At 52.1% G+C, this 345,465-nt stretch carries 295 protein-coding genes, 3 tRNA genes, 1 other RNA gene, 4 pseudogenes and 2 riboswitches (1 of these 305 only partly in view); of the genes and pseudogenes, 200 read left to right on the forward strand and 103 right to left on the reverse strand.

Features of this window, described 5'->3' with window-relative positions; genetic code table 11:
- The 4 genes from IAE55_RS09910 to IAE55_RS09925 all read right to left on the reverse strand — a co-directional run.
- A protein-coding gene (locus IAE55_RS09910) for a spore germination protein (RefSeq protein ID WP_145025039.1) crosses the window boundary here: on the reverse strand, nt 1-567 show its 5' end (the start). 882 nt of this gene lie to the left of the window's left edge; only the first 567 of its 1,449 coding nucleotides appear in the window; the start codon lies at nt 565-567; its stop codon lies off the left edge, out of view.
- Nucleotides 568-654: 87 nt separating this feature from the next.
- Complete coding sequence (locus IAE55_RS09915; RefSeq protein ID WP_200631932.1) at nt 655-1,647, reverse strand: helix-turn-helix transcriptional regulator; 993 nt, start codon at nt 1,645-1,647, stop codon at nt 655-657.
- A 70-nt stretch (nt 1,648-1,717) separates the two neighbouring features.
- Entirely contained in the window at nt 1,718-2,218 is a 501-nt protein-coding gene (locus IAE55_RS09920; protein WP_309545764.1) for a DinB family protein, read from the reverse strand.
- A 124-nt stretch (nt 2,219-2,342) separates the two neighbouring features.
- Nucleotides 2,343-2,915 carry a TetR/AcrR family transcriptional regulator gene (locus IAE55_RS09925; protein ID WP_200631933.1) on the reverse strand — a complete coding sequence of 191 codons (573 nt, stop codon included), beginning with the start codon at nt 2,913-2,915 and terminating at the stop codon, nt 2,343-2,345.
- Nucleotides 2,916-3,073: 158 nt separating this feature from the next.
- On the opposite strand from IAE55_RS09925, the gene IAE55_RS09930 reads away from it, so the two are divergent.
- Nucleotides 3,074-4,039 (forward strand): NADP-dependent oxidoreductase, encoded by a 966-nt coding sequence (locus tag IAE55_RS09930; RefSeq protein WP_200631934.1) that lies wholly within the window; start codon nt 3,074-3,076, stop codon nt 4,037-4,039.
- 8 nt (nt 4,040-4,047) lie between these two features.
- On the opposite strand, the gene IAE55_RS09935 is transcribed toward IAE55_RS09930, so the two are convergent.
- Nucleotides 4,048-5,508 (reverse strand): MFS transporter, encoded by a 1,461-nt coding sequence (locus IAE55_RS09935; protein WP_200631935.1) that lies wholly within the window; start codon nt 5,506-5,508, stop codon nt 4,048-4,050.
- Nucleotides 5,509-5,597: 89 nt separating this feature from the next.
- Here IAE55_RS09935 and IAE55_RS09940 point away from each other — a divergent pair, with 89 nt between their 5' ends.
- Nucleotides 5,598-5,924, forward strand: a complete 327-nt coding sequence (locus IAE55_RS09940) for an ArsR/SmtB family transcription factor (protein WP_186381958.1) — start codon at nt 5,598-5,600, stop codon at nt 5,922-5,924.
- A 124-nt stretch (nt 5,925-6,048) separates the two neighbouring features.
- On the opposite strand, the gene IAE55_RS09945 is transcribed toward IAE55_RS09940, so the two are convergent.
- Nucleotides 6,049-7,410, reverse strand: coding sequence for a sensor histidine kinase (locus IAE55_RS09945; protein WP_200631936.1), 1,362 nt, complete (start codon nt 7,408-7,410; stop codon nt 6,049-6,051).
- Nucleotides 7,400-8,089, reverse strand: a complete 690-nt coding sequence (locus tag IAE55_RS09950; RefSeq protein WP_076170323.1) for a response regulator — start codon at nt 8,087-8,089, stop codon at nt 7,400-7,402. The genes IAE55_RS09945 and IAE55_RS09950 overlap by 11 nt, the downstream gene beginning before the upstream one ends.
- A gap of 361 nt (nt 8,090-8,450) precedes the next feature.
- Here IAE55_RS09950 and IAE55_RS09955 point away from each other — a divergent pair, with 361 nt between their 5' ends.
- The 10 genes from IAE55_RS09955 (at nt 8,451) to IAE55_RS10000 (ending at nt 17,530) form a co-directional block, all read left to right on the forward strand.
- Nucleotides 8,451-8,675 carry a DUF5957 family protein gene (locus IAE55_RS09955; protein ID WP_089545962.1) on the forward strand — a complete coding sequence of 75 codons (225 nt, stop codon included), beginning with the start codon at nt 8,451-8,453 and terminating at the stop codon, nt 8,673-8,675.
- On the forward strand, nt 8,656-9,054 hold the full coding sequence (locus IAE55_RS09960; protein ID WP_200631938.1) for a DUF6220 domain-containing protein: 399 nt from the start codon (nt 8,656-8,658) through the stop codon (nt 9,052-9,054). Before IAE55_RS09955 ends, IAE55_RS09960 begins: the two co-directional genes overlap by 20 nt.
- A 102-nt stretch (nt 9,055-9,156) precedes the next feature.
- On the forward strand, nt 9,157-10,059 hold the full coding sequence (locus tag IAE55_RS09965; RefSeq protein WP_145159909.1) for a LysR family transcriptional regulator: 903 nt from the start codon (nt 9,157-9,159) through the stop codon (nt 10,057-10,059).
- Between the two features lie 176 nt (nt 10,060-10,235).
- Nucleotides 10,236-11,030 (forward strand): DUF2935 domain-containing protein, encoded by a 795-nt coding sequence (locus IAE55_RS09970; protein ID WP_145025023.1) that lies wholly within the window; start codon nt 10,236-10,238, stop codon nt 11,028-11,030.
- Between the two features lie 233 nt (nt 11,031-11,263).
- Complete coding sequence (locus IAE55_RS09975; RefSeq protein WP_200631940.1) at nt 11,264-12,376, forward strand: Gfo/Idh/MocA family protein; 1,113 nt, start codon at nt 11,264-11,266, stop codon at nt 12,374-12,376.
- A gap of 55 nt (nt 12,377-12,431) precedes the next feature.
- Nucleotides 12,432-13,184, forward strand: coding sequence for a sugar phosphate isomerase/epimerase family protein (locus IAE55_RS09980; protein ID WP_200631942.1), 753 nt, complete (start codon nt 12,432-12,434; stop codon nt 13,182-13,184).
- A gap of 91 nt (nt 13,185-13,275) precedes the next feature.
- Entirely contained in the window at nt 13,276-14,211 is a 936-nt protein-coding gene (locus IAE55_RS09985) for an AraC family transcriptional regulator (protein ID WP_105441633.1), read from the forward strand.
- Between the two features lie 32 nt (nt 14,212-14,243).
- The gene (locus IAE55_RS09990) at nt 14,244-15,299 is read left to right on the forward strand and encodes an oxidoreductase (RefSeq protein ID WP_200631943.1); all 1,056 of its coding nucleotides are present in this window, start codon (nt 14,244-14,246) and stop codon (nt 15,297-15,299) included.
- 27 nt (nt 15,300-15,326) lie between these two features.
- On the forward strand, nt 15,327-16,151 hold the full coding sequence (locus IAE55_RS09995; RefSeq protein ID WP_200631944.1) for a sugar phosphate isomerase/epimerase family protein: 825 nt from the start codon (nt 15,327-15,329) through the stop codon (nt 16,149-16,151).
- On the forward strand, nt 16,151-17,530 hold the full coding sequence (locus IAE55_RS10000) for an MATE family efflux transporter (protein WP_200631945.1): 1,380 nt from the start codon (nt 16,151-16,153) through the stop codon (nt 17,528-17,530). Before IAE55_RS09995 ends, IAE55_RS10000 begins: the two co-directional genes overlap by 1 nt.
- Nucleotides 17,531-17,570: 40 nt before the next feature.
- Here the strand turns inward: IAE55_RS10000 and IAE55_RS10005 are convergent, their stop codons facing one another.
- A complete protein-coding gene (locus IAE55_RS10005) occupies nt 17,571-18,200 on the reverse strand; it encodes a hypothetical protein (protein ID WP_200631946.1) in 630 nt (209 codons plus the stop codon).
- Nucleotides 18,201-18,684: 484 nt separating this feature from the next.
- Nucleotides 18,685-18,872, forward strand: a riboswitch (cyclic di-AMP (ydaO/yuaA leader).
- Nucleotides 18,873-18,959: 87 nt separating this feature from the next.
- A riboswitch (cyclic di-AMP (ydaO/yuaA leader) is annotated at nt 18,960-19,124 on the forward strand.
- Nucleotides 19,125-19,307: 183 nt separating this feature from the next.
- Between IAE55_RS10005 and IAE55_RS10010 the strand changes: the two genes are divergently transcribed.
- Nucleotides 19,308-20,123 (forward strand): alpha/beta fold hydrolase, encoded by an 816-nt coding sequence (locus IAE55_RS10010; RefSeq protein WP_200631947.1) that lies wholly within the window; start codon nt 19,308-19,310, stop codon nt 20,121-20,123.
- A 162-nt stretch (nt 20,124-20,285) separates the two neighbouring features.
- Here IAE55_RS10010 and IAE55_RS10015 read toward each other — a convergent pair whose 3' ends face one another.
- A complete protein-coding gene (locus IAE55_RS10015; RefSeq protein WP_234489422.1) occupies nt 20,286-21,131 on the reverse strand; it encodes an SDR family NAD(P)-dependent oxidoreductase in 846 nt (281 codons plus the stop codon).
- Between the two features lie 278 nt (nt 21,132-21,409).
- Between IAE55_RS10015 and csaA the strand changes: the two genes are divergently transcribed.
- Entirely contained in the window at nt 21,410-21,739 is a 330-nt protein-coding gene (gene csaA, locus IAE55_RS10020) for a chaperone CsaA (RefSeq protein ID WP_200631948.1), read from the forward strand.
- Between the two features lie 30 nt (nt 21,740-21,769).
- Nucleotides 21,770-22,282: a DinB family protein gene (locus tag IAE55_RS10025; protein ID WP_145159888.1), complete on the forward strand. Its 513-nt coding sequence runs from the start codon at nt 21,770-21,772 to the stop codon at nt 22,280-22,282.
- 58 nt (nt 22,283-22,340) lie between these two features.
- Here IAE55_RS10025 and IAE55_RS10030 read toward each other — a convergent pair whose 3' ends face one another.
- Entirely contained in the window at nt 22,341-23,219 is an 879-nt protein-coding gene (locus IAE55_RS10030; RefSeq protein WP_105441625.1) for a LysR family transcriptional regulator, read from the reverse strand.
- Between the two features lie 183 nt (nt 23,220-23,402).
- Between IAE55_RS10030 and IAE55_RS10035 the strand changes: the two genes are divergently transcribed.
- Entirely contained in the window at nt 23,403-24,623 is a 1,221-nt protein-coding gene (locus tag IAE55_RS10035) for an MFS transporter (protein WP_200631949.1), read from the forward strand.
- 68 nt (nt 24,624-24,691) lie between these two features.
- Here IAE55_RS10035 and IAE55_RS10040 read toward each other — a convergent pair whose 3' ends face one another.
- Complete coding sequence (locus IAE55_RS10040) at nt 24,692-25,030, reverse strand: VOC family protein (RefSeq protein ID WP_089550074.1); 339 nt, start codon at nt 25,028-25,030, stop codon at nt 24,692-24,694.
- A 150-nt stretch (nt 25,031-25,180) separates the two neighbouring features.
- On the opposite strand from IAE55_RS10040, the gene IAE55_RS10045 reads away from it, so the two are divergent.
- Complete coding sequence (locus IAE55_RS10045) at nt 25,181-25,648, forward strand: GNAT family N-acetyltransferase (RefSeq protein WP_200631950.1); 468 nt, start codon at nt 25,181-25,183, stop codon at nt 25,646-25,648.
- Nucleotides 25,649-26,118: 470 nt separating this feature from the next.
- A complete protein-coding gene (locus IAE55_RS10050; protein ID WP_200631951.1) occupies nt 26,119-27,141 on the forward strand; it encodes a methyltransferase domain-containing protein in 1,023 nt (340 codons plus the stop codon).
- A 75-nt stretch (nt 27,142-27,216) separates the two neighbouring features.
- Here IAE55_RS10050 and IAE55_RS10055 read toward each other — a convergent pair whose 3' ends face one another.
- Nucleotides 27,217-28,107: a LysR family transcriptional regulator gene (locus IAE55_RS10055; protein ID WP_145159879.1), complete on the reverse strand. Its 891-nt coding sequence runs from the start codon at nt 28,105-28,107 to the stop codon at nt 27,217-27,219.
- A gap of 146 nt (nt 28,108-28,253) precedes the next feature.
- On the opposite strand from IAE55_RS10055, the gene IAE55_RS10060 reads away from it, so the two are divergent.
- Nucleotides 28,254-28,916, forward strand: a complete 663-nt coding sequence (locus IAE55_RS10060) for an O-methyltransferase (RefSeq protein WP_145159877.1) — start codon at nt 28,254-28,256, stop codon at nt 28,914-28,916.
- 3 nt (nt 28,917-28,919) lie between these two features.
- Here the strand turns inward: IAE55_RS10060 and IAE55_RS10065 are convergent, their stop codons facing one another.
- Together IAE55_RS10065 and IAE55_RS10070 are read right to left on the reverse strand one after the other, a co-directional pair.
- On the reverse strand, nt 28,920-29,489 hold the full coding sequence (locus tag IAE55_RS10065) for a TetR/AcrR family transcriptional regulator (RefSeq protein WP_145024998.1): 570 nt from the start codon (nt 29,487-29,489) through the stop codon (nt 28,920-28,922).
- 242 nt (nt 29,490-29,731) lie between these two features.
- Complete coding sequence (locus tag IAE55_RS10070; RefSeq protein ID WP_145159875.1) at nt 29,732-30,475, reverse strand: SDR family NAD(P)-dependent oxidoreductase; 744 nt, start codon at nt 30,473-30,475, stop codon at nt 29,732-29,734.
- Between the two features lie 385 nt (nt 30,476-30,860).
- Here IAE55_RS10070 and IAE55_RS10075 point away from each other — a divergent pair, with 385 nt between their 5' ends.
- Nucleotides 30,861-32,594, forward strand: coding sequence for a hypothetical protein (locus IAE55_RS10075; protein ID WP_200631953.1), 1,734 nt, complete (start codon nt 30,861-30,863; stop codon nt 32,592-32,594).
- Between the two features lie 178 nt (nt 32,595-32,772).
- On the opposite strand, the gene IAE55_RS10080 is transcribed toward IAE55_RS10075, so the two are convergent.
- Nucleotides 32,773-33,519 (reverse strand): MerR family transcriptional regulator, encoded by a 747-nt coding sequence (locus tag IAE55_RS10080; protein ID WP_145159871.1) that lies wholly within the window; start codon nt 33,517-33,519, stop codon nt 32,773-32,775.
- Nucleotides 33,520-33,682: 163 nt separating this feature from the next.
- On the opposite strand from IAE55_RS10080, the gene IAE55_RS10085 reads away from it, so the two are divergent.
- Entirely contained in the window at nt 33,683-34,912 is a 1,230-nt protein-coding gene (locus IAE55_RS10085; protein ID WP_145159869.1) for an MFS transporter, read from the forward strand.
- 28 nt (nt 34,913-34,940) lie between these two features.
- Here the strand turns inward: IAE55_RS10085 and IAE55_RS10090 are convergent, their stop codons facing one another.
- Nucleotides 34,941-35,405 carry a MarR family winged helix-turn-helix transcriptional regulator gene (locus IAE55_RS10090; protein WP_186327384.1) on the reverse strand — a complete coding sequence of 155 codons (465 nt, stop codon included), beginning with the start codon at nt 35,403-35,405 and terminating at the stop codon, nt 34,941-34,943.
- Nucleotides 35,406-35,547: 142 nt separating this feature from the next.
- Between IAE55_RS10090 and IAE55_RS10095 the strand changes: the two genes are divergently transcribed.
- From IAE55_RS10095 to IAE55_RS10140, 10 genes are all read left to right on the forward strand, one after another.
- On the forward strand, nt 35,548-36,627 hold the full coding sequence (locus tag IAE55_RS10095; RefSeq protein ID WP_200631958.1) for a hypothetical protein: 1,080 nt from the start codon (nt 35,548-35,550) through the stop codon (nt 36,625-36,627).
- Nucleotides 36,628-36,757: 130 nt separating this feature from the next.
- Nucleotides 36,758-37,111 (forward strand): winged helix-turn-helix transcriptional regulator, encoded by a 354-nt coding sequence (locus tag IAE55_RS10100; RefSeq protein WP_234489423.1) that lies wholly within the window; start codon nt 36,758-36,760, stop codon nt 37,109-37,111.
- A 156-nt stretch (nt 37,112-37,267) separates the two neighbouring features.
- Nucleotides 37,268-38,035 carry a MerR family transcriptional regulator gene (locus IAE55_RS10105; protein ID WP_145159865.1) on the forward strand — a complete coding sequence of 256 codons (768 nt, stop codon included), beginning with the start codon at nt 37,268-37,270 and terminating at the stop codon, nt 38,033-38,035.
- A gap of 130 nt (nt 38,036-38,165) precedes the next feature.
- Nucleotides 38,166-38,312 carry a hypothetical protein gene (locus IAE55_RS10110; protein ID WP_200631959.1) on the forward strand — a complete coding sequence of 49 codons (147 nt, stop codon included), beginning with the start codon at nt 38,166-38,168 and terminating at the stop codon, nt 38,310-38,312.
- 113 nt (nt 38,313-38,425) lie between these two features.
- On the forward strand, nt 38,426-39,430 hold the full coding sequence (locus IAE55_RS10115; RefSeq protein ID WP_145159863.1) for a LacI family DNA-binding transcriptional regulator: 1,005 nt from the start codon (nt 38,426-38,428) through the stop codon (nt 39,428-39,430).
- 352 nt (nt 39,431-39,782) lie between these two features.
- A complete protein-coding gene (locus IAE55_RS10120) occupies nt 39,783-41,195 on the forward strand; it encodes an ABC transporter substrate-binding protein (RefSeq protein ID WP_105441613.1) in 1,413 nt (470 codons plus the stop codon).
- Between the two features lie 141 nt (nt 41,196-41,336).
- Nucleotides 41,337-42,419 (forward strand): carbohydrate ABC transporter permease, encoded by a 1,083-nt coding sequence (locus IAE55_RS10125; protein WP_200631960.1) that lies wholly within the window; start codon nt 41,337-41,339, stop codon nt 42,417-42,419.
- Between the two features lies 1 nt (nt 42,420).
- Nucleotides 42,421-43,512 carry a carbohydrate ABC transporter permease gene (locus tag IAE55_RS10130; protein ID WP_089546004.1) on the forward strand — a complete coding sequence of 364 codons (1,092 nt, stop codon included), beginning with the start codon at nt 42,421-42,423 and terminating at the stop codon, nt 43,510-43,512.
- 64 nt (nt 43,513-43,576) lie between these two features.
- The gene (locus IAE55_RS10135; RefSeq protein WP_234489424.1) at nt 43,577-45,916 is read left to right on the forward strand and encodes a glycoside hydrolase family 65 protein; all 2,340 of its coding nucleotides are present in this window, start codon (nt 43,577-43,579) and stop codon (nt 45,914-45,916) included.
- Between the two features lie 182 nt (nt 45,917-46,098).
- Nucleotides 46,099-46,183, forward strand: a tRNA-Leu gene (locus IAE55_RS10140).
- Nucleotides 46,184-46,311: 128 nt separating this feature from the next.
- On the opposite strand, the gene IAE55_RS10145 is transcribed toward IAE55_RS10140, so the two are convergent.
- Nucleotides 46,312-47,241, reverse strand: a complete 930-nt coding sequence (locus IAE55_RS10145) for an AraC family transcriptional regulator (protein ID WP_200631964.1) — start codon at nt 47,239-47,241, stop codon at nt 46,312-46,314.
- 158 nt (nt 47,242-47,399) lie between these two features.
- On the opposite strand from IAE55_RS10145, the gene IAE55_RS10150 reads away from it, so the two are divergent.
- Entirely contained in the window at nt 47,400-48,584 is a 1,185-nt protein-coding gene (locus IAE55_RS10150) for an MFS transporter (protein ID WP_200631966.1), read from the forward strand.
- 80 nt (nt 48,585-48,664) lie between these two features.
- On the opposite strand, the gene IAE55_RS10155 is transcribed toward IAE55_RS10150, so the two are convergent.
- Nucleotides 48,665-49,351, reverse strand: coding sequence for a TetR/AcrR family transcriptional regulator (locus IAE55_RS10155; RefSeq protein ID WP_145159856.1), 687 nt, complete (start codon nt 49,349-49,351; stop codon nt 48,665-48,667).
- Nucleotides 49,352-49,509: 158 nt separating this feature from the next.
- Between IAE55_RS10155 and IAE55_RS10160 the strand changes: the two genes are divergently transcribed.
- The gene (locus IAE55_RS10160) at nt 49,510-50,862 is read left to right on the forward strand and encodes an MATE family efflux transporter (protein ID WP_145159854.1); all 1,353 of its coding nucleotides are present in this window, start codon (nt 49,510-49,512) and stop codon (nt 50,860-50,862) included.
- Nucleotides 50,863-51,046: 184 nt separating this feature from the next.
- On the opposite strand, the gene IAE55_RS10165 is transcribed toward IAE55_RS10160, so the two are convergent.
- The 6 genes from IAE55_RS10165 to IAE55_RS10190 all read right to left on the reverse strand — a co-directional run bounded on the left by IAE55_RS10165 (nt 51,047) and on the right by IAE55_RS10190 (nt 57,699).
- Nucleotides 51,047-51,120, reverse strand: a tRNA-Pro gene (locus IAE55_RS10165).
- 181 nt (nt 51,121-51,301) lie between these two features.
- Nucleotides 51,302-53,329 (reverse strand): LTA synthase family protein, encoded by a 2,028-nt coding sequence (locus tag IAE55_RS10170; protein WP_325168622.1) that lies wholly within the window; start codon nt 53,327-53,329, stop codon nt 51,302-51,304.
- A 580-nt stretch (nt 53,330-53,909) separates the two neighbouring features.
- Nucleotides 53,910-54,854: a metal ABC transporter substrate-binding protein gene (locus tag IAE55_RS10175; RefSeq protein ID WP_145159850.1), complete on the reverse strand. Its 945-nt coding sequence runs from the start codon at nt 54,852-54,854 to the stop codon at nt 53,910-53,912.
- 66 nt (nt 54,855-54,920) lie between these two features.
- Entirely contained in the window at nt 54,921-55,784 is an 864-nt protein-coding gene (locus tag IAE55_RS10180; protein WP_145159848.1) for a metal ABC transporter permease, read from the reverse strand.
- Nucleotides 55,784-56,542 (reverse strand): metal ABC transporter ATP-binding protein, encoded by a 759-nt coding sequence (locus IAE55_RS10185; RefSeq protein ID WP_200631968.1) that lies wholly within the window; start codon nt 56,540-56,542, stop codon nt 55,784-55,786. Before IAE55_RS10185 ends, IAE55_RS10180 begins: the two co-directional genes overlap by 1 nt.
- Nucleotides 56,543-56,790: 248 nt before the next feature.
- A complete protein-coding gene (locus IAE55_RS10190; RefSeq protein ID WP_181152639.1) occupies nt 56,791-57,699 on the reverse strand; it encodes a LysR family transcriptional regulator in 909 nt (302 codons plus the stop codon).
- A gap of 197 nt (nt 57,700-57,896) precedes the next feature.
- Between IAE55_RS10190 and IAE55_RS10195 the strand changes: the two genes are divergently transcribed.
- The 4 genes from IAE55_RS10195 to pstB all read left to right on the forward strand — a co-directional run bounded on the left by IAE55_RS10195 (nt 57,897) and on the right by pstB (nt 61,546).
- On the forward strand, nt 57,897-58,838 hold the full coding sequence (locus IAE55_RS10195; protein ID WP_089546018.1) for a phosphate ABC transporter substrate-binding protein PstS family protein: 942 nt from the start codon (nt 57,897-57,899) through the stop codon (nt 58,836-58,838).
- A 172-nt stretch (nt 58,839-59,010) separates the two neighbouring features.
- Nucleotides 59,011-59,877, forward strand: coding sequence for a phosphate ABC transporter permease subunit PstC (pstC, locus tag IAE55_RS10200; RefSeq protein ID WP_260869391.1), 867 nt, complete (start codon nt 59,011-59,013; stop codon nt 59,875-59,877).
- Complete coding sequence (pstA, locus tag IAE55_RS10205; RefSeq protein WP_200631972.1) at nt 59,874-60,770, forward strand: phosphate ABC transporter permease PstA; 897 nt, start codon at nt 59,874-59,876, stop codon at nt 60,768-60,770. The genes pstC and pstA overlap by 4 nt, the downstream gene beginning before the upstream one ends.
- Before the next feature lie 5 nt (nt 60,771-60,775).
- Entirely contained in the window at nt 60,776-61,546 is a 771-nt protein-coding gene (gene pstB, locus IAE55_RS10210) for a phosphate ABC transporter ATP-binding protein PstB (protein WP_084203887.1), read from the forward strand.
- Nucleotides 61,547-61,690: 144 nt separating this feature from the next.
- Here pstB and IAE55_RS10215 read toward each other — a convergent pair whose 3' ends face one another.
- The 5 genes from IAE55_RS10215 to IAE55_RS10235 form a co-directional block, all read right to left on the reverse strand.
- Complete coding sequence (locus IAE55_RS10215; RefSeq protein WP_200631974.1) at nt 61,691-62,113, reverse strand: universal stress protein; 423 nt, start codon at nt 62,111-62,113, stop codon at nt 61,691-61,693.
- A 12-nt stretch (nt 62,114-62,125) separates the two neighbouring features.
- On the reverse strand, nt 62,126-63,343 hold the full coding sequence (locus IAE55_RS10220; RefSeq protein WP_089546024.1) for an MFS transporter: 1,218 nt from the start codon (nt 63,341-63,343) through the stop codon (nt 62,126-62,128).
- 107 nt (nt 63,344-63,450) lie between these two features.
- On the reverse strand, nt 63,451-63,897 hold the full coding sequence (locus tag IAE55_RS10225; protein WP_145947134.1) for a MerR family transcriptional regulator: 447 nt from the start codon (nt 63,895-63,897) through the stop codon (nt 63,451-63,453).
- Between the two features lie 442 nt (nt 63,898-64,339).
- Entirely contained in the window at nt 64,340-66,496 is a 2,157-nt protein-coding gene (locus IAE55_RS10230) for an ATP-dependent Clp protease ATP-binding subunit (RefSeq protein WP_200631976.1), read from the reverse strand.
- A 545-nt stretch (nt 66,497-67,041) separates the two neighbouring features.
- Complete coding sequence (locus tag IAE55_RS10235) at nt 67,042-67,635, reverse strand: helix-turn-helix domain-containing protein (RefSeq protein WP_076170275.1); 594 nt, start codon at nt 67,633-67,635, stop codon at nt 67,042-67,044.
- 313 nt (nt 67,636-67,948) lie between these two features.
- Between IAE55_RS10235 and IAE55_RS10240 the strand changes: the two genes are divergently transcribed.
- The 12 genes from IAE55_RS10240 to IAE55_RS10295 all read left to right on the forward strand — a co-directional run bounded on the left by IAE55_RS10240 (nt 67,949) and on the right by IAE55_RS10295 (nt 76,473).
- Nucleotides 67,949-69,109 (forward strand): polysaccharide deacetylase, encoded by a 1,161-nt coding sequence (locus IAE55_RS10240; protein ID WP_200631978.1) that lies wholly within the window; start codon nt 67,949-67,951, stop codon nt 69,107-69,109.
- Nucleotides 69,110-69,225: 116 nt separating this feature from the next.
- A complete protein-coding gene (locus IAE55_RS10245) occupies nt 69,226-69,642 on the forward strand; it encodes a phage holin family protein (RefSeq protein ID WP_200631979.1) in 417 nt (138 codons plus the stop codon).
- 88 nt (nt 69,643-69,730) lie between these two features.
- A complete protein-coding gene (locus tag IAE55_RS10250; RefSeq protein ID WP_145947138.1) occupies nt 69,731-70,018 on the forward strand; it encodes a Dabb family protein in 288 nt (95 codons plus the stop codon).
- A 155-nt stretch (nt 70,019-70,173) separates the two neighbouring features.
- Nucleotides 70,174-70,599: a DUF86 domain-containing protein gene (locus IAE55_RS10255; RefSeq protein WP_076170271.1), complete on the forward strand. Its 426-nt coding sequence runs from the start codon at nt 70,174-70,176 to the stop codon at nt 70,597-70,599.
- Between the two features lie 184 nt (nt 70,600-70,783).
- A complete protein-coding gene (locus tag IAE55_RS10260) occupies nt 70,784-71,248 on the forward strand; it encodes a hypothetical protein (RefSeq protein ID WP_200631980.1) in 465 nt (154 codons plus the stop codon).
- 3 nt (nt 71,249-71,251) lie between these two features.
- Complete coding sequence (locus IAE55_RS10265; RefSeq protein WP_200631982.1) at nt 71,252-71,593, forward strand: YtxH domain-containing protein; 342 nt, start codon at nt 71,252-71,254, stop codon at nt 71,591-71,593.
- Between the two features lie 206 nt (nt 71,594-71,799).
- Complete coding sequence (gene racE, locus IAE55_RS10270) at nt 71,800-72,612, forward strand: glutamate racemase (RefSeq protein WP_076170743.1); 813 nt, start codon at nt 71,800-71,802, stop codon at nt 72,610-72,612.
- Between the two features lie 293 nt (nt 72,613-72,905).
- Nucleotides 72,906-74,105, forward strand: coding sequence for a M14 family metallopeptidase (locus tag IAE55_RS10275; protein WP_145947141.1), 1,200 nt, complete (start codon nt 72,906-72,908; stop codon nt 74,103-74,105).
- Nucleotides 74,106-74,273: 168 nt separating this feature from the next.
- On the forward strand, nt 74,274-74,555 hold the full coding sequence (locus tag IAE55_RS10280; protein WP_105441595.1) for a hypothetical protein: 282 nt from the start codon (nt 74,274-74,276) through the stop codon (nt 74,553-74,555).
- Between the two features lie 174 nt (nt 74,556-74,729).
- Entirely contained in the window at nt 74,730-75,032 is a 303-nt protein-coding gene (locus tag IAE55_RS10285) for a heme biosynthesis protein HemY (RefSeq protein ID WP_076170266.1), read from the forward strand.
- A gap of 137 nt (nt 75,033-75,169) precedes the next feature.
- A complete protein-coding gene (locus IAE55_RS10290) occupies nt 75,170-75,451 on the forward strand; it encodes a hypothetical protein (RefSeq protein ID WP_076170265.1) in 282 nt (93 codons plus the stop codon).
- A 197-nt stretch (nt 75,452-75,648) separates the two neighbouring features.
- Nucleotides 75,649-76,473, forward strand: a complete 825-nt coding sequence (locus IAE55_RS10295) for an aldo/keto reductase (protein WP_105441592.1) — start codon at nt 75,649-75,651, stop codon at nt 76,471-76,473.
- A 37-nt stretch (nt 76,474-76,510) separates the two neighbouring features.
- On the opposite strand, the gene IAE55_RS10300 is transcribed toward IAE55_RS10295, so the two are convergent.
- Both IAE55_RS10300 and IAE55_RS10305 read right to left on the reverse strand, forming a co-directional pair.
- The gene (locus tag IAE55_RS10300) at nt 76,511-78,484 is read right to left on the reverse strand and encodes an LTA synthase family protein (protein ID WP_200632176.1); all 1,974 of its coding nucleotides are present in this window, start codon (nt 78,482-78,484) and stop codon (nt 76,511-76,513) included.
- 127 nt (nt 78,485-78,611) lie between these two features.
- A complete protein-coding gene (locus IAE55_RS10305) occupies nt 78,612-79,751 on the reverse strand; it encodes a THUMP domain-containing class I SAM-dependent RNA methyltransferase (RefSeq protein WP_105441591.1) in 1,140 nt (379 codons plus the stop codon).
- A gap of 193 nt (nt 79,752-79,944) precedes the next feature.
- Here IAE55_RS10305 and IAE55_RS10310 point away from each other — a divergent pair, with 193 nt between their 5' ends.
- Nucleotides 79,945-80,571 carry an O-methyltransferase gene (locus tag IAE55_RS10310; RefSeq protein ID WP_076170262.1) on the forward strand — a complete coding sequence of 209 codons (627 nt, stop codon included), beginning with the start codon at nt 79,945-79,947 and terminating at the stop codon, nt 80,569-80,571.
- A gap of 96 nt (nt 80,572-80,667) precedes the next feature.
- On the opposite strand, the gene IAE55_RS10315 is transcribed toward IAE55_RS10310, so the two are convergent.
- A complete protein-coding gene (locus tag IAE55_RS10315; RefSeq protein ID WP_145947143.1) occupies nt 80,668-81,912 on the reverse strand; it encodes an asparaginase in 1,245 nt (414 codons plus the stop codon).
- Nucleotides 81,913-82,371: 459 nt separating this feature from the next.
- Entirely contained in the window at nt 82,372-83,583 is a 1,212-nt protein-coding gene (locus tag IAE55_RS10320) for an MFS transporter (RefSeq protein WP_105441588.1), read from the reverse strand.
- A 200-nt stretch (nt 83,584-83,783) separates the two neighbouring features.
- On the opposite strand from IAE55_RS10320, the gene hemE reads away from it, so the two are divergent.
- From hemE to IAE55_RS10365, 9 genes are all read left to right on the forward strand, one after another.
- Nucleotides 83,784-84,824, forward strand: coding sequence for a uroporphyrinogen decarboxylase (gene hemE / locus IAE55_RS10325; RefSeq protein WP_145947144.1), 1,041 nt, complete (start codon nt 83,784-83,786; stop codon nt 84,822-84,824).
- 52 nt (nt 84,825-84,876) lie between these two features.
- Nucleotides 84,877-85,827, forward strand: a complete 951-nt coding sequence (hemH, locus tag IAE55_RS10330) for a ferrochelatase (RefSeq protein ID WP_200631983.1) — start codon at nt 84,877-84,879, stop codon at nt 85,825-85,827.
- Between the two features lie 153 nt (nt 85,828-85,980).
- The gene (locus IAE55_RS10335; RefSeq protein WP_186327387.1) at nt 85,981-87,471 is read left to right on the forward strand and encodes a CapA family protein; all 1,491 of its coding nucleotides are present in this window, start codon (nt 85,981-85,983) and stop codon (nt 87,469-87,471) included.
- A 29-nt stretch (nt 87,472-87,500) separates the two neighbouring features.
- Entirely contained in the window at nt 87,501-88,229 is a 729-nt protein-coding gene (locus IAE55_RS10340; protein WP_145159819.1) for a glycerophosphodiester phosphodiesterase, read from the forward strand.
- Nucleotides 88,230-88,311: 82 nt separating this feature from the next.
- On the forward strand, nt 88,312-88,935 hold the full coding sequence (locus tag IAE55_RS10345; RefSeq protein WP_105441584.1) for a fumarylacetoacetate hydrolase family protein: 624 nt from the start codon (nt 88,312-88,314) through the stop codon (nt 88,933-88,935).
- 6 nt (nt 88,936-88,941) lie between these two features.
- Nucleotides 88,942-89,751, forward strand: a complete 810-nt coding sequence (locus IAE55_RS10350; RefSeq protein ID WP_145159817.1) for a DUF92 domain-containing protein — start codon at nt 88,942-88,944, stop codon at nt 89,749-89,751.
- 203 nt (nt 89,752-89,954) lie between these two features.
- Nucleotides 89,955-91,898, forward strand: a complete 1,944-nt coding sequence (locus IAE55_RS10355) for an ABC-F family ATP-binding cassette domain-containing protein (protein WP_145159815.1) — start codon at nt 89,955-89,957, stop codon at nt 91,896-91,898.
- Between the two features lie 158 nt (nt 91,899-92,056).
- Nucleotides 92,057-92,485 carry a BlaI/MecI/CopY family transcriptional regulator gene (locus IAE55_RS10360; RefSeq protein ID WP_438822522.1) on the forward strand — a complete coding sequence of 143 codons (429 nt, stop codon included), beginning with the start codon at nt 92,057-92,059 and terminating at the stop codon, nt 92,483-92,485.
- A 2-nt stretch (nt 92,486-92,487) separates the two neighbouring features.
- Complete coding sequence (locus IAE55_RS10365; protein WP_145159811.1) at nt 92,488-94,515, forward strand: M56 family metallopeptidase; 2,028 nt, start codon at nt 92,488-92,490, stop codon at nt 94,513-94,515.
- A 180-nt stretch (nt 94,516-94,695) separates the two neighbouring features.
- Here the strand turns inward: IAE55_RS10365 and IAE55_RS10370 are convergent, their stop codons facing one another.
- The 4 genes from IAE55_RS10370 to IAE55_RS10385 all read right to left on the reverse strand — a co-directional run bounded on the left by IAE55_RS10370 (nt 94,696) and on the right by IAE55_RS10385 (nt 98,611).
- On the reverse strand, nt 94,696-95,733 hold the full coding sequence (locus tag IAE55_RS10370) for a M42 family metallopeptidase (RefSeq protein WP_076170250.1): 1,038 nt from the start codon (nt 95,731-95,733) through the stop codon (nt 94,696-94,698).
- 37 nt (nt 95,734-95,770) lie between these two features.
- Nucleotides 95,771-96,100: a LapA family protein gene (locus IAE55_RS10375; RefSeq protein ID WP_105441579.1), complete on the reverse strand. Its 330-nt coding sequence runs from the start codon at nt 96,098-96,100 to the stop codon at nt 95,771-95,773.
- An 85-nt stretch (nt 96,101-96,185) separates the two neighbouring features.
- Nucleotides 96,186-97,976 (reverse strand): oligoendopeptidase F, encoded by a 1,791-nt coding sequence (gene pepF, locus IAE55_RS10380; protein WP_145159807.1) that lies wholly within the window; start codon nt 97,974-97,976, stop codon nt 96,186-96,188.
- A 401-nt stretch (nt 97,977-98,377) separates the two neighbouring features.
- Nucleotides 98,378-98,611 carry a hypothetical protein gene (locus IAE55_RS10385; RefSeq protein ID WP_076170246.1) on the reverse strand — a complete coding sequence of 78 codons (234 nt, stop codon included), beginning with the start codon at nt 98,609-98,611 and terminating at the stop codon, nt 98,378-98,380.
- A gap of 278 nt (nt 98,612-98,889) precedes the next feature.
- Here IAE55_RS10385 and IAE55_RS10390 point away from each other — a divergent pair, with 278 nt between their 5' ends.
- Nucleotides 98,890-99,087 carry a cold shock domain-containing protein gene (locus IAE55_RS10390; RefSeq protein ID WP_068694440.1) on the forward strand — a complete coding sequence of 66 codons (198 nt, stop codon included), beginning with the start codon at nt 98,890-98,892 and terminating at the stop codon, nt 99,085-99,087.
- A 168-nt stretch (nt 99,088-99,255) separates the two neighbouring features.
- Here IAE55_RS10390 and IAE55_RS10395 read toward each other — a convergent pair whose 3' ends face one another.
- Nucleotides 99,256-100,449, reverse strand: a complete 1,194-nt coding sequence (locus tag IAE55_RS10395) for an MFS transporter (protein ID WP_200631985.1) — start codon at nt 100,447-100,449, stop codon at nt 99,256-99,258.
- A gap of 326 nt (nt 100,450-100,775) precedes the next feature.
- Between IAE55_RS10395 and IAE55_RS10400 the strand changes: the two genes are divergently transcribed.
- Both IAE55_RS10400 and pfkA read left to right on the forward strand, forming a co-directional pair.
- Nucleotides 100,776-101,807 (forward strand): tetraprenyl-beta-curcumene synthase family protein, encoded by a 1,032-nt coding sequence (locus IAE55_RS10400; protein ID WP_442793328.1) that lies wholly within the window; start codon nt 100,776-100,778, stop codon nt 101,805-101,807.
- 17 nt (nt 101,808-101,824) lie between these two features.
- Nucleotides 101,825-102,793 carry a 6-phosphofructokinase gene (pfkA, locus tag IAE55_RS10405; RefSeq protein WP_076170243.1) on the forward strand — a complete coding sequence of 323 codons (969 nt, stop codon included), beginning with the start codon at nt 101,825-101,827 and terminating at the stop codon, nt 102,791-102,793.
- Between the two features lie 139 nt (nt 102,794-102,932).
- Here the strand turns inward: pfkA and IAE55_RS10410 are convergent, their stop codons facing one another.
- From IAE55_RS10410 to IAE55_RS10425, 4 genes are all read right to left on the reverse strand, one after another.
- The gene (locus IAE55_RS10410; protein WP_200631987.1) at nt 102,933-104,291 is read right to left on the reverse strand and encodes an MATE family efflux transporter; all 1,359 of its coding nucleotides are present in this window, start codon (nt 104,289-104,291) and stop codon (nt 102,933-102,935) included.
- Between the two features lie 176 nt (nt 104,292-104,467).
- Entirely contained in the window at nt 104,468-105,640 is a 1,173-nt protein-coding gene (locus IAE55_RS10415; RefSeq protein ID WP_200631988.1) for a putative glycoside hydrolase, read from the reverse strand.
- 344 nt (nt 105,641-105,984) lie between these two features.
- Entirely contained in the window at nt 105,985-106,179 is a 195-nt protein-coding gene (locus tag IAE55_RS10420; protein WP_076170738.1) for a hypothetical protein, read from the reverse strand.
- 187 nt (nt 106,180-106,366) lie between these two features.
- Entirely contained in the window at nt 106,367-107,191 is an 825-nt protein-coding gene (locus tag IAE55_RS10425) for a YitT family protein (RefSeq protein WP_442793326.1), read from the reverse strand.
- Between the two features lie 323 nt (nt 107,192-107,514).
- Here IAE55_RS10425 and IAE55_RS10430 point away from each other — a divergent pair, with 323 nt between their 5' ends.
- A complete protein-coding gene (locus IAE55_RS10430; protein ID WP_145159799.1) occupies nt 107,515-109,080 on the forward strand; it encodes a DEAD/DEAH box helicase in 1,566 nt (521 codons plus the stop codon).
- Between the two features lie 58 nt (nt 109,081-109,138).
- Here the strand turns inward: IAE55_RS10430 and IAE55_RS33760 are convergent, their stop codons facing one another.
- The gene (locus tag IAE55_RS33760; protein WP_208629305.1) at nt 109,139-109,258 is read right to left on the reverse strand and encodes a YjcZ family sporulation protein; all 120 of its coding nucleotides are present in this window, start codon (nt 109,256-109,258) and stop codon (nt 109,139-109,141) included.
- A 176-nt stretch (nt 109,259-109,434) separates the two neighbouring features.
- Between IAE55_RS33760 and IAE55_RS10435 the strand changes: the two genes are divergently transcribed.
- The 3 genes from IAE55_RS10435 (at nt 109,435) to IAE55_RS10445 (ending at nt 111,114) form a co-directional block, all read left to right on the forward strand.
- A complete protein-coding gene (locus IAE55_RS10435) occupies nt 109,435-110,268 on the forward strand; it encodes a YesL family protein (RefSeq protein WP_105441574.1) in 834 nt (277 codons plus the stop codon).
- Nucleotides 110,269-110,342: 74 nt separating this feature from the next.
- Nucleotides 110,343-110,534: non-coding RNA, 6S RNA (gene ssrS / locus IAE55_RS10440), on the forward strand.
- Between the two features lie 187 nt (nt 110,535-110,721).
- Nucleotides 110,722-111,114: a DUF1499 domain-containing protein gene (locus IAE55_RS10445; protein WP_076170237.1), complete on the forward strand. Its 393-nt coding sequence runs from the start codon at nt 110,722-110,724 to the stop codon at nt 111,112-111,114.
- A gap of 71 nt (nt 111,115-111,185) precedes the next feature.
- Here IAE55_RS10445 and tpx read toward each other — a convergent pair whose 3' ends face one another.
- The gene (gene tpx / locus IAE55_RS10450) at nt 111,186-111,704 is read right to left on the reverse strand and encodes a thiol peroxidase (protein WP_076170236.1); all 519 of its coding nucleotides are present in this window, start codon (nt 111,702-111,704) and stop codon (nt 111,186-111,188) included.
- 121 nt (nt 111,705-111,825) lie between these two features.
- Between tpx and IAE55_RS10455 the strand changes: the two genes are divergently transcribed.
- Nucleotides 111,826-112,443 (forward strand): rhomboid family intramembrane serine protease, encoded by a 618-nt coding sequence (locus tag IAE55_RS10455; RefSeq protein WP_200631989.1) that lies wholly within the window; start codon nt 111,826-111,828, stop codon nt 112,441-112,443.
- A gap of 48 nt (nt 112,444-112,491) precedes the next feature.
- Entirely contained in the window at nt 112,492-113,409 is a 918-nt protein-coding gene (locus IAE55_RS10460; protein ID WP_076170234.1) for a LysR family transcriptional regulator, read from the forward strand.
- A gap of 52 nt (nt 113,410-113,461) precedes the next feature.
- Here IAE55_RS10460 and IAE55_RS10465 read toward each other — a convergent pair whose 3' ends face one another.
- A complete protein-coding gene (locus IAE55_RS10465) occupies nt 113,462-114,148 on the reverse strand; it encodes a zinc metallopeptidase (protein WP_200631991.1) in 687 nt (228 codons plus the stop codon).
- Between the two features lie 31 nt (nt 114,149-114,179).
- Nucleotides 114,180-114,614 (reverse strand): MerR family transcriptional regulator, encoded by a 435-nt coding sequence (locus IAE55_RS10470; RefSeq protein ID WP_076170232.1) that lies wholly within the window; start codon nt 114,612-114,614, stop codon nt 114,180-114,182.
- 264 nt (nt 114,615-114,878) lie between these two features.
- Between IAE55_RS10470 and IAE55_RS10475 the strand changes: the two genes are divergently transcribed.
- Genes IAE55_RS10475 through IAE55_RS10485 form a run of 3 tightly spaced genes read left to right on the forward strand, consistent with a single transcriptional unit; the run spans nt 114,879 to nt 118,191 of the window.
- On the forward strand, nt 114,879-116,324 hold the full coding sequence (locus IAE55_RS10475; RefSeq protein ID WP_076170231.1) for an ammonium transporter: 1,446 nt from the start codon (nt 114,879-114,881) through the stop codon (nt 116,322-116,324).
- Between the two features lie 50 nt (nt 116,325-116,374).
- Nucleotides 116,375-117,454 carry a DUF294 nucleotidyltransferase-like domain-containing protein gene (locus tag IAE55_RS10480; RefSeq protein ID WP_105441570.1) on the forward strand — a complete coding sequence of 360 codons (1,080 nt, stop codon included), beginning with the start codon at nt 116,375-116,377 and terminating at the stop codon, nt 117,452-117,454.
- Complete coding sequence (locus IAE55_RS10485) at nt 117,451-118,191, forward strand: exonuclease domain-containing protein (protein WP_105441569.1); 741 nt, start codon at nt 117,451-117,453, stop codon at nt 118,189-118,191. The genes IAE55_RS10480 and IAE55_RS10485 overlap by 4 nt, the downstream gene beginning before the upstream one ends.
- On the opposite strand, the gene IAE55_RS10490 is transcribed toward IAE55_RS10485, so the two are convergent.
- Nucleotides 118,177-118,632, reverse strand: a complete 456-nt coding sequence (locus tag IAE55_RS10490) for a Mov34/MPN/PAD-1 family protein (RefSeq protein ID WP_200631993.1) — start codon at nt 118,630-118,632, stop codon at nt 118,177-118,179. The two genes, IAE55_RS10485 and IAE55_RS10490, sit on opposite strands and share 15 nt — an antisense overlap.
- A gap of 536 nt (nt 118,633-119,168) precedes the next feature.
- Between IAE55_RS10490 and IAE55_RS10495 the strand changes: the two genes are divergently transcribed.
- Nucleotides 119,169-119,720 (forward strand): TlpA family protein disulfide reductase, encoded by a 552-nt coding sequence (locus IAE55_RS10495; protein WP_105441567.1) that lies wholly within the window; start codon nt 119,169-119,171, stop codon nt 119,718-119,720.
- A 129-nt stretch (nt 119,721-119,849) separates the two neighbouring features.
- Here the strand turns inward: IAE55_RS10495 and cimA are convergent, their stop codons facing one another.
- Nucleotides 119,850-121,469 (reverse strand): citramalate synthase, encoded by a 1,620-nt coding sequence (cimA, locus tag IAE55_RS10500; RefSeq protein ID WP_200631994.1) that lies wholly within the window; start codon nt 121,467-121,469, stop codon nt 119,850-119,852.
- Nucleotides 121,470-121,624: 155 nt separating this feature from the next.
- Here cimA and IAE55_RS10505 point away from each other — a divergent pair, with 155 nt between their 5' ends.
- The 3 genes from IAE55_RS10505 to IAE55_RS10515 all read left to right on the forward strand — a co-directional run bounded on the left by IAE55_RS10505 (nt 121,625) and on the right by IAE55_RS10515 (nt 124,935).
- The gene (locus IAE55_RS10505; protein WP_234489426.1) at nt 121,625-122,947 is read left to right on the forward strand and encodes a DNA polymerase IV; all 1,323 of its coding nucleotides are present in this window, start codon (nt 121,625-121,627) and stop codon (nt 122,945-122,947) included.
- A gap of 166 nt (nt 122,948-123,113) precedes the next feature.
- Nucleotides 123,114-123,356: a ferredoxin gene (locus IAE55_RS10510; protein ID WP_105441564.1), complete on the forward strand. Its 243-nt coding sequence runs from the start codon at nt 123,114-123,116 to the stop codon at nt 123,354-123,356.
- Between the two features lie 127 nt (nt 123,357-123,483).
- Complete coding sequence (locus tag IAE55_RS10515; RefSeq protein ID WP_145159791.1) at nt 123,484-124,935, forward strand: L,D-transpeptidase; 1,452 nt, start codon at nt 123,484-123,486, stop codon at nt 124,933-124,935.
- A gap of 62 nt (nt 124,936-124,997) precedes the next feature.
- Here IAE55_RS10515 and IAE55_RS34110 read toward each other — a convergent pair whose 3' ends face one another.
- Nucleotides 124,998-125,132 carry a hypothetical protein gene (locus IAE55_RS34110; RefSeq protein ID WP_258167940.1) on the reverse strand — a complete coding sequence of 45 codons (135 nt, stop codon included), beginning with the start codon at nt 125,130-125,132 and terminating at the stop codon, nt 124,998-125,000.
- A 188-nt stretch (nt 125,133-125,320) separates the two neighbouring features.
- Between IAE55_RS34110 and IAE55_RS10520 the strand changes: the two genes are divergently transcribed.
- The 5 genes from IAE55_RS10520 to IAE55_RS10540 all read left to right on the forward strand — a co-directional run bounded on the left by IAE55_RS10520 (nt 125,321) and on the right by IAE55_RS10540 (nt 130,700).
- Nucleotides 125,321-126,415 carry a quinone-dependent dihydroorotate dehydrogenase gene (locus IAE55_RS10520; protein WP_105441866.1) on the forward strand — a complete coding sequence of 365 codons (1,095 nt, stop codon included), beginning with the start codon at nt 125,321-125,323 and terminating at the stop codon, nt 126,413-126,415.
- Nucleotides 126,416-126,439: 24 nt separating this feature from the next.
- Entirely contained in the window at nt 126,440-127,288 is an 849-nt protein-coding gene (locus IAE55_RS10525) for a GTP pyrophosphokinase (protein ID WP_105441562.1), read from the forward strand.
- Between the two features lie 206 nt (nt 127,289-127,494).
- On the forward strand, nt 127,495-129,057 hold the full coding sequence (locus tag IAE55_RS10530; protein ID WP_200631995.1) for an RsmB/NOP family class I SAM-dependent RNA methyltransferase: 1,563 nt from the start codon (nt 127,495-127,497) through the stop codon (nt 129,055-129,057).
- Complete coding sequence (locus IAE55_RS10535; RefSeq protein WP_200631996.1) at nt 129,054-129,815, forward strand: pseudouridine synthase; 762 nt, start codon at nt 129,054-129,056, stop codon at nt 129,813-129,815. Before IAE55_RS10530 ends, IAE55_RS10535 begins: the two co-directional genes overlap by 4 nt.
- Nucleotides 129,816-129,899: 84 nt before the next feature.
- Complete coding sequence (locus IAE55_RS10540) at nt 129,900-130,700, forward strand: Cof-type HAD-IIB family hydrolase (protein WP_105441560.1); 801 nt, start codon at nt 129,900-129,902, stop codon at nt 130,698-130,700.
- 78 nt (nt 130,701-130,778) lie between these two features.
- Here the strand turns inward: IAE55_RS10540 and IAE55_RS10545 are convergent, their stop codons facing one another.
- A complete protein-coding gene (locus IAE55_RS10545; protein WP_200631997.1) occupies nt 130,779-132,176 on the reverse strand; it encodes an RsmB/NOP family class I SAM-dependent RNA methyltransferase in 1,398 nt (465 codons plus the stop codon).
- A gap of 43 nt (nt 132,177-132,219) precedes the next feature.
- Nucleotides 132,220-133,386, reverse strand: coding sequence for a GGDEF domain-containing protein (locus IAE55_RS10550; RefSeq protein WP_200631998.1), 1,167 nt, complete (start codon nt 133,384-133,386; stop codon nt 132,220-132,222).
- A 134-nt stretch (nt 133,387-133,520) separates the two neighbouring features.
- Between IAE55_RS10550 and IAE55_RS10555 the strand changes: the two genes are divergently transcribed.
- Nucleotides 133,521-134,648, forward strand: coding sequence for a glycosyltransferase family 4 protein (locus tag IAE55_RS10555; RefSeq protein ID WP_145159781.1), 1,128 nt, complete (start codon nt 133,521-133,523; stop codon nt 134,646-134,648).
- A 75-nt stretch (nt 134,649-134,723) separates the two neighbouring features.
- Here the strand turns inward: IAE55_RS10555 and IAE55_RS10560 are convergent, their stop codons facing one another.
- Nucleotides 134,724-135,752 (reverse strand): YkvI family membrane protein, encoded by a 1,029-nt coding sequence (locus IAE55_RS10560; RefSeq protein ID WP_200631999.1) that lies wholly within the window; start codon nt 135,750-135,752, stop codon nt 134,724-134,726.
- Between the two features lie 185 nt (nt 135,753-135,937).
- Here IAE55_RS10560 and IAE55_RS10565 point away from each other — a divergent pair, with 185 nt between their 5' ends.
- The 4 genes from IAE55_RS10565 (at nt 135,938) to IAE55_RS10580 (ending at nt 138,228) form a co-directional block, all read left to right on the forward strand.
- Nucleotides 135,938-136,528 (forward strand): DedA family protein, encoded by a 591-nt coding sequence (locus IAE55_RS10565; RefSeq protein ID WP_200632001.1) that lies wholly within the window; start codon nt 135,938-135,940, stop codon nt 136,526-136,528.
- A gap of 91 nt (nt 136,529-136,619) precedes the next feature.
- Nucleotides 136,620-137,192, forward strand: a complete 573-nt coding sequence (locus tag IAE55_RS10570) for a xanthine phosphoribosyltransferase (RefSeq protein ID WP_076170214.1) — start codon at nt 136,620-136,622, stop codon at nt 137,190-137,192.
- Nucleotides 137,193-137,310: 118 nt separating this feature from the next.
- Nucleotides 137,311-137,640: a hypothetical protein gene (locus IAE55_RS10575; protein WP_076170213.1), complete on the forward strand. Its 330-nt coding sequence runs from the start codon at nt 137,311-137,313 to the stop codon at nt 137,638-137,640.
- A 372-nt stretch (nt 137,641-138,012) separates the two neighbouring features.
- Entirely contained in the window at nt 138,013-138,228 is a 216-nt protein-coding gene (locus IAE55_RS10580; protein WP_076170212.1) for a hypothetical protein, read from the forward strand.
- A gap of 58 nt (nt 138,229-138,286) precedes the next feature.
- Here IAE55_RS10580 and IAE55_RS10585 read toward each other — a convergent pair whose 3' ends face one another.
- Nucleotides 138,287-138,748: a hypothetical protein gene (locus IAE55_RS10585; protein ID WP_234489427.1), complete on the reverse strand. Its 462-nt coding sequence runs from the start codon at nt 138,746-138,748 to the stop codon at nt 138,287-138,289.
- 203 nt (nt 138,749-138,951) lie between these two features.
- Here IAE55_RS10585 and IAE55_RS10590 point away from each other — a divergent pair.
- Nucleotides 138,952-139,035 (forward strand) — tRNA-Leu (locus tag IAE55_RS10590).
- A gap of 174 nt (nt 139,036-139,209) precedes the next feature.
- A complete protein-coding gene (locus IAE55_RS10595) occupies nt 139,210-140,118 on the forward strand; it encodes a divergent polysaccharide deacetylase family protein (protein WP_234489428.1) in 909 nt (302 codons plus the stop codon).
- Here IAE55_RS10595 and IAE55_RS10600 read toward each other — a convergent pair.
- A complete protein-coding gene (locus IAE55_RS10600; RefSeq protein WP_374954585.1) occupies nt 140,093-140,758 on the reverse strand; it encodes an N-acetylmuramoyl-L-alanine amidase in 666 nt (221 codons plus the stop codon). The genes IAE55_RS10595 and IAE55_RS10600 overlap by 26 nt on opposite strands.
- 221 nt (nt 140,759-140,979) lie before the next feature.
- Here IAE55_RS10600 and IAE55_RS10605 point away from each other — a divergent pair, with 221 nt between their 5' ends.
- The gene (locus IAE55_RS10605) at nt 140,980-141,198 is read left to right on the forward strand and encodes a YqzE family protein (protein ID WP_105441555.1); all 219 of its coding nucleotides are present in this window, start codon (nt 140,980-140,982) and stop codon (nt 141,196-141,198) included.
- 98 nt (nt 141,199-141,296) lie between these two features.
- Here the strand turns inward: IAE55_RS10605 and IAE55_RS10610 are convergent, their stop codons facing one another.
- From IAE55_RS10610 to IAE55_RS10620, 3 genes are all read right to left on the reverse strand, one after another.
- Complete coding sequence (locus IAE55_RS10610; protein ID WP_200632002.1) at nt 141,297-142,283, reverse strand: hypothetical protein; 987 nt, start codon at nt 142,281-142,283, stop codon at nt 141,297-141,299.
- A gap of 141 nt (nt 142,284-142,424) precedes the next feature.
- Nucleotides 142,425-143,366, reverse strand: a complete 942-nt coding sequence (locus IAE55_RS10615) for a YqhG family protein (RefSeq protein WP_105441553.1) — start codon at nt 143,364-143,366, stop codon at nt 142,425-142,427.
- Nucleotides 143,366-145,111, reverse strand: a complete 1,746-nt coding sequence (locus IAE55_RS10620; RefSeq protein WP_442793327.1) for a DEAD/DEAH box helicase — start codon at nt 145,109-145,111, stop codon at nt 143,366-143,368. Before IAE55_RS10620 ends, IAE55_RS10615 begins: the two co-directional genes overlap by 1 nt.
- Before the next feature lie 454 nt (nt 145,112-145,565).
- Here IAE55_RS10620 and IAE55_RS10625 point away from each other — a divergent pair, with 454 nt between their 5' ends.
- Nucleotides 145,566-148,166, forward strand: coding sequence for an adenosylcobalamin-dependent ribonucleoside-diphosphate reductase (locus tag IAE55_RS10625; RefSeq protein ID WP_200632020.1), 2,601 nt, complete (start codon nt 145,566-145,568; stop codon nt 148,164-148,166).
- 179 nt (nt 148,167-148,345) lie between these two features.
- Here the strand turns inward: IAE55_RS10625 and IAE55_RS10630 are convergent, their stop codons facing one another.
- Together IAE55_RS10630 and IAE55_RS10635 are read right to left on the reverse strand one after the other, a co-directional pair.
- A complete protein-coding gene (locus tag IAE55_RS10630; protein WP_200632022.1) occupies nt 148,346-148,858 on the reverse strand; it encodes a hypothetical protein in 513 nt (170 codons plus the stop codon).
- A 28-nt stretch (nt 148,859-148,886) separates the two neighbouring features.
- Nucleotides 148,887-149,663: a hypothetical protein gene (locus IAE55_RS10635; protein ID WP_200632024.1), complete on the reverse strand. Its 777-nt coding sequence runs from the start codon at nt 149,661-149,663 to the stop codon at nt 148,887-148,889.
- Between the two features lie 839 nt (nt 149,664-150,502).
- Between IAE55_RS10635 and IAE55_RS10640 the strand changes: the two genes are divergently transcribed.
- The 16 genes from IAE55_RS10640 (at nt 150,503) to IAE55_RS10715 (ending at nt 176,532) form a co-directional block, all read left to right on the forward strand.
- Nucleotides 150,503-151,282, forward strand: a complete 780-nt coding sequence (locus IAE55_RS10640; protein WP_145947173.1) for a DeoR/GlpR family DNA-binding transcription regulator — start codon at nt 150,503-150,505, stop codon at nt 151,280-151,282.
- Nucleotides 151,283-151,299: 17 nt separating this feature from the next.
- On the forward strand, nt 151,300-153,594 hold the full coding sequence (locus tag IAE55_RS10645; RefSeq protein ID WP_200632026.1) for an AraC family transcriptional regulator: 2,295 nt from the start codon (nt 151,300-151,302) through the stop codon (nt 153,592-153,594).
- 342 nt (nt 153,595-153,936) lie between these two features.
- Entirely contained in the window at nt 153,937-154,848 is a 912-nt protein-coding gene (locus IAE55_RS10650; protein WP_200632028.1) for an ABC transporter permease, read from the forward strand.
- Nucleotides 154,849-154,918: 70 nt separating this feature from the next.
- Nucleotides 154,919-155,803: a carbohydrate ABC transporter permease gene (locus IAE55_RS10655; RefSeq protein WP_442793329.1), complete on the forward strand. Its 885-nt coding sequence runs from the start codon at nt 154,919-154,921 to the stop codon at nt 155,801-155,803.
- A 64-nt stretch (nt 155,804-155,867) separates the two neighbouring features.
- Entirely contained in the window at nt 155,868-157,436 is a 1,569-nt protein-coding gene (locus tag IAE55_RS10660; protein WP_200632032.1) for an extracellular solute-binding protein, read from the forward strand.
- Between the two features lie 81 nt (nt 157,437-157,517).
- Nucleotides 157,518-159,623, forward strand: a complete 2,106-nt coding sequence (locus IAE55_RS10665; RefSeq protein ID WP_200632034.1) for a beta-galactosidase — start codon at nt 157,518-157,520, stop codon at nt 159,621-159,623.
- Nucleotides 159,620-160,609 carry a DUF4432 family protein gene (locus tag IAE55_RS10670; RefSeq protein WP_200632039.1) on the forward strand — a complete coding sequence of 330 codons (990 nt, stop codon included), beginning with the start codon at nt 159,620-159,622 and terminating at the stop codon, nt 160,607-160,609. Before IAE55_RS10665 ends, IAE55_RS10670 begins: the two co-directional genes overlap by 4 nt.
- Nucleotides 160,610-160,979: 370 nt before the next feature.
- The gene (locus IAE55_RS10675; RefSeq protein WP_234489430.1) at nt 160,980-164,339 is read left to right on the forward strand and encodes a fibronectin type III domain-containing protein; all 3,360 of its coding nucleotides are present in this window, start codon (nt 160,980-160,982) and stop codon (nt 164,337-164,339) included.
- 342 nt (nt 164,340-164,681) lie between these two features.
- Nucleotides 164,682-164,900: a hypothetical protein gene (locus IAE55_RS10680; protein WP_200632043.1), complete on the forward strand. Its 219-nt coding sequence runs from the start codon at nt 164,682-164,684 to the stop codon at nt 164,898-164,900.
- Between the two features lie 89 nt (nt 164,901-164,989).
- Nucleotides 164,990-170,422, forward strand: a complete 5,433-nt coding sequence (locus tag IAE55_RS10685; RefSeq protein ID WP_200632044.1) for a sugar-binding protein — start codon at nt 164,990-164,992, stop codon at nt 170,420-170,422.
- 375 nt (nt 170,423-170,797) lie between these two features.
- Nucleotides 170,798-171,640, forward strand: coding sequence for a class I fructose-bisphosphate aldolase (locus tag IAE55_RS10690; protein WP_325168625.1), 843 nt, complete (start codon nt 170,798-170,800; stop codon nt 171,638-171,640).
- Nucleotides 171,640-172,797, forward strand: coding sequence for a Gfo/Idh/MocA family protein (locus IAE55_RS10695; protein ID WP_200632046.1), 1,158 nt, complete (start codon nt 171,640-171,642; stop codon nt 172,795-172,797). The genes IAE55_RS10690 and IAE55_RS10695 overlap by 1 nt, the downstream gene beginning before the upstream one ends.
- Before the next feature lies 1 nt (nt 172,798).
- On the forward strand, nt 172,799-174,001 hold the full coding sequence (locus IAE55_RS10700; RefSeq protein ID WP_200632048.1) for a carbohydrate kinase family protein: 1,203 nt from the start codon (nt 172,799-172,801) through the stop codon (nt 173,999-174,001).
- A gap of 13 nt (nt 174,002-174,014) precedes the next feature.
- The gene (locus tag IAE55_RS10705; protein WP_200632051.1) at nt 174,015-174,611 is read left to right on the forward strand and encodes a D-lyxose/D-mannose family sugar isomerase; all 597 of its coding nucleotides are present in this window, start codon (nt 174,015-174,017) and stop codon (nt 174,609-174,611) included.
- A gap of 16 nt (nt 174,612-174,627) precedes the next feature.
- Nucleotides 174,628-174,918, forward strand: a complete 291-nt coding sequence (locus tag IAE55_RS10710; protein ID WP_200632178.1) for a DeoR family transcriptional regulator — start codon at nt 174,628-174,630, stop codon at nt 174,916-174,918.
- Nucleotides 174,919-176,532, forward strand: a complete 1,614-nt coding sequence (locus tag IAE55_RS10715) for a GMC family oxidoreductase (protein ID WP_200632052.1) — start codon at nt 174,919-174,921, stop codon at nt 176,530-176,532. It begins immediately after the preceding gene.
- 107 nt (nt 176,533-176,639) lie between these two features.
- Here IAE55_RS10715 and IAE55_RS10720 read toward each other — a convergent pair whose 3' ends face one another.
- Both IAE55_RS10720 and IAE55_RS10725 read right to left on the reverse strand, forming a co-directional pair.
- Nucleotides 176,640-177,059: a DUF1259 domain-containing protein gene (locus IAE55_RS10720; RefSeq protein ID WP_105444004.1), complete on the reverse strand. Its 420-nt coding sequence runs from the start codon at nt 177,057-177,059 to the stop codon at nt 176,640-176,642.
- Nucleotides 177,060-177,111: 52 nt separating this feature from the next.
- A complete protein-coding gene (locus tag IAE55_RS10725) occupies nt 177,112-177,531 on the reverse strand; it encodes a DUF1259 domain-containing protein (RefSeq protein WP_105444003.1) in 420 nt (139 codons plus the stop codon).
- Between the two features lie 479 nt (nt 177,532-178,010).
- Between IAE55_RS10725 and IAE55_RS10730 the strand changes: the two genes are divergently transcribed.
- The 3 genes from IAE55_RS10730 to IAE55_RS10740 all read left to right on the forward strand — a co-directional run bounded on the left by IAE55_RS10730 (nt 178,011) and on the right by IAE55_RS10740 (nt 180,592).
- Nucleotides 178,011-179,042, forward strand: a complete 1,032-nt coding sequence (locus IAE55_RS10730) for a Cfr family 23S rRNA (adenine(2503)-C(8))-methyltransferase (RefSeq protein WP_200632054.1) — start codon at nt 178,011-178,013, stop codon at nt 179,040-179,042.
- Between the two features lie 113 nt (nt 179,043-179,155).
- Entirely contained in the window at nt 179,156-180,016 is an 861-nt protein-coding gene (locus IAE55_RS10735) for a hypothetical protein (RefSeq protein ID WP_200632055.1), read from the forward strand.
- A 210-nt stretch (nt 180,017-180,226) separates the two neighbouring features.
- On the forward strand, nt 180,227-180,592 hold the full coding sequence (locus tag IAE55_RS10740; RefSeq protein WP_105444000.1) for a YmaF family protein: 366 nt from the start codon (nt 180,227-180,229) through the stop codon (nt 180,590-180,592).
- 75 nt (nt 180,593-180,667) lie between these two features.
- Here the strand turns inward: IAE55_RS10740 and IAE55_RS10745 are convergent, their stop codons facing one another.
- The 5 genes and pseudogenes from IAE55_RS10745 to IAE55_RS10765 form a co-directional block, all read right to left on the reverse strand.
- On the reverse strand, nt 180,668-181,594 hold the full coding sequence (locus IAE55_RS10745) for an AraC family transcriptional regulator (protein WP_163877909.1): 927 nt from the start codon (nt 181,592-181,594) through the stop codon (nt 180,668-180,670).
- Between the two features lie 380 nt (nt 181,595-181,974).
- Nucleotides 181,975-182,310, reverse strand: a pseudogene (locus IAE55_RS34345) (PIG-L deacetylase family protein); the annotation flags it as partial.
- Between the two features lie 34 nt (nt 182,311-182,344).
- Nucleotides 182,345-183,190 carry a carbohydrate ABC transporter permease gene (locus IAE55_RS10755; RefSeq protein WP_105443997.1) on the reverse strand — a complete coding sequence of 282 codons (846 nt, stop codon included), beginning with the start codon at nt 183,188-183,190 and terminating at the stop codon, nt 182,345-182,347.
- 15 nt (nt 183,191-183,205) lie between these two features.
- On the reverse strand, nt 183,206-184,120 hold the full coding sequence (locus tag IAE55_RS10760; protein WP_200632056.1) for a carbohydrate ABC transporter permease: 915 nt from the start codon (nt 184,118-184,120) through the stop codon (nt 183,206-183,208).
- A gap of 30 nt (nt 184,121-184,150) precedes the next feature.
- On the reverse strand, nt 184,151-185,440 hold the full coding sequence (locus IAE55_RS10765; RefSeq protein ID WP_234489431.1) for an ABC transporter substrate-binding protein: 1,290 nt from the start codon (nt 185,438-185,440) through the stop codon (nt 184,151-184,153).
- A 294-nt stretch (nt 185,441-185,734) separates the two neighbouring features.
- On the opposite strand from IAE55_RS10765, the gene IAE55_RS10770 reads away from it, so the two are divergent.
- From IAE55_RS10770 to IAE55_RS10795, 6 genes are all read left to right on the forward strand, one after another.
- A complete protein-coding gene (locus IAE55_RS10770) occupies nt 185,735-186,649 on the forward strand; it encodes an AraC family transcriptional regulator (protein WP_200632057.1) in 915 nt (304 codons plus the stop codon).
- Between the two features lie 129 nt (nt 186,650-186,778).
- Nucleotides 186,779-188,059, forward strand: coding sequence for a glycoside hydrolase family 27 protein (locus IAE55_RS10775; protein WP_200632058.1), 1,281 nt, complete (start codon nt 186,779-186,781; stop codon nt 188,057-188,059).
- Nucleotides 188,060-188,452: 393 nt separating this feature from the next.
- A complete protein-coding gene (locus IAE55_RS10780) occupies nt 188,453-189,373 on the forward strand; it encodes an ABC transporter permease subunit (protein ID WP_105443992.1) in 921 nt (306 codons plus the stop codon).
- Complete coding sequence (locus IAE55_RS10785) at nt 189,370-190,278, forward strand: carbohydrate ABC transporter permease (protein ID WP_105443991.1); 909 nt, start codon at nt 189,370-189,372, stop codon at nt 190,276-190,278. Before IAE55_RS10780 ends, IAE55_RS10785 begins: the two co-directional genes overlap by 4 nt.
- A gap of 39 nt (nt 190,279-190,317) precedes the next feature.
- Nucleotides 190,318-192,084 (forward strand): hypothetical protein, encoded by a 1,767-nt coding sequence (locus tag IAE55_RS10790; RefSeq protein ID WP_200632059.1) that lies wholly within the window; start codon nt 190,318-190,320, stop codon nt 192,082-192,084.
- A gap of 53 nt (nt 192,085-192,137) precedes the next feature.
- Nucleotides 192,138-193,682: a carboxylesterase/lipase family protein gene (locus IAE55_RS10795; RefSeq protein ID WP_200632060.1), complete on the forward strand. Its 1,545-nt coding sequence runs from the start codon at nt 192,138-192,140 to the stop codon at nt 193,680-193,682.
- Nucleotides 193,683-193,700: 18 nt separating this feature from the next.
- Here IAE55_RS10795 and IAE55_RS10800 read toward each other — a convergent pair whose 3' ends face one another.
- On the reverse strand, nt 193,701-194,465 hold the full coding sequence (locus tag IAE55_RS10800; RefSeq protein ID WP_200632061.1) for a helix-turn-helix transcriptional regulator: 765 nt from the start codon (nt 194,463-194,465) through the stop codon (nt 193,701-193,703).
- 313 nt (nt 194,466-194,778) lie between these two features.
- Between IAE55_RS10800 and IAE55_RS10805 the strand changes: the two genes are divergently transcribed.
- The 9 genes from IAE55_RS10805 (at nt 194,779) to IAE55_RS10845 (ending at nt 207,497) form a co-directional block, all read left to right on the forward strand.
- On the forward strand, nt 194,779-196,437 hold the full coding sequence (locus IAE55_RS10805) for an ABC transporter substrate-binding protein (protein WP_145024832.1): 1,659 nt from the start codon (nt 194,779-194,781) through the stop codon (nt 196,435-196,437).
- Between the two features lie 80 nt (nt 196,438-196,517).
- Nucleotides 196,518-197,498 carry an ABC transporter permease gene (locus IAE55_RS10810; protein WP_145024830.1) on the forward strand — a complete coding sequence of 327 codons (981 nt, stop codon included), beginning with the start codon at nt 196,518-196,520 and terminating at the stop codon, nt 197,496-197,498.
- A gap of 14 nt (nt 197,499-197,512) precedes the next feature.
- Nucleotides 197,513-198,424 (forward strand): carbohydrate ABC transporter permease, encoded by a 912-nt coding sequence (locus IAE55_RS10815; RefSeq protein ID WP_076169204.1) that lies wholly within the window; start codon nt 197,513-197,515, stop codon nt 198,422-198,424.
- Between the two features lie 120 nt (nt 198,425-198,544).
- A complete protein-coding gene (locus IAE55_RS10820) occupies nt 198,545-200,083 on the forward strand; it encodes a response regulator transcription factor (protein ID WP_200632062.1) in 1,539 nt (512 codons plus the stop codon).
- A 24-nt stretch (nt 200,084-200,107) separates the two neighbouring features.
- Nucleotides 200,108-201,928: a sensor histidine kinase gene (locus tag IAE55_RS10825; RefSeq protein ID WP_200632064.1), complete on the forward strand. Its 1,821-nt coding sequence runs from the start codon at nt 200,108-200,110 to the stop codon at nt 201,926-201,928.
- Nucleotides 201,921-203,459 carry a response regulator gene (locus IAE55_RS10830; protein ID WP_200632066.1) on the forward strand — a complete coding sequence of 513 codons (1,539 nt, stop codon included), beginning with the start codon at nt 201,921-201,923 and terminating at the stop codon, nt 203,457-203,459. Before IAE55_RS10825 ends, IAE55_RS10830 begins: the two co-directional genes overlap by 8 nt.
- 122 nt (nt 203,460-203,581) lie before the next feature.
- Nucleotides 203,582-204,880: an SGNH/GDSL hydrolase family protein gene (locus IAE55_RS10835; RefSeq protein ID WP_325168626.1), complete on the forward strand. Its 1,299-nt coding sequence runs from the start codon at nt 203,582-203,584 to the stop codon at nt 204,878-204,880.
- Nucleotides 204,881-204,945: 65 nt separating this feature from the next.
- A complete protein-coding gene (locus IAE55_RS10840) occupies nt 204,946-205,716 on the forward strand; it encodes an alpha/beta hydrolase (protein ID WP_200632070.1) in 771 nt (256 codons plus the stop codon).
- A gap of 407 nt (nt 205,717-206,123) precedes the next feature.
- Nucleotides 206,124-207,497, forward strand: a complete 1,374-nt coding sequence (locus IAE55_RS10845; RefSeq protein WP_200632072.1) for an ABC transporter substrate-binding protein — start codon at nt 206,124-206,126, stop codon at nt 207,495-207,497.
- Between the two features lie 49 nt (nt 207,498-207,546).
- Here IAE55_RS10845 and IAE55_RS10850 read toward each other — a convergent pair whose 3' ends face one another.
- Nucleotides 207,547-208,380: an AraC family transcriptional regulator gene (locus IAE55_RS10850; protein ID WP_234489432.1), complete on the reverse strand. Its 834-nt coding sequence runs from the start codon at nt 208,378-208,380 to the stop codon at nt 207,547-207,549.
- A 99-nt stretch (nt 208,381-208,479) separates the two neighbouring features.
- Between IAE55_RS10850 and IAE55_RS10855 the strand changes: the two genes are divergently transcribed.
- From IAE55_RS10855 to IAE55_RS10900, 10 genes are all read left to right on the forward strand, one after another.
- On the forward strand, nt 208,480-209,304 hold the full coding sequence (locus IAE55_RS10855) for a sugar phosphate isomerase/epimerase family protein (RefSeq protein WP_145159702.1): 825 nt from the start codon (nt 208,480-208,482) through the stop codon (nt 209,302-209,304).
- A gap of 269 nt (nt 209,305-209,573) precedes the next feature.
- Entirely contained in the window at nt 209,574-211,205 is a 1,632-nt protein-coding gene (locus tag IAE55_RS10860; protein WP_200632181.1) for an extracellular solute-binding protein, read from the forward strand.
- An 18-nt stretch (nt 211,206-211,223) separates the two neighbouring features.
- On the forward strand, nt 211,224-212,987 hold the full coding sequence (locus IAE55_RS10865; protein WP_234489433.1) for a sensor histidine kinase: 1,764 nt from the start codon (nt 211,224-211,226) through the stop codon (nt 212,985-212,987).
- Nucleotides 212,965-214,596 carry a response regulator transcription factor gene (locus IAE55_RS10870; protein WP_200632073.1) on the forward strand — a complete coding sequence of 544 codons (1,632 nt, stop codon included), beginning with the start codon at nt 212,965-212,967 and terminating at the stop codon, nt 214,594-214,596. The genes IAE55_RS10865 and IAE55_RS10870 overlap by 23 nt, the downstream gene beginning before the upstream one ends.
- Nucleotides 214,597-214,707: 111 nt before the next feature.
- Nucleotides 214,708-216,168: a glycoside hydrolase family 43 protein gene (locus tag IAE55_RS10875; RefSeq protein WP_200632194.1), complete on the forward strand. Its 1,461-nt coding sequence runs from the start codon at nt 214,708-214,710 to the stop codon at nt 216,166-216,168.
- 337 nt (nt 216,169-216,505) lie between these two features.
- The gene (locus IAE55_RS10880; RefSeq protein WP_076169195.1) at nt 216,506-217,237 is read left to right on the forward strand and encodes an ABC transporter ATP-binding protein; all 732 of its coding nucleotides are present in this window, start codon (nt 216,506-216,508) and stop codon (nt 217,235-217,237) included.
- On the forward strand, nt 217,191-218,258 hold the full coding sequence (locus tag IAE55_RS10885) for an efflux RND transporter periplasmic adaptor subunit (RefSeq protein WP_200632075.1): 1,068 nt from the start codon (nt 217,191-217,193) through the stop codon (nt 218,256-218,258). Before IAE55_RS10880 ends, IAE55_RS10885 begins: the two co-directional genes overlap by 47 nt.
- Before the next feature lie 43 nt (nt 218,259-218,301).
- Nucleotides 218,302-221,184, forward strand: a complete 2,883-nt coding sequence (locus IAE55_RS10890; RefSeq protein ID WP_325168627.1) for an ABC transporter permease — start codon at nt 218,302-218,304, stop codon at nt 221,182-221,184.
- Nucleotides 221,185-221,187: 3 nt separating this feature from the next.
- Nucleotides 221,188-222,081, forward strand: a complete 894-nt coding sequence (locus IAE55_RS10895) for an ABC transporter ATP-binding protein (RefSeq protein ID WP_105443974.1) — start codon at nt 221,188-221,190, stop codon at nt 222,079-222,081.
- A gap of 105 nt (nt 222,082-222,186) precedes the next feature.
- A complete protein-coding gene (locus IAE55_RS10900) occupies nt 222,187-224,922 on the forward strand; it encodes an endo-1,4-beta-xylanase (RefSeq protein WP_200632079.1) in 2,736 nt (911 codons plus the stop codon).
- A 127-nt stretch (nt 224,923-225,049) separates the two neighbouring features.
- On the opposite strand, the gene IAE55_RS10905 is transcribed toward IAE55_RS10900, so the two are convergent.
- Nucleotides 225,050-225,820: a helix-turn-helix domain-containing protein gene (locus tag IAE55_RS10905; protein ID WP_181152929.1), complete on the reverse strand. Its 771-nt coding sequence runs from the start codon at nt 225,818-225,820 to the stop codon at nt 225,050-225,052.
- Nucleotides 225,821-226,096: 276 nt separating this feature from the next.
- On the opposite strand from IAE55_RS10905, the gene IAE55_RS10910 reads away from it, so the two are divergent.
- The 9 genes from IAE55_RS10910 to IAE55_RS10950 all read left to right on the forward strand — a co-directional run bounded on the left by IAE55_RS10910 (nt 226,097) and on the right by IAE55_RS10950 (nt 238,856).
- Nucleotides 226,097-227,491: an ABC transporter substrate-binding protein gene (locus IAE55_RS10910; RefSeq protein WP_105443972.1), complete on the forward strand. Its 1,395-nt coding sequence runs from the start codon at nt 226,097-226,099 to the stop codon at nt 227,489-227,491.
- A 94-nt stretch (nt 227,492-227,585) separates the two neighbouring features.
- Entirely contained in the window at nt 227,586-230,468 is a 2,883-nt protein-coding gene (locus tag IAE55_RS10915) for an extracellular solute-binding protein (protein WP_200632080.1), read from the forward strand.
- Between the two features lie 12 nt (nt 230,469-230,480).
- Nucleotides 230,481-231,440 (forward strand): carbohydrate ABC transporter permease, encoded by a 960-nt coding sequence (locus IAE55_RS10920; protein WP_145159692.1) that lies wholly within the window; start codon nt 230,481-230,483, stop codon nt 231,438-231,440.
- A gap of 13 nt (nt 231,441-231,453) precedes the next feature.
- Nucleotides 231,454-232,317, forward strand: coding sequence for a carbohydrate ABC transporter permease (locus IAE55_RS10925; RefSeq protein WP_192715363.1), 864 nt, complete (start codon nt 231,454-231,456; stop codon nt 232,315-232,317).
- 16 nt (nt 232,318-232,333) lie between these two features.
- Nucleotides 232,334-233,800, forward strand: coding sequence for a hypothetical protein (locus IAE55_RS10930; RefSeq protein ID WP_145159690.1), 1,467 nt, complete (start codon nt 232,334-232,336; stop codon nt 233,798-233,800).
- Nucleotides 233,790-234,416, forward strand: coding sequence for a Yip1 family protein (locus tag IAE55_RS10935; protein WP_200632082.1), 627 nt, complete (start codon nt 233,790-233,792; stop codon nt 234,414-234,416). The genes IAE55_RS10930 and IAE55_RS10935 overlap by 11 nt, the downstream gene beginning before the upstream one ends.
- A gap of 17 nt (nt 234,417-234,433) precedes the next feature.
- A complete protein-coding gene (locus IAE55_RS10940; protein WP_200632084.1) occupies nt 234,434-236,986 on the forward strand; it encodes a DUF5696 domain-containing protein in 2,553 nt (850 codons plus the stop codon).
- Nucleotides 236,983-237,891 (forward strand): carbohydrate ABC transporter permease, encoded by a 909-nt coding sequence (locus tag IAE55_RS10945; RefSeq protein ID WP_116232513.1) that lies wholly within the window; start codon nt 236,983-236,985, stop codon nt 237,889-237,891. The genes IAE55_RS10940 and IAE55_RS10945 overlap by 4 nt, the downstream gene beginning before the upstream one ends.
- Nucleotides 237,892-237,908: 17 nt before the next feature.
- Nucleotides 237,909-238,856 (forward strand): carbohydrate ABC transporter permease, encoded by a 948-nt coding sequence (locus tag IAE55_RS10950; RefSeq protein ID WP_076169184.1) that lies wholly within the window; start codon nt 237,909-237,911, stop codon nt 238,854-238,856.
- Between the two features lie 120 nt (nt 238,857-238,976).
- Here IAE55_RS10950 and IAE55_RS10955 read toward each other — a convergent pair whose 3' ends face one another.
- The gene (locus tag IAE55_RS10955) at nt 238,977-239,753 is read right to left on the reverse strand and encodes a helix-turn-helix transcriptional regulator (RefSeq protein WP_200632087.1); all 777 of its coding nucleotides are present in this window, start codon (nt 239,751-239,753) and stop codon (nt 238,977-238,979) included.
- A gap of 179 nt (nt 239,754-239,932) precedes the next feature.
- On the opposite strand from IAE55_RS10955, the gene IAE55_RS10960 reads away from it, so the two are divergent.
- The 3 genes from IAE55_RS10960 (at nt 239,933) to IAE55_RS10970 (ending at nt 244,531) form a co-directional block, all read left to right on the forward strand.
- Nucleotides 239,933-241,747: a family 43 glycosylhydrolase gene (locus tag IAE55_RS10960; RefSeq protein WP_200632089.1), complete on the forward strand. Its 1,815-nt coding sequence runs from the start codon at nt 239,933-239,935 to the stop codon at nt 241,745-241,747.
- A gap of 17 nt (nt 241,748-241,764) precedes the next feature.
- Nucleotides 241,765-243,300 carry a glycoside hydrolase family 43 protein gene (locus IAE55_RS10965; protein ID WP_200632091.1) on the forward strand — a complete coding sequence of 512 codons (1,536 nt, stop codon included), beginning with the start codon at nt 241,765-241,767 and terminating at the stop codon, nt 243,298-243,300.
- Nucleotides 243,301-243,532: 232 nt separating this feature from the next.
- Nucleotides 243,533-244,531 (forward strand): endo-1,4-beta-xylanase, encoded by a 999-nt coding sequence (locus IAE55_RS10970; protein ID WP_145159683.1) that lies wholly within the window; start codon nt 243,533-243,535, stop codon nt 244,529-244,531.
- Nucleotides 244,532-244,613: 82 nt separating this feature from the next.
- Here IAE55_RS10970 and IAE55_RS10975 read toward each other — a convergent pair whose 3' ends face one another.
- Nucleotides 244,614-245,456, reverse strand: coding sequence for an AraC family transcriptional regulator (locus tag IAE55_RS10975; RefSeq protein WP_186381948.1), 843 nt, complete (start codon nt 245,454-245,456; stop codon nt 244,614-244,616).
- A 130-nt stretch (nt 245,457-245,586) separates the two neighbouring features.
- Here IAE55_RS10975 and IAE55_RS10980 point away from each other — a divergent pair, with 130 nt between their 5' ends.
- The 5 genes from IAE55_RS10980 to IAE55_RS11000 all read left to right on the forward strand — a co-directional run bounded on the left by IAE55_RS10980 (nt 245,587) and on the right by IAE55_RS11000 (nt 250,573).
- Nucleotides 245,587-247,083, forward strand: coding sequence for an alpha-L-fucosidase (locus tag IAE55_RS10980; RefSeq protein WP_200632093.1), 1,497 nt, complete (start codon nt 245,587-245,589; stop codon nt 247,081-247,083).
- 150 nt (nt 247,084-247,233) lie between these two features.
- Nucleotides 247,234-247,590, forward strand: a complete 357-nt coding sequence (locus IAE55_RS10985) for a VOC family protein (protein ID WP_105443965.1) — start codon at nt 247,234-247,236, stop codon at nt 247,588-247,590.
- Nucleotides 247,591-247,654: 64 nt separating this feature from the next.
- Nucleotides 247,655-248,179: an AAA family ATPase gene (locus IAE55_RS10990; protein ID WP_200632095.1), complete on the forward strand. Its 525-nt coding sequence runs from the start codon at nt 247,655-247,657 to the stop codon at nt 248,177-248,179.
- Nucleotides 248,180-248,432: 253 nt separating this feature from the next.
- A complete protein-coding gene (locus IAE55_RS10995) occupies nt 248,433-249,908 on the forward strand; it encodes an NAD(P)/FAD-dependent oxidoreductase (protein ID WP_200632096.1) in 1,476 nt (491 codons plus the stop codon).
- A gap of 68 nt (nt 249,909-249,976) precedes the next feature.
- Entirely contained in the window at nt 249,977-250,573 is a 597-nt protein-coding gene (locus IAE55_RS11000) for a TetR/AcrR family transcriptional regulator (RefSeq protein WP_200632097.1), read from the forward strand.
- 125 nt (nt 250,574-250,698) lie between these two features.
- Here IAE55_RS11000 and IAE55_RS11005 read toward each other — a convergent pair whose 3' ends face one another.
- A complete protein-coding gene (locus IAE55_RS11005) occupies nt 250,699-251,703 on the reverse strand; it encodes an aminoglycoside phosphotransferase family protein (protein WP_200632098.1) in 1,005 nt (334 codons plus the stop codon).
- Nucleotides 251,704-251,888: 185 nt separating this feature from the next.
- On the opposite strand from IAE55_RS11005, the gene IAE55_RS11010 reads away from it, so the two are divergent.
- The 6 genes from IAE55_RS11010 (at nt 251,889) to IAE55_RS11035 (ending at nt 258,992) form a co-directional block, all read left to right on the forward strand.
- On the forward strand, nt 251,889-252,905 hold the full coding sequence (locus IAE55_RS11010) for a response regulator transcription factor (RefSeq protein ID WP_200632099.1): 1,017 nt from the start codon (nt 251,889-251,891) through the stop codon (nt 252,903-252,905).
- Nucleotides 252,902-254,740, forward strand: coding sequence for a cache domain-containing sensor histidine kinase (locus IAE55_RS11015; protein WP_200632101.1), 1,839 nt, complete (start codon nt 252,902-252,904; stop codon nt 254,738-254,740). The genes IAE55_RS11010 and IAE55_RS11015 overlap by 4 nt, the downstream gene beginning before the upstream one ends.
- Before the next feature lie 119 nt (nt 254,741-254,859).
- On the forward strand, nt 254,860-256,389 hold the full coding sequence (locus IAE55_RS11020) for an extracellular solute-binding protein (RefSeq protein ID WP_234489481.1): 1,530 nt from the start codon (nt 254,860-254,862) through the stop codon (nt 256,387-256,389).
- An 87-nt stretch (nt 256,390-256,476) separates the two neighbouring features.
- The gene (locus IAE55_RS11025) at nt 256,477-257,373 is read left to right on the forward strand and encodes an ABC transporter permease (RefSeq protein ID WP_200632105.1); all 897 of its coding nucleotides are present in this window, start codon (nt 256,477-256,479) and stop codon (nt 257,371-257,373) included.
- A complete protein-coding gene (locus tag IAE55_RS11030) occupies nt 257,374-258,240 on the forward strand; it encodes a carbohydrate ABC transporter permease (RefSeq protein ID WP_145159660.1) in 867 nt (288 codons plus the stop codon).
- 38 nt (nt 258,241-258,278) lie between these two features.
- Nucleotides 258,279-258,992 (forward strand): glycerophosphodiester phosphodiesterase family protein, encoded by a 714-nt coding sequence (locus IAE55_RS11035; protein ID WP_200632106.1) that lies wholly within the window; start codon nt 258,279-258,281, stop codon nt 258,990-258,992.
- A gap of 184 nt (nt 258,993-259,176) precedes the next feature.
- Here IAE55_RS11035 and IAE55_RS11040 read toward each other — a convergent pair whose 3' ends face one another.
- A complete protein-coding gene (locus IAE55_RS11040; protein ID WP_200632108.1) occupies nt 259,177-260,145 on the reverse strand; it encodes a copper amine oxidase N-terminal domain-containing protein in 969 nt (322 codons plus the stop codon).
- 360 nt (nt 260,146-260,505) lie between these two features.
- On the opposite strand from IAE55_RS11040, the gene IAE55_RS11045 reads away from it, so the two are divergent.
- Both IAE55_RS11045 and IAE55_RS11050 read left to right on the forward strand, forming a co-directional pair.
- On the forward strand, nt 260,506-260,772 hold the full coding sequence (locus tag IAE55_RS11045) for a CD3324 family protein (RefSeq protein ID WP_200632110.1): 267 nt from the start codon (nt 260,506-260,508) through the stop codon (nt 260,770-260,772).
- Nucleotides 260,773-260,916: 144 nt separating this feature from the next.
- Entirely contained in the window at nt 260,917-261,459 is a 543-nt protein-coding gene (locus IAE55_RS11050) for a GNAT family N-acetyltransferase (protein WP_200632111.1), read from the forward strand.
- 234 nt (nt 261,460-261,693) lie between these two features.
- On the opposite strand, the gene IAE55_RS11055 is transcribed toward IAE55_RS11050, so the two are convergent.
- A complete protein-coding gene (locus tag IAE55_RS11055; RefSeq protein ID WP_200632112.1) occupies nt 261,694-262,644 on the reverse strand; it encodes a helix-turn-helix transcriptional regulator in 951 nt (316 codons plus the stop codon).
- Nucleotides 262,645-262,771: 127 nt separating this feature from the next.
- On the opposite strand from IAE55_RS11055, the gene IAE55_RS11060 reads away from it, so the two are divergent.
- The 6 genes from IAE55_RS11060 (at nt 262,772) to IAE55_RS11085 (ending at nt 268,228) form a co-directional block, all read left to right on the forward strand.
- Nucleotides 262,772-263,290, forward strand: coding sequence for a DinB family protein (locus tag IAE55_RS11060; RefSeq protein ID WP_200632114.1), 519 nt, complete (start codon nt 262,772-262,774; stop codon nt 263,288-263,290).
- A 160-nt stretch (nt 263,291-263,450) separates the two neighbouring features.
- Entirely contained in the window at nt 263,451-264,077 is a 627-nt protein-coding gene (locus tag IAE55_RS11065; protein ID WP_200632116.1) for a hypothetical protein, read from the forward strand.
- A 70-nt stretch (nt 264,078-264,147) separates the two neighbouring features.
- Nucleotides 264,148-265,155, forward strand: a complete 1,008-nt coding sequence (locus tag IAE55_RS11070; protein WP_200632127.1) for a phosphotransferase enzyme family protein — start codon at nt 264,148-264,150, stop codon at nt 265,153-265,155.
- A 235-nt stretch (nt 265,156-265,390) separates the two neighbouring features.
- Nucleotides 265,391-266,422 (forward strand): ROK family protein, encoded by a 1,032-nt coding sequence (locus tag IAE55_RS11075; protein ID WP_234489437.1) that lies wholly within the window; start codon nt 265,391-265,393, stop codon nt 266,420-266,422.
- A gap of 11 nt (nt 266,423-266,433) precedes the next feature.
- The gene (locus tag IAE55_RS11080) at nt 266,434-267,666 is read left to right on the forward strand and encodes an MFS transporter (RefSeq protein ID WP_200632129.1); all 1,233 of its coding nucleotides are present in this window, start codon (nt 266,434-266,436) and stop codon (nt 267,664-267,666) included.
- Between the two features lies 1 nt (nt 267,667).
- Nucleotides 267,668-268,228 carry a sugar O-acetyltransferase gene (locus IAE55_RS11085; RefSeq protein WP_145947239.1) on the forward strand — a complete coding sequence of 187 codons (561 nt, stop codon included), beginning with the start codon at nt 267,668-267,670 and terminating at the stop codon, nt 268,226-268,228.
- 113 nt (nt 268,229-268,341) lie between these two features.
- On the opposite strand, the gene IAE55_RS11090 is transcribed toward IAE55_RS11085, so the two are convergent.
- Complete coding sequence (locus IAE55_RS11090) at nt 268,342-270,840, reverse strand: Ig-like domain-containing protein (protein WP_200632131.1); 2,499 nt, start codon at nt 270,838-270,840, stop codon at nt 268,342-268,344.
- 330 nt (nt 270,841-271,170) lie between these two features.
- On the opposite strand from IAE55_RS11090, the gene IAE55_RS11095 reads away from it, so the two are divergent.
- Together IAE55_RS11095 and IAE55_RS11100 are read left to right on the forward strand one after the other, a co-directional pair.
- Complete coding sequence (locus tag IAE55_RS11095; protein ID WP_200632132.1) at nt 271,171-271,977, forward strand: AraC family transcriptional regulator; 807 nt, start codon at nt 271,171-271,173, stop codon at nt 271,975-271,977.
- A gap of 137 nt (nt 271,978-272,114) precedes the next feature.
- Entirely contained in the window at nt 272,115-272,906 is a 792-nt protein-coding gene (locus IAE55_RS11100; protein WP_200632133.1) for a TetR/AcrR family transcriptional regulator, read from the forward strand.
- A 79-nt stretch (nt 272,907-272,985) separates the two neighbouring features.
- On the opposite strand, the gene IAE55_RS11105 is transcribed toward IAE55_RS11100, so the two are convergent.
- Nucleotides 272,986-274,533, reverse strand: coding sequence for an MFS transporter (locus IAE55_RS11105; protein WP_200632134.1), 1,548 nt, complete (start codon nt 274,531-274,533; stop codon nt 272,986-272,988).
- A gap of 267 nt (nt 274,534-274,800) precedes the next feature.
- Between IAE55_RS11105 and IAE55_RS11110 the strand changes: the two genes are divergently transcribed.
- Nucleotides 274,801-275,730 (forward strand): phosphotransferase family protein, encoded by a 930-nt coding sequence (locus IAE55_RS11110; protein ID WP_200632135.1) that lies wholly within the window; start codon nt 274,801-274,803, stop codon nt 275,728-275,730.
- Here IAE55_RS11110 and IAE55_RS11115 read toward each other — a convergent pair.
- Nucleotides 275,725-276,222, reverse strand: a complete 498-nt coding sequence (locus IAE55_RS11115) for a hypothetical protein (protein WP_234489438.1) — start codon at nt 276,220-276,222, stop codon at nt 275,725-275,727. The two genes, IAE55_RS11110 and IAE55_RS11115, sit on opposite strands and share 6 nt — an antisense overlap.
- Nucleotides 276,222-277,007, reverse strand: a complete 786-nt coding sequence (locus IAE55_RS11120) for a hypothetical protein (RefSeq protein WP_200632136.1) — start codon at nt 277,005-277,007, stop codon at nt 276,222-276,224. Before IAE55_RS11120 ends, IAE55_RS11115 begins: the two co-directional genes overlap by 1 nt.
- A gap of 187 nt (nt 277,008-277,194) precedes the next feature.
- On the opposite strand from IAE55_RS11120, the gene IAE55_RS11125 reads away from it, so the two are divergent.
- Nucleotides 277,195-277,767, forward strand: coding sequence for a CBO0543 family protein (locus IAE55_RS11125; protein ID WP_200632137.1), 573 nt, complete (start codon nt 277,195-277,197; stop codon nt 277,765-277,767).
- 163 nt (nt 277,768-277,930) lie between these two features.
- Here the strand turns inward: IAE55_RS11125 and IAE55_RS11130 are convergent, their stop codons facing one another.
- A complete protein-coding gene (locus tag IAE55_RS11130; protein ID WP_200632138.1) occupies nt 277,931-278,356 on the reverse strand; it encodes a VOC family protein in 426 nt (141 codons plus the stop codon).
- Between the two features lie 200 nt (nt 278,357-278,556).
- On the opposite strand from IAE55_RS11130, the gene IAE55_RS11135 reads away from it, so the two are divergent.
- Nucleotides 278,557-279,438 carry a sigma-70 family RNA polymerase sigma factor gene (locus tag IAE55_RS11135; protein ID WP_200632139.1) on the forward strand — a complete coding sequence of 294 codons (882 nt, stop codon included), beginning with the start codon at nt 278,557-278,559 and terminating at the stop codon, nt 279,436-279,438.
- Between the two features lie 102 nt (nt 279,439-279,540).
- On the opposite strand, the gene IAE55_RS11140 is transcribed toward IAE55_RS11135, so the two are convergent.
- Together IAE55_RS11140 and IAE55_RS11145 are read right to left on the reverse strand one after the other, a co-directional pair.
- The gene (locus IAE55_RS11140; RefSeq protein ID WP_200632141.1) at nt 279,541-281,226 is read right to left on the reverse strand and encodes a glycoside hydrolase family 13 protein; all 1,686 of its coding nucleotides are present in this window, start codon (nt 281,224-281,226) and stop codon (nt 279,541-279,543) included.
- Nucleotides 281,227-281,271: 45 nt separating this feature from the next.
- Nucleotides 281,272-282,057, reverse strand: coding sequence for a glucose-1-dehydrogenase (locus IAE55_RS11145; RefSeq protein ID WP_145024710.1), 786 nt, complete (start codon nt 282,055-282,057; stop codon nt 281,272-281,274).
- A gap of 233 nt (nt 282,058-282,290) precedes the next feature.
- Here IAE55_RS11145 and IAE55_RS11150 point away from each other — a divergent pair, with 233 nt between their 5' ends.
- Nucleotides 282,291-283,124, forward strand: coding sequence for an SDR family oxidoreductase (locus IAE55_RS11150; RefSeq protein WP_200632143.1), 834 nt, complete (start codon nt 282,291-282,293; stop codon nt 283,122-283,124).
- Nucleotides 283,125-283,189: 65 nt separating this feature from the next.
- On the opposite strand, the gene IAE55_RS11155 is transcribed toward IAE55_RS11150, so the two are convergent.
- The 10 genes from IAE55_RS11155 to IAE55_RS11200 form a co-directional block, all read right to left on the reverse strand.
- Nucleotides 283,190-284,683: a response regulator transcription factor gene (locus IAE55_RS11155; RefSeq protein ID WP_200632144.1), complete on the reverse strand. Its 1,494-nt coding sequence runs from the start codon at nt 284,681-284,683 to the stop codon at nt 283,190-283,192.
- A gap of 30 nt (nt 284,684-284,713) precedes the next feature.
- Nucleotides 284,714-286,522: a cache domain-containing sensor histidine kinase gene (locus IAE55_RS11160; RefSeq protein WP_200632145.1), complete on the reverse strand. Its 1,809-nt coding sequence runs from the start codon at nt 286,520-286,522 to the stop codon at nt 284,714-284,716.
- 29 nt (nt 286,523-286,551) lie between these two features.
- Nucleotides 286,552-287,385, reverse strand: coding sequence for a carbohydrate ABC transporter permease (locus IAE55_RS11165; RefSeq protein WP_076169145.1), 834 nt, complete (start codon nt 287,383-287,385; stop codon nt 286,552-286,554).
- Complete coding sequence (locus IAE55_RS11170) at nt 287,385-288,278, reverse strand: carbohydrate ABC transporter permease (protein ID WP_145159611.1); 894 nt, start codon at nt 288,276-288,278, stop codon at nt 287,385-287,387. Before IAE55_RS11170 ends, IAE55_RS11165 begins: the two co-directional genes overlap by 1 nt.
- Nucleotides 288,279-288,393: 115 nt before the next feature.
- On the reverse strand, nt 288,394-289,716 hold the full coding sequence (locus tag IAE55_RS11175; protein WP_076169141.1) for an ABC transporter substrate-binding protein: 1,323 nt from the start codon (nt 289,714-289,716) through the stop codon (nt 288,394-288,396).
- 577 nt (nt 289,717-290,293) lie between these two features.
- A complete protein-coding gene (locus IAE55_RS11180; RefSeq protein ID WP_200632146.1) occupies nt 290,294-292,807 on the reverse strand; it encodes a glycoside hydrolase family 38 C-terminal domain-containing protein in 2,514 nt (837 codons plus the stop codon).
- A gap of 72 nt (nt 292,808-292,879) precedes the next feature.
- The gene (locus tag IAE55_RS11185) at nt 292,880-293,800 is read right to left on the reverse strand and encodes an ROK family protein (protein WP_200632147.1); all 921 of its coding nucleotides are present in this window, start codon (nt 293,798-293,800) and stop codon (nt 292,880-292,882) included.
- Nucleotides 293,801-293,841: 41 nt separating this feature from the next.
- Nucleotides 293,842-295,728: a class I mannose-6-phosphate isomerase gene (locus IAE55_RS11190; protein WP_200632148.1), complete on the reverse strand. Its 1,887-nt coding sequence runs from the start codon at nt 295,726-295,728 to the stop codon at nt 293,842-293,844.
- A gap of 92 nt (nt 295,729-295,820) precedes the next feature.
- Nucleotides 295,821-296,753, reverse strand: coding sequence for an AraC family transcriptional regulator (locus IAE55_RS11195; protein WP_145159601.1), 933 nt, complete (start codon nt 296,751-296,753; stop codon nt 295,821-295,823).
- An 85-nt stretch (nt 296,754-296,838) separates the two neighbouring features.
- Complete coding sequence (locus IAE55_RS11200; protein ID WP_200632149.1) at nt 296,839-297,702, reverse strand: helix-turn-helix domain-containing protein; 864 nt, start codon at nt 297,700-297,702, stop codon at nt 296,839-296,841.
- Between the two features lie 293 nt (nt 297,703-297,995).
- Between IAE55_RS11200 and IAE55_RS11205 the strand changes: the two genes are divergently transcribed.
- A complete protein-coding gene (locus IAE55_RS11205; RefSeq protein ID WP_200632151.1) occupies nt 297,996-300,725 on the forward strand; it encodes an alpha-L-rhamnosidase in 2,730 nt (909 codons plus the stop codon).
- Nucleotides 300,726-300,983: 258 nt separating this feature from the next.
- Here IAE55_RS11205 and IAE55_RS11210 read toward each other — a convergent pair whose 3' ends face one another.
- The 6 genes from IAE55_RS11210 to IAE55_RS11235 all read right to left on the reverse strand — a co-directional run bounded on the left by IAE55_RS11210 (nt 300,984) and on the right by IAE55_RS11235 (nt 306,321).
- The gene (locus tag IAE55_RS11210) at nt 300,984-302,153 is read right to left on the reverse strand and encodes an MFS transporter (RefSeq protein WP_200632152.1); all 1,170 of its coding nucleotides are present in this window, start codon (nt 302,151-302,153) and stop codon (nt 300,984-300,986) included.
- Nucleotides 302,154-302,405: 252 nt separating this feature from the next.
- A complete protein-coding gene (locus IAE55_RS11215; protein WP_105443923.1) occupies nt 302,406-302,891 on the reverse strand; it encodes a DUF1572 family protein in 486 nt (161 codons plus the stop codon).
- Between the two features lie 158 nt (nt 302,892-303,049).
- On the reverse strand, nt 303,050-303,949 hold the full coding sequence (locus IAE55_RS11220) for a LysR family transcriptional regulator (RefSeq protein ID WP_200632153.1): 900 nt from the start codon (nt 303,947-303,949) through the stop codon (nt 303,050-303,052).
- Between the two features lie 270 nt (nt 303,950-304,219).
- On the reverse strand, nt 304,220-305,221 hold the full coding sequence (locus tag IAE55_RS11225) for a ketoacyl-ACP synthase III (RefSeq protein WP_200632154.1): 1,002 nt from the start codon (nt 305,219-305,221) through the stop codon (nt 304,220-304,222).
- Nucleotides 305,222-305,514: 293 nt separating this feature from the next.
- The gene (locus IAE55_RS11230) at nt 305,515-305,709 is read right to left on the reverse strand and encodes a hypothetical protein (protein ID WP_145159593.1); all 195 of its coding nucleotides are present in this window, start codon (nt 305,707-305,709) and stop codon (nt 305,515-305,517) included.
- A 138-nt stretch (nt 305,710-305,847) separates the two neighbouring features.
- Complete coding sequence (locus IAE55_RS11235) at nt 305,848-306,321, reverse strand: hypothetical protein (protein WP_145159592.1); 474 nt, start codon at nt 306,319-306,321, stop codon at nt 305,848-305,850.
- A gap of 399 nt (nt 306,322-306,720) precedes the next feature.
- Here IAE55_RS11235 and IAE55_RS11240 point away from each other — a divergent pair, with 399 nt between their 5' ends.
- The 3 genes from IAE55_RS11240 (at nt 306,721) to IAE55_RS11250 (ending at nt 314,587) form a co-directional block, all read left to right on the forward strand.
- Nucleotides 306,721-308,067 (forward strand): deoxyguanosinetriphosphate triphosphohydrolase family protein, encoded by a 1,347-nt coding sequence (locus IAE55_RS11240; protein ID WP_200632156.1) that lies wholly within the window; start codon nt 306,721-306,723, stop codon nt 308,065-308,067.
- A gap of 250 nt (nt 308,068-308,317) precedes the next feature.
- The gene (locus tag IAE55_RS11245) at nt 308,318-312,136 is read left to right on the forward strand and encodes a hypothetical protein (RefSeq protein ID WP_145159588.1); all 3,819 of its coding nucleotides are present in this window, start codon (nt 308,318-308,320) and stop codon (nt 312,134-312,136) included.
- 897 nt (nt 312,137-313,033) lie between these two features.
- Nucleotides 313,034-314,587 carry a TniQ family protein gene (locus IAE55_RS11250; protein WP_145159586.1) on the forward strand — a complete coding sequence of 518 codons (1,554 nt, stop codon included), beginning with the start codon at nt 313,034-313,036 and terminating at the stop codon, nt 314,585-314,587.
- A 32-nt stretch (nt 314,588-314,619) separates the two neighbouring features.
- Here IAE55_RS11250 and IAE55_RS11255 read toward each other — a convergent pair whose 3' ends face one another.
- Entirely contained in the window at nt 314,620-314,955 is a 336-nt protein-coding gene (locus IAE55_RS11255; RefSeq protein ID WP_094595766.1) for a helix-turn-helix domain-containing protein, read from the reverse strand.
- Nucleotides 314,956-315,090: 135 nt separating this feature from the next.
- Here IAE55_RS11255 and IAE55_RS11260 point away from each other — a divergent pair, with 135 nt between their 5' ends.
- From IAE55_RS11260 to IAE55_RS11280, 5 genes are all read left to right on the forward strand, one after another.
- The gene (locus tag IAE55_RS11260) at nt 315,091-315,423 is read left to right on the forward strand and encodes a hypothetical protein (RefSeq protein ID WP_116232565.1); all 333 of its coding nucleotides are present in this window, start codon (nt 315,091-315,093) and stop codon (nt 315,421-315,423) included.
- 43 nt (nt 315,424-315,466) lie between these two features.
- Nucleotides 315,467-315,661 carry a hypothetical protein gene (locus IAE55_RS11265; protein ID WP_186381942.1) on the forward strand — a complete coding sequence of 65 codons (195 nt, stop codon included), beginning with the start codon at nt 315,467-315,469 and terminating at the stop codon, nt 315,659-315,661.
- A gap of 802 nt (nt 315,662-316,463) precedes the next feature.
- A complete protein-coding gene (locus IAE55_RS11270; RefSeq protein ID WP_145159580.1) occupies nt 316,464-317,102 on the forward strand; it encodes a TnsA endonuclease N-terminal domain-containing protein in 639 nt (212 codons plus the stop codon).
- A 7-nt stretch (nt 317,103-317,109) separates the two neighbouring features.
- The gene (locus tag IAE55_RS11275; protein WP_145159578.1) at nt 317,110-319,194 is read left to right on the forward strand and encodes a hypothetical protein; all 2,085 of its coding nucleotides are present in this window, start codon (nt 317,110-317,112) and stop codon (nt 319,192-319,194) included.
- Entirely contained in the window at nt 319,194-320,240 is a 1,047-nt protein-coding gene (locus IAE55_RS11280; protein ID WP_145159576.1) for a TniB family NTP-binding protein, read from the forward strand. The genes IAE55_RS11275 and IAE55_RS11280 overlap by 1 nt, the downstream gene beginning before the upstream one ends.
- A 192-nt stretch (nt 320,241-320,432) precedes the next feature.
- On the opposite strand, the gene IAE55_RS11285 is transcribed toward IAE55_RS11280, so the two are convergent.
- Nucleotides 320,433-322,109: a TniQ family protein gene (locus IAE55_RS11285; protein ID WP_145159574.1), complete on the reverse strand. Its 1,677-nt coding sequence runs from the start codon at nt 322,107-322,109 to the stop codon at nt 320,433-320,435.
- A 615-nt stretch (nt 322,110-322,724) separates the two neighbouring features.
- On the opposite strand from IAE55_RS11285, the gene IAE55_RS11290 reads away from it, so the two are divergent.
- Both IAE55_RS11290 and IAE55_RS33765 read left to right on the forward strand, forming a co-directional pair.
- The gene (locus IAE55_RS11290) at nt 322,725-323,006 is read left to right on the forward strand and encodes a hypothetical protein (protein ID WP_186381941.1); all 282 of its coding nucleotides are present in this window, start codon (nt 322,725-322,727) and stop codon (nt 323,004-323,006) included.
- A 197-nt stretch (nt 323,007-323,203) separates the two neighbouring features.
- Nucleotides 323,204-323,527: pseudogene (locus tag IAE55_RS33765) on the forward strand (ABC transporter permease subunit); the annotation flags it as partial.
- A gap of 361 nt (nt 323,528-323,888) precedes the next feature.
- Here the strand turns inward: IAE55_RS33765 and IAE55_RS11295 are convergent.
- A complete protein-coding gene (locus IAE55_RS11295) occupies nt 323,889-324,299 on the reverse strand; it encodes a hypothetical protein (protein ID WP_234489441.1) in 411 nt (136 codons plus the stop codon).
- Between the two features lie 202 nt (nt 324,300-324,501).
- Between IAE55_RS11295 and IAE55_RS11300 the strand changes: the two genes are divergently transcribed.
- The 16 genes from IAE55_RS11300 (at nt 324,502) to IAE55_RS11375 (ending at nt 340,957) form a co-directional block, all read left to right on the forward strand.
- Nucleotides 324,502-325,257 (forward strand): hypothetical protein, encoded by a 756-nt coding sequence (locus IAE55_RS11300; RefSeq protein ID WP_145159570.1) that lies wholly within the window; start codon nt 324,502-324,504, stop codon nt 325,255-325,257.
- 223 nt (nt 325,258-325,480) lie between these two features.
- Nucleotides 325,481-326,098, forward strand: a complete 618-nt coding sequence (locus IAE55_RS11305) for a copper amine oxidase N-terminal domain-containing protein (protein ID WP_145159568.1) — start codon at nt 325,481-325,483, stop codon at nt 326,096-326,098.
- A 28-nt stretch (nt 326,099-326,126) separates the two neighbouring features.
- Nucleotides 326,127-326,408, forward strand: a complete 282-nt coding sequence (locus IAE55_RS11310; RefSeq protein ID WP_186381940.1) for a hypothetical protein — start codon at nt 326,127-326,129, stop codon at nt 326,406-326,408.
- Between the two features lie 121 nt (nt 326,409-326,529).
- Entirely contained in the window at nt 326,530-327,243 is a 714-nt protein-coding gene (locus tag IAE55_RS11315) for a hypothetical protein (RefSeq protein WP_145159564.1), read from the forward strand.
- A gap of 315 nt (nt 327,244-327,558) precedes the next feature.
- Nucleotides 327,559-328,611 carry a restriction endonuclease gene (locus tag IAE55_RS11320; protein ID WP_145159563.1) on the forward strand — a complete coding sequence of 351 codons (1,053 nt, stop codon included), beginning with the start codon at nt 327,559-327,561 and terminating at the stop codon, nt 328,609-328,611.
- Nucleotides 328,612-328,893: 282 nt separating this feature from the next.
- On the forward strand, nt 328,894-329,694 hold the full coding sequence (locus tag IAE55_RS11325) for a DUF427 domain-containing protein (RefSeq protein ID WP_145159561.1): 801 nt from the start codon (nt 328,894-328,896) through the stop codon (nt 329,692-329,694).
- A 242-nt stretch (nt 329,695-329,936) separates the two neighbouring features.
- Nucleotides 329,937-330,692, forward strand: coding sequence for an IclR family transcriptional regulator (locus IAE55_RS11330; protein ID WP_145159559.1), 756 nt, complete (start codon nt 329,937-329,939; stop codon nt 330,690-330,692).
- A gap of 301 nt (nt 330,693-330,993) precedes the next feature.
- Complete coding sequence (locus IAE55_RS11335; RefSeq protein WP_145159558.1) at nt 330,994-331,749, forward strand: ABC transporter ATP-binding protein; 756 nt, start codon at nt 330,994-330,996, stop codon at nt 331,747-331,749.
- Nucleotides 331,750-331,783: 34 nt separating this feature from the next.
- Complete coding sequence (locus IAE55_RS11340) at nt 331,784-332,434, forward strand: ABC transporter permease (RefSeq protein ID WP_145159556.1); 651 nt, start codon at nt 331,784-331,786, stop codon at nt 332,432-332,434.
- Between the two features lie 24 nt (nt 332,435-332,458).
- Nucleotides 332,459-333,406 carry an ABC transporter substrate-binding protein gene (locus IAE55_RS11345; RefSeq protein WP_145159554.1) on the forward strand — a complete coding sequence of 316 codons (948 nt, stop codon included), beginning with the start codon at nt 332,459-332,461 and terminating at the stop codon, nt 333,404-333,406.
- A gap of 26 nt (nt 333,407-333,432) precedes the next feature.
- Nucleotides 333,433-334,800, forward strand: coding sequence for an LLM class flavin-dependent oxidoreductase (locus tag IAE55_RS11350; protein ID WP_234489442.1), 1,368 nt, complete (start codon nt 333,433-333,435; stop codon nt 334,798-334,800).
- Nucleotides 334,801-334,834: 34 nt separating this feature from the next.
- On the forward strand, nt 334,835-336,517 hold the full coding sequence (locus IAE55_RS11355; RefSeq protein ID WP_200632158.1) for a urocanate hydratase: 1,683 nt from the start codon (nt 334,835-334,837) through the stop codon (nt 336,515-336,517).
- Nucleotides 336,510-337,625 carry a DUF917 domain-containing protein gene (locus tag IAE55_RS11360; RefSeq protein ID WP_145159552.1) on the forward strand — a complete coding sequence of 372 codons (1,116 nt, stop codon included), beginning with the start codon at nt 336,510-336,512 and terminating at the stop codon, nt 337,623-337,625. Before IAE55_RS11355 ends, IAE55_RS11360 begins: the two co-directional genes overlap by 8 nt.
- Nucleotides 337,618-339,174: an HAL/PAL/TAL family ammonia-lyase gene (locus IAE55_RS11365; RefSeq protein WP_145159551.1), complete on the forward strand. Its 1,557-nt coding sequence runs from the start codon at nt 337,618-337,620 to the stop codon at nt 339,172-339,174. Before IAE55_RS11360 ends, IAE55_RS11365 begins: the two co-directional genes overlap by 8 nt.
- A gap of 13 nt (nt 339,175-339,187) precedes the next feature.
- A complete protein-coding gene (locus IAE55_RS11370; RefSeq protein WP_186381939.1) occupies nt 339,188-340,006 on the forward strand; it encodes a DUF427 domain-containing protein in 819 nt (272 codons plus the stop codon).
- A gap of 39 nt (nt 340,007-340,045) precedes the next feature.
- A complete protein-coding gene (locus tag IAE55_RS11375) occupies nt 340,046-340,957 on the forward strand; it encodes a DMT family transporter (RefSeq protein WP_145159547.1) in 912 nt (303 codons plus the stop codon).
- 150 nt (nt 340,958-341,107) lie between these two features.
- Here the strand turns inward: IAE55_RS11375 and IAE55_RS34350 are convergent, their stop codons facing one another.
- Nucleotides 341,108-341,242: a putative holin-like toxin gene (locus IAE55_RS34350; protein ID WP_442793330.1), complete on the reverse strand. Its 135-nt coding sequence runs from the start codon at nt 341,240-341,242 to the stop codon at nt 341,108-341,110.
- On the opposite strand from IAE55_RS34350, the pseudogene IAE55_RS33770 reads away from it, so the two are divergent.
- A pseudogene (locus tag IAE55_RS33770) lies at nt 341,180-341,332 on the forward strand (SAF domain-containing protein); the annotation flags it as partial. The gene IAE55_RS34350 and the pseudogene IAE55_RS33770 sit on opposite strands and share 63 nt — an antisense overlap.
- Nucleotides 341,333-342,463: 1,131 nt before the next feature.
- Nucleotides 342,464-342,634, forward strand: coding sequence for a hypothetical protein (locus IAE55_RS11380; RefSeq protein ID WP_186381938.1), 171 nt, complete (start codon nt 342,464-342,466; stop codon nt 342,632-342,634).
- 86 nt (nt 342,635-342,720) lie between these two features.
- Here the strand turns inward: IAE55_RS11380 and IAE55_RS11385 are convergent, their stop codons facing one another.
- Both IAE55_RS11385 and IAE55_RS11390 read right to left on the reverse strand, forming a co-directional pair.
- Nucleotides 342,721-343,167, reverse strand: a complete 447-nt coding sequence (locus tag IAE55_RS11385; RefSeq protein ID WP_145159544.1) for a hypothetical protein — start codon at nt 343,165-343,167, stop codon at nt 342,721-342,723.
- A 996-nt stretch (nt 343,168-344,163) separates the two neighbouring features.
- Nucleotides 344,164-344,802, reverse strand: a complete 639-nt coding sequence (locus IAE55_RS11390) for a hypothetical protein (protein ID WP_145159542.1) — start codon at nt 344,800-344,802, stop codon at nt 344,164-344,166.
- Nucleotides 344,803-345,084: 282 nt separating this feature from the next.
- Here IAE55_RS11390 and IAE55_RS11395 point away from each other — a divergent pair.
- Nucleotides 345,085-345,240, forward strand: a pseudogene (locus IAE55_RS11395) (IS110 family transposase); the annotation flags it as partial.
- Between the last annotated feature and the right edge of the window lie 225 nt (nt 345,241-345,465).

The following is a 345,465-nucleotide window of genomic DNA, read 5'->3' on the forward strand; positions in this document are numbered from 1 at the left end:
ACCCGGATCGGTCACCCCGTCCAGGTAAACCACGCCCACCTTCGTATTGGTCAGATCTCCGACGCTGGTCTCCCAAATTTTCAAACGGGAGGTTTGCATCCGCTGGCGTATGAGGGCGATATTGGTTTGATAGTTCTCGATAAAACCGTACATCGGGCCCTGAATCACGTTCTCCGTCTGCGGCTGTTGCAGTCCCCGCTGCTGCGGATTCTCCGTTGCCAGAATCAGGCCGTTGGCGGACTCCGCAGTGCACAGCACGGTTTTGCCGGCGCATACCGCTTTTTCGCAAGCGGAAAAATCACCAGCCGAATAGCTGGTGCCGTAATAACTGTGCAGTGTGGTCAGGACACCATCCTGCGGCTGCCGGTTCATATTGAATATGAAATGATCGGAGCCGACAAGCGTCGTAAGGTACAGCAAATACAGCTTGCCGGCGTCCGATTCACCGATGCAGACGGCCTGGAAGTCGGCCGCGTGCTGAAAAGCCTCCTGGAGCCGGGAAAGAAGAAATTCAGAGGACGTATGCTGGAGATGCTGAAGCATCGTTGCACCTTTGCTGGGTTCCACGGTCGATCATCCTTTGCATGACACTTTGCCTTTGATCCCCCTAATTATTCCAATTACTGCATCAAATTATGCAGGAGGATGGTGAGGTTACTCTGAAGGCAATCCTGACAGCATCGATCCGTAGTGTTCCGCGATTCCCCGGCTGACTTCGGCCATGCGCAGCACCAGGGACTCCGGCTCGGCGATGGTCAGCGCTTTTCCGTAGGGAAGAAGAAAGTAGGGGACGTATGAATGCAGGGAGGAGGAATCAAGCCGGTATACCGCCTCCCCGGGGCTTCGCTCAATCAGTGCATGACCGAGCAGCCAGTGCTGCTTCAGTTCATTCAGGACGTGATCGTGAGCCTGAATCCGGACCGTAACCAGGGAAGGATCGCCAGCCGGGTCCGGCAGCAGCTGTTCCAGCAGAACGTCCTTGGCCGAAAAGTTTTCGGGGCGCTCAAAGCGCCGATCCGTCACGTCCAGGCTCACAATCCGGTCAACCCGGAAGTTCCGCAGTTCCTTGCGGAGATGGCAGTATCCGGTGGTGTACCATTGCCCTTTCCAATGGATGATGCTGTAAGGATCGAACTCCCGTACCGACCCGGTTCCGGGATCTCCATTGGAGCCGCCGTACACCATCCGGAGGGTCTGCCTTTGTCCAGCGGCTTCCTCAAGGCATTGCAGCCGCCCTTTTTGCTCCGAATCGATGGGCGGTTGAAGGACGGACAGCCCGCTGCTGTGGCGTTCAATTTGCGTGAGCTGCTTCTCGTTCGTATACCGTTTCAGTTTGTCCACGGCCCTGCCCAAGGCATCGGTGTGAGGATACCCAGCCTCCTGGGCAAACACCGAAGCATGGACGAGGGCTTTCTGCTCTTCCGCATCGAACATGAGCGGCGAGTCGGCAAAGGTCCCAAGGATTTGGAATCCCCCGTTTGGGCCGGAATCGGCAATGACCGGGACGCCGCTTGCGCAGAGCGAATCAATGCACCGGTACACTGTGCGGACATGGATCTCCAGCTCGTCGGCAAGCTGCTGTGCCGTCATTTTTTTGCCGGACCGGAGCATCCAGAGGATCGAGAGCATGTTATCAGCTTTGGACATCGGAGAAATCCTTTCGTAAAAGAGAATTACCCGGGATACGATCCCGGGTATCAGCTCCATTGTAACGCGTCTAGGCGAGCGGTTCCATTCCTTGTTCCACCCATGAATCGTAAGTCGGACCGTACAAATCCGGCAGCTTCAATCCGGCCTGCCGCATCAGGACGGTCATCTGTCCGCGGTGGTGGGCTTGGTGCATGAGGGTAAAGCGCAGTGAACCTCCGTTGTTCCACTCCTGGCCGGCGATGGTTTGCGTCTCCAGAAGCTTGGCGTCCGTCCACTGCGTCTCGACCGCTTGGAGAATGGCCCGGCTGACCCGCTCGTACTGGCCGGCAAGCGCAGCGGCTGACTTTTTTACTGCGTCACTATTATCGGGTGCATCAAACGCCAGCCCGAGCGATGTCATATAATGAACGGATTCCACGAGATGCCATGCCAGCCCGCCCAGGGTCCGGTGCTTGTCCGTTATGGCCTGCCCGAGCGATTCATCGGTCAGCGCGTTCATGATCTTCTGGGTCATTTCCGCTTCGTTGGTCCATTCCGCTGCAAAATCTTTAATGCTTGTAAACATCATGTATTCCTCCATTTTTTTGAAGTTTTGTTCGGTTTAATAGCAGTATACACAAAAATCACTGACAGTCTCGGTCAGTGATTTTTGGAATGCTGCTGTATTTATTTATTTTTAATGTGGGCAACCGCTAAGCGGTTCCTCGAAGGATCAACTGGACAATATATCTGGCTGTTTCTTCTGCGGGGCACGCAGCTGTTCCCCGGCTCCATTCAAGGGCAGCGCCGTAAAGGGTCCAGCTGGCCGCAAGGGCTACGGTATCCAATGGAACGTTCCAGCCGAAATCCTCCGGTTCAAGCCGCTGCAGCCAGGCCGTGAGCAGCGATTTGATTTCCTGCTGCATCGTTCGTTCAAAGACAGGATTGATCGTTTCCACCGGACTGCAGCGACCGTGAAGGGACCGGAAATGCTCAAGGAGGTTCACGGCCAGCATCTGAAGATGATCGCTGTTCCATCCGGCATCCGGGGGCAGATGCTGCTGCAGGCGGGTATGGAGCTTATCACGGATCGATTGTTCCAGCAGGGCGTATTTGTCCGGATAATGTGAATAAAAGGTGCCCCTGTTGACATCCGCACGTTCGGCAATGTTCTGAACCGTCATGGCGGTAAAGCCTTTTTCTTTCATCAGCTCTGCGAACGACTGCTTCAACAGACTCTCCGAGCGCCTGCTTCGCCGGTCCTGCGGAACGCCTCTGTTTTCCATGCATGTGCCGCCTCCTTTATACCTATGTAATATTCAACAATGAGGCTCAGATGTCGGATAACGGTCAAACGCGGATGATTGACGATTTTCTCCGGCCCGTGTTTTCCCTATTGTAGGGGGTGGCAGGAAAAGAATCAATCCATGGAGGTAAGATGAACATGCCTGGTTATCAGCGAAAAGAAACCATGAAAGCGATCCGGTATCACCGGCACGGAGGACCGGAAGTGCTGCAGTATGAAGATGTTCCGGTTCCGTTTGTCAACGAGCGCGAAGTGTTGGTCCGCGTGCATGCGGCATCGATCAATCCGGGAGATTGGCAGATCCGATCGGGGATGGCGGGAGACCGTTTTCCGCTGCCGTATATTCCCGGGTGGGATATTTCCGGCACCGTCGAAGAGGTCGGAGCGGGCGTCACGTCTCTGCGGGTCGGTGACGAAGTATTTGGCATGACGGCGAACAGCGGCGCGTGTGCGGAATATGCGGCTCTGCCTGCAGCGCAGCTTGCACGAAAGCCCCGCAGCATCAGCCATGAAGCGGCTGCCGCCCTTCCGCAGTCGGCCTGTGCGGCCTGGAACGCGCTGTTCGTTCAAGGAGGCCTGAAGGCCGGCCAAAGGGTGCTGATCAACGGTGCATCCGGCGGCGTCGGCCACTTCGCCGTGCAGCTTGCCAAATGGAAGGGAGCCGAGGTGATCGGCGTAGCTTCCGGGAGAAATGAGACTTTTTTGCGTAAACTTGGAGTCGATCAATTTGCGGATTATTCGTTTGACTCATGGACTCGGGCTGTTGATCCGGTCCAGCTTGCGGTCGATACGGTCGGTGGGACCGAAGGAAACCGGCTCTTGGAGGTGATCACGCCTGGAGGATCGCTGGTTCCGGTCACGTGGGGGGATTATGACACCGATCAGGCGGCCGCCGGGCAGATTGACGTTCACGATGTTGCGATGCTGCCGGTCACGACAGCGGATTTGGACCGGATATCCCGTTTAGTGGAGGAAGGGCAGCTTCGAGCGGTCATCGACCGGATGTTTCCTTTAAAAGAGACCGCCCTGGCTCATGAGCTCAGCGAAAGCCGGCGAGCCAGGGGGAAGATCATTATTCGTGTAAGCAGCACGGCGGATCGATAACAACATCATTATTTTTTTCGCGGAAGGAACAAGGCAGCGACTCCCCCGATGATCATCCCGGCGGCAGCCAGATACATGGCGGTGCGGACGCCTGCTGCCTGCGCGACCAGAAGCGAGCCGCCGCTTTGACCGGCGATACCGGAATTGGCGATGAAGATCAGGAAGGCCATGCCGATGGCGTTGCCGATATTCAGCGTCGTCGAGGCCATACCCGAGGCCACGCCCTGCTCCGATGGAGCCACGCCCGCGGAAGCGGCGATCCACATGCCGGTCCACACCACGCCCTGGCCAAGGCCGGAAATGATCAATCCGGGCACGATAAGCAGATAGCCGGAGTCGGCATACGCCCCCAGAGGGATGAGGGCGGTGCCCGCGATGCCGATCATGATGCCGGTCAGAATCGTGCTGCGCATGCCGTAGCGCGTGGCAAGCCTTTCGCCCCATTGGGTTCCAAGGGCAATAGAAAGCGATGGCACGATAAAGGCAAGACCGGTTTGCAAGGCATTGAATTGATGCACATTCTGGAACAGTACCGTCAGGAAGTAGGGGATGGCTCCAAAGGTACCCATGTAAAGAAAGGTTATGATCATGCCCGTGACCAGGCTCCGTCTCCGGAGAAGACGCGGCGGCATCAGCGGATTGGAGGTGCGGTTTTCGATCCAGGCAAAAGTGAGAAATAACACCAGGGACAGAAGGGCGCATATCAGGATGCCGACGGAGCCCCACCCAGCCTCAGGTCCCTGAACGAGGCAATACACGAGTAAAGTCGCAGCGCCGGTAAAGCTCAGCGCACCGGGCAGATCGAAGCTGCCTTTTCCGGATCGTACAGGGTCCCGCGGAATGGCAGCGAGTGCCGCCAGGGCCGCACCGCCGGCAAACAATACGTTGACGAAGAAGACGGCTTCCCACCCTATGGCGTTCGTCAGAATGCCGCCGAGGAGAGAGCCCAAGGTCAACCCGCTGGCGCCCGCTCCGCCCCAGACTGCGAGGGCCCGGTTGCGCTTAGGTCCTTCTTCATACAGCCGGTTGATAAGGGATAGGGTCGCCGGAAAAAGAAAAGCGGCTCCGATACCTTGCAGCGCTCGGGCCAGGATAATGACCAGAGGACTCCATGCCAGCCCTCCAAGCAAGGAGGCTAGCGCGAACAGGAGCAGTGCTGATATGAACATCCTTTTTTGCCCGAGCTGGTCTGCGGCACGTCCGCCAAGAAGGAGGAAGCCGCCGCAGAAAATCGTATAGGCGCTGACGACCCACTGAAGGGATTGTTCCGAAAAGCCCAGTGCACGGCCCACTTCGGGGAGCGCAACAAAGACGATATTAATGTCAAGGGAGTAGATCAGCTGGGCGAAAGCGAGGATGGCGAGGCTCCAGCCCAAGGCTTTCTTTGACATCGCCGGAGTGGCGGCAGAATGGGCAGCGGTAATGACCTCGCCCCTTGGACTTGCTGACAACGGGTCTCGTGATGACACGCGAAAAGCACCTCATTTCAAAATGTTTTGAAATGATTATATTTCAACAAAAATTGAAATGTCAATACAGAGCGTGTATAATATTTTCTATGAGATCCCATTACGAAACCGAGATGGCCAAAGCGGCCAAAGCACTCAGCGACCCGATCCGGATGAAAATTTTGGTGATGATTAAAATGGGCAGGCAGTCGGATTTCCAGTCTCCTGTCTGTACGTTCGAGCCTGCGGCCGTATGCCCCGCGGACCTGCAGCTTAAGCTGGGAGACGTATCGCCGTCTAAGCTGTCCTACCACTTGAAGGAGCTTAAGGATGAGGGGTATATCAAGGAATGCAGGGAGGGAAAACGGCATTATTATTCGCTGCAGCCGGAACGGCTGAAGCAGTTCACGAAAGATTTAAGCTGGCTGTATGAATAGGAAAGCGGGGCGGGGGTTTGGAGACAGATCAGCTGATGCCTGCCCCTTATCCGTAAGCACAAACAACCTCCGACAACGTCGGGGGGTGTTTCAATTTGAGGCCAGACAGGGCAGTCACCCGCGTTCAGGCGTGCTCCTCCCGCCTGTATGGCAGCCGGACCCGGAACGTGGTCCCCTCGCCTGGTGAGCTCTCGGCATCGATGGTGCCTTGATGCGCCGCGACGAATTCCTTGGCGATGGCGAGCCCAAGCCCCATTCCGCCGCTGTGCCGCGAGCGGGAAGCATCGGCTCGGTAGAAGCGGTCGAAGAGGTTCGGGAGATGCTCGGGGGCGATGCCGGTGCCGGTGTCCTTCACCGCGATCTCCAGCCATGGCCGTCCGTTTGCATCCTGTGCCTCCGACAGGATCGCTTGGATCGAACCGCCATGCGGCGTATGCCGGACGGCATTGGTCAGCAGGTTGAGAAAGACCTGGGTTATCCGGCCGGAGTCTACCGGGATTTCCGTGGAGCCGGCTTGGCTCACCAGCGTCATGGCAATGCCGGCATCCTGTGCGCGGGGCAGAAGCCGCTCGAGCGTCTGCTCCAGCAGGGCACGGACGTCCGTCCGGCTGAACTCAAACGACAGCTTGCCTGCCTCGGCCAGGGAGAGCTGATGCAGGTCGTCCACGAGCCGGGTGAGCCGGATCAGTTCATCCTGCAGCGGAAGCAGCTGCTCGGGTTCGATCGCTTCGCCTTGCTGCTGCAGCATATCCATCTTTCCCCTCATGATGGAGAGGGGAGTTCGCAGCTCATGCGCGACGTCGGCGACGAGATTGCGCCTCGCATCCTCGGCCCGGCCCAGCTGCAGGGACATCCGGTTAAAGGCGGATGCGACCTCGCCGTACTCATCTTTGGTCGTGACCGGAACTTGCACCCCGGCGCGACCCCGCTGTACCTGATCGATTGCCGGGATAAGCTGCCGAAGCGGGGAGGTGAGCCGCTTGGCTATCCAGTAAGCGGCCAGCAGGGCGACACCGATAAACACGACAGCGCAGACGATCAGCAGAAAGCCGACGCCATGTGAAATGCCCAGCTTCACCTTGGAGATCACGCTGATTTCCGGGTCGTAGTATCGGAAAGACCCGACGTCCCGTCCATTCGTCTCGATGCGGTATTCTACCCCGAGCCCCCTGATCATGGGCTCGGCCACGCTGCCGAAGATGGCCAGCTTCCTGTCGTGGACGTCGTACAAGATCAGGCCGCTGTCCTGAGCTTCTTCCAGTAAGTCGCCGGGGGCCAGCTTCTCGACGCCGCTCCAGGAACCGCCGTGCCGATCATAATATTCGGCGAGCGTATGCGACAGGCGGCTGATTTGCTCTTGGTCGGAGGACGGTGTCAGCTCGCCCAGCAGCCCGCGCACGACCGCATTTGTGATCAGCATAAACGTCAGGCTCATGACCACGATAAAGGCGGCCATGGCCCAAAACAGTTTCCGGCTAACGTTCACGGCGGTCACCGAACCGGTATCCGAATCCGTACACGGTGTTAATAAACACCGGGTTGGACGGGTCGTCCTCGATCTTTTTGCGGATCCGGCTGATGTGGGCGTCCGCGGTCCGCTCGTCGTTCAGCAGGTCGTCATCGACCGCAGCCAGCAGCTGCAGGCGGCTGTATACGATGCCCGGCCGCGAAGCCAGGGTGGCGAGCATTTTGAATTCGGTCGGGGTCAGCAGAACTTCCTCCCCGCGTTTCCACACCCGGCACTGCGCCTCGGATATCGTTAAATCTCCCCGCACGATCCGGTCATCCGGAGTCTCGTCCCCATGGATTCTCCGGAGGACCGAGCGTATTCGTGCGACCAGCTCCCGGAGGGAGAAGGGCTTCGTCAAATAATCGTCGGCGCCGACCTCCAGCCCGATGATTTTATCCGTTTCTTCCACTCTGGCGGTCAGCATGATGATTCCCAGCTTCGGCAGCTTCCGCAGCTCCCGGCACACGTCAATGCCGCTCATTCCCGGCATCATCCAGTCGAGGACGACCAGGGACGGCTTCCGTTCGCCAGCGATCCGGAGCGCTTCCCGGCCGGATAAAGCCGTGATCGTCTCGTATCCCTCCTGCTGGAGAAACGGCTCCATAAAGGCCAGCACTTCCTTTTCATCATCGACAAGCAGCAGAGTATGCGTCATGTGTTCATTCTCCTTTATCTCGAGAGCCTCGGGCCGTTGCAGCCTTTCCGGCTTTTATCCCCCTCATTATATACCGGTTCCCGCGAATGCGGGGACAATTCACCAAAGCCGTAAGGAACCGCAACAAGTTCGCAACATTCCTGAAGGAAAACCCCCGACAACCCCGGCATAGATCCGGGAAAAAGCCGCAATATCCGGATGCATTTTCATCGCAACAGCAAGAGAACTTCACAGGTTCACAACAAGTCGCTGCTACAATAAACTCCAGGCGGCAAAACACGGGTGCGCCGCAGACCATCGCAATTCATTGCCTTCATTGCGGTCAATGCAATGGAAGCAATTCAACGGGGGAGGGGTGATTATGCTGAAGCAGCACCATGTGATCAAAGTACTGCTGGCTGCCGTCGGCGGAGCTGCCTGCGGCATCTTTCTGTCAACCATTATTGCCGCTCTCGGTTATCTGATCCATGACCGGCCGGCCGGGACACCTTATCTTCCGCTGATCATGGCTGCGTTGTTTGCGGGGATCGCCGCGTTAACGTCCGATTATAAGGGAGGGAAACCACATGACAAGCATCGATCTTAATCCATCTAAAGATAAAATTTCAGGGGGCAGACGGATTTCCCGGGGCATCTTTACGGGGCTGTCCTGGATATTGGTCGCATGTATCACGATTCAGGTGTACGTCGCAGGGTCGGCTGTGTTCCAAAATCCGGTGAACTGGCGGCTCCACGAAAACTTTGTTCATTTCTTTGGGTTTGCCCCGCTTCTGATGATCATTTTTGCCATTACGGGAAAATGCTTTAAAGGCAGCGCTTGGCTCAGTTTGGCCATGTTTGTTCTGATCGACATGCAGTACATGACGGCGCATGTGCCTGCGCTGGGTGCCATACATCCGGTAATGGCCCTCGTGCTAATCCTGCTGTCGTTGTACACCGCACTGCGAAGCACACGGCGGCAGTAATGGGGAATTTATGCCCGAACAGTTGTGGAGGGGACCGGTGCCCGGGTATACTTTGAAATAAATGAAGATCATATCGTTGTTTTCAAAGAGAGGGCTGTAGCATTGACCTTACAACAGTTAAAATACGTCATCGAAGTCGCCAACCGCGGGTCCATGAATGAAGCGGCCAAACGGCTGTTTATTTCGCAGCCAAGTCTGTCGAATGCGATCAAGGATCTCGAGGAAGAGCTGAACATCACGATTTTTGAACGGACGAACAAAGGGATTACCCTGTCCAAGGAAGGCGCCGAATTTCTCGGCTATGCCCGCCAGGTGACCGAGCAGGCGGAGCTGCTGGAGAGCCGATATTTGAACGCCAAGCCGTCGCCGCAGCATTTTTCCGTATCGACCCAGCACTATGCGTTTGCCGTCAATGCGTTCGTGCATTTGGTCAACGAGTATGGGCAGGACGAATACGAGCTGGCGCTGAGGGAAACGAAGACCCATGAAATCATCCAGGATGTCAAAAGCCAGCGGAGCGAAATCGGCATTCTGTACCTCAATGAATTCAACAGCAAGGTCATCAACCGGCTGCTGAAGGACGCCAATTTGAAATTCACGAGCCTGTTTACGGCCCAGCCTCATATTTTTATCAGCGTCCATAACCCGCTCGCCAAGCAGTCCATCGTGACGATCGACCAGCTGCAGGATTATCCCTACCTGTCGTTTGAGCAGGGGGAGTACAACTCCTTCCACTTCTCCGAGGAAATTCTGAGCACACTGACGCATCCGAAAAGCATCCGGGTCAACGACCGCGCCACGCTGTTCAACCTGCTGATCGGACTGAACGGTTATACGATCTCAACCGGTGTTCTCAGCGCCGACCTGAACGGGAACGAGATTATTCCTGTGCCGCTCGACTGCGACGAGACGATCAATGTCGGCTGGATCTGCCATCAGAATGCGGCGCTGTCCAAACTGGCGCTGGAGTATATCGAAGCGCTGCACCAGGCGATTTCCGATTGATCCCTAATTTTGAAAATATGGATGAAGCGCCGGGACGTAGTCTCAAGGTATGACTTTTGCAGCCACGCTTGCCGCTGTATGCGGCGGGGGTGGTTTTTTGTAACGCATAAGTTGGGTGCTCCATCTCATATATTGTCCAGTGACGGATCGTTATCGATGGGAGGGATACGCCTGCAATGAATGAAGAGGCGCTCTTTGAGCACAGGTTTTGGCTGCAGATTTTGGGGGATCATGCCCGTTTTATCTACAACGCGCTGGCTTCGAAGGAAGTCAAGGACGTGCAGACGGCGGCTTCGTTCGTCCAATGGTTTGACCGGCTGCTGGGACAGGCGCGCTCGTTCCCTGAGGGACAGCCGCTGACGGAGCTGAACGAACAGGCGAATCAGGCGGTACTTGAACTGCGGGCGTTTAAGCTGGATCTTCTCGACCGGGTGCTGCAGCGCAAAGTGGTCATCGGGTTGTCGCCAACGTTTATCAATCATATGGTGAACGAGCTGGAGGAATATGAGCGCATTCTCGCTGAGCTGTTAAAGGGAAATCCGGTTCCCCGTTATCACCCGCTGCATCACGATCTGCTGTGGCTGCCTGACGCGGCTTTTCACTCGGCATCGATCGCTTCGGATCTCGACGGGGTGGAGCGGAGGCTGATCCAGAGGAGCAAGGAATTTGAGCGGCATTTCAACGAATTTTATTTGAAGGCGCTTGAGCTTGTCGGATACTTGCGTACGCTTCGGACGACCTATCCGGCGGTGAAAAAGTTTCACAGCGACGTGGACCTGGAAATGTCGGCGTTTATGAACTTTCTGCTGGAGGTCGAGGAGCTGGACATCAGCGCTGAGCTGCTGAGCAGGCTGAACAGGCTGGTGCCGGACCATATGTTCCGGGAAGAATGCTATTATTTGCAGAAGCTGTCCCAATTCGGTGAGGTGCCGCGTCCTGATTGCGACCCGGCAAAGCCGAGGGTGGAGTAACGCCCCAAGGGATTGATCATAAAACCGCTTTAGAATGCCTCTTTGCTCTTCGGGTATGTCCCTGGTGCCGGGAGGTTTTTTACTCCTGAACACAAACCGGCTTGCTGCGGACAGGGATGGATAATATCAAATAAATCCAGTTTATTTGCGCTGCAGTCCATTGAGTTCGACCGGGCGATGCGTGATAATGAGGGCACAAGATCACTACCAAACGAAGAGAGGTTGATGTATTCGTGCGTAAAGTCAAGGTTGGCGTCATCGGTACCGGCATGATCAGCACCGTATATCTGAAAAATTTGACCGGCATGCTCGACCATATCGTCGAGGTCAAAGCCGTAGCGGATATGGTTCCGGAGCTCGCGCAGAAAAAAGCGGAAGAGTTCGGCGTTCCGAACGTGTATACTGTGGAGGAGCTGCTGGCCGATCCGGAAATTGAAATCGTTCTCAATTTGACGGCCCCCGCCGCGCACGCCCCGCTGAACCTTCGGGCGCTTCAGGCCGGGAAGCATGTGTACACGGAAAAGCCGTTTGCCCTCAACCGCGAGGATGCCGATGAGGTTCTGGCTCTGGCCGAGTCCAAAAACCTGCTTGTCGGCTGCGCGCCGGACACCTTTCTCGGCGCCGGCATCCAGACCTGTGTCAAGCTGATCAATGACGGATGGATCGGCACGCCTTACGGTGCAAGCGCTACGATTATCATGGGGAACGCCGCGGGCGGCATGCATCCGAACTTCCGCAACTTCCTGAAGCTGGGCGGCGATCCGATCATGGATATGGGGCCTTACTATTTGACGGCGCTGATCGCGCTGCTCGGACCCGTACAGAGGGTAACGGGATCCGCCCGCCAGCTGCATCAGGAGGTCGCGGTGGACAATCCGAAATCGCCGGCATTCGGCCAGACGGTGCCGGTGGAAGCGCCGACGAACGTATCGGCGGTGCTGGACTTCCACAGCGGCGCGGTGGCTACCCTTCAGGCGGCCAAAGAGGCGTTCGGCTATTCGCCGCGGCTGGAAGTGTACGGCACGGAAGGCATTCTGTACGTTCCGGATCCGAACTTCTTCGGAGGCGCCGTATCCATCCAGTTCCCGAATGGGCAGACGAAAGAGATACCGCATTCCCATCCGTATGCCGAGGAAGGACGCGGCATGGGCGTAGCCGACATGGCTTATGCGATCCAGTCGGGACGGCCGAACCGGGCAAGCGGCAAGCTGGCGCGCCATGTGCTGGACATCTCGCTCGGCATCTTCGAAGCGTCTCAGCAGGAGCGCCACATTCATCTGGAATCCACGGTGGAACGTCCGGCTCCGCTGCCGCTCGGCCTGAAATACAACATGCTGGATCTGTAATAATCACCGCACGGAATATCTATCTCATTTCAAAACAAGAGAGGATGCATAGATCATGACCCAATTTCCCGTTGCCGTACAGCCATATACGGTTCGTGAACAATTAAGCAAGGATTACATAGGCACGCTGGAGAAAATCGCCGCCATCGGCTATCAGGGCATTGAGCTCGGACGCCCACCGGAAGGCATCACCGTGGCGGAGCAGAAGGCGCTGCTGGACCGGATCGGCCTCAAGGTCATCGGAACCCACGCCGGATTCGATACGTTTGATTTCAACCCGGACGACATCGCGGATTATCTTGAGGAGGTGGACGGCGGTAAATTCGTGGCGCTGTCCCTGCGTTTTGCGTCCCGGGACGAGGTGCTGGCCAAGGCCGCCAAGCTGAACGAAGCGGGCGAGAAGTTCCGCCAGCGCGGGGTTCAGCTACTGTACCATAACCACGACTGGGAGTTCGCCCAATTCGACGGCGAATACGCGCTCGATATTTTGCTCCGCGAAACCGATCCTTCCTTGGTTCAGATGGAGCTGGATACGTATTGGGTCAAGCGGGGCGGTGAAGATCCGGTGTCGTACCTCGCCAAGCTTCAGAACCGGTGCCCGCTGCTCCATATCAAAGACGTGGAAGCCGGCGAGGAGCAGTTTTTCGCCGAAATCGGGGAGGGGATTCTCGATTTCAAGGCTATCGCCCAAACGGCGCGGGAGGTAGGAACCGGCTGGCTCGTCGTCGAACAGGATCAGAGCCGGCGCGATCCGCTGGAGAGCCTGGCGATCAGCTACCGCAATTTGCAGGGACTGGGACTGATTTAATCATTTATTTTCTTAGAACGAACATCGAATGGGCCTGAAAAGGAACCGAAGCTAAGACTCCACTTCGTGGGGGATGAGGAAGGGAACTGCCATGAATATAACGGAAAGCCAATCCAGCCGGGCGGCCTCGCATCTTGTGCACCTCCCGAGGATCCATATCGTCGGGGACATCGTCAAGAAGCCCGGCACCTCCCTCGGCCCGCGGCGGATTCACGATTACGAGCTGCTGTATTTTCCGGATGGGACGCGCAGCGTCTACAGGGTGGAGGGGGAAGCATACGTCCTGCAGGAACCGAGCTTTATCGTGACCAGGCCGGGCGAATACCACGCCTATGAATACGACCCGCAGCAGCCAGCGCGCCATCTGTTCATTCATTTCGGATTTCCGGAAGATGCCGGGACGGAGACGGCGCTTCCGCTCCTTGCGCCCGGCGGCCCGAGCGTTATTCCGCTGGACGAGGAGCTTCCGGTCGGCATGATGAAGCAAATCATGCATATCGCCCATGCCCATACGGACCGGATGCAGAGCCGCGGGAGCTCGCTTCTATGGTCGCTGCTGACGGAAATCAGCGGCCATCTCTTCGACGAGCCGCTGACGACGCCGGCCAACCGGATTCCTCCCCAAATCGTCAAGGCGCTCGATTATATCGACAAGCATTTGGGGGAGGCCATTTCGGTGGAAATGCTGGCGAGACGGATCGGCTGGTCGCATGAGCATTTCTCCAGGTCTTTTGTGCAGTATATGGGCCGCACGCCGCGCGACGCGATTATTCAACGGCGGATCGAGCGCGCCTGCCAGCTCCTGCTGTACGAGGAGCACAGCATCAAGGAGGTCGCCTTTGCGGTCGGATTCTCGGACGAAAATTACTTCAGCAGGGTGTTCAAAGCCGTGAAGGGACTCACTGCCAGCCAGTACCGCAAAAAGTATTACAATCCGATGTACCGGGATTTGGTTCCGGTCAAGGAGTCGGAATCGCTGTATCCGGTCAACCGGATTCTGTATAACATCGGGGCCGGCGAAGGTTAACATTCGCCTGGCTGTATAGGAGAGTGATGCGAATGAAGGAGAAGGTGAGGACAGCGGTGGTCGGTTACGGATTCGCCGCCAGGACGTTTCACTGCCCGGTCATCACGGCCGTACCGGAGCTGGAGCTGGCGATGATCGTCCAGCGGAGCGGCCATTCGTGCCTGCAGGCCTACCCGTCCGTCCGGGCTGTACAGGACGTCCGGGAAGCCTATGAGGATCCGGACATCGACTTGATCGTCATTACGACGCCGAGTACGGCGCACTATTCGTTTGTCAAGGACGCCCTGCTGGCCGGCAAGCATGTCGTCGTAGAGAAGCCGTTCACGCCGACGACGGAGGAAGCGGACGAACTGATCGCGCTGGCCCAAGACAAGGGGCTGGTGCTCAGCGTGTTCCATAACCGCCGGTGGGACGGCGATTACCTGACGCTGCAGGAGGTTGTCCGCCGCGGTCTGGTCGGCCGGATCACCGAAGCGGAATTTCGCTGGGACCGGTTCAGCCCGAATGCCGATCCCAGCCGCTGGCGGGATGCGGGGGCCGAAGGGTCCGGGACGTTCTATGACCTGGGCGTCCACCTGATCGACCAGGCGCTGACGCTGTTCGGGCTTCCGGACAGCGTGCAGGCGGAGGTGCGGACGCAGCGGGAGCGGACGCTGGCCCCGGACTATTTTGACGTATCGCTGGGGTATCCGGATGGGCTGAAGGTGTCGGTGAAATCGACCCTGCTGGCCCGGGATCCGGCTCCGAGATACCGGTTGTACGGGACGGAGGGTTCGTTTGTCAAGTATGGAGAAGATCCTCAGGAAAATCTGCTGAAGGCCGGCAGGCTGCCGGGATCGCCCGGATGGGGCGAAGAGCCGCAGGAGATGTGGGGAAGCCTCGTGGCCAGCCGGGACGGCCTGCAGTTTACGGGGCGTCTGAAGACGATTCCGGGATGCTATGACGCCTATTACCGCAACGTGGCGGAGGCTATCCATGGTGTGTCGGAGCTTGGCGTAAAGCCCGAGCAGGCCCGGATGGCGATCCGTGTCATCGAGCTGGGCATGCAGAGCCATGCCGAGCAGAGAAGGGTGCCATTTACCCCTTAACTACTTACGGAAAGAAGGAGATCAAGCTTGTTTCCTTTCAAATTGTCATTGAATACATCTACACTCCTGCCTTACGGACTCGGCGTCAAAGAGCAGGTCCGCGTGGCGGCGGAAGCAGGCTATGAGGGCATCGAGCTGTGGGTACGGGACATTGAAGCTTACCTTGCAGAGGGTGGCGAGCTGCAGGAGCTTAGACGGTATATCGAAGATCATGGACTGAAGGTGGCGAACGCCATCGCCTTCTGGGCTTGGGCCGACCGTGACCCTGAAGCGAGACAGCGCGGCTTCGATCAAGCGGAGAAGGAAATGGAAATGCTGGCGGAGCTGGGCTGTCTCGCGGCTGCGGCGCCCCCCTTCGGACAGGTTGCCCACGTCACGCTGGACGAATTTGCCGCTTCCTTTGCCAAGCTGGCCGAGTTGGCCCGCCGGATCGGCATAGAGCCCTATCTTGAATTCTGGGGAAAAGCTGCCCGGCTGAACAGCCTGAAGGATGCGATTTACGTATCTCAAGCCAGCGGGGTGGCGGACGCCAAAATTCTTATCGATCCGTTCCACATGTATACCGGCGGCAGCGAGCTTCGGGACCTTGAAGGCTTGCCTGGGAACCGGATCGGCATCGTCCATGTGAACGATTATCCGGCGGCTCCGTCCCGCTCCGAGATCCAGGACGCCCACCGGGTATTTCCGGGAGACGGCATCGCTCCGTCCGGAGCGCTCGCCAGAACGCTGGCGGATGCGGGATATGAGGGCTACCTGTCGCTGGAGCTGTTTATGGACAGCTACGGCGGGTTGACTGCGCTGGAGACCGCGAAGCTTGGCATCGCCAAGATCCGGGAGGCTTACGGCCTGTAATGTCCAGATCCATCGCGGGAGACAACCCCGTTAGCAAGCTGTCGCTGCTTGCGATTACGTGGCCGATTTTTGTGGAATCGGCCCTTCAAATGTTTCTCAGGACATCGGACACGTTCATGCTGAGCAAGGTGTCCGACGGCGCGGTTGCTGCAGTCGGCGTCGCGAACCAGATCATCATGTTTGCGGTGCTGATGTTCAATTTCGTGGCGCTCGGCTCCGCGGTGGTTATCTCGCAGTATTTGGGTGCCCGCAGACAGCATGAGATCGGCCGGCTGGCCGGGTCCTCGCTGGCGCTGAACTTCCTGTTCGGCCTGGTCGTGAGCGTCATCGTCATGATGCTCAGCGGGCCGCTGCTGCGGATATTCGACCTCGATCCTTCCCTGTTCGGACAGGCGGAGAAGTATTTGCTCATCGCCGGGGGCGCCCTGGTCATTCAGGCGCTGCTGACCGCCGTCACGGCCATGATTCAGTCTCATGGATTAACCCGGCAGACGATGGTTGTCACGATCGGCATGAACGTGCTGAATATTTTCGGCAATTACCTGTTTATTTACGGTCCCGGAGGCTTTCCGAAGCTGGGCGTCGTCGGGGTGGCGATATCCACCGCCTTTGCCCAGTGCGTCGGGCTGGCCGTCAATCTGGTGCTGCTCCGCAAGGCGGCGGGCGTCTACATCCGCTGGAACGACCTGTTCGTGTGGAGCCGTGAGCATATCGGGAAGGTGCTACGCGTCGGCGTGCCGTCCTCGGCCGTGTCCTTGTCGTACTCCGCCAACCAGTTTGTGACCACGGCCTTTATTTCGTCGCTTGGGGCCAGCGTGCTGGCAACGAAAATTTACACGCAGAACATCATGTTCTTCGTCATGATTCTGGCCGTCTCGCTGGGCCGGGGCGGGCAGATCATCGTCGGGCAGCTGGTCGGCGCAGGCCAGAGGGAAGAGGCCTACAAGCAGGTGATCCGGAATTTGATCCGGAGCGAGCTGATCACGCTGGCGGCCGTCGCCGTGCTGACGCTGTTCCGGCAGCCGCTGATGAAGCTGTTCACGACCGACCCGGACATTATCGCGATGGGAGCGGCCCTGCTGCTGCTGAGCTTTCTGCTGGAGCCGGGGCGCAACTTCAACGTCATCCTGGAACGGTCGCTGCAGGCCGCCGGCGACGCCCGGTCCGCCATGATCGTGTCCATCACGGTGACCTGGCTCTTCAGCGTGCCGCTGACGTACCTGCTCGGCATCCATTGGGGATACGGCCTGTACGGTATCTGGGCAGCGTTTATCGCCGACGAATGGCTGCGGGGCATCCTGCTCTGGGTCCGCTGGAGGAGCAAGGCCTGGCAGCGAAAAGCGCTGGTGCAGCTTCGCAGCGAGGAGCAGGCGCTGTAGCCGCCCGCGCAGGCAGCACAAAAAAACCGCCACTCGGGGATTATCCGGGGTGGCGGTTCTTTGTGCTGGCGCCGAACAGGGACAGATATGCCGAGGAGCGGCGGATCAAGGCGCGGGTATCCGTCGGGAACTCCGGGCCGAGCAGCGGGAGGCGGTTGACGGGAGCGTTCGCCTGGACTTCCGTATCAAGGTCAGCCGTCAGGCCGGAGATCGCAAGCGACGTTCCTCCCCCGATCCGCAACGATGCTGCGGCTCCTTTGGCGTAAGCCGTACGATTCAGCTCGAGAAGGCCGGCATCAAGGGATCTTCCCATGTGTTCGGCTGTTGTGCGCGCGGTATGCTGCTCCAGGCGTGATCTGACATCAAGCAGCGCCATCAGCGCGAGCGGGTATTGATTGTGGTCCGGCTGCTTCAGAATGTGCATGGCCGTCGCGGTGATGGCCTCTTCCAGCGTCAGGCCGCAAATATAACGCAGGCAGCAGCCCCACCGTACCAGGTCGAAGGCTTGCTTGCCTGAGCACAGCAGGCCCTCGGCAAGCCCTTCCTCTCCCGAGTAAGGCAGCTTTACAATGCCGATCCGGCAGTTTTCCAGCCAGCCCAGGCTGTGGTGCTGGTACCTTGGAAGATCGATTTCAAACAGTTCGATGGTGGAGATCAAAGCCCGGTTCATCGTGACATCCTCCTTGACCGTGATTTCATGGATACTCCCTGCCGTCTTGTTCCGGATCGTCACGGCCAGTAGGGTTCCATACATGTGTCCGATTGGTAAACTATCCGAATCATACGTCCAAGGGATATCTTTGGCAAGAAGACGAGGCGGATTTTTTTAGATCAAAACCAGCATCTTTCCAGTGCAAAGTCCAAAATTCCGGTAAAAAGCCGCTTTTTTTCAGCCTAGCGGCTTCAGCCCTACTCCGGCATTATTTTCCGATCCAATGGGCGGGTTCAGCCATTTGAATGGCTTCCCGCCTTCAGTTATCCAGCAAAGCTAAGGAAAGCGGTAGGAAAGGCCGTAAAACAATGATTCCTACGGATTAGGACCCGTTTTCCCATCAGATCCCCAAATAAAGCAGGGAATCGTATCGTTTCCCTGCTTTACAGTTCGCCGTCCCAGGCGTATATTCATTTCATCATCCAATAGAGTAAGATTTGCGACTTGATGAACGCTGAATTTTCCGATGAAAAGCGGGGGAACCAATCGCAGTCCTCGTCCCACGGAGCTTTATGCTGGGGCTTGCGGCTTGCAGGGGTGAATCGGAGGCAGGATAACGCCTGTTTCCGTAGGGCTACTCTCACGGCCCGAATCCGTCAGCTAACCTCGTAAGCGTAGTTGAGAGCGGAGGAAACTGTGATTTGACGAATCAACACAGGGTATCTGCTCTGTGTTTTTCTGTGCGCTCATTTTGAAGGATGAAGCGTGTACATGGAATATGTCTATTCGCTGAATTTCCGCCGGAGGGCGGAAAGCGGGGGAACCGGTCGTGTCTGCAGCATCCGCTGCGGCCATATGGGGTGAATCTCGAAAGTGATGAGTAGGGCTACTCTTGGGCCCGAATCCGTCAGCTAACCACGCAAGCGTGTTAAGAGAGGCAGCTGTTATTCATGCAGATGGCAAGGCTTATTCGGCCTTGGAGTTGGAAGCATGGAAGAGTGTCCTCTTTCCGGTGCTTCTTTTTTGTTGTTTAAACAAGGAGAAGCATCGATTCCCAAGCGGGCGGCGCCCGCGATTTTGCACAAACAGAGAAAACAGGTTATTTGGGAGAGAGGAGAACATGAAGTGCCTCAGATACAAGTAAACGGAACCACGTTATATTACGAAATTCACGGCAGCGGCACGCCCATTGTGTTCATTCACGGGCATTTGTCGTCCCATCATATGTTTGAGCCCCAGGTCGAATATTTCAGCAAGCGGGCAAAGGTGATTGTGCTGGATCTCCGGGGTTACGGCAATTCGGGGAAGCTTGACGTGGAGGTCGGGCACATTATGGAAACCCAATGCAGCGATCTGTGCGAGCTGCTCAATAAGCTGCATATTACGCAGGCGACGCTTGTCGGCTGTTCCAGCGGAAGCGTGCTCGCCCAGACGTTTGCCGCCCTTCATCCGGACCGTATCAGCGCCCTGGTACTCGTAGACAGCTACTTCGCGGGATGCTTCGGGAAAAAGAACCATTTGCTGAATATTTGCGAGGCGTGCAGCTGGCTTTCTTATTATTTGCCTGCAGAGTTTTTCCTCCGGTCGCTGCGGGTGACGTATAACCGGTGGAGACCGGTCTACAGCATCCTCCGCAAGGAGCTGTACCACAAGCGGCCGACAGAGTCGATCAAGCAGCGCATGGAGCTGCTGCGTATGGAGATGCCCGCCAATTTGGCGCGGCTGCCGATGCCTGTACTGTGCGTCGCAGGCAGCCAAAGCGAGTGGTTCGTCAAGCAAATGCAGCGGGCGGCCACCCTTTTCCGGCATGTGCAGCTGGCGACGATCGAGGATGCGATGTATCCGACCCATTTGTGCCAGCCCCATGCATTCAACCGCATGCTGCTGAACTTTTTGATGGACCAGCATATTTACCGGACTCGGGAAGCCTATGGAGGATAGCCCGCGGTCATGGGATTTGCCTCCTGGAAAGAAAACCGCATCTTGAATCGCACTGGCCTTCACTCAAACGATCTACTCGCTGTATTAGGCAGCAAGTTAACCGCCCGATAAGAAGGCGGTTAACTGAGCTCTAGCGAGTATTCGTTTTTTCAATGAGACTGATTATATTAAAAAGGGAGGGATGAACCGTCCATCAATATCGGTGAACCCGTATTCCTGGGCAAGATCACCAGCCTGTAGTACCAGTCCGTTTTTCAGTTTCACTTCATCATCCCCAGCTAGGGCTGACACCGCTCGCCCTACGTAATACGGCGACTCCGTGTGTTTCAGAGCATCAACCTCCTTCCAATGAGCTTCATCTGTACCGAAGTTCCTTAATACCAGTTCTGTTCTCATCCAGCCAGGGGAGACCGCTACCACGGTTATTTCAGTGCTTTTGAGATCATGAGCTAATCCGAGCACTGAGCGGTTAATGGTATTCTTGGCGAGGTCGTAATAGAAAGTTCCTAAATACTTATCCTGATCCTGAAATGTGGTATGTACGATCAATCCAGAATCAGCTTCCAGCATAAGCGGAATCGCATAATGGTTTGTCGCTATTTGTGGGCGTACTCCATTCTGAAACATCGCATCCCACATGTTCAGCGGATATTCCCAGAATGGTTTGGATTGTAAATTCACTTCCAAGTCATGCAGTCCCCAGACGTTATTCACTAGGATATGGAGCCGTCCTTGTTCCTGTCGGATTCTCTCGATCAAAGCTTGTGTATCCTCATCACGGGTATGATCGCAACGACATGCGTACGCCTCTCCTCCATGACTTCGAATCTCCTCCACAGTTTCATCGATACTGCCTGGAAAACCGTGTGTAGTCGTGCCTCGTAAACTTCTTCCGGACACATAAACTACTGCTCCGGCTTTCCCAAGTTCAACGGCAATCCCTCGTCCTGCTCCCCGGCTTCCTCCGGTTACAAGAGCGATTTTCCCAGCGAGTCTCTTCAAGTTCATCTACTCCTTCGCAGTTATTTATTTCACCATACTAAAGTAATGCGTCATTAACTGTCGTATTTGAGGATGAACGATTGATTTTTAGAATAAATGAAAAGGCAAGCTTGAAAGTTAGGCATATTGCTAATTTGTTATTTGCGGCTATATCGATAAAATACGTTATGGGAATCTGGGCTGCGGTGTGCAGCCTTTTTTTAGGTTGGTGAAAGTGCTTTTGCCATTGACAGGCAGGGATATAATGGAGAGATATAATCATGGCATAAGAAGGAGGAAAAGTTGTGGCAACCATCGAAGATTTGATGAAGCTGGACATTCGCATCGGAACGGTGGTCAAGGCGGAGCCTTTTCCGGAGGCGCGCAAGCCGGCGCTCAAGCTGAGCATTGATTTCGGGGAGCTTGGAGTCAAGCGTTCCTCGGCCCAGATTACGAGAAGGTATACCCCGGAGCAGCTGGTCGGCCGCCAGGTGGCCGCCGTCGTTAATTTTCCCGTACGGCGGATTGCCGGATATGAATCGGAAGTGCTCGTTCTAGGCGGAGTTCCGGAAGAGGGCGATGTGGTGCTGCTGGCCCCTGATGTGCCTGTCGGCAACGGCACGCCCATTGCTTGAACATTTTACAAAACGAAAGGATGGATACCGATGATTCTACGCCCAACGAAGGATGACTACAACGAAGGTTTCGCCAAGTATGTCTCTCTCGTACCTGAGGGGAACCTCGAGGAGATTCTGAACGGGTCTTTGAACCGGACGACCGCGTTTTATTCTGCACTGACGGAAGAAAAGGGGAACTACCGCTATGCGCCAGGCAAATGGAGCTTGAAAGAGGTGCTCGGCCATATTACGGATAATGAGCGCATCATGTGCTACAGGCTGCTCCGTATCGCCAGGGGGGACACCACGCCTTTGACCGGCTATGACGAGGAAGTGCTGATGGAAGGCGCAGCCTTTGACCGTTTCTCCATCGCCGAGCTTCTCGAGGATTTTGCCGCCGTTCGCCGCTCCACGCTGACGCTGCTGCGGAGCATTCCGGACGAGGCCTGGACCCGCAGAGGTATCGTGAACGGTTATGAATCCACCGCCGCCGCTTGGGCGTATATTCTGACCGGACATGAAATCCACCATTATAACGTGATCCAGGAAAGATACATATAACTTCCCAAGGGTCAAAATTGGGCCGATTGCCGGCCATGCTGCGCGCCTCGAGCTCGCACTATGATTTGAGGCGCTCCTCGGCAAGATGAATAAAAGCCTGCGCAGCATGGCCCAAATATTTATCCGCCCGGTAAATGATGCTCATTTCCCTGTAGGGCGGATCATCATGGATGGGGAGGAACCGCAGCTTTGGATCGCCGATGGCTTCGACGAGCGTAGGCGTCTGAACGGTAACCCCCATGTTTTCCCGGACAAAGCGGAAGAGCGAAGGATTAGACGTCGTTTCCACGACGATGTCCAGGTTAAACCCGTTCTTCCGGCAGTATTGCTCGACGAGCTCCCTTCCCCAGAACCCCTTGGGATACATAATGATCGGCAGGCCGTTCAGTTCAGTCAGGGAGACCGACTCCCTGCCGGCCAGCTCGTGTTCGGCAGATACCACCACGCCATACTCCTCCCGGGGCAGGGACCTGACCACCAGCCGGTTGTCGTAAAGCGGCTTGAGCGAGATGCCGATATCGATTTCCGTACTAAGGACGAGGTCCGCTACATCGACGGCCGAGACGATCTTGAGCCGGACGTTCGGATACCGGTTGCGGAAATCGATGAACATCGGGGTCAGGCGGAAATCGAGCTCGGAAGGCAGCACGCCGACGCCGAGCGTACCGCCCTGGTGATGGCGAAGTTCGCCGATCTCCAGCTTGGCGTTCTGCAAATTTTGAAAAATTCCCCTTGCCTGCTTAAGCAGGACCGAGCCTGCATCGGTCACCGCAATCCGTTTGCCGATCCGGTCAAACAAGGGCATGCCGACCTCCTCCTCCAAGGCCTTAATCTGCAGGCTTAAATTCGGCTGGGAGATGCCGAGCTTATCTGCGGCTCTCGTAAAATGCAGCTCCTCGCATACGGCCACGAAATACTCCAGTTGCCTCAGTTCCATGTTATTTCCTCCTGTTCATGAACGATAGATCGCGGCGTACCGAAGTGGAAGTAAACCCTAGAATGTGTGAAAACACGGTATTATCATTTGTATAACAAATTATTATTATAATTTCAATATAATTGATAAATGATCCCTCTCCCATTAAGATGTGATCAAATCGATCTGAGGGAGAGAGAAATAATGAGAAAACCTTCACTGTTCATGATGGCTGTCGCCTTCATTTTGGCCTCTTTAAATTTGCGGCCCGCAATGAATTCCATCTCGCCCATGCTGCAAGCCATCCAGCGGGATTTGGGCATGAGCGCGTTGTCGGCAAGTCTGCTTACGTCCATTCCGGTGCTGTGCATGGGGATATTTCCGTCTTTTGCGGTCAAACTGGGCCAGCGTGCCGGGCTGGAGCGCGTCATCGGCTGGTCGATTGCGGTCATCGGCGCCGGTACGGTGCTGAGATGGTTCACCGGGTCGTCAGCATACCTGCTGCTGACCACCATCCTGGCCGGGCTCGGGATTGCTGCGGCAGGACCGCTGCTGTCCGGGTTCATTAAGCAGCATTTTCCCGCCAAGGTGCCCGTTATGATTTCGCTCTATACCGTCTCCATGGCGGTCGGAGCCGCGCTCGCATCGGGATTGTCCCTGCCTTTATCGGTCCGGGCCCATTCGTGGCAGGAATCGCTGGCGGTTTGGGCTATCCTGGCTGCCGTCGCCCTGCCGGTATGGTGGTGGTCGGTTCTCCGTCATACCCGTCGGCCTGCCCGTGCGGAGCGCTCGGCAAGGGCGACCGGACTTCCCTGGAACAGCGCCAAAGCATGGGCTCTCACGTTGTCCTTTGGCCTGCTGGCTGTTCTGTTCTTTTCGGTCACGGCTTGGATGCCTCCGGTTGTGGAACATATGGGATACGGCAGAGCCTATGCGGCGAACATGCTTGTCTTGTTCTCCCTGACGCAGATTCCCGTCGGCCTCCTGTTTCCGCACTTGCTCCGGCGTCTGCCTTCCCGACGCTTCTGGCTGGCGCTGGGCGCACTGTCGATGGCCGCCGGCTTCCTGATGCTCTGGATATCCGTGACGCCGTGGCTGGCGGCGATTCTGATCGGCATCGGTCCCGGCGTGCTGTTCCCGGTCAATCTGATGATGCCGATCGAAGCGGTAAGCGATGCTCAGCAGGCGACAGCCTGGTCGGCCATGAGCCAATCGGTGGGATACGTGATTGGCGCGATGGGACCGATGCTGCTTGGCGTGATCCACGACGCTGCCGGCAGCTATACGCTGCTCATCCCGGTGCTGCTTGCCGTCACGCTGGCCATGGCGGGGGTTCAGCAGCTGGCCGCGAAGCCTAAAGCGGCGAAGGCGCTAAACAAGCAGCGGGCGAAGGAAAAGGAAACAGCCCTTCCCTTGGCAGAGTAAGGAAAGGGCCGACGATGACGGAGCATCAGCCTGCCGGCTGGCAGTATAGATCGGGACGGGGGCAGGCTTTAGCAGAGGACCTCGACCGTAAACCCGCCCGGTGCCTCGACGTAGAATGTATACCCGTGCGCATGCTGCGGAGGCTTGACATCGTATCCGTCCTCCAGCAGCTTTTGGTTGATGCGGTCGACCTGCTCCTCGGTCTGCTGGGGAAAGCCGACGTGGAACGTTTTGGGGTACTGCACCTCACGGCCCTTCATCAGTGTCAGCACAAACCCGTCATCATCGAAGAGCACCGCGAAGTTGTCGCCGCGGGCCGCCCGGCACTCCAGTCCGAAATAAGTTTCCAGAAAGGCCCGTGACGCCGCCACATCGGTCACCGTTAAATTCAAATGGTTGATTTTCATCATTACCGCCGTCCTTTCAAAATGGGATGACTTTCTTTGCTTACCCCCTTATTATATGACCTTTATGCAAGTGATAAGGTTTCGGTATAATGGGGGTTAAAAAGGGTGGGGTTAACGATAAAAACCCGTCACCTGGCAGGAGGCATCGGTATGGATATTCAGCTTCAAAAGGTGACAAGGGAAAATTGGGAGGAAGCCATTTCCCTCCGGGTTGCGGAGGAACAGGCCGGCTTCACCCCGCCGGTTGCAGTTTCGCTGGCCAAAGTCTACGTTAAACCCGATGGGGACAACGTCGACTATATCCCTTTCGCCATATACGATGGGCCGCGAATGGTCGGCTTTATAATGCACGCATGTGAAGAGAACACGGCGGATATGTACTGGATTAACGGCTTTTTGATTGATGAGCGCTACCAGGGCCAAGGGTACGGCCGGGCCGCCTTGACGGAGATCGTCCGTTGGATCGTAAATCGGTGGGACCGCTGCCGGGAAATCCGCCTGACCGTCCATGGGGACAACAGAGTCGCCAAGCGACTGTACGAGTCGGCAGGCTTTGCGCCAACCGGGGCGGTATACGGGGGAGAAGAGGTATGGAGCCTGCCGGTCGCAAAAGGCTGATTCATCAGCCTGAATTTCTTGCGGGCCGCAAGGGGGATAGGCTTGTTGGCGCAGATCTCTTGCCCCAGCCGGCGGTCTGTAATATAATGGGGAAAATTTCGTAATTGATGGAGGTTGGAACGATGATGATGATGACCGTTTTCTTGACCATTCTTTCAGTGAACTAAACTGAATAGCATGCCGGAGGCATGAGGTATCCGAGCCCGATAGGGCTGGGTATATTTGATATGCAGCTTCCGGGGATGCAGTGAATGGTCATGAAACGGAATTCCTTAATCACGTTCTTATGCAGGCAGCCTTAGGGGCAGCCTGTGCCTTTTTGCATAGAAGACGCGAATGGACTTTGGTTCATTCGTGTTTTTTTGTTTCCGGGGCAAATGTTCGAAACACATTTAACCGGCCGCCGGGGCAAAAACCGCGCTCTGCGGGCTTCATTCTATGCTTACCATCAATGACGAGGTGATCGATGTATGCCACGCTACTTTTTTACTGTACTGCCTGGGCTGGAAGAAATTCTCGCCGATGAAATGCAGGCTAAAATTTCCGGGGTACGTATTGGGGACAAGGTCAGGGGAAAGGTTTATTTTGACTCTGACTTGCCAGTAGAGTATTTTCTGACGCTGCGGACTGCCGACAATCTGTATCGTTTCATCCACCGGTTCCCGGTGGGTCCTCATAAATTGCATTTACACCATATCGAACAAGAAATCTTCCGTTTGGATTTATCCATGATCCGCCCGGATTCTTCCGGAATGATCAGCTTTAAGGTCAATGCCAGCCGAGCGGGAAACCATACCTACAGCAGGTTTGATGCGGCAGAGGCTGCGGAATTGGGAATCATGCGGCGCTATCGGCATTTTAGACAAGATCACAGCGGCGGTCATCAGCTCGAGTTTCGGCTCGATCTGGTTCAGGAAGAGGCTGTCTTTGCCATCAGGATAACGGATGCGGCGTTCAGGTATAGGGGAAAGACGCGGGAATTTGCGCCGGCTGCCCTGCGGCCGACCGTTGCGCACGCGCTCGTGTGGGTGTCCCGTCCGGAGAAGGACGACATCTTCGTTGACCCCTGCTGCGGATCAGGAACCGTGCTGTCCGAGCGCTGTGCGTATCCTCACGCCGGCATTCATGGCGGAGACCTTTCTGAGGAAGCCGTCTCAGCTTCCCGTGCCAACGTGGGACACACTTCCGGTGTACATCTTAAGGAATGGGATGCGCAGCGCCTGCCGCTGGATTCGGGATATGCAGGCAAAGTGGTGACCAATCTTCCTTTTGGAAGACAAATTTCGTCCATAGCATGCATTCCCGTTTTGTATGAAGGAGTGCTTAGAGAAATGAAGCGGGTGCTGAAACCAGGAGGTCAGATCGTCTGTTTAACCGATGCGGGGGGTCCTCTGCTGGCGGCTGCCGAGAAAGCGGATCTCCGTTTGGCCACGGTAGCCGACCTCCGGTTGAAGGGACTGCATCCGTCCATTTATTTGCTGCAAAAAGATTAGTCCGGCCCTGTCTCACGGCTAAAACGGACTTCGGGCAATATGGCGGAATGCAGTGTGCCGACTGTGCTTGCCGCATTACACCGGGCGGCTGCGGATCAGCTCGACCAGGTTTGCGGCCGCCGGAGACAGCGGCTCATCCTTGCGGGTGCAGATGGCGATGACGTTCGTCAAACTGACGTCGTCTACATAGACCCGGCACAGCTCTCCCCGCGCCACATATTCGCGTACGACCAGCGAGGAGACAAAGTTCGCGCCGTATCCGGCAATGACGGCGGTGATCGCCTCGTGCAGACCGTTAAACTGCAGAGCTACCTTGGGGGCTGGGGCGTTGTAGGTGCGGCATAGCGCGAACAGCCGCTCCCGCGTGGAGCTGCCTTCCTCGCGCATGACAAACGGCTCGCTCATCATTTCGGCAAGCGACAGGTGGTGGTTCGCAAACTTATGATTCGGCGCGACGACGAACCACAGCTCGTCCTGGAACAGCTCCTCGGTCTGAATCGTGTCCGGATATTCTTCCGGCAGCCCGCCATAGATAGCCAGGTCGGCTTCGACGCTCAGCAGCTGCCGGAGCGCCCCGCTGGAGTTGGTCGTGGTGATGCTCATCTCGACCTGCTCATACTGCTGCTTGAATCTTGCCAGCCAGGTCGGGAGGAGAAAGTGCGCAGGTAGGTAGGTCGCCGCCAGGCGGATATGGCCGGCCGTACCCTGCCCATAATCCCGCGCCAGCTGCTCGATTTGCTGCTCGACGGCGAACAGCCTCTTGGCGAGCGCAGCTATTTTGTCCCCCGCATCGGTCAGCCGGATGCCCCTTCCTTGCGGTTCAAGCAGGATCAGGGACAGCTCCTTCTCGAATTTCTTGATCTGGGCGGTAATCGCAGGCTGGCTGATCTTCAGCAGTTCGGATGCCCGGGTCACGCTCCCGGTGGAAGCAATCACATGAAATAAGCGCAGGGCGTGCAGGTTCAAGGTATTTCAACTCCTCATCCACTCATATCTTTAATGTATGAAAATCGGCGAAAGATATATTATTCATATCATTATAGACGATCTACAATAGAACCAGAAGCGCTTCTATCCTAAAGATGAAATCAATTGATGAGGAGTGACGGGGAATGAATCCTGTATGGGAACAAGTAGATGAGTATATTGTCGACCGGCTTTGCCCGAATGACCGGGTGTTGGACGAAGTAATCGTGGCGAACCGGAAGGCGGACCTCCCGGAAATCGATGTAACGGCGAATCAGGGGAAGTTTTTGCAGCTGCTCGTACAGATCAAAGGGGCGAAACGGATCCTGGAAATCGGGACGCTGGGGGCCTACAGCACGATATGGATGGCTAGAGGCTTAAGTGAAGGCGGGCGGATCATCACACTGGAGCTGAGTCCGCATCATGCCGAAGTCGCCATGAAGAACATCGCCCGGGCGGGGCTGGAACAGACGATCGAAGTACGCACCGGGGACGCGCTTGAACAGCTGGCCCAAATGGAGAAAGAGGGGGTGGAGCCGTTTGACCTCATTTTTATCGATGCGGATAAGCCGAACAATCCGAACTATCTCCGCTGGGCGCTGCATTTTTCCCGGCCGGGAACGGTCATTGTCGGGGACAACGTTATCCGCAACGGGGAAATTGCCGATCGGCACAGCACTGACCCGCGGGTGCAGGGTGTCCGAACGTTCTACGATATGCTCAGCGGGCATCCGAATATTTCGGCCACGGCGCTGCAGACGGTAGGGAGCAAGGGGTACGACGGGTTTATGATTGGCATCGTGAAATAAGTGTTACTTATTCCATAAAATCGGGTTTTTATATGGCCCGTGGAAGGAGATTTCGAGCAGCTTGGACGCCATGGTGACGGCGGAATATTTATAGTTGCTGCGAACCCACCAGACGATGCTTTCCAAATAAGCGCCCGTTGTGTAGGCAATGACGAAGGACATCTCCATGCGGAGCCCTTCTTCGGACGTTTGGGATACGCGAATGCCGTCTTCTACGTAATGCCTGATGATGTTTTTAACTTCCTGAATAAATAAGTCGTCCGGTTTATACACGAGCATGACTTCATAGGCAAGCTGGTTCTGTATGATATGCTCAAACAGGGCGACCATGTTTTCCGGAAGGTCTTCGGAACGCAGCTCGTCAATCCTTTTGGGATGGGTAATGGTCAAGGACTGCCTTAAATCGTTTAAAATCGCATTATGCAGGTCGACGCGCAATTCCAGGATATCTTTATACAATTTATAAAACGTAGGCCTCGTTACATGAGCTTCCTGACAGATGCGCTGAATGGTGATGCTCTTTTCGTTTTCCTTCAGCATCAGCGACAAATAAGCCCGTTGTATTTTTTTCATCGAATGCACTTGCCTTGGATCTTTTCTTTCCACCCACATCACACCTATCTTTTGGTAACTCTATACTAGCATAAAAAACGTCATCCGACGTATATTCAAGGCAGCCGGACGTCATCTGCCGATGATCTATCTTGCAATAAAAGGATGCCGAATAGCCGAGAAAAAAAGGGACTGCCTCAAAGGTTCGAACCATTTGAGAAGCAGCCCCTGTTTTTTTTTGGATAGATAAAAATGCTCTCGGATTACAGCGCTGTCCAGCCGCCATCAATGACGAGTTCCGCACCCGTCATAAATCTGGACTCGTCACTGGCCAGGAATACGACGCCATAAGCAACGTCTTCCGGCTCGCCCATGTAAGGAAGCTGGGTGTGCGCCTCATAATAAGGCATAGCGGATGCCATTGAAGGAGCGGTCATCGGCGTGACGATGATGCCGGGATGGACGGAGTTGACGCGGATCCGATCCTTGCCGTACTCGACGGCAGCGGATTTGGACAACGCGCGCAGCGCTCCTTTGGCAGCCGTATAAGGGCTAGAGCCTGCCATGCCCACAATGCCGCCGATGGATGAAATATTAATAACCGATCCGCCGCCGGCCTTTTTCATTTCAGGGATGCAGTATTTCATGCCAAGCACGCAGCCGTTCAGATTGATGTCCATGACTCTGTTCCACTCGTCCATCTCCATATCGGCCATCGTTTTGGGACTTGCGACGCCCGCATTATTCACCAATACATCTACTTTGCCGTAGAGCTCAACCGTTCTTGCAACGATCGCCTTCCATTCCTCTTCCGAGGTGACGTTCTGCTTCAGCGCCACTGCTTCGCCGCCGTTTGCGGTAATTTCGGCAACGATTTCATTGAGCTTCGCCTCGTTTAAGTCGGTTGCGACGACCTTTGCGCCTTCTTTGGCAAACAATTTCGCTTCCGCCGCACCCATTCCGTTTGCTGCCCCGGTGATGATCGCCACTTTGCCTTGTAATCTCATGCCAGATTGCCTCCCCAATATAAAGTGTAAACGAATCCTGCTTTAGTGAATTTTGTTTACATCGTGTAAAATAGTTCATATAATTATTAGCACACTTTCATGACGAATGCAATGGCGCTATATGCGGGCTCATTCCATCGAACTAGGTCCAGAGGGTTGCAGATAGCCTTGATCGGTGAACGGAAAACCGTTCATACGACACAGGGATTTAAGAGATTAGGGGGATACCCACTTGAATGATTTGCACCCATAATTAGAGCAGATTGAAATATTATGGAATTTAATCAGACGAGACGTGAGGGGTGCGCATATGTCCAGGTTTTTACTGCGATTTACAAGCATGATGTTGGTATTGTTGATTATGATGCCAGGGGGAAAGGCGGGGGTGGTCCGCGCGGAAAGCGACAGCCAGACGCATATGGAATGGTCCCGGGAATACGGCAGCTGGTCTGCCGGTGAAGGCGTTCTTCCCACTTCGGACGGCGGATACCTGGCTTTGGGCAGCTATACGGAAGTCGTGCCTGCCGGGGAGTGGGACGATTATGAGCAACAAGCGTATATCATGAAGCTCAGCCCGGAGGGAGAGGTGAAATGGGAGCAAAGGTTGGCTTACGGCGGTTCGAGCACCAATGAAGCGCTGTCCGCGATTGAAACCAGGGACGGCGGGTATCTCGTGTACGGAACATCCACCAATCAGGCCGGTGAGCCTTACAGCCAGATGTACCTGGCCAAACTGGATGCCGACGGCGGTCTGAAGTGGGACCGGACCCAGGATGATCCTTATATTTACAGCACACCGAAGGCAGCGGTGGAGCTGGAGGATGGAAGCTTCGTTATCGGCGGCAAGGGCATCTCCAAGATGGGATACGAGACCGCTTACGCGCTTAAGGTCGATGGGCAGGGACAGGAACTGTGGTATAACAAATACCGTTATGCGGAGAGCCAGTATTTTGATGATTTGATTCCGGCGGTCGACGGCGGATTGATCGCGGTGGGCGCGGTGAATACTCCGGAATACGAGGCAGGGGATCCGGACGCGCTGCTGATCGTCAAATTGAATGCGGATGGGCAGGAGGTCTGGTCTAAGCAGATCAGCGATCCCCACACGGACCGGGGCGCTTTCGCGGTCATCCCCGCGGGTGACGACGGTTATTTGATCGGCAGCCAGCGGGCGGTAGACCAGCAGCGCATTACGATTCTGACGAAGACGGATCTGAACGGGGAGCCGCAGTGGGAGAAGACGTTCAAGACGGAGGGCTCGGACTATGAGGTGTTTAACAATTTGATTCCGTTAGGCGACGGATACGCCCTGCTGGGGGGCCACTATTCGGGAAGCCCTTCGAACCGGAAAATCCAGTACGATGTGCTGACCGTGGACAGGGACGGTAACTTTCTGAACCGCCACTTGTTCAAGGAGGCTGCTTTATCCCGCTATGGCATCGGTGCCGCCGGTCCGGACGGAGGCGTCATCGTTCCCGGCACGGTACTGCGCGAGGAAACGACAAAGTTCCAGCTCATTAAGGTTGCCCCTTTTCAGGAGCAGGGGCCAGCAGGTGACCGCAAGCCGACAAGCATTGCTTTTTCCGGAAAGGAACTGAAGCTGAAAGAAGGGGAAACCGTTCCTTCCGTGCTTGAGGCGGTATACGAGGATGGATCGCACAGCGATCTGTCCACGGCGGCGGTGTACAGCATCGAAGATGCGTCCATTGCCGAGGCGGACTCTTCCGGGCGTGTCATCGGTGTCTCGCAGGGGAAAACCTATCTGCTTGCGGAATTCCAGGGGCTGAGCGCCAGGATCAAGGTCCAGGTGCTGCCTAAGGACAGCGACGAATTCGATAAGGTCAAAGGTCGGCTTCAACTGGATTCGGACGAGTATTCTTTGGCCGCCGGCACGCAGATCGATATCCGTCTGACGGTGCTGGATTACTTGACCGGCAAGGAGACCGACGTAACCAAGCAGGCGAAGTTCCGCAGCGAGAACCCAGATATCGCGGATATCGATGCGGAAGGAAATCTGGTCGGGAAGCGGGCAGGGAACACGACGATTTATGCTTTTTATAAAGGCAGCCATGTCATGGCAGACGTGCAGGTGATGCGCTCGGCCGGTTCGGAGCGTTAAAGAAAACGCAATTGGCCGGCGTCAGCGGCACTATAAGGGGAAGCGGAAATCTCCAATCGCCCCCTCCCATGAATAAACCCTGGAGAGAGGAAAAAAGACGGACCAGCTGCAGCTGATCCGTCTTTTTGCGTCCTTCGATCCTGATGACACTAGATCTTGATGGCTTCCGATACGCCTGTTAAGCGTTCTGCGCAAACGCCTCGGCTGCGGTGCACAGATAGTAGGACAGGCCGGTTTGCTGGGACTCCAGCATGTTCCGGTGAAAGTCATCCTGCAGGAAAAAACGCGCCTGCGCGGCAAATGCGTCCGGTCCGGTGTCATGTCCATGCTTCTTCAAAGCCTCCAGATGCGATGCGATCAGCTGCCGGATCTGCCCGTCGTCGTATTTGACGCCATCCATCAGCGCCTGCGCCATTCCGTTCATAAAGCGCACCGCTTCCGCGGCCTGCTCGTTCATCTCGACCGGATCCACCCGGTTTTCTTCCAGCATGTCGTATCCGTAATTCTCCTGGATATGGCGGTTCTGCTCCGCCAACGCTTCCTTCCATTCCTCTTCGCTTTGAAATCCTTGGAACATATCCTTCGTATTCATCGCTTTTCCCTCCCGTGTATGTTGAATGGACTCATCCAGCGTATGGACAAGCCGCTCGAGCCGGCTCATCCGGCCTAGGAGGAGTTCCCTTTGACCGGACAAAATCTCAGCTCTGCCCGGCTGATCCTCCAGCAGCTGCTTGATTTGCTCCAGCGGAAAATCGAGCTCCTTATAGAACAAAATGTGCTGCAGACGCTCCAGTTCTTCCATGCCGTATAACCGATATCCCGCCTCAGTAATCTCCCTCGGCATCAGGAGGCCGATCTTGTGGTAGTGGTGGAGCGTCTTGATCGTGACATTCGACAGCTCCGATACTTCTTTCACGGTGTACACCTGGTCATTTCCTCCTTTCGCGGTTAGTGTATAGCCTCCCCTAAGGTCAGAGTCAAGCAGGGAACCCGAAAAAATGAGTCATTGACTCTCCCCTTGGAGGAGGCTGCATCATGGAATCCGAAACGCACATGATGAAATCCAAACCAGGAAGGGAGTCTAACATATGTTCGCTTCGTTAAAGCTGTTACATCATCCATGGATTCGGATCGTCCTCATTTCCAATCTGCTGACGCAAACCGGTATTTGGGTCCGGAACTTCGCGGTGCTGCTCTATGTGGTTAACAAGACTGGCGGCGACGCCCTCGCCGTCTCTATGATCTCGGTTGCCGAGTATGCTCCGATGTTGGTATTTGCCTTGATCGGAGGCGTGTTCGCCGACCGGTGGCGGCCGCGCAGAACGCTGATCTGGTGCGATGCGCTCGCCGCCGTCACCATCTGGATCGTCCTCGCGGCCATGAAATCGGGTGCCTGGGAAGCCGTGTTCTTCCCGACGCTGGTATCCGCCGTGCTGTCCCAATTGTCGCAGCCATCAGGAATGAGGCTGTTTCAAGAACGGGCCGCAGCGGACTTGATCCAGCCGGCGATGTCCATGCTGCAAACGATATTTGCCGTGTTTATGGTGCTCGGCCCCGTTCTTGGGACATGGGTGTATCAAACCTTCGGCATCGGCGTTTCCATGGGCTTGACCGGGACTGTTTTTCTGCTGTCCGCCGCCGTGCTGGGATGGATTCCAGCCGATTCCAAGGCCGAAGGGGGCGGCCGAAGAAAAGAAACCTCGGTATTCCGGGAGATGAGGGACGGCATCCGTTATGTCACTTCGAACCGCGTACTGGGTCGGCTCAGTCTTTGTTTTGCGGCTGTCGGTCTGGGGATCGGCCTCATTTCGCCGCTAAGCGTCTTCATCGTGACCGACAAGCTCGGTCTTCCCGCCGATCACCTGAAATGGCTGTCCATCCCGTATGGTGCCGGGGAGATTGCCGGAGGGATCGCCGCGTTTGCGCTGGCCGGCCGCATGGTTCCCCAGAAGCTGCTGATGCTCGGCCTGATCGTCAATGCAGCCGGGATTGCCGTCACCGGATGGTCCGGTATGCTGTGGCTCACGATGCTAGCCCAGTTCGTTATCGCCCTGCTGCAGCCGGCGATATTCATCGGTAACCAAACGCTCGTCATGCAGCATACGGAGCCCGAATACATCGGACGGGTGAGCGGAATCCGTACGCCGCTTATGACGGGTGCCATGCTCTTGATGATGAGCCTGTCCGGCGTGCTCGCCGGCCGCTTACCGCTCGGAATCATCTACAGCTTGGCAGGCTTGTGCCTGCTGATCGGCCTGCTTATCGTGCTCCCACTGTACCGGCAACGGGAATCCGCTCCCGCAAGCCGGCCAGAGTAACGGATCAAGCTCGGCCGGACAGGCCGGGCTAATCCGCCTTAGTCGTATCCGGATCCAACCGGCGCAGAATTCGGGTCATCTTCTCAAGGCAGAAGCCGAGATCGCTTCGGTCCTCCTCGCTAAGACGGTCCAGCTGCTGGCTCAGCTCGTGGTGGAAGGACTCCCACCGGCTGCTCACGATTCGCCGGCCCTTCTCGGTCAAGGACAGTCCGATCTGACGCTTATCCTGAGGGTCAGGCTGCTTGGTGAGGCATTCCTTCTCTTCAAGCTTGGCGATCAGGGGCGTAAGCTGCTGCTTGGATATGTGCAGATGTTTGGCCAGAAGGCTCATCGAATAACTATCCGGTTGATGATATAAAGCCTCGAGCACGTGGTACTGCAAATGCGTCAGCTCAGGCATCAATTGCCGCGCCGAAGGCATGTCAAAGCCGCGGTGGAGCAGCGGGATCAGCTGAATATAAGCTGCGGCAAGCCTGGAGTTGTCTGAATTCATGGCGTGTTCTCCTTCGTTCTCCTTCATCCCTGTCCATTTGACAGGTAGTAAATATTTATTTATATTATTCACGTATTAACGCAAAATATCAACAGCAATAGTAAATAATTATTAATTAAAACGGGACAGAGGAGGAACCCTAATGACCCGCAGCATGGCCAATGATTCAATTAATCGCAAGAGCGGCGGTCCTCGCCGGAGGGGAATCAACTATGATGTCGGAACGTACACCCGCGGACCGGATCAGCCCTCCTCGAGAGAACTTTTTGATCCGGAGACCGTCCGGAAGGAAATGGAGATCATCCAGAGCGAGCTGCACTGCACCAGTATCCGTATTTCGGGCAGGGATGTGGGCAGGCTGGTGGCGGCTTCGGAATGCGCTCTCCATCAGGGGCTCGAGGTGTGGTTCTCCCCGGCTCTTATCGATGAGGAAGAACAAGCGATGCTTGAGTACTACAGGGAATGTGCAATCGCGGCGGAGACGCTGCGGCGAAAAGGAGCGGACGTCGTGTTTGTGGCTGGATGCGAGCTGAGCCTGTTCATGAAAGGGATATTGGAAGGAGCTACGTCCTTCGACCGGATCGGGGTGCTGATGAGCCCTTGGCGGCTGCTCAAATACACCATTCGAAAGGGAGCTTTTCATAAGCGTCTGAACGCTTTTCTCAGCAAAGCCGTGAACGTGATCCGGCAGCATTTCCACGGGCAAGTCACCTATGCTTCCGGTACGTGGGAAAATGTGAATTGGGGTCCCTTTGACATCGTTTCGGCCGATCATTACCGCGATGCGTATAACGATAAGCGCTACCGGGAGCAGCTGCGCGCCTATTTTAAGTACGGGAAACCGGTTGTCATCACGGAATTCGGATGCTGCACCTACGAAGGGGCGCAGGACCGGGGTGGTTATGGCTGGAACGCCGTAGATCATGGACATTCGCCCAAGCGGCTGGGGGAGGGCATCGTGAGGGACGAACAGGTGCAGGTCCGGTACATGAGGGATCTTTTCGATATTTTTCAGGAAGAAGGGGTGGATGGAGCCTTTTGGTTTACGTTTGCCATGCCAAGCTATCCGTATGATGAAGAGCCGGCCTTTAACTTGGATACGGCGAGCTACAGCGTCGTGCGCACGTTCAAAGACGGGCGGACAGGGGTGGTCTATCCCGGGATGCCGTGGGACACGAAGGCTTCGTTTTCGGCACTGGGCGAGCTTTATGATCGGCCGTAGGAATCCGGCAAGCGTACCATCCGCTCATTGACACGGGCATGCTGAAGCTATATATTCAGGGCAGCATCCTGCCGACCAGGCGGGATAACGTCGGTACTTTTTTTCTCGAACATGAGGGGGGTGAAGCGCTTTGGAAGATCATGCTTTGAAATATGATCCCGAAGAGTCGGGCTCGAAAATTTGCGAGGTTCTGCAAATCCTGAAGACCAAATGGGCGTTCCTCGTACTGGATGAACTGCTGAAGGGCCCGCAGCGGTTTAATCAGCTTCAGCGCAATGCGTCCGTGATCAAAACCCAGTCGCTGACGGATACGCTCCGGCATCTCGAACGGATGGGACTTGTGAACCGCGAGGTGTTCCCCACGGTCCCGGTGACCGTCGAATATTCGCTGACGGAGAAGGGCGCCGATTTCCAGCTCGCCTTAAAGGAAATGGAGCGATGGGTGGATAAATGGGGCGGACGAAACCCGGCTTCAGCCGAGTAATGAAACAAAGCAATAGCTCAAATGTTACTTCAAGGGCTGCACGGCATGGCTTTCGTCTGAGGGTCGGCCTGGTAAGCCCTTTTTGTTGTGTGCAAAATAGGGTTTGACATTGACGCTGCGTAAAGGTGTACAGTGAAACCGTCAGGAGGTGACCCCATGGAATACACCGTACAGAAGCTGGGAAGGCTCGCGGGCGTCAGCACCCGGACCCTGAGGTACTATGACGAAATCGGTCTTCTTAAGCCGGCTAGGATCAATTCGTCAGGGTACCGGATTTATGGGGAGGATGAGGTGAACAGGCTGCAGCAAATTTTATTTTTCAGAGAGCTGGACGTAAGCCTTGACCGCATCAAGGAGCTGATGTCCTCACCTTCTTTTAACAGCAGCGAAGCTCTGAAGGAACATCGTGAGAAGCTTCTTGACAAACGCAGGCAGCTGGACCGGCTGATTACCAACGTGGAACGGACGATCCAGTATCAGGAAGGGAGAATGAACATGACGGATCAGCAGAAATTTGAAGGTTTCAAACAACAACTCATTGACGATAACGAACAGAAGTACGGCAAGGAAATCCGTGAGAAGTACGGGGATGCGGCCATTGAACGTTCCAACGCCAAGGTGAAAAACATGACCAAGGAGCAGTATGAAGAGGTATCGCGCTTGGCCGATGAGGTGCTGTCCACGCTTGGGCAGGCTTATCAAACCGGAGATCCTGCCGGTCAGCTCGCCCAGAAGGCGGCTGACCTCCACAAGCAGTGGCTGACGTACTACTGGAGCGATTACAGCAAAGAGGCGCATGCCGGGCTGGCCCAGATGTATGTGGACGACGAGCGCTTCAAGGCTTACTATGATGCGAAGCAGCCGGGAGCGGCGGAGTTTCTGCGGGACGCGATTCTGGTCTACACAGGGATGGCGAAGTCCTGAACCGGGACTGCGAAGTGACCAAGTAAAAAGAATACCAAGCAAGGAAAATAAGATCGCCTAAACGGCCTGGGAAGACTAGACGGAAGGGCGGTTTTTTTTTGTAAAATATGGATTCAGGACGCCGCAGTTCATGAATAAAGAATGGAAATGTACAGCTGACCTTCCCGCAAGAAACCGCAAACGTTTGGTGCCGTACCTAAAAGCCCTGATGGGGCTTTTTTTGCTGGGAGGACGAAGAACCTTTCCCTATGCAGCTATAGGCACCTTCAATGAGTAAAAACGTTTCGGAATAAAAAGGTGATGTAAGCGCTTAAAAAAAGGTATTGCCAACTCGAAATACCCTTGCTATAATCGCCTTGAAAAGGTTTTCTTAAAAAGGAAGTTGCCTACATGAAACCAACAATCAGAGATGTTGCCAAAATGGCCGGTGTCTCCATCAGCACGGTCTCGCGGGTCATGAACTCGCCCGAATCGGTGGTGGAGGCCAAGCGCTCACGCGTACTCGAAGCGATCGAGAAGCTCCAGTATCAGCCGAATGCCTTTGCCAGGGGACTGATCTACAGAAAGTCCTTTACCCTCGGGCTCCTCATCCCGGATATCGAGAACATGTACTTTGCCGGGATCATCCGGGGGATGCAGGACGCCTGCGTCAAGCTCGGATACAGCTTGATGATCTGCAACACCGACCGCGACAAGGACCGTCTGCTGTCGTACATCGACGCCTTCCGCGAGAAGCAGGTGGACGGCATCGTCTTCGCCAGCGATATCCTGTATCCGGAGTACTATGAGAAGCTTACCGCATGCCGCATCCCGTTCGTGCTGCTGTCCTCGCATTCGGACGAATTCGAGGTTCCGAGCGTCGAGGTTGACGACGAGGAGGCCGCCTATGAGGCCGTGAAGTTCCTCATTGAGCTGGGCCACCGGGAGATCGGTATGATCGGCTTCAACCATGTGAACTCGGTATCGGGGCCGCCGCGTTACGAAGGCTTCGTCCGGGCCATGAAGGAAGGCGGGCTCACCCACAACATCGGAAAGGTGGCTTATGCGGAGCACCGGTTCGAGCAGGCTTACCATGCGTCGCACGAGCTTTTTTCCGCCCATCCGGACATTACGGCCGTATTCTGCGTGGCGGACGAATTCGCCATGGGGACGATCTCGTATCTGAAGGACCGGAATATTCTCGTGCCGGGTCAGGTGTCGGTCGTCGGGTTCGACAATCTGCGGATGGCGAATATGTTCATTCCGAAGCTGACGACGGTGGCCCAGCCGATTTACGAGCTCGGATACCGCGCAGCGGAGAAGCTTCATGAACTGCTTACGACAGGCAGTGTGAAGGTCCCAAAGGAGATGATGAAGCATAAGCTGATCGTAAGGGAGTCATCCCGCCAGAGATAAGCAGATCTTTTTTAGAGATCAGAAAGTAAAAGCTTCGGAGCTTCCGCTTCCAGATCTCGCAAGAAAAACTTCCGCTAAATGCGGTCCGTCTGCTGTGAAGTTACGTCGATAGCTCTTTTTTTTACACGATACTGAAAAGCTTTTCAGAGGGAGATTTCCTCCCGGATTCATGTAAGCGTTGTATTTGACGAATATGTTCAATGGTATATGAACTGGATGTTTCAGGAGGGCTCCGAATTCAATTCTGTGAAGGGGGTGAGCGGCCGCTAAGCTAGGAACCCGTGATGGCATCCGTAACCTGAATCAGGAATCATGAATCGTTTTCTAAATGAAGAAAAGGGGATGTTCCAAAATGAAAAAAACATCAAAGCCCAAACTATCGCTGCTGATGGTGCTGGGACTGTCGTTTACAATGGTGATGAGCGCCTGCGGAAGCAGCAAGGATGCAGGTCCTTCGGCAGAACCTGCTGGTACGGCGTCTAACAACGGAGGTTCGACAGCGGCGGCAACCGAGCCTGCGGCCACACCGGGTTCGCCGCTGGAGGAGGCGCTTCAGGGCAAATATAAAGGCACCAAAGTGACGATGTTCGGGCCGTTTGTGGATGCGGACCAGAAGAAATTCGAGTCCAGCATCAAAGACTTTGAGGATAAAACGGGCATCGATATTCAATATGAAGGTTCCAAGGAGTTCGAGGCGACCATCAACGTCCGCGTGGACGGCGGCAATGCGCCGGATATCGCCGACTTCCCACAGCCAGGCCTGCTGGCCTCAATTGCCAAGACCGGCAAAGTGGTGGATCTGACCAAAGTTCTGGACCAGGAGAAACTGAAGAAGAACTACAATCAAAGCTGGCTCGACATGGGGACGATGGATGGCAAGGATGGCAAAATTATGGCCGGTATCTGGAACCGCAGCAACGTGAAGAGCTTGGTCTGGTATCCGAAAAAGCAGTTTGAGGAAGCCGGCTACAAAGTTCCGGAAACTTGGGACGAAATGATGGCTCTGACCGAGCAGATCGCCAAGGACGGAGACCCGGCATGGACGATCGGCATCGAGAGCGGCGCGGCTACCGGCTGGCCGGGAACCGACTGGATCGAAAACATTATGCTGCGCACGACAACACCTGAAAACTACGACAAATGGGTCAAAGGCGAGCTGCCTTTCACATCGCCTGAAGTGAAAAACGCTTTTGAGCTCATGTCCAAAATCTGGATGAACAAGGACTATGTGTATGGCGGCACCAAATCGATCGTGACGACCGCTTTCGGCGATGCGCCGAAGCCGATGTTCGAGAATCCTCCGAAAGCCTGGTTCAACCTGACAGGCAACTTTATTACGAGCTTCTTCCCTGAAACGGCCAAGGTCGACCAGGACTACGACTGGTTCTACCTGCCGCCGATCGATTCGAAATACGGCAAACCGGTGCTTGTGGCCGGAGACATCTATGCCATGTTCAACGACCGTCCGGAAGTCCGCGCGGTGATGGAGTTCTTCACGACCGGCGAATCGATTAAGTCGTGGGTGCAGTCCGGCGGCGTGATCGCTCCGATGAACGACGCTTCGCTCGACTGGTACACATCCGAGTCCGACCGCCGCATGGCGAAGCTGGTCCAGGATGCGACGACCCTCCGTTTTGACGGTTCCGACCTGATGCCGGGCAAAGTGGGCGCCGGCACGTTCTGGAAGGGCATGACCGACTATGTCAGCGGCACCGCGACGCTGGATGAGGCGCTGAAGCAAATTCAGGCCGGCTGGAACAACTAACCGCAGCCGCTTAGCTTTTTGGCAGCGGAGAAGCAGGGATGGGCAACCAAAGAGGCTGATCGGGTTTAGCGATCCGTCGGCCTCTCTTTTTCCTCCCCGCGTTTGATCTACCCATGAAGTCGTCTGTTTAGGAGGATACCTATGAATACGCAAACGAAACCGGGATTCAGCATCAAGGCGCTGCTCATCTTTCTGGGCGTCCTGATCGCCAATATCGCCGTCAACGGCGTGATTTTCGTCTTTTTCCGGGATTCGTCCCTGAACCCGCTGCTTACCGCAGTGCTGGCCGTTCTATGGGGCGTTCTGGGCGTTTACTTGATTTACTATACGTTTACCTGGGCGGTGGAGAAGTTTCCCGACCGGATCAGCCGCAGCGTGCTCCCGTATGTGTTTATTGGGCCGGCGGTTCTGGTGCTGGGCTGGCTGCTCGTGCTGCCGGCGCTGCGTACGCTGTACCTGAGCTTTTTCAATGCGTCTTCTGATAAGTTCGTCGGTCTGGGCAACTATGTGGCCATTTTCAGCGACCGGCTGCTCGCGACCGCGCTGCGCAACAACCTGCTGTGGGTTTTCGTCGGAACACTGGCGTGTGTCGCCTTTGGGCTGCTGATTGCCATTCTTGCAGACCGGAGCAGTTATGAGCGGATCGCAAAATCGATCATTTTCATGCCGATGGCCATTTCCTTCGTGGCGGCCGGCGTCATCTGGAAGTTTGTGTACTATTACCAGCCGGGAGACGAGCAGATCGGCCTCCTGAACGCCATCGTCATGGCGCTCGGCGGTGAGCCCCAGGCCTGGGTCAGCATGCTCCAGCCGTGGAACAACTTCTTTCTGATCATCATCCTGATCTGGATGCAGACGGGCTTCGCCATGGTCATCTTCTCGGCGGCCATCAAGGGCGTGCCGGACGATATTCTGGAAGCCTCCCGCGTCGACGGAGCCGGCGAAATCCGCATTTTCTTCCGCATCATCATTCCGTTTATTTCGACGACGATTCTGACCGTCACGACGACGATCATTGTGTTCACCTTGAAAATTTTCGATGTGGTCATGGTCATGACGGGCGGACAGTACGGCACGGAAGTGGTGGCGACCCAGTTCTACCGGCAGTTCTTCATGTACCGGAACTTCGGCTACGGCTCAACGCTGGCCATCGTGCTCCTGATCGCCGTCCTGCCGGTCATCATCATCAATTTGCGCCAGTTCCGCAAGCAGGGGGGATTCTGACATGGCAGGCAAAAAGAAAAGAAGAAGCAAAAAGTGGATTGTCAACATCGTGCTCGGTATCATCTGTTTCGTATGGCTGCTGCCGACGCTGGGGCTGCTGATTTCGTCCTTCCGTCCGGCCGCGGATATTTTGGAGACCGGATGGTGGAAGGTATTCCCTCACCAGGAATGGAAAACGAAAGACACGATTCAGCTGTCCAAGGATGTCGACCTGCGCGGGCCGATCGAAGTGAACGGCCAGACGTATACGGACGACCAGCTCAAGAGCGGCGTCATGCAGGACGGAAAGCGGCTGACCTGGGAAAACCGCCGCGCGCGCGAAATCAGCGTGCAGGATCAGGGCTGGGTCGGCTCGTCCAAACTGACGCTCGATAACTATAAGAACGTGATCACAGGCAAGGAATATACGATCAAAAATGCCGACGGCAGCGAGTCGAAGGAGAAGGGAACCGGCTTATCCCAGGCGTTCTGGAATACGCTGACGATTGCGGTACCGGCGACGGTCATTCCGGTCCTGATCGCATCCTTCGCCGCCTACGCCTTCGCCTGGCTGCGGTTCCCGGGGCGCAAGACACTGTTCGTCGTCATTATCGCGATGCTGGTCATTCCGATTCAGGTGGCGCTGATCCCCGTGTTGAAGGATTATACTTCGCTCGGCCTGAACGGCAGCTACCTCGGGATCTGGCTGGCGCATACGGCGTTCGGATTGCCGCTGGTTACGTACTTTATGTACAACTTCATCAGCCAGCTGCCAAAGGACTTGTTCGAATCGGCCTTTATGGATGGGGCTACCCACTTCACGATTTTCAGCCGGCTGATCCTGCCCTTGTCGGTCCCGGCACTTGCTTCCATCGGCATCTTCCAGTTTTTGTGGGTATGGAACGACTACCTCGTCTCGCTGATCTTTATCGGCAACCAGCCGGAAGTGCAGGTCATGTCGATGAAAATCGCCGATCTGGTCGGCTCCCGCGGCAACGACTGGCACCTGCTGACGTCCGCCGCCTTTATCTCGATGCTGATGCCGCTTGCGATCTTCTTCCTGCTCCAGAAGTACTTCGTCAGAGGACTGATGGGCGGATCAGTGAAAGGTTAACGGTACCGCTGGGTAACATGAACATATAATGAAGCCCTTGCGGCGTAAGGAGCTGAAGTTGAAGATGAGAATGGAAACGTATGTGAGGCCGCAGCCGCTGTACCCTTATGAGGCATGGAGTCTGTCCGAGGAAACGTATGACGAGGCAAACAACCAGCGCAGCGAAAGCCTGTTTGCCATCGGCAACGGATATATCGGCATGCGCGGCAATTTCGAGGAAGGCTTTTACGGCATGTTGGGAACTTCCGTCACCGGCAACTATCTGAACGGGTTCTATGACTCCGAACCGATCGTGTATCCCGAAGGGGCGTACGGGTATCCGGAGCGGAATCACGCGATGCTAAACGTGACCAACGCGCAGCGGGTGGAGCTGCGGATCGAGGGCCAGCTGTTCCATTTGAATAGCGGCGTCGTCCACGACTACCGGCGGGAGCTGGACATGAAAAAGGGGATGCTGACGCGCGAGATCGAGTGGGAAGCACCCGGCGGCCAGCGTGCCCGGATCCGGATCCGCCGGTTCGCCGCCCTCCAGCACAAGCATTTGGCGGCGATCCATTATGAAGTCACCGCCCTTAATTTCAGCGGGGCCATCAGTCTGACCTCCGCGCTGGACGGTAAGATCACATCGCAGAACAACAACGGCGATCCCCGTCTGGGCGCCGCCAAGGCTGAGCCGAGCTTGCTGCTCGAAGATACGGGCCGTGAAGGAGAGCTGTCCTGGATGAGACAGCGTACCCGGCATTCGGGATTCGTGCTCCTGACGGCCATGAGCCATGATCTGCAGACGAATCAGCCCTCCCAGACTTCGGCGTGGTCGGAGAACGAGTATGCGGCATCTGAATTTACCGTATCACTCCGGCAGGGGGAGAGCGCAGACCTCACCAAATACGTCACGTACCATACGTCCAAGGATTATGCCGAAGGGGAGCTGCTTGTCCGTTCTGAAGAGGTTCAGCGGATGGCTCGGCAGTCGGGGTTTGAGGTGCTTGCCCAAGAGCAGCAGTCTTTTCTCGAACAGTTCTGGAAAACCGCCGACGTGGAAATTGCCGGCGACCCTGCACTGCAGCAGGGCATCCGCTTCAATGCGTTTCAGCTGCTGCAGTCCGTCGGCCGGGACGGTGTGACCAACATCGGTGCCAAGGGTCTCACAGGCGAAGGATATGAGGGCCATTACTTCTGGGATACGGAAATGTACATGCTGCCGTTCTTCACTTATACCCGACCGGATATTGCCAGGGCGCTGCTGCATTTCCGCTACGCCACGCTGGACAAAGCCCGCGAACGGGCCCGGGTCATGTCGCAGAAGGGAGCTTTGTTCCCTTGGCGGACCATCGACGGGGAAGAGAACTCGTCGTATTATCCCGCCGGTACGGCCCAGGCTCACATCAACGCGGACATTGCCTACGGGATCAAGCAGTATGTGTCCGCCACTGGAGATTCCGATTTCCTGCTGAATGAAGGCGCCGAAATATTGTTTGAGACGTCGAGGTTCTGGCTTGACCTTGGACACTTCAACTCCGCCCGAAACGGAAAGTTCTGCATCGACGGTGTGACCGGACCTGACGAGTATACGGCCATCGTCAACAATAACGCCTATACGAACCTTATGGTGCAGGATCAGCTGCGCTACGCGGTGCAGGTGGCCGGCTGGCTTGCGGAATCACATCCGGCGGAAGATCAGCGCCTGCGGGCGGCGATCGGCCTGACGGACGAGGAAATCGCGCTTTGGGGCAGGGCCGCGGAGAACATGTTCGTGCCGTATGATGCCGAACTCGGCATCTATGCGCAGGACGATACGTTCCTGACGAAGGCCAAATGGGATTTTCAGAGCACGCCGGCCGACAAGTACCCGCTGCTCCTGCATTTTCATCCGCTCGTCATCTACCGCCACCAGGTGCTGAAGCAGGCCGATCTGGTGCTGGCGCTGTTCCTGCTTGGCGAACGGTTCACGATGGAGGAAAAGATCCGGAACTACCGCTACTATGAGCCTTTGACGACGCATGATTCCTCACTGTCGCCGTGCATTCACAGCATCGTCTCGGCCGAGATCGGCGAACTCGAAGAAGCGTATGCTTATTTCGACCGGACGGTGCGCATGGATCTGGATGACATCAACCGGAATGCCAAGGACGGGCTGCATACGGCGGCCATGGCGGGGTCCTGGATGTCCATCGTATACGGGTTTGCGGGCATGCGCTTGGTAAACGGCATGCTGGAATTTGCGCCGGCGCTGCTGGGGCAGTGGGACAGCTACCGCTTCCGGATCATGAACCAGGGCCGGCTTCTGGAGGTGCTTGTCGACGCGGGAGGAACGGGATATGGACTTCTGGAGGGTGAACCGCTGCAGATCCGCCACAAGGGGGAGGAGCTGACCCTCGAAGCAGGGAAGACGGTCAGAAGGTAACGAAACACGGCGGAGTTTTGGAACGAGAGAAACCGGGGAATCGCCCGGCAGATTCGTCCCGGACTCCGTTTTTCATCTTTATAAAAAAAGTTTGGCGAAACGCTTGACGATGATAATGGATCCATGGTAAGATCTATCTTGTCGCTAAGAAAAAAACATTTCGAACGTGACCAACTGAATATGCGGTCGTGGCGGAATTGGCAGACGCGCACGGTTCAGGTCCGTGTGGGCTAACCCCCCGTGGAGGTTCGAGTCCTCTCGACCGCATCGTTGATAGGATCATGTGATTGCTGAAAGGCAATACATGATCCTATTTTTATGTTTATTTACGCCGATAGGCGTTTTTTTATTCTCTTCAGGATTGTGATTACAGACTGGAGCCGGGGGCTCTTGGATCAGGGCACCCGGCCTAACTGCTCCCGAAGCCGCGTGATGTCGCTGATCGGCGGAAGGCCGAAAAGCCGGGCGTATTCGCGGCTGAATTGGGACGGACTTTCGTAACCGACTCGAAAAGCAACATCCGCTGCATCGGCAGATTCGGATAACAAGAGACGGCGGGCCTCCTGCAGCCGCAGCTGCTTTTGGTATTGCAGCGGGCTCATGGCCGTGACCTCCTTAAAGTGGCGGTGCAGGGAGGAGGGGGCCATATGGGCAGCGGCCGCCAGCTCATCGATACGAAGCGGCTCCATGTACTCCCGTTTCAGCTGCTCTACCACCCCGGCAATCCGGTTCGAGCTGCTTCCCCTCAAGGCCATTTGCCTTAATACGTCTCCTTGCTCTCCCTGCAAAACCCGATATAAGATCTCACGAACGATGAGCGGTGCCAGTATCGGTATATCCTCCGGGTTATCGAGCAGGCGTGTAAGCCTGACAGCCGCGTCCAGCAGAGGAGCAGTCGATTGTTCCACGAATAACCCCCGTTTCGAACGGTGCTTCTTCCGGGATACCGGATTCGCCTCGTTTACTAAGTCCAACGCATCTTTTAGGTTAAGTTTAAGCCTGAAGCACAAATAAGGAACATCAGGCGATGCTTCAATAATCTGTGCGGAGACGGGCAAATCCAGGGAGATGACCAGATAGCTGGACGGCCCATACGTAAAGCTCTCGTCTGCAAGCATGACCACCTTCGAACCTTGGGAGACGATGCACAGCTCCGGTTCATGGACCGAAAACGAAGGGAACGTCGTTTTCGAACTGCGAATCAGGGAAAGGGAAGGAATGAGCGTCTCGTGAATGCCGTCTCCGTCCGTATGTTTTTCCATCAATAGGGACAATTCCTTCTGATACGAAACCAAGGAATTGGCGTGGTTGGATAAATCCCGCATGAATTGTTTTCCCCTCCTTATCTATGTCCATTATAAGCCCTGTTGGGTCCAGCGATGAATCGTTTTGAGAGAATCAGGCAATCATTTGCGATTTTTAGACTACCTCTGCTTTTTTCGGCTGGTTCATAATCAGGTTGAAAGAAAGGAGAGGAAGAGGAATGGATAAGCGCATTTTCATTCTGGCGCTGGCTGCCTTTACAGTAGGCTCAGTTGAACTGGTCATTGCCGGGATTTTGGATATGATCGCCCGGGATCTGCGCGTTTCCGTCGGTGTGGCCGGCCAACTGGTTTCGGTGTATTCTCTGGTTTTCGCCTTAGGATCCCCCGTCTTGATCGCTTTAACTACGAAGGTTGAGCGCCGAAGGCTGCTGGTCATCGCCATGCTGGTGTTTACGGCTGGAAATATCATGTCTATGTTAAGTCCGAATTTTACGATGCTGCTGCTATCCAGGGTTATTCTGGCGGCAAGCTGCTCCATTGTTGTCGTTCTGTCGATCACCCTGGCTTCGGGGATTGTGACACCTGAAGCAAAAGGGCGTGCGATTGGAATGATTTTTATGGGGATCAGCGGCGCCCTCGTGCTCGGCGTTCCGCTGGGGACATTGATCGGCGAGGCTTGGGGCTGGCGGGCAACCTTTGCTTTTATTGGCGTACTATCGTTAATTGTGACGATATGCATCATGAAATTTCTGCCCCAAGCGGTGTCTCCGCCTAAGCTTCCGATGCGGGAACAGCTGCGTACGTTGGGAAATTTTAAAATTGTGTTCGCCCATCTCGTCTCCATTCTGCAAATGACGGGCCAGTTTACGATCTATGCCTATATCACGCCGTTTTTACAGACTATGTTGAACCTGTCTCCCGGTCAAATCAGCTTCGTCTTGCTGGTTTATGGGCTCGCCGGCATTGCAGGGGGGTGGATTGGAGGGTGGGCGGCTGACCGCTTTGGGGCAGCCCGGACAATGATCGTCACGCTGCTGCTCCACGCCATGGCGATCCTGCTTCTGCCCTGGGCAGCTGCCTCCATGCTGCGCTTGCTGCCCGTCGTCATCGTCTGGTGTGCGTTTAACATGGCGCCAAGTCCGGCTATTCAAAGCTATTTGGTGCGGCTTGCACCAAAGTCGGCGGACATCCAACTCTCCCTAAATACCTCCTCGCTGCATCTCGGCGTAGCTGCGGGATCTGTCATCGGCGGCGTGGTAATCAGCCGTTATGAGGTTACGGCCAATGCCTGGATCGGAGGTCTGTTTGTCATCCTGGCTATTGTTTCAGCTATCGTTACCCTGTACAGAGGCAGGGTGATTCATAGTAAAAAAGATAACTCCCTTCAGGAGAATCCCTCCTGAGAAAGCAGTCTTTACGATGTAAACGGTAACCCTATTGAAACCGCCCATCCGATAACCGGATGGGCGGTTCACGTTGCGTTCTATTTCTCCTGCTCCTGGATCACCTGCTCGATCCCGAGAAGAATCAGCTTCAGTCCGAACTCGAACGCCTTGTCTGTCCCCATCAGCTCGAACAGCCCGTTCGAGAACATCCTCCGGAACAGTCCGGCATCCGCCTCGCTCATGGAGTCCAGAAGGCGAATCATCTCCTCACCCGGAAGCGCTCCTTCTCCGTGCTCCTTAACAATCGCGGAGACATTGCGTTGGTGCTCATAATCGTCCAGAACGAAGTTGAAAATATAATTCATAAGCGTAAGAACCACTTGCATTTTCTGCTCCTGCTCGAGCGGCGTTGATTCCACGCAGAGCAGCATCCGGTTGGTGAACCGGATGATGTCCGGTTCGTGGGGCAGCGTCAACATCATGAGCTGTGTGGAGCAGGGATAGCGGCCGAGCACGCTTCGCACCGTTACCGCTAGCCCCTCCAGCTGCTCCTTCCAGTCCCCCTCGGCGTGGTACTCCTCCAGAATGATTTTCGATACCTGGTTGGCCAGACGCTGGTAGAGATTTTGTTTGCTCTTGAAGTACCAGTATATCGAGGGAGCCTGAATCCCCAGCCGGTCGGCCAATCGTCTCATGCTGAACTTTTCGATACCTTCCTCGCCAAGAAGCTCCCACGAGGCTTCCAAAATCCGATCCTCCGAAATCTGAGGCTGCTGTTTTTTCATCGGGAATCCATCCTTTTACCTAACAGTGTAAGTTTATGCTTTACATGTTCATAAGACCATGATATCATCTAACACTGTAAGGTTCAAACTAACACTGTAAGATGACATCTGCACTGTTAGACGGTTGACCTAAAACAATAAAGAAAGCAGGGATCCGCATGGATACAGAAAATCTTTATTACTTTGAAAAGGCACCGGTCGCCAAAGCCGTAGCTCATTTCGCTGTACCGATGATGCTGGGCACGTCAATGAGTGTCATCTATTCCATATTGAATGCCTATTTCCTGGGCACACTCCACAATACGGCGATGTTAACCGCTCTCGCGTTAACCTTGCCGTTGTTCGCCATCATCATGGCACTGGGCAACTTGATTGGCATCGGGGGCGGTACCTTCATTTCCCGTTTGCTGGGAGAGAAAAAATTGGATGATGTCAAGCATGTGTCTTCATTCGCTTTTTACAGCAGTTTAGTTATTGGTCTTATCGTGATGGCCGTAGGTATCCCGCTGATTGATCCCATTGTCCATGGATTGGGGGCAACGCCCGACTCCTTTGGCTTTACGAAGGACTATGTCACGATGATGCTTATTGGTTCACCATTCGTCATCTTATTTTTCACACTGGAAAATATCGTACGCTCGGAGGGTGCGGCAATGACGTCGATGATGGGGATGATTCTGAGTGTTGTCGTGAATATTATTCTCGATGCGCTGGTCATCTTCGCTTTTCATTGGGACGTGATCGGCGTTGCGTCTGCTACGGTCGTTTCCAACCTGGTCGCCAGCGTATTCTACGCCTACCATATGGGATACAAGAGTTCATTTTTAACCATCTCCGTTAAATGGTTTAAGGCGTCCAAAGAGATTTTGAGCAATGTCATCAAAATTGGAGTTCCCGTCTTTATTATGAGTATCTTTTTGGGGGCCATGTCGCTCATCTTTAATCGTTTTCTTGTAGAATATGGAGATCCGGCCGTTGCAGCTTATGGAATTTCATCGCGTTTATTGCAGTTTCCCGAGTTTATTCTGATGGGTTTATGTGAGGGAGTCGTGCCATTGATTGCCTTCTCTTTTACAGCGAATAAATTGCGTATGAAGCAAACGATCGGATTTACGATCAAAACGATTGTAGCGTTAGCCGTCGCGTTCGGCATCATCGTCTATTTGATTTCCGACCACTTGATTGGTTTATTTACGAATGACCCGCAATTAATCGAAATGGGCAGCTATATCCTGCATGTGACGTTCTTATCCTTGTTCATTACAGGCATGACCACGTTGTTTACGGGGATCTTCCAAGCGACCGCACAAGGAACCGCTGCGTTTATTATGTCAATTATTCAAGGAGTTACTCTGATTCCTGTACTCTATATCGCCAATCGAATGAACGGCTTCCACGGGGTAGTCTGGTCGCTCGTCATCGCGGATGCCGTCGCGTTCCTGGTCGGGGCGATCATGCTGTATGCTTTGCGGACCAAATTGCAGCCGGATTTGGAGAGTTTAGTACAGTAGAAAACATAGGGTTATGTTTGTAAGGGGATTTCATTGAATAAGGAAAAAAGAGGAGAGAGGCTTACCACGAAAATGAGGCCGATGCTCTCTAGCCCTGCTATGATTGTGATATGTAGACATCTGTTGTTCTTGAACACAAAAAAGCTGCGGTCAGACACCCCGCAACCGTTGATTGTATAAAGGATCGAGACGACAGGATTTGAACCTGCGACCTCTTGCTCCCGAAGCAAGCGCTCTACCAAGCTGAGCCACGTCTCGTTAAGAGAAAGCTTATACTATAAAATTTACTCCGATTTTACATTTTGTAAAGGGGGTAAAAGAAAAATTCACAATTCGTTTAACGATTGGGCAAAATGATCCTGTGCTGCCCAGCAAATGAAAAGACCGGGGGAATCGCAAAGATTCCTTCCGGTCTTGTTTGGTTTCTAAAGTGTAAGCTTTATTTGCCTGCAGCATCGCCTGGCTTGGACGGCTTTTCCGAATCATTCGCATGAGTGGTATTACTTGGCTTGCTGCCCGCTGGTGTATTGCCAGCCTGGGGATCTGTTAGAGTGCTGCTAGCTTTGACATCTGCCGGTTTGGTCCCATCTGTCTTGGCATCGGCGGGTTTCGTGCTGCTCGTTTGATCATCTGCCGGGGAAGTCCCTGCTCCGGATCCGGCCGGAGGTGAAGTCGCCCCCGTGTTTGCATTCGTATTCGAATCCGTATTCGTATTCGCATGCTCCTTCTCCTGATCCTTCCACTCCGGCAGCGCCGCCACATAAGCATCCGACATGCTGATCAGCTTGTGCGCCCGCTCGTAAGTTTCCTTGGAATCCAGCGGCTTGGTGACCTTGCCTCCGTTCAGCGGATAGGTCACCCCGTCGGCGTAACCGGAGCCCGGTACGAACGCTCCCTTAGCCGAAATAAACGAGCCCGAAGGGAGGTAATACCGCTGCGGCAGCACGGGACTGTTCTGGTTGAGCAGATCCTGGCCGAAGTGCACCTGGTTCTTCAGCGAGACGCCGATCAGATTGGCCAGCGTCGGGAAAATATCCGACTGCCCGCCGACCTGCTCCAGCGTCTGGGCTTTTTGGTTCGGCACAGAGAGGACGAGCGGGATGTTCATCATATCGGGGAGGGTGTACTCCCGTCCGTAAATTTCCTTCATCAGCTTTTTCTCTTTGTTATTGAGTGAATATATCGGAAGTCCCTGATGATCACCGTACAGGACGATGACGCTGTTGTCCCAGACGCCGTTTTTCTTCAGCTCGTTCACGAACTGGCCGAGGGCGTAGTCGGCATAGTTCTGGGACTGGATATAATCCCCGACAAGGGTTCCCTTATAACGGTCGGGAAGCTCCATCTTGAACTTGCGCTCCGGGATGCGGAACGGGTGATGGCCCGACATGGAAATGACCTGCACGTAGAACGGCTTACCGGTTCCCTGCATCCGTGCCAGCTCGTCGGCCGTCTTGGCATATAGCAGCTCGTCCGATGAACCGAACGAAACGAGGTCATTTTTGCCGAAAAACTTGTCGTCGTAATATTTTTCCCAACCGAGCGCTTTATACAGCTGATCCCGGTTCCAGAACACGACGCTGTTCGTATGGAACGTCGCCGTCTGATAGCCGCTCGCGGCGAACGTTTTGGGGGCGCTCGGCAGCGCCTTGTCCGCATACACCTCGGAAGCAGCCCCGTTGGACGGAACGTAGAGGGAAGTGTTCACGACGAATTCGGCATCCGCCGTATTTCCCTGACCGACCTGCTGGAAGAAATGCGGGAAATACATATGATCTTTGACCAGCTTGTTCATGTTCGGGGTAATTTCCTTGCCGTCGATCTTCAGGTTGACGAGGAAATTCTGGAACGCTTCGAGCTGAATGACGATGACGTTTTTGCCCTTGGCTGCACCCCAGTATGCCGGCTGCGCCGGCTCGGTCGTTCCTTTCACCTGGGCAACCGCCTCGGGCGTGACCGACTTGGCGTCGACCTTGATGTTCTTGGAAGGGGCAAAGCCGACATACGCTTCATAGTTGAGAATCCCCATATCCCGGGCCTGCTGGAATTCGTTCATCCCGCTCCGGAACGGAAAAATGCACGCGGCACAGGCGATCAGTGCCAGGACGGCTCCCCCCGCAAACCACGGTCGGCCCGTTCGGACGGACAAGCTGCGGCCAAAGGCGCGGAACCGCCGTCTGGAACAGATAAGGATGAACAGCACGACGATATCGGTGAAAATGAACAAGTAATACGGATCCATGAGCGAAAAGACGCTGCTGTTGACCTCGGATACCTGGTTTACCTGTCGAAGCTCATGATAAGTAACGATAACTCCGAAATACTTATAGTACATAATGACGGCAAAATAAATAATGGTCAGAACCAGGTCCACAATCAGGTAGGTGACCAGCTTCTTGCGGTAGGCCAGCGTTTCGATCAGGCAGAAGAGCAGCCATACGGGCGGTATGCCCGTCAGCAGCATCATACCGAAGCCTCCGGCATTTTCCCTGAACACGACCGTCCAGACCAAAAGCATTTTTAAAATCATGACAATGGAGAAGAAGATAAAAGGTTTACCTATCAGCGCTCTCCATGAAAAACGGTTATGCAAAATCAATCGACGCCCCTTTCGTAATTTCCACACAGATCGCTAAGCCCATCCAAGGGCGTATAGGAATTAGCAGCGTACGGTCTGTCATCCGCAGGTTGTCCTGCCGGCGGGCCGCCCGCGTTCCCTCTTCAGCATCATAGATTACCCCTTATCAAAAACGCCATCAGGCCACAGCAAACACAAGGCTTGGACACCTGTGCTAAGCCGGGCCATATGCGGGACAATGAAGTTAATAGTAACTATTACACTATTGCAATTTAAGCACAGGGCCCAGGGAATTGCAAGAATCGCCCGGGATGCAAAAGAGGGGGTGGACCCGGCTGGGCATAGCCTCCCGAACCGGGCTGATGATTGATGAAGAAGGATGTCATCACTCTATTATATATAGGAAGAGACAGGATCATTCCATCGGTGAGAAGGGGAGATGCTGTGTGGAAAAAGGCGGCGGGACCGGTTACTTCGTTAATCCGGCATGAATCGTATCGAGGTTCCATTTCATCATGGCGAGGTAGCTGTCTCCCTCTTCCCCGGGCTTGCCGGTGGAATCGGTGAACACCTTGCCGAATATCCGAACCCCGGTCTCCTTGGAGACACTCTCCATACTGCGCGGATCCACGCTGGTCTCCACAAACAATGCAGGCACCTGCTCCGCCTTCACGATATCGATAATCCGCTTCATTTGCTCAGGGGTGCCCTGGTTCTCCGTATTGATCTCCCAAATGTATTGGGCCTTCAGCCCGTAAGCCGCGGAAAAATATTTAAAAGCCCCTTCGCTTGTAACGAGAACCCGGCGTTCCTCCGGGATGTCGGCAAAGCGTGTCACGGCATCATCGTGCAGCTTCTTCAATTCCTCGATATAGTTCCCGGCATTTTGCTCATAATATTCACGGTTGGCTGGGTCCGCTTTCGTCAGAGCCGCAAGGGCGTTATTCGCATAACGGATCCCGTTCTCAATGCTCAGCCAGGCATGGGGATCCTGCTCGGATTCCTTGCCGGCGGAGGTCAGGTACATAGGCTCCACGCCTTCGCTCAGTGCATAGACAGGGGCGTCTTCCCCCGCTTTTCCCGACGTCTCCAGCAGTTTGGCGAACCAGCCGTTCCCCGTCTCCAGATTAAGCCCGTTATAGAAAATGACATCGGCATCGCTGGCATGCTTTAGATCCGCAGGCAGCGGATCATATTCATGGGGGTCCGTGCCGACCGGCACGATCGAATACAGCTCTACGCGGTCCCCAGCAACCTGCTTCACGATATCGTACAGGATCGAATACGTGGTCAGCACGACCGGCTTCTCCCCGGAAGAGCCGGCTTTATTCCCGGTTTGACCGGAGCAGCCGGCGGCAAGTGCCAGGACCAGCATAAGTACGGCTCCGAGCCAAACCTTCCTTTTATGTTTCATACGATTCCCTCCTATTTAAAAAGAATCATTGCGGCGCAAACCCTGATGCCTTCCGGGCAGACGGCGTCAAAGTCCTTTCAGCGCCGCCTTTTTGCGCCGGGAACGGAAATGCCGCCACAGGACACCCTGTTTTGGTGAGAAGGCCAATGCCAACATGAACCAAACAGCTGACGCGAGCACGATGGCTGCACCGGAGGCCAGATTGTATTTGACGCTGAAATACAGCCCCACCACGGCTGATAACGCGCCGAAGCCGGCAGCCAGATAAATCATCACCCACAGCCGGTTGGTCAGCAGATAAGCGGTGGAGGCAGGGGTGATCAGCATGGCGACGACGAGGATAATGCCGACGGTCTGCAGGGAGGCGACGGTCACGAGGGTGAGCAGGGTCATCAGCAGGTAATGGATAAGCCGCCCGGGCAGCCCGTATGCCGCGGACATAACCGGATCGAATGAGCTGACAAGCAGCTCTTTATAGAACAAGTAGACGACCGCGGCGATCACGATGCCAATGATCAGCGTGATCCACATGTCGGAGGCGCGGACCGCGAGCACGTTGCCGAACAGGATGTGGTACAGGTCGGTCGAGCTTTTGGCAAAGGTAATCAGGATGATGCCGACGGCAAAAAAGGACGTAAACACGATGCCGATAGCCGAGTCATTCTTGATCCGGCTGTTTTGGCTGACGTATCCGATGCCGAGCGCCGTCAGCACGCCCGTCACCACGGCGCCGAAAAAGAAGTTGATGCCCAGCATGTAGGACAGGGCGACGCCGGGCAGGACCGCATGGGAGATCGCGTCGCCCATGAGCGCCATGCCGCGCAGAATGATAAAGCAGCCGATAATGCCGCAGATCATTCCGACCATGACCGAGGTCAGCAGCGCTTTTTGCAAAAAGCCGTATTCCAGGATTCCGCTCAGAAATTCCATTACACACCCACTCCGTTCTTTTCGAGAAAGGTCAGCTGCGCCGCATAAGCCTGGCTGAGAATGTCCGGACGGCAGACTTCGCGGGCCGGACCTGCCTTTACCAGCTCGCCGTTAAGCAGCACAAGCCCGTCGAAATACACTTCCGCCTTGCTCAAATCGTGATGGACCACGAGCACCGTGCGGTTCTGATCCCGCAGCTCTTTCAAAATGGCGACGATCGTCTCCTCGCTGGCGGCGTCCACGCCGACGAAGGGCTCATCCAGGCAGAACAGCTCTGCCTCCTGGGCGAGCGCCCGGGCCAGAAATACGCGCTGCTGCTGACCGCCGGACAGCTCGCCGATCTGCCGGGAGCCGAAATCCTCCATACCGACCTTCTCCAGGCAGTGGTAGGCCAGCTCTTTATGCTGCCGCCGCGGCCTCTTGAGCAGGCCGAGCTTCGGGTAGGTGCCGAGCAGGACGGTATCGATTACCGTAATCGGGAACGTCATATCAATTTCGCTGCGCTGCGGAACATAGGCGATGCGGGTCCGGGCTTCCTTGACACTGCCGCCGAGGACGCGAACCTCGCCGTGGTCCCGCGGAATCAGCTCAAGGAGCGACTTCATCAGCGTGGATTTGCCGGCCCCGTTGGGTCCGATAATACCGGTCATACTGCCGGGAAGCAGCGTAAAACTGACGCCGCGAAGGGCATCCTTGCCGTGATAGGAGACGAATAGGCTGTCGACGGACACCGAAGGGTCGCGGTGACGGGGGAGCATAGCATAGACCTCCTTTGGATTATGAAAACTTTGACACAAGTTTCCCTTGGAACAAATTAATGCACATATATAAAAGTTTTTACCTAAGGAAACTTTATTGAGTATAGGCTAAAACAGATGGGGAGAATTGTAAAGTGTTTTTTTACCTGGGTTGTCCGTTTTTCGTGGGGTAAGACGAGGTCTAATCAGTGTTAGTATGCGGGGCGATCATAGGGGGCGGAGCCAAAAAAAGCCCCGATTCCGTGGAATCAAGGCTTCATATCCTGCTCGGTGATTTGCTGTTTGACGAACTGCTTGAACTGCTCCCTTAGCGGCGAATAGGGCTGATCGGCGTGATAGGCCATATAGGCTTTGACCGATTTACCTGCGGGACCGGGGGCGGGCAAGTATTGGAGACTTCCGGCGGCGAGCTCGCTTGCGATGCCGGACAAGGGGAAGAAGGAGATGAAATCCCCGTCCTCTACCGTGTGCTTGACCGACTCCGGCGAATTGATGATCATGCGCTCCCATAAATGGATTCCGCTCTCGATCGCGTAGGTCCGGGTGAAGTCCCGCATAAAAGAGCCTTCGGCATGCTGGATGAAGAAGTGTTGGGCGACCAGCTGATCGCTCAGCGATTTAAGGCTGGAGAAAGGGTGTCCCGGCGCAAAAATGACGACAAGCTCATCTTCCAGCAGCAGGTCTTCCTTGATGCCGGCAGCCGCAACGTCCTGTGAGTAATAAAAGGCAAGGTCCACTTCATGGTTGTAGTGCAGCTCCTGAACGGTCCGGCTGGGCTGAACGGTTAGCTCGATCTGGATGCCGGGATACTGCCGGCAGAACCGGTTGACGAGCCTGGGCAGATGAATCGTCCCCATCAGGCTGTCGGCGCCGATATGAAGAATGCCCTTGCCCAAATCGGCGTAGTCCTGCACGGCCTTCCGCGCCTCGGCGGCCAGCCCCGTCATTTTGACGGCGTAAGGGTACAACGCTTTGCCGGCGTCGGTTAAGAGGATGCGGCCCCGCCTGGACTCGAAGAGGGCGATGCCCAGCTCTTCCTCTAAGCTTTTCATATGAAAGGTGACGGTCGGCTGTTTCATATCCAGCTCTTTGGCTACGTCGGTTACCTTCTTATATTTTTCAATATAAACAAGGATTTGCAATTTTAACAAATTCAACGATGATTCCCCCTCGGTCACGTCCGATTCCTTTTTATTATAGAATTAATCTATGGATCCATAAAGATTATATTCTGATATTTATCTTTCTTTTTACAAAACGCATCATTTTACAAAATGATAGAGAACTACAATGAACTTGTCGGTAAACTTCATAGAGTTACACGGCAAACCAAAATGGGGGGAAACATTAGATTATGAAATTCAAAAAACCGTTACTTATGTTTTGTACGTTGGTCCTGGTACTCATGCTGGCTGCCTGCGGCAGCAAAAACGCGTCGGATAGCGGCAGCACTACGGGTTCGGGAACCGCAACTGAAGATAAACCGGCTGCAGAGGAAACGCTCAGCGGATCCGTTCTGGCTGTAGGCTCCACAGCACTCCAACCGCTAGTAGAGCAAGTCGCACAAAAGTTCATGGGTGAATCCCAATACTCTAAAATCCAAGTTCAAGTGCAAGGCGGCGGCAGTGGCACCGGCCTGACTCAAGTTTCCGGCGGCCAAGCCAACATCGGCAACTCCGACGTATTTGCTGAAGAAAAGCTGGATGCAGACAAAGCCAAAGAACTCGTTGACCATCAAGTGGCCGTTGTAGCCATGGCAGCTGTGACGAATCCTGACGCGGGCGTAGACAGCCTGACGAAGCAGCAGCTGGTTGATATTTTTACAGGTAAAGTGACGAACTGGAAAGACGTTGGCGGCAAGGATGAAAAGATCGTAATCGTCAACCGTCCTGCAAGCTCCGGTACCCGCGCAACGTTTGAAAAATATGCACTCGGAACGAAGACCGAAGACCTGCAAGGTTCGATCCAAGAAGATTCTTCCGGTACGGTGAAAAAGATCATTTCCGAAACGCCAGGTGCCATCGGATACCTCGCTCTGTCCTACCTGGACGACAAAGTGAAGACTCTGAAATATGACGGTGTGGAAGCAACGGAAGAGAACGTAGCCTCCGGTAAATACCCAGTATGGGCTTACGAGCACATGTACACCAAAGGTGAGCCTGCTCCGGAAGTGAAGGCGTTCCTGGACTACATGACTTCGGATGCTGTGCAAAACGGCGACGTGGTTGAGCTCGGATACATTCCGGCTTCCAAAATGGAAGTGAAACGCGACAAGGACGGCAACATCACGAAATAACATCAGGTTCCTTGAGCTCTCATGAAACACTGAATATGTACGACAAGAGGCGGAGAGACCAACTTCTGCCTCTATTTTCACTTTAGAAAGAAGGACAACGATGAAAGCTATAGATGAAAGGCCTGTAGGCATCGCTGACAACCCCCGTCCCGCACGGTTTAAAAAACATCATATGGAAGATTTTGCGGGACGCAGCTATACGACGATTTGCGCGATTCTGCTGATCGTCATTATTTTGTCCATCGTTTATTTTGTCGCTTCCAAAGGACTGGCGACTTTCTTCAAAGACGGCGTCAGCTTCAGCGAGTTTCTGTTTGGCTCCAAATGGGATCCGGACGGCAACCACGGCGAGCCGCAGTTCGGCGTCATGCCGTTTATTTTCGGCTCATTCGCGACTTCGATTCTGGCGGCGGTCATCGCCAGTCCGCTCAGCATCTGCGCATCGCTGTTCATGACGGAAATTGTACCGGGCTGGGGCAAAAAGCTGCTGCAGCCGGTCATTGAGCTGCTTGCCGGAATTCCATCCGTCGTATACGGATTTGTCGGCCTGACGGTCATCGTTCCCGCCCTGCGCGACATGTTTCCCGGTCAGGGGATCGGGATCGCCGCGGGCTCGATCGTGCTGTCGGTCATGATCCTGCCGACGATTACGAGTATCGGAACCGACGCTCTGTCCTCGCTGCCGCGTGGGCTCAAGGAGTCTTCGTATGCACTCGGCGCAACGCGCTGGCAAACCATCTACAGAGTTATTCTGCCAACCGTGCTTCCTTCTATTCTGACCGGGGTGGTCCTCGGCATGGCCCGCGCCTTCGGGGAAGCGCTGGCGGTACAGATGGTCATCGGGAATGCACCGCATATTCCGCGGTCGCTGTTCGAATCCGCCTCAACGCTGACCAGCGTCATTACGCTGGATATGGGCAACACCGTCATGGGCACCGCGCACAGTAACGCGCTGTGGAGCATGGCGCTCGCACTCATGTTCATGACCTTTATCTTCGTCGTTATCGTTCGCCTGCTCGAAAGGAGAAATCGGATTTGAAAGCTAAAGCCGCTGACAAAATTGCAACAGCCATTATTGTGGTGTTTTCCTTATTGATCGTGGCGGTTCTGCTCGGACTGCTCGGATTTATTATGTATCGCGGACTCAGCCACATCAGCTGGCACTTCCTGACTTCGGTGCCCCAAACGATCCGGGAGGGCGGCGGCATCGGGCCGCAGCTGTTCAACTCCTTGTTCCTGCTGGTACTGACGCTTATTATTACAATTCCGCTGGGCCTGGGTGCCGGCATCTATATGGCCGAGTACGCCAAGCCGGGCAAAATCACCGGAGCGATCCGCCTCGTTGTCGAGGTGCTGTCCTCGTTTCCGTCCATCGTCGTCGGCTTGTTCGGTCTGCTCTTGATCGTCAACACGTTCGGATTTGGTTTTTCGCTCTTCTCAGGCGCGCTGGTGCTGACAATCTTTAATCTGCCGCTCATGGTCCGCATCACGGAGCAGGCGTTCCACAGCGTACCGAAGGAGCAGAAGGAAGCGGGACTAGCGCTCGGTTTATCAAAATGGAAAATCATCACGTCCGTGCTGTTTCCCGTCGCCCTGCCGAGCATCGTGACCGGTACGGTTCTGGCGGCAGGACGTGTATTCGGGGAAGCGGCGGCGCTCCTGTTTACCGCAGGGATGTCTACGCCGCGCCTTGATTTTACCAACTGGAACCCGCTGAGCCCGACGTCGCCGATCAATCCGTTCCGTCCGGCAGAAACGCTGGCCGTGCATATCTGGAAAATCAACAGTGAGGGCATTGCGCCCGATGCCGCGGAAATTGCCGCCGGCGCTTCGGCGGTGCTCGTGATCCTCGTGCTTGTCTTCAACCTGTTTGCCCGCTGGTTCGGCAACCTGCTCTACAAAATCATGACGGCATCCAAACGAATGGGATAGGAGAAATGAGCATGCAACAATCATCGACTACATTCCGCACTGAAAACCTGAGCGTGTTTTACGGGGCGTACGAAGCCGTGAAGAACATCAGCCTGACCTTCCCGGACAAGAGCGTTACCGCGCTCATCGGCCCGTCCGGCTGCGGGAAATCGACGTTTCTGCGGTCCTTGAACCGAATGAACGACGAGATCTCTCAAGCGGTGATCAAGGGGAAGATCTGGATCGGCGGGGAGGACATCAACGATCCTTCCACCGACGTCATTCAGCTGCGGCAAAAAATCGGAATGGTATGGCAGAAGCCGAATCCATTTTATAAATCCATTTACGAAAATATCGCTTTTGGACCGAAGTACCATGGCGTGAAAAATAAAAAAGAGCTCGACCAGATCGTCGAGTCCAGCCTGCGCAAAGCGGCGCTGTGGGACGAAGTGAAGGACCGCCTGAAGCAGTCCGCCTTGTCGCTTTCGGGCGGCCAGCAGCAGCGCCTGTGCATTGCGCGCGCCTTGTCGGTTAACCCGGGGATTCTGCTCCTCGATGAGCCGGCGTCGGCCCTCGATCCGGTTTCGACCTCGAAGGTCGAGGAACTGATCGTCGAGCTCAAGAAAGAGCTGAGCATCGTCATCGTGACGCACAACATGCAGCAGGCCGCACGGATTTCCGACTATACGGCGTATTTCTACCTCGGTACGCTGATGGAGCATAACGATACTGAAATTATTTTCACCAACCCGGCCAATGCCATGACCCAGGAGTATATCTCCGGACGGTTTGGATGAGCTGCCATTTGTTTGCACAGCAAAAAGCCGTCTCCCATCAGGAATGGGGGACGGCTTATTTGTTTTATAAAGGTTAATACGGTCCGGGGTCCCAGCAAGGATTTGAATCCCTGTTGGAGCAAAAACTCCGCTTTATGGGGAGGGTTAGCGGACGATCATCACCGGACAGTGCGCATGCTGGACGACGCTGTGGCTGACGCTGCCGATCAGCATTTCCGACACGAGGCCCATGCCCCGGCTGCCCATCACGATCAGGTCGGCCGACTCTTCCTTGGCCGTCTGGCAGATGACCTTGGCCGGATCGCCGGTTTTGCTGACCGTGCGGAAGGCGACTCCCGAGCGGCTCGCTTCTTCGGTGGCCGGGGCGAGGATTTTTTCGCCTTCCTGGCGGATGTGCTCCTCCAGATCTACGCCCACCGGCGGTTCATTGATGGAAACGGTCGGGCTGACGTGCAGGACCACGAGCTCGGGAGCGGTATTCAGGCTCTGCACAAGTGATACGGCGGAATCCACCGCATGCCGGGCATGCTTGGATCCGTCGACGGGTACGAGAATACGTGAGTACATATAAGAACCTCCTTAATGGCCTTCTGCCCGGTCAACATGGGCAAGCTTGCGGCGGGATACGAGAAGGGCGACGACGCCAAGGAAGACCATGACGGCACCGAAGTAGAACGGCGTCTCCGCATGGTACCACTCGGACAGCTTGCCGGCGAGCCATGGAGAGACGGCACCGCCGAGGAAGCGGACGAAGCTGTATGCTGCGGAAGCGACGGAACGCTCCACCGGAGCGGCCTGCATGACGGCCGTGGTGATCAGCGTGTTGTTGATGCCCAGGAAGATCCCGGCCACGATGACGCAGACAATAACGGTTTGTGGCGAGTGATTATACGTGCCGATGCCCATAATGAGCAGCACGATCGTAAACAGCGTAAGCACCGCTGCAATGGACGACACGACGCTGAAGCGCTTCTGCAGCTTCGGAGCGACGAATACCGACGTAAAGGCAAGCAGAATGCCCCAGCCGAAGAAGACATAACCCAGGCCATGCTCATCCAGGTCCATGACGTACGGCGAGTACGCCATCAGGGTGAAGAAGCCGAAGTTATACAGGAATGCTGTAATCCCAAGGATCAGCAGGGCAGGATAGGACAGCGCCTTGAACGGGTCGGCCAGCGTGCTGGCTTTTTTCGGCTTGGGCACGTTCGGGAGCATAAACGTAACGAAAATAAATCCGATGGCCATGAGAACGGCCACGCCGAAGAACGGTCCGCGCCATGAGATGGAGCCCAGCTCGCCGCCCAGCAGCGGTCCGACGGAAATCCCGAGACCGAGCGCGGCTTCGTACAAAATGATCGCTTTGGCTGTGCCGGACGTGGACAACCCGACGATCGCGGACAGCGCGGTGGCGATGAAGAGGGCGTTGCCGAGTCCCCAGCCGCCGCGGAAACCGACGATCCCGCCGATGGAATTCGACAGACCGCCCAGCGCCGCGAAGATGACGATGAGCAGCATCCCGGTCAGCAGCGTCTTCTTGATGCCGATCCGGCTGGAAATGACGCCGGTAATCAGCATCGCTACGCCGGTTACCAAGTTATAGCTCGTAAACAGGAGCGAAACCTGGCTCTTGGATGCGTGCAGCTGCTCGGCGATCGCCGGTAGAATCGGGTCAACCAGGCCGAGGCCCATAAAGGAGATGATGCAGGCAAAAGCGATCGCCCATACCGCCTTCGGCTGGGACAACAGCCCTCCTTGGCGCTGTTCCAGCTCAAGGGGCTGCGAAGCATTGGTTTTCATAAGTAACATTACCTCCATTTTGATGAATCATGTATTTTCAAATTTTCATGAATCTCCACAACAAAAAAACGTCTGTCGACGCCCTTGCATAGACGCGTGCAGCGGCTTCAGCTTTCCCGGGAATCGGTTTCCTCGTCGAATTTGCGGATGAAATCATCCAGCCGCTTCTGCGTCTGTTCCAGCTCCTGCTGCATAAGGCGCATTTTATCCACTTTGGTGCGCAGCATCTGAAGCTGTTCTTCCAGCATCTCGCTCATATGGGTCAATTGCTGCCTCCGATGAGCCCGGCTGGTCATGTCGTGGTAAGTTTGGTGGTGCAGCTTGTAAGCGTCCGATACGGATAAGTACGAAACCAGCTCCTGCAGGCTGAAACCGAGAATTTCTTTGGCATTGACGATCTTCTTCAAGTACTCGATGTCCTCGCGGGTATAGAGGCGGGTGCCTCCTTCGCTCCGTTCAGGGGTCGGAAAAACGCCGATCTCTTCGTAATAGCGGATCGTTCGCTTCGTCAAGCCGCACTCTCGGGCGACATCGTCGATTTTATATTCATCCATTTCCTTCCTCCCTCAAAGATTCCCGGGTAACATTACCCATTGTAATCCTGACTAACGTTAACGTCAACGTTAAATTTATGAAAAGGAATAGATATTCCTCACGTCCTGTTTTTCGTAGAATGCAGTTGTCGGCTTAGTATGCCCGGCATCCTCCGTTTATGTGCGGAATCCGTGCGTGACCGGGTGAAGGGCTATTTCGTTGAACATTTCCTTATGTTTCACGGTCGAAAGGCATGGCAGTGCGGAGTGCTCAGAGGGTGATGGGGGAGAAGAGGGCTGGGGCTTTTATAGCTGTTATCTGGAACAGTGAAGGGAGCGTGGCGAATTGGCGTGTTGAGCGGCGCTTGATTGTCTGTACACATAAAAAAGCTGCCCCACACCGCGCAGCGGTTAAGGGACAGCTTTCTAAATTAAGGCTGATAAGTTGGCTATTCGGCGGACGTTAAGCGCGAACGACGCGAACCTGGTCTGCTTCCAGCTCGACACGAATCTCCTTAACGTCTTCGTCGTCCAGCAGCAAATCGGTGATGCCGTCTTCCACATGCTGCGAAATAACGCGGCGGAGCGGACGGGCGCCAAAGGCCGGATCGTAACCCAGTTCGGCCAGCTTGCGTTTCGCTTCGCCGGTCACGTCGAGGGAGATGCCGCGCTCCGACAGGGTGGCCGATACTTCGCTGAGCATATTGTCGACGATCGTTACGAGGTCTTCTTCCTTAAGCGAAGCAAACGGTACGATGCCGTCGAAGCGGTTCAGGAATTCAGGCCGGAAATAGCTGCCGAGCGAATCAAGAATCGAACGGGTCTGCTCGGATTTGGCGGTGAAACCAACCATGATTTTCTTATCGGCGGCCGTGCCGGCGTTAGAAGTCATAATGATCACCGTATCCTTGAAGCTTACCGTACGCCCTTGGCTGTCGGTCAGACGGCCGTCATCCAGCACCTGCAGGAACATATGCTGCACGTCCGGATGCGCCTTCTCGATCTCGTCGAGCAGGATAATGCTGTACGGGTTGCGGCGTACGCGTTCCGTAAGCTGGCCGGCTTCTTCATGACCGACGTATCCTGGTGGCGAACCGATCAGCTTGGAGACGGAGTGCCGCTCCATGTATTCGCTCATGTCAAGGCGAATCATCGAATCGGTGCTGCCGAACAGTTCTTCGGCCAGCGCTTTGGACAGTTCGGTCTTGCCGACACCGGTCGGACCGACGAACAGGAAGGACGCAATCGGCTTGGAGTCGCTGCGCAGTCCGGCGCGTCCGCGGCGAACGGCTTTGGCGACCTTGTCGACGGCTTCGCCCTGGCCGATGACGCGGCTTGCGAGGCGGGCGGCCAGATTTTTCATCTTGCCGCGCTCATCCGCCTGCAGCTTGCCGACCGGGATGCCGGTTTTACGCTCGATGATGTTCTGGATATCCTCGACGGTTACTTCGAGGACCTCTCCGGCAGCGGCATTCCCGTTCAGACGCTGCTGCAGGTCGGCTTCCTCGTCGCGCAGCTTGGCGGCGAGCTCGTAGTTTTCATCGCGGGCGGCCGCGTCTTTCTCGATGGTGATCTGTTCCAGACGGGCGCGGATCTCGTCCGCACTGCCGACCGGAGCCCGCAGATTCAGCTTGGCACCCGATTCGTCGAGCAGGTCGATCGCTTTATCGGGCAGGAAGCGGTCCTGGATATAGCGGCTGGACAGACGCACGCACGCTTCAAGCGTTTCGTCCGGGTAGCGTACGCCGTGGAACTGCTCGTATTTCGGACGCAGCCCTTTCAAAATTTCGATCGTTTCCTCGGCAGTCGGCTCGTCGACGGTCACGGGCTGGAAGCGGCGCTCCAGCGCGGCGTCTTTCTCGATCTGACGGTATTCCTTAAGCGTCGTGGCGCCGATGACCTGCAGCTCGCCCCGTGCCAGCACCGGCTTCAGGATGTTGCCGGCGTCCATGGAGCCTTCCGCGGAGCCCGCGCCGACCAGCAGATGGATCTCGTCGATGAACAGCAGAACATTCTTACGCTGCTCCAGCTCGGCGATCAGCTGCTTGACCTTTTCTTCGAATTGCCCGCGAATGCCGGTTCCCGCTACGAGGGAGGCGACGTCGAGCGAATAGACTTCCTTGCTCAGCAGCTTCGCCGGCACGCTGCCCTCCGTAATGCGCAGCGCCAGCCCTTCGGCGATGGCCGTCTTGCCGACGCCCGGTTCGCCGATCAGCACCGGATTGTTTTTGTTCCGGCGGTTCAAAATTTCGATGACGCGGTCGATCTCCTCATCGCGGCCGATGACGTTGTCGATCTTGCCGCCGCGCGCCGCGTCGTTCAGATTGCGTCCTAGCTGATCCAGCAGACCGCCGCCGCGCCGTCCGCCCTCTTGAGCGGCTGCTCTCGGAGGCTGCTGCGCCGCGCCGGATACCGGCTGGCCGGATTGCATGAAGCCGCGGAACAAATCTTCCAGCGGAGAAGAATAGCTGCCGGAAGGACCAAAGCCGGCCGCAAACGGCACGCCGCCGTTTACTTTGGCATAGCAATCTTCGCAAAGAAACAATTTCTCGGATTTATGGTTGACAGTGAGGCTCAGACCTACGGTTGCCTGGTTATGATTACAATGTTGACAGCGCATGAAGGCATGCCCCTTTCGTTAGTTAATGGAATAATCAATCTTTGGATACTTCATCTGGATGTCCTAATCAGGAAAACGGCTGCCCGCGCCTTGCGGGAGCAGCCGCCGGAATAAAGGGATAAAAGTCAGAACTTCCGTCAGGACAAAGACGGCCGCACCGAAAGTCAAACTCCTTAAGAGGTTGTTCAGACGGTATAAGTTTGATCTTTTGCTCTGACTTTGACTTTCTTTGACCTTATTATACCTCACTTGGAACACATGTCAACAGGTTTTCAGTTATTTTTCGTAAGTATATAGAAAAAGGTTTGAGAGAATGTATGGTTCGGCGCTTCGGCTTGCTTGAGGCGGAAAAAGCGGTTGGAAGGCAAAAGAAAAACGTCTGTCGATGTACATTCGAAGAGTGTGGCACATTTAGCGGATACTTTTTTTGCGATATAACCGAGGCCCGGGTCTCCCGAAGCATGAAAAAAGCCCTGCCGTCCGGAATGTCTCGGTAACAGCAGGGCGTGCCTTGTATGATCAATGCGGTGAATAAGCCAAAAGTGTCATGATTCCTCGTCTTGCAATATGCAGTCGGCAAACAAAATGAATTTCGGGATGCGGAAAAACTGTTCCGCCCGGTCCTGGAAGCTGGCTGACGGCAGCGTCCCTTGGTGCAGCCATTTCCGGAACGTTCCGGGATGGATGTCCATCCATTCGCTGACGTCGCTGACGGACAGGTCGTGAACCATGCACAGCCCCGTTAGTATTTTGTTGCTGACAGGCGACCGGGTCAGCGTCCGGCGCATGAAGCGCGAAGAGGATGGCTGACAGATGATCGGGCTTGTGGATGTGACGGTATGATTAAACAGAATGTGATGCGGATAGCCCAGGTATTGGCATACCTTGTCCAAATTCTTTTTTCCCGGAATCCGTCCTTCATATACCCAGGCGCTCACGCTCCGGGAAGAAACCGAAATGTCCTCAGCCAGCTGGGACAGCTTGATATCGTTGGCCATCAGGACGGCCAGCAGCACGCGGTTGCGGATTTGGCAGCGGGATGGCTTGCGGAAGCGTTTGACGCGGATTCCTTTTCCTAAGTATTTGCGATTGATCAGAGACCACGCCTGAATGGAATGCGGTTCTTGTTGTTTAGGCATATTTCCTCCGATGATTTTTCTTAAAATTCTACAATAGTTTCGGCTACGTTTTCAATAGTGCTATCGCCTGTTTCTGCAAGGTCCCGGTTTTCAGCCGAATGACCCGGGAATCTACGGTATCCCGTTGTCAAGTGAATAATAGGAACTATTTTTTCACTTCAACCCCAAAATGCTTCCAATTCAGTCATCAAACTGTTACCGAATTGAAATTGAACTCGCCAGCCGGGAAGGGTACAATGCAAGGGTGCTAGATTACTAGATTCGCGTATCTATGACATCTTAGCCAAATCCGAGAGAAAAAGGTTGGTAGATTATGTTGAAAAAGAAGTTGCATTACTCGAAATGGCTCTTATCATTCCTGCTTGTTTTTAGCACTGTACTTTCGGCAGAAGGAGGGCTGGCTACAGCCGCGGGCAGCACGGCGTCCTCTGTCAAGGCTTCCGTCTTTGTCGCTGTTAATGACAAACTGATCACTTACGACCAGCCCCAGCCGCTTATACATAACGGTACACTGTTTGTACCCGTCGCCTCTACGGTTTCCCAAATGAATGCGTCGGCGAAGTACGCCGCAGGCAAGCTGACCATTTCGCGCGGAAAGCAGGCACTTGTCCTGACGGTTCCCGGGAAGGACGCCATTCTGAAAAACGGAAGAACGCTCGTCTCCCTGCGGAAGCTGACCGACAAGTTCGGCTATCAAATTTCCTACAACGCTGCACAGTCGCTGTACCGTGCGGTGAACAGTTCCGCCTCCTTGACGGACCATCAGCTGGCGCTGAAATACAGCACGTATATCAAGGAACATAAGAAGACGGCTGTCCAGAAGCCTTCCACGGGGAACGGCACGACGGCGCAGCAGGGCAGCAAAGTGATCTACATTACGTTCGACGACGGTCCGAATGCAGGTACGACCCGCCTGCTCGACGTGCTGGACCGCAATCAGGTGAAGGCGACCTTCTTTATGCTGGGAAATAATATCGCTTCGCATCCGTCCGCTGTCCGCAGGATCGTGAAGGAAGGGCATGGGGCCGGCCTGCACGGCATGAGCCACCAGAAAAATACGTTCTACGCTTCACCTTCGTCCGCGCTGGGTGAGATGAACACCGATAACGACAAGCTGCACGCCGCTGCTGGCGTTTACACGAAAATGATCCGCCCGCCTTATGGAAGCAAGCCGTATTTTACTCAGAGCTACCGGGATTTGACGGCTTCTTACGGCTACCATCTGTGGGATTGGAACATTGATTCGGACGACTGGCGCTACAAGAGCAATCCGCAGACGATTTATAACAACGTGCTGAGAGATGTGAAGGCCATGAAGAAGAGAGGGGTTACCCCGATCGTGCTCTTCCATGACCAGACGGCGACCACGTCGATTCTGGACAAGCTGATCAAAGCGCTGAAAGCCGAAGGTTACACGTTCAAGCCGCTGACCAACAGCACGCCGCCAGTCAACTTCTGGAACGACAAACGGTAAGACCAATCGCCCTGCAAATCTATGAAATAGGCCCGTGATGGAAGATATCCGGCTGCGCAGATTCCTCTCTCCTTTCATACTCATATAAGAGATGGTAGGAAAGGAGGGGCTGTGAGATGAATCATCTGGCTGTTAACGGCATCAGTGCGGCCGCTGGCGGAATTCTTACCGTTGTATTGGGAGGGTGGGATCAGCTGCTTACGGTGTTTCTGATCACCATACTCATCGACTATGCAACAGGGGTTCTGGCCTCCATCAAGGAAGGATCCGGCTTGGACAGCCAGGTCGGATTCTGGGGTCTTACCCGGAAAGCGCTGATGCTGCTCGTCATCGTCCTCGCGCACCAGATGGACGTGCTGATCGGCAGCGGGAGCGACGTCATCAAGACGGGGGCGATCTATTTTTACATGTCCAACGAACTCATATCGATTACCGAAAATTACGGACGGCTTGGCCTGCCTCTTCCGGATAAAATCCGCCAGCTCATCGCCGTTTTGCGAAATAAAGACAAAGGTGACGGTCCCGATCTGTGACGGTTCTTCATGTTTCCTTTCCCTGAGGGGGAGGATATGGTATATTTTTCTCAGTACACTTTTCGAATGGGACAAGGAGCATGATACCATGATTAAGCATATCGTCTTCTTTAAATTAAAGGACAGATCACCGGAAAGTATTGAACGCACCGCCTCGGTCCTCCGCAATATGGAGGGGAAGATTCCGCAGCTCGTATCGATTGAGGTTGGACTCGATGTCATCCATTCGGAACGTTCTTTTGATATCGCGCTGGTAACGGAGCTTGCATCGCTGGAAGATTTGCAGGCTTACCAGGTTCATCCTGAGCACCAGATCGTGATCCGCCACATCAACGAAGTGAAAGACGTATCCGTGAGTGTGGACTACGAATTCTAAAGAATAGGAAGAATGGGACATGAGCGATTTAGAATATCCAATGGAGACCTTATTCCTGCTCATCGTATTTATTGCGGCCTTGTTTGTCATGTTATTCTGGCTGAAGCGCCGCGGAAAACGGGACAAATAAATTTCCACATCATGGAGGTAAGGCCGTGTATTACGTGAACCAGGAACAAATTCAGCGGCGTCTGGAAGCGATTCCGGATATCGTGGAAGCATTGAAGCAGGTTGCCGGGAATTGGGATGGCGGGATTGTGTCCGGTTTCGTTCAGGAACGGGCGCTGCATTTGGCCATCGAGGTCGTAACCGATGTCGGCAGCTATTTAATTGATGGATTTATTATGCGCGACGCAAGCAGCTACGAGGATATCGTAGAAATTACGCATGAGGAGCGCGTGTTTGATGATGAAGTGTTTGCCGTGCTGGCGGAGCTCGTCAGTCTCCGCAAACCGTTGGTGCAGGAATATTACGCATGGGACCGGAGAAGCCTGCACAAGCTGACACCGGTTTTGCCGGACATTCTCGAACAGTTTTCCGTGCAGGTGCGTGATTATTTGAAGCAGGAGCTGGGTGCGTAATCCGGTTCTCCGCCGCAGTGACATAGGTTGTTATTGGCCCGTCCATGGGAATGGACGGGTCTTTTTGTGTTTCTGCAAATTTTTTTAAAAAATAGCGCCCATTTTGTGTCAAGACAACCCCGCCCTGCTTATAATACACCATCAACTAGGCATTAGCCCGGCTGGGCGAAGGGAGTGAAACATCATGGCGGAATGGGGCTATATACTCATCGCTTGCGGATTTATCATGTTCGCTGTTGTGGCAATGATCCTTCTACATACGCTGAGGAGAGTACTGCTGCGGGCGGAATCCGTTCTGGGGAAGGCGGGAGCCGACATGACACAGCTGGCTGCAGAATCCAGGGAGCTGCTGACACAGGCATCTTCAACACTGTCGCTTCTGCATGAGCGGGTGGAAGACATCGAACCGTTCAGTTCATCGCTGCGGCTGGCTGGCGAAACTTTAACCGGCACGCTGGAGCGGGTGGATTCGATTTCGAAGCTCGTCACCGATTCCGCCATGGAGCGACTGGAGAAAGCCCACCGCGATAACGAGCTTCGGCTCGCGGAAGCGTTCCGTTGGCTGGATGTGGGGCTGTCGGTATGGCACTCCTGGAAGCAGGAGGCTTACCCGCCGGGAACGGTGCCATCAAGCGAAAGGGAGAGATGAGATATGAAGGAAAAGAATAAAAGCCTGCTGTGGGGCGCATTGGTCGGAAGTATTGTAGGGTCGGTAACCGCGCTGCTGCTTGCGCCGAAATCCGGGAAAGAACTGCGTCAGGATATTGCGGAGGGCGCACGCACGGTTGGCGGCAAAACCCAGGAATGGGCCGGTAAGGTTAAAGATACCGCAGGCAACGTCATCGCCGATATCCAGTCCTGGCGCAAGTCCAAGGCTGAGGGGGAAGAAGCCGGCGAATTGGCCCAAATCTCCTCTTTCTCGGAAGAAACCGCTGGCGAGCCCGATGAGTTCGAAGATCTCGATTTGACCGACGCTGAAGCGAAGCGGGACTAATTTGGAAGCAAGCATGGATTCAGAAACGTAAAACGCAGGCCCACTCCTGGTGTCACCCGGGAGCAGGGCCTGTTTTTCCATATTTTCAGGTGCGATGCCGCGGTTGTCCGAAAAAACGAAATGGGTTAAGATATGAGGTACGTTTTGTTGACGGTTTTCATATGGTAGCTACAGAGAGAAGAAAACGAGAAGGAAGCGGTGTGTTCGTGCAGCAGGCAATCGCAATTTTAGACTCGGGTGTGGGCGGGCTCACCGTGGCCAAAGAGGTCATGAGACAGCTCCCACGGGAAAAAATCATATATTTTGGAGACACCGCCCGCACCCCTTACGGACCCCGTTCGTCCGATGAAGTGAGAAAATTTACGGAGCAGATCGTCGATTTTCTGATCCAATTCAGTCCCAAGACGATCGTGATCGCCTGCAATACGGCGACAGCTGCGGCGCTGGACTATATTTCCGGAAAAGTGCCGATTCCGGTCATCGGGGTAATTCATCCCGGAGCCAGAGCCGCCATCAGCGCGACCAAAACCGGTCAGGTGGGTGTCATCGGGACCGTCGGTACGATTCGCAGCGGGGCCTATACCACCGCGCTTCAGCAGCTGTCGCCTTATGTCAAGGTGGTTAGCCAGGCTTGTCCGGATCTGGTTCCGCTCGTGGAGCAGGGCTTGTTCCGCTCGGAAGAAACGACGGCGATCGTGGAAAGGTCGCTCGCGGGAATCCGCCAATCCGACATCGATTGTCTGATTTTGGGATGCACGCATTATCCCTTTTTGAAGGATACGATCCAGGAAGTGATCGGCAGCAGCGTCAAGCTGATCAGCTCGGCGAACGAGACGGCACGTGAAATCAGCACCATTCTGTATAATCAAGGGCAGCTCGCCAGCCGGGAGGAGAGCCCGGTCCATCAGTTTTTTTGCAGCGGCGACCCCGAAATGTTTAAACGGATCGCAAAGCTGTGGCTGGGGGAGCAAATCCGGCGGACGCCGGTCGTATGGCAGGTCTCCAAATTTGATGAATAAGGATTTTGGATGGTCTCAAATCCGTAAGCCGCCTTCAGGGTGACTTACGGATTTTTTGGATATAAAGAAGTCGCGGCATTCCTATCGTGTGAAAACTCCGTTTAAATGGAGTCTGGCTTCCTTGAGGTTTGGCTTAGAGTGATCGTAGGAACATTTTACGTACATGCCCTTATCATCGATTTCAACAGGGCGTTAGGGATCGTTTTTACCGCATGGGCCAAGCTCTCTGGGGCATACAATGTTACGAATGGTGATGATGACTGCGGTCTAGTCCCGCGGAAAGGAACGATGCCATGCAGCAGTATACTGTGAAGAAAGGCGACACCCTGAGACGCATCGCCGCAAGCAGGGGGTTATCGGCGAGTCATATTATCAATGCCAACCCTTGGGCTTCCGACCAGCCCTATTTAATTCCGGGGCAGATTCTGTACCTTCCCTCTTCTCCGCGTAGAAGGTATGAGGTTCAGGCCGGCGATACACTGGACCGCATCGCTGCGGCCTTTCAAACCCGGGAAGAGGCGATCATGGAGATGAATCCCGGCATTTCGCCGCATGTTCTTCCCGAAGGGCGCGTCCTGGTGCTTCCTCCGTCCGAACGGACGGGTATCGTCCAGCTTCTGGGAGAATACGGTTACCGTCAGATGAAGGATGATATCCGGCAGTTGGCGGCGTTCTATCCTAAGATCGAAACCGGATCGATTGGAGAGAGCGTACTCGGAAAACCGCTTCCGTATGTAAAAATCGGGGAAGGCGGCAAACATATACATGTGAACGCTTCCATCCATGCAAACGAATGGATTACGACGCCGTCCGTCATGCGTTTCATCGAGGAATACGTCTGCAGTCTGCAATGCGGGCAGCGCTGGAACGGCTATGATCCCGTGCAGTGGTACCAGCAGTGCACGCTCTGGGTCGTCCCGATGGTCAATCCGGACGGCGTGGAGCTGGTTCAGGAAGGGATTCATCCTGGCCATCCGTATTACAGGCAGCTGACGGAGTGGAACGGCTGCCGCCGCGACTTCCGGCATTGGAAGGCCAATATTCACGGCGTGGACCTGGGCGATCAGTTCCCGGCCCATTGGGAGGAAGAGGTGCAAAGGCGGGGCAAACGGTCTCCGTCCCCCCGGGATTACCCGGGTACCGCTCCGCTGACGGAGCCGGAAGCGGCGGCGCTGGCGGCCTTTACGCTGGAAACGTCGCCCGATGCGGCCGTATCTCTGCACAGCCAGGGGCAGGAGATTTACTGGAATTACCGCAACTATGAGCCCAAGGAGAGCCGGGAATGGTCAAGGCGCCTGGGCCAGGTCAGCGGCTATCGTCCCGTGAAGCTGGAAGGCAGCGACGCCGGCTATAAAGACTGGTTTATCCAGCATTTCCGCCGTCCCGGCTTTACTGTCGAGGTCGGGTTGGGCAAAAACCCGCTTCCGCTTGAGGATTACGATCAAATCAGCCTGGACGTCGGTTTGATTCTTGCTGAACTCATGTCATTGTGAAAAAAATATTGAAACATTTTCTGCAAGATTACGTATGATATGATTAAGGGAGCGGACGCTGTGTTAGGTTTAAGTAGAGACCGGCGATCGTTTCCTTTTTTCGCGCAAGAGCTCGTCCGGGTCCGGATGGATCCGTACTACACATATACAAGAAGAGGAGGGAAAGGCATGAAATGGAGAAGACTGCTGTCGCTGCGGCGCTGGTCCCACATGTTCTCCCGGATTTGGCGCTACCTGATGTCACCTCAAGTGGCCATTACGGACAAGCTGCTGTTTCTCGTTCCGGTGGTGCTGTATTGGGTGCTGCCCGACGTTATGCCGTTTATCCCGATTGACGATATAGGAGTCACGATGCTGATGACGGGATGGTTTGTCTCCCGGATGGATAAAAAATACCCTGGTCTGCTGGACAACGGTACGATTCATCCGCCCAAGGGTCCGGTGCGCTGAGGCTTCTTGCCATCCTATATCCGATACTGTACAATCAATAGTTACAAATAGAATGAACTCAAGAAATTTATGTTGAAGAGCTTGGATAAGCTGTTACAACAGGGGTTCAATTCGGAACTTGAGTTCAATCTATACCGTATGTAAAACTGACCTTACCTATAGGAGATGTAGCCGATGAAATGCAAAATTACCCGCAATGCGGCCAAGGTGCTTAAAAAAGAACTCGAGAAGGAAGAAAACCGCGATCTGAAGCTTCGCGTGCTCGTGACCCACGCCCATGGCGACCATGCGCACTACGGCCTGGATATGGACAAGCCCAAGGATTCGGATGAAATCGTCAGCACCGATAAGGAAATCGATGTGCTTCTGGACAAGAATGAGCCGCTTCTTGACGGCGTCAAAATCGACTATTTGTATTTTCCGCAGGAAGGCTTTGTGATCACCAATCCATCCCAAGGCAATCACGGCGATCATTAAGGCGCTCTTTTTTTGCGAACCTGAGCGCAGAGATGTGGTGGAAAATGGTGGATTCCCGGATTGCTGCATAGTTCCGCTCCTCCCATACCATTCTAAGGACGGGTAGGAACTTTGTAGTGAAGGGAGAGCAACTGTTTATGACAACACGTTACGATTCCAGTCTGCAATCACAAAATTCGGTATCCCAGGCTCAAAACGCGGTGGAGAAGCTCCACAACGCGGTTTCCTCGGCTCTGTCCCATCCGACCGGGCAAATGATCGAGCAGGCGCACAACCGTCTGGCTCATACGGAACAAGCCGTACGTCAAGCTGGCCTGGCGGAGAACCGTCAAGCTGTCGAATTGGCTGAAGAAATGCTGGCCGAGGAGAAGAGCCGTTTGGCGTCACTGACGTCCGAAGAAGGGAAATCGAATTCGTAGGTTCCTGTCTGAACCCGTGAAGCGCACTGCGCTTTGCGGGTTTTTTGCATGTCATCATTCGGGATTCGGGTCAAATCCATACAGCGGGAGTGCCGACCCTATTGAAAGGGCTTTTTTGGGGCCCGTCCCTGATTATGCTATAATGAGGATTGTCTTCTTTAGTCTCCTCATTATTTCATAAGGAAGGTTGTGAGAGTATGAAGCACATTACCGATTGCACCATCCTGAATAACGGAGTTACGATGCCATGGCTTGGACTGGGCACTTACAAAGCCCAAGGGGACGATGTGTATAAGGCGGTAAAGCTGGCGCTGGAGATCGGCTACCGGAGCATCGACACCGCAAAAGTTTATGGCAACGAGGAAGAAGTAGGCCGCGCGATTGCCGAGAGCGGTATTCCGAGAGGCGAGCTTTTCGTCACGACCAAAGTGTGGAACGACGACCAGGGTTATGATTCCACACTCCGGGCCTTCGAAGGCAGCCAGAAGCGGCTTGGCCTGGAGGTCATCGATTTGTACCTGATTCATTGGCCTGGCAAAGACAAATTCAAAGATACGTGGAAAGCGATGGAGCGCCTGTATGAGGAAGGACAAATCCGGGCCATCGGCGTCAGCAACTTCCACGTTCACCATCTAAAGGATCTGATGCAGGACAGCAGGACGGTTCCTGCCGTGAACCAGGTGGAGCTGCACCCGCGGCTGATCCAGCAGGATCTGCAGGATTTCTGCGGCGCACAGGGAATCCAGCTCGAAGCGTGGAGCCCGCTGATGCAGGGCAAGCTTACCGACGATTCGACGCTGGCGGGCATCGCCCAAAAATACGGCAAAACGCCGGCCCAGGTTATCCTGCGCTGGAACATCCAGAACAAGATCGTCACGATTCCGAAGTCGGTTACACCTTCCCGGATACGCGAGAATGCGGACATCTTTGATTTCGAGCTGTCGTCCGACGAAATCAAGAAGATCGACAGCCTCAATCAGAACCGCCGCGTCGGCAGCGATCCGGACAAGCTTCTGTTCTAGCATAATCTTCGATATAAGCAGCAAAAACCCGGACTCCTTAAGGAGTTCCGGGTTTTTCATTTTGATTGAGCTCAGGGATCAGGTCATACTGCAAGGTTTCATCGGAGGTGTACAGCTCTTTTTTCGCCCGGTCGTAGCCGGCACGGCAAGTGCTGACATCAACCGTTTTGCCGGTCTCCAGACTATAGCAGCTGCCATCCTCGAACATGCCGCTTTGGGAGGGAATGTAGAAGCGTTTGCCGTCTGTATAAGCTCCGCTGCGCAGGACCACGAACCGGTCTTGGCCGTCAAACAGGTCATTTCCCATCATGTACTGGGACTTGGCGGAAATGCCCAGCAGGTGCAGGAGTGATGGCGCCATGTCCAGCTGTCCGGCAGGTTTGTCATACACCCCTGCGCCCTCCCCGTCCGGCAGATGAACGAGGAGCGGCACCTCGTTCATGATCTGCTCCATGTCCAAATCGGTCAGCCTTTTGCCCAGAAACTTCTCATAGACGTCTTTGTCCTTCACCGAATTGTCGTGATCCCCGTAGATATACAGGATGGTATGATCCCAAAGGCCGTCCTGCTTCAGCCGTTCCACTAACTGACCGAGCGCTGCGTCCACATAGTGGATCGCCTGCAGGTAATCTCCAAAGACGGTTCCGTCGAACTCGCCGACATTCAGCTCCTGCACGTCGTCCGGCAGCGAGAACGGATGGTGGGAGGAGAGCGTGATCAGAAACGAGTAGAACGGCTGCGGAAGCTGCTCAATTTGATCCATGGACTGCTTGAAAAAGGACTTGTCCCCAAGCGACCAGCCGAGAGGCTCGTCGATATCGTAATCCTTTTTGCTGAAAAACCGGTCGTAGCCCAAGGTTTCGTACATCGCATTCCGGTTCCAGAAGCTGCCGTCATAAGCATGGAACGCATTTGGCGTGTAGCCGTGCTCCTTCAGGATCGCCGGGAGCGAGTTGAACTGATGGTCAGCGTAGCGGATGAAAACTGAGCCGTACGGAACCGGATGCAGGGAAGTCTGGGACGAGAAATCCGCATCGGAGGTTCTGCCCTGGCCGGTTTGATGATAATAATGGCTGAAGTACATGCTTTCCTTCATGAGCCGGTTGAAGTTCGGCGTGATTTCCTGTCCGCCGATCTGCTTGCTGATCATGAAATTCATGAATGCCTCGGTCTGGATGACCATGACGTTGCTGCCCTTGTACTTGCCCAACATGGCGTCGTTCTCCGAACGCGTTGTATCTTTATGATCAAACCATTCCTGCACCTTGTCGACTTCGCCCGAAGCGAGCACGGGCTTTGGACCCAAATGCTCTTTACCGAAGCGGTATGCGTCGTATACATGAAAACCGAGCAGCCCGGTTACGTTATAAAGCGAAAGGTTCCACCAATTTCCGGTAAAAAGGCCGACAGCGTAGTAATCGATGTAGAACTTGAGCGGCGCAAACGTTACGACGCAGCCGATCACCAGGGCGGCGATCCCCGATGAGAAGCGGCGAGCGAATCCGGTCCTCCGGGTGGGTGATTTGCCGACCGTAAAATTCAGTGCCCCCCTTGCCGGACTTCGCCATCCTGACGGCTTCCATAACGCGATGACGGCCAGCAGCAGCCAATCCGCGGCAAACCATAGATCGCTCCAATGAAGCAGTGTCATGATGCTGTCCCCGAGGGAGTCCACCTGACTTGCCTGCATCATCACCGTAAAGGTGACCAGATCCTGAAAATATCGGTAGTACACCAAGTCCGTGTACATCAGCGCCGTAAGCAATAGGTTAACGACGATAAGCGCGATCCGCTGCCCGCGCCGGGGAAGCCATAAGGTCCAGAACGATACGAGGATCAGGGATCCGAGGCCGATGAAAAAGTCCAGCGGGTTGAAATCAATTTTGCTGATATGAAGTTTAAAATGGAAAAGAAGCAGCTTATATATCATGAACAGCAAAAATAGGCAGTATGTGAAGTAACGGGAGCGGATGAACCGCCCGAAGCCGCCATTTGAAGCGTGACTGGACATGCTGTATGAGTAGTTCAAATTGGACAACCTCCTGCTATAGCGTTGTAAATAGATCATGATAAGATATACCACAAAACCATATAGGAGCTGTCCAAGTGGACAGCTCCTGACAAAGCGGCAGCGTTTGTTACGAACGGCGGGGCGGAAGAGGCCCCAGGAATTGATAATATTGGCATTCGATGCGGCCGTTGAACAGCTTCCGCCGCTTGTCGGCCTTCCGGCCGAAGTAATGCTCGAACTGTTTGGTCGGGCTTAAGGCAAAGAAGGACCACGTCGGCAGCTGATTGGCCGTATTCCCCAGCGTGCGGACAAGTTTCTCGACTTCGGTCTTCTCGCTGAGCCGCTCCCCGTACGGCGGATTGGTAATCAGGCAGCCGTATTCCCCTTGCGGATGGGCTTTGGAGGCAGGGAGCACCTGAAAATCGATCTCGCCTGCGAGGCCTGCGCTCTTGGCGGCTGCTTTGGCGACTTCGATCGCCTTCGGATCGATATCGCTGCCGGTCAGCTGGAGCGGCTCATCGTCCTGCACCGCATCGAACGCTTCCTCGCGCGCCTCGCTCCACAGCTCCTCGGGAATGGCCGGCCAGTGCTCCGAAGGGAAGGAACGGCGCAGACCCGGCGCAATGTTCCAGCCGAGGAGGGCCGCTTCGATCAGGATCGTGCCGGAGCCGCAGCAGGGATCATACAGCGGCCGCGACGGATTCCAGCGGCTTATCTGCAGCAAAGCGGCGGCCATTGTCTCCTTCAGCGGGGCTTCGGTAACCAGCTTGCGGTATCCCCGCTTGTGCAGGGCCGGACCGGTCGTATCCAGCGTCAGCAGCGCCACGTCCTTGAGCAGATTGACTTCGATGACATAACGCGGACCGTTCTCCTGGAACCAATCGGTATGATAGCTCTGCTTCAACTTTTCAACGATCGCTTTCTTGACGATGCCCTGACAGGCGGGCACGCTGCTGAGCTGGGAGTGGTGGGAGCGGCCTTCCACGGGGAACTCCCCGTTCGCCGGAATCCAGTCCTGCCAGGGCAGCTCCTTGGTCCCTTCAAACAATTCGTCAAACGTCTTGGCGGGGAATTCCCCCATTTTGACGAGGATGCGGTCGGACGTCCGGAGCCACAAGTTGCAGCGGCAAATATCTTTGTAATCTCCGGTGAAATTGACCCTTCCGTTCTCGACTTGAACGTCGTTATAACCTAATTCCTTCAACTCGCGCGCGACGATGGCTTCAAGGCCCATCGGGGCGGTTGCAATCAACTGCAGCTCTGGCATGGTGCGTGTTCAACTCCATTATTCTTGTAGACTACCGTAAAAATTCATACAATGATGGTAGATCCTGCAGCAGCGTTCGGGTGCGGATCTTTGTTCATCCTCACATTATAGGATAATGTAAAGTCAATCACAAACATTTGTGTTCGTTACGTAAAAATTGCCGGGTCCGGTAGGAAAAAGGGGAAGTAGGAAAGTGAATCCAGAACAATATGCAGACCATTTTATCGAAAATGACGAGGTCCTGAATCGGGTCAAGCAGGTGACCGCCGAGAAAGGCATGCCCGAAATCGCCATCGCGCCGGGCTACGGACGGCTGCTGACGCTGCTGGTCAAGGCGACGGGAGCGGCCCGTGTCCTGGAGATCGGTGCGCTGGGCGGATACAGCGGCATTTGTCTCGCCAGGGGGCTTGCACCGGAAGGAACGCTTACGTCGCTCGAGCTGAAGCAGGAATTCGCGGACGTTGCGCGGGCCAATGTGACCGAAGCCGGGTTCGGCGGCCAGGTGGAATACCGGGTCGGACCGGCGCTGGACAGCTTGGCACAGCTGAAGGCGGAGGGGCAGAGGTTCGACTTCTTCTTTATCGATGCGGATAAGGAGAACTATCCGAATTACCTGGAATACGCGATCGAGCTGGCCAATCCGGGCGCACTGATTGCGGGCGACAACACCTTTCTGCGGGGTCGGACCCTCAACCCCGACAAAAACGGCCCTTCGGTGCAGGCGATCCGCCGCTTCAACGAAGCGATGGCGACCGACGACCGTTTGATCGGAACCATTCTCCCGGCTTATGACGGGCTGGCAGTGGCCATGGTCAAGTAAAACAGCAAACGAAAGCCCGATCCGGATGCAGTCCAGGATCGGGCTTTTTTCGATTGAAATGAATATGACGAGTGCGATAATTTCCTGAATGACAGCTTATTCGATTTCCGTGACCCCATAGGTCGTGAACCACGACTTGACCGTTTCAAAGTCGCTGCTGAAGGACAGGCAGAGCATCAGCAGGATGCGGGCCTGCTGCGGACTCAAGTTGTCCCCGGAAATGATGCCCTTTCCGCCGCCGTAGACGCTGCCGGAACCGGTCCGGGTCGTAGTGACGAAGACCACACCCTGCTCGACCGCCTTGCTGCGCGCCTTGCTCATCGAGGATGAAATGCCTCCGGCTCCGGTGCCTGCGGTAACGATGCCTTTGGCTCCTGCAGCGGTAAACCCTTCGATGGCTTCGCCGCCCGCGTCTTGATAGGAATAGGCGATTTCGGTTTTCGCCAGATCGGACTTTTTGATTTTGGCGAGGTCGAAGACCGGCTTGCCTTTGCCCGGCCCAAGCAGGGCCCGCTCCGGAGCCCGGTAGATGCGGATCGTCGTTTCATCGATATATCCGACGGCCCCGAGCATCGGCGTCTCGAAAGTGTCGACGCGGTAATCGTTCGTTTTCGTGACCCCGCGGGCGAGATTGATCGTGTCATTCAGCATGAGGACGGTGCCGAACGAGGCGGTCCGGCCGCTTGCCGACAGCTTGATGGCGTTATAGAGGTTCGCTTTGGCGTCGGAGCCGACGACCGTCCACGGCCGCATGGATCCCGTAATGACGACCGGCTTATCGCTTTGAACGGTCAGATCCAGGAAGTAGGCGATTTCCTCCATCGTGTCGGTGCCGGAAGTGACGACGACGCCGTCGTAGGATTTGAGCGCTTCGTCCACGGCCTTGGACAGGTCGTACAGATCGGCCATCGAATAGGCGGAGGAGCCCGAGTTGCCGAATTGGAGCGTTTCGACGTCGGCGATTTTTTGCTTGTCCGGGAGCTCGCTCACCATTTGCGCGATAGGAATGCTGCCCGCCTTGTAATTTTGGAAGCTGGTCTGGTCGACGGACTGCCCGGCGATGGTGCCGCCTGTGGCGATCACCAGCACGTTAGGCAGCTTGGAGGCCTTGTCGGCATCGGTGACCGGCGGGATGGCCGTGTTGCGAACCGGGGCGGTTGTGCCGGTTGTCGTTGTGGTTGCAGGTGCGGTTGCTGCTGCAGGGGTGGTAACTGCTGCTGTCACTCCATTGGCTGCTGCCGCGTCGGCGAATACGCTGCTTGCCGGTGCGGCGAAGAGGGACAGTGCCGTCAGCGCAGATGCATGAATCAGGGACCACTTGCCGAATTTTCTTTTCTCCATTAATCGATCAGCTCCTCATGTTTATGTAATGGTTATGTAATAAAATCTAAGATGATCATATATTGTGTTAGGTTATATGACAAATAAAAAGGATCAGCGTGTAAGCGCTTGTTATCGAAGAGAATGGTAGATAATAACCCTTTTTGTTGGTGATTTAGTACAATTCTCAAAATAATTGGAGTTTGATTTACGTTGTGGAATGGAGTGGGAATAGTCCTGTGGGTACTATTTTGTGTTATATTACATTACATATCTTAAAATCGGGACTTTAGTTAGGGGAAACGGAATATATACGAAGGAGTTTGTCATTTATCATGGGAGGTTACTTTCCGGATTAGGCCTTCAGAACATTTTTCAATGGGGGCTTGTTCCTTGCGGTCATACGGCAAGAAAAAAAGACGGCCGCAGAGTCACTTGTGTGACCCTGCGGCTGTCCCTTTCCCGCGCATCGGCGGCAGTTTAGCGGTACTGCGGCGTGTTGCTGCGCTTGTACAGCTTCAGCCGCACCCAGACCATATTCAGCAGCAGCAGGCTGCCGGAAATGATGAACAGTCCTTCGATGCCGATAAATCCCGACAGGAATCCGCCGACGAGCGCGCCCAGCATATTGCCGAGTGCGAGCGTGCTTGTGTTGAAGCCGAAAGCCCGGCTTTCCATGCCTCCAGGCGTGTAGGAGCGGATGAGGGCATTGACGCTTGGCAGCAGGCCGCCCATAAAGATGCCCATCAGGAAGCGGACGACGATCAGCTGCCATACACTCTGCACGAACGCCTGCGGGATCAGGCACAGTCCTGCGCCGATCAGGGCGTAGGTCAGAATGCGGTGGGCGCCGACCTTGTCGCTGAAGCGCCCGAGGATCGGGGAGGTGATCATATTCGACAATCCCGTCACGGCGCTGACCACACCTGCCCAGAAGGCGATGTCAACCGAGGAGCGGTGCAGCTTCTCCACGTACAGCGGCAGGAGCGACATGGGGCTCATCATCGCAAACTGCAGCAGAAACGTTACCGCGAACAGCGCTGGAAGCTGCGGGATACGGGCCAGCTCCTTGAAGCCTTCAAGCACCGACACCTGCGGCGCATGGGCGGCTTTTTCCCGGTTGAAGTTTTCCTTGACCAGGAACAGCGCCAGCAGGGAAGCGGCGAAGATGAGCATGCCGATAATGTAAAAGATCGGGCGGAAGCCGATCAGGTCGGCCAAGCCGCCGCCGATCAGCGGTCCGAGAATCGTTCCGGCCACCGAGCCTGACTGCATGATCCCCATTGCAAAGCCCATCCGTTCCTTCGGGGTCGTGCTCGACACGAGGGAGATGGATGCCGGGTTGAAGCCGGAGATCGTGCCGTTCAGCAGGCGCAGCAGCAGCAGCTCCCACGGATTCCGGGCAAAACCCATCAGCACGATGACGATGGCCATTCCGAAGCCGGAGCGCAGCAGCATGATTTTCCGGCCGTACCGGTCCGACAGCTTGCCCCATAATGGCTGAAAAATAAATGAGGTCATGAAGTTGGCCGCAAAAATAAAGCCCGCCCAGAGGCCGATTTCATGCTCGCCCTGTACCCCCAGATCTTTAGCCAGATACAGGGACAGGAACGGCGTGATCATCGTCATCCCGGAGTTGACCAGAAATTGGCCGAACCAAAGCACAATGAGGTTGACCTTCCACGGTTTCAATGTGCTTTCACTTCCTTTCTAAGCTGACTGAAATGAATGATTGAAAAAACACAGTTTTACCAGTATAGCACATTTTCTAAATGTCTTATGTTAAAGATGTCATACGATTGTCATCAGATGTCAGGGTGCGGCGGTTGTTACTTACTTTTAAAAAGGGCATAATAGAAAGCAGAGAATTTTATAGATATGGAGGCCTGTTCGTGACCTATAACGATACGTTGATCCGCGCCAGCTACAAGCAGGAAGTCAGCCATGTTCCTGTTTGGTATATGAGACAGGCGGGTCGCTATGATCCGGAATACCGCAAGATCAAAGAGAAATATTCGCTCCTGGAAATTTGCCGCCAGCCCGAGCTCGCTGCCGAAATAACGATGATGCCCGTGCGCAAGCTTGGCGTGGACGCGGCCATTCTGTATTCGGATATCATGAATCCGGTCGCATCCCTGGGAGTCGATTTTGATATCGTGAAAAATGTCGGGCCTGTGATCGACAATCCGATCCGGACCGCGGCCGATGTGGAGCACCTGCGTCCGATCGACATAGACAAGGATCTCAGCCACATCATGGAGACGATCCGCATCCTGGACAAAGAGCTGGACGTTCCGCTGATTACATTTGCCGGAGCTCCGTTTACGATTGCCAGCTATCTGATCGAAGGGCGTCCTTCGAAAAGCTATATTCTCACCAAGACGATGATGTACAGCCAGCCCGAGGTTTGGCATCAGCTGATGAACAAACTGGGTGACATGGTCATAACCTATGTGCGAGCACATATCAAGAACGGCGGCAAGGCGTTCCAGCTGTTTGACAGCTGGGTGGGGGCGCTGGCGCCGCAGGATTTCGAGAAATTCGTACTACCTACCATTACCCGTATCTTTGCCGAACTTTCAGATTTACATGTACCGAAAATCTATTTCCCTGGCGTCAGCTCAGGCGAGCTGCTGCCGACGCTGAAGGACTTGCAGGCGAACGTGATCGGGCTCGACTGGAGAGTATCGATTGCCGAGGGACGAAAGCGGACCGGCGGGAAATTCGCTGTTCAGGGCAACCTGGACCCTTATGTGCTGACCGCGCCGATGGACGTCATCAAGCGGTACGCCAAAGAGATTATCGATCAAGGCGTTCAGGAGCCGGGGTATATTTTCAACCTGGGCCACGGCTTGTTCCCCGAAGCTTCGCTGGATAAGCTGAAGGAATTGACGGAATATATTCATGAATATTCGGCAACCCTTCTCCGCTAGGAGACCGTTTCTTCATGGAAGAACCGATATATAAAGAAGAGGTGAGCGATTCGTGAAAAATAAAGTAGGCGTACTGGTGATGTCCTATGGCACACCGGAGAGCATGGAAGGCATTGAGGCGTATTACACGCATATCCGCAGAGGGCACGCCCCTTCGCCGGAGCAGCTCAAAGAGCTGGCCGACCGTTATGAGGCGATCGTGGGCGGCGTATTCCCGCTTCGTGAGAACACGAACCGGCAGGTGGCGAGCCTGCAGGAGACCCTGAACCGGGACAGCCGCCATCCCGACGTGGAATTCGTCTGCTATCAAGGCTTGAAGCATGCTTCCCCGTTCATCGAGGACGGCGTGGAGGCGATGGCCAAAGACGGCATCAGCAAAGCGGTCGGGATCGTACTGGCGCCGCACTACTCGACTATGAGCGTCGGAAGCTATATGAAGCGGGCCAAAGCGAAAGCTGATGAGGTCGGGGTTGAGATGACCTTTGTGCAGAGCTACCATATGCATCCGCAGCTGATCGAGGCTTTTACCCGCCGTGTAAACGAAAAGCTGGCTTTGTTCGAGGAAGCCGGTGCGGACCGCAGCAAAGTGCGCGTCCTTTTCAGTGCACACAGCCTGCCTGAGAAAATTTTGGAGCTGGGTGATCCGTATCCGGAGCAGCTTCTGGAAACATCCCGCGCGGTGGCGGAAAAGGCCGATATCACTTCCTGGCAGTTTGCCTGGCAGAGTGCGGGCCGTACCGCCGAGCCATGGCTCGGACCGGACATTCTGGACACACTCCGCAACTTGAGCAAGGAGGAAGTCGAGGACGTGCTGGTCGCTCCGATTGGTTTCGTGTCCGACCATCTCGAAGTGCTGTACGATCTGGACATCGAAGCCCAGCAGGTAGTGAAGGAGCTGGATCTGCGTCTGATGCGCATCGATTCTCTGAACAGCGATCCGCTCTATATGCAGACGCTGTCCGACGCGGTGATCGGACAGTGGGAAATGGCCCAGGCGGAGTAAAACTCTCGAATACGACTGCATCTCTATATATGTTGATGAACCCCCGTGTCACGGACCGGGGGTTCTATTTGTTCCCGGGAACCTGATATAATGGAGTGGGCTTTCAGGGGAGGGCCGCAGTATTTTAGAAAAAATCGTAATGAGGGGTGAATCATGTACCCGCCAAGATCACAGAAACACCAGGCTGGAAAAAAAGCCAGGCGAAAAAGGCAGGGGCGGAAGTGGGGATACGTGAATCTCTGCCTGCTTGCCGTCATTGCACTACTTATTGGATATTATTTGTTGACGCAAAAGGCACATACGGGCGGCTCTGCGCAGGAGTCCCACAAGCCTGTACAGCAGACCGCAGAGCAGCCGCCTGTTGACCCGAAAGGAACGGTGCCGGGAAGCGGAGAAGTGGCGGGAGATTCCGGCCAGGAGACATCTTCGGAACAAGCGGCTGAGGAGGCTGAGGACCCGCCTCCGCTGGATCAAGCAGGAACTCCACCGGATCAAGCAGGAACTCCGCCGGATCAGGAGGCTGCCGGCGTGCAGCAGGACCAGCCTGCTGGAAGCGGGAAGGAGCAGGCCGCGCAAGAAGGAAAGCAGGAGACGGGAAAGGATCCCGATTCCGGCAAAGCCAAGCCGCAGCAGGATCAAATCCCGGAGAAAACAGCTTCCGGGGGGACGTCGGATGCGCCATCCGGCCAAACGATTCGCATTCATTTTGTGGGCGACATGATTTTTTCGGGCAAAGTGGAAACGCTGCTTGAAAGCAAGGGCTATTCATACCCCTTTACATATTTGGGGGATCTGTTCAAGAAGGACGACCTGACGCTGGGAAATCTGGAGACACCGGTCACCACCCGCGGCGTCGGAGCCAAAAACAAAACGTTTGTATTTAAATCATCCCCTAAGGCGCTCGATGCGCTGCGAGCCGCAGGCATGGACGCCGTCACGCTCGCCAACAACCACATTCTCGACCAGGGGGAGGAAGGGCTGCTGGATACGATCACTCACCTGGGTGCCAGCGGCATTAAGTATGTCGGTGCAGGGAAAAACGCAGCCCGTGCCTACGCGCCGGAATATTTCTCTATCAAAGGCATGAAGGTGGCGCTGGTCGGTGCCAGCCGCGTGTACCCGGAATCAAGCTGGGCCGCGGGTACCAATAAACCCGGTGTGGCCAGTGCTTACGGGCAGGCTCCCGAGGTGCTGAAATCCATTGCCGAAGCCCGCAACAACGCCGATCTGGTCATCGTCATGGCGCACTGGGGTATCGAGCGGCAGAGCACGCCGGATGCCAACCAGAAGGCGCTGGCCCACGCCTTTATTGATGCGGGAGCCGATTTGATCATCGGAGCGCATCCGCATGTGCTGCAGGGGCTGGAGCAGTACAAGGGTAAATGGATTGCTTACAGCACAGGCAATTTCATTTTCACCAAATCAACCGTTCCGGCGACATGGAAGACCGCGGTATTCGAGGCTTCATGCGGTCCGAAGGGCGGATGCGGCATGAAGCTGATCCCGTACAAGACGGAGCTGGGACAACCGGTTCCGATGAACGCCGAAGAAGGAAAGAAGCTGCTGCAGGAAATGCAGCAGCTGTCCATCGGGGGTGTTCGGGTATCCGGCGACGGGACCGTAACGGCCGGCTCGGCACGTTGACCATAACTTAGGAGAGCGGGGGAGAGGGAATGAACAACCTGTGTGTGGCCCATCGGGGATTTTCCGGCAAGGCGCCGGAAAACACGATGGCGGCTTTTCGGATGGCGATGGCGGAGCCTTACGTCCAGTGGATGGAAATCGACACGCAGCTGACCGCCGACGGCATTCCCGTCGTCATTCACGATTTCAGCCTGGACCGGACGACCAACGGCAGCGGCAAGGTCAAGGCCCATACGTGGCAGCAGCTGCAGCGGCTGGACGCTGGGAGCTGGAAAGGGCGCGATTTTCAAGGAGAGCGCATTCCCTCGCTGGACGAAGTGCTACGCCTAAGCTGCGGCAGGGTCCGTTTGAACATCGAGCTGAAAACATCCGGCAATATGTATCCGGGACTGGAGCAGGCGGTGCTCGAACGCGTATCGCGCTATCATATGGAGCAGGACGTGGTGATCACTTCGTTTGATACCGGTGCGCTGCAGCGGGTCAAGGAGATCAACCCGGCGTTCAAGACGGGCTTGATCCTCGATGGCAGGCCCAAGGATCTGCCATCGCGCCTCAAGGCGCTGCAGTGCTCGTTCCTGTCGATCGGTCACCCTAATCTCGATACGGGCCTCGCGTCGCTGCTGATCTCCGAAGGCATTACGGTGATGGCCTGGACGATCGATGACGCCAGAGGCATGAAAAGGATCGCAGCAATGTCGCCCGAAATATTGATCTGTACCAACCGGCCGGACGTTTGGCGGAAAACCTTTCCCGGCTGAATCCCACCGGAAACGGCAATGCTCGAACTCCGCAACCATTGTCGCCTTGCTCGATGCAACACCCAATCCATCTTAGCAAAGGATGATCGAGATGATTCGTAACGTTTACTGTGTTGGCCGAAATTACAAACTGCATGCCGCCGAGCTCGGCAACGAGGTTCCGACCGAGCCGATGATCTTTATGAAGCCGTCCCATGCGGTCGTTCCGCTTGAGGACGCCGTGCTCGCCCTCCCGAAGGATCAGGGGGAGGTTCATTACGAAGGCGAAATCGTCATCCGCATCGCGCGTGATTATGAGCCTGGAGCCGTGGTGGATGATCTGGTGGACCAAATGGCGCTTGGCATCGATTTTACGCTGAGGGACGTGCAGTCGGTCATCAAGAAGAAGGGCCACCCGTGGACAGCGGCCAAAGGGTTTAAAAATTCCGCTCCCATTACGGGCTTCATTCCTTTTCCGGGAACCGGCAGCGTGACGGAGAAGGATTTTACCGTCTTGAAAAATAATGAGGAAGTGCAGCGCGGCAATGCGCGGGATATGATTTTCTCCCTTCAGGAAATCGTGGATTATATCGGCGCGCGTTACGGACTGGGCGAAGGCGACGTGATTTTTACCGGTACGCCGGCTGGCGTCGGCCCGGCATCCGAAGGCGATACGTTCGCTCTTGGCTGGGGCGAAGAGCAGCTTGGAAGCTGCCGCATCGGCTAAACCGCCATGATGTGGATCATCGGGGCGCTGTGCGCGCTCGTTGTTGCCGGGGCTGCGTACTGGAAGCGGTCGCTCACCATATCGGGAGCGATCTGCGCCTTCGTTATGGGAACGATTTATTTCGGAGCGGGGAATCTGCTGTGGTTCGGCACCCTGCTCGTCTTTTTTGTCAGCTCCTCGGCGCTGTCGAAGGTAAAGGCAAGCCGGAAGGCTGAGCTGGAAAAATCATACGCCAAAACAGGCAACCGGGACGCCGGACAAGTGCTGGCCAACGGGGGCGCCGGCATGCTGCTGTGCGTGCTGAATGCCTTCTGGCCGCATGAGGGCTGGGTGTTCGCCTTCATCGGCGTCATGGCGGCCGTAACGGCCGATACCTGGGCTACGGAGCTCGGCAGCCTCAGCCGCAAGCCGCCCCGTTCGGTCCTGAACGGGCGCGTGCTCCCTCCCGGTACGTCGGGAGGGGTGTCGCTGCTCGGCAGCACCGCCGCCGCGGGAGGAGGAGCGCTGATCGGCCTCTTCGCTTGGCTGTTTGAACAGCTGTCGGGGAAGGGCTCCGATTCGCTGGCCCTGGCCCTGGTGCTGGGGATTGTAGGCGGATTGGCCGGAGCTTTCGCCGATTCCATCCTCGGCGCATCCGTGCAGATCATGTACCAGTGCCCGGTGTGCGGCAAAGAGGTCGAGGTCATGACGCACTGCGGAAGCCCGACCCGCCGTATGGGCGGATGGCGGTTCATGAACAACGACGCCGTCAATATCGTCTCTTCCTTCATCGGAGGGGGAGCAGCCCTCGCGGCCGCGCTGCTGCTTTTTTCATGATTTTCGGGAGTTTAAGGGCTTAAAGCGTTTAAGGCAGCCCCGCTCTCCTTTTACCCCGCGTCTGGGGTAAGCGCAGTTCATCCTGGACAACCCGCTCTCAACATCTGACAGAAGCACAGCATACATGCCGCCCAGCCATTGGGCGGTTTTTGTGTTAATATATAAGGAAGCAGAAAATCGCTGGATGAGTAGGGGAAATAGCTATGAACATAATGACAGTTGAACATATCTCCAAAAGCTACGGAGAGAAGGTATTGTTTGAGGACGCGTCCTTCGGGATGGCGGATCAGGATAAAATCGGGATCATCGGCGTCAACGGCACCGGCAAATCCACCTTTTTGCGGGTCATCGCCGGACTTGAGCCTCCGGACGAAGGCCAGATTTCCATCGGCAACAGTGTACGGGTCCGCTATCTGGCGCAAAATCCCGATTTTGACCCGGGCATGACGGTGCTTCAGCAGGTGTTCCAAGGCCAGGACCCGCAGATGAAGATCGTCCGTGACTATACGGAGACGATGGAACGGGTCGAGCTGAATCCTTCGGACGAATCGCTGCAGCAGAAGCTTCTTAAGCTAAATCAGGAAATGGACGCCCTTCAGGCGTGGCAGCTAGAGAGCGAAGCCAAGACCATCCTGTCCAAGCTGGGCATTTCAAGCTTCGATGCCCTAATGGGGACGCTGTCCGGCGGCCAGCGGAAGCGTGTCGCGCTGGCGTCCGCCTTGATCCAGCCGTGCGAGCTGCTCATTCTGGACGAGCCGACCAACCATATTGACAACGACTCGGTCGCCTGGCTGGAGCAGTACCTCCAGAAGCGCCGCGGCGCGCTGCTGATGATTACGCACGACCGGTATTTCCTGGACCGTGTTGCGAATGTCATGCTGGAGCTGGACCAGGGCAGGCTGTACCGCTATGAGGCCAATTACTCGGCCTTTCTGGAGCTGAAGGCCCAGCGGGAAGAGCGGGAGGCGGCTTCCGAACAGAAGCGCCAGAACCTGCTGCGGACGGAGCTGGCCTGGATCCGGCGCGGGGCCAAAGCGAGATCGACGAAGCAGAAAGCTCGCATCGAACGCTTTGAGGCGCTGAAGGATCAGAAGGGGCCGCAGCGTGCCGGGAATGTGGACATGGCTGCGCTTTCGACCCGGCTCGGCCGGAAAATCCTCGAGATCGAGCATTTGGCCAAAAAGGCCGGTGACCGGACGCTGATCCGCGATCTGAGCTATATTGCCGTTCCCAGCGACCGCGTCGGCATCGTCGGCCCGAACGGGAGCGGCAAATCGACGCTGCTGAACCTGATTGCCGGGCAACTGGAGCCCGATAAGGGCGAAATCGTGGTCGGACCGACGGTCAAGCTGGGATACTTTACCCAGGAGCATCAGGAGATGGACGGCAATATGCGGGTGATCGAGTACATCAAGGAAGGAGCGGAAGTGATCCGGACCGATGACGGCAGCCAGATCACCGCTTCCCAAATGCTCGAACGATTTTTGTTCCCGCCGGCTATGCAGTGGACGCCGATCTCCAAGCTGTCCGGCGGAGAGAAGCGCCGCCTGTATTTGCTGCGGGTGCTGATGTCGGCCCCGAACGTCCTTCTGCTCGACGAGCCGACGAACGATCTCGACATTCAAACGCTGTCCGTGCTGGAAGATTATTTGGACGATTTTCCGGGCGTAGTCTTCGTGGTATCCCATGACCGCTTCTTTCTTGACCGCACCGTAGAGAAGATTATGGCTTTCGAAGGCGAAGGGGCAATTCGCGTCCATGTGGGGGCTTACACGGAATATGCGGAATGGATGAGCAAGAATGCGCCATCTGCCGCAGGCGGCTCCCCTGCGGACGATCCGAAGAATGCCGGCGCCTCCCAGGAGGCGGCCCAGTCTTCGGCTCAGGCGAAAGAAGCACCGCGGGAAAAGCTGAAATTCAGCTATAAAGAGCAGCGCGAATACGAGCAGATCGACGGCCTGATTGAAGCTTGTGAGCAGAAGCTGGAGGGTATACAGAAGGATATGGAAGCCGCGTTCAGCGATTCGGCGAGACTGCAGGAGCTGCTGCAGGCGCAGCAGGAAGCCGAGCAGGAGCTGGAGCATTTGATGGACCGCTGGACGTATCTGAACGAGCTGGCGGAGAAAATTGAGCAGAGCAAGGCTTAGATTAAAGCGGCTCAAGGAGCTGAAGGGTAGTACATGAGGGCGTTCCCATAAAAGTTTATGGGAACGCCCTTTTTCTGTGCATTTTCAGCAAATGACATTTTTCCGGGCAAAGAACGGATTGACAACTTGGATTACATGTGTAATATTGGATGCATATGATGATTACAAATGTGATCACAAGAAAGGAGAATATACCGGTGAAACAACTTCCCGTCATTTCCGAGGCCGAATGGGAGGTCATGAAAGTGCTGTGGGCCGGCTCGCCGCTGACGGCGGGCGAGGTCATTGACGTTCTGGCCGGCCGCATGGACTGGAGCCCGAAAACGGTCAGAACGCTGCTGAACCGTCTCGTCGCGAAGGAAGCCGCTTCATTCGATCCGGACAGCCGTCCATACCGATACTTCCCGCTTGTCTCGGAGGAAGAATGCCAGCGGGCGGAGACGAAGAGCTTTTTACAGCGTATTTACAGCGGATCCTTCAAGCCGCTGCTCGTGAATTTTCTCAAGGAGGAGAAGCTGTCACAGGAGGAGATCGCCGAGCTGCGCAAACTGCTGGATGAGACGAGCAGACCGGAAGGGAGGGGATAAGCATGCCGGGAAACCTGAACCCCCTGCTGAACGATTTGTTTGACTGGATGATCCATACGACGCTGCTGGCCGGTATGATGGTGGTCCTCATTTTGCTGATGAAGCGGGTGTTCGGCAGATGGCTGAAACCCGAGTGGCATTACGCCTTGTGGCTGCTGTTAATTCTCCGATTGATCATCCCGGCCGGGCCTGAAAGTTCATTCAGCATGGGGAACCTTTTTTCCATGGCAGGTCAGGGAAACGCCTTGTTTGGGCAGCAGGCGCCGGACCCCCCTTCCTCCGGCCAAGCACAGCCACCGGTGAAGGTGGAGGACGAGGCGGATTTATTCCCTGGCGAACTTACGGGGGGCCATGAATCCGGAACTCTAGCTCTGGAGCAAAAGGATAGCGGGTTATCCGTCCGTTCGATCCTGATGACGGTCTGGCTGACCGGGGCGGCGCTCCTGCTGATCCGGCTTGCCATCGCGAATACCCGTTACGCACGGCTGCTCGGCAGGCATTCCCAAGCGGCAGACCCGGGAATGGTTCAAATGCTTGAAGAGGCTAAAGCCAGCATGGGCGTGAGGCGAAGCATCGGGCTGAAGATATCGCCCTCCGTTTCCTCGCCCACGCTGTTTGGGGTGCTGCGTCCGCGGATGATCATGCCGCCGGGCATTGCGGAGCTTGACGAGGCGCAGCAAAAGCATATTTTTTTGCACGAATTGGCGCATGCGAAAAGATGGGATATTTTGCTGAATTGGGTTGCGCAGATCCTCCTCGCCTTTCATTGGTATAATCCGCTGCTGTGGTACGGGTTCTACCGGATGCGGGAGGATCAGGAGCTGTCCGCCGATGCGCTGGCATTGAGACGGATGGATCCGAACCAAATCGCCCAGTATGGGCATACGATTCTGACGCTTTTGGAACAATACCGGACGGATGCCTATGTTCCGGGGACCGCAAGACTATCTGCTTCACGCAGGCAGCTGAGAAGGAGGATACTCATGATTAAAACATTTAAACCGGCTTCTATCCGCTGGACGGTGATCGGTTTGGTGCTTGTGCTCGCCTTGGGCGGATGTGCCCTGACCGACGGAAAATCCACACAGGATCAGGGGTCTCCGCCGGCCGGAAGTACCAATACGGATTCAGGCACGACCCCCTCGGATGACGGGAAAGGATCGAATGGGCAGACCCAAAACGGGGATGGACAGAACGAGCCGGGCGGCCAGACGGATTCCGGATCTGACAATGCCGGCAATGGCGCAGGCACAGGCTCCACTACAGGTGACAGCACCGGTACTGCGGGTGGCGGCTCAGGCACATCCGGGACCGGCAGTGCAACAAGCGGACACCAGCAGCAGATCAAGGATATCGCCACTTTAGCCAAGAAGGGCAGAGTAAAGGGCGCTGACTTTGTATCCGGCAAAACAACGATTGAGGACGTGCATGCCGCCTGGGGTGAGCCAGACCGGCCATGGCAGCCGACCGACCGTTACGCCTATGATTCCTACTCGCCGGGAGCGGGCCGGGGAAGCTACGCTTTTGGCATCGGGCAGGGCGAAGTGGTGTACGACATCCGTTATTTCGGATCGGGTACGGATAAGAGCACCGATCTAAGCAAAATCAGCTTCCAGGAAATCGAGAATACCTTAGGCAAACCAAACTCCGTCAAGACAAGCGGATCGGATGATGTGCTTACCTATAAAGAGGGCGATTACGAGCTGAAATTTGTCGGGCCGCATGCCACCAAGCGCTTGGATCACATTTCGGTCTATTCGCCGAAAGCGGCCCGCTCCACCATGGGCGGCGATGCGACTGCGCAATCCGGCGCAAGCGAAAACGCCGCTTCGGTACGGGCCGGGGCGCAGGCCCCTCGTGAGACGGCACCAATCTCCAAGCAAGCAGGGGCCAATGCTCAAGTTGCTGCTGTCCCGGCTGAGAGAGCAGGAAACGCTTCGGCGCCCACCGAGCAGGCAGCACCCGGCAATAGTCCGGTCGCGGAATCCGGCCCCGTGCAGGCAGTCGTACCTTCCGGCGGCGGACGCTGATACAGGCGTGAGCCTGGCGAGCGAATCGAGATTTCACATTAGTGAACGAAATCATTGTATAAACGCTGCTGATATCGTGATTCAGCACATACAGAAACAAACCGGCTGTCCGAGATGGACAGCCGGTTTGGCTTTGACGGGCGTGAGCCCGGCATATGGCTTATGAAATTGGTTGGGGCGTTACCCGCGGATATAAGCTGCAAGCAGCTTGACCGTATTCAGCACCGCCTGCTTATGGGTGCGCTCCATCGCGTGGGAAGCGTGAACGCCCGGCCCGATCAGCGCGGCGCGAATGTTATTCCCGCCGGACAGGGCGGCGGAAGCGTCCGAGCCGTAGTGCGGATATACGTCCACGGCGTAAGGAATGCCTTCGGCTTTGGCCAGCTCGATCAGCCGGCTTGTCATCTCATAGTCGTACGGACCGGAAGAATCCTTCGCACAGATCGAGACGTCGGTCTCCTTGCAGCTGAGGTCGTCGCCGATGCAGCCCATGTCCACGGCGATCATCTCATCGATGTCCGAAGGAATATAGGCGGTGCCATGTCCAACTTCTTCATAGTTGGAGATCAGCAGCTTGACATTGGTGGACGGTTTCCAGTTTTCCCGTTTCATCGACTCCAGCAGGCCGAACAGCGCCGCGACGCTGGCTTTGTCATCGATATGACGGGACTTGATATAACCGCTGTCCGTAATCGTCGCTCTCGCATCGAAGGAGACAAAGTCGCCGACCCCGATGCCCAGCTTCAGCACGTCTTCCTTGGATTCCACCAGCTCGTCGATGCGGACCTCCATATGGTCCTCCTGGCGTTTGAAATCGCGTGCGTCGCTGTAGACATGCACCGACGGATGGGTGCTGAGGATCGTGCCGGTATAGGTTTTGCCGCTGCGCGTATGGATGACGCAGTATTCGTTCTCGATGCTGTGCATCATGAAGCCGCCGACGGACGTCAGCCGCAGCGTGCCTGAAGGCTTGACCGCTCTGACCATCGCCCCGAGGGTATCCACGTGGGCGCTCAGTGCGACCGTGCGGGAAGTATTCTCGCCCTGCACCTCCAGAATCGCCCCGCCTTTATGATTCCGGGTCAGCGGAATGCCCAGGCTGGCAGCTTCCTCCTCGATGAATTTCATAATGTGTCCCGTAAATCCTGTAGGGCTCGGCGTGTCGAGCAGCTTTTTCAAAAAGGTTAAAACGTATTGTTCATTGGGTTGTATCGACATGTTCACGGTTCTCCTCCGTTAGAATTGCATTCCTCATTTACGACGGCTTCAAGCCGCCGGCGTCTTCGTCAGAGCCCGCCTTGTTAGCAGCAGGATCCGGGAAGGTATACCCCGTTTCGGCCTGGACCTGAGCCAGTTGGGCCGACAGATGTTTGACTGTTTTCTGAAGTTTGTACTGCCTGAAAATTCCGTAGGATCCGACGATGATCCCGCCGATCAGCGTACATCCGAGAATGAGCAGAATCAGCGGAATGTTCACCTCGGCAAACATAAAGTTGACCTTCACGGGATCGACGTTGATCACGGCAAAAATCGCGGTGAGCAGCGCAAACAGAAGCCCGAATATGAGTGACCACTGCATTTTCACTTTTTGAAAACACCCTCTCCGGCAGACAGTAGAAAAATCCCCCGCCCCCGCGGGCAAGGGATTTTCATAAGCCTGACCGTTCAACTTATTTTGTCAGCTGTTCCATTTGCTCGATGACGCTCTCGAAGACGCTCATCGCTTCGCGGACCGGCTGCGGCGAAGACATGTCGACCCCGGCCTTCTTCAGAATATTGATCGAGAAGTCGCTGCCTCCGCTCTTCAGGAAGCCGAGGTAACGGTCGACGGCCGGCTGGCCTTCTTCCAGAATCTGCTTCGAGAAGCTGGTCGCCGCCGAGAAGCCTGTAGCGTATTTGTACACATAGAAGCTGGTGTAGAAATGGGGGATGCGAGCCCATTCCATCTCGATATCCTTGTCGACGACCATGTCCTTGCCGTGGTATTTCACGTTCAGGTCGTAGTAGATCTCCGACAGCGCCTGAGGCGTCAATGCTTCACCCTGCTCCGCACGTTCGTGGACAAGTTTCTCGAACTCGGCGAACATCGTTTGACGGAATACCGTTGTCCGGAACTGGTCTGCATAATATGTCAGCAGGTACATTTTTTCCTTCGGATCGGTCGATTTCTTGAGCAGGTAATCCATCAGCAGCGCTTCGTTGGTCGTGGAGGCCACTTCCGCCAAGAAGATCGTATACTGCGCATCGCGATATTTCAGCGCGTTGTCCGAATAATAGGAATGCAGCGCATGACCCATCTCGTGCGCCAAGGTAAACATGCTGTTCAGGTTTTCCTTGTGGTTCAGCAGCACATAAGGGTGCGTGCCGTAGGCGCCCCAGCTGTAAGCGCCAGTGCGCTTGTTCTCATTTTCATAAACGTCGATCCATCCGTTGTCAAAGCCTTCCTGCAGGGAAGCCAGATAGTCCTTGCCGAGCGGCTTCAAGCCTTCGGATACGGTCTTTTTCGCCTCTTCATACGTAATGTCCATTTTGTACTCGTCGACGAGCGGAGCAAACAGATCGTACATATGCAGCTCATCCACGCCCAGCAGCTTCTTGCGCAGGTTCATGTAGCGGTGAAGCAGAGGCAGGCTTTCATGGATGGTGGCGATCAGGTTGGTATACACGTCCTTCGGAATATTGTCGCCGTAGAGGGACATTTCCAGCACGGAAGGGTACTTTCGCACATTGGCGTAGAACATGTTCTTGTTGACGTTGGCGCTCAGCGTGGACGCGATCGTGTTCTTTTGCTTGGCGTACGTTTCGTACACCGCTTTGAACGCCCGCTCGCGGACTTCGCGGTTCGGGTTCTCCAGGAACTGAATGTAGCTGCCGTGAGTCAGCTCAACTTCCTTGCCGTTCTCGTCCTTGATCTTCGGAAATTTCAGATCGGCGTTGTTCAGCATGCCGTAGATCGTCTGCGGTGCCTGGGACAGGTTGCCGACCTGGGCCAGCAGCGCTTCTTCCGCTTTGGACAGGACATGCGCTTTCTCGCGCTTCATTTCGGTCAGCGTAAATTTGTATTCGGCAAGCTGTGGATCGGCAATAAATTCGTCCAGCTTGCTGTCCGGCAGCGACAAAATTTCCGGCGTGATGAAGGAGAGGGCTTCGCCCACCTGTACGCTCATTTTTTTGGCTTTGGCCGACAGGGCCTGGTATGTAGGGTTGGCTGTATCTTCGTCGTGATGCAGGTGAGCGTACACGTATAAACGTTCCGTCTTCAGCGAGATTTCATCCTCCAGGGCGAAGCAGTCCTTCACCGCTGCCGCATTATCCAGTTTGCCTTGGAAATCGGCGGCCTTTTTCACTTCCTGCTGAAGCTCGGCATACGTTTCGTCCCAAGCTTGCTGGCTGGCGAACAGGTCCTCAATCTTCCATTTGTGCTCGGCGGGTACTTCTGAACGTTTCGGTAATTGTTCCATCGGAATCCTCCTTGACTGTTGGGTTAATATGAATCGGGCTCCGTGTGAAGAAGCCGCAGGAGGAACAAATAGGACCGAGAGCATGCTGATAGCGACGGCAAGCTTCAGGGTCTTCGAGTATTTCACGAAAGGGGGCCTCCTCTGACGGTCTGTCTTGAAGAAATATACCCCTTAGTATGACCTTACCCGAAAAAGATTATTTATCCTCCATTAGGACTGGAACCCATGGTAAGCAAATTGTATACAATAAGGAAAAAGGCAACCAGGATCATGATGAGGGCGAAGATGGCCATACCTCGCTTCAGCTTCGGCGGGATCGTATCCTTCCTCATGATCAAGACTGCGCCTAAACAGAAGGCCAAAATAACAAAGACCAGGACGCTGCCGTATTCCATCCTGAATTATACCTCTTTAAACGCATTCATGATTTGACGCCATTCATCCTCGTTGCCCTGGTAATCTTCCTTCGGAAAGCGGTTGTTCACCCACTGCATCATGGCCGGACGGCTCATAAAGGTGTGGGTCTCTTCACCCCATTGATCGGAAATTTCCCGCAGGACGATGTAGCGGCCCTGGACCTCGACAGTCATCATGTTCCATTTGTCTTTTTTGTATATTTCATGTTTTTTGATCATGTCGCATTCTCCGTTTGGTCTTTTGGTAAAATGATACCGCAGAGGCTTGTGTAAAAGCAAATAAGAAAAACGTCATCCATGCATAATTCATTAAAGACAGGCCGCAATTAGCGGCAGTTTTTCTTGCGATAACGGGATGGTTTAGCCTGGATGAGATTTACAAATGCCATTCCTTAAAAAGAAGCTTCGGACGAAAAAGAGCGATTGCATTGTCAAAGTTCATGAAGTATAATGTACTTATTCGCCACAGATGGCGGTATTTTTAGGAGGTTGTTCATTTGAAAGGTACAGTTAAATGGTTTAACGCAGAAAAAGGCTATGGCTTTATCCAAGTTGAAGGCGGCGAGGACGTATTCGTACATTTCTCCGCAATCCAAGGAGACGGCTTCAAAACTTTGGACGAAGGTCAAGAAGTTGAATTCGAAATTACTGAAGGCAACCGTGGCCCTCAAGCTGCTAACGTAATCAAATTATAAGATTGACTCCGGTAACGGATTTCTTATAAGTTTTGGTTAACAATTGCTTATTACGCACAGTTCTCATGTGGGGACTGTGCCTTTTTGTTGTCATATATTTTTCTGAAATAAGAAGAGCCCGTTTTCTTCCGTTCTCCGCGGTTAGAAAATGGGCTTTTTTTTGAAGGTTTACATCTTGCGGCTGTCCATTGAAGCGCCCGGAACCTTGGTATTTCCGAGCAGGTGTCTCGCCAAAAAACCGGCGCAGGCGACCAGAGCCAGCCCTGCGGCGATGAAATAGAAGGTTGTGCGCCCGGTCTGCTCATACAGCACGCCGCCGAACGTTCCGCTGACGAGCCCGGCTGCGCTCGACCACACGATCGTAAACAGCGCAAGTCCCGTCGCCCGGAATTCATCCGGAATGATTCGGGTGATGTATCGGACCGCCGTCACATAGTAAATGCCGAAGGTTACGCTGTGTAAAGTCTGGACCGCGATGACCGTTCCGGGGTGATCGGCGATCGACATCAAGAAGAAGCGCAGAGCGAACATCAGCGCGGCCAGTGCGAGGAGCGGCAGCTCCTTGAAACGCTCTCCGAAGCGGCTGAGCAGGAAGAAGACCGGAATTTCGCTGAGGGCTGCTGCGAGCAGGGACCAGCCGATCAGACCCTCGCTAGCGCCCATGCTTTTAAGCGTCAGGGTCAGGAACGCTTCATTCATCCGGTAGGGGAGGGCGAGACAGAATACGCCTGCGAAAAACCACAACACTTCTTTTTGCCGAAGCACGTTCCACAAGCCCTTCCATTCCATCTTCTGACCGTTCGTTTTGACGCCGTCCCTGAGCCTTGTGGCGAGCAGGAGGCAGGCCCCAGCAATGATTATGGCCAGAAGCAGCGTTCGGGAAATGCCGACGTTGCCAAGAACATAGCCGATGGACAGGGCGAAGAAGGCATAGCCGATCGAACCGAAAACCCGGATGACGATAAAGTTTTTCCCGTGCCTCTGGGCGGTCTGGATCGACATCGTATCCGACAGCGGAAATACCGGATAGTAGAAAAAGTAGAAGACCGTAATCAACGCAAATACCGCATAAAAGGAAGAAGTGGCCGACAGGAGTAGCCCCATACCGAGCTGTCCGGCAAACAGCAGGAGCATCATCTTTTTGGTCGTCCGGTAGCGGTCGCTGGCCATGCTCCAAAACATGTTGGAGAAGATGGAGATGAAGGGCCCGACGGCGTACAGATAGCCGACCTGTGAGCTGCTGAAGCCCAAGTGGCTGAAGTAAAGCTGGAAGTAGGAGGCGACCAGGACGCTGGTCCCATAGATGGTAAAGGTGAATGCCCTTTGCCAATTGACGTCTGGCGTCGATTGTTCTAGTTTCATGATCCATACCCCGATGTTTTTGTGATTTTTGTGCAAAAAGTCACCCTGCAGCACGATGCCGCCCGCTATACTATAGATGAGCATATGCTGCTGCGGTGGAATCTTTCAGCTTACCTTTTCGAGGAGATCCCGGCACACTCCTTTAATTGGACACATATTGTTGTAAAAAAAGGGAGGATTCATGCACGGTTTATTTGTGCAAATTCCAGGACCATATTATAATAAAAGACATTAGGATCGATACAAGTAGACAACAATGTGGAGGCACCGTCTTGAATGAAAATAGGCAAACTCGATATCAAGTTCCCCGGAATCCTGTCAGTTTAATGAGCCGGGTGTACAAGCATATATTGCCGGAAGTGCGAAAAGAACTGGACGGATGGCGGAGGAAGGCAGGGAACATCCCTAATCCCGAGCTGAGAAAGCAAGCCTTGGCGAGTATAGAGACGAAGCAGTTTCACTGTGAGGGCGGAGGCGTCTACGCCGCCGTTCCGCTGCCGGAGCGGCTTATACTTACCAAGCTCATCGTGGCCTATCAGACGATCAGCGACTATCTGGATAACCTGTGTGACCGCAGCACATCCATGGAAGCCGAAGATTTCCGCCTGCTTCACCAATCGATGCTGGATGCGATCGACCCGGCGGCTGAACCTGTCAATTACTATGCACTTCGTCAGGAGCAAAATGACGGAGGTTATTTGCATGGGTTGGTGACAACCTGCCAAAGCTGCATACGCCAGCTGCCCGGCTACGCTGCCGCGATGCCCTTTATCCGGGACTTAGCGGGCCTGTATACCGACCTGCAGGTTTACAAGCACATCAAACCGGAGTTAAGAGAACCGGCGCTGCTTGCGTGGTGGGAGCTTCATCGTGAACGGACTCCCCAGCTTCAATGGAACGAGTTCGCCGCGGCAACCGGTTCGACCTTGGGCGTGTTCATGCTCTTTCTGGCCGCAAGCGACCGCCATTTGAGCAGCACTGCCGCCGCCTCCATTCATGCGTCATATTTTCCACATGTTTGCTGTCTGCATATTATGCTGGATTACCTGATTGATCAGGAAGAGGATCGGCTTGGCGGAGACCTCAATTTTTGCAATTACTATGAGAGCCCCGAAGTCATGCTGGACCGGATTGCCTTTATTGTGGAATCGGCCCGGAAGGATGTTGCAGCCATCCCGGTGCCCCCGTTCCATCGGATGATCATTGAGGGGCTGCTGGCAATCTATTTATCCGATCCCAAAGTCAGCGAGCAGCAGGAAGTTCGCTCCGTATCCAAACGTTTGATGAAGGGAAGCCCGCTTACCCGCTTATTCTTCTTCTTCAACAGCCGGTGGATCCGCAAGCATTTGTACGAGTGATAAGAGGAGGAAATAACATGGCAGTCAAAAAAATCGCAATATTAACCAGTGGCGGAGATTCGCAAGGGATGAACGCAGCCGTACGCGCCGTCGTACGCAGCGGCTTGTATCACGGACTTGAGGTTTACGGCATTCAGCGCGGGTATCACGGTCTGCTGAACGACGACATCTTTTCGATGGATCTGCGCAGCGTGGGCGATATTATCCAGCGCGGCGGCACCATTCTCCAATCGGCACGCTGTAAGGAATTTATGACGCCGGAAGGCCAGCAGAAGGGTGCGGAAATCCTCCGCAAGCACGGAATCGACGGCCTTGTTGTCATCGGCGGCGATGGCTCATACCAGGGTGCCAATAAGCTCAGCAAGCTCGGCATCAATACGATGGCGTTGCCCGGAACGATCGATAACGATATCGCGTTTACAGATTACACCATTGGATTCGATACCGCCGTCAGCATCGTCGTTGATGCGGTGAACAAGCTGCGCGACACCATGTCCTCGCACGAGCGGTCCTCCATTGTGGAAGTCATGGGAAGACACTGCGGAGATATCGCTTTGCATGCGGGCCTCGCTTCGGGTGCGGAGACGATCCTCGTGCCGGAGATGCCGCATGACATGGATGAAATTACGGAGCGGATGAAGCAGAACTTTGCTCATGGCAAACGGCACAGTATCGTGCTCGTGGCTGAAGGTGTGGGAAGCGGGGAAGAGGTTGCCAAAGCCCTGACCGACCGCTGCCCTACTCTGGAACCGCGGGTAACGGTGCTTGGACATATCCAGCGGGGCGGTACGCCGACTCCGGCGGACCGGAATCTGGCGAGCCGTCTGGGCGATTTTGCGGTGCGTATGCTGATCGCGGGTGAATCCGACAAGGCCTGCGGCATCATTAAAGGCGAGCTCGTGCTGACGGACATCGATAAGGTCGTCAACACGAAGAAGGAATTTAACCGGGAGCTGTATGAGCTCGCTTCACGGCTTTCGCAATAAACATAACGGTAACACTGACAAGGCGCTGCGGGTTTTAACCCTGCAGCGCCTTTTTGTAGTGAGCTGAAAGTAGGGAAGCGGTATGCCGGTTTCGCTTGCGCAGCCAAGTCTCAGTAACTGCTTGGGGGAACCCGGGCGGTTACGCTCGGCTTAGGGCAGCGAACCGCCGCTGAACCTTAACGAGCCGTCCGAGCAGAAGTGCCGCGCCGACCGCGAGTCCCGTAATTAGGCCGACCCAATAGCCGTAGGCCTGAAGCGGGGTGAACTCGGCCAGAAGGTAGCCCACGGGCAGTCCGATGACCCAATACGAAATAAACGTAATGATGAATGCCGGATTGACGTCTTTATATCCGCGCAGTACGCCCTGAACGGGGGTGGCTACGGCATCGGAGATTTGGAAGAAAATCGCATAGATCAGAAAATGCTGAATCAGTTCGATCACATGGCTCTCCTCTGAGTAAAATCCGGCCACATAACGTCCGGCTACGAGCAAAACGACGGCGGTAACCAGTGAAAGGCCCACCGCGGTGGAAATCCCGAGCCTGCTGTATTGTCTGGCGTCCCGCAGCCGGCCCGCTCCGTTTTCGTAGCCGACCAGAATGGTGAGCGCCATGCTGATGCTGAGCGGAATCATATAGAGCGTGGACGCAAAATTCATCGCCGCCTGATGGGCCGCGATCGTCACCGTATCGAAGCGGCTCATCAGCAGGGTAACGCCGGAGAATACCCCGGTTTCAAAAAAGATGGAGAAGCCGATCGGCACCCCGATCTTCAGCAGCTCCTTCCACACAGAAAGCGATACACCGTACAGCTTCCGGAAAATGCCGTAATCGGTGAACGGATGGAGCCGGTGGATGAACAGGATCGCGATCAGGAACACGCACCAATAAGTGATGGCGGATGAGATTCCCGCGCCTGCGCCTCCCAAGCGGGGAAAGCCCCAGTTGCCGAAGATCAGCAGATAATTACAGCCGACGTTAATCGGCAGCGAGATCAGCGTGATCAGCATGGAAATCCGGGTCTGTCCCAGGGCATCGATATAGCTTCGCAGCACGGTATAACCGAACATCGGGACGATGCCGATGGACAGATAGCTCAAAAAGCGGAAAGCGATGTCCCGCACATTCCCTTCCAGGTTCATCCCATCCAAAATAACGGGAAGCAGCAGCGAGCCGATTCCAAGGATCACAAGGGCCAGCAATATGGCGAGATACAGGCCCTGCACGACGTGATACGCTACTTTATTACGGCTGCCGCCGCCGACCAGATGCGACACGATCGGGGTCATGCCCATCAGGATACCGCTCAGGCCGGTCTGGAGCGGGATCCACAGGCTTGTGCCGATCGCTACACCGGCGAGATCGGTCGAGCTGGCCCGGCCGGACATGTTGGTATCGAAAAACGTAATCGCGGACAGCGCGATTTGCGTGACCAGAATCGGCAGCAGGATGACGAGAAACTGCATCGTTTTTTGCTTGAGCGACATTGTTGTTTTCATAATAAAATGAGCCTCACAGATATCTTGAATTCTGACATAAAGGTGACAAGACTATTATTGTAAACCATGGCACACCGGTTTGAACAGGGGCATTTCCAAATAAATAAAACCCGGCGAAAGTCGCCGGGATAAGGAAGTGCGTATATAATCATGCCGTTTGATCTAGGCGGTACCTCTTATTTGTAGGCCACGCCTTGGGAATAACGATTTGAAGCGTTCCACAGCAAGTATTCGTCCACGCCGGCGTCTTTTAAGGCACGGATCTGATCCTCTACCTGCTGCTTGCCGTACTTCTCGTAATGGCCGCTGCCGAGCCAGCTTGCGGTAAAATCCTGAATCCACGGTCGGATGATGGGCTTGCGGTCTTTGAGCGGATCCAGCTTTTTGTGCGTATCGGCCATAGAGCCCTTGATCGTCTTGTAAGGCTCCTTGTCCGGATCCTGGGCACCGAACCAGCCCGTCGTGTAATGGCTCGGATACACCATCGGACTGATGACGTCCACGTTTTCGGAGATTTTGCCGAAATCCTGACCGATCCCTTCGGCCGCCGGAACGGATGCCGCATAGCCGAATATGTCCACCGACACGCGAATGCCGAGAGGGGCCAGCTGCTTGCGGGCATACTGGACGAACTCTGCGACCGTATCCACGCGGGATTTACCGTTCTTGACGTATTTCAGCGTATCGGCTCGCTTCTCGAATCCTTCCGGGAACCGTACATAATCGAACTGAATTTCTTTAAAGCCAAGCTTGGCCGCTTCCTTGGCAATGGCGATGTTGTAATCCCATACTTCCTTGCTGTACGGGTTGACGAAGCTGTCGCCTTTGCCGTTCTCCCAGAGAGTTCCGTCCGGATTTTTAAACGACAGATCCGGCCGCTTCTTGGCAAGGACCGTATCTTTGAATACGACCACCCGGGCGATAGGGTACACCTTATGCTTGTTCAGGCGCTGCATCAGCTGGTTGATGTCGGGAATGAACGGCTGCGGTTTGCCCATCTGCTTCAACGTGGCATTGTCCGTCTTATAGGTTATGTATCCTGCATCGTCTTTGATGTCAACCACCATGGCGTTCAAATCGGTTTTGTCGATGAGATCCAGCAGCTGATTCATGCGTGAACCGCCGGCGCTGTATGCGGTAACGTAAATCCCTTTGACTTTGGGGGCGGTGACCTGCGGATCTACCTTGACGGGCGGGTGGTCTGCGCTGACCGGAACGTCTTGTTGGGATGCGATCATTGCGGAATGAACGGTTGCCTGAAACAATTGGCTTAACGGATGATTGCTGTCCTGCTGCGGATGACCGGTACTGCTGCCGAGCAACAGCAGCAGCGCCCAAATAATATTCATAATACTCTCTCCCCTTGAATGGCTTTACATGTCAATTATATCGGAACGACCTCCTGTTTGGTGCAACAGCTTTGTAATCATTTGGCGAAGGATGTGCGGCTGGAATCTGGGCGCCTTTCCTTTTCTTAAACGAATCAGCTTGGAATCAAACGGTATCCCTCTCCGTAGGGTTGCCACCGGGATGCTTAAATACTTGCGGGAAAAGCGACTTCCAACATTTTGACAAAATTGTGGTTCCCGTGCCCGGTGGCCGCTTCAGGATAATAAAAATGCCACCCGCGCTGCCGCTGAAAGCGGCCATTCGCGAATGGCATGTTATTCAAGCACTTGCTACTTGCTATAAATCAGTGAAGCAGCGCGGAGCTCTGATGTTCACAGATGCTGTACTGGATGATCTCCATGGCATCTTCTTGTTCCAGAATGCTAAGTCCGTCCCGCAGCACAATGAGGGAATTCAGTTCATTTTGCTTCAAGAATGGCATCATATCCGGGAACCATTTCATGACGATTTGGGACAACTTTACCGTTTCCATTTCCATTTCCACAAAAATCACCCTTTCCTCCTTCGAATCTTCACAGTCAGATGATCCAACGCAAGGCGAATCGGAAAAGCGTTTTGGTACTTTGGGAAATTCGGGTATATCCTAATCTCATGGAACTATTGTAGGAAGCGCGCACTATTAATATACCACATTTGGTGTTTTTTTTACACAGCGCATACAAAAATCAGCTTCTGCGGAAGGAACCCATCACTCCGACAGTCTCGACAATGTTGACGAACGCCTTGGGGTCGGTCTGCTTGATGATGCGCTTCAGCTCGGCCAATTCGTACCGTGTAGTAACGGTCATCAGCATATCCTTTTCCACATTGGAAAAAGCGCCCTGCGTCTTGATCTTGGTTACGCCGCGCGGACGTTCCAACAGCTGATGAAGAAGGGCGTCCGTCTCGTTCGTGATGATGTACACGGTGACCTTGAAATGGCTGACGTGGATCATGTCCACGACCTTGCCCGTCACGAAGATGGAAACGATAGAGGCTAGCGCAAGGTTCCAATTGCCCTGTAAGTAGCCGGCTGCGAGGATGACGACCCCGTTCATGGCCACCAGAACGCTTCCGATCGGGAAGTCGCGGTAACGGGTAACGATAGACCCGATAATATCGAATCCGCCAGAGGAGCCCCCGGCCCGGAAAGAGATGCCTGCCCCGATCCCGACAAGGACGCCGCCGAATACCGCGGCCAGCAGCGTATCGGACACGAGAGACGTTTCGGGGACTACCGCGATCAACCACGTCGTGGCGACGACCGATAGAATGCTCAGAATAATGAAACGTTTGCCAAGCTGGAACCAGCCGGCGACAAGCATCGGTATGTTAAACACGAAATAAAGAACGCTGAGACTGATCGGTGTAAAATAATTCACGAGCATGGACAGGCCCGACACGCCCCCGCTCAGCAAATGAAGCGGAACGAGGAATAAATTGAACCCGCAGGCAATAAAAGCCGCACCAAGGACCACAACCACATACTTCCAAATATTTTTGAGCTCCAAGCTCATCACCTCATTATGTAATTTTCTGCAAGATTATTGAAAGTTGTTTCAGCTTGACTGGTGTTTGTAATTTGGTTTGTGATATAATGTATTAGATGTTCTTGAGTACGGTTGTACAATAGTATTATTTTGCATTGTTTCAGGAGAATAATTACCGTTTACTAAATTCTGTAGGCTGTTTTGTTTGCCCGGATAAACGCTATAGAGAATCGAAGCCATGAAAAATTTGATCGAAGTTTGGCTACCCTATATAATGTTTACCGCTACTTAAGAATACAGACAAGATTGTGGTATGTCCACTTTATAGAAGGAGTATGAAAAATTTGAAAAATTTCGCAGAATTAGGCCTCGAACCAAAGGTATTGCAGGCCATTACGGAGCTTGGATTTGAGGAAGCGACACCGATTCAGGCACAATCCATTCCGATCGCAATGAGCGGACGGGACATGATTGGCCAAGCACAGACGGGTACAGGCAAAACCGCTGCCTTTGGTATTCCGCTGATTAATAAAATTTCCAAAGATACGGATAAAATCGTCGCCCTCATTATGACACCTACTCGGGAGCTTGCGATTCAGGTCGCAGAGGAAATCGGAAAATTGACCCGTTTCAAAGGAATTGGCTCGCTGCCGATTTACGGCGGTCAAGACATCGGACGCCAGATCCGTGCGCTGAAGAAGAAGCCCCAAATTATTATCGGCACGCCAGGCCGTTTGCTTGACCACATTAACCGCAAAACGATCCGCCTGGACGACGTCGAAACCGTCATTTTGGACGAAGCCGACGAAATGCTGGATATGGGCTTCATGGAGGATATCCAATCGATCCTGAAGCTGGTACCGGAAGAACGCCAAACGATGCTGTTCTCCGCTACGATGCCGCCGAACATTCAGAAGTTGGCCCAGCAATTTTTGAAAAATCCGGAGCATGTTTCCGTCATTCCGAAACAAGTCAGCGCACCGCTGATCGACCAAGCATATATCGAAGTGCCGGAACGCCAGAAGTTCGAAGCGCTCAGCCGCTTGATCGATATGGAATCTCCGGAGCTTGCCATCGTTTTCGGACGCACGAAGCGCCGTGTCGACGAGCTGGCTGAAGCCCTGCAGAAGCGCGGATATTCCGCAGACGGCCTGCACGGGGACCTGTCCCAGAACCAGCGCGACACCGTAATGCGTAAATTCCGTGACGGAAGCATCGACGTGCTGGTAGCTACAGACGTTGCGGCCCGCGGCCTTGACGTATCCGGTGTTACCCACGTCGTGAACTTTGACCTTCCTCAGGATCCGGAAAGCTACGTGCACCGGATCGGACGTACCGGCCGTGCCGGCAAAGAAGGTACCGCATGGACCTTCGTTACTCCGCGCGAAATGGATCATCTGCACCTGATCGAACGCGTAACCCGCCACCGGATTCCGCGCAAGCCGCTGCCTACGCTGGCCGAAGCCATCGAAGGCAAACAGCGCGTGACGGCAGAAAGATTGCTTGAAACCGTGGAAAAGGGCGAATTGAACGAATACAAAGGACTAGCGATCCAACTGCTGGAGCAGTACGACTCCGTGCAGCTGCTGTCTGCGGCATTGAAGATGCTGACAGGCGAGAAGAAGGATTCGGATATCCAGCTGACGCCGGAAGACCCGATCCGCGTCAAGCGCCGTCAAAGCGGTAAGCCGGACCTGCGCAGCGGACGCAAACCGTCCGGCGGCTACCGCGGCGGCAGCAGCGGCAGCCGAAGCGGCGGAGGGTACAACCGTGACCGCGGCGACGGACGCGGCGGCTACAGCAAGAGCTACAGCGGACGCGGGGATTCGTACCGCGGCGACCGCAAACCGCGGACCAGCAGCAGCGAGGGACGCCGTACTACGAAACGCGAAGATTCTTTCGAGAAGTAAGAACATAACAAAGAGGCGAAGTGCCGCGTGCACTTCGCCTCTTTTTTCATATCATCAATTACCAGATAAATGCGCGAGTGATGATGACGAGCAGGATGAACAGCACCAGAATGGCGCCTGTGGAACCCCAAAGGCCATGACCGTAACCATAACCAACTCCGCCTACAGCGTGAGACATTGAACATAACCTCCTTCAAAAAGTTGAACTCTTTTGGTTTACGGTGTATCTTATGACGGTTTTTGCCCGCATGTATAGACCAACACCCAGATGCCGGAAATTAGGCTCTGGCAATGTATGTCCCTAATGCGGTATTATTAAGGTACAGGCATGTTAGTGGAGGAGGAGACTTTTACTTGGAATTCAAAGGTGCAATGGGTGGAATTTACAAAATTACAGAGTGGATTACCCGGATAGCTTACAGCAATATCTTGTGGATGCTGTGTTCGATCCCATTCTTCTTTTTTCTGGTGACGAAGCTGCTGGTAACGGGGGCTAACGAGTCGCTGCAGATGAACTGGGCCATGGGAATCGTGGCACCGTTTACATTGTTCCCTGCAACAGCGGCGCTGTTTGCAGTGGTGCGCAAATGGGTGATGGGCGATACCGATATTAAAATTTTCAGCACCTATTTCAGAGCGTACAAGGAAAACTACAAACAAAGTATGGTCGGCGGTATTTTCTACGTGCTGCTGCTGGTTATTATGATGGTGGATTATACGGTCTATATGACCCAGTTCCGCAATATGCAGCTGATCGGGATTGTGATGCTGATCCTGCTGATCGTTCTGTTCCTGTCGATGTTCAACTTTTTTTCGATGATCGTTCATTACCATATGTCCATCGGACAGATTTTGAAGAACGCGGTTCTGATTACGATCATCCGGCCTTTCCGGGTGCTTGCTACCGTGCTCGGGAGTGCGGTCGTCCTGTTTATCGGGTCCAAGTATCCAGCGCTGATCTTCTTCTTTGGCGGAAGCGTCATCGCATTGTGGGCGTTTTTCAACTTCTACGGCACCTACATGAAGATGCAGGAGCAAGCGGAGCGGCTCAAACAGAAGGAAGAAGAGGCACAGCAGGAAGCTGCTGACGCAGATGATTCCGTAAGTTTGCAGGGTGATCCGGACAAGAGAGATGAATGGTACGAGGAAAGCGTTTCAAATGGTGATGAGCCGGGTAAAAGAAACTAAGCCAGCAAGCGATATTTTCTTCTAAATTTTTACCATTTCGTTTACATGCTGACGATTTCGGTCTATAATAAGACTACATCCTGCGATGTTCGCCACGGTTAATCGTTGTTTTGAACCAATGATAATGTCTGAGGGAGATCTATATGAAGCGCAGCTGAAACGCCCTGTCTATATGACATGGGGACTTCAAAACCGCTGATGCGATCACCCACCTGCTAGAGCAGGTTCAGAAGACAATTTAACCGGACGGCATAGGCGGGTTTTTATTTTGTCGATGAACCCATTGCGACCATTATGGTGCAGAATAGAGAACATCCCAACCGGTTCTATTTCCGGTTTGGGGTGTTTTTTTGTTGAATCCCCGGCATCATTCCGTACTTACTCTTTTGTTCTGACCGTAACAATGATAAACTGTTAAGTATTGATGATGTTTACTATAAAGGAGGAAAGGTCTTGTCGCTAAAGAGAGTTCTAGTGGGGGTCATTCGCAGTCAAGAAGGAACAAGCGACCGCGCGAAGGATCCTAAAATGAAAACGCGCTATTACAATTTATCGAAAGACAAGGCATGGGAGGAAATCTCCTCGACACTTAAAAAAATTCCTGGCTACAAAGTGCTGCACGAGGTGTCTTCCGTCGGGGAAATTACGCTGGAGAAGAGAACCTCGCTTGGCCGTACCGTGGATATTACCATTTCGGTGCTATCGGTTGGTCCAGTCCGCACCGCTGTTGATATGTATTCCGCCTCCCGGGGCTCGCTGGGGGATCTGGGGTATAATTACCGGATTATTTTAAACTTGTTCGGCATATTGGATAAGAAACTGGCTAAATACAAAATAACACAATGAGTAAGGAAAAAGCGGGAGAAAGATCAGCTCTTTCTCCCGCTTTTTATGGGAACATGGCGGCTTAAGCCGAATTACAGCAGCTCTTTAACGGCTGCTACGGCATTTTCGTAGTTCGGATGCTCGGCCATTTCCTTCAGGTACTCGACATATGTAATCTTGTCGTTTTTGTCCACGACGAAAATGGAGCGCATGTCCAGACGGAATTCCTTGATATGAACACCGTATGCATCGCCGAACGACATCTCCTTGTGGTCGGAAAGGGTCACGACACGGTCGATTCCGGCAGCGGCACACCAGCGTTCCTGGGCGAATGGAAGGTCGGCGCTGATGGTCAGCACGATCACGTCGTCGCCAAGGCCGGCGGCTTCTTCGTTGAAACGGCGCGTTTGGGCGTCACATACTCCCGTATCAAGAGAAGGAACGACACTAATTAATTTGATTTTGCCGGCATAATCCTTAAGAGTAGCCTCTTCAAGCAAATTTTTGCTGACCTTGAAATCTGGAGCGGCGTCGCCCACATGAAGTTCCGGGCCAATGAGGGTAATCGGATTGCCTTTGAATGTAGCTGCATTGGTACGTTCTTGTGCCATATGAAATCTCCTTCCTGGTTATCAAAAATTGGTGATTCGTGACAAAGTCCATTATAATCTTTTTAAAAAGGCATTGTCCAATTTCGTCGGTGGTTTACTCGGTTATAGAAGGAAGGATAACATGTTATTTGTACGTTATGAGAATCTGAAAAGTTATTTGAAGTACTACCCGATCACGACGCTGCTCTTTGTCATCAACCTGGTGATGTTTCTCATTATGGCCTTTAACGGGGGCTCCACCAACAATGAAACGCTGATCCGGTTTGGAGCACTGACGAACATCGATCAATATAATGAGTGGTGGAGATATGTCAGCTCCATGTTTTTGCATGCGGGTTTTTCCCATTTGCTGTTTAACAGCTTCGCGCTGCTCGTGTTTGCCCCGCCTCTGGAGAGGGTGCTTGGTCCATGGCGATACGCGTTGCTGTACTTGTTAAGCGGTATTCTGGGCAATTTGATGACAGTGGCTCATTACAACCGTACCGGAGAGATCCTGATCTCCATAGGGGCTTCAGGAGCGATTTACGGCATTTACGGCGCCTACCTGTATATCGCCTTGCTTCAGCGGCAGTGGATGGATGACGCCTCCCGGAAAACCGTGTACGGCATATTGATCGTGGGCGTCGTCGTAACCTGGATTTCGCAATCCAACATTAACTGGGTGGCCCATATGGGCGGATTGATCGGCGGTTTCTTTATTTATGGACTGATGGCCAGGGTGCTGAGAAGGCGCCGCTAGCCAAGCTCGGATGAACAGGTATCGTATAAGCAGAATGGAGCGAAAGTAGTGGAATTAAGACAGTTGCAATACTTTTTGAAGGTAGCACAGAAGGAGCATGTCACGCAGGCTGCAGAGGAGCTGCATGTCGCCCAGTCAGCGGTGAGCCGGCAGATTCATCAGCTGGAGGAGGAACTCGGAGTCCACTTATTCATGCAGAAAGGAAGAAACCTGCAGTTAACCCCCGTAGGGCAGCTGTTCTGCAAACGGGTGGAGGGCATTCTGAAGGATTTGGATAAGGCGGTCATGGAGGTTCATGAATTTCTGGATCCGGAGCAGGGAGAAATTCGTATCGGATTTCCGCACAGCCTGGGGATTCATTTGATCCCTTCCGTGGTGGCCGAATTTAAACGCCGGTATCCGAACGTGAAATTCCGTTTCAAGCAGGGGATGTTCCCGTCCTTGATCCGTGATGTGATCTCGGCGGAAGTCGATTTGGCCTTCATTTCACCTTTCCCGGAAAAGCATGAACATGTGGAAGGCGAAGTAATCCTGACCGAAGAGCTGTATGCGATTCTGCCGCCGAACCACCCGTTGGCCGAGAAGGAGAGCATCAAGCTCGTCGAACTGAAGGATGAGAAGTTCGTTCTCTTCAGCAAAGGCTATTCTTTGCGGCCGATTGTCTGGCATGCTTGTCTCGAGGCGGGCTTTACGCCGAAGATCGCCTTCGAAGGTGAGGAGACCGACACGATCCGCGGACTGGTGGCCGCTGGCATGGGTGTCAGCATCCTGCCGGAGCTGGCCTTGTTCCAGACCAATCCGCTGCAGCCGGCACGCGTTAAAATTTCGGAGCCGAAAGTCACCCGCACGATCGGGCTGATTCATCGTTCGGACGATAAGCTTCCTCTGGTGGCCCAGTCTTTCCGCACCTTTCTGCTTAAATATTTCGGCTTACACCAGAACAATAAAAATACCCCGGTCGGTTAAACGACACGGGGTATTTTTATATTGAAATCGGATATCTACATACCTGTTTGTATTAGTCACGGTTGTTGCTGTTCGTAAAGATCAAAATGTACCGGAGCAGTTCGAGCAGGGAAACCAGCGCCGCTGCAACATAAGTCAGGGCTGCGGAGTTCAGCACCTTGGCTACGCCGCGTTCTTCTTCGTTCGTGATGTATCCTTCCGAAACCATAATCTCGCGGGCCCGGTTACTTGCATTAAATTCGACCGGCAGCGTGATCAGCTGGAAAGCAACCGCAACGGAGAAGAAGATAATGCCCAGTCCGATCAGTCCAAGCCATTGGAAAAGGAAACCGGCAATCAGAAGGATCGGAGCAAGTCCAGATGCAAAGTTGACGATCGGGAAAATCCGGTGGCGCAGAACCAGCATCGGGTAGTGCTCCTTGTGCTGAATGGCGTGGCCGATCTCGTGACAAGCAACGGAAATCGCCGAGATGGAGCTCTCGTAATACACCGGTTCCGACAGGCGGACGACGCGGTTAATCGGGTCGTAGTGGTCGGAGAGGGCTCCGCGTACCGGTTCGATCGGCACGTCGTGCAGCCCGTGGGTATCCAGCATGTGCCGGGCCGCGTCATATCCGGTCATGCCGCTGTTCGCCTTAACCGTGGACCACTTCTTGAAGGTACCCTGAACTCGAAACTGTGCCCAGAGCGAAAACAGAAATGCAATAATGATAAGTATATACATTCCGTCGAAATACATTTCCATACCTCCTGCTTTATTTTGCGGGAAACTAGAGGGTTGGGCCGTGCTGTTCAAGGAAGAGGCGAATGGCCTCGATGCACGCCGCACCTTGCGGGAGGAGATTCAGCAGCACCAGCCGCGCATGGCTTGGCTTCATTTGCTTAATCAGCGGTTCGAGCTCCTTCACTTCGCGCTGCAGCTGCTGCATATGAAGCTCGAGGTGAGACAGCTTGTCGGACACCTGCTTCTCTTCCGGAACCGAATCCCACTTCTCAAGCATCTCTTTAATCTCATCCAAACTATATTTCTCTTGTTTCAATTCATTAATACGTTTAAGCCGGACCAAGGTTTCATGGCTGTACAAACGGTAATTCTTAAGCGTGCGCTTCTCTGGAAAAATCAATCCCAGCTTGGTGTAATAATCAATTGTACGCTCGCTGACACCACCAGCCTTAGCTAATTCACCGATCCGATACAGTATCATATCCCCATCCTATATCACCTCGCAGGAAATTAAACGAATGCTCGTTTCCATATTATATTACTTAAATTATGATACATGAATCCGAACCGTACAGTCAAACGTCATGCTTTTCCTGTAAAGCTGACATTGTGAGTTAATATTACATCAGAAACATTTTTTCAGTATTTTCAAAAAATATCTTGTCAATTTCAGGACTATCGGCTTATAATGTCATTAAGAATTTCACTTTGTGTTAGAAATATTGACATTGGGGGAATGGGGTACATGAAAAGGAAATGGTTAGGAATCATGTTATTAATGCTTACATTGTTGACGTTTCCCGTAACGGTTTTTGCAGCCGATGACGGGGCGACCAACGTTCAACTACAGGCTGGGTTGAACACCTTCTTCGTATTTATGGCTGCTATGCTCGTGTTTTTTATGCAGGCGGGTTTCGCGCTTTTGGAAGCCGGTACGGTACGGATGAAGAACGCGGGTCATATCGCAGGGAAGACCGTACTGACACTCGGAATTGCCATCGTCGTTTTCTGGGCAGTCGGTTTTGGCCTTGGGTTCGGCAATGGGAACAGTTTATTCGGAACGACGGGATTTTTCCTGACCGGCGATTCCATGGCAGCGTCCTTTGATTCCTTATCCGCATCGGATGCGTCGCTGACGGTTAAGTTTTTGTTCCAGCTGTCCTTTGCGGCCGTATCGCTGGCCATTGCCTGCGGCGGTATGGCGGAACGCGCAAAATTAAGCGTATATATCGTATTTGGAACCATTTTTATGATCGTGATTTATCCGGTTGTTGCCCACTGGGTATGGGGCGGAGGCTGGTTGGGCCAATTGGGTATGCAGGACTACGCCGGATCGACCGTCGTGCATCTGACAGGTGCGACCGCAGCCCTGGTCATCACTTACATGCTGAAGCCGCGCCTTGGCAAATACAACAAGGACGGCAAGCCTAACAGCATTCCGGGTCATAATCAGGTATTATCGGTACTTGGCGTGTTTATTCTGTGGATCGGCTGGTTCGGTTTTAACCCCGGCAGTGCGCTGACACCACTGATGGACGGATTTTTCGGATATGTGGCCTTGACCACCAACCTGGCTGTAGCTGCCGGTGCTGTTGCCGCCCTGCTGATTTCCTGGGCAATATTCGGCAAAGCCGATATCCCTAGCATGCTGAACGGCGTTTTGGCCGCTCTCGTTGCTATCACAGGTTCTTGTGCATTCGTAGATGCGTGGGCGGCGATCGTGATCGGTGCGGTTGCCGGTATCATTACCTTCTTCACGGCTCAATGGTTTGAGAGAGCGGGACTTGACGATCCGATTTACGCTTTTTCCGTACACGGTATTGCCGGGATTTGGGGTGCCGTTTCCACAGGGTTGTTTGCAACGCCGAAGCTTGTTGAGATTACTGGCGTCGGAAAACCCGGACTGTTCTATGGCGGTGGATTCTCGCAGCTGGGCGTTCAAGTGCTGGGTGTCCTCGGGGCGTTCGTATTCGTTCTCGTGATCTCCTTTATCGTCATCGCTATTATGAAAGCAACGATGGGAATTCGCGTTACCGAAGAGGAAGAAATGATGGGTCTGGACATCAGCGAACACGGCACTTACGGCTATCCGGAGCAAATGAGACTGCTCGTTGATTCCGAGATCAGACCATCGGCGTCTTCCGCATCGGCTCCTAAGCCATCTGCGGGAACCAACGAGTCCTTTACCTAAGTCTAAAGAAATATGAATGAATATAATTCACCATGGAGGGGGTGAACCGTATGGAACCGCTGAAGTCGGAATCATGTGATCTGGACCTCGGTACGATCGCTTATGCGAACTCGCGTGAAGAGCTTCGGAGCCGGCGGCTGGACTGCCAGGAACAGCTTCAGGAAATGTTCGCTGACATGCCGATCGGGGCCTGGTCTGCACTCGTCAATGAAATGCATGATTTGATCGCGGCCAGAGCCGTCGACATTTGCGAGCGGGAACTGGAGGAGGCCGGTTACGGCCTGCCTCCCGTCTCCTACGCCTTCGTCGTATTCGGCAGTGCGGGCCGTAGGGAGTCGACGCTGTGGAGCGATCAGGATAACGGCCTTATTATCAGCGACGAGCCGGATGCATATAAGGAAGCTTACTTTCAAATCTTCGGTCAACGGCTGTCGGACCTGTTTGAATATTTGGGCTATGAAAAATGCAAGGGGAAAGTCATGTGCTCCGAGCCGCTGTGGCGCAAAACGCTGGAGGGTTGGAAAACGCAGCTCTCCCGCTGGCGCAATGACTTCAGCTGGGAACCGGTTCGCTACCTGATTATCGCTACAGATATGCGCTATATTTCTGGTGATCGCACACTTTCTGAGTCGTGGAAGGCTTTTTTCGGAAAATGTCTCGATGAGACGCCGGAGCTGGCGATCGCGATTCTGCGGAATACGGTCAGACATAAAGCAACGCTAAATCTGCTCGGCCAGGTCGTTACCGAACGGTTTGGAGAACATGCCGGAGATTTTGACGTGAAATACGGGGTGTACATCCCGATCGTCAACAGCGTCCGATATATGGCCCTCCAGCAGGGAGTCAAGGAATCATCCACGCTGAAGCGGCTGGAGAGGCTGATGGTGCTGGACGGGGGCAACATGCTGCTGGAGAACGTGCAGCGCGCCTTTCTGACCGCCTTGATGCTGAGATCGACCGCCCCCCACCGCGAAGAAAGGGGCATCTTCATGAGCAGCGGCTACATTCCGCAGAAGGAGCTCAAGAAAAGGCCGCTGATGTATGAGCTTCGCGAAAGCCTGACCGTCGTCAGGCGGACTCACCGGGCGCTGCAGCGTCAGCTCCGTTTCGCGGAGAGGAGAAGACCATGAAGACGCCGGAGCGGGGGAACAGCGGGTTCTGGAGCCTGCTTCGGCAGGGAGGCATGCCCTCGGCGATTGCTTCAGTGATGGGAGGAGCCTCCGCACAGCAGATGGCGTTTATCCGCTCGCTGATGAGAGAACAACGGCGGCCGGAGGTTCTGCATACTCCGCTCAGCGAGCTGGAAACCGTCGTGTTTGATCTGGAGACGACAGGATTTAACGTTCAGCAGGGCGATGAAATTTTGTCGATCGGGGCGCTTCGCGTCAAAGGCGGCGAAATCAAAGAGGATGAGTCGTTCTACAGCCTTGTTCAATGCAAACGCCCGGTGCCGTCCCACATTACCGGATTGACGGGGATTACGCAGGCGATGATCAACGAAGCGCCGCCGCTGATGGACGGTCTGCACGGTTTTATGAATTTCGTTGGGGGAAGGGTGCTGGTCGCCCATGCGAGCGCCCATGACAAATCCTTTTTGAATGCGGCACTGTGGAAAACTTCGAAGGTGAACCTCAGCCACCGGGTGATCGACACGATGATGATTGCCCGCTGGTTGGAGCCGCAGCGCGCGAGCTTTGCGCTGGACGACCTGCTGATGGCGAAAAATATTCCGATCGAGGGACGGCATCACGCTTTGGAGGATGCCAAGATGACCGCAAAGCTGTGGGTTATGTATCTGCGGGACATATCGCGAAGGAGACAGGTAGAGACGCTGGGCGACCTGTACGCCTATTTAAGCCATGCGTAACCGGGCCGGGCGGAGATGAAAATCGCCTGCCGTTGATCGTTCAATGAAGTAAGCTTGGGTCAGGATGGAAGATCCCGATTGGTCGGGGGAGCTGATCAAGTAGATACGAAGCAAATCTCCGAAAAGCGGGAGCTGACGCAAATCCTCCTCGGACGGAGCGGGAACGGTGTGTGGATGCGTATGAAAGATTCCGAGCAGTCCCGAAGGGTTCAGACACTGCTGGACCCACGCCTGGGGATCTAGGACGAAGCGGTGCAGCGGGTCAGGCGCTACGTTGCGGATCGGGATCAACGTCTCGATTCGCATGCCGCCCGCTGCAGCATTACCCCGCAGTACACCGCAGGCTTCATAAGGCCGATGAAGAAATAGCTGCTCCGCCAATCCGTGGGCGCAAGCAGCAACCAGCCATATTTCTTCGTCGCGTACGTGAAGCTCTGTCAACCGTATTCTCCCCTCTCACTTTGGCCTCTGCATTTGGCAGGGGCTCTTTTTTTTGTGCATTCATATCATGTCAAGTGTAGCGGGATGCCTGTACAATCGCAAGGGACGCGTTCGGCAGATTGCACTGTGGGACAAGCCAAATAGGGCGGTGGGAAAAATTTTGCAGTTCATTTGTAAGTTCCCGTGAAAAGAGGGTAAAATATAAGGGATACCACTTTAAGTGCGTGTTCAAAAAGGTCGGTTTTCAGCACCGAGAAGATTGGATGAAGCAAGGGACTGAGGAGCAGAGCGTACGTAGTGGGTACGTGAGCACCGGAAGGCCCGGCTGAATTCAAGATTCGATGCCGAATCAGCTTCCCGATTTACTTCGTGTTAGATATAGAATTTTATTCGTTATCAGCAGAGCTGATGAAATTCTATATCGCAAGAAAACCTACATTTTAATCGCGGTCATTCATCCTTGATTGGCCTCGACTGGTTTTCTTATCAAAAGCGGACTTTTTGAACATCCTCTTTATGAAAAAGGGGCGACATCCATGAAACGTAATTTATACATTCTGCTCGCCTTTTTGGTGCTGGCGGGTGTTGTAGTTTACCAAAGTGCAGGCGACAAAATCCAGGCTGCCTTTCAGCAGGAGAAGCCGATGCCGACCGAAACGAAGCCGCAAGCGGGATATCTGGCGCCGGCCTTCACGGCCACGGGACTCGACGGGAAGGAATACCGTGTCGGTGGAGTGCAGGACAAGGCTATTCTGGTAAATTTCTGGGCTTCCTGGTGCGACCCGTGCCAGCAGGAAGCGCCCGAGCTGCATGCCTTGGCGGAAAAATACAAGGATGACCTGAATATTTACGGCATCAATGTGACCAAATACGACAACAAGAAAAACGCAAAAAGCTTCGTCGAGAAATACGACGTGAACTTTCCGGTCATGCTGGACCTGAAAGGAACCATTTACGACCAGTACAAAGGAGCTGTGTTCCCGACAAACGTGCTGATCGACAAAAACGGCGTCGTGCAGGATGTGATCCTGGGCATTCTGCCATCCAAGGATCTGGAGAAGAAGATCAAGCATCTGATCGAGTCCTAGTTTAGGTTGAATGGAAGACCCAACGGGTAGACTACCGGAGGTCTTCTTTTTTTGTGTTGATATAGAAAATAAAAGACCGTCCAGGATAACTCCCGGATGGTCTGCTTCAGTTAAGCTGATATGAATGGTTTAGTGATTGACCAGCCCTTGCGACGGTGAAGCCGCTTCAGGTTCCGATGTCTGAAGGATCTGTCCCAGCAGGGCGTAACGCATACTGTCGACCAGCGCCTCCCAGCTCGCCTCGATGACGTTCTCGGACACGCCGACGGTGTTCCAGGACTGGTTGATGTTGCGGGATTCGATCAGTACGCGAACCTTGGCCGCGGTCGCATCCTTCTCATCGAGCACGCGGACCTTATAGTCGGACAGGTGCATTTCCTTGATTGCCGGGAAGTACTGCACAAGCGCCTTCCGCAGCGCATTGTCAAGCGCATTGACCGGACCGTTGCCCTCAGCCGCAGTATAGACGTTGTTGCCGGCGACGTTCAGCTTGACGAACGCCTCGGAAACGACGGCTCTGCCGGCGGTTTTCTCTACCAGCATTTTGAAGGATTCAAAGGTGAACAGCTCCTTCATCTCGCCGCCGGCTTCGCGCAGGAGCAGCTCCAGGGACGCGTCGGCAGCTTCGAACTGATAGCCCTGGTGCTCGAGATCCTTGATCTTCTCGATCACTTTGCGCGAATGCTCGCTCGTGGAGTCGAAGTCCAGGCCCATATCCTGCGCCTTGGACACGATATTGCTCTGGCCAGCCAGCTCCGACACCAGCACGCGCTGCTTGTTGCCGACGAGCTCGGGCACGATATGCTCGTACGTGCGCGAGTCGCGAAGGATGGCGGAGACGTGGATTCCGCCTTTGTGAGCGAATGCCGCGTTGCCGACATACGGCTGGTTCACCGGCATGTTGACGTTGGCGATTTCGCTGACGAAGCGGGCGGTGTTGGTCAGCTGCTTCAGGCGATGTTCGCCGATGCACTCGTAACCGAGCTTGAGCTCCAGGTTCGGAATGATAGAGCAGAGATTCGCGTTGCCGCAGCGTTCGCCGTAGCCGTTGATCGTTCCCTGAACCTGGCGGGCGCCGGCTTCCACCGCGCTGAGCGTGTTGGCCACGGCGAGCTCGCAGTCATTATGCGTATGGATGCCGAATTGGGCCTGAGGGATAAGCAAAGTCAGGCTGGTAACGATCCCGTGAATTTCATGCGGGAGGGTTCCGCCGTTCGTGTCGCACATCACCAGCCAATCGGCGCCGGCTTCCTTGGCTTTCTTCAGCACGGAAACGGCATAGTCCGCATTGTTCTTATAGCCGTCGAAGAAGTGTTCGGCGTCAAAAATGACCTCAAGCCCCTGCTGCTTTAAAAAGGCGATCGAGTCGTAAATCATGGCCAGGTTCTCATCCAGCGTGGTCTGCAGCGCTGTATGGACATGGAAGTCCCAAGATTTGCCGACGAGCGTGGCGGCCTGTACGCCGGATTCCAGAATGCGCTTTAAGTTTCCGTCCTGCTCAGCTTTGCTGTCTTTACGGCGCGTGCTGCCGAAAGCGGTAATTTTGGCGCTCAAGCCCAACTGCTGAACCCTTTTAAAAAACTCGATGTCCTTGCTGTTGCTTCCCGGAATGCCACCTTCAATATATTGTACGCCAAGCTCATCGAGCTTCTTGGCAATCTTCAGTTTATCGTCGGCGGACAAGCTGACACCTTCGCCTTGGGTGCCGTCCCGCAGGGTCGTATCGAAGATGGAAATGGACTTAGACATGGGAGTCCTCCTTTGGAAGTCTTGGAATGATCACTACGTCATTTGTATAATTCATAATTATATCATTTTTACGCGGGAATGTAACAAAGAATTCCTCGTGCAAGAAGGTTCCCAGGGTTCTTGACCTCGTTTCTGGCGAGGGGTATGCTGGATTTATGAATTTGGTAAGGGTGAGAAAGATGGACAAGCCAAGCGTTGATGCCTATTATCCACAGAATGGAAGGGTCATTCTGCATGTCGATATGAACGCGTTTTATTGCTCCGTTCATGAGGCGGAGGAGCCGGAGAAATACCGGGGCATGCCCACCGCGGTTGCAGGAAGCATGGAGCTGCGCAAGGGGATTATCGTCACCTGTTCCTATGCTGCGCGAAAACGGGGCATTTCGACAGGCATGCTGGTCACCCGGGCGCTGAAGCTTTGCCCGGAGCTGATCGTCATCAAGCCTGATTTTGACTTATACCGCAAATACTCCAAGGCGTTTATGAAAATCGCCTATTCCTATACGCCGCTGATGCAGGCGACTTCGATTGACGAATGCTATCTCGATATTACCGGATCGAAGCAGTTCGGGACGCCCCAGCACATCGCCGAGGAAATCCAGCGGCGGATCTATGAGGAGCTCGGGCTGCCGTGCTCTATCGGGATCGCCCCGAACAAGCTGCTGGCCAAGATGGGCTCCGATATGAAAAAACCGAACGGCATCTCGGTTCTTCGCATCCGCGATGTGCCGAACGTGCTGTGGAACAAGCCCTGCGGAGAGCTGTTCGGAATCGGCGGCAAAACGGCGGAGAAGCTGCGCAAAATCGGCATCCATACGATCGGCCAGCTGGCGCGTACGGACGAAGAAGCGCTGATCCGCGTGTTCGGGGTCGTTGGGGCCTGGATGAAGCAGGCGGCGAACGGCATTGACCATTCTCCGGTGGTGGAGGATCGGGAGCAGAGCAAATCGGTCGGGCATACGACGACGCTGCCTCACGACATTAGCGCCAAGGAAGATGTGAACCGGGTGCTGCTCAATTTGAGCGATCAGGTGGCCCGGCGCTTAAGGAGGAAGGAACTGGTCGCAGGCGGGGTGCAGATCACGATCCGGACGCCGGATATGAAGACGATCACGCGTGCCCGCGTGCTGCCTGCCCCGACCGAAAATGCCGAGGACATCTACGAGGCGGCGCGCAAGCTGTATGCGGAGCATTGGAGCTGGGACAAGCCGGTCAGGCTGCTCGGCGTTACGCTGCAGCACTTGGTGCCGAAGGAGGAGTCGGCGATCCAGCTTGATCTGTTCAGCTATGAGAAGCAGCCGAAGAAGGAGTCCCTGACGAAGATCATGGACGAGCTGCGGAACAAGTTTGGGGAGAACGCCGTCGTTACCGCGGGGATGCTCGGCGACGATCCGTCGGCGCTGCTGCGCAACCACCGGGTGCGGGGAACGTCGCTGCAGATGGATTTTGCCGATAAGCGCGACGAGGATCTTCCGTAGGCGGCTAGGGCGAAAGTCACGAAACGAAAATATGTGATTTTTGTCATTGAAGAGATGGCGAAATTTGCGTTACCATATAAATATGGTTTTGCTGCTATAGTGGAGAACATTTCGTTTTTTTTGGATAGATCATTTATATAGATAAATAGAAAGGTAGAGGAGAGCCATGGCCAAATATACTTGGGTTGAGAAAGATACCTGCATCGCGTGCGGCGCTTGCGGCGCAACCGCTCCGGATATTTACGATTACGACGACGAGGGGCTGGCCGAAGTCGTGTACGGCGGCGACAACAACACAGGCAACACCGAAATTCCTGAAGAGATGTACGATGACTTGCAGGATGCCGTTGACGGCTGCCCGACGGATTCCATCAAGATCGCGGACTGCCCTTTTCATAAAGAAGGCTGAAGCAACGCTTCATGCTTACGCCTATGTCTGAAAGCATCCCCCGGCCGAATAGGCCTCGAGGGGGATGTTTTTTTGTTTTCTGCGTGCCGATATAAATAGAAAGAACTTTTGCGCATGGAGGTTACCGTTGAAGAATTCGCTCTATCTCAAAAAATACGTTCAGATGCATCCGGACAATAAAATGGGATGGTATTTGCTGGGGAAGGAATATGAAAAAAGCGGGCAGCAGGGGAAAGCCAACTACTGCTTTAACCAGTCGGGCGGAATTTATGAAGCCTTTGAAACGAGCCGGGTGCCTTCGGATATTTGGCTGGAATACGAACAGAAGCTGCTGAAGCAGGCCGAGGATGCGGAGCGGAAGCGGCGGCGGATCCGCCGGGCGGCGGTTGCTTTGATGATTCTCATTCTGGTGCTGATTCCATCGGTGGAATCGCCGCAGCGGCAGAACCTGGCAGAAGAATCAACGAACTCCGGGGAAGAAGTGCAGGCGGCTGCAGCAGCAGGTGATATGCCGGAGAAAAAGGATACGGGTAAAGGCGAGGGGGCTGCGGCAGAAGACGGACAGCCTGCATCTGGCACGGTGTTTACCGCACTGGGCGAGGACGATGGGGACGGCAAGGCGCACCTGCTAGCGGATGAAATGTCAATCGCGCAGGAATCCAGGAACCGCTTGGCGGTCCTGACCATGAAACGGCAGGGAAAATGGCTGCTGTGGTCGCGTGATCTGCCAGTCTCTTATACGATGCTTTCCGGCGGGAAAGGAAAGATGACCTATCAGTCCTATAATGCCAAAGATTGCGCATGCAAACCGCAGGATCAGGAAGCATTGCAGTCCGCTGCCGCGAAATGGACCCTGGAGCAGGAAGAGCTGGCTTTGCTGTACAGCGCCATGGCCGCCTACCGGGAAAAAAACGGAGCCCTGCCGAAGTCCGTGAACGATCTGACGCGGCCGTTTCCGGAAAATTGGGTTTCGGGGCGGACGCCGCGGATGCAGGAGGCGTTTGCCCCGATGGCCGAATGGATGCAATCCGGCGGAAGTTCCTCTAAGGGACAAGAGGGAGGGAGCGGTGAAACGGCATCCGGTGCCAATACGCCGTCGTCTCCGTTTGCTTCGACATGGGGGCAGGAGCCCTTTTTGCAGGAGCGGCTCGAAATTATCGTCGATAAAGCGGCGCACCGTCTGGCCGTAGTCAGCGGGGATAAGCTCATCCGCAGTTATAAGGTTGGACTGGGGGGAGAGCGTACGCCGGAGGGAAAATACAAAATATCGATCAAGGTGATGAATCCGAACGGCCGGGATGACGGCGAATTTGGAAGCCGGGGCATGCAGCTGTCGGATACCAATTACGCGATTCACGGCACGGACGAACCGGACAGCGTGGGCAAGGACGAATCCAAGGGCTGCATCCGCATGAGCAGGGCGGACATCGAGGAGCTTTTTGATCTCGTACCGCTGGGAACCCCTGTACTCATAAGCAAGGGGGTTCTGCCTGATCTGCCGCTCGTGCCGAAGGAAAGATTCCTTACGAAGCCGAAGCAGGATCAGACGAACCCCCGTCAGACGTATCACTGGCTGTGAATCGCAGCCTTGGAGAAAGGCTTGTCCCAAACGAAAATGCGTTAGATTATAGAATTAAAAATTTACACGTTGAAAATAATCAGAACCGAAATGAGCAGAATGAGCAAAAGCAGGCCGATCCCTACCCAAAGCAACGCCCTCCGGTTGACTTCGTCCTTCTTCTGCTGAAGCGTCGGCGGTTTGCGCTTGGTTGCCATGACGTTCTACCTTCTTTCCTAATCAGATTCAATCTTACCCTCATTGTAATGGCTTTCAATGTAAAATACCAGCAGGAGAAGGGCTTGGAGCCAGCCGGTTCGATCAGGCAAAAAACTTTATTTTTATACCGATTAAGGATAAACTGAAGGATAGAGACAACAATGTGCATGGAGAGGAAGATTGGCTGGTGCTGTACCGAAATTTGGCAAAACCGATATTTTTTAAAATGGATCCGGAGAAAGCTCACCATTTGGTCATCGGCGGACTTCATTCCGCGGGCGCGTTTCCGGGAGGAACGGGCCTACTGCGAAGCATGTACGGCGTGAACGAGACGGCAGACCTCGCAGTGGATCTGTTCGGCATACATTTTCCGACACCGGTTGGACTTGCAGCAGGATTGGACAAGAATGCGGCAGCGGTCGACGGTTTTTCTTCCATCGGCTTTGGTTTTATGGAGGTTGGCACGGTGACGCCGAAGGGACAGCCGGGCAACGAGCAGCCCCGCCTGTTTCGCCTTCCACCCGATGAGGCGCTTGTGAACCGGATGGGATTCAACAACGAGGGAGCGGAGGCCATGGCCAAGCGGCTGGCGGCCATCAAGAACCGCCGGATCCCGGTCGCCGTGAACATCGGCAAAAATAAAGTAACTCCGAACGAGGAAGCCTATAAGGATTATCAGGAATGCCTGCGTACCCTGTATCCGTACGGGGATTTTTTTGTGGTTAACATCAGCTCGCCGAATACGCCGGATTTGCGCAATCTGCAATACGGCAGCGAACTTTCGACATTGGTCCGGCATATTATGGAAGAGATGCGGGCACAAGCCGCCAAGCACGGGGAGTCCAAGCATATTCTGGTGAAAATTGCGCCTGATGTGAGCGACGGCGAGCTGGAAGAAATGGTCGACGCGCTGGCTCCGAGCGGGATCTCCGGCATTATCGCCACGAACACCACAATCGGGAGGGAAGGGCTGAGCCATCCGAACGCCAGGGAAACCGGGGGACTAAGCGGCAGACCGCTGCGTATCCGTTCCACGGAGGTCGTATCCCGGGTATACCGCCAGACGGGCGGCAAGCTGCCGATCATCGGTTCCGGCGGCATTTTTACGGCTGAAGATGCTTATGAGAAGATCAGGGCGGGTGCTAGCCTGGTGGAAATTTATACTGCCCTTATATATGAAGGACCCGAAATCAACCGGAAAATCAACGCCGGGCTGAGAGAGCTTTTGCGTCGTGACGGCTTTGCCCATATCTCCGAGGCTGTGGGGGCAGACCATCACTGAGGGAGACAGACAGGAGGCATGTGAATGGACGGCAGAGATTGGGGATTGTTTCTACTACCGTATGAACAAACCGTTGAGGAACTGAAAGTCAAATTCAAGACGATGCGTGCGGAACTGAAGAAGAGAGAGGAATATGCCCCGATCGAGTTCGTGACCGGACGCGTCAAGAAAATATCGAGCATTCTGGACAAGGCGAAGCGGCTTAACGTTCCAATGGACCAATTGGAGCAAGGGATCGAGGATATCGCCGGCATCCGGATCATGTGCCAGTTCGTCGAGGATATCCGCCGCGTGGCCGAATATATTCGCAAGCGGAAGGATCTGACGGTGCTGTATGAAAAGGATTATATTACGAATTATAAAGAAAGCGGCTACCGCAGTTTTCATATGATCGTGGAGTACCCGGTTCAGACGGCGCTTGGTCAAAAACCGGTGCTGGCGGAGATCCAAATCCGCACGCTCGCGATGAATTTCTGGGCGACGATCGAGCATTCGCTCAGCTATAAGTACCGGGAGAGCCTTCCGGAGAACATCCGTAAGCGGCTGCAGACCGCGGCCGAAGCGGCATCCGTGCTGGATAACGAAATGTCGAGCATCCGTGAGGATATCCTTGAGGCGCAAAAGCAGTTTGAGGACGATTCCAACGTGACCTCTACGCTGCTGGCGATGATCCATCAGCTCTACTTCTATCATCTGGTGAACGAGGCGATGGCGTTCCAGGAACGGTTCAATCAAATCTGGTCCCAGACCGAGCCAGGCAAGCCTCATGACATGGAGAGCATGAGACAGCTCCTCGACGAGGTACGGGAACTGATGGCGGCCTATAAGAAAAGTTCTATCGACGTATTCTCACAGGAGACAGACCGAGATTAGCGGAAATTTTTCTTGCGATCATGAGATGTTTCAGTATCCTTGAAATCTTACAGCCATGATCTAAAGAAAAACGATCCTTCCGATGAAGCATAACATTCGGATTCAGCCCGCTGCCGATCATGCGCAGCGGGTTGTTTGTATGGTCGAGGGCTGATACAATGGGGTCCGGCCAACGATTTTATATTAAAGACAGGATGATGAAGCACATGGCACTTAAGCTGCCGGCTGCCTTTCAGGAACGGATGCGTTCCTTGCTGAAAGAGGAGTATACCGATTTTATGGATTCGTATGATCGTGTGCCGCGCAGCGGCATCCGGGTCAATACGCTGAAAATTTCCACAGAAGACCTGCTGTCCATCGCCCCGTGGGAATTGCGGCCGATTCCCTGGTGCGGGACAGGCTTCTATACCGAAGCGGGTGAACGGCCCGGCAGGCATCCGTATTACCATGCGGGCCTTTATTATATCCAGGAGCCAAGCGCAATGGCTCCGGTGGAGCTGCTGGACGTAACGCCGGGAGAGGCGGTACTGGACCTGTGCGCCGCCCCTGGAGGCAAATCGACGCAAATCGCGGCCAAGCTGCGGGGGACAGGCATGCTGGTCTCCAATGATTTGAATGCTGACCGGACCAAGGCGCTGGCCAAAAATATCGAGCTGTACGGCGTCCGTAACGCGGTCGTGCTGAATGAGCATCCCGACCGGATCGCGGAGAAGTTCCCGGCCTTTTTCGATAAAATTCTGATCGACGCCCCTTGCTCGGGCGAGGGGATGTTCCGCAAAGACGAAGCGATGATCAAGGAATGGGGCGAAGATTCGCCGCTGAAATACGCGGACATGCAGCGCGACATTCTTAGGGCAGCCGCCACCATGCTCAGACCCGGTGGACGGATCGTGTATTCCACCTGCACGTTTTCCCCAGAAGAAAACGAGGGGATGATTGCGGAATTTGTGGCCGCTCATCCAGAATACCGCGTGCTCCCGGTCGGAGGGACCGGTTCTTTTGCCACAGGGGAAACGGATTGGCTGAAGAAACAAGGCTCCGGATTCGGGCATATTCCGGATCAGGTTTGGGAGCAGGTTCGGGGGACGGCCCGGCTGTGGCCGCACCGGATTGAAGGCGAAGGGCATTTCCTGGCTGTCCTGCAGCATGAGGCGGACCCCGAGTCTGCCGCCGAAGCGGAACGGGTCAGAGACGCGCTGCTGAGCAGCACGGCTCCGGCGGAGTCCGCTGACCGGCCTAAGGGCAAGGAACGGCCGACGCGAAACGCCAAGCCCATGAAAGGAAAACCGCCGAAAAAAGGTGCGGGGAACCAGGGCGAAGCCGCACCAACGGCCGCGTATGAAGCTTTCATCCGCGAGCATCTTCTTGGCTTCGTGCCGGGGGGCCATACGGTCGTCTACAGCTCCCATATTTATCAATCGCCGCTGCCGCCAAGCCTTCTCGACGGGCTGAAGGTCGTCCGCCCGGGCTGGTACATGGGCGATGCCAAGAACGGCCGCTTCGTTCCAGCCCATCCGCTGGCGACGGCGCTGCATCCCGGCGAGTTCATCCGGGTCATCCGGCTCGATTCCGGGAGCGGCGAAGCCGTTCGTTATTTGAAGGGCGAAACGCTGAGCATTCCCGAGGAACGCGTGGAATGCGGAGGCGAAGCTTCGCCCAAGGGCTACGCCCTGGTCTGCATCGACGGCTATTCGGCCGGATGGGGCAAGTGGCAGGAGGGCATGCTGAAGAACGAATATCCGGCAGGCTGGAGGTGGACATCCGCATGAGCAAGCAGGGCAGAACGACACTGCGGTTGGACAAGGTGTTAACGCATATGGGATATGGCTCCCGGAGCGATATCAAGAAGAAAATCAAACAGGCGGGGGTTACCGTCAACGGAGTCCGGGCCAAGGACAGCGGCATGCATGTCGATCCGTATAAGGATGACATCCGGATTGACGGGGAACAGGTGCAGTATAAGGAATTTATCTATCTCATGCTGCACAAGCCGCCGGGCGTCGTCTCGGCGACCGAGGATACACGAGACCGGACCGTGCTGGATCTGCTGGAACCGGAGCATTTGGCATTCGAGCCGTTTCCGGTCGGGCGGCTGGATAAGGACACGGAAGGCCTGCTGCTGCTCACGAACGACGGCAAGCTGGCGCATGAGCTGCTGTCGCCCAAGCGGCATGTTCCCAAAACATACGAGGCCGTCGTATCCGGCGACGTGACCGAAACCGATGTACAGCAGTTCGCCTCCGGGGTCACGCTGGACGACGGTTATGTTACGCTGCCCGGCGAACTCACCATTTTGCGCAAAGAGCAGCAGGGGGACGAGGTTGTCTCCCACATCTCCCTTGTGATCCATGAGGGGAAATTTCACCAGGTGAAGCGGATGTTCCAGGCTGTCGGGAAAAAGGTCACCTACCTCAAGCGCGTGCAGATGGGGGAACTGAAGCTGGATGAAGGCCTGCGCATCGGGACTTACCGTGAGCTGACGGAGGATGAGCTGCTGCAGCTCGGGAAGGATGAAACATCCCGATAACATTGGCATACTACAATAGATCAAAGACCGGCTCGTTTTAGAACAGATACAGATAGAGATATTACGGCAAAGGATGGATGGAGCATGAAATACAAACTGATTGCATTGGATGTCGACGGCACACTGCTTAATGATGAGCATGAAGTAACCGAACAGACGCAGAAGACGATTCAGGAGGCCGCGCGTCAAGGTGCTGAAATCGTGCTGTGTACCGGGAGAGGACCGCAAAATTCCATTCCGTTTATGGAACAGATGGGGCTCTCCGGCTACGTCATCAGCCATAACGGGGCAGCGACGGTGAAGGTGGACACCCGGGAAGTGGTTCACCAATACGCGATGGACGCCAAGGCGATCGTGCCTTACCTGGATTACTTCCGGAAGGAAGGCGTGCATTTTGACGTTAATACGGCGTTTCAGATGTTTGTCGACGACGTTGAGGGACTGGCTGTGGAAGTGCGCAGCATGTATGAAAACTATCTGATGCTGCCTTCGGTTCTGCCGCCGCTGCATGACCTGAGTGATCCGATCGTCAAGGTCACGGCGTTTGGGCAGCCGGACACGATGGACCGGGTACATCAGGACATCGCGGCGTGGACGCCGGAATTTAACATCCTGCGGAGCGGCGAATACTTCGTCGACCTGATGCATCCGGAAGCGTCCAAAGGGAACGCCCTCAAGCAGCTCGCCGAACGGCGCGGCTACCGGCAGGAGGAGATTCTGGCGATCGGCAACTATTATAACGACATTACGATGCTCACCTACGCCGGCCTTGGCGTGGCGATGGATAACTCGCCGCTGGAGGTTAAGGCCGCAGCTAATGAGGTGACGGCTTCGAACAATGAGGACGGCGTGCACGCGGCGCTGCTGAAATACTGTTTGTCGTAATGAAAAAAAGAGCCTTCCTACGGCTTCAGCTTGGTACACGCTGGCGTAGGAAGGCTCTTTGCTGTTGATGGCCGGTGGCTAGTGCTGCCGCAGGCCTTTGGGCAGGTGGTTTTTGAGCTGCCCGCCGCTGGCCTTGCCCCAGCCGAGCGGCAGGCCGTCCACGGCCGCGAGCACCCAGCCCTTCAGGGAGGCATCGACCTGAAGGGTCTCGCCCCGCAGGTAGGCGGAGACCTGCGGGTCCTCCGCGGCCAGCGTGATGCGCTTGGCCGTCTGCTGCGGGGAGAGAGCCATGGCGAGCGCATGCGCCGGCTCGATCCGGTTTTTCTTGAGGTGGGCCAGGTGGAGGCCCGCCCGCGGCACTTTCAGGCCCTGGAGCTGCTGTTCCTGCAGCAGCTCCCCGCCTGGAAGCAGGTACAGCGATTCGCCGAACAGAATCGGCGTACCCGCCGGCAGCGCGAAGTCCGGCAGCTCCTCATCCGCCCAGGCCTGGAACGCCTTCAGCGCAGACGAGGCGTCCTGGAGGCCGGCTTGCGGCTTGCCGTTTCCGCTGCGGCCTTTTCTTCGCGGCCGCTGCCGCTCGCTTGGCGAGGCCTCCAGGGTGTGCCCGCTGCCGCTGGGTTCTCCCTGTTTCTGGAGGAGGGCGACAAAATGCCCTTCCCCCGCCTCGCGATACGGCCACAGCCGCTTCATGGCGATGATTTCCATATCGGCATAATAAGCCGTAAAGCGCTCCATCATGTCTTCATTTTCGCTGCGGTTAAATGTGCAGGTTGAATAAGCCATCGTACCGCCGGGTTTTAGCATGGCGTATGCCTCCTGCAAAATATCCCACTGCCGGGCGGCGCACAGCTCGACCAGCTGCGGCGTCCATTCCGCGATCGCCCCGGAGTCCTTGCGGAACATGCCTTCGCCCGAGCATGGGGCGTCCAGCATGATCCGGTCAAAAGCCTGCGGGAAACGGCGCGACAGCTCGTCCGGCGCCGCGCTTGTAACTACAGCGTTAGTAACGCCCATACGCTCGATGTTCTCGGCCAAAATTTTCGCCCGTTCCGGGTGGATTTCGTTCGAGACGAGCAGCCCTTCGCCCTTCATTTTCGAGGCGATATGGGTGCTCTTGCCGCCTGGCGCTGCGGCTAGGTCCAGGATCGTCTCGCCGGGCTGCGGATCGAGCAGCTCCACAGCCGACATGGCCGACGGTTCCTGGATGTAATATAAACCGGCCGTGTGGTACGGATGCTTGCCGGGCCGGACGTTCTCCCCGTAATAGTAGCCGGTGCTGCACCAAGGAACCGGGGTCAAGCCAAACTCCCGGATGACGGCCTCCTTCAGCTGCGGCACGCCCGCAAGCTTTAAGCCGTTGAACCTGAGTCCATGCGTTCTCGGCCGCTCGTAGCTGTCAAGAAATGCTTCGGTATCGCTTCCCAGCAGGGGTTCCATCTGTCTGACAAAAGCTGCGGGGAGTTCCTGTTTACTCATTCGTTACATACTCCTTTATTCAACATCATCATGGATGCGGTTTCTATGTATTCGTGCTTTCCGCCGAAGGGGAGGTCCCGACGGCTGCCGGCGGATTTGAAGACCGGTATGCGGTCACTTTATTTTTGCCTGTCGTCTTCGAGCGGTACATGGCCTGATCCGCCTGCGAAATGAGCGTACCGGCGTTCGTGCCTGCACGAAGGACGCTGTATCCGACGCTTAGGGTCACGATCGTTTCGGCTTCGACACGGGCCCGGATTTGCTCGGCGATCCGGCTGACTTTGGCCCTTTTATCGACGATGAGGGCAACCAGCTCCTCGCCCCCGTACCGCCCGGCCAGGCCTGCTTCGTCGACTTCCTCCTCGATGATGGCGGCCACCTGCTCCAGCACCTGATCCGCTCTGGCATGGCCTTCGGTATCGTTCAGCTTCTTGAAGTTGTCGATGTCGCAGAAAATCAGCGAGACCTTCAGCCCCTGATCCACGTAACGGTTCAGCTGCCTCGTAAAGAAGCGGCGGTTGTATAAATTGGTCAAGCCGTCGGTGATGGATGAACGGTAGATCGACTGCATTTGCTCCACGATCCGCGTAAACAAAATAAAAAAGAGGAGCGTGTAAAACAAGAGCGGCAGCCAGATCCAGATCGCCGGAATCCAAGTCTCTTCCAGGGGGATGAGGTTATTCAGCAGATGGACCGAAATGTAGACGAAATAGACGGCCAATCCGGCGGTATATTTCTTGCGCTGGCCGACCCGCGGCGCCATGCCGAATAGCCCTATCATTACGGTGCCCAATTGGCACAGGTCTATATAACCCGCCTGCCAGCTTCCGGTCCCTTCCAGAAAACCGGGAGACAGGAGCGGAACGACATACAGGAGCTCCATGACGATCAGGAGCGCCCGCAGCCTACGGTTCATCCGGTGGTACAGCTGGTACACGGCGAAGTTCAGGAGGAGGAAGGAGAAGGCCTGAAGCCAATCGGCTCCTTCCGGGTAACTCCCTTGCCTAGGCGATCCGGAGAAGGCGAAATGGATGTTCACCCCTTCGTATGCCATAATGAACAAAAAGGCCGCCACCATGTAGAGATAGGCTTTTTTGCGCTGCCTGCTGTACATCGTGAGACAAATCAGCAGCATGATGAGTATGATATATAAACCTGATGCGGCGGCAATCCCCGGTACAATGGGGGATAAGAATGAAGAGTAGGGCATGGATCGTTCTCCTGCTCTCTTGAATATTCTTTGGATCAGCGGTTTTACTTTACTGAAACATATGTTCTAATATATCATAATTTACAAGATGCCGAAAAGCTAAGAGACCTACAGAAAGGGGTGGTTTTCCCATTATGAGATTGTTACAGGCCCTCTTTTTCCCACCCGAGCAGCCGGGCGGAGTATCCTCCATGATTCCGTATATGCAGGAGCGATTCCAATCATCAAGATGGGATATGGAGCTGTTCTGGCTTCCTAAACGGATCCGCAACAAGGGGCATGAGGAGGTCGTGTTTGACACCTTCGATTGGACCGAGTTCAAGGACTCCCCTGTCGTTCAAAAATATATTCAGACGTACAAGGATTACTTGTGGTGGACGCGTCTGCGGATCCAGAAGCCGTATGACCTGATCCATGCGCACCATCCCATCGCCGGGCTGGCCGCCAAGCAGGTTTTTCCCGATACGCCGTTAATTCAGACCATACACTCCAGTTATGAACGGGAATTAATATTGAACGGACGCATTAAGAGCGGGGGGCCGGAGCACCGTTTTCTCGTATCGCTGTACCGCGAGCTGGAGCAGAAGAGCCAGCGCATGCTGACGGTTTCCCGGTCGTTCGCCGGCTATTTATCGGACTATGTGAACTATCCGGATAAGATTGGGGTCATTCCGAACGGTTTTGACGAAAAGCGGTTCAAGCCGGTTCCCCATGAGAACGAGGTGCCGCAGCTGATTACGGTCTGCCGCCTGGTACCGGCCAAAGGGCTGGATATTTTGCTGAAGGCCTGCGCCGAGCTTAAGAAAAAGGGTCATGACTACGTGCTGCACATCATCGGAGACGGACCATTCCGCACGGAGCTGGAGAGCCTTGCCAAAGAGCTTGGCATCTATAACGAAACTATTTTCTATGGATACACGCTGCATCCGGAAGAGTTTATGCCGTTTTTTGATATTTTCGTGCTCCCTTCCAGAGCGGAAGCCTTTGGTTCGGTCTTTGCGGAAGCGGCGCTCAGCTGCCTGGCCCTGGTAGGAACCGACGTAGGCGGAATTCCGGAGCAGATCGAAGACGGAGTGAACGGCCTGCTGGTGCCGCCGGAGGACCCGATCGCGCTCTGCGAAGCGCTTGAGAAGGTCATCACCGACCCGATGTACCGCTACGATCTCGCCCGGACGGCCTGGGATAAGGCGAAGAGCCAATATTCCCTGACGCATGCGGTGAATGAACTGAAGAAAATTTATTTATCTTATCAAAAGGTGTAGCGTGCTGGCCATTCAACTCAAAGAGGCAGGTGCTGAGAAATTCAGCTCCCGCCTTTTTTCTATTTCATGCCTCTGTCATTTGGATTTGAACATCAGCTTCAGCACCAATATCAGGCTCAGCGCGCCGAAAATCGGGTACAGCACGGACAGCAGGGAGCTGAATCCGATTTGGCTCAGCAGGAAACAGATAAACATGACGCAGGCGATCAGAAGCTTTGGCGGCAAAGGAATATGCTGCTGCAGCTGAAGGGTGACTCCGTAGATGTCGGCGACGAAGGTGCTGAAGATCTCCAGAAAGATCAGCATCACATAAATCAGCTGGATGGCGGTGCCCAGGTTGCTGGCGATGCTGCCCATCGGGATTTCGTACTGCCGGATGCCCGGCATGTGGGCGGACATGGCAACGTGCGCGGCCAGCAGCATAAACCCGACGCCGACGCCCCCCAGAATGCCCCCCCATTTAACCACCCTATGGCTTTCCGTCTTGCTTCCAAGGGGGACCAGCACCGCTTGGGCCATGACGAGATTGAAGGATGTATACAGCAGCGGAGAGGTCCACACCGCCGTATAATGATGGTCGGTCGTAATCCGCAGGAAGCTGTCTGCCCCCGGCATGCGGATCGTATTGAAAATAATGGCCAAAGACAACGTCAGCATCAAAGGGACGACAATGCTGTTCATCTGCACGATGGCGTTCATTCCCCGGGTGAGCAAGATATAGGATCCGACCAGAGTGATGATCAGGCCTGTCTGATAATGAAGGTTTAAATGCTCGACGAAAACGGAGCCGGCTCCTGCCAACATGACGCTGTTTACGCAGACGAGCACGAACATCATCACGATGCTGATCACTCCCCCGGCCCGGTCCCCGAACAAATGCTTGTTGAAATCCTCATAGGATCTGGCCGATATCCGCCGTGAAATGATCATAATCTTGGTACCAAGCCAAATAAACAGGGCGGTGGACAGCAGAATCGTCAGCGTCGCCCATTTGCCGTATTGGGTAAAAAACTGCAGGATCTCCTGTCCGGTCGCAAAGCCTGCACCCACAATGGTTCCGATATATGTAAAAGCAATTTGAAGCACCCTGATCCCGTTCTTCATCGTTCTCCTCCCTGCTCCAGGCAGTCCGGTTTGTGTCCTGCCTGTACTACAGGTTATGATGATTAGAGGTAGGACATGACTGGAACCTGTCCATGTCTCATGAAGGCAGTCCATAAGGCGTTTCCCGTGAGCGACTGCGTTCGAATGGACGAATAGACACACCGATAGGAAAGAGAGGCTTTGTTATGGCAGGAGTTACCTTTTACATTGCCCATTACGGGTATGCCGCCATGTACTTTTTGCTGGCCCTGGGCATTCTGGGTATTCCGGTGCCTGACGAAACGCTGATTGTTGCTTTCGGGGGGATGGCCGCGAGGGGTGAGTTCAACTTTGCCGGCGCGCTGGCCGTCACTTTTCTGGGAAGCATGACCGGGATGCTGATCAGCTATTCTCTTGGACGCATGGTCGGGGAACCCCTGCTTCACCGGTATGGAAAATGGGTAAGAATGACTCCGGAGCGGCTGGCTGGGGCGGAGAAGTGGTTTAGGCGTTATGGATCACTAAGCATTATCGTCGGCTACTTCGTGCCGGGACTCCGGCATTTATCTTCGTATATCGCGGGGACGACGAAACTTCCTGCCAGGGCTTATGTGGTGTATGCGGGAGCAGGTGCCGCCTTGTGGTGCACCACGTTTATGCTGATCGGACATGCCGTTGGATATCATTGGAACGAACTTGCCGGGAGGATGACGCACACCACGATCCGGATCGGGCTGCTTGCGGCCCTTCTTGCACTCGGAGCGGTCATTGGTTTGCTTCGGTGGAAGAAACGCTGACATTTGAAGTTATGTATGGAGTTTCCCCTTGAAGTGGGAGCCCAAGATATGTTACTTTTACGTCAAAGGAACGGCGTAGGGGGCTATTGAAATGGATAAGTTAAAAGAACGAATTTTACAAGAAGGCGTCATCGTTTCGGATCAGGTGCTGAACTTGGACGGTCTGCTTAATCACCAGGTGGATCCGCAACTGACGATGGAGATGGGAAAAGAGTTTGCATCCCGGTTTGCCGAAGCCGGCGTGACCCGGGTCGTTACCGTGGAATCGTCCGGGATTGCGGTGGCCTTTGCGACGGCTTACGAGCTTGGCGTGCCGCTGGTGTTCGCCCGCCGCAAGAAGACGCTGCTGGCCGATCCGGACGCTCTTTGCGAACGGGTTCCTTCGTTTACCAAAGGGATCGTGACGGATATTATGCTGTCGCGTCATTATATCAGCGAACAGGATAAAGTGCTCTTTATCGATGACATCATTGCAAACGGAGATGCTGCGCGGGGGCTTATCAAAATTATCGAACGCTCCGGCGCGGAATTGGTTGGCCTTGGTGTCGTCATAGAGAAGTGCTTTCAGGCAGGGGCCCGGACCATCCGGGAGCAGGGCATAAGTATTGAACCGCTCGTCCGTATCCAGTCGCTCGAAGGCGGCGTCATCACTTTTGCCGATTAAGCCCGGGATGAAAGCCCGTTTCGCCGCATTTTCCGCGGATAAATCGAAACAATTTCTTTCAACCGGCCGTCTTTTGGCTTATAATATGTATTAGATGATCATGAGGGGAGGCAGCACAATGGGGAAAGAACCGGTAACCGAACAGTATTTCATTGATAAATTGGCCAAAGCAAAGGATCACTTTGAAAGAGCGCTTGATTGCAAGCATACCGAATTCGATGACCTCTATCCCTATATTATAGAGCATCCTCAGTTTTTTTGGTATAAACGTTACGTGGCCTGGTCAGAACTGCTGACCATCGTGGGCATGTGTGATGAGCTAGACTTCTCCTGGAAGGAATTGTTTACCCCTCATCAAGTTGAATATCTGGAAAAACGAGTGATGTCGTCGACGGTGCTCGATTATTGGTACGAGAAGAACGACAGTAAAGAACACGCACAACGTTAATTGCTGAGCGTCACCGAGAGGTTCAGTTGATTAATATACACACCTTTATACCAACGCATTCAGGATCAGCGGCCTATTGGCTGCTGGTCCTTTCTTATAATATCAGAAAAGTGTAAACGCCAGAGCATTGCTTCCTGATATTGCAAGAAAAATTACCTTTTAACGCGGTCTGTCTTCTTTGAAGGTACGTCGATAGAGGTTTTCTTAATAATGCGGGATGACTTTAACGAAAAATGCCATTGAACCCGCACAGTCTTGTGTATAATAAAGGTCGGTACACACCGATTTCATTGTAAGATATGCGGGAAAAGCATATACTTATCCATGTTCATTACATGAAAAGATTGCTTCAGAAGCAAAGGAGGATTGGAGATGATCAGCGATGAGGAATTGGATGCGTACCGCCAATCCGGAGAGCAGGTCCGGGTGGTTCGCGACGGCATCGAAAGCAATGATGTAACCGGGATTGTTGTGGCTTGGGACGGCAGCCAGGTGCTGATCCGCCGCCGCAACCGCAAAGTGGTCAAGCTGGACCGGAACTACTTGTTCCAGCCTGCGAGCGCTCCGCGTCAAAGCCCTCTGGAATAATAGCAGAGCCGTCTGGTTCGGTTCCCCTTGGTTCATATCGGGGGACTCCAGGCGGCTCTTATGGTTTGGAGCCCTCCTGAAAATAGGGAGCAGCGGGGTGGTCCATATGGTGAGTAAAAGAAGAGACGGGAAGGAGAGAACGGTCTTCGGGAGAGAAAGGATCCAGCCCGAGATAAACCCTCATCCGAACGAGCATCTCGTTACGAAAAGCCGGCCAGAGGATATTCATTTCGTCGGTATAGCCTCTGCAGGAATATTCCGCCCTGACCCCGGCATCATCTTGTAAGATTCGAAGGATCCGGATCTTGCGTCTTTTCATTTCCCGCTTGACTTCAGCGAGCAGTGTGCCGGCCTGCCGGTCGCCGTTCACAATCAGTTCCGAATACAACTGAGGTGTCTTGAATACGCCGCTCTCCTCCATAATCCGAATGTCCCGTTCGAAAACTTTATGAATAAAAATCAGGAGCAGATAACTCTTAATCAGCGATGCCTCTTCCGACGTCATGCCGGGTGCTGCCATACATATCACCACCTGTACGAACTTATGTTCTTATTTTACCCGCAAATGCTTGGATTATTCAATAGATAGGAACTGGAAATTATTCAGAATGAAAAGGAGATTAAACTTTTTTTGAAAAAGTGTTGACTATACCTGTCCAGCATGGTATGATCTATCTTGTCGCCGCGAAAGATTGAATCTTTCAAAGAGTGACCGACCGATTTGCGGTCGTGGCGGAATTGGCAGACGCGCACGGTTCAGGTCCGTGTGGGCTAACCCCCGTGGAGGTTCGAGTCCTCTCGACCGCATACATACATAAGGCGTTCCCGTTTTGAACAACGGGGACGCCTTCTTGTGTTATTTGTTATTCCCGTAACTTTCCTGAGAGGGGCGAAACGGGGATTTTTGCTATACATAATTCCTCCAACTTCCTCAAACAATGAAACCACATCGTGGAGATACCGAGTAAAGGAGGAAGTTGCTTGAGCACATCATCTTTCAATAAGCTGCATCACGGCTGGCGGAATATTGCGGCAGCGGGACTGGCGCTTACGGTTGCGCTTTCTGGTCAAACCGCCTTCGCGGATGGGGAACGATCACTGGCGGCGGAGCGGGTCTTCAACGAGCAAGCGGAGCAGCCCGCGGCAGACAAGCGGCAAAGTGATATGAAGCCGGATAAAAAGGTTGCGATCATCATCGACGACTTCGGGAACGGGCAAGGGGGAACCGAAGAAATGCTGTCCCTGCCGATTAAGCTGACCGTGGCCATCATGCCGTTTCTTCCTACCAGTAAAACCGACGCGGAGCTGGCCCATAAACAGGGGCATGACGTCATTGTCCATATGCCGATGGAGCCCAAGCAGGGCAATCCCAAGTGGCTAGGTCCCGGCGCCATTACCTCCAATATGAGCAATGAGGAGATTCGCCAACGGGTGGAGGAAGCCATCGACAACGTGCCGTATGCGGTCGGCATGAACAATCATATGGGATCGAAGATTACCGGAGACGAACGGATCATGTCCATCGTGCTGGAGGTCTGCCGCGAACGCGGGTTGTTCTTCGTGGACAGCAAGACCAACTACCATTCCGTTGTCGGCAAGCTGGCCGTTCAGATGGGAATGCCTCCGGTGGCCAACAACATATTTCTGGACGACCGACACACCGTCAGCCATGTCAGCAAACAAATGAAAGCCGTTGAAACCTGGGCGAGCGAACATCAGAACTGTGTAACGATCGGTCATGTCGGCGTGCAGGGGAAAAAGACGGCGGAGGCCATTCGCCAAAGCATCACCGGTATGCAGAATTCCGTATCTTTTGTAGGAATCAGCGATCTCGTCCGGGATATCTGGGATTGGAAGCCGGCGCCTATATTGCCGTCAAATAATAATTGATTCCGTTCGCGATGGCCTGCGCGATCTTGAGCTGCCCGCGCCGATTGCACAGCATCGCCCGGTCTGCGGCATTGCTGAGAAATCCGGTCTCTACGATAACCGCAGGATCTTTGACCTGGTTCAGCAGGTAAAACGGGCTTCCCAGCCGGATGCTTCCCTTCGTCTGGTACAGCGGGTTAAGCTGCTGCTGAATGCTGTCCGCAAGCAGGACGCTGCGTCCTTCGTTCTGGTGAAGCACAAGCGCCCCGTTCTTTGAAGGATTGCGGCCCCAATTGACGTGAAGACTCACGACGATCAGGGTCGGCAGCTGATGGCTTAGCTCCTTGCGCTGCGCGAGATCGCGTTTATGGCGGGAAGAGCTGCGGAGCCAGTGATTGTCGTCGCTGAGGGCGTAATCAGCCGTCCGGTTCAAGACCGCGTCGTACCCCTGGCTGCGCAGCAGCATAAACAGCTTCTGGGCGATGGCGAGGTTAATGTCCTTTTCCAGAATATTCTGAAATGAAGTCCCTCCGTCAACACCGCCATGTCCTGCATCCACGATAATAACTTCATGCGGAAAAGCCGGATGCTCCGGATAGGCGGTTGTACTTTGGTCACCGGGGCCTGCGGCCCAAGCAGACGAGCTGCCTGCGCACAACATTGCCGGGATCAGGAGGATGGCGGCGATCAAGCTTTTGATAGGCATAAAGGATGGCCCTCCTTTCGTTAAACGGGATTTGAGCGAAAAATTGATGTCGAAGTTAGAATGTGCAATAAACGGTAAAAAATGCACCGTCCGCATTCCTCCGTTTAGATTACAGTATCTCTGTGCAAACTAAGAGCATAGCAGGGCTGTAATTTGGCATTGTGGGAGGTATGGAAATGGCCAGTGGAGATGAACTTGTAAAATACATTACAGAGCGCGTCGTCAACTACATGGAAACACCCAAGGAAGAACGAAGGAAGCAAAAATATAAAGAGCCGTGGACGGTCAAATGGTTCGGCATGATCCCGTTCGGATTGTCCCAATGGGGAGGCCGGGCGGCTGACAAACGCCATCCCAAGCGGCGAAAAACCAAGATTCGGAATCTTCATGACTGAACGAAAATGAAAGAAGCGGACCTCGTGTGGATACGAGGTCCGCTTCTTTTTGGGAAGGAAACGCGATAAGGGCAGGAACAGATAATCATGCAGCGGATCTAGGGGCGGGCATGAAATTCTCCGGCAGCCATTAGCATGGAGACAGGGAGGTACCGGGTTCCGGCACGTCCTGTCGCCGCGTAGTTGACCGTAGGAGCGCTTGCGGCTGGAGACCATGTCTGAATCCCGCTTACCGCAAACGGCGCCCCATAGGACGCGTTACGGCCGGGAGCGGTGAAGATCAGACTGCCGCCGGATGCGACTGCTTTCAGCAGATCGTCTCCGCGGCGGATGTTCAGCCGGGGCGAGGTCATCCAGAGCAGGTCGTCATAAGGATCGTTGCCATCTATCTTCGCAGCAGGTGACGATGCCTCGAGCCGGAGACCGTTCTGATTGGTAACGACTGCTGTCTTAGAAACGGAGGCGGTGCTGGCGGAAACGGCATTTGCCGGCAGAAGCTCCAAAGTCAGCGCATTGATGTACATCGCTGGCTTGCCGGGCAGGGTCACTTTCCAAACCGGCAGCATGGCCGAATATTGAGCTTGGATTTGAACGTTTGCGGGGAGGCCGGGGTGATCGGGAATAAGGCCATCCTCAGCAAGCCGGTCATGGAGCGCATCGCTACTGTAAGGGATGGCTGGACCGCTGCCGTACTCGCTGAGCATATATCCGCCTTCCTCCCTGGCGGTGAATATTAAATATCCCAGCTGCTTGCTATCCTTTGAAACGATCGCAAGCCAGCTGTGGGTGCCGGGCCCTAGCGGGTAATAGTCGATGGCGGCGCCGTCCCACTGCTGAAACTCGGACTGCGCGGACAGCTCGCGGACGACGGAGCCGGCAAAGCTCTCCAGCGGCGCGGGCACCGCCTGCATGTCCGATCCCGATGCGATCCGAAGCAAGGCCGTCCGAGCTGGGCTTGCCGCCTTGGCGGCAGCGATGCCGACCGCTGCGGCCGATTGCGGGACCGCAGGACCCCAGGCCGGCCAGGCGCAGCTGACGGCGCAGGTCAACGCCGTCACTTTTAAAGCGAGAGATACCATCCTCACCACATTCACCCTCCTCGATTTCAGAGCTTTATTGACATCATTGTACCGGACAAGCCGTAAAAAGGCTGTTGCAAGGTGTCGGGCTTTGGGGCGCGGGCACGGGTCTTTTTTTGCCTTCTTTTAGCGAGGGAGGTCAAATGCTCATGGACGGATGGATCTTAAGTGAAACAGACCGCAGGTTATGGCGGACAGGTTCACCTTAGGTTCATACTGCCATGTCATTTCGCTGCGCCGGTTGTCGTATTGCTCCCGGATGGCCGTAAGCTTCTCCTCCTCGGTTTCCTTGAGGAGGTCTTCGTAATACATGTCGATCACCGCAAGCTCATCCCTAAGGCGCTCCCTGGCGGCTTCCGCCCAGCTGTAATCCTCTCCTGCCAGCAGTCCCTTCATATGCTTCTCCAGCAGATTGGCCGCGCCCGCTAGCGAGAGGCTTCCCGGCTGGATATGGATATTCTCGGGAAGCCGCGGCCCGAGCTGAAGCGTCTCCAGACGCCGGGCAAACTGTTGGTCGATCTGCCCGGTCACCAGCGAGATACCGATGAAGTGGAGCGCTTCTTTCTTCACGTCGCAGGTCATCTCGACCTTGAAGCAGACGCCCAGCCACGGCTCGTAGGGGGCGGAGAACAGCGTCTCCCGCTGCAAAGGGCCCGGCTGCTCGAACAGGTACACGCAGGAGCCCTCCTGCCGGGCTACGGACCAAATTTGCTGCAGCCGGCTGCTGCCGTATGTGACGTCTTCACGGGGAATCCGCCCCGGCCCGATCCGCGGCCCTGCCGGATTCACCCCGAAATACCTCGACAGAATGCTGTCCTGCGGCTGGGGCTGCGCTGAAGGAGGTGGGGTTTTGGCCGCCTGTTCGTTATATTGGTCCGGGTCAAAGACGAAGGTGTAGGAAAGGGTTTCCGGCTCCGCCCCCGTCCGTTCAATAAAGCCCCAGTAGTAGGGGCGGTTAGTCAGCTGTTTGTCCGCCTGCGGTGACAGCTTGACGGTCACGTGATAAGGAGACTTCTCGATAATGCTGCATTCGGTCGTTTCCAGATAGGTTAGCACTTGCTTCTGAACTTCCTGCGGGGACAGGCTCATCAAGCTTCCTCCTCAATGACGGTTTCCGCATCTTCGTATTCGATCTCGCGCTTGATCTGGTCAAGCGACTGCCCGAGCGAGCTGACCTTGCTGCGGATTTCCTCATCCGACTCCGACTCGAGGAACAGCTTGTAGAGGCTTTTCTCGAACGATTCCTTTTTCTCGAAACGCTCCAGAATGACATCCAGGCCGCCGATAACGGTCTCGAACATGTTGATTTTTTCGTGCAGCAGGTTCAGGATATGCTCCTCGATCGTTCCAGTGGTGGACAGGTTGTAGATCTTCACGTCGTTCTGCTGCCCGAGCCGGTGGACGCGGCCGATCCGCTGCTCGACCCGCATCGGGTTCCACGGCAGGTCAAAATTGATCATATGGTGGCAGAACTGCAGGTTGATGCCCTCGCCGCCGGCTTCGGTGGCGATCATGACCTGGGCCCGGCCGCGGAACAGGTCCATCATCCAGTCCTTTTTACCCCGGTTCATTCCGCCGCGGTACGGTACACAGGACAAGCCGTGCTTTTGAAAATATTGCAGGAGGTATTCCTGCGTTGCCCGGTATTCCGTAAACACGATGACCTTTTCGTTCATGTCCTTGATCAGCTCGATCGTCTTTTCGGCCTTCGTGTTCGCTTTGATGTTCCGGATTGCGTTCACCAGCTCCCACACCTCGGCGGTGAGCGGGGAGTCGTCCGGAATCTTCTTCGACAGGTTCACGAGGGTCAGGAACACCGCGTCACGGCTGCTGCATACCTCGCGCTGCAGCGTGACCAGGGATAGCATGCTGCTGAGGTTGCCCCCGGACGCTTTGTACTGGTTCTTGACGAAAGAAGTCACACCGTCGTACAGCGCCTGCTCCTCAGGAGAGAGCTGCAGGCTGACGTTGCGTACCGTCCGCTTGGTGAACTGCACAGGGCCTTCGCCGCGCCGGTTGCGGATCATCACCTTCGCCAGCTCATCCCGGAGCTGGTCCTCGTTCTTCGCCTGCCGTTTGCCGACGACGAAGTTGGCCGCAAAATCCCCCTGCCGCCCGAGCTGGCCGGGCTTCAGCAGCGTAATAAGGTTGAAGAGTTCGCTCATATCGTTTTGAACCGGCGTCGCGGTCAGCAGCAGGCAGTACTTTTTCCGCAGCTTCTGGATAAATTGATAGTTCGTCGTTTTCTTATTCTTCAGCTTGTGCGCCTCGTCGATAATGAGCATGTCGTATTCCTGCTCCATCAGCATGTCCTTGTGGGGCTCGCGCTTGGCGGTATCCATGGAGGCGACGACGACGTCGGAATGCCAGGAATAAGCCTTTTTCTGCGCGACCGCCGGGATGCCGAATTTGCTGTTCAGCTCGCGGACCCACTGGAGTACCAGGGAGGCGGGCACCAGAATCAGCACTTTGGATACCAGTCCGCGCACCATGTATTCTTTTAAAATGAGTCCCGCTTCGATCGTCTTGCCCAGTCCGACCTCATCGGCCAGAATAGCTCTGCCGGACATCTCAAACAGCACCCTCCGCGCCGTGTCGATCTGATGGGGAAGGGGGGACAGGTCCTGCAAATGCTTCACACACTGCAGCTCGTCAAAGCTCGTCACAAGCCGCGCCTCTTCGCCTTGAACGGCCAGCTGAAACAGCCGGAAGTCACCCCAGGGGCCGCCTTTATCCAGGCGGGATTCGAGGTTATCCAGCCAGCTGCGGTCAATATTCAGGGGAACGGGAAGGTCCCCGGCCTGCGCCCCGCTACCGAGATGAGAAGTTTTCAAGCCTTGTACCTCCTTCATAGGTTCGTAATCCCGCGTAACAGTAGTATGCACGTAAACCGGAGAGTTCATAACCTCCGTATGGATGAAGGCATCCGCTGATTTTCACAATTTTTTTCAAAGGAACCGAAGCAAAAAAGTGAGATTGGCGGAGAAAAGCAAAGGTTGTCCCAGAGTGAAGAGCTTTCATGGTCTAAATTTCAGGATTAAAGCGTGGAGTAACAATATGTGGTATAGTATAATCATCTATGCACACAATATATGGTACATGACGAGCGGATTTGCGTTTTAAATGGGGTTATTTCGTTTATTGAATGGAAGGAACCCGGCTACATACAGGCCTTTTTCCTGGAAGTGAACCGGCACTTTTAGCGCAGTCGGCAGACCGACACCATCCGCTGATCGGAACTAAGAGCCGATACGTTCGGCAGAACAGTCATGGGAGGAGAATGTAACAGTGAATCAAGTTCAGAGCAAACAGAAGCTTGAGGGGTTAAGCGAAAAAATCTTTTTGGACCGGTATGCATGGAAGGACCCGGACCCGAATCACGCCAAAGTAGGGGACGTTGTACTTGTACTGACCAAGGATGATCCGAAGTTTCCGACAAAGGAAGTCGGCGAGATCGTATCGCGCGAGGGGAAACGGGCGACGGTAAAAACACGCCGCGGCGAGCTGGTGGAGACGGATGTCGAGAAGCTGACGCTGAATATCGAGAAGACGCCTGAGGAAATGTGGGACCGGCTGGCCGGAGCCATGGCATCGGCTGAGCCGACGCCGGAGCTGCAGGCCGAGTGGAAAGAGAAGTTCCGCTACATTCTGGAAGACTGGAAGCTCGTTCCGGGCGGGCGGATCGCCGCCGGAGCGGGTGCCAGTGACGAGCTGACACTGTTTAACTGTTACGTCATTCCTTCGCCGAAGGACAGCCGCGGCGGTATCATGGCGACGCTGTCCGAGATGACCGAAATTATGGCGCGGGGCGGCGGGGTCGGCATCAATCTGTCCTCGCTCCGTCCGCGCAGAGCCGTGGTCAAGGGCGTGAACGGATCCTCGAGCGGTGCGGTATCCTGGGGCGGACTGTTCAGCTACACGACCGGCCTGATTGAGCAGGGCGGCAGCCGGCGCGGCGCGCTGATGCTCATGATCAACGACTGGCACCCGGACGTGCTCGATTTTATTACGGTCAAACAGACGATGGGACAAGTGACGAACGCCAACCTTTCCGTCTGTGTCAGCAATGATTTCATGAAGGCAGTCAAGGAGGACCTGGACTGGGAGCTGGTATTCCCGGATACGACAGATCCGGATTACGACGAGCTGTGGGACGGCGACCTTGAGAAATGGAAGCAGGGCGGCCATGCCGTCATTCCGTACCGGACGGTGAAGGCGAGCGAAATCTGGCATACCATTATCGAATCGGCGTGGAAATCGGCCGAGCCGGGCGTCGTCTTTATGGAATATTACAACCAGATGTCTAACAGCTGGTACTTCAACCCGATCATCTGCACGAATCCGTGCGGCGAGCAGGGGCTTCCGGCATGGGGCGTCTGCAACCTGTCCGCGATGAATCTCTCCAAGTTCTACGATGAAGAGAAGCATGACGTGGATTGGGATGAACTGGCGACGGTGACGCGTTACTCCGTGCGTTTCCTGGATAACGTCATCGACACGACGCCGTACCATTTTGAAGAAAACGAGAAAAACCAGAAGAAGGAGCGCCGGATTGGCCTCGGTTCGATGGGTCTTGCGGAGCTGATGATCAAGCTGAACATCCGGTACGGCAGTCCGGAATCGCTTGAATTCCTCGACAAGCTGTACGGGTTTATCGCCCGCGAAGCGTACCTGGCATCGGCCGACATTGCGGCAGAGAAAGGCTCGTTCCTGGCGTTTGACGCGGATCCGTATTTGCAGAGCGGATTTATGAAAAATATGACCGAGGCGTTCCCGGAAGTCGGTACAGCTATCCGTGAGAAGGGAATGCGCAATGTGACCGTCATTACCCAGGCGCCGACCGGCAGCACGGGAACGATGGTCGGCACGTCTACAGGTATCGAGCCGTACTTCGCGTTTAAATACTTCCGTCAGAGCCGACTCGGCTTCGACGAGCAATTTGTGCCGATTGCCCAGGACTGGCTGGACGCCCATCCGGGCGAAGAGCTGCCGGATTACTTCGTGACGGCGATGGATCTGACGGCGGAAGACCATATCCGCGCCCAGGCCGCCATTCAGCGCTGGGTCGACAGTTCCATCTCGAAGACAGCGAACTGCCCGGCCGACTTCACGGTCGAAGAAACGAAGCGGCTGTATGAGCTGGCGTTCGACCTTGGCTGCAAGGGCGTGACGATCTACCGTGACGGCAGCCGCGACGTGCAGGTGCTGCAAACGGAGAAGAAGGAAGACAAGAGCGAAGCGAAGGCCGCTCCGGCTACAGAAACAGCTGCCTCCGAGGCTGCCGCAGAGCAGGCGGGTGCCCAGGTAGCCGCTGCCGTGGCAAGCGCCCAGGGCTCGGTGGTGGATAAGCAGTACAAGCGCCGGCCGCAGGTGCTGCGGGGCGCGACTTATAAGATCAATACGCCGTTCGGCATGGCGTACATTACGATCAACGACCTCGACGGCATTCCGAGCGAGATCTTCTTGAACGTAGGCAAGGCAGGCTCCGATGTGTTCGCCATGGCGGAAGCGCTGGGCCGCGTCTGCTCCCTGTTCCTCCGCTACGGCGACCATGGACACAAAGTGGAGCTGCTGATCAAGCACCTGAAGGGCATCGGCGGTTCCGGCGCGATCGGCTTTGGCGTCAACCGCGTGGAATCGATCGCCGACGCGGTCGCCAAGGCGCTGGAAGCGCATGTGCAGAGCGGCATCGACGAAGATCATCCAGAGCCTGCTCCCGTGGCGGCTACGCTGGCACCGGAGACGGCGGACCATGGCGGCACACACTCGCACAGCCATGATGCGCCGAAGGCGTCGGTGGACCTGTGTCCGTCCTGCGGTGCTGCGGCACTGATCAATATCGAGGGCTGCAAAACTTGCGGCAACTGCGGGTACAGTAAGTGCTCGTAAGCTTTATTCAAAATCATAAAGATTGAAAAAGATTCTTTCACTTTTTTCGCATTAATTGAAAAAGGTTTAATAATAACGAAGCGGTATTTAACGCTTCGTTTTATTTTAGATGAACAAGACTAATCGCCAGATGGAACTCTCTTTTTCAGACCGACGGAAGAACTGATATACATTGAGATTCATGAAAAAGGAGCCTTTGTCTCACGCAAAGGCTCCTTTTTTGTTTGACTCGAGCATGGCGTCGGCGAGTCATTGTTAGCTTCATTGGCTCTTCGTTCAATAAATGGTTTCATAAATTTATTAAAATCAGGAAGATATACCTTCTCGCGTGGCGACCAAAGGACATACCCCTCCCCGCCAACACCAACCGTAAAAGTGAAATGTTCATTTGATTTCGTCTTTAAGTTTACTTGAAATGGTCCTCCTTTTGGAAGTGGGCCTCGGTACGGCTTGATGTCTTCCTTCCTCACTTTTCGCAACATGATGATAAGCGAATCAATTTCTTCACTTTTCAGCGTCCAGCAAAATTCACCCCATTTTACAAAGGCTGTTTGAACATCGTTTGAAGTTAATCTAAACACTTGCGCATTAGAGTTGCTTCGTAATGCTTTAGATGGGGACGATTCTGCAACAGCAGTGAAGCCGTAGACCAGAAGGCAGATAACAAGCAACGCGAACAATTTCCCTTTCATTTTTGGTTCCCCTTAGCTCAACAGGTTTTTAGTTTTCTCGTCTACATTGTTTGCGACTTTCTGTTACAGAAATACTCTTTTTTATCTCAACTTTAATTATTTTAACACCATTTTCTGGAGTATCACTCAACGTAATATGTATTCTATCGTAGGGAATATCACCATGATGTGCACTATAATTTAACGCACTTACGCGAACAATATGTCTTCTTGTATCCCCGTTTATTCTTTCGATTTTATCTATTCGGGGACACATGATAAAATCCGAGTAAGTTTTTTCGAAATAAGGATAGTATCTGGAGTATAAAGTCTCTTCAAGCAGCTCTTCTTTAGAAGCTCCTACACTTTCATATTTCCACTCGACTAATAGCCAGTCGAACAGTTCTCTGGATTGCAATCGAACCTTTTTATTGTCCCAGGTGTATATAACCTCACCTTCCGCTAGCGTGCATATCTTTGTTTTGGATGCAGATAAACAATTATATGCAGGTTCAATAACTGAAATATTTCCGTTTTTCATTATTATTTTTAATTTGGGGAGAGTATGGGTGGTATTAAGCTCTAATTCAGTTGGTCCATTGGAAAGGCTTGATGTATTAAGCCATTTAATAACCTTATTGATGGTTACTTCCTCATCCCCATCACTTTCATTAAATAAACGAGAACGACCGTATAAACCGTTTACTTGAAGAGATAAAACATCCTCTGGTGTTAGTAACGGTTTCTGTAATTGAAAACTTGCTTCTGTAATATCCACTGGGCAAAACAATCCAAAAACAAGGAATAGTAAAACTATATTTTTCATAATCACCACGCCTCTGGAGATAATTTGTATAAGTATCTATAATTTTCCCGAACAAGAAAAATACATACCAAACGTCTTCATGGATGTCGCTCTATTATTATTGAATCCGTTGGTCCAACGGAAAGGCTTGGTATGGTTATGGTTAGTCTATATAACAGGGAAGCAATGGAGTGGGCATACCAGCGGATCATGTATGCCGGGTGAAGGTAACAACTATTTTCAAATTAAATGAAGATGCCGTAGCAACTTTTGTGAAAATATCCCTTGATTACATGAAATGTCACCAACTTTGAACATAAATGTCATCGCCTGATCCTTAATGGATCAGGCTTTTTTTAAAATTGGGTTGCGGATTACTCTAAGTAAAATGATGGCCAGCGCAAAAAAAGCCGCACGGTGCAATTTAATATGATATCTCTAATGCAGAACTAGGTAAGAAGGTAGAAATATCTCGGATCGATTTTGATTATTTGCCGATGATCGGATACGTTGACCAGCTTATTGACATGTTCGTTATAACTATAAAATTGTTGCAAACGAACAAAAATCTGTTATTATCAAAAGATAGTTTCATTGCTTACGTAAACATGGATCGATGCTCGATCGAGGGACCTCATGCTTTATTAAAGCAGACATGTCTGGAGCATCGTTATCCTCCCGGCAAGCAGGAAATATTCTGCTGCCGCTGGGGATACATTTATCTCTATCGCCTATTCGCTGATAGGCGAATGCCATAATCGAAGAAGATGTCGAATAAAAGCAGGATGAAGGATGTTGAATGCCTGCCAATTGTGATATTTGCAAAAATAGTCTTGAAAATAAGACAGGAGGAAGCTGACATGAAACCTGAAGCCCATCGCCAACTGAATTCCAGACAATCGCAGATGCTGAACCTGATCTCCCGCGAAGGGGAAGTCCGAATCGCCGAATTGAGGGAATCTTTCCCCGTCACGGAGATGACGATCCGCCGCGATCTCGAGAAACTGGAGGAGACGGGCGTCGTAAAGCGGACGTTCGGTGGGGCAATCTTTGTTGGGCAAGACGTGGCTCTAAAAGAGCGAACGGGAATTCTCACCGATGAGAAAATCCGAATCGGACGCAAAGCGGCTTCACTCGTTCACCCTGGGGATTCCTTGTTTCTTGACGGGGGGACGACGACGCTTCAGGTCGCCCGGTATCTTCCGTCGGATCAAAAGCTGACCGTTGTGACAAATGCACTGAATGTGGCTCAGGAACTCACGGCAAGAGGCATCCCGACCACCATTACAGGCGGGACGCTACTAGAGTCAACTCTCTCGCTTGTCGGTCCGATTGCTGTTCAAAACTTGTCCGGCATGGCGTTCGACCTTGTTTTTCTGGGAGCAACCGGCATCGACGCCGAGCATGGCTTCAGCAATTCCAACTTCTATGAAGCCGAGATCAAATCTTTTGCTATCCGTCAGGCCGCGGAAGCCGTCGTCGTGCTGGATCATACGAAATTCGGCGCTCGTGCGCTCGCTTCGTTCTCTCCGCTAAAAGGCGTCGGCCGCATCGTGACCGACGAGCTTCCGGAAGAGACGTTGTTCCAGACATGCAAGGAGAACGGCGTTCAGGTTGAAGTCGCAGACAGACATCAATAAGAAAGGGTGCTGGCAACATGCCACAATCATTGATCGGCAGAATGAGTGTTGTGGCCGGGGCGAACAAGCTGATTCCGAGGCAGACGTATCTCCGGATTTTTCTCGGAGTCGGCCTTCTCTTGGCGATCGTCTCCATCCCTTTCGCCTTCTTGCTGTCCAATCAGTTCTCCCGCTATGCGATGAATCAGATCGATAAGGTGAGCGAGGCAGAGATGGCGCATTCTCGGGACAACGCGCAATTCCTGCTTAATAAGATGATCTCATACGGCTTAAACATGTACGCGAACAAGAACATTCAAGCTTGGATGATGGCGGACGCCGAATCGCAAGGGACCCAGGTCGACGCTTTGGCGGCGGGGACGCAATACATGGCGACCGAACCCTTCCTTGATAACGTTTACATGATCAACATGCAGACGGAGCACGTCATCGATCTTCGCTACGGCATCTCCTCGTTCGCACAATTCCGCGATCCGTCAATGCTAGATCTGGTACGGCATCCTCAGCCTTCTTACCAGCGCTTTATTCCCCACGAGCTGTACGGCAAGACCAAACTCGCGCTCGTCATCCCGACCGTCCCTTCCGGCCAGCTTTCATTCGGCTATCTCGTCTTGGTACTTAACGAGGATCTGTTGAAGCAATACTTGCTGAAGGACAATGGGAAAGCAGGCGTCCTTTCGTTTATTCTGGACGATAAGGGCAAGGCGATGCTCGGACCGGCGAACGATTCGTTTGAGTCTCTTTACAATGGCTACGCGTCCAAGGTATCGGCGGAACAAGGGAGCTTCACGGCTCGATATGAAAACGAGACGTGGTCGGTTCAATATGCGAAAATCGAACCACAAGGATGGACGTTCTTTCAGATGGCGAAATTGGCCGGCATCCAGTCCGACTTCCGCACGTTTCAGACGAGAATGACCGCATTCCTGGCAAGCCTTATCATTTTGCTGCTCGCCATCTTGTTCTGGAACTCCCGGCGGACGTACCGCCCGTTCTCTCAACTTGCCAACCAGTTGGAGTCGAAGTTCGGAACAGGGCTTCGCCATATGACGAGTGAGGGACCCTCGGAGGAATACCGAGTCATCCGCTACGGGATTGAGATGTTGGAGAACCGGATGGACCAGCTTGATTCTTCGATGAGGGAGCATCGTAACGTCATCAAAGCCGAGTACTTGCGGCAATGGATCCTGCAGGGCAAGCTTATCACGCCATTAGAGACGTATTTGCGGCAGGAAGCCATCCCTGCGTTGTTCGAAGAAGACGGTCTCTTTGTCGCAGTCATTCGCATTAACGGTTACAGCGCGTTTAAGGAGAAATACAGCTTTGCTTCGCGCAAGCTGGTCAAGTATGCAATGGGTAATATCGCGGAGGAAATCATTCGGCGCGAAGGTTTCGCCGAGGCGGTCGACCTGGGAGGTGACCATCTCGTGCTTCTGATAGCGGGAGGCACTTTGAAGGGGGACCTTCTACCGCGATTGCTGGAAGAGACGGGCGAACAAATCATGCAGTGGACGCAGGTTAGGGTTGCTCTCTCTGTCAGTGGACAGAAAGCGACCGTAGACGATCTTCGCGCCGTTTATCAGCACGTCCTCGAACTGACGATGCTGCAGTTCGTCTCGGGCGAGAGCAAGGTATTCTTGGAGCGAGACTTCGAAGCATACATGCGGAAGGTCGAGCCTCTTCCCGACGACAGCCTGCTGGATGATCTGATCGCAAAAGTCCGAATGGGGAGAACGGAGGAAGTGTCGGCAGGGCTAGACCGGATTTTCGAGCCGATGCATTCCATGCTGTACCCCCAAAGCAAGTTCCAGCTGTCGCATATGCTGTATACGCTGTTCAAGGCGTTCAACAAGCTGCCCTCTGTCGAATCGGTGGAAGGCATTAACGGCTTGCTCGAATCGTTCGATACGCTGGCCGGCGTTCGGAGCTGGCTGGAGAGTGAGTTGCTTGCGATCATCGAGGAACTCAGCAGCAGGAGAAACTCAAGCCGCCGCGATGAGGTCGTAACGGAAATCGTCGATTATGTACGCAGTCACCTGCACGATCCGAATCTGACGATCGAGGAGATCGCCGAGCACGTCTCACTCTCGACCCGTCATGCAAGACAAGTTTTCAAGGACGTGTGGGGCATGACGCTGTCGGACTATATTCTTCAAGAACGAGTGGAGGAGGTTAAGAAGCTGCTAGAAACGACCGAATGGACGGTAACGGATATCGGCGAGAGAGCGGGCTTCCAGACAAAGAGCCACTTCTTCACGGTCTTCAAGAAGGCGACGGGCAAGACTCCTAGCCAGTATCGTGAGGGGGTATAAACGTGTGAAGAACTCCGCATCGCTCGGCTGGGCGAGGCGGAGTTTTTAGCTATGGAATTGTTAGCACATAGCTGATTCTTAAATGACTTTCTCTAATCCCCATAAAAAACTATTTTCACTTGAAGCCTTCCTGTTCGAAGAGCCACCTATATTCGCCTCCACTGCGGCTTTTCTTCACCCTATTTCCTTCACGAGAACCGAATTCCAGTTTGAGAACCTTGATTTCATGCGGTTTTCTAGCCCTTTTTCCAAGATGAGAACTATACAGACCGAGCGCGGCGCACGTAATGTTGGACGCAGAGCAAGTTAATTGCCGACAGGAAGAAAGGAGACGAAAAACGGGTGGGATTCATTAGAGAGATCGTTAGAAACCGCTATTTGTACGTATTGGCATTGCCCGGGTTATTGTTCTTGATCGTGTTCGCCTATGTGCCCATGGCCGGACATTTGATCGCGTTTAAGCAGTATCGGCTTGCCGACGGCATCTGGGGAAGCAAGTGGATTGGCTTCGACAACTTCAAGTTTTTCTTCATGGGTAGCGATTGGTATAAGGTGACATTCAACACCATTTTCCTTAACGGGTTGTTTATCGTCTGTGGCCTCGGAATCGCGCTTCTGCTCGCTATTTTCCTAAGCGAGATTCAGAATGCGCTCTATAAGAAAATAGCTCAATCGCTCATTTTTATGCCTTACTTCATTTCCTGGCTTGTCGTTAGCATGATGGTGTTTGCGTTCCTAAACATGACCGACGGCATCCTGAACCGGACGCTTGCTGCGAACGGGTTGGATCCGAAGAACTGGTATCTAATGCCGAGCATTTGGCCAGCCGTGCTCACCATTGTTTACGTGTGGAAGTTCGCGGGGTACTACTCGATCATCTTCCTCGCTGCGATCGCAGGCATCTCGGGCGAGTATTACGAGAGCGCACGCATCGACGGAGCAACACGGTTCCAACAGATCATCCACATTACGCTTCCATTAATCCGCAACGTTGTAATCGTGCTTGCGTTGCTCGGGGTTGGGCGGATTTTCTATGGAGATTTCGGAATGATCTATGGCATCGTCGGCGATACCGCGCCGCTCTACCCGACGACGGACGTGATCGATACCTACTCTTACCGCGCACTGAGGCAGCTTGGCGACTTCGGAAAATCATCAGCCGTTATCATGTACCAATCTGTGATGGGACTCGTAACCATCATTATTTTCAATGCGCTCGCCAAACGAATCGACAAGGATGCCAGCCTATTCTGATTCCGACAACAAGGAGGTACAAAGCGTGGAAAACGCTATTCAACAAGTCCGTTCCAAAAAAGCGGCCAAAATCAAAAACGACCGAACGTTCTCGGAGAAGTTGTTTGTTATTTTTATCTATGCGTTCAGTGGATTGTTCGCCTTAATTTGCTTCCTTCCGTTCTGGCTCGTGTTCATCAATTCTTTCGCGGCCGAATCTGCAATCAAGAAATACGGCTATCAACTCATTCCGCACGACCTCACTTTGTATTCTTATGAATTCGTTATGAAAGGCAAGCAGGTAGCTAGCAGCTACGGTGTCTCCATGATGGTGACCATCGTGGGCACGGTGCTAGCTTTGCTAATTACGGCGATGTACGCCTATGTGCTGGCCCATCCAAGAGTTAAGTACCGCAATATTCTAAGCTTCTTGACCTACTTCACGATGATTTTCGGTGCAGGCCTGGTCGGATTCTATATTCTGATTGCGAACTGGCTCCATCTCAAGGATACGATGTGGGCCCTCATCCTTCCTTATCTGTTGAACCCATTCTTCGCTTTCATCATGGTATCGTTCTACCGGACGCTCCCTTATGAGATCAACGAAGCCGCCACGGTAGACGGAGCAAATGAGCTTCGAACCTTTTTCCAAATCATTTTGCCAATTTCGAAGCCCGTTCTTGCCACGGTCGCTCTTTTCTACGCGCTGCAATATTGGAACGACTTCTTCCTGGCGCTCATGTTCATTGACGATTATAAGCTGCATCCATTGCAGATGATGATCCGTCAGCTGATCTCCAACATAAATATCAGCGCCTACGTTGGCGGTAGCCAAACGACTTATACCCAACCGTTGCCTACTTATGGAGCTCAGCTCGCGACGGTATGTTTGACCATCGGCCCGATTTTCCTCTTGTATCCATTCGTTCAACGGTTCTTTGTCAAAGGAATTACGATCGGCGCCCTCAAGGGTTAGTCTTGACACGGGGACATAAAGTACGGTTAAGGATAGAGACGTATTATATAGGAGGTCATTAAACATGATTTTTAGAAAAGGATTAACGGTAATTGTGGCAACCGTGCTTCTTCTGGTAACGGCGGCATGCGGCTCAAATTCGAACGACGCTGGTAACACAGCCAGTTCGAACAAATCCGCCAACGAGGCGATATCGGGGACATCGTCCTCTCAGCTGGACCCAGTCACGCTTAAAATAGTCGTACCAGGAGACCGCCCGGCGGATATGGACGCGGTCATTAAGGAAGCCGAGAGCCGGATGGCAGATACGATCAACGTCAAGCTTAACCTTGTGTTCATTCCATGGTCGGACTTGGCTCAGAAGACACAAGTTATGCTCGCTTCTGGTGAAGACGTCGATCTTATCTTCGATGCACCGTGGCTGCACTTGGATCAGATGATCAGCGCCGGTTACTATGAACCGTTGGAAGACCTGATGGACAAGTACGGCCAAGACGCGGTGAAGGTCCGTTCTGATCAGATGTTCGACGCCAACAAGTTCCAAGGTCACATCTACGCGCTGCCCCTCGGCAACACCCATCTTGCAGGCAGAACGTATCTTGTGCGCAAGGATCTTCGCGAGAAATACGGGCTTCCGCCGATCCAGTCTTATGATGATCTGATCAAGTTCGCTTATAAAGTCAAAGAGAACGAGAAGGATATCGTGCCGCTGCTCGCGTACGGGCAATCCGGCCAGAAGGACGTCTCCTGGGGAGCGTTCCGCTCCTTCATGGAATACGACCCGCAGCTGCTGCGCTCGGATGCACTCGGCCAGAGCCTCGTGCTCTACTATAAGAACAACGACAGCAAGGTTTACAACCTGTTCGACGAGATGGAACCTCGCGTTTGGTCGTGGATCAAAGACGCCCGCAAGTTATACACGGATGGCCTAATCCATCCAGACGTTCTGGCAATCAAAGACGTGGACTCTGTCATCAATTCCGGCAAGGTTGCTGTAGCCACGTACAATGAATTTGGCGTACCTTCTTCGATTAGCGCGGCCCTTGCACAGAATGCTCCGGGCGCTGAACTGGAAGCGGTCACGTTTATCAAGATGGAGAAGGGAAAGAACATTACAAACTTCAAGCAAGCAAATTTCCAGGCGATTCCGAAGGTCAGCAAGCACAAGGAACGGGCGATGATGTTCCTTAACTGGGCAGCAGACAAGGACAACTACGATTTGCTCGCTTACGGCATCGAAGGTAAAAACTATGAGAAGATCGGCGATGACCAATACAAGCAAATCGGTTCGGGCTACAGTTACTTCCCTTATGCATGGATTTGGAATCCTACAACGGACCGTCTCAACGGGGGCTTCGACGAGGAGTCGATCAAGCACTACCAGTTTAATAAAGACGCTTCCAACCTGACCCCGAGCATCTTGACGGGCTTCTCTTTCGATCCGACGCCGGTCATTAACGAAATCTCGCTGTATAATGCTACCGAAGACAAATACTACAATTCGTTGTTTAATGGCGTAACCGACCCCGATGCAACTTGGACGAAGTTTAAGAAAGAGGCCGAAGGCAACGCCAAAAAAATTCAGGTCGAGCTGCAGAAACAAATCGACTCTTTTCTGGCAAGTAAGAAGTAAGAGAGGAATACTTAGTTAGACCGCGGGTATCCGGCAGCTGAGAGGCGCTGGGTACCCGTCCTTGACAGGAGGGAATACGATTTGGATACGAAAAGGATTCAGCCGGTTATCAGGTTCGGCGGAGATTACAATCCCGAGCAGTGGCCTGAGGAGATGCTGGAGCGGGACGTTGCCTTCATGAAAGAAACGGGGGTTAACGCAGTTACATTAAACGTGTTCGGCTGGGCGGCGGTTCAGCCGGAACGGAATAGATACGATTTTCGCCGATTGGATACCGTATTTGATCGGTTGGAGCAGAGCGGGATCGGGATCGTCCTGGCGACGCCGACGGCCGCGCCCCCGGCTTGGCTGTTCCATGAACATCCGACGATGCTGAAGGTTGGGGAGAACGGTCAGAGGGCCGTACATTGGAGTCGGCAGGCATATTGTCCGAATCATCCGGTCTATCTGGCGGAAATCCGTAAGCTTGCGGCCGTGCTAGCCCAACGATACGGAAAGCGCAAAGCGCTGCTCCTGTGGCACATCAATAACGAATACATCGTTCATTGCTATTGTGATCATTGTGCCGAGGCGTTCCGGGATTGGCTCAAACGCAAGTATGGTACGGTGGAACGGTTGAACGAGGCATGGCAACTCAGCCAGTGGAGCCTGACGCGTACTTCCTGGGAGCAGGTTTCGCCGCCTATTGGCGGAATGTCGCACACAAGCCACAGTTTGGATTATCAGCGGTTTTTGTCGGATTCCAACTTGCGAGGTTTTCTGGCTGAGAAAGATGAGATCGTTCAGCGTTCGCCAGGTATTCCCGTCACAACTAACTTCTACTCCCTCGACTTCCGGGGGCAGATCCATCCACAATGGGCGCCTCATTTGGACGTCATAGCGTGGGATTCTTATCCTCCTCATCGGGATCACGCGGTTTGGTCAGCATTCCAGCACGATTATTTTCGCGGCTTGAAGCACCGGCCGTTCCTCCTCATCGAGCAAGCGACCGGCAGCCTCAACTGGAAGGAGTACAATCCCGCCAAGCGACCGGGCATGATGCGTCTCCAAAGCTACCAGGCAATAGCGCGAGGGGCGGAGGCAGTGATGTTCTTCCAGTTCCGGCAAAGCCGGGGGGGCGTGGAGAAGTTCCATAGCTCCTTGGTCAGCCACGGCTCAGAAACGGAAAACCGAGTTTATCGGGAGGTCCGAGATTTAGGTAGAGAATTGGCAGGGCTGGAAGTGCTCGCATCGGCGGGCATTGGAGAAGCGCGGGTCGCAGTGCTGTTCGATGTAACAATTAGTTGGCTTGTTGATTGGAATCGCGGGAGCCGTGACGTCTCATATCGAGATGCGGTAACGGCTTTCTATCGGCCGTTCTATGAGGCGAACATTCCCGTGGACGTCGTTTACCCGACGGACGATCTAAGCAGATATGAGATCGTTGTCGCTCCGATGCTGTACATGTTCGAGGAGGGCGTACCCGAGCAGCTTCGCGCTTTCGTTAAGCGTGGAGGCAAACTGGTCATGAGCTACATGAGCGGCATGGTTAACGGTAACGACGTTGTAGAGTACGGAGGGTTCCTGCGGCCGATCGACGACGTGTTCGGAATCATCGTGGAGGAGTGGGATGCTTTCGAACCGGACATGGCCAATCGAATTACATGGGAGAAGGCAGTGGCGGCAAGGGCAATCGAAAAGAACTTTTCGTCGGGAGCTGGCGTGACCGATTCGTTCCTGACGAGTGACTCTGTGTGCCCGAGCTATGAAGTCCAAAAATGGGCGGAAGTTGTTCATCTGCAAGGAGCTGAGTCCCTAGCAACTTTCGAGGAAGACTACCATGCCGAGCAACCGGCTGTCACGCGTCATAAGTATGGCAAGGGAGAAGCCTATTATGTAGCAACTCACCCCGAGGATGCTTTCTTACGCGAGCTGTTCGGATGGATCTGTCAGCAGCACGGCTTGGAATCGCTTAGCGGCAGGGACGTTCCGGCTGGGGTGGAGATTACGTCTCGAGAAGGAGAAGAAGGCACGTATTTGTTCGTCTTGAATCACAATTCGGAGAATGTGGAATTCCATCTTGAGGAAGCCGTCGGCGGATGGGACCTGATGAAAGGACGGCCAGTAAACGGCGGACCGATTACTATAGATGGATACGGCGTTGCCGTCGTAAGGCAGGAGTCTAGGAAGGAGCCGGTTGATCCGTGAGTTTTTTGGACATTTGTGAGCTTTCGGTCGAGGGCATACCGGCTGTGCGGCTCGAGAACGAGTGGCTGATTGTCGTCATTCTGGTCGGTAAAGGAGCGGATGTGTGGGAACTCATATATAAGCCGCTAGGCATTAACTTGCTCATGAAGACGAAGAGCGGACTAGAGCCTCTACATGGAAGAGACTTGCGATCGAAGCCGCTCACTCATTACGCGAAGCCTTATCCTGGTGGATGGCAGGAACTATTGCCGAATCGAGCACTGTTCGGCGGCCGCGAAATCGGACACGATCGTGAAGGCGAATCCGCTTGCGTTCCGTGGGAGTTCGAGCTTCGTCGGAACGTGGCGGGTGAGATTGCGGTGCGATGCAGGGTAGCGCTGCCGGAATCCCCGTTGATAGCCGTAAAGGAGTTCCGGCTGCGTGCGGGAAAGCCGGAGCTGTTCGTTGAGGAGGAAGTCGAAGGAGCGGGGGAATGGCCCGTCCAGTTTATCTGGACGCAACACCCGGCTTTTGGCGAGCCGCTGGTTGATGGGTCCGCGAGAATCTCGCTTCCACCAGGGAGTCGGGCGTTTCAAGCGCTTTGGTATGATGCAACACCGGATTCAAGGGCGCTGTTGTCCTCGTTCGAGGAAGAGGTTAGGAAGATAACGCTGGATAACGGTAGAATTAAAGATTTGCGCGAAGCAGAACAGAGGAGGATGGATGGGGATGACTGCTTCGTTTCTTTATTCGGCTTCGAGGAAGCAGAAGTGGGTATCGATAATCCCCTGCTCGGAATCCGACTGAGGTTGATGTGGGATAAGGAGACTTGGCCGCATCTGCGCTACTGGTCAAGCAACAACGAGGAGATGTATACCGTTGCGCTGGAGCCATCCAACTCTCGCTTTTCGGACATTCACGACAGTCTGAAGCATGGCGAGGCTCTCACACTTCACCCGGGAGAGAAATGCTCAGCCTGGATGCGTCTTCGAGTTGAACTGCTATAGTCCTGCCTATTGTTCTGCCTCTGACTCCCGATTTGACTAAGGGCGAGAGACGAATCGCCTAGCTAGGCCCAGAAGTTCATTTATCCGTCTGCCTATAAAAAGAAATCTGTAGCTCTAATAGCAAATTCGCGCTTAAGTCATAGAGGACCGTATCTAGCTGCGGTCTTTCTTACGACACGTTTTGTAAACGCTTACCAATTAAATGGGGTTCGGATCATAACCGGAATACTCTCGCGATCGGACGGGCGGTGAACTAATCAGAAAGGAGGTGATGTAGCGCCAAGATGACATGTTGGAAAGGAATGTCCAGATAAGTGAGGGAGAGTAATGAAAGGGCATGAAATCAACAGAATATGGGGGAGGAATTGCAATGAGGGGCAAAAAAATCGCAAGTAGTCTGCTGGCGTTGACGCTAGCGTGGGGCGGGTTCCCCGCACTGAACGGCAGCGTATCGGCCGATAATCCCGCTCCGATGGTCAATCTGCTGGCGGCGGACATGGACGTGCATTTCGACGGGGGAACGAGTTCGTTCGTCTTATCCAATGCTTCGTCTGGTGGGACGCAGCAGATCGTGCAGGAGAACGGCAACAACGCGTTGGAGTTCCGAGATGCTTCGCTCGGCACGAACGTGTCCAGTTATTTCTATAAGAGGTTCAGCAGCGGGACGTTAAAGGATCGCATCAACGAGGTGTACAACCAACCGGTTGGAAGCCAGCCGGTGGACTTCATATTGGAATACAAGCTGGAGCGCACTGCTATGAGCGACAAGCCGGTCGCCAAGGACATCTACGCGCAAATCCAATTCGGTAACTTCGACAACGTCAACGTGCCCCGGTTCCCAGTGGCTGCGACAACTATAACGGGAACTGCCGCCTACACGAGCACGGAAGGCATACTCAAAACGGTGAACGACGTCGACATCTCGGGCTACCGTTTCACCGTTGTGCCGAATGGCGGCCAGCGTACGATCTCGAACCTGGAGATCGGTTTCTCCGTCCGTGTCGATACCGGGGGATCTGACGAGGCTTACGTCATAGACGACCTGGCCGTGTACGAAGTAGGCAGCGTACAGGATACGGTACCGCCGACGGCGCCCAGCAGCCTTGCGGTGACGGGGCAGACGGATACGAGTGTCACTCTGTCGTGGGCGGCATCGACGGATAACCAAGGCGTGACAGGCTATGACGTTTATCGAGACGGTACCTTGGCTTTATCCGTCAGCGGTACGGTAAACGGAGCACAAGTCACGGGACTGACGCCAGCAACGTCATACAGCTTTACTGTTAAAGCAAGGGACAGTTCCGGAAACGCCTCCCAGGCCAGCAACGTGGTGACAGCGAAGACGAACGACTCTCCTGGCAGCTTGCCGACTCCGTTCGGAGACCAGGATATTGGCACCGTTGGCATCCTGGGAAGCGCGGTTTACGACGCGAATTCCGGTTCATTTACGGTATCAGGTTCCGGCGCAGACATCTGGGGAACGGCGGATGCGTTCCACTTGGTGTACCGCCCTTGGACCGGTTATGGACAGATCGTCGCGCGAACGGCAAGCGTGACGAATACGGCCGAATGGACGAAAGCCGGCGTCATGATCCGCGCGAACCTCAGCCCGCAATCTCCGTACGCGTTCGTGGCATCGACTCCTTCCCACGGCACGATTTTCCAAGACAGATTGCTTCCCGGCGGGGTTTCCACGCAGACGAACGGCACAACGGCGGCGGCGCCGTACTGGCTTAAGCTGGTGCGCGACGAGCGCGGGATCAGCGCCTATGATTCTTATGACGGCAACAACTGGACGCTGATTAAGAGGGAGACCATCAACCTGCCGGAGACGATCTACATCGGGTTGGCCGTTACGAGCCATGCGAACAGCCGCCTAGCGACCGCCGTGTTCGATCAGGTGACCGTATCGGAGGCACCGCCGATTGAGAGCACGTATGCGCCATACCCAGGTACGATCGAGAGCCGCAAGAAATGGCTGTGGGACAAGGCGAAGACCATGCAGGAGGAGAGCGGACCGCTCAACATCACGCAATATGTCGCCCAAATCCTTGACGGACAGAACGTGGCGAACAACCTGCAGAAGCTGGACGCAATGTATCAGACCTACGATTATGAACAGTACAAAACAATGGCCAAGATGTATGCCTATCTCATGGTCGGTGATCAATTCAGCAGCACGATGATGGAGCATGTTCGGTCCTACTTTGCTTCGTACGCTTATGCTGAGCTGGCTCAGACGGAGAATTTGCGAATGAGCAATTATGCCACCGGCTATCTGGTCGGGCAGTATTTTCCCGATCTGGTCGACCTGAACGGCAATTCCGGTACGACGCTAAAGAGTATCAATAAGGCGAATGTGATAGCTATGATCGAAGCGGGCGTGCATAAGGGGTGGGCGGAATACGAGAGTCCGGAATACACATTTATGACCTATTTTTGCCTAAATGCGATCTATCAGTATTCGGACGAAGCCGACCTCCGGCAAAAAGCAAAGATGGCGATGGACGTCATGTGGTTCGAGTGGGCGAACGACTGGATCGACGGTTACCCGATCTCATCGGAGAGCCGAGCGAAGGGTGATTCCGTGTCCGCGGTTGACCCGTCGTGGCGGGGAGCCGAGCATACCGCGCTATCTTGGGCCTACTTCGGTGCGCACCGAGCTCAGCAGGCGGTAGGCGAGTCGGACAATTCGGCACCATCTCTCTACCGTCCGAACCTCGAATATCTCGGTTTGGTGCTCTACAGTGGAATGAGCTACGAGCCGCCTGAGTTAGCGATCCGAATCGGACAGAACACATCCAAGGAGTACCAGTCCCGCAAGACGACGATGCAGAACTCGAGCGGACGCGGAATGAAAATCTACCGCCAAGCCTTCGTGAAGCCGATGTGGGGACTTGCGACCGAGATTCAATACGAACGCGTCGACAACTGGATCGAGGACCTGCCCGTCGTGCTGCGCTGGCACTCCGATGCGGCGAATCCGCTGTTCCGGTTGTCCACCGACCAAGGTACAGCTCCAATCGGCAACTATGACCAACCTTCGAGCCATCGGATCATGCAGGACGGCGAAGCGGCCGTAGGGGTGTTTAAGCTTGAGAACAGTCCAACGACGAACTACATCAACGCTTTATTCCCGGATACAGGATCGATGATCGCCAAGGAGGATCAAGGCGGTTGGACGTTTGTCAACGCTGGGCCGATGTATTTCGCTTTCCAATTTGTGAAACCGGCAACCTGGTACTACCAGACGAACACCGACCCTTCTAACAAGGTGAAAACGACGGCACAACTGCACCAGACGGCAATGCTGCTTTACAACTACAACATTCTCCGAAGTCAAGCGGACAAAAATGGCTGGGTGCTTCAGACAGCTGATGCTTCTGAATACGCGGATTTCGCAGCGTTCAAGAGTGCCGTTCTGACGAACGCATCGGTTGACGCGAGCCATCTAGACGAGACGAATCCTCGCCTGATCTATCACGCTCTGAACGGGGATACGATGGATATCACTTTTGACGCGGCTTCGGCGGCATACAACAATACGCACAAAATCAACGGTACACCGATTGCTTACTCGTCGTTTAAGGTGTTCGATACGCCGTGGTTGCAGCAGGACCAGAACAGCCACATATTCACTGTGACTGAGGGCGGAGAGCAACTCGTCTACGACTTCGCCAATTGGACTATTACTTCCCTGAATCCGAGCGCGGGAACGGATAGCTTCTAGACTCCAATCTCGTGCTACGCATGAGATCGAGAAGGTGACGGTAGCGGACGGGTACGTCGACAACCTCGAAGTCTGGAGTCGTGACGGTCGCCTTTCCCAATGAAGTTCCGCTCGCTCCTGTTGAGGGTAATACGGCCAGTGGGCAGAGGAGGGGGCAATGAGTCTCATTCGAATTTGGACTTTTCCCCGGTATTATCGTCCTTCGCCCCGGTTTTCGGCTCGGTAGGATTTCGATACCCTTAGATTTGTAATCGCTTTCAGCTTGATCGGCATCCGGTCAACAAGGAATCGGCAGGAGTTCCGCTGATTTCGGGAAAGCGAGTCGCTTCTATAAAAAGAGGTTTGGAGGAGGGGCGATTCGCCTCCAACGATCTGGACTCCCCAACCAAGATCGCCAAACAGAGCGAACTGGACATATTGAGAGATTCGGTGTTCACGCAGATCATAATGGGCGGTGATATCAACAAGTTCGACGACTTCATCAAGAAGTGGAGGCCTCAAGGCGGCGACCAAATACTTAGTGAGCTTGAAGCTTCGATTCAGAAAAAAGCAGGCAAGTAATCAACAGAACGACAGCAACCTCTCTGGTGATCCGGTTATACCGGAACATCAGAGAGGTGCTTGTTGTTCATTCAAGGAGGGAATTCAGAATGAGCAGCCCTTTTCGGTTTGTTGCCCTACTTTTGATTGCGGCACTATTAGTACAAGGCTGGCCGGGACTTCCTGGCGTTAAGGTGTCCGCGGCCTCCGCGGAAGATGCGGCTCTGCTGTTCTCGGACGACTTCGACGGCGGACTGACGCGATGGGATCTGTCTGGCAGCGCGGCATGGCAGATTCAAGGCTCAGGAGCCGCGGCGAAGCTGGCGGGGATGACGACATCGACATCCCCGCAACGTGCGGTCGTCAAAGCCTCCTCGTTGCCATATAGTTCCACTGATTACGCAATGGCCTTCGATGCCCAAGGTGATCGCTTCCGTGTCATGTTCCGCTACTCGTCGGGAACGAGCTATTACTTTTTAGAATTCAAGACCGGGCATTGGGTCGAGCTTTGGAAGTATCCCAATTCTTCGGCAAGTTCGCAGGTTGGCAGCTCCGTCGATATCGCAGCTGTTCTGCCGGGATTCGATCTGGCGGACCGCCACGACTATCGGCTGAACATTCGCGGGTCGCAATTCACCCTCTCCATAGACGGGAAGACCATCTCGACGTTCTCCGACTCTTCACTCGTCTCGGGCGGCGTTGGCTTCGCTCTCCGAAGTGTTGGGTCGACTGTCAGCCTAAGCGTCGATCGGGTAGAGGTGCTGCCGGCCGATGAGCCGGCTGGCGGCGATCTCTCGATCGTACATACGCCTGTTTCGGGCGTCCCTTACTTCGCCGACCTGCCGATCTCCTTCTCGCTCACGGGCGCCACTCCCGAATCGACCGCCGTGATCCACTACGGCTATGGGGATGAAGAGGCGGACCGGGAGTTGGCGGCAACGCCGGGGGGAGCCGGCGTCTTCTTGGGAACGGTTCCCGGAACGAACCGGGCGACGTCCATCCGTTATTACTTGACGGCGGAGGATGGCGCGGGCGGAATAGCCCGTTATCCGGTAACCGGCGAGTTGGTCGTACCGATCGCGGCGATGCCTGCGTATACGAACAACTTCGAAGGCGAAACGGCGAACGCCGCTCCGGCTGGCTGGACGACAGGCGGAAGCGCCAAAATCATACAACTTGAAGACGGCAACAAAGTGTTTAATCTCAACGGTTCGGGAAGCGCCAAGCTGAACCTGCCGGAATACCGCAACGCGGACAACTTCATTGTCAAGTTCAAAGCGAAGTACGAGCGCACGAGCACCGCGGCGCAAAATACATGGCGCCTTCGCTATCGCGCGGCGGATGACGCGAACAACAACGTGATGGAGTGGGCAACGCACAATTCGAAGTATTTTCTGATGCGGAAGACGACGCTCGGAGGCAACTATCCGATCGCGAACTATGTGCAGTCGCTGCTCGGGGGCTGGCACGAGTACGAGCTTCGCATTAGCGGCATCACTCACAAGCTTCTGATCGACGGAGTCGAGATCGCCAGCGGCGAAGATTCCGACCCGCTGGCGCCGGTCAAGGGCTACTTCCAATGGAACGTCGTCGGGGGCATTAATCTGATGATCGACGATTTCTCTATCGAGCCTCTGCCGCTGCCTTACGTTATCGATCTGCAGCCGGCGGGAAATTATTCGGGCATCTACCTGACGGGCGAGAATCCAGGTTTGGATCTGGCGATCGATGCCGGAGCGGCGGCGCACGAGCTTCAGATCGACTATGAGGTCAGCCGCGCCGATGGCGATCTCCGGGCGGTCGTTTCTGGGACAAAGTCATACGATCTCGATGCCTACGAGAAGCTGAACGATACGCTGTCATTCGGGCCGGGCTTAAGCTCGATCGGCACCTATGAGGTGAAGTCGAACTTTACGCTTGACGGGAAGTCGATGCCGGCTCTAGCCAAGCAGATGCGAGTGGCGATCATCGGTCAAGCAGGAACGGAGGGCGCCCCCCTTGATCTCGATAACGAGAGTAAGTTTGGGCTGAACACGCATTACGCGCTTAATTGGCGGGACGACATCATCGACGGTGCACGCAAGCTTGGAGCCAAGCACCATCGCTCCGGCATCTCCTGGGCGGACGTCGACAAGAACGTGAAGGACGCTTCAGGCAACGCGGTTTACGATTACGCCGGCACCGACTTGTTCCTGAATAAGCTGTTCGATTACGGCTTCAACCAGATTACCGTGCTCGGCATCGATCAGAACGCATATTATCAGAGCGGGATTACGAATACCTCGACCGCGCTTCGGGCGATGGGGGATTTCGTCTACCGTACAGTGGATCGCTACAAGGGACAGATAAGACAGTGGGAGATGCCGAACGAGCCGGAGATTTTCGCCCAGCCGTATATCCCCGAGGAGTTCGTCCAATTGCAGAAGATCGCCTACCTGAATATGAAAAAAGCCGATCCCGATGCAATGTTGCTTGCAGGAGACCATACGTCGAGCGTGCTTAGCGTGCTGCCGAAGGAGCTGGCGCTCGGCTCCTACGACTTCGCCGATGCGTATTCGTTCCATCCGTACGTGTACAACTCGATGCCTGACGACAACTTGCCCAAACTGATTGACGGCGTCAAGGATAAAGTTAATGCGTACGGCGGCTGGAAGGACTATTATCTGACGGAAGGCGGATGGCCGACGGCGAAGGCCGGCTACCCGTCGGTAACCGAGGAGACGCAGCGGGATTACATCGTGCGGGCTTTCCTGACTTACCTGACGCTCGATCAGGTGAAGGCTTACGAGTATTACGATTACAAGAACGACGGAACGGACGACCGCTACTACGACATCTTCTGGGGCATCACGGACAACGACGGGCGGCCGAAGCTGGTGTACGCGGCGGTGAATCAGCTGATGACCTCCCTGGAGCGGGCGAGGTACCTTGGCACTTGGGATGCGGGAGATCCGAACGTGTCCGTCCAGCTGTTCTTGGAGGATGGGGAACCGGTTCTGGCTGCCTGGAGGAAAACCGACCACAAGGACGATCCCAACGTTCGGCCGCCAACAAGCGTTCTAACGCTTCCCTTCGCAGCCGCGGGAATGACGGCGAAGGACATCAACGGCGTGTCGATCTCGCTACCGGCCTCCGGAAACGTGTCGTTAACGATCAGCGGATCGCCCGTCTACTTGACGGGGTTGCCGAAAGAACTCGTCTATGAAGCCGCATCACAGCTACTCGTATCCAAACAAGCCGAAACAGCAGGCAAGCTGGAGGCGCTGCGGACAGGGGCAAACGGCACTATCGTGGATGGCGACCTCGCGGCTCTTGCCTCGTTGGCGGCGGCTTTCGAGCCAGGGATTAGCGGCAGCGGACTGTCCGATACCGCTCTAGAGTCCGCAGTAGGCGAGATTTACGAGTTAATGGTCCGAGGAGCCGGGCAGATCGGGGACGGTTCAGTCGCGACGGCTGAGGGATACGTCGCTTTGGAAGCGCTGTACAACCTGGCGGAGAGCGTATCTGTCGTTTTGGCGTACGCCAAATCGGAGACGGGAGCCGCCGCAACGGCGAACGCTCTTGACTATGCGTCAGCCACGACGGCTGCGGCCTCGGCATTCGAGAAACGGAAAGGAACCGACAACGTCATGCCTGTCTCCGCTTCTGCCGTGCTGCGGATGAGTCGGTACGGCAGGCTGGCGGAAGCGACGCACGCAAGAGGAGATTACGCGGATAGCTACGCGTACAACCTGCTGGCGCGGGAGTTCGCGGCGGCAGTTGAAGCGATGGTCGCCTCTGAGACGCCGAAGTTCGTTGGCGTCGGCTCCAATCTCGTGCCTACGCAGGCGAACGGAGAGGCGGGGGCCCCGAACTCCTTCACGATTTCCTTGTTCAACGATACCGACGTTGCCAGGGAAGTGACGGTGCAGACGCAACTGCCGGATGGTTGGGACGCTTCCCAGACCGAGCCTCAATCGATTGCGATGACAGTCCCCGCTTGGGGAACGGAGGATGCCGTCCTTACGGTGATCGTTCCGGAAGACGCGGTCAACGGAAGGGTTGATATCGGCTTCGACCTGCTGGCGGACGGCGCTGTCTTCGAGACGAAGAAAGCCCAGTTGACCGTGGAGGACGGCATCGGTGTGCGGCTTGCTCCCGTCAAGAAGACGATTGATGAGCTTGAGACGGTTACGGTGAAGCTGACGGGCACGTCGTCGGCCGCGAAGTCAGGCGCCGTGACGGTCGTCGGACCGGATGGTGTTCCGCTCGCCCCGGTTGCGGGCAATACGTTCAGTGGGTTGAAGAAGGGCGACGTCTTAAGCCTTGATTTTGTCTGGACGGACCACGAGCGCAGGCCGTACAACGAGTACCTGGTCGACGTGAAGGTCGAAGATGCCGCCAGCGGCAAGACGCTCTTCCGCGATGGGGCGATGCCGCTTGACTTCAATCTGATTCAGAAGGCAACGGGTGTGACGATCGACGGCGACTTGATCGATTGGCAGGACGCGTATCCCATCCACCTGCGATATAAGACGCAGAATGCGAGCGGCTACCACGATCCGGACAATCTCGAAGCGACGGCTTACGCGAAGTGGGAGGACGACGGCCTTCTGCTGGCGCTTACCGTCGGCGACAACATCCATAAGCAGTCGGAGAACGCGGCAAACTTATGGAAGAACGATTCCGTGCAGATCAGCCTCGACCCTCTGAATAATCGCGAAGCGCCTTATGGGCCGGATGACGTCGAATGGGGCTTTGGGCTGACGGACACGGGCACCTTGCTAACGAATATCTTCAGCTCTTCGCTTCCTAATCCGAACGGCGACATCAGCGGCAAGACACCTTTCGCTGCCGTCCGGGACGAAAAGGCGAAACGAACATTCTACGAACTCAAGATTCCGTCCGCTTATGTCGGTCACTTGCAGCCATCCATTGGCGGTCATATCGGCCTGAACGTGGCGGTGAACGACGCGGACCTGCAGAACGGACGCGACGACTTCATTCAATGGACGAAGGGAACGGCCGATTCGAAGAACACGTCGCTGTACGATTCGTTCGTCTTTATCGACGACGTGCCTCCCGCGGCGCCGGACGAAACGGCTCCTTCCCTGCGCATCGTCGCGCCAGAGAGCGTGACCTTGCTGGAGGCGGCGACTTTGGCCGTGGAAGCCGAGGATGCCGAAAGCGGTGTCGATAGCACTCTGCTTCGATTGGATGGCACGGAGGTCGCAAGTCCGCATGAGGTTTCTCCTCTGTCGTTAATGCCGGGCGAGCACCGCCTCGAAGCGGAAGCGGCCGACCGCGCAGGGAACCGCTCAAGCACGTCGGCGGCGCTGACGGTGACGTTCGGCTGGGAGGACCTGCCCGCATTGTTGAAGTATGCATACGAGCAAGGGTGGATCGACGGAGATGGAATTCTGCAAAGCTTACTCGCGAAGGTGAACGGGGAGGAACCGAACATCAGGCCTTTGCTTCAGGAGATTCAGGCTCTAAGCGGCAAAAAGCTGAATGAGGAATTTGCTTCTAAGTTGAAAGAGCTTCTGAGTTTATTACAGCCATAAAGAATGCATGCGACCGGCGGGCTGAGCAGGATAGGGCGCCGCCTTCATTCTGGTCAAAGTTCCATACCCACAAAAGAGGATTTTTGTTAGCTGGAAGACCCTCCCCAATACTATGAATAAATGCAGAAGCCCTTTCACCGTAAATTTCGGCCGAAAGGGCTTCTGCATGACAAATAATCATGACGGGAGATCTTAAGCGAAAGCTGCCAGATCATCCTATGATAAACGTCTGGTCGGGTGGTTGCATTTATCAAAGGGATGAAAGATTCGCAGAGATATATAGACAGATGTGAGAGTTTACTTTAAAATTATGTTTGAAAATAACATTTTATTGTTGTAAAAGAACAAGTCCTTAGTGGGAGTGGTGATTCAGTGGTGTCAACAAAAGCTAGATTGAATCGTATGTTTAGTGAGCAAGGAAAATGCTTCGATGTTGCAATTGATCATGGTTTTTTTAATGAATGTTCTTTTTTATCAGGCATTGAGAATATGAAGCAAGCCGTTGAGACCATTGTAAAAGCTGGACCTGACTGCGTTCAATTAAGTGCAGGTCAAGCCATGCTGCTTCAAGATATTCCCGGCAAACATAAGCCAGGGCTCGTTCTAAGAACGGATGTGGCAAATATTTATGGAGGCTCCCTTCCGCGGTTTCTGTTCAGCGAGTTGATTGACCGAGCAATCGAACAAGCGGTGGTTCTGGATGCCGTCGCGGTATGTGTCAATTTGCTGTTATTACCGAATCAACCGGAATTGCATCATCAGTGCGTGCGTAATATTGCACAGCTTAAAACAGAATGTGAGAAATACGGGATGCCACTAATGGTCGAGCCGTTGGTCATGCAGCCGAATGAAGTAAAAGGCGCATACATGGTGGATGGCGATCTTAATAAAATCATGCCGCTAGTCCGCCAGGCAGTGGAGCTTGGTGCAGACGTCATAAAGGCGGACCCGTGCGATGATGTGAGGGAATACCACCGGGTAATTGAGATTGCTTCTGGGGTTCCGGTACTGGTTCGAGGCGGGGGCCGCGCCAGTGATGAAGAAATTATGTACCGCACCGTAGAATTGATGAAGCAAGGTGCTTCTGGGATCGTATACGGTCGCAATGTCATCCAACACCCGAATCCGGCCGCTATGACTTCTGCCCTAATGGCGATTGTCCACGAGAGAGCGGGAGCCGAACAGGCACTTGCGATTTTGAAAGGGGACCAGGCTTAATGGAGAAAAAGATCATTCGTTTCGGCGTCATTGGTTGCGGTCTTATGGGCAAGGAATTCGCTAGCGCAGCAGCAAGATGGTGTCATCTTGTGGATGTGGATTTCGAGCCGCGAATCGTGGCAGTTTGTGACGCTAATCCGGCTGCAACTCAATGGTTTAAGGATCATGTTCCAAGTGTGGAGCAAGCGTATACGGACTATCGGGAGTTGCTGGCGGATCCGTCGCTTGAAGCGGTTTACTGCGCAGTACCGCACAATCTTCATGAGCAAATTTATATCGATATCATTAAGGCTGGTAAGCACTTGTTAGGCGAAAAGCCGTTCGGAATCGACCGCCATGCGAATGCCGCCATCCAAAAGGCGCTTAATGACAATCCGGACGTTATAGTACGCTGCTCGTCGGAGTTCCCTTTCTTCCCCGGGGCGCAGCAAGTTGTCGAATGGGTAAATGAGGGGAAATTCGGACGCATTATTGAAGTCGAAGCGGGTTTCTGGCATTCCAGCGACTTGGATCCGACGAAACCCATTAATTGGAAGAGAAGAATCTCCAGTAACGGCGAATATGGCTGCATGGGCGATTTGGGTATGCATGTTCTTCATCTTCCCCTTCGATTCGGGTGGAAGCCTTCGAACGTTCGAGCGTTATTGTCCAAGATCATACCTGAACGGCCGGATGGCAAAGGCGGAGCTGCACCTTGCGAGACGTGGGACAATGCGCTACTTGCATGTGAAGTGAAGACGGACAGCCAGCAGTTTCCGATGCTCCTTTCTACAAAACGTATTGCACCGGGGCATGCAAACACCTGGTTTATCCGTATCCAGGGCACGGCGTTTTCAGCCGAGTTTACGACCAAAAATCCCAAGCAAGTTGCATCCCTCCCTTATGAGCCGGGAGAACAGCAGGCCTGGCATATCGTCGATGCGCCTTACAGATCCGCTTACTCCACCATTACGGGCGGAATATTCGAATTTGGTTTCTCTGATTCGATTCTGCAGATGTGGGCCGCTTTCTGTGATGAGTTGGCTCACCGTGGCGATATGCGGCAGCCTTTTTACTGTGCCACACCTGAAGAGGCGGAAGGAAGCCATCGCATCTTTACAGCTGCGCTCGAGTCGGAGCGCACTGGTGAAACAGTAATGTTAGATTGGGGGGATTAAGGTGAAGAAGGTTTCGGCTGATTTTGTAGTAGCCGGACATATTTGCTTGGATGTCATCCCCGAGATTTCGGGTCTTGCGAATGGGCTTGGCGATCTGCTTGTCCCTGGGAGGCTGACGGCGATCGGTCCTGCATTGATGTCTACAGGCGGAGCGGTCTCCAATACCGGACTGGCTCTTCACCGGCTTGGTTTTGCGGTTCAATTGATGGGGAAAGTAGGGGATGACCTTTTTGGAAAGGCGATATTGGATGGGCTTTCGAAATATAGTAGCGCTCTGACGGAAGGAATGATCCTTACTCCAGGAGAAATAAGTTCGTATACTGTCGTAATAAGTCCTCCAGGTGTAGACCGAGTATTCCTTCACGCAACGGGAGCGAACGATACATTTTGCGCGGAAGATATACAGACGGATCTGTTGGAGGGAACCAAGTTGTTTCATTTCGGCTATCCTCCGCTGATGCGTCGAATGTTCGAGAACAACGGGAAGGAGCTTGTTAGACTTCTATCAAAGATCAAGGCCCTCGGAGCAACGGTGTCGCTTGATACCGCCATGCCTGACCCGGCATCGGCTGCTGGTCGAGCCGATTGGCGTAAGATTCTCACTGACGTGCTCCCTTTTGTGGATATATTTCTGCCTAGCTATGAAGAAATTTTGTTCATGCTTCATCCTGAGATCTATCAAAAAATGGTGCGGGAATACGCAGGGAAAGATCTTTTATCCTGTGCAGACGGTTCGATGTTGTCATCGATGGCAGAAGAACTGTTGGGGATGGGTGCTGCCGTAGTCGGTTTTAAGCTGGGCGAATATGGTCTCTACATCCGTACTTCCAACGACACTGAACGGCTTTCCGCGATGGGAGCATGTGCGCCTTCATGTACGGTTAATTGGATGAATCGCGAGCTTCTCGTTCCCTGCTTTCAGGTCGAGGCTATCGGAACAACAGGTGCGGGGGATTGTACAATCGCAGGGTTTTTGGTTGGAGTGATGAACAGGCTTACCATCGAAAATACGATGCTGGGAGCCGTCGGTGTTGGAGCATGCAATGTGGAGCGAGCAGATGCGGTAAGCGGCGTGCGGTCCTGGAGGGATGTTCTGAGCAGAATTCATGAGGGTTGGCCACAGAGCGGCCAAATGATCCCGCTTGATGGCTGGCGTATTTTAGATTTACAGGGGCTGCGACTTTATGAACAGAATCATGAATGAAGGGGGTTAAAAGATGAATCTGAAACGAAGTGAGTTCAAAAAAGCACAGGCGCGTGCGGCTGAATTATTTGGTCGTGCGGGAATCGTATTGACGGAAGAGGAGCGGGAAGGTATCGAAATCGCAGGCTTCGGACTTGGAAACCTCGATCTTCAGGGCCTGGAGATTGTCACTTATGTTAATACAGAGCGTTATTGCGCGAAGGAGTTGGCGCTTTTCCCAAAACAGACATGTCCTGAGCATCTTCATCCCCCAGTGAACGGGGAACCTGGCAAAATGGAGACGTTCCGATGCAGATGGGGAACTGTTTACTTGTACGTGGAGGGAACACCGATGAGTAGCATTCATGCGATCGTTCCCAAAGGAAGCGAACCTGTGTATACGGTGTTTCACGAGATTGTTCTCCGTCCTGGTGAGCAATACACGATTCCATCGGGAATGAAGCATTGGTTTCAGGCAGGACCGGAAGGAGCGGTAGTGTCAGAGTTTTCCAGCACGAGTCGAGACGAATTTGACGTTTTTACTGATCCATCGATCGTAAGAATACCTGTCATCGAAGAGGATGAAATGGAACTTCCTTCCGCAGATTACGGAGCGCGCATAAGATCATGATGCTCCGGGCGAAAGCATAAGCGGCCCACCCCGCCGTGACTTAGAGAAGTTAGAGGAATCCAGAAGCGTTAGAAGGACGTATGGTGGGGCGATCTTTGAGGGAAAGGGCATCACGATACAGAAACGCTCAGGTATATTAACGGTAAAGAAATTGCGAATCGGAAGTAAGGCAGCAGCAATTCAACTTGGAAAATCCATCTTCATCGATGGGGGTACAACGTTCGAGCTTTCCTATAATTCCGCTCAGGAACATGGTACAGGTCAATGTAATATCCTTACATTAGACCATATAACAAGGAGAGCTTAGATGAGCGGAAAATTAACCTTTGATTATATTATCGTAGGAACGGGTCCTGCTGGCGCCGTCATCGCCAAAACATTAAGTGATAACAAAGAAGTATCGGTTCTTGTCCTGGAGGCCGGTGGGAACAACGATAAAGACACCCCCATTAGGGACTCTACATTCGCTCTGGAATTGGAAGAACAGTTCTTTCCCCAATATTTTTGGCAGGGGGAGGGGGTTCCGCAAGAGGAGCTGGATGAACGGGCATTTGAATGGACAACGGGACGCCTTTTAGGCGGAGGGTCATCGATTAACGGTGAGCAGTATGTACGTCCTACATCAGCCGTTTTCAGGGAATGGGAAATGCTCTTAGGTCCGCTGTGGTCACCTAGACGGGCCATTCGCCGATTCAAGAAATTAGAGAAGTATAACGGAGAAACCGATGATCTAAACGCCCGTGGATTCAATGGACGGATCGATATTAGGCAGGCCCCGGTAGACCCCACGTCTATGGCGGAAAAGCTCACTACAGCTATTGAGAAAGCTACAGGCTATCCGGAGATCCTTGACTATAACGATCCTAAAACTCCCCTGGGTCCATTTACCCGCTGGCAGTTGTATCAAAAACCAAATGGCCGAAGGGAAAATTCCTCCGCAGCCTTTCTCTCCCCGGACATCATGACGCCTTCCGGCCGCGGTGTAGACGGCAGGAAACTAAAAGTGTTCTTTAATTCAACGGCTCTGCGCGTGCTTTTTGACAAGAAACGCGCCACAGGGGTCGAATTCCTGAAAGAAGGAAGACGCATTCGTGCTTACGCCCAAAAAAAGGTCATCATATCTGCGGGTATCAATAGCGCTCAGCTATTAATGCTGTCCGGAATAGGCCCGGCTGCTCTACTTAAAGAAGCTGGGATCCCAGTGGTTTTCAGTAACCCGAACGTAGGGAAGAGATTGAGAAATCACACGCTTAACACTGCGGTGTTCACTACGAATCCGAACGATTCTGCCCTGCCTGCGAATGACCCGGATGCACTTTATACAGGGGGAGCCTTTTTGCCTGATCCGACGGGTGTAAACAGCAATCGCCGGGCTGTTCAACTGATTGGCATTGGTTCTGACAGCACGTTAACTTTAGCGGTTCTTTACTTGCGCCCCAAGAGCCGCGGCTCGATTAAGATCCAGAACAAGGATCCGCTTAAAATCGTGCTTGCGGATGAAGGATTTCTCGACAATCCGGATGACATGGAAGCCGTTAAAAATATTTTTAGAACTTATGTGAAAAATATAGCGGCAGAACTCGCATCCATCGATCCGTCATACCAGCTTGTTTCGCCGACACTGGATATGATTGAGGACGACTCCCAGTTGGAGGAGTATATTAAACAGAATTTCGACCATAATCATCACCAGCAAGGCTCCCTTCGTATGGCCCCGTTAAAAAAGGGAGGAGTAGTGGATCGAACGGGTCATGTGCATGGGGTAGAGGATCTGATCGTTGCAGATGCTTCCATCATCCCATTTACGGTGGACGGGAATACATCCGCCGCTACTTTCCTTATTGGTTATACGATCGCCAGGCAATTGGTCTCACCGGATAAAAAAGGCAGAAGACAGCCATCCGAGGGCGACGAAGAGTAATGGCCCATCTTATTCATCAAGAACACAAAAGTCCCCGAGTTTGAAACCCGGGGACTTTTATTTGGGGTGCAGCCACTATCATGAAGCGCTTTGCTCCTTGTTGCTCCTCAGCCCAAAAACTTAATGGATTCTTTGGTTTTTCTGGCAAATGCAATGGGATCATCGATCGACTCCCAGTGAACGTACATCAAGCGCGGATTCTCGAATAACCAGTGATTGTGGACGGCCGTTACTTTAATCCCGTTTTTGCGGAGATTGCTCAGCAAGCGGTTGACTTGATTTTGGAAGAGAGCGGTTTCGCCTAAACAGAGTGCCTTGCCTGAACTGTTCAGGGATTCGAAGGAGAAAAGTTGATAGCGGACCAAAGGAGAAGTGGTACGTCTTCCTAAAATCGAGGCTCTAATGACCCGGTTTCTGGAGACAAAACAAACCGGGCCTTTCGTAATTTCATGCTCGGTTCCACCTAAAATAGCTGAAAATTCGTCACAAAGCTTTTTAAAGCGAGGACTTACTTTAACTTGCGCCATCCGAAATCATCCTCCCATAAATGATATAAATGAACCTGCCCGTTTAACCGTGTTAGCCCAGGAATTTAATGGATTCCTTTGTTTTTCTGGCAAATGCAACCGGATTGTCAATAGACTCCCAGTGCATATACATTAAGCGAGGCTGCTCTTTCAGCCAGTGGTTATGAACTGCGGTTACTTTAATCCCGCGTTTACGGAGGTTCGACATCAATCGATTCACCTGATTTTGGTGAACGGCCGTTTCACCCAAGCAAAGCGCGCGGCCCGACTTATCAAGAGATTCGAAGGAAAACATTTGCATTTGAACCAAAGGGGAACGTGTTCTTTTTCCCAAAATGGTTTCTCTTAAATTCGTCATCCGCGTAACAAAACAAACCGGACCTGCCTCAATTTCCGATTCGCCCCCCAATATCTTTCCGAATTGGGTACAAAGCTTTTTGAATTGCGGGCTAACCTTTACTTGTTCCGCCATTGTAAGTCCTCCTTTAATCAAGTTCTATGTATCCTATGATCAAAGAGGAAAGAGGTATGGACTGATAGCGTAGGGTACTAGCATAAATAGCAAAATATCGACGCTGCATCATGAGCAGGCCGGTCCGTTATCTGAACCCACAACGCTTATTATTCACGGGCAGCATGACAAACGCTTGACGGGAAGAGGTATTTTGTGATAGTTTCATCCATATCAAATGAACAGGAGGGATAGAGCGATGACGATTTCTGAGATTGTAGATGATCAGGTGAACCTGTCTTCGGGAGCAATGCTGGGCAAGGTTCACCAAATTACAAATCGGATACCGGAGCTTTATCCTTCTATGCGTAGATATCGCGGGTGACTTCTTTATAGGATAGTCGCTTGTTTGTGTATAGCTAGGTTAATGTATCGCAAGAAAGCACCGGTAAACCGGTGCCTTTTTTGCGTTGTCTCCGTGTAAAAGGAGATCGTTAACGTTGAAGCACATCACGAAATATGAAAAAATCCGCCAGATCCTGTCTATCCTGAAACAACCGGATTATAGATACAAGCAAATCACAGAGGCTATTTTCAAGCAAAAAATCGGACATTTTGAAGAAATGACGAGCTTGCCAAAAGCCGTAAGAAACGAATTAATCAAGGAGATTGGTGACGATGTGCTGGGCATTACGCCCAAAATCATGCAGCAGTCCAAGCAAGTAAGCAAAATTCTTTTTGCCATCCCTGGCGATGAACATATCGAGTCCGTCAAGTTAAGTTATAAAGACGGATGGGAATCCTATTGTATCTCGTCCCAGTGCGGCTGCGGGTTTGGCTGTACCTTTTGCGCTACAGGAACGCTGGGGTTGAAGAGAAATCTCACAGCGGATGAAATCACGGACCAGCTTCTTTATTTCCATTTGAACGGCTACCCATTGGACAGCGTGTCCTTTATGGGGATGGGCGAGGCCCTTGCAAATCCGTATGTGTTTGATGCCTTACATGTGCTAACCGATCCTGAGCTTTTCGGCCTGGGGCATCGGAGAATTACGGTGTCTACGATAGGCATACTGCCTGGAGTAAAGAAATTAATGAAGGATTTTCCGCAGATGAATCTAACCTTTTCTCTTCACTCCCCATTTCCGGATCAGAGAAGCGAGCTCATGCCCATCAATCATCATTTTCCGCTGGAAGAAGTGATGAAAGTGCTTGATGAGCATATTCAAACGACGAAACGAAAGGTATACATTGCTTATATCCTTTTGAGGGGAATCAATGACTCGGCCAAACACGCTGAAGCGGTTGCTGATTTACTGCGGGGAAGAGGACCATGGGAACATTTATATCACGTCAATCTCATCCCTTACAATGCCACCACGGCCACCCCGCAAAGTTATAAAGAATCGGATCACAGCGGAATCAGCATGTTCCTTAAAATCTTAAAGACCAAAGGAGTCCATGTTACCGTCAGAACCCAGTTCGGTTCCGATATTAACGCAGCATGCGGTCAGCTGTACGGATCACAGTAGCAAACATGGACGAATCTAAAAATTGAGCCGGGTTCCCTAATCTATTGATCCAGGCCATCTATGCTCCTTTTTCATCTACTAGAATGACTTCAGTTAAAAGGAGATGACGATAGATGGCCTCTACCATTCGTGTTGTAGGTATTTTTACGAACGGTGCACGGTCGAGTGCAACGGCCGAAGAACGCCAAGCCAGGTTTAATAACGATTTAACCCTCGCAAATGCAGCATGGGGAACCGGTTTTGCTCCGGGTGTAAGCTGCGGGCTTCGATTTGCTTCATTAAGAATATTCGATCATCCGGATGTCACGATCGATGCGAGTACCGTGTCTAACGTCAATGACCCAAGAGTAGCGAATCTTATTACTCAAGCGAGAAACACTCTTAATGATGCGACCGCCATATACGTTGTTTATCTAAGCGGAGACAGCTTATCGCCGGGATCGATCGGAAACGGAGGACCGGAATTCACCTTTTTCCGGAGCACAACGGATTATGGACTCATAGGCCGTGTTGTATTGAGTGGTAGAGCTATTGACACGTATGCATTTGCGCATGAGGCAGGCCATGTATTATTTGGACGCTTTTTGGACAACAGCAACCCCGGGAGTTTTACGATCAATGATCCTTCGAACCCTGGCAGTGCCCACAGCAATAATCCACAAAACCTGATGTATCCCATTATTCCATCAAGTGATCCAATCATTAATTCGGCTCAGTGTTCGGTTGCCAAGCAGAGTAAAGTGATCGCACAAAATGCCGCGAGTTCTTATCTGAGAAACAAGAAATTAGGGAGCGCCCGGAAGAAGAACAACCGGCCAATGGTGAAAAAGCTCAATAATACCCTGACTGCGATAATGAGAAGAATGAAACCGGATGTAAGCCGACGCAGACGCACCGCGAAAGCCATTTCAAAGGCAAGAAAGCCATGCTGTAGACCCGCCGCAAACCGTCGGCGGACTTTGAAGAAAAAATGAAGTGACTCAACCAAGTAACCGTTCCGTCTGTCCGGACTTTCTCCGATGTTCATTATGCGAAGGCACTCCAACCTGGAGTGCCTTCTTCACGTGGTGCTCGTTAAGACAAACCGAACCGAGAGTCGTGATATTCGCCTAGAACGTTTATGCATTTGCCCTAATAAGATGTTGTTAGCCTTAGCAATGTTAGAATGGAGGAGGAATTTACAGATGCCGAAAAAAAAGGCCGTAATCTCAACGAAAAAAACATCTTCCAAAAAGCCGCAGCGGCATGTACATGAATTTGAAGGCAGTACCCAACTGGCTGAAGAAGGCGAAGAACGTCATAACCATCGTTTTGCCGGGGTTACGGGTCAAGCCATTCCTGTAGGGAATAGCCATGTGCATGAAATTGATCTGACAAGAACCGATTTTTTTGATCATTTTCATAATCTGAAAAAAATTAGAACCGGACCAGCGATTTCAGTAGGGAATGGGAAACACGTCCACTTTGTTACCGGCCAAACGACATTAAATGACGGTCACGTCCACAAATTTAAATTCGCCACGCTAATTCAATCCCCGCTCGTTAATTGAAATCAGCATGGAAAAAAGCCGGAGTTTCCGGCTTTTTTTGATCCATAAATAGGATACAATGCATACGTGATCTGCTCAGTATTTCTCCAAGTGGTAATAGTTGCGCGGGGATTTGCGGTATTGCCCAGGGCTCATGTCGAACATTTTTTTAAAAGTCCATTGAAAATGGGTGACGTTGTTGAACCCGACCGAATGAGCGATATCCGTAATCCTCTGGTTCGTATACAGGAGCATTTCCTTGGCCCGCCAAATGCGTTTGAAGGTAATGAACTCCACGACGGAAAAGCCTGAATTTTGCTTGAATACGCGGCTCAGATAGGATGAATTCACTCCGATAAAATCGGCGATACGGTCCAGAGTGATTTCTTCGGCATAGTACTGCGCGATGTATTCCATGGCTTTGGATACAACGGGTTTGAAATGAACATGCGACGCGTCCTCCATCTTAGAATATGGGGAATTGTCCTCATAACCTTCTTTGATCTCCAGTAAAATCCATTGCAGGAGTGACTTGATTTTTTGGCTTGAATAACGGTTTTGATGGTCGTAATGCTCTTGCAGCTGACTGAAGCCAAATTCGAGCTTCTTTTTTAAAGGTTCATTGACTCTAAGGCAATGGGAGAACCCCGGCTCGCGTTTTTCGAACAATGACAGCAGATTGACCTCGTCCTGCAGCGGATCGGTTTCGGCAAGCTGCCGGTTGAACATAAGTACTTTGGCTTCAAACGGTTCGTTGTTGATCAGCTGGCTTTTATGGAGCTCCTGATTGCCGATGACGAACAGGTCGCCTGGTTCAAACACATAGGTTTTGTTATCGATATAAAACTGCCCCCGTCCCGATAAGACATAGAACACCTCCAACTGCTCATGCCATTCAAAGGGCATCCGCCACTCTTCCTCGTTTAGATTCGTAAATATTTGAAATTCATCGAATCCCTGAAACGTTTTTAATGAATCGGGCAGACCATCCTTTGGGGAGATATTGTTCTTGTGTTTATCCATCTTCATCCTCCCCCGGTTTTATTGGTTTATATGAGATATGAGCTGCCATAGATTTTGCGAAAGGATTCGGTTTTCCGAAGCTCGCCATCTTTCGAAGCGGACTGCACATGTCTCAAATAGTTCTCCTTGAACGTTCTGCCTCCGGAACCTTGACTGACATGCGAATCAGCGGCTTGAAGCTTGGCTTCCCATGTGTCAGTGACATCCACCGTATAATTAGGTTCATCCGACCAGAGGAGGTAGACCTCGCGCGGCTTCCACGGCTGAATGCCTTCTTCCAGATGCTCCGGATAATAACCGTAGCCGTCGGCCAAATAAGCGGCTTCGGCAGCGGCCAGACCGAGGGCGCGATGGTCGGGGTGGAATTCCCATTTTCTCCAGGCGTCCAAAGTGATCACCACATCGGGTTTTTCATTCCGGATCAGGCGGAAGATGCGTTCCTTCAAGTCCGGCTGTTCGCTTAAGGTTCCGTCATCGAATCCGAGCTGGATCACTTGATTCACGCCCAGAATGCGGGCGGCATCCGCCATTTCCTTTTCGCGGGTCTGGGCTAATTGTTCCGGCTTTACTGACGTATCCTGCGTTCCCCGATTCCCGTTCGTCGCGATGGCGATGGTTACCGAATGGCCTTGTTCGGCCAGTTTGGCCAGCGTGCCGCCGCAGGATACTTCGTCATCGGGATGAGCCGTGATTACAAGTACGTTCCACTTTTCCATATGAAACCCTCCAGTTCATTTAGGTTTTGAATCGTTATCCCTTTAATCCGCCCAGGGTAATTCCCTCGATAAACTGCTTTTGCAGCAGAAAAAAAATAAGGATCATGGGCCATACGGCCAAGAGCATGCCTGCCATCAGTACCGGATAATTTGTCGTGAACTGTCCCTGAAGGGAGGCAAGTCCGACGGCCAGCGTCATTTTGTCCATCGAATCATTGACGACAAGCGGCCAGAGGAAGTCGTTCCACGACCATAGGGTAGAGATGATCGCCACGGAAATCAATCCCGGCTTTGCTAACGGGAGCATGATATTCCAGTAAATGCGGAAGGGATTGCACCCATCGATCCTGGCAGATTCCTCGAGTTCCGAAGGAAGCCCAAGAAAAAACTGACGCAGCAGAAAAGTGGAGTACGCGCTGAACATACCGGTTACGGTAATGGCTTTCAGGGAGTTCAGCCACCCCAAATCTTTCATTAATAAGTACTGGGGAATCAGAAAGACTTGGCCGGGCACCATCATGACCGATAAAACCAGCAAAAACAGCAGGGTTCTGCCGGGAAAATGAATTCTGGCAAAGGCATAAGCGGCCAGGGAACTAAATAATAAACCGAAAAGCACCTTGACGAGCGTCGTTACAACCGTATTCCAATAAAACGTCATAAAAGGAAGCAAGTCGGCGACCTTTTGGAAATTGTCCCAATGCAGCTTGCCCGGAAGAATCGTGATCGGGATCCGGGTAACTTCATCAGGAGCTTTTAAGGAAGTAAGAAGTGACCATAATACAGGGACAACCATAAGGAACGACCCGACCATGAGCACGATATGGATGATCATAGGCTGGAATCTTCGTTTCTGTTTTGCATGCGTGACTGTGGTCATCTTTGCGGCCCCTCCTTAATCATAATGCACCCATTTTTTCTGCAGTTTGAATTGGAGCACCGTTACGATCAGAATAATGATAAATAATAGAACGGCAATGGAAGATGCATATCCCTTATCATTTTTAATAAAAGCTTGTTGATAGAACAAGTAGACAACTGTATTGACATGATCGATGGCTACCGTGCCGACCATCATATAAATGAGATCGAATACCTGCATGGCTCCGATGAGCGAAGTAACTGATACGAAAAACAAGGTCGGCGTGATCAGAGGGAGCGTGATCCGGAAAAATTGGGACACTCGGCCAGCGCCTTCGATGGAAGCCGCTTCATAAAGCATAGGGGAAATTCCCTTAATCCCCGATATGATAATGACGGCTTGAAGACCAACCGCTCCCCATACAGCTACGCCAACGACGGCGACGAGAACGGTTCGGGAATCCGTCAGCCAGCTAACTCCGTGAATCGAAAGCAGCTTCAGACCGGCGTTCAGCAGCCCGTAATCGCCATTTAATATCCATTTCCAAGACATGGCGATGGCAGCCGGCATCAACACGGACGGCAGGAAAAAAATCGTCCTATACACCGATATGCCGCGCACTTTGCTGCTCAGCAGAACACCCGCCAAGGTGGACAGAATGACAATCGCAGGCACATAGATGATCACGTATTGAAGCGTGTGCAGAAGGGAATGGTATACGGCCGTATCACGGATCAGCCTGATGTAATTGCTCAGACCTGTCCAATGATAATTGCCAAAATCGCTCCATTCCGTGAAGGATAAATAAATGGTCCGCAGTACCGGCCATATGAACAACGTGCTCATGCCGAACAGAAGGGGAAATACCATGGCGTATCCCCATCCATATTCCCTTCTCTTCAGCTTTGAACGCTTGGCGTTGAAAGAGGATGGTTGTTTTGCATTCATCACATGAGTTTCCCTCCGATGCAATGACGTTTATGGATTGGATGCGATGGCTTCGTTCACGGCCTTGGCATACGCTTTGGCGGCTTCCTCAGGAGTGGATTCACCTGTATAAGCACTTTTCAGGTACTCTTCTTCCAAACCGTCGAGCTTGGCATTTTGCGGTCCGCGCGGTAATGCTTTTGCAGCGTTAGCCATATCCAGCAAGTTCTGCAGGTGGAACTGGGGGACCGATTTGAGCCACAATTCCTGTCCGCCATGAAATGCAGGCAGTGCGGTTCCGTCTTCCCCTTGGATATCGGCAGATTCTTTGGAACCCAAGAAATCAAGGAATTCGATGACTTCTTTAGGGTGCTTCGTATTAGCTGCACCTACATTAGCCAGCCCATGAATGACGCTTGTTCTCAACTTATCTTTAGGTAGAAGAGCAACATCGACATTGTTCTTGGTATACTCATTGGTGGCAAAATCTTTGACATTCCAAGACCCGTCTACCAGCATGGCTACTTTGCCGGATCTAAACAAATCTTTGGGCGACGTATCCGTCATTTGGGCAAGCGTTGGAGAAACCTTATACTTGTGAATCAGATCGGTCTGAAGCTGGAGGCCGCGAATGCTCTCCGGAGAATCGTACAAGGATTTCTTTCCGTCATCCGTATAGAATCCACCCCCGGCTTCAAGTATTGTATTGTAATATCCTGTTTGTCCCTGGAACTGAGCGGGAAGCCCCCATATGCCATTGGCCGGATCAGTTAATTTCTGCGCGGCCTCGACGGCCTTGTTCCAATCCCATGTTTCATCCGGATAAGGGATGCCTGCTTGATCAAATAAACTTTTGTTGTACCATAAACCGATAGCGTCCATGTCTTTGGGTACCCCGTAATGTTTGCCATCGTATGTATAGATGTCAACGAGGCCCTGAGGATAATTTCCAAAATCGAGGCTTGTGTCTTTCGCGTAGTCGTCCAGATTCAGCAGTTGATTGTTGGATGCATACTTCGGCAAACTTGCTCCGTTAATCCAAAATACATCGGGGAGGTTTCCTCCGGTAGCTGCCGTTTCCAATTTGGTCCAGTATTCATTCCATGGGGTTAACTTGATCTCAACATGGATATCCGGATGCTGTTCCTCGAATTTCGCGATAATTTTCTCCATGGCCGGCTGTTGGACTTGATCCCACAGTCCGTATGTCAGCGTGACATTGCCAGAGGCGGACTCTGATTCGTTGGACGAATCGCTGGCTGAATTGCCGGCTCCGCACCCGGAAAGAAGAAGTGTGAGCATAACCGTAAAAATGAGGATGGATGCATAATTTTTGTTCATATCCGTTTGTCACTCCCCTATGAATTAAATAGAATAAATCCGTGTAAACCACTAGGATTTAATGATATTTAATATCTTAGGATAATCTATCGTGATTTTCAAATGATTCCTTGCGTGAAACATTAGATATTTTTACCTTTTGCTAATTTATTTTTTTGAAGAATATAGCATTGGAAATGGAGGGGAAGCCTCCAGTGCGGCGGTCTTTTTCTATATGCGCATGAACGGTGTAGGATTATAGTTATAACTAAGCCCTATCATATAAAAGATCATGCTTGAATAGGAGGGAAACGCATGGCATCCGGTACGGAGACAGGCACATACGGCTTTCGTTTCACGGCGCCTTCGCACTTGGCGCTGTGCGAATTGTTTGCGGTCGGGCGGGACGAGATCAGGCATCCGTCGTACCGATGGGACGGGGAGGAGCGGAAAGACGGTCCGCTGCTGCTGTTCCAGTATACACTGGAGGGTGAGGGCATGTTCGAGTCGGGGACGGAGACGTACCGGATCGATCAGGGACGGGCGATCATGGCCGAAATCCCGGGTGATCACCGCTACTATTTTCCGGCGGACGGGTCGCACTGGTCCTTCGTGTTTATTCTGATGCGGCCATCGCTCATCCTGCCGAATTGGGAGGAAGCAAAGCTGCGATTGGGAGAGGCTCCCTACTTTCCGCCCACAAGCCGGCCTGTCCGCGCGCTGCTGGAGATTTGGGATCAGGCGGGCCACGGCCGGATTACCGACCCTTACACGGCATCTTCCTGTGTATACTCTTTCATTTCTGAGCTGTGCCGGTATGCGGTAGCGCCGCATGACGAGCGCCGGAACTGGCCGGAGAAAGTGCGCCAGGCCGCCGAGTATATGGATGCGAATTACCGCTTGATGATCAGCCTGGACCAGTTGTCGGACCGGCTCGGCTGGTCCAAATACCATTTGCTGCGCACGTTTGCGGCTGCGGTCGGCCAGACGCCGAGCGAATATTTAAACCGGGTCCGCATTGAACAAGCGATGCGGATGCTCCGGCAGACGGATATGAGCGTTGAACAGATCGCGGAGCAGGTCGGATATTCCGGCGGCAGTTACCTGATCAAGGTGTTCCGCAAAATGACCGGGCTGACACCCGGGGGCTTCCGCTCCGAAGAGGGGCAGCTGACGTTCAGCCGGATGTTTTTTGAAGATTATAACGTCGATAGACGTTTTTCTGATTAGTCGGTTTTTGAACCGCAATATTTTACTATTATAGACGAAAGATTACTATGGAATCGTCATTCTTCCTGGACGTAATATAGGAGGCGTAAAAGCAATTTTATTATACGAAATCAATTCGGGAGGAACGTCATGCAGCATCATTCGTTTGCACCAACACCCCCTATGGGATGGAACAGCTGGGATTGTTACGGCGCAACCGTTACGGAAGCGGAAGTTCGGGGCAATGCCGAATATATGGGGCATCATTTAAAGGATTACGGCTGGCAATACATTGTCGTCGATATTCAGTGGTACGAGCCGGGAGCGGTCTCAGACCTGTACAGGCCCTTCGTCCGGCTGGAAACCGACGGCTACTCGCGCCTCATTCCAGCAGTGAACCGCTTTCCGTCTGCGGAGGGAGGCCAGGGCTTCAAGCCGCTGGCGGATTACGTACATAGCCTTGGACTAAAATTCGGCATCCATATCATGCGCGGTATTCCACGGCAGGCCGTACATGATAATACGCCGATCCAGGGCACGAACGTTACGGCCCGGGATATCGCCCATACCTGCTCTTTCTGCGGGTGGAACACGGACATGTATGGCGTCGACGCGGGCAAGAAAGGGGCTCAGGAATACTATAATTCCTTGTTTGAGCTGTACGCCGAATGGGGCGTCGATTACGTCAAGGTGGATGACATTGCGGATTCTTGGCTGCACGGAGGGCCGCATTTGGCGGAGATAGAGCTGATCCGCAAGGCGATCGACCATGCCGGCCGGCCGATGGTGCTGAGCCTGTCGCCCGGACCCGCACCTGTGAAGCATGCCGATTTCCTTGAAGCCAATGCCAACATGTGGCGGATGACCGACGATTTCTGGGACCGCTGGCCGCTGCTGCTTGATATGTTCAACCGCTGCGAGACCTGGCAGGGTCGGCCGAAGCCCGGCTGCTGGCCGGATTGCGACATGCTCCCGCTGGGCCGCATCGGCGTCCGGTGCAGCCATCCCGACCGGATGACGAACTTTACGCGTGACGAGCAGCTGACGATGATGACGCTGTGGACGATCTTCCGCTCGCCCCTCATGTTCGGCGGGGAGATGCGTGACAACGACGAGTGGACGTTATCGCTGCTGACGAACCGGGACGTGCTGGACATGCATCAGCACAGCTTCGGCGCCCGCCAGGTGAGACGGAGCGAAGGCCGAGTGATATGGGCTGCTGAGGGTCCTCAGGGCGAGCGTTACGCCGCGCTGTTCAATACCGGCGAGGAGGCTGCCGAAGTTTCCGTATCGCTGGCTGAGCTAGGCATTTCCGGCTCGGCGCATGCGCGAAATTTGTGGACCGGAGAGGAGCGCAGGGAGCTGGGCGGCACATTGGCTTCTGCCGTTCCGCCGCATGGAGCCGCTTTGTTCCGGCTTATAGCGGAATAACGACCCTTTTGTTGATGCAGACATGATCAGAGGAAGTCTATCTTTTATAGATAGGCTTCCTTTTTGTTAAGATGATCGAATTCATAAAGCTTTGTACGGCCTGGCTGCCCGATGTGACGATATATCAATTAGATGTTGGTATAGATCATTGTTTAAATGAGGGGAGTCATTTACAATTTTTTTAAATTTAGTGCAAGTCATATAGAGATACAATTGATATCTCGAGAGATATATGGAGGTGTTCCGAAAAAACAGATGAGACCATTTTGATAGGAGAAATGGATGGGGTCAGAGCGTTTCTTGCTTATTAATGAAAGCGTTTTCGAATGATTGGCTGGGAGTGGATATTGTGGTCCCCCGTCAAATCTACGAATCTTTAGGGAAGGTGACACAATGCGCATACGAGAGTACAGCACGAAAGGCATATCTTTTAGGAAATTCCTTTACATACTTCCGTTCATGCTTTTGCTTGCTGTCTTTGCCTACTATCCGCTATACGGATGGGTCTATGCATTCTTCGACTACTCGCCGCCGATTCCGTTGTCCAAATCTCCGTTTGTCGGCTTACAGTGGTTTCGTTCCTTGATCGAAAATCAGGTCAAGATCGACCAGCTGCTCCAGGTCATCAAGAACACGTTCGGGATGAGTGGATTGGGACTGCTGTTCTCCTGGCTCCCCATGATTTTTGCCATATTCCTGAACGAAATGAAGGCAGTGCGGTTCCGGAAGTTTGTGCAGACGGTAACGACCCTGCCGAATTTTATCAGCTGGGTACTGGTATATTCTTTGGCGTTTTCCATGTTTTCCAGCGAAGGCATCGTCAACGGTCTGTTGAAGCAGCTGGGACTGATCGATTCCCCGATTTTATTCCTTCAGAACTCCGATCATGTCTGGATCACCATGTGGTTGTGGACGATCTGGAAAACGTTAGGCTGGTCCGCCATCTTGTACATAGCGGCGATTACGGGAATTGATGATTCCCTTTATGAGGCGGCCCATGTGGACGGGGCAACGAGAATGCAGGTGATATGGAACGTCATCCTGCCGAGCATGCTCCCGACGTATTTTGTTCTGCTGATGCTGCAGATCGCCAGCTTTCTGAATAATGGCTTGGAGCAGTATTTCGTATTCCAGAATGCATTCAACAAGGAAAATATACAAGTCCTGGACCTGTATGTTTATAACCTGGCGATGGGGGGCGGCAGCTACTCCGTATCGGTCGCGATCAGCATGCTGAAGAGTTTGATTAGTGTTGTTCTTCTCTTTTCGGTAAACGGATTCTCCAAATTGTTAAGAGGAGAGAGTATCGTATGAGAAAAGCAGTTCAGGTAAGCCCGACCGACAAAATGATCACCGTATTGATCTACGTCCTTTTTTCCCTGTTTGCTTGCGTGTGCGTCTATCCGTTTTACTCCATCATCATTAATACGATAAGCGCAAACGATATCAGTGCCCGGGGGGACGTCGTCTTTTATCCGCGGAACATCCATTTCCAGAACTATTTGGACGTTTTTAAAATACCGGGACTGGGGAATGCGGCTTTGATCTCCCTGGGCAGAACCGTGATCGGAACCCTGCTGACGGTAGGGGCCTCCGCCTTTTTGGGATTCATGTTCTCCCAAGAGGATATGTGGGGGAGAAGATTCTGGTACCGGTTCACCGTGATCACCATGTTCTTTAACGCCGGGATTATTCCGTGGTATCTCACCATGCGCTCCCTGCATTTGACCAACAATTTTTTGGCATACATTCTGCCGACCATCGTAGCCCCGTTCTTCATTATTCTGGTCAAGACCTTCGTGGAATCGACGCCGAAGGAATTGCAGCAGGCGGCAAGCATCGACGGAGCGGGAACGATGATGATCTTCTTCAGGATCATATTGCCGATAAGCAAGCCGATCTTGGCGACCGTCGCGATATTTACTGCAGTGGATCAGTGGAACTCTTTTCAGGATACGCTGCTGCTCGTTACGGACAGCAAATTATACACGCTGCAATTTATTCTCTATAACTATATCAATCAGGCGAGCTCATTATCGACCATGGTTAACCTGCAAAATGCCGGTTCGACGGCCATAGCCAGTCTAGCCACAGAGCAAACCACGACTTCCATTCGCATGACCGTTACTATTATCGTCGTTGCCCCCATATTGCTCATCTACCCGATCTTCCAGAGGTTTTTCGTCAAGGGAATTATGATCGGGGCGGTCAAAGGTTGATTTTCACTTGATATTAAAATGGATTTAGGAGGATGGACAATGAGTAAAAGCAGGAAAGCAGCAAAAAAATCGGTCATGCTATTGTTCGCTTGCCTCTTCATCGCCTCGGTCGGGCTGGCCGGCTGTGGAAGCGCATCCAATGAGGAGTCGGGTACCGATACTAAGACTTCCCAGAACAACACCGCCATCGATCACAGCAAGCCGCTGACGATTACGGTGTTCGATAACGCGGCGAATTACCAGGGCGAGCAGACCGGATGGTATGGCAAGCTGCTTAAAGACAAGTTTAATCTGACGCTGAACATACTTGCTCCGCAGGTTGCCGGGGATCAGTTATACAAGACGAGGTCGGCAGCAGGAAATTTGGGGGATCTCCTGATCATCGATAACAGTCAGCTGGAAGAGCTCATCCCGGCTGGTCTCATTATGGACTTGACGGATAAGGTCAAGAACACCAAGTACTTGTCCCAGTATGTGGATAATCACTTCAAACCTTTCAACGAAGCTTTCGATAAAGTGAATCCGGACGGCAAAATTTATGCGTTACCGACGTTTACAGCCGATACTTCGCCAACGACCTTCTCGGAAGACCAGCCTTATTCCAGCCCCATTTTGCCCTGGGATTATTACAAGGGGGTAGGGGCACCCAAGCTGAACAATTTGACCGACCTTCTGAATGTACTAAAAAAAATGCAGGAGAAGTATCCCAAGACTCCGGACGGGAAGCCGATCGTTCCGATCACCCTGTGGAAGGATTGGGATGGCGGAGGGATGGAGAACGTACGCTGGCTGAGCAACTGGTACGGCTATGAGCAGCCCGACGGAACTTCAACCTTACAGCTGAATGCAAAAGGCGATATTGTTCCGCTCATTGATGATAACAGTATGTACAAAAAGATTTTGCAATTTTATTTCACGGCCAATCAGATGGGGCTGATCGATCCGGATTCCGCGTCGCAGGATTGGAACAAAGTCTCCGAAAAGCTGACCAACAAACAGGTGCTCCTCTTATGGTATTCCTGGCAAAGAGGGTTCTACAATTCCATTGAAAGGGGCACAAACGGCGACGGCTATGTTTCAGTCCCGATCGCGGATTCCCGGATCATTCAGACCAGTGACGCTTATTACGGCAACGGGAGGGTTTTTGCCATCGGTTCAAAGGCCAAAAATCCCGAACGAATCATGGAATTCCTGGATTGGTCGGTTTCTCCCGAGGGCTTGCGGTACTACACGAACGGCTTTGAAGGGTTCAATTACGAAAAGACGGATGACGGCAAGTTTAAGCTGACCGAAACAGGGCAAACAGCGTTCCAGAAGAACACCCCCGTACCGGATCAATATGGAGGCGGCGGATACCAGGACGGACAGAGCAAGATCAACAGCATGATCATGAGCGATTTTGTCAAGGACCCGGACACCGGCGAATTCTATAACAGTAATTACTGGAGTTCCACTATAGAAGCGAACAAGACCGCCCTGACCACGGACTGGCAGAACACCTACAACGCCAAGAACGCAACAGACTACTATCAGAAAAATAAGATGATCGACATCGTGCCGAATATTAATACGAGCTTTGGTGTTGACTCATCGGATATTAAAAATAAACGCAGCCAGATTTCGGACTATGTAAAAAATGCATCCTGGAAAATGGTGTTTGCGAAGGATCAGGCGGAGTTTGACCAGCTGTGGGCAAAGATGAAAACGGATGTGGCCGGTCTCGGCTGGAATGACGTACTTGCTGCGGATACGGCAAAAGCGCAAAAAATCGTTCAAATGCGTTCCGAGGCATCGGCCGGCAAATGAAAGCAGCCGCTGTGAAGGCCGGTGAATACCAACAATGAAGGGAGACGTTACACATGCTTCGAATCGTACAAGTTGAAAACGGGTTGGTGCAGGGACTGCCGGCAGCCGACCCCCGAATCACCAGTTTCAAAGGAATCCCATTCGCCGCTCCGCCCGTAGGCGACAACCGGTGGCGTGCCCCGCAGCCCGCCCAGGACTGGGATGGCGTGCTTAAGGCGCACGAATTCGCGCCGATCTCGATGCAGGTAAGGCAGGAGATCGACGAAAACAATATCTATACCCGGGAATGGGCCGTGGAACCTGACATCGCCATGGACGAGGACTGTCTCTACCTGAACGTATGGACACCGGCCAAACGTACCGATGAGAAGCTGCCGGTCTATGTATGGTATTTTGGCGGAGGTCTTCAGGTCGGCCATACGGCTGAAATGGAGTTCGACGGTGAACGCATCGCCAGAAGAGGGATCGTGGTCGTCACGATCAACTACCGCCTCAATGTGTTCGGATTTTTATGCCATCCCGAAATTACGGCTGAAGCGCCCGAAGCACCGGCTAACTTCGGCAATCTCGATCAGCAGGCGGCCACCAGATGGGTCAAGCGCAATATCGCGGCTTTCGGCGGCGACCCGGACAACATCACGATCGGCGGTCAGTCCGCCGGCGGCGGCAGCGTGATGACCCAGCTGACTTCGCCTCAGAATGAGGGGCTTTTTCAGAAGGCGATCATTCAAAGTGGAATCTATACGAAGCTGTATCCGGGGACTCGCGTGCCTCCGCTTCGGAGTCATTTGGCTGAGGCCGAACAGGATGGCGTGAAATTTTTTGAATACCTTGGCGTATCTTCACTTGCGGAAGCCCGGCAGCTGGATGCCGTCACTCTCCGCGACAAGGCTGTGCAGTACAAGGGATTCTGGGGCACCGTCGCAGATCAGGTGTTCAGCGTAGGCAGCCCGTTTGAATTGTTCCTTGAGAACAAGCGCTGGAACGTGCCGGTCATGTTTGGCCACACGTCCTCCGAATTTATCAGCGTTCCGGACGTCCATACGCATGAAGAATTCAAGAAGCTGGCTGAAGACATGTTCGGAGATGATGCGGATGCGTTCCTGGAGCTGTGTGGCGCACCATCGGCCAATGTGGAGGAGAGCCGACAGAAGGCCTCGGTGAGCGGCATCGAATATGCGATCCGCATCGCCGCACAGGCCAATGCCGAGATCGGCTCCGGTACGCCATTGTACTATTACAATTTTGATGCCGAGATCCCCGGCTGGGATGATCCGGGCACCTTCCACTCGGTAGATCTCTGGTTTTTCTTCGAAACGCTGGCTAAATGCTGGCGGCCCTTTGTCGGCAAACATTACGATTTGGCCCGCCAGATGTGCAATTACTGGGCGAACTTCATTCGTAACGGTGATCCGAACGGGCTGGATGCAACGGGAGAGGAACTGCCGCGATGGGAGCCTTATACCCCGGAAGCCCCATATGGGATGCTCTTTGCTGATCAGGCCGAATTTTCCCAAGAGCAGCCGAGCGAGATCATAAAATTTCTGGTGCACCAATATTTCAAGAAGAACAGACCCGTCTTGCAACCAGAGGCTTAGTATGACGTGATATGGATATCAAGCTTGTTTATGCTCCTGGAATTTTCTTGGCGAATAGCCTGTCAACTGTTTGAACTGTCTGCAGAAGTGCTCCACATTTTGATACCCGCATCGGGAGGCGACTTCAGCAATGCTTTGGGTGCTGTGAATTAAATATTCTTTGGCCAACCGGATTCGGCTGTTGATGACGTCTTCCATGCAGGTGACCTTAAAGGTTTTTTTGTAGATGCTCTGCAGGTAGCCTGGGCTGATTCCGAGATATTCGGCCATTTTCGCAATCGTCCAGTAATCGCCAGGATCGTTCTGGATCGCGGTTCGAAGCTTCAACAAGTTATAATACTGAGGCGTAATCGGTTCATGAAAGTAAGATTCCAACAGCTTGTTGAACAGCGTCCGCAGCAAACAGTCGATGGACGAAGCCCTGTAATCCCGATGAAAGTTGTGTTCGATGGTCAACAGTTCAAACAGCTTGCGACAGTAGTCCGGATCATCTAGGGAAAAGGGGACTCCGAGCGGCAGCGGCGATTCCGTAATATAGGGTTCATTGGATTCAAAGCGGATCCAGTCATTGATGAATTGATCGGCGCAGGCCCGATAATACACTTTCTGCTGCGGGCGGTAGAGGATAACGCTGTGCGTAGGATATTCCTTGAGTGCACCATTGACCCAGAACTGCGCGGGAGTCTTGGTGATGACAAGAAGCCAGTGATGACCCACGGGAACATCGATCACAAAGTTGCTTGGGTGCGTCGTGTTATACTCAACAAAATGAATATGGGCCATCCTTATCCCTCCTTGAATGATGTCTCTACTATACTATAACAAGGAAAATATGAACGAAACCCTATGAGTTCTACCTTAGCATCAGGTAATATGTTCAGTGAACGGATCATGAGATGATCCACCGTATGCAAGCGCCTCGCGGCTGTCGTCAATTCGCCGCGGGGCGCTTGTTTGTGTCAAACCTTGGGCGACTATATTTTTAGGGGGAACATCTTGAGTTTGTGAATTGTAAGCGATTTCTAGAAAGATATAATTTAGTTATCACCGGGTGAGAATGTGTAACAATAGATGAAAAAGGGGAGGGCACAAAGAAATGCGCAAAAAGGTAAAACGTTCACTCATCGTTTTGTGTATCGGCATGATTTCTACGGCACTGCTGCTATCCGGCTGCAGCGGATCAGGAAAAACGAGCGGCGGGGGATCGACGGCGGCGGAATCCGGCGGGGACGATACGAAACCGATCACGCTGTCCGTATTTTTGGATAGCCCAGGTCAACAGCCTACGGCCGACAACAAGATCTATAAATTGATTAAAGAAAAGACAGGCGTTAGCCTGAATATGGAATTTCTGGTCGGGGACCTGCAGCAGAAGCTGGGCGTCATGATCGCAGGCGGTGACTACCCGGATCTCATCTCGGGCAATGACAAACTGATCAATGCGGGGGCGTATATTCCGCTGGAAGATTTGATCGAGAAATACGCACCGAATCTGAAGAAACATTATGCCGAAGTATGGAACCAAATGAAAGATCCGAAGGATGGACATATTTACGTACTCCCAAACTACGGCGTGTACACTGGTTCGGTTCACGATACGACCTATCAAGGACCGGGGTTCTATTTGCAAAAAGATGTTTTGAAAGAAATGGGCTACCCTACGCCGAAAACATTGGAAGAGTACTTTGATATTATCGCGAAATATAAGGCAAAGCATCCGGATATGATCGGATTTGAAACCCTGAATTTTGACTGGAGGGTATTTCCGCTCCAGAACGCGCCGGAGCATTTATCCGGTCACCCTAATGACGGCGGCGTGATCGTGGACAACAACAAAGCGCAAATCTTTGCGGATAAAGATATTGCGAAAACCTACTACAAGAAGCTGAATGAAGTGAACGCGCAGGGCTTGCTGGATAAAGAAGCCTTCGTGCAGAACTATGACCAGTACCTGGCCAAAATCGCCAGCGGGCGAGTGATCGGCATGTTCGATCAGCATTGGAACTTCCAAGATGGTGAGAATTCCCTGATTTCCCAAGGGAAAATTGGAAGCACTTACGTCGGCTTTCCGCTCATGTATCCCGGCGCAAAGGAATATTACCGTGATCGTGGAGGCGTGAACCTCAATCGTGGATTTGGTATTTCCGTAAAAGCCAAAGATCCGGTCCGGATCATCAAGTTTATGGATGCATTGATGACAGAGGATTGGCAGAAGACGCTCCAGTGGGGAATCAAGGGAGAAGATTACGAGGTAAAAGACGACGGCACGTTCTACCGGACTCCAGAGCAGCGGGCCAATGCGGACAATAATACCTGGAAGTTAGCCAACAGGGCGGATTCGTTCTTTGGTTACATGCCCAAAATGCAAGGTTCGTACAGCGATGGCAACGCAACGGATCCCGGAACCCAGCCACAGGAATTTTACGATAGCTTGAAGCCTTACGACCAAGAAATTCTGAAAGCGTATCATCATAAAACCTGGGCGGAATTTTTCAAGGAGCCCGGCCCGAACCCGGTATATTTCCCGGCTTATTCCATCATTCTGGAGGACGGCTCTGCCGCTCAACTGGCCAGCACCAAATTAAACGACCTATCGGTCAAATATCTGCCGAAAGCGATTATGGCTTCCCCGTCGGAATTTGATAGTGTATGGCAGGATTATGTGAATCAGATCCACAAGCTGGATATTAAGGCTTACGAAGACCGCATAAATGAACAAATTCAATGGCGGATTAAGAACTGGAGCAGCAAGTAAGAGCTGTAGAAATCCAAACGGGGCGGGGAATTCATTCCCCGCCCCGTATTGGAAATGTCATACGGAAGGGGAACAACGAGATGTCTGAGATCTTGCTGACCGGGGAGGTCAAAACCAAGAAGAAACGGAGAGTAGACCCGGAAATTGGCGTCAGCCTGAGCTGGAAAACTCTGAAAGCCCAAAAACAGTTGATATTCATGTCGGTTCCAATTGCCATTTATTTGATCATTTTTTCATATGTCCCCGTCTGGGGATGGCTGATGGCTTTTCAAAACTATCGTCCGGCCCTGTCCTTCTGGAAACAGGATTGGGTTGGACTGCAGCAGTTCCGTTTTCTGTTTCAGGACGATGCCTTCCTTGGGGTGCTGCGAAATACGATTGCCATGAGTTTCATCAACCTGGTTTTGGGTTTTGTAACGGCGATTGCCTTGGCACTGCTGCTGAACGAAATCAAGGTGCGGTTCTTTAAAAGGACGGTACAAACCATATCCTATCTGCCGCATTTTCTGTCATGGGTCATCGCGGCAGGCATTGTTGCGACTTCCTTATCTGTGGATGACGGCATCGTCAACACAGTACTCATGAAGCTGCATCTGATTGATCAGCCCGTGATGTGGCTGAGTAAAGGACACTATTTTTGGGGAATCGTCGGGCTGTCGAACGTTTGGAAAGAGGTTGGCTGGAATACGATCATCTATTTGGCAGCCATTACCTCGATCGATCCGTCCCTTTACGAAGCCGCTTCCATCGACGGTGCAGGCAGGTTTCATAAAATGAGGTATGTAACGCTCCCTGGGATCAAGTCCACTTTTATCATCCTGCTCATTATGAATATCGGGCATATCCTGGATGCAGGATTTGAGGTTCAGTATTTGCTGGGGAACGGCCTGGTCGTGGACTGGTCGCAAACGATTGATATTTTCGTGCTGAAGTACGGGATATCGATGGGGAATTATTCCCTTGCTACGGCTGCAGGCATATTTAAAACGATCGTGAGCGTCATACTCGTATTCATTGCGAATTCCATCGCAAAGCGTCTTGGCGAAGAACGATTGGTATAGAGGAGGACGGGGAAATGAAAACAGAAGTCAAGAGTCAGTTTCGCCTGGAACCCGTCGTTTTCCATACGCTGAATACGCTGTTTATGCTGATTGTCGTCATTGTCACGCTGTACCCTTTTCTTCATACGATGGCGATTTCATTTAATGACGGAAGCGATTCGCTGAAGGGGGGCGTGTACGTTTGGCCGCACACCTGGACCTTGCAAAATTATAAAGCGGTATTCGTATCGGGCACGATCTATCACGCCGCGTTCATTTCTGTGTCCCGTACCGTCATTTCGACCGTGCTCGGCGTATTTCTGACGACCATGCTGGCTTATACATTGGCCCAGCCTCACTATATTTTCCGTAAAAAAATAAGCATGCTGTTTATATTGACGATGTACTTCAACGCAGGCTTGATTCCCAACTACTTTTTGATCAAAGACCTGGGTTTGCGGAACAGCTTCTGGGTCTATATCCTGCCGGGTTTGGTCAGCGCATTTAACCTGATCGTGATCCGAACGTACATCAGGTCGCTCCCGGGAAGCCTGGTTGAATCCGCCAAAATTGACGGAGCCGGTGATTTCCGGATTTTCTGGCGGATCGTATTTCCGCTGTGTACGCCCGTCCTTGCGACCATTGCCTTGTTCATCGCCGTAGGCTCTTGGAATTCCTGGTTCGACACGTTCCTGTACGCTTCTTCCGAACAGAACCTCAGTTCACTCCAGTATGAAATGATGAAGCTGCTTGGGTCGACCATGAGCACCAATAACGATCCGTCCATGATGGCAGGGGCTAATACCAACCAAACCCAGGCCATGGTAACGCCGGCGTCCATTCAGGCTGCAATTACGATCGTGACCGCGATGCCGATATTATTCGTTTATCCTTTTTTGCAAAGGTACTTTGTGGTAGGCTTGAACTTGGGAAGTGTCAAAGAATAAAAATTTTTCGGGCGCTCGTTTCAGACGAGAACAGTACCGTTCCGGCAGCTGCCGGAACGGTTTCTCCTATTCCATGGGTGTATAATAAAGCAAATTCAATCGGTGGAGCGGTGATGCCAAATGCTTAAAGTCTTACTTGCCGACGACGAACCCTTAATGCTGGAAGGTCTGTGTTTTTTGGTAGACTGGACCGAATTGGGCTTTGAGATTTGTGGTACGGCTATGGATGGGGATGACGCCTTGCAGCTAATCCAGAGTCTCAATCCCGATTTGGTCATTACGGATGTTCGTATGCCCGTCATTGATGGATTAGAGCTGATTAAGCAGGTGCAGGGCGGGGCTCCCCAACCGAAATTTATTATTATAAGCGGATATGCTGATTTTCAATATGCCAAGACAGCCATTCAATATGGCGTTTGCAACTACCTGACCAAGCCTCTGGATGAGGGCGAGTTGGAATCGGCCGTGAAAAACATAGCTTCGGAGATCCAGTCTGAGCGGAAATCGGATGCGTACCGCAGAGCCGAGACTGCCTATGTCCAAACAGAACTGCTCTCACAGCTTCTCACAAGAGAATACGCTCCGCAAGAGCTGGAGCAGGCGGTTAGGCAGCTCCCCATCGGCGATAAATCGCGGATTCGCTGCATGCTCGTGTATGGAGCTGCTTTGGAGCACGGAAATGTTCGCGGCTGTCGGCTGCTGGATCGGCTGAGCCGTCTGGCCGAACAGCAAATAGAGCATATTACCGTGCTTCCTTTCGTGATCGGGCAGGACAAGCACGGCTACGTATTGATATCCGGCCCCGACGGACCGGAATTGACTCCCCTTCTTGTTACCCGGTTTATCCGATGTATTAGAAACGATTATGAGGAGAATGTCACCTTCTCGGTGAGTGATGAGCATAGAGGACCGTATTCCCTCAACACCGTTTTCCAAGAAGCCGTTGCCGCTGGGGTTTCCCGTCTCGATAACCGTCATCAAGAGGTTTATTATTATGAGGAGGAGAATCTGGAACAGCAGCTCCTTCTTCCCTCTGCGTTTATGAAATCGCTCACAAAGGCGGTTGTGGAAGGCAGGGTGGATGAGCTGCCCGATCGTGTGCGCGAGTTTTTCGCTGTCATTTCGGGAAACCACGCTTCAAAACCGTGGACCAGCGCTTATGCAGCCAATATCAAGGTTGAACTCCTCCATGAAATCGGCAGAAGGGGAGGCAGCACAGCGGACTGGGAGAGGAAATGGTTTAACGGCTCCCCGGCGTTGACGATGCAAAGCGACCTGGAAAAACAAACCCTGACCGAGCTTCGTGAAGCGGCGGAGTGGTTTGCTGAAGAAGATGGGGTTCAGACGGATCAAAACATATCGAAAGCGATAGAATTCATTCGTGATCATTATCCCGAGAAACTGAAGCTGCACGATATCGCCGAGGTTCTGCATGTCAATGCGGCCTATCTGGGACAGCGCTTCAAGAAGAAACTAGGCATTTCCTTTAACGAATATTATCATGCCGTGCGGATTGAAGAAGCTATGAAGCTACTTCGGCGAACCGACTTGAATATTTGCGAGATCGCGGCTCGTGTCGGTTATGCCGATACCGATCAGTTTACGGCCAAATTTAAAGCCATCAACGGCATATCCCCTTCGGTTTATAAGAAGGGCTGAAAATATGATGCAGGAGACAGGTGCATGAACGTGAAGTGGAAGACCTCAGCTCTCATGGACGATATCCCTTTAAGATACAAGTTTTTAATCATCCTGCTCGGTGTGCTTATTCCGATCATCAGCATCAATACGCTGTTCTATTTGCAGACCAGTAAAAATGCCGAAACCCGTGAAGCGGAAAATCTGCAAATTTCGGTAGAGCGGGCGGGTTACGATTTTATGCAAATGGTTAATGAATGCGTTGCCATCGGCAACACGGTAGCTGCGGACCGGACGTTGAATGAAATGCTGGATTATAACTATGCGGATTATGATGAGTACTATGAAAATTACGACAATGTATTAAGAGATCGGCTGCGTCAGTACAGCAACCTGCATTCCTATATTTTATGGCTTGGCGTATATACGACGAATCCGACCATTCAAAGCGGCAACAGCTATTTTGTCTTGCAGGACAGCGATAAGAACAGCGAGTGGTATCAAAAAATCGCCGGGAGCAAAGAAAAAGTGCTGCTCACTTCGTATTTGGATACGAACCCGATGTACCCGAATCAAAAGAAGGTATACATCAGCATCATTCGGAAAATGGACAATTACCCCGGACTATTAAAGCATACAAAGTATCTGCGGATCGATTTGAGATTGGACAGTCTGAAAGAATTGTTCGCCAAGGAACGGGATTATATGACATTAAAGCTGATCGATGACAAAAACAGAATCGTTTTGGCATCCGACCAGTCGCATGATGATGCGGGTGACAGTCAACTGTTGAGCCTCCCTGTTGAGAGCGGAGCTTCCGGAGATGGAGCGATAAAGGATATTATCAGGCCATTAGGACCGGCAAATTATACACAAGGCTGGAATCTGGTCGGAACGCCCGAAAGGAAAGATATCAGCGGCGAGCTTCGTCATATCCTTCGTTTTATCCTGATTTTGGCTCTGATCACCACGCTGATCCCGGCCATCTTGTTTGTAGTCATTCTGCGTTCCTACAATCTAAGAGTAAAGCAGCTGTACAAGCATATGAAACTTGTGAACTACGAACGTTTCGAAACGATTCATATGTACGAAGGCAAAGACGAAATCGGCGGACTCCTACGGAGCTTTAACATGATGACCGAAAAAATCCGCAATTTGATCAATGACGTCTACAAGCTGGAAATCCAGAAGAAGGATCTCGAGCTGGAACGGGTCAGGGCGGAATTGAACTATTTGCAAAGCCAGGTGGACCCCCACTTTTTATTTAATACATTAAATGCGGTGCTGGTCATCTGCAAAAAATACAAGTACGAGCAGGTGACTGATATTATTCGCAATCTGGCCCAGATTCTGCGCAGATTGTTAAGCTGGAAAGATGACCTGGTGACGATTGAGGAGGAGGTGATGTTCATTGAAATGTACCTCCAGATCGAAAAATTCCGGTTCCAGGACCGGTTTTCCTATGAGCTGGACGTTGATCCCGGCCTGATGAAGTACCGGATCCCTAAAATGAGCATCCAAGCGCTCGTGGAAAACTCTTGCAAGCATGGACTCCAATCGGTCAAAGGAGCACGATTGATCCGGATCGGGATCCATCGGTCCTATGAGAACCTTATCATTACCGTTGAAGACAACGGGATCGGCATGAACAAGGACAAGCTGGATTGGATCAACCGGAATCTTCATTCGGACGATGACACCGGAAAAAATATCGGACTGCGCAACGTGTATAAGCGTCTGAAAGTGTACTACGACGGTCAGGCCAAGCTTGTCATTGAAAGCGATCCATATGTACGTACAGCGATCGTAATCCAAATCCCGTTGAACCAGGTTCAAGCACAAGCGGGAGGTGAAATTCATGTATAGCGTGCTTCTTGTGGATGACGAAGCGATTGCCCTCGAGGGGCTGAAGATGTTGAGCGATTGGGAAGGACTCGGTTTTCAAATCTGCGGAGCATGCGACGACGGCGAAGATGCCCTATCTCTGATTATGGACACGCTGCCGGATTTGGTGGTCACCGATATTCGCATGCCGGGGATCGACGGACTGGAATTGATACGCCGAGTCCGTTCCATAGAACATTATGATCCGATCTTTGTTGTTCTCAGCGGGTACAGCGACTTTGAATATGCCCGCACGGCTCTTCGATACGGGGTGAGATTTTATATGCTCAAACCGGTCATTGAGCCTGAGTGGGATGCGATGATCGCGACGATTATTAATGAACTTGACGCCAAATCACGCACCAGGGAGCAAGAAGAGGCTACCTCCAAACAAGTCTTGGCCATCGCCCTTTCCCGAATGCTCCGCGGAGAACTGACCGAAGTCGACGGGGATATTGCGTATTTGATGGATCAGATGAATCAGCAAGCCACCGGCTGGCGGTATATCCACATTGAAGGGCTGACATGCGAGGGAACGGAAATTTGCCGGTCGCTGTCCCAGACCGGGCATGCGTTATATGTAGATATGTACTGCAATCAAGCCGGTCTTATCGTAGATACTGCCCGTAAACCATTAGAGCTTGCGCAGCGCGTGCATGAAGAACTGCTGAAGCATGGCCTTGACTGCTCCGTGTCCGTCGGTCCCTCGGTTCAAACCCTTCATGACTTGCCTGAGTCTTATATGAGGGCAGCCAAGGCTTCCCTTCAGCACTTCTTCCGTTCGGAGGAGGGAGGGGTGATTGACGTTGACCCGGATTCCTCGCATGAAATGAGTTACGTTCTTCCTCCGTCCCTTGTCTTGGATGAATTGCTCATCGCTGTCGAGAGATCACAGGAGCAGAAAGTTTGCGATATGCTCCATCAGTTGTTCGAGACATTTAAGGATAACAAGACTGCCCCTGAAGTGGCGTACATGGCAAGCATTCAGATCGTCATGAAAAGTATCGAGCTGCTCAGGGAATTCGGCGGGACCACGGATTTATGGCGGGATGTGTTCCATTTTTTAAAAACGAAGCCGGGTTCCGTTGCTGCGTTAAAGCAGTCGCTGCACACGTTTTTAGAATTATGCATGGGAACCGTCAAGCACTACAAAGAAATGAATTCCGAGCATCCCTTGGTGCAAATCGAGCGTTATTTGCAAGAGAATTTCCATCAGAATCTGACGATCAAGAAGATCGCGGAGCGATTTTTTATCAATCCGGCATATTTGGGGCAGGCGTTTATCAAAAAGAACGGTGTCGGCATTCTGGAATACATCCACGATCTGCGGATTGCCGAAGCCAAAAGAAGATTGTGCGACACCGAAGAAACGGTGCGGGTGATCGCAGAGGATCTCGGATATGTCCACTATCACCATTTTTTAAGAGAATTCGAGAAGCGGACGTCTCTCAAACCTGTAGCTTACAGAAAATGGCATCAACCGGGAGATCGGTTAGGTATTTCTGCCCCGTAAGCAGTAAACATCGGGTGGGTATGTAAAGAGATGCGGATTGAGTTTATCCGTCCGCTGCAGGGATAATGAAGTTTGATAAATCGAAACGCAAATTCCTAATCACAGTGAAAAGGGGATTTCCCATGACAGACCATCCAGCTGCATCCACGAACGAAGCTCGCGGCCCTGCGGCCCCGCGGGACCCCGAGAACCGGCGTGAAGATGATCAAGCTGCCGAAGACATGATCGATCCTCCGGTTGACTTTGAAGGGCAGTCCTACCGTGACATGGTCGCCAAATCTCTTTTGAATCGAGGCAACAACAAGAGATTGAAAGCGGCCATCGAAAAAGCGAAGAGAGGGGAGCCGGTCACCATCGCCTACATCGGCGGCTCCATCACCCATGGAGCTGGGGCTATCCCGCTTCCTGTAAATGGTTACGCCTACAGGTCGTACGATCTTTTTAGGAAGCGGTTCGCCTCCTCCGAAGGCAGTCCGATCCGTCTGATCAAAGCGGGAGTAGGCGGGACGCCGTCAGAGCTGGGGATCGTACGTTATGATCGGGATGTGCTCCGGGACGGTACGGAGAATCCGGATATCGTGGTCGTGGAGTTTGCCGTCAATGACGCCGGCGATGAGACGCGGGGCAATTGCTACGAAAGCTTGGTGCTCAAGGCGCTTGGGGGCGATAGCCGGCCTGCGGTGATCTTGCTGTTCAGCGTGTTCCTGAACGACTGGAATCTTCAGGATCGGCTGGCTCCGGTCGGGTGGCACTACGACCTTCCCATGGTCAGCATAAAGGATGCCGTCGTCGAGCAGTTCAGTTTGGCCAGGGACCAAGGAGGGGTCATCTCCAAAAGGCAGTTTTTCTATGATATCTATCATCCGACGAATAGCGGCCATCAGATCATGGCGGATTGCCTGGACTGGCTGTTCGAAGTCACGGACCGGTCTGCGCCTGACGAAGAGGATGTCCTGACCGATAAACCGCCGTTGATCGGCAACGATTACGTTCAGACCCGGCTGTTGGATCGCCAGAACGGTGACCGTATCGCTCAGATCGATACCGGTGGTTTTCGGGAGACCGATACCGATCTGCAGCTCGCGGAAATGGACGATCACGATTATGGCACGCCCCAGTTTCCTCATAACTGGATGCATACAGCCGGATCGGGAGAGGGCCATTTTACAATGACTATCAGGAGCAAGCGTCTCATTCTCGTATTTAAAGACTCGGGAAGCAGCGATTTCGGATCCGCGGAGATTCGGGTGGACGGAAAGCACAAGCTGACCGCTGATCCGCATGAAGTGAACTGGACGCACTGCAGTGCGGTTATTTTGTACGATGAGCCGGATTCAGGGCAGCATACCGTCGAGATCCGTATGGCGGCGGGCAGCGAACATAAACGGTTTACTATTCTGGGGTTTGGTTACGTGCTGTAAAGCTTGTTTGTACTTGGTACAGTTCTATTTAATCATGTGAGTCCATAACAGGGGAGGAAAAGAAATTGATAGAAACAGCGCCAACGGGCTTTGACCAATATAGGGAACATATCAGCCGCGGACAAATCGAACTTGTGGAATATTATTCAGAAACGGTCGGCTGTGACCGCAAAACGTTCATATACACCCCACCCGGGTACTCAGAACAACACAAGTATAACGTGCTCTTTCTCCTGCACGGAATAGGCGGGGATGAAGCCGAATGGAAGAATCACGGCAATATACAGGTCGTGCTCGATAATCTTTACGCCGACGGCAAGCTCGAGCCCATGATCGTCGTACTCCCTAATGGCCGCGCGATGCCAAACGACAGGGCGGAAGGAGACATATTCGATCCCGACAAGGTGAAAGCCTTCGAGACCTTCGAGTTCGATTTGCTTCATGATCTGATTCCTTTTATTGAATCGAAATACCCGGTATTCACAGGTAGAGAGAATTATAGTATCGCCGGTTTGTCGATGGGCGGAGGGCAGGCGCTGAATATCGGATTGAATCATCTCGACCGCTTTGCCTGGGTAGGAGCCTTTTCTCCGGCCCCGAATACCAAGGTCCCGGAACTGCTCGTACCGAATCCCGAAGAGGCAGCAAATCTGCTTAGACTGCTCTGGCTATCCTGCGGAGACCAGGATGACCTGAAGCATATCAGTGACCGGACGCACTCGTATTTGTCAAATCACGGAGTTCCTCATGTCTGGTACGAGGAAAGCGGCGGTCACGATTGGCCGGTTTGGAAAAACGATCTGTACCATTTCTCGCAGCTGCTGTTTCGAGTTTAGCATCATGGATCAGGAAGAAACCTTTCCTTTACGGATAGGTTTCTTTTTTTTTTTTGAAGATTATAGAATTTAAAATTTCAGCGAAGCTGAACCATTCTATTAACGCAAGAAAAACTTCAGCTACACGCGGTCTGTCTTCTTTGAAGGTACGTCGATAGACGTTTTTCATAGCGCATATTCCGTTTTTTGAAAGTCCGAAATGATGTTTAAAACTTACAAATGCCATTTAGATTATCTATGGTTGTTTGCCGGAAATCCATTTAACATGATCCGTGTGCTTGCAGTTCATCAGGGTCCACCAGGCATCGGAACCGATTCTTCGGTCATCACGAGGCATACGCGTGCAAGCTCATGTTTTGAAAGCGCTGTCCTATTTGGAGACAGCGAAATCCAAAGGGGGGTATTTTATGAGGAAGCGTAAGTCAATGGTGCTGGTTTGGTGTTTGATTCTGATCCTGATGGCCTCTTGCAGCAACGGTTCCGGAGGAGGCGCATCCAACACGGGTTCGAGCGGCGGAAATGCCGCTGAGGAAAGCACGAATGCACCCGCGAAGCCGGACGACAAAGAAGAGAGCGGTACTTCGGAAATGAATTTCGACATGGGTGGCCGGACGATCAAATGGGTATCTTGGTACGACGAATCGATCAAGGAAGATAATCCGGACAATATTAAAAAGAAGCAGAACCTGGACGAACTCATGAAGAAGCATAACTTTAAAATGGAATACGTCACGATCGACTATGGCGAGTACGTGAATAAAGTGACGTCATCGCTGCTCGCGGGAGAGCCGCTCGGCGACATGATCCGGATGGCCAGACCTTGGATGATTCCAACGCTCGTGAAGCAGGATTTATTCTCCCCGGTTGATGAATTCACAAAAAATCAGAACGTATTTATTCAGCAGTACACGAACGATTATTCGCAGTTTGAGGGCAGGGGCTACGGGTTCAGGGCAGGCATCAACGGTGCTTCATCAGGTATTTTTTATAATCGAACCTTGATGGAGAAACTGGGCCTCAAGCCGCTGCAGGAATACGTCAACGAAGACAACTGGAATTGGGAGACCTTCATCCAGGCAGCCAAAGAGGCGAACAAAGATACGAATAATGACGGTAAGCTGGACACCTGGGGGCTCGCTTCCGCTTCCATTTTAGTTCAGGCTCTGGCGGCCAACGACGCAAATATCGTGTCGGGAGATAAGCAAAATCTGGAGGACCCGAAAACGAAAGAAACCTTAAACTTCATATCCCAGCTCGCAACGGAAAACATCGCCAGACCGACCGAAGGCGGTGATTGGACCGAACCCGGCCAATTTTTCCGTCAAGGGAACACGCTGATGTATGCCGGGAGCGATTATGAGATGGATGGATTCAAAAAGGATATGCCTGATTTGGATATAGGCTTCCTGCCCTTCCCTAAAGGGCCCAGCGCTACAGAGTACCACTCCCATCTTACGATTCCGAATTACTTGACGATCCCGAAGGCGGTCGAACATCCCGAGCAATTGGTTTACATTTATGAAAAAATCAACGATATCGAGTCCATCTACGACTACCCGAAACAAGCTTCGCTCGAAACGTTATTCAAGAACGAAGACGACATCAACAATGCAAAGATGGCAGGGGAAAGCATCAATGTCGTCGACGGCAAAGACGGGTATCCTTCCATGCCTTACTACGAGCTAGTCGGAGACATTATTGACGGAAATTCCGTTTCCACGGTCATTGGAAAATACAAAGAGCCGTTCCAGGCTTCGATTGATGAGGTTTGGAAAAAGTAGCGGTGATATGTACCGTCCCCACGAAGAAAACATCCGAAGTGGGGACTCCTTATTCAAGGAGGTGCTTCTGCCCTGACTGCTTCCTTGCAGCAGATGGAGGATAGCCCTTCATTTCCTTGAACAGCTTGCTGAAATAGTAAATATCGTCAATCCCGCACATTTCCGCCGCGTTCTTCACGGTAAAGTCACCGGATGACAGCATCATTTCGGCATTGTTGATGCGAATGCGTTTGATGTACTCCTTGAGTGTCGTACCGGTATTCTGCTTAAATAACCTGCCCAAATAGACGGGGCTCAGATGCAGCCATTCCGCCAATTCGGCGATCGATAGATTTTCCGAGTAATGCTCTGAAATGTATTCGGTTAATTTCTTGATCCGCGGATCGATCGGCATGGGCGCTTTCCGGTAATAGTTGGTGAGCAGACGGTGGAGGATAAGCTCGAACAAAGCGCGTGCCTGGATGTGGTAAAACGGCTGCTTGCTCATCCATACATGGTTGAATTCACGAATATACCCCAGAATCTCCCTGGTGATCACTTTCTTGGTGACGCCTTTAAACGGGAGATGGATATGATTATACGGTTCGGCCCAAAAAAAGTTGAACGGATACGAATGCATAAGGGACTCCTTGAACGTGTGGGCTTCCCTGATGCTTCCCCCGGGAACGTAGATCATGTCACCTGCTTCTACCGTGAATTTCTCTCCATTAATATAGTAATTCGCCATGCCTTCAACCACAAACGTTAGATCGTGGAAGCCGATTTTCGCTTTCTGGATCGTCCACTCGGGAAAGCATCTACGGTCGATGAACAGAAAGATATTCGGAACAAGATGAGGATGATGCTCAATTTCCAAGTACACCGCCTCCTTTAAGCTAATCATAGGTTTCGCTCCAGAAATTTCAAGAGAAAATCGAGATTGTATTGCTCATTCGTGATTAAGCATTTCATTTTCAGTTCAGCAAATGAGGGGGGATTTGTCATGATTACATTAACTGGATTCGCAGATGAGATTTCATCGGATTTGGAAGAACAGCTGGATGTCCTCGAATCGGAAAATATTCGTTATCTGGAGCTGCGGGGAGTCTGGGGGAAAAATGTATTGAATTTAACCGAAGAGGAAACGGTGAAGATTAAAGAACGGCTGACCCGGCGGGGATTCGGCGTCTCCGCGATCGGCTCTCCTCTGGGAAAAATCAAGATCACCGATGACTTTGATCCACATTTTACGAAGGCCGAGCACACCATACGTTTGGCAGCGTTTTTTCAAGCCAAGTTTGTCCGCATCTTTTCCTTTTATATTCCGGAGGGAGAACATGACAAATTCCGAGAGGAAGTTTTCCGTCGCATGAAGCGGCTCGTTCAGCTGGCGAATGATGCCGGAATCGTACTGCTGCATGAGAATGAAAGCCATATTTACGGCGATACCGGAGAACGCTGCAAGGACATTTTGGAGGCCGTTTCGTCGCCAGGCATGAGAGCGGCCTTTGATCCCGCAAATTTCGTACAATGCAGGGTACACCCCATGTCTGAGGCATACCCGCTGCTCGCCGGCTACATCTCTTATATTCATGTGAAGGACGCACGGATGGACAATGGTTCAGTGGTTCCTGCAGGCGAGGGAGACGGGCAGCTGCGTCTGCTTCTCCAGCAATTGAAAGAGACGGGATATTCCGGATTTATGTCTTTGGAACCGCATCTGCAAGCAACGGGAAAGCTTGCGGGGCTCAGCCAACCTGAACTATTCGTAGTAGCCTCGAAAGCAATTAAGAAGCTACTGGCCGAGCAGGAAATGAAGTGGAATTGACTGGCGCAAAGTCCTGCATTTATTGGGGGTATTTCTTTAGTTTATGAATAGGAGGGATCATAAAAACTGATTTAAAATAAATAGAGAAAATGATTGCGCTTACAATAAAAAGTAAAAAACGGGTTAGCAAGTAAAAAGATGCGGGTTGCTTGTGTGCGTACGCCATCAAGATAATAGTCTTGATACGCTTTAATGAATCTAATCGAAATGGGGTTGGCGCATTGCGTATTCCCAAATGGAGTGTAGTTGGTCTAGTCCTGACGGTCACGATGCCCTTGTCCATGCTGGCGTCGTGCGACCGGATCGGGGTGTCTGACGGTGAGGAGGTAACAGGGAAGACCGATGGTCAGTACATCTACTCGGAACCCGGCCTGGAGAAGTATGATCCCCCGATTGAGCTCACTTTCGTGCGGGAGACGAGCGATGATTTGGACAACCTGATCAAAACGTTTCCGGGAGAAACACTGGAAGATAATAGGTGGACCCGGCTGTATGAACAAGTTCTGGGCATCCAGATCAAGTATGATTGGACAGCCAAAGGCACCCTTTATAATCAGAAGCTGGGCGTTGCGCTTGCCTCGGGAAACCTGCCTGATGTCGTGAGAGTCGATGCGGATCAGCTGCGTCAGCTGAGCAATGCGGGCCTGATTCAGGATTTGACCGAAGCCTATGAGAAATATGCGGCGCCGTTCACGAAGGAAATTTTGGGCCAGGAGGGGACCGGGCCGTTCGAAGCGGCCACGGTAGGCGGCAAATTGATGGGAATTCCCGAGACAAGCGCATCGATCGAGGGAGCACAGTATATTTGGATCCGGACTGATTGGCTGGACCATCTCGGCTTACAGCCACCACAAACGATGAATGACCTCCTGAACGTTTCGAAAGCGTTTACAGAAAATGACCCCGACCGAAACGGAAAAAACGATACATTGGGGCTTCCGGTGACCCAATATTTGTGGGATCCCGTAATGGGCTTGTCGGCATTTATGGCCGGTTACGACGCCTTCCCCAATATATGGATTCGCGATCCATCCGGCAAGCTCGTATACGGAGCTGTTCAACCTGAAGTCAAGACTGCGCTGAAAGTCCTTCAGGACATGTATCGGAACGGAGAAATTGACGAGGAATTTATGTTTAAAGACGGCATCAAGGCCAAAGCAGAGCTTACCGCAGGTAAATACGGGATGATGTACGGCGAACAGTGGGGATCGTTTGTCGTGCAGGGCAATCATGAGCAGGATCCGGAAGCCAGATGGCAGGCTTTTCCCATTGTTTCGGCCACAGGGAAACCGGCGAAAGTGCCGCTCCGCTTCGCTACCCATCAATTTCTTGCCGTCCGTAAGGGAGTCCAGCATCCCGAGGCCATCGTAAAGCTGTTCAATTTGCATCTGGAAAAGAACTGGGGAGCGACGGCCGAGTACGAAATCTATTACAGCACCCCATATCCGGCTTGGCAGCTTTCTCCGGTTACTCCGTATCCTGCACTGAAGAATCTGGACGCCTACTACCAAATTGAAGAGGCACGCCGAACCGGAAACCCTAATGTGCTTAAGGATGAGGCAAGGTCGATTCAAAAGAACATCGAGGCTTATCTGACCCGTGGCAATCCGTCCGGCTGGGGCTGGGAACGAACCTATGGCCCGTCGGGAGCGTTTTCCATCCTTGACGGGTATAAAAGGAACAACCAGTTATTGTATGAGAGCTTTGTAGGTGCGCCAACCGATACGATGATCGAAAAACAATCGATTCTCGACTCTCTGACGATGAATACGTTCACTAACATTATACTGGGTCATCCCATCGATGAATTTGACCGTTTCGTCGAGGAATGGCATCGTCTGGGCGGTGATAAAATGACAGCCGAAGTCAATGAATGGTACTCGAACAAACAGAAAGATTAGTGCATCGGAGGCGTTGTTTTGATTAGGATTCCTGTGAATTCATTGCGTCATACCATCCTGGCCAGGCTCGTTCTGATGTATCTGGTGGTGATCCTCCCGATTATTCTGCTCGGCGTATACCTGTACAATTGGAGCTATACCAACGCAAGCGAAGAAATATCAAGAAATTCACTGGCGCAGTTATCGTCCTATCTTGAGGGGCTGAATCGGGAAATCGAATGGCTTGAAATTCAGCAGTTTGACATTTTGCAGGAAAGCGAGCTCCATAAGATTGCCGTCACCTGGGGGATGATGGACAGCGCCGAGAAAAGGTCGAGCGTAAATTACTTGCTCCACCGTCTGACTTCCATAAAAAACAGCAGCCCGTACATCAAAGATATTTATGTCCATATTCATTCGATCGGTAAAACGATTTCGGCCAGCAATGCCGTCCGTACGCTGGACCAGCAAAGATATGATGAAATACGCTCCATCGGAGAACGAAGCGGCGCCCGGCTGATGCGGCAGGGGGATTCGCTTCAGCTCACCGCCTCGAAGTTTGGCGGGACCAATGTGAAGGATCCGCTGTATCTCGTTCAAATCGAATTGGATAACGACAAGCTGAAGGACTCTTTGAAACCGCTCGGCGTGTATCCCGGAAGCGGCTCGATTCTGATCGCGAGGGAAGCTGGGTTCACATTGTCCAGCACCGGCACGCCGCCAGAGCTGCTGGAGGATTTTATAAAGGCGGCCAAGGGCGTGGACGACAGTACGATGCTGCTCGATATCGGGAGAAGGGAGTACCATTTCAATATCGCCAATTCCGACAAGCTGGCCCTCTCGCTCGTTTCGTACTTACCGGAGGGAACGGTCAAGAGACCGCTGATCAAATTCAATCTGTGGGCATGGGTGTTTGCGGTAACTTCGGTTTTTGCCATTATCGTATATGCCTATTCCACTTACCGTTACGTTCATCGTCCGCTGCTGTCGCTCGTCCAAAGCTTTCGCAGGATGGAAGGCGGGACCCTCGATATTCCGATCCAGCATGAGCAGAAGGATGAGTTCGGCTATTTGTATGACCGGTTTAATCAGATGCTCGTCAAGCTGCAGACCTTGATCGATCAAGATTTCAAACAGAAATTGATGATGCAGAAGGCCGAACTGAAGCAGCTGCAGTCGCAAATCAAACCGCATTTCCTGTATAACAGCTTCTTTATCCTGAACTCGCTGGCCAAGACGGGCGATACGGACCGGATCGAGCTGTTTACGATCATGCTCGGCGAGTATTACCGGTTCATCGCCCGCAACGGCGAGGACCATGCCACGCTGTCGGAAGAAATCAAGCATGCGAGAATGTACACGGAAATCCAGCAGCTCCGCTTCTCCCGGCGCATTCGTGTCCAGTTCGATGAATTGCCTGTGGACATGCAGCGCGTCAAGGTGCCGAGGTTGATCGTCCAACCGTTGATCGAGAACGCCTATGAGCACAGTCTGGAGAGCATGCCGAACGAAGGGTTTCTCCGCGTTACGTTTGAGCGAACCGGCTCCGAATGCGTCATCAAAGTGGAGGATAACGGGAACAGCATCGACGATGCCGGGCTCGAAGCCCTCCAGCATCGGGTAACAGGTCCTGCCGAATCCCACGAAATGACCGGGATGATCAACATCCATCGGCGGATCCTGCTTACATACGGCGAAGGCAGCGGACTGTTCTTGTCTAGAAGCAGCCTGGGCGGGCTTCAGGCCGCCATTCGTATCAAGATCAGGGAGGAGAACGGGGATGTACAGACTGCTAATCGTTGACGATGAAGATATCATTACGGACGGACTGTATGAAGTGTTCAACCGCTATCAACCGGAGCGGCTCGATGTGTGCAAAGCCTATTCCGCCAAGGAAGCGCTGGATTGGATGTCGCGCACGAGAATCGACATCGTCCTGACCGATATAGCCATGCCCGGCATGAGCGGGCTGGAATTATCCGAGGAAATCCGGAAGTACTGGCCCAGATGCAGAGTCGTGTTCTTGACCGGCCACAGTGAATTCGAATATGCGTACCGCGCGATCCAAATGACAAATGCCCGTTATGTGCTGAAGACGGAAGGGTATGCCAAGGTGACCGACACCGTGCAGGATGTCTTGGACGATATAGAACGCGCGCATCACGACAGTCTGCTGCTGGAGCAGTCCCGCGAGCAGCTACTGGCGTTCCAATTCATGGCTCAGGGCGATTATATGAGGCACCTTCTTCAGAACAGCCGTGTATTGAGCGAGGATACAGACATATTGGCTCGCGAATTCAGCAAGCTGGACATCGGCCTCGATCCCGCCCAGCCCGTCGTGCTGGTCCTTGGCCGCATCTCGTATCCGGAGGGCAGGACGTATACGGAAAGATGCGAAATTCTGTCGTCCGTCAGAAGGATATGGGATACCTATTTTTCGGGCCGGGCCCGGAGTATGGGGATCACCGACAAGCATGGCGACGCCTTTTGGTTTCTGCAACCGTCTGAACCGGCCGAGGGCGGGACCGACAACCATTTCATCCGTTTCGTGGAAGGGACCTTGGAGCTGGTTCAGGAATCCTGCATCGGTTCTCTTGGATTGAGCATCGGATTGGCGCTGAGCAGCGAAGCATGCAGGTGGGAAAGCTTGACGCGCCAATACGAAAGGCTGCGGGAGCTGCAGCAGTTAAGGAGCGGCAGCGGGGGAGCCATCATTGTACGCGACGGCTTCGAGCCGCTCGATGGATTGGACTGCAAAGCGAGCTTTGCGGACAGTCAGACAGCGGAGGTGCTGAGGGCTTATCTGGAGTCGGGGAGACACGATGAATTTATCCAAGCGCTTGAGGAGGTAACGGCCAGTGCACTGAAGATGAGCTGTAAGGTTCAGTTAACGATCGAGACGTATTATACGATCGCGCTGATGCTGCATTCCTGCATAGGCCGTATGGGAATGCACGGGCATATCGGCGATACCGGAAAATTGATGCGGCTGAACGATCATCCCTCAATGGAGGAGGCCTTCGGCTATTTGAAACGCGTCGCGGAATCCATTTTCCTAAGCAAACAAACGCAGGAGAGGGACAGGGCCTCGCTGATTGTCGACCGGATCTGCCAGTATATCGAAGAGCACTTGAGTGAGGATTTGTCCCTGGTGCGCCTAGCGGAAATCCATTACTTCAATCCCTCGTATTTGTCGCGGTTCTTCAAGCAGGAGAAAGGAATCAACTTATCCGATTTTATCGACAAATGCCGGGTGAAGAAAGCCAAGGAGATGCTGCGGGACAACGATTTGAAAGTGCGCGAGGTGGGGTTATCCGTTGGTTATGAGGCTGCCCATTCGTTCACCCGTTTTTTCAAAAAAGCAGCGGGGCTCACGCCACAGGAATACCGGGATACACTTTCTTTGAATTGAACCTCTGGAAACTAGAGTTTGGCGGGTGATCCGGACGGATCAGACAGGTTGCTCCCGCTGAACGCAAGCCTTACTCTTTTTACGAGAGTTGAGAGTTTGGTTATACAAAAAATGCTGAATACGGGAGTTGACACAAAAATGAATGAACTCGTTCATGCACCGATCGGCAAGCTGCCGCGAAACGGAAATCCGCTTGTCGCCCATAAATTTGGAGCAGACCCCTATGTACTGGTGTTCGACGGGCGCGTATACCTCTACAATACAGACGATGTATTAGAGTATGACGAGCAAGGGGCGGTCAAGGACAACAGCTATAGCACCATCAACCGCATATCGGTAATTTCCTCGGATGATCTGGCGAACTGGACGGACCATGGCGCCATTCAAGTGGCAGGTCCGGATGGAGCAGCCAAATGGGCGACGCAATCTTGGGCCCCTGCGGCAGCTCACAAAAGAATAGACGGCAAAGACCGCTTCTTCCTGTACTTTGCCAACAACGCCAGCGGCATCGGTGTGCTGACAAGCGACAGTCCGACCGGCCCATGGGTCGATCCGATCGGCATGCCGCTTATCGCAAGGGACACGCCTGGCGTTCAAGGCGTCGTATGGCTCTTCGATCCGGCCGTGCTGGTGGACGATGACGGCAAAGGCTATATTTACTTTGGCGGGGGCGTGCCGGAAGGCCAGGATGAGAATCCCGGGACCGCTCGGATGATGCGGCTGGGTGACGATATGATCAGCGTGATCGGCGAAGCCGAGCCGATCCCGGCTCCGTTTATGTTCGAGGATGCCGGCATTCATAAGGAAGGCGGCCAATATTACTATTCGTATTGCTCCAACTTCTACAATGGAGTTCGGCCGGAGGGAAGTCCTCCGGCGGGGGAGATTGCCTATATGACCAGCACCGGCCCAATGGGACCATGGACGTACCAGGGATCGATCCTTAAAAATCCCGGCCATTTTTTCGGTGTCAGCGGCAACAACCACCATGCCATGTTCCAGTTTCATGGTGATTGGTATATCGCTTATCACGCCCAGACCTTGTCGAAGGCCATGGGCGTGGTGAAGGGGTATCGGTCGACCCACCTTAACCGGGTGATCCTGGACGAAGATGGTGCGATTCAATCCATTGAAGCGGACATGACCGGCGTTAAGCAGATCAAGCCGCTGAATCCATATGACCGCGTTGGAGCGGAGACGATCGCTTGGTGCGCAGGCGTGAATGTGCGTAAGCTTCAGACGGATGGACTGGAACAGGGCGAAGACCTCATGGTTTTAACGGACCTTCATCATGGGGACTGGACCGCCGTGTCCGGCGTTGATTTCGGCGCCGGGGCCTCAGCGTTTTCAGCGTCTGTATCGTGCGCGAATGACGGAGGAGTCATCGAACTCCGCCTGGACAGCCCTGAAGGCAAATCGATCGGTACGCTTCAAGTGTCTTCGACCAGCGGACTGTGGAGCGAAATGGTGACACCCGTCAGCGGTGCGGAGGGCGTGCATGATTTGTTCCTGATCTTCAAAGGGAAGCCGGATATCGAGCTGTTCCAGATCGACTATTGGCAATTTCGATAATGTGCCGGTAGTGAATATGTGAGAGGTAAGGTCGTTATAAAAAATGCCGTCCGTTTCATCGGGCGGCATTTTTTAAGATATCAGAAAGTATAAAATTCGAAGCGAGACCTTCCTGATATCGCAAGAAAAACAACATCTAAACGCGGTCTGTCTCCTTTGAGAGTACGTCGATAGACGTTTTTCTTATTGCATATACGCAGCCGCACAACTTGCAGCCTGCACATATCTACATTTTCTCAGGTAAACGAACGGGAACTGGCGGGTACTTCCCCCTGAATGGAAGCGCTACAATGAGGTTGGTGAAGGCGAATCGGGTCAGAACAAAGGGGCGAGTGCAATGACCGGTAAGGAAACGGAGACGAAGGATACGGGCGGCGGACCGATTCTGCAGGCAAGCGGGATCACACGGATTTTTGGCAGGGGGAATACCGCCGTTACCGCTTTGGAAAATATCCATCTGAACATTCCGCCTGGAACGATCGTGGCTCTGAGAGGGCGCTCGGGTTCAGGAAAGACCACGCTATTGAACATTCTCAGCGCATTAGACGATCCGACGGAGGGACAGGTGTATTTCAAAGGGAGGGAAATCACCGGTTTATCCGGCTCCGAACGCAGCCAGATCCGGCGCAAGGAGATCGGCCTCGTGTTCCAGTCGTATGGATTGATTCCGCTGATGTCGGCTTACGAAAATGTTGAATTCGGGCTGCGTATCGCGGGACTGAAGGGTAACCGGGAGGTGGTGGAGCATGCGCTTGACCGCGTCGGCATGCGGGAGCGGATGAAGCATCGGCCGTCCGAACTGTCGGGCGGCGAGCAGCAGCGCGTAGCCATTGCCCGCGCCATCGTGCACCAGCCTGAGCTGTTGATTGCGGATGAGCCGACCGCCGAACTGGACAGCCGGATGGGGCTGCAGGTCGTCCGCATTTTTCGCGAGCTGGTAAAAGAATCGGGGATGACGGTCGTTCTCACGACGCATGACCCCGGGATGATGGAGCTTGTCGATCACGTTATCGCATTGGAGGATGGAAATATTGTATCGCAGACAACGAACGAATCTCCCCTTATCTAAAATAGACCGGCGTCTGCGGCGAATAGCCGCGCTTCTAACGGCGCTGATGCTGCTCTCGGGCTGTTCGCTCCTTCCGGTCGAACCGGAAACGCTGCAGCCGCCCTTGGTCGAGCCGGCCAAAGAACAGTTTAACCTCGTGCAGGCCAGCCGCGGGAAGATTCAGACCTTCCTAAAGGGGACGGCTTATTTTGTGTCGGCCCAATCCGAAGCGCTGTCCTTCAAGGAGATGGGCGGAAGGCTCAAATCGATTCCGGTGACGGTGGGCAAGGAGGTGAAGGCGGGCGATCTGCTGGCGGAGCTGGAGACGGGCGACCTCGATTTTCAGGTGCGTCTGCAGCAGCTGAATGTAGAGCGCGCGCAGCTGCTGTACAAACAGGCACGCGATGCCGGCGCAGGCGCCGTCGACCTGCGGCTCAAGGAAATCGATCTGGAGCGCGAGCGGATGTCGCTGCAGGAGATGAAGGCCAAGCTTGGCCAATCACGCTTGTACGCTCCCGTCTCGGGAACGGTGACGTTTGTCGAGAAGCTGAATGCGGGAGACAACGTGAACGCATATCAAGCGATCGTCACTGTCTCCGACCCGTCCAAAGTGCAGCTGACTTATGTTGCGGCGGACAGCAAGGATCTGAACCCGGTCAAAGCCGGCATGCCTGTCAGCCTCAAGTATAAAGGCAAGGACTATAAGGGAAGGGTCCTTCAAGCCCCTTCGGATTTGCCGGCAGCCGCCGACAGTTCGAAGGCAGAGAAGAACGGGGTAACGATCTTCATGAGCATGGACAACGCTCCGGGAGACGTCAAGGTCGGCGACAGCGCCGAGCTGACGATCGAGCTTCAAAAGCGGGATAACGCCATCATTGTACCCCGCTCGGCAATCCGTTCCTATATGGGGCGTTCCTATGTTCAGATCGCCGAAGGAGAACGCCGCAAGGAGGTTGACATCGAGATCGGATTGACGACGCCGACGGAAGTCGAGATTGTCAAAGGACTTGAGGAAGGCCAGAAAGTCATTCTGAACAATTAACCGACGAGCTATGGCCCGGGCCGACCGGGCATTTAGGGATGGGGTGTATGTATTGGCTTTGTGGACGATGATCCTGCGCAAGATGGCCAACAACAAGTGGCTGCAGCTGAATTTATGGATCGGCCTTACCGTATGCGTGGCCCTGTTCAGTTCCATGCCGCTCTACTCGCAGGCCATTTTGCAGCGGACATTACTGAAGGAGCTGCAGTCCGTGCAGACCGGGAGCAGCGTGTATCCGGGTTTTCTCCGAATAAGCACGACGGTCTCGGCATCATCCATGGACGCAAAGACGAAGGAAGCCATCGGAAGCGCCGACCGGTTCGTGAAGACGATTCCGGAGCGCATGGGGCTGGAAGCACTGTCGTTCTATCAGCAGCGGTTCACGCCGAAGATGAAGGTATACGGCGCCGATGCTTCGGCTCAAGAGAAGCAATCGCAAAAGACGTTAGGAAGCTTGATGTCGCTGTCTGATCTGGAGAAGCGGGTCCGGCTGATCGAGGGGCGGATGCCTGCGGATCGTTCGGACGGGATCATCGAGGCGCTGGTCACGCAGAAGTTTCAGCTGGCGACCAAGCGGAAGCTTGGTGAAGAACTGACCGTAGAGCCGCAGGATGGCGGAAGTACCCGCTTTCGGGTCATCCCGGTCGGCATCGTAGAGACGAATCCGGAGGCGGACCGGTATTTGCCGTTTCTGACCACGGAGAACGAGGACGGATTCCTGATCCCGTTCCAGCAGTTCGAGCGCGAATTTACGCAGGGCGGCAAAGCCAGGGTCTCCAGCATGGAATGGCGGCTCGCTCTCAATTACGAACAGCTGTCACTCGACAAGGTCGATGCGTTCACCCAGGCGGACCGGGAGGTCCGGCGTTATTTTAAAGGCAAGCTTGGGGTAGCCGAAATCAAAATTCCGGCGAGCCCGACCATCGTATCGTACCAGGGCAAACAGGAGAAGCTCGATACGGTGACGCTTTCGCTGTACACCCCTGTCATGCTGATGCTGGCATTCTATTTATATATGACCGCCAATCTGATCATTGACCGGCAAAAGACGGAAATTTCCGTGCTCCGCAGCCGGGGAGCAAGCCGGCTGCAGATCATGGCTGCCTACCTGCTGGAGAGCCTGCTGCTCGGGCTGAGCGCGCTGGCTGTCGGGCCCTTTCTCGGCGTATGGTTCACCAAACTGCTTGGCGCTTCCAATGGGTTTCTGGAGTTCGTGCAGCGCTCCGCGCTGAAGGTCAGCATGACGAGCAGCGCCTATCAAGTGGCTGCAGCCGCTGTGGCGGGAGCGATCATCCTGATCCTCATTCCGGCCTTCCTCGCAACGCGGGTCAGCATCGTAAGCCACAAGCAGCAGACAGCGCGCCTTACCCGGCTGTCGATCTGGCACAGGACAGGTTTGGATCTTGTTCTCGTCTGCCTGGCAGCTTACCTGCTGTACAATTTCAACCAGCGCCAGGAAGATCTGCGGAGGCTTGCGCTGGGATCTGCCGACCTGCAGGTCGATCCTCTCCTGTTCCTGACCCCGGCTCTGTTCGCGCTTGGAGGCGGCCTGCTGGTGCTGCGGGTATATCCCTGGTTCGTCCGGCTCGTTTATTGGCTGGGCCGAAACGGATGGCCGCCTGCGCTGTATCATACGCTCGTTCAGATCAGCCGCTCGTCCGGGCAGTATTTGACCATTCAGGTGTTCCTGATCATGACGGTGGCGACGGGCCTGTTCAGCGCGAACGCGGCCAGGACGATCAACGACAACATGGACAGCAAGGTCCGGTATGCGGTCGGCACGGACATTGCGCTGACGACGAAGTGGGAAAGCGATGCGCCTCCACCCGTATCCCCGGGGGCGGGAGGGCAGCCTCCGTCTGAGCCGGCAACGACAACCGTGCAGAAACGGGTTCAGTATACGGAGCCGCCCTTTAAGCCCTTTGAGGAGCTGGACGGTGTGCAAGCGACAGCAAAGGTGTTCAAGAAGCAGGAGGCCAGGTTCAGTGCCGGCGGCAATGAAAAGTCCGGCAAAACGGCTCTCTTTGGCATCGACACGAAGGATTTCGGCAGTACCGCTTGGATGAAGGAGGGGCTGCTGCAGTATCCCATTAACAGCTACCTGAACCTGATCGCCCCGAATCCGGAGGCCGTGCTCATTTCGCGGTCGCTCGCGGAGGATGCTAAGCTGAAGCCCGGCGATCCGATCCGGGTTTACTGGGACAGCCTGGATGGGGCGACGTTCACGGTGTACGGCATCATCGATTATTGGCCCAGCTGGAGCCCGCTGCCGTCCGATCAGGGAAGCGGAAAACCCGAGCAGCCGCATCTCGTTGTCGGACATCTGGGCACGATTCAGAACAGGCTGGCCGTCGAGCCTTATGAGGTATGGCTGAAGCTGGCGGACGGCACGAACAGCGAACAAATCTACAGGGAGCTGCAGGAGAAGAAGCTGCAGGTGACGAGCCTGCGGGACGCGACCCAGGAGCTGGTCCAGTCCAGAAATGATCCGTTCCGTTTGGCGATGAACGGCGTGATGACGCTCGGTTTTTCCATTTCGATGCTGGTCAGCTTTATCGGTTTCCTGCTGTTCTGGGTGCTGACCTTATCCGGCCGGACGCTTCAATACGGGGTTCTGCGGGCCATGGGCATCTCTTTCCCGCAAATGATCGGCATGCTCGTCAGCGAACAGCTGCTTACGTCGGGGGCCGCGGTCCTCATCGGCGTGTTCATCGGCAACGTCACGAGCATGAAATTCGTGCCGCTGTTCGAAATGTCGTTTGCTTCCAAAGAACAAGTCCCTCCATTCACGATTACCTATCAGCTCAGCGATTATTTGCAGCTGTACGGCATTATCGGGTTCACGCTGGCGACCGGGCTGATCATTCTGGGGTACCGGCTGACACGAATCCGCATCGCGCAGGCGCTGAAGCTCGGGGAGGAATAGCTCATGATTCAATGCGAAGGGCTCGTCAAAATCTATAAAACGGCGGATTTGGAAGTCGTCGCCCTTCAGGGCCTGGACCTTCAGGTGGAGAACGGTGAATTCATGGCGATCATCGGCAATTCCGGCAGCGGCAAATCGACGCTGCTCAACATGCTGGGCGGCCTCGACAAACCATCGGCCGGCAAGCTGTTCGTAGACGGCAAGGACCTGCTCGCGTTCAGCGAGCGCGACCTGGTGCAATATAAACGGGAGTCGGTCGGGTTCGTCTGGCAAAATAACGCGCGCAACCTGATTCCCTATTTGACCGCGATCGAAAATGTCGAGCTGCCGATTCTCCTGCGGGGCCGAAGACGCCGGGCCCGCGCGCTCGAGCTCCTGGAAGCGGTCGGCCTAAGCCACAGGGTGAAGAACAAGCTCAGCGAATTGTCCGGCGGTGAGCAGCAGCGGGTGGCTATTGCCATCGCGCTGGCGAACGAACCGCGGCTGCTGCTGGCCGATGAGCCAACCGGATCGCTCGATACGGGCACATCGAATCAGGTTCTCGATTTGTTCCGAACGTTGAATAGGGCCATCGGCATCACGATTGTGATCGTGACTCATGATCCGGAGCTGGCCCGCAAGGTGGACCGGGTTGTTCAGATCCGCGACGGCAAGACGTCGGCCGAGATGATCCGCAGGATCTCTTATTCCGATGTGCTGACGCAAATGGACGCCGACACCGCCCGGCGGGAAGCCGAGAGCCATATCGAGTACGCAGTGCTCGACAAGGCTGGCCGGCTGCAAATTCCTGCCGGTTACCTCGACACGGGGAGCTTCAAGGACAGCAACAAGGTGCGTGTCGAGCTTGAAGACGGACGAATCGTTCTGTACCCGGCAAACGAAAGGCAGACGGTCTGAACTTAACCTGGTTTTATTTATGGAATGAAGTGATCCATAACATGACCATGGAACGCCGTTAAGCGGCGTTTTAATGGAATAGATGACAAGAGGAGAGGTGGATTCATGAATAAGCATCGAATCAAACGTTCCATACTGCTGATGCTTGCCCTTGTGCTCGTATTGGCCCCTTTATCGCTCGGCACACGTCCGGGTCTGGCCCGTGCTGAGCAGGAGTCGGCCGGCCCGCTATCTGAAGGCCGCATAGGAACAGCCGGAACGAGCGATGCGGCAGCAAGCGTTCCGGTAAGCATCTCAAAAGATTTTGAGGACGGGACGCTTCAAGGCTGGTACGGGCGGGGCGGCAACGAAGTCCTGACGGTTTCCCCGAATGCAGCCCATACGGGATCTTACGGCATGCAGGTCACCGGTAGAACCCAGGGCTGGAACGGCCCGCAGCTCGACTTGACCCCAATCATGGAAACGGGAAAGACGTACCACTTATCGGCTTGGATCAAGCTGCCTGCCGGCACGGCAAGCTCGCCGGTATCGATTGTGGTCCAACGCACGACGGATGGCACCAATGCCTATGAACTCGTCAAATCGGTCCAGGCGAGCGACAGCGGATGGGTCAAGCTCAGCGGAGAATATACCTTGCAGCACCCGATTGAAAGCCTGGCCGTTTATATCGAATCCTTCGATGTTCCGACGCTTGATTTTTACGTGGACGATGTCGTGATTGAGCGCGCTCCGGATCCGGTTCCGATCGAGATTCAGAAGGACATTCCGAGCCTGAAGGACGTGTTTGCCGGCCAATTCAAGCTGGGGACGGCTGTGCTGGTCAATGAAATCCAGAATCCGAACAGCCCTGATGCGGAGCTGGTCCGGAAGCATTTCAACAGCCTGACGGCCGGCAACGAGCTGAAATGGGACGCCACCGAGCCCGCGGAGGGTCAATTCAATTTTACGGCAGCCGATAAAATTGTAAGCTTTGCTATGGATAACGGGATCGCCATGCGGGGCCACACGCTCATCTGGCATTCCCAGACGCCGAAATGGGTGTTTTACGACAGCAACGGCAACCTCGCCAGCAAGGAGCTTCTATATGCTCGGATGAAAAAGCATATCGATACCGTCGTTGGCCGGTACAAGGGAAAAATTTACGCTTGGGACGTTGTAAACGAGGTCATTGAGCCAGGCGATCAGAAGCCGGGGGGCCTCCGCAACAGCTTATGGTATCAAATTGCAGGCGAGGAATTCATTGAAAAGGCGTTCATTTATGCACATGAGGCCGATCCGGACGCCAAGCTGTTCATCAACGATTACAACACGAATGATCCCGTGAAACGGCAGTTTCTGCATGATCTGATTAAGCGTTTGAAGGCCAAGGGGATTCCGGTTGACGGCGTCGGCCACCAGACGCATATCGGGATCGAATATCCCCGGGTGCAGGAATTAGATGATATGATTCAGGCGTTCCGGGATCTTGACATCGATCAGCAAATCACCGAACTGGACATGAGCATCTATACGAATGACACGGAGGCCTATGAGACGTTCCCAACCGAGCTGCAAATCAAGCAGGCCAACCGCTACAGGGAGATCTTCGACGTATTCAGGAAGCATTCGGATCAGCTCAGCGCTGTCATATTCTGGGGCAAGGATGACCTGAACACCTGGCTGCGCACTTTCCCGGTCGTTCGCAACAATTGGCCGCTGCTGTTCGATGAAAGGCTGCAAGCCAAATACGCATACTGGGCGCTCGTCGATCCGGCGAAGGTTCCAGTTGAAACGAAGCGCACGAAAGCCCTGGAGGCCAGCGTGAAGATTGACGGCCAGGCGGAGGCGGTATGGAATGTGGCGCAGGCGGTACCGATCCAGACAGGCGGCAAAGCGGCAGCGACATATAAGACATTATGGGACGCAGGACATCTGTATCTATGGGTCGATGTCGATGATGCCACAGTCAACGGCAATGATTCCGTCGAAGTGTACATTGACGGCAATAACGGCAAAACGAATGCTTATGAAGCGGACGACAAAAAGTATACGTTTCGGCGCAGCGGCGCGAATCCGCATAAACCGGCCGAGTATAACGTGGTGAAAACGGAGAAGGGATACCGGATCGAAGCTTCGATCCCGGTCGACGGTGCGCAAACCGGAAAGGAAATCGGCTTTGACGTCCGTATTCGCGACCGGTCCGGTTCAGCGGAAGAGCTGGCGTCCTGGAACGATATTCATCACAGGCAGGATACGGATACGTCCGGGTTTGGCGTATTGACGATGGTGGAAGGTCCGCGAACCGCCAAGGCTGTAAAAGGAACGGCGGTCATCGACGGAAACATCGATGACATTTGGAACAAGGCCGAGCAGATCGTAACCGACCGCTGGGTCAGCGGATCTTCGGGCTCAACGGCCAAAGTCCGGACGCTCTGGGACGATCACCGTCTGTACGTGCTGGCCGAGGTGACCGACTCTCTGGTGACCAAGCGGAGCGCCAATGCGTGGGAGCAGGATTCGGTCGAAATCTTCATCGATCAGAACAACGCACGAGCCGCTTCTTATGACAGCGACGACGGGCAGTATCGTGTGAACTTCGATAACGAGCCGTCGGTCAGCCCCGGATCGCTCGGCGCCAATTTGACATCCGCCGCGAAGCGGACCCCGACCGGCTACATCATTGAGGCCGCTGTCGATTGGGTCGGAACACCTCCTGAGGCGGGCAGCCTCATCGGGTTTGACGTACAGGTCAATAATGACGGGAATGACGACGGGGTTCGCGACAGCGTGGCGATCTGGAATGATACATCGGACAGAACGTGGCAAAACCTGTCTAACATCGGACTGTTAACATTGGAATAACCCCAGCGAGTGGGGGAACGAATAAAGGCCGCTCCCGGATAAACAACCGGGAAGCGGCCTTTGGTTTAAGGGATCAGGTGGTCAGGCTTCATCGAATGTGCGCCATGTACGCCGAAGTATGCTTAAATCACGCCGTTATGATCAGGGTCTTTCTATATTTGTTAGCGCTTACACCGGTATACGTTTTGAACTTCTTATAGAACCAATCCATCTCGGTATAACCGACTTCATTAGCGATTTCATACACCTTCATGTCGGTATTCTCCAGCAGGAATTTTGCCTTCTCCATGCGCTGCTGAAGCAGATATTCCTTGAAGGTCATCTTCTCTTCTACTTTGAATTTCTGGCCGAGGTAAGAATAGTTGAAGTGAAAAATGTGGGAGATTTCCTTCAGCGTGATGTTCTGATGCAGGGCCTCTTCCACATACGCCTTCACCTTGTCGATGATACCGGCCGAAGAGATGGCGGAGGCAGCTCCCTGAACGGTTCCTGCCCATGGGACCGGTTGATGTCCGGAATACGGCGCTTCGTCCATCTCCCGCTTCACGGTCTTCAGGCTAGCCGCGAATTCCTCCGGCGATACGGGGTCGGGCAGGTAGTCGTTCACCTGATAATACAAAGCCTTTCGGGCAAGCTGAAACTCATTGCGCCCGCCGATCAGAACGATCGGGACACGGCTTTTCTCCCGGATACGGCCGCAGAGCTGAAGTCCTTCTTCCTCCGAGGCTCTCATGCTGATCAGCACCAGCTGATGATCCTGGGCGGATAGCATCGACATCGCCTCGGCAGCTGCAGCGGCATGGCACTCCAATTCAAATTCCGCTTGGTGTCTGTCCAGCATACGCTTTATCCATTCCTTCGCATGATGATCGGGATCAACAAGCAGCACCTTATACACGATATTCCCCCCTGTTTCTTTTTCGTAAATCATTGGCTCCGGTGAAGCTGCTTATCTCTCATTATGAAAAAGAACCCGATACCCAAACAATGTGCTTTTCTTTATATTGCTATCCGTTGTTTACTTATTGGCCATTTGTAATGTAAGGGGTTACAAGCAACCTATATTTTGACGGGTAGAATATCTAACTAACCACAGGTTGTTGCCCTTTCAATGTAAGCGCTACACTTTGAATGTAATTGGGATGCAAATCACTTTAACGGGGGGATTAGAGGAATGCGTATGGGAAAAATGATGCTGCTGCTCTGCACACTGTTACTTGTGCTTTCGGCGTGCAGCAGCGGCGGCTCCAAAAGTGGGTCAAGCGCCGGTACGGCGGAGACGAGTACGGAGACGAGTACCGAGACTGCGGCAACCAACACCGACAATAAAGGTGCGGAAGAGAAGGATGCGGAGCAAACCTACAAGACGCCTGACATGGATTTCGACATGGGCGGAAGAACGATCAAGGTCGTATCGTGGTGGGATATGACGATTCCGGAGGATAACCCGGATAACATCCAGCGCAAAAAAAATCTGGAGGAGCTGGAGAAGAAGCATAACTTCAAAGTGGAATACGTCGCGATCGATTACGGCGAATACCAGCAAAAAGTGACAGCTTCCCTGCTGGCCGGCGAACCGCTTGGCGACATCGTCAGATTGGGCAAAACCTACACGATTCCGGCACTTGTGAAACAGGACTTGTTGTGGCCCGTCGATGAGTATACGAAAAATCCGGTAGCCTTTAACCAAAGTGTGACCAATCAATACATGCAATATAACGGAAGGGGTTACGGATTCTCGGAAGGTCAGGGCAACAATGTCATGGGTATTTTTTACAACCGGACGCTCATGAGCAAGCTTGGCTTGAAGTCGCTTCAAGATTATGTCAATGAAGACAGCTGGAATTGGGATACGTTTTTGCAAGTGGCCAAAGAAGCCAACAAGGATACGAACAATGACGGCAAGCTTGATTCCTGGGGGCTCGCTAACCCGGCGCCGCTCGAATTTGCGCTCGCTTCCAACGAAACGAGCTTGACGAAGGATAACAAGCAAAACCTGGAGGATCCGAAAACGACCGAAGCGCTTAATTTTATTTCCAAGATTGCGACCGAAAAAGTGGCCAGACCAACGGAAGGCGGCGACTGGACGGAGCCGGGCCAATTTTTCCGCCAAGGCAACACGTTGATGTACACGGGAGCGCTCTACGAACTTAGCGGTTTCAAGAAGGATATGCCTGACGCGGATATCGGATTTGTGCCATTCCCTAAAGGGCCTAGTGCAAGCTCGTACCACTCTTACGAAGGCCTCTATCAATCTTTGTTCATCCCTAAGGCTGTGAAGGATCCGGATAAGCTGCTCTATATTTGGGAGAAAATCAACGACATCGATTCGATGTATGACTATCCGGACCAGGCCTACTATGAAACCTCGTTCACGGACGAAAACGACATTAACAATGCGAAGGAAGTCGCCGCCAATTTGATTGTCCTCGACCACTTCACATTCCCGAACCTGAAGTTCTACGATTTCCTCGGCGAAATCACCAGTGGAACCTCGGTGTCTACTGTGGTGGAAAAGTACAAAGCGCCGTTCCAGGCAGCCATTAATGAGGTATACGGATCGAAATAATTTCACATGTTGAAGCAGCAGTCCCTATTAGAAATTTTTTTCTAACGGGGACTGTTATTGACATGACATGTCTCTTGCTTCAGGAGGGAGAAGCGTGAACAACCGAAAGAAGAGCTACGTCGCTGTCCTGCTCGTCCTTGCTATACTGGTGTCCATTTGGGCATTCTACCCTTCCGGTTCATCCGAAGTGCGGAGCGTTCAAGCCATGGCCGATTTTGCGGCTGTTACGGGATCGGGCGGGGATGACGGCGGCTACGATGCATATGTGAAAGCCCATTCGGCTGCTAAGCGCCCGGATCAGGTTATCCGGATCGAGGGCGAGAGCTTTACCCAAACCGACGGGCCGGGATTCGAGGTTGTCCATCCGTCAGGGGAAACCGCCGTCCTCACGCCGGAATCGGGTTCCATCAGCTGGAACGTGCCCATCGAACAAGCGGGCCTGTACAACATCCGAATCCGGTATTTGCCGGTTGAAGGCAAAAGTTCCGCAATCGAACGCGGATTGACGATCAATCAACAGCTGCCCTTTAAGGGCGCCGACCTGGTTACGTTTGATCGGGTCTGGGGCAACCGGGACGACAAGATCGGTCGCGATGACAGAGGGAACGATCTGCGTCCGAGTCAGGTAGAGAAGCCGATCTGGCAGGTCGAATCCGTCACCGACCGCAGCGGTTATTATGACGAACCCTATTTGTTCTATTTTGACAAAGGCAATCAAAGCGTGACCTTGACGGCATTGCGTGAGCCTATGGCCATCGATTATATCGAGCTGTACCAGGAAGAAGCATTAAAGACGTACGCAGAAATCAAGAGCGATTATTCAACCGAAGGGCTGCAGCCGGTCAAAGACCAATACACCCTGATTCAGGCAGAGGATGCGGTGTATAAGTCCTCTCCGACCTTGTACCCGGTTTCTGACAGATCGAGCCCGACGGTTATTCCATACGATGTGTCCAAAATTCGGATCAACACGATCGGAGGGCTGAACTGGAAGCTGCCCGGACAATGGATCGAGTGGGAATTCGAAGCGCCGGAAGACGGCTTGTACCAGATCGCTTTAAAAGAGAAGCAGGATCAGCTGCGCGGCGTCTTCGCCACGCGAAGCCTGACGATTGACGGAAAGGTTCCGTTCAAGGAGATGAAGCGGATCCCTTTTGAATTCGGCAGGGACTGGAGCATGTACGTCTTGGGAGAGGATGAGCCGTACCTGTTTCATTTGACCCAAGGCAAGCACCGGATTCGCATGACGGTTTCCCTTGGCGAGCTGGCCCCGCTGATCCAGACGATCGAGTCGAGCGTGCTGCAGCTGAACGAAATGTACCGCAAAATTTTGATGATCACGTCCAATTCGCCCGATCCGTACCGGGACTACCAATTGGAGAAGCGGATCCCGGAAATGGCGGAGGTATTCCGCAAACAAGCCGAAACGATCCAGAGCGTGGCCGATTACCTGGAACAAACGACAGGCGAACAGAGCGACAAGGTAGCTATTTTGCACACGATGGTCAAGCAGCTTCAAGAGATGGCCAAACGGCCGGATACGGTTGCGAACCGTTTGGAGGCCTTCAAGACCAACGTCGGCGGCCTGGGTACGTGGATTCTGACCGTCCGGGAACAGCCGCTTACGCTGGATTATCTGGTCGTTTCCTCGCCGGATCATAAGCTGCCGAGAGCGGACGCGTCGTTTCTGCAAGTGGTGAAGCATGAAGCCGGGTCGCTCACCGCTTCTTATACCGAGGATTACGACAGCATCGGCAACACCGGCAAGCAGAAGCGGTCGACGACCGTTTGGATTACGACGGGACGGGATCAGGCACAGGTGTTGAAAAACCTGATCGATGATTCGTTTACCCCGAAATCGGACATTTCGGTCAATCTGAAGTTAGTACCCGCCAACATCCTTCTGCCCGCGACGCTCGCCGGGGAAGGGCCGGACGTGGCCATGCAGATCGGCGAAGACGTGCCCGTGAACTATGCCATGCGGGGGGCGGCCGCCGATTTATCGAAATTTGCCGATTATAACGAAGTCGCATCCCGCTTTCGCGACAGCGGATTGGTGCCTTACGAATATGACGGGGGCGTCTACGCGCTGCCGGAGCAGCAGTCGTTCCCGATGCTCTTTTACCGCAAGGATATCCTGAAGGAGCTTAACCTGGAGCCGCCTCAAACGTGGCAGGATATTTACAACATGATTTCGGTTCTGCAGAAGCACAACATGGAATTTTATCTGCCGATCGAGGCCGCCAACGCGAGCCTGGTGCCGAACCCGACATTCTCCATGCTGCTGTACCAGAACGGCGGCGAATTCTACCGGGACGGCGGCAGAAAGAGCGCGCTGGATTCCGAAATCTCCATGGATGCCTTCAAAAAATGGACGCAGTTCTATACGAGCTACAAGTTCCCGCTGCTGGCCGACTTTCCGAACCGGTTCCGGACCGGCGAAATGCCGATCGGCATCGCGGATTATACGACGTACAACATGCTGACCGTCCTGGCGCCGGAGATCAAGGGGCTCTGGGAATTTACCATGGTGCCCGGCACGGAGAAGAACGGCACGATCCATCATGAAGTGGCGAGCCACACGACCGGCGTGATGATGCTCGAGGGCGCACGGGATCAAGAGGCGGCTTGGGAGTTCATGAAATGGTGGACGGATAAGGATACCCAAATCGCATACGGCCGCGAGATGGAGGGGCTGATGGGCGAGGCTGCCCGTTATCCGACAGCCAACGTCGAGGCGCTCGAGGAGCTGCCTTGGCCGGTTAAAGACTATCGTAATTTGGAGAATCAGTGGAAATGGGTCCGGGGGATCCCGCAGGTTCCGGGCGGCTATTTTACCGGCCGGCATCTGGACAACGCATTCCGCAAAGTCGTCAACGCCAGCGAGAATCCCCGCGAGGCTTTGTCGGATTACCTCTTGTACATCAACGACGAAATTGCGGTCAAGCGAAAGGAATTCAATTTACCTGAACAGTAAGGGGGGAATCGGATGCAAGCCGAAACAACCAGCAAGGCCGCCGTATCGAGCCTCGTGCAGCCGAAAAAGCAGTCGCGGCTGGCCAACGTCTGGAGAGAGCTGAAGAAAAACAAGCATTATTACATCCTGATGAGTCCGTACATGCTGATCTTTTTTGCCTTTACGGTGGTTCCGGTCGTGTTCTCGATCGTTCTCAGCTTCTTTTATTTCAATATGCTGGAATTCCCCCGTTTTGTCGGGTGGCAGAACTACTCCAGACTGTTTTTGAATGATGACGTCTTTATGATCGCTTTGAAAAATACGCTGCTGTTCGCGGTCATTTGCGGTCCGATCAGCTACCTTGCCTGCTTTCTGTTTGCATGGATTATCAATGAGCTGTCCCCGAAGGTCCGCGCGTTGATGACGCTTGTTTTCTATGCGCCGTCGATTTCCGGCAACGTTTTCTTTATTTGGCTCATTATTTTTTCAGGCGACAGATACGGCTATTTGAACGGCTTTTTAATTAAATTCGGCTTTATGCTGGAACCGATTCAATGGCTGACGAACGAGAAGTACATTTTGCCGATCATCATGATCGTTCAGCTGTGGCTCAGCCTTGGTACCAGCTTCCTGGCTTTTATTGCGGGCCTGCAAACGATCGACAAGTCCCTGATTGAAGCCGGAGCGATCGACGGCATCCGCAACCGCTGGCAGGAGCTGTGGTTCATTACGCTGCCGTCCATGAGGCCGCAGCTGATGTTCGGCGCGGTTATGCAGATCACCAGCTCGTTTGCGGTGGCCGATATCTCGGTGGCGCTCGCCGGTTTTCCCAGCGTCAACTACGCGGGGCATACGATCGTCACGCACTTGATGGATTACGGAACGATCCGCTTTGAAATGGGGTATGCGTCCGCGATTGCGACGGTGCTGTTCGCCATGATGCTCGGTGCCAACAAATTGACGCAGCGATTGCTCAGAAAGGTAGGGGAGTGATTTGGTGACGAGAATGATGGCCGCCTTTCGCATGCCGAGAAGGCTGAACCGCTCTTTTACCGTCAGCTTTATGCTGTTCGCATTCCTGGCCGTATTCGGCGCATTCATGGCGCTGCCGCTGATCTACGCCGTTAATAATGCTTTTAAACCGCTGAACGAACTGTTCCTGTTTCCGCCGCGCTTCTTCGTGAACAATCCGACGATGGACAACTTTTACGATCTAGTGGCGTTAATGGGAAATTCCTGGGTTCCGCTGTCCCGGTATATCGTGAATACGCTCTTCATTACGATTGTAGGGACCGTCGGCCATATCCTGCTGTCGTCTGCCGCGGCCTATCCACTGGCAAAATACCGTTTTCCCGGGTCCAAGATCCTGTTCTCGATCGTCGTCATGTCCTTGATGTTTTCCGGGCATGTTACGGCGATTCCCAACTATATGGTGATGTCGTGGCTCGGCTGGATCAATACGCACGCATCGATTATCGTCCCGTCGCTTGCGTTCCCGTTAGGTTTATTCTTGATGAAGCAGTTCATGGAGCAGATTCCGGATGCCCTGCTGGAAGCGGCCAAAATCGACGGGGCGAACGAATACCGGATTTATTGGACGATCGTCATGCCCAACGTGAAGCCTGCTTGGCTAACGCTGATGATTTTGCAGTTTCCGATGTTGTGGGGCTCGGACGGGGGCAATTTCATTTACAGTGAGAACCTCAAGACGCTTCACTATGCCTTAGGCCAAATCACCGCGGGCGGGATTGCCCGGGCCGGCGTGGGAGCTGCCGTCGCGCTGATTCTGATGGTCGTGCCGATTACACTCTTTATCATTTCGCAGAGCAACGTCCTTCAGACGATGGCGACCTCCGGAATGAAAGAATAGAGGGGAGACTAGCACGATGCGAATGAGCATACCGAAAGTGAAAAAGTACCTCCTGGTGGCTGCCCTCTGCTGCCTGCTGGGGACGAGTATAGGCGTAAATGCGGCTCACGCCGAAGGCAGCGCCTCCTACAACTATTCCTTCTGGAATGACACGACGCCGGCTCCTGCCGCGTATGAGGCCACGTCCTTGCTGAACGGCACGCAGCTTGGCGTGGGCCCCTTCAAAAACCCGAGCGACATCCACGTAACGGCCGACAAAGAGATTTATGTGCTCGATTCCGGCAACAACCGCATCGTCGTCCTCGACGAGCATTTTAAGCCGGTTAAGGTGGTGGATTCCTTTGACCACAAGGGGAAGAAAGATACGTTCAATAACCCGCAAGGGATCTTCGTGACCGACCGGAAAGAGCTCTTTATCGCCGATACGGGCAATAAACGGGTGGTTCATCTGGATTCAAACTTAAGGGTGGCGGGGGTGCTTGAAGCGCCGAAGTCCGACCTACTGCAGGCTAATTTCGATTTTCAGCCGGTTCGGGTGGTTGTTGACACGGCGCAGCGGATCTACGTCATGTCGACCGGCGTATTTGACGGTTTTATGGAATTCAATCCGGACGGGGCGTTCACCTCGTTCATCGGCGCTAACCGGGTGACGGTTGATCCGGTGGAGCTGTTCTGGAAAAGGATGTCTACGCAGGCACAGCGGAGCCAAATGGTGATGTTCACACCTACCGAATTCACGAACCTGGATATGGATGACGAAGGCTTCATTTACGCAACAAGCGGTGACTACTCGAATAATCCGATCAAAAAACTGAACGCTCAGGGCAACGATATTCTCCGGCGGACGGGATATCTCAGCCTGGTGGGGGATATCCGGTATTCAAAAGATGTCGGCCCTTCACGGCTCATCGATATCGATGTCACCGACAGCGAAATGTATTCGGTCCTCGACTCCAAGCGGGGCAGAATCTTCACTTACAGCGGGGATGGACATCTGATGTACATATTCGGCGGCTTGGGCAACCAAATGGGCCAATTTAACACTCCCGCGGCGATTGAACGGGTCGGGGACGATTTTCTTGTGCTGGATAAGGCATTCGGCGAGATAACAGTGTTTCAGACAACAGCGTACGGCCGGATGTTGAACGAAGCGGTCCGGAGCTACTACAGGGGCGATGAGGAAAAGGCGTTTGATCTCTATCAACAGGCGATCAATATGAATGCGAACCTGGAATTTGCTTATTCCGGCGTGGGCAAGGCCCTCCTTCGGAAAGGGGACTACAAAGGGGCTATGCAGTATTTCAAGGAAAGCTATGATCAAGCCAATTATTCAAAGGCGTACCTGCTTTACCGCAAAGAGGTGATGAGAGAATACTTCCCGGCAGTCATGACCGGATTGATCGTGCTTGCCGCAGCTCTCCTGCTCTTCAAAAAGCTCCGGAAGCGGATGAGGAGACAAGGAGGTGTTACGATTGAATCGTGAGCTCGTAAAATACCCGCTATATCTCATCGTGCATCCGTTTAACGCCTATTGGGACCTGAAATACGAACGAAACAAGCGGCACATGCTGATCGCTTCCTTGATCATTTTGTTTTTGATGATCATCACCAATATCCTTAGCAACCAGTACAGCGGCTTCCTAGTCAAAATCACCAATCCGGATGATATGAACAGCCTGATGGAAGTAGTGTACATCGTTGTCCCGGTTTTGTTCTGGTGCGTGGCCAACTGGTCGCTGACGACGCTCATGGACGGCGAAGGGAAGTTCGTTGAAATTTTTACATCGACTTGCTTTGCCCTCGTTCCGATGATGATCATCAACTTCCCGTGGATCTGGCTCAGCAATGTCATATCGCTGCAGGAGACGGCGTTTTATAACTTCTGCAACACCGCGGCCTTCCTCTGGTCGGCGTATCTTTTGTTCGTCGGCAACATGACCGTGCATCAATACTCGCCGTCGAAGACCATCGGGACGATCCTGCTGACGATCGTGGCGATGGGCTTTATGGCTTTTATCTGCCTGCTGTTTTTCGGACTGATTCAGCAGATGATTTCGTTCGTTCACGTCATTTATCAGGAAATCATGCTTAGAAACTAAAGAAAGGAGGAGAAACCATGCGCAAAGCCAGAATCGCCCTGTGGCTCCCGGTACTGATCGCGGGGATCGCGCTGGCCGGCTGTGCTGATTCGAACGCCGCCCGCTCCGGGGCCAATGATGCACCGGCTGCAGCCCAATTCACCAAGGGCCAGCCTTTGAAGGCGGCTTTCACCGACGCCCGCGCAGCCGGCATGAAAGGCGTAGCCGAAAATGAACGACTGCGGCTGTTCGTGGATGAGAGTACGGGTGCTATTGCTGTGTTAAATAAGGAAACCGGAGAGACGTGGTACAGCAACCCGCCGGAGCAGGGCAAGGACCCGCTCGCCTCGGGGGTGAACAAAGCCAACCTTTCTTCCCAGCTCAAGATCGATTATTACAACAATTTCGGCCAGGTGAATTCCATCAATACGTTCACGGACAGCGTCTCGCATAAGCAGATCAAATTCGAACCGATCCCAAGCGGGGTAAGGGTCACGTACCAGTTCGGAACTGCCGTGAAGTCAGCGGCCGATTTGCCGATGATGCTCAGCAGCGAGCGGATCGAGGCGATGCTGGGCAAGCTGGACAAAACGGGTCAGCGGGCTCTAAAAATCGCCTATAAAGAAGATCCGGATAAAAAGGTGTATGTCCGTAACGACAGCGCCTTAAATGGACTGCAGCTCGATCGCGCCTTCAAGGCATTCGACGATGCCGGATACACCGAAGAGGACCTCATGAAGGACATGGAGGAGCTGCATTTTACACAGGAAAAGCCGGAACCGCGGATATTCCTCGCATCGATCGAATATGCCCTGGACGGCGGCAGCCTAGTCGCCAAAATCCCTGCATCCGGCATTCAATATCCGAGCGCATATCCGATCGGGAATATTTCCTTCCTCAGCTTTTTTGGCGCCGGCAGCTCCAAGGAGCAGGGGGCCATATTCGTGCCGGACGGCTCCGGTGCGCTCATTCATTTCAACAACGGGAAAAAGCAGTATCCCGCTTACCAGCAGCCGGTGTACGGGGAAGACCTGACGATGAAGACGACCGAGGATGCCAAGACCGAGCAGGCGGTCCGGCTGCCGGTGTTCGGCATCATCCGGGAAAGCGGCGCGATCCTCGGCATCATCGAGGAAGGTGCCGCGGCTGCGGCCATCCATGCCGATATCAGCGGAAAGCTGAACAGCTATAACTATGTATATCCCAGCTTCAATGTCATGAACAAAGGAGAAGTGACGCTGCAAGCGAACGGCCAGGAGCGTACGCTGCCCAGGTTCCAGGAACAGGCGATGAAAACGGACTTTACGGTCCGGTACGCGTTCCTGAACAAAGAGGAGGCCTCTTACCAAGGCTTGGCCCGCTACTACCAGCGTTATTTGGAGCAGCATGGCGGTCTCCCCAAACCGGAGTTGGCCGCAGGTAAGACAGATACGCCGTTCTACCTGCAGCTGGTCGGCGGCATCGCCAAACAGAAGCATGTCGCCGGCATTCCTTACCGGACGATCGAGCCTCTCACGACGTTTGAACAGTCGGAGGATATCATCAACCAGATGAAGAGCCGTGACATCTCCAACATCAAATTGAAATTTTCGGGCTGGTTCAATGGCGGATTGGATCATGAGGTTCCGGATCATATTTCGGTCGACAAGGCGGTCGGCGGCAGCAATGGATTGCGGGGCTTCCTATCGTTCGCACGGGATCAAGGGGTTTCTTTCTTTCCGGATGTTGCAGTTTTGACCGCGAATACGGGGAAGGGATTCAACGAGAACGCGAATGCTGCGAGAACGCTGAGAGGCGTTCCTGCTTCTCTCTACCCGCTGGATCAGGCGCTCAATCGGAGGGACCGGGATAAGCCGCCGTCTTATGTTGTATCCCCGCGGCTTACCGTTTCCTATACCGAGTCGGTGCTGAAGGGCTTGAAAGGGTATCAAACGGGCGGCATTTCACTCCGGGATCTCGCCGATCAGCTCAACAGCGATTACCGCAAGCACAATCAACTGGATCGCACGCAGTCCGAGAACCTATCGGTTCAGGCGCTGGGCAGCATCTCCAAGGAGAATTTGAAGGTCATGGCGGACGGCGGCAACGCTTATGCGCTTCCATTTTTGTCGGATATTACGAATGCGCCGATGTCCGGCAGCCGATTCAAGATCGAGGACGAAGAGATCCCATTCTATCAAATGGTCATTCGGGGGTCCATCGACTACACGGGAAGCCCGTTTAACCTGTCAACCTATACGGATGAACGGCAGTATATCCTGAAATGTCTCGAATACGGAGCGGGCATGTACTTCGAATGGATCCATGAACCGAATGACAAAGTGAAGGATACGGATTTCAACGACTTGTATGCCGTCCATTACAAGCAGTGGATCGACCAGGCCGCCGAAATGTACCACGAGGTGAACGATGTGCTGAAGAACGTCCGGAACGAGCCGATTACGGGCCATGAGAAGCTTGGCGAAGGCGTGTTCAAGACCGTGTACGGGAACGGCATTTACGTCATTGTGAACTATAACCGTACGGATGTGACGGTGGACGGCCAAACGGTGAAAGCCGAGAGCTATTTGACGGGTGGTGTGCAATCTTGAAGTCGATCATGAAAATCGGAGCGAAGCGGCGGACGTACGCCGAACAGAAGGCGCTTTGGGGCTTTATCTACGTTTTGCCGTGGCTGCTCGGATTCCTGCTCTTTTTCCTCATACCGTTAATTTCCTCATTAAGGTACAGCTTCAGCTCGATCGAAGCCAATGCTAACGGCATGAACATCAGCTTTATCGGCATCTCCAATTACGTGGAAGCCCTTACGGTCAATACGAGCTTTAACCGTACGCTGACGACCTCGATCGTAAACATGGTCATCAACGTACCGCTCATTGTGATCTTCAGCCTGTTTTTGGCTGTACTGCTGAACCAAAGGTTTGTCGGCAGAGCCATTGCCAGATCGATCTTTTTCCTTCCGGTCATCCTGGCGTCCGGAGTCATTGCGAATTTGGAGACGTCCAGCCTCGTTCAGGCTATCAATGAGCAGAACGCCGGCGGTGCCGTGAGCGGCCTGGGGACCAGCGAGCTGACACGGATCATGGTCAATTCCGGTGTCAGCGATAACATCGTCACGTACCTGACCAGCGCCGTGGATCGCATCTACCAGATCGTCAGCCAGTCGGGCGTGCAAATTCTGATCTTCCTGGCAGGGATTCAGTCGGTATCCCCCCAGCTGTATGAGGCATCCAAGATCGAGGGAGCGACCGGTTACGAAGCGTTTTGGAAAATCACGCTGCCCATGGTCAGCCCGCTCATCCTGGTCAACGTGATTTATACGGTGATCGACTCGTTCTCCCGGAGCGAAATGACGACGCTGATCAGGGAAACGGGATTTACGAATTTCAATTTCGGCCTCAGCTCGGCGATGGCCTGGATCTACTTCCTGGCGATCATGGTTATTTTGCTAATCATTACGTTTTTCATTTCCAAAAGAATTTTCTATCAAGAGTAGAAGGAGCGTGAGCCGCGTTGATCATCGCCCGTTTGTTGTCGCTCGAAAGCTGGAAGCGCTGGCTGTGGACCGTCGTGCGGCTGGTCCTGATGGCAGGACTGTCGTTTGTCATTCTGTACCCCATTCTTCAAAAGATTTCAACGGCCATCAAGGACAAGAGCGATCTGTATTCGCCGATCGTCGTCTTTATCCCGGAGCATTATTCGCTGGACAATTTCAAAAAAGCCATCTCGATCATGGACTATTGGCACACGCTGTTCAATACGTTTACGTTATCGGCCATGACGACGATCCTGACGGCCGTGTCCTGTGCTTTTGCAGGCTACGCTTTCGCGCGGCTTAAATTCAAAGGCAGCAATTTGCTCTTTGGAGGCGTCATCCTGACCATTCTGGTGCCGCCAACGACCATTCTGATACCGATTTACATGAATTTGAAGGATTTCAGCCTCATGGGGCTGATCCCGCTGCTGACCGGGAAGTCGGTGAACCTTCTGGATTCGTACTGGCCTTTCTTTCTAACCTCAGTCACCGCAAACTCGCTGAAGGCGGGTCTCTACATTTTTATTTTCAGACAGTTTTTCCGGGGTATCCCGAAAGAAGTGGAGGAGGCGGCTTATATCGATGGGGCGGGCGTAAGCAAAACTTTTATGCGCATCATGCTCCCGAATGCCGTTCCGGCCATCGTTACCGTGCTGTTGTTTTCGTTCGTATGGCAGTGGAATGACAGCTTCTTTACGACAACGTATTTAACGTCGGGCAAAGTGATGTCCACCCAACTGGCTTCGCTGCCGCACAACCTCTCCATCATGCTCGAGGGCGGGGTGGCGACCAACAAGGATCCTTTCTATATGAGCATGGTCCAGGATACCGGCATCTTGCTGGCGATCCTGCCGCTGATCATTATTTATTTGTTCGTGCAGCGTTACTTTGTGGAAAGCATCGAACGGACCGGCATCGTCGGGTAAGGCTAGGTTATGGTATTAACGAAAAAGCAGCATGCGGGACCGCATGCTGCTGCTCTATTTTATTTATCTATAAGGAGAAGGTTTCTAGTGGAAACGGATAGAAAGCTGCTTGATTTTATCTCAAGTCCGTAAATCACCCGACTGCCGGTACTCACGAGGCGTGCAGCCCACGATACGCCGGAATTGTCTGGAGAAATGCTCGACATTGTTGTATCCGCACAGCTCGCTGATATCGGCGATTCGAAGCGATCCGTGGATCAGCCTTTCCTTGGCGAGGCGGATTCTGCACTGGATAACGTCGTCCATGCAGGAAATCCCGAAAGTCGCCTTATACAGCGTTTGCAGGTACCCAGGGCTCAAATGAACGTCATCGGCCATGGAAGGGACACTCCATTCAGCGCCGGGACGGTTATGGATCGCCTTGCGCAGATTCAGCAGTTTCTGGTAATGCGGCGAATTTTCCTTGGATTGAAAAGCTTCGAGCAGCTTGTTGAACAAGATCCGAAACAGGTAGTCGATCGAGAGCTCCCGGTAATCGCAGCTGAAAAAATTTTCGGTGGCCAGAAGCTGAAACAGCTGGCGGCAGTACCCGGGATCCGGGACCGGAATCGGAACGCCTTGCGGAAGTGTCGTCTCGAGAACGTAGGATTCGTCCGTCTCGAAACGGACCCAGTCATTCACAAATTGGCCTGAGCAGGCGCGGTACATAATCTTTTGCCGAGGGGGAAAAAGAACGGCACAGTTTGCCGGGTACTCCCGGATTTCTCCTTGAACCCAGAACTCGGCCGGCGTTTGCGTAAGAATCAGCAGCCAAAAATCATGTCCATCCGGAATGTCATAAATAAAGTCTCCGGGATGGGCGGCATCATATCCGACATAGTAAATGGATGTCGTCATCACGATCTCCAATCTTAGAATAGATCAAATTTCTGTCAGCATAGATCATTCATTGCTGAGATGTCCTAATTTATAATTTCATAGTAAACGCAATATAAAGTCAATAGAATAATCAGAAATGGCGTTACTCCGTCAGCAAATCCGCATTTGAAATGATCAATAAAGGTGAGGACCATGCCATGATATTGAAAAGCGAATATATCAAAGTACTATGCTATACCCGCACTCCGCAGGAAGACATCATCTATGCACCTAGGCTGGCGTACAGCATGCATCTTGCCTATAGCGAGAACGGCAGGGACTTCCAAGCCTTGAACCATAATTCAGGCGTCCTGTTCGCCAAGGCAACGAACCATGAAAACGGGACGCTTCGTGCCAAAAGCCTGAAAAATCCGTACCTCTTCCGCATTGCCGACGGAAAATTCGGTGTCGTTGCCGTACGGACGGAAGCGGATGGACAGCAGGATGAAGAGAGCCGAGGGGCGGTGCTGTTCTTTACTTCCGGCGATTTGCTGCAGTATCAAGAAATCGGGCTTGTCGATTTGAAGAGCGGTGCTTACGCCCAGGATGTCGCTTGCGAGTACGATGAATCAAGCCAGGCATACGTCATCCGCTGGAGCGACGGGAAGGGCGGCAGCTACCAAAATAAGATTCAGGACCTTTATGATCTGGCTGGCGCCGGGACTCCGGAAAAAGCGGAGGCGTTTACTCTGGAAGCCGTATCGGCCGACATTGAAGGCATCCAGCCCCGTAACGTGATCCGCGTTCCGCGGGAAACGGCACAACGCCTCGTATGCCGGCTTACGGTTCCCGAGAATGTCGCCATTGAAGTTCCGGATGGCATCAAGGCGGCATCGGCCGAGGATTTGAAAGCGCTCAAAGCGACCGCGGTATACAGTGACGGCACCACGGCCCCCAAAGCCGTGGACTGGGATACGGCAGCGGTTCGCTGGGATCAGGCGGGAACCTATCGGGTGAAGGGAAGGGTTCGTCAGGAGCATTATGCGTTTCCGATCGCGCCGAACCGGGCGGACCCTTGCATCACGAAATGGAACGGCAAGTATTATTTCATTGCGACCAACGACGCCGACGGCAACCGAACCTTGTATATCCGGGAAGCAGAGACGATATCCGGTCTTGTTCAGGCCGGCGAGTCTTTAATTTTGGATACACAAACCTATGATCACATTAAAGGGCTGTTATGGGCGCCCGAGTTCCATATTATCGAGGACAGGCTGTACATTTTTCATGCGGCAACGACAGGCGAATTTTTCTATGAAGAGTGCCACGTGATGAAGCTGCGCGAGGGTGGGGACCCCACTTGCGCCGCTGACTGGTCGATGCCCCGGCGCGTCGTCAGGAAAGACGGTACCGAGTTATGCGAGGCGGGCAAGGTGATCTCCCTGGACATGACCGTCATCCAGGTGAACGGGGATTGTTACGCGGCTTGGTCGGAGCGGCAGTTCGTGCCTGTAGATCTTGGCGCCTGGGTTTATATCGCGAAATTGGATCCGAAGGAGCCGTGGAGGCTGGCGAGCGATCCGGTGCTGCTGACCAAGCCGGACTTTGGCTGGGCCAATAACCATACCTTTGTCGATGAAGGGTCGTTTGCTTTGATCCGGGACGGCAGGATTTTTCTAACCTTCTCGAGCGCGGCGGTAGACGCTACTTATTGTGTAGGCCTGCTGACCGCCGACGCGAATGCGGACCTGCTGGATCCCGGCAGCTGGACGAAGGGCAATTATCCGCTGCTGACGTCGAGAAGCGTCCCGGGCGAATACGGTCCGGGCCATAATTCTTACATTACCGATGACGATGGCGTTACTTGGAACGTATACCATGCCCGACCTGGAGTAGAAGGGCCAAGAGGGTCCGGAATCCGCCGCGTTCATTTCGGCATGGACGGATATCCGGTGCTTGATTTAACGGAAGAAAGGGATTTGAACCCGGCTTTGGCCGAGGTGTCGATCGAAATCATTGTACAACGCGACTAGGAAGGGGCAGAGAGAACATGTATCCAAATCCGATTATATGGGCCGATTATCCGGATCTTGATGTGATCCGGGTAGAGGATACCTACTATATGGTGAGCACGACGATGCACATGATGCCGGGCTGCGTCTTTCTGCGATCATATGACCTGATTCAATGGGAGGTGGCTTCACATGTGTACGACGTACTGGACAATACGCCCGCACAGCGGCTCGAAGACGGCCAACATATTTACGGCCAGGGCATGTGGGCGCCATCTTTTCGTCACCACAAGGGAAAATTCTACGTCATCTTCGTGGCGAACGATACCCGCCGGACTTACTTGTACACGGCAGATAGCGTAACCGGCCCATGGACGAAGCAATACATCGAGGGCTTTTATCACGACTGCTCCCTGCTGTTTGACGATGACGGCCGGACGTATCTGATTTACGGGAATGCCGAGATTCACCTGCTCGAATTGAAGGAGGATCTTTCCGGTCCCAAACCCGGCGGGCTGAACCGCGTTATCGTGAAAGAACGGGAGCCGTACCATCTCGGGTACGAGGGTGCTCACTTTTATAAGATCGATGGCAGGTATTATGCTTTCTTTATCCATATTTCGAAGGCTTCGGGGCGCCGAACGCAGGCCTGCTTTGCGGCGGATTCCTTGGAGGGCGAGTTTACGGGCGGTGAGGTCTTTAATGACGATATGGGGTATTTCAATTCAGGCGTAGCGCAGGGCGGCATCGTGGATACGCCGGACGGGAAATGGGTGGCTGTGCTGTTTCAGGATCACGGCGCCGTCGGCCGGATTCCGGTGCTTGTTCCGCTGCGCTTTGAGAAAGGTTTTCCGGTATTCGCCAAAGCAGCACCCCCAATGATCGAGCTGCCAAGCACAAGACCCGGGTATACCTACCAGCCTTTGGTTGGAAGCGACGACTTTGATTACACGCCGGACGAAGACGGCAAAGTACGCCTGAAGGATGTTTGGCAGTGGAATCATACGCCTGACGATGCATTATGGTCCGTAACGGACAAACGGGGAGTCTACCGGGTCACATCCGGCAAGATCAGCCCCAATTTGACGTTCGCGGTCAATACGCTGACGCAGCGCGCCATGGGCCCGGCATGCGAAGTGACGGTCACGCTGGACGGCAGCGGGCTGAAGGATGGCGATTATGCAGGCCTGTGCTTTTTGATCGGTACGTACGGCTTGATTGCCCTGACCAAGGAGGCCGGCCGATCCTACCTGGTGATGCTGGCCAGAGAGGCCAAAGACCGCTCCATATTCGGCAAACTGGTCGACGAAGAGCCCGGGACCGAACTCGCCAGAATCCCCGTGTCCGGAAACGTCGTCACACTCAAGACGATCGGCAATTTCGTGAACAATGCGGATGAGTGCATGTTTTATTACCGGGATGGCGCGGATTGGAAGCAGCTTGGGATTACGCACAAGATGGTATACAAGCTGGACCATTTTATGGGATGCCGCATCGGTCTGTTTATGTTTTCCACCCGCGAGGTCGGAGGGACGGCGGATTTTTCCGATTTTCAATACCAGGTGCTGAAGTAACCCGACTTCCGTTCGCTCCTTATGCAAAAGGGGTGTTCCTCTGGGAATGTCCTCGTTTGTGCTGGATGTTATTTTGAAAGTCGCAAGGTGTGGTCAAAGACAACCATACTTTGCCGGGTGAGGACACGGTCAATGGCAGGTTGTTGCGTGATCATGAGGAGGCTTACACTTTGGGATGAAGGTGTCTTTCATGAAGCATTGGCGTGAAGAACTTCTCTAGGAGGGGATAGGTATGATGAGGTTGCGCGAAGCGTTTAAAGAACAGTTTTTGATCGGGGCCGCTGTCAATCCGGTGACGTTGGACTCGCAGCGTGATTTGCTTATCGAGCATTTCAACAGTGTGACTGCCGAAAATGAAATGAAATTCGAAAGGTTGCATCCTGCGGAGGACCGGTATACGTTTGAGGCTGCAGACCGTATGGTGGCCCTGGCTAAAGCCAACGGCATGGGAGTAAGGGGCCATACGCTGGTGTGGCACAATCAGACGCCGGCATGGGTGTTTGAAAATGAAGACGGCAGCCAAACGGATCGGGTGACGCTGCTGGCCCGCATGAAATCTCATATCAACACGGTCGTATCCCGTTACCGGGGAGAACTCTATGCTTGGGACGTGGTGAACGAAGCGGTATCCGACAGCGGCAGCGAACTGCTGCGGCCTTCGAAGTGGCTCGATATTATCGGCGAGGATTTCATCGCCAAAGCGTTTGAGTACGCCCATGAAGCCGATCCGGATGCGCTGCTGTTCTACAACGATTACAACGAGGCCGATCCGGTGAAAAGCGAGAAAATCTACACGCTCGTCAAATCGCTGCTCGAGCAGGGGGTGCCGATCCATGGCATCGGGCTTCAGGCGCACTGGAGCCTGTATCACCCGTCCCTGGATAATATCCGCGTGGCGATCGAGAAATACGCCAGTTTGGGCGTGAAGCTGCATATTACGGAGCTGGACGTTTCGATGTTTGCGTTCGATGACCGGCGGACCGACCTCACGGCTCCGACGGAAGAGATGCTGGCTCTTCAAGCGGAACGTTACGGTCAATTTTTCCGGCTGTTCCAGGAATACAGCGAATATATCACTTCCGTCACTTTTTGGGGCGCTGCCGATGATTATACCTGGCTGGACCATTTCCCTGTGCGGGGCCGAAAGAATTGGCCATTCTTATTTGATGCGAAGCATCAGCCCAAACCGTCTTATTCGGAAGTGCTGAAGACAGTGGGCTTGACTCTTTAGTCAAGGCATATTTTTCATTGGAATGGTGCTTGTACAAGCACCATTTTTTTTTCGTGTTAACGGCAGCTGCACCAGCATTTAATTAAGGCGATACCGTTTGATGGGAGTTGAAGGTCATCCGGTATGCGGTCGGCGAGAAGCCGGTCGATTCCTTGAAAATTCTGGATAAGTAGGAGATATCGGATATTCCGATCCGGTCGCCGATTTCAGATAACGGGAGGTTTGTCGTCACAAGCAGCAGTTTCGCTTCCTCCAGCCTTCTTTTCTTGATGTATTGGATCGGGGAAATCCCGAACTGGCGTTTAAATACACGGATGAAATAGTTGGGATGCAAATGAGCCTTTTCTGCCAAGTCCGTAATGGTCAGGTTGTGACGGTAGCTGCTCTGAATATACGAAATCACCTGTTCGAGAGGTTCGGGCTCCGTCGAACGATGGAGGCTGACCTCGGAGGAAACCGCATGCTCAATATAATAAGCGACCAATCTTAGCATGGCTGATTTCACAAGCAGCGGACCGCTGATGGAAGCCGCAGCATCGCTGTCGAGCAATTCGCGGAACAGCCGGATCGCTTCGCTGTCATTTTTTGTGTCCACATACAGTGGGGTTTGAATCAGGTCAAAGAGATTGCGGTCTCCAATCCGAGCCGTAAAATGGCACCAATATTTCGTGTATCTGGGGCCCGAAGTATAAGAATAGGACTGCTTCACGCCATGAGGCATAAGAAACCATTGTCCGGGTTTTGGACTGAATTCCGAATCGCCGATTTTCAGCCATCCCTCCCCGTCACAGATCAAATAAAACTTGTTGAAGTCCGGCGTATAGTCGAGCTCCCGCCAATCCGTCCATACCTGGTTATATCCCATCGATGTGACCCGTACGTCCAGATTTTCCATATACAGCCTTGCTAGTGATTGGTTGCCCATATATGTATTCCCCGTTCTATATAGAGTAGATAATTTTATCCAACAGAAGGTTAGGATTCTGTATTCATTCATGGCATGAGGATTGCTAGGATAAAATCAATTCCTGATTCGAGCAAAGGAGGCAATACCGATGAACTGGAACGAAATCGCCGCAGGCCCCTACCAACCTACCTTTGAGTCCCTCCGCCAATTCGAATGTCCGGAGTGGTTCCAGGACGCCAAGTTTGGGATCTGGTCGCACTGGGGCGCCCAGTCCGTACCGATGTACGGAGACTGGTATGCACGGAACATCTACATCGAAGGTTCGGAACAATACCGATACCATGTCCGTCACTACGGGCACCCATCGAAATTTGGCTATAAAGATCTTGTGCAGCTGTGGAAAGCGGAGGCGTTTGACCCGGATGCCTTAATGGACTTATACACGGCGGCCGGGGCCAAATATTTTGTGGCGCAGGCGATGCACCATGATAACTTCTTCAATTATGATTCTAGCATCCATCGCTGGAACTCGGTCAATATGGGACCCAAAAAAGATATTGTCGCTCTGTGGAAGGATGCCGCCGCAAGGCGTGGGCTGCCTTTTGGCCTAACGGAGCATCTCGGCGCCACATTCAGCTGGTTCCATTGGAATAAAGGCAGCGATAAGGAGGGGCCATATGCCGGCATTCCTTACGATGGGAACGATCCGGCGAATGAGGATTTGTATCTGCCCAATAAGGAACACCATCATGGCAGGATACAGGCTGATTCGATTGCGCCTTGGTATACGTCCAATCCATGGTGGCATCGTCACTGGTTTTCCGTGATGAAGGAAATCATTGATAAGTATCAGCCGGATCTGCTGTACTCGGACGGCGGGCTGCCGTTCACACCAGGCTACTGGGAAAAGCCGGAGCTGTCCCTGGATGATCCCGCCTATGAGGCTGGACTACGCGCTGTCGCACACCTGTATAATACGAGCGCGGCGATTCACGGCGGCGTGAACCGTGCGGTCTATAACCAGAAGGATCGGCGCAAGGAAATATACACGATAGGCGTGCTGGATATCGAGCGGAGCCAAGAGCCTGACATTAAACCTGAGCCGTGGCAGACCGACACATGCGTAGGGGACTGGTTCTATAATGTAAGGTCTGTGTATAAAAAGCCGGGGCATGTTATCGAAATCCTGGTCGATATCGTTTCTAAAAACGGCAATCTCCTCTTGAATATTCCGCAGAAGCCGGATGGTACGATCGACGACGAGTGCACGCATATCCTTAGGGAGATGGCCGAGTGGATTCGAGTCTGCGGAGAAGGAATATTTGGCACCCGCCCATTCCGCGTGTCGGGCGAAGGCCCCTCACAGGTGGTTATTGACCATTTCACCGAAAACAAAGTGGAATGGACAGCGGCAGATTACCGATTTACGCAGAAGGGGAATATGCTCTACGCCTTCCAAATGCGCTGGCCGGAGGATCGTCTGGCCGTCATTCGTACATTGACCCCGGCTGACAAAGTAAAGTCCGTGCGGCTGCTGGGTGTGGGCGATGTACCGTTCGAACAGGCTTACGGAGCTCTGGTGGTTTCCCTCCCAGAGCATAGGCCGACAAATCATGCCCACTGCCTGGCTATTGAGCTCGGGTGACACGCTCGATGATCCATTTGGACCAGCATCGCTGGCTGAGATAGGAATATGATCGGTATAATAATATAATACTTGTTGGATTACGCCCTGCGGCTGATATAATGATGCCGTGGGGCGTTTTTAATAACTCTTGTTAAGGAGATGATGACGATGAAAGCGCTGAAGCTAAGGCCTTTTGTTCCGTCCGGTGAGGATTACCCGCTTGCTGTGCAGTTCTATGAGGATTTGGGATTTGAAAAAATCTTCACCAGCGATGAGCTGACGATTTTCCGGATGGACGAAACGGAATTCCATTTACAGAACTATCAGAACGCTGAATTGCAAATGAACTATATGCTGGAGCTATGCGTCCAGGATTTGGATGCGTGGTGGAGCCATCTTCAACACTCCGGTGTCGTCGGAAAATACGGCGTGAAAGCCAAGCCTCCTGAAATCCAGCCGTACGGCAGACGCGCCATCCACCTGCTGGATCCCGCCGGTGTTCTCTGGCATATTACAGAAGTCTGAACCCGGCCGAGTTGGAAAGGTTAGACGCAGCTGATGACTTTTGCAGAGAGGAGGAAGATTACATATGGACGGTGATATGAAGCAAATCTATCTGATCTCCGGTCCGCTCGGGGTCGGAAAGTCGACAACATCGAAAGAGCTCGCTCGGCTCGTGGAACGCGGTGTGCTGATCGAGGGCGACGATTTACTCCACATGCAGATGACGGAGCCCGTCCCGACATGGGAGGAACGTCTGAGCTTGGCTTGGATGAATATCCTTTCGGTCACAAGAAACTTTATCCAAAACGATTTTCACGTCGTGATCGACTTTGTCGTCGAAGATGAATTCGAGTGGTTCTGCCAGCAGATCGCCGATTTAAACGTACAGCTCAAATATGCGGTACTGCACGCAGACGAAGAAACGATAGCGGAGCGGCTCCATAAGAGAGGGGATATCCATTCACTGGACCGGTCGCTGTTTTTGCTAAATAAACTGAAGTCAGCAGCAGTCAATGCGGATTATCTTGTGGATACGAATCAAAAGGATCCGGCCGAGACGGCCGCAGAAGTGATCCAACATGACAGGTTTCACGTTCATGTTGGAATGTAACGGAAAGCATGGTTAAACAACGGCTGCCGCAAGGATAGACTGCTATTCTTCAAGTCTTCGCCGGCCGCCGTTTTGTTGTGCCCGAAAGTGTCTGAAGAGGCAAATTGCGGTGCCTGAAAAAGGGGTTGACAATAACTGTTAATCATCGCATAATGACATTGACTGACTGAGTCAATCTAAATTACGGTACTTCATATTTTTTTGGAATATTATCGACTGAATAAGTCAATCTAAACCAGGGAGGAATCATTTTATGGTTACCAAGGCGAACTCAAGCAAAGCCATCGTCATCGGTGGAGGTATGGCGGGAATCATGACCGCACGCGTGCTCTCGGAATATTTCAAAGAGGTACTGATCGTCGAAAATGATGCCTATCCGACAGGGCCGGACGTCCGGCCGGGAACGCCTCAGGCATTCCATCCGCATCGCTTTACGGCGCGTGGGAAAGCGGTCATTGAGCGGCTCTTTCCTGGATATGAGCAGGATATGATCTCGAACGGCTGCCCGTCTTCACTGAACAAAACCGCGTATTTCATGAACCAGTACGGCACCCTGGAAATGAAGTACGACCGGGATGATCTTAAATTCAGCAGAGCGCTTCTGGAGTGGGTCATCCGCGAGCGGACGGCTGCCATTTCCAACGTGAAATTTCTGACGAAACACCAGGTGACGGGGTTGTTAACGAGCCCTGACGGATCCGAGGTAATGGGGGTGCAAGCCAGAGACCGTGAGCAGTCCGGCAAGGAGAAAGCCCTGATGGCCGACCTGGTTATTGATACGAGCGGGCGATCTTCAAAGCTGTCGGGCTGGCTTACGGATCTGGGCTACGAGGTTCCCAAGCCGGATCTGTTGAAAGTTTCGCTCGGATACAGCACCCGTCGCTATAAAGTACCGCCGCACCTGACTCATTTGATCGATGAATGGGATGTCATCAACATTCAAGGGCAGCCTGCGAGCGGTACGTATACGAGTGTCTTCTCTTTTATCGAGAATGATACGGCTGAAGTGCTGCTCGCCCGTCCGGGCGGGAATTACCCTCCGACGGATGCCGCCGAATTCGAGAGCGCCTTGGAACAGCTTCCGAGCCCGAAGATCGCAGAACTCGTCCGCGATTTCGAACCGATGGCGTCACCCAGACCTTTTCGCGTTCCGGAGTTGTACTGCCATCGATTCGAACAGATGCCGCTGTGGCCGCAAGGCTTGCTGGTCCTGGGAGATGCTTACTGCATCTATGACCCGATCTTCGGCCAGGGCATGACCGTGGCTGCCATCTCTGTCGAAATCCTGGAGGCTTGTCTGCGGGAACAGCGCGCTGAGGAACGGGCGGACTGGGAGCGCGGCGTGCTTCACCGAATCAAGGAGGCCATCGAGCCGGCGTTCTGGCTGAACTGTACGGCGGATCTCCGGTGGGAGGGGGTCGAATACGAAGGGGCGGATTCGAGGAGGGAGAACGCCTTCAGCCGGGAATATATGGAGCTGTTCCTGAGGTATGCGGTCAGCAAACCCGACTGGAAGTTCTATGGACTCTATTGGGCGGTTAATACGTTAGCGGTATCCCCCCGTAACATTTTCAATCCTGAGACAGCTGTCCAAGTGTTAACCGCTTCGGATGAGGGCAGGAAGCTGCTCTCCGGTCTTACGGCGGACAACGGCCAACCCGTGGAAACGATTCTCGAAGAAATGCTTCCGCGGTTCCCGGAATCGCCGTTCGAGCTGGTAAGACCATAGCGATAGCCAAGATGGATTTGATATACTGGTAGAAAAAACGGTAGCTTCCGGTAAAGGGGTACTTGACATTGGCACCATTAAACGAAGAGCAATTGCACCAAATTCGCGATGAACGAAAAGAACAAATCAAGGCGGCAGCGCTTCAGGTGTTTGCCCGCAAAGGCATCCTCAGCGCAAAGATGAGTATGATCGCGGAGACGGCAGGCATCAGCAACGGGCTGCTGTACCATTATTTTAAATCCAAAGACGAATTGTTCACGTCGCTCGTTCAGGAGGCGATGGCCGAATCGGAAGCGGCGCTGCGCAGTATCTATGACATGCCGGGAACGCCGCTCGAGAGAATCAAGGCGTTAACGGCTGAAATCCTAAATGAAGGCGGCGCGCCGTATTTCATGCTGATTCACCAGTCAATCACGTCCGACGGCGTGCCCGAACAAGTCAAGCAGATTCAACAGGAATATTCCATGGATTCCTCTGTCGATATACTGCTGCCGTTATTCAAGGAGGGGCAGCAGGCAGGGGAATTGGTGGAAGGAGATCCCCGGGAACTCATCGCTTGTTACTTATCTGTCCTCTCCGGCATAATGGTCATCAATTCGAATGGAAGTGAGGTATATCGAATTCCGAAGGTCGACATGCTGATGCGGCTGGTTGCCCGGAAATAAACGCAGTTTGTACATCGTGAAAAAAACTCTTTCCTACCCGTCTATCAAGGCGGTTGGAAAGAGTTTTATGATGTGTTCTCCGTATTTAAGAACAGCAATTCGTTTCCACCTCTAACGCTGCCTGCTTATCCAGCTCCATACTGGGTGAGATACTGTGGATACGAGCGGAGATGGACTGCTTTGGCCTTGCGCTGGGCCTCTTCCCGATGTTCCGGAACCTCCTCCGACTCGACGTAATCGGCCAGTACGTCAATGACGTCGTCCAGCAGTTTTGCACGAAAATACAGCTCAAGCCGCTCGACAACCACATCTCTTGCCGCCGCCAGTACCCGGTCCCTCCAAACCGGCCATGATGGGCCATGCCTTAGCGGCCATAACATAACCGAATAGTCCATCGCCGCATCTCCCTGGCCGGAAAGATCGTCCCAGTCGATGATCCGAAAGCTGTCCTTGCCGCAAGTCAGCACGTTGTTTCCGTTCAGATCGTTATGAACCACATCGCGCGCAGGGAGCCCGAAAGCCGGGGTCTGCCGGACGGTTTCCCTCAGCCTTTCGATCTCTTCTCCAAACCACGAAATGGTCTCATCCGACACAAAATCCCGCAGCAGCTCCCGGGATCCGCGGATTCCTTCCAAATCTTCCGTAAACCTGGATATGTACTCGTCTTCAAAGGCATCCGCATAAGTGCGGGCTTCGGCTTCAGGCAGCATTCTGCGGAGAATGCCGTCGCGATGCAGCCTGGAGGCGGTCTCGATGACGCCCGTCAGAATAGCTTCCGAATTCACCGCTTCCGCCAGCGGGACCGCATCCTCGATATATTCGAACACAAGGCCGTACGGATGCCCTTCTACGATCTCACTTTCAATCCTGTGGACCAGCTTGGGTGCGGCGTAGTGTTCGGCAAGATAATCGCTGACGTCCGCCCACTGCTGCAGCCGCTCGCTCCGATCGGGCGGAGCCAGCTTAACGTGAAGCCGCGTGCGGCCGTCCGACAAGCGCAGAGACAAATTACCGAAGCCTCCGGGATTATAGATGTATGAAGCCTGGATATGATTAGGATCTAGACCGATCGCACCGGCGTTCGCCGCTGCCCATTTTTCGATGATTTGTTCTGATAGCATTACATTCATAACAGTCTACTGCCTCCTCGCCTTCTTTTGGTATATACCGGATATTGTAGCATGGAATGGGTGCGATTACCCGGCCGTCAAGAAGCAGGAAAAAACCATTCGTTCACGAATGGTTTTTTTAAAGATGTCAGAAAGGACATCCCAAGCATCCTGGATAATGGCCAACAATGGAGGTTTAGCGCAAAATGTACACCGTTCTGATCGCCGAAAATGAACCGTGGGTATTAAAAGGAATCGTCCAGATGGTGAAGACGGCCGGGGAGGAATTCGAGGTCGTCGGAGAATGCAGCAACGGGGAAGAAGCGTGGAGCATGATTCAAGAAGTATGGCCTATGCTCGTGATCACCGATATTATGATGCCTGAACTGGACGGGTTATCTCTGATCAAAAGAATAGCCGAGCATCGTATTCCGCTCGTATCGGTCATTATTAGCGGATACGACAATTTTCAATATGCCCAGAAGGCGATGACGTATGGCGTATCGGACTATTTGCTGAAGCCGGTAGAGTTTGAAACGTTGACCGAGGCATTAAACCGATCGAAGGAGAAGCTGGAGTCGCTAAAGGACCTGAACGATTATATCGTCAAGTTTCAGTCTTTGCTGGATAACAGCCAGGGCTTGGCGGTCGATGCCCTGATGCAAAAGCAGCGCCAATTCATCGAGTCGATCTTAAGGTTGCATCTGCTGAACAGAAATGCCCGGGTCGGGCTGCTGAACATGATGGAGCACAAACTGAAGAATCTGATGAATGAATTCGGCCTGGACTTCACGGACGTTCCGAAATATCTATCAGGCGACGATGCGTCCATCCTGAAATATTACATGACACTGCTGGAAAAGTGGTACCTTGGATTCCCGGGAACACCGAAAACGAGCATGCCCGCGGCCATTGCCGAGTCGTGCCGGTATATCGACGCCAATTATAAAACGAACTTGTCGCTCACGGACATGGCGAACCTGACGAATTTCAGCGTCTCCCATTTCAGCGCACTGTTCAAAAAGCATACGGGCAGCTCGCTTGTCAGTTACGTCAACCGTTTGCGCGTTGATGAGGCCAAAAAGCTGCTCCGAACGACCTCATACGCCGTATCCGAAATTGCGGAAATCGTCGGCTACTCGTCTACGCCCTATTTTACGCGGGTATTCAAGGCACTTGCCGGGGTGGCGCCCCTCGAATACAGAAAGAGGATGGGATCATGAAATGGAGCCATTGGCATTACCGCTTCTCTTTCAAGACGAAGATCCTCGGGCTGGTGCTGTCGGTGAGCTTTGTGTCCATAGCACTGATGGCGGTCTTCACATCCTACTACTACACGGAATCGGCCAAGGATGATTTCTACACGATTGCCCAGGACTCAACCGCAAGAATCAATCATCAGCTGGACCGGTATTTTACGCAAATGGCCCAATCGACCTACGCTTCGATTGCTGGTCCATTGCCCTCGAATTCGCTGCTTGGCGACAATCCGGAGAGTGGTCTTCTTCAGAAATGGCTCATCAGCGGCGAGAATTTCAACCGGGAACAGGAAGCGCTGGTCGAAGGGATCATGTCGAAATATATCGCGATCAATTACTCCAACGTCCTGGGCATCGTTCTCCGTTCGCTGGACGGCCGGCTGATTTATTCGAAAGATCACTCCCTGAGCCATCCGATGATTGAATCCTCGCCCTGGATGGTGGGCCCCTTGTCCGATCAATTAAAGATCGTTCCCTCCTATTACCGCCATGAAGATGCGGTTGTCCCCGCATACCCTTATATTACGCTCATCGTCCCTGTATTTGATCCGAATTCGCTTAAGCTCATCGGCAATCTGAATATCGCTTTATCGATTACAGAAGTCCAGGATATTCTTGGACAGACGAGGCTCGGGAAAACAGGGTATTTTTTTATTGTCGATTCGAGCGGCGAAATCGTGTATCACCCGGACGTGAGTTTGGCGGGCCGGCACGTGGAGGAAACAGCTCTGGGCGTCCTTCCTCTTGGTAAGCAGGATGCCGTCATCGAACGAAACGGGGAAAAAATTCTGATGTCCGGCAACCGCTCGGACGTGACCGGCTGGAATATGGTCGCCTCCGTGCCTATGCACGAGATGGCCAGCGGCCTGGACTTCGCCCGCAAAGCTACGTTGTGGGTGATGACGGGCATCATTGTGTTATCGCTGTTCTTTATCCCCAGGATGGTCGGCCAAGTGGTCCAGCCTATTCTTCACCTGCGGAATCTGATGAAACGCGTGGAGACAGGCGATATCAAGGTCAGTGCGATTGTGGTTCCCGGCAGGGACGAAATACAGCAGCTGAACGGGAGCTTTAATCAGATGACGTCCAGGCTGAATGAGCTCATCCACACCGTCCATCGTCTGGAGATCAATGAGATGAAGCTGCAGCTGCGGCAAAGGGATGCGCATATTCAGGCGCTTCAGAACCAGATCAATCCCCATTTGCTGTACAATACGCTGGAAATTATCAAGAGCATCGCTTTTATCGAGAAGGTGCCGACCATTGAAAAAATGGCGACCCGCCTGGCGGGCGTCTACCGGTATACCTCGAAAATGCCCGGATCGGAAGTGCTGCTGCGGGATGAACTGCAGAATCTGCACAATTATCTGGATATCATTCATATCCGCTTCGATCATTTTCATAGCAGCATATCGGTGCCGGAGTCCTGCATGGACTGCCGCATGATCAAGCTGTCGCTGCAGCCGATCGTGGAGAACAGCGTGAAGTACGCGGTTGAACCCAAAAACGGCCATGCCCAAATTATGGTGGAAGCCTATGAGAGAGAGGGCGACCTCGTCATTGACGTCACCGATAACGGGAATGGGTTCCCCGAGGAAGACCTGGAGCGGATCATGCATCGAATGGAGCTGGTAGAGCAGCAGTCAGAGCCGTTCGCCCAGGAGGAATCGGTTGGAATCATTAACGTTCATGCCCGAATGGTGCTGAAATACGGTTCAGCTTACGGCGTCCGCATACAGTCAATACCGGGTAAAGGAAGCGTCGTCACGCTGAAATTCCCGAAAAAGATAAATCCATGATCGGAAAATTGGATAAAAAGATCATCATTTTGTGAAAAAGTGACCCCTGTCAGCAAGATATATTGAAATGGAAGAGGACAAAATCTAATGGGTAATGGAGGTCACCTGAAGTGAAACGAATGCTCTCAATCATCCTGGTTATGAGTCTTGTATTTTTAGCGGTCGTTGGATGTTCATCCGCGGGATCGGAGGATACGGGTACCGCATCTGGAACGAACGGAGACAAGGACAAGCCCAAGAAAATCAAAATTGACATGATGATTGCGTCATGGAAAGGCGGGGGCTGGCCGGACAACAATCATCCGATCATCAAGTACATCGATGACAAATTCAATGTGGACCTGCAAATTCAATGGGTGCCGAATGCGAATTTTTACGAAAAGCTGAACGTGATTGCGGCATCCGGCAAACTTCCCGACGTTATGCGGATCGATAGTCCAAGCCAGTATTTGAAATGGGTGGAGGAGGGCGTATTTCAGGACTTAAAGCCTCAGTTAGCCCAATATCCTCATTTGCAAAGCATCGCAAAACCGGAAGAATGGGCGCTGCTGAACCCGAAGGACCAAATCTTCGGCATTCCGATCTACGCCACGGCCCAAAATACCATTTACGTCCGCAAGGACTGGCTGGATAAGCTGGGCATTCCCGTACCGTCCCCGGATACATTCACTATCGACCAATTTTATGATATCGCCAAAGCTTTCACGACCCAGGATCCGGACGGCAACGGGAAGAACGATACCTTCGGATTCTCGGCGCTTGGCAACGCAAGCCTGCTGGGCATGCCAGAGCTGTTTGCACCATTTGGGCTCGCGAATGGCTGGAAAGAGGAGAACGGCAAACTGATTCCGATGCAGGTCCAATCGGACGAATGGAAGGCGTTCCTGACCTTTATGAGCCGTGCATATAAAGAAGGTGTACTCGACAAAGACTTTGTTACGAATACGAACTTCAACGAGAAATACGCGCAAGGCAAAGTGGGCTTTGCCGACATGCATTACCAATTCAGCCAACAAACCAATCAGCAGCTGCAGACGATTTTTCCCGGAGCTAAATTTGTGGAGCTGGCGCCGCCGATGGGTAAGGACGGCATGCGGGGAACGTCCACGCCGACGAGCGGAACGATCAAAGTCGTCCTGAGCAAGGACGTGGATGCCGACAAGCGGGACCGCATTCTGCAGTTGTTTGATTGGTGGGTATCTCCGGAAGGAGAAGACATCCTGAAGAACGGGATTGAAAATATCCATTACAAGAAAAACAGCAGCGGAGCCTATGAAATGACCGATGAGCTGAAGGCCGAAGGCGAGGGGCGGCAAAGCCTCTTGTGGAACTGGGTACTGCGGAACAATTCCAACACGTTCAACACCTACAAGTGGAGCGATCCCACATGGGCCAAAGAAATGGAGCAATCCATTGATAACGCTGGCAAGTATCCGTATAAGAACGCAGCCGATGCCTATTTGTTCTCATCCAATACGTACTTGGAGAAAGGGACGGCGCTGGACGACAGCTTCCACAAAACCGTAGTTGAAATTATCGCAGGCAAAAAGCCGGTGGAGAGCATCGATGAAGCGATCAAGGAATGGAAGAGTAACGGCGGAGACCAGATAATCGAAGAAGTGAATGCCGCATACACGGCGAATCCATAACGTTCGCCTGAAGGTCCCGGGCGGCTGAGGCCGCCTGGGGCCGTTTATTTCCAGGCTGGCTTTACAGCGAGTTGGAGGGTTGAAGACATGAAAGCGTACTGGAAGAGGGCATTTCCGATTTATCTCATGATCCTACCGGGTCTGCTCTATTTTATCATTTTCAAATATATCCCGATGTTCGGGATCTCGATCGCCTTTATGAAGTATAGTCCCTTTAAGGGAATAACGGGGAGCGAATGGGTAGGTCTTCATTATTTCCGCAGATTATTTGCCGAAGGCGACTTCCTGCTGCTTCTCAAAAACACGCTGCTGCTCAATCTGCTGGATGTGCTGTTCTTTTTCCCGGCCCCGATCCTCGTTGCCCTGCTGCTGAATGAAGTGAGAGCCAGACGGATCAAGACGGCGGTCCAAACCATTCTGTATGCGCCCAATTTTATTTCATGGGTCGTGATCGTCGGTATTACGATCGTTCTCTTCGCGACCGGCTCCGGAGGCATCAATCAGCTATTGGAGGACTGGGGGCTGGGCCCGATTGAACTGATGACGGATCCCCGCTACTTCCGGTGGGTGTGGCTGTTACAGAACATTTGGCAGGGGGCCGGGTGGGGAGCGATTATTTTCCTGGCCGCCCTGTCGGGCATCGACCCTACGCTGTACGAAGCGGCTATGATGGACGGCGCGAATCGGTGGCGCCAGCTGTGGCATATTACGCTGCCCGGCTTGCGGGGCGTCATTGTCGTCATGTTTATTTTACGGTTCGGGCACATGATGGACCTCGGCTTCGAGCATATTTTCCTGCTGCAAAACCCGATGAACCAAGGGGTGTCCGAGGTGTTTGAGACTTTTATATACAAAAAGGGTCTGATCGAAGGCAACTACAGCTATTCGACGGCCGTCGGTTTATTTAAATCCGTGGTCGGTTTGGTATTGGTATGGGGTGTGAACCGGCTCGCCAAAAGATTCGGCCAGGAAGGAGTGTTTTAAATGCGGCAGGCAAAAGGCACCGATCTGTTCTTAACGTGTCTCGTTTATTTCATGCTCTTCCTGGCGTCCGCGATCGCGATTTTTCCAATGTTCTACGTGCTTGCGGTTTCTTTCTCAACGGAGTATGAGTATTTAACGCGGGGATTCTTCGTCATTCCGAAGCAGTTTACCCTGGACGGTTATTTGTATTTACTGGCCCATCCGGGCTTTACCCTTGCATTCCGGAATGCAGTGATCATCAGCTTGGGAGGGACGACGCTGAATATCGTGCTGACCTCCCTTATGGCCTACGGGCTGTCCAAGCGATGGTTAAAGCTGCGCAGTACAATGAATTTTATGGTATTTTTCACGATGCTGTTCTCAGGAGGCATGATTCCAACCTATTTGGTCGTTCGATCGCTCCATCTATTGGACAGCTTCTGGGCGATCTGGCTTAGCTCGGCGATTGCCGCGTTCAACGTCATTGTGATGAGAAGCTTTTTTCAGTCCATGCCGCTTGAGCTGGAGGAGTCGGCCCGGATCGACGGGAGCGGAGAGTGGCGCCTGTTTCTATCAATCATCGTGCCGTTGTCTATGCCGGTCATTGCGACCTTTACGTTGTTTTATCTGGTGAGCAACTGGAATACGTATTTTTCCGCTATTATATATTTAAACGATGCGAAGCTTATGCCGCTGCAGGTATTTTTACGGCAAATGCTCGTTGAGGATGACCCTACCATCTCCAACGCGTCCAATGTATTGTATCAATATACGCCTGCAGCCAAAATGGCGGCGATCATGTTAACGGCGCTGCCGCTGCTGATCATATTCCCCTTTTTGCAAAAATACTTTAACAAAGGGGTTATGCTCGGTTCGATTAAAGGATGAGGGCAGCAACAAAAATTCGGATCATGGGGTGAAGACAGGTGAATCAGCAACCGAAGTATGTAGCCCATCGGGGGCTTAGTATGCAGGCGCCTGAGAATACCATCGCGGCTTTTGAGCTGGCGGGCCGATCGGGATTCTGGGGCATCGAATGCGATACTTACTGCACGACGGACGGCCGCTGGATTGTCCATCATGACCGTACCGTCGACCGGATGACGAACGGAACGGGGAGGACGAAGGATTTCTCGTTTGCCGAGATCCGCGAGCTGAGCATCACCTCCGGAAACGGGATCAGTGATTATTCCGGCCTGCAAATCCCGGCACTGGAGGAAGTATTGTCCGTATGCGTCAAATACGGCATGCACGCATTCGTCGAGATCGAAGAATACCACCAGGATCGCGATCTGGAAAGGCTCGTTGAGCTGGTCCGCGGCTCCGGCATGATGGGGCAAATGAGCTTCATCTGCTTTAATGCCAACGATCTGTCGAAGGTGCGTGCCATGGATCCGGCAGTACCTCTCGGATTTTTATCGGCGAAGCCGCCAAGCGAAGCGGACCTTGAGCTCATCGGCCGGCTGCAGCCTGCTTTTCTGGATTACGACTATCGTTCGACGACGCCGGATGACGTGAGAAACTGCAGCAAGGCCGGCGTTGACGTGTCGATCTGGACCGTAAATGAGCGGAAGATTTCGCAGCCGTTTGAGGAGGCGGGTGCGGCCTATATTACGACGGATACGATTTTGTGGGATTGAAAGAGGAGTCTAGGTTTCAGTAGCGTTTTATCCACGGGTATTACTGCTATGACTAATGGTGACATTTGGAGATAGTCGTTATAGATGATGAGTGTTTAGTATAAGAAAAGGGAAGCGCTAATTCTTGCGCATCCCTTTTTTGGATCGTATTTTTCCGAACTCTAATATGAGATTGAAGAGAACCTTATTTCTCCTCCAAAGAATAGGAGGTTACGACGCCGTTTTTCAGCGTTACGTAGATAAACAATTTTGGTGGTGCGATGTCGTAGATCCAGGTTACGGTATGATTCCCCGAATTAAGGATCCGGTTCGGCTTGTCCCAGGATAATTCGAGCATCTTGTCGGTCATCCCTACACGAACCTGGCTTTTTTCGATCAGCTTCCAATATGAGCTTGGAAAGTTAAAAGATTTATAAGGATTAATGGTCGAAATTACCTTTTGGAAATCCTCGGTGTGAAGGCTCTTGATTTTATATGTTTTATTTTGATAAGTAAAGTATACGTCAACCCAGCCGGTAATTAGTTCATCGCTTTCTACCTTGACGATCTTAACTTGCGACAAATTGTGAACCGATTTAGTTGGCGTTCCGTCAAGTTCCGTTAGTTTCATCTGCACCCGGTAGCTGTGAATCCAAACAGTCTTGCCTATATATTTTTTATAGGTTTCATAGGCGTTATTAACAAAAATGATAACTTTCTTGGCTGATGTGGTGAGCATAACGTAACTAATCGGCTTTGTTTTTTCATTTATAGGCCTTGTGTAATCTACTGTTGTCTTTGCATTCAGCGTGTCCGTTATCATCCCGAGGGGAAGCATCAACTTGCCCTCGATGAGCTGAGGAGGGACAGTATACAGCTTTTTTGCTCCATTAATCGACACGGATTTAACATTCAGCTTAGCGGTGACCTTGATATCCCCGATTGCATAGCCGATGTTTCCCTGTTTGGGATCAAACTGCAGTTGCAGGCCCAATTCTTTAAATAGCGGGCCAATGGGAAGCATGGTTTGGCCTGATAGGATAACTCCTTTATCTTTCAATTCGATGGTAGGCAGCTCTGATTCTGTCGCTCCACTGGCCCCCGCCTTTTGTGCGTTCGTGATTACCGAAATCCCCAACACGCAAGTCAGCAATATCATGACAAGTTTCTTCAAAATTCTTCCTCCATTTGAATCTTTTCCTTGAATATACCTGAATTGCAGTGATTTGTCTCATTTTTTTGCTAGAGTCAAAGGAATCCTCAAACCCCATGTGGAAACTACTAGGCAGATGAATAACCGAAAGAGAGGAATATCGCGATGATGCCGGCTCAGGACCTACTGAATCCAAAAGCTTCCCCGATGCAAAGTTTACATCTTTGCTCCATGCAGAGTCTATATGACAAACAGCGGCGGTTGTTTTGCATGGAGCCTTATCTATTAACCGCATCCATTTCAGATCATTAGCAGGATGTTTGTCATGCAGGCTTTGCTACCTTACCATCTGCAACTCACTTAGATGAAAGGGCGAAGCCAATGAAATATGTATCTGCGAGCGACATTTTACCTGAACAGCTGCTTCAAGAAATTCAAAAATACGTCCAAGGCAGGACGATCTATATTCCTTCTCGCGAGGATGGCCGCAAAAAATGGGGCCAGCTTTCGGGACAGCGGGACTATCTGCGGAAACGCAATCTAGAGATCAGGCAATCGTTCCGTAAAGGAATTGGTGTGGAGCAGCTCTCCCAGTCCTATTGCCTCGCTGTAGAAACGATCCGAAAGATCATATACCAGAAAAAATAATGCCAGGGGCTTGCGTGTGATCAAACCAACGCAAGCCCCTTTTTGTATCCTAAATGGTTATGTGTATTCTCTGCATATTGTTTCAAAGCGCCAGCCGGTATACTTTACGGTACAAGATAAAAGGCTCTTTGAGGAGGATCCAACATGGCAGAAATAACGGTTGAATTAAGCAGGCGTGATACACAAACGATCATCTATAACCTTTACCCCCTGTATCTTCACGATTTAGCAGGGATCCGGAACGTGCTTCCCAATCGGTATGGCGTCTTTGAAGACAGTGATGCCTTTCAAACGCTTCAGCAGCAAATGCCCGAGTTTGATATTTGGTGGGAAAAAGAGGAGTGCCTCTTTCCTTTTTTGATTCGGGTCGACGAAGTGCCCGCAGGATTCGCATTGATTGCCACGCCGCCTTATGTGGAGGATGACAGCGACTTTTTGGTGAACGAATATTTTATACTGCAGCCTTTCCGGGGTCAGGGCGTTGCCGAGGAGGCCATTACCCAAATCTTCAACCGGTTCCAGGGAAAATGGCTGATCTACACGACTCCGACAGAGAGGAATTCAAGAACCATTCATTTTTGGAGAAAAACCTTGGCGCGATATACAAACAACAGGTTCACGGAAGAGGACAAGGCATTGCGGGCTGAGATCGGGGCGGCAAAGGTGTTCAATTTTACAAACAAATAAGTAGTCGGGCGGCTGATCGATAAGATCGGCTGTTTTTTTGTTCAAATTCATGGCTGTTGCGATTCACTGGTGCGTTCGAAACTGCCGAAAGCCTGAAAGCATTGCAGGGTCAGCCCTATGTAAAAGCAGCCGTCATGGGTGCAACCGTCGACAGATGAATGAAGTGTCCCGACTTAATCAGAAAAGAAGGTATCCGCTAAGTGCGAACTGCTGCCTTCTTTTTAACTCATAGGATCAAAAATAGCATTTTGTGATCGTTTCTATTTTTCGCCGGATATAAGCTACAGCCTCGATAGGCTCCACGATTTTTGCTTCTCCCCCTAAGGGCCAAACCAAATCCGCAAAAAATTCGATTTTCTGAACGGGAATCCGCATGCGTAAAGTACCACTTCCATCTTCATGAACTGCTATGTGAGCACTGAACCAGACGTTGGTTTCAAGCGAACGTACGCCTTCTTCTGTTAATTCGACGATCAAATCGCACTGCTGATTAAAGCGGGTCAAATCCGGTGTGATCCAATCAAATACCGATCGTTCGCTCAGATCCTGCCGGTCATGAAAGGCATCGTTCAAACTTGCTGAGCTGATCCGGTCTGCGCGGAAAAGCCGGTAGGTCTGGCGGAGGAAGCAATAGGCCGGACAATACCAGTATCCTTCGCTCGCATAGAGGCCGACGGGCTGAATATCTCTTTTCGTGACGCCATCGCCGGATTTATACGCAATGGTCACGACGCTGTCGTTCATGATCGCTTGCAGCAGGGTCTGGAGGCAGTCGGCGGACATCGTCCGATGAGGATTCCAGATGACGACCCGATTTCGCAGCCGGTCGATCTGCTCCTTCGTATCGGCAGGCAAGTAGTGATAAAACTTGTGAATCGCCGAAGCCGCACTCTCGTCAAAGGGAACGGAACCAAAGTACTGCAGTGATTGGCAGGCAAAAAATACGGCGACTGCTTCGTTCTCTGAAAAGGCAATCGGCGGAAGCATCCTTTCTTGAAGGAGCCGGTAACCGCCGCCGCGCCCCTGCACGGAATAGATGGGAAACCCTACCTCGCTCAGTTCCTGTAAATCCCGGGTAATCGTCCGCGGAGACAAGCCGAACTCGTCGGCAAGCTCCCTGACCGTAAACGACCTTTTGGCGTTAATCACCATCATTAATTGAATCAGGCGCTGTGATTTGATCAATACACGCTCATCCCTCGCCACATATTTTTCTTCCATATTATCACATGAAATAAGCCAAGTTCTGACTTATTTAGGTGTTATATTCATGTTCGTAATGAACCTCTGCCCCGAAGAAAGGATGAGAGACATGAATCCGGAAGTATCCCGCATCAAGGATTTGCTATTTGAAGAGATGGAGCTTGCGCTCACGACAACCGCCTCGCTGCTTGCCATGATTGAGGAGGAGCACTGGGAGTATCGTCCTCGCGAGAACATGCGGAGCTTAATCGAGCTTGCCCGCCATCTTGTTCAGGTCCCCGAGCAAGAACTGGCCATTTTGCAGGAACAACCCATGGAGCAGGTTAGAAGTCTGGTCATGTCCGTTATGCAAGTAAAGGACGCCACCGCCCTGTCAGAGGTCATGCATCGCGGAGTCTCAGCGTTAAAAGACTACATGAACAACTTGGATGAGGCAGGCCTGCTGTACAAATCGACCGCCCCTTTTTTTGCCAAGCACCAGCCGTCTGTTCAGATCAAATGGTTGATCGAGATTACGACGCATATCTATCACCACCGCGGCCAAATGTTTACCTATATGAAGCAGCTTGGCATCCCGGTTTCGATGTATGATCTGTACGGACCGGCGTCAAAGTCGTGGACGTTATAAACGGTGAAAAAAGATAACCCACCCAAAACTGTGAAGCATATCAAAGCAGCTGATCCCAACGATCGGCTGCTTTTTTTCGCTAACCGTTCGGGATAACCTCATTTTATAACGCACTGTATGGTACAATTTGGAATTATGAGAACATCTTTGGGGAGGTAACATGCGCTTAAAAGCATGCATATTGATCATCTTATTCGTCTTAACAGGATGTTTTGCAGAGAGTAAGGAAACGACGTCACCTGAGAGGGAATCTAGCCCTGCCAATATAGAGCTGGTGCCCGTTGATTTGTTTAAGGGGGAGGCTGCCAAGTTTCAGCCATTCCTAGGCCCGATGTCGGGTGCATTTAAACTGAAATATGAGGGGAGCAAGCCAAACGCTAATTTGGATATAGACATCTGGAAGGACGGGCGGAGTGTAGAATCCGCAGGCTCGATCGGGGATTTGTTTTACAGCCCGGATGAGCAAAGCAATAACGAAGTAGAAGTGATCATATCCATTGACACGGTAACCATGGGGGAGAAGGACGAGTCTGCAATCATAAAGATCAGCACGATTGGCCGCTCAGGATCTAGCCTACTCACATTTCAGATTCCTTGGGACAAAAAGCTGACGGCCCGAGGATTGATCCAGGATGCGGAGCCGCGTTCGTTTACGGCCGATCAGGCCGTGCATGTGTTTGGCATGCAAGCCACAAGCTCCAATACCATGCGTACATCGGATCTTTCAACGGAATCGTTAAGCCAAACGAAGTGGGCACTCGTATTCACCTTACAGTTTGAAGAGTAATAACCTTTAAGGTAAAGTTCTAGCGTGTTTCCTCATTTCTTATGAAACTTTATATTCACAAGGAGAAATCATGGACCCCCAAATAAAATTAATGTTCCTGAACGAGCATGCCGCAGAAGGTGCTGCCCGGTTTGGCGTTAGCCCAAAGGAGCTGACTTTCATCGGCGGTTTTCAGAACTTTATTTATTCCTACATAAATGGCGATTCAAAATATATCCTCCGCTTCACCCCGAGCACGCTTCGCACATGGAAAGGACTTGCGGCTGAGATCGAATGGATTCGTTATCTTTCGGCGAATGGACTTTCTGTTTCAGAACCGGTATCTTCAGTTGACAGGAAAGACATCGAACGGGTGCAAGGAAAAGCCATTGATTTTTACGTGACGTCATTCAAGCACGCGGTTGGTCGTAAAATCGGGTACCCGGAGTGTTTAGGAAATGCCATGCTTTATGAACAATGCGGACGCATCACCGGCCGTCTTCACGAACTGTCGAAGCGTTATAAGCCAACGCTCAGAAGACATACTTGGAAGTCTAATGAATACCTCTTGCAAGCCAAAAATGTGCTGCCCTCAGAGCATCAACCAATTCTTCAGGCCCTGGATGAGCTTAAAGCACAGCTGGCTGTCCTGCCAGCTTCAGAGGATCAATTCGGTTTGATCCACGGGGATATTAATGTCGGGAATTTTATGGTGGATGAAGTTGGAGGAATCACACTTTTCGACTTCGACGAATGCCAGTACAGCTGGTATGTCGAAGACATCGCTGTCCAGCTATATTACTTGCTGTATGTTTTTGGTGAAGATTCGAAATCCGAACGGAAGGCGCAGTATGAACTTTTCGTTAAACATTTCGTGCGTGGCTATACCGAGAATGGCCGTACAATGCCTGATGGCTGGAAAGACCATCTGTCGCTCTTCCTTAGACTGCGTGAAATCATTGTTTTCGTCGGGATGCACCGGAGCTGGGATTTACGTGAACCAGACGATTGGACCCGCGACTTTTTGCAGGATAGTCGGATGCGGATCACGAAAGGAATTTCCTTGATCGATGAGTTCAATCCGCCACATGAGCGATAACCACTGTTACGCCATATAGCAGCTACAATTCTGCCGACTGATTTCAAAAAATCGGCCGGTTTTTTTGCGCGAAAAAATCGAATTGCTATATCACGCACCCCGTACGAACTTTGGCAAAAGGATATCCAGCGTTAGCACCTGATCAGGATCAATGGGTAGACAGATACATCAAAATCATTTATGTTATTACTTATTAAAAGTATTTTAATAAGTCGAAGAGGGGAGGTTGGCGGCAATGAATCCCGTGACGAACAATACGATGCGAGTCAAAAAGATGAACCAGGAGCTCGTGCGGCAAGCGCTCAAATCGATGAAGCAGGGTACCAAATCGATGGTGGCGCAAATGACCGGATTAAGCGTGGCGACCTGCGGCAGCATTCTGAACGAAATGCTGGAGACCGGTGAACTGCTCGAGCTGGATCAAGAAGAATCGAGCGGCGGCCGTCCGGCCAGACTGTATCAGTATAATGTGAACTATGCTTATATCGCCTGCGTGATCATCCGGGCCGGCGTGAAGGTGCACTCCCTCACGTACAGGGTCGCTAACCTGGCCGGTGAAGCGGTAGAAGAAGGGCAGCAGGAAGCAGGCCGGATCGATGCTGCAGCGATTGAGAAACTGATCGACGGGCTCATCTCCCAATACCCGCAAATCCGGGCGGTTGGGATCGGCGTTCCGGGTGCCGTTTACCAGGGCGTCATCAATGTCAGCGATATTCCTGAACTTATTCATGCCCCGCTGGAGGCGATCATTCGCGACAAGCACGGGATCGAAGTCATTCTGGAGAACGACATGAACTCGACCGTGTACGGCTTTTACCGGAAGCAGGACTACGACACCGAGAAGTCGATTGCGGTTGCGACGTTTCTCGAAGGAAGCTTACCGGGTGCCGGGCTAATCGTCGATGGGCATATTCATCGGGGGAATACCCGCTTTGCCGGAGAGATCGCCTTCTTACCGTATGGCATTTCGCAGGCGGAGCAGCTGCGGCAGTTGCACGACCGGGAGACCTTCCATTCCCTGGCTGCGCATGCGGTGTCCAGCCTGATTGCGGTCATGAATCCGGAGACGATCGCTCTGACGGGAAGTCTGGTACAGTCGGATGATATCCGGCTGATCCGCCAGGAATGCCTGAAGTATATCCCGGAGATGCATATGCCGCAACTGGCGCTGCTGGAGCATCCGGATGAGGACTACATGTACGGGCTGACGACCATGACGTTGGAAAGCCTGGCTTATTCCCTGCAGTTGGTAGAGAAGCGGAGGTGAGGGTCAGCCTAATGACATCTGTGAAAAGTAAACCGCATCCGGGAACGGTCCGGAATATTCTGTTTCTGCTGTTTGCCCTGCCGGGTCTATCCTTTGCATCATGGGTCTCCCGCACGCCTGACGTTCGGGACACGCTTCAAGTCTCCACCGCCGGAATGGGGATGATTATATTTGCGATTGCCGCGGGCTCTTTGTTCGGCCTGCTTACGTCAGGTTCGATCGTAGCCCGGAAAGGCGCACGATTTGTCATCCTGATCAGCTCTTTGCTGATTGTGATTGGCTTCGTCGTTATGGGAATCGGCACGTCACTGGCTTCGGTACCCGTGGTTATTATCGGCCTAATCATTTTCGGCGGCGGCTATGGTACGGCGGAGGTTGCACTTAATATGGAGGGCTCAGCTGCGGAAAAGGCGTTGAACCGGACGCTTTTACCGGCGTTTCACGGCTTTTTCAGTGTGGGGACGCTTGTGGGCGCAGCACTCGGCGCCGCCGCGGTCGCCATCCATCTACAGGTGATGGTCCATTTCACGATCCTCGCCTTAATTATGGCCGCAGCTGTACTCTATGGCTGGCGTTACCTGCCTGAGGATTCGGGGAAGGAACTGGCGGGTGCTGGAGCACCTAAAGGATCGGCGCTTCAGCAGCAGTTAAGGATGTGGACGGAGAGGCGCACCTTGCTGATTGGAATCATCGTTTTGGGCATGGCGTTTGCCGAGGGTTCCGCCAATGACTGGCTGCCGCTCACCATGGTGGATGGCTACGGGGTAAGCTCGCTGACAGGTTCATTTATTTACGGATTGTTCGTTGCGGCGATGACGCTGGGACGGTTTACAGGTGGATGGGTTCTGGACCGTTATGGCCGGGTGCCGGTGTTATCCGGATGCGCCGTGGCAGCCATTTTGGGGTTATCGCTGGTGATCTGGGGTCCGAATGACGTTGTGGCCTCCATAGGCGTCGTCCTGTGGGGACTTGGAGCTTCCCTTGGTTTTCCGGTCGGACTGTCGGCGGCGGGGGATGATCCTCAAGGCGCTGCCGCAAGAGTCGGAGCCGTGGCGACCACAGGCTACATCGCTTTTCTGGTGGGCCCGCCTGCGCTGGGTTTCCTTGGAGAGCATTTCGGGTTATTGCACGCACTGATCGCGGTGCTGATCGGCATTGGGATCGCAGGTTCTCTGTCTAGAGCAGCCAAGCCCGTGCAGCTGCACCAAACATTACATCAGGATGAGAGGGGAATTCACTCCTAAGATGAAAACAGAAAAACAAAAGATGCTGGACGGCGAATTGTACGTCGCTGCCGACCCTGAATTGACGCGGGAGCGGGCATATGCCCGGCAAATGACCCGCATGTACAACCAGACGACCGAAACGGATGAAGCATTGCGGCTGAAAATCCTGAAGGAGCTGTTGGGTTCAACCGGGAACTTCCTGGCGATGGAGCCCAACATCCGCTTTGACTATGGCTACAATATTCACGTCGGTGAACATTTCTACGCCAACTTTGACTGCACCATCCTGGATGTGTGCGAAGTGAGGATCGGGGACAACTGCTTGTTTGGGCCCGGGGTTCACGTCTATACCGCGACTCACCCGGTGGATCCGTATGAAAGGATCAAGGGGCCTGAATATGGCAAACCCGTAACGATCGGCAACAATGTATGGGTAGGCGGGAGGGCGGTCATCAATCCGGGTGTAACGATCGGCAACAACGTCGTCATCGCTTCCGGAGCGGTCGTGACCAAGGATGTTCCGGACAACATGATCGTGGGAGGCAACCCGGCGAAAGTCATTAAAACGATCGAAGCCTAAGTTGTGATAAAAAAGAATCGCCCGAGCGAAAACGGCCGCCGGGCGATTTTTACATACTGGAATAGGGTCATCTCAGAGGGACGCCCACTTGCACACATCCCGTCGATTTAGGCTTAGTTGCTTATGGGAGAAAATTGATCTTCGAGTTTCACGTTGGAGAATTTGGCAAAGTTTAATTGCTCGATCGCATTGGCCACATCGTTGCTGTCCACGGCAAAACCGACATAGACCGAATCCTGCATCGCGATGGTTCTCTGACCGATCGGCTTCCATTCCTTGCCGTCCGTCGATCCGTAGGCGTAGAAAGTGTCGCCATTCCGGCCGAGCTTGAGCCAGTAGCCCTGCTCGACGCCGCCGATTTTGAACGGAATGTCGGGAACCAGCTGAATACCGGCTTCCTGCGCGCTGGATGCGCTGTCCAATGTTTCGGTCAACGGATCAAAGCCGGAGCCCTGCTGATCTCTTCCCGTTAGATAAGCCGACCAGCTTGTTTCTTTGGACAGCTTCACCCAGGATAATCCAAGGGCTGCAGTGGCGCTGTTATCCTGTATATCATCACGGATCATCAGTCCGGTAAAGGCATGATTGTCAACGGCTCCGATGGCTTCCAGCTTCGCGGTGAACTCCACGTCTCCGGTCATTTCCTTATATACAAAATGAAAATCGTCTTTCGCAGCATCGTTTTCCGGCGATTGCTTGGTGCTTCCTTCGCTCGTTCCCAGCTTGCCGTTGCCTTTAACGGTGATCACGCCATCCGTCAGACTTCCGGTTCCTTTAATGTCCGGGCGGCCGATATCAGTCGATGCCCAGCCCGCATCAGCCAGCGCACGCGGGGCCGTGTTAACATGGATGGTGGCTGCGGTCGTTTGGGTCGCATTTCCGTCCGTGTCCGTCACTCTGGCCGAAATATTGTAGGAAGCATCCTGAATGCCCTTGATGGTATACACATAGGCGCCGCCTTTTTTCACCGCTTCTCCAAGGTACTGCGATCCGTTGTATACGGCCACATTCTTGATTTTATTTCCGAATTTGGAGGAGGCTTTGACGTTGACCTCAATGTCCTCTCCCAGTGCAAACTGCGCATTGTTCAGCGGCGCCGCAAGCGTGGCATCCGGATTTTCGGCCGCATGGTCCATGTCGGCCAGACTGTTGAGATACAGTTCAAGCCAGGTGTAGCCCGTGTCGGTCACCATCTTATAGGCATCTTGAATGCCCCAGATGTTGTTTTTCTTTTCCCATTGGTCGTCGATTCCGTTCCGATTCGTGTCAAAATCGGCGCCGCGCTGCTCCTCAATGACACCGAATGGGGAGACATACCCGCCAACCTCATTTTCGGTGTTGATGTATCTGCCGAGGCCCAGCTCCACTTCCGCGACGATTCTTGCGTCGATGGCGTCGCGGCGCGGGTAGGTGGCACCCGCCTTCTGCAAAATGGCCTTCAGCAGCAGCTCGTTCGCTTTTTCCACACCATGCTGCACGTAATCGTCAAACGCCGGATTGGTCACCCCGTGATTAACGCCCGTGCTGTCCGCAGAGAGATACGGTTTGGACGCAAAGGACGTCGACTGGTCTCCACTGGCGTCACCAGAGCTTTTCACCAATGGGGACGATCCGTCGAGCCATCCCGTCAGCTTGCCGTTGATCCGGTTCCCGACGATGTAGAAGCCGCCAAGCTTTTTGGATTCGCCCGCATCGATGACCCGGTCGGTTACATTATCCCTTGTACCTGGACCGGCGATTTCGATATTGTTCATATAATTCGTAAAGGTGAATCCTCCGCCGTAGGTGCCGTTAAAGCCCCAGTTATAGATCACATTGTTGGAGAGCTGCACGACCGCCACGTGATCGGCATCCGCCGCGCCGGCATACCCGCCGCCGAGCCTTGGGTTCCGGGAAGTATGACTGGCATACAGATTGTGGTGGAACGTCGTTTTGTCCCCGCCGGCAATGCCGCCGTAGCCGTGTCTGCCCTTGGAATGCCCGGACAAAGTGAGGCTCTCTGAAATGAGGGACCATTGGACCGTGCCGTTTTCGCCCCTGTACAGCGACAGCGTTTCATCGGTATTCCAGCTGAAAGAACAGTGATCAATGATAAAATAGTTATTGTCCCTGCCCCAGAGCGCATCCATCGAATCACTGCCGTTGTACACGTTGGTTGCCCCCGGCCGGAAGGAGAGATACCGGAGGATGATGTTCTCCGAGTTGCTGATGTTGGTGTCCCAACCTGCGAGGGTAATGCCGTTGCCTGGCGCGGTTTGCCCGGCGATGGTCAGGTTTTTAATGTTTTTGAACAGCAGGGAGCTTTCCAGCTCGATCGTTCCGGATACGTTAAAAACAATCGTGCGGCCTTCTTTCGGCGTGGACATAATCCCATAGCGAAGCGATCCCGGGACCGCCTTTTCGTTGGCGCCGTAATCCTCCAGGGTGGTGACGAAGTAAACGTCGCCCCCGCGGCCGCCGCTCGTATAAGCCCCGCCGCCTTCCGCGCCCGGAAAAGCGGGAATCGATGCGCCCGCAAACTTCTGCTCATCCGCCGACTGGGCCGAAACCGAACCGGAATGCGGCATTCCCGCAAATGGAAACGCTACCATAATACTCAACACAACAGCCATGCTTTTAATTCCTTTGTTCTTCTGTTTCATCCGCTTGCCGTGTAACATAAATGCACCCCTTACTGTTCGATTTGTCATTCAATCACACTTCCTCCCTTCAACGGCATATAGAGCAGGAAGCCTGGCGGCATGCTGTGTTTTCCGCTCCATGGAGCCGCTTACTGCTCTTACTTTAAATCTTTTAGGCTGCTTTTACCTGCCAAAAACGAATTTTTTTGTGCCAGAAGTTGCGACCGGTGCTTGTGCAGATACAGACATCCATATTATCTTTTTCATAACAAACCAAGCTTGGCTGCTAGGGTTCACATCAGACCGAAACGGGGGATCGCAATGAAAATCAAATACCAGCACAGGGACCCGCAGTTTCATTTATTCATTTCCACCAATAATACCTATCCTTTGCATCTGCATAAAAACGTCGAAATTGCCATGGTTCTGTCCGGCGACATCCGTGTCCACATCGATCAACAAGAGTACGTCCTCTCCGAAGGGGACATGGCGATCATTTTCCCTAATCAGCCGCACGGTTACCAAACGATAGACCACAGCCAAATCCTGCTGATCTTCTTTGACGCTTCATTTCCGGGGGATTATACAGGAGATTTGCTTCATTATGTTCCGGACCACCCGGTCGTCCATAAACATCCGGTCGTATCAGGCACCCTGACCAGCTTGTACAAGCTGTATCGTGAACCTGGCGACAGCCGATTGCTCAAGGCATACACTTCGGTATTATTAGGGCATGTGCTGCCGCTGCTGTCCCTGAAAAGGGTGGATTATACAAAAGATATGGATCTCTTCCAAAAGATCTTTGCTTATATCGACCTTCATTTTCTGGAGGCCATCAACTTGGACACGCTTTCCAGAAATCTCGGCATCAGCAAGTTCCTCATTTCGCGAATTTTCTCCGAGCAGTTTCACGTCTCATTCCGCGATTATATCAACGGCCAGCGGGCGGCCTACGCCCACATGCTGCTGCTGTCCACTGCCGATGCGGTCACCGAGATTGCGTTTGACTCCGGCTTCAACAGCTTGCGTTCGTTTTACCGCGTCTTCAAAAAGGAATACGGAATGACTCCGAACGAATTTCGCCGAAGCCTCCTGGAGGGGATCCCTAAGAACGAATCGGCTCGGTGAGTGAAAAAGGCGGGGGACGGAAGAATGGGGGAATGACTCCCGTGAATTTTTAAAATGCAGTCAAATGTGATATACTGTTTATGGTATAAACATTTTTTGAGCGCATAATGGCTTAGGACGACTAGGGGGTAGATCTGATGAGTAATGAAGAAGTGACACCGGAAGAAGCGGCGAAGATGCTTCCTGCCGGCGCAGCGCTGAGCTGGGGACTGGTGAAGCCTCCACAGCGGGGGCCCAAGCGGGAGATGAGCATCGACCAGATCGTGTCGAAGGCGATTGAAATCGCGGACCAGGACGGCCTCGCCGCCGTTTCGATGAACCGGATCGCGTCGGCGCTCGGTTTTACGGCGATGTCCCTTTATCGTTATATTCCAAGCAAAGACGACCTGCTCATCCTCATGCAGGATGCGGCATGCGATATTCCGCTGACTCCTGAGCGTCCCCAGCATGAATGGCGGGAGAGTATGCGCGAGTATGTACTCGGAACGGTCGCTATCTTTCGGAAACATCCATGGTATGGGGATATTCCGATCCTCGGCATTCCGATCACGCCTAACAATTTACGGATCGTCGATTGGGCGCTCCGGCCGCTGCGGGACATGCCACTGGACCATTTCGAGAAAATGTCGATCGTTCTTTTGCTGAGCGGCTATGCCCGTCATTGCGGGATGCTCCAGCGCGACATCGACCGGGCCGTTCAGGCGGGTTCGAGCGAGGAGGAGTTCAGCGGAATCAATTATTCGGTGGCGCTTCAGGCGCTGGTCAAGCCTGAACTATATCCGAACCTGTATCCGATCGTTATGTCCGGGGTATATTCGGGTGAGCAAGAGGCCGAAAACACGGTAGGCGATGATTTGGAATTCGGGCTGGAGCGGATGCTGGACGGGATCGAACAGTATTTGAATCGGAAAATGAGCGGCGGCGCATAACCAAATAAAGCTGCAGCTAAAAAAGGCTGCTTCCAGGGGATGATTCCTTGGAAGCAGCCTTTATTCATTTGCGCTGATCTTACGCAGCGGTCTGGACGGCCTTCTTCTGTTCGCGAAGCAGTACGAGCGTGACTGCGGTGGCCAGGAGCAGGATGATGCCGGAGATCAGGCAGGTGGCGTGCATGGCGGTGATAAACGCTTCCCGGGAAGCCTTCATGACCTGCGCCGCAGCATCCGCAGGTAAATGCAGGGCGGCGGCCGATGCGCCAGCAATGGTCTGCCCTGCTGCCTGGGCCGCATCCGGCGCGAGTCCTGAGGGCAGGAACGGGGTGACCGCGTGGCGGTAAATGGCCGCAAGGACGCAGCCTAGGAGCGCGATGCCGAATGCGCCTCCGAGCTCGTTGGACGTTTCAATGAGGCCGCCGACGGCTCCCGCGCGGTCAGCCGGAGCGACGCCCACGACATAATCGGTGACGAGAGTCATGACGGATACGATGCCCGCGGCGACCAAGGCAGCGCCGACGAGCAGCACGGTCAGCGGCGAGAAGCCTTCCAGGCGGACCTGGGTCAGTACGCCGAATCCGACTGCCGACAGGAGGAAGCCGCCGGCCATGACGCGCGGTCTTCCGTAGATTTGCGACAGTTTACCGGCAATCGGTGCCGCTGCCCCGACCACAACAGAAGGCGCCACGCTCCAGAGGGAAGCGACGAACGGGGAGTATCCAAGAACCGATTGGAGGAACTGGGTATTGATGAGCGAGCTGGCCATGAGCGTAAACGTAGCGATAAAGTTTACGAGGATCGAACCGCCGGTTCGCCGCTCCATCAGCGCACGGATATCGAGCAGCGGATTAGAGATGGTCAGCTGGCGCCGTACGAACAGGATGCCGATGAGCAGGCCTGCGGCAAGCAGTGCGGCGGGAAGGATGGCCCAGCCGTCTTCCGCCAGCGTCTTCACGCCGTAAGTCACGGGAAGGATCGCGGCGAGCGCGAGAGTCGAGCTGAATACATCGACTTTGACTTTTGCCGTGCTGCGGGACTCCGGCAGCAAAAACGGCGCGATGATGAGCAGCAGGGCCATGGCGGGGATATTGATGAGGAACACGGATCCCCAGGAGAAAGAGTCGAGAAGCAGACCGCCGATAATCGGCCCGACGGTGACGCCGCCCGCCATGACGGCGCTCCAAATGGCCATCGCCTTCGTCCGCTGCGCCGGGTCCTGGAACATTGTGCGGACGAGCGCCAGTGTCGACGGCATGAGGGTCGAACCGGCGATTCCCAGAATCCCGCGGGCCAGGATCAGCGTTTCAGCCGACTGGGCGTACGCTGCGAACAAAGAGCTTAGGGCGAATCCGACGGAACCGATCATCAGCAGGCGCCGTCGTCCAATCCGGTCGCCGACGGCGCCCATCGTCAGAAGGAGCCCGGCAAGGATGAATCCGTAAACGTCGAAAATCCATAATTGCTGGGTGGCGGTCGGCAGTAGATCCGCGGCAATGGCCGGTGCCGCGAAGAACAGGACGGATACGTCCATCGAGACGACCATCAGCGGGAGACAAAGGATACAAAGCGCGATCCATTCTTTGCGGCCGGCCAATTTGGCCGCGGCGGGGGTTGAAATGCTCATTTAAAATTCCTCTCCTTATTGTTTATTATATAAACAGTAACTTTTGAAAACAGTATATTACATAAACAGTATATGGTCAACACAAAAGGGATATATTTTTTCACGGGTACGGGCGGAGTTCTATGGGGCATTGAAGAGCCGCATGATAAACCATATTTTTATTGTTCGGCCCCATTTTTCTATGAGACAATCCGGGATATAATGGGTTCAATCCGGAATCGCGGGAAACCGATCGAACGATATGGAAGTGAAAGGGAGGCGGAAGGCATGACTGAATACGAAAAACCAATCGTGGACATCACTTTGGTCGAGGAGATGATCAGCGAGCATCTGGGTGTTGGAGCGGTAGAAATCACGCCGATGCAAGGGGGGAACTTAAGCCGCGTTTTTTCCTTTATCCATGAAGGTCAAGGGTACGTGATCAAGTTCAGTGACCTGGAGGGGGCGTACCAGTCGGAAATCTACGTATCGAATCTGCTGTCCAGCCAGGGCATACCATTCCCCCGGTGCATCGGACATGGAAAAACAGGGAATCTGGAATATTCCATTTTGGAAAAGATAGAAGGCCGCAATCTGGCGGATTTTTCGGCTGAGGAGCAGCGCCGCCGGCTTCCGGAGCTTATTCGGATTTTGACGCGCTTGAACCATATTGACCTGCGTGGAGCCCATGGATACGGCTGGATCGGGGCGAGTGGTGACGGTGCGTTCCCAACCTGGAAGGATTATTGGGAATCCGTCTATGCGGAAGACCAAACGGGCAGCTTCTGGGAGAACTGGTACGCCTTATTCCATACCTCCTGTTTGGAGAAAGAGGTATTCGATGAGATTTACAGCCGGTTAACGGCTTATTCACACTATAACGAGCCGCACCGCTATTTTATACATGGGGATTTTCACCAGTGGAACATCTTGTCTGACGGCAGCCGGATTACGGGAATTTTGGATTGCAACTGCGCTTACGGCGACTTTCTTGTGGATCTGGCTATTCTGGACCGGCACATGGACGGGCACAACGTCGTACAGACTTATCAGGACCATCAAGCGCAAGCAGGAATCGTCATCCCCGATTTCAATGAGAGATTAAAGGGCGCTTATTATTTCAAAGGACTGGACGGACTGCGCTTCTATGCCAAAATGGGATGGACCGACGCTTATGCATATACTCGCAACTTCCTTCTGGGCCTGGACAAATCATAAGTCTGTTGTAACGGGCTCGGATGGGGCTGTTTGCATTTGTGTTTTGGCAACTCCGAGTGCCCTGTTCCCCCACAGCGTCTGCTCAACAAACGGGGCTTGCTCCGCTCTGCATTGGACGATCAATATCACTTCACCCAATGTAGTCTTGGCCGTTCTGATCCTTTTTCGTTTCACAAGGTTCTTTATTAAATCGTAAACAAATCCAACAGCAAATCCGACAGCTGCTCCAATTATCCCCCAAAAGACCGGACCCCAGTGGAGAACAAATCCTCTGGATACCCCGATGGTCCCGCCCATCATGGCTAGAATAAGCCCAATATCGACTAACGAGGTACCGTCTGTACCGTGCATCGTATCAACCAACTTCATATCCACCGAACGATTATCCAGGGGGACAGCGTAAATATGGACGCCCTCGTTTTCTTTAAGCTTGCTTATAGCAAGCTCGACATAGTGTGAATGCTGAAATGTAGAGAAAAATTGGATTCCCATTAGACTTTTTCTCCCTTATGCAGTACAAAATTTTGCGGCTGATAGTTTTCTTTCAAATAATCGGCTTGTTCCCAATCAAACAGTTTCGTCAGCTCTACGGCATTGGTATAAGAGTCGTACATCGTGAAGAAGTAGATCGAGGGGAAGTAAAGGAACCACTGAACGCCCATCACTTCTCTTGATTTGGGGAAGTTCCCCAGCAAAAAGTAGTGCATGCTTTCAATCATGTTGGAATGAATGACAATCATCACGGTCATAGCAAGCGTCAAAACAGCAGCTAAGATCCGATGAATATACAGTTGTCCAAGACTTGGAATCGTCATTGCCCAGATCAATGCAATCCACGGCTTTTTCTTGTCCAGATAGTTGACCTCAAAGGGGCTCACCGAAAAATTCGGGTATTTGGCATTTTCCCTTTTCGCCAACAGGTGAATTTTATTCAGGTCAACTGCGGTCCGATAGCTGTCCCATATGGCAAACAAATAAACCGGGATATAGAGATATATGTACTTTTCATTTAATACAGCCTTTGCCTGGGCGATATCTCCGTTAAACGAATACATAATGGCCGTATTCAGCTGGGTTTTTTGATTGATATAAAATTCCCAAAAAAACAATGCGAACCCGGAAATGAATTTGTGTAATAAGATGTGGCCGAATCCGGGGAACGCTACGGACCATAACGCTACGACGAGGGGATTACGCTGGTGAAGCTGGATGGTGCCGAACGTCGTTACATAGGCATGATAATAACGGTTTCTATATTTGTTTCTAAAGTTATTCACTTTTCAACGCTCCAATGAAATACAGTTTAATCGAATTTTTTGTCAATTGGCGAAAGATTATTCTTCCTTGGGAGGTATAACGCGATTGGCTTAAAGAGGACATGGAATTAGCGGGATGACTTTGGGGAAGTTTAAGGACAATCCAAACGGACGATGAAACGGTGCAAAAAAAGGAGCTGCATTACTTTTGTCAGACCGATATCCTTCCTTTGAAGAAATCAAAGATGCAGATCGTAAACTTACTGAAATGAGAAAACTGTATTATTATCGCCATGACCTGTTCTCGATTCAATGGTGGTTTTTGTTGGTGCTTTTGATTGTGCCATGGATCATTTGGTGGAAAGTGGCCGATAAATCAAGACTGAAGGATATTTTACTTTACGGTTTTGCAATAACCATCGTTATTGTCCTGCTGGATGATATTGGAAGCGAACTCGGATTATGGTCTTACCCTCATCAAGTCTTCAGGCTGATTCCTCGCCTAAGCCCGATTGATTACTCCGTATTACCTGTCATCCATATGTTGATTTATCAGTATTTTAGAAGTTGGAAGTCTTTCTTTGCCGCCAATGTCATACTGGCCCTAGGGGCTGCCTTCATTGCAGAGCCCTTCTTTGTCTGGATTGATATTTATGACATGGACCATTGGAAATCTATTTATTCGTTCCCGATATATATAGCTAAAGCCTGTTTTGTTAAGTGGTCGCTGGAATTCATGCTATCCAAGGCAAACCAATCACAACAAAAACCTGCGAACTAAAAGAAGGCATTGAGCCCGCTTTAAGTTCCAGGATACAATATCGATATACTGAATAACGCATCGAAGGCGGATTCGATGCGTTATTTTATGGTTTGTTATACGATTCCACTTTCTGAAACCGGTTAGCTTAACCTTGGTGAAAAGGCGGAGCTGTGCGCATAGATTACTGTTGTCCTTTGGCAAGAATCCGGAAGGTAATGCCGAATGGATCCGTCACATTGCCGTAAGCGGGACTGAAGAAGCTGGCTTCAAGCGGCGTATTCACTTGACCGCCCTGTTTCAAGGCATCAAAATATCGGGTGGCCTGATCTTTGTCATCGGTTTGCACGACGATAGTCACTGGCGAGCCCTTTTGGTAACTGCTGCTGGTAACAAGGTCGGACAATTGGAGCTGCGATTCACCGATGACCAAGACCGCAAAGGATATCCAGTCCTTTTTCTCCGGCGGCAGCGGGGACTCCGGATTTTCCGGTAAATCGCCCAGCCGTTGTGCATAGACAATCTTGGCTTCCAGCGCTTTGACGTAAAAATCGATAGCCTCATTTGCTTGACCATTCATTTCAATAAAAGGGATTAAACTCGTGCTCACAACAATCATCTCCTATACATGTTTTTTATCGGGATACCGACGGACCTTTTATTTGGCAGCGGGATTCCCTTCACTACCAATGTCGTTCGCCGGCAGGTAAACGTGACCGTTAAAGTTAATATATTTTTTTGCGATTTCGGTCACATCCGTTAGATTTCTTACGACATATTAGTAATAAGGAAAAGGAAGGGTTGGGGCGCGTGAACGATCACAACTGGCTTGCAGAACAGTTTGAATCGCATCGGAATCACCTTCAGTCGGTGGCTTACCGAATACTGGGATCACGGAATGAGGCGGATGACGCCGTACAGGAGTCATGGATACGTCTTAGCCGTTCGGATATGAGCAGCGTGGAAAATATCGGGGGATGGATGACGACGATCGTCTCGCGGGTCTGTTTGGATATGCTCCGAGCCCGTAAATCACGGCATGAGGATCTGACGATAGATCGTGCACCAGAGCCGGTTACCCACTTCCGTGACGGAAGCGACCCGGAGTATGAAGCGCTGATGGCCGATGCTGTGGGGCATGCCATGCTTGTGGTCTTGGGAACATTAAGTCCCGCCGAACGAATCGCGTTCGTGCTGCACGATATTTTCGGCATGTCTTTCGCGGATATTGCTTCCATCTTGGAAAGAAATGAGGCGGCAGCCAGAAAGCTTGCCAGCCGTGCACGTCAACGGGTGAAGGGGGATGAATCGGCTTCAAGAGCCGAAGAGCTCAGGCGCAAACGGGAGCTGGTGGATGCATTCCTTGCTGCATCGCGCGCCGGAGATTTTGAGAAACTTCTCTCTATCCTGGACCCGAATGTCGTGACACGAAACGATCCGGCGTTTCCGCCGGCCGCAAACGCGCCGGTTGTTGTTCACGGTTCGCAAGCTGCGGCCAATCAATTCGCCGGCCGTGCCCAAGGTGCCCAGCCTGTGCTCGTGAACGGTTCCGTAGGCGCCGTTATAGGTCCGCTTGATCGAATCCTGTTCGTACTCGTATTTACGGTAAAGAATGATAAAATCACCGAAATCGAAATGATTGCCGATCTGGCGCGCCTGCGCCAGCTTGACCTGGCCTTGTTGAACGATTAACGGGTATAAAGAACACAGGGAAAAGATCATTGAAGCAAGGAAAAGGCACCGTTTGCAGCCATAAGGCTTGCAGCGGGTGCCTTTTTTCTTGCCAAAACCCGGTCAGGTCAACCGGTATACTCTGGCTTCATAGGGGCGCAGTTGAATGCGGTCTTCTTCCGCGTCAGGCGGCAGATCGTAATTGCTAATCAGCAGGTCCCGCGACATGCCCCGCAGCGTTTTCGGCCATTCCATTACCGGCGTGTCATCAAAAAAGTTAAGGATGACCAGGACGGTGTCTTGCTCGAGCGTACGGGTGTAAACATAGAGATCCGGATCCAATGGAAGCAGCAGCTTGTACTCTCCGTAGATCAACGCTTTATGAGTCTTACGCAGGGAGAGCATCCGTTTGTAGTAATGATAGATGGAATCCGGGTCCTTCATCGCCGAAGCCACGTTCACATCCGTATAATTGGGGTTGACCTTGATCCAAGGCTCGCCGATTGTAAAGCCGGCTTGAGGCCCGTCGTTCCACTGCATCGGGGTGCGGGCGTTATCCCGGCTCTTCGCCTGGATGGCAAGCATCGTCTGGTGGATCGGCTTGCCTTGAAGATGGGACTGCTCATAGTAATTCAAGGTTTCCACGTCCCGGTAGTCGCCGATTTGGTCAAAGGCTGCATTGGTCATCCCGATTTCTTCGCCCTGGTAAATGTATGGCGTCCCTTCCAGGGTGAGCATGAAGGTGGCCAGCATTTTGGCCGATTGGACGCGATACTCCTTGTCATTGCCGAACCTTGAGACGGCTCTGGGCTGGTCATGATTGCCGAGGTAGTTCGCATTCCAGCCCTGGTTATGCAGTGTAGTCTGCCACCGGCTCATTATTTTTTTGAGCTCAAGCAGCGTCCATGCCCGGGATTCCCACTTACCGGTGCCGTTTGAGGCGGAGTCCAGCGTCATATGCTCGAACTGAAACACCATGTTCAGCTCATGGCGTTGGTCTCCCACATACTCCAAAGCCTGCTCCGGGCCGAGTCCCGAGGTTTCGCCGACTGTCATGATGTCGTAGTCCATCAGCACTTCCTCGTTCAGCTTTTTGAGCATAAAATGGACTTTTTCCAGGTTGGAAAATAGCTGGTACGCCCTCACGACAGGGAGATGCTGGGGATTGTCGGCATCCGGCAGTCCTTTCGCCTTTACGATGTGGGCGATGGCATCAAAGCGGAAGCCGTCCACGCCTTTTTCGAGCCACCACCGGATCATTTGGTACAATTCATGTACCATTTCTTCGTTTCTCCAGTTCAAATCGGGCTGATGCTTGGAATACAGATGCATATAGTATTCGTCCGACTCCGGATCCATCTCCCACACCGAGCCGCTGAAATAGGACTCCCAGTTGTTCGGGTACAGGCCGTTGACTCCTTTGCGCCAAATATAAAAGCTTCGCTTGGGGTTGTCGGTCGACAATCTCGATTCCTTAAACCAGGGATGCTGGTCGGAGGTATGGTTCAGCACGAGGTCCATCATGATTTTCATTCCTCTGGCATGGGCTTCTTGCAGCAAATCATCGAAATCCTCCATCGTGCCGAATTCAGGATTGATCGCGTAATAGTCGCTGATGTCATATCCGTTGTCTTTACCGGGAGACTCGTAAATCGGGCAGATCCAAATGACGTCGATCCCGAGATCCTTTAAATAATCCAGCTTGGAAATGATTCCGCGAAGGTCGCCTTTGCCATCTCCATTGGTATCCATGAAGCTGACGGGATAAATCTCGTACACGGCGGCTTCTTTCCACCAGGTTTCGTTCATGTGCGCATTCCTCCTGTCCGTGCATGATACAGGTTGTATGGGGAGTTAACCGTGTCCCCCTTGAAAAGCGGGGTATTTGGTCATCCCGCCGTCCGCAAACAGGGTAATGCCCGTAACATAACTGGACTCGGAGGAGGCCAGCCAGGCGGCTGCAGCGGCGATTTCCTCCGGCTTGCCGATATACCCGAGCGGGATCAGCGCCTCAACGCTTGCTTTGGCGGCAGGATCGGAAAACTTGGCGGCATTGATCGGCGTATCGATCGCGCCGGGACCGAGGCTGTTGACGCGGATTCCCTTCGGCGCAAATTCCAGCGCCAGCGTTTCCGTCATCATTTTTATCCCGCCCTTGCTCGCGGCATAATGCACGAAATGGGGCCACGGAATCATCTCGTGCACGCTCGAAACGTTGATGATCCGTCCCTTGATCCGGTGTTCCAGCATGTAATCGATCGCCTCGCGGCAGCCGAGGAAAGCCCCGGTCAGATTCACGTCCAGTACCTTGCGCCAGTCCTCCAGCGTCAAGTCCTCCGAGGGGACTTCGTTTTCGATGCCCGCGTTGTTGACCATGACGTCCAGCGAGCCAAAATGCTCATGCGCGGCGGCTACCAGCTTTTTGACATCCTCTTCACGGGTGACATCGCCATACACGCCTATCGCTTGACCGCCGCTTTGTTCAATCTCCTGGATGATGGAATTCACTTCCTGCTCGCCGCTGCGGTAGTTAATGACCACATTCATCTTTTCCCGACCGAACCTCAGCGCCATAGCCCGTCCGATGCCGGAAGAAGCTCCGGTAATAATGGCTGTGTTGCCTTCAAGATCCTTGTACACAATCATTCCCTCCTGTCGTCCCATCAAAATGACTACAATAGTATTTAACCGGATCGGGCATGGTTCAACAGGACGGGGTCATAACTTCCGTGGAAGAAACGGCATTATAATATCTGAATCAGTCTATGAGTCATTATCATTTGACAATATCGTTCGGTAGGTGTAATTTATAACTAACCAGTTAGTTATAAATACTAATGGCGCATACTAAGAGAGTGGGAGAGGATTCTATAATGAATGATCGTACTTGGCTGATCACCGGCATTAGCAGCGGCTTTGGACGTCAAATGACGGAGCAGCTTTTGAAACGTGGGGAACGGGTCGCGGGAACGGTCCGCAATATGGAGGCTGTGAATGATTTGCAAGCAAAATACGGCGACCTATTATGGGTTTCCAAGCTGGATGTCACCGATACGTCCGCCATACACCGGGTTGTGAACAACGCTTTTCATGATCTAGGCAGCATTGACGTCGTGGTCAACAACGCGGGATACGGCCTTTTCGGCGCGGCAGAGGAATTGACAGATGAGCAGATACGCCATCAGCTTGAAACGAACCTGATCGGATCCATCCAGGTGGTGCGCGCGGCTCTTCCTTACTTGCGAAAACAAGGCTATGGGCGAATCCTCCAGCTGTCGACCGTAGGCGGTCAGGCGGCTTTCCCGGGAAGTTCTTTGTATCATGCGAGCAAATGGGGAATTGAGGGGTTTGCCGAATCCGTCATGGCTGAAGTTGCCCCTTTTAATATAGGCGTCACTATTGTGGAGCCGGGCAGTGCAAGGACGAACTTCCGGTATCAAAGCTCCACGCTGGCACCAAAGATAGATGCTTATGAGGTCTCCCCGGCCATCCATGCGCGGCGGATTATCGAAGAAGCCAAGGCACCCTCGCTAGGGGACCCTGCCAAAATGGCTGCTGCGATGATCAGAAGTGTAGACCAGAATCCGGCGCCTAAAAGAATCGTGCTGGGCAGCGACGCATATTCGACGATTCACAAAGCTCTTACCAAGCGGCTGGCGGAATTGGAACAGCAAAAGGATCTCGCTTTTTCAACCGATTTTAACTGATTTCCATATGAACATAATAAAACAAACAAGCGTCCTGACGATTCAGGGCGCTTGTCTATTGGCGGCTATTTCCACTTTTTATATTCATTTGGCGTGACGCCGACCACTTTCTTAAACAGCTTATTAAAGTAAGCGGGATCCGCATATCCTACCTCCGCTCCGATTTGGTGCACCTTCATGTTCGTCTCGGTACGCAAAAGGCGCTTGGCGTTTTTCAGACGCACGTCGGTGATGTACTCGGTCAGCGTCAGACCGGTCTCCTGCTTGAACAGCTTGCTGAGGTAGCTCGGTGTCAGATACACCATGGCCGCCAGGGTGTTCAGATCGGCATGCTCGCTGTAATGCTCGGCGATCCAGCGCTTGACGATCTCTACGGCTTTACCGCCCATCTCGCTGCGCAGTCCGTACACTTTTTCCAGCGCCGACCTGAACGCCTCCACAAAACAATCTTCCATGTTGGAGAAGCTCATGCAGGCTCGCAGCTGCGTCTCCAGCCGGGCGCGGGCTTCTTTGCTCCGAATCTCCCGGTACTCCTGCACTTCTCGGCATGCCATATCCTCCAGTTGACTGCAGACGCGGACGATCGTCCCGGTACCTGCACGCTGCTCTTTCAGCCGCTCAAAGCACTGACGGACGCATTCCAGCACGGCTGGAATATGGAGGAGCTGAAGCTGCTCGGCAAGGTTCATGCCGCGGACGGCATCCTCGGCTTCGACGATATCTCCGAAAGCTTCCCCGGCATAACCGGCGGCATAATATAGGCTCGACTCTGAATATAGGCCCAGGTCACAGGCTTGCATGGCTTCTTCATAGGAGGCTCTGAGTTCGGCAGTGCCGTTGTGGATGCGGCTGAATCCGATATGAACCGCCGTTTCCTCTTCGCTTTGTTCCTCCGCGCCGCCCAGCTGACGGGCGATCTGCTTCAATTGTTCATGCTCCGGAGCTTCCGGAAAATAAAAGACCCAGGCGAGCATGCGCTCCTGGACCGAGATCCAGTCACAGACGAGCTCCGGGTGCTGCTGGATCCGCCCGGCTGCGGCTTCCAGCGATCCGCCTTTCTGAACGAACGTGGCATAACAGGACAGGGGCAGCCCGGTATCTTCGGATAGATAGGGGAGGGGAGACTCGCTCAGAAAACAGGAATGAAGCAGCCGCTTGCGGCTCAAGGCTTCTTTCTCAAGCGAAGACTGATGCTCCTCGTCCAATTGGTACAACAGCTCAAACAGCTGCTCTTTGTTGATCGGCTTGAGCAGGTAGTCGACCGCGGAAGCGCGGATCGCTTCCCTGGCATAGTTAAATTCGGTGAAACCGCTCATGAGGATGGAACGGATATGCGGGCGGGCAGCCTTCAGCTGCTTGATCAGGTCTAGACCGTCCACAATCGGCATCCGGATATCGGTAATGACCACGTCGACCTCCAGGCCGGGAAGGCTCTCCAGTACATCCTTGCCGTCCGGAAACTGCCCGACTACACGGAAGAGGCCGCTTTCCTTTTCGATCATGCGCGACAGGCCTTCGCGAATCAGAACTTCATCGTCCACAATCACAATTCGAAGCATATTTCTCTCCCGCCTTTGCTGTAATGATGTTTACTCTTGGTCTTCGTCGGGGAGTTCTTCCTTAATGCGCACAATGACCCGGGTTCCGTGCCCGGGCTCACTCTCCACTTCAAGACCGCAGGAGCCGCCGTAATGCAGTCGTACCCGCTCGGCCACATTATGCAGCCCGATGCCGAATGCACCGCCCGAGTCGCCGTGCTTCAGGCTGCGGTTCAGCTGCTGGACGGTATCCGCATCCATGCCGACTCCATCATCGCCAATCACGAAGACGACGTGGTCCTGTTCGCGCAAAGCGGTGATGGTGATGGTGCCGAGTCCGGGCTTGCGCTCCAGCCCATGAAAGACCGAATTTTCCACAATCGGCTGGAACACCAGCTTGAGCACCGACAGGCCGAGGTAGGGCTCAGGCACATCCATGATGAGCCGGAATTTGTCCGGGAAGCGGATGGCCAGCAGGTCGAAATAGTTGCGGACATGCTCCAGCTCCTGCCGGATGGTCACCGGGTCCCCGCTGCGGACGATGGAATACCTCATCTGATTTCCCAGCAGGTAGGTCAGCTTGGCGACGCGCGGATCGTCGTTGCTCTCGGCCAGCATGCGGATGGACTCGAGCGTATTGTAAATAAAATGAGGGTTGATCTGGCTCTGCAGCGCCCTCATATCGGCGGTCTGCTTGCGTTTTTCCGTCAACTTGATTTCGGTGAGCAGGTCCTTGACCCGCAGAATCATCCGGTTGAAATGGCTGCCCAGCATGCCGATCTCATCATTATATTTTGGCGATATCCAGACGTCGAGGTTGCCGTGCTGAACTTTGCGCATCAGCCGAACCATGGATTTCAGCGGTTTGGTCAAGGCGTGGGAGAAGAAGGTTGCGACGAACAGGGCGATCGCCAGCAGGATTAAGGTCGTAACCATCAGCGCCCGGCTGTTCTGCTGGACCTTGTACAAAATTTTGGACAGCGGAATCGTGACGGACGTCGTCCATCCGGTCTGATCCGACGTGTAGTAGACGGTCAGGTAACGGGTTCCGTGTATCGTCGATTCAAAATGGCCTTCCTTCTGACCCTTGGCCGCCGCCATCAGTGCGGTCAGCCGATCCTGAACCGAATTCGCATCACCGCTGGCGTACACCAGCTGTCCTTGCTCATTCATAATGAGCGAGCTGCCCTGGGTCACCCGATCCATTGGCTCGACGATGCCTTGAAACAGGCGGATATCGATATCCAAGACGATGATGCCGAGATATTGGAGCGAGCTGGCCGAGTTAATGGTCCGCAGCACGCTGATGACATCCATCGTACTGCTGCCGTTGACCGTGATCGGGTGGCGGCCTTCCAGGATCGGACGGGCTCCGCCCGCCTCGCTTAAGAGCTTCTTCCAGCCGGGAAGCTGATTTTCGGCCGACAGATCGTTGATGTTCCCGTTCTTGTCATAAAAAATATTGTCGTACCGGTCAACGAGGTAGACGGCAACGACGTCTTTTTTGGTATGGCTCAGATAGCTGAGAAACATGCCCATGCTCTCGTTCTTGTACCAGTCGGTGTGTTCCTGTCCGAGATAGTACTGCACATCCTTGTTATACAGGGGAAGCGCCGTGTAGCGCTTCAGGTCGTCCACGTACCGGTCGATCGTATCGGAGGCGTTGTCGGCCATCTGTCCCGCGTTGTTGGTGGCGTTCTGAAGCACGGAATTGAACGTGGACCTTGCCGACAGGTAGCTGACATAAGTGATGGGCAGCGATAACAGAAAGACAAATACGAGAATCAGCTTTTTCTCCAATGACAGATTGGCCAGAAAGAGCCATCCCCTGCGTATGATGCGGCCGATTGCGGTACTCATAACCGATAGTCCACTCCCTGATGCTTGTCTTATTTAACCGCTCCGCTGGTTACTCCTTCAAAGATATAACGCTGCAGGAAAAAGTACAATATGACCGTAGGCAAAAGGATGACCAGAATCGCGGCGCAGATGAGGTTCCAATCGGCCGTGTTGACGCCTTGGAACCGCATCAATACAGTGGTGACGACGCCGAGGCTCTGCTTTGGCATGTATAAATAGGGAATGTACATATCGTTATAAATGCTGATCGTTTTCAGAATAATGAGCGTTGCCGTGGCCGGTGTCAGCAGCGGGAAAATGATCGAACGGTAAATTTTGAACAGGGATGCGCCTTCCACCATGGCGTTTTCATCCAGGTCATAAGGGATGTTGCGGATGAACTGCAGGTATAGAATGATCTGGATAACGTCGGCTCCGATGTACAGGACGATCGGGGCACCCATCGTGTTGTACAGCCCTAGGCTTTTGATAATGCCGAATGTGGCAACCTGTGTCGTGATGCTCGGGATGATGGTAGCGACAAGATACGCCCCGAACACGATCGGTTTCAGTTTGAAATCGAACCGGCCCAGGACATAGGCGACCATCGTGCCGAACAAAATGTTCAGCGCGAGCGAGACGACGATAATGATCAGAATGTTGCCGAACCCGCTGAGCAGGCCGCCGCGCTCGAACACGACCTTGAAATTTTCGAAATTCAAAAAGTTATGGGGCAGTGACATCGAGCTGCTGCTGTTAAATTCATCCCTCGATTTGAATGCGTTGATGATGACGACATAGGGAGGGAACAGGACGACGAATACCCCGATGAGCAGGGTCAAGTATTTAATCAGGTCCTGGATCCGGAATTTGGATGAATGCATTATTTATTTCCTCCTCTGCTGAGCACAAGCTGCTGAACGGCCAGTACGATGACCACAAAGAACAACAAGATGACGCTCATCGCCGAGGCCAATCCATAGTTGTTGTAGGCGAAGGCCGTTTCCACGACGCGCTGCACGTAGGTCTGGCTCGCTCCCGCTGGTCCGCCTTTGGTCAGCACAAACGGAAGGTCGAACACTTCGAGCGCGCCCGTCACGGTCAGGAACAGGTTCAGCTGAATGACCGGCTTCATGTTCGGCAGCGTGATTTTCCACAGGGTCTGCAAAGAGCCGGCACCGTCGATTTTCGCCGCTTCGTAAATATCCTTCGGAATGGCCTGCAGGGAAGCGATGTAAATGACCATGTTGTAGCCCATGAAGCGCCACAGTCCGGTAGAGGCCAGCGCATAGTTGACAAGCCCTTCCGTGCCAAGCCAGCTCGTTTCGCCAAGATGCTTCAGTCCAAGGCTGGAGAGAAACAGGTTCAGCGAGCCGTTGGTCGTGTCAAACACGTATCCGAACATAAAAGCGACCGCCACGCCGTTCATGATATAAGGCAGAAACAGCAGAATCCGGAACACGTTCCGGCCGCGCAGCCGGCTGTTCAGGACGACAGCAAAGTAAATGGCGATGATATTCTGGACGATTCCCATCGCAAAATAAGCGAAGTTGTGCTCAAACACTTTGAAAATATCCGAATTGGAGAACACTTCCCGGTAATTGTTCAGGCCGACCCAAGGCTTCTCCGGGCTGTAGCCGTCCCAGTTCGTAAAGCTGTAATAGATCAGCTTGATCGCCGGGTAGTAGGTGAAAGTGGCTAATAGAATTAAAGGAATCAGTAAAAAAGAGACGATAATGATCGTCTTCTGTTTGCGGTACGAGAGCGTTCCGAACATGCTATACCTTCTTTCTGCAAACTTATAGGCGTTTCTTGGATGCAAGCCGACAGCAAAGCGGATTACCTCCTAAGGCGGATAATCCACTTTGCCGGGCTATTTCTGTAAGCAGGCGTTATTTGCCGAGGTCTTTCTTGGCTTTGGCCCACGCCTTGTTCCATTTATCCAGGACGCTTTGCGGATCCTTGGCAAGGACGAATTCCTGAACCATGGCAGGCAAATCGATCTGGGCTTTATTGAGGATGTCGGTAACCGTCGCGTCGTCCGGTGTGCCTTCCTGAAGCTCCACGCCGGTAGCCTGAAATTCTTTCAGCTGGGCCAGCTTGGACTCTTTGTCTTTCAGTGGCGGGATGAATCCGGCGAAATCTTCGTAACCGGAATCTTCGATCATCCATTTTACGAAAGCTTTGGCAGCATCAACGTTTTTGCTGTTTTTGGATACTGCATAGAAGAAGTCAGGGCTAAGGGCGGCGCGCAGCGTGCCGGAGTTGTCATACGGCAGCGGGAAGAAGCCGACGTTGTCCGAAGTCGTTCCTGCTCCGACGACTTGATTGATGACCCAGTTGCCAAGGAAGTACATGGCGAACTTGCCGGAGGCCACATCCTTCTTGGACTGCTCCCAGTTGGTGGAGTTGATGTCCTTCTCCAGGTAGCCTTTTTCATTCAGTTCACGGATCAGGCTGAACGCCTTGCCGTAACCGTTGTCCATCGTGAACGGCGTGTCCGTATTCAGCTTCGCGTTCGGGAAGTCCGCATTGTTCTCGATCAGCCGCGGCAGGTCATACACCCAGTTGTTCAGCGGCCACTTATCCTTGAAGTTGGAAGCCAGCGGAACGATGCCTTTTTGCTTCAGCTTTTCACAAGCTGCCAGGAACTCGTCCCAAGTTTTAGGAATTTCCGTAATACCTGCATCGGCGAACGCCTTTTTGTTGTACACGATACCGGATGTGGAGTTGCCAGTTGTGATCCCGTATACTTTGCCTTCATAAGATCTGAAGTCTTTAAACGTAATCTTGTCATCCAGACCGAGATCGTCAAGCGGAGCAAAATACTTCGGCAGGTCGGAGTTCGGAATCGTCGGGATAAACATCACGTCCGGAAGCTCATCACCGGCCATTCTCACCTTGGCCTGCTGGTTATAATCGGTTTGCGAACCCTCGAATTCCACTTTGATATTCGGGTATTTCTCGTTAAAGCGCTTTACATAATCGTCATACTCTTTGCCGATCATGTCGGTGCGGTTGGTCAAAAAGGTGATTTTGCCCGACAGCTCGGTTCCGCTTCCGGTAGATCCGCCGGACGAAGTGCCGGTGGTATCCGTGCCTCCTCCGCTGCTGGCCGAATCATCACTGCCGCCGCTTGATCCGCAGGCGGACAGGGACATGGAAAGCATCAGGATCATAACAAATCCTAACAACGTAACAGATTTCTTTTTCATTTCTACTCTCCCCATTTCGAATATGTTAGCGTTTGCATTGCTATTATAGCTTTTTAAATGCGTTTTTTAAATGTACTCATTTGTTATTTATTGTCTTCTATTATACTAATCACAATAAAAATTAGCGTTATTAATATAACAAAATAATAACAAATTAAAGATTGAAGGAGAAAGAAGAAAATACTGCTAAAGAGAGTTGGCGGGGAATAGCATTATTTTGCTGTATAAAGTGCGGGGGAGAAAGGGGATTGTTCGTGACGAGCTAAAGTGCGTAGAGAAAGGGAAGAAGGGAATGGTGCAGACTTAAAGAGCGAAGAGGAAGGGCGAAGTTGCAGCGCTGGTTCGCCGCAGTCCCGTCGGATCGGTGTATACGTTTTGGCACCAGCAGAAGAACAAACAAGAAAGGAGCCGTCCCATGAGGGACAGCTCCTTTTTGTAGATATAAGAATGTATAAGCTTCGGAGACTAATCTTTCTTATATAGAAAGAAAAACTTTCGCTATATGCGTCTGTCTTCGATGAAAGTATGTCGATGGACGTCCTTCAAAGTCCTTCAAATATTGCACCTTGTTGGCCGTTTATACGCCTTCCGGACGCATGCGGCATACGACAAACGGTTCGTGCAGCGCCCGGAGGGTTGCCGCAAGCTCATCCTCCGGCAGCGCCGGCTCCGAGCTGACATGGTATTGAAATTCGTAAAAGCCGCCGAGCGTCGCTTTAAAATTGGTCTCCCAATAGTTGGTCATCAGCCAGGCGTACGACTCCGGCTTCTCGTCCTCCGCTTGCTGGGTGTGGAGGCGTCTTGTGCCGTACTCCAGCGGGCCCCATTGCATAAGCGGCGTATCCGGCGAAGCCAGGAGCAGCGAGCTTCGGTCATCCTGCCAGGCAATGCCTTCCTGGACACAGGCATAATCGAGGCAGGTGCCCGGAATCTGGTCCTTCCACGGACGCACCAAGCCACCCGGTTTATCCGCATAGAGCGTATCCCTCAAGGTGTCCCCGCTTGTAAAAGGAAGCGAGAGGTAGACGTTCTCCGGGCTCCAGACGCTGTCTTTATGGAAGCGCGCCGACACGTCGACCCGGTTCCGGTTGGCATGGACCCGCAGGAACAAGGCGAAGTAGGACAAGCCGTTCAACTGGTACGTGATTTCTACCGTTGCATAAAGCGGTCCGTTCTCCACGGTGCGCACCGATGTAATACGCCCGGCGGAGCGCTCGGCGTGGAGTCCCTTGCGGTTGCGGCCCATCCGGGCCCGGGTGCTCCATACCTGGGAGGCATCCGTCTCATCCGCCGGCCGGGTGACTTCATAGATCGGGGTGAACGCCCCGTACGGATTGCCGCTGCGCAGCATTTCGGTGTCCAGTTCCTTGTTGAACCAGGAATGGATACCGCTGTCGGACCAGGACAGACGGACGAACGGGGATTCCAGGCCGTTCCGGGTCATGCGGATCGGCGGATGGCCGGCAGAGCCGGAAGCCCCCTGGAACATGTCGTCCATGTCGTACACCTGGTCTGCTCCGATCAGGCGGGTGTTGGTCGTCGTCGTGCCCTGCTGCCGTCCCTGAGCCAACGGGCGCAGAAGCAGGAAGCAGGTTTCCTGCGCCTGCAGCTTGAGCTCGGTGACGATGGTGTGTGGATGGACGGACTGCTGCGGCAGCACTTCGCCGGTGTCCTCCCGCACGACTTCGACACCTTCGCGCAGGGCGCCGGGCTCCCAGCCGTCCAGCTGGAGCGTGACGAGCTCCGTCACTTCGCGCCTGGCCAGATTGCTGACCCGGAACCGGTACGGCCGATCCGGGTACAGCGTGGCGCTGCCCTGCTGCAGCAGCACCTTGTCCAAGGCGCGGTATGCCAGGCGGCTTGCTTCTGCGGCATGCGCCAGCTTGCGGACCTCCAGCAGCTGGACGTTTTTATGCCACGGTTCATAAATGGAGGAATGGTAGCCCCACGTATGCTCGGCATACAGCGCCAGCGCTTCCTCTGTCTCATCGATCTCGGCCCGGCTCAATACGCTTGCTTCAGCGTTCAGCTTGACCGCCTTGCGGAGCGTCCGCTGGGCATCCCGGAAGACCTGGGTATGCATCGGTGTAGAGCTGACGCCGTCCGTCCACCAATCCGGCCAATCTCCCCGATGGACAGGCAGTTCGGCCAGATTTTCCTGCTTCAGGCGGGCAAAAAAGCCGCTCAGGCTGGTCATTTCGATCGTAATTAGGTCGCCATGCTGCTCGTTCCAGGTCTGGATCCATTCGATGATCCGGCTGTTCGGCGCGCCGTTGTCGGTGCCAAGTCCCGAGAGCATTACGGGCACGAACGTATACGGGTACTGCTCGGCTTCCAGCTGCGCCAAGTAACGGCGGATGCGGACCGTGGCGATGCCGTCATGGATCGCTTCCGGTTCCACCAGCTGGTGATTAAACTCGTCGCGGATCATGTATTTACCGAGCGCTCCGGGGCACAGTCCCAGCTCGTTGCCGATCATATAATGCTCCCCGTTCCAGACGAGAAGGCGGCGGCCGTCGCGCGTTTCCCACCAGAAAGGAGCCTGCTTGCGGCCAAGGGCGTACATGCCGTGATGCGTATGGATGCAGCTGAACAAATGCTCGATATCATGGTTCAGCAGGCTGTCGGCATACCCCCAGCCGTATCCATTGATATCCGCGGTCATGGCGCTGTCCACGCGGCTGCCAATCGAGGCGGCGTAGGCTTGGGCTTTGCTGTGAAGGCTGCTGAGCAGCTGTTCGTCCGGAAGCTCCGTCATGTTCAGATAGGTCCCGGACAGCTCGAGGTCGCCGCGGAGGACGGCTTCGGCAAACGACTTTTGCTCCTCAGGTGAGGCCGCCTTCAGAAACTGTTCCACCGCCCAGAACGTTTCGCAGGTCCAGCGGAAGCCCTTCCACTCGGGTTTGGCGCCTGCATGAGCGGCATTGGCGATGCGCAGCGCCTGGCGGATGAAATCGACATGGTACTGCTCGATCTTCTCTTGACGATCCGTATAGCCGAGATCGGTGTGGGAATGGTGAATAGCGTAAATCGTCCACTTGCGGGTGGGCAGCGGTGCGTCGGCCTGTTTTAACTGTTGTTCTAGTGTCATCGTGTATCCTCCTTAAGGGGAGAGTTGTATTGGCCTTCCAGCGAAAGCCGTTTAAGGGAAAAAGGATCCGTATTAGTCAAAAAGCATGTCGGCTCCGTAAAATACCAGCCGCAGCAGATCGTCTTCATACAGCACGGGCAGCCGTACCGGCAGCAGCGCGTCCGTAAGGGAAGGGCCGAAGAGCGGCAGGCTTTTGGCGATCTGGCCGCCCAGGATCAGCCGGTCCGGCCTAAAGCTGGCGGCATACGGGCGCAGCATCCGTCCGAGCCGCTCGCCGTAGGTGCGCCAGACCAGGAGGGCGGCGGACTCGCCCCGGGCGGCCGCGGCGGCAAGGTCGATGACATCATCGCCTTGCCGCCGGGCCTGGAGCGCGTCCGCCAGCGCCAGCACGCCGCGCCTGCCGAACTGGCCGTCGACCGGCGCGCCCTCGAACGTCTCGGCATACAGCATGCCGCTCTCGGGCACGCCGTCCGAGCCGCTGACCGTCCGGCCCCGGTCCATGAAGACCGAGCCGAGACCGGTGCCCAAGGTCAGGCAGAGCAGCCGCTCGCCGGGGTAGCGCTTGGCCGCGCCCATGCCGAACAGGACGGCATCGTTGCCGAAGGTGATGTCCGCATCCGCGAGCGTCCGCATCCATGGGTCGCTGCCCGGCAGCCCGGCGCGGCGGCGAAGCTCCTTCTTGAGCAGCTCACCTACGGGCACGCCGTACAGCTGCTCATATTTGCCAAGCCCCCGGATGCGGCTGATGCCGCGTTCATAATCGAAGGGGCCCGGAAAGGCCGTCCCGATGCGAAACGTCACATCGTGCTCCGGGGTGCCGCTTCCCTTCATGTATGCTCCGGCAAGCCGGATGATCAGGCTGGCGAAATGGGCAATGAAGCTTTCGGCATCCGCTTCCGAGCGTGAAGGCTGCTCCAGATATGGCTCGGGCAGAAGGATCCCGTTCTTCAGCACGCCGCCTTTCATGAAGGTTCCGCCGGCATCGATGGCCAATGTGACGACCGTCCCAGCCGGCGTTTGGCCGGGGTGGCCGATCATACCCGCCCACCGGGCTTCCATTGGTGCGGAAGGAGCGGCGTATTCCAGCCCGGCGAAACCTGGGCGCGGATCAAGGTGCAGGGCCCGGGACCAACCGGCTCGAGCCGGTAGCCGCCGATCGAGGCGGGAACGATGTAGGCTTCTGCATACCCCCATTCCACGGCGGCTTCCTCGTCGCGTTCCGGAATCAAACGGACGCGCTGCCCCTCGACCAGGTTGTACATGACAAAACCGCCTTCGGTATGATCCTCCCACGGTCCGTCCAGACGCAGCCGCTTGACCTGGAACAGCAGGTCGTCCCGCTCGCCGAGCAGCTCCTCGGTGCTGTTTCCCTGCACGCGGCTGATCTTCGGCTGTGCGATCAGATGCTCCCGGACATACGCGGTGTCGAAATCGTCGATCATGTTCTGCTCCGCATGGTCCCGGTTGATCGGACGGGGCAGGCCGTCCTGGTCAAGGCGGAGGTGATCGTAAATTTTAAAGGTAAACCACCAGGTGGTGGACGATATTTCGAGCACGAGGTTGTCCCTGCCGGAAAAATGGACGGCGCCCGGCGGGATCAGAAAAAGATCCCCTTTGCGGGATTCCCATACGTTGACATACTGCCCGATGTCGAGCGGCTGCCGTGTCTCATGGGCCTGATCCACCGCTTGAAGCAGGTCGCTGCCGCCAATTCCCTCCTGGAAGCCCAAGGCAACGATGGGGGAGGACCCCGGCTTTTGCTCCATAATGTAATAGGATTCCTGCTGCGTCATCGTTTCGTTGAACGTCCGCTCGATGTATGCCTGCTGCGGATGGACCTGCAGCGACAGGTTGTCGCCGTCGATCGTATCCAGGTAATCGAAGCGGATCGGAAAATAATCCCCGAACAGCTCCACATTCCGCCCTCCCATGATTTCCTCCGGGTGTGAGGTAAGCAGGAGCGGAAACGGTACTTCGATGACGCTGCCGTTTGCTTCGATCAACAGCGTATTCTCGGGGGCGATCGGCTCGAATGCCCAGGCGCAGTTGCGCCAATCTTCAGGCAATCCGCACAGCTCCTTCAGATACTGTCCGCCCCATATGCCCGGCGCGAAGAACGGCTTGACCCGTAACGGGCGGCGGGCGGCGGCGGCCAGCAGCTCCCTGAGCGCCGGGAGGGTAGCCCAGGCCGGCGATTCCGGCTGATTCATATCGATGTACACATCGTAATCATACAGATGCCGATTCCGATAGTTCTCCCATACGGGCCATTCCAGGAACAGGGCCTGTTTGTATGTCTCGACGGGATCGGCGCTTTCGCCTAGGCCGAGACTGCCCATGCCCATCCGGTGGAGCTTCTGCTGGTACTCTCTGGACAGGTCGCAGTAAACGGAAACATCCGGAGAGGGGCAGAGGAAGAGCGCCCCGGGACCGGCGGTCACGACCATCGGAATCGGGGTTTCGCCGGCTTTGACCGCTTCGCTGCAGATTCTCAGCTTCTGCTGAACGTCCTGGAGCCACTTTTTCCGGGCTCCTTCCTGAAAATAGCCGTCTTCCGAGACGTCGGCGGCGATTTTGCCAAACGCGCGGTTATCGGTCAGATAGGGATGAAACTGCCGCTGAAGATCCTCCGGTTTCTTCATATAACGGGCAGTATCGATTCCGATCCAGGGAATGTCTTCTTCCTCGCAGTAAGTGCGGAGACGGTTCGCCCAGCGGCCGTACTGGGCTCCGTTCGCCGCATCGATCGCGACGACGAAAGCCTCGCCGCCGTGATTTTTGTACATGGCGGTCAGCCGGGCTATTAAGGAATCGTAATCTTTGGAGAAGCCGTCCAGAATAAGAGAAGGTTCCTCGAGGCTGTGAACGGGAATGGAATTGACGGGTAACGGATTAAAGGATGGGGGTACTGATGCAGTCATGGTGTTCCTCCCTCTTGTCTGTCGTTATGTGTAACATTGTAAGACGAGGGAGAGGAAGCGTCTTTAAACGATCCAGAACAGCTTTTGTACAATCAGGACATGTTCGGAGGGAAATGTTCTTTGCCCGAACGCCCTTCGGTGAACTGGGAACGTCTGAATTTCGCGGGGGATACACCGAGCCGGCGGGTAAATATTCGTGTGAAATAATGGACCGACTGAAAGCCGCACTGCGATGCGATGTCCTTGACGGGCAGGTCGCTCTGAAGCAGCAGCTGGGAAGCCCGGCGCACCCGGCGTTCCTGAATATAGTGGACGAATGATTGGCTCAGGTTGGCCTGAAACAACCTCGTTAAATGGCGGGACGAAATATGCAGGTGCCCTGCAACCAAGGCGAGTGTCAGCTCTTCGCCCAGGTTGTCGTCAATGAACAGCTTGGCCTGCCGAAAGAGAGAGTTCTCTTCGGCGGCTGCCACATCCGAGCCAGCTTCCGGCGTGTCCTGCTGCTGTGTTCCGTGCAGGGAGAGAATGGACAGCATCAGGGACATGGAGACGTGGCTGAGTACCGGTTGGAGGGCCGGTTTTGGAGTCTGAAACATAGAGATAAGCGCATCCCACAAATGCCCGGCGGGCTGCTCGTCCGCACCATCCACCACCGGCTGCCCATGCTCGGCCAAGTGCCGGTAAGCCTCCAGATATGGGCTCCCGGTATGCTTTTCATCCACCTCAAAAGCGGCATAGACGAGCGTAAGACCGGTCTCGCTTTGGATCTGGTGCCAGACGCCGGGCAGGGACAAAAAAGCGGTGCCTTTCTTCAGCGGGTATTCTTTGCCTTGTTCGATGTATGCACCTTCGCCGTCCACAACGTAACAGGCTTCAAAGAAGGAGTGGCGGTGCATGGAATTGTCATAGTGCGTGGGCATAAACCCCCAGTACATAATGGCGATGGACAGGCCGGCTTCCTCCAGCCGGGTCAGTTCGCGGTTGCAGATTTGGTTGGCCCGGCGGAAAACGGATTGGATCGTCATGGCAGGCGTTTCTCCTTTGGAATGATAGGTACGGTTCGGCATTCACGAGTGTGAGAAAAGATAGCGGCTTGGCGGTTCAGCCCTTTCACCGCTGTCGGTACTGCCTGGGCGTGATGCCGGTCTTTTGCTTGAACAGCCGGTGAAAAAACTTCAAATCGCTGTACCCGGCCCGGGCGGCGATTTCGCTCACGCTGCCGTCGCTTTCGAGCAGCATACGGCAGGCGGCGTCCATGCGGATGCCCTGCAAATAAGCGGTGAAGCTCATTCCCGTCTGGCGGGCGAACAGCCGGCTGAAATGCCTCGGGCTGAGGCTGGCCTGCGCCGCCAGCTCGCTCAGCCGCAAATCGGAGGCGAAGTGACGCTCTATATATGCGATCGATTCGTCGATCGTCAGCGAGCCTTGGCGCCTGACGGCTGGCGGATCCAGCTGCAGCCGGTGCCGGTACAAGCCGGTCAGCACGCGGACCAGCAGCGAGGTCAGCAGCAGCAGCCAGCCCGGGCTTCGGCCGGCATATTCCCGGTACAGCTCACGGAATAAGGCATGATACTCGCCGCTCTGATCTTTGATTTCCAGCCACGGCATATCCGGTTCCAGAAAGGCGGCGAACACCTCCCGATCACGCGGGAAAGCAGCTTCAAGCTCCCGGAGATAATCGGCAGGAAAGATGCAGTTGTACACGACCAGCTGCCGGTCCTTCCGCGGGGTCTTCGGCCGGAACACATGCGAGAGTCCGACCGGGATGAGAAACAGGCTGCCCTGCTCTGCCGGCCAGGCTTCTCCGCCGATATAATGGACGCCCGAGCCTTCGCTGACATAGGTCAGTTCCACAAACTCGTGCGAGTGTTCCAGCATATCGAACGATTCAGACACGCGGTTGACGTAGAAGGGCACCCCCGGCTCGAAAAAAGCGTCCATCCGCAGCAAGGCCTGGCTTCGTTTTATGCTCACTTGCCTTCTCCCCTCGATGGTGGATTTTCGGAAAATCAACCTTTGCTCCTATCCTAGGTGATCATTGGCGATATGTCCAGATCAGCCTATATTTTCGTCCAGATCGCCGCCTGTATCGCCGAGCAGCCTTTTTTATAATAATAAACACCAGAGCCATGGCTTCCTGATATTGCAAGAAAAAATACCTTTAAACGCGGTCTGTCTTCTTTGAAGGTACAAATGGAAGCAGTAGTTGAAACACATGGCCAAAGACCCTAGCTAGCATCCAACGCAAAAAAACGGGAGGGAAGTCTATGTCAACGCTAGGCATTACGAAATTGACCTGCGAATACCGCAGCGAGCCGCTCGGGCTCGGCACGGAGCGTCCCCGCTTCAGCTGGCAGCTCACGTCCGGCCGGATGCATGTGCTGCAGTCGGCTTATCATCTTCAGGTGGCGGGAGAGGAAGGGGATTTTGCTGGGGATCATCTGATCTGGGACACGGGCGTCGTGGACTCGGACCAATCGGTGCTTGTCGAATATGCGGGTGCCATGCTTCAGTCCGGACAACGCTGCAGCTGGCGCGTCAAGGTGTGGGATCAACAGGGGCAGGAGTCGGAATGGAGCGATACGTCCTATTTTGAAATGGGACTGCTGCGGATATCGGACTGGAGTGCAGATTGGATTACACCCGAACCGGGAATGATCGATCCCCAGGCGGAAGAAGAGTTCCTTCTCCGCAAAGCGTTCCGTGTGAGTAAGGACGTCCGGAAGGCACGAATATACGCGACGAGCCTTGGCTTCTATGAGCTGGAGCTGAACGGCGAGCGGGTGGGCGACTGGGCATTCACACCGGGCTGGACCAGCTACCGGCACCGGCTGCAGGTTCAGGCCTATGACGTCACTGACCTGATCCGATCCCGGGCTGATAATGCCATCGGCGCAGCGCTGGCCAACGGATGGTATAAGGGCAATCTGGCTTGGGAGAACCATCGTAACCTGTTCGGGGATCAGCGGGCGCTGCTGCTTCAGCTGCATCTTGAATATGCGGATGGCAGCACGGAAATCATCGGAAGCGATCCTTCCTGGAGAGCGTCGACCGGACCGGTACGCATGTCGGAAATTTACCACGGGGAAACGTATGATGCGCGGCTGGAGGCAGGCGGCTGGAGCCAGCCCGGGTTTGATGATGCGGACTGGGCAGGAGTGGCTAAGCTGGATCACAACAAGGACATCCTCGTCATGCAGGAAAACGAACCGGTGCGGGTCATCCAAGAATTGAAACCGGTTACAGTCCTGCGGACGCCTGAAGGGGATACCGTACTCGACATGGGGCAGAACATGGTGGGCCGCATGCATATGCGCCTGAATCTGCCTGCCGGCACGGCGATTACGCTGAAGCACGCGGAGGTGCTGGACAGCCGTGGAAATTTTTACACGGGCAATCTCCGCAAGGCCAAGCAATCCGTAACGTATATCTGCAGAGGCGGCGGTGAGGAAACGTATGAGCCTCATTTCTCCTTCCAGGGCTTCCGTTATGTGAAGGTCGAGGGCTGGCCGGATGCCGAGCCGCTGAATCCGGACCGTTTTACAGGCCGTGTCATGCACACGGATATGCCGCAGACAGGGCGGTTCGAGTGCTCGCATGAGCTGTTGAACCAGCTGCAGCATAACATCGAGTGGGGCCAGCGCGGCAACTTCCTGGACATTCCGACCGATTGCCCGCAGCGTGATGAGCGGCTGGGGTGGACCGGGGATGCTCAGGTGTTTGTCCGGACAGCTGCTTTTAATTTCGGCGTGGCACCGTTTTTCTCCAAGTGGCTCCATGACCTGAAGGCCGACCAGCGGGAGGATGGCGGCGTGCCGCATGTCATACCGCAGGTTCTCGACGATAATGCCTACTCGTCCGCGGCTTGGGGAGATGCCGCCGTCATTTGTCCGTGGACGATCTATCTTTGCTATGGCGACAAGCGGATTCTGGAGGAGCAATATGACAGCATGAAGGCATGGGTCGACCATATCCGCGCCCAAGGGGACAACGAATATTTGTGGAATACCGGGTTTCATTTTGGCGACTGGCTGGCGCTTGACGCGAAGGAAGGCAGCTACGTCGGGGCGACGCCAAGGGATTTGATCGCCACCTGCTTCTATGCATATTCGACCTCCTTGTTCGTAAAGACCGCCGAAGTTCTCGGGCGTACCGAGGATGCCGCCGCTTACCGCCAGCTGTACGAAAAGGTGGCCGAAGCGTTCCTGAACGAGTTCGTCACGCCGGGCGGAAGGCTGGCCGCGCATACGCAGACCGCCATGATTCTTCCGCTGATGTTCGGGCTGGTGGAAGGGGAGGTTCAGCGCCGGATGGCCGCTACGCTGGCGGAGTATGTCAAGGAACAGAACCACCATTTGACCACCGGATTCGTCGGTACGCCATACCTATGCCATGTGCTAACGGAGAACGGCTACCACGACCTGGCCGTGAAGCTGGCGATGCAGGAGGATTATCCGTCCTGGCTGTATTCGGTCAAGCAGGGAGCGACCACAATCTGGGAACATTGGGACGGTATCAAGCCGGACGGCTCGTTCTGGAGCGATGACATGAACTCGTATAACCACTACGCCTTCGGCGCCATCGGCGACTGGCTGTACCGGGCCGTGGCGGGGCTGGATTTGAATGAAGCTGAAGGACCGGGGTACAAGCGGATCCGGCTTCGTCCGCGGACGGACTCGGCGCTGTCTTATGCCAAAGCTGCGCTGGATTCGATGTACGGCACGATCCGGAGCGAATGGAGCTTGGCGAACAAGGACGGGGACGGGGACAGCCCGCTGGCCTCCTACGAATTCGAAATTCCGCCGAACACGACCGCTGAGACCGAACTGCCGGGCGCGTCGATCGCTTCAACGCAGGTCAATGGGCAGCCGGCGGATCAGGCATCGGGCGTGTTGAGCGCCAGGGAAGACGACGCTGGAACGTTGAAGCTGGAGCTGGGATCCGGCGTATACCGGGTGACCGTCCAGCAGCCGAGCCCAGCATTGTCCGGGGCGTGAGGCTAGGGCATGGATGGGGTGATCTATAGCATTAAGCTTGGAACAACCGGATTGGTTCGTTTATGCCCTTGCTTCCTGTTCCTACCCGTACGTTAGGATGCTCGTTGTAAAAGAAAGCAAGCCTCGCCGACAGGGTCGGCGGGGCTTTTTTTAGATATAGGGGATTACAGTTTCGGAGACAATGACTTCCTTATGTCGCGTAAGAAAAACTTCCGTTGAAAGGGGCATGGCTGCTTAGAATGTGCATCGATAGACTTTTTACGCCTGCGGCACCGGCTCTCTCGCCAGCACGCGGCTCGTGCCAAAGATAAGCAGGGATGCGGCGAAGCAGCAGGCAGAGAACAGGCCGACGGCCGCATACCCGCCCGATCCGGCGTACAGCAGGCCTGCAAGGGAGGCGCCGACTGTCGTGGCAGCGTTCATCGTCGCCGTAGCCGTGCTTGAAATCGTCCCCCGCAGCGACGGATTCAGGCTGTTCAGGACGCCCATGATCATCGGGAAAAGAATGCCCAGGATGAAAAAGATGGCGAAGTACATGATCGATGCGGCCATGAAAGACGGCAGGTGCGGGAGCGCGGCATAGCCGATCATCAGGAGCGGCACCGAGGTGGCTACAATCCTGGACGACGTCCACAAGTTGTTGACATATCCGCTGACGAGACTACCGGCCAAATTGCCTACACCGAGGAAAATCATGATCGTCCCGATCTGGTCAACCGGAAGGTGAAAGCGTTCCGCGGACCATTTGCCCAAAAACGCAAACGCGGCATTGCTGCCCAGATGGATCAGGAAATAAGCCAGGAAGGCGCCTCTCGCCCTGCCGCTTCCGAGAAGCGGCGCGTATCTGTGCCAGAAGGCCTGCCGCGATGGAACGGCATTCGGTTGCGGCTTCATGGAAGGCAGGATGAAGAAGGCCGTTCCGGCAAGCAGCAGGGACAGAGCTCCAATCGCGAAAAAGGGGAGGGACCAGCGTTCTGCCGCCAGCCAGCTGCCGATCGGAACCCCGAACGCTTGGGATACCGCGAGCCCCGCATAGGCAAGCCCCATCGCCTTGCCCTTTTTCTCTGCGGGCAGCAGCGTTTGGATGGACGCCCACACCTGCGGTGCGGCAAAAGCTGCGCTGATCCCGGCGAGCAGCCGGAATAGGCACATCATCCAGAAATCTGCGGCGATTCCGCACAGCGCGGTGGACACCGCAAAGCCCAGCAGTCCGAGCAGCATGACTTTTTTTCGGTCCAACCCGTCCGAGAGCGGGCCGGCAATCAAGGCGAAGACCGCGGCGCCAAGCGTGTAGGAGCCCATCATCCAGCCGGACATTCCCGTGGGGACGCCGTACAGGTCCTGAAGCGTCGGAATCATCGGGGAGATGAGGAAGGTATCCGTCCCGATCATAAACATGATCAGAAAAAACAAGGCGGTTAATTTCATATTTACTACTCCTTTCCTCCTCCGTGGTTGCGGAGAGATGGTTCTTGCTGCCATTGTATTGCTTAATAGTGACAATTATTGTCATGAACTTTGAGAGTACAAAAAATATACGGATAGCACGAGAAACCCCGCCATAACCGTAAGTGTTTCGGTATGCCCACCTAGTGAATGGGTTGCTTTAATTCGTGCGGTATAGAAAGGAACAGGGGGCATGCCGGCATGCCCCCTGTTTTGAAAGACACCGCCCACGGATCACGACAAACTGACCCATTGATCCTTGCGGTACTGTTTGGCGATATAAATGATTTGGCCGATGTGGTATGCGTTATGGTACAGGCTTTTTTCAATGGCCTCGATGACGGTGAGTGACCGGCCCTTGATCGTGATTTCCGTCAGCAGCTGCTCCTCCCGGAGCGCGGCGATTTGTCCCAGGAACAGGCTCCAGCCATGTTCCCAGCGATCCAGCAGGGCTGCGCGGTCGAGCTCTTCATGAATGAACTCCGCATTGCGGTTTCGGTCCGGTTTCTCTCCGTCGGTGGTAAACGGATCAGTCCATCGGGAAATCATATTCCCGCTCATGTGCTTGACGATCACGGTGATGCTGTTGGAACCGGGTTCCGGGGCCCAAGCAAGGGCAGAATCCTCGAGCTGCCCGATGGCAGCTTCGGCCGTGCGTTTCATTTCTTCCAGTCGGGTTTTGACCGCGCTTTGATATGTTGTGAACAGTGTTGATGTCATAGGTTGTGCCTCCTTTGGAATATCGGTCTGAAAAACAAAAATCTCATCCATGCCTTCTCCACAGCGGTTTCATGACCGTGCTGTGTTTTTAGCATAATGAGATTTTGAGTATAAATCCAATATATATATCAAACAGTATCATCAATATAATTGATGATTTATGATCCGACCTGGGACAGAGGAGGAGCGATCATGGCCATAAAGTTAGCCGCCGGCGCCAGAGGCTCTTCGCCAATCCGGGTGTACAGCCGGATCGGGTCCTTGATGCGCATCCCGGGAACACGCACCTCCGCAAGCTCACCGGATTTGAGCTCCCGGGCTACCGCAAGGGAGGGCACAAAAGAAACGCCGTATCCCGATTTGACGGCTTCAATCGTTTCATGCATCCCTTCAATGCAGATCCCGGTCCGAGGCTTCGGCACTTCGTAGGCGTCGCAGAGGGAGAAGAGCTTCCTGCGGGTATAGCTGCCTTCTTCCCGGAGGATAAAGGCGGTTGCCATCAGCTCCTGGAGCGTAGTGGCGGCACCCGCTAAGGGGTGGTCCCGGTGGGCGATGAAGATCAGCTCGTCTTCCAGGAGCGTGATGTATTCCAAACCGGAATCCTTCGGACCCTCGCCGCAGATGAGCGCGATGTCCACCGAGTGGTCGAGCAGCCGCTCCATTGCGATACGGGAGCTGCCCCGGGTCAACTGGACGTGCACTTTCGGATACTGCTGCTTGAAGCGGACGATCCAGGCGGGAAGCACCGTCCGGCCGGGCAGATCTGTGGAGCAGATCCGGAGGCTGCCTTCGAGCCCGATTTTGAGTGCGTTCATCTCCCGCTCCATCTCGTATTCCAGCGAAAACAGCTGCCGTGCCCGGGCGGCCAGCCGCTCGCCGGCTGGCGTCAATTGGATGGAGCGCCCCTTGGAGGCAACCAGCTTCATTCCGAGCTCCTGCTCCAGATTCCGCAGCTGGGCAGTGGCTGCGGGCTGGCTGAGCAGCAGGTTGCCGGCGGCCCGGGTCACGCTTCCCGTACTGGCCACCTCCGCGAATACGCGCAACGCGTGCAGATTCATCCTTTTCCCACCTTTGTCATTGGATTGTATTCAAATCGTTTTATATTTGTAGTTGCATACCTGACTGTGACCTAATCATCGATTTTTTCAATGCGTCGAGATGTTGCATTCATCAGATCGATGAATTGCTATTATTGTACTTTGCAGAATGCTAGCCGTAAAGGTAGCATGAGAAGAGGCTCTTGCATATGCATTAATGAATTTATGAAAAAAAGGCCTCCGATATGGTCGGAAGCCTTCAAACATTTACGTCACACTCTTTGCCGCTGATCAACCGCGGGCATCCAAATCCCATTTCAGGATCAGTCCGGCATGGGTCAAGCCGCCGCCGAATCCGTACAGCAGCAGCGTGTCTCCGTTCTGCAGCTTGCCTTCGTCCAGACCGAGCTGAAGCGCCAATGGAATCGACACTGAAGACGTGTTGCCGTAATACTCCATGCTGGTCAGAGTCTTCTCCACGGGGATGCCGGCTTTTTCGCAGATAGATTCAACCATGCGGAAATTGGCGCTGTGCGGAACAAACCAATTCACGTCCCCGGCCGTCATTCCCGCCTGCTCCAGCAAAGTCTCTACGCCCTGAGGCACGGTTCGCGTCGCCCATTTGTAGACTTCCCGTCCGTTTTGGACCATTTTCTCGCTCGTTAGCAGCTCCTCACCATTCATCGTTTTGGAAAGGTTTGTGCGATAGACGTGGATGCCGCCTTCGCCATTCGTGCCCAGATGGGCCGTGATAAAGCTTGGACGCTGCTCGTCCTTCTCGACCAGAACGGCCGCGGCTCCATCGCCGAACAGGATGCAGGTCGACCGGTCCGTATAATCTGTTACGCGGGACAGCGTCTCGGCCGCGACTACCAGGACCTTCCGGTGCAGACCGGATGTAATCAGGCCGTTGGCCATATGCATCGCATAGGTGAAGCCAGCGCAGGTGGCGTTCAGGTCAAATGCCGCAGTGCTGGGGATGTGAAAGTACCCTTGAATTTGGCAGGCCACGCTCGGAAAAGCGTAATCCGGCGTCGTCGTCGACACGATGATGCAGTCCACGTCGGTCAAGTCCTGACCGTAACGGCTGACCAAGTCTTCCACGGCCTTATATGCCATTGTGGAGGAGTATTCGTTCTCACCGGCAATCCGCCGCTCCCGCATACCGGTCCGCTGGACGATCCACTCGTCGCTCGTATCCACCATTTGCTCCAAATCCGCGTTCGTCAATTTTTTTTCCGGAACATAGCTGCCAATAGCCGTAATGCGGGCTGTCGAAACCGTAAGGTTCATGATCAATCGCTCCTTTTTTTAAAAAAATGAGTTCTTTAGGGTGAAGGGATGGGTGCATATTAGGAAATATAAAAACTAAGGTCAATTTTTTGATATCAAGTATTAGTATCTGGTACTAATTATAGACGTGAATTGGAGAGAGGTCAATAGGTGAGTGTGTGTTGTCATAATTAGTGATAATTTTTTCATAATTGATGAGAAATATTTTCACAATTAATGAGAAAATGCATGAATATACATAAATTTGTATGCGAAAGTAGTCAAAAAAACCGCCATTAGGCGGTCCTCCTTAATCAATTCAGCTTTATTAAGCGTTCGACAAATTCAATTTCATCATAGGGTATCCATAACGGACCTTCGCCAGTGCGCACTTTTGCCCGATCCGGATCCCCTGATAATTGGGCCTTACCTTCTATTACTTCACCTGTCTTTAATTTAATTCTAACTTTTTGAGCATAGGCAGCGGCAATTCTTAATTCTTCTATCAACTTTGGTCACCTCTAAACAAATAATTTCGACTATAGTATTTCGTGTTCCTTCGTTGCGTATATATTAATTTGCCGAGTAGTAGATTGAATACCTTTATGTCAAAAAAAAGAAGCCATACGGCTTCTTTTTTATTAATATTAGTTTGCTCGCCCTAAATAGCCCTTTTGCTTTGCACTTGAGATGATACTAATTATTTTTTGAAGATCATCGCTTGCAATAAGTCTATCCCTATTAATTTTTGTTTGTTCTCTTAACTTTTCGATTTCTTGTTGTTGCTGCTCAATTTTTTCTTCTAATTCATTGATATAGTCCGAGATTTCTTTAATTAAGTTATTGCTTGGTAATTCTTGTGTAATTGGTTCATTAGTTATTAATGTAGAATTTTCTTTCCCTTGGGGAATCATTTTCGGGTTGAGCTCCCTTATTGAGTTTTCATATTTCTTTTTAAGAGTGCTATTCCAACGAAAGCTGCATGCCGCTATTGTTCGACCTAATTCTACTGCGGCCACCTGAAAAGCATGGGTTTGTGTTCCTCCGTTTTTCATACAAGTTAAAACTAAATCTGTTAAAAGTTTATCGTCATCCACTGACCAGGTATTTTTTCTCTCCATTGTTATCACCTCAATACATAGTGTTGACAATAATGAATGGAAATAAACTTAGGTAAATACAGAAAATTCATTCTTGTTTTTACATTAGGCTTTGTAATTTTTCATTTTTCCTCATCCGACTAATCCCTCCTGTCCGTTAAATACGTAGATCGTAGTTCCGTTCAACATAGCAGTGTAAGAATAGATAGGGAAAGCAATGACTTCATAACCTATTTATGTAGATTCATCTCGTCAAAATTGTTATGGGCTCTTTATTAGAGTCAAGTCTTTATTTCAGAAAAGAGGTATCATATAAATTTTACTCCTCAAATAGTAATATGTTTGTAATACTTATGATACAAATCAAACCATTCATGATATATTTATCCTATGAAAATATTACTAGTCGGAGGCAAAAAAATGGAAATAGCATCACTAAGGCGTGAGCGTTTTACACCAGATATTATAACTGATGGGTCAACAACTGAGCGTCCAAACGACTCGAGAAAAGAATTTTCAAGGGATTATGCACGTTTGATTCATGCTCCTGCTTTCAGAAGGCTCCAAGGAAAGTCACAAGTGTTTGGGGCTGGAAGTGGTGATTATTTTAGAACTAGATTAACGCATTCTTTGGAAGTTGCACAAATAGCTCAACACGCTGCAACTGTTTTAGCTCAGAATGATGAATTTACTGAGGCTGGAGCTAAAAATGCTGGGTTTGTAATTGATCCGGAAGTCGTGGAATGTGCCGCCCTAGCGCATGATTTAGGTCATCCGCCCTTTGGACATAAGGGGGAAGAAGTACTTAATGATGCTTTAGTTGGGTACGCTGAGGATAAAGCAACATCCTTACATTTTGAAGGAAATGCACAGAATTTTCGTATTTTGATGTTTTTAGAAAAAAGGAAGAAACAGGATGGATTGAACTTATCTTCAGCCGTTTTATTGGGAATTAACAAATATCCATTTCTAGGGAGTAAAGAAAGACCTAAAGGGATGTATCCAATGGAATGGGAATATATTGAAATTCTTAGAAAAAAATGGGAAATGCCTTCTGAAAAGAAAACCCTGGAAGCACAGTTGATGGATTTATGTGATGATATTGCATACTCAACACATGATATTGAGGATGGAATAAAGTCGAAAAAAATTGATCTAACAAACATTCGAGGTCCTGAACTTTATTCTGATAAAGTGATCAGTGAAATTTCTAAGCAATATCCTGAGGGACACTATATATGGGAGGGGAGAAGTGTTCAAGAAAGGGTAGAGGAGGTTATAATCCGTTACATTGATAGGTGGAAAAAAATCCTAGCAGAATATAATTATGATGAATCTCGAGCTCGTCGAGAGTTGAAAGCGGAAACCGTTAATTTTTTTGTTAGCAATATTGGCGTGATTGATCATGAGGATTGGAAGAAAGTTACATTCGTTAATAAAAGTAATAACACTGAAAATAATGAAATTTGGCGAGAGGTTCTCATATTAAAAAAATTAGCCTGGGTAACCATGATTAATGACCTGAGAGTACAGCGTTTGCAAAAACGGAGTGAAAAAATTATCCGAGGTCTCTGGGATTCATTTATAAATGATCGAGACGGAAAGATTATACCAAGAGATTGGATGATAAAATTATCTGAAAACCCTGGGTGGGATTGGGAACGTTTTATAGCAGATTATATTTCGGGAATGACTGATTCATTTGCCGAAAAGATTTATGGGGAATTGTTTAGCTTAAACACCAGGTCAATTTATGATCTTGATTAATAGCCAATTGTAGATATCCTATGTTATTGATTCGTAATCATATTCGTTTTGATCCCACACTTACTGAATGAAAAAGTAAACGTGCCATTTTAGAGAATCCATGACTCACTATATAAACTACTTGCTATAGAATTATGTTTAGAAGGCTCAACTGTTTATAGCAGTGAGCCTTTTAGCCTTTCTAGGAATAATATAGAGAGTTATATATTGAAGTTCTAAACTCTAGGGATACGAAATCAAGGAGGACATTATGTTCGAAATCACAGGCAATGATATATCTCAGCTTAGTGACTCAGATCTTAGATCACTTATAGGGCTCCTTTGTGAAGCGGAATTACGTGCTTTAGGTTTACACACTTCAGGTGTTACTTGGGGAGGACATCAAAATGCAAAAGACGGAGGGATAGACGTACGAGTTTCAGTAGGTACAATTCTTCATACAGATAGCTTTATTCCAAGGTCTGTTACTGGTTTCCAGGTAAAAAAGCCCGATATGCCAAGAAAAGCAATTATAGATGAAATGCGACCGAATGATGATCTTAGACAGGTCATTAAAGAGTTAGCGGATATCAATGGAGCTTATATAATAGTAAGTAGTCAAGGTTCTACTTCCGATTCATCTCTGCATAACAGAAAGAGGGCTATGCAGGAGGCAATAATGGATTACCATAACGCTTCAAATCTTAAAGTGGATTTTTATGACCGAGAAAGAATTGCCAGTTGGGTAAGGTCTCATCCATTCCTAATACTTTGGATAAGAGACAAGATAGGACAACCAATAAGTGGATGGAAGACTTATAATAATTGGGCAAATTGTCCTGGCGGCATTGAGGAGGAGTACATTTTAGATGATCAAGCTCGACTTCATAATTATACATCGGAAAATTTTAATTCAGAAGGTATGGATCTAATTCAAGGAATCAATGAACTCAGGAAAATTTTATGTCGTCCAAGATCCTCTGTACGTTTGGTGGGCTTATCGGGAGTAGGAAAAACGCGATTAATTCAGTCTTTGTTTGATGAACGGATTGGGGATATCCCTCTTAGTCAATCGAATGTTTTTTATTCAGACCTGAGTGATAGTCCATTTCCAGATCCAAGGAATTTTGCTGAAAGACTAATTGCACTTCAAAGACCTTTTATTCTAGTGATTGATAATTGCCCTCCTGAGTTGCATAGAAGGTTGAATTCAATTTGCTTAGCATCCAATAGCCTACTCAGTTTAATAACTATAGAATACGATGTCAAAGATGATCAGCCTGAAGAAACTGAGGTATTCCGTTTAGAGCCTTCGTCTAATGAGTTGATTGTAAAATTAATTAAAGCAAGATTTGAACATATTGGTAATGTTGATGCGATGACGATTGCTGAAATCTCAGGAGGAAACGCCCGGATAGCTATCGCTCTTGCCAGGACGATTGAAAAAGGAGAGGATATTTCAGGACTACGAGATATTGAGCTGTTTAATAGATTATTCCAACAAAGAAATAGTGCTAGTGATAGCTTGCTAAAGGCAGCTGAAGTTTGCTCTCTCGTATATTCATTTGATGGTAGAGTATCTGAAATTGACGATAATGAATTAACGGTTCTAGGATCACTTATAAACATGAACGTCCTTGAACTATATAAAAATGTGGCTGAGTTAAAGAGAAGAGACTTAATTCAACAAAGGAATTATTGGAGAGCATTGCTTCCTCATGCTATTGCAAACAGACTTGCAGAAAGAGCATTAGAAAATATCCCATTAAGTATAATTAATAATACATTTGTTAATGTAGGTTCTGAAAGACTCCTTAAATCATTTTCTAAAAGACTAAGTTTCCTTCATAATTCCCTTCATGTTAAGGAAATCGCAGGCGAATGGTTATCAGATACTGGTTTGTTAAGTAATATTAAGAACTTAAATGAGCTAGGCATTAATTTACTTATAAATATTTCACCTATAGTTCCAGAGTTAATACTCTCCAAAATAGAGAAGATTGGACATCGCAAAGGCGATGATATATTCTTTTCGCGAGACAGCAATCCATATTACAGCCAGTTTACAACAATTCTTAGGTCAATTGCTTATGATACTAGCTTGTTCAATCGTTCAGCCAGATTATTATGTAGGTTTGCTTTGTCAGAGAAACCAGAGGAAAACAGCAATTCTATTAGAGATAAACTTAAATCATTATTTTATTTATATTTATCTGGAACCAAAGCTACTCCAGAGCAAAGGTTGGAAATAATAACAAGTTTATGTGAGTCAGATTCCAAAGAAGAAATGACATTAGGCATATCACTATTAAGCGCTACTCTGGAGACGTGGCATTTTAGAAACTACTATGGTTTTGAATTCGGTGCACGAAAAAGGGACTACGGTTATAAGCCGAAAAATAGTAACGAAGTAAAGTATTGGTATAAAACATTTATTGAATATACCGTAAGTTTGGCATTATCAACAAATGAGGTTGGAAATGAAGCGAGAGGTCTACTTGCGAGGAAATTTCGGGGTCTTTGGACTAACGCTGCTATGTATGAAGAACTTTCTATGGCAGCGAAGAAGATTAACCTAGTGACATTGTGGTCTGAAGGTTGGTTGGCAGCAAAAAGTACAAGGAGATTTGATTGTGAAAATATGGATACAGAAGTCGTCAGTAAATTAGACACTTTGGTAGATGAATTACAGGCACAAACATTATATGAACAAATAAAACTATTTGCTTTAACAGGATCAAATAATTATTTAGATATAATTGATATTGTTGAAGACGAAGAAGATGATATCAACAAGTCTTACAATAAACTTTCAAGACAAATTAGAGAACTGGGTCGTAAAGTATGTCAGGATATTGAAACGTTAGACTTGATTTTACCCGAAATGCTAACTTCGGATAATACAAAGTTATTTGAAGTTGGGCAAGGAATTGCCGATCAGTGTAACAAGCCAAGAGAAATGTGGAACAAGTTTCTAACTTCATTAAATTCAATTGATAAAGAATTAAGGCACTATCAATTACTTAGGGGATTTTTAAATGTTTTATCTAAATCTGATCCTCATTTATGTGAAGAAATTTTGAATGAAGCTCTAAATAATGATTTATTATCTATTGTTTTTCCAATTATTCAAACAAGCGTAGATATTCATTACAATGGAGTTCAGCGAATTAAAAAATCTTTAAAATTAGGTCATGCCCCAATATGGTTATATGGCAATTTAGCCTATGGCAGATCTTTATACCATATATCTGATTTTGATTTTTGTGAATTTGTAAAGTTAGTAGCTTCAGTCCAAGGCGGGTTAAATGTGGCTATTGATATTTTCAGCATGAAAATTCATGGGCTAGACCACCAAGACATAAGCCAATCATTAATTCATTTAGGGCAGGATTTACTTTTGGAATTTCCATTTAATGATAATCGGCCAAATCAAGTTGACTATAAATTAAGTCGAATTTTCAAATACTGTTTTTCAAAAAAAAATGAAGCTGAAAAAGCCAAATTACTAGCAGTAAGAATATCAAGCGCGGTAAAAGAAAATTATGTTTATGTGAGTGATTATGATGATTTATTAGCATCGTTAGCGACAGCACACCCTGTAGTTTTTTTAGATGTCTTTCTTGGAGACAACGAATTATTAGATTATCGCCTTGAGAGAATTTTTTCTAACGACTTCGCTAATAAAAGCCCCATCTCTTTTATTGATGATGAAATAATTCTTAAATGGTGTGATAACAATCCTAAAGTTCGTTATCCATTAGTATCATCGGTAATTAAGCCCTTTATAGAAGTTGAAAATAAATTTGAATGGACTAGATTGGCTAAAGTATTACTTACTAAAGTACCTGACCCATTACCTATTCTAAATCATTTAAAGTCATCACTTAGACCAACTTCATGGAGTGGTTCTCGGGCAGAAATGATGTATAAACGTCTGGGACTGATAACTAGCTTTAAGAAACATGAAATCCAAGTTGTATCAGAATGGGCTATTGTTGAAGAGAGAGCATTTATGGAGGAGATCCGTTCGGAAAAGGAATGGGAATTAAATCATGACAAAGAGAGTAATGAAAGATTTGAATGGTAATTATATTATTTACAATTATAGCCCAATATAATGAAGGTATTGACCGTGGTGATGATATTTCTAAAACAACTTAGGAATATCGCCTGGTTTCAATATTTTAATGCAAAAAGCGAGACATTTATCTGTATATATGATCCTCTAGGTAATTATTGGCCTTTCAAGATATTAACTTAGTAATTATATAATATATATGTTAAGACCACCATATGGGCGGTCTTTTTTTTTATCAATGTCTATATACTTTTGGTGAAACGTGATGAAATTTAAAAAAGTATGTGACCCTGACTTCCCCGATTCATTTTCATTCGGCAATGTTGGATGAGATTCCAGTGGCAGTATTTTGATGCATGCACATTTAAATATGTATTCTAAACGAAAAACTTTTTGAAAACAGGTTGCGTAGATGCCCTGACTTAGTCCAGTTTCTCATTTTTACCTCGGCGCGGATCAGAAACTCCAATAAATCAAGCTATTATCCTCCCCTGAAACAATTATTATTCGACTCGTTTAATAAAAGGGAACTTACGGGATTCGTCATGGTCATTAGCACTTTTCGTAAAGAGATTAAACTGAGCATAGATCAGAATGAGTGGGAATGGATCTGAAGTGGCGATATCATCGCCGCCAGTAATTAAAGCAAAAAGGCCTCCGGTTCGATCGGAGGTTCTTTTTTTATTCACAGAAATCCGCGGCATGGACGTCCTGACCTTTTTTACTTTTGTTTTAACTATAACGCAGCATAGATTATTGTATGACTTCAAAGATCTGATGAACTTGAAACATACCAAAAAGAATTCATAATTTTATTTTTTAAACAATGAGCGTACCTCTTTTTAGAGCATAACCCAATATAATCACGGAAATAATATATATAAGTATTATATGGGAGGCTAGAATATGTTTTTAATAAGACCCAATCCTTATAAAGATGAGAGCTTAACCGGTTATGTGGTTAGAACTAACTTCATGAATGGGTACCCGGATAAAAATTATCTTCTTAAGATGATTCATGGTAATTCGAGAGAATTCCAGAGAAATATATATCATGAGATGAGTATCGATCGCATCAGTAAACTGAGTGGGATAGGCCCAGAAACACTGTATCAAATGACGGATAACTCATTCAAAGAACGAATGGACGAAAGTACATTTAATAAATTGGTCTTAAGAAATTGCATCCAATTTTGTCCTATGTGCTTTAAATTGGATACCATTTACCATCAAAAAGTGTGGAATTTAAGCGTGATTAATGTTTGTCTTGAGCATAGGGTAAATCTAATTAAAACCTGTCCCATTTGTAGCAACTCCATTAGCCTGGTTTCCTATATAAAAGGAGAATGCTCTCACTGTAGAAATCCCTTTTTGAAGGAAGAAACAGAGAAACAATATGAGGAGTCAAGAAATTTTGCCAACCATCGAATGTTAGCTAATTTATTTATAGACTTTAAAACAATTGAATTATTCGGTAAAAGGTTGGAAATGGATCGTTTTATGACGTTAAGCCAGTATAGTTTATTTTTACTTCAAGGATCTAATGGCGTAATGAGAAATACCAGGCATAGTTCAGGGCTTGAGAGCCAGAAACAAAATTTGGGTCATTGGTTGTCCAAAGTCATAGATATGTATAAGGATTTCCCAACAAATTTCGTATCGGCACTGAACCGATTCGATCATATTGCAGATCCAACAAGAAAAACAATAGTTAAAACTAAATTTGAGAAGATGCTCCAGGATGATTTTTATCAAAACATACGATCTGAATTTGTTAACTACTGGGCTCAAAAACAGGCATATCGAAAGACAACAGCATTAAAATTAGGACAAGACATATCCTCCAAAAATATATCAAAGTTTAAGGCATCCATCGTTATGGGGCTAAATATAACAACTGTAAACCAAATGGTAAGGATTGGACTTCTGAATGAGGTATCTTATCAATATAAGAAATGGCTGATCATTGACGAGGTAAATGAGTTAATCAAAAGATGTCATGGAGAAATTTCATCTAAAAAGTTATTTGATCGAATATCAATACGTGAAGCCATTGAAATGAAAGGGAAAAATGGGATTACCGTTCTGGGATATATATTGTTAATTCTTAATCAGGTTCTAACTCCAATTTCTCCCATCGGGGCGACTTCCATCCTTGATGTTACATTAGACAAAAGTGAACTGGAAACAGTGCTGAGTTACTTTGGAAAATTGGGGGAGTCTCTGCAATCTCAAGACGATGTAAGTCACGGTATAGCTACAATTACTCGCGAGGGGGTGAATTACGAAGGAAAAACCTTTGTCAGTCCAAAATTGGCGGCAATGAAATGTTTTGATCATGCCGAGATTCACGGCGAATGGAGTATCCCAATTCAGTATAGCCTAACTGAGCCTAATCAAATTTTACTGTATCATATGCATGGTCTAGAGGCAGCAGTTGCAAAAGAAGATACTGATTAAAGTTAAAAAGCACCTCGCAGGTGCTTTTTTTATCAGAAAAATTCATCAAGAAATACTTTTACCTTCTTTAACTCACTTTTTTTAAATGACGATAACTCATCAATAATGATTTCAAGTAACTCATCTTTTTCGTTCACTTGGAGATTGTTGTGTGATGTGTAAGCAAACAATTCGATGATAGGAACATTTAAAGCATCAGCTATCTTTTGTAGATTCACTAATGTAATGTTTTTTTCCGCTCGTTCAACTCCACCGATATATGAAAAGTGAAAGCCGGCAATCTCTCCCAATTGTTCTTGAGATAATCCAGCTTGTTTCCTTAGATCCCTAACACGCCGTCCGACCTTTTTTAGTAATGCTGTTTCCATTGCTACACCTCTTCTTGTAAGTGTAAACAATGCCTCATCTCCAATACATGCCTGTTAACATATCATTTTTCATTTTTGATCTATATAAGTATCAAAATGAAAATGTTGGAAATAATTAATTATGAGGTGATCAATATGGATAAGAAAGAGCCAACAATTTTACAAGGTTTGGCCACTGTTTCTAGTTGTGGATTAGAGTTCAATGGAAGGATTTATTCGAATGCCAATATGATTAGACATCAGTGGTTTGAGTTGGCTGCAGTACAGGGGTCCTGGCAGATTCCGATTTTTTACAATCCTGAAAAACCAGAGGAATTAATGTTATTTGACTTTATGACGGCTGAAGTTGCAACTAGCATAGAGACCAAAGAATGTGTCTGTGAAGAAATAAAGGCTACTTACTTTGAGGCCATTAATTCTTTAAAGGAAAGGATATCGAAAATTCGAGCTAATGACCAAACGCTGTAATGGAGTTTGTTATAACCTCGAAAATTTGAAAATAGGAGAAGTAATGACACATACTTTCAAGACCTATACTTTAGAACAGGCAGTTGGTTCATTAATAGCAGCTTTTGACAAGATTGGATATAGTGATCCATTGGATGTTGCTTCAATCATCTTTGAATTTGAGGATTTTTTGAAACAATTGTCCACAGAAGAAGCTGTAAATATATACAACCAACGCTGGATGAATGGTGGTAACTAATAAAGTTATAAGTGGGGTGTCCAATAATCATGGATGAGCTTAGGGGTGTACACAATCTGCATAAGCAATTGCTTGAGGTTTATGAAAGATGCCAATCGTCACAAAACCATTATCAACAAGATTTAGAATATTACTATCGGCAACTCAACTTTTTCTGTACTGATACCCTTCAAAGAATTTTCGTACTGAACCAATTAATCAATATTTATGAAAAGAGAAGGGGTTCTCAAATACAATGGTGCTCCGATCTCTTCAAAAGCAATAATCCAAGTAAACCATCTACATAAGAATTTGGTGAGCTTGCATTTGGAAAGTATTAAAAAGCATAAAATTAATACATGTTAAGTGAGGTTCAAAATCATGGTATTTGAAATTACTGATGAAATGAAGAGAAAAATCGGGAAATGGGATTCATGTAACTCAAGAGATGTGTCCGGGGCTAAATTTGCATATACTTTTATTCCGTCGGGATTAGGATTAATCATAAAGGTTGAATGTGATGTCTGTAAAAGGGTGCTTGACCTTACAGAAGATTGGATGAACTGATAACTTTTAAAGTGAGTCCAATTTTAAAAAAAAGAAGCCGAGAGTATTTTCAATCGCTCAGGGCTTCTTTTTTTAGCAGCTGTTCATGTTAACAATATATCTAAATAAACTTGGAATTATGCAGGTATGTTAGTTGTTTTGCATAGATATCATCTCAGGGCTTTTATATACAAATGGATGAAGATTTCTTTGAAGGTATATTTTCTATAATCATGAGAAAGATGAATATTATAGATATTAAATTCGGAGGTAGTTTATGTTTTTTCAACCGGCAAGGAAAATAAAGCCGAAAACTAAGGGATACCGAGGAAAAGAGCCATTTCTAACCACGGGTAAAATGGTCCCGTGGGAAAGCTTCTTAGAAAGGGATTACATTAGGTTGGCGGATTTCGATTTCGGTATCGAAGAAATATATGCTCAGCCTGTACGTATCACTTATCTCTATAACGGAAAAATAAGAGAACATTTTCCTGACTTTAAGGTGATAAACAACGAACACCAGGTCGTCATAGTTGAAGTTAAACCAATGAAATTTGTAGATCGCGAAGATAACCAAATTAAATTTTTGGCAGGTCGAGCATATTGCGAAGAAAGAGGCTGGAAGTATATTCAGATGACAGAAGATGACATACGGCCAGGATTCTTACAGCAAAACCTTGCTCTGTTACGGAGCATTGGAACTCAAGATATCCCTGATTCGATTTTAGATACAGTTTTATCTCGACTTGGAAAAGTGAACCGCAGTACCATATCCGAGTTGCGAGCTCATTGTTCGGATTTGTCCGAAGAGGAATATTATGGTTCCATCTACCAGCTGATATATTTTCAAGAGATTGATTGTGAGCTGATTCTACAGCCTGTTAGCCAGGATTCAATAATTCAGTATAAGGAGTGAGTATTCGATGTTTGCCACCTTACAATACGGCACTCGTTTTCGAATTGGAGACCAAGAATATGAAATTCGAAAGTTAAAGGAAGATGATGAATTCGAGGTTTATAACATGTCCTATGACACAATAGAATTGATTAGTCTTGAAGAGATAAAAATAGCTGTGAACGAGACAAAGACATCAAAAAGATTGATTTTCCACCAAGATAGTGATGATCCTCTAAAAATAACGGCTAAATGGGATTTGGATTTGTATACTTCTGAGGAAAAAAGCGAAAAGGATAAAAGATTCGAGATAATCAAGCCTTATATTTCGGGTTCGATAAAAAATGTAAAGAATTACATTGAAAATCTTCCCACTGAACTGCTTCCCAAATCAACAACTAAGCTTTCCTTAGCCACATTTTATCGTTGGATAAAGATGTATCGTAAACATGGAAATAAAATGTGCTTGACACCTCTTTCTACAGGCCCCAAAGATAGACGAATCTCAGAGGAAGTAATAGACAGACTTAGGGAATTTATAAAAGAGACAGATAAAAAAGCTGAAGCACAGACCATTAGGAACAAGTGGCTTCTCTATATAGATAGAGTGAAAAATGATAATCTGTTTCGTGATGAAAAAGGAAAAATTCCTTTGATGTCAGAATCCACTTTTCGAAGAATTTACAGGGAGATGCATAACCCGCGATCCAGAAATGTTCATATTATGGGGATCGCCCAAGCAGATCTAGCTGAAAATGGTGTTCGCGGAGCCATTAATCCCGACAGACCCCTTGAGTATGTCGAGCTTGACTGGACACCATTAGATTTCATAACCGTAAACTTCGGAACAGGAGAGACGTTCAGACCAGTTATATTGTATGCAGTTGATAAATATTCAGACGAACCGCTGGCCTTCAGACCTATCTTTAAAGAACAGCCTAATGCCGGCGATTTGAAACAGCTTCTGCTACAAATCATGCTCCCCAAGACAGGTATTAAAGAATTGTATCCATATGTTCAAAGTGAATGGTCAGGGTTTGGTGTACCAGAGAATATTATTCTGGACAATGCTTCAGTCAATGATTGTGAAGAATTAGCTGAAGTCTGCGGGGAGATCGGGATCGGACTCATTTACAACGAAAAGGGTTCTGGTCATCAAAAAGGCACTGTCGAGAATGGGTTAGGTAGTATGAACAAAACTTTCCATAGTTTACCTGGTACAACGTTTTCAAATCCTGAGGAACGTGGACAATACGATTCAAGCAAAAAGGCATGTGTAGATATGAATGGATTGTATCATATGCTCCATGTCTATTTTATTGATTTAGTTGCAAATAAATACAACAGAGGGGTGGGGGGGAAACCTGAAGAACTTTGGCATGAAGGATTGAGAAATGCTAAGGTTCAAAGACGTTTACCCCATCGAAGAGAAAATCTTGAGCTCTTGTTTGCAACCCAAACCGCCTACCGAGTTCTTGGTCGAAAGGGAATCGAGTTCAAAGGGGAGTTCTTTTATAGTGAAGAAGTAAATCAATTGCGTCTCAGAATCGAACGTGAAGGTAGAGATAGAAAAGTACGTATAAGGTATGGAAGTGACGTACGGAATATCTACGTATACGATGAATTTAACGACGAATATCTAAGGGCTAAATTAAAGCAAAGCTCGAGATTAAATAGATACAAGATAGATCAGAGATACCCGGTTCACGTTGAACACCTAGCGCATCTTTGCAATAAAAATAATAGTGAGGCTAACAATTTCCTGAAAGAGCAGGAGAATGTTACACATGGTCTCAAAGTACTTGAGTTGTTAGCCAGTGAAGGCAAGAAGGAGTACTCCCGAACAAAACGTCAAAGGAGAATGGAGGAAGCTCAAAAGACATCATTGGTGAGCGCTATAACTGGGTCTCGGGATACGAGTGCCAGAGTCCCTGATGATCCGAACATCATTATTGTCGAATCGGACCCTCAAACAGATAGCTCTGAATCAACAAAAGAAGCTTTTGACAGCAACCAATTGGATGCTGCTGAGATGTCGTCTGTTATTACATCTGACGAAGTAGACCTTAAAAAAATTAACGCTAATTGGAGTACAGGAAGAAAGGAAAGATAATGGAAAAGTTTAAGAGGTTGAACGGGATCCGCCCCGATAGAGAAGAGATGAAACGCCGAAAGGAGCATGTGAAAAGTATCATTATCCACCATCCCAAATATAATGAGATTCTCGAACAACTTGAAGACATGTTGTATATGAGCGATGGGACAGTGTCTCCGGATCAACTCTTCATTTATGGGACAACTGGGGTAGGTAAAAGCACAGTAACCAAAGAGTTTACCAATCGTCATCCCTCAATTATAGTATCTGATTCTCATCGGACATATAAACATATTCCTGTTCTCCATGTCCGCGTACCCCCGAAAGCAACTAGAAAAGCGCTAGCATCCAAGATACTACATCAGATGGGTGACCCAATGTTTAATAAAGGGACAGAAGTCGAATTAACAGGTCGAATCCACCACTTCATAAGTGAACTTAAAATGAAGATGATTATATTGGATGAATTTCAACACTTAATAGATACGGACACAGATCACGTACTGGCGACAGCTGCGAACTGGGTAAAGACTTTTTCTGAAGAAAGCGCCATTCCCATTGTGTTATGTGGGATGCCCAATTCATTGAATATTTTTGTGAAAGAAGAACAGCTCGACCGGAGATATGCTTACAAAGAGCAGATGGAGGCCTTTAATTACGCGGAAGCAGATGAAATAATCACTTTCCGAGCTTTCATCAATAAGGTTGAAGAGGAGCTGCCGTTTGCAGATGCTTCAAACCTTGCTGATCGAAAAATGGCGGATAAACTGTATTATATCTCTTTAGGAGTTCCCTTTTACATCATGAAATTGCTTGAGTTCGGTACCGAAGTTGCTCTAAAGGCCGGTGAAGACAAGATTACGGAAATGCATTTACAAATCGCATTAAGAAAGATAAAACAGGTATCTCGTCCATTCAGAGTAAATCCATTCAATATGGCAGGTTTCAATTTGGAGAAGGAGTTAAAAAAAGAGCATGCAGAAGAAAACAGGTTTAAGGCAAATCTTCTTGGTGATAAACAACGAACTCGGAAAAAGGCAAAGGGTAAATTGTTAAGTTTTTGACCTGTTCCTTAACCAGTACTTGAAATGGAATACCATTAGTATTTTGGGGGATGGCGGAGAAAAAGGTACATAACACATACATTGATTATCCGCTTCCCCTCGATTGTTGTTGTTAAAATCCATTACCTAGAAATTAGTAATTGAAGCTTTCCAAGTTTTTTGAAGTTCAGAAATTTCTTATTTGAATCACATTTATTTGTAGGTTCTAAAGACACCCCTCTTTCGCTCTGTTAGGCGTTTTTCTTTGTATTTAGATATTTCAATTAGAAACGCTTGCTGAAGATCTTCTTTTTCGAACTGATATTGAAATAGCCCAATCTTAAAAGGATCTTTCCTACAAGGTTTTAACACGCCGGCCATTACTTTTTCAGCTATTTTGGCAAAGGAAGGATGGTAATGGCTATACAATGGCCCGGTTGCCGAATCAAATCCAACACCTGTAGTCGCACTCTTCTCTACAAGGTTGTCTTCAAAAGATAATAATAATTGATCAATACTGTTTCTATCAAAACGGTGCCATTTATGACCATCAAGAGTTGGACCTCTAACTATTTTAATTAATCCTTTATCAAGTAAATCAAAGACATGACGTGATTGTATTTTAGAAAATCCCAGTCGATCACAAACTTCTTTAGTTGAAAGACTTTCCTCTTGAAGTCTTATTAAAGATTCTATGCTATCTTCTGTAACGACTATGAACTCTACTTTATTTTGATAAATAATGGTTCCTTCAAGAAAACCATTATGAATAAACTTTTTAATATTCTCACGTCGAAAGCCAAACTTGTTAATTACTTCGGTAGCCGATAAGTATTGCTTATTTATACTCGTATTTAATAGAACACCTGGATTATACCTAGAAAGTAAATGAGGGTACTTTTCTGAAAGAAAATTCAATAGAGCTTCCTTAATAAAGTTATATTCTGGAGCTGTAAACTCATCTTTAAGCTTCTTAACGAACTCGCCAAACAACATTCGCCGTCCGCGTATTTTTTCATTAGATTTTAAAACATCTTTCAAGGGATTATGGTATTTTTGTTTAGATATAATATCTTCTAGAAAGTAGTTGAAGGAATTTGGCCAATCGCTAAAAACGACTATTGAACGTAATAGAAGATCATGAGTTAATGCATTGGATTCTTGTTCTACAAAACTTGGTCTTACGAACGACTTCTCATTTGGTGATACCCAAGCAATAAGTGAAAGAACAAATCCTATATTAGCAAGACTAAGATTTTTGAAATCCGAACATAGATTAGAACAATAATCAGAAATGATCCCAAGCTTAAAGTGAATAAGATTACTTACTGAACTATCTATCTCAGTCATACTATTTGGAGTGCTAAAAGCCATTTCCGCCCAAGTTGCTAAGCATTTGCTACATCCATCTAAGAGTTGGTCATTTAATTGGAAATTACTCTGACAAGCGGTACAACGGTCAATTAACATACTATTATGGAGTGGGCACGTCGTAATAGGCATTAGAAACCAAGAATTCCTAAGATAAGGTCTAGAGCTCATACAATGTGGACAAATTTTTATGTAATTTTTATTAATTAAAAAAAACGGGAATCTTATATCATTTAATTCGAAATCAAATGTTACTGGTGAAGGGCCGGGGTGATGAATTAAAAAATTGCTCTTACCTATTACATCAGATCCAAGAAAAGTAGGGTTACATAAACGAACAGTATCATCCGCTGAAAGAGAGTTCAATCTAAATCGTTTTTGTTTTGTTACCATTCTTGACCGTATTCCGAGTTTCTCAAAAACATGAGTCGTTCCACAACGATTATCCTTGGATAGTCTAATGATGTAACTGAAAAAAGCTTCATCATTTTTTGGATAAGGTACACTTAGAAATAACACTTACTTTCCGCTCCATTTCAAAATATTTATTGATTCCACTAAGAACATATTATTCTGGGCATTTACACAAGCATAATGATCTTTGGCGAACCGATGTTTAGCTGCACAGAGATATACGATTAAATAAAAGTGAAATAGCCATCTTTCCATGATAACAGTGGACCAGTGTATTGTGAATTCATTTTTGCCAGATTTTTAATATGACATACATATGAAAGCAACGACAGATCCGTTGCTAAAGAGATAAAAGTTTATAGTGAAGAGGTAAATATAATATGATATTTGAAATCTACGAGGAAATGAAAAAGAAGATAAAACAATGGGATAATTGTAAAGCGGTATATGTGATGTCCAATATGTGTTTATAATTATAGACAGCTACATCTTTCGTTCACTTGTACATTATGTTGTGCATTAGTGGAGAAGTAACGTTTTACGAGAGAAGCGCTTTGCATTTGAGACTATCTGAATTATGACTACGATACAACGCAAAAATTTATTTTATATCAGGTAAATGGAGAATCGATTTCAAGAGTAGCTACTGAAAATGTCCCTATAAAGTCGGTAAAAACATATTTAAGCAATGTCTATTATCTAACTCAGTATCAACGTGGCTTGCAAGATGCCGATCAAACAACCAATTTGAAATATACAACACGCAATAATGGACAATGGTCTTCAGATTATTTAGGTAAGCCTGGATTTTATTATGGGTTTGATACCTTAGGTAAGGTCTATGATTGGACCATTGATAAAGATGGGATCTCTACATTCGGTTTTCAACGCGCTGGAAATCTAAGTTCAGATGAAAGGAAAAAAACAATTTGGACAGTACAAAATCAAGCTGAGTGGGGCACCAACACGAGCTTTTGTAGCCATAATGAATTACCATCTTGAGTAAAATTGGTTACCCACGAGTTTGCCGCAAGGCAAGTTACAATTAATTAGGGCTCGAAGGTCTGCTTTGATTCAAGAGGGTGTCCCAAAAGTAAACCTTGGAACACCCTCAGCAACAAAATAGGATGTTTGAAGATAGGAATGTCGAAGGACAAGAACATAGTCCTATTGAAAGTCGCTATTTTAGCGGCTTTTTTGACGCTGGCCGAATCGATGGTTGTAACGAGTTCGGCATTTTTTTTCGCATTATGGTTCCCTTGATGATACCAGCGTACGGAGCCATGGCTATCTTGTAGGCGCTTCAAAGCTGGAACAGTTTATTATGGCCGTTGGTTGTATTAAGAACAAACGAAAAGTTAACACTACCTATCGGTCTTGCCTCATTGATTTCACCTTACGGAAACATTTACGATATCTTAATCGCCGGATCTCTTCTAAGCGTGGTGCCGCTTGTGGTATTGTACCTCTTTTTCCAACGGTTCTTTATTTCAGGTTTAACGGTAGGCGGGGTCAAAGAGTAGTCACTGCGGCACGTGATACCTAAATCGCGAATAATCAATATCTGATTTAAGGGTGACAGGAATAATTTCTTATTAATGCCGCGTTCTACGCGGCATTTTACATTTAACGGAATTAAGAACGAGATGTTATTAAGGAGGATGTGCATTTCCTGTCTCAGCATTTCAAGTATATATTCGTCTGAACAATAATGAATGGAGCAGGGTACTAGTGGTGGCCTGCTCCTGATCGTTAAAAAACAGTATAGCTTTGGAATTGGGATATTTGGTTTACGGTCAAGCTTTCACGCTAACATGCTGAATTCCAGGGATCAGGTACGGCTGATTAGAGTTGCACTGGATTGAGACACCGATTAAAGTTCATTTATATAAAACTAGGAATCAAGATTTCTTTACCGCCATTCATAGCAGACTCGTGGGCACAAATGCCGGCTGCGGTCCAATTCGCGGCCTTAATGGTATCGATCCATGGTTTACATTTTTCTACAATACTTCGTACAAATTCATGTACCAAATGTGGATGCGAACCGTGATGACCATTTCCTTGAAGTACAGATTGATGAGGATTGTTTGGGTCCAGATCAGCCTGATGCATGATATAATAGGCCAATTCCGGCGGAAGTAAATCCGGTCTTAAAGGGGGTGTGACACGCTCAGAGGTGATATTTCGCCCCCTTTTCTCCTCTAATGGTCCCATTCGGAATAAAACTTGCGGTTCATCCTCCATGTGCCATTCCATCGATGCTTCTTCTCCATAAATATTAAAGCTTTCCATATACCCTCTCGCAGTGTGGAACAAGGAACGGGTTACCTCAGCACATTAAATTATCTTGATTTAATTGGAAAATAGCGGTTTCCACCGGATATGGATTGCTATACTATCCCATTTCGAGATTGCAGCCTCATATCCCTGTCGGATTATATGGTAGAATTCATTGTTAAAATTAAATCATTTTATGAGGGGGTAGTGGGAATAAGTGTATTTAAGATTAGGTAAGTTTATATTAGGTATTATTCTTCTGCTAAGTTTAAGTGCCTGCAGCAGCAAAAATCCTAGTGACGAATATACTTCCAAGTTAGAGTACAAAAATGAGACGTATTACACTTTATTCCACAAAAACGGGTTATTCAAAAAAAGTGGCACTTCAGAAACCACAATAACCGATGAGAAGGTCAGTAATTTCTTTATCTATAATGATCATATTTTTTATCTTCTGGATGATCCTAGTTCCATCCAAGTTGTGGGATTGAACGGAGAAGATCCACAAAGAGTTTTTCAAGGTGAAGGGCATATTTCTTTTGATGACTATTCCGCAAACCAACTTTTATTTTTATACAGTAATACGATGCCTAATAGTACAACAGTATATAAGCTTGATTTGAATACTTTCGAGCCAACAACTGTGTATTCTACCTCAGGATTTTACCTTCGCGCAAAACAATACAATAATAAATTGTTTATTTCATCAGATAAGGACGAGACTTTTGAGGTCGAAGATGGATATGCAAAAAAGCTATTTAATGGGGTCGTTTCATTCGTGCTAAACGATCAGATCTACGTTAGTTTTCTAGGCATCTTTGATAAAGAGGATCAACATGAATACGGAGTTTTTAATTTAGATGGCTCAGGAAAGAAGTACATAAGTGAAGAACAGTATGACTCCAAAAGAAAAGAGTATCTTAACAAGTTGGCAGATGACGGAATTATCACAGACGTTCTAACTCAATGGTGACAATATATTGTGACAACATCAAGAGAACGTTATGTTGTTGGTAATCGACTATAGCGAATACAGGAAGCACCTGTAGATAGCCACAAGGCTGTTTATTGGTACTTCCTGTTTTTGTTTCCAATCAAATCAATCCAAGATTTACTGGTATCTTCAAATAATTCCCTATTTGAATGGAGTATGCTATCATGAGTAGGTAAATACTACTATAAGGGGTTGTTTGGCTATGAAAAAGAGAGCGCTTACTGGTACTCTGGCATTAATATTAGTGTTATCAAGCGCATCAATAGTTTCAGCGCATCCAGGTAGAACAGATGCTAATGGAGGCCATACATGCTGGACGAATTGTTCCAAGTGGGGATTGGAATATGGAGAGTATCACTACCACAATGGAGGAAGCTCTTCCTCGGGAAGTTCATCGTCTTCCAACACAAGTAAAAACAGTTCATCTTCAAAAAGCTCTACACGCAAATCAGCAGTCCCTACATACAAAGCCTCTGGACTTAAGGTGTATATAAACGGTCAAAAGATCAGCTTTAACAGTGAACCGGTAATTTACCAAAACACAAACCTTGTTCCTTTGCGTGAGATTGCTGAAGGTTTAGGGGCCACAATTACATACGACAAAGATACTGGAACAATTGGGGTCTCTAAAAAGAATCACAAGATCACTTTAACTATTGGAAGCAAAACTGTATTTTACAACGGTACATCCGAAACAGCTAGTGCGGCCCCTAAAGTGATTAAGGGTGTTACATATGTTCCAGCACAAGTTTTTGCCAGAGGTTTAGGAGCGGGGATTGAGTATAGCTCTAGCAGCAATTCACTCAAAATTTCAATTTAATTTTTATTTACTGGAAAGGGACATAAAAATGAAAAAGTTACTCTTATCTTTGACTGCAGTGATTGGTTTAATGTCTAGTTATACCGTAGCAGTCCCTCAAGAAACAACAGTATTTGCAGCAAGTAGTAAGGCCGAGAAACTTAATTATTATAACAAGCAAATTGCGAAACTTAAGGTTCAATTGAATCATCTAGAATCTCAGGAATCTTTATATGCTAAAAGTTCGGAAAAATACCGAGCTGTTCTAGATAAGGAAATAGCAATTCTAAACGAATTAAAATATTATTACGATTTAATTATTAAATTATAATTCACGGCCATCAAATTGGCTGGCTCTTTTAGAGCCGGCCAACTAAAGCAGGCCTGATACGCTTGTATTAAATTTTATAGCGGAAAATACAGAGGTAATTGGGTTGGAAAGGGAGACGTTTATGTTAAAAAGGTGGATTAAAAAGCCCATATTTTGGGTATTCATCTTGATTTTATTTATAATAGGAACAGTAAATGATCTTTTCTCGGATGATTCATCAAATGATACTCAATCAACCCCAGCTCTGGTGAGTTCCACTACCGCAGTTTCCATTGGGACATCTTCAAATTCTGATGTGATTGAAGCGTCAGATCAAAATAACGAAGAGCCAACAAACTCTTCGCAGGACTTATTCTATGATTTATTTACCACCTCCACATCCCTCCACGTTGGAGATAGGTTGGATTACTTCACCCAATACCTAGGAGATAACTATGAAAAAATTTCTTCAGATTGGACTCTTCTATATGAAAACACGGTTAACCTTAGAGATGCTGGTAGTTATGTAGAAGAGATAATTATTTATCCGCAACAATCTACTGGTAAATTTAGAGAACTTACCGTGGATGATTATGTGGATTTGTCTAAACAATACCTCCCAGTCGATGCTATATTTGCTTCTAAAGATTTGTTGGGACCTGGTAGGCTTTCGGATGATCCAAATGAGAAGACAGTGATTTTGAAGTATACCAGTGAAGGGATAAAACAAAGAGCAACAGATCTCTATCGTTATGACAAAATGCTTTTTGAGCGTGGGAAAGTAGCGATAAAGATAATATATAGCGAGGACATTGTAACGACCGTTAGTATCGCGGTATCTGATTGGAAAGATTAGAGTAAAAAGGGATTTACTTTGTTCTGACCAGGATGGATCCAGAACTGAGCGTGAGATTACTGAAGGTTTAGTACCTACGATTGAGTATAGCTCAAGCAGTAACCACTCAAAATTTGAATTTAATAATTATTTACTGGAAAGGGAGAGACCATAGGGCTCTCCCAATTTCATGGCGTTTGGGTATTCGATCCTTTAGAAACAAAACGCGACTTCCAGGTGTGCCGAGCCGTGCGAGACAATGCTCAAATTACGCCAATCGATTTGTTGTCATGCAGTATAGAAAATCAAAACCAAATGAACATATAGGGTGAAGAAATGACTTTGTTTGAGAACATGAACGGTTTAGATTTTGAAAAGTTAATCTATAACCTGTTTGTTAAACTTGGATTTAGAGCTCAAATCACAAAAGCAAGCGGCGATGGCGGAATCGATATTATAGCGAACTATGATGGTTTACTATTTAAAGGTAAATATTTGATTCAATGTAAGAGGTGGAAAGGGAAAGTAGGCGAACCAGAAATAAGAGATTTATACGGTACTGTAATATCGGAAAATGCATTAAAAGGTATCCTGGTCACAACAAGTTCTTTTACAAGGCAAGCAGAAGAATTTAGCAAAGGTAAAAATCTTGAGTTAATCGATGGAGCAAAATTAAAGGAACTGCTTAATGCTTCTGAAATGAGTATCTCAATGAACAATAATACAATTATCAGTGCAGAGACAAACGGATTCATGCAATCGCCTTTATTTGATTCAGAAAAATATATCCTATTAACGAATCGAATTAACAATGACCCAACAATAGAGATGCCACATACAGCTTTAATCGATCTGCTTCTGTCTAGCGTTCTCGCTTTCGGAGTAGATTCTCGTGCAAATGGATTAATAAATGAAGCTATTTCTAGGATAAACGCACATCAGAAGATTTTCGCGTCAGGTAAAACAAAGGTTATGAAGGAAAAGAGTGTTGAGTCATATTTTAACTTAGCAATAATGGAGCTCGCCAATGGAAACTATGGAAAATCTTATGAATATCTCTTAAAAAGCGAGGGACAAGTGTTTAAAATATTACGTTGTCACATTGCAATAGCGTATATTCTAGATTTTCACAATGAAATTGTTAATTTGATGAAACAAGCTATAAAAGGCTTTCTTCTAAAAGATGGTGGCACTAGATATTCTCGTGATCTTAGAGATGTTTGCACTAAGATAATTAATGGAGAAAAGAAAATGTACGAATTTGAGATAGAATATCCTAATTCGGATTTATTTAGTCTTAAAGACTTTTTTAATAAGTTTCCAATTTCAACTAAAGAAAAGGAAAAGCACATGGCTTATGTGAAGAGTTTTGGCAAAGTTGACGAATAGGAATCAGCGTAGGAAAGCTGTACTCAATTGATTGTGCGCACAGATGAGATTACCAAGAACCCCTTTGTATATAGAGTCAAAAAGCCACTGCCATCATAGCAGCGGCTTTTTTAATGCGTTATATTGGTTGTTACCCCTTCAACCGGATAGTCGTTCTTATAAATCAAAAAAATCTATAAATCACACGTAAGCAATGGATTGAATTTCCATATACCAGATGATATTATCTTTCTGTGATAATTATTTACTTAATATTGATATTTTAATGGAGGAGGCGGTTTTTTGGGTACAGTAAAAAATATTAAAATCGACGTCAACCCTCGCCGGGTTCATGTCAAATTTGGCGGCGAGACCATCGCCGACAGCAAGAGAGTGTTAACGCTGCATGAGCGAGGGCATTTGCCAGTCTATTATTTCCCGCTCGAAGATGTGCGAACTGACTTGCTGGTACCAACTGAACATTCCACCTACTGCCCGCTGAAAGGTGAGGCTTCCTATTGGACGATCCAGGTCAATGGCCGGATTTCCGAGAACGCAGTATGGGGCTACCCCAATGCGATCGCGCCCTCCGAAGCCATCCAAGGATATGTTTCCTTTTACTGGGACAAAGTGGATGGATGGTACGAGGAAGAGGAAGAGATCTTCGTTCATGCTAGGGATCCGTATAAACGAGTGGATGCGCTTCAAAGCTCGCGCCACATCCGCGTGCAAATCGACGGAGTGATCGTGGCCGAGAGCCGCCGTCCCGTAATTGTGTTTGAGACCGGGGTTCCAGTGCGGTATTATTTGCCGCAAGAAGATGTCCGGATGGATCTTCTGACGCAAACTGAGTTGCAGACCGGCTGCCCTTATAAAGGAAAAGCCTCATACTGGAAGGCGAACATCAATGGCCAATTTCATGACAACATCGTGTGGAGTTATTTGAATCCGATTCCGGAAATTCCAAAAATCAAAGGCCTCCTCTCCTTTTACAACGAGCGGGTGGAGATATACATTGACGGCGAGCGTGAAGGCGAAGTCAGCTGGTATCGCTCTGCGCTGGACTTTTTTAACGAAAGTGAAGTCAAACCGGCACATGTCTGAGTGATGACCAGACTACTTGTGATATAGGCATTCCATTAATGTTACACAGGACTGACCTGGCATCAGGAGGTCTTTTTTTTATGCAAACTGATCGGGCTAGATTATATACATAAGACTGTGACTTAGGAGCAGCATCCAACAGTGTTGTTTACGGGTAGACGACTCTTCCGCTGTCTGTTTTTTTAGAAAACACTTTCGATATAATGAGGAAAGCAGCTTGGCCATATATAAGGAGGAACGACATGAACGGAACGCAAACGTTAAACAGAGCATTAGACATTTTATTTGCCTTGTCGGAAGCACCAGACACCTTGACAGTTAGTGAAATTGCCGAAAAAGTGTCCATTCCCGAGAGCACGACATACCGTTTTTTGCAAACGCTTGAGCAGAACGGGATCGTAGAGCGGCGCGGCAAAAGCCAAATTGGCCTGGGTCTGCGAATCCTGGATTTGGCCAGGAGATTAAGCCAGCAAATGCATCGCGAGCTGCTGCCGCTTGCGCTACCGATCATGGAGAAATTGACCGCTCAAACGCAGGAGACATCCATATTGTTTGTCCGGACCGGTTTGGACTGTGTTTGCATCCAAAACGTTCGGAGTCAGGCGCTCCTGCAATTCGCCGTGGAAAACGGTCGGGTTCTACCGTTGACCTCGGGGGCATCGGGTAAGTGCATTCTGGCTTACGAAAATGAACGAATTATTCATCGAGTTGCGGACACTTTAGGGACTGAAACCGATAAAGAGGCGCTGCTGATCGAGTTGGAGGAAATTCGGAAGAAGGGCTACAGCATAACCCATGGCGAAGTCGATCCGGATATTTATGCCATAGCGGCGCCTATCCGGGACGCTCATGGACTGATTGTCGCCAGCCTGTCTACATGCGGTCCTTATTTCCGTAGCAATCCGATTTATGACCAGCGGATTATAAGCCTAACTCTCGATGCAGCATCGCAGTTGTCACGACGTTTAGGGAACGACATTGATTATGAATTCCGATAAGAACACTAGCAAATTCCCGTTGACACCTTTCATTGTTCATATTAGTATTAAATTACAGTATTTAATTATCACAATGTAATAATACAGAGACTGACCGGTCGTATGGAGGTCTCATTTTCCGTAAGGAAAATGAGGCCTTTTTTGTTGATGAAAGGAGGATGACGTCATAGCATAAAGACCCAGCAAGAAGACAGAGTTCTGTGCTGGCTTGGAACAAAAGCTGGGTAGTGATAGGCCATTATATCCATTAATCTGACTAAGTACATATGTTTAGTCGACTTAATGAAAGGAAGGAATGACGATGAGTCAAGCAGCAGCGGTTGAATTCAAACAAGTAACCAAAAACTACGGTTCCGGAAATGTTCTCGAACGCTTTGACCTGATCATTCCCGCAGGCAGGATCGTGACAATTATCGGTCCTTCCGGCTGCGGCAAAACGACGCTATTAAAAATGGTCAATCGGTTGATCGAGCCCGAATCTGGCACCGTTCTAGTGGAAGGGGAGGACGTTGCAACTGTGGATCCGGTCACGCTTAGACGCAACATTGGTTATGTGATCCAGCAAATAGGGCTGTTTCCACACATGACGATCGGGCAGAACATTTCCATCGTTCCCAGGCTTAAGGGAGAAAAGAAGCAGGACTTGACCGCCCGTATCAGTGAATTGCTGGAGCTGATCGGCCTAGATCCAGCCCAGTTCAGAAACCGGTATCCGCATGAACTGAGCGGAGGGCAGCAGCAGCGGATTGGGGTTGCTCGGGCACTTGCCGCGAATCCATCCATCATTCTAATGGATGAGCCTTTCAGTGCCTTGGATCCGATCAGCCGCGTTCAGCTGCAGAAGGAACTGATCAACCTGAACCAGCGCGTTCGAAAGACTATTATTTTTGTAACGCATGACATTGATGAGGCGCTAAAAATTGCCGATCTGGTGGTGTTATTGAAAGAGGGGCGAATCATTCAGACAGGCACGCCGGAACAACTTCTGGAACATCCGTCTGAACCCTATGTGCTGGAGTTTCTTGGTCCGGAGCGGTTCAGCCAATACAGCATTTAATGATTCTTCAGCTTGATGAAAGGAGGTTACTACCATGGATCAAGTATGGAACACGCTTGCCGCCGATTGGCCGCTCATTATTCAAAAAACGGGAGAACATATCAGGCTGTCGCTCATCTCGGTGCTGATTGCCTGTGTGCTTGCCGTCCCGGCAGGCATCGTGCTTACGGCATACCGCAAACTTGCGAACACCGTGATCACGATTGTATCGGTCATCCAGACCATTCCGAGCTTAGCGTTGTTTGGCTTTATGATTCCGCTTGTCGGGATAGGAACCAAACCCGCCATCATCGCACTCACGCTGTACTCGCTGCTTCCTATTTTACAGAACACGTTTGTGGGCATCAGCGGTGTAAACCCGTCGCTGATCGAAGCAGGAACGGGGATGGGGATGACCCGTTGGCAAATGTTGTGGATGGTTCAGCTGCCCATTGCACGAGGAGTCATCATGGCAGGGGTGCGCCTGGTTGCGGTACAGACGATCAGTCTGGCGACCATCGCCACGTATATTGCAGCCGGCGGGCTTGGGGATATTATCACGCGCGGCATTTCTATGATCAATACAACCACGATTATGGAGGGCGCCATTCCTGTATCCCTGCTTGTCATTGTGATCAATGTGCTGCTGCTTGGTCTGAACCGAGCGCTAACACCAAAAGGTCTTCGGCAAACGACCAAATTATAGAAACAAAGGAGAGGGGAAATAACCATGAGAACTAATGAGTTGCGGGCCACCTCCATCCGAAGCGGCTGGCGGAAAGGAATGGCGGTTGGAATGCTTGCGCTGGTCATGATGCTCGCCGTGGCGGGCTGCGGCAAATCGGAAGGAGCATCCTCTCAGGGGGCGGATACTATCACCATCGCGACTAAAGGATTCGCCGAATCGGATATTCTGGCCAATGCCATCAAGCTTCTGATCGAGGACAACACCAAGTTGAAGACGAAAGTGACCACACTGGACAACAATCTGTTGTGGAAAGCGATCGATACCGGGGAAGTCGACACCTATGTGGAGTATACGGGCACAGCGCTGCTCAACATTTTAAAGGAAAAGCCTGTTTATGATCCACAGCAGGCCTACGAAATCGTGAAGAAAGAGCTGAAGGAGAAGCATCGGATCGACGTGCTGGATCAAATCGGATTTAACGATACATACGCTTTGGTTCTTCAGAAGGAAGCCGCGGAGAAATGGAATATCAAGACTACATCCGAAATGTCGGAACATGCTGGGGATCTCGTGTTCGGAACCAGCCAGGAATTTCTGAAAAGGGAAGATACTTGGCCGTTGGTGGAAAATGTGTACAATCCAAAATTCAAGGAAATCAAGACGATTCAGAATAACTCGCTTGGTTACCAAGCCATTGAGCAGGGCATTATCGACGTCACCGCCGTCTACACAACGGACAGCAAAATTCTGACGGCCAATTTCATCGTGCTGGACGACGATATGCATGTGTTTGTGCCTTACTTCGCAGTACCTGTTGTCCGGGAAGAAACGCTAAGCAAGCACCCGGAGCTGAAGGATATTATCAATAAGTTATCCGGTACAATCGATGATGCTGAAATGCAGAAGCTGAACGGCGAAGTCGAGCAGAAAAAGCGCCCTGCGCTCGATGTCGCCAAGGAATGGCTGCAGGGTGAAGGGTTGCTGAAATAACAAAAAGATAATGAGGAGGTAGAACCATGTCCGACAAGACGAAAGGGGAGCGCCAAATGGCGCTTGGAGCGATGATGTATTTTCCGGCAGGGGAGCATATTTCCAGCTGGCGGCATCCGGAAGCAAATGCTGAGGGGCTTATGGATTTGAATTACTACAAGCATATCGTTCAAACCGCGGAGCGGGGCAAATTCGATATGTTCTTCTATGCCGATGAACTCTATGTGTGGGACCGGTTCGATTCAGGAATTGAGCAGTCGAACAGCATCCGCCCCGAACCGTTCACCCTGCTGTCAGCACTGGCGGCGGTAACCGACCGGATTGGCTTGGCAGCTACCGTATCAACGACATACAACGAGCCATACCATATTGCGCGTAAGCTGGCGACACTTGATCATCTCAGCGGAGGACGAGCAGGCTGGAATATCGTGACCTCGCAAACGAATGAAGAGGCGCGCAATTTCGGGAAAGATGAGCATCCTCAGCATGCCGACCGATATGGCCGAGCAGGGGAATTCGTTCAGGTAACACAGGGATTGTGGGACAGCTGGGATGACAATGCCCTGCTGTTTGACAAGGAGAAAGGGCGTTTTGCGGACCCTGATAAGCTGCACACGCTGAATTATCAATCGGAGCAATTCAAAGTAAGGGGTCCGTTGAACGTTTCTCGGCCACCCCAGGGCTATCCCGTGCTCATACAAGCCGGTGCCTCGGAGGCGGGGAAAGAACTGGCTGCCGCCTCAGCCGAAGTGGTATTTGCTCCGGGTTCAGCGTTCGGCCCGTTTGGATCGGTTGAAGACGGGAAAGCGCTCTATGATGACATCAAGGGGCGTATGGCGAAATACGGCAGGTCTCCGGACGATTTAAAAATATTGCCCGGCGTTCTGCCGATCATCGGGCGCGCGGAGGAGGAAGCCAAAGAAAGACTGGCTATCGTCGAGGAGCTTACGCCGGAACGTCTTGGCCTGGACCTTCTGTCGCATTATCTGGGACGTGACGTTTCAAATTTACCACTGGATGAGCCGCTTCCTTTTGTCCCCCAAATGGATGGATTCAATCAAAGCAAGAGTAACTTAGCGCGAATTCTGCAGCTTCTCGAGAGGGAACCGTTGACTATCCGGGAGTTGTATAAACGGGTAAATTCAAGAGGAATTGCCGGTACGCCTGTTCAGATCGCCGATCAGTTGGAAGCATGGTTCCTTGCCGGAGCAGCCGATGGTTTCAATGTGATGTTCCCTCATTTACCTGGAGGGATTGACGACTTCGTGGACATGGTCGTACCGGAACTGCAGCGCAGGGGACTATTCAGGCAAGAATATGCCGGAACGACGCTGCGTGAGCATCTTGGTTTAGAACGGCCGCAGAGCCGCTACGCTAAGGTTCAATCCTATTGACTCTCACTACTATCGAGAAAAAGAGGTGATTCATTTGACGGTTCATACGAATGGCGAGCGTCTGCTGGCTGCACGGGGACCAGAACTGAGATGCAAGGGGTGGCGCCAGGAGGCGCTGCTCCGTATGCTCGAAAACGTTCTTGAGAATGGTGAAAATCCCAAAGAACTGATCGTTTACGCTTCCCTCGGAAAAGCGGCACGAAACTGGCCTGCCTACCACGCCATTGTCGATACCTTAAAGCAGTTGGAAGAAGACGAAACATTGGTCATTCAGTCCGGCAAGCCGATCGGGGTGTTTAAAACGCATAAGCGTGCCCCCTTGGTCATCATGGCGAACTGTAATTTGGTTGGCCGCTGGGCAACCAGCGAGCATTTCTATGACCTCCAAGAGAAGGGTTTGATTATTTGGGGAGGGCTCACGGCTGCTGCCTGGCAGTACATCGGCTCACAGGGTGTCATCCAAGGCACTTACGAAATCTTCCAAAGCATTGCCAGGAAGCATTTTGATGGCAGTTTGCGCGGTAAATGGATTCTGACCGCGGGTCTAGGCGGAATGGGCGGTGCCCAGCCGCTTGCTGGAACGATGGCGAATGCGATAATTCTCTGCGTGGAAGTTTCCGAGGATCGAATCGATAAACGGCTTGCAAGTGGATACTTGCAGCGGAAGACGGCCGATTTGGATGAAGCGCTTGCCTGGGTGCATCAAGCGAAGGTGTCAGAAGAGAGCATCTCAATCGGATTGTTAGGCAACGCTTCGGAGGTCTATCCCGAGCTACTACGCCGAGGAATACTTCCGGACATTGTGACGGACCAAACATCGGCACACGACCTGCTGTACGGGTACATTCCTGCAGGTTATACACCCGGTACGGCTGCTGAGCAGCGAGTGGCGGATCCGGCTAAGCTCCAGGAAGACGCTGGAGCTTCCATCGCTCAGGAGGTCCTCGCCATGCTGGCATTTAAAGCGCAGGGGGTCATTGTTTTCGATAATGGCAACAACATTCGTACCCAGGCAAAACGATATGGCGTGGATAACGCGTTTGATATCGATATTTTCACGGAGGCTTTTCTCCGCCCATTGTTTGCCCGGGCGATCGGTCCTTTCCGCTGGATTGCCCTTAGCGGTAAACCAGAGGACATCTCCCTTATCGACGAGCATATTTTAGAGGCCTTCAGCGATCATGATATCGCGACGAACTGGATCCGTCTGGCACGAAAATATGTTCCAGTCGAAGGGCTGCCCGCCCGCATCGGCTGGTTTGGCCACGGAGACCGCACACAGCTGGCCCTAGCGGTCAATGCAATGGTCCGTGAAGGCAAACTGTCTGGTCCTGTCGCGTTTTCGCGGGATCATCTGGACGCTGGCGCCATGGCGCACCCCAATATTATGACGGAACGTATGAAGGACGGCAGCGATGCCGTCGCGGATTGGCCGCTGCTCAACGCCATGATGAGCTGCTCTTCGATGGCGGACCTGGTGGCGATCCACTCCGGAGGGGGCGGGTATGCCGGGTATATGACGAGCGCCGGCATTACGGTTGTGGCTGACGGCACGGATGAAGCGGATCAGCGAATCCGTAGCGCGCTCACCAACGATACGACCCTCGGCGTTCTGCGATATGCAGATGCCGGATACGAGGAATCAATCGATGAAATTCAAAACAAAGGCATCCGGCGCATTGCGACGGAGGAATACGGAGGGAACCCATATGCGTGAATTGACTCAAGAAGACGTGATTGCAGCCGTCAAAGGAGGATCCGTCTTTGCTTCGGGCGGCGGCGGCTGGGTGGACCATGGCCTGGAAATCGGCGGGGCCGCCATCGCTTTAGGCCGGCCAAAGCTTGTTTCGATCGACGAGCTGCCGGATGACGCTATCATTCTCACCTGTACGGCCATCGGGGCACCGGCCGGCCGAGATTGGCAGATGCTGGGTAAAGATTACATTAAGGCAGTCCAGCTGGTACAGGAAAAATTCGATGGACAAATCGCTGGCGTAATCACACCGCAGAACGGAATGTCCAGCTCGATCAACGGCTGGCTACCGGCAGCAGCGCTCGGTCTTGTCGTCGTCGATGCGACGGGCGATATCCGGGCGCACCCGACGGGTAAAATGGGCTCGCTTGGACTCGCTTCCCGTACCGACTTCGAAACGATTCAGGCTGTTGCCGGTGGTAAACCTGAAATCGGCACTTATATAGAGCTGGTGACGACAGGTTCGCCAGCCAAAACGTCGAACATCCTGCGGACGGCGTCGGATATGGCTGGCGGTTTTATAGCAGCAGCCCGTCATCCGCTGCCGGCCAGCTACGTAAAAGAGCATGCAGCAATCGGCGGCATTTCCTTAGCGATTGATCTGGGTCGCGCTATCTTAAATGCTGAAGCGCAAGGAGCCGATGCGGAAGGCATCCTGAACGTCATCGAGAAGAAAACGGGGGGAGCTGTCATTGCCCGCGGAACGGTTACACAAAAGAGCGTCCGCTATTCCGGGGCTTTCGACATCGGCACGATCACAGTGGCATCTGAAGATGGAGACACCTACACGCTGCATGTTATGAACGAATATATGGCTGTGGAGGACGAGAAGGGAACCCGGCACAGCACGTTTCCTGATGTCATCACAACATTTTCGCTCGAAACGGGGGCTCCTGTAAGTGTGGGCGATTTGCGGGATGGCCAGTCCATCGGCATCTTTGTTATTGATAAATCCCGAGTTCCGCTCAGCTCAAGCGTGAAAGATCCGAGCGTATATCCGGAAGTCGAGGAGGTGCTTGGCATCGAGTTATATCGGTACGCCTTTCCAACATCGGAGAAAGCCCATGCCTGAAGTCCTCCTATTAGACGGAAAGGGGCTTACCGTCACGGATGTCCATGATGTGGCCCATGACGGAAAACCCGTAGAGATCTCCCCGGCTGCATGGAAACGGATTCAAGCATCCCGCCGCCTGATCTTCGAACTGGCAGAAGAGGATGTACCTGTCTATGGCCTGAACCGCGGCGTAGGGTGGAACAAGGACAGAATCATCGACAAAGCCTTTTTAGAATCGTTCAATCGGAATTTGATCCGCTCGCATGCAGCAGCCGTTGGTCCCGCTGCAACCTTGCCACAGGTGAGGGCAGTCCTGCTAGCCAGGCTAAATACCCTACTGCTTGGCTGCACGGGGGTCGACCCTTCGGTAGTAAGGAGATACGCAGAATTCCTGAATCTTGGCATACATCCGGTTCTGCCGCTTCAGGGTTCTGTCGGCGCAGCGGACATTACGATTCTCTCACATATCGGGCTGGTGATGCTGGGTGAGGGGGAGGCGGAATATAGAGGCAGGAGGGTCTCGGGTGCGGAAGCGCTGAAGTTAGCCGGTCTTGTCCCGCTGCTACTTGGACCCAAAGACGGCTTGGCTATTGTCAGTTCCAATGCATTATCTGCAGGGATGGGGGCGCTTGTACTGTACGAGATCCGCAAACTGCTGGAGCTTGCAGATCTCGTGTACGCCTTGTCGCTCGAAGGTCTGCGCGGAAATGTCAGTCCGCTGGACGAGGGCATCCTGCGGGTGAGACCTTATCCAGGACTACTGGAAAGTGCCGCCCGGGTACGGGAAGCTCTATCGGGAAGTGATCTGTGGGACACTTACAATCCTGATTCCCTTCAGGATCCGCTTAGTTTCCGCAATGCCTGCCATATCCACGGGGCAGCACTCGACAGTTTGAAATTCACGGCGGATTCGCTCGAGCTGCAGTTAAACAGCTCCGACGATAACCCTTGTGTACTGGTGGATGAACGGCGGATTTTGTCCTGTGCCAACTTTGAGCCATTGTCTTGGACACTGGGTTTCGAAATGCTGGGCAGCGCCCTGCATCACGTGTCCAGAAGCTCCTGCTACCGTGTCATCAAACTGGGTACACCGGCATTCACCGGATTGAGCCGCTTTTTAACAGCAGACGACAAGACGTCCATTGGGTACTGTACGGTGCAGAAGACCGTTACCTCGCTTGATGCAGAGATCCGCCATTTGTCCAATCCGGCATCAGCCGATTATTTTGCCTTGGCAGGTGATATAGAAGATCACGCATCGAATGCGCCCTATGTCGTCTCCAAAACGGGTGCCATTCTGGATCGTCTTCGATACATCTTTGGCATCGAAGTCCTGCACGCTGCTCAGGCTATCGATCTGCGCGGGGGAGTAGGCGCAAAGGGACTGCGACTTGGCAGTGCTACCCGCGCTCTTTATGAAGCTTTAAGAAGCCGTGTTCCTTTTCTGGAAAAGGACCGTAATGTAAGCACCGATATAGAAGCCGCATACGAATTGGTGAAGAGCGGGGAACTGCTTCAGGCAGCAAACCAAGGTTCCCTCTCACTAAATCTATCAATCTTACCGTAAAGGGGAAATGTATATGGTCCACCGAGATCCGCAGTGGTCCTTGCGGGATAATGAAAGCAGCGATTGGCAAATCCGCGGAGAAATCAGTCCGCGCTGGATCCGCGTCAAATTCGGAGATACTTACGTGGGCAATAGTAAGCGTGTTCTCGTGATTACCGAAACCGGCAAGCTTCCGGTATACTACTTTCCACTCGAGGATGTTCGCTCTGAACTTCTCATTCGATCGATTCACACGGAGGTTGACCCCCATAAAGGAGAAGCACAGTACTGGCATGTAGATATCGGCGATCGCATCATCGAAAATGCAGCCTGGAGCTATGCTTCGCCGATTGCCGAAAGCACACTGCTAGAAGGCTATATTTCCTTCGTTTGGAGAGAAGCCGATGCCTGGTATGAAGAAGAAGAGGAAGTGTTCGTCCATGCACGGGACCCTTATACCAGAGTTGACGCGATTCCAAGTTCAAGACATGTAAAAATAATCGTCGGCGGTAAAGTCGTGGCAGAAAGCCGGAACGCGGTCGTGCTATTTGAAACAGGCTTAACACCGCGTTACTATTTACCTCCTGCAGATATCCGGTTTGAATACCTGATTCCATCCGATACCGTGACCCGCTGCCCCTACAAAGGAATTGCGTCCTATCACTCCGTAGTGGTCGCTGGGAAACGATATGACGATGTGGTTTGGAGCTACGCAAAGCCGCTGCCGGAGGTGCATGAGATTGCCGAAAGATACAGTTTTTACAATGAACAGGTTGATGCCGTCTATATTGATGGCGAGCGTTGGGAGCTGCAGAGCGGTGATAGGCTGCCTTATAAGAAGATTAAAGGTTGAAATGGTGTATGACTCTGCGGATCAGCAACCGAATCACCGATGACCGCCCGCAACCAGGCCCTAATCGGGTTAACGGGCGTGGCCATTCTTTGGGGGATCAGTTATGTAATCAGCGCTTATCTCTTGAATAAATTTTCTCCCCTGTGTTTATCGTTTGTACGGATGACCCTGACCTGGGCTTGGACACTGATTTTCTTAGGCCGAAAACAGCAGCAAGGGCGCCGTCCAAACCGTCGCGAATGGTTGTTGTTAATCGCCTCGGCGATATTCGGCACACTGATCCAACAGCCTCTATACTTTGTCGGGCTACGACTATCGACAGCCGCGAACGCATCACTAATCTATGCAGCTGCGCCGCTGCTTGCAGTGCTGATGGAAAGGCTGGCATTTAGGTCTCCAGTTACCGCCGCCAAAATGGGCGGAAGTGTCTTGGGATTTGGCGGAGTGGCCATCATTATCATCCTCGGCGGCGGAGAACTTCGGATGTCGGTGGGGAACCTTTTACTAGTAATCGCTGTGCTGGGCCTGACGACCGGTATGATGTTTACTCCTATGCTAGCCCGAACTCTTTCCATCCGTGATATGAACATTTACTCGGGAGGTTTGGGTCTGATCCTGTTGGCTCCCATGGCTAGCTGGGAACTTGGCTTTGGTGATTTTACGCTAGCAGGTGGACTTGGTGCATGGTTGCTGATAATCATTCTTGCCTTAATCACATCAGTTTCGGGGATCTGGTTTACGAAGGGAGTAGCCCTAACGGGTCCGGGGACGGCTGCCATGTTCATGAACCTCCCGCCGATTATTTCGCTGATCACCGGCCATCTTTTTCTTGGTGATCCAGTCTACCAGGGTCAACTTTGGGGCGGAACTTTTGTAATAATGGGTGTCATACTTTCCAATTTTCAATCCAGATCAATGAGGAATACAAAAGAGAAAAAGGTTCCTTTGTAAGTCTACAGATTTCTTAATCCCCTGAACTCAATGAAGTCCTTTTTATAGCATCCTTACTCATGACAACAGCCGCTTTAAAGGAGGTTAGCTAAATATGTAATTAGTCGAGAGATAGACCGCAAACCTTTGCAGAGGGCGGTCTATTTCTTTTTAATGTAGGTAAAGCGCTAGAATGAACATGCCGAACATGAACATTAAGGAAAGCGCGTCAGGAAACGATAGTCCAAATTGAAGAAAAGCGACTTCGTTGACGTTCGAATCAAGTTCCCGACAGGTCAGGATTATATCCTCCTTTCCAAGAAAAAGGTTGAGGACTTGTCCAATAACAGGGTTTGGTACCACATGAATGAAAAAGAAATCCTGTCCATGTCCAGTGAAGGCTATGAGTTGAATAGCTGCAGTATGTGATGTTTGGTGGCCTTTTTAATGTAAAGGAGGTGGAGGTGTCGGGTGACAAAAACATAGTAACATTAGAAGCCGCTGATTATGCGGCTTTTTATATTTATGTTATCAAGTTCTTGTCAAAACACAATGACAAGAACTTGATAACATTCCCGACGGATGACAAGAACATTGTTACATTCCCGATATGATTTCATCGACGGCGGCAGACGCCCTTTTATTAACTAACCGGCAGGAGACACTTACAAAAAAATAAAACCGGCACACTGAACTTTGAGTCCCAATAATCATAAATGATTATCGGGACTTTTTTTATTTTCACATGGGAGGTGAGTGAGGCCGCTACACCATGGTCGGTCTGAAGCAAATTGAAGAAACATTTAATTCGATTGAAAAGAAAATCGAACATATCGATCGGCAGCTGCCAAAGAATATCCCGATAAATCAGAACCGTGTCACTTCCCTGGGCAATACACTAGACAGCTTGGTGTCGGGTAGTTAATCAATCCCTTGCCGTTCAAAATCAAATGATGGCCAGCAAGTTGCAACGTGCGTACTCTCAGGTCAGCACATAGTTAAGGATATATCTCCATCGATTGGAAGATAGCTGAGAGGGATGTAGTGTGCATCAATGCATTGTATTTTCTCTGGAAGATGTTTAAAAGAGCATATAAGCCAAAACCCCTGCCTCTTTTTAAAGGCCGGGGTATTTTATCTAATGGAGATAATTCTTGTAAGCCCATGATTCAGAATGGAGTTCTCAATACGTTTACGGCGTTTGATAATGCCCAATATTGTTTTTCTTATTCGTTTTGGCTGATCACTCGAAATTTGCCGCCAATCAGTTATCGCCTGTTTTTTTACCGGACTTGCTTTCGGCTGAATCGCTAGTTGACGTATCCTTTGATTCGAAATCATCTTCCGTGCTCAATAGCGAATTGATGGTCAATGGTCAGGAAATGGAGGTTTATCGATGAAGGCACCAATGGATTTCTGCCCGTTTTGAGGGGGCGAGATGTTGGGTTGCCTGCGTGGTTAGCAGATCCTGCGGCCAGAGCCATTGTCTTCTTTCTGCTGTAAAAACGAACATTAGGAGGCCTAAACGTGTATTTACTAGCACTGATTATACTTATTATTACAGGTTTAGTATCCATCGTTGATATTATTAAGGATTTAGGAGAAAGCGTCAGTTTGTTGGTTAAAACTTCACAGGCTTTATTTTTCTTGTCATTGTTATTTTTCGTAATAAAAAGTAGTGTGAAGAAGAAAGATTAAGCACATATCATTACGGTTCACTATAAGTAAGCGGCTGTTTCGGTATTTTTCCGAAACAGCCGCTTTTATGTGGCCCTATATATCGTCTACAATTTAAATAATCCTTTTATAGATTCATCGTTAAAATCATTTCTGATTTTATAATTATTGGTTCCACCTTTTTTTGCTGTCACATCCGATATTGTCATCGTATTATTATTCCGAATCGTGATTCTGAACTTAGGAGTTCCATTTTCATCTGATGTAATAACATAAAACGGTAACGGTTGATCAGAGTTTATGTCATTTGATTTTTTAAGTTTAACCTCAGAAAGATCATTCATAATTTTTTTTATTTCGTTTTGATCCGTTACGTTGACTTCTTGGACGTCAGCTGATGTATATTTCTCAACTCGGAGCGTAGTGATTTGATCAACATTCATATGATCTAATACCACTTTTTGGAATGAGGTATTTAGATTCGTTAGATAAATGCCTCCAGCAATAATGATTACGACAATTAGTATTAGTGAGATAATGGTGCTTTTTTTCATAATCGACACATCCTCTATTTCTTGTGATTTGTTACTTTGACTGCGATGCTGCGACCTCCTTTTAGTACATAAATAAAAGCGTATAGAACCATATAATCTTCTATATTTTTCTATTATAACAAGTATCATCTTAAATGAACGGGTTGACTTGCAGTAAGATAATGAAGTCATAAGATCAGTGATTATACAAATGTTATCTAATTATTTTTTAACCTTCAGAATAGAATCCTCGGATCGTCCTAGCAGGCCTGAATTGTGCCGGTCAGTGGGTGGTTTCTCATCCGTGGAATTGCACCGGATTGACCAGCATTCGGAGCTGTGATAACTTGATTTCAAGAGAACGTTTGTGCGTGTATATTTCGAGGTGAGAAGTTATGAATAAACCTAGACCTATCTCAGCAGAGGATAACGCCCTAGTAAAGCGGTATTTGATTGTTCCCATGATCCTAGATGCGTTTGAACGCGATAAGCAGATGATCCTGGGTGGCTTTTTCAAGTCTCCTACGTTATATGCTGATTTGATCGGTAATTCGGATCCCGCAGCAGACCACCCACGAAACGTCCAAGCGACCCGGGAATAGCGCCGGTTCCATTGGACGTTTTGCGCTATAAGGAAGCGATCTTCCAGATCGCCTGGATATTTGGCGCACTGTGGGTACCCGGTGCAAGGAAGCCTTTCGCATAAAGTAAGCCGGCATGCGGTTGGTTGAGGCGGAGAGAGAGTTAACCAGGATCAGTTTACAAAGGAGGTGAGAAGTGAAAGAACTAACGTCCATAAACGCTTGAATTTAAATTACGTGAAATTTAATTTTGACGTAATTTATTATCTAGGTTATCAAGGCGTTCATGTATCCAATCAGGTTCGTGTTGGATGACAAGAACTTGATAACATTTCCACGATCCCGCACTCAGCCGGTTATATTAATAAAAAACAGCAGCTGATCTAAACCGATCGCTGCTGTTTTTATTAGCTAACGTTCCCGTTAGTTTAATGCGTTAGGGGTTTGTTGTTCTTAGAAAATTAATCATAAAATCATACAGGTGTAGAGTGTTTTCTTTCGATAGTCTTGGTGAAATTAGGATTTGATTTCTAATGTTGAGTAAATTCCCATCTATGGTTTCTGCCTTGTATATCCCCGCGAAGTTATGTACGAAAGCATTGAGTGCTGTAAAATATTTAATCTGTGGTTCCACGAGCTTGAGGTGTTTTTCGAATCCTCCTCTCTTTCTTGTTTTATCCGACTCTTTCTGTTTTCTTAGTTTTGCTTCATCGCTCCATAACACTACGTAACAATGTGGAAAAGATATTTCGTTTAAGATAATCTTTCGTCGGAAATAGTCTGATTCATACTCAAACATTTTTTCGTCAAACCCATAAGTCCTATCATACCAAAGCTTAAACACATCTCCATCCAACAAAACAAATTCATGTTCTTTGCTCTTCTCCAACGCGATTTGCCATCTTTTTATTTGGCACTCAAGATGCCATTCGACAAGTTCAATACCTTTTAAATTAGTTGGACCAAACAGGAAACGAGTTTCTTCCACAATATATGTATCGTATATCTCTGCGAAGGCTTTACAAGTTGTAGACTTCCCGACTGCGCTGGTACCTTCAAGGCAGACAATTGGCATCTAAAGAGCATCTCCCTTGCAACAATAATATGAGGATATTTTACCATAAACTGTCCTTCCCTAAATGTACTTTCACTGCACAAATCTGCCCGTTAGTTGAACAAAGCCAGCCGGTCAAAGTGACCGGCTGGCTTCTTGTTTTTGTTGAGCTATCGTTTCCCGTTAGAATTCCTGTAGAATGAATAATTTGGACTTTGTACAAAAAAGAGCGCCTCTGTAACATGGGAGTTGGAAACGGGTCTACAGCCCTTTTAATCTCACCATCTAGGAGGTCGCTCTACTATGAAGTTTAAAGCTCAAGACAAGCAAAATCAACTCATTGAAAACATTTCCTCATCGCATCTGGTTGTCGGCGTAGATATTGCCCAGGAGACCCATGTCGCTCGTGCGGTCAGTTATCGCGGAATCGCACTGGGATCTCCTTTGGAGTTTGGCAGCTACGACTATCTTCATACTAGGGTCTCCTTAATTTAAATTGGATACAATCTAAACGCATTAAACAAATCAATGGTTGCATGTGCTTCTTCATTCCCTGTACATCTTTCGCTAAGCTAACGGGCAGGATAGTTTAATTTAAACTGAACTTTCTTCTTTATATCTTTAGCTGAAAAGAAGACAAGAACGTATATGATTAAAAAGTAATATTATTAGGGTAGCGGATAA

Source organism: Paenibacillus sp. S28 (assembly GCF_016624415.1).
In the GTDB taxonomy this organism is placed as follows: Bacteria; Bacillota; Bacilli; order Paenibacillales; family Paenibacillaceae; genus Paenibacillus_AQ; species Paenibacillus_AQ favisporus.

Coding starts and splice junctions, on each gene's coding strand:
- IAE55_RS09915 (WP_200631932.1), bottom strand. CDS start 1,647: ATGTCCAAAGCTGATAACATGCTCTCGATCCTCTGGATGCTCCGGTCC.
- IAE55_RS09920 (WP_309545764.1), bottom strand. CDS start 2,218: ATGATGTTTACAAGCATTAAAGATTTTGCAGCGGAATGGACCAACGAA.
- IAE55_RS09925 (WP_200631933.1), bottom strand. CDS start 2,915: ATGGAAAACAGAGGCGTTCCGCAGGACCGGCGAAGCAGGCGCTCGGAG.
- IAE55_RS09930 (WP_200631934.1), top strand. CDS start 3,074: ATGCCTGGTTATCAGCGAAAAGAAACCATGAAAGCGATCCGGTATCAC.
- IAE55_RS09940 (WP_186381958.1), top strand. CDS start 5,598: ATGAGATCCCATTACGAAACCGAGATGGCCAAAGCGGCCAAAGCACTC.
- IAE55_RS09950 (WP_076170323.1), bottom strand. CDS start 8,089: ATGACGCATACTCTGCTGCTTGTCGATGATGAAAAGGAAGTGCTGGCC.
- IAE55_RS09955 (WP_089545962.1), top strand. CDS start 8,451: ATGCTGAAGCAGCACCATGTGATCAAAGTACTGCTGGCTGCCGTCGGC.
- IAE55_RS09960 (WP_200631938.1), top strand. CDS start 8,656: ATGACAAGCATCGATCTTAATCCATCTAAAGATAAAATTTCAGGGGGC.
- IAE55_RS09970 (WP_145025023.1), top strand. CDS start 10,236: ATGAATGAAGAGGCGCTCTTTGAGCACAGGTTTTGGCTGCAGATTTTG.
- IAE55_RS09980 (WP_200631942.1), top strand. CDS start 12,432: ATGACCCAATTTCCCGTTGCCGTACAGCCATATACGGTTCGTGAACAA.
- IAE55_RS09985 (WP_105441633.1), top strand. CDS start 13,276: ATGAATATAACGGAAAGCCAATCCAGCCGGGCGGCCTCGCATCTTGTG.
- IAE55_RS09990 (WP_200631943.1), top strand. CDS start 14,244: ATGAAGGAGAAGGTGAGGACAGCGGTGGTCGGTTACGGATTCGCCGCC.
- IAE55_RS10000 (WP_200631945.1), top strand. CDS start 16,151: ATGTCCAGATCCATCGCGGGAGACAACCCCGTTAGCAAGCTGTCGCTG.
- IAE55_RS10005 (WP_200631946.1), bottom strand. CDS start 18,200: ATGAACCGGGCTTTGATCTCCACCATCGAACTGTTTGAAATCGATCTT.
- IAE55_RS10015 (WP_234489422.1), bottom strand. CDS start 21,131: ATGAACTTGAAGAGACTCGCTGGGAAAATCGCTCTTGTAACCGGAGGA.
- IAE55_RS10025 (WP_145159888.1), top strand. CDS start 21,770: ATGATTCTACGCCCAACGAAGGATGACTACAACGAAGGTTTCGCCAAG.
- IAE55_RS10030 (WP_105441625.1), bottom strand. CDS start 23,219: ATGGAACTGAGGCAACTGGAGTATTTCGTGGCCGTATGCGAGGAGCTG.
- IAE55_RS10035 (WP_200631949.1), top strand. CDS start 23,403: ATGAGAAAACCTTCACTGTTCATGATGGCTGTCGCCTTCATTTTGGCC.
- IAE55_RS10040 (WP_089550074.1), bottom strand. CDS start 25,030: ATGAAAATCAACCATTTGAATTTAACGGTGACCGATGTGGCGGCGTCA.
- IAE55_RS10045 (WP_200631950.1), top strand. CDS start 25,181: ATGGATATTCAGCTTCAAAAGGTGACAAGGGAAAATTGGGAGGAAGCC.
- IAE55_RS10050 (WP_200631951.1), top strand. CDS start 26,119: ATGCCACGCTACTTTTTTACTGTACTGCCTGGGCTGGAAGAAATTCTC.
- IAE55_RS10060 (WP_145159877.1), top strand. CDS start 28,254: ATGAATCCTGTATGGGAACAAGTAGATGAGTATATTGTCGACCGGCTT.
- IAE55_RS10065 (WP_145024998.1), bottom strand. CDS start 29,489: ATGAAAAAAATACAACGGGCTTATTTGTCGCTGATGCTGAAGGAAAAC.
- IAE55_RS10070 (WP_145159875.1), bottom strand. CDS start 30,475: ATGAGATTACAAGGCAAAGTGGCGATCATCACCGGGGCAGCAAACGGA.
- IAE55_RS10085 (WP_145159869.1), top strand. CDS start 33,683: ATGTTCGCTTCGTTAAAGCTGTTACATCATCCATGGATTCGGATCGTC.
- IAE55_RS10090 (WP_186327384.1), bottom strand. CDS start 35,405: ATGAATTCAGACAACTCCAGGCTTGCCGCAGCTTATATTCAGCTGATC.
- IAE55_RS10095 (WP_200631958.1), top strand. CDS start 35,548: ATGACCCGCAGCATGGCCAATGATTCAATTAATCGCAAGAGCGGCGGT.
- IAE55_RS10105 (WP_145159865.1), top strand. CDS start 37,268: ATGGAATACACCGTACAGAAGCTGGGAAGGCTCGCGGGCGTCAGCACC.
- IAE55_RS10110 (WP_200631959.1), top strand. CDS start 38,166: ATGAATAAAGAATGGAAATGTACAGCTGACCTTCCCGCAAGAAACCGC.
- IAE55_RS10115 (WP_145159863.1), top strand. CDS start 38,426: ATGAAACCAACAATCAGAGATGTTGCCAAAATGGCCGGTGTCTCCATC.
- IAE55_RS10120 (WP_105441613.1), top strand. CDS start 39,783: ATGAAAAAAACATCAAAGCCCAAACTATCGCTGCTGATGGTGCTGGGA.
- IAE55_RS10125 (WP_200631960.1), top strand. CDS start 41,337: ATGAATACGCAAACGAAACCGGGATTCAGCATCAAGGCGCTGCTCATC.
- IAE55_RS10130 (WP_089546004.1), top strand. CDS start 42,421: ATGGCAGGCAAAAAGAAAAGAAGAAGCAAAAAGTGGATTGTCAACATC.
- IAE55_RS10135 (WP_234489424.1), top strand. CDS start 43,577: ATGAGAATGGAAACGTATGTGAGGCCGCAGCCGCTGTACCCTTATGAG.
- IAE55_RS10145 (WP_200631964.1), bottom strand. CDS start 47,241: ATGCGGGATTTATCCAACCACGCCAATTCCTTGGTTTCGTATCAGAAG.
- IAE55_RS10150 (WP_200631966.1), top strand. CDS start 47,400: ATGGATAAGCGCATTTTCATTCTGGCGCTGGCTGCCTTTACAGTAGGC.
- IAE55_RS10155 (WP_145159856.1), bottom strand. CDS start 49,351: ATGAAAAAACAGCAGCCTCAGATTTCGGAGGATCGGATTTTGGAAGCC.
- IAE55_RS10160 (WP_145159854.1), top strand. CDS start 49,510: ATGGATACAGAAAATCTTTATTACTTTGAAAAGGCACCGGTCGCCAAA.
- IAE55_RS10170 (WP_325168622.1), bottom strand. CDS start 53,329: ATGATGCTGCTGACGGGCATACCGCCCGTATGGCTGCTCTTCTGCCTG.
- IAE55_RS10175 (WP_145159850.1), bottom strand. CDS start 54,854: ATGAAACATAAAAGGAAGGTTTGGCTCGGAGCCGTACTTATGCTGGTC.
- IAE55_RS10180 (WP_145159848.1), bottom strand. CDS start 55,784: ATGGAATTTCTGAGCGGAATCCTGGAATACGGCTTTTTGCAAAAAGCG.
- IAE55_RS10185 (WP_200631968.1), bottom strand. CDS start 56,542: ATGCTCCCCCGTCACCGCGACCCTTCGGTGTCCGTCGACAGCCTATTC.
- IAE55_RS10195 (WP_089546018.1), top strand. CDS start 57,897: ATGAAATTCAAAAAACCGTTACTTATGTTTTGTACGTTGGTCCTGGTA.
- pstC (WP_260869391.1), top strand. CDS start 59,011: ATGGAAGATTTTGCGGGACGCAGCTATACGACGATTTGCGCGATTCTG.
- pstB (WP_084203887.1), top strand. CDS start 60,776: ATGAGCATGCAACAATCATCGACTACATTCCGCACTGAAAACCTGAGC.
- IAE55_RS10215 (WP_200631974.1), bottom strand. CDS start 62,113: ATGTACTCACGTATTCTCGTACCCGTCGACGGATCCAAGCATGCCCGG.
- IAE55_RS10220 (WP_089546024.1), bottom strand. CDS start 63,343: ATGAAAACCAATGCTTCGCAGCCCCTTGAGCTGGAACAGCGCCAAGGA.
- IAE55_RS10225 (WP_145947134.1), bottom strand. CDS start 63,897: ATGGATGAATATAAAATCGACGATGTCGCCCGAGAGTGCGGCTTGACG.
- IAE55_RS10230 (WP_200631976.1), bottom strand. CDS start 66,496: ATGCGCTGTCAACATTGTAATCATAACCAGGCAACCGTAGGTCTGAGC.
- IAE55_RS10235 (WP_076170275.1), bottom strand. CDS start 67,635: ATGCCTAAACAACAAGAACCGCATTCCATTCAGGCGTGGTCTCTGATC.
- IAE55_RS10240 (WP_200631978.1), top strand. CDS start 67,949: ATGTTGAAAAAGAAGTTGCATTACTCGAAATGGCTCTTATCATTCCTG.
- IAE55_RS10245 (WP_200631979.1), top strand. CDS start 69,226: ATGAATCATCTGGCTGTTAACGGCATCAGTGCGGCCGCTGGCGGAATT.
- IAE55_RS10250 (WP_145947138.1), top strand. CDS start 69,731: ATGATTAAGCATATCGTCTTCTTTAAATTAAAGGACAGATCACCGGAA.
- IAE55_RS10260 (WP_200631980.1), top strand. CDS start 70,784: ATGGCGGAATGGGGCTATATACTCATCGCTTGCGGATTTATCATGTTC.
- IAE55_RS10265 (WP_200631982.1), top strand. CDS start 71,252: ATGAAGGAAAAGAATAAAAGCCTGCTGTGGGGCGCATTGGTCGGAAGT.
- IAE55_RS10275 (WP_145947141.1), top strand. CDS start 72,906: ATGCAGCAGTATACTGTGAAGAAAGGCGACACCCTGAGACGCATCGCC.
- IAE55_RS10280 (WP_105441595.1), top strand. CDS start 74,274: ATGAAATGGAGAAGACTGCTGTCGCTGCGGCGCTGGTCCCACATGTTC.
- IAE55_RS10285 (WP_076170266.1), top strand. CDS start 74,730: ATGAAATGCAAAATTACCCGCAATGCGGCCAAGGTGCTTAAAAAAGAA.
- IAE55_RS10290 (WP_076170265.1), top strand. CDS start 75,170: ATGACAACACGTTACGATTCCAGTCTGCAATCACAAAATTCGGTATCC.
- IAE55_RS10295 (WP_105441592.1), top strand. CDS start 75,649: ATGAAGCACATTACCGATTGCACCATCCTGAATAACGGAGTTACGATG.
- IAE55_RS10300 (WP_200632176.1), bottom strand. CDS start 78,484: ATGTCCAGTCACGCTTCAAATGGCGGCTTCGGGCGGTTCATCCGCTCC.
- IAE55_RS10305 (WP_105441591.1), bottom strand. CDS start 79,751: ATGCCAGAGCTGCAGTTGATTGCAACCGCCCCGATGGGCCTTGAAGCC.
- IAE55_RS10315 (WP_145947143.1), bottom strand. CDS start 81,912: ATGGAGAAAAGAAAATTCGGCAAGTGGTCCCTGATTCATGCATCTGCG.
- IAE55_RS10335 (WP_186327387.1), top strand. CDS start 85,981: ATGTACCCGCCAAGATCACAGAAACACCAGGCTGGAAAAAAAGCCAGG.
- IAE55_RS10340 (WP_145159819.1), top strand. CDS start 87,501: ATGAACAACCTGTGTGTGGCCCATCGGGGATTTTCCGGCAAGGCGCCG.
- IAE55_RS10345 (WP_105441584.1), top strand. CDS start 88,312: ATGATCGAGATGATTCGTAACGTTTACTGTGTTGGCCGAAATTACAAA.
- IAE55_RS10350 (WP_145159817.1), top strand. CDS start 88,942: ATGATGTGGATCATCGGGGCGCTGTGCGCGCTCGTTGTTGCCGGGGCT.
- IAE55_RS10355 (WP_145159815.1), top strand. CDS start 89,955: ATGAACATAATGACAGTTGAACATATCTCCAAAAGCTACGGAGAGAAG.
- IAE55_RS10360 (WP_438822522.1), top strand. CDS start 92,057: ATGATTACAAATGTGATCACAAGAAAGGAGAATATACCGGTGAAACAA.
- IAE55_RS10365 (WP_145159811.1), top strand. CDS start 92,488: ATGCCGGGAAACCTGAACCCCCTGCTGAACGATTTGTTTGACTGGATG.
- IAE55_RS10370 (WP_076170250.1), bottom strand. CDS start 95,733: ATGTCGATACAACCCAATGAACAATACGTTTTAACCTTTTTGAAAAAG.
- pepF (WP_145159807.1), bottom strand. CDS start 97,976: ATGGAACAATTACCGAAACGTTCAGAAGTACCCGCCGAGCACAAATGG.
- IAE55_RS10385 (WP_076170246.1), bottom strand. CDS start 98,611: ATGATCAAAAAACATGAAATATACAAAAAAGACAAATGGAACATGATG.
- IAE55_RS10395 (WP_200631985.1), bottom strand. CDS start 100,449: ATGAAACTAGAACAATCGACGCCAGACGTCAATTGGCAAAGGGCATTC.
- IAE55_RS10400 (WP_442793328.1), top strand. CDS start 100,776: ATGAGCCGGGTGTACAAGCATATATTGCCGGAAGTGCGAAAAGAACTG.
- pfkA (WP_076170243.1), top strand. CDS start 101,825: ATGGCAGTCAAAAAAATCGCAATATTAACCAGTGGCGGAGATTCGCAA.
- IAE55_RS10410 (WP_200631987.1), bottom strand. CDS start 104,291: ATGAAAACAACAATGTCGCTCAAGCAAAAAACGATGCAGTTTCTCGTC.
- IAE55_RS10415 (WP_200631988.1), bottom strand. CDS start 105,640: ATGAATATTATTTGGGCGCTGCTGCTGTTGCTCGGCAGCAGTACCGGT.
- IAE55_RS10420 (WP_076170738.1), bottom strand. CDS start 106,179: ATGGAAATGGAAACGGTAAAGTTGTCCCAAATCGTCATGAAATGGTTC.
- IAE55_RS33760 (WP_208629305.1), bottom strand. CDS start 109,258: ATGTCTCACGCTGTAGGCGGAGTTGGTTATGGTTACGGTCATGGCCTT.
- tpx (WP_076170236.1), bottom strand. CDS start 111,704: ATGGCACAAGAACGTACCAATGCAGCTACATTCAAAGGCAATCCGATT.
- IAE55_RS10455 (WP_200631989.1), top strand. CDS start 111,826: ATGTTATTTGTACGTTATGAGAATCTGAAAAGTTATTTGAAGTACTAC.
- IAE55_RS10465 (WP_200631991.1), bottom strand. CDS start 114,148: ATGTATTTCGACGGAATGTATATACTTATCATTATTGCATTTCTGTTT.
- IAE55_RS10470 (WP_076170232.1), bottom strand. CDS start 114,614: ATGATACTGTATCGGATCGGTGAATTAGCTAAGGCTGGTGGTGTCAGC.
- IAE55_RS10475 (WP_076170231.1), top strand. CDS start 114,879: ATGAAAAGGAAATGGTTAGGAATCATGTTATTAATGCTTACATTGTTG.
- IAE55_RS10480 (WP_105441570.1), top strand. CDS start 116,375: ATGGAACCGCTGAAGTCGGAATCATGTGATCTGGACCTCGGTACGATC.
- IAE55_RS10485 (WP_105441569.1), top strand. CDS start 117,451: ATGAAGACGCCGGAGCGGGGGAACAGCGGGTTCTGGAGCCTGCTTCGG.
- IAE55_RS10495 (WP_105441567.1), top strand. CDS start 119,169: ATGAAACGTAATTTATACATTCTGCTCGCCTTTTTGGTGCTGGCGGGT.
- cimA (WP_200631994.1), bottom strand. CDS start 121,469: ATGTCTAAGTCCATTTCCATCTTCGATACGACCCTGCGGGACGGCACC.
- IAE55_RS10505 (WP_234489426.1), top strand. CDS start 121,625: ATGAATTTGGTAAGGGTGAGAAAGATGGACAAGCCAAGCGTTGATGCC.
- IAE55_RS10510 (WP_105441564.1), top strand. CDS start 123,114: ATGGCCAAATATACTTGGGTTGAGAAAGATACCTGCATCGCGTGCGGC.
- IAE55_RS34110 (WP_258167940.1), bottom strand. CDS start 125,132: ATGGCAACCAAGCGCAAACCGCCGACGCTTCAGCAGAAGAAGGACGAA.
- IAE55_RS10525 (WP_105441562.1), top strand. CDS start 126,440: ATGGACGGCAGAGATTGGGGATTGTTTCTACTACCGTATGAACAAACC.
- IAE55_RS10530 (WP_200631995.1), top strand. CDS start 127,495: ATGGCACTTAAGCTGCCGGCTGCCTTTCAGGAACGGATGCGTTCCTTG.
- IAE55_RS10535 (WP_200631996.1), top strand. CDS start 129,054: ATGAGCAAGCAGGGCAGAACGACACTGCGGTTGGACAAGGTGTTAACG.
- IAE55_RS10540 (WP_105441560.1), top strand. CDS start 129,900: ATGAAATACAAACTGATTGCATTGGATGTCGACGGCACACTGCTTAAT.
- IAE55_RS10545 (WP_200631997.1), bottom strand. CDS start 132,176: ATGAGTAAACAGGAACTCCCCGCAGCTTTTGTCAGACAGATGGAACCC.
- IAE55_RS10550 (WP_200631998.1), bottom strand. CDS start 133,386: ATGCCCTACTCTTCATTCTTATCCCCCATTGTACCGGGGATTGCCGCC.
- IAE55_RS10555 (WP_145159781.1), top strand. CDS start 133,521: ATGAGATTGTTACAGGCCCTCTTTTTCCCACCCGAGCAGCCGGGCGGA.
- IAE55_RS10560 (WP_200631999.1), bottom strand. CDS start 135,752: ATGAAGAACGGGATCAGGGTGCTTCAAATTGCTTTTACATATATCGGA.
- IAE55_RS10565 (WP_200632001.1), top strand. CDS start 135,938: ATGGCAGGAGTTACCTTTTACATTGCCCATTACGGGTATGCCGCCATG.
- IAE55_RS10570 (WP_076170214.1), top strand. CDS start 136,620: ATGGATAAGTTAAAAGAACGAATTTTACAAGAAGGCGTCATCGTTTCG.
- IAE55_RS10575 (WP_076170213.1), top strand. CDS start 137,311: ATGGGGAAAGAACCGGTAACCGAACAGTATTTCATTGATAAATTGGCC.
- IAE55_RS10580 (WP_076170212.1), top strand. CDS start 138,013: ATGATCAGCGATGAGGAATTGGATGCGTACCGCCAATCCGGAGAGCAG.
- IAE55_RS10585 (WP_234489427.1), bottom strand. CDS start 138,748: ATGGCAGCACCCGGCATGACGTCGGAAGAGGCATCGCTGATTAAGAGT.
- IAE55_RS10600 (WP_374954585.1), bottom strand. CDS start 140,758: ATGTTGTGCGCAGGCAGCTCGTCTGCTTGGGCCGCAGGCCCCGGTGAC.
- IAE55_RS10605 (WP_105441555.1), top strand. CDS start 140,980: ATGGCCAGTGGAGATGAACTTGTAAAATACATTACAGAGCGCGTCGTC.
- IAE55_RS10615 (WP_105441553.1), bottom strand. CDS start 143,366: ATGAGCCTGTCCCCGCAGGAAGTTCAGAAGCAAGTGCTAACCTATCTG.
- IAE55_RS10630 (WP_200632022.1), bottom strand. CDS start 148,858: ATGAAAGGGAAATTGTTCGCGTTGCTTGTTATCTGCCTTCTGGTCTAC.
- IAE55_RS10635 (WP_200632024.1), bottom strand. CDS start 149,663: ATGAAAAATATAGTTTTACTATTCCTTGTTTTTGGATTGTTTTGCCCA.
- IAE55_RS10640 (WP_145947173.1), top strand. CDS start 150,503: ATGAAACCTGAAGCCCATCGCCAACTGAATTCCAGACAATCGCAGATG.
- IAE55_RS10645 (WP_200632026.1), top strand. CDS start 151,300: ATGCCACAATCATTGATCGGCAGAATGAGTGTTGTGGCCGGGGCGAAC.
- IAE55_RS10660 (WP_200632032.1), top strand. CDS start 155,868: ATGATTTTTAGAAAAGGATTAACGGTAATTGTGGCAACCGTGCTTCTT.
- IAE55_RS10675 (WP_234489430.1), top strand. CDS start 160,980: ATGAGGGGCAAAAAAATCGCAAGTAGTCTGCTGGCGTTGACGCTAGCG.
- IAE55_RS10685 (WP_200632044.1), top strand. CDS start 164,990: ATGAGCAGCCCTTTTCGGTTTGTTGCCCTACTTTTGATTGCGGCACTA.
- IAE55_RS10695 (WP_200632046.1), top strand. CDS start 171,640: ATGGAGAAAAAGATCATTCGTTTCGGCGTCATTGGTTGCGGTCTTATG.
- IAE55_RS10705 (WP_200632051.1), top strand. CDS start 174,015: ATGAATCTGAAACGAAGTGAGTTCAAAAAAGCACAGGCGCGTGCGGCT.
- IAE55_RS10715 (WP_200632052.1), top strand. CDS start 174,919: ATGAGCGGAAAATTAACCTTTGATTATATTATCGTAGGAACGGGTCCT.
- IAE55_RS10720 (WP_105444004.1), bottom strand. CDS start 177,059: ATGGCGCAAGTTAAAGTAAGTCCTCGCTTTAAAAAGCTTTGTGACGAA.
- IAE55_RS10725 (WP_105444003.1), bottom strand. CDS start 177,531: ATGGCGGAACAAGTAAAGGTTAGCCCGCAATTCAAAAAGCTTTGTACC.
- IAE55_RS10735 (WP_200632055.1), top strand. CDS start 179,156: ATGGCCTCTACCATTCGTGTTGTAGGTATTTTTACGAACGGTGCACGG.
- IAE55_RS10740 (WP_105444000.1), top strand. CDS start 180,227: ATGCCGAAAAAAAAGGCCGTAATCTCAACGAAAAAAACATCTTCCAAA.
- IAE55_RS10745 (WP_163877909.1), bottom strand. CDS start 181,594: ATGGATAAACACAAGAACAATATCTCCCCAAAGGATGGTCTGCCCGAT.
- IAE55_RS10755 (WP_105443997.1), bottom strand. CDS start 183,190: ATGACCACAGTCACGCATGCAAAACAGAAACGAAGATTCCAGCCTATG.
- IAE55_RS10760 (WP_200632056.1), bottom strand. CDS start 184,120: ATGAATGCAAAACAACCATCCTCTTTCAACGCCAAGCGTTCAAAGCTG.
- IAE55_RS10765 (WP_234489431.1), bottom strand. CDS start 185,440: ATGAACAAAAATTATGCATCCATCCTCATTTTTACGGTTATGCTCACA.
- IAE55_RS10770 (WP_200632057.1), top strand. CDS start 185,735: ATGGCATCCGGTACGGAGACAGGCACATACGGCTTTCGTTTCACGGCG.
- IAE55_RS10775 (WP_200632058.1), top strand. CDS start 186,779: ATGCAGCATCATTCGTTTGCACCAACACCCCCTATGGGATGGAACAGC.
- IAE55_RS10780 (WP_105443992.1), top strand. CDS start 188,453: ATGCGCATACGAGAGTACAGCACGAAAGGCATATCTTTTAGGAAATTC.
- IAE55_RS10785 (WP_105443991.1), top strand. CDS start 189,370: ATGAGAAAAGCAGTTCAGGTAAGCCCGACCGACAAAATGATCACCGTA.
- IAE55_RS10790 (WP_200632059.1), top strand. CDS start 190,318: ATGAGTAAAAGCAGGAAAGCAGCAAAAAAATCGGTCATGCTATTGTTC.
- IAE55_RS10795 (WP_200632060.1), top strand. CDS start 192,138: ATGCTTCGAATCGTACAAGTTGAAAACGGGTTGGTGCAGGGACTGCCG.
- IAE55_RS10800 (WP_200632061.1), bottom strand. CDS start 194,465: ATGGCCCATATTCATTTTGTTGAGTATAACACGACGCACCCAAGCAAC.
- IAE55_RS10805 (WP_145024832.1), top strand. CDS start 194,779: ATGCGCAAAAAGGTAAAACGTTCACTCATCGTTTTGTGTATCGGCATG.
- IAE55_RS10810 (WP_145024830.1), top strand. CDS start 196,518: ATGTCTGAGATCTTGCTGACCGGGGAGGTCAAAACCAAGAAGAAACGG.
- IAE55_RS10815 (WP_076169204.1), top strand. CDS start 197,513: ATGAAAACAGAAGTCAAGAGTCAGTTTCGCCTGGAACCCGTCGTTTTC.
- IAE55_RS10820 (WP_200632062.1), top strand. CDS start 198,545: ATGCTTAAAGTCTTACTTGCCGACGACGAACCCTTAATGCTGGAAGGT.
- IAE55_RS10825 (WP_200632064.1), top strand. CDS start 200,108: ATGAACGTGAAGTGGAAGACCTCAGCTCTCATGGACGATATCCCTTTA.
- IAE55_RS10830 (WP_200632066.1), top strand. CDS start 201,921: ATGTATAGCGTGCTTCTTGTGGATGACGAAGCGATTGCCCTCGAGGGG.
- IAE55_RS10835 (WP_325168626.1), top strand. CDS start 203,582: ATGACAGACCATCCAGCTGCATCCACGAACGAAGCTCGCGGCCCTGCG.
- IAE55_RS10845 (WP_200632072.1), top strand. CDS start 206,124: ATGAGGAAGCGTAAGTCAATGGTGCTGGTTTGGTGTTTGATTCTGATC.
- IAE55_RS10850 (WP_234489432.1), bottom strand. CDS start 208,380: ATGATTAGCTTAAAGGAGGCGGTGTACTTGGAAATTGAGCATCATCCT.
- IAE55_RS10855 (WP_145159702.1), top strand. CDS start 208,480: ATGATTACATTAACTGGATTCGCAGATGAGATTTCATCGGATTTGGAA.
- IAE55_RS10860 (WP_200632181.1), top strand. CDS start 209,574: ATGCCCTTGTCCATGCTGGCGTCGTGCGACCGGATCGGGGTGTCTGAC.
- IAE55_RS10870 (WP_200632073.1), top strand. CDS start 212,965: ATGTACAGACTGCTAATCGTTGACGATGAAGATATCATTACGGACGGA.
- IAE55_RS10875 (WP_200632194.1), top strand. CDS start 214,708: ATGCTGAATACGGGAGTTGACACAAAAATGAATGAACTCGTTCATGCA.
- IAE55_RS10880 (WP_076169195.1), top strand. CDS start 216,506: ATGACCGGTAAGGAAACGGAGACGAAGGATACGGGCGGCGGACCGATT.
- IAE55_RS10885 (WP_200632075.1), top strand. CDS start 217,191: ATGGAAATATTGTATCGCAGACAACGAACGAATCTCCCCTTATCTAAA.
- IAE55_RS10895 (WP_105443974.1), top strand. CDS start 221,188: ATGATTCAATGCGAAGGGCTCGTCAAAATCTATAAAACGGCGGATTTG.
- IAE55_RS10900 (WP_200632079.1), top strand. CDS start 222,187: ATGAATAAGCATCGAATCAAACGTTCCATACTGCTGATGCTTGCCCTT.
- IAE55_RS10910 (WP_105443972.1), top strand. CDS start 226,097: ATGCGTATGGGAAAAATGATGCTGCTGCTCTGCACACTGTTACTTGTG.
- IAE55_RS10920 (WP_145159692.1), top strand. CDS start 230,481: ATGCAAGCCGAAACAACCAGCAAGGCCGCCGTATCGAGCCTCGTGCAG.
- IAE55_RS10925 (WP_192715363.1), top strand. CDS start 231,454: ATGATGGCCGCCTTTCGCATGCCGAGAAGGCTGAACCGCTCTTTTACC.
- IAE55_RS10930 (WP_145159690.1), top strand. CDS start 232,334: ATGCGAATGAGCATACCGAAAGTGAAAAAGTACCTCCTGGTGGCTGCC.
- IAE55_RS10940 (WP_200632084.1), top strand. CDS start 234,434: ATGCGCAAAGCCAGAATCGCCCTGTGGCTCCCGGTACTGATCGCGGGG.
- IAE55_RS10955 (WP_200632087.1), bottom strand. CDS start 239,753: ATGACGACATCCATTTACTATGTCGGATATGATGCCGCCCATCCCGGA.
- IAE55_RS10960 (WP_200632089.1), top strand. CDS start 239,933: ATGATATTGAAAAGCGAATATATCAAAGTACTATGCTATACCCGCACT.
- IAE55_RS10965 (WP_200632091.1), top strand. CDS start 241,765: ATGTATCCAAATCCGATTATATGGGCCGATTATCCGGATCTTGATGTG.
- IAE55_RS10970 (WP_145159683.1), top strand. CDS start 243,533: ATGATGAGGTTGCGCGAAGCGTTTAAAGAACAGTTTTTGATCGGGGCC.
- IAE55_RS10975 (WP_186381948.1), bottom strand. CDS start 245,456: ATGGGCAACCAATCACTAGCAAGGCTGTATATGGAAAATCTGGACGTA.
- IAE55_RS10980 (WP_200632093.1), top strand. CDS start 245,587: ATGAACTGGAACGAAATCGCCGCAGGCCCCTACCAACCTACCTTTGAG.
- IAE55_RS10985 (WP_105443965.1), top strand. CDS start 247,234: ATGAAAGCGCTGAAGCTAAGGCCTTTTGTTCCGTCCGGTGAGGATTAC.
- IAE55_RS10990 (WP_200632095.1), top strand. CDS start 247,655: ATGGACGGTGATATGAAGCAAATCTATCTGATCTCCGGTCCGCTCGGG.
- IAE55_RS10995 (WP_200632096.1), top strand. CDS start 248,433: ATGGTTACCAAGGCGAACTCAAGCAAAGCCATCGTCATCGGTGGAGGT.
- IAE55_RS11005 (WP_200632098.1), bottom strand. CDS start 251,703: ATGAATGTAATGCTATCAGAACAAATCATCGAAAAATGGGCAGCGGCG.
- IAE55_RS11010 (WP_200632099.1), top strand. CDS start 251,889: ATGTACACCGTTCTGATCGCCGAAAATGAACCGTGGGTATTAAAAGGA.
- IAE55_RS11015 (WP_200632101.1), top strand. CDS start 252,902: ATGAAATGGAGCCATTGGCATTACCGCTTCTCTTTCAAGACGAAGATC.
- IAE55_RS11020 (WP_234489481.1), top strand. CDS start 254,860: ATGCTCTCAATCATCCTGGTTATGAGTCTTGTATTTTTAGCGGTCGTT.
- IAE55_RS11025 (WP_200632105.1), top strand. CDS start 256,477: ATGAAAGCGTACTGGAAGAGGGCATTTCCGATTTATCTCATGATCCTA.
- IAE55_RS11030 (WP_145159660.1), top strand. CDS start 257,374: ATGCGGCAGGCAAAAGGCACCGATCTGTTCTTAACGTGTCTCGTTTAT.
- IAE55_RS11045 (WP_200632110.1), top strand. CDS start 260,506: ATGAAATATGTATCTGCGAGCGACATTTTACCTGAACAGCTGCTTCAA.
- IAE55_RS11050 (WP_200632111.1), top strand. CDS start 260,917: ATGGCAGAAATAACGGTTGAATTAAGCAGGCGTGATACACAAACGATC.
- IAE55_RS11060 (WP_200632114.1), top strand. CDS start 262,772: ATGAATCCGGAAGTATCCCGCATCAAGGATTTGCTATTTGAAGAGATG.
- IAE55_RS11065 (WP_200632116.1), top strand. CDS start 263,451: ATGCGCTTAAAAGCATGCATATTGATCATCTTATTCGTCTTAACAGGA.
- IAE55_RS11070 (WP_200632127.1), top strand. CDS start 264,148: ATGGACCCCCAAATAAAATTAATGTTCCTGAACGAGCATGCCGCAGAA.
- IAE55_RS11075 (WP_234489437.1), top strand. CDS start 265,391: ATGAATCCCGTGACGAACAATACGATGCGAGTCAAAAAGATGAACCAG.
- IAE55_RS11080 (WP_200632129.1), top strand. CDS start 266,434: ATGACATCTGTGAAAAGTAAACCGCATCCGGGAACGGTCCGGAATATT.
- IAE55_RS11085 (WP_145947239.1), top strand. CDS start 267,668: ATGAAAACAGAAAAACAAAAGATGCTGGACGGCGAATTGTACGTCGCT.
- IAE55_RS11090 (WP_200632131.1), bottom strand. CDS start 270,840: ATGGCTGTTGTGTTGAGTATTATGGTAGCGTTTCCATTTGCGGGAATG.
- IAE55_RS11095 (WP_200632132.1), top strand. CDS start 271,171: ATGAAAATCAAATACCAGCACAGGGACCCGCAGTTTCATTTATTCATT.
- IAE55_RS11100 (WP_200632133.1), top strand. CDS start 272,115: ATGAGTAATGAAGAAGTGACACCGGAAGAAGCGGCGAAGATGCTTCCT.
- IAE55_RS11105 (WP_200632134.1), bottom strand. CDS start 274,533: ATGAGCATTTCAACCCCCGCCGCGGCCAAATTGGCCGGCCGCAAAGAA.
- IAE55_RS11110 (WP_200632135.1), top strand. CDS start 274,801: ATGACTGAATACGAAAAACCAATCGTGGACATCACTTTGGTCGAGGAG.
- IAE55_RS11115 (WP_234489438.1), bottom strand. CDS start 276,222: ATGGGAATCCAATTTTTCTCTACATTTCAGCATTCACACTATGTCGAG.
- IAE55_RS11140 (WP_200632141.1), bottom strand. CDS start 281,226: ATGAACGAAACCTGGTGGAAAGAAGCCGCCGTGTACGAGATTTATCCC.
- IAE55_RS11150 (WP_200632143.1), top strand. CDS start 282,291: ATGAATGATCGTACTTGGCTGATCACCGGCATTAGCAGCGGCTTTGGA.
- IAE55_RS11155 (WP_200632144.1), bottom strand. CDS start 284,683: ATGCTTCGAATTGTGATTGTGGACGATGAAGTTCTGATTCGCGAAGGC.
- IAE55_RS11160 (WP_200632145.1), bottom strand. CDS start 286,522: ATGAGTACCGCAATCGGCCGCATCATACGCAGGGGATGGCTCTTTCTG.
- IAE55_RS11165 (WP_076169145.1), bottom strand. CDS start 287,385: ATGCATTCATCCAAATTCCGGATCCAGGACCTGATTAAATACTTGACC.
- IAE55_RS11170 (WP_145159611.1), bottom strand. CDS start 288,278: ATGTTCGGAACGCTCTCGTACCGCAAACAGAAGACGATCATTATCGTC.
- IAE55_RS11175 (WP_076169141.1), bottom strand. CDS start 289,716: ATGAAAAAGAAATCTGTTACGTTGTTAGGATTTGTTATGATCCTGATG.
- IAE55_RS11180 (WP_200632146.1), bottom strand. CDS start 292,807: ATGACACTAGAACAACAGTTAAAACAGGCCGACGCACCGCTGCCCACC.
- IAE55_RS11190 (WP_200632148.1), bottom strand. CDS start 295,728: ATGACTGCATCAGTACCCCCATCCTTTAATCCGTTACCCGTCAATTCC.
- IAE55_RS11195 (WP_145159601.1), bottom strand. CDS start 296,753: ATGACGATCCAATCCGTTTTCCGCCGGGCCAACCAAATCTGCAACCGC.
- IAE55_RS11205 (WP_200632151.1), top strand. CDS start 297,996: ATGTCAACGCTAGGCATTACGAAATTGACCTGCGAATACCGCAGCGAG.
- IAE55_RS11210 (WP_200632152.1), bottom strand. CDS start 302,153: ATGAAATTAACCGCCTTGTTTTTTCTGATCATGTTTATGATCGGGACG.
- IAE55_RS11215 (WP_105443923.1), bottom strand. CDS start 302,891: ATGACATCAACACTGTTCACAACATATCAAAGCGCGGTCAAAACCCGA.
- IAE55_RS11220 (WP_200632153.1), bottom strand. CDS start 303,949: ATGAATCTGCACGCGTTGCGCGTATTCGCGGAGGTGGCCAGTACGGGA.
- IAE55_RS11225 (WP_200632154.1), bottom strand. CDS start 305,221: ATGAACCTTACGGTTTCGACAGCCCGCATTACGGCTATTGGCAGCTAT.
- IAE55_RS11235 (WP_145159592.1), bottom strand. CDS start 306,321: ATGGAGAGAAAAAATACCTGGTCAGTGGATGACGATAAACTTTTAACA.
- IAE55_RS11240 (WP_200632156.1), top strand. CDS start 306,721: ATGGAAATAGCATCACTAAGGCGTGAGCGTTTTACACCAGATATTATA.
- IAE55_RS11245 (WP_145159588.1), top strand. CDS start 308,318: ATGTTCGAAATCACAGGCAATGATATATCTCAGCTTAGTGACTCAGAT.
- IAE55_RS11250 (WP_145159586.1), top strand. CDS start 313,034: ATGTTTTTAATAAGACCCAATCCTTATAAAGATGAGAGCTTAACCGGT.
- IAE55_RS11255 (WP_094595766.1), bottom strand. CDS start 314,955: ATGGAAACAGCATTACTAAAAAAGGTCGGACGGCGTGTTAGGGATCTA.
- IAE55_RS11260 (WP_116232565.1), top strand. CDS start 315,091: ATGGATAAGAAAGAGCCAACAATTTTACAAGGTTTGGCCACTGTTTCT.
- IAE55_RS11265 (WP_186381942.1), top strand. CDS start 315,467: ATGACACATACTTTCAAGACCTATACTTTAGAACAGGCAGTTGGTTCA.
- IAE55_RS11270 (WP_145159580.1), top strand. CDS start 316,464: ATGTTTTTTCAACCGGCAAGGAAAATAAAGCCGAAAACTAAGGGATAC.
- IAE55_RS11275 (WP_145159578.1), top strand. CDS start 317,110: ATGTTTGCCACCTTACAATACGGCACTCGTTTTCGAATTGGAGACCAA.
- IAE55_RS11280 (WP_145159576.1), top strand. CDS start 319,194: ATGGAAAAGTTTAAGAGGTTGAACGGGATCCGCCCCGATAGAGAAGAG.
- IAE55_RS11295 (WP_234489441.1), bottom strand. CDS start 324,299: ATGGAAAGCTTTAATATTTATGGAGAAGAAGCATCGATGGAATGGCAC.
- IAE55_RS11305 (WP_145159568.1), top strand. CDS start 325,481: ATGAAAAAGAGAGCGCTTACTGGTACTCTGGCATTAATATTAGTGTTA.
- IAE55_RS11310 (WP_186381940.1), top strand. CDS start 326,127: ATGAAAAAGTTACTCTTATCTTTGACTGCAGTGATTGGTTTAATGTCT.
- IAE55_RS11315 (WP_145159564.1), top strand. CDS start 326,530: ATGTTAAAAAGGTGGATTAAAAAGCCCATATTTTGGGTATTCATCTTG.
- IAE55_RS11320 (WP_145159563.1), top strand. CDS start 327,559: ATGACTTTGTTTGAGAACATGAACGGTTTAGATTTTGAAAAGTTAATC.
- IAE55_RS11330 (WP_145159559.1), top strand. CDS start 329,937: ATGAACGGAACGCAAACGTTAAACAGAGCATTAGACATTTTATTTGCC.
- IAE55_RS11335 (WP_145159558.1), top strand. CDS start 330,994: ATGAGTCAAGCAGCAGCGGTTGAATTCAAACAAGTAACCAAAAACTAC.
- IAE55_RS11340 (WP_145159556.1), top strand. CDS start 331,784: ATGGATCAAGTATGGAACACGCTTGCCGCCGATTGGCCGCTCATTATT.
- IAE55_RS11345 (WP_145159554.1), top strand. CDS start 332,459: ATGAGAACTAATGAGTTGCGGGCCACCTCCATCCGAAGCGGCTGGCGG.
- IAE55_RS11350 (WP_234489442.1), top strand. CDS start 333,433: ATGTCCGACAAGACGAAAGGGGAGCGCCAAATGGCGCTTGGAGCGATG.
- IAE55_RS11360 (WP_145159552.1), top strand. CDS start 336,510: ATGCGTGAATTGACTCAAGAAGACGTGATTGCAGCCGTCAAAGGAGGA.
- IAE55_RS11365 (WP_145159551.1), top strand. CDS start 337,618: ATGCCTGAAGTCCTCCTATTAGACGGAAAGGGGCTTACCGTCACGGAT.
- IAE55_RS11370 (WP_186381939.1), top strand. CDS start 339,188: ATGGTCCACCGAGATCCGCAGTGGTCCTTGCGGGATAATGAAAGCAGC.
- IAE55_RS11375 (WP_145159547.1), top strand. CDS start 340,046: ATGACCGCCCGCAACCAGGCCCTAATCGGGTTAACGGGCGTGGCCATT.
- IAE55_RS11385 (WP_145159544.1), bottom strand. CDS start 343,167: ATGAAAAAAAGCACCATTATCTCACTAATACTAATTGTCGTAATCATT.
- IAE55_RS11390 (WP_145159542.1), bottom strand. CDS start 344,802: ATGCCAATTGTCTGCCTTGAAGGTACCAGCGCAGTCGGGAAGTCTACA.